Raw genomic sequence first — 457,679 nt, forward strand, 5'->3', positions numbered from 1 at the left:
TCACGACCCCGTAGTAGTAGGCGTACGTGTCGAGCACTTCCGCCGCTTCCCGCCCCACCGCGTCCCGCTGGATCAGCAGCTGCTCGAAGCCGACCGTGAGCACGTTGCCCAGCCGCAGCACGAGCATGAGCACGATGACGCCCCGGATGCCGGGCAGCGTGATGTGCCACATGCGCCGCCAGCGCCCGGCCCCGTCCGCCGCGGCCGCCTCGTAGAGCTGCTGGTCGATCGCGGCCAGCGCGGCCAGGAACACGATGATGCCCCAGCCCGCCTCCTTCCAGACGACCTGCGAGGTGATCAGGATCTTGAAGGTGTCCGGGTTGGTCATGATGTCCCAGGTGGCCAGGCCGTGGCCGCGCAGGAACTGGTTGAGCGCCCCGGCCCCGCCCAGCATCTGCTGGAAGATGGTCACCGCCAGCACCCACGAGAAGAAGTGCGGCAGGTAGACGACGGACTGCACGAACGTCCGGATCTTCGTGTTGAGGACCGAGTGCAGCAGCATCGCCAGGGCGATCGGGATCGGGAAATAGAACACGAGCTGGACGAGGCTGAGCACCAGCGTGTTCTCGAGCGAGTGCCAGAAGAGCGGGTCCGAGAAGAGCATGCGGAAGGTCTCGAGCCCGACCCACGGGCTGTGCAGGAAACCGGCGTAGATGCTGTAGTTCTGGAACGCCGTGGCCGTGCCGAACATGGGCACGTAGTTGAAGACGACCAGCAGCACCACGGCCGGGATCACCATCAGCAGCAGCGAGCGGTCCCGGCGGAATCTGTTCTTCCGTTGCGGCGGCGGCGACGCGTTCGCCTTCTCGGCCGGCGCCTCCTGCAACGCTGTCACTGGCCCGTGCCGTACTTGCTGCGGATGTCCTCGTAGAAGGCGCGCAACTGGTCACCGCCCTGGGCTTTCCAGGTCTTCAGGCCCTCCTGGAACGCCGAGACCGGCTTGCGCCCGTACCGGATGTCCTTGACCAGGTCGACCATGGGCTGGTTGATGCGGGCGTACTGCGCGGGCTCGGTGATGTTCATGCCGTAGAACGCCGGCTTGGCCGCGTACTTCACCATGTCGGCCTCCCACGCGGCGTAATCCTGGGCCACCTGGGTCTGCCCGGCGATGACGGTCGTCGGGGTGAGCGGGGTGACCAGGAACTGGTAGCTGGTGGCCACCTCCTTGCTGCCGCGCTCGGTGAGGACCGGGTTGCCGTCGACCATCGTGTAATCGGTGCCCGGCACCCCGAAGTTCACCGTCAGGTACTCGGCCGACCCGTACGGCGCGGCGAGGTAGTTGGCGATGGCCAGGCATTCCTTGATCTGGTCGCCGCTGAGCTTGGCGTTGAGGAAGCTGTACATGCCGGCGCTCGGGTTCATCCAGATCTCCGGCTTGCCGTCGGCCGACAGCAGTTTGAAGGCCTGCCGCTCGTACGTGGGGTTGGCCGCCTTGCCGCTCTTGGCGTCGTCGCCCTTCCATGCGCCCGGGCCGTCGCTGGTGATGGCGGTCTTCCCACTCCAGAAGCGCTGCTTGGCCTCCTGCTTCTTGTCGGTCAGCGCGTCCGGGTGCACATAGCCGGCCTTGGCCTGGGTCTGGAACCAGTTGAGGGCCTCGATGATGCCGGGCGTCTCGTACCGGTTGATGATCTTGCCGTCGGCGTCGATGACCCACCGGTTGGGGTCGACCGGGAACTTGTAGACCTGGCCCAGGCCGTCGAAGATGTCGTCGAACGCCCAGTGCCCGGCCTGCGCGTCGGTCAGCTGCTTGCCCAGCGCGGCCAGGTCGTCCGGGGTCTTGATCTCGTCAGGGTTGATGCCCTGCTTGGCCAGCAGGTCCTGGCGGTGGAAGAGCGTGCCGGCGATCGTCGCCCCGCTGTAGTAGACCGGCAGGCCGAACAACTTGCCGTTCCAGATGCAGCATTGCCAGGCGCTGGTGGGAATGGCGGCCAGGTTCGGGTACGCCTTGATGGCGTCCCCGGAGAGATAGGGGCCCAGGTCGGCGAACTTGTTGACCGCGTCGGCGAACCCGAGGTTGCCCATGTTCCAGCTCGGGATCTGGATCCAGTCGGGCAGCTTGTCCCCGGCGAACAGCGTGGGCAGGATCTTGTCGTAGTTGTTGCCATCGGCCGGTTGCAGCTTCAGGGTCGCGCCGAGCGCCTGGTTGACAGCCGCGTAGTACGCGTTGCCGCTCGCCGACGGGATGGCGCCCCAGAGCGGGGTGATGGTGGTGTAGGCGCCGCCCTTGCCCGGCACGCCGGTCGAGGTGGTGACGGGGTTGTCCGGGTACTTGAGGAACGTCGGGCTGCTGAAGAAGCCGTTCGCCCCGGTGGCGCTGGGTATGTCGGCCTTCACCAACTCGTTCGGCGTGTAGGCCGGCAGCAGCTTGGACAGCTGATCCTGCGTGGTCGTGCCGGGGCCGCTGGACGTCTTGGCGTCACCGCAGGCCGCGAGCAACCCGGACGCCGCGCCCAGACCGGTCAGTGCGAGCAGTTGTCTTCTATCGAGCTTCATCGTTGACTCTCCCATCTTTAGTTGGGACGGTAAACGAACTAAGTACGGCCCGGCAAGGGTTGACGGGGATCGGTGCCGTAGGCTGGGCGAGGCAATGGTCGTGGGGCGGGGGTCGTCGGTGCTCACCAGGGAGAACGGGCCACAACCGGCCGATTTCGCCGACGTCCGGGCGACCAATCTGGCCGTCGTGCTGCGCCACCTGCGCACCCACGCGCCGTGCTCGCGAGCCGACATCGCGGCCACCACCGGCCTCAACAAGGCCACCGTCTCGAGCCTGGTCACCGACCTGATCGACCGCCGCCTGGTGCGCGAGGTCGGCATGACCGAAAATCGCATCGGCCGCCCCGCGGTCATGCTCGTGCTCGACGGCTCCCCCTACGCGGCGGTCGGCCTCGAGATCAACACCGACTACCTGACCGCGGTCGCCCTCGACCTGGCCGGCGAGCGGCTGCTGTCGTGGCGGCGCGCCTTCACCGGCACGCCCGGTCAGCCCGGTCAGGCGATCGCGTCGCTGGCCGCGCTGGCCCGGCGGACGGTGTCCAAACTGGAGCGCGAGCGGCGCCGGGTCCTGGGGCTGACGGTGGCCGTGCCGGGCCTGGTCGACGCGGATGGGATCGTCGAGCTGGCCGCGGGCCTGGGCTGGCAACGGGTCGACGTGCGCAAGTCGCTGCTGGCCGCGCTGGGCGAGCCCGGCTATCCCCTGCTGGTCGAGAACGACGCCAACCTGGCGGTACTGGCCGAGCAACGGCTGGGCGACCAGAGCGGGACGGGCGATCTGGTCTACGTGACCGGCGGCGCCAGCATCGGCGCCGGCATCATCAGCGACTTCCGCCTGGTGCGCGGCGCCCGCGGCTTCGCCGGCGAGTTCGGCCACCTGCCGCTCGACCCGGCCGGCCCGGTGTGCGGGTGCGGGCGGCGGGGCTGCCTGGAGACGTACGCGGGCCTGGGCGCGGTGATCCGGCGTGCCCTGCCCGACGTGGGCATCGAGACGGCCCTGTCGCCCTCCGAGTTCGGCCCCCACGTCGACGAGATCCAGCGGCTGGCCAAGGCCGGCGACCCGCAGGTGCTCGAGGCGCTCTCCGAGACGGGCCGCCACCTGGGCCACGGCCTGGCCATCCTGGCCAACCTCGTCAACCCGGCCTGCGTGGCGCTGGGCGGCTACTTCACCGCCCTGGCGCCGTGGCTGATCCCCTCCGCCACCGAGGAGCTGGCGTCCCGCTCAGCCGCCGCCGACAGCGGCGGCACGCGCATCGTCGCCTCCGCCCTCGACTCGAGCGCCGCCGCGGCCGGCGGCGCCACCCGGGTCCTGGACGCCATCGACTCGGGCAGCCTCCCGACCCCGCATCGGTAGATCGCGCCGATGCCGCCTGGCGGCCTGAGGCGGTGGCTGACCGGCGGCGCGGGAGGCCGACTTCTCGCCGTAGCCGGGCGCGTATCGCTCGGAGGTTGACCGTTGCCGCCGCGTGGGCCGCCGGCCTCGCCGTAATCTGACGTCGTGTTCGCTCGTGAGATGGGTTCCGGCACCCCGGTCGTGCTGCTCCACGGTTTCGGTCTCGATCATCGGAGCCTGCTGCCGCTCGATCCGGTCTTCGAGCGGTCGGGCGGCTGGCAGCGGATCTATCTCGATCTGCCCGGCGCGACCGGGTCGCCGGCCGGGGCGATCCGCAGCTCACAGCAGGTGGCCGACGCGGTGGTCGATGAGATCCGGGCGCGCGTCGACGAGCAGCCGTTCGCCGTTCTGGGCGGCTCGTTCGGCGGGATGATCGCTCGCTATGTCGCCCATGAGCTTCGGCCGCAGGTGCTCGGGCTCGCCACCGTGGCCGGCGTCTTCGTCGCCCCGCGTGGCGAACGAGCCGTCCCGCCCCGGACCGTCCTGAGCCGGGAGCCCGGGATCGTGCCGCTCCTCGGCGCGGCGCTCGGCCAGTACCGGGAGGACGCCGTGGTGGAGTCGACCGACGACGCCCACGCGTTCCTTCGGCACATCCGGCCGGGCCTCGACGGCGCCGACCAAAGGGCCCTGGACCGCATCTCGGAGAGCTACTCGCTCGACCACGAGCCCGAGGACACGCACCCCGAGCCTTTCCTGCCGCCGACGCTGCACATCACCGGGCGGCAGGACGACGTCGTCGGCTACTCGGACGCCTGGAGCCGGATCGACCACTACCCCCGGGCGTCGTTCGCCGTGCTCGACGCGGCCGGTCACAACATCCTCTTCGAGCAGGGCGACCTCTGCTCGGCCCTGATCGCCGAGTGGCTGCGGCGAATCCGGCGGGACGCGACCGCGCATCGATAGCGATCTCTTGACTGCCTCCGGCGGCTCGGGTAGACAGATCGTCAAATCACCGAAACACGGACGACATGCTCGCCTGCCCGTGTCGAAGCGCTTCGATCCGGCCCGCTGCGGCTGCCCGAGCGGCAGACCGCGGCGGTGATCGTGGGTAGCCGGAGAAGCGCCGAGACGAGCCGCCTCCCGCCCCACGGATGTGACCCGATGACCGACACCCCCCTGTTCCGCCGGGCCGGCACGCCCCTCGCGGAGCGCGTCGAGGACCTGCTGGACCGCCTCACGCTGCCCGAGAAGATCGCCATGCTGCACCAGCACCAGCCGGCCATCGACCGGCTCGGCATCGCGAGCTTCACCACCGGCACGGAGGGGCTGCACGGGGTCGCCTGGCTGGGTGAGGCGACCGTCTTCCCGCAGCCGGTCGGGCTCGCCACCAGCTGGAACCTCGACCTCGTCCGCCGGGTCGGCGCGGCCACCGGCGACGAGGTGCGGGGCCTGCACAGCCAAGGCAAGTGCGGGCTCAACGTCTGGGCGCCCGTCGTGAACCCGCTGCGCGACCCGCGGTGGGGGCGCAACGAGGAGGGCTACGCCGAGGATCCCCTGCTGACCGGGCTCATGGGCGACGCGTACGCCCGGGGGCTGGCCGGCGACCACCCGCGGGTGCTGCGCACGGCGCCGACCCTGAAGCACTTCCTCGGCTACAACAACGAGACCGACCGCTGCCTCACCTCGAGCAACCTCAGCCCGCGGGTGCTGCGCGAATACGAGTTGCCCGCCTACCGCACGGCCATCGAGCGCGGGTCGGCGGTCGCCGTGATGGCCGCCTACAACCTCGTCAACGGGCGGCCGGCGCACGTGTCGCCGTACCTCGAGGACGAGCTGCGGACCTGGACCGGTGACGAGGTCTTCGTGGTGTCGGACGCCTATGCCCCCACCAATCTGGCCGACCCGATGCAGCAGGCCTGGTTCCCCGACCACGCCGAGAGTCACGCGGCCGCGCTGCGGGCGGGCATCGACAGTTTCACCGACGCGGACAAGCGCAGCGAGGTGACCGTCGAGCGGATCACCGAGGCGATGCGCCGGGAGCTGATCAAAGAGGAGGACATCGACCGGGCGGTGCGGCGCGCTCTCACCGTCCGGGTGCGGCTGGGCGAGTTCGACCCGGCGGGCCAGGACCCGTACGGGGAAATCGGCGCCGACGTGGTGAACTCGGCCGAACACCGCGAGCTGGCCCGGGAGGCCGCCCGGGAATCGATCACGCTGCTCAAGTCGGAGTGCTGCCTGCTGCCCCTCGACCCGGCCCGGCACCGCACGGTGGCGGTCATCGGCACGCACGCCGACCGCGTGTTCACCGACTGGTACAGCGGATCGCTCGCCTACGCCGTCACCGCCCGCGCCGGCCTGGCCGAGGTGTTCGGGGCCGAGCGGGTGCTGCGGGCCGAGGGTGTCGACCGGATCGCGGTACGGCTGGGCGGTCTCTACCTCGCCGCCGACGCCGACGGGATCCGGCTGACCGTCGAGCCGGCCGCCTTCGACGTCTTCGACTGGGGCAACGGGGTCGTGACCCTGCGCTCGACCGCCAACGGCAAGTTCCTGCGCGCCGCCGGCGGCCGGATCGCCGCCGACAGCGACGGCCCGTCCGAGTGGGAGGTGCACGAGATGTGGAAGCTCGAGCGCCGGCCCGACGGCTCGGCCGGTCTGCGCACCCATCCCGGCCGGGAGGCGATCACCGCGCAACTCGGCCTGGGTCCCCGTGCGGCCCGGTTCACTGTGGACACCCTGGTCGACGGGGCCGCCGACGCCGCCGACCTGGCCGCCACGGCCGACGCGGTGGTCGTCGTGATCGGCAACCATCCGCTGGTCAACGGCCGGGAGACCGAGGACCGGGCCGACCTCCAGCTGCCGCCGGCTCAGGAGCGTCTGCTGCGCGAGGTGCACGCGGCCAACCGGGAGACCGCGCTGGTGCTGGTGTCGAGCTACCCGTACGCGATCGGGTGGGCCGACGCGCACCTGCCGGCCGTCCTCTGGATGTCGCACGGCGGCCAGGAGCTCGGTCACGCGCTGGCCGACGTGCTCACCGGGCGGGCCGATCCGGGAGGGCGGCTGACCCAGACCTGGTATCGCAGCGCGTGCGAGCTGCCCGACATCCTCGACTACGACATCATCACCAACGACGCGACCTACCAGTACTACCGGGGGACGCCGCTCTACCCGTTCGGGCACGGCCTGTCGTACGCGTCCTTCGACTACTCGAACCTCGACCTCTCGCAACCCTCGGCGACGACCGGGGACGAGGTCACGATCACGGTCTGGGTGACCAACATCGGCCGGCGCGAGGGCACCGAGGTGGTGCAGCTCTACACCCATCAGCAGGTGTCCCGGGTGAAGCAGCCGTTGCGGCGCCTGCGGGCCTTCGACAAAGTGCGCCTCTCCCCCGGCGAGTCGCGTCTGGTCAGCTTCACGCTCCCGGTCGACGAGCTGAGCTTCTGGGACGTCACCTCCAACCGGTTCGTCGTCGAGTCGGCCCGCCACAAGATCCTGGTCGGGCGGTCGGCCAGCGACATCCGGCTCACCGGCACGCTGGCCGTGCGGGGCACCCGGATCGGGGCTCAGCGGGTGCTCGACCGCACGATCCGGGCCGGCGACCACGACGAATACAGCGGGATCACGCTGGTCGCCACGGCCGACCCGGTGCGCGGTGAGGCGGTGCGGGCCACCGAGGACGGCGCCTGGTGCTGCTTCAACGGCGCGGACATGTCCGGCGTCCGCGAAGTGGCCGTCGACGGCGACGGCCCGCCGCTGGTCCTGCGGCTCGACGACCCGTACGCCGGCGTCGAGTTCGCGACCGTGACCCCGGGCTCGTCGGCCGCCGCGGCCGAGACGGACGGCGTCCACGACCTCTATCTGGCGCTCGACGCGGGCAGCCGGGTCAGCGCCATCACGTTCCGATCGTGAGAATGGGTCCATGTCGGATCACCGGGTGACCATGGAGGAGATCGCGCGCGCCGCCGGAGTGTCGGTACCGACGGTGTCGCGGGTGCTGAACGGGAAGACCAACGTGTCGCCGCGCAAGCGCGAGCTGATCCAGGATCTGTTGCGGCAGCATTCCTATCGACCGCGAACGACCCGGAAGCGCCCGTCCGCCGGCCTGATCCACGTGGTCTTCTGCGAGATCGACTGCGCGTGGGAACTCGAGCACCTGCGCGGGATGGAGCCGGTGGCCCGCGACGCCGGCGTGGGGCTCGTGGTCACGGCGGCGGCCCGCATCGTTCCGGGTCCGACCGACGGCGTCGTCCTCGCCGCCACCAGTGGGAGCCGGCGGCTGACCGACGAGCTCGACCGGCTCGGGGTGCCGGTGGTGGCCCTCGACCCGGCGGCGCGGGAGCTCACCACGCCGACGGTGGGCGCGGCCAACTGGTCGGGCGCACGGGCCGCCACCACCCACCTGATCGAGCTCGGCCACCGGCGCATCGCGATGATCAACGGTTCGGCCGAGCTGATGGCCAGTTGTCTGCGCCGCGACGGATTCCGCTCGCTGGCCGGGGACTCGGCCCCGATCGCCGACGGCGAGTTCACGTACGCCTTCGGGCTGTCGGCCGGGTTGGAGCTGCTCGGCCGGGCCGATCGGCCGACCGGGGTCTTCGCCGCCAGTGACAATCTCGCGATGGGGGTCTACGAGGCGGCGCGCCGGCTCGGCCTGCGGATCCCGGACGATGTCAGCGTGGTCGGCTTCGACGACGTGCCCGCCGCCCGTTGGGCCTCTCCCCCGCTGACCACGGTGCGGCAGCCGCTGCGGGACATGGGCCGGCTCGCGGCGCACACGGTTCTGCGGCTGGCCCGGGGCGACGAGCTCGAGTCGGAAAGCATGGAACTGCGGACGCGCCTGATCGTCCGGGCCAGCACGACCGGGATCAGCTGACGCTCCCTCGGTGTCGCGACCGTGGTGGCCGAACGGTTGATTTTCCGCCGGCCTCCGCAGGTCGCGGGGGCGGCTGCCGACCAGAGACCCCGTGCCTGCTGTTGACTTCCACGACCTCGCCCCGACGATCCACCGCCAGCGGCTGGTGGTCGAGGGCTATCCGAGCTTCGTCATCACCGACGAGCACATCAAGGAGTACCTGAGCAAGCTGTCCGTGGTCACCGACATGATCACGCTGATCGAGCCGGTCACCCACCGCAGCGACCTCTACGGCTGGGCCGGCTGGATCCACTGGGAGACCTCCGGCGCCCACTTCTATTCGTGGGAGCGCCCGGTCCAGTTCTTCAGCGTCGACGTCTACACCTGCAAGGCCTTCGACCCGGACGCGGTGGTCGCCTTCACCGAGGAGTACTTCCGCACCACGACCATCGTCGCCAAGCCGTGCTGACCGCCGCCCGCTACGACCTGGCCCCCGACCAGGTCACCGCGGCGGTGACCGCGTTCCTGGCCGGGGCGGGCCGCCGCCCCGGCCGGTTCGTCGTCGCCGTCGTCGGCGCCGGGCATCCGCTGGCCGACGTGGCCCGCACGGTCGAGTGCGCCGTCTTCGACGAAGCCTTCGGCAACACCCCGGAGGTGATGGCCGCCGAATACGGCCCGTACGAGGCCCGCAGCCTCTTCCATCTGGTGATCGACCGCCGGACCGCGCGCCCGGCCGGCGCGGGCCGGGTCATCACCGGTCCGGCCGACCAGCTGAAGACGGTGGTCGACGCCCCGGCCCACATCGGCCGCACCACCGACGAGATCCTGGACGCGCACGGTCTGCGCGGCGAGACCGTCTGGGACAACGCCACGGTCGCCGTGCTCCCCGCCTATCGCGGCGCGCTGACCGTCAGTTCCCTGCTCTACCGTACGTTCGCCGTGGCCTGCCTCCGAGCCGGCGTGGACCACGTCGTGACCCTGCTCGACGCGCGCGCCGACCGCAACATGAACCTGATCGGCGTACGCCAGGAGCCGTTGGCCGGTTCGGCGCCGTTCCCCTATCTGGGCTCGGCCGACACCCGGGCCCTGCACAGCCGCGCCACCACCTACCTGCCGGACATCCGCCGTCAGGCCCTGGCCCTGCTGCGCCCCGGCTCCCACCACGCGGGCACCATCCGGGCCCGAGGCCTACGCGGGCTCCTGATCCGCGCGGCCGCCGCCCGGGTCGCCTACCGCATCGGCACCGGCCGCGGCCTCGACAACAACATCATCTGGACCTGACGCCGGACCTTTGCCGGCGCTGAAAAAGATCGTCTACTCTCCGGCCGTGGCACACGTACTCGCACGGCTGAACGGCTTCGGGGTATCGCTCGTCCCGAACTGGCCCTACTCGTTCGAACGGGAAGGAGACGGCTCGAGCGTCGTACGCGTCACCCGCTGGACCCCCTCGGGACCGGCGCGGGTGACGATCGATCCGGCCGATCGGGTTGCGGGCGACGATGTGGTCGACGTGTCGTCCTCACCGCTCAGTCCCTCGTCACCGCGGCGGCGACGACTCGCACAGCCGCGGAGGCAGTCGTGGCGACCTTCCAGGACCACGCGTGATCGCTCATCGGCTCCACTTCGGAAACACGCCTTTAGAGCCTGAAGAGGGTGAGCGCGGCCAGCGACGGCGCGTCGACGATCTGGCCCGACCGGATCATCGCGGTGATCTCGATGTCGCTGAACGAGCGATGGACCATGTCCTGCTCGGTCGCCTCACGGTCGGGCGCACCCTCTTCCAGGTCGGTCGCGAGATAGACGTCGAATCCCTGGGTCGAATACCCGTACGCCTCGAAGAGGTGCCCGAGGTGCCGCATGGACCCCGCGCGCAGCCCCGTCTCCTCGGCCAGCTCCTGCCGCGCGAGGGTAGCCTGATCACCGCCCACGCCCTGCCCCCAGCCGCCCTGCGGGAACTCCCAGGCCCGCCGCCCCACCGGGTACCGGAACTGCTCGACCATCCAGAACCCGTCCGGTGAGCGTGGCAGCACCAACGCGAAGTCCGGCTTCTCCACCACTCCATAGATGCCGGCACTCCCGTCCGGCCGCCTGACCTCATCCTCACGAACCGTCATCCACGGATTCTGGTACACCACGCGACTGCTCACTCGTTCCATCGAGCGATGATCTCAACCGCCCTCGGAGCGACTTCCCCGAGGGCGGCCGTCGTCGGTGCTGCTTCTGGTCGGAAGCGTCGGCGCCGAAGAACTTCTGGCGGGCCGGGCTCGGACCGCCGCCCGCTGAGCGAGCCGGCCGCCTGGCGGCAGCCGGCTGCTACAGCGTCCCAATGCGGACCAGCCGTGTGTCGTCGCTCAGATATCGCGGCGGCGGACCACCAGGGCGGCGGCCAGGAGAGCCGCTCCGGCGTACCCGACGAGGGCGAGAGCTGCGGCCCAGGGCGGCAGGAGCCCGGGTGCCGGGGCCGGAGTCATCAGTGCCGAGGCGGCACTGCTGGGCAGCCAGGGCATGACTCTCGCAGCCTGGTCCGGCAGGAAGACGCCGAGGATGGGCAGGACGTAGAAGACGCCGAGCACTGCGGCCAGGGCGGCCACGGCGCCGCGGAGCAACCAGCCCGCGGCGACGCTCAGGGCGGCCACGGCAGCCAGATGGAGCGCCGCGCCGGCGAGCGCCCGGGCCACGCCGGGAGCGGTCATCGGCAGATCGACGGCGATCGAGCGCAACACAACGTGGACGGCCGCGAAAGTGCCGAAAGTCAGCGCCAGGCCGGCGGCCAGGACGGCGGAACTCACCACGGCCGCGCGAGCGATCACGACGGTCGTCCGGCGCGGCACGGCAGTGAACGTCGGCATCAGGGCGTCGGTGGTGACCGCTCGAACGGCGAAGGCGGCCACCAGCAACTCGAGGACGGGGATGCCGGACAGCACACCGCCGGTCGGTTCGACCTCGTTGCCGGACATGGCGCCCACCACCACGCCGATCGCCGGGACAGCGCCGATGCCGACGGTCAGAAAGCCCGCGGCGGCCGCGAACCACCACGTGGAGCGCACGGTCCGCAGGCGACGCCGCTCGGCGGCCAGGACACGAGGCAAGGTCAGTCCGTGAGCAGTGACACCGAAGTGTTCGGGTAGCCGGTCTGGGCGGGTCGTCAGGGCGTTCATCGCGGGGCGCTTCCTTCCAGCGTGTGGTTGCGGGTCAGGTCGAGATAGGCGTCCTCGAGGGATTGATGACCGGCGGTGAGCTCGGCCACGGTGACGTCGGCGACCAGGCGCCCGCGCCCGATGACGACGAGGCGGTCGGCGGTCATCTCCATCTCGCCCATCAGGTGCGAGGAGAGGAACACCGTGCGGCCCTCGGCGGCCAACCGCTTGAGCAGGTGGCGCACCCAGCGGATGCCCTCGGGGTCGAGGCCGTTGACGGGCTCGTCGAGGATGACGACGCCCGGGTCGCCGAGCAGGGCGGCCGCGATGCCGAGCCGTTGGTACATGCCGAGTGAGAACCCGCCGGGGTAGCCGTGGGCCACCTCGGACAGACCGACCAGGCCGAGTACCTCGTCGACGCGCCGCGGCGGGATGCCGTGGGTCGTCGCCAGCACGGCGAGATGCTGATAGGCGCTGCGCCGCGGGTGAACGGCACGCGCGTCGAGCAGGACGCCGACCTCGTGCAGCGGCGCGGCCAGCCGGTCGTAGCGCCGGCCGTGGATCAGGATCTCACCGGCGTCCGGCCGGACCAGGCCGACGGCCATGCGCATCGTGGTGGACTTGCCGGCGCCGTTGGGGCCGAGGAAACCGGTGACGGCTCCCGGCCGTACCGAAAAGGAAAGATTCTCGACGGCGGTGTGCTTGCCGTAGTGCTTGGTCACGGTGCGGATGTCGAGCATGGCGCTTACTTCCTTCCGAGGAGCAGGACGGCGAGGCCGACGAGGGCGTACGCGAGCAGGTGCAGGAAGCCGGCGGTCATCGCCGCGCCGGGGTAGAGCGTGCGGAGCAGGCCGTCGCTGAAGCCGCTGCCCGGCCCGGCGGCGTTGCCCGCAGCGTGCAGGAAGCCGAGGATCAGCAAGCTGCCGGTCCGGTTCCAGACCCAGCCGGTCAAGATCCGGTACGGGATCATCAGTGTGGCCAGTAAGGCCAGCAGCAGTACCGCGACGGGCCACGGGTTTCCCACCGCCAGCGACACGTGTTGCAGGGCGAAAATCGGAGCGACGAGCAGCGCGGCGACCACCAGCGAATGCCGCTTCTGCAACCGCGCTTGGAAGAAGCCGGACCAGGCCCCTTCCTCGACCCAATTGTTGGGAACGAGGGTGAGCACGAAGGACAACGCGAAACCGGTTGTCAGCGCGGTGGCCCAGGAGCCGGTGGGTGTGCCGATGAGTAACCGGGCGAGCGCGACAGCGACGACCGGGACGACGGCCAGCGCCAGCACGTACCACCGCCAGGCGACCCGCCATTCCACGAAGCGGCGCAGGAACCGCACCGCGGCCTCGCGTCCGTCGGCGATCCAGGTTATCGCCAGAGCGGGCAGGAACAGCCCGATCACCGAAGTGGCCACGATGAACACCTGGCCCGGCACGGAGACGTCGACGACGAGCGGGAAGAACGCGATGGCCTGCCCCACGGTGAACAGCCAGGCCAGGAAGGCGGTGAGCGGATGGCGGACGATCCAGCGGCAGACGCCCGAGCGGACCGGACCGGCCGAGCTCACGAGGGTGGACTGCATGGTGGTGATCCCTTCAGAAACGGACGATGAGGGCGCGGCCGACGTGCTCGACGTCCTCGCACCGCAGGCCGTCATGCACGGCGGGTTCGTCGGCGGACAACGCGAGCGCGATCGCATCGGTGCGGCGCAGGGCCGCCACCAGCTCGCGGACCAGCTCGGGAAGCGGCGGCGTGAGCGCGACAGCGCGAGCGATGCCGTCGGCATCGGTGACGGTGACGGCGACCCCGATCGCCGGGGTGCCGGGGGGAGCGGCGATGTCGACGAGCTCCCACCCGATGGCGGTTCCGGCCGGCATTCGCCGCAGAACAGTGGTCATGTCCCGACGATGCGGGTCAGGGCTTGCGCGATCCTTGCACGCCGTTTGCGCCGAGCTTGACCAGACGGGGAGCACGGCAGACGTCGCCCAGCACGGCACTGCGGGCCGAGGCCTCGGCGATCAGCTTTCCGGCCCGGTCGGCGTGACCCGCCCGCGCGTGCGCCTCGGCGCACAGCAGCAGATAGAACGGGACGAACAGCGGCACTCCGGAGGCCGCAACGCGGGCATACGCTTCGTCGGCGCGGTCGGATGCGTCCGGGTCACCGCCCATCGCCTCGGCCCAAGCGACGAGCACCTGGGCGTGTATTCCGAAGGGTGAGTCCTGGTCGCGGGCACAGGCTGCGGCCCGTTCGAGGCAGCCCTCGGCGTCGCCGCGCATCGCCCGCAGCCAGGCCGCGTAGAGGTCCGCCTCCATCGTGAGGGTGTCGTCGTCCCCCGCTCGGTCGCGGGCCAGCCGATCAGCCCGGTCTGCGGCCGCCTCGTCGCCCTGGCAGTGCGCGACGATCGCCGCGTAGGCGGCCGCCGCGACGCGGATCGCCGGCACCCCCACGTCGTGGTCCTCGGCGGCGCGCAGGTGCTCGGCCGCCTCGTCGAGACGACCGCGAACCGTCTGGGCCCACCCGGCGACGAAGTGCGCGGCCGCGACGGCGGCCGGGGCCAGCGGGGTGGCGAGGGCCCGCTCGGCGATGGCCACGACCTCGCCGTAGCGTCCGCTCACGCCCCTGGTCACCAGGGCGTTCACCCAGCCGGCGGTGCTCTCGGCCGGGTCCGGCTGGTCGTCGCCTCCCGTCACCTCGGACCGTGTCCCGTCGCTCCAGACGCGAACGACGGCCAGGCGGCTGCGCACCGAGCGGGCCAGCCGCGCCCGCTCGGCCTGGCCGTCCGCTCGGCCGGCGAGTTCGAGGGCCTGCTCCAGCAGCCGTTCGGCCTCGCGGTAGGCGTTGCGGGTCAGCGCGTCGTCGGCCGCGGCGGCCAGGTACGGGACCGCGGCGGCGCCGGCGACCGGCTCGGCCAGGGCGAGATGGCGGGCGACGGCGACGACGTCCTCGGGGCTCAGGACTCCCCGGCTGCGCAGGGTGTCGGCCAGGCGGGCGTGCAGGCGTACGCGCCGGGCCTGGGAGACTCCGCGCTCGAGCGTCTGGCGCACGAGATCGTGCCGCAGCGCGAATCCCGGCCCGTCCTCGACCAGCAGCTCGGCCAGCAGCGCGCTCTCGCAGGCGTCGAGCACCGCGTCGGCGTCGAGGCCGGTCACCGCGGCCAGGGTGTCCACCTGCACCGGCCCACCGGCCAGCGCGACCACGGTGAGCAGCGCGACGGTCTGGCGAGGCAGCCGGTCCAGGCGCCGCCGCAGCACCTCCTCGACTCCCGACGGCAGCGCCTCCCGCACGGCCGCCGCATCGAGCCGCTGCTCGCTGACCAGAAGCCGGGTCAGCTCACCGACAAAGAGCGGATTCCCTTCCGTACGCCGATGCAGGGCCTCGGCCACGCCGGCCCCCGGCGGCCGGCCGGACACGCGCCGGACCACCTCGCCGACATCATCGACGCCGAGCCCCGGCAGCGGCAGCCGCACCACGGCGTCGCGCCGGAGCGTCGCCAGCACGGCACCCGAGCTGGGCTCTCCGCTGCGAACCGCGACGGCGAAGAGCACCCCGTGACCGACAAGCTGGTCGACCGCGAGGGCCAGCAGAGTGAGGCTGTCCGGATCGATCCACTGCAGATCGTCGAGCACGACCATCAGCGGCGCCCTGCGGTGGGCCGCCAGCATCAGGTCGACGATGCTGCGGAAGAGCCGGGTCTGCGAGCCACCGGTCTCCATGAGCTCGAGGGCCGGCCCAGCGATGTCGCCCGGCAGCCGGGCCGCGAGCTCCCGGACGATCGTCACCCACGGCCACAGCGCCGGCATCACCGCCGTACCCACTCCGGACCCGTGCACAACGTGACCACCGGCCGCCGCGACCCGCTCGGCCGCCGCGGTCAGAAGCGTGGTCTTGCCGGCACCGGCCGACGCCTCCAGCACGAGAAGCGCTCCGCGTCCGGCCCGTGCCGCCTGCCGGGTGCGATCGATGGCCGCGATGGCCGCCGCGCGACCGAGCAGGAGGAGGTCATCCGTCTCGGCTCCGGCCGGTCGGCTCAGCTCCACGGCCGGCGGCGGCGCGGGCGCCAGGGCCGGGTCGTGCCGCAGGATGCCGGCCTCCAGCGCCCGGGTCTCCTCAGCGGGGTCGAGCCCCAGCTCGTCGGCGAGCCCCCGGCGCAGACGGGCGAGGGCGGCCAGGGCCTCCGACTGGCGGCCGGTGCGATAAAGCCCGAGCGCCAGCGCCCGCCATCCCCGCTCCCGGAACGGGTTGGCCGCCACGAAGCGCCCACCCGCGGCCACCACGGTCTCGGCGTCCCCCGTGACCAGCGCGGCCTCCAGCAGCATCTCCTCGGCGCCGAGGCGCAGCTCGCCCAGCCGCGCCGCCTCTTCCCGGGCGAATGGCACCGCTTGCAGGTCGGCGAGCGGTTCGCCGTGCCACAAGCCAAGAGCTTCGGACAGCAACTCGCGGGCATCGGCCGATTTCCGGGCCCGGGCGATGAGTTCCTCGAACCGGGTGACGTCGACCGCCGCCGGATCGAGGTCGAGCGTCCACCCCGGCGGCTGTGTCAGCAGGCGCGGCGCCTCGGGGTCGGCCGCCAGCACCCGCCGCAGCCGGGACACGTAGGACTGCAACCCCAGTGTCGCCCGCGACGGCGGTTCCTCGGACCACAGCTCGTCGACGAACCGGTCGAGCGGCACCACCCGGCGTGCGTTGAGGGCCAGCAGGGCGAACACGGCTCGTTGCTTGAGCCCGCCGAGCCGGAACGACACCCCTCGGGACTCGGCCGACACCGGGCCGAGCAGCACCACCCGCATGCCCGCGAGTCTCGCACGCGCGACCGGCGCCGGAAAATCCACTGTTACGCCGATCGATGGGGTGGTAGACCACCGGGGTGGAATTTCCTGAGATGGTGCGTCTGATCGATGAGCGCACAACCGCCTTCCGAGCCGTGATCGCGTCCGCGCCCGATCTGGGCGTGCAGGTGCCGACCTGCCCCGACTGGACGCTGTTCGAGCTGGCCGAGCACATCGGCGCCGGGCGGCGGGCCTGGGCCGCCACCGTTCTTGCCGGGCCGGGGGCCACCGGGCGGGCCTCGGCACCGGCCGAGCCGGCCGCCCCTCGGGAGCGCGAGGCGCTGGTCGACTGGGTGGCGGCGTCGGTCGAGGAGATGCTGGGCGCCCTGCGGACGGTGGGGCCGGATCAGGGCTGCTGGACCTGGTGGGGTGACTCGCAGTCGCCGTCGACCGCCGGGGCGGTGGCCCGGCATCAGCTGCAGGAGATGGCTGTCCACACGTACGACGCCCAGCTCACGGTGGGTGCGCCGCAGCCGCTGCCGGACGAGGTGACGCTCGACGGTGTCGACGAGTTCCTGTCGACCTGCGTCGCGACCACCAGCGCCTGGCCGCACGAACCGGTCACGATCGACTTCCACACCACCGAGGGCCGGTCCTGGCGGCTGTGGCTCTCGGCCGACGGCGCGCGTAGCGCCGCCGGCGAGCACGCCGACGCGCCCGATGCCTCCGTCCGGGGCACGGCGAGTGACCTGGTGCTGTTCTTCTACGACCGCCTTCGGCCGGAGTCGATGAGGCTCGAGGGCGACCGCCGCCAGTTCGACCGGCTCATCGCCTGGGATCCCAGCGCCTGAGTGGCGGTGAGACGCCGATCGGGGCCGCCTTTCAGAGTTTGGCGATCGCGGAGGCCGGGTTCTCGATGGCATCGGCGACGCAACGCATGAAACCGGCCGCGGCGGCGCCGTCGGCCACGCGGTGGTCGAAGACGAAGCTCATCTGCGTGATCTTGCGGACACAGATCTGTCCGTCGACCACCCAGGGGCGGTCGAGGATGCGGCCGAAGCCCAGGATGGCGACCTGGGGGTGGTTGATGATGGCGGCGCTGCCGTCGACCCGGAAGCTGCCGTAGTTGTTGAGCGTGAACGTGCCGCTGCCGGCGACGGTGCCGGCCCGGGCGCTGTCGGTGACCCGGCGGATCTCCTCGTCCAGGCGGGTGGTGGTCAGGGCGCCGGCGTCGGTGACGGCCGGGACGACCAGGCCCCGGGCACCCTGGACGGCGATGCCCAGGTCGATCCGCTCCAGCTCGACGATCTCCTGGCGCTCGGTGTCCACACGCGAGTTGAAGACCGGGTACTCCCGCAACGCGGCCACGGTGAAGCGGGCGAGGTAGGCCAGCAGGCCGGGGCCGGGTCGCACCGACTCGCGCAGTTCCCACAGCCGGGTCGCGTCGACGTCGACCCAGACCGTGGCCTCGGGGATCTCCGCCCGGCTCCGGCTCAGGGCGGCCGACACCGCGCGACGGAACCCGGTGAGCGGAATCCGGCGCTCCCCCGAAACCCCGGCCGACGCCTCAGGAACGGCCGACGCCGCAGGAACGGCCGACGCCGCAGGAACGGCCGACGCCGCAGGAACGGCCGACGCCGCCGTCGAGGCCGACACCGCCGGCATGGCCGACGAAGACGGCACGGCAGAAGGCGCGGCGCTGATCGCCCGCATGACGTCGGCGCGGACGATCAGGCCGCCCGGCCCCGAGCCGTCGAGTCCCCGGAGGTCGACGCCACCGTCCCGGGCCAACCGGCGCACCAGCGGCGAGACCACGAGCGGAACGCGCCGGGTGGGAGCCGGCACCGGCGCGTGGGCCACGGCCACGCGCGGCCGGCGGCGACGGCCGGACGAGGCGGGTGCGCCCGAGGTCCCGTATCCGATGAGGACATTGCCGGAGCCGGCCCGCTCCTCCTCGCGGTAGGTGTCGGCCGGCGCGGGCGCCACGGCGGCCACGGTCAGCAACGGCTTGCCGACCTCCAGGACCGCGCCCTCCGGGGCGTGCCGGGTCGCCACCTTCCCGGCGTACGGGGAAGGAACCTCGACCAGCGACTTGGCCGTCTCGACCTCGACCACCGGCTGGTCGACGGCGACCTCGTCGCCGTCGGCGACCAGCCAGCGCACCACCTCGGCCTCGGTCAGGCCCTCACCCAGATCGGGAAGCTTGAAGACCTGGTCGCTCACGAGTCCTCCCACTGCAGGGTGTCGACGGCGTCGAGGACACGGTCCACTCCGGGCAGGTGCAGGTGCTCGTATTTCGGTGGCGGATAAGGGATGTCGAAGCCGGTGACCCGGCGGATCGGCGCGGCCAGCGAGTGGAAGCAGCGCTCGGTGACGCGCGCGACGATCTCGGAGGAGACGCTGGCGAACCCGGCGGCCTCGGCCACCACGACGGCCCGGCCGGTGGAGCGGACGGCCGCGCAGACGGTCTCGTCGTCGAACGGCACGATCGACCGCAGATCCACCACCTGCAGGCTGCGGCCCTCGCGGTCGGCGACCTCGGCCGCCTCGAGCGCGATGGGAACACCCGGGCCGTACGCGATCAGCGTGGCATCGGTGCCCTCGCGGCGCACCACGGCCCGGCCGATGGCCGGCGGGCGCGACCCGAGCTCGACTTCTTCCTTGCTCCAGTAGAGCTTCTTGGGTTCGAGGAAGACGACCGGGTCGGGCGAGGCGATGGCCTCGCGCAGCAGCGCGTACGCGTCGGTGGCGCTCGACGGCGTGACGACGTGCAGCCCCGGCGTGTGGGCGTAATAGGCCTCGGACGAGTCGCAGTGATGCTCGACGCCGCCGATCCCCCCCGCGTACGGGATCCGGATGACCATCGGCAGGGCGACCCGGCCACGGGTGCGGTTCCGCATCTTGGCCACGTGGCTGACGATCTGCTCGAACGCGGGGTAGGCGAACGCGTCGAACTGCATCTCGACGACCGGCCGCATCCCGTTCATGGCCATGCCGACCGCGACGCCGACGATGCCCGACTCGGCCAGCGGGGTGTCGAAGCAGCGGTCCTCGCCGAAGTCGGCGGTCAGGCCGTCGGTGATCCGGAAGACGCCGCCGAGCGGCCCGACATCCTCGCCGAAGACGACCACCGTCGGATCCTCGGTCATCGCGTCGCGCAGGGCCCGGTTGAGCGCCTGCGCCATCGAGAGCTTCTCGTGGACGGTCATCCCAGCGCCCCTTCGCGCTCGAGCTCGTCGGTGAGCTGGTCGGCCTGCTCCCGCAACTGCGGGGTGGGAGTCGCGTAGACGTGGGCGAACAGCAGGGCCGGATCGGGCTCGATGTCCCGGTTGAGGCCGTCACGCACGTGCTCGGCCACGCGTTCGGCCTGCTCGCGGAAGGCGGTCTCGTCGGTCTTCAGATAGGCCGACAGCCGGACGATCGGATCGCGCGCGACCCAGGCCTCGACGTCCTCGGCGTTGCGGTAGCGGGTGGCGTCGTCGGCGTTGGTGTGCGCCTGCATGCGATAGGTGTGCGCCTCGATGAGTTGCGGTCCTTCACCGGCCCGGGCCCGCTCGACCGCCTCGCCGAGCACCGACAACAGCGCGGCGGCGTCGTTCCCGTCGACCCGCTCGCCGGGGATGCCGTAGCCGACGCCCTTGTGGGCCAGCGACGGCGCCGCGGTCTGCCGGGCCAGGGGCACGCTGATCGCGTACTCGTTGTTCTGGATCAGGAAGACGACCGGGGCGCGGAGCACCGCGGCGAAGTTGAGCGCCTCGTGGAAATCGCCCTCGCTGGTGCCGCCGTCGCCGCAGAGCGCCATGACCACGGTCTTCTCACCCCGCAGGCGGGCGGCATGGGCCACGCCCACGGCATGCGGCAGCTGGGTGGCGAGCGGGGTGGCGTGCGGGGCGACCCGATGCTCGTACGGGTCCCAGCCGCAATGCCAGTCGCCCTTGAGCAGGGTGAGCGCCTCGACCGGATCGACCCCGCGCTCGACCGCGGCCACCGTGTCGCGATAGGTCGGGAAGAGCCAGTCCCCGTCGGCCAGCACCTGCGCGGCGACGACCTGGCAGGCCTCCTGCCCGTGCGACGACGGATAGACCGCGAGCCGGCCCTGGCGGACCAGCGCGTAGGCCTGGTCGTTGAGCCGGCGGGCGGTGATCAGCGAGGCCAGGGCCCGCTGCAGCGTGGCCTCGTCGGGCAGGGCGCGACCGGCATCGGCGACGGGGTTTCCGTACGGGTCGATGAGGGCCACAGGGGTGTCGGAGGGCAGAAGGTGGTCTGCGTCACCTGTCATGTCGCCATGGTTGTCGCGTTGCCATCTGGATTCCAGTACTGGTGCGGAACCGAGAAGATGTACTTTTTCAGGGGCGATTCGGGAGCCGATCGTCCAGTTGGCGCCACCTCGACGACGGGCGGGTGAGACAAGTGGCCGATGCGCTCGACGACATCGACCGGCAGATCCTGGCCGAGCTCACCCGCGACGGCCGCCTGTCGATGCGCACCCTGGCCGAGCGCTTGCACATCTCGCGGGCCAACGCCTACGCCCGGGTCGAGCGCCTGCGCACCACCGGGGTCATCCGCGGTTACCGGGCCGACGTCGACCCGGTCGCGGCGGGCCTGGGCACCACGGCGTACGTGACGGTGAACCTGAATCAGGCCGAGTGGCGGGACGTGGCCGAACGGCTGCGCTCCCTGCCCGGCGTCGTGCACATCGCCCTGGTCGGCGGCGAGTTCGACGTGATCATGCTGGTGCGGGCCGAGGACAACGCCGCCCTGGGCCGCCTCGTGCTCGACGAGATCCAGGGCATGCCCGGCGTGGTGAACACCCGGACGCTGCTGGTCTTCGAGGAAGCCGAACCGGTCCGGCCGGGCGAATAGACCATCTCGAGTTGCCTGCCGGCCGCGAAATTGGGTACAGATGCACCGATGAAGACGATCCTGCGTGCGGTGGTGGCCGGCGGGCTGCTCCTCGGTGCGGCCGCGTGTTCCACCGAGGCGCCGGCCGAGCCCGCGAAAAAGACGGTCCCACCCTCGTCGGCGGTCGACGTGCCGGCCCTGGTCGCCACCGAGGTGCGGGGCGGCAACGGGGAGAAGATGCAGGCGCCGCCCGGCTGGACGGTGAGCCTCTGGGCCCGCGTGCCCGGGGCGCGCCTGCTGGCCTGGGCGCCGGACGACAAGCTGCTGGTGTCGCGGCCGGAGTCCGGTGACGTGCTCGTGCTGAGCGAGGGCAAGCAGGAGACGCTGGTCGAGGGGCTCAACCAGCCGCACGGGCTCGCCTTCGACGGCAGCACGCTCTATGTGGCCGAGAGCGACCAGATCGACTCGTTCGCCTATGCCGGCGGCAAGGTGTCGGACAAGCGGACAGTCGTCGACGGGCTGCCGGACGACAAGAGCGCCGAGCTGGGCGGCAAATACGCGCACGCGCTCAAGAGCGTGGCCGTCGGCCCGGACAAGTCGCTCTACATCTCGATCGGCTCGACCGGCAACATCTCGGCCGAGGACCGTGACGCCGACCCCGAGCGCGCGACCGTCCTGCGGTTCGCCGACGGCAAGCTGGAGACCTTCGCCCGCGGCGTCCGCAACGGGACGGGACTGGCCGTGGCGCCCGACGGCGACGTGTGGACAGCGGTCAACAACCGGGACAACACCCCGATCCCGTACGAGGGTGACGACCAGGGCAAGGTCGAGACCTCGTACGTGAACGACCACCCGCTCGAGCCGCTGGCCCGCCTGGAGCAGGGCCGTGACCTGGGCTGGCCCTACTGCAACCCCGACCCGGACGTGCAGCCGGGCGACAAGGACTCGCCGCTCAGCTACACCGATCGGCCCTTCGTCCGCGACTGGGACACCAACCGCGACGGCTCGAAGCTGGACTGCGCGAAACTTCCGCCGGTCGAGCAGGGCATGGGCGCCCACTCGGCGCCGCTGGGCCTGAGCTTCGCGACGCAGGTGCCCGGTGCGTACGGGGCCGGCGCGCTGGTCGGCATCCACGGCTCGTGGAACCGCAAGCCGCCGCGGCCGCCCGAGGTGTCGTTCTTCGCCTGGCGGGGCAACAAGCTCGGCCCGCAGCAGACCCTGCTCAGCGGGTTCCAGCGCGAGGACGGCTCCCGCTGGGGCCGCCCGGTCATGGCGGTGCAGGGACCGGACCAGGCAATCTACGTGAGCGACGACTACGCGGGCGCGGTCTACCGGGTGGCCGCTTCCTGAGTCTGCCGCCGAATCCGGCGGTAACGTCCCGTACGTGCCTTTGATCAGCCCGGGCCGGCGGGTCGTCGCCGCCGGGCTGGCGGCAGCGCTCGCGGCCGGCTGGCCGTCCCGGGTCGGGCGGGAGCATTATTCGCCTCCGCCGCCGCCCACCGAGCTCTACGTCGAGCGCACCGGGCCGGCGGTCGACCAACTGACCGCGTACGAGAAAACGGGCCGCACGGCGGAAGCCGCGCTCCTCAAAAAGATCGCGTCGCAGCCGGTCGCGGTCTGGTTCGCCGGCGCCGACACCACCGGGGTCGGCCGGCTCGTCACGGCGGCCCAGCTGTTCATCCCGGTCCTCACGCTGTATTACATCCCGCACCGGGACTGCGCGAGTCACTCCGCCGGCGGCGCTCCGACCGCCACCGCGTACACGGCCTGGATCGCCGCCGTCGCCGCCGAACTGACCGGCCGCCGGGCCATCGTGATCCTCGAACCCGACGCGGTGGCCCAGGCCGTCCAGGGCTGCCTGAACCCGGCTCAGCGCACCGAGCGCTACCGCCTGCTCAGCCGGGCGATCGCCACGCTGACCGCGAATCCGGGGCTGACCGTCTATCTGGACGGCGGCAACCCGGCCTGGATCACCGACACCGCGACGATGAGCACGGCCCTGCGCAAGGCCGGTGTCACCCGGGCCGACGGCTTCGCCCTGAACGTGGCCAACTTCGAGACCACGTCGTCGAACATCCGGTACGGCACCAGGCTTTCCGAGCGCCTCGGCGGCGCCCACTTCGTCATCGACACCAGCCGCAACGGCAACGGCCCGGCCCGCCGCTCCTCCGGCGCCCGCCATTGGTGCAACCCCCCGGGCCGCGCCCTGGGCCACCCGCCCACCCTCGACACGGGCCACACTCTGGTCGACGCCTACCTCTGGATCAAACGCCCCGGCGAGTCCGACGGCGCCTGCGGCCAGGGCGCACCGGCGGCCGGCACGTGGTGGCCCCGCTACGCGCTGGAACTGGCCGCGGGCTGACCCGCCTTGCCACCGCGTCGCGGGCGCCGCGACCCTTCGCCTCTATGCCCCAGGGCATAACCCGATGTCCGACCGTTGCCAGATCCGCGACCCACTGCGTTGTTGCCAGAATTCCGTCATGGAAACGACGAGCGCCCCGACCCCGGAGACCGACGACAACGGGAGGCGCCGATGGCTTCGCCGGACTGTCCTCGGCGTCGCGTGCCTCCCGCTCGCCGTCATCGGCGTCCTGCACAAGATGGGCCGCTCCGACGACTTCGGGGTGCTCGGCGAGTGGTACGTGATGGTCCCGCTGACCGTCGCCGGGGTGTTCGCGTGGCTGCTGATGGAGAAGGCGGTTCATCGGCTCGCCAGGTGATCGCCGGGGTGCGAGCATCGTGGCGTGCTACCGCTGCGGATCATCAAGGGCGACGCGACCAGTCCCCAGGCCAAGGGGCCCAAGGTCATCGCCCACGTGTGCAACGACATCGGCGGGTGGGGCAAGGGCTTCGTGCTGGCGATCTCCCGCCGCTGGCCCGAACCGGAGCGCTCCTACCGGCAGTGGCACCGCGAGCGGGCCGGCAACGACTTCGGGCTCGGGGCGACCCAGCTGGTCCAGGTCCGCCCGGATGTCTGGGTGGCCAACATGGTCGCCCAGCGCGGCACCCGCACCGGCAGCAACGGTCCCCCGATCCGGTACGACGCTGTCGAGCGCTGCCTGGCCACGCTGGCCCGGCACGCGACGCATCTCTCCGCCTCGGTCCACCTGCCCCGCATCGGTTGCGGCCTGGCCGGCGGCCGCTGGGAGCGCATCGAACCGCTCATCGTCGCCGAGCTCTGCGCCCGTGATGTCAGCACGACGGTCTACGACTTCGACTGAGGCGCCGCCTTCGGCATGATCCGGCGTTCGCCGCTGTCGGCCATCGCGTGCAGCAGGCCGCCGGCCAGCGGGATCACCCGGGCCAGGCCGGGCCGGCCGTTGCGCCGGGCCAGCTCGGGACCGAGCCGGTTCAGCAGCCGGGTCAGAGCCGGCAACGGCCGGATGTAGAGCGTGATCTCGGTGATCAGCCCGTCCTGGCCGAGCCGGAGCCGCTGCGCCTCGAAGAGCCGGGTGCCCCCGACGGTCGCCTCGTAGAACAACGCCACCGTACGATCCTGGGCGACCTGATCGGTGTAGCTGATGCCATCGATGGCGGCCAGGGCGACCTCGAGCAGGTCGCGAACCTGGTCCCGCCCATGGAACGTGAACTGCTCGGTGATCGGCGAGACGAGCGTGACGCCCGGGCTGAGGGCGGCGACCGCCGCCGCGGCATCACCCCGCTCCCCCGCGTCCCGCCAGAGGGCAACGGCGTCGTACGTCTGGTCCATCGTGTCTCCCCGTGGTCTTGCCCCAGGCTAAGGCCTGTCCTGTCGATCACGTGGGAGTGAGGCGAGGTCCAGGTAGTGGCTGGCGGCGGCCGCAGAGCGGTCGCATACCGGGATTGTATGTGGACGTCGCCAGCCACCACCTGGGCCACGCCGCAGCCCCGCGTGATCGACAGGACAGGCCTTAGGCCGAGCACTGCGGCGCGGCCGTGCGGCCGCGCTGGACCGAGGTGGTCAGCTCCTTGCCACTCACGGTGATCGAGCAGGTCACCGGGCCGGTGCCGCCGCCCCGCTTGCGCTGGGCGATCAGGACGAGTGGCGGCTTGTCACCGGCGAAGCGGAAGGTGTGCCGCCACGGCAGCGACACCTCGCCCTTGCGGATGATGTCGCGGTCCTCGTCGGTGAACTCGACGCCGGCCTTGTCACCCGGGCTCGTCGAGGTGACGAGATAGACCACCTCGTAGAAGGCGGGACCTGTCGCGCTCGGCTCCGGCGTCCGGACGACGACTCCCGCATCCGGCTCAGCCGGGGCGCGGCTGGCCTGGTCAGGGGCGTTGCCGCCGCCGATCGCGTACAGCAGGGCGCCGCCGAGGCAGCTGAACAAGGTGATCGCGGGCACCGCCAGCCACCACCAGCGCCGCCGCCTGGGCGCTGCTTCGACGTACAGGTCGTCGGGCACCGGCTCGACCGGCGGACTGTACGGGGCCGGCGCCGGCGATGCGGTCCGGCGGTCCTCGTTGCCGTCGTCTTGATCGACGTTCGTCACAGCTCCCACAGTAGGAGCCGGGTCCAAGCCCACCCGGGCAGTAACAGAATGACGGTGCCGCGCGCTGATCATGCATGGCGACTCTGCACGTGCGAGGTGAGATCGATCTGGCGAACCACGAGACCTTCGAACAGGCGCTCCAGCGAGTGATGCATACCGGCACCAGCTTGACCATCGATCTCAGCGAGCTGACCTTCATCGACGGGGCCGGGCTGCGTGCCCTGGCCCGCACCGCCGACCACCTGCACAGCCAGGGCCGGCAGCTTCGTCTCGACCGCCCGTCCCCGCACCTGCACCGCCTCCTCACCCTGGTCGGCCTGGACACCTTCGCCGCCTGACCGGCCGGGCACCGGTGGTTGGATGAGCTGGTGAGCAACCCATGGGATGACGAGACTCGCGGACGGCGTCGAGGTCGCCGGCCCGGACGCGTCACTGACCACGTGGCTGTAGCCGCGCCGAGCCGACCCTCAGCGGGTGGCGGAAGCGGCCGAGTGGCGGGGTTGCCGGCGTGCTAGGGCCCGGAGTCTCGTACCGCACCGCGAATCTGCTCGCGGACGCCGGGAGATGGGCCGATCTGCTCGACCTGGCCGCCGATGACCGGGCAACGCCGGAGGCGGACCGGCGCGAGGTGGCCCACATCGTGGCTCTGGAGGCGCCGCCGCCCATCGCCGTCGCTGCCGCGGAGCTGTTCCCCGCCGACGACAATCGTCATCCGGGCCCGCTGTGGGAAGTGGTCGCTCATCGCCCGTGGCGGGAGCTGGACGGAAACTTCACCGATCCGCTCATCCGTCAGCTGGCCGCCCAGACCCGCGTACTGCGCGGTGAAGACCTTCGTGGCGTCGCCGTGTCCCCGATCCCACCACTGAATCTGCAGTCCTGGGAGGCCGCTCATTGGAACGCCGGGTGGGACATGCCGGAATACGGCCGGACGGGCAGTTCAGCCGGCAGCCTTTGGAGCTTTCCGGACGAGACACTTGCCGCTGAGCCGTTGCCGGCGATCGGAGCGGAGCGCGTCGACCATTCCGCGCTGCCGATCCTCGGTTCACTGTCCTCGGCCGCCGAGGTGTACGCCTTTCGCGGCACCGCCCGGGCCGCCGCAGCGACGCTCGCCGCGTCCCGGGATGGTTGCCTCGCCGCCGCCGTCCCGCTCGCTGTCGCCTACCCCCACCTGGTGCACCTGGCCGCCGGCATTGGCGCCTACGAGTGCCCTTCAGGCCAGGCGACCGGACGGATCGCGGTGTGGCGGGCACTGACCGCGATGGCCGGGCTCCCCGCGAACAGCGAACCGCGACTGATCACGGCGTTCGTCGAGAGGCTGCGCTGCGTCGGCTGGCGTCACCCGGCCGAACCTCTCTGGCATCTGCGCCTGGCGGTGGAGGACCCCGAGCAGGGTGTCTCGTGGGCTCTCACCGCCGATGATTCCGACTGATGCGCTCCGGCTACGGTGCGGGCTTCAGGGCGCTGATGGTGTAGCAGGACTCGTCGTCGATGGCGTGGGGCTCAGGGTCGATGGTGATCTTTGTGGGATGGCCGGTCGCCGGGTCGGTTTCGAGGTCGGCGGTGGCGGCGCCGGCGGATCGGGCGGCGTTCAGCTCGTCGATCAGCTGACTCAGCGTGGGGATGGCGTCACGCGGCAAATCGGCGACAGTGCGGCGAGTCGGTTCGTCGAGTCCCTCGGCTTTGGTGACCTTGCCGTCCTCGACCGTGATCCGGTAACGCCCGATGAGTGCTCGCTCACCACACGTCGACATCAGGTCGTAGGTGTAGCGGGGTGGTTCTTCCCACACCGCGGACTTTTCCGGGTTTCCGGCGCAGCCGGCAAGGGTTGCTGTAGCTGCGGCGATGGCGGTCCACCGGCGTACGTCCAGGATCATGCGAATTACGACGGCGGGCGGGCCTGGCGGGTTCCGGCGGGTTGATCGACGATCACGAGGGTAGGGCGATTGATGATCCAGTAACACGAAAGGTGGTACCACGTGCCGGCCCAGACTCACGACATCGAGGACCTCAGGGTCAACAGCCGGATGTACGACGCCGTCATCGAGGAGATCGACGGGCGCCGGATCCGCATCGGCCGGGATTGGCTGGTGGATTGGGCATCCTGCAACTACCTGGGCTTCGACCTGGACGACGAGGTCATCTCGTCGGTCGAGCCGCAGCTGCGCAAGTGGGGCACGCACCCCAGCTGGTCGCGCATGCTCGGCAGCCCCCGGCTCTATCCCCAGCTCGAGGAGCGCCTGACCGACCTGCTCGGCGCCGAGGACGTCCTCCTGCTGCCCACGATCTCGCAGATCCACCTCGGCGTGATCCCGGCGCTGATCGGCAAGGGCACGGTCATCATGGAGAGCCGCGCCCACCGCACTATCTACGACGGCTGCGTGTTCGCCCGCGGTCAGGGCGCGACGATGAAGCGATTCCGCAGCGGCGACCTCGAGGAACTCGAGCGCCTGCTGGGCGAGGCCACCGAGCGCCCGATCATGGTCTGCATGGACGGCGTCAACAGCATGACGGGTGACATCCCGGACCTGCCGAAGTATGCCCAGCTGTGCCGGGAGCACGACGCACTGCTCTATGTGGACGATGCGCACGGCATGGGAGTCATCGGTGAGCGCACCGAGGACGAGACCTCGCCCTACGGCATGCGGGGCAACGCGATCGTCAAGCACGCCGGCGAGACGTACGACAACATCATCCTGGTCGGGGGCTTCTCCAAGGCGTACTCGTCGCTGCTGGCCTTCCTGGCTCTGCCGACCGCGGTGAAGAACGAGCTGAAGGTGGCCGCCCCGACGTATCTCTACTCCGGACCGTCGCCGGTGGCCTCGCTGGCCACGGTCATGGCAGGCCTGGACGTCAACGACAAGCGCGGCGATGAACTGCGCGGGCATCTCTACCGGCTGACGGCGAAACTGCTGACCCACGTACGGGGATTGGGGGTGCACACGCTGAACGTGCACGACACCCCGGTGGTGGAGATCCCGATCTCGCCCGAGCACGACCTGATCGCCGTCTCGGAGCGGCTGTGGGCGGCCGGCCAGTACGTCACGCTCGCGCCCTACCCCGGTGTGCCGCGCGACGAGATCGGCTTCCGCGTTCAGCTCACCGCGGCCCACACCGAGGAGCAGGTCGACGCGCTCAACAACGTGCTGACCGAGCTGGCCCGCGACGGCGCGCTGCGTCCCGCCCTGCCCCGGCAGCGCCGCCCCATCGCGTAGGAGGTGACAGTCGCGCTGGAGGACCTACGCGACACGTACCCGTCGGGATGTTCGCCGTGCTGCGCGAGCAGGTCGCCCGGATCCACGCGTCGAGCGGCACCACCGGTCGTCCCGCGGTGGTCGGCCACGACTGCCACGGTCACGTTCGCCGTGGGCGCTTTGATCAGCGCCCGGCGTACAGGAACGGCCCGGGCACCCGTGACTACTCTGCGCGTGCAGATCAGCGGGTGCCGGGCCATCCTGTCGCCGGCTCACATGATCAGCGCGGTTGCCGGACGGCCCGGTCCTCGAGCCGGTGGGCGTGGGTATCCAGCAACCGACTGACCGCATGCTGAGCTGCTCCGAAGAACAGGGCCCAGGCGCAGATCTGACCAGGAGTGTCCAACGCTGTCAGACCCGGCACGAAGCCGCCGTGGACAAGGAGGAGGCCGACCACCGCCGTCAGCGCACCCAGCGGCAGCTTGAGCGCCGTCAGCAGAAGTGAGACGTGGATGAAGGGGGTTCCGGTCGACGGCGTCGCATGAAGGAAGCCGGCCGCGGTCAGAGCGGCACCAAGCATGCCCAACATGAGCACGAGGAACACGTCACCGGACGCGGGCCCGGCCGCCGCGGTCGGACAGATCCGAGCTTCCCCGGCCTTCCCGAAACACAGCGAGATGGCCTCGGGGAAGATCGCGCCCGCGATCGCGATGAAGGCGACCGCGGCCGTCAGCACCGGAAGAATGATGATCAGCTTGTTACGCAGGGTTCGCAGGCGCCGGTGTTCCCGATCCTTGACGGCGTGCGCAGCTCGCAGCCCCTCAGCGAGCACGAACCGGTCGTGGTCGCCGTCTTCGACCTTTTTGCGGGTCGGGTCGTCAACGGCGAGGTAGTGGGCCACCCGTGACAGGACGTGAGCAGCAGTCCCGGCGAGTTGGTCCGGTCGAGCCACCTCGACAAGGTCAGCCTCGGCGCGGTGAAGTCTGCTGTAGATCTCATCGAGACTGTTGCCGTTCCACCGGTCCGACACTGATCGACGTTGACCCAGAAGGGACCTCGCCGCTTCCAGGTTCCGGCGCACACACGACAGCGTATGGCGGGCATCTTCGGCATCGGTGTGCGAATCACATCGCTGTTCGAGCCGCTCCAAGACGGACCACGCGTACGAGTTGGACTGGTGACGCGGCCGGTGAGCGGGAGCCGGCAACGACATGCTCGCGGTGACGGTCGACATGATGGGCCTTCCTCTGCCTTACCGAGTTGAACGGGTCGCCTCCCTGTCGCCTCCGGCAATACCTCCTGTTCACGCCGAGAGCGATCCGGTTTCGCGGATGGTGTCAATCGATCGAGGACGTCGCCGGGAACACCCGTACCGACCAACCGATACAGAGAGACATGGACACCGGTGAGGAGGCCCGCCCCGACGACGAACTCCTCGAGGCGATCGCCCAGAGAGACCGAGGTGCTCTCCGGGAGCTCTACGAGCGACATGCGCCGTGGCTTCGCGCCCGGCTGAGTCGCCGATGCGGGGACGACGGCCTCGTCGAGGAGGTCATTCAAGACACCTTCGTCGCGGTGTGGCGCAAACCGGGCGGCTATCGCGGCGCCGGGCAGGTGCCCGCGTGGATCTGGGGAATAGGTTTCCGACGATTGATCGGCGCGCTCCGGCCGCGAAGACCCGTGCCGTGGCCGATTGTCGTCAACACGCCACTGACTCCCTCGGCCGAGGATCAGGTGTTGCTGCGTATCGAACATGGCGATCTGGGCGGGGCCGTCGATGGGCTGTCGCCGGAACTCAAAGCAGTCATCCAAGCCGTGGTCCTGGACGGGCTGAACAGCCGCGAGGCGGCCCGCCTGCTGCAGGTGCCGGCGGCCACTGTGCGTACCAGGTTGATGCGCGCCCGTAATCAGCTACGAGAGGCACTGCTATGAGCTGGCATCTGCAGTCGGACACCATCGGTGCGTACGCGACGGGCCGTCTCGGTGTCGCCTCGGCCGGATCCGTAGAGGCGCACCTGCTGGAATGCGGCATGTGTCGTGCCAAGCTGGCCGGACTGGCACAGAGTGAGGCTCCGGCGAGACGTCGGCACGACGACAGCCTGGCTGTCATCCTGGACCAGATCGACCGACCGCAACCGACCCTGCTCGAGCGGTTCCTCACTGCGCTCGGGGTGTCTCCTGGGCTGGCCAAGCTGACTGCGGGAGCGCCACGGCTCCGGCAGTCATGGCTTGTCGGCGGTCTCGCCGTGCTGGCCGTGGCGGTCCTCGTGGCGCAGGTCGGGCCGGGACCGGCCGGTGTGGTGATGTTCGTGGTGAGCGCGCCGGTCGCGCCGGCGCTCGGCATTGCCTTCTCCTACGGGTGGGGCGGCGACCCGGCCGGCGAAATAGCGGTGACGGCGCCACTTCCGGTGCTCCGGTTGCTGCTGCTGCGGACCGTCGTGGTACTCCTCTCCTGGTTGCCGGTGGCGGCTCTGCTCGCGGTGGCGTTGCCGGAACGCGGGCGGGTGGCGCTGCTCTGGTTCATCCCCGCCATCGCCCTCACCAGCCTCACAGTGGCGCTGGCCAGCTTCGTCGGCACCGCTCGCGCGGCGACCGCCGTGACCACCACCTGGTTGGTGCTGGCGGCGACCACCGTACGAGGAACCCGGTGGACCACAGCCTCGGCCTGGCTCGAGCATTCGTTCCTGTTCCGGCCGATCGGTCAGGCACTGCTCGCCGTGATCGCGCTCGGCGCTCTGGTCGTCGCGATAGCTCGCAGGACGTCGTTCGAGGTGCGGAGGTCGTCATGAACGCCACGGATACCGCCGTCGTCGCGCGACTGGCCGGTGTCGGGAAACGATTCGGCCGCAGGGCTGTCCTGCACGGAATCGATCTGACCGTGCGGACCGGCGTCACCGGCCTGCTCGGGCCGAACGGGGCCGGCAAGACCACCCTGTTGCGCATCCTCGCCACAGCGTTACGCCCGGACGCGGGCGAGCTGACCGTACTCGGCGACGATGTTCTTGACCCCGACGGCCGCTACCGGATCCGGCAGCGTATCGGCTACCTCCCGCAGCAGCCGGGCTTCCACGAGTGGGACACGGTGTACGACTTCGTCAACCACGTGGCACTTCTGCAGGAGATCAACGACAGCAGGCGCCGGCAGTCGGAGATCCTCCGCGTACTGGACATCATGAATATGGCCGACTGCATGCACCAACACCTGCGTTGGCTGTCCGGGGGTCAACGGCACCGCGTAGCTCTCGCCCAGGCTCTTCTCGGTGATCCGCAGCTTCTTCTGCTCGACGAACCGACCGTCGGACTGGACCCCTACGAGCGGCTCCGATTCCGCCAGGTCGTCTCGGAGGTCGCGAGAAAGAACGCCGTCGTGTTGTCGACGCATTCGACCGACGACGTGGCAGCGCTGTGCGACGAGGTGGTTGTGCTTCGCCTCGGACGAACAGCGTTCACGGGATGTCCCGCCGCGATGATCGCGGCGGCCGACGGGCATGTGTGGTTGAGCGATGCTCCCGGCCCGCGCGCGGCGACCTGGTGGCGCGCCGCAGATGGGCACTACCGGCACATCGGGGATCCGCCGCCCGGCGCCGACCTGGCCGCACCCACCTTGGAGGACGGGTATCTGCATCTGGTGAGCCGGTCATGATGCGCGGCCTTGCCTGGGCCGAGGCCAGACGGCTCACGTACCACCCGGCGGTGCTGGCGGGTTTCGTCGCGGCCGCGTTCCTGTCTCTGCCTCGGTGGTTCGGTGGCCAATCACCGCCGGAGCAATGGCTGACTCAAACGTACGAACAACTGACGCTGTTCTGGGCACCGCTGCACCTGGGAGCATTCGTTGCCGGAGCCATGGTGGCGCTTCGGGGTGGCGGGGAGCGGATAGACGAGATGTTCGCCGCCCGTCCGGTGGACGCAGTGCAGCGGACCCGGGCCCTGTTTCTGGCGGGCATCGTGCCGATGGGGTATACCGCCGCGCTGGTCGTCGTCAACGTCCTGCTGGTCGTCGCCGCCGGCGGGATGCCGCTGGGAAGCCCGGCCGTGATCGTGTATCCCACCGTTGTCGACGTGATCTATGCCGTCTCCTTGACGGGTGCCGCGTACGCCGGTGGCATCGTTGTGGCCCGCACTGTTCCCTCCCCGGTTTTCACCTTCTTGAGCGGGTTGGCGGCGACCTGGATCTTCTTCGGCTTGTATTGGATCAGCGGGTGGTTTCCGGCGTACTTCCTGACCCCCTACGTGAGCCCCTTGAGCGGCGTGGTGACCGATAACCCCACCGGCGCGCCGGTCGTCTACTTCGACGTCCACCTGGCGGAGTGGCTGGAGGTCGTCCGGGACACGGACGTGGTGTTCTGGCGGGCCGTCTACCTCTGTGGAGTCACGTTGCTTCTGACCGCTTACGGGCTGCGGCAGAGCGGCCGGCCCGCCCGCACCAGGGGCCTGTGGCTGATCGGGGCATTCCTGGCCCTCGGTGGATTCCTCCTGCAGATCCCGGCATACAGCGGCACGTGGTCGTTGCTCGGCTCGTGGTGGGACTTCTAGCCGGATCTGACGCGGAGACCCCACATCGCCCGTGGCAGTATTTGCGCGTGCAGATCGGGTTGCTCGGGCCGTTCGAGGTCCGCACGGACGACGGCGGGCTCGCCGACGTGCCGGGGGCCCGGCTGCGCGCGCTGCTGAGTGCCCTCGCGCTCGAGGCGGGCCGGGTGGTCACCAAGGACACGCTGGTCGACTGGATCTGGGGCAGCCGGCCGCCCGCCGACGCCACGAACTCGCTGCACCGCCTGGTCTCCCGGCTGCGCAAGGTGCTGCCGGAGGGGTCGGTCGAGGGGCACCCGGCCGGCTATCGGCTGGCGGTGGATCCCGCCTCGGTCGACGCCGTGCGGTTCGAGCGCCTGCTCACCGGCAAGGCGCCCCGGGAGGCTCTCGCCCTGTGGCGCGGCGGCGCCCTGCAGGATGTCGGTCTGACCGGCAGCGAAGCCTTCGACGCCGCCGTGACCCGGCTGGAGGAGCTGCGGCTGAGCGCTTTCGAGGACCGCTTCGCGGCGGGCGCCGGCGCCGGGCAGATCGCCGAGCTGACTGCGCTGGTCGCCGCCCATCCGCTGCGGGAGCGGCTCGTCGGGGCGCTGATGCGGGCACTCGCGGCGGCGGGGCGCGGCAACGAGGCGTTGCAGGTCTTCCGGCGTACGAGGGAATCGCTGGCCGACGAGCTGGGCGCCGACCCCTCGGCGGAGCTGTCCGCCTTGAACGTCGCACTGTTGCGGGGCGAGCACCGCGAGGTGCGGACCAACCTGCGCGCGGAGCTGACCAGCTATGTCGGCAAGGACGACGACGTGGCGGCAGTCCGCGGGCTCGTCGCCGCCCACCGGCTGACCACGCTGGTCGGGCCCGGCGGCACCGGAAAGACGCGGCTGGCCACCGAGACGGGCCGCGCGCTGGGCGGTGAGCTGCCGGACGGTGTGTGGCTGGTCGAGCTGGCTCCCATCGGCGCCGGGGGCGACGTGGCTCAGGCGACGATCACGGCCCTCGGGCTGCGCGACACGCTGCTCGGCGGGGCGCCGGAGGCCGAGCTCACCGAGCGGCTGGTGGCGGCGATCCGGGACCGCGAGGCGGTGCTCGTCCTGGACAACTGTGAGCACGTGATCGAGGCAGCGGCGGCGTTCGCGCACCGGCTGCTCGGCGAGTGCCGGCGGCTGCGGATCCTGGCCACCAGCCGCGAGCCGCTCGGCATCACCGGCGAGGCCCTGTGGCAGGTCGAGCCGCTGGCCACCGCCTCGGCCGTCGAGCTGCTGCGGCAGCGGGCGGCCGACGTCCGCAAGGATCTGGCCGACGACGCGGCCACCCGGGCCGTGCTGGCGCGCGTGTGCCAGGCCCTCGACGGGATGCCGCTGGCGATCGAGCTGGCCGCCGCCCGGTTGCGCACCATGACCCTCGACCAGCTCGCCCACCGGCTCGACGACCGGTTCCGCCTGCTGACCGGCGGCAGCCGGACGGCCCTGCCCCACCACCGGACCCTGCGAGCGGTCATCGACTGGAGCTGGGAGTTGCTGCCCGAGACGGAACGGACCGTCCTGCGGCGACTGTCGGTCTTCGCGGGCGGAGCTTCGCTGGAGGCAGCCGAGCGGGTCTGCGCCGAGCCGGCGGCCTTCGAGGTCCTCACCTCGCTGGCCGAGAAGTCGTTGCTGGTCACCGCGGGCGACGGCACGCCGCGCTACCGGATGCTGGGCACGATCCACGAGTACGCCGAGCATCGGCTGGCCGAGGCCGGCGAGACGGAGCTCGCGCGCCGGGCCCACCTCGACTGGGTGATCGAGCTGGCCGAGACCGCGGAACCCCATCTGCGCCGGGCCGAGCAGCTGGAGTGGCTGGCCCGGCTCGACGCCGAGCACGACAACATCGTCGCCGCGATGCGGGGTGCGCTGGCGGCCGGCGAGGCTCAGCAGGCCATGCGGCTCGCGGCCGGCGCGGGCTGGTATTGGTGGCTGGCCGGCCACAAAGCCGAGGGCATCGAGTTGATCACCGCGGCCGCCGCGACCCCCGGTGAGGTGACCGACGACGTCCGGGCCTCCGTGTACGCGCTGGCTGTGCACTTTCTCAGCGCCGGCCGCGGTGACGAGCGCGTCGCGGCGGACTGGATCAACCGGGCGTACGAGGCCGGTCTGCGCAACGGATCGCGCGGCCCGTGGACCGGGCTGGTGGTCGCCCTGAAACGCATGCTCGACGCGCCGGCCGAGCTCGAGTCGGCTTGGGAACCGCTGCTGGCCGACGACGATCCGTGGATCCGCGCCCTGGCCCGGCTGCACTCCGGCAAGGCCCGGATCATCCTCGGCCGGCCGGGACCGGAGGCCGAGCACCACCTCGAGAGCGGGCTGGCCGAGTTCCGCGAGCTGGGTGAGCGGTTCGGCATCTGGTTCGGCCTGACCGAGCTGGCCGAACGGGTCGCGGCCCGCGGTGACTTCGCCGCCGCGCGGGACCTTCTCGACGAGGCGATCACCGCCGTCATCGAGGTCGGCTCGGTCGAGGACACCATCCGCATGCGCGGACGTCAGGCCCAGTTCTCCTGGCTGCTGGGCGACGAGGCGGCCACCGCGACGGCGATGGCCGAGGCTCAGCGGTACGCGGAACGGGTCACCTGGCCCGACGCGCTGGCCGAGCTGGCCATCGTGAAAGCCGAGCTGGCCCGGTGGCGCGGCGACGCCGGGGAGGTGCGACGGCAACTCGGCATCGCCACGGCCGTGCTGGGTGACGGCGCCGAGGTGGTCGTCCACGACATGCTCGGCTACCTCGCCGACGACCTCGAGGAGGCTCGCGCGCACCGCGTGGCGGCCTTCCGGGTGGCTTCCGGTGCGGGCTACGCCCCGTTCACGGCGCAGATCCTGGTCGGGGTGGCCGATCTGGCCCTGCGTCAGGACGATCCGCGACAGGCGGCCCGGCTGCTCGCGGCGAGCGTGGGCGTCCGGGGCATCGAGGACCGGTCCGGCCCGGACGCGGCCCGGATCGAGCGGGCAGCGCGAAGCCGCCTCGGCGACGGGGGGTTCGCCGAGGCGGCTCGGGAGGGCCGGCTGACCGACTGGCGTCAGCTGGCCGAGGTCACGCTCGCTTCTTGAAGGTGGCCGTCGCCCACAGGTATCCGACCAGGGCGATGGCGACGCACCAGGCGATCGCGGCGATCGCGTCACCCATCTGCGGAGTGCCGTTCAGCAGCCCGCGCAAGGTTTCGATGATCGGCGTGAAGGGTTGGTACTCGGCGAACTCCCTGATGCCCGGGCCCATCTTGTCGGCCGGGACGATCGCGCTGCTGAAGAACGGCAGCATGATCAACGGGACGGTCGCGATGCCGGCCGTCTCGACGGTCTTGGCCGCGAGTCCTAGGGCGATCGTGAGCCAGGCGGTGGCGAAACTGGTCAGCAGCACCAGACCGAGCACCCCCAGCCAGTCGAGCCAGCCGCCGGCCGAGCGGAACCCGAGGGCGAAGGCGACCCCGACGATGGCCGCGACCGCGACGAGGTTGGTGGCGATGGTCGTGGTCACGTGCCCGGTCAGCACGGCCCCGCGGGACACGTCCATCACCTTGAAGCGGTTGATGATGCCCTTGGTCATGTCCGAGGCCACCGCGGTCGACGTGCCGGACAGCCCGTAGACGATGGCCAGCAACATGAGGCCGGGCGTGGCGTAGTCCACATAGTCGGCACCGACATCGAAGGCGTCACCGAACACGTAGACGAACATCAGCATCAGGACGACCGGGAACAGGACCGCGTTGAACACCGTGGTCGGGTTCCGGGTGACGTGCTTGAAGTTGCGGCGCAGCATGATCACGGAGTCGCTCATCGGGTTGCCTCTTCCACGTTCGTCCGTCCGGTCAGGGCCAGGAACACGTCGTCGAGGTCCGGCTTGTGCACGGAGAAGTCCTCGACCGGGATCGCGTTGTCGTGCACCAGGTTGAGCAGCGTCCGCAGCGACTCGGTGCCGCCGTCGCTGGGCACCCGCAGGGTCAGGCTCTCGTCGTCGCGTACGCCGCCGGTCAGCAGCTGGGCGGCCGCGTCGAGCTCGGCCGGGCCGGCGAACCGCAGGCGTACGTGGCTGCCGGGGATCTGGCGCTTGAGCTCGTCCGGCGTGCCCTGGGCGACCACCCGGCCCTGATCGAGCACGGCGACGTGGTCGGCCAGCTGGTCGGCCTCCTCGAGGTACTGGGTGGTCAGGAAGATGGTCACGCCGTCGGCCAGCAGCTCGCGGATGATGGTCCACATGGTGCGGCGGCTGCGCGGGTCGAGCCCGGTGGTCGGCTCGTCCAGGAAGATGATCCGCGGGTTGCCGACCAGCGTCATGGCCAGGTCGAGCTTCCGGCGCTGCCCGCCGGAATAGGTGGCGACCATCTTCGGCGCCGACTCGGTGAGCTCGAAGCGCTCGAGCAGCCCGGTGATGACCTGCTTGCCGTCCCGTACGCCGTGCAGGTCGACCATCAGCTGCAGATTCTCCTGGCCGGTGAGCAGCTCGTCGACCGCCGCGAACTGGCCGGTGACGCCGATCGCGGCGCGCACCGCCCGCGGCTCGGCGGCGACATCGTGGCCGTCGACCCGGACGGTCCCGCCGTCGGGAGCCATCAGCGTCGTCAGCACGTTGACCGCCGTCGTCTTGCCGGCACCGTTCGGGCCGAGCAGCGAGAAGACCGTGCCGGCCGGAACCGTCAGATCGATGCCGTCGAGGACGACCTTGTCCCCGAAGGCCTTCCGTAGTCCGGAAACCTCAATGGCTGGTGTTGTCATGCACCGAACAATGAGGGCCGCCCCTGTCACCGCCCTGACACGCCCCTGTCACGGCCGGCGTCCTGGGTGGTCCGCCAGGGCAGCAGGGGGATGCCGGTGAGCAGGACAGCGGCCAGGACGGTCAAGGCTGTCCGGGCGGACGTGACGGCGGCCAGGGCACCCGCGGCGGCGATGCACAGCGGCTGCACGACCTTGTTGGTGATCGACCAGGCCAGGACCACCCGGGACATGTGGGCGTCGTCGGTCGCGTTCATGCGGTAGGTGGCGAAGGTCGGGCTGAACATGCCGGCGAACAGCACCATCAGGAACTCGGCAGCGGTCAGCAGGACCAGGCCGATGGGAGCGGCCGGAGCGAGCGGGATCAGGCCGAGCCACAGGTTGCGGCCGACGCCCCCGAGCAGCAGCAGCCGGTGCGCACCGATCCGCCGGGCGATCGGCTTGGCCAGCAGCGAGCCGAGGATGCCGGCCACCGCGGCCACGCCGGTGATCAGGCCGTACTGCCAGGCCGGGAAGCCCAGGTCGCGCAGCACGAAGACCGTCAGCAACGGCATGAGGGCCATGATGCAGCCCCCGAAGATCATCGAGTTCCAGAACAGCAGGGCCAGCCCGCGGTGGCCGAGGAGGTGGCGCCAGCCCGCGGTGAGCTCCCGCAGCCAGTGGTGCTCGGCGGAACGCGGGGGCGGCGCTGGCTCGGGCTCGCGCAGGCCACGCAGGATCAGCGCCGACACCAGGAAGCTGATGGCGTCGAAGACCATCGTGGTGGTGGCGCCGAGCAGGGAGATCAGCACTCCCCCGACCGGCGGGCCGGCCGCGTTCGCGGTCCAGACCGTGGTCTCGAAGCGGCCGTTCGCCTCCGCTCGGTGGGCGGCCGGCACGAGCGTACGGAGCTGGGCCACCCCGGCCGAGTCGAACGCCAGCCGCGCGGCCATCTGGATCACCGCCACCACGCACAGGTGCCAGTAGGTCAGCATCCCGGCGACGGCGGCCGCGGGCACCGACCCCACCGCCACGAAGCGCACCAGATCGGCCGCCACCATCACCGGCAGCTTGCGGTGGTGCTCGATCCACGGCCCGAGCGGCAGCGCCACCGCCGCGCTGACCACCCCGGCCAGCACGGTCAGCAGCGACACCTGGAAGTCCGAGACCCCCAGCACCAGCACCGCGACGATGGGCAGAGCCGAATATCCCAGCGCACTGCCCAGTTCACCGGCCGCGAACGCCGCCCACCGCCGCCGGAGATCAGCTCGCCAGGCCTCCGTCACCCGGGCAGGCTACGGGACCGTGGCGAACGGCCCCAGCGAGTTGAGGTCGAGCCGCAGCGACTCGGCCATGGCCCAGGCGTTGGGCAGGGTGAAGATGTCGGCCCCACCCAGGCGGTCCCGCCGGCGCGGCACGACCTCGTCAGCGGTGGCGGCGGCCACGGCGTCCAGATAGGCGCGGACGACGGCCCACGCATTGGTGGTGTCGACCGGGGCCATCGTGCTCGGCAGGTCGACACTGGACAGCGCGGCCTCGGCCGTGGTGCGCAGGCCGGTCAGGTACTCCTGCTGGACGCGTACGTCCTCGGGGGTTCCCGGACGGGTCACGTGGCCGCCGACGAAGTGGTCGAAACCCGGGTCAGCTACCGGTGATCGACCAGTGCCACGGCTCGGACGGCAGGTTGACGAAGCCGTACGCCTTGGCGTGCAGCACCAGCCACTTGAAGGCCGGGCTGGTGCGGGTCAGGCTCTTGCCACCCGAGGTGATGTCGACGGCCAGGCCCAGCTCGTGCAGCGAGCGACCCGGGATCGCGGTCGGCACCCGGCAGGACGTCGACGGTGCGGTCCAGACGTCCGGGCAGCCGTTGATCTTACGCAGCTCGATCTGGCGCTCTCTGGTGCGGAAGCCGCCGCCCGAGATGGCGATGCCGTTGGCCTTGGCGTCGTCAACCAGGCGCCGGAAGGCGTACGAGACGGTGTAGTGCACCGTCGTGCCGTACACCGTGACCGTGTCGGTGACCGCGAACGAGGTCCGCGTCTGGTTGACCACGTCCTTGCTCACCGTCGCCGCCTTGTCGGCATAGGCGCCGGCCGTGGGCAGCGTGGCGATCCGGTTCTGGGTCACCGCCACCGCGGACACCACCCAGTCGCGGGCCGTGGTCGCGGTGGTGACCGCCGTGGCCGCCGTACGGGCGGTGGTCTGGGCCGTGGTCAGCGCCGAAACCGCCTGCTGGGACTGGGTCCGGCGCAGGGTCAGAGTCTTGGTGGCGGCGGTGACCGCGTTCTTGGCCTTGGTGATTGCGGCCTTGTTGACCGGGCGCTTCTTCGTGGCCTTGCTGTGGTTCTGCTGGGCGGTGGTCAGGGCGGTGTGGGCCGTGGCCAGCCGGGTACGGGCGGTGGCGGCGGCGGTTGTGGCGGTTGTCAGCCGGGTCTGGGCGGTGGCGCTGGCGGCGGTGGCCTTGGTGACCTCGGCGGTGCGGGTCACGACGGCGGTCTGCTGCACGACCAGGCTCTCGCGCAGGGTGGCCAGCGTCTTCTGGCGGGTGAGGCTGCGGTACATCAATGAGGTCCACTCGGCGCCCACCGCGGGCGGCGCGGCCTGGACCGGCACCGGGTTGGCGGTGGCGGCCAGGCCGACGGCCAGAGCCGCGACGAGGGGAGCGGTGAGGGCCCGGCGGGCTCGGGAGCGAATCCGCGGATCCGGTCGGAGTTCCTGTCGTGTCGTCACCCGGAAGAGACTCCGGGGCCCGGGGTGCCCCGCCCGGTGCGCGCCGGTTGCTAAAGAAGTGCGCGTGCGGCCTCGGCGGCGCGGCCGGCGACCTCGTCGACGGTGTCCGGGCCCTGGCTGAAGAAGCCCTGGGCGACCAGGGACGCGTAGCCGTGGGCGACGGCGAGGGTGGCTTCGAGCAGGCGGACATCGGCCCGGGTGAGCTCGAGCATCGTCGTCATCAGGGCCCGGGTCTGCTCGCGCCGGTCGTCGTCGGGCACGGCGTAGAGCTCGGCGGCGAAGATGACGTGGATGCCGGCACCGGTGCGGACGACATATCGCACGTACGCCCCGGCCGCCGCACCCAGGCCGTCAGCCGGGTCCGCGGCGACGGCCGCGGCGATCGCGGCCCGCAGGTCGTGGGCGGCGGTGGCCGAGACGGCGCTGAGCAGATGGTCGCGGTCGGGGAAGTGCCTATACGGCGCGGCCGAGCTCACGCCCAGGCGGCGGGCGACGGCGGCGACCGAGAAGCGCTCCGGCCCGCCCTCGGCGAGCACGTCGAAGCTGGTCCGGATCAGCGCGGCGCGAAGATCACCGTGGTGGTAGCCCATGTTCCCCCTCCCGGGTTGCGTCCATGTGAGTAGGCTCTTACATTAACGGAAGTGAGAGACCTCTTACATCGACAGGGGAAATTGTGACCATCCGGCTCGGGTATCAGATTCCGAACTTCAGCTATCCCGGCGTGCCGAACGAGAACCTGTTCGACACCGTCGTGGCGCAGGCGCGCGAGGCCGAGAGCTCCGGCTTCGACACCGTGCTGGTGATGGACCACTTCTATCAGCTGCCGGGCATCGGCGAGCCCGAGGCAGCGATGCTCGAGGCGTACACGACGCTGGGCGCGCTGGCCTCGGCCACGTCCACGGTTCAGCTGTCGACGCTGGTCACCGGCAACACGTACCGGAATCCGGCCCTTCTCGCCAAGACCGTGACCGCCCTCGACGTGGTGTCGAAGGGGCGCGCGATCCTCGGTATCGGGGCCGGCTGGTACGAGCGGGAGCACCACGACATGGGCTTCGAGTTCGGCACCTTCGGGCAGCGCTTCGAGCGGCTCGAGGAGGCGCTGACGATCATCACGCCGATGCTGCGCGGCGAGACGGGCACGCTCGACGGAACGTGGTATCAGGCCCGCGGCGCGATGAACAACCCCCGCGTCCGCGACGACCTGCCGATCATGCTGGGCGGCTCGGGCGAGCAGAAGACGTTCCGGCTGGCCGCCCGGTTCGCCGACCACATGAACATCATCTGCGACCTGGACGTCCTGGCCCACAAGGTGTCGGTGCTGCGGCAGCGGTGCGAGGAGATCGGCCGCGACCCGGCCACGCTGGCCACCAGCTTCCTGGTCATGGGCATGGTCGGCGAGAACGAGCAGGAGGCCAAGGAACTGGGCGCGACGATCCCCGACGACCGTCGCAACCGGGCCTTCCTCGGCACCCCCGAGCAGGTGGCCGAGCAGATCCAGGAACGCGTCATCGGCGCCGGCATCGACGGTGTCTGCATCAACCTGATCCGCAACGGCCACCGCCCCGGCGTGGTCTCCGCGGTCGGCGCGGCGCTCAAGCCCGTGGTGGCGTAACGCCTCGGGGGGATCCGTGTCCGACGTGATCGTGGTCGGTGGCGGGCCGACCGGGATGATGCTGGCCGGCGAGCTACGGCTGCACGGCGTCGGTGTGCTCGTGCTGGAGAAGGACAACGAGCCGCCGCCGTACGTGCGGTCGCTCGGCCTGCACGTGCGCAGCATCGAGATCATGGACCAGCGCGGGCTGCTGGGGCGGTTCCTCGAGAACGGCACGAAGCACCCGATCCGGGGGTTCTTCGCGGGCATCGACAAGCCCGCTCCCCCCGGGCTCGACACCGCCCACGGTTATGTCCTCGGCATCCCGCAGACCAGCACCGACCGGCTGCTGGCCGAGCACGCGACCGTGGTCGGCGCCGAGATCCGGCGCGGCCGCACCGTGACCGGCCTGGCGCAGGACGACGACGGCGTGACCGTCAACCTCGGGACCTCGGAGCCGGTGCGGGCGCGGTATGTCGTCGGATGCGACGGCGGGCGCAGCACGGTCCGCAAGCTGCTCGGCGTGGGATTCCCGGGCGAGCCGTCGACAAAGGACACCCTGCTGGGCGAGATGGAGGTCACGGCGTCCCCGGACGAGCTCCGCGAGGTGGTGACCGAGGTCCGCAAGACCGAGAAGCGCTTCGGGATCGGGCCTTCGGGACGGCCGGGAGTGTTCCGCGCGGTGGTTCCGGCGCGCGACGTGGCCGAGGACCGTTCGGCGCCGCCGAGTTTTGAGGAGTTCCGGCACCAGCTGCGCGAATACGCCGGCACTGATTTCGGCGTCCACTCCCCCCGCTGGCTGTCCCGGTTCGGCGACGCGACCCGCCAGGCCGAGCATTACCGGGTGGACCGGGTGTTCCTGGCCGGGGACGCCGCGCACGTCCACCCGCCGATCGGCGGGCAGGGGCTCAACCTGGGTATCCAGGACGCGTTCAACCTGGGCTGGAAGCTGGCGGCGGCGGTCGGCGGCTGGGCGCCGGGCGACCTGCTCGACAGCTACGAGTCCGAGCGGCATCCGGTCGCGGCCGACGTGCTGAACACCACCCGGGCCCAGATGGAGCTGACCACCAACGAGCCCGGACCGCAGGCGGTGCGGCGGTTGCTGACGCAACTCATGGACTTCGACGACGTCAATCGGTTCCTGATCGAGAAGATCACGGCGATCGGTCTCCGGTACGACCTGGGGGACGGCCCGGATCTGGTCGGGCGACGGCTGCGCGACCTTCCGCTGAGGCACGGGCGGCTCTACGAGCTGATGCGCGCCGGCCGCGGACTGCTGCTCGATCGGACCGGACAGCTCACCACGGACGGCTGGGCCGACCGGGTCGACCACGTCGCCGACACCGCTGACGGGCTGGACGCGCCGGCGGTCCTCCTGCGGCCGGACGGGCACGTCGCGTGGGCCGGCGACGATCAGCCGGCGCTCGAGGTCGCGCTGGCCCGATGGTTCGGCGCGAGGGTCACGACGGCCAGGGCTTGAAGGCGTTGTCCGGCACCACGGCGGCCAGCTCGGGGCAGTGCCGGTTGATGAGCGATCCCATGGTGGTGGCGGCGATCCAGTCGAGGCCGAACTGGGTGTAGATCTCGGGGCGGTAGTCGACGGTGAGGAAACGGTCGCTCTGCAGGCGCCGCGAGGCCATCAGGATGAAGACCCGGAAAGCTGTGTCGGAGAACGCGAACCCGTCGGGTGGCGTCTCGGCGAACAGGCCGACCATCGTGTCGACCTCGTCCACGCTGCGGTAGACGGTGCGCAATCGGCGTACGGTCTCGGGGTCTTGACTCAGGTCCTCCCACCGCTCGACGCGGGGCAGGTGGAGCGCGGCCCGGAAGTCGTTGTAGCGCGGAACTCCGCGGCGACGCGTGCGGACCAGGTCGACCACGGACAGGTCGATCAGCTCGCCCGCGCGCTCGAGGCGCAGCAGCGCGCGGGGGTAGTTGTGCAGCGCGATGGCGCCGGGGTGGGCGATGCCGAACGAGTGAAGCACCGTGCTCAGGCCCATCGCGCGCAGCTCGTCGTCGGCCTTGGGCCCCTGCAGGTCGGCGAAGCTGCGGGGGCCGAGGTCGGCCCCGGTCACGCTGCGGAACGTGTAGTCGTCGGGGATGAGCGGGTGCATGCGATAGACGGTGACGAAGTCCTCGGTGAGCGAGAACGGGGTGCCGTGGTGGTCGGGCGTCGTCCCCGGGATGCCGTGCAGGGCGTTGGCATCGGTGAGCCACAGACCCAGACGGCTCAGGGTGTCGTCGGGCGGCACGCCGTTCCAGTTGACGTTCATGGCCCGGTCGAGCACATTTGTGGCCAGCATCGCGGGGGTCCACTCGACGGTGTGGATCTTGGCAATGACGGCCGCGACGATCAGCCGGGCGGTCTGGTGAAGCCGCTCGTCGTCCCAGTCGGGATGGCGCTCCGCCAGCTCGTCGCACAGCACGTTGTGCTCGCGGGCGAAGAGCGTGTGCATGCTGCTGAGGCCCAGCCACCAGGCCTCGTTGAAGCCGGTGATCTCGGAGCCGCTGACGTCGACCGGCAGGTAGCCCTCGGGCGTCAGCCGCAGCTTGGCCCCGTCACGCAGCAACACGTCGGTGCCGTAGAGCTCGGAGCCGTCCCACCAGTGCGAGGCCACGTTGGCGAACGGGACGACATTGCCGGCGATGCGCATCTCGGGCTCGAGCGGGCCGCCGGGAGTGCTGGCCCAGCCGGGCGAGCCGGGTGGCAGTGGGACGCGGACGTCGTCGACGCCGAGCGGGTGACGGGCGTGCACCACCCAGTCGTGCACCTGGAACTGGATCCACGCGGCGGCCAGGATGTTGAGCGTCGTGGCCGGGCGGAACTGCTCGCGGTGCAGCAGCTCGCGGCTGACGACCACGGGGTTGGGCTCGTCGTGCAGCTCGGGGCGGTCGTCGGCGGGCACGTTACGACCGAAGCCGGCCCCGGCCGCACCCATGCCGGGCTCCGACAGATCGTTGAAACGGCCGTCCGGCGTACGGAATCGCTGGTCCTCGGCCCAGATCGGCGAAGGCACTTCCCGTACGCGGGGAGGGGCCTCGTGCGTGCCGGTGTCCAGCAGGTTGTCGCGACGGAGCACGTCGCGCAGCGCGGCCAGGTTGAGCAGGGCGAGCGCGTCGGGCAGGCGGTGCCACGGGCGGAAACGGTTCACCACACCGAAGACCGACCGCATGGCCGCGCCGGCGATCCGGTTACGCGCCGGCACCTCGGTGAGCCAGCGCTGCCGGTCACGGTGGGCGGCACTGGCGTCGTACGCGGCCTTGCGCACCCGGTTGAGGTTGCCCAGCGGGCGGAACTCGGCGGTGGTGTTCCACGGGTTGAAGCGCATCGCGTGCACGACCGGGTTGTCGCACGAGCCGGCCGGGATGGTGAGCACGGCGATCGGCTCGGGTGGTGCTGACGGCGTACGCCAGTCAACGGCCGCGTCCTCGATCGGTGTCTCATGTGGACTGCGAAAGCGCTGCACGCACAACTCGAACCGCACGTCGCCCGCGGCCAGGCGGGACTCCATCTCGGTGGTCAGGAAGTCGGGACCGTCCTGCTCTCCCCCGGCGGGCGCGTCCGGCGCCGGGCGCAGCAGATATTGCACGGCGACCGACTCCCCCCAGGTGATCGGCGTCCGGCTCCAGTAGGTCTCGGTGGCCACGCTGGTGATCCGGCGCCGGGCGGCCACGACGTTCCGCACGATTCGCAGCGTCTCGCCCGGGCCCAGCACGAGCGCCAGCCGGACCAGCCCGGTGTATCGGCCCGCCCCACCGCCGGCCGTCGCCACGGCGAACTCGGTGAACTGGCGGGCATCGCGGGCATGCGACACCGGGGCGTTGGTCATCAGCAGGTCGTGGTGCTCGTCGGCGGACACCGCGACGCGCAGGGCCACCCCGCGCAGGTCGGGCTCGCGGTCGTCGAGCAGCCGGCCCTCGGCGTTGCTGAAGCGGACCGCGGTGCGGTGGACGGCGCCCGGCTGCGCGAATCCCACCCGCAGGTCAGGCGGGAGCTCGTCCGAGAAGCGCAGCTGGGCGTCGTCGACCGCATAGGTGCCCTTGGCCTGGAAGCCGGCGACGATCGGCCGGCCCGGGGCCGGGCGGTTCCTGAGCTGGGTCAGCATGATCTGCCGAGCCAGCACGCCGAACAGGCGCCGCTCGGCCTCGGCCGAGCCGCCCAGGAAGGTCTCACGCCACTGAGGCTTGGCCACCGTGGTCATCGCGCCCTCCACTCAGGACTGAGCGGCCGCGACGCCGAGCGGATCCCGAGCGCGCGGGCCACCCGAAACCCTAGTGGCGCCGCGCACCCGGAGGACTGTCGGCTTACTTACCCGACAGCTTCTCGATGTCGACGACGTCCTTGGCGGCCGGCGCCACGATGTCGGCGAACTCCTCGCCGAACTCGGTGAAGTCGAGCCCGCCCTCGGCGGCGTCCTTGCCCTCGATGCGCAGCGGGTAGGGCTCACCGGTGGTGGCGATCCAGAGCGTGCCGCCGTCCTCGGAGTTGTCGATCAGGCCGATCGCGGGCTTGCCGTCGACGTCCTTGACCGAGCCCTTGGTGACCTTGCCGTCGGCCGAGAGCATCTTGTCGATGTCCGAGAAGCCGAACATGTCACCCATGTCCTTGTCGCCGGCCTTGATGATGACCCAGCGGTCGCCGACCAGCTCGGCCGCCGCCGCGCCCTGCTTCTTGCCACCGCTGGTCATCGCCCAGAAGGCCTCGTCGGGCTTGATGAACCGCTTCTGACCCACCTCGAGCAGCTCGACGCTCGGGCCGCCCATCGACAGCTTGCCCTTGATGTCGCCGTTGTCGGTCTTGAAGTCGAGGCCCATCTTGTCCCCGTCGGTGACGATGTCACCCTTCATGTGGAACGAGCCGGCCTTCTTGAGGGCCGCCTTCGCCTTGTCGAGGATCTGCTGGGCCTCGAGCGCCTCGACCCCGTTGGTGGTGGGCGCGGCCGGGGCGGCCGACGTGGTCGCCGGGGCGGCGGGCGCCGCCGCGCCCTTGTCGTCGTCCTGACCTGCGCAACCGGTGGCCAGCAGGGCGGTCGATGCGAACACGACCACCGCGCCGGTGAATTTGACCTTCATGATGATGTTTCCCCCGAAATTCGTCGCCCTGATCGGCACGTGCCGATTGGTGGCGGCGACGAAGGTACCAGCGGGGTTCAAGCGGGCTCGGGCACCCCACCGGGTTCGGGCGACGGTTCGACGTCGGGCTCGACGACCGGTTCGACCGGCGCCGGGGGCAACGGGTCCGGGCTGCCGGGCTCCAGCTCGCCCGGGTCGTCCGGGATCGGCGCCCCGGGGTCGAGCGGCGGGTACTTGTCCGGGTCGGACGGCAGGCTCTGCGCGGGCATCTGGTCTCCTTGTGCCGGTTTCCGCCCACCTACCCCCAAGATCTTCAGCCGAAACAATCCGGCTCAGGCGTACGGCGCGTGCACGATCTTGTCGACCGCGATCGTCACGATGAGGCGCACCTGGTCGCGCCCGCCGAACCACGGATACGGCCGGCCGAGGTACTTCTGCGCCAGCTCGTCGATGTGCTCGGCGCCGCGCTTGGGAGTCACGTCGACGACCCGCCCCTTGACCGAGTAGTAGTCGGACACCTGGCCCGGATTCGCGACCACCACGGAGACCCGCGGATCCCGCTCGATGTTGCGCACCTTACGGAAGCCCTCGACCGTGTTGATCACGATGTGCTCGCCGTCGGTGTCCACCCAGACCTCGGTGAGCTGCGGGGACCCGTCGGGGTCGGTGGTCGCGAGAAAGCATGGGCTCGGGCCGCGCAGCAGGTTCAGCAGGCCCTCGGGCAAGATCGTCACTTCCCCACCGTACGCCCGGAGTGGCGCCTGGGCGGGCACCCGCGCGAACGGCTAGGGTGGACACATGGTGACGGCTGCAGTGCTGACGGCGATCATGATGATCGTCGTTGTGCTCCTGCGCAGCCGCGTGTCGTTCGAGCCGCCCCCGGCCCCGGCTCCGGCCGAGCCGCCCGTCGCCGACCGCGCGCCTCACCTCTTCTCGCAGTTCACCGCGGGTGTCCGCGGTTCCCGCGCGCCGCCCGTCGCGTCCGCCTGACCGTCGTCCTCCGGCGGTCACAGCCTCCCCTGGACTGTCTCGCGGACGAACGGATCAGACATGAACGTGGTTGCCGAAATGCTGCTCACCGAGCCGGCCCCGATGGCCATCTGGGCCATGCTGATGCTCCTGACCTTCCCGGCGTTGCTGCTGCTGGGCAGCCCCGAGGCGATGCGCCGCCCCCGGCGCGCGGCGCAGGAGTTCGTCGCGGTCCTGCGCGGGCGGGGCGAGCTCGTCCGCCGCCGGGCCGCCGAGGCCGAGCAGGCGGCACGCTGGGCCGAGGAGGTCGGCGTCGCCGCCGACCGGGCCGAGACGGCGGCCCAGCGCTGGCAGGAGCTGAGCGAGCGGGCCGGCGACGAGCTCAACGACGCCTACCAGGCCTGGCTCGACGCCGACGCCCGCCTGCGCACGGCGACCTCCGCCGCCGCGTGGGGCACGCCCTGGTCGGTGCGGACCTGCGAGGAGTACGCGGCTCGCCAGCGCTACCTGCACAGTGAGGTCACCGCCGCCGCCGGCCGGGGCGAGCTGCCGGCCGAGGCGGTGGCCGAGGCCCTGGCCGAGACCAACGGCTGGGACGCCCGCCTGCACCCGGTCGACCAGCAGCTGGTCATCGCCCGCGCCTCCGCGGCCTGGCTGCGCCACCGCTACGAGCAGGCCATCACCGCCGAGCGCACAGCCCGGCGCGACGCCGAGGCCGCCCGCCGAGCCGGCCTCAGCCTCCGCGAGGAGGCCGTCACCGCCGCCGCCCAGGCCGCCTCCCTCGAACTGCTGATCCCCCGCCGCCGCAGCGTCTCCCCCGCCACCCGCCGCGCAGTGGCCGTCCCAGCCATGTGACACCGCCGCGATCTCGGCCGGCGACCGTCGATCAGTTGGCCTCGACCGGGCCGGTCGTGCCGCGGACGACCAAGCGGGGTGGGATGACGAGTTCGCGGTGGTCGACCGCTGCGCCCTCGACCCGGTCGATCGCCCGGGCCACCGCCGAATGCGTCATCGTGACGACGTCCTGGGCGACCGTGGTCAGGTCGACGTGGGCGAGGCGGGCCAGGGTGCTGTCGTCGTAGCCGATGACGCTCACCGCTTCCGGCACGCCGACGCCGGCGCGGGCGAACACGTCGAGGACGCCGGTGGCGCAGCGGTCATTGAAGACAGTGACGGCGGTCGGCCGGGTGTCGACCGGGTTGCGAGTCGCGGAGACGGTGGTCGGCCGGGCGTCGAGCAGGGTGCGGGCCGCGGCGGCGCCGTCGGACTCGGTGAGGCCGCCCGGGACGATCCGCACCTGGTCGCCGAGCCCGTGGCCGCGCATCGCCTGCCGGTAGCCGCGCCGCCGGTCGGCGGCACCGGGAGCCCGCCCGCCGTCGATGTGCGCGATCGACCGATGCCCCATCCCCACCAGGTAGTCGACCGCCAGGCTCAGTCCCTCGGCGTCGGCGCTGCGGATCACGTCGATGTCGGCCTGGCGTACCGCCCGGGCCAGCACCACGACCGGAAGCCGAGCGGCCAGCCGGGTGAGATCAGCGACGGTGGACTGCGGGCCGAGCAGGATCAGCGCCTCGCAACGGTCCTGCAGGAGCCCGGTGATCGCCTCGGACTCGTCACGCTCGGCCGTCACCGCACTCAGCGCGAGTTCGTACCCGGTTTCGCGCGCCGCGGTATAGAGCCCGGTGACCAGGTCAGCGTGGAACGGATGCTGAATGCCGAACACGACGCCGAGCAGCCGGCTGCGCCCACTACGCAACAGCCGCGCCCGGCTGTCAGGCTGATAGCCGAGCTCGCCGGCGGCTTCCAGCACCCGCCGCCGGGTCTCGGCACTGGCCCCCGCTTCGTCGCGCATGACAAGTGACACCAGGGACTTCGAGACTCCAGCCCGGTTCGCCACATCGGTGAGCGTGGCCCTGCGTTCGTCGCGCACCCGCTCAGCGTAATCGCATCATCTGGAACGTTCCAGCCCGCAGGTTGACCCGCGGCCCAACCGTCCAGCAAGCTGCATCGAGCTGGAACGTTCCAGACCGGCCCCAAACTCAACGCCAACCCGCCGTGAATCCTCGACCAGCACGCAACCGGCAATGCACCGCGGGCCGAGCTGCCCGAAGCCACCCGGCTCGCTGTCATCGCCGACGAGGTTCGACGCATCCAAGGATCGGACGGCTGCCTGTCGCCATGAAGGCATGCCGAGCGAGGAGAGCCGGCCGGGCGCTCCGCGCGGGACTGGGCGGCCCGCTGCCCGGGGGCGCTCGGCCTAGCCCGGATTCCTCATTGCGATCCGGATTCCCCAGTTGCGATGGGACCGCCGCGTACGACCCGCCGTAGCGACCCGATCTGGAACGTTCCAGGGCTGGCGCCGGATCTGACTGAAGAGAATTTCGATGGCTACTAGCTGGAACGTTCCAGGTGGAGGATGTGAGATGGTAGGAGTTGCTCTGATCGGAGCCGGGCGGATGGGCCTTTTCCACGGGGAGACGGTGAGTCGCCGGCTGAAGGGTGTGCGGCTGGTTGCGGTGGCCGACCCGATCAAGGGGGCAGCCGGGGCACTGGGCGCGGAGCGCTGGTATGCGGACCCGGCAAACGTATTCGCCGACTCCGACGTGGACGCCGTCGTGATCGCAGCTCCCGCGCGCTTGCATGCCGGGTTGGCCGTCGCCGCGGCCCAGGCCGGGAAGCACGTCTTCTGCGAGAAGCCGATGGCGACCAGTCTCGAGGACGCCGACCGGGTCATCGACGCCGCCCGAGCCGCCGGGGTGGTTCTGCAGACCGGCTTCAACCGGCGGTTCGCCACCGACTGGGTCGCGGCCCGCGCGATGATCGACGCCGGCCAGGTCGGCACCCCGCGGTTGCTGCGGTCAATCACCCGGGACCCGGGCGGCTTCGACCCCGCCCGGGTGGCTCCCGGCACGATCTTCCTCGAGACGCTGATCCACGACTTCGACACCCTGCGGTTCCTCAACCCCGGGGCGGAGGCCACCCAGGTCTTCGTGGCGGCCGACGCCCTGGTCGAGCCGGACTGGCGCGACCGCGGGCTGCTTGACACCGCCGTGGTCACCGTGCGCTTCGACAACGGGGCGATCGGCACGGCCGAGGCCTGCTTCGAGGCGAGCTACGGCTACGACGTGCGCGGCGAAGTGCTCGGCTCGGGCGGCATGGTCACCATGGGCGACGGGCGTCGCACCGGCATGACGTTCTCCGGGCCGGCCGGCCGGATGGTCGAGACCGTTCGCGGCGACCAGGAGCTTTTCGCCGACGCCTACACCGCCGAACTGGCCGCCTTCGTGGAGGCGATCCGTCGGAGCGGGCCGCCACTGGTCACCGGCGAGGACGCCCGGGCCGCCCTGGCGATCGCGCTGGCCGCCGTGGAGTCCGCCCGCACCGGCACCGCCGTCGAGGTGCGCAAGTGAGGCTTGCTGTGTGTGCCGAGATGGTCTTTCTCGAGCTGCCGATCGAGGAGCGGGTGCGGCGCATCGGCGAGCTCGGTTTCGAGGCCGAGATCTGGGGGTGGGCCGCCAAGGACCTGGACGCGCTGGCCGGGACCGGCGTCACGATCTCGTCGATGACCGGCTATCTCGGCGGCACTCTGGCCGATGAGGACGGCGCCGACGAGCTCGTGCGCACCGCTCGCCTGTCGCTCGAGGCGGCCGACCGGCTCGGCTGCGCCCGGCTCAACCTGCACGGCACCGGCCTGGACGACCGGGGCCTGCCGGTGGTGCCTTCTGCTCAGGTCACCCCGGCGATGTGGCTGACCGCGGCCCGTACGCTGACCCGGCTCGCCGAACTGGGCGAGCGCGCCGACCGGGTCTTCACTCTCGAGAACCTCAACACGGCGGTCGACCATCCGGGCGTGCCGTTCGCGCGGGCCGCCGACACCGTGACCCTGGTCGAGGCGGTGGACAGCCCGCACCTGCGCCTGAACCTCGACCTCTATCACGCCCAGATCGGCGAGGGGAACCTCGTGGAGCTGGTCGAGCGGGCCCTGCCGTGGGTCGGGGAGATCCAGGTCGCCGACGTTCCGGGGCGGCAGGAACCGGGGACCGGGGAGGTCCACTATCCGGCCGTGGCCCGGGCGCTACGACGACTTGGCTACGACGGCGTGGTCGCCCTGGAGGGCTGGGCGTCGGGTCCACCCGAGGATGCGCTGGCACGGTTCCGCGACGCCTTCACCGCCGCCTGACCCGACCCCCGGTCCCGGCCCGCCCGGGTCACAGCCTGCCCAGGTCACAGCCCGCCCGGGTCACGGCCCGCCGCCGTCACACTCGGGCTCGCTGTGGCGCTGAATAGCAGCAGTCCGTGCAGAACCGCGGCTCGGGCAGGGTGAAGGCCAGGCAGCAGGTGCGCCGGCGCACCGTGATCTGGCCGACCGGGTCGGCGGCCCACTCGACGAGCTGGTCGACACCGAGCGCGGCCAGCAGGGTCCCGACCGCGTCGGGCGACGCGCCCGGCACCACCCGGACCGCGTGCCTGGTGGCGTGGGCGATGCCCGCGGCCAGCGAGCCCAGCAGCAGCCGGCGGCTGAGCCGGACCGTGCGCTGGACCGCGTCGAGCAACGGGTCGACATGCTCGTCGAGCAGCACCCGGCGCAGCGTGGCCTCGTCGGCCGGTGGCCCCGACTCCAGCCCGGCCCGGCTCAGGCCCAGGCAGATCGGGGCCGGCCGGGCGTCGAACCGCACCAGGACGTCGGAGGCGGCGACCCGCGCCACCCGGTGGGCGGCCACCCAGGTGAAGGCGACCGGGACGGCCAGCCAGGACGAGTAGGCCTTCCAGCTCAGCGCGGCGGCGACGTGCGGCGGCCCGGGCCAGTGACGTTGCCCGGCGGCGGCCAGCAGGCCGATGCCGGCGCCGGTCAGGTCGGCCGCCCGGTGCCAGCCGTCGGGATCGGTCACCACCAGGTCGGGGGCCAGGCCGGACAGCCGCGTACTGGTCCCGAAGGCAGCTCTGATCGCGGCCAGCACCGGCCCGGAGTCGTCTTCCACTCCCTGACCTATACCCGCCCGGCCCCACCTGTCACAACGCGGGCGCTCCGGTGGTCGTAGCTGGTGGTTCAGCGGACGAGTTGAGGAGGACCTCGATGAGTGGGACACGATCCAGCGCTTGGCAGACCGCGGTGACGGTGTTGCAGGAGGCGCAGCCGCCCTTCATCCCGGAGGGTGCGCACGCCATGACCATCGTCGTCGAATATCCGCCCGGCGACCCCGGTGCCCCGCCGCACCGGCACCCCGGTCCGGCGTTCGGCGTCGTGCTCGAGGGTGAGATGTTGTTCGAGCTGGAAGGCGAGGCACCACGGGTGGTCAAGGCGGGCGAGGCGTTCTGGGAGCCGGGCGGCGACGTCATCCACTACTCCGACGGCAACGCCCGCGACGACGTGCGGGTGCGGTTCACGGTCACGATGCTCTGCGCGCCCGGCCAGCCGATGCTCGTGCTGGTGGACGACGACGAGCTGGCCGCCCGCCGGGACCGCCGCGCCGGGAGCGGCCGGTGACCCGGATGGCGGTGCGGCACGTCCAGACCGACGTCCTCGACGTGGCGTACCACGAGGACGGGCCGGTCGACGGGCCGCCCGTCCTGTTGCTGCACGGGTTTCCCTACGACATCCACAGCTACGTGGACGTGGCGCCCGCCCTGGCCGCGTCCGGCCACCGGGTGATCGTGCCCTACCTGCGCGGACACGGACCGACCCGCTTCCGGGCAAGGGACACGCCGCGTTCCGGTCAGCAGGCCGCGCTCGGCGCCGACGCCGTCGCGCTGATGGACGCGCTCGGTGTGGATCGGGCGGTCCTGGCCGGGTACGACTGGGGTGGCCGGGCGGCGTGCGTCGCGGCGGCCCTGCACCCCGAGCGCGTCTCCGGCATCGTCTCGGTCAACAGCTACCTGATCCAGGACCTGAGCTCGGCCGATCACCCGCTGCGTCCCGATCTGGAGGCCGGCTTCTGGTATTTCTTCTACTTCCTCACCGAGCGCGGCCGCGCGGGCCTGACCGCGGACGCCCGCGGCATCGCCGAGGTGATCTGGCGGCGCAACTCGCCGAAGTGGACGTTCGGCCCGGGCGAGCTCGATCGGGCCGCCGAGGCCTTCGCCAACCCCGACTACGTCGACGTCGTCCTGCATTCGTACCGGCATCGCCTGGGCCACGCGCCCGGCGCCCCCGCCTACGCCCGAGCCGAGGCCGCGCTGGCCGGCCGGCCGGCGATCACCGTGCCCGCGGTGACGCTGGACGGCACCGCCGACGGCAACTTCCCGCCCACCGACGGCGGACCGAGCGCGGCTCACTTCACCGGCCCGCGCGTTCATCACCGGGTGGCCGACGCCGGCCACAACTTGCCGCGCGAGGCCCCCGGCGCGTTCGCGGACGCCGTACGGGAAGTGGGGTCACTGAACGTCACGGGACTGTCATCTTTTCGCCGGGACTTCGCCAAGCCCTCGCCGGACGGTGGATGAAGGGCCTGGTGAAGGAGGATGGGACATGCCGGCGGAGGAGGCAGTGGGGTCGCGGGTGGCGCGCCGGCTCGGCAGCGACATCGTCCTGACGCCGAGCGCGTTCGTCGGCCTCGGCGGGCTGTGGCTGGTGATCACCCCGGTGGTCATCGACCACGGCGTCTACCCGTGGTGGAGTGACGTCGTGGCCGGGGCGCTGCTGATCGCGCTGAGCGTCGCCCAGGTGGTCCGGCCCGGGCGGTCACTGCTGCTGAGCGTCGCCGGGGCGCTGGTCGGCGGGTGGCTGATCGCGGCGCCCTTCGTCCTCGGCTACAGCGAGCAGCACGGGGTGGCCTGGAACGGCCTGCTGGTCGGCGTGCTGGTGGTGCTGTTGTCGGTGGTGAACGGGCTGACCGCCCGGCCTCGATGAGCGTCTCGCTTATGCGGGCGCGCCTCTGAGCCATTCACCGTCTCACCGAGCGCCGCTGTACTGAACGCATGACACTTCTCATCGGCGGAACCGGCAAGACCGGACGGCGGGTGGCCGACCGCCTCCGGCGGCAGGGCATCGACGTCCGGGTCGCCTCGCGGCACAGCGCGACGCGGTTCGACTGGAACGACGAATCGAGCTGGGAGCCCGCCCTGGACGGGCAGCGGGCCGCCTACCTCACCTTCTATCCCGACCTCGGGTTGCCCGGCGCGGCGGACCGGGTGGGGGCGTTGGCCGAGCTGGCCGCCCGGCGCGGCGTCGAGCAGCTGGTGCTCCTGTCGGGCCGCGGCGAGCCGCTCGCCCGGGAGGCGGAGCTGCGCGTGCAGAACGCGGGCACAGGGTGGACGATCGTCGCCTGCAGCTGGTTCGCGCAGAACTTCAGCGAGGACTTCCTGGCCGGGGCGGCGGCCGGGGGCGACATCCGGCTTCCGGCGGGGGACGTGGCCGAGCCGTTCGTCGACGCCGGGGACATCGCCGACGTGGTGGCCGCCGCGCTGACCGATCCCCGGCACCGGGGCCGGCGCTACGAGCTGACCGGTCCCCGGGCCCTGACGTTCACCGAGGTCGCGGCGGAGCTGAGCCGGGCCGCCGGGCGGACGATCCGCTACACGGCGGTCGATCACGAGGAGTACGAGGGCATCTTGCGCGACGCCGGGCTGCCGGTCGAGCTGGGCGACATGTTCCGGGGCATCCTCGACGGCCGCAACGCGGAACCGGCCGACGGGGTGCAAGAGGCGCTCGGCCGGGCGGCGCGTGGCTTCGCCGAGTACGCGACCGAGGCGGCGGCGACCGGGGTGTGGGGCGCGGCGCCGGTACGGTGAGCGGATGGACGCGCTGACCGGCCTGCTCGACGGGCCTCGGGCCCGCGGGGCGTTCCTGCTGCGCTCGGTCCTGGATCCGCCGTGGTCGTTGCGGATCCAGGACGGCTCGCCGCTGTCGCTGATCACGCTGGTCCGCGGCGAGGCCTGGATCCTGAAACGGGACGCCGCCCCGGTCCGCATCGAGCCCGGTGACGTGGCCGTCGTGACCGGCACCGAGCCGTATGAGGTGGCCGACTCCCCCGGCACCGCACCGCAGATCGTCATCCACCCCGGGCAGCGCTGCGAGTCGGTCGACGGCACCGAGATGACGATGACCGGCCAGGGCGTGCGCACGTGGGGCGCGGCCGCCGACGGCGCGACCGTGATGATCAGCGGCACCTATCAGATGCACAGCGAGGTCAGCCGGCGCCTGCTCGACGCCCTGCCCGGCCTGCTGATCCGCCCGGCCGAGGCCGGTGACCGGGCGTTGATCGAGCTTCTCGTACGCGAGATGACCGGCACCGAGCCGGCCCAGGATCTGGTGCTCGACCGCCTGCTCGACCTGGTGCTGGTGTCGGTGCTGCGGTCGTGGCTGGCCGCCCCGGCCGACGAGGCGCCGGGCTGGGCCAGGGCGCAGGCCGACTCCGTGGTCGGTCCCGCCCTGCACCTCATCCACGACGATCCCGCGTACGCCTGGACCGTCGCCTCCCTGGCCGCCCGCACCGGCGTCTCCCGGGCCTCGCTGGCGCGCCGCTTCACCGACGTCGTGGGTGAGTCGCCGATGGCCTATCTGACCGGCTGGCGGCTCACGCTGGCGGCCGACCTGCTCCGTCAGGGCGACGCCACGCTGGAGGCGGTGGCCCGCCGGGTCGGCTACGGCAGCGCGTTCGCCCTGAGCACGGCGTTCAAGCGCGAGCGGGGCGTGAGCCCGCAGGAATACCGCCGCCGGCCCGCGATGGCGCCGCAGGCCGCACCGCTGCCGCGCGTCGTGCGACTGGGCTGAGCCGTCAAGCAGCCGGGCCGTAAAGCGCCCGGTGCTCGTCGTTGAGGCGCGCGGCCTCGGCCGTCACCGAGCGCGGTATCGGGTCGGCCCGCCATCCCGCCAGCTCAGCGCGCATGCCGGTGACGAAACGCCGGCCGAGCGCGGTGAGCGGCGCGGTGGCCAGCAGGTCGTCTGACACCGTGAGAGCGGCCTCCCGCCAGCGGACGTATTCGACGCCGGCGTCGTGCCGGGCCACCGCGCCCGGCTCGGCGCCGACCCGGCGCCGCCAGAACGCGGCGACCCCGAGGTGGGCGTAGGCGCCGTGCAGCAGGCCGATGGCCGGTCGTGGGTCGTCCCGCCAGGGCGCGTAACCCAGGACGGCCGACGTCTCGATCAGCTCGAAGAGGTCGGTCAGGCCGGACAGCTTGAGGTGGTGGAGCTCGTGGGTCAGGCTGAGCGCAGTCAGCGTCGGCTCGCGCGGCACCGACATGCCGATGCATCCGAACGCGTGCCGGTAGGTGCCGCTGGCGTGGCCCTCGGGCGGCGACGGCAGGGGCAGCACGGTCCGGACGACCGCGGCGACGTCCGCGGCCGTGCCGGGGTGGTCGGCGGCGAGGATCCGCCAGCCGCCGGCCAGCCCGTCGCGCCACCGGGCGGCCTGAGCCGCGTCGAGCAGCGGCTCGGGGCCCGGCAGGGGCGAGGCCACCCCGTCCACCTGCACCGGCCAGCGGGCGTCCACTTGCAGCCGGGGCAGCGGCCGCCAGCCGGGACCGGTCGGCAGGCCCTCGCGGTCGCGCGCCACGGGCACGCCGTTCAGCCACATCCCCCCACCGCCGGCCTCGATCCGCAGGTCGAGCCCGTCGCCGGCCGGTGGTTGCCGCAGGTAGCCGAGCGACGGCAGGGCCAGGCCACCGGGGTCGACCGGCGCGGAGCGACCGGTGAAGGCGAACGCGGCCCGGCCCCGCAGCGCCGCCGCGGCCCCGATCTGAGCCAGCACCCCGGGCTCGGCGGGCAGGCCACCGTGCAGCCGGACGGTGGTGGACATGGCCCAGCCCAGCACGGACGGGTGAACCAGCACCTCGCGCACGGCCCCCGGAGCCTGATCGGCCACCGCGAGCAGCGCCTGATAGGAGTCCGCCACATCGGCTGCCCACGATGGACCCGGACGGGAGCCGAGCTCGGCGATCGCCCGCACCAGCAGGACGGCCTTGCTGTGCTGGGCCCTGCTCAGCTCGGTGAGCGCGGAACCGCCGCCACCACGGGCGATCGAGTCGAGAATGCCGACCGGAACGGTGAAGGCCGGCGGGTTGTGACCGGCCCCCTGCACAGTCGACATATTGACAGATCGTAGTAGTACTGACGGATGCGGCGCAGTGCGACTCTGCGGATCGGGGCAGATACAGTTAGCTGCCGTGATGATGGCCACGAGCACGACGGGGCGGGTGGATGCAGGAAGAAGAACGACTCGTCTCGGACCTTCTCGATGTGGAGCGTGGCAGCCTGCGGGTCAGTGCCGGGCTCCCGTCCCCGCTCGTGCTGAGGTCACTGCGGCGGCTGATCGACGAGGTGGGCTCCGGCCTGCCCGAGTACACGGGATTTCAGAACGCGGTCGTCCACCACCGCCGCGAGGCCGGGACGCCCGCCGATCACCGAGGATGCGCCGGCGAGACGAGATGACTCAACCACCTTCAGCCGCCCGGCCGGCCATCGTGTCGTTCGTGTCCCCCGCCCCGCACAGCGGGCGCACCAGCCTGGTGTCCAACCTGGCCTGGCTCATCGCCTCGGCCGGTCACGACGTGCTCGTGCTCGACTGGGACCCGCGCGGTTCGGCCGTCCACGAATATCTCCGCCCGTTCTTCGTCGAGGAGGGGGCGGTCACCGGATATCTCGGCGCCGACCTGGCCGGCGTGATCGGCGAGACCATGTTGGTGGGCCGGGCGACCGGCCGGGCGGCGCCCCGGCTGCGGCGTTACGCGAGCGGCGGGCCCGGCGCCGGTGCGCGCCTCGACGTCGTCCGGCACGACGCCACCGCCGACTCCCGGCCGTCGTCCGGGGCCGACGTGGCCGAGTTCCTCGAGTTGCGACCGTCCCTCTCGGACGCCGGCTACGACTTCATCCTGCTCGACGGGCCGCCGTCGGAGAGTGCGGTCACCGCGGCCCGCGACGGCTTGTTCGCCGACAGCGTGGTGGTCTGCTTCCAGCCCGAGCGGGAGTCGTTCGAGGCGGCCGCGTCGCTCGCGGTCGAGATCGCCCGCAACACCGCGGTCCGCAACCGGATCATCTCGGTGCCCGGCTTCTTCGACGACAGCGATCCGGCCCGCGCCCACGAGAACGACGAGGAGATGCGCAGCTACCTGCTGCGCGCCCTCAAGGCGGCCCGGACCAGGATCGGGGCCGACGCCCTGGTGCAGGTCCCGATCCCGCTCTATTCGCTGGAGCACGCGCTGGTCCCGCTGGCCTACGAGGTCTCCGACCGCAAGTCGCTCCTCGAGGCGTACGCCCGGCTGGCCGCCGCCGTGACCGGGGGCGTCGTCGACCGGCTGCCGGCCGTGCCACGCCTGGTCCGGCAGGTCTACGCGCACCGCATGGGAGCGCCCGGCCGCCATGACGCCGCCGAGGAGACGGTCGCGATCCGCTATCACCCGGCGGACCGCCCGTGGGCCGACTGGGCGCGGGCTCACCTGGGCGCGGTGGGGATCCGGGCGGCGCTCCAGCGCCTCGGCGAGCCGGCGGTGGGCGACCCCACGACGCGGCTGGTGGTGTGGTCCCGGCGCTCGGCCGGCGCCCTCGGCGACGACGGGCCCGACCAGCACGAGACCGTCCTGCTGGAGGCGGGCGACCAGCTCGGGCCGGCACCCGAGGGCCTGCGGGTGATCCGGGTCGCCGGTGGCCCGGCCCCCGACGCCCGGCGCCGGCTGGTCGCCGCGTTCGCCGGATCCGACGACACCGAGTCCCGCCCGGTCCCCGGCGGCCGATTCCCGGCCGGCCGGCCGGAACGCGCCGGTGTGCCGCCGCTGGACCCCGATCTCGTCGACCGTCCGGCCCTGCTCGAATCCCTGCGGGACGCCCTGCCCCCGGCCGCGGCGGCCCGGGTGCTGCTGCACGGCGACCCCGACGTGGGCCGCACCGAGCTGGCCAAGGCGTTCGCGCACCGCTTCGCCTACGGCTACGACATCGTCTGGTTCGTGCCCGCCCACAGCCGCCAGGCCGCCCGGGCCGGCCTGCGGCGGCTCGGCCGCGAGCTGGGGGTGGACGCCAACGGTGACGAGGCCGCGGCCGCGCTTCAGCTGCTGCGGGACGACAAGAAGCCGTACCTGTTGATCTACGACGGGGTGGACGACCTGGCCGGGATGGCCGACCTGCTGCCGCCGCCCGATTCCGGCCACGTCATCGTCACCCTGGCCGGCGACGCGCCCCGCGGCGCCGCCGGCACCGTGATCGACGTCGGCCCGCTGACCGAGGACGAGGCCGTCGAGACCCTCGCGGCCCAGCTCCCCGGCTTCGACTTCGCCGACCTGCGGCCGGTGGTCCGAGCGGTCGGCACCGCGCCCCTGACGCTGCGCCTGACCGCCGGCTATCTCGGTGTCGCGGCCGGCTCGCTCGGGGACGCGGTGCTGCCCTCGTCCGAGGAGGCGACCGAAACCGTCGAGGAGTTCGTGCGGACGATCGGCGCCGCGACGCCGGGCACGGACCGCCTGGCCGACGTCGGACGGCTCCTGTTCGACCTGCTCGACCGCACCGGCGAGGGCCGCCTGGTGGCCACGCTGGCCCGGATGTGCGCCTTCCTGTCGCCGGACGGCGTGTCGCTGGCCCTGCTGCGCGGCACGGCCGTGCTCGACCGGCTGATCGAGCTGGCCGGCGACGCGGCGGACAGCCTGGCCGAGGACACGGCCGAGATCGAGTACACGTTCGCCGCCGGGTCCCGGACGGCGCTGTTCACCGTCGACTGGGGCCGCTCCCCGCGCCTGATCATGCATCGCGGCCTGCAGCGGACGGTCCGGGCGCTGATGAGCGAGGACGAGGCCGAGCAGGTCCGCGCCCGGACGCTCGACGCCCTGGCCGCCTGCGTTCCCAGCGACGCCCTCTACGTCGTGCGGGAGGGCTGGGAGCTGCTCGGCGAGCTCGCCGGGCACGCCGCGCCCTCGGGGGCGCTGATCGAGACCTCGTCGGCGACGGTGCGCCGGTGGGTGGTCCTGCATTTCGCGTACGCGTCGACCGACCCCGACCCGGAGGCCTGGGCCGACGCGGCCCGGACGGCCGAGGACGTGCTGGCCCGGTGGCAACGCTCGGGCCCCGACCGGCTCAGCTCCCGTCTGGCCATCCACCACGCCGACCTGCTGCGCCAGCTCGGCCGCTACACCGACTCGCTCGGGGCCGACGCCGAGACCCTGGCCACGCTCCAGCGGCTGCTCGGCACGACGCACCTGCGCACTTCCTACAGCCGCCGCGGCCTGGCCGGCGACCTGCGCGGTCTGGGCCTGTTCGCCGAGGCCCGGGCCGAGGACGTGACCGTCTACCGCACGTTCAAGACCCGGCTCGGCCCCGACCACCAGCAGACCCTGGCCGCCCTGCACAACCTGGCGCTGTCCAACTACCTCGACGGGCGGCAGGAGGACGCCGCGGTCCGCGAGCAGGAGGTGTTCGAGCGCCGCCTGCGGCTGCTCGGCGAGGACCACTTCCTGACCTGGTGGTCGTGTGTCGACCTGGGCGTCTATCTGCGCGAGCTCGGCCGCCTGGACGACGCCCGGGGCCGGTTCCGGGCGGCCGCCGAGCACCTCGGCCGGATTCTCGGCGCCGAGGATCCGCTGACCCTGCGGGCCATCGTCGGCGAGGGGGTGACGCTGCGCCGGATGGCCGCCGGGTCCGGCGGCCGGCGCGCGGCCGGCCACTCCCGGACGGTGATCGGCAAGGCGGTCACCGTGCTCGAGCAGGTGCTGGGCCCGCAGGCGATCGAGACCCAAGCGGCCCGGATGAGTCTCGCGACCGACCTGGCCTATCAGGGTGGTGATCTCGCCGACGCGGTCGACGTGGCCGAGGAGGCCCTCGACGTCTACCGCCACCGGCTCGGGGCGTCCCACCCGTTCACCGCACTCTGCCGGATCAACCTCGCCGCGCTGCTGCGCCGGGCCGGGCGCCTCGACGAGGCCAAGTCGCAGGTGACCGGCGCGCTGGAGGCGCTCGACGAGCGTTTCCCGGCCGTCCACCCGTGGAAGATCGCCGGGCGGATCAACCTGGCCAACATCCTGCTCTGCCGCAACGAGGGCGACGAGGCCCACCGGGTGGTGGTCAACGCCTCGGCGGTGGCCGACGAGGTGCTCCCCCAGCACCATCCGTATCTCGGGCTACTGGCCGCGAGCTTGATGAACATCGATACTTGGCGGGCGTGCGCGGCGCGTGGTGAACCGCTCATCGGTCTGATCGACGTCGATGTGGAAGTGCCGAAGACATGACACCGGGACAGATCTCGCCGGGGGAACCCGAGGGCCGGGAGGAGCGGGACATGGTCGAGGACCTGCCGGACACCGGGCGCCGGGTGCTGGCCCGGCAGCGGGTCGAGACCGCCCGCCGCCTGGCCAACGGCGTCCACGTCACCGGGGCCGACGACGACGCGATCGAGCTGGTCTCCGCCGTCGTGGCGAGCACGCCGGAACTCCACTACGTCAGCCAGTTCACGTACGCGGCTCCCGACTACACCCTCAACACCCTGCCCGAGGCCGACCGGGTGCGGGAGGCGTCCATCGCCCGCCTCAGCCGCAGCCTGGCCGACAACATGGTGCGGCTCGACGACGAGCTGTCCGGCGCGCGCACCGGCCGGCTGATCCGGATCTTCCTGGTCGCCGATGGCGGGGCCGCCTACTGCACCGAGGTGTCGGCCGGCCGGCACCTGTCGGCGGTCTCCCTGCTCGAGCCCGGCCCGGACGGCAGTCCCCCGTTCGACACCGCCCGGCGGGTCGACGGCGTGACCGCCGGCCTCACCAACCAGCTGCGCCGGCACCTGGGCCAGCGTCCCCTCGACTACGGCGGCTGGCTGGCCCGGGCCGAGGCCGGCGACGCACCGGCCGCGGTCGACTGCTCGGCCGGCGGTGAGCCGGTCCCGCCCCGCGTCGAGGCACGCGACAGCCGGGTGGCCGAGGTCTGCCTGGCCCACGTCGACTGCCGCCGGCTGCACTACGTCGCGGTCTACCGGCAGGGCGAGGAGATCGCCTCGGTCGACGTCATGCACCACCCCGAGCTGGCCCGATTCCTGTACGGCGATCAGACCGTCGACGACCGGCGCCGGTTCTACGCCCACTTCGGCGTGCGGATCGGCCGCTACCTCAACGACCTCACCCTGTCGGCCGAGCCGGCGATCGGGCCGTCGGTGCGGCACGTCGCGCTCGACGTCGAGCGCGGAGCGGTCTTCTTCCACCGGCTCGACCCCTCGACGTACCTGGTCGGGGTGTCCCTCGACCAGGACGAGATCGCCTCCGCCGAGCAGCAGATCGCCGAACTGGCCCGGGATCTGGGGACGTGACGCCGGTGACCGGCTCCGGGCCGGGTCCCTGGCGGAGGCCGCTGCTGCGGATGGCGGCCTTCCTGGGAGTCGCCGGGGTCGGCTGGGCCACGGCGGCGTTGTTCGACCTGCACGTCACCGATTCGCCGGAGACGTATCTGCGCGCGGTCACCATCCTGCTGGCCATCGGCCTGTTCGCCTCGGTGCAGGACATCGACCGGACCGAAGCCCGCCGGCACTGGCGCACGGTACTGCTCGTCGTCACAGTCGGGGTGCTGCTCAAGGCGGCCCTGATCGCCGCGGTCATGTACGCGGCCTACCGGGAGCCGCAATACCTGATCCTCGGTGTCGCCGTCGCCCAGATCGACCCGCTGTCCTTCGCGGCCATGGGGCGGCGCTCCGACATGTCCGCCCGGGCGCGGACCATCCTCGGCGCCTGGGCCTCCTTCGACGACCCGATCACCGTGGTACTGACGGTGCTGTTCACGTCGTGGGCGGCGTCGGCCATCGCCGCGAACGGCACGTTGCCCGACCTGTCCGGCGGGTTCGGGCAGCTCGGCGAGACGCTGGTGCGCAACCTCGTCTTCGTGGCCGCGGCCGGAGCGCTGTGGTGGCTCACCACGATCGGCTCGAAGCACGAGGACCGGGACAGCACCGCCGGCCGGGTCCGCAACGGCGTCCAGATCGCCCTGGTGCTCGGGGCCGGCGCGGTCGCGGTGGCCGAGTTCCTGCTGCTCGGTCTGGCCGTCGGCGCGCTGTTCCTGCGGCCGCGGATGGGCTCACTGCTGCGCTGGGGTGCCGAGGGGGCCTTCCACCTGGGCACGTTCGCCCTGGGCCTGCTGCTGGTCGGCGGCATCGACCCGCTCGGGGGCGTTCTGCTCGGCGCGGCCGCCTTCGGCGCTCAATACGTGGTGGGCTCGCTGGCCTCGGTGCGCCGATCCCGCCGGGACCGGCTCGATCTGGCCCTCGGGCAGCAGAGCGGCATCACGGCGGTCATCCTCGCGCTCTTCCTCGACGAGCCCTTCCCGGGCACGGTGGGGATCGTCGCGCCCGCGATCCTCACGATCAACGTGCTGCACCTGGTCTTCAACGGCCTGCGGGCCCGGCGGCAGGGCGCCGAGGGGCCCGCGCGCGGCGATCAGGCGGCCCTGCGCGGCAACCCGGCACAGTCCCGGCAGGCGGGCAACGGCGCCGGCCAGGCCGCCTGACGCGTCACTGCTCGGACATGCTCGCCGGCAGCAGCATCTCGACCCGGCCGGAGAGCGCCTCCAGGGCGTCGCTGGTCTGCAGCACCCGGCGGGCGCGCAGATCCTCGCCCAGGGCGTCGGCCCGCTCGTCCTCACCGGCCGGGGAGAAATCGGCCAGCGGCTCGATGTGGCGGGTCGGCAGGTAGTCGAGCAACAGGGTGAACGTCTGGCCGATCTCCTTAAGGCGCTGCATGTCGTCCTCGGCCGGGGGGTCGGTCAGATCGCGATACCACTCGGTGACCGCCGAACGGTAGGACTCGGTCAGCTCCTGCAACAGCACCGAGACGCCGGCGGCGGTCTGCGCCTTCTCGTGCCGCAGCGTCATGCGCAGCAGCCGCCGGGCCGACACCGAGTCCTCGGTGTTACGGAAGGCCAGGTCGAAGACGTGGGTGACCCGCCGGGGCACGTCGAGCAGCCCGAGCACCTCGTTGAACGCCCCGGCCACCTCGGCCGGCAGCGCCGCGGGCGAACCCGGCAGCCCCGGCGTGGTCAGGCGCTCGCCGCGGGCGCTGCCCTCGATCACCTCGCCCAGCTGGCGGGCCAGCTCGGAGACCCGCTGCTCCGAGGTGGACGCGACGGTGTCCAGATGGGACGCCATCCGCAGGATGAGTCCCTGGGTGTTGGCCAGCTGCTGACCCATCCGATCGACCCGGGCCAGCAGCGTGACCACCGGATCGCGGTCGGCGAGGCGCTCGAAGCCGCGTTCCATCGCCTTGAGCTCGGCCTCCAGCTGCTCGATGAACCGGCGGCTGTCGTAGGCCAGCGGGTCGCGGCCGAGCGCGTCGCGCAGCCGGCCCTGGTATCGCTCGGGCACGAGCCCGACGACGACCAGCAGCACCTCGTGGTCGCCCTCGGCCTTGAGCCCGGCGATCCGCTCGAGCAGGTCGTCGAACTGCGAGTCGTCCAGGAGCGTCCGGGTCACCAGCAGCACGGCGGCGAAGACGCGCCCCTCGGAGATCTCGCCCAGCGGCACGTAATAGGCCACCTGGGTGGCCCCGACATAGCGGTCCCGGTAATACGTCAGGCCCCGCGAGGTGAGCACCCGCCGGACCTCCGCGTGCATGGAGTCCGTGCTGCGCACGTAGAGGTTCTCGCGGGCGACGGTGCGGACCATGGCGTCGTTGACCGGGACGCCCTCGTCGAACGACCGGCGGTAGAGGAAGTAACACAGGGCCACGATGTGCCGGGGCATGCCGTTGGCGACCTCGACGATGTAGCGGACCGTGTCCTCGGTGAACGGCTGCAGCCGTCGCTCGCCGAGCGCCCGCTCCTGACGTTGTTTGATGTATTCGACCACGTCGTCGGCGGTCAGCGCGGTCATGTGGACCTGGTTGCCGATCCGCTCGCGCACATCCTGCCGCAGCGTGTTGAGGAAGTCGGGCAGCCCGGCCAGCACGAGGAAGGCCCCGGCGTCGGCGAAGACGGTGAGCAGTTTCTTGAGCGCGCTCAGCAGTTCGTCGGTCGGCAGGCTGGCCGCGGACAACAGCTGGTCGACCTCGTCGATCACCACCACGAACCGGTTGCGGCCGTGCGCGATCAACAGGGCGAAGACCCCCATCGCCTCGAGCGCCGTGCCCTCGTGGGCGGTGATGCGCTGGACGATGCCCCGGTCGCGCAGCGCGGCGCCGGGCTCGTTGCCCTGGAACCACTCCCACACAGCGTCGCTGAACCCGTCACGCATGAGCAGCGTCAGCGCGGTGATGAAGGCCCGGTTGTCGGTGATCCCGGCCAGCCGCTCCTGCACCTGGGAAAGGAAAATGCTCTCGGCCCAGCGATTTTCGCGGACCAGCTCCTTGGGGTCGGATTCGGCGTCGAGCAACCTTTGCCGGACCGGCTCGTGCACCGGCGAGTTGGCGAGGGAATCGGCGACGACTTCGGCGTACATCTGCCGGACGCGGTCCTCGACAACGGCCGCTTTGTTCTCATAGAGATTGCGCGCGAAATCGCGGTAGAGATCGATGAAATTGGTCGGCGGGGAACTGAGATAGACCCCTTGGACGTTGCGGCCGCCCTCGGCCCGCGCCTCGCTGAGCAGATGGAACGCCAGGTGGCTCTTGCCGCTGCCGTAATCACCGACGATCGCCACGACCCGCCCGCGCCCGAACGACCCGGCCGGGGTGGCCGTATTGGCGAGGTAGTCCTTCAGCTCGGCCGTCGCCTGCCGGATGGCGTCGGTCGGGATGGTCACCGTGTCGGCGCCGATCTGCGCGACCTGGGCCACGGCCGACGAGGGGAACGGATTGATCTCACCGGCCGGGGTCGCCGCCACCTGTGGATCGGTCATTTCCTGCCCCCATGCGCAACTCTGAAGTAATAGTCGGTGATGTGGTCGTAGGTCACCTCGGGGACGGCGTCGTTCCGACGGCGCAGGTCGTCGTAGACCTCCCAGATTAGCTTCTGCAGGTCACCGATGGTGGTGTCACGGGCTTTGATGATTCTTTCGAGGGTTCCGTCGGCCGGCGCCGGCACATCGGCGTCATCCGGATGGAGCAGGCGGCGCTTGTGGTAGAACAAATCACCGTCGGCCCCTTTCAACAGGCCCAGCCCCAGGACCGACGACACCGCCCGCGACCTCTCGACGAGCACCCGGGCGTCGTCCGGATTTTCGAGATACGGGGTCTCGGTCAGCAACATGACTCTTTTGGGGACCAATCCCGCATACGTCGTAATCTCGGCGACCAGGTCGTCGCTCGACGGAAGGACGATCACCAGCACCACGTCGGGGGTCACCGCTTTGGACAGGCGCGGTATCAGGCTGCGGGGCGACTCGGCGGCGAGCAGCCGCTCGTCGATGACGATGCCCGCGCTGAACAGCTCGTCCTTGAGGTAGGTGCAGACCTCCTGCATGCGGGCGTCGATCGAGGTCACCGCGGTCAGCTCGACCCGGGTGCAGTCGAGCACCTTGACCTGCTGGCCCGGAGCGCCGAGGTGCTGGGTCAGCCAGCGGGCGCAGCGGTAGAGCAGGGCCGTCTTGCCGGTCTGCTCGCGACCGGCGGCGACCACGATCGCACCGTGATCCAGCCATCGCGGGTCGGCGAAGTCGCGCTGGAACTGCTCGAAGGCCGCCCGGGACTCGTCGATGTCGACGAACAACTCCATCAGTTCGGGCTTCTCCACCGGGTTGAGCGGCTGCTTGGCCATGCCGCTGCGCAGGGCCGGGATGTCCATCGGGTTGATCACGGCCGGCTCTCCCGCATCTCGGGATGCCGGCGGAACGGCCGTTGCAGCGCGAGCGACACCCTCTCCACCTCCTGCGCGAGGTTTTCGACAGTCGTCATGGCGTCGCCCTCGGCCGTGGCCCGGCCCTCGTCGCTGCCGCGGAACCGGCCCACCGCGAAGCTGTCCAGGAACGACTTGTCGTACAACTTCTCCGCCACTCTCCTGGGTGCGTCCCAGCCGGCCCGCAGAGCCTTCACCTGTTCGAGCTGCATGACCAGGTCGGCCCGGGCCCGCCACAGGCGATCGGTCGGCGGGACGGTGCCACCGCGGGGGTCGGTCAACGCCGCCACCAGCGACTCGGCCTCGTTGCGCAGCAACCGGGCGGACGCCCGCAACGACGCGGCGAGAGTCTGCCGGCCGTTGAAGACCGCCATCTGCAAGCCGATCAGCCAGGTCAACAACGATCCGGCCACCAGCGGGACGAGCAGGGTCAGCACGGTGGTCAGCATGCTCGGGCCGGGAGCCCGGCCGGATTTCTCGAGCTGGACCGTCGCGATCAGGGCCTGGCAGGCCTGATCGAAGTCGTCGCCCTCCTCGGAGCGCCACCTCTCGAGGGTCAGCGCGGTGCCGGCTGGGGCCGATCGGGGGTGGACGCCCCCCGCCGGGTCGGCCACCCGGTCGACGAGCCCGAGCATGACGGCGGTGTCGACGAGCCGGGAGCGCTGCTGGCCCAGGCAGAAGACCCGGTCACCGTCGTCGGCCCAGGCCGGGGCGGCCGCGGGCAGCATCACCACCGCGCCCAGCAGAACCCCGGTCACGACGGTGATCGCGCGACGGGGTGAAGTCATAGCCAGGCACTGTATCGGGCCCGTGCGCGAACACGGTGACGCCCTGTGGACAACCTCGCCGGACACCTGGTGTCGTACACCCGACTCTCCACTTCGCCCTTCCCGCTCGGCCGGACCCGCCGGAGTGACATCTGTGCAGGCTGAGACGGGTGATGCGGCTCACCGGGGTGGACCGCCGGATGTGGGTGTCAGACCCGATGGCAGACCCCGCCCCGGCCAGGCAGTGTCGGGGAGCAAGCAATTTTGTCTCTCTCGAGTCGGGTGATCACGCGTGTCGCTGTTCTGGCGGATCTTCTCGCTGAACGCGGCGGTCTTGACCGTCGCGGCCCTCGTGCTGCTCTTCGCCCCGGTCACCGTCTCGACCACCGCGCGGCTGGCCGAGGCGCTGATCATCCTGGCCGGCACGGTGGTCACGCTGGTCGCCAACGCGGTGCTGCTGCGGGTGGGACTGGCCCCGCTGGCCCGCCTGACCCGGGTGATGACCACGATCGACCTGCTGCGCCCGGGCACCCGCCTGGCCGCGCGCGGGCACGGCGAGATCGCCCAGCTGATCACCGCGTTCAACGCCATGCTCGAACGCCTCGAGGCGGAGCGCGCGTCCAGTGCCGGGCGCGCTCTCTCGGCGCAGGAGGCCGAACGGCACCGGATCGCCCAGGAGTTGCACGACGAGATCGGTCAGACGCTGACCGCGGTGCTGCTCGACCTCAAGCGGGTGGCCAAGGCGTCGCCCGACCCCGTGCGCGACCAGTTGCTGCAGGTGCAGGAGAGCACCCGCAACAGCCTCGACGAGATCCGCCGCATCGCCCGCCGGCTGCGTCCCGGCGTCCTCGACGAGCTCGGTCTGGCCAGTGCCCTGCGCGCGCTGGCGGGCGAGTTCACCACGGCCGGCATGGCGGTGCGCCGCCAGGTCGGCTCGGATCTGCCCGTCCTCGGAAAGGAGGTCGAACTGGTGGTCTACCGGGTCGCCCAGGAGAGCCTGACCAACGCCGCCCGCCACTCGGCCGCCCAGCACGTCGACCTGGTGCTCGCGCACGAGAACGACGGCGGGGTGCGGCTGTGCGTGCGCGACGACGGACGAGGGTTGCGCGGCGCGCCCGAGGGGGCGGGCATCCGCGGCATGCGGGAGCGGGCGCTGCTGATCGGGGCCGAGCTGTCCGTGGAGTCGGGAGCCACCGGCGGCACGGCGATCCAGCTGAAGGTGCACCCGTGATCCGCATCCTGCTGGCCGACGACCACGCCCTCGTACGCCGTGGGGTCCGGTTGATCCTGGACGGCGAGCCCGACCTCGAGGTGATCGGTGAGGCCGCCGACGGCGCCGAGGCGCTCGCGCTGGCCGCGGCCGACCCGCCCGATCTGGCCGTGCTCGACATCGCGATGCCGCGGATGACCGGCCTGCAGGCCGCCCGCGAGCTCAGCCGCAGCCGGCCCGGCCTGCGCATCCTCATCCTGACCATGTACGACAACGAGCAGTTCTTCTTCGAGGCGCTGCGGGTGGGCGCGGCCGGCTACGTGCTCAAGTCGGCCGCCGACCGCGACCTGGTCGAGGCCTGCCACGCCGCCATGCGCGACGAGCCGTTCCTCTACCCCGGCGCGGAGACGGCCCTGGTCCGCGAATACCTGGAGCGCGCCCGCACCGGCGCCGACATCCCCGGCCGGGCCGTCACCGAACGCAAGGAGGAGGTGCTGAAGCTGGTCGCCGAGGGCCACTCGACCCGGGAGATCGCCGAGCTCCTCCACATCAGCGTCAAGACGGTCGAGCGCCACCGCTCCAACATCCTCACCAAGCTGGGCCTCAAGGACCGGCAGGAGCTGACCCGGTACGCGATCCGGGCCGGGCTGATCGAGCCGTGATGCTGATCGTCCTGCTCCTGCACGCCGCGGCCGCCGTCCTGGCCCCGGTGGCCATCCGGTACGCCGGGAACCGTGCCCTCTACGGCCTCGCGCTGGTGCCGGCCGGCACCTTCGGGTGGACTGCCACGCAGAGGCCGCCGGTTGCCGAGACGTACCCCTGGGTGCCGCATCTGGGCATGGACCTGGCGTTGCGGATGGGCCCGTTGTCCTGGCTCATGCTGCTGATCGTCAGCGGCATCGGGGCGGTCGTGCTCGCCTACTGCGCCCGCTACTTCCCCGAGGGCGACCCGGGTCTGGGCCGCTTCGCCGCGATCTTCCTCGGCTTCGCCACCGCGATGACCGGTCTGGTGGTCACCGACGACCTGCTCGTGCTGTACGTGTTCTGGGAGCTCACCACCGTCTTCTCCTACCTGCTCATCGGGCACCGGGGTGAGCAGGCGGCCGGGCGCCGGGCGGCGATGCAGGCGCTGGTCGTGACCACCGCGGGCGGGCTGGCCATGCTGGTCGGCTTCGTGATGCTGGGCCACGGCGCCGGGACCTACCGCTGGTCCGGGATCGTCGAGGGACCGTTGCCGGCGGGCAGCACGATCGCCGCGGTGCTGATCCTGGCCGGGGCGCTGAGCAAGTCGGCCATCTTCCCGTTCAGCTTCTGGCTGCCGGCCGCGATGGCCGCGCCCACCCCGGCGTCGGCCTATCTGCACGCGGCGTCGATGGTCAAGGCCGGCGTCTTCCTGCTCGGCCTGCTCGGGCCGCTGCTGGCCCGGACCGAGCCGTGGCGGCCGGTGGCGCTGACCGCCGGGGTCATCACGGTGCTGCTCGGCGGCTGGAACGCCATGCGCCAGCACGATCTGAAACTGCTTCTGGCGTACGGAACGGTGAGCCAACTGGGTCTGCTGACGATCGCGCTGGGCGCGGGCAGCCGGGCCGCGGCGCTCGCCGGGACCGCTCTGCTGCTGGCGCACGCCCTTTTCAAGGCCGCCCTGTTCCTGGTCGTCGGCATCGTCGACCGGATCGCGGGCACTCGCGACCTGCGGGAGCTGAGCGGGCTGGGCCGGCGGACGCCGGTGCTCGCCGTCATCGCCGGGCTGGCCGTGGCCTCGATGGCCGGGGTGCCGCCGCTGGCCGGGTTCGTCGGCAAGGAGACGCTGTTCGCGGCCTTCGAGCACGGCGGCACGACCGATCGGCTCGTGCTGCTCGCGCTCGTGGCCGGGTCGGCGCTGACCGTCGCGTACGGGTTGCGGTTCCTCTGGGGAGCTTTCGCCCGCAAGCCTTCGGTGGCCCCCACCCCGGTGTCGCGGCCCGGCTTCGCTTTCGCGGCGCCGGCCGGCTTGCTGGCGCTGGCCGGGCTCGCCGTGGGTCTGGGAGCCTCGTGGCTGGATGGGGTCCTCACCCCGTACGCCTCGCTCTTCCCGGGCGAGACCGAGCACCTCGCGCTGTGGCACGGCCTCGGGTTGCCGCTGCTGCTGTCGGTCACCGTCCTCACCGTCGGATCCGGGCTCTTCGTCACGCAACTGCGCGGCCGGCCCTGGCCGTCACGCCGGCTGCCCGCGGCCGAGATGGTCTACAAGTGGCTGATGTCGGCTGTGGACCGCACGGCCGTCGAGGTCACCGGGGCCACCCAGCGCGGGTCGCTGCCGTTCTCGCTCGGCATCATCCTGGTCGTCCTGGTCCTGTTCGGTGCGGGCACGCTGGTGTTCGTGGCGCCGTGGCCCGGCGGGATCCGGTTGTGGGACACGCCTCTGCAGCTCGTGGCCGGCGCGGTCGTGGCGAGCGCGGCGCTGATCGCCGCCCGCTCGAGGCGCCGTCTCACGGCGATGATCCTGGTCGGGGTCTGCGGCTACGGCGTGGCTGTCATGTTCGTGCTGCACGGGGCACCCGATCTGGCGCTGACCCAGTTCCTGGTCGAGACGGTCACCATCGTCATGTTCGTGCTGGTGCTCCGGCGGCTTCCGGTGCGGTTCTCGGCCCGGCCGCTGCGGGCCAGCCGGGTGCTGCGCACGACGCTGGCGGTGGCGACCGGGCTGGTGGCCGCGGGCATGGCGTACGTGGCGGTGGGCGGCCGGATCGCCACGCCGATCTCGGTCGACTTCGCCGGGCCCGCGGTGTCCTACGGCGGTGGCCACAACATCGTGAACGTAGCGCTGGTCGACATCCGGGCCTGGGACACCATGGGTGAGATCTCGGTGCTGGTGGTGGCCGCGACCGGGGTGGCCTCGCTCATCTTCCGCCGATCGGGGGCGCTGCAACGCCGCCGGGCCGAGCAGGGCAACGGGCACGCGGCCGAGCAGGTGCCGGAGCCCGGCCCGTGGTTGCGGGCCGGCGACAATCCCGAGGCGCGCCGCCAGTCGATCATCCTGCAGGTGGTGGCCCGGCTGCTGTTCCACACGATCGTGCTGTTCTCGATCTACCTGATCTTCTCCGGGCACAACGATCCGGGCGGCGGCTTCGCCGGTGGTCTGGTGGCCGGGCTGGCCCTGACGACCCGCTATCTGGCCGGCGGGCGCCGGGAGCTGAACGCGGCCGCGCCGGTGGACGCCGGTCTCGTCCTCGGCGCGGGTTTGCTGACCGCGGTCGGCACCGGGGCGGCCGCGCTGGTGGCCGGCGGTGAGGTGCTGCAGAGCGCGTTGCTCGACTTCCACCTGCCGGTGCTGGGCCACATCCACTTCGCCACGTCCGTCTTCTTCGACATCGGTGTCTACCTGATCGTGGTCGCCCTGGTGCTCGAGATCCTGCGCAGCCTCGGCGCCGAACTGGACCGCCAGCACGAGGTGGCCGCGCGATCGGAACGGCGAGCCGTCGAGCGACCGAGGGAGCCGGCATTCGCCGCGCCAGGAGACCAAGCCCCAGGAGGCTCAGCGTGACTCCCAACCTGGTCTACGTCGTCGTGATCGGCGTGCTTTTCGCGGCCGGTGTGTCGATGGTGCTCGAACGGAGCCTGACCCGCGTACTGATGGGAATGATCCTGCTCGGGAACGGCGTGAATCTGCTGATCCTGCTGGGCGGCAAGGCCGGCACGCCGCCGATCGTGGGCGCCGGGCCCGAGCCGGAGATGGCCGACCCGCTGCCGCAGATCATGATCCTCACCGCGATCGTGATCACGCTGGGCATGACCGCGTTCCTGCTCGCCCTGGCCTACCGCAGCTGGGCCATGTCCGGCCATGACGAGGTGCAGGACGACGTCGAGGACCAGCGGATCATGCAGCTGGCCGAACGGGACGAGGGCTCCGGCACCGACGACCGCGACCACCACGAGGCGGTGCGATGAACTTTCTCGTCCCCCTGCCCGTCGTGATGCCGCTTTTCGGGGCCGCGCTGACGCTGATGATGGCGGGCCGGCCGCGCGCGCAGCGGACCGTCAGCCTCACCGTGCTCACCGCGACGCTGCTCGTCTCGTGCGCCCTGCTCTATTTCTCGACCACCGACGCGCCGCTGGTCGTCGCGGTCGGCGGCTGGTCGGCGCCGCTGGGCATCGTGCTGATCGCCGACCAGCTGGCCGCCCTCATGCTGGTGGTCTCGTCGGCCGTGACCCTGTGCGTGCTGGTCTATTCGATCGGGCAGGGCATGGCCGACGGGCACGAGGAGACGCCGCTCTCGGTCTACCACCCGACCTATCTGGTGCTGACGGCCGGCGTGACCAACGCGTACCTGGCCGGCGACCTGTTCAACCTGTACGTCGGGTTCGAGATCCTGCTGGTGGCCAGCTACGTGCTGCTCACCATCGGGGGCACCGAGAACAGGATCCGCGCCGGTTCGACGTACGTCGTGGTCTCTCTCCTGTCCTCCGTCATCTTCCTGACGGCGATCGGTCTGATCTACGGAGCCACCGGCACGCTCAACCTGGCGCAGCTCGTGGAGCGGCTGGACGCGCTGCCCGACGGGCTGCGGCTGATCCTGCAAGGCATGCTGCTGCTGGCTTTCGGCATCAAGGCGGCGGTGTTCCCGCTGTCGTCGTGGCTCCCGGACAGCTATCCGACCGCGCCCGCCCCGGTCACGGCGGTGTTCGCGGGGCTGCTGACAAAGGTCGGCGTGTACGCGATCATCCGCACCGAGACGCTGCTGTTCCCGGGCGGGCGGGCGGCCGCTGTCCTGCTCGTCCTGGGCCTGCTCACGATGGTGGTCGGGATCCTGGGCGCGGTGGCACAGTCGGACATCAAACGACTGCTGTCGTTCACGCTGGTCAGCCATATCGGCTATCTGCTCTTCGGGGTGGGGCTGACCACGCAACTCGGGCTGTCCAGCGCGATCTTCTACGTGGTCCACCACATCACCATCCAGACGACGCTGTTCCTGGCGGCCGGCCTGATCGAGAAACGTGGCGGGAGCACGGCTCTGGACAAGCTGGGCGGGCTGGCTCGGCTCAGCCCCGTGCTGGCCGTGCTGTTCCTGGTCCCCGCGCTGAATCTGGCCGGCATCCCGCCGTTCAGCGGCTTCATCGGCAAGCTGGGCCTGGTGCAGGCCGGGGTCGCCGACGGTGGCGTGCTGGCCTGGCTGCTGGTCGGCGGGGGCATCCTGACCAGCCTGCTGACGCTCTATGCGGTGGCCCGCGTCTGGAACCTGGCCTTCTGGCGAACCCCGCCGGCGTCGGTGCCGGCGGCCTCGCGCTCCCTGCTCCCGCCGCTCATGGTGGCGCCGACGATGGCGCTGGTCGTCTTCGGTGTGGCGCTGACGGTCGTGGCCGGCCCGCTGTTCGAGGTGGGCGATCAGGCCGCGTCGTCGCTGATGGAACGGGCCTATTACGTGCGGGCGGTCTTCGGCGGAGGGGCACCGTGACGGGCGGCCGCCGGCGGGATCGCTTCATCGCGGCCCTCGGGCTGACCGTGATCTGGGTGCTGCTGTGGGGTTCGTTCACGCCGCTGACCGTGGCCGGCGGTCTGGTGATCGCGGTCGTGGTGCTGATCGTGTTCCCGCTGCCGGCGGTCACCTATGCCGGGCGGATCCACCCGCTGGGCGTGCTGCGGTTCGCGGGGCGGTTCCTCACCGACATGGTGGTGGCCAGCGTCCAGGTCGCCGTGCTGGCGTTCCGGTTCGGGCACGTGCCGCGAAGTGCGATCGTCGCCGTCGCGCTGCGGGCGCCGTCCGACCTGGGGCTGACGCTGACCGCCGAGGCGCTGTCGCTGGTGCCGGGCAGCCTCATCGTCGACGCCGACCGCCGGCGGGGCGTGCTCTACGTCCACGTGCTCGGCATCTCGTCGGCCGACGAGGCCGACCGGTTCAAGCAGGGCGTGCTCGACCTGGAACGCCGGATCATCCGGGCGTTCGGCTCGCCCGCCGAGCGCCGCATCCTCGAGGAGGTTCCCGCATGACTGTCGTCGCCGTCGTCGTCACCACGCTGCTCGCCGCGGGGGCCGTGCTCGCCCTGATCCGGATCGTCCGCGGGCCGTCCATCCTGGACCGGATCGTCGCCACCGACGTGCTGCTGGCCGTGATCGTCATGGCCATCGCCGCCGAGGCCGCCTTCTCGCGCGACGCCACCGCCCTGCCGGTGCTGGCGGTCCTGTCGATCCTGGGCTTCACCGGCGCGGTCAGCGTGGCCCGCTTCGCCATCCGCCGCCAGGCCACCGCCGACCCGTCCAGCGGCCGCGACGCCGGCCGGCCGAGCCCGCAGTACCAGGCCGATTCGGTCGACCTGCCGGATCCGATCGGCTCGACATCGCTCGACCCGCATTCGCGGGGCCCGCTCGGCGCGACATCGCTCGACCCGGATTCGCTGGACCCGCTCGATGCGACATCGCTGGACCCGCTCGATGCGACATCGCTGGACCCGGATTCGCTGGGTCCGCAGTCGATCGGCCCGCCGGAACCGCCCGACCGTGGGGACTCGCTCAGCCCGCCGGAGTCGCCGGGCCGCGGCCGGCTCGACCGGTCAGCGGAGGAGGTGCGATGAGCGGCGTGCTTGATGTGCTGGCCTGGGTGTGCCTGGTGGTCGGGGCTCTGCTGAGCCTGTCGGCCGGGGTGGCCCTGATGCGGTTCCCCGACCTGCTGTCCCGGATGCACGCCGCCACCAAGCCGCAGGTGCTCGGGCTGCTGCTGGTGCTGATCGGCTGTGCGCTGCGCCTGCGTGAGGCCGTCGACATCACCACGCTGCTGCTGGTGGCCGTCTTCCAGATGGCCACCGCCCCGGTGGCGGCCCACATGATCGGCCGCGCCGGCTATCGGGCCGGTCAGGCCCGCACCGACCTGCTGGTGGTCGACGAACTGGCCGGCACCGACGACAAACGCTGACGGAGGTCACGATGGAGAGCTTTTCCGGGCTGCCACCACCCGAGAAACCCGGCGACAGCGCGCTCGCCCACCGCATCGCCGACGCCCTGGCCGCCGACGAGCGCTTCCGGCGGCAGCCCCTGGCCCTGCAGGTGCAGAACGGGGTGGTCATCCTGACCGGGACGGTCGAGAGCCCCGAGATCTACGACGAGGTCACCGGCCGGGTGCGGCAGACCCCCGGCGTACGGGATCTGTGCGACGCCCTCATCGTGCGCGACGGCGAGGCGTGGCTGCGCGAGGCGCGGCAGTTCGGCGAACTGGCCGCCCGCCTGGCCACGCAGCCGGAGACGCCCCGGCCCCGGCCCGTCGCGGTGACCGCGCGGCTCGTGATGCTCGCCGTGACCGCGATCGTCGTCGTCGTCGAGGTCGCCGGCTGGCTGGCCGCCGTGTTCGGCGTGGGCCTGCTGGCCTGGCTGGCCGACGTCCTGCTGCGCCGCCGCCGGCGCCGGCTCACCGACTAGGCCCGTTTCGCAGCGGGGATCGGCCTGCGCCCCGTTTCGCAGCGGGGATCGGCCTGCGCCCCGTTTCGCAGCGGGGATCGGCCTGCGCCGAGGGCCCACATCGGGTCCAGTCATGGGACGCGCCTCGGTAGGTTGGCCGTCATGACGGACGTGCGGCTGGAGCCGATGACCGGGGACCAGTACGAGCCGTGGCGGGCTGAGGCCGAGGCGCACTACGCACGGAGCGTCGCCGCGTCCGGCCGGTCGGCGCGGGACGCCGCCCGGGCCGCCGCCGCCAAATACGCCGAGCTGCTGCCCGACGAGTTCGCCACTCCCGGCCACCACTTCTGGTACGCCTACGACCGCGCCCGCCGAGTCGGCTTCCTGTGGGTCAAGGTCACCGACGACACCGCGTTCGTCTACAACGTCGCCGTCGAGCCTGACCTCCGGCGCCGGGGCTACGGCCGCGCGATCATGCTGGCCGCCGAGCGCTGGTGCCAGGACAACGCGCTGACCAGGATCGGTCTGCACGTCTTCGCGCACAACACCGGCGCCCGGGCCCTCTATGAACAGCTCGGCTTCATCGAGACCGGCCGGAACCTGGCCAAGGACCTCTGACCGGGGAGCGCAGGCCGAGCCACTGGCCGGCATCCCAGGCGTGGAAACGCTCCACCTCGGCGAAACCGAGCTTCGCCGCCAGGCGCATCGAGGCGACGTTGGCGGTCTGGGTGGCGAGCACGACCGGCTCGCCCGGCAGGGACGCGTCGAACCAGCCGAGGGCGGCCGCGCACGCCTCGGCGGCATAGCCCGATCCCCACGCCCGCGGCAGCAACAGGTAGCCGAGATCGACCTTGCCGAGGGCGGCCGGACGGTGCCGGGGTGGCCTCCGGAGCAGGATCTGCCCGATCATCGCCCCGTCGAGCTGACAACCACGAACCAGCACTGAGGAAATCAGGCGCCGCCGGGATGACCGGCGGCGCCTTCTCGACAGACCTACGAGACCCGGATGGTCACCCGGTCGTAGCGGGTCAGCGGGAACCGGCCGTGGTCGGTGCCCTGCAGGATCACCGAGATGGTCTGGCCGGCCCGGGCGTCGGCCGGAACGACCACCCGGCCGCCGGTGACCGCCACGGTGCCGGGATAGGTGCCTTCCTCGCGGTACTGCCACCAGCTCGTGGTGACCTTGTCGCGGTCCGGGTCGGTGACGCGGGCGCCCAGCGCGACGGTGGAGCCGGGGCGGGCCCGGACCGTGTCGCCACCGGCGATGCGCACCGACGGCGGGTGGTTGCCGGCCGACCGGCGCGGCGTCAGCGTCCACCGTATGCGGGCGGCGAAGTCGTTCTGGGCCGCCGCCGCCCAGCGCAGCGTGGTCAGGTTGGCCACCTCGGCGCCGGTCGCGTCCTTCTCGGTGGGCACCAGCTTCCACAGGTTGGGCGAGGCGGTGACCTGATAGGCCCGGCCACCCCAGCCGCCCGTGGCCGGGTCGGCCGGGTTCTGCAGGCCGGTGGGCAGCAGCTGGTTGAACACGACGTTGTCACCCTCGGAGAGGAAGTCGTACTTGGCCATCGGCTTGCACCAGCCGCCCGGTGCCTTCACCGGGTCGCCGAAGACGTCCAGCGGGTCGCCGGGTGTGGTCTGCCCGTCGAGCCACGAGCGGTAGAGCGAACCCCACGGCCCGATCTGGATGTTGCGGCGGATCCAGTCGCCGGTGAAGTAGACCCGGTCGGCGGGCAGACCGCGGACGTTGCCCTGGCCGTTGTTGTTGCAGTTGAAGCCCCAGGTCGCGTAACCCGCCGAGCGCTCCTCGACCCGGACCGCGGGCCACGACGAGGAGATGTAGTTCGCGTACGTCTCGTCCTGGAACCCGCTGGCCAGGATGACCGCCTTGGCCGAGACCTTCGCCTTGACCGACGCCCACTTCGAGGTCGCCGAGTAGCGCTCCTCAATGGACTTCAACGCGCGGGCGATGGTGCTCGTGCCACCCCAGGCCTGTAGATAGAGCGGACGCCGATCGTTGTCCAGCAACAGGTCGCGGATCAGGTCGGAGCCCGCCGTGTCGGACGCCATCTCGCCCTCGAACGCGATGTTGCCGAGCTTCACGATCGACCGGAGCTTGGCCGGGCTCGGATAGGCGGCATCGTGCTTGCGCAGGTTGGGGTAGACCTTCGCGTACGCCGGGATCAGCTCGTTCTCGATGGTCGTGTTCCCGGTCCAGCGCCACGACGTCTGCGGTGTCTTGTATTCGCGGCCGGGCAGGAAGAACTCCGTGCCCTGGCCGTCGCCCGCCCAGTGGAACTTGCTGCTGGTGTAGATGATGCCCTTGGTGTCCAGCTCGTTGGTGTAGAGCAGATAGCGGACCAGGGAGGCGATGTCGTCCGATTCCATGTCGGTGGTGATCACCGTGCGCGGCTTCTCGGTGTGCGAGCCCCCGGCCGAGGCCGGCGCGGCCGGAAGCAGGAGGGCGGCCGCACCGACGACCGCGAACAGGCGCCGCATCACAGCTCCCCGAAGAGCGCGGTCTGCACGATCCGCTGCGCGGCCATGGCATCCTGCCGCTCCTGGGCCTCGGCCAGCGCCGCGGTGTCGAGCCGGTCGAGCGCGCGGTGCAGCCGCTTCAGCGTGCCGATCGCGGTGTTGGCGGCATCGACGCTGTCCTCCCGGAAGGGGAACTGGTCGAGCTGCCACACGCCCTCCCAGTTGTTCTTGCGCAGGGTGTGGAAGAACTCGAAGATCTCGGTGAGGTGGACCGTGCCCACCACGAGGTCGTCGTCCCAGCCACGCAGGTTGTCGTTGACGTCCATGCCGTAGAGCCGGCCGTGGTCGATGATCAGCTGAGCCGCGTCCGAGGGCGACTCCCCGCCGTAGAGGCTGTGCCCGAAGTCGAGCAGGATGCCGACGTTGTCGAGGCCGATCTCCTGGATGCCGAGCAGGGAGCGGGCGGCCGAGTCCCAGGTCATCTTCACCCGCGGCTCCCGCGGCTTGTACTCGATGGCGAACTTGAGGTCGGGGTGCGCCCCGGCCAGCTCGCGCATGCCGTCGACGGCCAGCTTCCACAGGGTGCGGTGATCCACCTGCCACGGGTAGTCCCAGCCGTCCTGGCCGGGCCAGATCTTGACGTAGTCGGCCCCGAGCTCGCGCACGATGCCCGCCGCCTCGTGCATCAGGTCGAGAGCGACTTTCCGTACGGCGGGATCGGGGTTGGTGAACGAGCCGCGGCTGAACTTGCGCAGGTAGATCTCGGGCGTGATGCCGATCGCCGACAGACCCTGGGCGGCCAGCGCGTCCTTGACCTCGGCCAGGCCGACGCCCGGCGTGAACGGGTAGTTGAGGTCGACCACGCTCAGGTCGTCGACCTGCCCGGCCAGTTCGATCGCCTCGAGCGTGGTGCGCGCCGGGCCGTAGCCGTCGCTGGCGTAGCGGTCGACGTAGGTGGCGAAGTGCCAGAGTCCGGCGCCGAAGCGGGGGTACTCGGTCATGCTGCTCAGCTCCCAAGGTGAGGGGTGCGGGCCCGGGCGACCGCCGCGCGCCACGCGGAGCGCTGCGCGGCGGCGTCACCCGGCTGGGGACGGAACTCGTCGTAGGAGATGGACGGGGTGAAGCCCCCGGCGAGGAACGCGGCGCCGAGGGCGGAGAGGTTGGCGGTGCGGGCCCGCAGGACGGGCCGGCCGGTGAGGTCGGCCTGGATCTGCATGAGGACGTCGTTGCCGCTCGCGCCGCCGTCGGCCAGCAGCGCCTCGGCCGGGCCCATCGCGTCCACGACGTCGGCGACCTGGTGGGCTATCGACTCGACGGCGGCCCGGGCCAGCTGGGCGGGCTTGGTTCCCAGCGTCAGCCCGCTGATCAGACCGACCGCGGTGTCGTCCCACCAGGGCGCGGCCAGCCCGCCGAAGCCCGGCACGAGGTGGACGCCCTCGCTGGCGGCCCCGGCGGCCATCGCCCCGATCTGCTCGGGTGAGCGGTCGAGCAGATCGGCCAGCCAGGCGACCGTCGACCCGGACGACCGGATGTTGCCCTCGGCGGCCAGTTCGTCGTTCCAGGCGACCGTCATGCACACCGCGTCGTTCGACGGCTCGCCCAGGCGCATCACCGAGGAGCCGGTGCCGTAGGTGACCTTCACTCCGTGCGCGGCGCGCTCGCCATGGGCGTACAGCGCGGCGTGCGAGTCGCCGAGCACGGCGGTGATCGGCAGTCCGGCCAGCACTCCCCCGTGCGCGCCGATGCGCCCGAGCTCGCCGGCGGACGGTGTGACCGTGGGCAGCGCGGCCGACGGGATGCCGAACAGGTCGAGCAGTTCCGGGCTCCACGCGCCGGCCCGCACGTCGAGCAGCTGGGTGCGCGACGCGTTGCCGGCCTCGATCCGGTGGGAGCCGGTCAGCGCGTACACCAGCCACGAGTCGATCGTGCCCACGGCCGCGTCCGGTGTCTCGTCGAGCAGCCACCGGAGCTTGGCCGCGCTGAACATCGGGTCGAGGGGCAGACCACTGATCTCCCGTACGCGGGAGGCCTGCCCCTTCTCCCGCAGCGCGTCACAGATCGGCTGCGCCCGCTGGTCCTGCCAGCCCAGCACCGGCCCGGCCGGCTGCCCGGTGGTCCGGTCCCAGACGACAGCCGACTCGCGCTGCGTGCTCAGGCCGACCGCGACGACCCGCCCCGGGGCCACCCCGTCGAGGCACGAGGCCGCCGCGGTCAGCACGCTGCCGAGGATCTCGCCGGCGTCCTGCTCGACCCAGCCCGGCCGGGGATACCGGATCGGCACGGGCGCCGACCCGGTGCGCACCACCCCGCCCGCCGGGTCGACCAGCAGGCACTTGGTGGAGCTGGTGCCCTGGTCGATCGCGAGGACCAGGTCGTCAGACATCGGCGCGGGCCAGTCCGATCGCCGCCTGCCGGATGTCACCCGCCGTCAGCCCGAAGTGCTCGAGCAGGAACGCGGTGTTGCCGGTGGGCGCGAACTCGCGGTGCACGCCCAGCATCCGCATCGGCACCGGGGTGCGCTCGGTGACCACGACGGCGGCCACCGCGGCGCCGAGCCCGCCGGTGGTGGTGGCCTCCTCGGCGGTGACGATGGCGCGGGTGTCCCGCATCGCCTCGCGGATCGCGTCCTCGTCGAGCGGCGCGATCGTCGACATGTTCAGCACCCGCACGGACACTCCCTCGGCGGCGGCCTCCTCGGCCGCCTCGAGCGCGCGGGAGACCATGGTTCCGGTCGCCACCACCGTGACATCCGAGCCGTCCCGCAGGCGCGAAGCCGCGCCGAAGGTGAAGTCGCGGTCACCGGTCACCGCGGGGACCTTGAACCGCCCCACCCGCAGGAAGACCGGCCGGGCCGCGTTCGCCGCCCAGCGCACGGCCGAGCGGGTCTCGGCGGGGTCGGCCGGCACCACCACGTCGAGGCCGGCGATCGCGCGCAGCCACGACAGGTCCTCGATCGAGTGGTGGGTGGGGCCCAGTTCCCCGTACGCCATGCCCGGGCTCATCCCGCACAGGACCACCGGCGATCGGCTGTAGGCGACGTCGGCCTTGATCTGCTCCAGCGCGCGCCCGGTCAGGAACGGCGAGGCGCCACAGACGAACGGCACGTAGCCGCTGAGCGCCAGACCGGCCCCGACCCCGACCATGTCCTGCTCGGCGATGCCCACGTTGATGAGCCGGTCGGGGAACTCCTGCTGGAACTTCACGAGATTGCTGGAGCCGACGGAGTCGTTGCACACGGCCACGATCCGCTCGTCCTCGCGGGCCAGCGCGCTCAACTCGTCGGCGAAGGCCACCCGGCAGTCGAAGAGTTCCTGGACGGGCGCGCTCATCGGGCCAGCTCCGCTTCCGCCGCGACGATCTGCTCGGCCGAGGGCACCTTGTGGTGCCACTCCACGCGGTCTTCCATGAAGGAGACGCCTCTTCCCTTGGTCGTGTTGGCGATGACGCAGGTCGGGCGCTCGCCGCGGGGCGCGGTGAACGCTTCGTGCAGCGCGAGGTGGTCGTGCCCGTCGACCTCGAGGACGTCCCAGCCGAAGGCGCGGAACTTGTCGTCCAGCGGGTCCAGCGTGTTCGTCTCCTCGGTGCGCGCACCCTGCTGGAGCCGGTTGCGGTCGACGACCGCGGTCAGGTTGGACAAGCGCCGGTGGCCGGCCGTCATCGCGGCCTCCCAGTTGCTGCCCTCCTGCAGCTCCCCGTCGCCGAGAACCACGTAGACGTGGCGCGACGACGCGGACAGCCGGCCGGCCACCGCCATGCCGACCGAGATCGGCAGGCCGTGCCCGAGCGGGCCCGTGTTGGTCTCGACGCCCGGCACCTTGACCCGGTTGGGGTGGCCGTTGAGCGGCGACAGCGGTCCGGCGAACGTGTCGAGCTCGGCGGTCGCGAAGAAGCCGGTCGCGGCCAGGGTGGCGTAGAGGGCGCCGGCCGTGTGGCCCTTGCTGAGCACGAACCGGTCGCGGTCGGCCCAGTCCGGCTTCTCGGGGTCGATCCGCAGCACCGAGAAGAACAGCGTGGTCAGGATGTCGAGGACGGACATGTCGCCGCCCACGTGGCCCAGACCGGCCCGGCCGATCATGTGCAGGTCGGCGGTGCGGGACTGGTTGGCCCGCTCCCGCAGCATCTCGCGGCGGCGCTCGGGGCCGGCGTCGGCGAACTCCTGCCGGAACGAGCGCCAGGCGGCGGCGGTACGAGGGTCGGCGACCAGCATGGGTGTGCCTTTCTACGGGTGGTGAGGGGCGGGCCCGGGCACAGGCCCGCCCCGACGTGACGGTCAGGAACCGGCGACGGCGAAGTCCTTGACCGTGGCGGCGTTGTCGGCGTTCACGAGCACGCAGTCGATCGACTGCTTCTCGGGCTGGTCGGTCTTGCCACCGGCCTTGAGGTAGGCGTCGGCCTGGTCGACGGCCATCTGCGCGATCTTGCTGGCGGGCTGCAGGACGGTCGCCTTGATGGCCTTCTTCTGGATCGAGGAGACGACGTCCGGGCTGCCGTCGAAGCCGACGACGACGATGTCCTTCTTGTTGGAGGCCTGGACCGCCGCGTAGGCACCGAGCGCCATCGTGTCGTTGCCGGCGATGATGCCCTTGATGTTCGGGTGCGCCTGCAGGATCGTCTGGGTCTTCTGCAGCGCCTCGGCCTGGTCCCAGTTGGCGCTCTGCTGGGCCACCATCTTGAGGTCCGGGAACTGGTCGAGGATGCCGTGGTAGCCCTTCGAGCGGACGCCGGCGTTGGTGTCGGTCGGCTTGCCGAGCAGCTCGGCGTATTCGCCCTTGTTCTCCATCAGCTTGGCGAACTCCTGGCCGCCGAGCCCGGCCCCCTGGGCGTTGTTGGAGACGATCTGGGCGACCGCGACGCCGGTCTTGTTGATCTCACGGTCGATCAGGAACGTCGGGATGTCGGCGTCCTTGGCCCGCTGGATCGCGGTCACCGAGGCGTCGGCACCGGCGTTGTCCAGGATGATGGCGGCGGCCTTGCGCGAGATCGCCGTGTCGAACTGCTGGCTCTGCTTGGTCGGGTCGTCGTCGTGGCTGAGCACCAGCGTCTCGTAGCCGAGGCTCTTGGCCTGGGCCGCCGCGGCGTCCTGCTCGGCCTTGAAGAAGACGTTGTCGGGCGACGGCGTGATGATCACGACCAGCTTGGAGGCGGCCGGGGCGGACGCGCCGCCCGACGAGGAGCCGCCCTCGTCGTCGCCACCACCGCAGGCGGCCAGGGCCATGACGGTGGCGGCGCCGACGGCCAGGAAGGCCCGGCGGGAGGGGAGATATTTCATGATGTGTCCCTTCACTTGCTACGGAGCGGGGGTGGATCTACGCGGTGTGCCGGGTGAGGCTGGACTGCAGGCGCTGCTGGGCCTGCTCGGTGATGACGGCGAAGATGATGACGGCGCCCTTGACCACCGACTGCCAGAAGGTGGAGACGCCGACCAGCACCAGGCCGTCGCTGAGGAAGCCGATGACGAAGGCACCCATGACGGTGCCGATGATCGTGCCGCGACCGCCGGACAGCGCGGTGCCGCCGAGCACGGCCGCCGCGATCGCGTTCAACTCGTACGTCGTCGCGGTGTCCGGATAGGCGGCGCCCAGCTCCGAGGTGAGCAGGAGGCCGGCCAGCGCGGCGCAGGCGCCCGAGATCACGTACACCGCGATCTTGACCCGGTTGACCCGGATGCCGGACAGCACCGCGGCCCGCTCGTTGCCGCCCACGGCGAAGATGTGCTTGCCGAACGGGGTCCGGGTGGTGACGACGATCGCGACGGCCGCGACCACGACCATGATCCAGACGGCGACCGGGATGCCCAGCAGACTGTCGACCCCGATGAACGAGAAGCCGGTGTTGCCGCGGGCCTCGGTGCCGGCCAGATCCGGGTAGGTGCCGCCGTTGCTGTGCAGCTGGGCGGCGCCGCGGGCCACATAGAGCATGCCCAGCGTGGCGATGAACGGCGCCACCTTGAAGCGGGTGATCAGCAGGCCGTTGACCGCGCCGACCAGGGCGCCGACGACGATGCCGATCAGGATCACCACGGCCACCGAGAAGAAGACCGTGCCGCCCGGGACGTTGAGCCCTTTGAACAGCAGACCGCCGGCCACCATGCTGGACAGCCCGGCGATCGAGCCCACCGACAGGTCGATGCCGCCGGTCAGGATGACGAAGGTGACCCCGATGGCCAGGATGGCGTTGATGGCCACGTGCTTGGTCATCAGGATCAGGTTGCTCTGGGTCAGGTACTCCGACGAGATCGAGCTGAAGATGATCACCAGCACCACGAGGACGACCAGCGTGCGCCCGCGCAGGAGCAGCAGCGCCGCCCGCTTGAGCGCGGTGCGGGACTCCTCGGGCTGAGGCGCCGCGGCCGTGGGGGCCGGCGCGGCGACGTCGGTGTCGGTCATGCGGATGCCTCCAGGGCGCTCTCGGATGCGGAGGCGGTGACGAGCGCCTCCTCGGTGACGTTCTCGGCGGTGAACTCGGCGGTGATCCGGCCGCGGGCCATCACCAGCACCCGGTCGGCCATGGCCATCACCTCGGCCAGCTCGGACGAGATGAACAGCACCCCGAAGCCCCGCGCGGCCAGCTCGGCCATCAGCCCGGCGATCTGCGACTTGGCGCCGACGTCGACGCCGCGGGTGGGCTCGTCCAGCAGCAGCACGATCGGCTCGGTGAGCAGCGCCCGGGCCAGGACGACCTTCTGCTGGTTGCCGCCGCTGAGCGCGGTGACCAGGGCCCCCAGCCCGGGGATCTTGATGGCCAGCTCGCTGACCTTGTCCCTGGCCGTACGCTGCTCGGCCGGGCCGGCCAGCAGGCCACCCCGGGTCAGCTTGGCGATGGTGGCCAGCAGGATGTTGTCGCGCACGGTCATGGTCTGCACCAGGCCGTCGCGCTGCCGGTCCTCGGGCACCAGGGCCAGGCCCGCCGCCATCCGGGCCTGGACCGTGCTCTTGGGCTCCTTCTCGCCGCGTACGAAGACCTCCCCCGCGGTGGCCCGGCGCATGCCCATGAGCGTCTCCATCAGCTCGGTGCGACCGGCGCCCATCAGGCCGTAGATGCCGACCACCTCGCCCGCGCGCACGCTCAGCGAGACGTCGTCGACCGCGACCGTGCCGGGGACGGTCAGGCCGCGTACCTCGAGAAGCACGTCGCCGACCGGCGAGCTGTTGCGGACGTAGAGCGAGTCGGGGTCGCGGCCGACCATCTGCCGCACGATCCAGCCGGTGTCGGTCTTGCTCATCGACTCGTGCGCGACCAGGCGGCCGTCGCGGAAGACGGTGACCCAGTCGCCGATGCGGCGGAACTCGTCGAGCTTGTGCGAGATGTAGATGACCGTGACGTCGTCGCGGCGCAGGTCGCCCATCACCTCGAAGAGCACGTCGACCTCGTGGTTGGACAGCGCCGAGGTGGGCTCGTCCATGATCAGCACGCGGACGTCCTCCAGCAGCACCCGGCCGATCTCGACGAGCTGCTGCTGGCCGATCGGCAGGTCACCGACGAGCGTGTCGGGGTCGAGACGGTCCTGGCCGAGCCGCTCGAGCACCTCGCGGGCGCGGCGGCGCTGACCCGCGGCGTCGACGAACCGGCCGCCCTTGCGCAGCTCGCGGCCGGCGAAGAGGTTCTCGGCGATCGACAGGTTGGGGAAGAGGCTGAGCTCCTGGTGGATGATCCCGATCCCCAGGGCCTGCGCGGCCCGCGGGCTGCCGAGCTGCACCGTCTCACCCTCGAGCACGATCTCGCCGCTGGTCGGCTGCTCGGAGCCGGAGAGGATCTTCATGAGCGTCGACTTGCCGGCGCCGTTCTCGCCCACCAGCACGTTGACCTGGCCGCGGTAGGCCGTGAAGGTCACGTCCTTGAGGGCCCGCACGCCGCCGTAGTTCTTGCTGATGTGGCGCGCTTCGAGGATCTCGGCCATCACTTGACCGCCAGCTCGGTCGGCACCAGGAAGATCGTGCCGGGGGCCAGCGACGAGAAGGCGCCGTAGAAGTCGACCTTCTTGCCCTTCAGCGCCTCCTTGTCGCCCGCCTTGGCGATCACGTCGGTCCGGACCCGGTCGTTGATCTGGTTGGCGACCTCGGCGTAGTCGATCTGGTTGGTGAAATCGCCGAACGCGATGAACTTGACGGCGTCGCGGATCGCGGTGCCGGCGATCACCGGGCCGGTCGCGATGGTGACCTTGACCGGCTTGCCGCCCGCCACGGGCACCTCGACGGTGACCGGGCCGGTGGGCACCGAGGTGTCCACCTCGGTGACTGTGCCCGAGCCCTTGACCATGAAGGCGAACGGGCTGCCGGTGCCGGTCTGGTTGCCGTACTTCTTCCCGGCCGCGGCCGGGTCGTCGGCGATCGCGGCGGCCACCGTGGCGACGTCCACGGCGTTGTCGTGCACGGTGGGCACGATCTTCTGGGTCCAGTTGTCGTCGACGTACGTCTTGGGGTCGGTGGCCGACGCGGCCGCGGCGGACTCACCGTCCTTCTCGTACACGTAGACACCGGGCACCTTGGAACAGGCCGCCACCGCCGCCGCCAGCGTCGCCGCCGTCACCGCGGCCAGCAGTCGGCGTGTGATCACCGTCATGTTGAATATCCATTCATAGGCGATTGGGCATGCGTTTACTGTGAATGCTGGATGTCGTTCTTGTCAACGGGTCGTTCCGGTCGCGACGCGCGCGCCATCGTCGCGGCGAAGTAGAGCCGTTCGGCTTCGTCACTCTGACTGAACGAGCACGGCTTGAATGGATATTCTCCTAAGCTCCGCGAGACGTAAACCGGGAGGATGGAGTGGCAGAGCGCTACCCGGCGGCCCGCACGGCCGCCCTGGACGAGGTCGCGACCGACCAGATCCGGCTGCTGACCAAGGTCGCCCGGATGTATCACGAGCGCGGGATCCGCCAGCCGCAGATCGCGGCGCAGCTGCACATCTCCCAGCCGCGCGTCTCCCGGCTGCTCAAGCGCGCGGTCGAGCTCGGCATCGTACGGACGACGGTGATCGCTCCCCGCGGCGTCTACGCCGAGCTCGAGGAGCAGATCGAGCAGGCGTACGGCGTCACCGAGGTGATCGTGGCCGATACCGACGACCACGCCGACGAGAGCCACGTGATGCGGGCGCTCGGCGCAGCGGCCGCGGTCTACCTGGAGACGACGCTGATGGGCGGCGAGCGGATCGGCGTCTCGTCGTGGAGCTCGACGATCCTGGCCACGGTCGAGGCCATGCACCCACGCCCGACCCCGGTGGCCGACCAGGTCGTCCAGATGCTCGGCGGGGTCGGCAACGTGACCGCGCAGACCCAGGCCACCCGGATCACCGGCCGGCTCTCGGCGCTGACCGGGGCGCAGGCCGTCTATCTGCCGGCACCGGGGCTGCTGGCCTCGGGTGACATGCGGCAGATGTTCGTGACCGATCCCAACATCGAGCCGGTGCTGCGGGCCTGTGAGGACCTGACGATGGCGCTGGTCGGCGTGGGCAGCATCGAGCCCAGCCCGCTGCTGCGCGAGAGCGGCAACGCGTTCGCCGAGAGTGAGCTGCCCGCCCTGCGGTCGGCCGGCGCCGTGGGTGACGTCTGCATGCGCTTCTTCGACGCGGCGGGCGAGCACATCGAATCGGCCTTCGACGAGCGCGTCCTGGGCATCGGCGCCGAGACCCTTCGCAAGATCCCGCGACGGGTCGCTGTGGCCGGTGGCCTGCGCAAGAGCACGGCCATCAAGGCCGCCCTGCGCGGTGGCTGGGTCAACGTCCTGATCACCGATCTGCAGGTGGCGCGCAGCCTCGTCGACCTCTGACACCACTGCGGTGCCGTGATGGCATCAACTTGGCACCACGAACTCTTGCCGTGGTGCCATTGCTGTGCCACGATGGCGTCATGGACTTGACCACGTATGTGAACCACCTCGGGCGGGAATTCGCGACGCTCGCCGAAGCCGGCGGCGAGGACGCGCGTGCGCTGGTCGAGCGCCTGACCGGCTCGCTCGAGTCGGCGATCAGGATGACGCTGCTGGAAGCGCTGTCGGCCGCGGCCGACGAGATCACCCGCGATCTGGCCCCGGGCTCGGTCGAGCTGCGCCTGCGGGCCCGCGACCCCGAGTTCGTCGTCTCCCTGCCGCCGGCCGCGACCGAGGACGCGGCACCGGCCTCGACCACCGGGGCCGACCAGGATCTGCCGATCAGCGAGGACGGCCCGGCCTCCCGGATCAATGTGCGCATGCCCGAGCAGCTCAAAGCCGCGATCGAGGAGGCCGCGGCCAAGGAGGGGCGCTCGGTCAACGCCTGGCTGGTCCGCGCGGCCGCCGCCGGCGTCCAGCAGTCCGATCGTCAGCTCCGCCCCGAGGCCCGCGACAACGCCAAGCGCAGCGCCCAGCGCTTCACCGGCTGGGTGCGCTGACCTCTCCACCACCACGTCCCTGACCTGCGGGGACGCCTCACCGACCCATCACGAGGGGACCACCATGCCTGTTTTCGACACACCCACATCGATTTCCGTCACTATCGAGCTCGGCGTCGGCGACCTGCGGGTCACCGCCACCGACCGCACCGACACCGTCATCGAGGTCCGCCCGAGCGACCCGGCCGACGAGTCCGATATGGAGGCGGCGGCCCAGGTCCGGGTCGACTTCGCCCACGGCGAGCTCAAGGTCACCGGTCCCAAGCGGCTGTTCGACTTCTCCAGGAAGAGCCGGTCGGTCACCGTCATCCTCGAGCTGCCCAGCGGCTCCCAGGTCGACGCGCACTTCTGGATGGGCAAGATCCAGAGCTCCGGGCCGCTCGGTGAGTGCAAGCTCAAGACCACCGGCGACATCACCCTCGAGCGCACCGGTCCGCTGCGGGTGCACACCGGGTTCGGCGACATCGTGGCCGGGGCGATCGCCGGCGCCGCCGACATCTCCACCGCCTCGGGCAAGATCCGGGTCGGCGAGATCGACGGGACCGCGGTGGTCAAGAACTCCAACGGCGACACCGCGATCGACGCGGTCAGCGGTGACGTCCGGGTCCGCAACGCCAACGGCGTCATCGAGGTCGGCCGGGCCGGGGCCGGCGCCGACCTGAAGACCTCCAACGGCGCCATCCGGCTCGGCGAGGTGGTCAGCGGCTCGGCCGTCCTGCACACGGCCGCGGGCAACCTCGACATCGGCATCGCCGAGGGCACCGCCGCCTGGCTCGAGCTGACCTCCGGCTTCGGCCAGGTCAGCAACGAGCTGGACACCACCTCGGGGCCCGGCGGGGACCGGACCGTCGAGGTACGCGGTCGCACGTCCTACGGCGACATCACCGTCCACCGCTCGCTGGTCTGAGGAGACACTTCATGCAAACCCATGACCCCGCGATCACGGTTCGCGGACTCCGCAAGTCCTACAAAGACCTTCAGGTGCTCAAGGGCGTCGACTTCGAGGTGGCCCGGGGCAGCATCTTCGCGCTGCTCGGCTCGAACGGGGCCGGCAAGACCACGATCATGCGCATCCTCGCCACCCTGCTCAAGCCGGATGACGGCGCCGCGACCGTGGACGGGTTCGACGTCCGGTCCCAGCCGGCCCAGGTTCGCGAGTCGATCAGCCTGACCGGCCAGTTCGCCGCGGTGGACGAGATCCTGACCGGGCGGGAGAACCTGGTGATGGTGGCCGAGCTGCGGCAGGTGCGCAAGCCGGGCCAGGTGGCGGACGACCTGCTCGCCCGGTTCAGCCTGAGCGACGCCGGCGGTCGCCCGGTGGGCACGTACTCGGGAGGCATGCGCCGCCGGCTCGACATCGCGATGAGCCTGATCGGCGACCCGCCGGTCATCTTCCTCGACGAGCCGACCACGGGTCTCGACCCCGAGGCCCGCCTGGAGGTGTGGCGGATGGTCAAGGAGCTCGCCACCAGCGGCACGACCGTCCTGCTGACGACGCAGTACCTCGACGAGGCCGAGAAGCTGGCCGACCGGATCGCCATCCTGCACGAGGGCACGATCATCGTGTCCGGCACCCTGGCCGACCTGAGGCGCCTGCTCCCCCCGGCGAAGGTCGAGTACGTCGAGCGTCAGCCCAGCCTCGAAGAGATCTTCCTGGCCATCGTCGGCACCAAGGAGGGGCACCGATGAGCACCCATGCCATCAGCGACGCGCGTGTCATGCTCAAGCGCTCGTTGCGCCACGTCACCCGCAGCCTGGACACCATCATCACGGTGACGATCATGCCGATCGCCTTCATGCTGCTGTTCGTCTACGTGTTCGGCGGTGCCATCCAGACCGGCACCGACAACTACGTCAACTACCTGCTGCCGGGCATCCTGCTCATCGCGATCGGCAGCGGCGTGGCGTACACGTCCTATCGGCTCTTCAACGACCTGAAGAGCGGCATCTTCGAACGGTTCCACTCGATGCCGATCGCCCGCCCCTCGGTGTTGTGGGGGCACGTGCTGACCTCGGTCGTGTCCAACGCGATCTCGGTCGCCGTCATCGTCCTGGTCGCCCTGATCATGGGTTTCCGCTCGTCGGCCGGCGTGCTCGCCTGGCTGGCCGTGGCCGGGATGCTCGTCCTCTTCACGCTGGCCCTGACCTGGATCGCGGTGATCGCCGCGCTGTCGGCCAAGACCCAGGACGGGGCGGCCGCCTTCTCCTACCCGATCATCTTCCTGCCGTTCGTCAGCTCCGCCTTCGTCCCGACCGACTCGATGCCGGGACCGGTGCGGGCCTTCGCCGAGAACCAGCCGGTGACCTCGATCGTCAACACGATCCGGGCGTTGTTCGAGCAGCAGCCGGTCAGCAGCGACATCTGGACCGCGCTGGCCTGGTGCGTCGGCGTCCTGCTGGTCGCCTATGTGGTCGCCCTGGCGGCCTACCGCCGCAAGATCGCCTGAACATCCGGCACCAACCATGGCGAGGCCGTCAGCGGCCTCGCCATGTCGCCACGCAAGCCTCGTTGCCCTCGGCGTCGGCCAGGGTCCACCACTTCGGGGCGTGGGCGTCGGAGACCAGACGACCGCCGGCGGCCAGCGCGGCGGCGACCCGGGCCTCGGCCAGTTCATGCGGGACGGCCACGTCGAGATGGATACGGTTGCGCTGCGGGCGAGGCGCGTCCAGGTGCTGGATGGCAATACCCGGGCCGCGGCCCCGCGGGTCACCGGCGAAGTCGTCACCCACCCGCTGGTAACCCAGCAGCGCCTGCCAGAACGGCAGCACCTCGGCCCCGGCCAGGGCGTCGATGGTGATGAGGATGTGCTGGACGGCGGCGGGATCGGGCGGGAGGCCGAGCTTCCGGGCCGCGGCCGAGATCTGCCGGGCCAGGTCGACGTCGCGCGTCGTCATCGTGACGGTCACGCCGGCGTCCCGCAGGTCGACCCGGGGCGGACGCTCGGCGCCGAGCCCGTTGATCTCGTTGACCAGGGCGACACCGTCGGCGAACGAACGCGTACGGAAATGGGCCGAGACCACGTGGTAGAGGACGCGCCAATCGTCGACGCCGCCGGCGGCGTGGAACTCGGCCGGCGTGGTCATGCGCGGCGGGGCGTCAGGAGGCAGAACTCGGCGCCGTCGGGGTCGGCCAGCACCAGGGTGCCGTCGTCGCCGTCGCCTTCCGCATCGTCCACGAGGGTCGCGCCCAGCGCGACCAGGCGGTCGGCCTCGGCCTGCTGGTCGCCGTCGGCGGGTGGGGCGAGGTCGTAGTGCACCCGGTCGCGGCCGGTCCGGACCGCGAAGGGCGGGCCACCCCAGGAGATCTTGGAACCACCCCGCGGCGACTGGATGGCGGTCTCCTCGTCCTGGTCCCAGACCAGCGGCCAGCCCAGCGCCTCGCTCCAGAAGTAGCCCACCCGCTGGGAGCCGTCGCACGACAGCGCCCCGATGAAGCCGGTGCCGGCCAGGAAGTTGTTACCGGCCTCGATGACGCAGAACTCGTTGCCCTCGGGGTCGGCCAGCACGACATGCCGATCGTCGGGCGTCTGGCCGACATCGATGTGCTTCGCCCCGAGCGACAGGGCCTTGGCCACGGTCTCCTGCTGCTGCTCGGGACTCCGGCTGGTCAGATCGAAGTGCATCCGGTTGGGCCCGGTTTTGGGCTCTGGCAGGGGCCGGAACCGGATCCGGAAACCGGGATCGTCCGGCGGCACGAGCGTGGTGTCGTCGGCCATCTCGCGGCCCAGCACCTCGGACCAGAACCGGGCCAGCTCGGCCGGCCGGCTCGCGCCGAAACTGACGGCGAACAGCTGAACAGTCATCCCGCGGCGCTCCCTGCGGCAGTCCGAAGTGTCCCCGGAGCCTAGGCGCCGGGCGCACGGCCCGCACGCGAATACTGCCCGGGCCCTCTAACCTGAGCGGCATGACCGTTGACCTCTTCGCGGGCGTGCCGGTCCGCGACTACGCCGTCGCCGTGGCCTGGTACAAGCAGTTCCTCGGGGCCGAGCCGTCCTTCCTGCCGAACGACACCGAGGCGGTGTGGGAGCTGGCCGAGCACCGGTACCTCTTCATCGAGGTGCGCCCGGACCACGCCGGCCACGCGATGCACACCGTCTTCGTCAGCGACTTCGACACCCGCCTGGCCGGCATCGCCGAGCGGGGATTGGAGCCGGCCGTCCGCGAGACCTACGACAACGGCGTCCGCAAGGCCACCTTCCACGACCCCGACGGCAACGAGATCGGCCTCGGCGGCGCCCCGGTGGCTGCCCCCGAATGATCGCGCCGCCGCCCTGATCGTCCGCGCCGGTCAGTGCTTGGCGTGACCGTTGAGCGGGGTCTCGATGTAGGCGCGGTCGTGGTAAACGAGGTGGCCGGTGGCGTCGCCCAGCAGGACCTCGTGGACCTGGGCGATGACCACCGTCGAGGTGCCGACCGGGACGCGGTCGAGGGGGGTGGCCCGCAGCGAGGCGGTGGCGGTGGTCAGCACCGGCTCGCCGGTGGGCAGGACGTCCCAGGCCTGGCCGGGGGTGAAGCGGGGGCCGCCGGTGGCCGAGAAGGCCTCGGCCAGGGCCACCGAACCGGCGCCGAGCAGGTTGACCACGAAGCTGGGGGCCTCGAGGATCGCCCGGGCCGAGGGGGACGCCATCACCGAGAACGACAGCGCGGGCGGGTCGGCCGACACCGAGGCGACGCTGGAGGCGGTGAGGCCCACCGGGCCGGCGGCGGTGATGATGGCTACGCCGGTGGGGTAGCGGCGGAACGCGGTCTTGAACTCGTCGGGCAGCGGCACTCTCCGACGGTAGAACGTGAAGCTGACTTCAAGTCAAGCTGTGCAGCAGGGTGATCGTCAGCAGGGCAGGCGCGCACGCGAGCGTGGACAGGAAGATGGCGTCGCGGGCCAGGATCAGGGCGGTGCCGAAGCTCTGGGCGTACAGGAAGATGTTCTGGGCGGTCGGCAGGGCGGCGAGCACCGTCACCGCGTACGTCTGGGCCGGCGTCAGCCCGAAGGCCAGGGCCAGCCCGAAGGCGAGCGCGGGCATGACCGCGGTCTTGGCGACGACGGCGGCGATCGTGGGCAGGCGGTCGGGGCCGGCCTCGAGCACGCGGCGGCCGGAGAGCGACATGCCGAAGACCAGGAGCACCACCGGTACGGCGGCCTGGCCGATCGCGTCGACCGGTTCGGCCAGCACGCTGGGCAACTCGAGTCCGGTCACGGCGAAGAGCACCCCGAGGGCGACGGCCACGGTGAGTGGCACCCGCAGGGGCGCGGTGAGTGTCGTACGCCAGGAGGTGTGACCGGTCGTGACGAACTGCAGCAGTGTCAACGCGACCGGCGTGATGATCAGCAGCTGCAGCATGACGATCGGCACGACCAGCGCGGTGTCCCGCAGGACGTACGCGGCCACCGGCACCCCGATGTACGTCGCGTTGGTGTAGCCGGCCGCAAGCGCCCCGACGATGCGGGTGCCCGGGTCGCGCCCGCGGGTCGTCAGCGCGTGCAGCCCGAAGCACAGCACGGCCGCCGCGGCCGAGACCAGCAGCGGTGTCGTGAACAGCGCACCCGGGTCGGAGGCGGCGGCCCCGCTGAAGATCAGGCACGGCGTCAGGATCAGATAGGCGAGCCGCCCACCCACCGCCTGCGTCTCGGCCGGCAGCCGGCCCCACCGCCCGGCCACCCAGCCGACCAGCACGATCACCCCGATGACCGCGAATCCGGACAGCGCCGAGATCATCCGACGGGGTCAGCCCCGCGCGACGGCGAGCTCCCGCTCGATGGCCCCCGTCACCTGCGGATCGCCGGGTGTCACCTGCGGCGAGAAGCGGCCCACGAGCCCGCCCGTACGGGAGATCAGGAACTTCTCGAAATTCCACTGCACGGCCTGGTCACCGGCGAGGGCGTCGTAGAGCGGGTGCCGCTCCGGCCCGAGGACGGTGATCTTGGAGAACATCGGGAACTCGACCCCGAACGTGCTGCGGCAGAACTCGGCGATCTCCTCGTCGCTGCCCGGCTCCTGCCCGGCGAAGTCGTTGGCGGGGAAGCCGAGCACCGCGAAGCCCTGCTCCCGGTACTGCTCGTGCAGCTTCTCGAGACCGTCGTACTGCGGGGTGAGGCCGCACTTGGAGGCGACGTTCACCACGAGGAGCACCTGCCCCGCGTAGTCGCCGAGCGTGCTCGTCCCGCCCGAGATGGTCGTCAGCGGGATGTCCTGGATCGCCGTCATCGCTGTGCCGCTCCTTGATCAAAGGCGTGTTTTGGAAGTGGGGTCGAGCTGCGGTGAGGTCCAGGCGTCGTCTGGGTGTGCGCCGGAAAGGCCCGAATACCGGTGTTGTCTTCGGGCCTTTCCGGCGTGCGGCCAGGCGGCGGCTGGGCCACGCCGCAGCCCGGCTCCACTTCCAAAACACGCCTTGGACCGTTGTCACGGTACATCCGCGCAGGCCGGGGTATGGGGCGAGGGTGACCGACCTGGACGTGCCCCTGGCCCTCGACGACCCGGCCGCGCCGCACAGCGCCAGCGGCGAGACGGTGCCGACGCACGATCTGAGTGAGGTCGCCCCACCGGCCCGGCCCGGGCGGCGGTGGTTCCCCAAACGGGTGGTGGCCACCCCACCGGCCTACGACCATCCGCACGGCCTGCGCATCATGAAGCGGATCGAGGCGCTCGGCATCGAGGTCGAGCGGCTCACCTCGGCCCGGCTGACCGGCGTCCGGGGTGAGAACGACCGGCAGACGTACGCCCGGGCCAAGTCGACGCTGGCCATCGTGGTCAGCCCGCCCTCGCGCCGGAAACTGCAACCGATTGCACCCAGTGCGGACTGGCGCTTCGACCTGGCCGAGGGCTGCCCCGCCCACTGCCAGTACTGCTACCTGGCCGGATCCCTCTCCGGCCCGCCGGTCACCCGGGTCTACGCCGACCTCGACGACATCTTGGACAACCTTTCCGGGTACGTCGGCCAGGGCACCATCACGTCCCGGCGCGCCGCCCGGCGGGACGAGGGGACGACGTTCGAGGCGTCCTGCTACACCGATCCGCTCGCGCTGGACCACCTGACCGGCAGCTGGCAGCGGGCGGTCGAGCACTTCGGCGCCTGGGAGGCCCCGGTCCAGCTGCGGTGGACCACCAAGTTCGGCGACGTCGACTCCTTTGCCGGCCTGACCCATCAGGGGCGGACGCGGGTGCGGTTCAGCGTCAACTGCCTGCCGGTGACCACCCGGATGGAGGGTGGGACGAGCCCGCTGGCCGACCGGCCGGCGGCGCTGCGCAAGCTGGCACTGGCCGGCTACCCGGTGGGGCTGACGATTGCGCCGATCATGACGGTCGACGACTGGCGGGACCGGTACGGCGAGTTGCTCGACGCCGTCGCGGCGGCCGTCGACGGCGTACCGGATCTGGACCTGACGGCCGAGCTGATCACGCACCGGTTCACCCCGGGCAGCAAGGAAGTGCTGCTTGGCTGGTATCCGCGCACCCGGCTGGAGATGGACGAGGAGTCCCGCTCCCGCAAGCACGGCAAGTTCGGCGCGGTGAAGTACGTCTACCCGGCCGACGTGATGGCTGAGCTGCGCGGCTGGTTCGAGCAGGAGATCGCCGCGCAGCTGCCACAGTGCCGCATCCTCTATTGGACCTGAGCGAACTACTCGCGGCGCGGGGTGTCCGGGCCGCTGGGGCCGGGGACGTCCCCGGGCAGGCCGGAGTCGTCCGGGTGGTGCTCCGGGATCCGGCCCGGCTGCGGCTTGTCCCCTCGCTCGGGCAGGTCGGTCAGGTCGACCGGGCGCTCGAAATCGGGCTGATCGTTCGATGGGCGAGAACTCATGTCCGCCTCCTTCGTCAACCACCGGAATACCCGTCCGGCGCACAGCCATGCCGATGCAAACACTGCAAACGCTTGCTATAGGCATTTACGACTTTCTATCCTCGCAGTGGTAAGCGCTTTCCTGCATACGAATCGCCGAGTCGGCGTGGGTGGCTGGTCGGCGGCCCGGACGGCCGCGGACCCGAGGCAACGGTTCGTAGTGGCGGCGCCCTGTATGCGACAAGGAGCGAATCCATGAGACGACCAGCCAAACACGCCCTCGCGGCGCTGGTGACCGGAGCCGCCGGCGCGGCGATCGTTGCCGCCCTCCCCCTCCCCCAGGCCAGTGCGGCCGCGGTCGGCACCGCTACCGGCTATGCCAGCAGCAATGGCGGCACCACCGGAGGCAACGGCGGAGCGACCGTACGGGCCACCACCGGCACCCAGATCCACCAGGCGCTGTGCGGCCGGGCCAGCAGCAGCACGCCGATCACGATCGAGGTCTCGGGCACCATCAACCACGGCAACACGACCAAGGTCTCCGGCAGCAGCTGCAACACCGCGGCCGACAAGATCGAGCTCAAGGAGATCAGCAACGTCACGATCATCGGGGTCGGCGGCGGCGCGGTCTTCGACCAGCTCGGCATCCACATCCGCGACTCCAGCAACATCATCATCCAGAACGTGACAGTGCGGAACGTCAAGAAGTCGGGCTCCCCCACCTCCAACGGCGGTGACGCCATCGGCATGGAGAGCACGGTGCGCAACGTCTGGGTCGACCACGTGAACCTGGAGGCGTCGGGCGGCGAGTCGGAGGGTTACGACGGCCTGTTCGACATGAAGGACAACACCCAGTACGTCACGTTGTCCTACAGCATCCTGCGGAACTCGGGCCGGGGCGGGCTGATCGGTTCCAGCGAGAGCGACACGAGCAACGGCTTCGTCACCTTCCACCACAACCGATACGAGAACATCGATTCCCGTACGCCGTTGCTGCGCGGCGGCATCGCGCACATCTACAACAACTACTACTTCCAGCTGCACGAGTCGGGCATCAACTCGCGGGCCGGCGCGCGGGCCAAGGTCGAGAACAACTACTTCGAGGACTCGAAGGACGTGCTCGGCACCTTCTACACCGACGCGGCCGGGTACTGGCAGGTCGCGGGCAACGTGCTCGACAACGTGACCTGGTCGAGCCCCGGCACCGACACCAAGCCGGCCGGCCCGAACCTGACCTCGACCACCACCGTGAGCGTGCCCTACTCCTACCGGCTCGACGGCGGCTCCTGCGTGCCGGACGTCGTGCGCCAGACGGCCGGGGCCAACACCGGCATCCGCACGTCGACGGGCAGTTGCTCGACGACCGGCCCCGGCCCGACCACCCCGGCTCCGACCACCCCGGCGCCCACCACGCCCGGCCCGACCACGCCCGGCCCGACCACGCCCGGCCCGACCCAGCCCAGCGGCACCAACCTGAGCCTGTCCGGCGGCGCCGACGGTTCCAGCAAGGCGAGCGGCACGAGCTACGGCAACGTCAAGGACGGCAGCCTGAGCACGTACTGGTCACCCAGCGGCACCACCGGCTCCATCTCGATCAAGTGGAGCGCGGCCACCACGGTCTCCCGCCTCACCATCCGGGAGGTGTCGGCCGCGGTCGGCTCCTACCGCGTCCTCAACGGTGACACCGGCGCCGTGCTGAAGACTGGTAGCGGATCGGGCACCATCACGTTCGCCGCGACCTCGCTGAAGAAGATCACCTTCGAGATCACCGGTGCGAGCTCGGCCCCGCGGATCGCCGAGTTCGAGACGTACGCGTCGTAGATCTCCTTCCCACAGCGGCCGTCGCTGCCTTCGCCGCCTTCGTTGCCGACTTCTCGGTGACGAAGGCGGCGACCTGACTCAGCCGCCGGAAGCCTGCGAGGCGACCACTTTCTCCAGCGCCCTCGCCACGGCACGCGACTCGGCCGCCGTCATCACCGACGTGAAATGCCGCTCGATCGCGCCCAGATAGACGGGGGCGGCGGCTCGCAACCGCTGACGACCGGCCTCGGTGATCACCGCGTACGCGGAACGCCGATCGTCCGGGTTGCTCTCCCGGCTGACCAGGCGGGCCTCGACGAGCTGGTCCACCACCCGGCTGACCCGGGTCCGGCTGACCACCGCCTTCTCACCCAGCTCGCCCATGCTGAGCCGCCGGCCCGGCGCCGAGTTCAGCTCGAGCAGCACGTCGTACCAGGTGAACGGCAAGCCGCAGGCCGCCTGGAGCTCCTTGTCCATCCGCGGGACCAGGGCCGCGTGCACCCGCAGCAACGCCGCCCAAGCGGCCACATCGGTGTCACCCATCACGCCACCCTATCCACTTCTTGTGCGTGCGCACGCATCGGAGTAAGAATGTGCGTGCGCACGCACTATCGATCGAAAGGCAGCCACCATGAACAAGGTCCTGCACCTCTCCGCCTCACCCCGCGGCCCCCGCTCGGAGTCCCGGGCGATCGCGAGCACCTTCCTCGACACCCTCCGCGAGGTGTCGCCCCGGACACCCGTCGACGAGTACGACCTGTGGGACGGCACGCTCCCCGCCTTCGGCCCCGACGCGGCCGCCGCCAAGATGGCCGTCTTCGCCGGCGAGGAGCCCCGGGGCGCGGCCGCCGAGGCGTGGCAGGCCGCGATCGGCTCGTTCCGCCGCTTCGACGCCGCCGACCGGTACGTGTTCAGCGTGCCGATGTGGAACGCCGGAGTTCCGTACATCTTGAAGCAGTTCATCGACGTCATCAGCCAGCCCGGCCTGGTCTTCGGCTTCGACCCGGCCGCCGGCTACCGCGGGCTGCTGCGCGGCAAGCGCGCTGCCGTGATCTACACCAGCGCCGTCTACGGTCCCGAGCGCGGCCCCGCCTTCGGTGCCGACTTCCAGGCCCCCTACCTGGAGAACTGGCTGCGCTGGGCCGGCGTCGACGACATCCGGAGCATCCACTTCCGCCCCAACCTGGCCACCGCCGACGCCGACACCGGCCGCCGCCTGGCCCACGCCGAGGCCCGGGACGTGGCCAAGCTCTTCCTCCAGTAGTGGACGCCTGACCTCGACCAGCGGAGCGGCGGCTTCGACCAGCGGAGCCATCGCGGACGGCGAGGGCGAACGGCTCCGCCGGTGACGGTGCTGACAACGGCGCGGGGCGGGCCTAGGGTGAGAGCGATCCCGTGACCTCGTGCCATGCCGACCCGGGTATTCCCCTGGCGCGACCGATCTTGCCGGTCGGCAAGGCTGAAGCTCGGGATCGGCGGCGTGGGGGGAACATCGATGGGCGACGGCGGGCTGCTGGGGCGGCAGCACGAGAGCAGGACTCTGATCGGCGTGGTAACCACCGTCCGGGGCGGCAACAGTCAGGTTCTGGTCGTCCGGGGTGAGGCCGGCATCGGCAAGACGGCTCTGCTCGACGTGCTCGACGAGGCGGCCACCGGGTGCCGGGTGGCCCGGGCGGCCGGCGTCGAGTCCGAGATGGAGCTGCCCTTCGCCGCCCTGCACCAGCTCTGCGGCCCGCACCTGGACCGGCTGGGCGAGCTGCCCGAGCCGCAGCGCCAGGCCCTCGGCACGGCCTTCCGGCTGCTCTCGGGTGCCGCGCCCGACCCGTTCGTGGTCGGGCTGGCCACGCTGACCCTGCTCAGCCAGATCGCCGAGGAGCAGCCGCTGATCTGCGTGGTCGACGACGCCCAGTGGCTCGACCAGGCGTCCGCGCAGGCCCTCGAGTTCGTGGCCCGGCGGCTGGGGGCTGAGCCGGTCGCGCTGGTTCTCGCCGTACGGGATCCGACCGCCTTCGACGGCCTGCCCGCCATGACCGTGCGCGGCCTCGGCGAGGACGACGCCGCCGCCCTGCTCGACTCGGCGGCGCCGGGCGGGCTCGACCCCCGGGTGCGCGAGCGGATCCTGGCCGAGTGCCGCGGCAACCCGCTGGCCCTGCTCGAGCTGCCGCGGGGGTTGTCCCGGGCCGAGCTGGCCTTCGGTGGGGCGACCGACGCCGAGGCGACCCCGCTGGTGCACCGCCTGGAGCGCGAGTTCCTGCGGCAGCTGGCCTCGCTCCCGGTCCAGACCCGGCGTCTCCTGCTGCTCGCGGCGGCCGAGCCGGTCGGCGACGCCGCTCTGCTGTGGCTGGCCGCCGTCCGCCTCGGCATCAGCCCCGACGCGGCCGCCCCGGCCGAGCAGACCGGTCTCGTCTCGTTCCGCACCGAAGTCCAGTCCCGCACTGGAACTCAGTCCCGCAGTGAAAATCAGTCCCGCGCGGAAATGCAACCCCGCGCGGAAAGACGGCCCAGCACTGAAGCCCAGCCCACCGGCAAAACCCAGCCCCACACTGAAACCCAGCCCAACACTGAATCCCAGCCGAGCGGCAAAACCCAGCCCCACAGCACAGTGCAGCCCAGCAACGAAGTCCGGCCCCGCGACGAAGCGCAGCCCCCCGACAAACCAGAACTCCGCGACGAAGCCGAGTTCCGCTACCAGGTCCGGTTCCGGCATCCGCTCGTCCGCTCGGCCCTCTACCGGTCGGCCGGGCTCGCCGAACGGCGCGAGGCCCACCGGGCACTGGCCGAGACCACCGACCCGCGCACCGACGCCGACCGGCGGGCCTGGCACCGGGCGCGGGCCGCGGTCGGACCGGACGAGGACGTCGCCGCCGAGCTCGAGCGGTGCGCGGGCCGGGCCGCCGTCCACGGTGGGATCGCCGCCGCGGCCGCCTTCCTCGATCAGGCCGCCGCGCTCACCCCGGACCCGGTCCGGCGGGTGCGCCGCTCGCTCGACGCCGCCCAGGTCAAGGCGCACGCGGGTGCGTTCGACGACGCGCTCGCGGTGCTGGCTCTGGCCGAGGCGAGACCGCTGGGCCGGGCTGAGCAGGCCCGCGTCGAGGTGATGCGGGCCCGGATCTCGTTCACCGCCCACCGCGGGAACGAGGCCCTGCCACTGCTGCTGACCGCCGCGCGCCGCCTGGAGCCGCTCGACCCGTCGCTGTCCCGGGACGCCTATCTGGACGCGATGTCGGCGGCGCTGTTCGCCGGGCGTCTCGCCTCGGGCGCCGGGGCCCGGCAGGTCGCCGCGGCGGTGCGGGCCGCTCCCCCGGTGGTCTGGGCCCTGCCCCGCAAGAGCGATCTGCTGCTCGACGGGCTGGCCACGCTGTTCACCGACGGCTATCCGGCGGCCGCTCCCCTGCTTCACCGGGCCGTCCGCGCCTTCGTCACCGAGCCGGTGACGATGCAGGAGGCGATGAGCTCGGAGTGGCTCTCGCTGGTGACGGCCTGTGCCCTGTGGGACGACGCCGGTTGGGATCAGCTGACCCGGCGGCACCTGGCCACGGCCCGGTCGTCCGGCGCGCTCAGCGCCTTGCCGCTGGCCCTGGACACCCGCACGATCGTGGAGCTGTTCACCGGCGATCTGCGGGCGGCGGCCGCGCTGGTCGAGGAACGGCGGTCGGTGGCCGAGGCGACCCGGAGCGGCCTGGCCCCGTACGGGGAAATCGGTCTGCTGGCCGTGCGGGGCCAGGCCGATCGGGCGGAGCCGATGATCCGGGCCTGCCTCGACGACGTGACCGCGCGGGGTGAGGGTGTCGGCATCAACCTGACGCAGTGGGCGCGGGCCGTGCTGTGCAACGGTCTCGGCCGTTACCCGGAGGCGGTCGCGGCGGCCCGGGAAGCGGCGGCCGACCCGTACGAGCTGGGTCTGCCGCAGTGGTCGCTGGGTGAGCTCGTCGAGGCGGCGGTGCACAGCGGCGACACCGCCACGGCGACCGCCGCGTGCGAGCAGCTGTCGTCGATGGCGCGGGCCAGCGGCACCGATTGGGCGCTCGGCGTCGAGGCGAGCCGCCGGGCGCTGCTCGAGGACAGCGCCGACGAGCTGCACCGGGAGGCGATCGAGCGGCTCGACCGCACCGGGGTGGCGCTGGAGGCTGCCCGCGCCCGGCTGCTCTACGGCGAGTGGCTGCGCCGCCAGGGCCGCCGGGTCGACGCCCGGGTCCAGTTGCGCGCGGCCCACGAGTCGTTCGGCGCGATGGGCGCGGACGCGTTCGCCGGGCGCACGGCCCGGGAGTTGCAGGCCACCGGCGAGACCATCCGGCGGCGCACGGTCGAGGCGCCGGGCAAGCTCACCGCGCAGGAGGCGCACATCGCCCGCCTGGCGGCCGAGGGCCTGACCAATCCGGAGATCGGCGCGGCCCTCTACATCAGCCCGCGCACGGTCGAATGGCACTTGCGGCGCATCTATTCGAAACTCGGCGTCGGCAACCGCCGCCGTCTGCGCCAGACCCTGACGAATTAGCGCGACAGGGCCTCGCGCAGCTGTCGCCGCGAGCTGATGCCCAGCTTGGTGAAGACCTTGCGCATGTGCCATTCCACGGTGCGGGCGCTGAGGAAGAGCTTGGCGCCGATCTCCGGGTTGGACAGACCCTCGCGGGCCATCTGGGCGATCTGGGCCTGCTGGGTGGTGAGCTCCTCGCGGATGCGGGCCTGCCGGTGCGGGGCCGCCGCCCCGGACGCGAGCAGCTCGCGGCGCGCCCGCTCGGCGAATCCGGCCAGGCCCATCGTGGTGAACATCTCGTACGCCAGGGCCAGCTCAGGCCCGGCCTCGGCCCGCCGCCCGTCGCGGCCCAGCCATTCGCCGTGCAGCAGATGGGCGCGGGCCAGCGCGGGCCGGGCCCGGGTGCGGCCCAGCAGAGCGACGGCCCGCCGGAAATCGGCCGGGTCCCGGCTCAGTTGGGCCCGCGAGACGGCGGCCAGGCCGAGGGCCCAGTCGGTGCCGCCGGCCTCGGCCCGACGGGTCAGCTCGCGCAGCGCCTCCTCGGCCAGATCCTCGCGGCCGCACCGGACGGCGGCCTCGACGAGCTCGGGCAGCGCCTGGTTGCCGGCGGTGGTCTCGCCGGGCTCGTCCCAGGCCCGCCGGGCCGCCTCCAGGGCCTCGTCGTGGCGGCCGAGCCCGTTGCCCAGCACGGATCGGGCGTAGTCGGCCGGGGCGCCGCTGCCGTCGATCAGGTCGCGCGACCGCCCGTCGCGGCCCTGCCAACCGGCCAGGACCAGCGCGGCGTACGGGGTTTCCGGCACGCCGGTGGCCGCGCGCACCGATCGCGCCTCCTCGATCAATGATGCCGCCGCGGCCGGCTCGCCGAAGAGCACCAGCGTCGCGGCCCGGATGTTGAGGGCCGGTGGCAGCTCGCTCAACGCGCCGGTGGTGCGGGCCGCGCGCAGGTTGCGGTCGGAGAGCTCGTACATGTCCCGATCGGCCCACAAACCGAGCGCGAGCCAAGCACCCTGCCCCAGTTCCTGGGCCGACGGCTCGCCGTCGCGCAGGGCGGTGAGAGCCTCGCGGACCACTGGTGCCGCCGTCTCGTAGTCGTCGCCGGTGACCGCGCCGAAGGCCTTCAGCAGCAGATCGGCCACGCCCGGCTCGGCGTCGAGCCGGCGCGCGGCCGCGCGGGCCACCTCGGCCAGACCCGGACCGTGCCGGCGCCCGGCCGGTGACTGGGCGGCCACCAGGGCGTCCAGATAGGCCTGCCGGGACAGGCCCGGGTCGAGCCGCTCCAAGCTCCCGGCTGCCGCCAGCAGCAGCGGAACCGCGTTCCCGGCCCGGGCGGCGGACGCCAGCCGGGCACGCAGCAAGCCGGCCCGGGCCTGCGCCAAGGGATCGGCCGGCCCGGCGACAGCCAGCATCAGCAGCCGGCGGGCCTGATCGAAGGCGCCCGCGCGCAGGTTGGCGAAAGCGGCGTCGAGGCCGCGGCGGACCTGCTCGGCCGGGTCGGGGGTGAGCTCGGCCGACCGGCTCAGGAAGGCCGCCGCGGCGGCCGGCCCGCCCCGCGACCGGGCCCGGCCGGCCGACTGCTCGAGCTCGGCGGCGACCTGCTCGTCGGGTTCGGCCACGGCCCGGGACCGGTGCCAGGCGCGCCGGTCGGGGTCGGCGGCGGCGTCGGTGGCCTCGGCCAGCGCGTGGTGCACCCGGTGGCGGTCGCCGGCGTCGGCATACCGGTAGGCCGCCGAGCGGATCAGCGGGTGCGCGAAGACCACTCGCCGGTGCACCTCCAGCAGGCCCTCGTCGACCGCGTGGGCCAGCTCGGCCGGGTCGGCGCCGAGCCGGTGGGCGGCCCGGTCGAGCAGGCCCGGGTCGCCGAGCGGGTCGGCCGCGGCGGCCAGGACGAGCAGGCGGGTGCCGGCCGGCAGCCGGCTCAGGCGGCGGCCGTAGCTCTGCTCGATCCGGCCGGCCACCGATCGGCTCCCGGGCAGCCCGAAGCCACCCGCCAGGTCGGTGGCGGTCCAGGTGCGGGGCAGTTCGAGCAGCGCGAGCGGGTTGCCGTGGCTCTCGGCGACGATCTGGTCGAGGACGGCCACGTCCATGAAGCCGTGGACGGTGCGCCGCAACAGCGCCCGGGCGTCGGCGTCGTTCAGCCCGCGGACCCACACCGTGGGCAGCCCGGCCAGGATGTCGTCGCCGTTCTCGCGGGTGGCGTAGACACAGCCGACCGATTCGGCCGCGAGGCGGCGCGCGACGAACGACAGGGTGGAGGCCGAGGCGCTGTCGAGCCACTGGGCGTCGTCGACGAGGCAGAGCACCGGCTGGGCCGCGGCCGCCTCGGCGAGCAGGTTGAGCACGGCCAGGCCGACCAGGAGCCGGTCGGGTGGCGGGCCGGTGCTCAGTCCGAAGACGACCGAGAGCGCCTCGCACTGCGGGGTGGGGAGGCGACTCAGATGGACCAGCAGCGGCGCACAGAGCTGGTGCAGACCGCCGTACGGCATCTCCTGCTCGGACTCCACTCCGGAGACCGGCAGCACCTGGAACTTGCCGGCGCGCTCAGCGGTGTAGGCCAGCAGGGTGCTTTTGCCACAGCCCTGCTCGCCCCGGACGACCAGCACCCGGCCGTGGCCGCCGCTGACGTCGTCGAGAAGGCCGTCGAGGGCCGCGCACTCCGCTTGGCGACCGAGCCGCCCGGTGGGTCCCCGATCAGCGTCCGCAGCCATGTCTGCCTCCCGCGCCGACCGCGCTGCCAGATCCTAACTCCGGATCGGCCACCGCACGTGTGCCGCCGGTCACAGCTTGCCGGTCTGGTTACGATCATCGTGCTGATCGCCGAGGGGGGCTCGTCGTGGTTGCCGGGTTGATGAATCGTGAGATCGAGCGCGAGTCGCTGGACCGGGTCCTGGAAACCGTTCGATCCGCCCGCAGCCAGGCTCTGATCGTCCGCGGCGACCCGGGCGTCGGCAAGACCGCGCTGCTCGGCTATCTCACCGGTCGGGCCCGCGAGTTCCGGGTGCTGCCCGTCTCCGGTGTGCAGTCCCAGATGGAGCTGGCCTACGCCGCCCTGACCGTGCTCGTGGAGCCGATCCGGCACCGGCTCGACGACATGCCGGCGCCGCAACGCACCGCGCTGCGCACCGCCCTGGGTCTCAGCCCCGGCCCCGCCCCGGATCGGTTCCTGGTCGGCCTGGCCCTGCTCACGCTGCTCTCCGAGGCGGCCGGTGACCGCCCGCTGATCTGCGTGATCGACGACGAGCAGTGGCTCGACCAGGCCTCGGCCCAGGCGCTGGGTTTCGCCGCCCGCCGGCTCGCGGCCGACCCGGTCGGGCTGGTCTTCGGCGCCCGCGAGCCGAGCGCCCACCTGGCCGGGCTGCCGGTGCTCGAGGTCGGTGGGCTCGCGGCCGGTCACGCGCGCGAGCTGCTCGACGCGAATCTGGCCGGGCCGCTCGACGACCAGGTGCGCGATCTGATCGTCTCGGAGGCCCAGGGCAACCCGCTGGCCCTGCTGGAGCTGCCGCGCAGCATGACGACGGCCGACTTCGCCGGCGGGTTCGGGCTCCCGGCGGTGCCGTCGGTCTCCGTACGGCTGGAGGAGGGTTTCCTGCGGCGGATGGAGGCGTTGCCCGCCCCGGCCCGGCGTCTGCTGCAACTGGCCGCGGCCGACCCGTCGGGTGACCCGGTGCTCGTGCATCGCGCGGCCCGCCGGCTGGGCATCCCCTCCCAGGCCGCGTCGGCGGCGGCCGAGGCCCACCTGCTGGCGTTCAACGAGCGGGTGCACTTCCGGCACCCGATCGTGCGCTCGGTGGCCTACCGGTCGGCCTCCGAGCCGGCCCGCCGCGAGATGCACGCGGCGCTGGCCGAGTTCACCGACGCGGTGTCCGACCCGGACCGCCGGGCCTGGCACCGGGCGCAGGCGGTCTCCGGGCCGGACGAGTCGGTGGCGGCCGAGCTGGAACGGTCGGCCGAGCGGGCGCAGTCGCGCGGCGGGCTGGCCGCCGCGGCGGCTTTCCGCGAGCAGTCCGTGCGGCTGACGCCCGACCCGGCCCGGCACGCCGAGCGTGCTCTGGCCGCCGCCGCGGTCACGATGGCGTCGGGTGCCTTCGGCCGGGCCCGCGAGCTGCTCGACACGGCCACCGCGGGCCCGCTGGCGCCGTTCGCCGCGGCTCGGGCCGACCAGCTGCGGGCCCGCATCACCTTCGTCGCCGGTGTCGGCGAGGACGCGCTGGCCGTGCTGATCCGCTCGGCCGAGACGCTGACGCCGCTCGACCCCGGCCTGGCCCGGGTGAGCTATCTGGAGGCGATCCGGGCCGCCTCCTTCGCGGGGCGGATGACCGGGCCGAGGTCGATGACCGAGATCGCGTACGCCGCTCGCGCCCTGCCCCCGGCGGCTGAGCCGCGCCCGGTGGACCGGCTGCTCGACGCGCTCGCGACCATCTTCGTCGAGGGCCCGGCCGCCGCCGCGCCGGCCCTACGGGAGGTGGCCCGCGAGTTCGCCGTCAGCGACCTGACCCGCGAGGACGGGCTGGCCTTCGGCTGGCTGGCGTCGGCCGTCATCTGGGACGACGACGCGGCGTACGAGATCAACCGACGACAGGTGGCGGTCTCCCGGGCGACCGGTGCGCTCGACCAGCTGCCCCTCGACCTGGTGGCACTGGCGTTGTCCGAGGCCTGGCGGGGCGATTTCGCCTCGGCCGGCTCGCACATGGCCGAGACCGCGGCGATCTGCGAGATCACCGGCAGCCAGATGCCACCGTCCACGTCGGCCTTCCTGGCCGCCCTGCGTGGCGACCGGGCCGAGCTGGCGCCGCTCAACGAGGCGCTCCACGCGGTGGCCGGCTTCGGACAGCAGTCGCAGGCGACGTACGCCCACTGGGTCAGCGCCGTGCTCGAGAGCGGCCATGGGCGGCACGCCGACGCGTACGCCGAGGCCAAGCTCGCGGTCGACGACGGCCACGTGCTCGTCTCGACGTGGGCGCTGCCGCAGCTGATCGAGTCGGCGGTCAAGGTCGGTGCCGGGGACGTGGCCGGCCAGGCTCTGGAGCAACTGACCGCGACGACCCACGACGGAACGGATTTCGGGCGCGGTGAGGAGGCCCTGGGGCGGGCGCTGCTCGGCGAGGCCGCGCTCTACGGGGAAGCCATCGAGCTGTTCGGCCGGGCCGGCATCCGCACCGAGCAGGCCCGCTCCCGCTTGCTGCACGGCGAGTGGCTGCGCCGGGAGAACCGCCTCGACGAGGCCCGCTCGGAGCTGCGCACCGCCCGCGAGATGTTCGACGGCATGGGCATGACAGCGTTCGCCGACCGGGCCCGTCGCGAACTGATGGCCACCGGCGAGCGCGCGGCCCGCCGCCGCGCCGGTGCGGCCCCGGCCGCGCTGACCGACCGCGAGTCCCTGATCGCCTGGCTGGCCGCCGAGGGCCTGAGCAACCCCGAGATCGGCGCCCAGCTCTTCCTCAGCGCGCGCACGGTGGAATGGCACCTGGGCAAGGTCTTCGGCAAACTCGGCGTCACGTCCCGCACCGAACTGGCCGAAAAGCTCCCGGCCCGGTCCTGACCAGGCCGGGGTTACGCCGGGGCCCGGGTCAGCCCGCCGAAGACGGCCTCCACCGCCTCCTCCGCGGTTTCGGCGAGGAGCGGTTCCCGGATCCGCGCCCCGTCGGTCTGGATCCTCCAGGGACGCAGGCACACCGTCAGCTTCTCGTCCCGCACCGCGAGACCGATCTCGGTCAGGGTCCCCCAGTTGCACCCGACGGCGATGACCGCGTGCGCCGACCGGACCAGCAGGACGTTGCGCATCTGCCCGATCCCGGTCGGGACAACGACCGTGGCCCTCGGATTCTGCTCGAGCGAGTGCTGAGGATCCGGGTCCGGGGCGAGGCTGACCGCGATTCCCCCGAGGTCCACGGCCCCTTCGGTCGCCGCTCTCATGACTCCACCGAGCCCGCCGGTCATCAGGACCGCACCCCGCCGGGCGATTTCACGACCTATATAGGCGGCGTCCGCGAGATCACGACGGGAAGCCCCGGCGCCGGGTCCGATGACAGCGATCTGCGTCTTCACGGAAGGGAGCGTCCCCCGCCGGGGCGGTCGTTCAAACGCCGATGTCGGGGCCGGTCGATATGGTGCAGCGGTGGATGTGATCGTCCTGGACGAACTCGACCGCCAGCTCGCCCATGCTCTGCAAGTCGACGGGCGGGCCGCCTTCAGCCGCATCGCGGCGGTGCTGGGCACCTCGGACCGCACCATTGCCCGGCGCTACGGGCGCCTGCGTCAGTCGGGCGCCCTGCGCGTGGTCGGATTGGCGCACGCGGCCGCGCTCGGTCACGTCGACTGGTTGGTGCGCATGCGGTGCACGCCCGATGTGGCCGTGCCGGTCGGCACCGCACTGGCCCGGCGGGCCGACACGTCGTGGGTGACCATCCTGTCCGGCGGCACCGAGATCAGCTGCATCACCCGCACGAGGACGCAGGCCGCCGAGGGCGATCTCCTCCTGCAGAAGCTGCCCCGGACTCCCCGGGTCACCGCCGTGACCGCGCACTGCATCCTGCGCCTCACGGCCGGCACGAAGGGCTGGCCCGGTCGCACCGCGGCCCTGTCGTCCGATCAGGTCGACGCACTGAGCCCCGATGCCGCCGAGGAGCACCCGGTGCCGCGCGAACCGGTCGTCCCGACCGCGGCCGACAACAGCCTGCTGACCGCGCTCGCCGCCGACGGCCGGGCCGGCTACCCGGCACTGGCCGCGGCGACCGGATGGTCGGAGACCACCGTCCGGCGCCGCCTGGACGAGCTGCGCCGCAGCAACGTCATGTATTTCAACGTCGAGATCGAGCCCGCCCTGTTCGGCTACCGGGCCGAGGCGAGCCTCTGGCTCACGGTGGCCCCGGCTTCGCTGACCACGGTGGCCGAGGCGGTGGCCACGCATCCGCAGATCGGCTACGCCGCCGCCGTCACCGGTTCGGCGAACGTGACGGCGTCGGTGATCTGCCGGGACCTCGGCGATCTGTACGACTACCTCGCGGTCGACATCGGCGCGCTGCCCGGCGTGGTCCGCGCCGAGACCGCTCCGGTCGTCCGGCGGTTGAAGGCGGCCGGCACGGTCCTGGCGGAGTAGGGCCCGGCGCTGACGGAATCCGCCGGATCGTTGGCATCCGGCGTCGCTTTGCCGAACAAAGCCCGGCGCATCAGTACGTCGCTGCACGTCCGGGTGCAGCGTGGCGTCGGCACCCGGGTCGGCCGGCTCGGGTCTCGACCCCGAAGGACAACCATGTTCGAAGGTCTTCTGCTGCTGTTCGTTCCCTGGCTGGCATTCCGGGCGGCCGGCGCGCTCGGCGTCAAGCGGTTCGCCGGTTGGCGGTCCAGCGCGGCTCACGCCCTTGCCGTCATGCTGGTCTTCACCGGCACGGCCCACTTCGTCCCGGACAGCGTGACCGTCATGCCCAGCCACGACGACCTCACCGCCATGGTGCCGCCGTTCGTGCCGGTTCCCGATCTGACGGTGTACGCGACCGGCGTTCTGGAATTGCTCGGCGCGGCCGGGCTGGTTCTGGCGGCCACCCGGCGCCTGGCCGGGCGGTGCCTCGCCCTGCTGTTCGTCTGCCTCGTCCCGGCGAACATCTACGCCGCCGCCAACGACATCCCGCTCAACGGCGATCCCGCCACACCGTTGTGGTTCCGCATCCCCGAACAGCTCGTCTACATCGCGGTCGCGTTGTATGCCGCACACCGCACCGACGAACCCGGGCGAAGCAAGCCCTCCTCGCGGACGCGACCTCGCGGCACGGGCGCGGGGCGCCACGATCACGGCGAGCAACGCGCCGGCTGATGACCCGGTTCCCGCCCGAGCGAGGTGGGCTCGGCCGCGAGACGGACGGATGGCCCGGGCCGAAAGAAGCGAGACGGACGGATGGCCCGGGCCGAAAGACCCGGGCCATCGGCCATCAAGCCAGAGCGCGCTTCAGCGCGTCCAGCCGCATGGCCCAGATCCGCTGGGACAACGCGGCATCCGCGGCGAACGTCTCCGCGGCGTGATAGCTCCCCGGGTGCACGTGCAGCTCGGTGGGCACTCCCGCCGCCATCAGCCGCTGGGCGAACGCGATGTCCTCGTCCCGGAAGAGATCGACCGTACCGACGTCGATGAACGCCGGCGGCAGGCCCGACAGGTCCGAGGCCCGGGTCGGCGCCGCGTACTGATCGGCCGGTTTCCCGCCCAGATACCAGGCCCACGCCTCGACGTTCCCGGCCCGGTCCCAGATTCCGATGTCCACGATCTCCTCGCTCGAGGCGGTCGTGTTCGTGTCGTCGATCATCGGGTAGATCGGCATCATGTATTTCACGGCCGGCCCGCCCCGATCCCGGGCCAGCAACGCCGTGGCGATCGTCAGCCCGCCCCCGGCGCTGGCTCCGTAGATCGCCAGCCGGTCCGGGTCGAAGCCCAGCTCGGCCGCGTTCTTGGCCATCCACACCAGGCCCGCGTAGCAGTCCTCGACCGGCGCCGGGTGCGGGTGCTCCGGTGACAGCCGATATTCCACCGACACCACGATCGCCTGCGTCCGGTCGCAGATCAACGTGGCCGGCACATCCTCGCCCTCGACGCTGCCCATGATCATGCCGCCGCCGTGGATGAAGTAGACGCCCGGCAGCGTCCCGGTGGCGTTCACCGGCCGATAGACGCGGACCGTGAGGTCCGGTTCCCCTTCGGGGCCGGGGATCGTACGGTCCTCTTTGCTGACGTTCGGGTTCTCCGGCACCTCGATGCCGCTGAGCATCGCCTCCACCGTGGCGCGGCGCTGCACGATGTCGGGCACCGAGTTGAAGCCGCCGGGCATCGCTTCCAGCAGCTGGTCCAACGGTACGCGGACCTCGGGGTCGATCAGTTCACGACGGGACATGAAAAGCTCCTTCGAGATCAGGCGGCCAGTGAGAAACCCTCGTAGCCCTTCGCGGCCACGTCGTCGCACTTCTTGCGGTACTCCCCCACCCCGCCGCAGTACGGCATGAACACGCGCGTCTTGCCGGGCACGTTCGCGCCCATGTACCAGGAGTTGGCTCGCGGATAGAGGGTGTAGCTGGCCAGCAGGTTGACGTGGTCGACCCACTCGTCCTGCGCGGCCGGCGTCGCCTCGATCGTCCGCAGCCCCTCGCGGTCGAGGTGCCGGATGGCGTCGGCCACCCAGTCGACGTGCTGCTCGATCGAGACGATCATGTTGGACAGCACGGACGGGCTGCCGGGCCCGGTGATCATGAACAGGTTGGGGAAGCCGGCCGAGCCGATCCCGAGATAGGTCCGCGGCCCGGCGCTCCACGTCTCCTTGAGCGACAACCCCTCACGCCCGCGGATGTCGACGTTGGTCAGCGCTCCCGTCATCGCGTCGAAGCCGGTGGCGTAGACGATCACGTCGAACTCGTACTCCTGGTCGCTGGTCCGGATGCCCTTCGGGGTCACCTCGACCAGCGGGGTGCGCTTCAGGTTGACCAGGTGGACGTTGGGCCGGTTGAAGGTCTCGTAGTAGTTCGTGTCGAGGCACGGCCGCTTGGTGCCGACCGGATACTCCGGGCAGAGGTCGGCCGCCACCCGGGGGTCGTCGACGATGTCGCGGATCTTGCCGTGGATCCAGCTCTTCGCGGTGTCGTTGGCTTCCTGGCTGGTGGCGAAGTCGGTGAAGGTCGACAGCAGGTTGACCAGGCTGCCGCTCTCCCAGGCCGCCTCGAACGCCTTGTTTCGCTCGTCGTCGGACACTTCGAGCGCCGATCTGGTGGGCACCACCACCGGCACGCCGGCGCCCGATTCTTTCTGCGCCTTCCGGTACGCGCGGTAGTTCTCGCGCATCTCGGCGATCTCGTCGTCGCGCAGCGGGCGGTTGCGGGCCGGCAGCGAATACGACGGGGTGCGCTGGAAGACGGTGAGCTCGGTGGCTTCCTCGGCGATCACCGGGATCGACTGGACGCCCGAGGACCCCGTACCGATGATGCCGACCCGCTGACCGGTGAAGTCGACCTTCTCGTGGGGCCACCGCGAGGTCTGGTACGACCTGCCCTTGAACGTCTCGATGCCGGGGATCTCGGGCAGTTTGGGCGACGACAGGCAGCCGGTCGCCATGATCAGGAAGCGGGCCGTGACGGCGTCCTCGTGCTCGGTGCGGACCAGCCACGCCTTGTCGTCGTCACTCCACGTGGCGCTCGTGACCCGCGTACGGAAAACGATGTCCCGGCGCAGGTCGAAGCGGTCGGCCACGTGGTTGGCGTACTTGAGGATCTCGGGCTGGGTCGGGTAGCGCTCCTGCCACGGGTACTCCTGCTCGAGGTCCTCGGAGAAGGAGTACGAGTAGGCCAGGCTCTCCACGTCGACGCGGGCGCCCGGGTAGCGGTTCCAGTACCAGGTGCCGCCGACGCCGGTGCCGGCTTCGAAGACGACCGCGGTGAGGTTCTGTTGGCGCAGCTTGTGCAGCAGATAGAGACCGGAGAATCCGGCGCCGACGATGACCGCGTCGACGGTCGGCGGGATGGTGCGGGTCTGGGTGGCTGACTCCTGGGTGGGTACGGACATGGGGGCTCCTGGCGAATCGGGGGGTGCCGGCGGCGGGCGCCGGCCAGTGACGCGCGGGGGAGAGTGCTCGAGCTGTCTCCGTCACCATTGGTGACCAGGTCGTTACTTAGGCCACAACCTAGAATGCATTCTGCATTGAGTCAATGTTTCGGAGACGTTTCCTTCATGCGACGAAACATCAGACCTGTCGCCCACCTGGAGTGATCAGACCCGTCTCGTAGGCGGTCACCACGACCTGCGCCCGGCTCGACAGGGCGAGCTTCGCCATCAGCCGGGTGAGGTGGGTCTTCACGGTCGCTTCGCTCACGACGAGGGTCTGGGCGATGGCCGCATCGGTGCGGCCGGTGCCGACCAGCCGCAGGATTTCGGTCTCACGGGCGGTGAGCGGTGCGAGGGCCGGCCGGTTCATCCGGGTGGGCGGCACAAAAGCCTCCACGAGCCGCCGGGTCACGCCCGGCGCTGGGACACCGTCGAGGCACGGCATGCGGATGTGCATCAGGACGACCTCCGGGCGTAGCCGGGCGGCCAGCTCGACCGCCTGCTCCCCGTCGGACGCCTCGCCGACCACCTCGAAACCCGGGGCGGCCCTGATCAGCGCGGCCAGGCCGGCGCGGACGAGGAGCTGGTCTCGACGACGAGCACGCTGGTCATCGGACCTCGCGGTCTCCCTCCTCCCCTCCGACCCCTGCGGGAAGAGGCAGGGTCAGCCGGACCTGGAAACCGCCGCCCGGCCGGGGCGAGGATCCCGGGGCCTACGTCCAGCCCTGATCGCCTGTCCGGCGCCTCACGCCTTCACGTCGAGGCGGCCGGTCCAGCCGTCGAGCACCTGCTCGGGGTCGCTGCCGAGGACGTCGGCCAGCAGCATCGCGTACACGTCCCGGAAGTCGAGGGTGAACTTGAGGTCGCCGTCGTCGAGATCGGTCAGGCTGGGTGGCTCGCCGTGCAGACCGCCGCGGATGCCGTCGCCCAGCAGGAAGACATTGGAGGCCGTTCCGTGGTCGGTGCCGTCCGAGGCGTTGGCGTGAACCCGGCGGCCGAACTCCGAGTACACCGCCGTCACGACACCCTTTCCGGCCACCCGCCCGGCGAACGCCGTCAGAGCCTTGTCCACCTTGGACAACAAGGCCTTCTGCGCGTCCTTGCCGTCGGCGTGCAGGTCGAAACCGCCCAGCGACACCGAGTAGACCCGGGTGGCCACGCCGGCCTCGATGCAGCGGGCGACCAGGGCCAGCTGCTGGTCGAGCGGCGGGGCGGCCCCGCCGGTCGCGGTGGCCGGGGTGTCGTCGTCGTCCTCGCCGAGCGGGGCCGAGGAGATCAGATCCCGTACCCGGGCGAGGTCACCGAAACAGGCGGCGGCCCGGGCCGAAGCCGGCGACTCCCCGGCCGAGGGCGCGCCCAGTTGTTGCAACAGCGCCGGAGTCACGCCGGCCGGCAGCTTCAACTCGCCGCCCGGCACGGTCGCCCCGGCGCTGGTGGCTCCGGCCAGCAGCGGCGGCAGCACCGGTTCGAACGAGACGGCCAGCCGCGGGTCGCCGCCGGCCGTGTCGAGCCAGCGGCCCAGCCAGCCGGTCGTGCCGGGGCGATCCGGCTGGGCGGTCTGCCAGATGTCCATCGACTGGAAGTGGCTGCGGTTCGGCTTCGGATAGCCGACCCCGCGGACGATCGCCAGCCGCTTCTGGGAGAACAGCTGGTGCAGCCCGGGCAGTCCGGGGTTGAGGGCTTCGCCCTCGCCCAGATCTAGCAGTTCCTCGGGCTGATAGGCGAAGTCCGGCCGGGCGGTGGCATAGGCCGGGTCCGCGTACGGGATCACGGTGTTCAGCCCGTCATTGCCACCGTAGAGCGTGATCAGCACGAGCGTCTTCGCCGCCGGGTCGCGGTCGCCGGCCGTGGCCAGCAGCTCCCGCAGCCCGAGCGTGGTCGCCGCCGCGCCCGCGGTCACGCCACTGGCGATCAGGAAGCGCCGTCTGGTGATGGCATCCATGTCGAATCTCCTCAGTGGACCGCGTACTCGGGGCTGGCCAGGCCGAGCGCCAGCAACTTCTTCGGGTCCCGGATGCCGTCGAGGGCGGCCCGGGTGCGGTCGGTCCAGCCGTCGAGGGCGAGCAGATCGGCCAGGGCTTCCAGGCGATCGGCCCCGGCGAGCCCGTCGACGTCGGCTTTCGCGGCCAGCTTCTGACCGGCCCGCAGCCGGGTCAGGGTCGACGACGTGGTGAGCCAGGCCGCGCCCTCGGGCCACCCGCCGACCGACGGCGGCCGGAGCGGCATCTGGCCGAGCGCCCGCAGAACCGGCTCGGTCCCCTCGACCGTCAGACCCAATTGCCGTACGGCGCCCACGACCCACTCGATGGGCTGCTTCACCAGTCCACCGGTGGTCGCGGCGAACTCGGGCGCCAGGCAGATGCCGCGCAGCAGGGTCGTCGTGTCGCGCCCCGGGACGGCCGGAGCCGGGCCGGATCCGCCGTAGCGCGCCCACAGCCGCCCCACGATGAAGGGCAGATGGGCCTCGTGGCGGACCAGCAGATCGGCATACGCGTCGAGGTTGCCGACCTGGCGGCCGAGGACGGTGACCGGCTGATCGTCGTGCCGCTTGGGCACCAGGCGAGCCTGGCCGGTGGCCCGGTCGATCTGCCACCCGGTCAGGACGCGCGCGCCGGCCTTGACGTCGTCCTCGGTGTAAGCGCCCACGCCCAGCGTGAAGAGCTCCATGACCTCGCGGGCCAGGTTCTCGTTGGGCGCCTTGCGGGTGTTCTTCTGCCCGTCGAGCCAGAGGATGAGGGCCGGGTCGCGCAGCATGGCCCGGACGAGCGGTCCGGTGTCCCCGGACCCGTACCGCCGGAAGGTCTGCTGCTGAGTGAGCATCAGCTGGGCCGAGCGCACCTTCTGGGCGCTGGTCGCCCAGTGCCCGTGCCAGAAGAAGATGAGCTTCTCGGCCGCGCCGCCGTCGGCGGCCATCCGGCCGAGCCACCAGCGCACCAGTGTGGTGACCTGGTCGCGCTGCTTCTTGCGGGCGGCCTGGCGTTGCTCGCGGCTGTCACCGGGAGCCGGCGCGGCCCCCAGATCGGGCGGCGAGGGCGGGGCGACCGGTCGGAGCAGCCGCTCGAGCGTGGCTTCGTAGCCCGCCCGGACGGCCGCGTCGACCTCGGCCGCGGTCGGCCCGAAAGTGAGCCGGCGCAACAGATGTGTCACCAGGCGTCGGTCAGTCATGCCGCCGACACTAGGCAGGGTTGGTAAGGGTTGTGTAAGCGCGAGGTGCGCGCTGTGTTCAGGCGGCCTTCGCTCAGGCGGCCTTCGCTCAGGCGGCCTGGAAGGATCGGCGTGACAGGCCGATCGAGTAACCGTCGAGCTTCGTGACGATCGGGGCGATCGGGTCGGTGGCGGCGCCCAGCGTGACGAACAGCGGCGTGAAGTGCTCGACCGTCGGGTGCGAATACGGCATGCCCGGGGCAGCGCTGCGGAAGCGGGCCAGCTCGGCCACATCGCCGCGGTCCAGGGCCTCGGCGGCCCACGAGTCGAAGTCGGCCGACCAGCCGGGCACCTTGTTGGCCACGAACTGCTCGCGGGTCAGGAACGGCAGGCCGTGGGTCATGTGACCGGAGCCGATCACCAGCACGCCCTGCTCACGCAGCGGGCGCAGCCGCTCCCCCAGGGCGAGCAGCTTGTCCGGGTCGTCGGTGGGCAGGCTGAGCTGCAGCACCGGGACGTCGGCGGCCGGATACATGATCTTCAGCGGCACCCAGGCGCCGTGGTCGAGGCCGCGCCGGTTGTGCTCGTGGGCGCGCTCGCCGTCCGGCATCATCGCGGCGACCTGCTGGGCCAGCGGGCCGGCGTCGGGGGTGTCGTAGCGGAACGTGTAATACAGCGGGTCGAAGCCCCCGAAGTCGTACACCAGCTCGCTCGGCTGCGCGGCACTCAGCGAGAGCGGCGCCGACTCCCAGTGGGCGCTGACGACCAGGATCGCCTTGGGCTTGGGCAGCGCCCGGGCCCAGCGGCGCAGCGGGTTGAGCCACTCCGGGTTCTCGAACGGCATGGGGCCGCCGCCGTGGCTCACATAGAGGCTGGGCATCGCCCCGTCCTCGGGGGTCCACTCACGGTGCGGGTCGGCCGTTTCGGCGGCCGCGGCCGCACGCACGTGCGCGGCGAACGGGTGGGCGGCCGGGATGCGCGCATCGGCCAACGCGGTGGTGCTGGACATGTCTACTCCCGGCAAGCGAATTAGTTGAAGCCTCAAGCTCCACCCACCATACGCCGAAAGCTTGATTCGTCAAATACTTTGCCCAGGCTGTGACGGCTCCCATGAACAGGGGTCTACTGACGACGCCTCAACGCTGCCCTCGCGACGACCAGACCGGCCAGGGCCGGCACGGCAACGGCCACCGCCTGCTCCACCTTGGCGTTCAGGTCCGGCTCCAGATACGGCTCGTCGAGGACCAGGGTCCAGAGCAGAAATCCGCTCAGCCCCAGCAAAGCCGCCGCCAGCACCAACAACAACCCCGTACGACCGTGCCTCGCCTCAGTCATCCGCGGACCGTAACAGCCGCCGACGGGTCCAGGGATCAGGGCGTCTCGTCGCCCGCCCAGCCGTCCAGGCACCCGTCGGGGAGCAGGAACCAGCGGAGCTTCTCGAAGGCGGGTGGGAGCTTGGCGCCCGCGCCGTCGATCGGGACGGGGCGGCCGGCCAGGATCGCCCGGGCCTCGGTCAGCTGGGAGGCCAGCATGTCCTCGCCCATCCGGCGTGGCGCGGACGGCATGGTCACGGTGCCGTCGGCGTGCAATTTCAGGTCGGACACCTGGGGCAGCGCCATCCGGGCCCTGGTGTGGCGCCACTGGCCGGTGTGCGGGTCGAAACGGTAGTCGGGCAGCAGGCGGGCGCCGTGCTCGGCGATCAGCGACACCGCCTCGATGACGTAGCCGGCCAGCTCGTCCGACCAGAAGTACGGGAAGTTGAGGCGGGACCAGCCGGGCTTGATGCCCTCCCAGCCGTCCTGGATCTCGTGCTCGAACCGGTGCGAGAGCTCGGTCGAGATGCCGAGCAGGCGGTGACCGTAGGGACCCGCGCACGAGCAACCGCCCCGGGCCTGGATGCCGAAGAGGTCGTTCAGCAGCGTGACCACGTAGTTGTGGTGCAGGTAGCGGTCGCCCGAGCGGAGCTGGAAGGAGACGATCGGGAGGCGTGCGGAATCCAGGTCGCCCAGGATCTCGATCTTTCGGTCGGCCGCCCAGGCGTCGCGGGCGCGCTGCCACAGGCGGTGTTCCTGGGCGGCGATCAGCTCGGTGCCGACCGACTCCTTGACCCCGAAGACCAGGCCCGCCCGGATCGACTCGACGATGGCCGGGGTGCCGCCCTCCTCGCGGGCGATCGGATCGTCCAGGTATTGGTGACTGTCGGGGTCGACGAACGCCACCGTGCCGCCGCCGGGCACCGTCGGCACACGGTTGACCAGCAGGTGCCGGCCGACCACGAGGACGCCGGGGGTCTGCGGGCCGCCGGGGAACTTGTGCGGCGACAGGAAGATCGCGTCCTTGTCGTGCATGGTGATCGGCAGGTAGGGGCCGCCGGCCGCGAAGTCCCACACCGACAGGGCGCCGTGCTCGCGCAGCAGGGCCGAGATCGCCGCGACGTCGGTGAGCAGGCCGGTCACGTTCGAGGCGGCGCTGAAGCTGCCGATCCGCAAGGGCCTTTCCGCGTACGTCCGCAAGGCCTCCCGCAGGTCGTCGAGGTCGGGGAGACCGCGCCCGTCGCTGCCGATCTCGACCACGTCGGCGATCGACTCGCGCCAGGGCAGGACGTTGGAGTGGTGCTCGTAGGGGCCGACGAAGACCACCGGGCGCTCGGCCGCGGGGATGCGCGCGCTCCAGCCGTACCGGTCGTCGAGGTTCTCGGGGACGCGCAGGCCGAGCGTGGCGACCAGCTTGTTGACGGCCGTGGTCGAGCCCGACCCGCAGAACAGCACGACATCGTCGGGGCCGGCGCCGACCGAGCGGTGGATGAGCTCGCGGGCCTGCTCGCGCAGGGCCTGCGTGCGGGCTCCGGTCGCCGAGGCCTCGGTGTGGGTGTTGGCATAGCCGGTCAGGACCGTGTCGCGGATGTACGCCTCGACGAAGTCGAGCGCCTGCGCGGAGGCGGTCTGGTCGGCATAGGTGACCCGGCGCGGCCCGAACGGGCCCTCGATCACCGAGCCGGTGCCGATCGAGCCCTCGCGCAGACGCCGCAGGATCGGTGTGTCCATGGTCCCCGCCCTTCCCGCGCACGCGGCGGCGGATCTCGCGCACCGATGCGACGTTGCCCCAGGGTGCCGCCCGTTCGCCCGGTTGTCACGCGGTGAGTGGGAAATGCGACATGCCACTCATCACACTCAACCCACTCGGCACCCTGACAACCTGTCCGGCCGACCCGGCAACCGGTGGCCCCGGGCGAGCCTAGCCTGGCCTCATGCCGTACGTCGCCGCCCGCGACGGCCGCCAGCAGCGCGGCCCGACCAACCGGGCACCCAGCGTCCCCGACCGCCTCGACGATCTGCACGGCCACAGCGTCGGCCTGCTCGAACTGCCCAAACACATGGCCGCCGGCCACCGCAGCCGGCGCGTCCTCGACCTGGAGGATCCGGCCCAGCAGCGCCAGGCCTATCAGACGGTGCTGTGCCGGGCCGCCGCCTGCTGCGAGATCAACGACCTGCTCAACCCGGGGGTGCTGCGCCGCATCTGGCGTCATCTGCACCTGCCGGTCAAGGTGCGGCAGGAGTGGGAGTCGCGGCACCCCGCCCTGGCCGCGCGCTGAGCGACGGTCAGCCGGGCCGGAGAAGAGCGGCGTAGTCGCTGCTGCGCAGCGGCGCGCCGGTGAGCGTGCCGTCGGGCAGCGGCACCTGAAGCGGCTGCCCGCCCCGGGTGAACAGCACGGTGCCGACGTCGGCCCGGGCGGTCAGCGTGCAGACGATCTGCCCGTAGGCCAGAGATCCGTCGTTGCGCGCGTCGCCCTCGTCGACGTCCGGGACCTCGACCGTCACCTGGGCGCCGGTGTGCTTGCCGGCGGTGAGCGCGAACCCGGAGAGCGCCGTGCTGAGCCCGGCCGCCTGCTCGGCGGTGGTCGGGCCGGCCATCAGGCTGTCGAGCTGGCCCTGCATGGTCGGGTAGGTGGGCGTACGCCGGACGGTCTGCACCAGATGGCCGTCGCGCACCAGGCAGAGCACCTGCGCCACGTCGCCCACCGCCACCGCGGGCCCGGCGCCGGGGGTGGTCAGCGGGTGCCGCGGCAGGTCGACGCCGTGCGGCTCGTCCTGGGCGCGTACGCCGCAGCCGCCGAGCAGCACGACGGCCGAGACCATGATCACCGTGAGCCGCCGCATCCATCGAATGATGCCTCGCGCCCGGGCGGCATCCGGACTCCGTCATGGAACTGTCATATCGCCGGAGAAGTTCCGCAAACCTTGACCGGCACAGTGAAGGCATGACGGTCACCAGCCTGGTCACCGCCGTCGTTGTCGGCGGTCTCCTCGGTCTGGCCGGGCACCTGCTGACCAGGGCGGAGCGCCGGGTGCCGTTCTGGCTGCCGCCGACGGTCGGCGTCGGCGCGGCTGTGTTCGCCACGACCGTCGCGCGGATCGCCGCCGACCTGCCCTCGGGCCTCAGCCTCACCGAGCTGGGCCTGCAGGTGGTGTCCGGCGGGGCCGGGGTCGCCGCCGTGGTGATCACCGCCGACCGCCGCACGTCCGAGAAGGAGGGCTTCCGATGACCGACGTCCGCGATGCCACCGACACCGCCGTCGTCACCCCGCTGAGCGACCTGGACGAGGCCGCCGTGGAGCTGTTGCGGGAGTCGCTGGCCGAGGCCGTCCGCGATCATCGGCACGTCATCGTGGACCTGCACGCCGCCCCGACCATCGACTCGGCCGGCCTGAGCATGCTGGTCCGCGCCTACAACGACGCCAAGAGCCACGGCGGCACCCTGATGCTGGCCGCGCCGTCGAGGTACGTCGTGACGGTGCTGCACACGATGAAGCTGCATCAGGTCTTCCCGATGTATCCCGACGTCGAGGCGGCACTCACCGCATAGGCAGGTCGATTCGGAACCGCGCTCCCCCGCCCGGCCGGTCGGTCAGCGACACCCGGCCGCCGTGCGCCGCCGCGTGCCCGGCCACGATGGCCAGGCCGAGCCCGGTGCCGTCACCACCGCCGCGCGCGTTCGCGGCCGGCCCCCGCACGAAGCGGTCGAAGATCGTGGCGCGCGCCTCGTCCGGCACGCCCGGCCCGGCGTCGTCCACCTCCAGGAAGCCGGGCCCGAGGCGGACGGCCACCGGCCCGCCGCCGTAGCGGATGGCGTTGTCGAGCAGGTTGCCCAGCGCCTGCTCGACCCGGCGCCGGTCGATGTGCCAGTCGCCCGGGGTGCCCGGCTCGACCTGGAGCAGCTCGGTCGTCAGCCCCCGCGAGCCGAGCACCCGCCGGATCAGCAGCCCGATGTCGGCGTCCTCGAGGTGCACCGGCTGGTCGCCGCGGGCCAGTTCGAGCAGGTCGTCGACCAGCGCCTGGAACCGGGCCACCTCGTCGGCGATCAGCCCCACGGCCGCCGCCGACCGCTCGTCCAGGCCGTCGCGGCGCCGGTTGAGCACGCTGACCGCAGCGGCCAGGGTCTGCAACGGCGAGCGCAGCTCGTGGCTGACGTCGGCGGCGAACCGGCGATCGCGCTGCAGCCGCCGCGACAGCTCGTCCGCCATGTGGTTGAACGAGGAGGTCAGGCGGGCCAGGTCGGGCTCGGCGTCCGGGTCGAGCCGGGTGTCGAGATCACCGCCGGCGATGCCGCTGGCCGCCTCGGCCACCGCCGCCAGCGGACGCAGCGCGTGCCGGGTGACATACCAGCCGACCGCCGCTCCCCCGGCCGACACCATGATCGCCACGGCGGTCAGCACGAGCGCGAGCAGTTGCAGCGTGCGCTCCAGCTCATCCAGCGAGACGATCTCGTAGAACACCGCCGAGCCCTGCACGGGAACGGCGACCACCAGGGAAGCCTCGCGGTCACGGCGGATCCGCTGAGCTCCGGCCTCACCGCTCGCGGCCATCTCCTGCAGCGCTTTCGGCACGGAGTCGCTCGCGGGCGGGCCGGCGCTGCGGGAATACCAGGTGCCCTGGAACTGCAGCAGCACGTACCGGTCGGCGCCGATGTCGAGCGACTGCAGCAGATCTCCCACATCCGGTTCGGTGCCGGTCAGCCCGGCGTTGACCGCCGCCGCGTCGAAGTAGGTGGCCCGGACCGCCGCCCGTTCGCGCTCCCGGAACAACGTGTTGCTGATCAACTCGTACGAGACGAAGGTGACGCCCGCCGACAGGGCCAGCGCCCCCACAGCGAAGGCGGCACTGACCCGGGTCCGCAGCCCGGCCCGTCTCACGGCTGGAGCTTGTAGCCCAGACCGCGCACGGTCACCAGGTGCCGCGGCTTGCCGGCGCTGTCCTCGATCTTGTGGCGCAGCCGGCCGACGTGCACGTCGACCAGTCGCTCGTCGCCGATCTCGTACTCCCAGACCCGGCTGAGCAGCTGCTGACGGGAAAGCACCTGGCCCGGGTGCTCGGCCAGCTCGCAGAGCAACCGGAACTCCGTACGCGTGACCGCGACCGCCTCGCCGTGCAGACGCACCTCGCCCGCCTCGGGCCGGATCTCGAGGTCGCCGAAGGTGAGCACGGTCATGGCCGGGCCGGCCGAGGCGGCCCGGCCCCGCCGGCGCAACGCCCGCAGCCGGGCGGCCAGCTCCTTCACCGCGACCGGCTTGACCACGTAGTCGTCCGCCCCGGCCTCGAGCCCGGCCACGATGTCGTGGGTGTCGTCCCGGGCGCTGACCACGATGACCGGCACGTCGTCGGTGCGGCGCAGCTGCCGGATGCACTCGAAGCCGTCCATGCCCGGCAGCATCAGGTCGACCAGCACGGCGTCGGCCGGCTGCCGGCGCTGCATCTCCAGCCCCTCCTCGGCGGTGGCCACGGCGTGGGTCTGGTAACCCTCATCCTCCAGTGCCATGGCCAGCGACAGCCGGATCCGGTCGTCGTCCTCGATCAACAGCACGGCGCTCATAACCGCATGATGCCGCGCCGGGCACGCAACGACACGGCGGAGTGCCGAATCCCGGGTTTCGTCATCGAACCGTCATATGCCCGGAGATCTATCGCCATCGCCCGCGCGCAGCATGGAAAAACGGGAAACGACCCTCCCCACAGGCCCGCGCCCGAAGCCACCGGTTCGGTGGTCCGGCGCGGGCCATTCATGCCGGAGAGACCTGGACCGCCATCGAGGTCTCTCCGGCACCCCCTACACAGGACGGCCGAAAGCGCGACCGGCGGAGCCGTCGGTGTTTGGATGAGGGGCATGGAATTCATCGACGGGCTGACCGGGGTGGCCCGGATCGGGCTGGGGCTGGCCGCGCTGGGCCGCCCGGCGTACATCAACCTGGGGCGCGACGCCGACCTGCGCGCCCACCGCACGGTCGAGGCGATGCGCGACCGGGCCCACCAACTGCTCGACGAGGCCTACGCGGCCGGGGTCCGCTACTTCGACGTGGCCCGCTCCTACGGCCGCGCCGAGGAGTTCCTGGCCTCGTGGCTGCCCGGTCACGACGACGCGCTGATCGGCAGCAAATGGGGTTACACCTACACCGCCGGCTGGCAGCTCGAGGCCGAGGCGCACGAGGTCAAGGACCACGGCGTGGCCACGTTCGACCGCCAGCTCGCCGAGACCCGGGCGCTCCTGGGTGACCGGCTCGGTCTCTACCAGATGCCCAGCTGACGTCCAACCTGCGGGCCGCGTCGGTCGCCCTTTCCCCCGTACGCCTGGAGGAGCTCACCGCCCGGGCCGAGCCGGCCGCCGAATACTGGGCGACCCGGTCGGCGCTGCCCTGGGCCTGAGCGCGCCGGCCAGGGCGCTCAGCGGCGGCGCCGCCCGAGGACGGCACCGGCCACGACGGCCACAGCCGCGCCGGCCAGCGCCCCGCGGTGCATCGAGGACCACGACCACACGTCCCGCGACTTGGCCTTGGCGTCGAACATCCCGTGCGCGCCGTGGTCGGCCTCGTCGTCCTTCGGCTCGAAGACGTTGCTGCCGTAGCGGGGGCCGCCGTCGTCGGACAGCTGGCCGTCCACCACGTTGCGGGCGAGATACCAGTCCATGAACGAAGGGGCCAGCCGGCTGCCCAGGATCGTGTAGGCGGTGGAGAAGCCGACCCACATGTTGCGCCGCGGGTTCTCGGCCAGGAACCGGACAGCGCGGGCCGCGATCTCGGGCTGGAAGATGGGCTCCACCGGCTGCGGGTGGTCCTCGAAGTCGGTGGCGTTCCAGTCGAACTGCGCGGTGTTGACCCCCGGCAGCTGCACCTGGCTGACCCGGACGGCGCTGCCGGTGTGCTTGAGCTCGGTGATCACGCTGTCGGTGAAGCCCTTGATCGCGTGCTTGGCCCCGCAGTAGGCCGACTGCAGCGGGATGCCGCGGAACGCCAGCGCGCTGCCGACCTGCACGATCACCCCGCGGTCGCGGGGCCGCATGTATTCCAGCGCCACCCGGGTCCCGTGCACCTGCCCGAGGTACGTGACGTCGGTGATCTTCCGGAACTCGTCCTCCGGGATGTCCCAGAAATACCGCAGGTCACCGGCGAAGGCGTCGTTCACCCAGAGCTCGATCGGCCCCAGCTCCTCCTCGACCCGGGCCGCGGCCGCCCGCACCTGCCCCGCGTCGGACACGTCGGTCTCTATGCCCAGCGCCCGCGCCCCGAGCGACGCGGCGTCCTCGGTCGTCCCCTCCAGGCCGGCCTTGCCGCGGGCCAGCACCGCCACATCCCAGCCGTGCTCCGCCAGCTCCCGGACGACCGCCCGGCCCACCCCGGCGGTTCCACCGGTGACCACGGCGACTCGACGCTCTGTCACGGCGTCCCCCTTCACTCCCTGATGTGCCGGAGGTGCACGTACCCCCTGGTCCCGGTCGGTACTCGCACTCGCCCCGACCCGCGATCCGGATCCGACGTTTCCTCCCGTCACCGAGGGGTAGGCCCGGCGGACCTCACCACGCCGGCACGCCGAGGAGCCTCATGACCGCCCTGTCTCCCCGACCAGTCGTGACCCGGCCCGCGCCGGTCCGGCGGCAGGTCAAAGGATCCGCACTCGCTCGCCTCCTGCGCACCACCGACGCGAAGCAGATCGGGATCATGTATATGGTCACCGCCTTCGTGTTCTTCGTCGTCGGCGGCTTCATGGCGCTGCTCATCCGGGGCGAACTGGCCCGCCCCGGCCTTCAGTTCCTCTCCCCGGAGCAGTACAACCAGCTGTTCACCATGCACGGCACGATCATGCTGCTGTTCTTCGCGACGCCGATCGTGTTCGCCTTCGCCAACTACGTGGTGCCGATCCAGATCGGCGCGCCCGACGTGGCGTTCCCGCGCCTGAACTCGTTCGCCTTCTGGCTGTTCTTCTTCGGCGGCCTGATCGCGCTGTCGTCCTTCCTCACCCCGGGCGGCGCGGCCGACTTCGGCTGGACGGCGTACACCCCGCTGAGCGACTACGTGCACTCGCCCGGCCCGGGCGGCAACATGTGGATCATCGGACTCGCCCTCTCGGGCCTGGGCACGATCCTCGGCGGCGTCAACATGATCACCACGATCCTGACCCTGCGGGCGCCCGGCATGACCATGTTCCGGATGCCGATCTTCACCTGGAACATCCTGATCACCAGCCTGCTGGTCGTCCTGGTGTTCCCGTTCCTGGCCGCCGCGCTGTTCGCCCTGGCCGCCGACCGGGTGCTCGGCGCCCACGTCTTCGACACCGAGACCGGTGGGCCGATGCTGTGGCAGCACCTGTTCTGGTTCTTCGGCCACCCCGAGGTCTACGTGGTGGCGCTGCCCTTCTTCGGCATCATCACCGAGGTCATCCCGGTGTTCAGCCGCAAGCCGGTCTTCGGCTACAAGGGGCTGGTCGCCGCGACACTGCTCATCGCGGGCCTGTCCATGTCGGTGTGGGCGCACCACATGTTCGCGACCGGCCAGGTGCTGCTGCCGTTCTTCAGCTTCCTGAGCTATCTGATCGCCGTACCGACCGGCATGAAGTTCTTCGTGTGGATCGGCACGATGTGGCGCGGGCAGATCGTGCTGGACACGGCGATGCTGTTCGCCATCGGCTTCCTGGTCACCTTCCTGCTCGGCGGGCTCACCGGCGTCCTGCTGGCCTCGCCGCCGATCGACTTCCACGTGCACGACAGCTACTTCGTGGTCGCGCATTTCCACTACGTGCTGTTCGGCACGATCGTCTTCGCGGTCTTCGCGGGCATCTACTTCTGGTTCCCCAAGATGACCGGGCGGCTCCTCGACGAACGATCCGGCAAGATCCATTTCTGGCTGACGTTCCTCGGCTTCCACGCCACGTTCCTGGTGCAGCACTGGCTCGGCGCCGAGGGCATGCCCCGGCGCTATGCCGACTACCTGGCCACGGACGGGTTCACCACACTTCACACGATCTCGACCGTCGGCTCGTTCGTGCTCGGTGTCTCCATCCTTCCCTTCGTCTACAACGTCTGGAAGTCGTACCGGGTGGGTCAGGTGGTCACCGTCGACGACCCTTGGGGTTTCGGCAACTCGCTGGAGTGGGCCACCTCGTGCCCGCCACCGCTGCGCAACTTCGACAAGATGCCGCGCATCCGCTCGGAACGGCCGGCCTTCGACGCCAAGTACGGTGACGCGGTGTCCGACCTCGGCCGTGAACTGCGGGCCGGAGACGCACGGGTGATTCAGACGGTCGCCGACGAGGTGCGGCCCGACCACGGACCCGACGCCTCCGACGTCGCCACCCCCGGCGGCGCGACCGGGAGCGAGGCGGCGCGCGACTACCAGCCGGACCCCGCGTCCGGAGCGCGAGGCGTCCGCGTGCCCGAGCCCGAGGACATCCGCCGGCCGGGCGCGGCCGACCAGCCCGGCGGCGCCAGCCTGGACGCCGAGGCGACCCGCCGCGACTCCACCGACAAGGACCGCCGGGGCGATCAGAAATAGCTTCCCTATCCGAAGGTGAAGACGTACGCCCGGACGCCCGGCGCCGCGAACGTGATCTCGAGAAGCTTCTCGCCGATCTCGCCGGACTGACGGATCAGCTGATACATCCGGCCCTGGTCGAGCAGGCCGGTGCCGTCGGCGCCGACGTCCAGCCCCGCCGCGTCGCCCGGGGAGTCGCCGTCGAGGGTCACCCGGAACGGGATGGGCTCGCCGCCCTCGCGGTCGAGGACCAGGTTGGCGTCGCGGGCCTGGAAGCGGAACGCGAGGCTGCCGTCCGGCTCGGCCAGGTCGATGTGCTCGCTGCCGACCGTCCACCCGCCGTCCAGCGCCCAGTGGTTGAAGTGCAGATAGTTCGAATACGTGTAGGCATGCCGGCGGCCGGGCTCGGCCTCACCGGCCGACGCGAAGTGCTCGCCCCGGGCATAGCCGAGATAGGTCTCCGGCGTGCGCAGGTGGGTCCAGTCGGCCTCGACCTCGACACCGACCGGCTCGACCCGGCTCAGCGGGCGATGGACCCCGAGCAGCCGCTGGATCGAGCGCTCGGACTGCTCGTACTCCCCCTCGCCGAAATGGTGATCGCGGATCCGGCCGTCGCCGTCGGCCAGGTAGAGCGCCGGCCAGTAGTGGTTGTCGAAGGCCTTCCACACCGCGTAGTCGCTGTCGACGACGACCGGGTAGTCGATGCCACGCTCGGCGACCGCGCGCCGCACGAGCTCGGGGCTGTGCTCGAACCCGAATTCGGGGGTGTGCACGCCGATGACGATCAGCCCGTCCTGGCGGTACGCGTTCCACCAGGCGAGGCGGTAGGGCGCGGTGCGCAGCCAGTTGATGCAGGTGAGCGTCCAGAAGTCGTAGAGGACGACGTGACCGTGCAGGTCGTCCGGGCCGAGTGGGGACGAGTTGAGCCACTCGGCGTCCGCTAACGAGGGCGTTCTCATAGGGACACGGTGCCAGCAAGAGGGCCCCCGGCTCTATCGTCAATCGGGTGACGCTGCTCCCACGCCTGCACCGCGTCGCCGTCCTCGTGCTGGAAGGCGCCAAACCGCTCGACGTCGGCATCCCGGCCCAGGTCTTCACAACCAGAGCCAGCATGCCGTACGAGGTAAGGGTCTGCGGCGCCGCGCCGGGGCTCATCACCGGCGGCGACGGGCTGTCCTATCACGTGGCCGACGGGCTCGACGCCCTCGGCTGGGCCGACATCGTGTTCCTGCCGGGCTACCGCTTCCCGGATCGCGAGGACCCACCGGCCGCCGTGCTCCAGGCGCTGATCGCGGCGCATGAGCGAGGGGCCCGGCTCGCGGCGATCTCGACCGGTGCCTTCGCGCTGGCCGCGACCGGGCTGCTCGACGGCAAGCGGGCCACCACGCACTGGCACTACACCCGGCAACTCGCCCGCAAGCATCCGCAGGTCCGGGTCGACGAGAACGTGCTCTTCGTCGACGAGGGCAGCGTGCTCACCTCGGCCGGCGCCGCCTCGGGCATCGACCTGTGCCTGCACGTGCTGCGCGGCGACCTCGGCGTGGCCGCGTCCAACCACGCCGCCCGCCGGCTGGTAGCCGCTCCCTATCGGAGCGGCGGCCAGGCCCAGTACGTGCCGCACAGCGTTCCCGCGCCGCTCGGCGAGCGGTTCGCGGCGACCCGGGAGTGGGCCCTGCACCGGCTGGACAAGCCACTCTCGCTGGAGGTGCTGGCCCGGCACGCGGCGGTGTCGCCGCGGACCTTCTCCCGCCGGTTCGCCGACGACACCGGATACACGCCGATGCAGTGGGTCATGCGGGCCCGCATCGACCTGGCCCGGGAGCTGCTGGAGCTCTCGCAGCTGTCGGTGGAGCAAGTAGCCGTACGCGTGGGTCTGGGAACGGGTGCGAATTTGCGCCTGCATTTCCAGCGGATCCTGGGCACCACGCCCAGCCAGTACCGGCGGACCTTCGTGGCGTGATCCTTGCGAACGGTGGCGCCCGGGACTCAACTGCTGCGCCTGTGCGGATTCCCCATCGGCCGAGCGTCAAGAGTGTGCCGATTCCTCTGTCATCCGTGCCCTCCGCGCGCCGACGCTGGAACGGATACCAGATCACGGGAGGGGACACACATGACCACCAAACCCAGCAGGGTCGCCGATCGGCTCGTCGAAGCCTTGGCGAAGCAAGGCGTCGAACGGGTCTTCGGCGTACCGGGGGCGAAGATCGACGCCGTCTTCGACGCGCTGCTGGACAGCGGGATCGTCACCGTCGTCGGCCGGCACGAGCAGAACCTCGCGTTCCTCGCCGGAGCGTACGGGCGGCTCACCGGCAATCCGGGCGTCGTCGTGGTCACGTCCGGGCCGGGCACCACCAACCTGGCCACCGGCCTGCTCACCGCGAACACCGAGCAGGACCCCATCGTGGCGATCTGCGGTGCGGTGCCGCGGACCGACCGGTTGAAGCGGACGCACCAGTCGATGGACGCGGCCGCCATGCTGCGGACCGTCACCAAGTACACGGCCGAGGCGGTCGACCCGGACGACGTGATCGAGGCGGTCGCCAACGCGTTCCGGGCGGCGACCACCGAGCCGAAGGGCGCCGCGGCGGTGGTCGTGCCGAGCGACGTGCTCGCCGCGCTCTCCGACAAGCAGCTGCCCCGGCACACCTGGGCGCCGGAGGCGGGCCACGCGCCCGACTACGCGATCAAGCAGGCGGCTGAGACGATCCTGGCCGCCGAGAGGCCCGTGCTGCTGGTCGGCATGCGGGCCGCGGATGCGGATTCGGTCGCCGCCGTGCGCGAGCTCGCCCGCACCACCGGCCTTCCGATCGTGGAGACCTTCCAGGCCGCCGGGACCGTGCCGGCTGAGCTCGAGGACCAGTACGCCGGACGCGTCGGGCTGTTCCGCAACCAGCCGGGCGACGTCCTGGTCTCCCGAGCCGACGTGCTCGTCACGATCGGCTACGACGCCGTCGAGTACGACCCCCGGCTGTGGAATCTGGGCGGTGACCGCACGATCGTGCACATCGACTCCGTACCGGCCAATCTGGACAACGACTACTACCCGGACCTGGAACTGCTCGGGCAGGTCGCGGGCACGGTGGCCGCGCTGACCCCGCTGCTGGCCCGCGTGTCGCCCGGCCCAGCCCTGACCGCCGAGCTGGCCGAGGCCCGGCGGGGACTGGCCGCCATCGACGACGCGGCCCGCGACGCGCCGCACAGCGCCAACGGACTCAACCCGGCCCGGGCGGTGCTGCTGCTGCGTGACCTGCTGCCCGAGTCGGCCACGGTCGCCTGCGACATCGGCTCGAACTACATCTACATGGCCCGCCACTTCCGGGTGCACGAACCGCGCCACCTGCTGTTCAGCAACGGCCAGCAGACGCTCGGCGTCGCGCTGCCGTGGGCGATGGCGGCGAGCCTCGCCCGGCCCGGCACCCCCGTGGTGTCCGTCTCCGGCGACGGCGGCTTCCTCTTCTCGGCGCAGGAACTGGAGACCGCGAACCGGCTCGGCCTCGACTTCGTGCACATCATCCTGCGCGACAACACGTACGACATGGTCGGCTTCCAGGAGGTGCTCAAGTACGGCCGCAAATCCGGGGTCCAGCTCGGCGACTACGGCTCGCAGGACATCGCGACAGCGTTCGGCGCGCAGGGGTTCCGGCCCACCAACGAGGACGAGTTCGTCGACGCGGTCCGCAAAGGGCTCGCGGCCGGCGGCCGGACCATCATCGACGTGCCGGTCGACTACAGCCACAACACCGACCTGGGCGCGATCCTGCCCGCGGAGACCTTCGAATGACGAACTCGGACCTGCTCGGCGATGTGCGCGAGCACCGCACCCGCGGGATCTTCCAGAACTCGACCGTCGGCGCGCTGCTCGCCGGGCTCGACGACGGCGACCTGACCATCGGCGCCCTGCTGGAACACGGCGACTTCGGGCTCGGCACGTTCGACGCGCTCGACGGGGAGATGGTGATCCTGGACGGCGTCTGCTACCACCTGCACGCCGACGGCACCGCCTCGGTGGCCGGCGTCGACGAGACGACACCCTTCGCCGCGGTCACCGACTTCACCCCCGACCTCACCCTGACCCCGGCCGGCCGGCTCGACCGGGCCGGCCTGATCGACCTGGTCGAGAAGCACGTCCCGGGCGACAACTACTTCTACGCGATCCGGGTCGACGCGAGGCTGTCCGCGGTCACCACCCGCACGGTGAGCCGGCAGGAGAAGCCGTACCCCGGGCTCTTGGAAGCCTCCCGGGGCGAGGCGGTGCGGACCCTCACCGACCTGCGCGGCACGATCGTCGGCTTCCGGTCACCCGACTACGCCGGCACGGTGACGGTCCCCGGCTACCACCTGCACTTCATCGACGACAGCCGCACGCGCGGCGGCCACCTGCTCGACTTCCAGCTGAACGACGGCGGCCAGATCAGGATCAGCAGCGTCCGCGACTTCCGGCTGCGGCTGCCCGGCTCCGACGGCTTCGCCACCGGCGCCCTGAGCGGCAAACAGGCGGCGTCCCAGATCGCCTCGGCCGAGGGTGAGAACTGAACCAAGCCACGCGGCCTGGAGTCGCGCACCCGGCAGGGTCGCGGTCAGCCGGGGTCCAGACACGTCCGGATCGGTGAAGCGCCGCCGGTAATGAGTCGTGGACCACGAAAAAGGCCGGCAGATTGGTTTCCATGGGAGGCTCGAAACGGGCATCCGGCCTGATGGCGGGGGCATCGAGGAGAAGCCATGATGACGGAGGACACGTCTTTCGGGGCGCTCCTGCGCCGCCTGCGCACGGCGGCCGACCTGACCGTTGATCAACTCGCGACCGCCGCCGGGGTCAGCATCCGGGCGATCGGCGACATGGAGCGCGGGATCAGCCGCAGTCCGCGGGTCCGCACAGTGGAAGCCCTCGCCGACGGCCTGGCGGTCACCGGGGCCGACCGGGCGGCGCTGGTGGCCGCGGCCCGGGCCGGGTGCGTCGGCGGCGAGGCCGCGCCGGCGAGCGGGCTGCCGCTGCCTCGGCGGGTCGCCGACTTCACCGGTCGCGCCCGCGAACTGGGGCAGGCTGCGGGCTGGCTGGCCGGCGCGACCGGGGGTTGCCCGGCGCCCGTGGTGACGGTCCACGGGCCTGCGGGGGTCGGCAAGACCTCGTTCGCCGTCCAGGCGGCCCAGTCCTGGCCGGTCGAGGACCAGCTCTTCGTCGACCTGCGCGGGCTCGACGCGCGACCGCTGACCCCGGCCGCCGTGCTGGCCCGGCTGATCCGGGCGCTGGGCACGGATGTCCGCGTGGTGCCCAAGGACGTCGCCGAGGCCGCCGCGCTGTGGCACGACCTCGTCGGCCGGCGACGGTTGCTGATCGTGCTGGACAACGCCATCAGCGAGACTCAGGTGCAGCCGGTGCTCCCGCCGCACGGGCCGTCGGCGGTGCTGGTGACCAGCCGGCGCAGCCTGGGCGGATTGGGCGACATCCACCGGCTGCGGTTGGAGCCGTTGCCGGCGGACGATTCGGTGGCCCTGTTGCACGGGATCGTCGACCGCTCCGGCGCGTCGCCCGAGGCGCTGCGCCGCATCGCTGAGCTGTGCGTCAACATCCCGCTGGCCCTGCGCATCGCGGGCAACCGCCTGGCCAGCCGGCCGGGCTGGACACCCGACGATCTGATCGCCCGGCTCGCCGCGCAGGAGCGCCGCCTGGACAACCTCGCCGCCGGAGATCTGCAGGTCGAGGCGGCTTTCAGCCTCTCCTACCACCAGTTGTCCGAGGGGGCCCGCCGGCTGTTCCGGCGCCTGGCCCTGGTGCCGGGCCCGTCGACCCGGCCCGAGCTGGCGAGTGTGCTGGCCGCAATGCCGCTGGTGGACACCGAGGAAGCTCTGGACGACCTGGTCGACCTCGGTCTGCTGCAGGAACGCCCGGACGGCCGCCTGGAGTTCCACGACCTGTTGCGCCTCTACGCCGGCGCGGAACTCGAGCGGACGGAGAGCACCGCCGACCGGGCCGCGGCTGCCGAGCGCCGGAACACCTGGCTGCTGGACACGACGATTGTGGCCGGTCGCTTCTTCGAGCCGGAGCACAGCTCCGAGCCCGGGGTCACCACCGTGGTGTCCCTCACCTCGACGGCCGACAGCGGCGCCTGGCTGCGCGTGGAGGTCGAGAACTGGCTGGCTGCCCTGCGCGCGGCAGCCACCGGCGGCGACGACCAGCGGGTGGTCGACGTCGCCGAGGCACTGCACTGGTTCTCCGACAGCTGGTTCATGCCGCCGGTGTGGGAAGAGGTCTACACCTTGTCGGCCGACGCCGCCGAGCGTCTGGGTGACGATCGTCTGCACGCCGTTCACCAGGGATATCTCACCTGGGTGCACGCCTACCTGCTCGATCAGCCGGCGGCCGCGATGAGGCACGCGCGCCTGGCCCTGAAATCCGCGACGCGATCCGGTGACCGGCAACAGCAGGCCTGGGCCGACTACTACCTGAGCTGGGTCTTCCATCTGCTCGGGCGATCAGACGAGTCGATCGAGCACGCCACGGCCGCGGTCACCGGCTTCCGGGCCACCGGCGACCGCGAGGGCCTGCCCAACGCCCTGCTCCGATGGGCGGTGTCTACTCAAGGCGCGGGTCGGGGTGAGGAGACGATCCCGGTCCTGACCGAGGTCCTTCGGGTGACGACCGATCCGGCGACCGCGCCGCTGCCGCACATCGCGGACAACGCTGCCGCCACGGCCCGCGCCTACCTGGCGGACGTGGAGATCGATGCCGGACGCTGGCCGACCGCCCTGTTGCGCATGCAGGAGTCCCTGGCCGCGGTCGACCAAACCGTGTCGCACTGGCGGATCGGCTCCCTGACCCGGCTGGCGCTGATCCACGCCGAGCTGGGCGACCTGGACGCGGCGCGCGCCGACCTGGTCGCACTCCGGAAGGTCCAGGCCCAGGAAGGGCGGCCGCCCAAGCTCACCGGGCCGGCGAAGGCTCGAGTGGACCGGGTGCAGGAAATTCTGGCCGACGGTTGATCGCCCCGGGCATTTCAGCATCACCCGAAGCATGCCCACCCCCGTGAACGAGGGGTCACCTGCCGGCTCCCGAGGTAACCCATCTCGGCGGTCTCCGGTGGGTACCCTCTCGAAGGTGTCGATGGAGCAGACAGCCGTACGCGTGGGTCTGGGAACGGGTGCGAATCTGCGCCTGCATTTCCAGCGGATCCTGGGCACCACGCCCAGCCGGTAGCGGCGGACCTTCGTGGCGTGATCCTTGCGAACGGTGGCGCCCGCGCCACTGTTCCGGTCGTCCGGTGGCGGCCACGCTTGCAGCATGACTCGCATCGCCATCAACGGATTCGGCCGCATCGGACGCAACGTGCTGCGGGCGCTGCTCGAGCGGGACAGCAAGCTCGAGGTCGTCGCGGTCAACGATCTCACGGAACCGACGGCCCTGGCCCGCCTGCTCGCCTTCGACACCACCGCGGGCCGGCTCGGCCGTCCGGTCACCGTCGACGGCTCGACCCTGGTCGTGGACGGACGCCGCATCGCGGTCCTGTCCGTCCCGGACCCGGCCGAGCTGCCGTGGAAGGACCTCGACGTCGACATCGTCCTGGAGGCCACCGGTCGCCTCGCCGCCGCCGCCAAGGCCCGCGCCCACCTCGACGCGGGCGCCCGCAAGGTCCTCGTCGGAGCGCCCTCCGACGGCGCCGACGTCACCCTCGCGCCCGGGATCAACACGTCGGCCTACGACCCCGCGGCGCACACGATCATCTCGAACGCCTCCTGCACGACCAACGCCCTGGCCCCGCTCGCCTCGGTGCTGGACGAGCTGGCCGGCATCGAGCACGGCTTCATGACGACGATCCACGCCTACACCCAGGAGCAGAACCTGCAGGACGGCCCGCACCGCGACCCGCGCCGGGCCCGGGCCGCCGCGGTCAACATCGTGCCCACCACGACCGGCGCCGCCAAAGCCATCGGCCTGGTCCTGCCCCGCCTGGCCGGCAAGCTCTCCGGCGACTCGATCCGGGTGCCGGTCCCGGTCGGCTCGATCGTCGAGCTCAACACGACGGTCTCCCGCGAGGTCACCCGCGACGAGATCCTCACCGCCTACCGGGTGGCCGCCGAGGGGCCGCTGGCCGGCATCCTCGAATACTCCGAGGACGCCCTGGTCTCGGCCGACATCGTGGGCAATCCGGCGTCGGCCGTCTTCGACTCCGCCCTCACCCGGGTCGACGGCCGCCACGTCAAGGTGGTCGCCTGGTACGACAACGAGTGGGGCTTCTCCAACCGGGTGATCGACACGCTGGAACTGCTCGCCGGATAGGTTTTCACCGGCCGGCGGCAAAGGCCGCGTTCAGCCGCTCCGAAGGCGTCGGGCCCGCGTCCGGCTTCGGAGCGGCACCCAGATGGAGCACCCTCAACTCGTCCATGAGCTCCTCGACGAACTCCGGGCCCGCGTCCCGCATGAGCTGCTGCCGGGTCCGGAGCTCGTCGCTGCCCGGGCGCCAGTCGAGCCCCCAGTTGCCGAGGGCGTAGAGGACCGGAAGGGTCCGGATGCCGGGCTCGGTGAGGCTGTAGCGAGCCCGCTGCCCCCGCGCCGCGGGGTCGCGGGTGAGGATCCCGGCGTCGACCAGCCGCTTGAGACGGTCGGCCAGGATGTTGGAGGCGATGCCCTCGATCGACCCGGTGAGCAGCTCCCGGAAATAGCGGCGGTCACCGAAGATGACGTCCCGCAGCACGAGCATCGACCAGCGGTCGCCGAGCACCTCGACGGCGGTGTTGATCGGACACCCGGACCGTGGTTCCACGACTCCTCCTTGACAGGCACTTCGCCCTCAATATAGTGGTTGCAAAACGCAACCACCAGGGAAGAGGAGCCGTGCTGACGCAGGTCGCGGACGGGGTGCTGGTGCACGAGAGCGAGTTCATCAAGAGCAACGCCGTTGTCGTGCAGGGCCGCGACGGCGTGCTGCTCATCGATCCCGGCGTGCAGAGCCACGAGATGGCCTGCCTCGCCGACGACCTCGCCCGGTCGGGCCGGACCGTGGTGGCCGGCTTCTCGACCCATCCGCACTGGGATCACCTGCTGTGGCACGCCGACTTCGGCGACGCCCCTCGATACGGCACGGCCCGGTGCGCGGCGGCGGTGCGCGAGGAGCTCTCCGACCCGGAGGCCAAGGCCCACATCACCGAGCACCTGGAGCCGACCGGCATCGCCGAGCAGGTCCCGCTCGAGCTGTACGGCCTCATCACCGCCCTGCCCGCCGGGAGCACGGAGATCCCCTGGGACGGTCCGCGGGTCCGGATCCTCGAGCATCAGGCGCACGCGCCCGGCCATGCGACGCTGTTCATCGAGGAGCGGGGGGTCCTCGCCGCCGGCGACATGCTGTCCGACCACCTGATCCCGATGCTCGGGCTGAGTGAGACCGCCGACCCGATCGAGGACTACCTCGCGGCGTTGCGAATGCTGGAGGGCGTGGCGGGCGACGCCCGGATCGTCGTTCCCGGCCACGGGTCGGTCGGCGGGACCGGCCAGGCCTCCGCGCGGATCGAGCTGGATCGGGCGTATGTGCTCGCACTGCGCGAGGGCAAGGATCCCGAGGACCCGCGGATCGGCGCCTCGGCCCAGCCGAGCTGGGAGTGGGTGTCCGATGTGCACAGCGGGCAAGCCCGGGAGCTCGCCGAAAGGACTGTCGGATGAGCACCGGTGGGTTCTCGCCGGCCCGGCTGGCTCGGGTGCGCCGACTGCTCGACCGCCACGTCGGCACCGGCTTGGTGCCGGGCCTGGTGGTCGCTCTTGCCCGGCACGGTGAGGTGCACGTCGAGGCCGTGGGGAACCTCGCGTTCGACGGTGCCGGATCCACGACGCCGTTCGCCGGCGACACGATCGTCCGGATGGCCTCGATGACCAAGCCGATCGTCGCCGCCTGCGCGATGACGCTGGTCGAGGAGGGCACGCTGCGCCTCGACGACCCGGTCGACGACCTGCTTCCCGAGCTGGCCGGCATGCGGGTGCTCGCCGATCCGTACGGGCCCGTGGAGGACACCGTCCCGGCTGAGCAGCCGATCACGTTGCGGCACCTGCTGACCTTCACGTTCGGCACCGGGATGGCCATCGCCGAGCCGGGGACGGTGCCGATCGCCGATGCGCTGGACGCCGTCGGCGAACCGGAGCCGGACGAATGGATCCGCCGGCTGGGCACGCTCCCGCTCCTCCACCAGCCCGGCGAGCGCTGGGTGTACGAGACGGCCGCGGACGTCACGGGGGTGCTCATCGCCCGGGCCACCGGCAAGTCGTTCGAGACGGCCGTGCGGGAGCGGGTGTGTGAACCGCTGGGCCTCAAGGACACCGGCTTCAGGGTGAGCGCCGACCGCCTCGACCGGTTCGCCCCGGCGTACGCGAACGAGAACGCCCCCACCGGTGAGCCGGTCGTGCAGGACGGGCGCGACGGCTGCTGGAGCCGGCCGCCGGTGTTCATCGGCGGTGGCGGTGGACTCGTCTCGACTGCCGACGACTACCTCACGTTCGGCTCGGCGCTGCTCGCGGGTGGCGCCCATCGTGGTACGCGGATGCTCTCCCGGCCGGCGGTGACGCTGATGACCACCGATCACCTGACCCCGGCCCAGAAGGCGGTCTCCCGGCTCTCCGGGTTCGCTCCGGACTACTTCGACACCCTCGGCTGGGGGTTCGGGCTCTCCGTGCGCACCCGCCGTACCCAGCTCGGCCCCTCGGTCGGCAGCTACGGGTGGTCCGGCCTCTACGGCACCGCCTGGTACAACGATCCGGCCGAGGATCTGGCCGCGGTCGTGGTCATGCAGCGGGGCCACCTGGGCGACCAGACGCTGCCGATGTGGGCCGACCTCTGGACCGCGGTCTACCAGGCGATCGACGACTGACACGCGACTTGGTGCCCGCGTGCACCACGAACGGTCCACGGGGTCAGAGAGGATCGGTGAACGAGATCGGCTTGCCCGCCGCCTGGGCATAGGCGATCTCCCTACTGGTGGACTCGCCGACATACCCGCCGGGGTTGACGATCAGAACCCGGTCGGCCAGGTCGATCTTGCGCAGGTGGAGGGCGTCCAGCGCGGCCTTCTGCTCGTCGGTGATCACCGCGCCTACCTCGCCCGGCGCGACGACGATGACACCGGCGAGCGTCAGATCACGGTCCGCCGCCCGCATCTCGTCCACGAACCGCATGGAGCCGCAGATGCAGACGATCTCGGGTCGGTCGGGCATGGCACAGTCCTCCGGTCGAACGGGAAACCGTCATTGTGCACGGCGGCCTCACCGGCCCGGCCGTGTGCACCGTCGCGGGTGAGAGGCCAGTCAGGCCGGGAGGGTGACGACCAGCTTGGTGGCGGAGACCCCCCGGCGCTGCTGGTCCATGGCGCTCTGCACGTCGGACAGCGAGTGGCCGACGACGGACGCCCTCGGCACCGCGACCGCCGGGCTGCGGTAGTCGAAGACGCGCGCCGCGCCCAGGTCGGCCAGCCGGTCGGCGTTGCGGGGTGACGCGGTCGTGATGACGTCGTATCCGGCCGCCACCGCGAGCTGGATCGCGTTGCTGCCCGCGCTGGTCGAGCCACCCCAGACGAGGACGGTCTCACCGGTCGGCGGGGCGCCGGCGGCCGGGTGCCGCAGGCCGAGATGGCTGGACTGGAAGAGCGAGCAGGCCGCGGCCGAGACGCCGAGCGGCAGCACCGCGGCGTCGGCGTAGGACAGGCCGGCCGGGATCGGCGCCGCGAGAACCTCGGGGACGACCGCGTAGTGCTGGAAGGCACCCTGGGCGGGCTGTTGGCGTCGCGGCCAGCGTCAGCGCGCGGTCGCCGGGCCGGAACCGGGTGACCGCCGAGCCGGCCTCGACGACCTCGCCCGCCAGGTCGGTCCGGAGCACGGCGGGGTACTTCAGCCAGGCGTACGCGACCCGGCCGGCCACCTGGATGACCCAGTCGAGCGGGTTGACGGCGACGGCGTGGTTGCGGACGACGATCTGGTCGGCGCCGAGCTGCGCCAAGCTCTCGCCTGAGGCCGGCGGCGCGGGGATCGCGCCGCCGGCCGTGGGGCGTCAAGCCGGGCGGTAGCCGGCGGGCCGGGTGGAGAACGTGCCCCGGCCCCGGGTGCGGCTGCGCAAGTCGGTGGCGTACCCGAAAAGCTCGGCCAGCGGCACCACCGCGGTCACCGACTCGCCGGTGGAACCGGTGATCCGGCCGCGGCGGGATGCCAGATCGCCGAGCACGCCGCCCAGCGTCTCCGCGGGAGCGTGGACGGTCACGTCGGCCACCGGTTCCAGCAGGGCCAGCTCGCACGCGTCGAGGGCGGCCCGCAGACCGGACCGGCCGGCCGCGCGGAACGCCATCTCCGACGAGTCCTTCACGTGCGTGGCGCCGTCGGTGAGGGTGACCCGCAGACCGGTGACCGGATGACCGGCCAGCGGACCGTGGGCCAGCGCCTCGCGGCAGCCGGCTTCGACCGCGCGCACGTACTCGGCCGGGACACGCCCGCCGGTCACCGTGGACGCGAAGGCGAAGCCGGTGCCGTCGAGCGGTGTCACGTCGAGCACGACGTGGGCATACTGCCCCGCTCCACCGTCCTGCTTGACGTGCCGGTGGATCAGACCGGTCACGCCGCGCACGACGGTCTCACGGTAGGCCACCTGGGGGCGGCCGGTCATGACGGCCACACCGCCCTCGCGCAATCTGGTCACCGCCACCTCCATCTGCAGCTCTCCCTGACCGGACAACAGTGTCTGCCCCGATTCGCTGTCGGTGCGCACCGACAGCGACGGGTTCTCCTCGACGAGCGCGGCCAGCGCCCCGGGCAGCCGGTGGGCATCGGCCCGCGTACGCCCCTCCAGCGCGACCGAGACGAGCGGCTCAGCCACCACCGGCGCCTCCAGCCGCACCGGACGCTCGCGTGTGGACAGTGTGGTCCCCGGCCGGGCGGCCTTGAGCCCCATCAGCGCCACGATGTCGCCGGCCTCCGCCCGCTCGGCGTCGGTGTGCCGGTCGGCCTGCACCCGCAGGATCCGGCCGACCCGCTCGGCGCGCCCGGTCGCCGCGTCCCAGACGGTGTCGCCCTTGGTCAGGACCCCGTCGTAGACGCGGACGAACGTCAGCCGGCCCTGCCGGCCGGGCTGCACCTTGAACGCCAGCGCCACCAGCGGCGCGGCCGGATCGCCGGACGGGGCCGGCAGGTAGTCGACGACCGCGTCCAGCAACGGTTCCACGCCGATGGTCCGGTAGGCCGAACCGCACAGCACGACAACCGCCTTCCTTTCCCGGGAGAGATCCCGCATCGCCGCTCGCAGCGTCTCGTCGGACATCGCGCCCAGCTCCTCCAGCGCCGCCGGATGCAGCTCGGCGACGGCCTCCTCGAGACGACGACGGGCCGCCTCGTCACCGCCCGGGGTGACCGTCAGGACCCCGTCGGGCCAGGTGAGCGTTCGACGCCCGACCAGGTCGACGACGCCGCCCTCGACGGGTACCTGCGCCACCAGCGGGATCACGCCGAGCCGCTCCCGCATCGACCGCACGGCCGCGTCGAGGTCGGCGCCCGGCCGATCCAGCTTGTTGACGAAGACGATCCGCGGAACCCCGTGCCGGTCGGCCTGCCGCCAGACGGCCTCGCTCTGCGGCTCGACCCCGGCCACGCCGTCGAGCACGACGACCGCGCCGTCGAGCACCCGCAGCGAGCGCTCGACCTCGTCGGTGAAGTCGACGTGCCCGGGGGTGTCGATCAGGTTGAGCCGGTGGCCGTTCCAGTCGCAGCTGACCGCGGCCGCGAAGATGGTGATGCCGCGTTCGCGTTCCTGCGGGTCGAAGTCGGTGATGGTGTTGGCGTCATGGACTTCACCCAGTTTGTAGGTGGCACCGGTGAGGAACAGGATCCGTTCGGTCAGGGTGGTCTTGCCCGCGTCGACGTGGGCCAGGATGCCGAGGTTTCGCATGGCTGGTGGACTTTCGAGAGTTCCGGTGGTGGACAGCGCCCACCCGCCGCGTCCTCAGGACGCGGTCAGGAACGACCAGCCTCGGTGGCGCAGCCGAGGCTGGGCACACCAGACACGAGGAGAGGAGCGGTGCGAAAGCGCACGGCGTCCTCCCCTCGCGAAACGATCAACACCGGAGACGGTACGGATTTCCCGGCCGCCCTGTCGACCGGTTTTACGCCCGCACCGCGGCGGTGGCCGGGCCCCGCACCGCACGCCGGGTGGTCTGCACCAGAGCCGACGCGGTGAGCACCACGGCGATCGCCGCCACGATCCCGAAAGCCGCGGGTGAGGCGTCCGGCCAGATCCGGCCGGCACGGGCCGAGCCGAACGGCAGGACGGTGAACAGCGCGGCCACCAGGCCGCCGAGCACGCCGGTCACCGTGCTGAGCAAGCCTTCCAGGGCCACCATCGCGGTGACCTGACCGCGGGTGGCGCCGGCCAGACGCTGCTGGGCGAACTCGCGGCGCCGGTGCGCGGTCGCCGCGATCAGCGTGTTCACCAGCATGATGGCGACAAAAACGGCGATCATGCCGACCACCACGTAGTTGAGCGTCTGGATGTCCTGCGCGTAGGCGGGCTCGATCAGGCCCGCGGACGCCCGGTCCTCGATGCCCTGCATGTATACCGTGCCGGTCGCGATGCCGGTGAACAACAGCACCGGCATGACGGCCGACGCCGGCCGCGGCCCCTGCAGGGCGAGCTCGCCCGGGGCCGCGAAGAGCCGTACGAGAGGGCTCAGAACAGCCGTGACCAAGCGCAGCAGCTCGGGCGCGAGCAGTGCCAGCCCGATCGACGCCCAGATGCCGGCCTGCCCGGCCGTCTGCATGGCGTCGATGCCCTTGCCGTCCATCAGTGTCGCGGTCAGCACGGCACAGTTCGCGCCGGTCAGCAGGAACAGCACCGCCCCGATCCGCCGCAGCCGGGGCCGGGCCCGCCGGGGGCCGGGCGCCGCCGAACGCCGGGCCGTGGCGAACGCCGCGACCAGCGAGCCGACCAGCGTGACCCCGAAACCGGTCCCCAGCGCGATCGGGCCGAACGCGGGGTGGACCGAGGAGGCGACCTGCCCGGTGTTCTGCAACAGGCCGACCAGCACGCGTCCGAGCACCCACCCGACCGGCACGGCCACCGCCGACGCGAGCAGCGCGACGGCCGCGGCCTCCCCCACGATCATCCGGCGCAGCTGAGGGCCGGTCGCACCGACCGAGCGCAGCAGGGCGATCTGCTGCTCCCGTTGCCGGACAGCCAGGGTCAGCGTCGAGGTCACCGCGAACACGACGATGATCAGGCACCACCCTCCGCCGACACTGGCGGTGGTCGTCAGCGATTCGTTGCCGGCGGCGGCGTCGACGCCGCCGGCAGTGTCCAGAAGCGACGCGAACGCCATGATGAGCGCCGCGCCCAGAAAGGCGGAGAGAAACGTGGCGAGGAAGCCGCCGGGACGGTGGCGCAGGTTGCGCAGCGCGACGGCGATCATGCCGACACCCCCACGCGGTCGCCGAGGTGCGCCAGACGCTCGGCCACGGCGCCGGCCGTGGGCGCGCGCAGCGACCCGGCCAGCTTGCCGTCGGCCAGGAAGAGAACCGAGTCGGCGTACGCGGCGGCGACCGGGTCGTGGGTGACCATGACGACCGTGCGGCCGCGCTCGTGCACTACCGCCCGCAGTAGCGCCAGCACTTCACGGGCGCTGCGCAGGTCGAGTGCTCCGGTCGGTTCGTCGGCGAAGACGACGGCCGGCTCCGTGACCAGCGCCCGGGCCACGGCGACCCGCTGGCGCTGCCCGCCGGAGAGCCGCTCGGGCAGCTCACCCGACCGGTCCCCCAGGCCCAGCTGCTCGAGAGTCTCCCGTACGCGGCGGCGGTCGGCCCGGCGGCCGGCCAGCCGCAGCGGCAGCACGACGTTCTGCTCCACCGTCAGCGACGGAAGCAGGTTGTAGTCCTGAAAGACGAAGCCGACCCGGGTCCGCCGGAACTTCGTCATCGCCGTGTCCTTGGTGGCCGTGAGCTCGGCCCCGTCGATGAACACCCGGCCGGCGGTCGGGCGGTCGAGCCCGGCCGCGCACTGCAGCAGCGTGCTCTTGCCCGATCCGGACGGCCCCATCACGGCCGTGAAACTCCCCGCGGCGAAACCGGCGCTCACTCCATCGAGCGCGGTCACGCCACCGTCATAGGTCTGGTAGAGCTCGGCAACCCGCACCACATCAGTCATGAATACACCGTACGAACGCACTACCCTGGAAATCGGTAGTGCTAGCACCCCGATCCATGTAGTGCAGAGAGGTAAGGTGCACTAGTGCAGGTACCCGTGTTCCGCCGGATAGCGGCCGAGATCGCCGCCCGCATCGCCGCCGGCGAGCCACCGCCCGGCGAGCGCATCATGTCGACCCGCCAGATCATGGCCGAGTACGGCGTCGCCATGGCCACCGCCACCAAGGTGATCACCCACCTCCGCGAGGAGGGCCTGGTGCGTGCCCAACCGGGCGTCGGCACGGTCGTCGCCGGCGACACCCGGCCGACCGGCATCGGCCCCGACCGCGACCTGGTCGTCCGCACGGCCATCACGATCGCCGACGCCGAGGGCCTGCCGGGCCTCTCGATGCGCCGCCTGGCCGGAGAGCTCGGCATCCCCACGATGTCGGTCTATCGCCACGTGGCCGACAAGGAGGAGCTCGTGCTGCTGATGATGGACAAGGTCATGGCGGCCAATCCCCCGCCGCCCCGGCTCGACCCGGCCCGCGACGGCTGGCGGGCCTGCGTCGAGGCCCTGGCCCGCCTGCAGTGGTCGATGTATCGCCGCCACACCTGGCTGGCTCAGGCCGTCTCGTTCACCCGCCCGCTGCTGGCCCCGAACGCGATGGCCCACACCGAGTGGACGATGCGCGCCCTGGAGGGCCACGGCCTCGATCACAACACCCAGTTCCGCGCGGCCGTGACCGTCGCCAACTACGTCCGCGGGACGGCCGTCAACCTGGAGGACGAGGCCCAGGCCGAGCAGGAGACCGGCCTGACCGACACCGAGTGGATGGACACCCAGCAGCAGCGTTTCGCCGACGCGCTGGCCACCGGCAAGCTGCCGCTGATGGCCCGCTTCCTCGCCTCCGACGACCGCGAGCTGACCCTCGACCTGCTGCTCGACTACGGCCTCCAGCGCCTGCTCGACGGCCTGGAGACACAGCTCAGTCCGCGAGCCGGGCTCTGAAGGTCTCCGCCTGCGGGTGGTCGAGTTCGCTCAGGATGCTCAGGGCGTGCTGCCAGGCCGCGCGGGCCGCGGCGGTGTCGCCGCCGGCGAGAAGAACGTCGCCCAGGGTGCCGGTGCCGACCGCTTCCTGATATCGGTCGCCCAGCTCGGCGAAGATGGCCACGGCCTGCTGATAGCAGTCGGCGGCCTCGGCCGGTCGGCCCGAGTGGTGGATGTAGCCCAGAGTGTCCCAGGCGTGGGCCTGCCCGTAGCGGTCGCCGAGTTCCTCGAGCAGATCCAGGGACAGCCGGGTGGAGACCAGAGCCTCGGCGTGCTCGCCCAGCAGCGCCTGATACCAGCCGACCGAGCTGAGGGCCACGGCGTGCCCGACCTGGTGCCCGAGAGCCTCGAACAAAGCCACCGAGCGGCGGGCGTGCGGCAGCGCCTCACCGGGACGGTCGCGCCGGTCCTCCAGGGCGGCCAGACCGTTGTACGCGAACGCCTGCCCGATCCGGTCGCCGGCCCGGGCACTCACGTCGATGGCCCGCCGCAGCTCGGTCTCGGCCTCGTCGTAGCGGCTCAACCCGAGGTACGCGGTGGACAGATGCCGGTGGGCGCGGGCCAGCTCGACCGGGTCGGCGTCGCGGGCGGCGGCCACCGCCAGCCTGCCCACAGCTTCGAGATCGTGCCAGTATCCCTGCCAGTCGAGAAACGTCACCAGGCCGTAGTGCAGTTGCCGGACCGCGCCGGCGAAGCCGTTGTCGGCCGCCTGCCGCACCGTGGCCAGCAGGGATTGCCGCTCGGCGGCGAACCAGTCCAGGGCTTCCTGGTTCTTGACCGGCGGGTCGACGACGGCGCCGGACGCCGGAATACCGAGCTCGAGCGTGCCCTGGGCCGGATCGAGCAGCATGGTGGCGGCGCAGGCGGTGTGCACGTAGTGATCCAGCAACCGGGCCATCGCGCGGGGCCGCTCGTCGTCCAGCCGCTCGGCCGCATACACGCGCAGCAGGTCGTGCAGGGTGAACCGGCCCGGTGACCGCTCGACGAGCAGGCTGGCCCGGGTCAGCTCGGTCAGCGTGCGCCGCACCTCGGGCACTCCCCGGCCGGCGAGGCTGGCCGCGGCGGCCACCGAGAGGTCCGGGCCGGGGTGGACGCTCAGCAAGCGGAAGAGCCGGGCCGCGGGCTCGCTCAACGCGGCGTACGACCACGAGATCACCGTCGCGACGCGGGTCGACGGGTCGCCGGCGTCCAGCGCGTCCAACCGGCTCCGGGCGTCCGCGAGCTCGGCCGCCAGCGCCGCCAGCGGAAAGCCGCTGTGCCGGGCCCGGGCGGCCACGATGGCCAGGGCCAGGGGAAGCCCGGCGCACGCGGCGACGATCGCGGCCGCGGCGGCCGGCTCGGCGGTCACCCGATCCGGGCCGAGCCGGCCGGTGAGCAGGTCCCGGGCCTCGCCGGGCGACAGGGCGTCGAGGCTGATCGGGTGGGCATCGTGGGTCGCCAGCAGCGGCACGAGCTGGTCCCGGCTGGTCACCACGGCCAGCGCCGACGGGCCCACCGGCAGCAGGGTGCGGACGTGGCCGGCGTCGCGGGCGTTGTCCAGCACGATCAGGACGCGTTTGCCGTCGAGCAGGCTGCGGTAGAGGCCCACCTGCGCGTCCGGGGTGGGCGGAACCCGGTCGGGGGCGACGCCGAGGGCGTGCAGGAAAGCCCGGAGCGCCTGCCCGGCGTCCATGGTGAGGCCGGGGGCGGCGAAACCGCGAAGGTCCACGTACAGCTGGCCGTCGGGAAAGCGCGGGGCGGCCGAACGCGCCCAGTGCACCGCGAGCGAGGTCTTGCCGACACCGGCCGTCCCGGAGATCGCGCCGACCACCCCGGGGGGCAAAGCGTCGAGCGCGGCCAGGTCGCGGGCCCGGCCGGCGAAACCGGCCACCTCGGCCGGCAGCTGAGCGGGGACGACCGACGCAGCCGCCTGCTCCCGCAGAAGCCTCTGGTGCAAGGTCTGCAGCTCGGCGCTCGGGTCGGCACCGAGCTCGTCGGCCACCCGTTCCCGGATCCGGGTGTACCGCTCCAGCGCCTCGGCCGGGCGCCCGGCCGCGTGCAGGGCCCGGATCAGCTCCGCGTGCACCGGCTCGGCCAGCGGGTTCTCCCCGGCCAGCTCGGACAGCCGGGTGATCGCCACCGCCGGACGAGCGACCGCGGTCTCGGCCCGCGCCCAGGCCAGCATCAGCTCGAGGTGGTCCTGGCGCCAGCTGCGGCGCATCCGGTCGGCCCACGGCCCGGCTATGCCGGTCAGCGGTTCCCCGCGCCACAGGACGTCGGCCGCGCGGAGCTCGTCGGCCGGGCGATCGCCGCGGCGGCTGCGCTCGAGGAGCTCGCGCATCCGGTGCAGGTCGACCAGCGCGGGGTCGGCGTCGAGCAGGTAGCCACCCGAGCGACGGGACACCGTGACCTGGCCGCCCGCCTCCTCGAGCACCCGGCGCACCCGGGTGACGTGGGCGTGCAGCGATCGCCGGGCCGTCGGCGGTGGTGCCTCGCCCCACAACCGGTCGATCAGGACGTCGGCGTCGACCGCGCGCCCGGCGTCGACCGCCAGCACCGCCAAGACCGCGCGCGGCCGTGGCTGACCGACGTCCACCCGCTGGTCACCGACCCACACCTCGACCGGGCCCAACAACCGAATGTCGATCACACGTCTCCCCCGGACATCGATCCACAACAATCCCACAACGCCGCCCGGCCAATCTATCGGCACGGTCGAGCGGCGCCGCGGACCCCCGACGGGGGTGGGCTCACGGCGCCGCCCGGCATCCACCCGGACGTCCATGAAGGGGCTCACTGAGATGGCGACAACGAACAAGGGGGGTGGCACCGGCGGTCTGCGCCGGCGCCTGGTGCGCGCGATCGCGACCGTGACCGTGCTGACCGGCGCCATGGTGGTGGGCCTGGCCACCCCCGCGCTGGCCGCGGAGGAGTTCAACTACTTCAACACGGCCTACGGGGTGCGGGAGGCGGACTACAAGATCACCTTCTATGGCGCGCCGTCCGGCCAGCACCGCAAGCACCTCGTCATCGCCGACAAGAAGGCGGACGGCAAGGCCCCGCTGCTGCGGATCTGGCCCGCCCCGCTCGAGGACCCCTGCTACTACATCGACTACGCCGACAAGGGTGGCTCCGGCGACGGCGCCTACCACTACGACATCTACTACCCGGTGTCGATGATCGCCTACGTCCTCGCCGACCGCGAGGGCGCCTGGGGCGGTCAGTACGGCCTGAACGGTCAGTGGATCATCAACGCCCGCCGCGCCGCCGGCTGCTGACCGGCACCCCGTCCTGAGCCGGCCGCGACCGGCTCAGCGCTGTCGCAACTCGACGATCGCCGAGCCCAGGTTCCGCTCGACGCCGACCGGCCGCTGCAGGCCTTCCGCGAAGAGAGACTCGACGAACGGACGATGCTCGGGCCGGCCGGCCGTCGAGAAATAGGCCTTCAGACCCGCGGCCAGTTCCTCGTCGGCCGGCAGGGTGGCCGCGTCGACCAGCGTCTTGATGCCGGCCACGGCTACCCGGTCGAAGGCGGCGATGCGCCGGGCGAAGCGGTCGGTGAAGACCTCGAGCTCGGCATCGGGCACGACGCGGTTCACGTACCCGTAATCGGCCGCCAGTGCCGCGACCAGATCGTCACCACCCAGCAGGATCTCGAGGGCGCGGCCGCGGCCGACGAGCCGGCCCAGGCGAGCCATCGCGCCGCCGCCGGGAACCGCCCCCACGCCGACTTCGAACTGGCCGAAGACGGCCTGCTCGGAGGCGAAGCGGATGTCGGTGGCCAGGGCGAACTCGCTGCCGGCGCCCCGGGTGCGGCCGCGGACCTCCGAGATGGTGGCGACCGGCAGCCGGCTCAGGCGGATGAAGTTGTCCACGTACGGATGCAGGCCGGTCGGGCCGGGTGGCATCGCGGCCACCCGGGCGCCGTCGGAGAGGAAGTCCCAGTGGGCCATGAAATAGCCGGGGGTCTCGCTGCGGAAGACCACGACCGTCAGATCCGGGTCCTTCTCGATGGTGCCGATCAGGTCGGCCAGCTGCTCGACGGTGTCCGGGTCCATCAGGTTGACCGGGCCGTTGGCGAAGGTCACCCGCCAGTAGGCGGGCGAGACCGTGGTGAGGCGGAACTGCTCTGCGGCTGTCATGGGCCCAGCATCGGAGCCCGGCCGGCGTGATCGCACCCGTGCAAGACCCTGGTGAGCCGCTAAGGTCATCGACCGGGGAACGGGGGCACGGGTGGGAACAGCGGTGGAGATCCGCGGTCTGGTCAAGGCGTTCGGAGATTTCCGGGCGGTCGACGGGCTCGATCTGACGGTGCGCGGCGGCACGTGCCACGGCGTGGTGGGACCGAACGGCGCGGGGAAGTCGACGACGCTCGGCATGGCCGTCGGACTGATCACGCCCGACGCCGGCACGATCCGGTTGCTGGGCCACGACATCCGCCGGGCCCGGGCCCTGATCGGTGTCCTGCCCGACGGCCTCGACCTGCCCGAGCGGCTCACCGGGGCCGAGCTGCTGCGCTACACAGCCGGTCTGCGCGGGCTCGACCCGGCGACCGCGCGCACCCGCAGCGCCGAGCTCATCGACGTGCTCGGACTGGCCAAGGGGGCCGGCACCCCGCTGGCCGACTGTTCCACGGGCACCCGCAAGAAGATCGGGCTCGCTCAGGCGCTGGTGCACGCGCCGCGCCTGCTGGTGCTCGACGAGCCCTTCGAGGCGGTCGACCCGGTCTCGGCGCTGGCGATCCGCCGGGTGCTGCAGCGGTTCGTGGCCGGCGGTGGCACGACCGTCCTCTCCACCCACTCGATGCTGCTGGTGGAGCAGATGTGCGACGACGTCACGGTCGTCAACCGGGGTCGCGTGGTCGCGGCCGGGCCGGTGGCCGAGGTGGCCGCGGGCGGCACCCTGGAGGACCGTTTCGTCGAGCTGGTCGGCGCCGACGTCGCCGGTGAGGGCTCGCTCGACTGGCTGACCCGGCGATGACGGCGCCGGTCATCGTGCGGATGCGCGCGACCATGTTCCGCCGCTCGCTGCGCGACCCCGGGCCGGCGGTGGCCGGGCTGGCCGGGCTGCTGGCGGCCGGGTGGCTGATCGTGTACGCCGTACGCCCGTCCGCCCAGCCCGGCACGCTGTCGATCCTCACCGGCAGCTGGGTGCTCGGCTGGATCGTGCTGCCACTGCTGCTCGGCGGGGTCCGGGGCCGCGTCCGCCCGGGGCATCTGCGCCTCGAGCCGATCCCGGTCGTCCGAGCCGCGTACGGGTTGCTGCTCGCCTCGGCACTCGGGATCGGCCCGGCGGTGTCGCTGATCGCGCTTGCTGCCCTGCCCGCCCACGCCGCCCGCGACGGGATCGCCGCCGCGGTGGTCGCCGCCGTCGGCGCGCTGCTGCTGTGGCTGCTCGGTCTGGCCGGCTCGGCCGTCGCGCTGGAGGCGGTCGGTCGCTCGGGCGGCCCGGTCGGCGCCGCGCTGACCGGCGTCCTCACCGGCACGGTCATGGGCGTGCTGGGGTCGGTCTGGGCCGTCGCCCCGTGGGCCAGTCTGCTGCTGGTCGCCGGCCCACCGGCCGGCGTCCTGACGGTGCTGAGGTGGACGCCCGGATTCTGGCCGCTCGACGGCTCCCCGGTGCTGCTTCTACCGCTCGCCCTGCTCGTCGGTGCGGGCGTCCTGGCGTACGCGTCCCTGGTGCGCCACGTGCTGACCGGCTCGGCCCGGCCGCGGTCGGGCCGAGCCACCACCGCCTCCGGCCGTTTCGCCCGCGGCCCGGTCGACGGCGTCATCGGCCGCGAGCGCCACACCTGGCTCCGCCACCCGCTGCGCCTGCAATACCTGGCTTTCTCCATCGTCTACGGCGTCCTGCTGGCCGGGTTGCCGCTCCTGGCCGAGGTGCGGCTGCTGACCCCGTGGGCCGGCGTGCTGATCGTCCTGTGGGCCGCGTCGATGGCCGCCAGCCTGGTCGGTCTCGACGGCACCGCCCTGTGGCTGCCGCTGACCGCCCCGGGCGGCGAGCGGGCCGAGGTCCTGGGCCGGGCGCTCGCCTGGTTGCTTCTCGTCGCGCCGGCCGGAGCCGTGTTCACCGTGGCCGGCATCCTCGTCGCACCGTCCGCCGACCCGGTCGCCGCCCTCGCGGTGCTGCCGGCGGTGCTCGGCGCCGGCGCGGCCGTTCCGGTGTGGGTCGCGGTGCTTCGCGTACGCCCGGTGGACGACCCGAGGCGGCCCACCGCCGCCGACAACCCCACCGACATCGTCAGCGTCCTGCTGGTGCTGGTGGCGCTCGTGGTGACGGCCGCACCCGCGTTCAGTCTCGTCGTCTGGGGCCCTTCGTGGTCCCGCTGGCCCGCCCTAGCGGTCGGTGTCCTCTGTGGCCTGGCCGCGTGGCTGGGCGCCACCTGGGCCGCCACCGAACGGTTGACCCGCCGCGGCACCGAGGTCCTGGCCGCGGCCGGCCGGACGACCGCCACCCCCACCACCCGGATCCCGCTCACCTGGGACGCCGAATGGGTCCGCACCCACCGGGTCACCGTCTGGGCGCTGGCCCTGCTCACGATCGGCTGGATCCCGGTCGTCCCGCAGGGCCTGATGGTCCTGGTCTTCGACATCGAGGGCGGCTGGATCGTCGCCTCCCACTTCGCCGGCCCGGCCCGGACCGCCGCCGCCCTGAGCATGGTCGCCCTGGGCGGCCTGCTCCTGCTGACCGGCCTGCTCCTCTGGGACCGCCGCGAGCCGGCCACAGCCGAACTGGAGCCCCGGGATGCCTGATGTGCGTATCCGTCTCGACCACTCGGTCACGCCGGACGACACGGCCGCACTGTGGCCGGTCTACGACGCCGTCTTCGCGGATCATCCGAGCTTCGCCGCATGGCGGGAGCGGGTCTGGGACAGGCACACCGTTCGCGGGGGCTTCCGGCTCGCGCGGGCGTACCGGGAGTCCGAACTCGTCGGCTTCGCCTACGGCTACATCGGAGAACCCGGCCAGTGGTGGACCGACAACGCGCGGAGGGTCCTGGCGCCGGACGTCGCCGACGCGTGGCTCGGCGGCCATTTCGAGCTGGTGAGCCTGGGCGTCCTCGAGTCCGCGCGCCGGTCGGGTATCGGGCGGGAGCTGATCCGGGCCCTCCTGGCCGATCTCGAGCCCGGACGGGTCCTGCTCATGGCGACCGCCGACAGCACCGATCCGGCGCGGCGGCTCTACGCCTCGGCGGGGTGGCAGGTCCTCGGCCCGGGAATCGGCCCGGGGACGGTCATCCTGGGCATGCGGACGGGCCGGGCGCGCTAGAAGTCGCCGACGGCCCGGGCCGTCACCGGCGGGGCGCCGATGTCCGCGACCGGGATCGGGGTGGATCGCTCGGCGGTCACCCGGGCGGAGGCCAGGCGGTCGAGGCGGAACCAGCGGATGGCCTCGCGGGTCCGGCAGTGGCCGACGAGATACCACTGCCCTCCGGTGCGAGCGAGTACCACCGGATCGATGTGCCGAACGGTCCGCCTCTCCTGCCCGTCGCGGTAGTCCACCACGAGGACCCGCTGTTCGTGCAACGCCCGCTCGACGGCGCGGCGGGTCCGGACGTCACCCGGCGGCTCGGTGTGGTCGATCCAGACCCGGTCGTTCACCACGGTCGCACGTCTGCGGGCTTCCTCGTCCATGACGCTCAACGCCTTGACCAGCGCCGCGCGGGCATGGCCGTCGAAGGGCTGCCCCCGGTGGGCGGCCACGGCCGCGGCCAGTCCGGCCACCTCGGCGTCGGTGAAGTTGACCGGCGGCAGGGTGGCCGCCTTGTCGACGACATAGCCCCCACCCGGACCGGGACGCGCCCGGACCGGGAAGCCGCCGTGTTGCAGGCTCGCGATGTCCCGCTTGATCGTCCGCCCGCTGACCTCGAAGATCTCCGCCAGACGGCCGGCGGTGCGCCCGGTCCGGCCGGCACGCCGCAGTTCTTCCCTCAACGCGTAGAGCCGGCTCGTGCGATCCATCGGGAAATGGTGACATACCAGTGACAGCTCGCCGTGCCACGATCCGGTCATGGCTGCTCAACACGCAATCCTGTTCATCAGCGGAGCCGGTCTGCCGGCCTGGATCTGGGACGACGTCCGGCAGTGCCTGGGCGACGGACAGCCGCTGGCGGTCGCTGCTCGACCGGCCGGCCGATCCCCGGCCGGATTGCGCGACTTCGCCGACGCCGCCCTCGGCTCCGCGCCGACCGGCCGGTTCGCGATCGTCGCGCACTCGATCGGCGGGGTGATCGGCGCCGAGATCGCCGGGCTCGTGCCCGAGCGCGTCACCGCGTTCCTCGGCGTGTCCGCCGTTGTCCCCAGGCCCGGAGCGTCCTTTCTCTCGGCGATGCCGATCCCGAACCGGTGGGTGCTGAGCGCGGTGATGCGCGTCGCCGGCAACCGTCCGCCCGACAAGGCGATCCGGCGCGGTCTGGCCGACCGTCTCGACGAGCAGACCACCGAACGCCTCCTCGCCGACTTCACCACCGAGCCGACCGGCCTCTACCGGAGCCGGACCCCCGGGCAGTCCTGGGCCGGTCGGCGCGGATACCTTTTCACCGACCGGGATCGTGAAGTGCCCGTGGCCGTGCAACGACGGAGTGCCCGGCAACTCGGCGCCCAGTGGGTCGGCAACCTCGACACCGGCCACCTGCCCATGCTGGAGGATCCGCGGGCTCTGGCCGGCTCGATCACCGGCTTCCTGGCCACCGCGCCGACGACCCGCCGGGAAGCCGGACGGTGACCGTGCGGGCGCGCTCAAGCTCCGTCCGGCGTGCTCGCCGGTCGGTGCATGGTGGGAGGGCTCGGTCGGCGCCGGTGCAGGTTGAGCCGCGTCTGGAGGGCGACCAGGGCTATGACCCGACGCGCTCCGGTGACGGCTGGGCTTCGGTGGTGCGCCACCAGGGCCGGGACGCCAGCCCGGCCAGCACCGCGCCGGCCGCGTTGACCAGCACGTCGTCGATCGACGAGACCCGGTCCAGGCGCAACGCGTACTGGGCGAACTCGATCAGGGCCGAGCAGCCGGCGCCGAGCGCCAGGATCCGCGGTACGGAAGCCAGCGCCGCGAACCGGATCGGGGCGAAGAACCCCAATGCCGCCAGCACCACCAGATTGCCGCCGATCCCGAGCGGGCCCATCGTCACGAGGTCGCGCAGCGGCACCAGACTCACCCGGCCGGGGACGACGCCGGCTCCCGGTCCTGGCATCAAGGTCAGCCACACCATCGGCACCGTCCCATAGACCAGACCCACCTCGGCCACCGAGCGCCGCCAGGCCGAGAGGTCGCCCGCGGCCCGCCGGATCCGTGCCAGGGCCCACACGACCAGGCCGGCCACCGGCAATCCCACGAGCGTCATGAGCACGACGCCGTTCTCCGTGTCGTAGCACCCGTGCCACTTCCCCGCGAAGCACTGGGGTGCTGACATGACCAGCATCCGCCGCATCACCACCAAGGCCAGCAAAGCGCCGAGCACGGCCAGGGTGAGGAACACGATGCCGCCGGTGCGGCGCCGGCTGGTCGGGGGTGCGCTGTGGCTCATGCCGCCATCAAAGCCGGGGCGTCGTTGCGCCAGCATAAGCAAAAGTCCATATGACCGGATTATACGTTTGCGGCTTACGACCAGCGGACCGGCCGGCCGCGGAAAGCCCACGGCCGGGCGGAAGGCTCAGCTGACGGTGATCGTCCCGTTCGAGGCGCGGACACAGTGCACGGAACGCGAGGCGGTGACCGCGGCCCCGGCCAGGCACTGGCCCAGCACGCCGTGGCCGGCCGCGTTGGGATGCCAGGACTCCTGGCAGATCTGGAAGTACGTGACACACGAGTTGGCGATGCGCTGGATGGCGAGCTTGTCGTAGCCGGACAGGTCGGTCAGGAAGGTGCCGGTCGGGCCGTCCTGCAGGCGGATCGGCGTGGCCAGGGCGTTGCCGGGGCTGCCGGTCCGCTCGCACAGGCGGGCACCGTCGAAGGCCCGCTGCACGTTCAGGTAGACCAGGTCGTCGTTCGGGAACTCACTCCGGAGCGCGCCGTGCACGCCGGCGACCAGTGTGCCCAGGCCGGCCGAGAAGAGGTGACCGGCAGCCAGGCTGGCCCGGTGGATCGGGCAGCCGGCCCGGTACCGTTCAGCGCCCAGCGCGCGGAACTTGTCGCGGTCGTCGGCCCGGCCGTCCTCCTCCCACAGCGCGCTCTCGAGGTCGTTCGGCAGCGGATTCGTGTAGTCCTGGAAGACCACGCGGTGCACCCCGTCGGCGTCGATCTCGTCCAGGGTGCGCAGGATCTCCCGTACGGCCGCAGTGGTCTCCGCCTGGGCGGCGCTCAGCTGGGCCGGGGTGGCCAGGTCACCGGCCGCGCACGGGGCCTGCGGCACCGGCCCGCCGAGGTAGGCCCAGAACTCCCACCAGCCGGTCCAGGCGTCGGCCACGAACCGGTTGGCACACTTCACGGCGACGTCGCCAAATGTGAACTGGGTGTTGTTCGAGCCCAGCCCGATCAGCACCAGATCGATGTCATGGGTGCGTCCCACCGCGCGCAGCTGGTCGAGTTGCGAGGCGACCGTGCGGCCCTTCTCGCGGGCGTTCGACGCGTGCGCGATGTCCTGCGGCTGCCCACCCGAGCAGGCCAGGTTGAACCGGTCCTGGATGCCCGGCAGCGACGCCCGCAGCAGCGACGCGTTGCCCGAGCGGTGGCAGAAGAAGGCGTTGCTGTTCGCCGCCGACCAGCCCGGAAAGGCTTGCGCCTGCCCGTTCACGTCGACGACGGACTGGTAGGCGCCGGCTCCCTCACCGCTGATGAAGCTGTCGCCGAGCGCGACCGCGGCGGTGGGCCGGGCGGCTCGGGCGGGGACGGCGGTGGCGGTCAGAGCGACGAGGGCGAGGACAACGGGCACGGCGAATCGACGCCACAGTGACAAGGCGGCCTCCACGGACGAGGGGAACCCTGATCCGATCATCTACTTCGGAGGCCGTCAATGTTTCACAGTTGTTGCGTCGGACGTCGTCCACGGCACGAGTCCACCCTGCCCACCGTCGACCGAACCTGAACCGCGCGGCCGGACAGTGACCGGAAGATGACTTGACGCAGTGATGACGGTCGTTCACGCTCATCCTGGATTGCGGGCCAGGTCACCGACCCGAAAGGGGGCGCGATGACCCCGGGTAGCGCGCGCCTCCCCGGCGATCCCGGTGGCACCGGCGGACGCGTGATCGTGGCCTGCCAGGACTGTCGATGGTGGGAAGAGAGCCATTCCGTGCGTCGCCTGTGCCCCCGGGGCGGCAGTCAGCACCGCCGGCCGATTCCCGTCATCGCGCTGGTCAGATGCGAGCGAGGTTGTGCCGAGGCGTGGTACCGACAGATGCCTACTGTCTGGACTCACCAGACTCCGGACGGAACCCATCGCCTGGTCGTGGCGAGGTTCAGGCCGTTGTCATGATCGACAGCCTGCTGGATCGGGCCACCGCGGTCCTCGAGCGCCGGTTCCTCACCAACGCGTTTCTGCCCGTGCTCCTTCTACTGCCGGCCGCCGCCCTCCCAAGCCTGGTCGAAGGAGGCCGCCTCAACCAGGTCGTAGCGGCTTTCAGTGCTCTCCCTCTTGCGACGAAACTGCTGGTGGCCGGTGGATACTTCACTTTCGCCTGGTTCCTGGCCGTGATCGTGGCCAGCCAGTGGCGCAACATCATCCGGCTCTTCGAGGGATATCCGCTGGCGGGATGGCCCGCGGTCGACGCCATCGGCAAACACTGGCACCGGACTCAGAGCGCCGACCTGGACGCCGACAGCGCGGAATGGTTCTCCAACTACCTCGCCTATCCGGCGAGCGACGAGGTGCTGCCGACCCGTCTCGGCAACGTGATGCGCGCGGCCGAGCGCTATCCCCTGGACCGCTACGGCGCCGACTTGATCCTGGTCTGGCCACGCCTGCTCCAGGTCATCCCGCGGGAGTCGGCTCAAGATGTCGAGGAGGCGCGGGGTCGTCTGGAGTTCGTCCTGGTGCTCGCGCTCTGGTTCGCCGGCTTCGCGGCGCTGGCTCCGGTGTTCGCCTTCTCGGCGCGCGGATCGGCGCTCGTAGCGGTGAGTTGCCTGATGCTCGGCACGGGCGGCGCCTACGCCGCCTACCTGTCGGGCATCGCGGCCGCCGCGGAGTACGGCGAATACCTCCGAGCGCTCTTCGACACTCACCGATTCGCTCTCCTTCGCCAGCTGAACGCGCCGATTCCGACCACCCTGCGAGGCGAGCGTCAGCTCTGGCGCGAGCTCGGCGACTTTGTCGGAAGAGGTATCCCGCCAAGATGGGATTACGATCACGGCGTGGCTGGACCGCCGGATTCCGCGGCCGGATAGGGTCGCGCGGTGCCTCCGAATGAAGTGTCCGACGGCCCCTCCGGTGGCACCGCGCCCGGTGCCAATCCGTTCATCGGCGGCGAGCCCGTCGACGGGAGCGTCGGGGTCGCGACCGGTGAGTTCAGCGCTGTGCCGGACCCTGTCGCCGACCGGCCGGTGGAGCTACCTCCGCAGGGTCCGTCCGCGGCGCGACGACGTCCCCTGGGCGTGGCCGGCCCCCTTCCCCGGTACCTCTTCCTGGTGGTGCTGCTTCTCTGCGTCGCGACCATCTACTTCACCTTCGGCCAGCCCGACGACGTCCCGGTTCTGGTGGCCCGACGGGACATCCCCGCTTATCACGTCATAACCCCGGAAGATGTCGCCCTGGCCACCCGCGAAGCCGATGAAGCGAAGAAATACGCGGCTCTGCCGGTTGAAGGTCGCCTGAGTCTTGTCGCGATCGGCAAGGACCAGCCGCTCATGCAGACCGACGTGGCCCCGGATGTAGCGGGGATCCTCGGCGACGACCTCAGCATCCACGGGTTCGACGTGCCACCGGCCGCGGTGCTCGGTGGGGGCCTGCGCACCGGCGACAGCATCCGGCTCATTCTTCGTGAGGACCAGCGATTCGCCCGGCTGGACGCCGTCGTTCTCGCCGTCGCCGGGGCGCAGGACGGTCCGATCAGAACACTTGTCGTGGCCATCCGCGCCAAGGACGCGAGTGCCAACGAACGCGCGATCGCGGTGGGCAAAGCGTCTGTGCTGAAGGATCCCGCCGCGCCCAACGCTTCGGACTGAACTGTGCCGTCACCCGACCGACTGTTTGTCTCTTCCCGTTGAGCGGCGGCGGGCGAAGGCCAGGGCCGGCGGCGCCACGAGGGCGAGGAGGACGACCAGCCACAGGACCACGGTGAGGGGCGAGGACACGAGGGTCGACCAGTCGCCCTCGGAGAGGGCCAGGGCGCGGCGCAGCTGTTGCTCGGCCAAGGGGGCCAGGATCAGGCCGACGACCGCCGGGGCCACCGGGACGCCCGCCTCGCGCATGAGCAGACCGATCAACCCGAGGACCGTGAGGACGATCAGGTCGGCCACGGTGCCGCCCGCGGCGAACGCACCGAGGCAGGCGAAGACCAGGACACCGGCGTAGATCCCGTACGCGGGAATGGTCAGCAGCCGCACCCAGGCCCGCGCCAGCGGCAGGTTCAGCACCAGCAGCAGCACGTTGCCGATGTAGAGGCTGGCGATCAGCGCCCAGACCAGCTCCCCCGACTCGCTGAACAGCTGCGGACCGGGCTGCAGCCCGTACGACTGGAATGCGGTCAGGATGACCGCGGCCGTGGCCGAGGTGGGCAGGCCGATCGTCAGCAGCGGCACCAGCACGCCGGCCGCCGCGGCGTTGTTGGCCGCTTCGGGCCCGGCCACGCCCTCGATGGCGCCGTGACCGAACTCGTCGCGGTGCTTGGAGAGCCGTTTCTCCAGGCTGTAGCTGAGGAACGTGGGCACGTCGGCGCCGCCCGCGGGCAGACTGCCGATCGGGAAGCCGAGGGCGGTGCCGCGCAGCCAGGCCGGCCACGAGCGGCGGAAGTCCGCCCGTGACAGCATCGGCTGGCCCCGCAGCGGTTCGACCCGGCTGTCGCCGGTGCCCGCGATCAGGTGGGCGAAGGTCTCGCCCAGCGCGAACAGGGCCACCACCACGATCACCACGTCGATGCCGTCCAAAAGCGACGGCATCCCGAAGGCCAGGCGGGCCTGACCGGTCTGCGTGTCGATGCCGACCAGCCCGATCGTGGCCCCGATGACCAGACTGGCCCCGCCCTTGAGCAGGCTCGGGCCGAGCAGGGCGCTGACCGTCACGAAGGCGACCGCCATCAGCGCGACATACTCGGGTGGTCCGAAGTTGACGGCGATGTCGGCCACGACCGGGGCGGCCACGGAGAGCGCGATGGTGCCGATGGTGCCGGCGACGAAACTGCCCAGCGCGGCGGTGGCGAGTGCGGCCGCGCCCCGACCGGCGCGGGCCATCTTGTTGCCCTCCAGCGCGGTGGCCACCGAGGCGCTCTCGCCCGGGGTGTTCAGCAGGATCGAAGTGGTCGAACCGCCGTACATCCCGCCGTAGTAGATGCCCGCGAACATGATCAGCGCGGCCGCCGGCTCGAGGCGGAACGTGACCGGCAGCAGCAGGGCGACGGTCAGCGCGGGGCCGATGCCGGGCAGCACGCCGACCGCGGTGCCGATCGTGACGCCGATGAAGGCCCACAGCAGGTTGCCCGGGGTGAGCGCGTCGGCGAAGCCGGAGAGCAGGTCGCCCATGTCAGAACCCCCACGGCCCGGTCGGCAGCGACAACCCGATCAGCACGTCGAAGACGAGGAACACCACCACGGCCAGCGTCCAGCCGTAGGCCACCACGCGAGCCGGATGGGGCGCGCCGAGCAGCAGGGCGGCCCCGGCGAACAGGCCGGCCGAGCTCACCACGTACCCCATGACCGGCAGCAGCAGCGCGAACGCGATCAGGACGACCACCAGGGCCGTCAGGCGCCACAGGCGCCGTTTCCCCTCTTGCGGCGTACGGAGGAAACGGCGCGACTGAAAGGCCAGCGCACCACCCAGGACCCCCAGCAGCACGCCCATCAGCGTCGGTGCCGCGGCCGGCCCGAGCGCCTCGTCGGAGTCCCGCAGCCGGGCGGCGTCGATCAGTACGACGACCGCGCCGAGAATCATCAGGACGCCGAGCGCACCGGCCGCCCGAGCCTCCCGATGCGCCAGCTCCGGCGTCTCCGGAACCGGCCGCCCCTCCTCGATGTCCGTCATGACGCTCCGCTGACTCCGGTGCAGTCGCTCATGCTGAGCATCCGGGCATGCCCTCCTGGCCCTGCGATCGCTCCGCTGACTCCGGTGCAGTCGCTCATGCCAGCCCCATCTTCTTGAGCACGTCGGTGACGGTGCGGCGCTCGTCGGCGATGTACCGCTCGAACTGTGCCCCGGTCAGCGTGGCGTCGAGCCAGCCCCGCCGCTGCAGGGTCTCGCGCCAGGCCTCGGTCCGGGTCATGCCGACCAGCAGATCCTCGAGCTGCCGCTCGTCCTCGGCCGTGATACCCGGCGGCGCGACCACCCCGCGCCAGTTGGCCAGCTCCACGTCGACCCCCTGCTCCTTCAGCGTGGGCACGTCGGGCAGTGAGGGCAGCCGCTGCGGGCTGGAGACGGCGATCGCCCGGATCGTGCCCGCCTTGATCTGCCCCTCCAACTCGGACACGCCGGAGACGCCGGCCGTGGCCCGCCCGGAGAGCAGCGTGGACAGCGCCTCACCGCCACCGGAGTGGGCCACGTAGTTGACGCCGGCCGGGTCCGCGCCGATCGCGTCGGCCACCAGCCCGGCCAGGATCTGCTCGATGCCGCCGGCCGAACCACCGGCCCAGCTGACCTTGCCCAGGTCGTCCTTCATCGCGGCGACCAGGCCGGCCATGTCCTTCACCGGCGAGTCGGCCGGCACCACGATCACCTCGTAGTCGGTGAGCAGCCGGGCCAGCGGTGTCGTCCGGTCGAGGGCCACCGGCGAGTCGTTGCTCTCGATCGCGCCCACCATCACCAGGCCCATCACCATGAGCTGGGTCGGGTCGCCCTCGAACCGCACGAACTGGCTGAGCCCGATCGTCCCGCCCGCCCCGGCCACGTTGTAGACCTCGGTCCGCCCGGCCTCGGTGCGCAGCGCCGTCTGCATCTCGCGGGCGGTCTGATCCCACCCGCCGCCCGGCCCGGCCGGGGCCATCAGCCGCAGCTGCCGCCCGTTCAGGAAGCCGGCCTCGTCGTCCCGCCCCCACACCAGGGACGCGACGAGCAGCACCGTTGCCAGTCCCGCAGCCACAAAGGGGCCCGCGGCGGCGGGTCGCCAAGTGATCCGCATCGGTCCTCACCACGCTTTCGTGACGTTCCGCCCGACACTCCCCATAGATTCAGCTACCTGGATCTTTTAGTCAAACTTCGAGTGTGCCGACCGGGGCCGGTTCGCGTCCGGTGGATCGGGCGCGGGAGGATCGTGGGCGTGGGCGAGCACGGGGACTCCGCACCGCGGCTGCGGGTGACGCTGCTGGGTACCTTCCGGGTGGCCCGCGGCGAGGCCCCGGTGGCCGTGCCCGGCGCGCGGCTGCGAGCGCTGCTCGTCCGGCTCGCGCTCGGCGGTGGCCACGCCGTCGACCCGGGGATGCTGGTCGACGCGGTCTGGCCCGAGGACCGGCCGGCCGAGCCGGCCAACGCCCTCCAGTCCCTGGTGTCGCGCCTGCGCAAGATCCTGGGCTCGGCCGGCGCGGTCGTCCAGGTCGAGGGTGGCTATCGGCTCGACGTGGCCGGCGGCGACGTCGACGCGCTGCGCTTCGAGCGGCTGGCCGCCGACGGCCGCGACCAGCTGCGAGCGGGCGACCTGGCCGCCGCGGCGGCCCGGTTGACCGAGGCCACCGCGCTCTGGGCCGAGCCGGCCGTGGTCAGCGCGGTGGCCCCGGCCGCCGCCACCCGGCTCAAGCGGGCCGCGGTCGAGGCGGTGGCCGATCTGGCCGAGGCCGAGCTCGCGCTGGGCCGGGCCGGTGACGCCGCTGGTCGCCTGGCCACCCTGCTCGGCGAGCAGCCGATCGACGAGCGGGCGGCCGCCCTGCTGATGGACGCGCTGGCCGCTCAGGGCCGGCAGGCCGAGGCGCTGGGCGTCTACGAGACCGTGCGCGAGACCCTGGCCGAGCAGCTCGGGGCCGACCCGGGAGCGGCCCTGCGCGAACGCCATGTGCGCCTTCTGCGCTCCCCACGAGGCGACTTCGAACCGGCCGGCGGCTCGGCCCGCGACGCGGCCGAGCGCCCGGCGAGCAATCTGCCCGCACCGCTGACCAGCTTCGTCGGCCGCGGCGACGACCTGGCCCGGATCGACACGCTGCTGGCGGCCGGCCGCCTGGTCACGGTGGTCGGGCCGGGCGGGGCCGGCAAGACCCGGCTGGCCATCGAGGCCGGCCGGCGGCGGCGCCACGAATACCGGGACGGCACCTGGCTGGTCGACCTGGCCGCGGTCACCGAGCCGGCCAAGGTGGGTGCGGCGCTGTTGTCCGCGGCCGGGCTGCGCGGGTCGGCGCTGTTCGAGACCGCGAGCCGCCTGCCGGGGCCCGGCGAGGAGCTCGACGTGCTGGCCGAGCAGCTGGGCGGCCGGGCCAGCCTGCTCGTGGTCGACAACTGCGAGCACGTCGTCGACGCCATCGCCTACCTGCTGGCGGCGCTGCTCCCCCGGTGCCCCGCGCTGCAGGTGCTCGCCACCAGCCGCGAGCCGCTGGCCGTCGACGGGGAGGCGCTGGTGCCGCTCGGGCCGCTGACCCTGCCCGAGCCCGGCGACGGCGTCGAGCAGGTCCGGCGTACGGCATCGGTCCGGCTCTTCGTCGAGCGGGCCGCGGCCGTGCGCCCGGGCTTCGACGTCGACGGCACCACGCTGACCGACATCGTGCGGGTCGTCCGCGGGCTCGACGGCCTGCCGCTGGCCCTGGAGCTGGCCGCGGCCCGGCTGCGCACGCTGTCACTGACCGAGTTGACCGGCGGGTTGTCCGACCGGTTCCGGCTGCTCACCACCGGTCACCGCACCGCCAATCCGCGCCACCGCACGCTCCGCGCGGTCATCGCCTGGAGCTGGGAGCTGCTCGGCGAGCACGAACGCACGGTGGCCGAGCGCGTCGCCGTGCTGCCGGGCGGCGTGACCGCGGCGACCGCGGCGGCCGTGTGCGCCGGCACGACGGTGTCCCCGGCCGAGATCCCCGAGCTGCTCGGCGCCCTGGTCGACCGGTCGCTGCTGCAGCTCGCCGCCGAGCCGGGCCGTTACCGGATGCTGGAGACCCTGCGCGAGTACGGCATGGAGCGCCTGGCCGAGCGGGGCGAGCTGACCGCCGTACGCGATCGGGCCGCCCGTCATCTCGCCGCGCTCGTCGCCCGGCTGGAACCGCAGCTGCGTGACCGCCGCCAGCTGGACGCGCTGCACGAACTGAACGCCGAGTACGACAACGCCTTGGCCGCGCTGCGCCACCTCTGCGACCTCGGCGACGGCACCGCTGCGGTGGCGCTGGCGATGAACCTGGCCTGGTACTGGCAGATGTTCGGCCGGCACACCGACGCGACCTACTGGCTGGCCGAGGCGCTGGCCGTGCCCGCGACGGGCCACTCGCTGCACCGGGACTGCGCCGAGGCGGTACTCCTGCTCAACCGGGTCGGCGCCCGGTCGGCGATGACCCCCGAGGCGGTCGAGAAGAGTGAGTCGGAGCTGCGCGCGCTCGCCGACCGCCTGCTCTCCTACCCGGCGTTGCCCGGGCTGGCCGGCGCCCTCACCGCGCTGGCGTTGTTCTTCCTGCAGGAGGACGAGGCGTCGCTGGCCGTCACCGACCGCCTGGTCGAAGGCTCCGACGTCTGGCTGGCCGGCCTGGCCCACCTGTTCCGCGCGCAGTTCGCCGAGAACGAGGGCGACATGCCGCGGATGGCGATGAACGTGACGGCCGCGCTCGCCTGCTTCGCCCAGGTCGGCGACCGCTGGGGCCAGGCCACCGCGCTGCCGATGCAGGCGCTGCTGCGGCAGTACGACGGCGACCTCGAGGGCGCCCTGGCCGACCTCGACCGGGCTCGCTCGATGGCCCGCCAGTTCGGCTCGCTCAGCCTCAACGACGAGTTCTTCATCGACCTGCGCTGGGTCGACCTGCACATGCGCCAGGGCGACAACGAGCAGGCCGTCGCCATGCTGATCTCGCTGCGCGAGCGAGCGCTGCACGCCGCCGCACCCGAGATGGTCGTCCTGCTGAACGCCCTCGAAGGCGGCATGTGGGTGCGCCTGGGCGACCTGGCCCGCGCCGGCGATCTGATCACCCTGGCCGAGGCCGGCATGGCCGCCGACCCCCTGTTCGCCGGCGACCACGGCCGCGCGATCACCGGCGCGGTCCGGGCGTTCCTCGACCTGGAGCTGGGTGACCTGGCCGGCGCCCAGCGGGCGCTGGCCGGGGCCTACACGGCGGCCGTCGAAAGTCGCGACAAGCCGATTCTGGCCCTGGTCGCGGTGGCCGCGGCCGGCCTGGCCGAGCGGCAGCAGCGCCCCCACGAGGCGGCCCGCCTGCTCGGCGCGGCCGCCCGCCTGCGCGGCAGCCACGACCGCAGCGACCCGACCGTGCGCGAGCTGACCACCAAGGTCCAGGCCGCCCTGGGCGAGGACGACTTCACCCGGGCCTACGGAACGGGCTTCGAGCTCGACGGCCAAACCGCTTCCGCGCTGGTCGGCAGCTCCGGCGGCCCCGAGGGCCAGGCACTGTCGGGCCCGTGACCCCCGCCGGCGGCCATCGGCCGTCCGCTGGAACCGCCGGCAGCCGATTGGCCCCACCCGGTCGCCCGCGTCAAAGCTCGCGAACCGGAGCCATCTCGACGGTGCTCCTACTCGCCGGCCGGGACGGTGACGAACCCGTCGGTCCACCTGTCCTCATCGACCGTGTACTGGTCGAGGAAAAAGCAGTCCGGTTCATCCTGGAAGCCCGGCAGCAGCCTCGCTCGCTCGATCCGCTCCTTGGCCTTCCGCTCAGTCGAGTAAGCACCAAGAATCTTCACGTCGTCACCGTCTTCTTCGTCCCAGTCGAGTTCTCCGCTTTCGTCGCGGTGTCGCGTGGGCCTGCCGTCGACAAAGGGCGCATGCCGAATGTGCCAGAGCACGAAGATCTCCACGACGCGACCTTACGAGCGAACCGACGTCCTCGCGCCCATGCACGCCGCATCTCGGCGACGCACATTCGGCACGGCCGAGAACGGGCCAGTACGACACGTGAACCGGACCCGCCTGTTCAGGCGGGTCCGGAATCTCCCGGGGCAGTTGTCGCGTTCGGCTGCCGCTGGTCAGGCGCGGCGGGCGTAGGCGCGCAGGGCCAGGGGGACGAAGACGATCAGGAGGCCGGCCATCCAGGCCAGGGTGATCGTCAGGTTGTGGGCGACCGGACCGCCGAGCAGCAGGCCCCGGATGGTCGACACCAGCGGGGTGATCGGGTTGACGTGGACGAAGGCCTGCAGCCAGCCCGGCAGGGTGTTCGTCTGGACGAAGACGTTGCTGCCGAAGGAGAGCGGGAAGATCAGCAGGAACATCACGCCCTGGACGGCACCGGGCGTGCGGACCAGCATGCCGACCCAGACCGAGATCCAGCAGAAGCACAGGCCGAACCCGATGGACAGCGCGACCGCGGCCACGGTGGGTACGAATCCCGTCTCCACGCGGAAGCCCAGCAGCGTGCCGAAGCCCAGCATGAACACGCAGACCGTCAGGTAGCGGACGACGTCGGCCGCGACCGCGCCGACCAGCGGGGCCGAGCGGGCCACCGGCAGCGAGCGGAAACGGTCGAAGACGCCCTTCTCGATGTCGGCGTTCAGGTTCTGACCGAGCGCGATGCCGCCCAGGGCCAGTGACTGCGCGAGCAGGCCGGGCAGCAGGAACTGCAGGTACGCGCCGCGGTCGCCGCCGGCGATGGCCCCGCCGAACAGGAACGTGAAGAGCAGCAGGAAGATCACCGGTTGGATGGTGACGTCGATCAGGGCCTCGGGCGTACGCAGGGTCTTGATCAGACTTCGGCGGGCCAGCGCCATACTGTGGCGCATCAATGCCGCCAGTGCGCCGCCGCGTGGCCGGTCGATGTCGCCGGAGAAGCCGCGGGTGGGGACGTCGAGGGTGGTCATACGAGCTCGTTCTCCTTGGCAGCGGTGGGGGTCCCCTCAGTCAGGGCGTGGAACACCTCGTCGAGGCTGGGCAGGTGCAGCCCGAGGTCGACCAGCTCGATGCCGGCCTGGCGCAGCGCGGGCACAGCCCGGTCGAGCGCCATGTCGTCGGCCACCGGCACGCTGACCGCGCCGGGCCGAGCACCCGCGGCGGTGTCGGCCGACGCGTTGGTGCCGGGGGCGGCCACCGCGTCCAGCACGCGCATGGCGTCCGGCACCCGGGTGGGGTCGGCCGGGCGTACGCGAAGGGTCAGACCGCCGACCCGGCGCTTGAGACCGTCGGGCGAGTCGTGGGCGATCACCCGGCCCTGGTTGATCACGACGATCTCGTCGGCCAGCGCGTCCGCCTCCTCCAGGTACTGCGTGGTCAGCAGCACGCTGGCGCCCTGGGTGACCTGGGTGCGCACGACGCCCCACATGTCCTCGCGCTTGGCCGGGTCGAGACCGGTGGTCGGCTCGTCGAGGAAGATCACCTCGGGGTGGCCGACCAGGCTCGCGGCCAGGTCGAGTCGGCGCCGCATGCCGCCGGAGTAGGTCTTGGCCATCCGGCCGGCCGCCTCGGACAGGTCGAACCACTCGAGCAGCTCGGCCGCGCGCTTCTTGGCGTCCCTGGTCGTCAGATCGAGCAGCCGGCCGATCAGCACCAGGTTCTGGGTGCCGGTCAGGTCCTCGTCGACGCTGGCGTACTGGCCGGTCAGGCCGATCCGGCGGCGGACCCGGGCCGGCTGTTTGAGCACGTCGATGCCGGCCACCTCGGCGTAGCCCTCGTCGGGGCGCAGCAGGGTGGCGAGCACGCGGACGGCCGTGGTCTTGCCGGCGCCGTTGGGCCCGAGCACGCCGAGCACGGTGCCCCGGCGCATCGCGAGATCCACCCCGTCGAGCGCCTGGGTCTTGCCGAAGCGCTTGCGGAGTCCTTCCGCGCGCACCACGAGGTCACTCATGTGTCTTACCTCCCGTTTCGAGCGGCGCCGTGTGGCGCCGGCTCTCGACTGGAAGGTTCGCGTGCCGCGCTGACATCACGCGCACATATGGCTGACATCGCCGCACACGCGGCCGGCCCGAGCCTGTCAGCGGCGGCGGTGGGTCCCCCGGCGTGGCCGTACGGTCCACGCGATCAACGCTCCGACCAGCAGAACCAGCGGGATGGCGGCGATCCAGAGCAGTGGCGGTGTGGGCTCGCTCACCGACGCTTGCGGGGCGGCCGCCGCCCTCGGCTTGGCGGGCACGGGTGAGGGGGAAGGTTTGGGCCGCGGCTTGAGGTCGGCGCCCACCACCGACAGGATCCAGGGCGCGATCGCGTCGACGCGCGTGGAGGTGTCGGCACCGCTGTGCGGGCAGCGGGGGCCCCGGCTGACCACCGCGACCACGACCGCCGGCTTGCCGTCGGCGAAGTAGGGCCCGCCGGAGTCGTGCGGGCAGGCGCTGGTGGTCTTGCGCGGGGCGATGCCCTCCACGCTCAGCTCGGTTTTCGCCACCGAGGTGACCTCGAACTGGCCGGTCTGCAGGCGTGAGGCCGTCTGCTTGGCGGTGCCGCTGGTCAGCCCGAAGCCGACGAGCCGCAGCCGCTGGCCGTCGGTGGGTTTCTTGCGGTTGAGCTTGAGCGGGGTGATGCCGGTGATCGGCTTGTCGAGCCGGGCCAGCGCCACGTCGGCCGTGCCGTGCTGACGCACCTCGACGACGTTGGCGCTGAACCCGGCCTTGCCCTTGAGATCAGCCCGGCCCACGGTGGCGATCGTCTTGTCGGCGACCGTGCGCGAGACCCGCTGGTCGTTCTCGTCCTTGAAGCAGTGGCCGGCCGTCAGCACCCAGCGCGGCGAGATCAGGCCGCCCGAGCAGGAGCTGTTGCGCTTGCCGCCGTCGGCCGTCGGGATGCCGATGTCGGTGAGCTTGACCGCGAACTCGTACGTTCCGTCGGGCACACCCTCACCGTTCGCGATCGCGTGGGCCGGTGTGCTCACCGCCCCGGTGATCAGGATCGCGACCACCGCGACGAGGACCCTCGATAGCGTCTTCATCGGAGACGACAATAGAGGTCTGGCGCCAATTGCAGAGTGTGTCCCCGGGGATACGCACGATCCCCGGGGACGGCGGGCTCAGGACTGCAGCCACTCCAGCAGGTCGGCGTTGATCGTGTCGGCCTGGGTGGTCGGCATGCCGTGCGGGAAACCCTCGTACGACTTGAGCGTGCCGTTCTTGAGGAGCTTGGCCGACAGCGGGCCGGCGTCCGCGTAGGGCACGATCTGGTCGTCGGTGCCGTGCATGACCAGGACCGGCACGGTGATCTTCTTGAGGTCCTCGGTGAAGTCGGTCTGCGAGAACGCCACGATGCCGTCGTAGTGCGCCTTGGCGCCGCCCTGCATGCCCTGGCGCCACCAGTTCGCGATGATCGCCTCGGACGACTCGACGCCCGGCCGGTTGAAGCCGTAGAACGGGCCGGACGGCAGCGCGCGGTAGAACTCCGAGCGGTTGGCCGCGAGCTGTGCCTGCAGGTCGTCGAAGACGCTCTTGGGCAGGCCGCCCGGGTTGGCCTCGGTCTGCACCATGAGCGGCGGCACCGCGCTGATCAGCACACCGCGGGCGACCCGCTCCTCGCCGTGCCGGGCGATGTAGTGGGCGACCTCGCCGCCGCCGGTGGAATGGCCGACGTGGATCGCGTCGTGCAGGTCGAGATGGTCGACGACGGCCTTGAGGTCGTCGGCGTAGTGGTCCATGTCGTGGCCGTCACTGACCTGAGTGGACCGTCCGTGGCCGCGGCGGTCGGCCGCGATCACCCGGTATCCCTTGCTCAGGAAGAACAGCATCTGGGTGTCCCAGTCGTCGGCCGACAGCGGCCAGCCGTGGCTGAAGACGATGGGCTGCCCCGAGCCCCAGTCCTTGTAGAAGATCTCGACGCCGTCGGTGGTGGTTACGTAGCCCATGCCGATCTCCGCTTCAGTGTCTGCGAGGAGTGCTCCCGCAGGCCAAGCTATGCCCCGCCACCTGCCCGGCAACAGCTTTACGTGATGAACGACAACTTTGACGAGGCGGCCGTCACAACCGCGGCCGGTCCGCGGTCAGGGGTGCGCGGACCGAGCTGCCTGAGCTTCAGGTGGCCCGCCTGGCCGCCTAGGGGATGAGCAACTTGGGCGGACAGTGCATCGGCTCGCGCCTCGAGGAGACGCGAGCCGACGGTGGGGAAACGTGGCGGTCAGACCTTCCAGAAGACGTAGACCGCGCCGTACTTGACGGCCTGGGTGGCGCCGTCCGTGCAGGGGCCGGCCGGGGCGGTGCCGCCCGAGGTCAGCAGCCGGCTGATGTGGGTGGCGGTGCCGAGCACGCCGCTGCCCGACTTCTCGGTGACCTCGAGCAGCAGCTCCGGGATCGTGCCGGTGCGCGGGCTCTCGGCGACCTTCTTGGCCTTGACCAACGAGTTGTCGCGGGTCGACTGCCAGCTCGGCCCGCCGAAGTGGTGCACCCGGCCGCCGGTGCCGACCAGCTGGGCCTCGGGCACCGAGGCGGGGCCGAAGACGTTGGCGGCGCAGGTGTAGTTCTGGGTGCCGGAGACGACGACGTACGCGCCGATCGGCTTGGCGCCCTTCGGCGGCTTGATGGCCGCCGGGATGCCCGGGATCGAGACCGCGCGGGCACCGGGCCCGACCGCGGCCGGCGCGACGGCGGCCTGCTCGGCGGCTGAGGCGTTGAAGGTCACGGCGCCGACGGTGGCCACCACGGCGGCCATCCCCACCCCGGCGGCGGCGCGAACCCGGGAACGCTTCGTGTTGAGCATGAAGATGTCTCCTCTTTTGTGGGGCGTTGAGCGTCGCCCCGTCGACGGGAGACACGGCTCCGAGCCGCGCGCAGATGTATATCGGTGTCGATGTTGCCCGTTCGTCCTTCTTGGATGGTACGAACGGCCGACCCCCAACGTTTTCGCAGGCCAGGATGCATCCTGCCTTCAGGACTCCCGGGTGGACACCGGGTGAACGCGGCCTGTCCCGACACCCTTGGCCGAGCAGACGGTCTGCGGACCACTGACAAAAATCGAGGCCGTCTCGTCCGGCGGGTAGACCCGGTACCCGCGCACCTCAACCGGCTTGCACTGCCCCGCGTCGAAGTTGGCGGAGATCGGCCAGATCACCAACGAGTAGACCACCCCGCCCGGCTCGACCGTGACGGTCCTCTTGCCCGACTGCCCCGCTTCGCGGCTGAACGCCTCGTTGACCTGCGTCCCGTTGTCGCCGGCCACCCAGGAGACCCCCGGGTAGCCGAACAGGGTGCAGGCCCGGTCCGACTTGTTGCCGAAGACCAGATCGACCGACCGGCTGCCCGCCGCCGCGTCCCCCTCCCCGGTCCGGACACTCAGATCCGCCGTACGACATCGAGGCGTGGCCGGTCTGCTCGTCGGCGAGGCCGGGCCGGTCGTGGCCGTCGTCCCGGTCGACGGCGACGCCAACGGCGACGGCGACTCGGTGGCCGGGCTGGTGGCGGGCGCGCTGGGAACCGGCGCCGGACCGGCGGTGTTGCCGGACGACCCGCAGCCGGCCAGGAGCAACACCGGCACGGCCAGGAAAACGAGGCGCTTCATGACTCCGGTTTACCGCCGAGTATCGGCCGGCAACCGCACTCTCCGAGGTGATCCGCACGACGGAGCCCCGTTTCGGCCGGACGTGACGGCCGGCACCCGGTGAGGAGTGCCGGCCGGGCTCACCGTGCTACGACATGATCCAGCGGAACAACATGTTGTTCCGCTCGTCCCAGCACTTACCCAGGTACAGCTTGGTATAGGGGCTCGTGTGCTGACCGATGCACATGTCCTCGACGCGGCCACTATGGATCAGGCTGGTGGTCATGCTGTCGGGAGCCGTGATCGATGCCCGGGCCCATTTCTGCTTGGGGGGCGGCGTGGGCAGGCAGTATTCCGCGTACACCCGGTTGTTGTCGGCCGCCCTCTCCGGTGCGGACAAGCACCAGCGCCGACCGGTGGCGGGATCCCAGCGGTTGTTGACCACCCGGTACCAACCATCGCCGAGCGCCTCCCACACCCAGTGCTCATTACCGACGTTGTGGCACGGATCCGGCCACGCGTACACCATGATGTCGGCCGCGCCGTTGGACTTGAAATGCTGGTCGATGCAGTCGCCGGTCCGGCGGTTCTGCATGTGCTGCGCGCCGGCCGCGACCGCCGGCGACGCCACCACGAGACCACCCGCCAGTGTCAGGACCGCGATGGCCAGGATCGTTGTGATGCGGTTCATCGATACCTCCCCCGTATCTTGAGCCTTCGTCCTATCAGGGGAAGGGCTCCGCGGGGGTGGTTCTGTCCTCGATCGACCAGTACCCGGACATGACGACGGCCCGCGGCGCCAGGTGCCGCGGGCCGTCGGTCTGACCGGCGTGGGGTCAGGACTTGAAGGCGTCCTTGACGTTCTCCACGGCCTGCTTGAGCTTGGAGCTGCTCTGGTCGGCCTTGCCCTCGGCCTCGAGCTGCTCGTCGTCCGTGGCCCGGCCGACGCCCTCCTTGACCTTGCCCCCGAACTCCTCGGCCTTGTTGTCGACCTTGTCGTCGAATGCCATGACAGCCTCCAGTTCGTCGTGCCAACGACCTGCTGGTACCCACACTTGCCAAAGGGCAATCACTGCCCGTCGGCGGCCACCGGCTCCTCGGCGGTGACCGGGTGGCGCAGCCCCGGGTGGCCGGGCGGCAGCGTCCGGCGGATCACCCACCAGCTCACGGCCAGGCACGCGGCCACCAGGGGCCAGGTCAGGGCGACGCGGGCCACGCCGAGCGCGACCACCTGCCCGGCGGCATAGAGAGGCAGGAAGATCGCCACCCGTACGACGTACTGCAGCACCCAGACCCAGCTGGCCAACCCGTACGACCGCAGCAGAGCCGGGTCGCGCCGCCACCGGGTCCGCTGCCCGAGCACCCCACCGACCACCAGGCCCAGCAGCGGCAGGCGGATCACGATGCTCACCGCCCAGGCCAGCGCGCTGGCCGCGTTGCTCAGCAGCTGCAGCAGGAAGAAGTCCTCGGCCCGGCCGGTCCGCAGCGCGATCAGCGCCGCCACGCACACGCCGAGCAGGCCGATCAGCACCGCGCGGGGCTTCTCACCGCGACGCAGCCGCCAGATCGACACCGCGATCGCGAACCCGACGGCCACCGCGGCCCCGGCCCAGATGGACTGGCCGCCGGCCGCCCAGCCGACCACGAACCCGGCCGCCGGCACGGTCGCGTCGATCGCGGCCCGCCGCCCGTTCAGCAGCTGCGACAGCGACTCCGGCTGCGTCATCCCCCACCCCGCACTCTCCAAGAGTTAGGAAAGCCTAACCGCAGCCGGGGCGGGCTCTCACTCCAGGTGGAAGGTGGCGTCGCCGCGGCTGGTGGCGTCCGGGGTGGTCTCGAGCCGGAGCAGATGGTCGACATGCCGGAGGTATCGGCCCGGGAAGTTCACCGACTCGAAGGAGACGCCCGCCGCGTCGGCCAGCCCGGCCCGCCGCTGGAAGCTCGCGTCGCCGCGGAACAAGGCCGTGCCGTCGGCTCGGTCGACCCACGCCTCGTTGTTGCGGTGGCGCAGGTAGTAGCCCGGATAGTTGGTCGACTCGAGCGACACCGAGCCACCGCCGGCCAGGCCGGGCACGATGCGGAACTGCGAGTCGGCCAGCGCTGTCACGGCGGTGTCGAGCCGGGCCCGGAAGTCCCAGTGGCGCAGGTAGCGGTCGGGGAGGTTGTGCGACCGCAGTCGTACGGGATGGGCTCCGTCCGGGATCGGGATGCCGAAGTTCGGCGTTCCGTCCACGTTCCAATAGAACTTCTGGACCCGGGTCCGCCGGTTGGGGTCGTTGAGCGGGTCGCCGCTGATGTCCCGGTAGTTGCGGTCGTGATAGACGATCAGGTCGCTCTGCCCGTCCTCGGCGACCGTGAACGAGTTGTGGCCCGGCCCGTACTGCCCGGTGGCCGCGTTGCTGACGAAGACCGGGTTCGGGCTCTTGGTCCACGACGAGGCGCTGAGCAGGTTGGCGGTGGCCGGCGCGGTGAGCAGCCCGAGGCAGTAGTTGGCATCGGTGGCACTGGCCGAATAGGTCATGAACACCTTGCCGTTGCGCACGATCACGGCCGGACCCTCGTTGACCGCGTACCCCCGGGTCTCCCAGGCCAAGGTCGGGACAGCCAGCCGTACGGGGGTGCCGGTGATCGTCCAGGGGCTGGTCATCCGGGCCAGGTAGAGGTTGGAGTTGGTGGCGATGCCCGGCTCCTGCTGCGCCCAGGCGAGGTAGCGGACGCCGTTGTGCACGAACGTCGTCTCGTCCAGCGAGAAGGTGTCCCAGGCAGTGACGATCCGCCCGCGCTCGGTCCACGGGCCGCTCAGCGGATTGGCGGCCGAGCTTTCCAGTACGTACATCCGGATGCGGAACCGGTCGTCGGCGCGCCCGGCCGTGAAGTAGACGTACCACTTCCCGTCGATGAAGTGGATCTCCGGCGCCCAGATGTTGGCGCTCATCTCGCCGCTCGCGTGCTTGCGCCAGATCACCGTCTCGGCCGCCGAGGACAACCCCGGTACGGTCGTCGCCCGGCGCAGCACGATGCGGTCGTACTCGGGCACGGTCGCGGTCATGTAGTAGTAGCCGTCGGTGTGCTTCCAGACGTGGGTGTCGGCCCGCTGGCCGGCGATCGGATTGGTGTAGGACACCGGCGGCGCGGCCACCGCGGGCGACGGCACCAGGAGGACGGCCGCGACGGCGAGGAGGACCTTATATCGAAGGTTGCCCATACCTTCGATAGTGTTAACGATAACAACGCACGGGTCAAGCGCGGATCGGGCGCGGCTCAGTCCCCGTTCGGCAGCGTGGGCGGCCCGGGCCGGGCCAGTTCCTCGATCAGCCGGGGCAACTGGCCGCGCTCGAGCAGGCTCTCGTCCGCCCGGATCCGGCTCATCAGCTGGTCGAGCAGCGCGAACGTGACCTCGGTGCGGGCCAGGTCGTGGTTGGCCCGGACCCGGCCCGCGTAGTCGGAGAGCGCCCGCTCGAGCACCGTCTGAGCCGCCGCCTGTGGCATCCGCGACCGGAAATAGCGGCGCTGGGCGGTCAGCGGCGGGTTGTGCATCTCCTGGATGAAGTCGAAGCGGTCGGCCCGGGTGGCGGCGGGGTCGAGGTTGTCCCGCGTCTCGTTGGGCGCGGCGAAGATCAGCACCCACTGGTTGCGGCGCAACTGGTTGAGCCGGCTGAGCAGGCCGGTGGCCAGATTGCGCCCGCTGAGCGACCCGGCTCCGCGCGGCCGGCGCAGCGCGTCCTCGCACTGCGCGATGAGGATCACCACCCGCCGCAGGCGCATCAGGTCGTTGAGCACGTCGTCGAGCGCCACGTCGGGGAAGCCCCGGTTGTCACGGCGCAGGAAATCGGACGGGGTGAGCGTGAGCAGCGGCCAGTCCAGGGCCTTGGCGACCAGCTGGACCAGGCTGGTCTTGCGGGTGCCGGGCGGGCCGGGCAGCAGCAGCGAGGTGGCCGACGGCCGTTGCACCGGGTGGGTGACGATCGGCTCGACGAAGTGCCGCCGGATCGCCGCGGAGAGGGTTCCGTCGTCGGTCGGGTCGGAGATCCGCTCCAGGTGGGACGGGTCGGGAGCGGTGAGCACGCCCAGCGGGAGCGCGAGGTCGGGCCACGGGATGTCCCGGCGGTGCCCGGCGGCCACCTCGTAGCCGAGCAGCACCCGCTCCTGGCGCAGGCGGACCAGCGCGTCGTGATAGCGGATGAGGAACAGCAGCACCACCGCGGTGGCCCAGGACTCCAGCCGGCCCGGGGAGCGCGCCCGGTCGTTGCACCACCCGGCCCGGGCGCCGACCCGCATGAACGTGTTGTCGACGAGCTGCAGCGTCTTGCGCAGCACGCCGAGCAACGGGTCGACGTTGCCGTGCTCGCCCCGGTCGAGCCGGCTGATCAGCAACTCGGCCAGGGTGAGGGCGACCTCGAAGCTGGCCACGAACAGCTGTTGCGGGCCGCCGTAGGAGATCAGGCGAGAGGTCGGCCAGGAGCCGTCGGCGGTCTGCTCCTCGGCGATGACGACCAGGCTGCGGTCGGTCAGCGGCCGGTAGTCCGGCAGCTTGAAGCGGTGCAGCAACGCCACGCTGAACGCAAGCTCGGCCGGGTCGAACTGCGACGTTATCCCGGCCGAGTGCCGGCCGAGCTGCACCAGGATCGAGCGGCGGATGCGTACGCCGAGATCCGGCCACCACTGCTGCGGCTCGGCCCGGGCCAGACCGAGCGCGTCCCCGGCGCGCACCGCGTGCAGGGTGATGAAGTCGTGCGTCTGGTCGCCGGCGGTGATCCGCCCGCCCTCCCACGCCCGCAGGTTCTGCTCCGTCTCGCGCCACAGGCTCAGGACGGCCTCGCTGACGTCCCCGCCCACACCGGTCAGCGGCCGCGTGGTCTGCCGGAGCACGGAGGAGAGCAGCACCTGGGCGTCGGTGAACATGTTGTATCCGTTGCTCGCCGACTCACGGACCAGGGCCGGATCGCTCGGCAGCGCCGCGAGGTGCCGCTCGGTGAGGTCGCGCAGGACGGCCGACACCTCGTCGCGCAGCACTCCGGTGTCACTGACGGTGTGCGACGCCGGGCGGTCGTACTCCACGAGCAGGCGGTAGAGCTCGACCAGGGCGATGTGGGCCCGGCAGGTCGACGTCTTGCCGATCACCGGCGGGGTGCCGGCGCCACCGGTCGTCGCGACGGTGTCGCGGATGAACGCACCGGCGGCGGGCTCGTAGAAGGTGAGCAGGGCCCGACCGGCGGCCAGCACCCGGTCGCGACTCTCGGCGATCTCGCGGTCGAGGTCAGACAGCTGCGTCACGCGCCTCCCTCTGTGAGCGGTAGCACTCCCGCAGTTCCCAGACCATCCCGGTCGCGTCGACCTCGATCACCATGAACCCGTAGACCCGCTTGACGTCGGCACCCCCCTCGTCGAGGAAGGCTGTCCACTCCAGATGCGCGCCGTCCGGCCGGTACGCGATGGAGTCGACCCGGACCGAGACGGTGCGCTGGGACGAGACCTCGCTGCGCCAGTATTCCTGAATGCCGGTCAAACCATCAATAGGCGGCTGGAAAGGCTTGTCCCAATAGAGGGCGTTCCCGGTGAACACCGTTTCCAGCAGGTCCGGGTCTCGTTTACGCCAGGCGGTCAGATAGTTGCGGACCGCCTGCTCGCACCCGGCGTGCGGGCTCGGCTCGAAGGTGAGCCACCTGGTCGCCCAGGTGCGGTCCTCACCGTCGGCCGTGACGGCGCGGACGTCACCCTGGCCGAATCGCCGGACCAGCACACTTTCGCCGGCCAACTGCTCCAGTGCTGTCCACACTGTGTCGTCGGCCCGCTCGACGACCGTCACACTGCCGCGCGGGCCGGCCAGCGCGACCGCCCGGTTGAGGAAGTCCCAGGCGTGAGCGCGATTCTCGGTGAGGACGTGGGAGGCCAGCACCATGGCCGGTCCGGCCCAGCCGGCCGGCCGCTCGGTCGGCCAGTCACCGCCGACCGCGACCACCTCCACATCGAACCGCCGGTCCTTGCTCAGCGTCGCGGCGACCTCGCGCAGCAGGCTCACCGCGTGCTGAAGCTGCCGCTCCGACCGGTCGAGCAGGTGAACCCGCACCTCTTCGAGACCGGCGTCGGCCAGGTAGGCCAGGGCCGCGGCCGAGGCGGCACCGCTGCCGCAGCCCAGGTCGATCACGGTCGTGGCCGGCTCCGGACGGGCCTCGGTCAGCGCGCGGACGCATTTGTGAAAGTTGACCAGCAGGAACTCGGCCGCGAAGGGCGCGTGCACGTGGTCGTAGTCCGGCGGCGCGGCGTCGGATGCCCGGAGCAGGCGCCTCAGATGGGAGCGCTCATCGGGCAGTGCCTCGACGCTCTCGTTCACCCACGCGGCGGCCACCTCGGCGACCACATCCGTTGTGCGCATCGGCACACAGTAAACGCTGCGGGTTGCCACACAAGGACAATGAACCGTCAGCCGGTCGGTTGATAACCGACCGTTAAGGAGCTTGCCGCGAAAGGGCTCCGATTCACGTCCTCCCGCAGCTGCCCTTCCGCCTCCGCCAGCGCATCGGCGTCCCCGAGATCCCGGGCGACATCAGCGAGCTGCCGCCAGAGGTCGCGGAGCAGCCTGTCCCGCGGGCCGACCACGGCCGACCAGAGGCCGATGGCCTCGTCGAGGGCGGCCCGGGCCAGCTGCGGCTCGTGCAGGGCGGTCAGCACCGCGGCGTACGGTCGCAGCGTCTCGGCGATGTCGGGGTGGCCCGGCCGCAGGACGCGGCGCTGCACCTCCAGCGCCTCCTCGTAGCGACGGCGCGCGGCCGGCAGGTCGTCCATCTGGAACTCGACCCCGGCCAGCGTGACCAGACCCCGGGCGACCAGGGCGTCGTCGTCGTGCCGGCGCCGGTGCTCCGCGAGCATCGGCGCGAGCACCTGCCGGGCGACGCGCGGGTTCCCCTCCCGGTTGAGGCCGGCCAGACTGATCATCGTCGCGAGGTCGGAACCGACCCCGGGCCGGTTCTGCACGGTCAGCGCGGCCTCGGTGTCACCGGCCTGCAGGTGGGCCAGGATGAGCAGCCCGGCCGCGTCGGGCAGGCCCCGCAGCAGCGGTACGGCGGCCGCTCCCCCGCCCAGGCTGACCACGGCCTCGCCGAGCACCCGCTGAGCCTCGCGACGCCGGGCGGGAGACGCGCCGGGATGCTCGGCGACCAGCCGGGCGACTCGTCCGGCCTGCAGGTAGCTCCCGGCGCCGATCAGGCCCCGCGCCGCCGCCACCAGGCCGGTGTGCATCGTCTCGGCCGGCACGAGCAGCCGCTCGCCGTGGGCGGCCAGCGCGGCCAGGTGGGCCGCCAGGTCACCGGTGCCCTCACCGATGACGAACGGGAGGGGGTCCCGGGCGATGACGGCCACCGTCTGCTCGACGATGCCGCGGGACTCCTCGACGGCCAGCACCGCCCGCGCCGCCAGCTGCACGAGCGGGTGCAACTCGACGCTACCGGCGTTCAGCAGGGCCAGCGAATGCTCGTGCAGCAGCCCGAGCGTCTCTTCGGAGGCGCCGGCCAGCGCCCGCGGGAAGGGCTGCGGAGCGACGAACGCCGGGGCACCGACCTCGGCCGGGAGCAGGGTCACGCCGGTCAGGAGACCGGCGCGCCCGACGAACGCGAGGTCGTCGTCGGCCAGCCGCTTGCGGAACTCCCGGGCCGGCACCGCGACCAGGCGCAGATGGCGCACCGCGGCGGTGAGCGCCGACGGCAGCCGCCCGAGGGCCTCGGCCAGGGCCCGCAACTCCTCGTCGGGCTCGTCGCGGAGCTGGCTCCGCAGGAAGTCCACGGCCTGATCGCTGTCGAACGGCCCGATGTCGACGTGCCGGGCCGTCTGCGACCAGCTCTGCCGCCGGGTCGTGATCAGCACGTCGCCCCGGCCGGTCAGCGGCAGATAGGGGCGCAGCGTGCCCGGATCGGTGGCCCCGTCGATGATCAGCAGCCATCGGCCGGTGCCGGCCAGCCGTTCCCCGACCTGGGTGAGCGGGTCAGGGCCCGTACGCCCGGACCCGCCCAGCTCGTGCGCCAGCGCCAGCAGGGCCGCCTCGACGCGCCCGGCCTCACCACCGTCGATCCACCACACCACCTGGTATTCGTCGGCGTGGCTCTGGGCGTAGTGGCGGGCGGCCTCGCTCTTGCCCGCTCCCGGCATGCCGATCAGGGCGCACACGGTCGGCGAGTCGTCGGTGCGGTTCTCCAGCATGCACAGCGCCAGCCGCTCGCTGATCTCCGCCCGGTGCACCAGGCCCTTGGCCGGTTGCCGCACGTTGGTGACCCGCAGGCCCCGCCCCGGGTAGGGCAACGCCGAGTCCGCCGCGGAGCTGCCGCCCGACCCCAGGTCGGCGGGCCGGCGGTGGCGCGGGTCGAGCGCGCTGAGCAGCACGGCCCGGGCTTCGTGCTCCTGCAGGCTTTCGACGTCGAGGGCCTGCTCGTCGGCCAGCATCGCCGGCACGGCAACCGGGGCCACCCGGGCCACCAGCAGGCGGGCGCCGGTGACCCGCAGGGCGGCCCACTGCTGGGCGGCGACCGTCTCGGCGGCCAGCCGGGAGAGCACCACGACGAGGTAACCGGCCGGTGGTGGCGTCTCGGCCCCGCCCAGCTGCACCTGGTAGCCGGCGTCGGACAGTTGCCGGGCCAGCCACTCGGCCCAGGCGATGTCGTCCCGCAGGTGCCAGATGGTGAAGGTCGCAGCCGCCTCCGGCCGGCCCTCCGGGGGCACCTCGGTGGGGACCACGGCCCGGACGAAGGACAGGTATTCGCCGGCCGAGACCCGCGTGAACGAGTCGGACTCGCAGAGCCGGTAACGGAACAGGGCCGGCAGGTCCGGGTGCTTCGCCGCGAACCGCCGGGCGCGCTCGTCCTCGAGGATCCGGTCGGCGCTCGGCGTCGCCTCGTCCGTCACCGGTGGGGTGAGCGCGTACGAGTGCTCCAGCGCGGCCAGCAGCGCCGGGTCGTCCACGACGGCGTCGTAGACGTCGCGGTAGCCGGTCTGGAGCACCACGATCTTGGCCAGCAGGGGCGGCACCAGCGGGGAGTCGCTCAGCGCGCGGGCGGCCAGGCTCTTGAGCAGGGTGAAGGTCTGCACCATGCGCTTGATGCGCCGCGGGTTGAAGGGCGGGTTGCCGCGCAGGATCGGCAGGCACAGACGGACGTCCTCGTCGGACGAGATCCGCAGGATCAGGTTGTCGGCCGCGGCCGAGGTGACCGGCGGCAGCGAGAAGGGCAGCTGCACGATCTTCTCGAAATAGGTCTCGGAGATCCGCCGCAGCAGAACCTCCTGCGGGGCCAGATCCTTGTAGCGGACGGACACCGCGTTCTCGATGATGTCGCGGTCGACCGCGACCAGGAAGACACAGCCCTCGACGTCGAGGAAGAGCTTCATCGTCTCGACGATCTGCAGCGTCTGCTCGGGCAGGCACCGGTCCAGGTCGTCGATGACGACGACCAGCGGACGGTCGCGGCACACGATCCGGATGATGTCGCGGAAGTCCTCGCTGAACTCCTCCAGGAACGCGACCTTCTCGCGGTAGCTGCGCCGCTTCTGGAAGGCCGACAGATCGAACCCCAGCCGGACGTCGAAGATCTTGAACAGGGACTCCGGTTTGGCGGCCAGGGTGGCGCCGATCGCGACCACGGCGGCGGCCCAGGGCTGACCGAGCAGATCGGCGAGCCCGGGAAAGCTCTTCAGCGCGTTGGACATGGCCGGGTTGGCCTGTGGCACGAGAACGGTGGCCGCCATGAACAGGGCGAGCGCGATGAGCCCGATCCGGAAGAACAGCACGAAGAGCTTGCGCGAGAGATCGAGCACGCCCGAGCGGACGTTGAGTGAGCGCAGCCAGATCCGCAGCTTGACCCAGACCCGTCGCGGCAGCGGGCCGGTGACCCGCACCCGGTCCAGCACGGTCTGGATCAGCGCCTGCCAGAGGTCCTCCTCCCGCGCGTACTTCCAGGCGTTGAACCACACCGGCTCGATCCCCCGGGTGGTCAGCTCGGCGCTGACCTGCTTGAGGAAGCTGGTCTTGCCGCTGCCCCACTCGCCGTAGACGCCCACGGTCCACGGTGTCTGCTCAGGGCGCATGCCGGCGATGTAGTCGGCCAGGGGCACCGCGAAGCGGGCGAAACCGAGGTGATCCTCGACGCTGGCCGCGTCGTTGACCGCGAGGGACTCGGCGAGCACCGACGGGCCGGGAGCGGGCGGACGACGGGATCGACGCCGGATCATGTCCACACAGTAGTGCGCCCGGTCACGCCGTCCGGTCCCTCGACAGGGCGAGACGGCCGGTTGCCGGTTCACCCGGCCGGTCCTACGATCAGCGCTAAATCCATCGATGCCTGTCGAAGCCGCGATGCCACCGTCGAAGCGCTTCGACGATCATCCGAACAGAGGGGACACCATGCGCAGACGTGTTCTTGCGCTCTCGACGGCCGTCGCGCTCGGCGTGGGAGGAGCGGCGGTCCTCACCGCGCTTCCCGCGTCGGCGGCGGTCGGATGCCGTGTGGCCTACGCGGTCAGCAGCTCGTGGCCGGGCGGCTTCGGGGCCACCGTGACCGTCACCAACCTCGGAGACCCGCTCAGCTCGTGGACGCTGGTCTGGTCGTACTCCAACGGGCAGACCGTCACGCAGGCCTGGAACGCCACGGTGAGTCAGAGCGGGCCGACCGTCACCGCCCGCAACGCCGGCTACAACGGCGCGGTCGCCACCAACGGCACCGCCTCGTTCGGCTTCAACGGATCGGCGACCGGCACCAACAGCATCCCGACGGCGTTCACGCTCAACGGCACGGCCTGCACCGGATCGACCGGGCCGACCACCCCGGCCACCCCGCCTCCGTCCACCCCGTCCACCCCGGGCACCGGCGTCCCGTCCGACGCGGCCTGGGTCGACTCGGGACAGTGGGCCTCGTGGACCAACAGCGGCTACACGCTCTACAACAACATCTGGGGCTCGGGAGCCGGGTCGCAGACGATCTGGGCCCGCAGCGGCACGAACTGGGGCGTGGTGGCCAACCATCCGCGCACCAGCGGCGTGAAGTCCTACCCGAACACCGGCAAGACACTCAACCGCACGCTCAGCTCGCTGTCCTCGGTGTCCAGCTCGTTCAACGTCTCGGTGCCGGCCGACGGCGACTACGCGACCACCTATGACATCTGGGCCGACAACCACGCGTACGAGGTGATGATCTGGACCAACCAGCACGGCGCGGTCGGCCCGATCGCCGAGAGCTACGACGCCAACGGCGCGGTGCCCAACGTCCGGAACCTGTCGGTCGGCGGCCACACCTGGAACGTCTATCGCGGCAGCAACGGGGCCAACGCGGTCTTCTCGTTCATCCGGACCAACACCAGCTCGGGCACCATCGACCTGTTGGCCGTCATGAACTGGCTGCGCACCAACAACTGGTGGGGCAACGTGACGGTCGGTGAGCTGCAGTTCGGCTTCGAGATCACCGGCACCGCCGGCCAGTCGGCCTTCACCACGAACAGTTTCTCGCTGAACTACAGCTGACCCGTGTCGAGACGGCGGTGGCCGCTCCGACCTCAGGACGAGTCACCGCCGGATCGAACAAGGTCTGCGCTACCTGATCAACCGTTGGTGCGCAGGTCCCCCGGGCCGCTCGGCGATCTAGGCTCGGTGCATGCGCCTGGCCCACGTCACCGACCTGCACTTCGGGGCCGAGGAGCCGGCTGTCGTGGCCGGGCTGCGAGCCGACCTGGTCGCCCAGGACGTCGATCGGGTGCTGGTCAGCGGGGATCTGACCATGCGGGCGCGGGCCGAGCAGTTCCGGGCGGCGGTCGACCTGCTCGACGCGGTGGGCCGGCCGTGGACGTGTGTGCCGGGCAATCACGACCTGCCGCTCGATCGACCGGCCCGGGCGTTCGAGCCGCTCGGGGCGTACCGGAAGCTGGTCGACCCCGACCCGGAGCCGCTCGTGCGGGACGGCGGCCTGCTCCTGCTGGGGTTGAGCACCGCCCGCCCGTACCTGTGGAAGGGTGGACTGGTCGACGCGGCCCAGGTGGCCCGGATCGGCTCGGCCCTGGCCGGGCCGGCCGAGCTGAAGGTGCTGATGCTGCACCACCCGGTGTTCCGGTCGGCCCAGCGGCCGGACGAGGCCCTGGTGCACGGCGCCGACCAGGCCCTGCGGGCGGCGGCCGAGGTGGGCGTGGACGTCATCCTGTGCGGGCACGACCACGTCGCGGCGCAGGTCCGCTTGCGCGGGATGGTCGCGGTGATGAGCGGGACGGCCTGCTCCCATCGCGTACGCGCCGGTGAGAGCCAATCGTGGACGGTGCTCGACCTCGACGGGGACACCCTGCGATCCACCGTGCGGCACTGGCACGAGGGGGCCTTCCGGGCGCTCGGCGAGACCCGGTGGCGCCGGACGTCAGACGGCTGGCTGACCTGAGGCCACCCGCACCAGGGCGTTCAGGTCACGCCGGGTGAGCGCGGCCGGCCGCCGGCCGGGGCTGGACGAGCGCGGCACCCGCACCCGGAGCACGCCGGGCAGCGACCGGAACACCAGCGGCGGCGTCAGCATCAGCGCCTCCCCGTCCAGCCCGGCCGGCACCTCGGCGGTCGAGCGCACCTCGAACTTCTTGGCGACGAACTCCCCGACCGGCCGGGCACCCCGGGCGGCCACGATCCCCAACCGGCCGGTGTCGAGCCGGGGCCGCCCACCGGCCCGGCCGACCCGCGACAGGTCGTAGGGGTTGTTGGAGACCAGCACCAGCGACACGCCGCTGATCGGCGGGCCCTCCGGGCTGTCGAACGCCAGGTCGGGTGGCTGGGCGGCCGGTCCGAGCAGGTCGGGCAGCAGCCGGCCCCACGTACGGATCTTGGCCTTGCGGTAGCCCTTGGACCGCACCACCTCGGCGTAGACGCCGAGCGAGGCGTTGTTGACGAAGATGCGCCCGTTCACCGAGCCCAGGTCGACGAGCCGCTCGACGCCGTCGGTGAAGGCGTCCAGCGCGGCGGCCACGTCGGCCCGGTCCAGCCCGAGATCCAGGGCGAAATGGTTCCGCGTCCCGGCCGGCACACAGACGTACGCGATGCCGTGCCGCACAGCGGTGGCCGCGATCAGCGCCTGGGACCCGTCGCCACCGGCCATGCCGAGGACATCGGCGCCGTCGCTCACGGCCTTCTCGGCCAGCGCGGACAGATCATCACCGGGGCCGAGCGTCACCGTCGCGATGCCCCGGGCGGCGGCCGCGGCGTCGAGACCGGCCCGGGCGGCCGCGCCGTCACCCGACCACGGGTTGATCAGCAGGACGCCGTGCCGGGCCGCGGGCACCGGCTGAGCCCGGGCCCCGCCGAACACCGCCGCGCTGTGGGCGCCCAGCGCATAGCGGCTCGCCACGCCGAACACCACCAGCATGGCCGCCTGCGTCAGGAACAAGGACAGACCGATCATGATCATGGTAAGAGCGGCCAGTGCCGCGACCGCCCCGGCCAGCCAGCGCAGCAACCCGCGCCGGGTCAGCGCATACCAGGTCGCCGCGGTCACCACGGCGACCGCCAGCACGAACGACACGAACGTGCCGAAGTGCCGGACCGTCGTCTCCAGCGTGGCCGCGACGGCCAGCAGCGGCGCGATCAGCGCGACCACCGCGGCGGTGCGCCGGCCACCGCCGGGCGTCACCGCCGGACCGGTCACCGTCGTGGAGGAGGCAGGGTGATCGGCGGTGTGCTGCCCGGCTCGGGCGGCTTCTTGCCGCCCTTGCCGTCGCTGATCTCGATCACCACGACACCGTTCTTGACCGTACGGCCGCTCGGGCTGGTGCCGGCGGCCGTACCCGCCGGGCAGGCCGACTCGGTCTCACCGTTCGAGAGCACGGCGTCGAAGCCGGCGTTCTCGACGCGGTCCCGCGCCCGCACCAGCGAAAGGCACTCGACGTCCGGGATGCGCCGCTGATCGCCGTACACGATCTTGCGACTCTCGGGCCGCTTGAACTGCACCTCCGGCTTGCCGTCCATGTAGTCGGCCAGCGTGCGGTAGACAGCCGGGTTGACCGTGTCGTGGTCCATCCGGTCCTTGTGCGCCTGGTAATCGGGGTTGACCAGGTAGCCGGCCACCACGAGCGACGTCGTGCCGGCGATCAGCGAGGCCGTGCGGTCGCGGTCGGTGGTGCCGGTCTTGCCGAACACCGGGTGCCCGACCACCCCGCGGGTGGCCCGGGCGGTCGCCCCCTCACAACTGCCGAGCCGCGAGCGGTCACCGACCGGGCAGCGGGCCGCGTCGAGCGCCGCCCGGGCCACGTCGACCGAGGTGGCCCGCTCACAGTGCGGCTTGCCGATGTCGAGTTTCTGGTTGTCGCGGGTGGTGATCTGCTCGATCGGGGTCGGTTCGCAGTACATGCCGTCGGCGGCCAGGGTCGCGTACGCGTTGGCCATGTCGAGCGGGGTGGTCGCCGAGACACCGAGCGTGAACGCGCCCCACTGGTGCGAATAGCCGTCCGAGGCCAGCTTGGCGTCCGCCGGGTCGCGGAACTTGATGCCGAACCGCTTGGCGACGTTCACGACGTTGTCGGCACCGACCCGCTCCTCCAGCGGCACGAAATACGTGTTGATCGATCGGCCGAACCCGCTCCACATGTTGTAGACGCCCTCGCCGCCGCCACCCGAGTTCTGCGGGCACCAGAAGTGCGTGCCCGGGCAGGCCGAGTCACTGCTGCGCTCGACGACGTACTTGGTCTTGTAGAACTTCTCCGCCTTGATCGTGTAATGGAGCGGATAGCCCTTCTCCAGCGCCGCGATCAACGTGAAGATCTTCATCACCGAGCCGGCCTGATAGCCGGTGATGTCGCCACCACCGGTGAGCAGCGGGTTCACCGTGTTGGGGGCGGAGCCCTTGATGCCCTGACGCCGCTTCTTGGGATCGGACGACAACGGGTTCTTCGAGTTGTCGAGCGTGTACTTGCGGTTCGTGACCAGGAGCTTGACCTTGCCCGTGCGCGGCTCGACGGCCGACAGCAGCAGGGCGTTCTTGTTCTTCTCCTTGATCCGCGCCGAGACCCGGGCCTTGGCCTCCTTGGTCGCCTTCAGGTCGATCGTCGTGGTGATCCGGTAGCCACCGCTCTTGAGGCGCCGCTCCCGGTCGAACGCCGTGGCGCCGAACTCGGGTCGCTCCATCCACCAGCGGTAGAAGTAGTCACAGAAGAAACCCCAGCTGTTGTACGACACGGAGACACAGCCGTTGCCGACCCGGGCGACCTTGCGCGGGATGGCTTCCTTCTTGGCCGCGGCCGCCTGGGCCGGCGTGATGGCGCCCATCTCGACCATGCCCGGGATGACGTAGTTGTTGCGGCGCTTGCGGATCTCGTCGTACCCCTGTTTGGTGGTGGGGTCGTAGAACGAGGGCGCGCGCACGATGGCGGCGAGCAGCGCGGCCTGCCCGATGGTGAGGTCCTTGGGGCGCTTGTTGAAGTAGACCTTGCTGGCGGCGAAGATCCCGTAGGTCTGCTTGCCGAACGGCGCCATGTTGAGGTAGCGCTCCAGGATCTGGTCCTTGCCCACCTCCTGCTCGACCCGCATGGCGTACTTGATCTCGGTGACCTTGCGGACGTTCGTGTCCTCGGTCGCCTTGACCACCTCGGCCGGGCTGGTGGCGGAGTAGGCCAGCGACATCCGGACCCACTGCATGGTGATGGTGGAGGCGCCCTGCTTGGACTCCGACTTGCCACTGTTGTTGACCACGGCGCGGGCGACACCCTTGAGGTCGACCCCGTTGTGGTTGTAGAACTCCCGGTCCTCGGCGGCCACCATGGCGTCCCGGATGTGCTTCGACATGTCCTTGAGCCGCACGTCGCTGCGGAACTCGTCGTAGAACTGCGCGATCAGCGTCTTGTTGTCCGACGCGTAGACCCGCGTGATCTGCGGTGACGCGAAGTCCTTGAGCTCACTCGGCAGGCTGGCGAACGCCTGGTTGCCGACTTTGGCCGTCAGGCCGGACATGGCCGCGACCGGGAAGGCGGCAGCCGCCACCACCACGCCGGCAACCAACCCACAAGTAAGAAGCGCGAACACATTGAAGAAGACATTGTGATCACGTCTGCGGAACCACGAACTCACCGAACCACCACCAGCGCCTCGTCGGAAGCGAGTCCCGTCTATTTCACCCTGCCTTGTCAAGTGGCGGGCCCGGCGAATCGTCCTTAGCCGGGCAATTCGCCGATAATCTTCGACCAAAGAATCACAGCACGAAAGAGTGTGTACGCCTTGGTGGTGAAAATATCCGGTCTTTTGAACCGCGGGGGGATCTGGCGGGGGCTGGGTGCGTTGGACTTGCTTGCGCTGGACGGGCGGAGGCGGGGGGGTGGACACCAGGGCGGGGCCAGCCGCGACCGGCGGGGGGGGGCACCCCCCCCGGCGCGGGCGGGGGGGCGGGGGGGTTCACCCCGCCGGGCCTCAAAACGCCCCTACGGCCTTGCTTGCTCACCCCCGCCTCCGCCCTTGCGGGCGAGCTCGCCGGCGGCTGAAGACCTTGGTCACCGGCGGCTGGATGACTGGTCGAGGTGGCGGTCACCTGACGGGTGAGGGATCTGGCTGCCGCGCTGGGGACGAAACCAGGCGGTCAGCGAAAGCAGGCCGGGCTGGGTGGTGGGGCGCGGGAACTTAACAATGCCGGTCGCGTCCGCCTTCGGCATCCGTCGTGCGCCGGGCCGGGCTGGGTGGTCGCCTTGCGCTGGGGGACCGGCTTGGCCGAGGTGAAGCTGGGTGGATGTGTCCAGGCGCGAAGGAAATCATCGTCGTGCTCGCGCCTTCTGCCGGGCTCACGGACGCAGGCGATCGCGCGCGCCGGCCAGGTGTCGGGCACGCGTGGAGTGGCCGGTCTTTTCTTACAGCGCCCCCGTTGGTTTGGGGGCTCTCCGGGCGACGGCAAGCGCAGCTCATCGTGAGCAAGGGCAGTACGCAAGCCGCCCTTTGCTTGCGTACTGCCCTTGCTTGCGATTCGCTCCCGCTTGTCGCCGCCCGGAGAGCCCCCAAACCCCCCACCGCAACCATCGCCAGGAGCTCTCCAGCGATGGCTGGGGTCTGGGGCAACGCCCCAGGGTGTTGACCACGCAGCAATGATCAGTGGACCGCCCGGAAGTAATGGCGGGCGGTCCAGTCCGCCAGCTCCACCCCCAGGGTCCGGGCCGCCGTGTCCGCAGTCCGGAAGTGAATACCCAGCCAGACCCGCGCGTCCACCACGTCAGCCCGGAGGGCCGCGCCCGACCGATAATGACGGACCTCCCCCGGCACAGCCGTAGAAATCAGATCGAGGTCCAGCCGCGGCCCCACCACGTACTCCAAGGCCCGCGTCGAAGCCGCCACCACCGAGTTGTACCCACCCACGTAATCGGGGTAGTTCGGCGTAGCGATCAGCGGGGTCCAGGCAGGGTCCGGGCTGGTGGCGGGATTCCCGTCGGCCGCGGCCTCGTGGATCGCCGTGATCGGCCGCCAATACGCGCGGTCCAGTTTCGAGCGCCACGTCAGGATGGCCACGTCGGCCGTGGTCATGGCGGTGGCGGCGAACATCCGGGCGGAGTCCACGATGTCGAGGTTGCGGGTGGTCGCCTGGTCGCGCAGGGCGGCGTTGATCTGGACGACCGCGTTGCCGGCGAAGAAGCGGGCGGTCGCGGTCTGGGCCGCGGTGCGGACCGTCGAGGTCGCTGAGCCCATCGCCTTGGCTTCGGCGAAGTCGCGGGTGTAGCGGCGGGACGTCAGCGTGGGCGGCGCCGGCGGGGTGAACTGGGCGGCGCTGCGGGCCAGCAACGGCGTGACCCGGCCCAGCCACGGCACGGCCATCGGCAGGTTGGCCGGTGGGGTGGGACGCCAGACGCCGGGGGCCGGAGCCGGGGTGTACTGGACGGAGGCGTTGCGGCCGTCGTCGGCTCGCTGGGCGATCAGGTCGCGGGCCACGCGTTCGCCGTAGGCGATGCCGGTCCGCTTGGCGGCTCCGTCGGGGACCGTGGCCAGCGAGGTGGCCAGGGCGGTGTCGAGCGCCGACTGCGCGTACGGGGAGTAGGTCTCGAGGATCTTGTGGCCGGCCGCCGCCGCGGCAGCCGTGGCCGAGGCGCCACGGGGGGCCTGGCCGTGCCGGCGGTAGGGCTCGTAGCGCGGGTGCAGGCCGACCACCGCGTCGTAGATCGCGGCGTGCACGAAGCCCAGGTACAGGAAGCTCTCCGGCACGACTTTGGTGGCGTCGCCGGACAGGGTGGTCACCGCGACCGCGTTCCAGTCGGCGATGACCGAGGCGGTCTCGGCGCGGACGGACGCCGCCTGCGCCGTCCCGGCGTAGACCGGGACCAGTGCGACAGCGGTCGCCGCGACGCCGAGGCGACGCCGAACGGTGCTCATGATGGAGCTCCCTCCTGACGATGCGGCGCCCGGGCGAAGCCACAACCGAAAGGACAGCGACACGCCCGGTGCGCCGTTTCCGCAGGAGACCTTCCTCCCCGGCGCGGCGAAACGCTTCGGCCGGACGGGCGGAGGACGTGGCAGATCTACGACTCTTCGGAGACGGTGGTGATGTCGTCGAGGCCGGCGATGGTCAGGACCGGGGCCAGCAGGCGGTTGGAGCGCAGGCGCAGGCGGTCGACGTGGGGGAACAGGACGGCCAGGCCGGCGCTGTCGATGTATTCGACGCGGGTCAGGTCGACCACGAAGGGGGCGCCGTCCGACTCGCCGTCAGCCGACGTCAACGCGGTCGCGAAGGCGGCGGCGTTGCTCATGTCGATCTCGCCGGTCGCGGTGAGCACGACGGCGCCGTCCGGGCGGCGGCCCGTGCTGCAGGTCAGCGGTGTGCTCATCGGGAAATCCTCGCTTGCAGGCCGACGATGGTCCCGGCCGTGCCGGTGGTCACGGTCACTTCGCTCATCAGCGCCCGCATCAGGGCGAAGCCCCGGCCCCGGTGCGGGTTGGCGGCGGGCTGCGGCGTCTTCCAGAGCCCGGTGTCGGTGATGGTCAGGTGCAGCGTGTGGGCGGTGGCCGCGGCCCGCAGGCGGATCAGGCCGCCGGGCAGCTGGCGGTGACCGTGCTCGATCGCGTTGGCGCACGCCTCCCCCACCGCGACCAGCACGTTCTGCTGGGTCGTGGAGTCCACGCCGCAGCGGGCCAGCCACGTGCGCAACGTCGAGCGCAAGGGGGCCAGGCGGGTCGCCTCGGCCGGGAACTCGACCTCCAGCGGGCCGGGCTGACGGTAGAGGAGCAGGGCGACATCGTCGTCGTACCCGGTGGCCGGTTCCATGCTGTCCATGACGTCGGTCGCCAGCTCTTCGAGCGAGGCCCCGCGGCCCTGCTGGACGGCGGCCACGACCCGGTCGATGCCGACGGTCAGCGACTGGCGGCGGCGCTCGACGAGCCCGTCGGTGTAGAGCAGCAGGGTGGCCCGGACCGGCACTGTGTAGTGGGCTTCGGGGCGGTCGGCGGCCGCGCGCACCCCGAGCGGGCGGGACCGGCCCTGGTCGAGCAGATCGGTGGCGCCGTCGGGACGGGCGACCACGGCCGGCGGGTGCCCGGCGCTGGCGTAGGTCAGATCGCCCGTCGCCGGGTCGAGCACGCCGCAGAAGACGGTCGCGCACATGGCGCCGGGCAGCTGGGCGGCGAACCGGTCGAGCGCGGTCAGCGTCTGCGCCGGGTCGGTGTTCTGCAGCAGCAGAGCCCGGCACGCGCTGCGGAGCTGGCCCATGACGGTCGCCGCCTCCAGCCCGTGGCCGACGCAGTCGCCGACCACGATGCCGATGCGGCCGTCGGTCAGCGTGACCGTGTCATACCAGTCACCGCCGACCTTGAGCGGGCGGGTGGCGGGCGCGTAGCGCACGGCGAAACCGACCGGCAGCTGGGCCGGGCCGAGGATCGCGCGTTGCAGGGCCAGCGCCGTCTCGCGCTGCTCGTCGATCTGGTGGATGCGGTGCAGCCCCTGGCCGAGGTGGCCGGCGAGCAGCGCCAGCAGGGTCCGGTCCTGCTCGGTGAACGGCCGCTTCTCGCGCAGCTCGAGACTCAGGACCATCGTGCCGTCGGGGTGCTCGAGCGCGATGCCGGCCCTGCCGGGCTCGTCGGCGACCGGGGTGAGCAGCGGTTTGTCGCGCAGGTCGGTGAGCGCCTGGCGCCGCTCGGGGGTCAGGGCGTCCCAGCGGGCGTACTCGTCGGTGGTGACCAGGGTGGGTGGGCCGGAGCCGTTGAAGACGGCCGCGTGGACCCGCTTGGCCTGCCACAGCTCGCCCAGCTCGGGCAGCACGCCGCTCAGGGCCCCGGGCAGGCTCTCGGCCTGGGACAGGCGCACGCTCAGCGCGGCCAGGGCGCTCTCCCGCTGCACCGCGTAGTGCTCGTCGGTGACGTCGCGGAACGTGCCGACGATGACCCGCCGCCCGGTGTCGGGGTCGGCGACCTGGTTGAAGGCGGCGGCGACCCAGAGCCGGTGCCCGTCTCGATGCTGCACCGGGATCGTGTAGTTGCCGCGGGTCTGCCCCACCAGCAGCTCCAGGGCTTCGGCGACCTGCTCGTACGCCGCGGGGTCGGTGTCGTGGTCGGGCCACCAGGGATGCACCGGCGGGTACGGCAGTCCTTCCGGTCCGAAGCCGAGCACGTCGGTGAACGTCGAGTTCGTCTCGATGACGACGCCGTCCTCGTCGCAGACGAAGAACGCCTCCTGCAGCGAGTCGATCAGCGCCGTGCGCCAGCGCGAGTGGTGGTTGCGCAGCCGGGCCAGCTCGACGTTGGCGCGGACGCGGGCCAGCAGCTCGGCCGACGAGAACGGCTTGACCAGGTAGTCGTCGGCACCGGCTTCGAGGCCCTCGATGGACGCCTCCTGCCCGGCCCGCGCCGACAGCAGCAGGACGGGTGTCCCCGCCGTACGGGAATCGGCCCGCAGAGCCGCCACCAGCTCGAGGCCGCCGAGCCGGGGCATCATGACGTCGCTGACGATCAGGTCGGGGTTGCGCACCCGGGCCGCTTCGAGGGCGGCCTGTCCGTCGGGCACGGTCTGCACGATATGGCCGGCCGAGCGCAACAGCCGGCCGAGGTAATCCCGCATGTCGGCGTTGTCGTCGGCGACCAGGACGGTGGCCGGCGCCTTCGTCGTCGGCGGCAGGTCGGGCGTGGCCGGCGCGGCACCCGGCAGCCAGCGCAGGGCCTCCTGCACGTACGGCTCGGCGCCCGAGGTGACCGCGGCGGTGCTGCTCGGTGAGGTGACGGCGCCCGCCGGCAGATGGTCGATGCCCAGCGGCAAGCGGATCGTGAAGGTGGTGCCCTCGCCGAACGTGCTCTCGGCCGTGATGGTGCCGCCGTGGAGCTCCACCAGCTCCTTGACCAGCGCGAGGCCGATGCCGCTACCTTCGTTGGACCGGGACCGGGCGTTCTCGATGCGGTGGAACCGCTCGAACAGGCGCGGCATCTCGTCCGTGGGCACCCCGACCCCGGTGTCGGTCACCGTCACCGTGGCGACGCCGGCTTCTTCCCGTACGGCTATCCGGACGCCGCCGGTGAAGGTGAACTTGAGAGCGTTGCTGAGCAGGTTGAGGACGATCTTCTCCCACATGCCGCGGTCGAGGTGGACCGGCTCGCGCAGCGGCGGCGTGTCCACCTCGAACGTCAGCCCGGCCCGCTCGACCGCCGAGCGGAACACGCTGGCCAGTTCGGCGGTGGCGTTGGCCAGGTCGACCGGCTCGAACCGGGCCTGCATGCGCCCGGCCTCGAGGCGCGAGAAGTCGAGCAGCACGTTGACCAGCTTGCCCAGCCGCAAACCGTTGCGGTGGATCACCTCGAGCTCGGCCCGCACGCTGTCGTCGGCGAGGTCGGCCCGGGTCAGCAGCTCCTCGAGCGGCCCCATGATCAGCGTCAGCGGGGTGCGGAACTCGTGGCTGATGTTGGAGAAGAAGGCGGTCTTGGCCCGGTCGAGCTCGGCCAGCTCCTCGGCCCGGCGCTGCTGGGCCTGATAGCTGCGGGCGCTCGCGATGCCGGCGGCCACGTGCCCGGCGGTCAGCTCGACGAACCCGCGGTAACTCTCGTCGAGCGCGCGGTAGCGGTTGAGGCCGGCGACCATGAACCCGTACGGGATGTCGCCCTGTTGCAGCAGCGGCACGAGCAAGGCCTCGTCCGGCGGCTCGGGCCAGTCACCGGCCGGCCGGTCGCCGTCGAGCGGCACGACCACCGCATCGCCCCGGGCCACGACCTCGGTCGGCCACTTGTCGACATGCCCGAGGGGATGGCCGACCGGGACGCCGGTGGCCTGGGCCAGGCGTACGCCGCCCGGCTCGAACAGGTAGGTGAGCGTGAACGGCAGGTCGCGCAGGTTGCGGCCGAGCTGACTGCCGGCGAAGTCGAGCGTCTGGGCCTCGGTGCGCACCACGCTCGGGTCGGAGCCGAGGTCGCGCAGCGTGGCCATCCGCCGCTCGCCGATCACCCGGTCGGTCTCCTCGCTGACCACGCACAGCATGCCGACCAGCGCACCGTCGTCGTCGCGGAGCGGGCTGTAGGAGAAGGTGTGGTAGGTCTCCTCGGTGTAGCCGGAGCGCTCCAGGAAGAGCAGCAGTGCCTCGTCCCAGGTCGCGTGGCCGGTGGAGAGCACGGTCTCGATGCGCGGGCCGATGTCGTCCCAGATCTCGGCCCAGACCTCGTTGGCCGGCCGGCCCAGCGCCCACGGATATTTGCGGCCCAGCGTGTCGCGCCGGTAGGCGGCGTTGCAGAAGAACGTCAGCTGCGGGCCCCAGGCCATCCACATCGGGAAACGGGACGACAGCAGGATGCTGACCGCCGTCCGCAGGCTCTGCGGCCACTGCTGGGGTGGGCCGAGCGGGGTCTGCTCCCAGTCGACCCGCAGGAGGTCGCGACCGACGTCCCCGCCACCGGCGAACACCTCGGCACCGGCCGGTCGGTCCTGAGTCATCGCGCGAGCTTCTCCCGTTCCTCGCCCGTCGGCGCGGTGTCGCCTCGTAGGATACGCAGCCCGCGGCTGTCCACCGTCCTCCGGGCGGGTGCCCTATACCCAGACCGCCGGTTGCTATCCCCCGCACGGCCCGGATGACCATGGGCGACTCCCCCGTCACGGCGGTTGGGGGGTCACCCGGACGCCGGACGGTTCCCGCAATTCATACGTCTGACCGATGGGACAGCGCAGTTCCACCCTGAATTCTCAGAGGTACGGAATCCATTTCCCGCGCAACCGTCGACAATGGTCTATCCCCAGGTGGGGCCGGGCATCACTGCTCATGCGAACGGCTATCCGCCGCCATTTTCCGGCCGACCCCGGCCGGATTACCCCTTGGGAAGGAATACCCGTGGAACAACTCGGTCGCCACTATGTCCTGCACGAAGAAATCGGGCAGGGCGCATCGGCGACCGTGCGGCGGGCCACCAGTCGTCGCGGCGGACCCGAACTGGCGGCCAAGCTCCTGCGTCCGCACCTGGCCGACGACCCGCGGGTGCGCGCCGTGCTCCTGCGCGAGGAGGCCGCGCTGCGCGACCTCACCCACCCGGCGGTCGCCGCGGTGCGCGACGTCGTCGCCGAGCCCGGCGTGCTCGCCCTGGTCACCGACTTCGTGGACGGTCGCAACCTGCGCCGTTACCTGACCAACCGGGGTGGCACGCTGCCGGCCGCGGAGGCCGCCGCCATCGCCGCCCAGGTCGCCGGGGCGTTGGCCGTCGCGCACGCCCAGGGAGTGCTGCACCTCGACCTGACGCCCGAGAACGTGCTGGTCCTGCGGGACGGCCCTACGGCCACGGCTGTCCGGGTCACCGACTTCGGCCTGACCGCCCTGCTGCGTGAGGCGGGCGCGGGCGTCCCGGCCTCCGGTTACGAGGCGCCCGAGCTGGGCCGGGGTGGCCTGCCGACCGCGGCCGCCGACGTCTACGCGCTCGGCCTGCTGACGGCGGAGATCGTCTCCGGCGTACGCCCGGACGCCACCGACAGCTTGTCGGCCCTGCCGCCGGTGCTGCGCTCGCTGGTGAGCAAGCTGCTGGCCGCCGAGCCGTGGGAGCGACCGTCCGCGCGTAGTGCCGCGGCCCAGTTCCGCTCGATCGCCGGCCGCCTGTCGGGCGAGCCGCAGCCCGAGCTCACCGTCGACGTGGATCCCGGTCCGCCCGCCGCCGAGCAGGCCCGGTCGTCCGAGCAGGCCCGGTCGTCCGAGCAGGCCCGGTTGTCCGAGCAGGCCCGGTTGTCCGCGGCCGGCGCGGGGACCGGCATCCCGGCGCCGCCGTCCGCGACGGGCCTGCCGCCCGGCTCGTCCTCGGCGGATCTCGTCGTCGGCGAGTGGGTCGAGGACGACTCGACGGTCCGGGCCCGGGCCTGGCTGGGCGCCGAGCACGTCCACGTGACCACCGTCCACCAGCAGCCCTCGCCGCGACGCAAGCAGACCGGCCCGGCATACGCCGCCGGCCCCGGCCCCGCCCCGGCGCCGAACGGCCGGTGGTGGGGCCGCAAGCGCACGGTCATCGCCTCCTCGGCCGCCGCCCTGGCCGTGATCGCGGCGCTGGCCATCACCCTCGAGGCCAACGCCGGCGACGATCCCGTCGTGATGCCGCCCGCGCCCACGACGTCGGCCGCGACGACGGCACCGGCCACCTCACCGGCCACGGTCGCTCCCGTCCCCATCCCGACCGAGACCGTCGCTCGCAAGGACACCACCCGGGCCACCTACGCCGACCACCTGCCCGGCGACAACGGCACCCTCTATGTCGCCCTGCACGACGGAAAGGCGGTCGCCTACCTCTGCGACGGCAACCGCATCGAGGTCTGGTTCAGCGGCACCGCGGCCGACGGCGCCCTGACGATGACCAGCAAGAAGGGCGCCAAGCTGACCGGCTCCTACACCGCACAGGCGTTGAGCAGCCGGCTCACCCTGCAGGGCAAGACCTCCGCGTACGACGTCCCGGCCGTCCACAAGCCGTCGGGCCTCTACCGAGCGTCCGGCCGGGTGCGCAACGCCACGGTGAAGGGCGGCTGGATCATTCTGCCCGACGGCCGCCAGGTCGGCGTCCTCAATGTCGGCGACACCTCGCAGACCGCTCCCGAACTCAACCCGACCACCGGCACAGCCACCCTGGACGGCACCACGGTCACCTCGGAGGAGGTGGACGTCGAGACCGGCCAGGGCTTCCCTAGTTGAAGGGCGGCCGGCTGACGCCGAAGCGCTGGTGGATGCGGGCGGCGCCGTTCTCGGTGCGCATCACGACGAAGCCGATGGTGCCGAGGATCGCGGCCACGCCCATCAGGCCCCAGAACGTCTGATGGGTCCAGTCCAGGTAGGCGAAGATGCCGCAGAAGCCGACGGCCAGGGCACCCACGCCGGCCGTCATCTGCAGCCGGCGGGCCAGGTCGATGAACATCCGGTGGGCGTCGCGGGCCTCGCCGAAGTGGGACGGCGGCGTCCATTTCTTGGTGATCCAAAGCCCGACGGCGGTGCCCGCCCAGAACAGGGCCAGCCAGAGGTTCCAGGCGCGGGCGTCGCCGAGGAAGTAGGCCGGTGGGATCTCCAGACCGCCGATCGCGAAGGGCAGGAAGCAGTCCAGGAAGGACGGCGCCCAGCGGATCAGGACGCTGAGGGTCAGATACCAGTAGAAGACGCACACGAAGATCAACAACAGCGCGACGGCCTGCAGCCCGACCAGCACGCTGGGGTCGTCGAACGTCTTCTCGGCCAGCAGCGCCAGCGCGACGCCCTGGATGATGCTGACGATGGTGATGAAGCCGTTGGGCGACATCTCCAGCGAGCGCCGGATGAGGACGTCATGGGTCAGCGCCTCGATGCCCTCCCCGCGCACGACCGGCGGTGGGGCGGGATCGCCCGGGATCCCGTACGAATGGCGGGGTGATGACGGTGCGTAGCTCGAGCGAGAGGCTTGGCGACGCCGTCGCGTTCTGGTGAGTTCGGGAGATTCCGCTGCCACGACCCACATCCTGCCCAGCCGGTCAACACCCTTTCCCCCGTACGGGAATGACGGGTTGACAACTCCCCCGGCCATCAGTTTTCCCTGCTCAGCGCCGTTACGATGATCAGTGGGAATTGATCTCGGAATTGGCTGATCTGACCAGTCAGGCCGCCCGTTGAATCGGCGGAAAAAGCCCCGTAAAGCGACACGCGGAATGCTTTCCGTGGCACCACGGTCACGTCGCGTCTGCTCACCCACCGCAGTCCTCAGCAGGGCCTGAACACGAAGTTCCGGCCCTGCCGTCTATGACTCCGAGTGAAAAAGGACAATCAGGAGTCGGACGTCACCTGGCGGTGACCTCCGCCGTCTCGTCGTTCGCGGGCAGCGAGTCCATGAACGAGCTCACCGAGAACACGGCCCGGCCGGCTCCGGCCGGGCCGTACCCGGGCGGGCTGGACAGGCCGTTGGCGTCCATCACCGCGCGGTACGTCTCGAGCAGCCGCACGTGGTATTCCAACGGCGCGCCCTCCGGGTTCGACTTGCCCAGCGGGGTCGTCGGCTCCGGGCACCACGTGGTGAACCGCGGCGTGATGCCGCGCGACATGAAGTACTGCAGGCCCTCGGCGGTCGAGTCGATCGCCTCGTTCACGGTGGTGAAGCCGTGCGGCGCGGCCATCTCGACCCCGGCCACGAAGTTGGGGATCACGTTGCGCGGCCCGAAGACCTCGGCCGACTCGAGGATGCGGCGGTGCCACTCCGCGCGGCCCACGTAGCGCTCCTTGCCGGGGCAGTAGAGCTCGAACAGCTTCTTGTCCCACACCTCGTAGTTGGGGTGATAGATCTGGATGCCGTAGTCCTTGAAGCGCTGGACGTCGGCCCGGGGCAGCGCCTGGGCCACCACCTTGCCGATCCACCGCCCGGGGAAGTGCTCCTCGATCGCCTGCGCGTACTGGCCGTAGAAGTCGGCCTCGGTCTTGCCGCCGACCTGCGAGGTGATGCTGCCGCCGGTCAGCGTGTAGGCCTGCGACGTGCGCGCGGTGTCGTGCTTGTCGATGATCGCGAGCGCCTCGAGGATCTCATCGACCGGCTTGACTCCGGTGTAGGGCCGACCGGCCGCCTTGTGCTGGCGCCAGTTGTGGTTGATGTCGCAGTACTGGCACTCCTCCTTGGCGCCGAAATACTGGCAGACCCGGAAGGCGGTCAGGTAGATCAGGTAGCCCCACTGGATCGTCGGGGCCACCTCCATCACCCGCTTGCCGTTGGCCAGCGTGTGCCGGTAGTAGTCGGGCATCGGGGGCAGCCCGACGTCGGCGATCGGCTTGCCGTCGAGGTAGAGGTGCATGACGCCGTCGTCGTCGGTCTTCACCCGGTACGGCGAGCTCGGGTTGATGCGGACCGACACGACCGTACGGCGGAAGTCATAGGGGCCGCCGGTGAGCACGATCTCCTCCGGCGGGCGGCGCAGCGCGGCCGTGCCCAGCTCGGGGAGCGTGCGGTGGTCGAACGAGAAGATGAAGTACGACTTCGGCTTGACGTCGCCGTTCTCGTTGTCGGTCAACGCCGAGTCGTCGAACGCCAGCCCGCCGCGCAGCAGGTCCTCCTTGACGACGGCCTCCCGCGGAACATTCGGGAAACGTGCCATCAAGTCCTCGACGACATCGGTGCGTGACCGCATGGGCCCTCCTGATCAACAAACCAACCGCGACCTACCCCACCACACTGCCGCCCCGCCCCCGGCACCTGCAAATGGATGCGCGATCAATCACTTACCGTACGAGGATGGACGGCGAGGACGAACGCTACGTGCTCATCAAGGGACGCCGGTGGCGCGCCACCGACCCGGCCATCCCCGAGGACGTCGGGGCCGTGCTGCGCAAGGCCCTGATGGCCGCCCGCCGCGACGTCGGCACGCTCAAGCGCGCGGGCGAGGACACCGCTCCGGCCCGGGCCCGCGTCCAGCTGGCCAAGGTGGCTCTGGGCGAGCGCGGGACGCCGTGGTGGGAGCAGTCCCTCGACGAGCGGCGGAAGCGGTGGGAGGAGGGGGTGCGGGCACTGGCGCCAGAACGATGAGCGCCACCCCGGCCGCGATCACTCCGGTGGCCAGCAGCGTGCGCCCGGTCAGCGGCTCGCCGAGGATCCACCAGCCCAGCACGACCGCGACGACCGGGTTGACGAACGCATAGGTGCCGGCGATCCGCGGCGCGACGTGGTCGAGCAGCCAGGTGTACGCGGTGCAGGCGACCTGTCGGTGGAGGCGCTGGCCCGGGCGCGCGGCGTTCCGCGGCGCCGGCTGACCGACCTGGCCCTCCAGCGGGTTCGGGGCCTGCTGGATAATCGGCGGCGTGGCAAACATGGAAGCGACCAGGTCGCTGCGGTGGTACAGCGTGATCGCCGTGCTGGTCTTCGGCATAGTGCCCACAGTGATGCTGATCCTGCTGGTGACCGGCGGTCACACACCGGGCTCGGTCGGTCTGCTGCTGATCGGCGGCATCCCCCTGGTGATCGCGGCCGGCGTCTTCTCGCTGCGCGGCCTGCGGGACACCGAACCGGAGCAGGCGGCCCGCCACCTGAACCTGAGCCTGGCCCTGGTGGCCGGAGCCGACCTGCTCATGCTGGGCGGCAACGCCCTGATCCGGATGGGCGCCTGATCACACCCCCAGCCACTGGCGATAGGTGGTCTCGGCCAGCACGGCGTCGTCCCCGGCGAGCAGGGCAGTGCCCCGGACGTACGAGTAAAGGCCGGCCGAGGGATCCACCACGACCGGTCGTTCGTCGCCCCGAGCGGCCAGCGTCATCCGTCCCAACTGGTCGAGCGGGAAGACCTCGGGACCGGCGATCTCCAGGATGTCCTCGAGGACGCCGGTCGCGGCGACGCCGGCCACGATACGGACCACGTCGTCGGCGGCGATCGGCTGCAGCAACGTGGCCGGTAGCCGGACCGTGGTCTCGTCGGAGGTCCACGACACGACCCGGTCGATGAACCACCACCTCGGCGCCTTTCACCGCCTCGGGCAGCCCCTGCCCGGTGCGCAGGTCGACGCCGGTGGACAGCGAGTGCGGCGTCGCCTCGTGACCGCGCGACCTCAGCACGGCGACGACCCGCGAACCGATCAGCCCCGTCCCGCCCAGCACGGCGATCCTCACGACGTCCCCCCTCGCACGACCGCCACCGGGCCGGCCGCGTGGTAAAGCAGTGACTGGCTGACCGAGCCGAGCAGCAGACCCTGGAAGGCGCCCAGGCCGCGGGCACCGACCACGGTCAGCTGCGTCTCCCGGGACAGCTCGGCCAGCATCTGGCGCGGATGTCCGTGCAGCGCCAGCGGGGCCACCTCGACATCGGGATACTTGCCCCGCCACCCGCTCAGCTGCTCGCTGAGCGTGCGCTGCGCCTCCGCCTCGTACGTCTCGGCCGCGGTCGACGCCGAGCGCCATTGATGGGCGCCCGCCGGGCCATCCTCGTGCCAGGCGATCACCGGCCTCAGCGGCACCCCGCGGCGCGAGCTCTCGTCGAACGCGAACCCGACCGCCTGCTCGGACGACTCCGAGCCGTCGACCCCGACGACCACCGGCCCCACCGGCGGTTCGTCGCCCCGGATCACCAGCACCGGGCAGTCGGCGTGCGCGGCCGCGTGCACCGCCACCGAGCCGATGACGATGCCGCTGATGCTGCCCAGGCCGCGGTCGCCCAGCACCAGCAGGGCCGCGCCCCGCGAGGCCTCGATCAGCACCGGCGCCGCCGGGCCGTCGATCAGGGCCTTGGTGACCCGAACACCGGGCTGGGCGGCCTGGGCCGTCCGCACCGCCTCGTCCAGCAGGCCGGCCGCGAAGTTCTCCAATCCGCTGTCCGGCATGTCCGCGGCGACCGGCCCGGTGTCCACCCGCACCATCGGCCAGCGGAAGGCATGCACGATGTGCAGCGGCATGGCGCGGCGGGACGCCTCGGCCGCCGCCGCGCGCACCGCGTTCAAAGCTTGCTCGGAACCGTCGATACCCACGATCACGCGTGCTCGCATCGGTAACCCCTCTCGCTCCTCACCCCTCACTGACCGGCGTCGCCCGCCGAACGTGACGGTCACCGTGTCGCTGGTCTCGTGTCACGTAGAACGCGCACCCCGTGGGTAGGGCTGGAAAGACCACTCCAGCGCAAGCGGAAGGTGCCCGTCATGAACCTGGCATTCCTGCGACCCCTGTTCGACCGCCCCGGCTCGTGGGTGTCGGTCTATCTCGACACGACGCGGTCCGAGCAGAACGCCGAGCACGAGATCGACCTCCGGTTGCGCGCGATGCGGGAACAGCTGACCGCGCGTGGCGCCGACCCGGCCACCATCAACGCCGTCGAGGACACTGTGCACGAACGCCCCTACCTGCCGGGACGGCACGGCATCGCCGTCTTCGCCAACGGCACCGACGTCGCGCTGGTCGAGGCCCTCCCGGCCGCGCCGGTCGCCGGGAGCGCGTACGCCGAACCGCTCCCCCACGTCATGCCGCTGCTCGTCCAGCGGGGCGAGGAGATCTCGTACGTCCGGGTCCTCGCCGACCGCACCGGGGGTGACCTGGACGCGCTCAGCGTCGGCGGCGCCCCGCGCCACGAGACGGTGGCCGGCACCGAGACCTGGCCGATCCACAAGGCCCGGGCCGGCGGCTGGTCGGAAACGCGGTACGACCACTCGGTCGAGGAGACCTGGAAGCGCAACGCGGGCGACGTGGCGGCCGCCGCGGTCGATCTGGCCGAGACGATCGGCGCCGAGGTGATCGTGGTCGGCGGCGACATCCGCGCCGTCCAGGATCTGATCGCGAAACTGCCCAAGCGCTGGCACGACCGGGTGGTGCGCACCGAAGCCGGCTCCCGCGGCGCCGGCGCCGACGAGACCGCCCTGGACGACGTCACGCTCCGAGCCATCGCCGACACCGCCGCCCGGCACACCGGTGACGTCATCGACCGCTACCGGGCCCAGCTGGGCGAGGGCGGCGCGAGCGCCGGCCTGACCGACGTGGTGGCCCGTCTGCAGCGCGGCCAGGCCGACGCCGTCCTGCTCAACGACGACCAGTCCTCGACCGACAAGCTGTGGATCGACCCGGACGACCCGACGGTGGTCGCGGTCGACGAGCAGGCGCTGCGCGAGGCCGGGGTCCAGCAGCCGCTGCGGGTGCGGGCCGACGCCGCGCTGGTCCGGGCCATCGCGGGCACCGGCGCCCAGCTCTTCCTGGTCACGCCGGAGCAGGTGCGGCTGGAACACGGCATCGGGGCCGTGCTGCGCTACCCCGACCTTCCAGCTAACCGGTAGAGCAGTTGGGTGCTCGCCAGGACGACAGGATCGCCGCCGATCGCCATCGTCAATGGCATGAGAAATCGTTTGGTCGGCGGCCGCTACCGGCTCGGCTCACTGCTGGGCCGCGGCGGCATGGGCGCGGTGTGGCTGGCCGGCGACGAGCTGCTCGGCCGGCCGGTCGCGGTCAAGCAGGTGGAGCACCCGGCCCGGGCGGCGCGGGTCCGGGCGCTCGAGGAGGCCCGGGCCGCGGCGAGCGTGACCCACCCGGGCACGGTGCGCATCCTCGACCTGGTGCGCGACGGCGACGAGGCGTGGATCGTCATGGAGGCGCTGGGCGGACGGACCCTGGCCGACGTCCTGGCCAACGACGGCCCGCTGCCGGTCGAGGCGGTGCGCCGGATCGCCCTGCACCTGCTGGACGCGCTGGCCGCGGTGCACCGGGCGGGCATCGTGCACCGCGACGTCAAACCGGGAAACGTGCAGCTGTGCCCCGACGGCCGGGTGGTGCTCATCGACTTCGGCATCGCCTACACCGTCGGGGCCGCGGTCACCCCGGCCGAAGGCTTCGAGGGCAGCCCGGCGTACGTCTCGCCGGAGCAGCTGCACGGGGCGCCGCCCGAGCCCGCGAGCGACCTGTTCACGCTGGGCGCCACCCTGTACGCGGCGGTCGAGGGCCGCTCACCGTTCGACCGGGGCGACCTGTTCGCCACGATGCTGGCCGTGACGGAAGCCACGCCGGCCCCGTTCCACCGCGCCGGCCCGCTCCGCCCGGTCATCGAAGGCCTGCTCGCGGCCGACCCGGCCCGCCGGTGGAGCGTCGAGCAGGCACGCGAGGCCCTGATCACACCGGGTGTGAGTGCAGTCAACGTACCGATGTCGAAACCGCGCTCCCGGCGCATGATCAACGCATGACGACGTACGGGAACGAGCGCTGGACGGCCTCGGCGGCGGTGACGCCGCCGCCCGCGCCGCAACGCTCCCGCCGGTGGCTGCTCTGGCTGGGCATCGCCGTCGTGGTGGTCATCGTCGGCGTGGGCGTCCTGGTGGTGCGGCCGTCACCGGTGGTGCCGGCCGACACGTACGTCGTCGGGGTGGCCATCGGCGGACTCGACCGCAACGGCCTGCGCGGCGCGATCGACGGCCCGGTACGCCTGCGCGTGGAACAGCCGGTGGCGATCGTCGCCGGCACCGAGCGCTTCACCGTACGGCCGGCCGAACTCGGCATCCGGCTCGACGTCGCCGCCACCGAGCGCAGCGCGGGCACCACCAGGCTGCGCCTCCCCGGTGAGCGACGGGAACTGCCGCCGGCGCTGACCGTCGACGAGAGGCGAGCGCAGGAGGGCTTGAACGAGGCACTGAAGCCGGTCAACCAGCCGGCCCGCAACGCGTCGGTCCGGCTGGCGGCGCCACAGACGGTGCTCGACGGAAAGGGCGATCTGGCCTACACCGCATCGGACCGAGGCGTGACGCTCGACCCGGGCGAGCCCGGCCGGGGCGTGCAGACCCAGGACGCCGTACGGCTCCTGACCGAAGCAGTACGAAGTGGCAGCACGATGGTGAGCCTCCCGGCGAAGACCCTGCAACCGGCCGACGACACCCCGAAACTGGCGGGCGTGGACCAGCTGATCGGCACGTTCACGACCTACCACCCGTGCTGCGCGCCCAGAGTCACCAACATCCACCGGATAGCCGAACTCATCGACGGCACGGTGGTGCCGGCCGGAAAGACGTTCTCCCTGAACGACGCGGCCGGCGAACGCACCCGCGCCCAAGGTTTCGTGCCGGCCCCCGCCATCGTGGACGGCGAACTGGAGGACCAACTGGGCGGCGGCGTCTCCCAGTTCTCGACAACCCTGTTCAACGCGGCCTGGTTCGCCGGACTGGACATCGAGAAACACCAGCCCCACTCGCTCTACATCAGCCGCTACCCCCCAGGACGCGAGGCGACGCTGGACTGGCGCGCCATCGACCAGGTGATCCACAACGACACGTCAGCCCCGCTCGTCATCCGGACGCGCACCACGGATACGTCAGTGACAGTCGGAATCTACGGCCACACGGGCGACCGCGAGGTCTCCTCGGTGACCGGCCCCCGGCAGCCGCGCGACAACGGCGGGTTCCGCATCACGGTCAAGCGCACGATCAGCCAGGGCGGCGACGTCCAGGGGACGAACACGTTGAACTGGACTTATCAAGGCCTCGATTGATTCGCCGGATGCTTGGTGGGTTGGACTTGCTTGCGCTGGACGGGCGGAGGCGGGGGTGAGCAAGCAGGGCCTGAAAAGCAGCTACGGCCTTGCTTGCTCACCCCCGCCTCCGCCCTTGCGGGCGAGCTCGCCGCCGGCTGAAGACCTTGGTCACCGGCAGCTGAATGCCTGACCAGGGTGGCGGTCACCTGACGGGTAGGTGGTCTGGCTGCCGCGCTGGGGGTGAAACCAGGCGGTCAGCGAAAGCAGGCCGGCCTGGGTGGTGGGGCGCGGGAACTTAACAATGCCGGTCGCGTCCGCCTTCGGCCTACGTCGGAGGACGACAACAGCTGGGTCTTTCACCACAGCTCTCACCCTGGCTTGGGGGCTCTCCGGGCGACGGCAAGCGCAGCTCATCGTGAGCAAGGGCAGTACGCAAGCCGCCCTTTGCTTGCGTACTGCCCTTGATTGCGATTCGCTCCCGCCTGCCGTCGCCCGGAGAGCCCCCAAGCCGCCTACCGCAACCATCGCCAGGGAGCTCTCCAGCGATGGCCGGGGGTTCGGGGGCAGCGCCCCTGAGGTCTACCCCCGAAACAGCTGCGCCGGTCGGAAGCGCGGAGCCGGTCTTAAGTGATCGGCTTGCCCAGGGATCGGCTGCGGCCGCGGAACTCCGCCACGACCACATCATCGGCGACTCGGGTGACAGTCACGTCGTAGAGGCCGGAGCGCCCCCGACGGACCCGCTCGACGGCTTGGGCGCGCAAGACATCGCCCGCCCGGCCCGACTCCACGAATGTGATGTCGAAGCCGGCCGCGACAGTAACCACCCCGTACGTATTGCAGGCGACCGCGAACGCACTGTCCGCCAGCGAAGCCATGAGCCCGCCGTGGCACAACCCATACCCGTTGACCATGTCGTCGCGAACTCGCATGGTCAGGGTCGCGCGGCCGGGGGCTACGTCCTCCAACCGCACGCCGAGGGCCGCACTGGCCGCGTCCCGGCTCAGCATGAGCTCCGCGCTGCTGCGGGCCACTTTCTCAGCATCGTCCGACATCGCCCTCAACCTAACACCATGCTAACTTGAACGCGTTCAAGAATGATGGGGGCGACGGCATGGACAGGTTGAGTGCGACCGGGTGGGTCGGTCTGCATGTCGTTGTGGGGGTGTGTGTTCTGCTGTTCGTCCCGCTCGGGTTGGGGGCGCTGGGGCGAGGGCGGGCAATCGTCAGATGGTGGCCGGTTGTCGCGGTGCCGGCCGTGATTGCGCTGATGCTGCCGCGCGGATGGGGCGCCGGCGTGCTGTGCGTGCCCTATCTGGCCGGCTGCCTGGCGGTGCCGATCGCACTGCGGCGGGACAAGTTCGTGGCATTCGCGGCGGCCTGCCTTCCGGTGGCGGCGGCGGGGCTGGTGGCCGAGCGGGTTGGGGTCGCGCTGCTCGGATTCCCGGCCGGGGTGCTCGGGCTGACCGCGGCGCACTTCCACGTGGCCGGGTTCGGGGCTCTCCTGCTGCTGGCGTTGACCGACGCGCGCTACCGGCTGCCGGCCCCGGCCGGGGTGGCCGTGGTGGGGCTGGGCTTCCTCGTCGGCGACACCGTGGGCGACCTGGTCGAGCTGGTCGGCGCCGGCGTTCTGAGCGCGGGGCTGTGGCTGGCGCTGGGCACCCGGGCTGGGCGTGGGGCCCGGTGGCTGTTCGCGCTCAGCCTGGTGACGATGTCGCTGGCCCTGCTCTATGCGGCGGGACAGGTCACCGGCATCCCGCACCTGGGCCTGACCTGGATGGTGCTGACGCACGGCGTGCTGAACGCGGCGGCCGTCCTGACCGCTTTGGTGGTGGCCTGGGCCGGGCGCGAGCAACGGTGGTCGGCGCATCGGTGGTCGTATCGGATCGGCCGGGGGCGGGACCGGTTCGAGGCGGCGTCGGGGGCGCTGCTCGCCTGGGAGATGCACCGCCGGGCGGGCGCCTGGGTCGATCCGGGCACGCCACCGGCGATGCCCGGGCAGCACATGTCGTCGTCGCTGGGCGTGGGGCGCCTGCGGGTGGCCGAGCCTTGTGAGGTTCTGGAGGTCGTACGGGACGCTGACCGGACGTCGATGCACTACCTCGCGTTGCCGGGGCACACCTTCGCGGGTGACGAGCGGTTCAGCGTGCTGCTCGGGGCGGACGGCGTCGTGCGGTTCGAGGTTTCCGTACGCTCGAAGCCCGCCCTGCTGATCGCGCGGCTGGCCGGGCCCCTGGTGCCGGTGGCGCAGTTCCTGTTCATCGCCCGCTGTGCGGCCGTGCTGCAGCGGGCCCCTTCTCCGAGTTGGGCGTGACCGGCATCGTCCAACCCGGAGAGGGGCCGGCTCCTCAGGAGTGCTTGCCGAGCATGCCGTGCGGGTCGATCACGTATTTCTTCGCGGCGCCCTGGTCGAAGTCCTGGTATCCCTGGGGCGCCTGGTCGAGCGGGATCGCCGTGGCGTTGACGTTCTTGGCGATCTGCACCCGGTCGTGCAGGATCGCCATCATCAGGTTGCGGTTGTACTTCATGACCGGGCACTGGCCGGTCACGAACGAGTGCGACTTGGCCCAGCCGAGACCCAGCCGCAGCGACAGCGAGCCCACCTTGGCCGCGTCGTCCACGCCGCCCGGGTCACCGGTGACATAGAGGCCGGGGATGCCGATCGCGCCGCCGGCCCGGGTCACCGTCATCAGCGAGTTGAGCACCGTGGCCGGCTGTTCGACGTCGGCGTCGGCGCCGTGCCCGCGGGCCTCGAAGCCGACCGCGTCGACGGCCGAGTCGACCAGCGGCTCACCGATGGCCGAGGCGTCGGCGCCGAGGATCCGGGAGATCTGCTCGGCCGGGTCGCCCTGGGCCACGTTCACGGTCTCGCAGCCGAAGCTGCGGGCCTGCGCCAGCCGTTCCTCGTTGAGGTCGCCGACGATGACGACCGCCGCGCCCAGCAGCCAGGCCGAGGTGGCCGCGGCCAGACCGACCGGGCCCGCCCCGGCGATGTAGACGGTCGAGCCGCTGGTGACGCCCGCGGACACACAGCCGTGGTAGCCGGTCGGGAAGATGTCGGCCAGCATGGCCAGGTCGAGGGCCTTCTCGATGGCCTGGTCGCGGTCGGGGAACTTCAGCAGGTTCCAGTCGGCGTAGGGCACCAGCACGTATTCGGCCTGCCCGCCGACCCAGCCGCCCATGTCGACGTACCCGTAGGCCGAGCCGGGACGGTCGGGGTTGACGTTCAGGCAGACGCCGGTCTTGCCCTCCTTGCAGTTGCGGCAGCGGCCGCAGGAGATGTTGAAGGGCACCGAGCAGACGTCGCCGGTCTTGATGAACTCGACGCCCGGCCCGACGTCGACGACCTCACCGGTGATCTCGTGACCGAGCACGAGACCGTGCGGGGCGGTGGTGCGCCCGCGCACCATGTGCTGATCGCTGCCGCAGATGTTGGTGACGACGGTCTTGAGGATGGCACCGTGCGGCACCTTGCGGCCGACGTTCAGCTTGTTGACGCCGGGGCCGTCCTTCAACTCGTACGTCGGATAGTCGATGTCGTGGACCTCGACCTTGCCGGTGCCCTCGTAGACCACCGCGCGATTGGCTGGCATCGTTGCCTCCCATCGTCGGGCGACGGGATGTCACGCCGCCATGAACGCCATGTTTCACGGACGGCAGCGGAAAAAGAACCCGGAGTAGTCACGAAAGCTGTCGATTGCGACATCCGCCGCAGGCGATCTCAGGCCGGGACGTGGATCTTTCCCTCGACCGCGGTGAACAGGTCCCGGAGCTTGTCGCCGAAGGCAGCGGCGCCGATGATGATCACGAGGGCGATGAGCGACACGAGCAGGCCGTACTCGACGGCGGTGGCGCCCTCGTCGTTCCGGGTCAGACGAGCCTGGATATAGGCGGCGATGAAGTTCACGAGCTTCCCCCTGTCTCATGGCCGGACAACGCCCCGCCGGCTTCGTTGCCCTCTATCGGCCCGGCCGATATGTCGCTGAGTCGCCGACGGGTGGCCGCGGGGTGTAAGTAAGTTGCCGGCGAGGGCCAAGTCACATGCCGGATGCCCGAACCGAGTCGGCCCGCCACACTGGCGGGGTGTCTGACGTCAACGCCATCGCCCAGTCCGTGCTCGGCTTCGCCCTGCGCCCCGTCCAGCTCCAGACGGCCGAGGCCGCCGCCGCCGGGCGCGACACCCTGGCCGTGCTGCCCACCGGCAGCGGCAAGAGCGCGATCTATCAGGTCGCCGGGCTGGCCCGGGGCGGCCTGACGGTCGTCGTGTCGCCGCTGGTCGCCCTGCAGCGCGACCAGCTGCGCTCGCTCACCGGCCGGCAGGTCGCGGCCCGCATGGTCAATTCCGGCCTGCGCCACGCCGAACGAGCCGAGGCGCTGCAGGCGATCCGGGACGGGGTGGCCGACTTCGTGCTCCTCGGGCCGGAACAGCTGGCCAACGAGGAGACGCTGGGCGCGATCTCCGGCGGGCGGCGACCGGTGACCCTGATCGCCGTCGACGAGGCCCACCTGATCAGTCAGTGGGGTCACGACTTCCGCCCCGACTACCTGCGGCTGGCCGACGTGGCCGACGCGCTGGGCCGGCCGCCGCTGCTGGCCCTGACCGCGACCGCCGCGCCGCCGGTGCAGGCCGACATCACCCGGCGGCTGCGGATGACCGAGCCGGCGGTGATCGTGGCCGGCTTCGACCGCCCCAACCTGAGCCTGGCGGTGCGCCTGACCCGCCAGGACCTGCCCGAGGCACAGGCGATCGAGGACCGCACAGTCGAGGTGATGCTCGGTCAGGAGACGCCCGCCCTGGTGTACGCCCTGACGCACGCCCACTGTGAGCAACTGACCGAGCGGTTGCGGCTCGACGCGTACAAGGTCGAGGCCTATCACGCCGGGGTGCCCGCGGCCGAGCGCGGGCGCATCCAGGACGCGTTCTTCGCCGGCGAGCTCGACGTCGTCGTGGCGACCAGCGCGTTCGGCATGGGGATCGACAAGCCCGACATCCGTACGGTGGTGCATGCGGGCGTGCCGGGCAGCCTCGACGAGTACTACCAGGAGGTAGGGCGCGCGGGCCGGGACGGCCACCCGGGCGCGGCCGTGCTCGTGCACGACAGCCGGGCCATGCGCATCCCCCGCCTGCTGGCCGCGCGGGCCCGGGTGCCGGCCGGCACGGTGACGGCGGTGGTCGACCAGCTCGAGACCGCCCACGGGCAGGTCGCCCTGGCCGACGTGGCCAAGGCGGCCGGAGTCAGCCACACCGCCGCCCAGCGCGTGGCCGCGGAGCTCATCGAGCAGCACTTCCTGAGCCCCGCCGGCCACGACGAGGTGACGGTGACGACGCCGGTGCCGTCCTCCGCCCGCGATGCCGTGCTGGCCTCGGGCGACCGCCGGCAGACCATCCTGGCCAGCCAGATCGACACGGCCCGGCACTACGCCGAGACCACCCAGTGCCGCCGGGCCGAGCTGCTGGCCTATTTCGGCGAGCACTTCCCGGCCCCGTGCGGCAACTGCGACAACGACGCCGCCGCTCCCCCGCCGGGACCGACGTGGTCACCGGCGACGGGCGACGGCACCCGGGTGACCCACAAATACTGGGGTTCCGGCCTGTTGCTGGCGCGCGACGAGCACGAGCTGTCCGTGCTCTTCGACTCGGTCGGCTACCGCCACCTGACCCCGGCCGTGCTCACCAACGGCCTGCTGACCTTCGATTAGGCGGCGTCGGCCCGCAACAGGGCGGACGCCGCGCCGGGCAGGGACGGGCCGCGGGCCGGGATGGTGTCAGCGCGGGCCGGGTCGGCGCGCCACAGCGAACCGTCGGCGGCGCCCTGAGCCGTGGCCAGCATCGAGACGAACGCCGTACGGATCTGCAGCTCGACCTGATCGGCGGGCAGGTCGGACAGCTCGATCAGCAGCGAGGCGCTGCCCAGGATCCCGTACGCGTTGCGCGCGATCCCCTCGTAGTCGCCACCCGGATAGCGGGAGACGTTGGCCCCGGCCAGGGTCATGGCGTCGTAGTTCCGGACGGCCAGGCGCCGCGCCGCCGTGACCGCCGCGTCCGAGGCCAGCGGGCTGGTCGGCCACAGCAACGAAGCGGTCGTCTCCCGCCCGTCGGGCTGAAGGTAGCGCCCCTGCATGTGGTAGTCGATCACCACGCGCGGGTGGGTGGCCTGCCAGTGGCGCAGCACCGCGCGCGACTCCGGCACGGGGTTGTCCTCGATCGGCGTCAGCGGGTTGTGGAAGCGGTTGATGTCATAGCCGACACCCGGCTCGGTGTAGTCGCCGGACGCGCTCGGGTCGTGGTTGTACCGCTGGTTGCGCACCGCGCCGTCCGGGTTGGCCTGCACCACGACGTCGATCGTCAGCCGGCTGCGCAGCCACCGGTGCCACGCCGTGTCGGGCACGCCGAGCGCCCACAGGGCCCGTACCGCGGCGGGTGTGCCGAGTGGCTCATCGCCGTGCTGCTGAGTCACGTAGAGCAGCCGGGTCGGGCCGTGTCCGATCGTGGCGAGCCGCAACGCCCGCCCCTCGTTGCTACGCCCGATGATGCCCAGCCGCACGCGGCCGTCGCTGGCTTTGGCCACCCGGGCGAGGGCGGTCGCCACCTGGGCCGGGGTGGGCCGCGCCGGGATGAGCGACGCGGGTGCGGACTGCACGGTGGGTGGGACGGCCGCCGGGGGTGCGGCTTGGGCGGAACTCGGGACGGCGATCAGGCCGGCGGCGAGCAGAACGACGAGCTTGCCTCTCACAGGACAACTCCTTAGATCGAGCAAATTCGATGCATTCTCAATCTAAGGGCTGCCCCGGTTTCCCGCACCGCGGCCCGGCTCGGCGCGCGGTCACGTGCCGGCTTGCTCGTCCGTCGTGGGCTCGAGCCTGGGGTCTGCACTCCGCGGGCCGGCCGGAGCCGTGGCCGCGTTTCGGAGAGCCGCGGCGGTGAGCCGGGCGTCGTAACCTGGCCCGACTCCGGGAACGATCAGCGCGTCGCCCTCGATGTGCCGGGTTCGCAGGGGCAGGATCTCCTGGTAGGCGGGCGAGGCATACCAGGCGCGGGCGGCCGCCACGTCCGGGAACTCGAGGATGACGACCGTCCCCGGCCACTGGCCCTCCAGCACCTCGACCTCGGCTCCGTGCACGAGGAACGTGCCGCCGTAGGGGTCCATCGTGTCCTGGATCCGCTCGATGTAGGTGAAGACGTCGTCGTGGGCGGTGGGCGTCCGCAGGTGGGCCAGCGCGTAAGCAGTCATGCCCTCGATCCTGCGGGCCACCCGGACGCCAGTCGATTACCTCGCGGGTAAGCGCCCAGGGTGGGCGGTGATCAGTCAGCGGTCAGGCGGGCCGGGCGGTGGGGATCAGGGCACCGCGGCGGCCGACGGCCCAGACGGCCAGGGCGAACCCGCTGGCGGCCAGGCCGGCGATGCACACGGCGGTCCAGCCGCCGGCCGACCAGAGCACCGTCGCGGCCGCCGAGCCGGCCGCGCCGCCGATGAAGTTGCTGGTGACATAGACGGTGTTCAGGCGGCTGCGGGCGTCGGGCGAGAGGGCGAACAACCGGGTCTGGTTGAGGATGCCGATGGTCTGCGCGGCCGCGTCGAGCAGCACGACGGCGATGACGATGGCCACCACCGAGTGCCGGCCGGCCAGGGCCAGCCCGAAGGACGCCAGCAGCAGCACCCAGGCCACGCCGGTGGCGGGCAGCGACATGCCGCGGTCGTGGAGCCGGCCGGCGCGCTGGGCGGCCAGGGCACCGGCCAGCCCGGCGATGCCGAACAGGCCGATGGCCTGCACCGAGTAACCGTACGGCGGGCTGCTCAACAGGAATGTCAGGGCCGTCCAGAACATGGTGAAGGTGCCGAACGCCGTGGCCGCCAGGACGACCGTCCAGCGGGCGGTCCGCTCCCGGGCCAGCACCTGACCGACGGAGGCGATCAAGGTCCAGTACGGGATCCGCGCCCTCGGCGGCAGCGTGGGCACCCGGCGTGAGAGGACGAGCGCCGAGCCGACCGCGATCAGCGCCGCCAGCACATAGATGGCCCGCCACCCGGCCACCCCGGCGACGAACCCGGCCACCGTACGGGAGATCAGAATGCCGATCAGGATGCCCGAGATGACCGTGCCGACGACGTGACCCCGCTCGCTGTCGTCGGCCAGGTCGCCGGCCAGCGGGGCGAGGATCTGGCCGGACACCGCGGTCACCCCGAGCAGGACCAGCGCGCCGGTCAGCAGGCCCAGCGACGGCGCGACCGCGCACAGCACCGCGGCGCCGGCCGAGCACAGCAGGATGGTCCGCACGAGCTTGCGCCGGTCGACCACGTCACCCAGCGGCACCAGGAACAGGATGCCCGCGGCGTAACCGAGCTGGGTCGCGGTGATCAGCCAGCCGGCCGCGGCCGGGCTCGCGTGCAGGTCGTCGGCGATGAGGTCGAGCAGCGGTTGCGACCAGTAGAGGTTGGCCACGGCCGCGCCCGCGGCCACGGCGAACAGGAACGTGAGCCGACGTGTCATGCTCCAGGCTTATCGCATGATCGTCGCAACCGGCACGGCGGGTGGCGAAAAACGGCCGACGACGACACCGCGCCGCCGGCCGCACTGGGTGATCTTCACACCGGTCAGCCGTAGACCACAGCTACTCGCCCGGCTTCTTGAACTCCTGGTACTCCGCGCCCTCCATGTAGTCGGCGAGGGTGCGGTAGACGACCGGGTTGACGATGCCGTGGGGCATCCGGTCGGTGTGGTTGGCCCAGTCCGGGTTGACCATGTAGCCGGCCACGACCAGGCTGCGCGAGCCGACCACCAGTGACGCCGTCTTGTCGGCGTCGGTGGTGCCGGTCTTGCCGAAGACCGGGTGGTCGATCGTGCGGTGCGCGTTCGGCTCGGTCGCCCCGGCGCAGTTGCCGAGCTGGGCGCGGTCGCCGACCGGGCAGCGGGCCGCGTCGAGCGCCTTGCGGGCCACGTCGGGCGTCGTGACCTGCTTGCAGGACGGCTGGCCGGTCTTCAGCTTCGAGCCGTCGGCCGCGGTGATCTGCTTGATCGGCGTCGGGGAGCAGAATTTGCCGTCGCCGGCCAGGGTGGCGTACGCGTTGGCGATGTCCAGCGGCGTCGAGGTGGTCACGCCCAGGGTGAACGCGCCGAAGTTGTGCGCGGCCTCGGTCGTGTCGACCAGGTCACGCTCCTCCTGGGAGCGGAACTGCATACCGAACCGCTTGGCCACGTCGACGACCTTCTCGGCGCCGACCTGCTCCTGCAGCGGCACGAAATACGTGTTGACCGACTTGCCGAAGCCGGTCCACATGTTGAAGGTGCCCTTCTCGTTGGGCGAGGCGTTGCTCGGGCAGTACAACGTCGTTCCCGGGCAGGCCGCCGGCGAGTCGGCCGCGACCGGGTAGCTCGACCTGTAGGTCGAGCCGGAGGTGATCTGGTGGTCGAGCTCCAGACCGTTCTCGAGCGCGGCGACCATGGTGAACATCTTGAACACCGAGCCGGCCTGGTAGCCGTTGATGTCGCCGCCACCGGTGATGATCGGGTTCGTCGTGTTCGGGTACGTCGCCCGGGCCCCGGCCCTGCGGGCCTGCGGGTTCGAGCTCTTCGGGTTCGTGCCGTCGTCGAGCTTGAACTTGCGGTTGGCCGCCAGCGTCTTGACGTGGCCGGTGCCCGGCTCGACCCCGGCGATCAGGACGGCGTTCTTCTCGTTGTCGTCGATCTTGCGGGTGATCTCCTTGCGGGCGGCCTTCTGCGCCTTGAGGTCGAGCGACGTGACGATCGTGTAGCCGCCGGTCTTGAGCTGGCGCTCCCGCTCGTACGCGTTGGCCCCGAAATCCTTCTGCTCCATCCACCAGCGGAAGACGTAGTCGCAGAAGAAGCCCCAGTTGTTGACCGCCACCGAGGTGCAGCCGTTGCCGGGCCGGTTGGCCGTGCGGGCCAGCTTGGTCTTCTTGGCGTTCTCACCCTCAGCCTTGGTGATCTGCCCCAGGCCGACCATGTTGTCGATGACGTAGTTGCGCCGCTCGAGTGCCTGCGGGTAACCGGTCTTGGTGGTCGGGTCGAAGCCCGAGGGGGCCTTGACCATGCCGGCCAGCAGCGCGGCCTCGGCGATCGTCAGGTTCTTGGGCGACTTCTTGAAGTAGACCTGGCTGCCGGCGTAGATGCCGTACGCGCCGTTGCCGTAGGGCGCCAGGTTGAGGTAGCGCCGCAGGATCTCCTTCTTGTTCAGGTCCTTCTCGACCTGCAGCGCGTACTTCATCTCGGCGATCTTGCGTTCCGGGCTGTTCTTGGTCGCGTCGATCGCCTCCTGCGGCGTCTTCGCGCCGTAGGCCTGGGCCATCCGCACGTATTGCATGGTCAGCGTCGAGGCGCCCTGCTGCGAGCCGCCCTGGCTGTTGTTGACGAACGCGCGGGCGATGCCCTTCACGTCGACGCCGTTGTGCTCGTAGAACTTGTGGTCCTCGGCGGCGACGATCGCGTTCTGCATGTTCGGCGAGATCTGGCTGATCGGCACGTCACTGCGGAACTCGTCGTAGAGCACGGCGATCTGCGTCTTGCCGTCGCCGGCGAAGATGCGGGTCACCTGCGGGGCCGACTGCTCGACGATCGTGCTCGGCATGGCCGCGAACGTCTCCGCGCCGGCCTTGGCGACGAGGCCACCCAGCGCCACCGCCGGGAACGAGGCGGCCGAGACGACCACCGCCGTCAACAGGCCGCACATCAGCAACAGCCCGGCTTTGCTGACGATCGATCGCCCCTTCATCCGGTCACCCACAGTCACGGATCTCCAGACCACCTTTTCTTACCGAAGACTCTTTGGCCCTTACAGCGACTCGGCAGCGTACGCCACCGATGCACGAACCGCCCGAAGCGTACGTGATCTTGCAGCGCCCCGACCGGGGCCTGCCCTCCCACTCTGACCGGGCCATGTTGCCGATGTCTCAAGGATCACTGTCAGTTCCCTGCGAAACCCGCTCCACCGGCCCACGAGTCGCACATCACAGCCGATCGGGTCACAACACCGCTCGGCGGGCGGTCAGGGCTCATGAGACGCATCGGAGGTCGGCGTGACAGTCATGCAGTTCAGGATCCTGGGCCCGGTGCAGATCCGGTCGGGGCCGGCGGAGCTCGACATCGGTGCCCGCCAGCAACGGCTGGTGCTGGCGTTGCTGCTGGCCCGGGCCGGGTCGACGGTCAGCATGAACGAGCTGGTCGACACCATCTGGGCCGACGATCCCCCGCCCAGCGCGGTCAACGTCGTGCACCGCCGCATCGGGACGCTGCGCCGCCTGGTCGAGCCGGACCTGCCCCGCCGCGCCACCGGGCAGTATCTCGTCCGGCAGCCACCCGGCCTTTGTCGCTCTCGAGGCCGAGCGGTCGCACGCCGCTCGCGACGCCGCCGACACCGCGCTGCGGTCCGGGCTGGTGCGGACGGTCATCCCGGTGCTGCGGAACGCGGCGAGCCTGGACCCGCTGGACGAGGCTTTGCAGGCCCGGCTGCTGCTGGCCCTGGCCGCCGACGGGCGCCAGGCCGAGGCCTTCGACCTGTTCCGCACCGTCCGCCGGCGGCTCGGCGACGAGCTCGGCATCGATCCCGGCCCCGAGCTGCTCGACGCCCACGACCGCCTGCTCCACCAGCGCGTCCCGGCGGCGGGCCGGGCGATCCCGCGGTGGCGGTCCCGCCGGGCCGTCCGGTCCAGGCCGCGCAACCGGCGGTGACGTGCGGCAAACTGAGTCATGCGCCATTACTCCGTCCAGCTGGAAGCCTCGACCGTGGCTGTCTACGGGCACTACGGGCGCCCGCTGATCGTGTTCCCGACCGAGAAGGGCAACGCGTGGGAGTGGAACGACAACGGCATGGTCGGCACGATCGAGCCGCTGATCGAGGCCGGGCGGGTCAAGCTGTACTGCGTCGACTCGTTCGACGAGGGGACCTGGTCGGCTCACCACCTGCCCCTGGAGGAGCGGGCCCGGCGGCACGGCGCCTACGAGACGTGGATCCTCGAGAGCGTGGTGCCGCACGTCCGCGACGACAGCGGTGACGACGTGGAGATCGGCACGATCGGGTGCTCGCTGGGGGCGTACCACGCTCTGAACCTCGCCTTCCGGCGAGCGGACCTGTTCCCGCTGGCGATGTGCTTCTCAGGCAACTACGACCCGGGCACGTGGAACGGGTGGGGTGAGCGGGGCGACGCCGTCTACTTCAACAACCCGATGGAATACGTGGCCAACCTGCAGGGCGACCACCTGGAGTGGCTGCGCGAGCGCCTGTCGATCCTGCTGGTCTGCGGTCAGGGCCAGTGGGAGGACACCACCGGCGCGCTGCCGTCGACGCCGCGGATGGCCGACCTGCTGGCCGCCAAGGGCATCCGGCACGAACTCGACCTGTGGGGCCCGGACACCCCGCACGACTGGCCGTCGTGGCGCGCCCAGCTGGCTGAGCACCTCCCCCGCTTCTGCTGATGGCCGACCCCGATCGCCGCGTCCTGCGAGGCCTGTGGACACGGCATAGGTTGAGGACATGCAATACACACGTCTCGGTAGCTCAGGTCTCAAGGTCAGCCGGATCGCGCTGGGGTGCATGAGCTTCGGCGAGCCCGATCGCGGCACCAACCAGTGGTCGCTCGGCGACGACGCGGCCGAGCCGCTCTTCCGGCAGGCGGTCGAGCTGGGCATCACGTTCTGGGACACGGCCAACGGCTACAGCGCCGGCAGCTCGGAGGAGATCGTCGGGCGGGCCGTGCGCAAATACACCGACCGCGACTCGATCGTGCTGGCCAGCAAGGTGTTCTTCCCGATGCACGACGGCCCGGGCGGGTCGGGCCTGTCCCGCAAGGCGATCCTGGAGAACATCGACGCGTCGCTGGCCCGGCTCGGCACCGATTACCTCGACCTCTACCAGATCCACCGGTTCGACCCCGAGACGCCGGTCGAGGAGACGATGGAGGCGCTGCACGACGTGGTGCGGGCGGGCAAGGTCCGATACCTCGGCGCCTCGTCGATGTGGGCCTGGCAGTTCGCGAAACTCCAGCACGCGGCCGACCTCGGCGGCTGGACCCGCTTCGTGTCGATGCAGAACCAGTACAGCCTGCTCCAGCGCGAGGAGGAGCGCGAGATGTTCGGCCTGCTGGCCGATCAGGGCGTCGGGTCGATCCCGTGGAGCCCGCTGGCCAAGGGACGGCTGGCCCGCCCGTGGGACGAGCGGAGCACCCAGCGCGCCAAGTCCGATCCGCTGCACGCCCGTTACGAGGGCGACGAGAACCGGCCGATCGTGGACGCCGTCCGCCGGGTCGCCGAGGCCCGGGGCGTGCCGATGGCCCAGGTGGCGCTGGCCTGGGTGCTGCACAACCCGGTGGTCGACGCGCCGATCGTCGGCCCGACCAAGGCTCACCATCTGACCGACGCGGCGGCCGCACTGGAGCTCGAACTGACGGACGACGAGGTGGCGGAGCTGGAGGAGCACTACACGCCGCGCCTCCCGTCCGGTTTCTGACGGGCCTCCCCGTCGGCGTGACCCGGGCACGGCGATCGGTCAGGTGCCCGCATCCACGAGCCGAGCCGGACCTGGACGCCGCGTACGCAGACGTCCCGCCAACGACCCCACCCCGCCCGACCAGGGGGCGGGCCGACACTATCGCTTTTTCCGGTGGTGCCTCGGGTTGTCCACATTGCCGCGTTGTCCACAGGCGGGGCGGTGCGGCCGAGCGAAGGTGGGCGCGGATCCGCTATTCCTGCACGTAGCGAAGAACCTCGTCGACCAGGCGGGCGGTTGCTTCGTCACGCAGGGAGTAGAGGGTGCGCCGGCCTTGGCGGCGGCGCTGGACAAGGCGGGAGTCGAGGAGATGGCGCAGGTGGTGGGAGACGGCCGTCGGGTGCGCGGGGATGGCCGCGGCCAGCATGGAAGGTGTGGTCTCCCCCGCCCGCAGGATCACGAGGATCTGCAACCGGTGTTCATAGGCCATGCCGCGCAGCGCGTCCGCCGCCTTGGCCAGAGCGGCCGCACTGATCACCACACCGGGGCCGTCGGTGGAGGGCACGGGCTCATCACGGGTGGGACGGCTGATGGGCTCGGTGGTCATGTGGCGGCGGCGAGGGGTGGGCGGCGGCGCGCGGGAAGCTTGCGGGCTCCGACGGCCAGATACGAGACGGCCAGGATTGCGGTCGCGGCCAGGGAGATCGAAGCTCCGGCGGCCACGTTCCAGCGGCTCGAGATCCACAGGCCGGCCAGGCCGCTTCCGACGGCGAAGGCCACCGACAACGGCGTGATGATCAGCAAACGGTCGGACCAGAGCCTGGCCGCCGCCGCGGGGGCGACGATCAGCGACACGGCCAGGATCGTGCCTACCGCGGGGACCATCGTGACCACGACGACTTCGATGGTCAGCAGCAGCACAAGGTCCCACCGGGCGGCCGGCACCCCGGCCGCCTCGGCACCGGCCCGGTCGAAGCCGATCAGGTGCAGCGGGCGGGCGCTGACCAGCAGCACGATCGCGACGACGGCCAGGGCCACGGCGGTGGTGACGAGATCCTGCGGGCCGACCGTGAGGATCGAGCCCACGAGGAACGATGACAGGTCCCGGCTGAAACCGCTCTGCGTGGCGACCAGGGCGGCGCCGAGTGCGAAGCCCGCGGACAGCAGCACGCCGGTGGCGGCCGAGGCGTCCTGGCCGCGGCGGCGGGTCAGGGCCGCGACGCCCAGCGCCACGATGCCGCCCGCCACGACGCCGCCGAGCAGGATGTTGACGCCGATGATCGAGGCGGCCACGACGCCGGGAAATGTCGCGTGGGTCAGGGCCATCGTGAAGAAGGACAGCCGCCGCAGCACGACCTGCACCCCGACCAGGCCGGCCAGCGCGCCCGCCAGCACCACCTCGGCGGTCGCCCGGTGCAGGGCGTCGTCCCACCAGTTCACGAGCGGAGCTCCTGTCGATCAGAACGGCCGCGAGGCGACGGCGCCGGCAGCGGGGACGGGGGCGGGGACGGCTCGAGGACGGGTCTCGGCGTGGGGGTCAGCACCTCGTGAGCCACGTGCCTCTCCCAGGGGGTGGCCCGCCGGCGGCGGAGGTGACGCACCGGGATCAGCAGGAGGTAGGCAGCCACGAGCAACAGCACCACCGATGAGGCGGAGGTCAGTGCGACGCCGTAGTGCAGGGAGGCGGTCCAGCTGGCGAGCAGACCGGCGTAACCGGCGCCGGCCACCAGGACCGTTCCGGCGACCGCCATGACGGCGAGGCGATCGGTGATCATCCGGGCGGCGGCCGCCGGGATGATCAGGAGGGCGACGACCAGGATCGTGCCGACCGCGCGGACGGCGGCGACCACGACCAGGGCGACGATCAGGTTGAGCCACAGGTCGAGCCATCCGATGCGAAAGCCGGCCGCGGCGGCGCCGGCTGGGTCGAACGCCCGGAAGAGCAGTGCGCGGGCGCCGACGGCGAGCGCGATCAAGACCACGGCGGCGAGCGCCGCCGTCTCGGCTATCTGCCTGGGCGTCACGGTGAGAAGGCGGCCGAACAGGAATGTCGTCAGATCGGAGGTGTACGAGGAACGGCGCGACACGAGCACGACGCCGATCGAGAACATCGCGGTCAGCAGGACGGCGGTGGCCGCGTCGTCGGACACCCGGCCGCCGGCGGTCAGCAGGGTCAGCGCGACCGCGGTGACGATCGCGGCGACGAGGGCGCCGGCGAAGAGCTGGCCGGCCAGGAACCCGACCACGACGCCGGGGAAGACGGTGTGGGTGAGCGCGTCGGAGGTGAAAGACAGGCGGCGCACGAAGACGAAGACGCTGACCGGGCCGCAGATCAAAGCCAGCAACGCGATCTCAGCCAGCGCGCGGGCCATGAACGGCACCGCGAACGGCTCGGTGAACAGCGCGGTGAACGGCTCAGTGAACAGCGCGGCGAGCGACTCGGTGAACGGCGCGGCGAACGGCAACGCCGGCGGCACCGCGAGCGCCGTGGTCAGGGGCTCGATCATGGCTCCACCAGCATCGTGCTGCCGTCCGGGAGGTCGACGGCGTGGCCTCCGTACGCCTCGCGCAGCCGGGAAGCCGTCAGCGTCGCGCTCGGCGCGCCCACCGCCCACTGGCGGCCGTTGATCAGGCACACCAGGTCGGCCAGCTCGCGGGCGACGGTCAGATCGTGGGTGCTGAGCACTAGTGCCGTGCCGGCCGCGGCCAGTTCGCGCAGTACCCGGATGATGGCTTCCTGGCTGACCGCGTCGACGCCGTTGAAGGGCTCGTCGAGCAGCAGCAGCCGGGGTTCGGCGGCGATCGCCCGCGCCAGCAGCACCCGCTGGCGCTGGCCGCCCGACAGGGTGCCGAACCGGTGGGCGGCCCGATCAGCCAGGCCGACCAGCTCGAGCGCCTCGGCCACCGCGCGACGGTCGGCGGCGCGCGCGGGCCGCCACCACCCGATGCTGCGGTAGCGGCCCATCATCACCACCTGGCGCACACTGACCGGGAAGTCGGCGTCCAGCGTGTCGATCTGGGGCACGTAGCCGGCCCGGCCGCGCGCCGCCGCCGGGTGCCGGCCGAGGACCGTCGCCGAACCTGCGAGCACCGGGACGAGCCCCAGCACCGACTTGATCAGGGTGGATTTGCCGGCGCCGTTCGGGCCGACCAGGATCAGGCGCTGCCCCGGCTCCAGCTCGAGGTCGACGTGGGTGAGCACCGGCGTCCGGTCGTAACCGACGCTCACCCCGGCATAACGCAGCGCGGCCACCTCAGCCGGCCAGCGCCGACACGATGACCTCGGTGTTGTGCCGCTCGGCGCCCAGATAGGTGCCCTCCGGCGTACCCGGGGCGCCCAGGCTGTCGCCGAAGAGCGCGTCCTCGCCGCCGACGACCTTCACCCCGGCCTGCTGAGCGATCGCCTCGGCGCTCCTGGGGGGCAGCGAGCTCTCGGTGAAGATCGCCTTGGTGCCGGTCGCCTTGATCTTCGCGACGAGGCCGGTGAGCTGCCGGGCCGAGAGCTCGGCCGACGTGTCGAGGCTGGGGATCACCGAGCCGACGAACTCCAGCCGGTAACGGTCGACGTAATACCCGAACGCGTCATGATTCGTGACCAATTTGCGATCGGTCGCGGGCAGTTTCGCGAACGCGGCCTCGGTCGAGGCATCGAGCTCGTCCAATTCCGAGCCGTACGCGGTGAGGTTCTTGGCGAAGACGCCGGCGCGAGCCGGATCGGCCGCCGCGAGCCCCTTTTCGATGTTCGCCACCATGATTCTGGCGTTCTTCGGGTTGTGCCAGATGTGCGGATCGTGCTCGTGTTCCTCACCGTCCTCGGCCGCATGCGCATCCTCTTCGGAGGAATGACCCCCCTCGCGCAAGGAGACTCCGGCGCTGGAATCCACGACGGTCCCGGCGAATCCGGACGCCTCGATCGTGCGGTCGAGCCATTCCTCCAGCCCGACCCCGTTCTTGACGACGATTTTGGCCCGGCTGATCGCCTGGATGTCGGCCGGCGTCGGCTCGAAGTCGTGGGGATCGACATTGGGCTTGATGAGCTGCGTGACAGCCACGCCGGAACCGCCGACGTTACGGACGAAATCGGCCACCTCGGGGGTGGTGGCGACCACAGCGAGCGGCTGCCCGCCCGGCGCGGCTGCCGCCTGACCCGCTGTTTCGCCACCCGAGCCACAGCCGGCGAGAACCGTGGTGGCTGCGGCCAGGGCCGCGATCACAAAGGTGCGTTTCATGGAATTCTGCTCCCATCACTGATGAGGCAGAACGATAATCGTTTTCAATAAGTATCGTCCAATAGCGAGATGACGATAAGTGCACCTGATTTGTCAGTGTCGGCTTCCTGCCTGCCATCGCGGCGCCCGCTACCTACCGTGACGGCAACCGGATACCGGCCGTATCGGATCGACGGACGCAGCCCGCTCGAGGCACCCGTCGCGACACCGTGCCGGCTTTCTCGCATCTCGTTACGGGGAGAAGTGACCCATGCCGCGTCTCGGACACGGACGAATCATCACTCAGAACGACCTCGCCGCCGCCGAACAGGGTCTGGCCGAGGTTGCCACCGGCAGCGCCGCGGCGTTCGCGTTGTTCAGGCAGGTCGAGGGCCACAGCTTCGACTTCCTGTTCCCGGGCCTGCAGGACGACGAGGCGAACCTGCTGCCGCAGACCGCCAACACGCCGGCCCAGCTCAAGGATCTCGGCAACGCCATGGTCGACACGGACGTGGCCGGGGAGGACAGCAACATCCCGGCCGCGTACACGTATTTCGGGCAGTTCGTCGACCACGACATCACGCTCGAGATCCAGCAGGGCCAGGGCTCGGCGACGATGGCCCAGTTGCTCGACCCGACGATGACCCCGCTGACCGTGGCGGCCATCCGCAACGCGCTGCTCAACCAGCGCACGCCCACCCTCGACCTGGACAGCGTCTATGGTCTGCCGGCCCCGCACGACCCGGCCGACGGCAACAAGATGCTGGTCGGCAAGGTCACCTCGAGAGGTCTGCCCAACCGCCCGGTCAAGCGCCCGGACAGCAAGGCCGGCGACGACTTCCACGATCTGCCGCGCGAGGCCCCCAACCCGGGCAACATCGAGCACGACAAGGCGGCCGTCATCGGCGACCCCCGCAACGACGAGAACACCATCATCGGCCAGCTGCACGTCGCGTTCCTGCGGGCGCACAACGCGCTCGTCGACCAGGGGCTGTCCTTCGTCGAGGCCCGCCGGGTGCTGCGCCAGCACTACCAGTACGTCGTGGTGCACGACTTCCTCAAGCGGGTGGCCGACCCGGCCGTGGTCGATGACATCGTGGCCCACGGCAACCGGTGGTTCGACCCGCTGTCGGAGCCGTCGTTCATGCCGCTGGAGTTCTCGGTGGCCGGCTACCGCTTCGGCCACTCGATGGTGCGCGCCGCCTACAACTTCAACGAGAACTTCAATCTCAACGGCGGCATCCCGGCCACCCTGAAGCTGCTGTTCACCTTCACCGCGCTCAGCGACGGCCTCGGCGGCGACGACAACCCCACGCTGCCCGAGAACTGGATCATCGAGTGGGAGAACATCATCGGGGACGACGCGTCGGTCGGGCTCGCCCGCCGGCTCGACCCGAGTCTCGCCGCGTTCAAGAACAACAAGTTCGAGTCCCTGTTCGCCCTGCAGGATCTGACCGGGCAACCGGAACAGCCCGACCTGGCCGCCCGGCTGGCCGTGCGCAACCTGCTGCGCGGTTACCGGCTGCGCCTGCCGACCGGCCAGGCCATCGCCGAGCACATCGGCGCCCAGGTGCTGACCAAGGACGAGATGCTCGCCGCGGGCGGTGAGGACCAGCGTCTGGCGCTCGAGGCGGGCGGGTTCCAATTCCGTACGCCGCTCTGGTACTACGTCCTGGCCGAGGCCAAGGTGCTGGGCGGCGGCAACCACCTGGGCCCGGTCGGCAGCACGCTCATCGCCGAGGTCCTGATCGGCCTGGTGCGCCGCAGCGCCGACTCGATCCTGACCCAGCCGGGCTGGGCGCCGTCGCTGCCGTCGGCCCAGCCCGGCCGGTTCGAGCTGGCCGACATCCTGCGGCTGGCCAAAGTGCTGCCCGGCGCCGTCACCCCGGCGACGTATACGGTCCAGGCCGGCGACACCCTGTTCGGGATCGCCGAAGCCAAGCTGGGCAACGGCAACCGCTGGCCGCAGATCTACGCGCTCAACCAGGCCGTGATCCGCGATCCGGACCGCATCTTCGCGGGGCAGGTCTTCGTGCTGCCGCCGAAGGAGCCGGTCGGCGACATCCCGCGCCTGCACACCGTCAAGAGCGGCGACACCCTCACCAGCATCGCCCGGGCCACGCTGGGCGACGGTGACCGCTGGCCCGAGATCTTCACCCTGAACCAGGCCATCCTGACCAACCCCGACCGCATCATCCCCGGCCAGGTGCTGATCCTGCCGGCCAGCTGACCCTCCACCGTCGACGGACCAGGCCGGAACTCGGTCTGGTCCGCATCTTTTGCCCGGTCGTACAAAAGTTGTGGTTGAAACATCGAAAGCTCTGGACCTCCCGGCAGAAGTACCCCAGGATATTCACAACGTTGTATTGAGCTGGTAACCGGGGAGCGCGGATGAAGCGTGTGATAGTGGCCGGGGTACTTTTAGGAACGTTTGCGGCGGCACCGGCCTACGCGGCCGAACCGCCGCCGCAGGAGCCGGGAGTCACGCTCCGGACCTACGACATCGGGCAGTCGATGAACCGGGTCTGCGAGCTCAAGCCCGGTCAGACGCCCAATGTGGACAAGTTGATGCCCACCGTGGACTGGTCGACCACCGAGCAGTTCGGGCTGGGCGACAACTTCGTCACCCAGGCCATCGCCAACCTCACGGCACCGGCCGACGGGGCGTACACGTTCCGGCTGACCAGCGACGACGGCTCGAAGCTCTACGTCGGTGACACGCTGGTCGTGGACCACGACGGGCTGCACGACGTCGAACCACCCAAGGACGGCACGATCGACCTGACCGCGGGAGTGCATCCGCTGCGGGTCGAGCACTTCGACAAGGACGGCGGGCAGCGGCTGACCCTCTCCTGGCGGCCGCCCGGCACAAGCGAATTCGCGGTGGTGCCGACGAGCGCCCTGAGCACCGACGCGGGCGTGGTGCGGGTGACTGCGCCGGGCACCAAAGAATGCGTGGCCGGCACGGACACCCCGGGCGACGGGCTGCCGCTCACCGCGGTCAACCCCGGCTACCAGCTGACCGACCTGCGACCGCCGGGCTTCGAGCCGCAGATCACCGGGATCGCCTGGCGGCCCGACGGCAAAATGGTGATCAGCACGTGGGGCGGCTCCGACACGGTGGCCGGCGAGGTCTACCTGGTCGACGGGGTCACCAAGGCGACCGGGCCGGGCGGGGTCACGTACAAGAAGATCGCCGGCAATCTCAAGGAACCGATGGGCATCGCGGTGGTCGACGGCCTGGTCTACGTGTCCCAGAAACACGAACTGACCGAGCTGCGCGACACCGACCGCGACGACGTGCTCGACACCCGGCGCACGGTGGCGACCTGGCCGTTCGGCGGGAACTTCCACGAATTCGCGTTCGGGCTGCTCTACAAGGGCGGCAACTTCTACGTGAACCTGTCGGTGTCGATCAACCTGGGCGGCGCGACCACCGACCCGCAGCCGGTCGGCAACCGCGGCACGCACATCGTCGTCAACCGTAAAAGCGGGAAGGTGACGACGGTCGCGGGCGGCCTGCGCACCCCCAACGGGCTGGGCTGGGGCAACAACGGCGACCTCTACATCACCGACAACCAAGGTGGTTGGCTGCCGTCGTCCAAGCTGCTCAAGGTGGAAGAGGGCGCGTTCTACAACCACTACACCAACCCGGACGGCCCGTTCGACAGCCGGCCGGTGACCCGGCCGGTGCTGTGGCTGCCGCAGAACCAGATCGCCAACTCCCCCAGCACGCCGGTGATGCTCAAATCGGGGCCGTACAAAGGGCAGCTGGTCATCGGTGACGTGACCTACGGCGGACTGCAGCGGGCGGCGCTGGAAACAGTGCACGGGCAGGAACAAGGGGCGGTGTTCCGGCACACGCAAGGCCTTGAGGCAGGGGTCAACCGGGTGTCGCTCGGGCCGGACGGGTCGCTCTATCTGGGCGGGCTGGGAGCGGACGGCAACTGGGGACAAGAGGGCAAGCTGCGCTTCGGGCTGCAGAAGCTCACCCCGAACGGGAAGAACGTCTTCGACATGAAGACGATGAAGGCGACCGCGACCGGGTTCACAATCGAGTACACGAAGGCGTTGTCGGACGAGACGATCGCGAAACTGCCCACGGCGTACGCGGTGGAGCAGTGGCGGTACGTGCCGACCCCGCAGTACGGCGGGCCCGAGGTCGACCGCGAGACGCTGCCGGTGACGGCGGCCAAGGTGTCGGGCGACCGTAAGACGGTGACGCTGACGGTGGCGGGGCTGCGACGCGATCGGGTGGTGCATCTGCGGTCGCCGCGGCCGTTCGGCGCCAAGGACGGCGAGACACTGTGGAGCACCGAAGCCTGGTACACGATGAACGAGGTGCCGGGGGCGCGTACGCAAGAAGTGTTCTACGAGGCTGAGGAAGGCAACCGCGAAGGCGGGGCGGCACTGGCGACGGACCACCGGGGATACTCGGGAATCGGGTTCGTGGCGGGGCTCGGGTCGCTGAACGCGTCGACCACCTCGCACGTGACGGTGGACAAGGCGGGCGACTATCAGGTCGGGGTGCGCTACTCGAACGGGCCGAATCCGTTCAGCGGCACCAAGACGGTGAGTGTGTACGTCAATGGCAAAAAGGTGAAGCAAGTCTCGTTGCCGTCGACGGTCACGTGGGAAGAATGGGCGACGGTCACCGAGACGTTGAAGCTCAAGAAGGGCGTGAACGCGGTCCAATACCGGGTGGACGCGACGGACAGCGGGCACGTGAACCTCGACCTGATCAGCGTGCGCAAGCCGGCCAAGCGGATCACGCTGTTCGACGGGAACGGGCTGGACAACTGGCTGCACACCGATGGGCGGCGGGCGCAGTGGCCGGCGGTGGACGGTGGAGCGGTCGAAGTGTGTTGCGGGGATCTCCGGACCAAGGAAGCGTTCGGGGATTACAAGCTGCACGTGGAGTTCAAAGTGCCGCTGCTGCCGCCCGAGGTGACCGGTCAGAACCGGGGTAACAGTGGGGTGTATCAGCAGGAGCGGTACGAGATTCAGATCCTTGACTCGTACGGGGATACGACTCTGGACAACAACGAGGCGGGGTCGATCTACACGATCAAGGCGCCGGATGTGAACGCGGCTACGGCGCCGGAGACGTGGCAGAAGTACGACATCACCTTCCGGGCTGCTCGGTATGACGAGGCTGGGGTCAAGACCGCGAACGCTCGGGTTTCCCTGGTCTGGAACGGGCGGACCGTTCAGAACGATGTCGAGATTCCTCAAGGGACCGGGGGGAACATTCCTGAGGGGCCGGCCACCGGGGCTATTCGGTTGCAGGATCATGGGAACAAGGTCCAGTACCGGAACATCTGGATCGAGCCGGTTTAACTGATGTCCGGCCCCGGTGGTTCTGGCTGCCGGGGTCGGATTCGGGTTGCGGGTTGGGCTTTCTTGCGGTTGGACGGTTGGGGCCGAGGGTGGCCACGCTGGGCTGTGGAGCGTTTTATGCCCTGCGTGGCCACCCTCGGCCCCAACCTTGCATGGGGATCGGTGACGGCCAGGGGGAGGGTCACTCGCTGGTGGCTGCGGGGCTGAGCTGGGTGGTCCCCTGACGGGTGGGGGTCTGGCTGCCGCGCTGTGGACGAAGCTGAGGGGGCTGGTCTCGCAGGCCGGGCTTGGTGGTGGGGGGCGGGAACTTAACAATGCCGGTTGCTTCCGCCTTCGGCGTACGTCGTCGGCGCGCGTGGGCCTGCTGGGGCTGGAGCTGCATCGGGATGGTGGACGTGCGTTGTGCGGGCTCTAGTGGGGGATGCGGGCGGCGGCTGCGGCCACTGTTGTCAAGTCTTTCGGGGGGAAGCCGGCTCGGCTCAGTACTGCTAGGGACTTGTTTGTTGCGAGTGTGCACAGGGCTAGGTCTGCCGCCTCCTGGCTGGTGGCGCCGGCGGTCAGTAACGCCTGTGTGAGCATCGTCCTCAAGGTGTCGATCATGGTGTGGACCAGAGTTTGGGCCTTGGTGTCCAGGGCTGGGAGCTGGGTTGCCGACATGGTGAGCAGGCAGCCGTCGGGGACTGTGGGATCGGCGATGCGGTTCAGGGTCACCTGTAGGTAGGCGGCTATGACTGCGCTCGGGCTTGCGTGGGGGGCGCACAGGGCCTCGCTGTAAAGCGGGTGATAGGTCTGCGCGTACCGCTCGAGGCTTTTCTGGAAGAGGGCGCTCTTGTCGCCGAAGGTGCCGTAGAGGGAGCTTCGATTCAGGCCCGTGCCGTCGGTCAGGCGGTCGACCGAGGCCTCGGAGTAGCCCCAGCGCCAGAAGACGTGCATCGCGCGTCGTAGGGCCTCGTCGACGTCGAACTGTTTGCGGCCTGCCATGGGTTGCAGCTTACGCATCTTGCACCGATCGTTTCAACATGCGTATGGTCAGCGGCATGACATCTTGGATCGATCGTTCCATGACCGGTACGGACTCGGGCACGGCGCGTTTGGGGTCGCTGCGACTGCCTGCCGGGTTCGGCGACGTCTTCAGCAGCCGGCTCGTGGAGGTGGATGGGGTGCGGCTGCACGCGGTCACCGGTGGGGAGGGGCCGCCGCTGCTGTTGGTGGGTGGGTGGCCGCAGACCTGGTATGCGTGGCGGAAGGTCATGCCGGCGCTGGCCCGGCGGCACACGGTGGTCGCCGTTGACTCGCGGGGGGCCGGGCTGTCCGACAAGCCCGAGGACGGGTACGACGCGGGCACGCTGGCCGCGGATCTGGTCGGGCTGATGGCCGCGCTCGGGCACGAGCGGTTCGACGTGGTCGGGCACGACATCGGAATGTGGACGGGGTATGCGATGGCTGCCGATCATCGCGAGCGGGTGGGGCGGCTCGCGGTCGTCGACGCGATCATTCCGGGGCTCACGCCGACGCCGTCGGTCTTCAGTTCGGCCGCGGTCAACCAGCGGTTGTGGCACTTCGGCTTCAACCGGCTCGACGGCCTGAACGAGGAGCTGGTCCGGGGGCGGGAGCGGCTGTTCTTCGGTCATCAGTTCGCCCAGAAGGCTGCCGGGCCGGAGGCGATCCCGGCGTACGCCGTGGACGTCTATGTCGAGGCGATCGTCGCGGACCCGCGTGGGCTGCGGGCCAGCTTCGGGTACTACCGGGCGCTGGACGAGACGATCGCGCAGAACGAGCGGCGGTCGAAGAAGCTGCTGACGCTGCCGGTGCTCGCTGTTGGCGGCGCGCGATACACCGGTGCGCTGGCCGCCGAGACGATGCGGCTCGCGGCCGACGATGTCACCGGGGTGGTCGTCGACGACTGCGGCCATTACGTGGCCGAGGAGCAGCCGGAGCGATTCATCGAGATTCTGGAGGACTTCCTCGGCGGCGGCCGGCGAGAGTGAAATATGCCGCGGTGCCGGCCAAGGCCACCCCGACGGCGCCGAGCGCGATGAATGCTCCGGCCGGAAGTCCGTCGGCCGGGGTGGGTGGTGCGGTGGGCTCTGCGATGGGCGCGCTGGCGACTGGTGCCGGGCGGGACGGGTCGGCCACGGTGAACTCGTACGAGCCTTGGACTGTGTGGCCGTCGGTGGAGACCACTCGGTAGGCGACGGTGTAGTCGCCGTTGGTGGGTGGGGTGCTGAGGCGGATGGTGCCGGTGGGGCCGGACACCTGGGGGGCGGAGGCGGCCAGGCGCTGCCGGGCGGCGTCGCTCAGCACGATCGTGGTGAAGTCGGGGTTGAGTTGTTCGTTGAAGGTCAGGGTGACCTCGGTCGGCGCGGTGGTCAGCGTGGCGTCCCGCGTGGGGGCGGCTGCGACGAGTTGGGCGTGGGCCCACGCGGGGACGCCCGGCAGCAGCACCGCCAGGAAGGCGGCCGCCGCGAGCAGGAAACGGACTGGCCGGCGGTGGCTCATGTCAGGGCCTGCTCGCCGATCCAGCCGTCGGCCGCGCAGCCGGGCGGGACCGCGAAGACCGCCGAGCCGATCGGGGTGATCCACTCGTTGAGTAGGTCCTTGTCGGCCAGGCGCTGCTGGATCGGGACGAACTGGCGGGCGATGTCCTTCTGGTACGCGGCGAAGATGAGGCCGGCGTCGGGGTGGCCGGCCGCATTCGGTACGCCGTCGTAGTTGTACGGACGCCGCAGGAGTTTGAGCGTGGGGTCGGTGACGCGGGCCCGCGTGACGTGGGAGAAGTCCGGCATGGCGGGCAGGCCGGAGGCGTCCAGCTTGGTGAAGTCGGGCTCGTCGTGCTCCAGCGTGCCGCTCAGCGGGGCGCCCGACTCGAGGCGGCGGCCGACCGCGTTCTCCTTGTCGGCCACCGACAGGATGTCCCACTTCTCGATCTCGGCGCGCATCCGGCGCACGACCAGGGTGGTCGAGCCGTCGTCGTTCCACACCGCGGGGTCGATCTCGGCGCCGCGCGGGTTGGCGGTGCCGTCGAGCTGGCCCATGACGTTGCGCTGGGTGTGCTCGGGGGCCTGGACGCCGGGGCTGCGCCGGAAACCCTGCTGCACCCAGCGGATCGCGGCGAACGGGCGGGCGTCCTTGATGAGCATGCGCTGGGTGTGGGCGACGGTCAGCGGGTCGTCGGCGCAGATCTGCAGCAGCAGGTCGCCGCCCGACCAGCGCTGCTCGAGCCGGTCGATGCGGAACTTCGGCAGGTCGGCGACGGGCGGCTGGAGGCCGGCCGCGCGGTAGAGGCCGGGCCCGAAGCCGAACGTGACGGTCAGCCGGGCCGGGAGCGGAGCCAGCGTGGCATCGGTGTCACCCAGGGCGGGCACGCCCTGGGTCAGGCGGGCGGCGTCGTCGGTCAGCAGGCGCATCATCCGGGCCAGGCCGCGCCGGTCGGTGCCGGCGGGCAGGGTGAGGGCGACGAAGGCGGCGTGCGCGGGCGGGTCCTCGGCCACCCCGGCCTGACGGGGCCCGTGGAAGGGGACGATGGCGGTGCCCGTGGTCGATGCGGCCGCCGCTGCCGGTGCCGGGGCTTGTCCGTCGGCCGCGGCGACCAAGCCGGCGCCGGCCGCCGCACCGAGGCCGGCCGCCGCGGCCCCGGTGAGAAGGTGACGACGTGAGGTCACGGAGCGGTGCTTCCCATGGGTGCCATCGAGTGGCCCGGGTCGTAGCTCTCCCCCGCGCCGGCGTACGGCTTGGCGATCGCGGTGAACGGCACGGTGGCGCCGCCGGCCAGCTGAAGCGTGAACGACAGCTCGTCGCCGGGCTCGATGGCCTCGGCCGGCTTCATCAGCATCAGGTGGTCGCCGCCGGGGGTCAGCTCGTGGGTGCCCTGGGACTTGACGACGAAGCCGCCGTCCTTGGGCCGCATGACCATCTTGCCGTCCTTCATGGTCATCTCGTGCAGCTCGAGCGGTGAGGCCGGTGACTCGGCCCCGGTGATGGTGACGTCGGCGCCGGTGTCGTTGACCAGGGTGCCGAACGCGGCGGTCATCTCGCCGGCCGGTCCGGCCTTGACCCACGGGTCCTTGATGGTCAGTGTCGCGGCGACGGCGGTTGCGGAGGGCGCCGGGGCCGGGGTGGCCGCGTCACTGCTGGTGCCGCCACAGCCGGCCAGCCCGAGGGTGGCGACGGCCAGCGCGGTGGCCGCGCGCAAAACGTTGGTTCGCATGCTGCATTGGTCTGCGCGAGGCCACCGATAGTTCCCGCCTCGGCGTGAAATTTCAGGATTCGTCCGCGAGCGGCGCCGCGAGGGCGGAAGACGCAGGCGGCGAGGATGCCCCGGCGTCGCGAGTGGCGGACGAAGGGGCGACGGCATCCTGAGTGCCCGATGGAGAAACGGCGGATCGCGTGGCGGCGGCGTCCTGGGTGGCCGACGGAGCAACGGCCGATCGCGTGGCGGCGGCGTCCTGGGTGGCCGACGGAGCAACGGCCGATCGCGTGGCGGCGGCGTCCTGGGTGGCCGACGGAGCAACGGCGGACGAAGGGGCGGCGACGGTGGTGGTGGTGGTGGCTGAGACGGCGGCGGCGGCCAGGAAGGCGTTGTAGCGGGCCAGGTCGTCCTCTTCGCCGGTGGCTTCGGCTCGGGCGGCGGCCCGGTCCAGGCGGGCCTGCTCGCGCTCGTCGGTGCGGATCCACTGCCGTACGAGAAGGAGCAGGATCGCCGCCGCCGGGAGCTCACCGAAAGCCCACGCCAGCCCGGCCCCGAGATGTTGATCGGCCAGCAGGGAGGAGGCCCACGGCGGGTGCACCGCGGTGTACCAGTCGGCCGCGATGACCGTGGTCGACTGCAGCAGCACGAAGCCGAAGAAGGCGTGCGCCACCATCGCCAGGAAGTGCACGACGACCAGCATGGCCGGAGGAACCCGCCGGCGGCCGGGGTCCACGCCGATCAGGACCCAGAAGAGCAGATAACCGGCCAGCACGAAGTGGGTCAGCATGGCCAGATGCCCGAGGTGGTAGCGCATCAGCGTGCCGAGCAGCCCGCCCAGATAGAGGCCGTAGAGACTCGCCACATAGATGGCCAGCGCCACCAGCGGATGGCTCAGCACGCGCAGCACGCGGCTGTGCAACGCCAGCAGCAGCCACTCGCGGGCGCCACGCACCTGCGGGTCAGCCGGGCGGCGCAGGGTGCGCAGCGCCAGGGTGACCGGCGCGCCCCCGACAAGCAGGATCGGCACCACCATCGAAAGCACCATGTGCTGCACCATGTGGACGCTGAAGAGGACGTACGCATACCGCGCCACGCCCAGGCCGGTGATCGCGCCGAGCAGCAGCAGTCCGCCGACCCACGACACCGTGCGGCTCACCGGCCAGGGGTGGCCCGCGCGGCGCATCCGCCGGACACCGGCCAGATAGGCGAGGATCCCGACGGCCACCACGGTCAGGAAGAACATGTCGGGCAGCGGGTCGCCCAGCATCCGGAGGGCGGTGGGCGGACCCGGCTGGGCGAAACCGAGCAGTTCGACGAGCGGGTCCGGTTCCACCAGCTCCGAGGGGACCGGCGTGGGGCTGCGCGACAAGGCAACCGCCACCCCGACCGCCGCACCGAGCACCACCAGTTCCCCGGCGGCCAGGCGCAGGAAGGCCCACGGTGTGCCGGCCCGGAGCGCGGGCAGGGTCCGGGCGCGGTGCACCGCTCCGATCACCCCGACGGTCAGCAGCGCGAGCACTTTGAGGAGCACCAGGACCCCGTACGCGGATCGCAGGCCCTCGACGGAGCCGAGCCGGACCGCCGCGTTGACCAGGCCGCTGACCGCCGTCGCCACGAAACAGGCCAGGGCGAGCCGGCTGTAGCGGGCCGCGGTGTCGGCGAAGCGGCGATGCCGGCGTACCAGAAGGAGCCCGGCCAGACCGCCCACCCAGAGCGACGCCGCGAGCACGTGCAGGGTCAGGCTGCTGACCGCGACCTGGTGATTGCCGGCGCCCGCCGAGTGCCCGGTGAAGGCCGGGGGCAGCCCGGCGATCAGGGCCAGACCGGCCGTCACCAGGGCCGCCCCGCGGGAGAGCCCGGCCCGCGAGGCGACGGCCACCGCGAGAGCCAGGCCGGCCTGCAGCATCAGCGCCTGCCCCTGCGAGACCGACAGTCCGAAGCTCACCACCGACGCCCGGCTGAGCCGGTCCACCGGGACGCCGAGGATGTCCGACACGGTGAGGACCACCAGCGCCAGCGACGTGATCGTCCACACCAGGGCCAGCCAGGTCGAGCGGCGCAGCAGCACCCAGCCGTGGGCGGCCACGCTGCGGCCGTCACCGGGGAGCAGGAAGGCGGCCGTGGCGGTGAGGCCGGCGGTCAGCACGCCGAGGGTGGTCGCCGCCATCGTGAGCAGCGGCAGCATCCACTCGGTGACCGGTCCGGGCGAGGGGATGCCAGGCAGGACGGTGCCGTCCACCGCCCCGCCGAACAGCAACGCCGCCACCAGGGCCACGACGGCCGCCGCACCGGCCCCCATCGCCACTGCCGGCGATCTTCCAGCAACTCGCACTGATCAACAGTCGCTGCCCGGGCCGCCGAAGTTCCCGGCAATCCGGAAATCGAGAATTGTCGATGAAAATAGGGAAGCTTTGTTTACTGTTTCGCTTTAAGGATCATTTATGAAAGGGCGCGTTACGTTCCTGCGGTCGGTGATCGAACGAGATGAACGAGGTCGTCATGGTGCCAGCCGTGGTTGCGGGACAGCGTCCGCACGAGTCGGGAGCGGTGGACCTGCTCGCCGGGCAGAGGCTGGATTACGTACAGCTCGGGGACGCCCTCGTCCTGGGCTTCTCGGGCGGCAGCCGGGTGGTCATCGAGACCGTCGCCCGCCTGGACTCGCCCGGCGGCCGGGCCGTGGTCGAGCCGGGCGACCGCCCGTCGGACGCCCTGGCGATGCTGCTCGGCGACGTGGTGCGGACGGCTCTGGTGCGCGACGACGGCGAGCTGACGGTGTGCTTCGACGGCGGTGCCGAGCTGGCTGTCGGGCCCGACGCCGACGCCGAGTCGTGGGCCGTCGCGGGGCCGGACGGACGCCTGATCGTGTGCCTGCCCGGTGGCGAGGTGGCGGCCTGGACCGGCCCGCGGGCCCGGGTGGTCATCAGATGAGAACGCGGGCCGGCCCCCCAAGGGCCGGCCCGCGCGATCACAACCGGATCAGACGAGGTCGAAGCGGTCGAGTTCCATGACCTTGGTCCAGGCGGCCACGAAGTCGGCCACGAACTTGTCGCGGGCGTCGTCGCTCGCGTAGACCTCGGTGATGGCCCGCAGCTGCGAGTTCGAGCCGAGGATGAGGTCGGCCACGGTGGCCGTCCACTTCACCTGGTCGGTGGCGAGGTCCCGGATCTCGTACACGTGCTCCTCGTCCTTCGACGCCGCCCACCGGGTGCCCGGCGAGAGCAGGTTGGCGAAGAAGTCGTTGGTGAGCACGCCCGGCTTGTCGGTGAGCACGCCGTGCGCCGAGCCGCCGAAGTTGTTGCCGAGGACCCGCAGACCGCCGAGGAGCACGGTCATCTCGGGGGCGGTCAGGTTGAGCATGTAGGCCCGGTCGACCAGCAGCACCTCGGGCTGGGTCTTCTCGCCCGGCCGCAGGTAGTTGCGGAAGCCGTCGGCCCGCGGCTCGAGGACGCGGAACGACTCGACGTCGGTCTGCTCCTGGGTGGCGTCGGTGCGGCCCGGCCGGAACGGCACGGTCACCTCGACGCCGGCGTCCTTGGCCGCCTTCTCGACCGCGGCCGAGCCGGCCAGCACGATCAGGTCGGCCAGCGAGATCTTGGCCCCACCGGCCGCGTTGAACTCCTGCTGGATGCCCTTGAGCTGGTCGATCACCGGAATGACGGCCTGGTTGACCTCCCAGCTGCGCTGGGGCTCGAGGGCGATGCGGGCGCCGTTGGCGCCACCGCGCTTGTCGGTCGAGCGGAAGCTGGCGGCCGAGGCCCAGGCCGCCTGCACCAGCTGCGCCACGGTGAGGCCGGAGTCGAGCACCTTCGCCTTGAGGGCGGCCACGTCGGCGTCACCCACGAGCTCGTGGTCGACGGCCGGGACCGGGTCCTGCCACAGCTGCGGCTCGGGGACCTCGGGGCCGAGGAAGCGGCTGACCGGGCCCATGTCGCGGTGCAGCAGCTTGTACCAGGCCTTGGCGTAGGCCAGCGCGAACTCGTCCGGGTTCTCCAGGAAGCGGCGCGAGATGACCTCGTACGCCGGGTCGACGCGCAGCGCGAGGTCGGTCGTCAGCATCGTCGGCCGGTGCTTCTTGGCCGGGTCGAACGCGTCCGGGATGATCTCGTCGGTGGTCTTGGCGACGTACTGCTTGGCGCCGGCCGGGCTGGTGGTCAGCTCCCACTCGTAGCCGAACAGGATCTCGAAGAAGCGGTTGCTCCACTGCGTCGGCTTGTCGGTCCAGGTGACCTCGAGGCCGCTGGTGATCGTGTCCTTGCCCTTGCCGCTGCCATGCGTGCTCAGCCAGCCCAGGCCCTGGGCCTCGATCGGCGCACCCTCGGGCTCCGGACCGATGTGGTTGTCGGCCGGGGCCGCACCGTGGGTCTTGCCGAAGGTGTGGCCGCCGGCGATGAGGGCGACGGTCTCCTCGTCGTTCATGGCCATGCGGGCGAAGGTCTCGCGGATGAAGTGCGCCGCGGCGAGCGGGTCGGCACTGCCGCGGGGGCCCTCGGGGTTGACGTAGATGAGGCCCATCTCGGTCGCGCCGACACCCTCGGCCATCGCGTTGTCGGAGACGTAGCGCTCGTCACCGAGCCAGGTGTCCTCGGGACCCCAGAAGATCTCCTCGGGCTCCCAGGTGTCGACCCGGCCGAAGCCGAAGCCGAAGGTCTTGAAGCCCATCGACTCCATGGCCACGTTACCGGCCAGCACGAGCAGGTCGGCCCAGGAGATCTGCTGGCCGTACTTCTGCTTCACCGGCCACAGCAGGCGGCGGGCCTTGTCGAGGTTGGCGTTGTCGGGCCAGCTGTTGAGCGGGGCGAACCGCTGACCGCCGTCGCCGGCGCCACCCCGGCCGTCCTGGATGCGGTAGGTGCCCGCGGCGTGCCAGCTCATCCGGATCATCAGGCCGCCGTAGTGGCCGAAGTCGGCCGGCCACCAGTCCTGCGAGGTGGTGAGCACGTCGACGAGGTCACGCTTGAGCGCCGCGACGTCGAGCTTGGCGAACTCCTTGGCGTACTCGAAGGAGGGGCCGAGCGGGTTGGCCTTGGACGAGTGGGCGTGCAGCACCGACAGGTCGAGCTGGTTGGGCCACCAGTCGCGGTTGCTGTGCGGCCGGCCACCGGTCTTGGGCTTCGGCGAGTCGATCGCCGGGTTCTCACTCTCGCTGCCGTGCGCCGTCACGGAGTCGTGCGCGACCGGACAGCCGCCGGCCGCCTTGTCGTCGACGCCCTGCGCACTGGCGGAGACGTCGTTGTCCTGGGTGTCGCTCATCAGTTTCCTTCCAAACAAGCGGGGCACGTGCCCCAATAGACGACCTCGGCCTCGTCGATCACGAACCCGTGATCGTCGGAGGCGGTGAGACAGGGGGTGTGGCCGGCGGCGCACTCGACATCGGCGATCGTCCCGCACGAGCGGCACACGACGTGGTGATGGTTGTCGGCCACCCGGGACTCGTAGCGGGCGGTCGCGCCGGCGGGCTGGATGCGGCGCACCAGCCCGGCCTCGGTCAACGCTCGCAGAACATCGTAGATCGCCTGGTGGGAGACCTTGGGCTGATCGGCTCGCACGAGCGCGATGACGGTGTCGGTGTCGACGTGCGGGTGGTCGTGCAGGGCGGCCAGCACCGCCAGCCGCGGCCTGGTCACCCGCAACGAGGCCGCCCGGAGCTGCGCCTCGTGGTCCGCCATCACCCGGACGACTCTAGACCCCTAGATTGGAATGAATCAAGTTTAGAGACGGACGAGTTGATCGGGTGCAGAATGCGGTATGACTGATTTCGATCCGAAGGAGCTGCTCGCCGGGAGCCGGCTCGGCGTGCTGGCGACGATCAAGGCGAACGGCCTGCCGCAACTCTCCCCCGTCACCCCGTTCTACGACCGCGAGGCCGGCAAGATCTACGTGTCGGTCACCGACGGCCGGGCCAAGACCGCCAACGTACGCCGCGACCCGCGAGCCGCCCTCGAGGTCACCAGCTCCGACGGCCGCCGGTGGGCCACCGCCGAGGGCGCGGTCGAGCTGATCGGCCCGGGTGACGACCCGGACGGCCCCGAGGTCGACGCGCTGGTCGAGTACTACCGCCGGGCGGCCGGCGAGCACCCCGACTGGACCGAGTACCGCTCGGTGATGGTCGCCGACCGCCGCGTGCTGCTGGTCCTCGACGTCGGGCACGTCTACGGCCAGAGCATCGGCTGAGGGGCGCCTTTTCCGCGGTTTCCGGTCCCCGGCAACCGTGATCACCGAAGCTGGGGTGGATGTTGCTTGTCCACCGCGCCGAGCGGACCGACCGGCTGGCCGAGGGTCTCGCCGCCGTACTGCGGGAGCCGCCGGACGACCCCTTCGCGGCCGAGATCGTCAGCGTCCCGTCGAAAGGTGTCGAACGGTGGCTGGCGCAACGGCTCTCGCACCGGCTCGGGGTGGGCCGGGGTGAGGACGGGGTCTGCGCCAACGTGCTGTTCCCGTCGGTGACCGATCTGCTCGAGCTCATCGGCCTGCCCGGGCGGGGCGACGACCCCTGGCGGCCCGACCGGCTGGTCTGGCCGCTGCTCGAGGTCATCGACGAGTGCACGCCACAGCCGTGGTGCCAGGCCCTGGCGGCCTACCTGGGCACGGTCGACGGCGATGCCGTGCGCCGGGGGCGGCGATACGCGACGGCGCGGCACCTGGCCGAGCTGTTCGACTCCTACGGCCGGCATCGGCCGGACATGCTGCGGACCTGGTCGGCCGGTGCCGACACGGACGGCCTGGGTGGCCGGTTGCCGGACGACCTGGGCTGGCAGGCCGAGCTGTGGCGGTGGCTGGTCAAGCGGATGGCGGTGCCCAGCCCGGCCGAGCGGCTGGCCGAGGCCTGCGAGGCCGTGCGACAGGATCCGGGCCGGTCGCCGCTGCCGGGGCGGCTCTCCGTCTTCGGCCTGACCCGGCTGCCCGCGGCGCACTCGGCGCTGCTGGACGCGGTGGCGGTGGGCCGGGACGTGCATCTGTGGCTGCCGCACCCGTCGCCGGCTCTGTGGGAGCGGCTCATCCCGTACGGCAACGAGCGCACGGCCCGGCCCCGGGCCGAGGATCCGACCCGGCAGGTGCCCCGGCATCCGCTGCTGGCGTCGCTGGGCCGCGACGCGCGCGAACTGCAACTCACCCTCCCGGCGGCGGCGTCGGCCCATCATCCGGGTCCGGCCTTTCCTCCTACGGTGCTCGGGCATCTGCAACGGGCGATCGCGGCCGACCTCGACCTCGAACCGCCGTCGCCGGCTCCCGGTGACCGCAGCGTGCAGGTGCACGCGTGTCATGGCGCCGACCGGCAGGTCGAGGTGCTCCGCGAGACGATCCTGGCTCTGCTGCAGGCCGATCCGACGCTGGAGCCGCGCGACATCCTGGTGATGTGCCCGGACATCGAGTCGTTCGCGCCGCTGATCTCGGCCTCGTTCGGGCTGGGCGCGGACGCCGCCCATCCCGCGCACCGGCTGCGGGTCCGGCTGGCCGACCGGGCCCTGCGCCGGCTCAACCCGCTCCTCGGCTTCGTCGCCGACCTGCTCGACCTGGCCGGCGCCCGGGTGACCGCGGCGCAGGTGCTCGATCTCGCCGCGACGCCGCCGGTGCGCCGCCGGTTCCGGTTCGACGACGACGATCTGGACCGGCTGCGCGAACTCGTCGTCGAGGCCGGTGTCCGGTGGGGCTTCGATCCCGGGCACCGGTCGCGGTTCCTGGTGACCGCGCGGTCGAACACCTGGGTGGCCGGGCTCGACCGGATCCTGCTCGGCGCGGCCATGTCCGAGGAGGAGCCGTGCTGGCTGGGCACGGCGCTGCCACTGGACGATGTGGACTCCAGTGACGTGGACCTGGCCGGCCGGCTGGCCGAGCTCATCGACCGGCTGGGCGCGGCCCTCGGCCGCCTCACCGGTGAGCAGAGCCTGAGGGCGTGGCTCGACGCGATCGGCCGGGCGGTCGACGGGCTGACCGCGGTGACCGAGGCGGATGCCTGGCAGCGCACCCAACTGGACAGCATCCTGGCCGAGCTCACCGCGCCGGCCGAGCTCACCCTGGCCGACGTCCGGTCCTTGCTGGGCGGGCACCTGCGCGGCAGTCCGACCCGGGCCAGCTTCCGCACCGGCGACCTGACCATGTGCACCCTGGTGCCGATGCGGTCGGTGCCGCACCGGGTGATCTGCGTCCTCGGGCTGGACGACGGCGTGTTCCCGCGCGGTGCCGGGCTGGACGGCGACGACGTGCTGGGCCGGGTGCCGTGCGTCGGCGAGCGGGATCCGCGCGGCGAGGACCGGCAGCTCCTGCTGGACGCGGTGATGTCGGCGACCGACACCCTCGTGCTGCTGTATTCGGGCGCGGACGAGCGGACCAACGCGCCGCGGCCGCCCTCCGTGCCGCTGGACGAACTGCTGGACGCGCTCGGCCCGGCGCGCGATCAGGTCCTCACCCGGCACCCGTTGCAACCGTTCGACGCGCGCAACTTCACGGCCGGCGACCCGTTCAGCTTCGACCGGATCGCTCTGGCCGGGGCTCAGGCGGCCACCCGCGACCGGGCCGCCGAACCGCCCTTCCTGGCGGCGCCGCTCGCGCCGGACGGCGGCGACACCGTCGAGCTGGATGACCTGCAGTCCTTCTTCGGCCATCCGGTGCGCGCGTTCCTGCGCCGCCGGCTCGGGGTCGGCCTGTTCGCCGGTGACGACGAGCCGGCCGACGGGCTGCCGATCGAGCTCGACCATCTGGCGAAGTGGTCGGTCGGCGACCGGTTGCTCCGGTCGCTGCTGGGCGGGGCCGATCTGGCCCGGTGCGTGCAGGCGGAGTGGCGGCGGGGCACAGTGCCGCCCGGACCGCTGGGCACCCGGCTCCTCGAATCCATCGCGGCCGAGGCCCAGCCGCTCGCCGCCGCGGCCCAGCCCTGGGTGCGGGGAACGCCCGAGGCCGTCGACATCGTCGTCGAGCTGTCCGGCGGACGGGCGCTGACCGGCACGATCAGCGACGTGTACGACGACACCGTCGTCGCGGTCACCTACTCCAAAGTCGCGCCCAAGCAACGCTTGCGGGCGTGGCTGAACCTGCTCGCGCTGACCGCCGGCCGGCCCGGCGTGCCCTGGCGGTCGGTCGTGATCGGCCGGGGCCCGCGCGGCCGGGTGGCCCGTTCCACGTTCGGGCCGATCGACGGCGCCGCGGCCGGGACGCTGCTGGCCGATCTGGTCGCGCTGGCCGACGAGGGGCTGTGCGAGCCGCTGCCGCTGGCGCCCAGGACGTCGTATGCCTATGCCCGGTGCCGGATGGCCGGCGGTGACCGTGAGGCCGCGTACGGGAAGGCCCGCGGTGAGTGGAGCCGCTTCGAGAGCGGCGGGGACGCCGACGACGCCGAGCACCGCCTGGTGTGGGGGCCGGATCCGGTGCTGGAGAAGCTGATGGACGATCCGAGCCGGTTCGACGCGCTCGCCCTGCGGCTCTGGGAGCCGCTGTGCCAGGCCGAGACCTCGGAGCAGCTCTGATGCCGGTCGCCGCCTTCGACGTCCTCGGGCCACTGCCCGAGGGCACGACCGTGCTCGAAGCGAGCGCCGGAACGGGCAAGACGTTCACGATCGCCGCGCTGGCCGCCCGCTACGTGGCCGAGGGCCGGGCCGAGCTGCACGAGCTGCTGCTGGTGACCTTCGGCCGGGCCGCCACCGCTGAGCTGCGGCAGCGGGTGCGCGAACGGCTGGTCAGCGCGGAGCGCGGCCTGGCCGACCCGGACCGTGCCCGCACGTCGGGCGACCTGGTGCTGGCGCTGCTGGCCGACGCGCCGCCGGACGAGGTGGCGCGGCGCCGGCGCCGGTTGGCCACCGCCGTCGCCGACTTCGACGCGGCGACCATCGCCACCACCCACCAGTTCTGCCACCAGGTGCTGGCCGGGCTGGGCATCGCCGCCGACGCCGACCCGGAGGCGGTGTTCGTCGACGACCTGGAGGACCTGATCACCGAGGTGGTCGACGACCTCTACGTCCGCAAGTACGCCGCCGCGGGCGCGCCCGTCCCGCACTTCACCCACGCGGTGGCGCTCGACATCGCCCGGCAGGCGGTCAACGACGGCCAGGCCCGGCTGGAGCCGGCCGGTAGTGCGCCGGACGACGTGGCCGGCGTGCGGTTCCGCTTCGCCTCGGCGGCTCGGGACGAAGTGCGACGGCGTAAGCGGGAGCGCGGGCTCTACTGCTTCGACGACATGCTCACCGGGCTCCAGGCCGCGCTGACCGATCCGGTACGCGGTCCGGCCGCCCGCCGCCGGCTGCGTGAGCGCTACGCCGTGGTCCTGGTCGACGAGTTCCAGGACACCGACCCGGTGCAGTGGACCATCGTGCGGACGGCGTTCCACGGCCACACCACGCTGGTCCTGATCGGCGACCCGAAACAGGCCATCTACGCCTTCCGCGGCGCCGACGTGGTGAGCTACCTGTCCGCGTCCGGCGACGCCCCGGCCCACGCGACGCTGGCCACCAACTGGCGCAGCGACCGCGGGGTTCTCGCTGCCTTCGAGACGGTGTTCGGCCGGGCCGCGCTGGGCGACAACCGCATCACCGTACGGCCGGTGGGTGCGGCCCACACCGGTGCGCGGCTGTCCGGGCCGCCGTTCCGCCTGCGGGTGCTGGGCCGCACCGGTTTCGCGCTCAACAAGTTCGGGCTGGTCTCGGCGCCCGACGCCCGTACCGCCGTCACCGCCGACCTGGCCGGTCAGATCACCACCCTGCTCGCCGGCGGCGCCGTGGTGCCCGGGGACATCGCGGTCCTGGTCCGCACCCACCGGCAGGGTGCCCAGGTGCAGCAGGCGCTGTCCGCCCTCGGCGTGCCCGCGGTGCTGGCCGGCACGACCAGCGTCTTCGGCACGGCCGCCGCCCGCGACTGGCTGGCGCTGCTGGAGGGCCTGGAACAGCCGCACCGGACCACCCGGGTGGCCGGCGCCGCGCTGACCGGCATCGTCGGCTGGCCGGCCGAGCGCCTGGCCGCCGCCACCGAGACCGAGCTCGACGAGCTCAGCACGACCCTGCGGCACTGGGCCCGGCTGGTCGCCACGCGCGGGGTCGCGGCCCTGCTCGAAGCCGTCACCGCGACCGGGATGCCGGCCCGCCTGCTGGCCCGGCGCAACGGCGAGCGCCACCTGACCGACCTGCGGCACGTGGGGATGGCGCTGCACGCCGCCGCCGTCGAGGGCTCCCTCGGGCTCACCTCGGTCACCGAGTGGCTGCGCCGCCGCATCGACGACGCCCCGCACGACGTGAGCCTGGAACGCAGCCGGCGCCTCGAATCCGACGCCGACGCGGTGCAGATCGTCACCGTCCACAGCAGCAAGGGACTCGAATACCCGGTGGTCTTCCTGCCGTTCGGGTGGGACCGTTTCGTCGGCCGGCCGGATCTGTTGCAGCTGCACGACGACGCCGGCGTGCGGGTGCTGGACGTCGGCGGGCCGACCGGTCCGGGCTTCGCCGAGGCGAGCCGCCGGCACAACACCGAACAGGACGGCGAGGATCTGCGGCTGATGTACGTGGCCCTGACCCGCGCGGCCTGCCAGGTGATCGCGTGGTGGGCGCCGACGGCCAACACGCGATCGTCGGCACTGCACCGTTTCCTCTTCGGCCGCCCGGGTGAGGGCGAGAGCCCCGAGCACGAGTACGACGTACCGGACGACGCCGCCGCGCTCGATCGGCTCCGCCGGCTGGCTTCGGAGCATCTCTCGGTGGAGCCGGTCACAGCCGGACCGCAGCCTTCCTATGCGGCCGCGCAACCGCACCGGCCGGCGCTCGCCGCGGCCCGCTTCACCCGTCCCCTCGACCTGGGCTGGCGGCGCACCTCGTATTCCCGGCTCACCGCCGACCGGCACGACGAGCCGGGGGTCTCCAGCGAGACCGGCACCGAAAGCGACGAGCCGGCCGGCGCGGGCGACCAGCCCGGCGGCGCGGGCGACCAGCCGGGCGGCGCGGGCGTGCCGTCACCGATGGCCGGCCTGCCGGCCGGGGCCGCGTTCGGGACGCTGGTGCACACGGTGCTCGAGGGAAGCGACTTCACCGAGGCCGGCCTCGAAGCCCGGGCCCGGGAGCTGCACGCCCCGCCCGGCCTGGTGCCCGCGTTGATGCCCGCGCTGCGCACGCCGCTCGGGCCGGTGGCCGACCACCGGCCGCTGGCCGCCTTCGGACCGGCCGACCGGCTGGACGAGCTGGAGTTCGAGCTGCCGCTGCACGGCGGCGACCGACCCGGCGAAGGCGACGCCCACCGGCTGTCGGCGGTCGGCGACTGCCTGGCCCGGCACCTCGGCCCCGGTGATCCGCTCGCCCGCTACGCCGACGAGCTGCGGTCACCGTCATTGGGCGTACAGCCGTTGCGGGGTTATCTCACCGGCAGCATCGACGCGGTGCTGCGACTGCCCGGGCCGCGTTACGTGGTCGTCGACTACAAGACGAACTGGCTCGGGTCGCCGGACCGCCCGCTGACCTCGGACGACTACCGGCCCGAGGCCCTGACCCGGGCGATGATCGCCGCGCACTATCCGCTCCAGGCCCTGCTCTACGCGACGGCACTGCACCGCTACCTGCGCTGGCGCCAGCCCGGCTATCGGCCCGGGCAGCACCTGGGCGGCGTGCTCTATCTCTTCCTGCGCGGCATGACCGGGATCCCGGCCGCCGGCGTCTTCAGCTGGCAACCGCCGCCCGCGCTCATCGAGGACCTCTCCGACCTGCTCGACGGGGTGCGACCGTGACCGCTCAGGCCGAACGCGCCCTGCACGCCACCGGCATCCTGGCCGACTTCAACGAGGCCGGGGTGCTCACGCTGGCCGACGTCCACGTCGCCCGGCGGGTGGCCCTGCTCGGCGGCGAGCCGGACGAGACGGTCCAGCTGGCGATCGCCCTGACCGTGCGGGCTCTGCGGCTGGGCTCGGTCTGCGTGGAGCTGCGCTCGGCCCGCCACACGACCACGGCCGAGGAGGACGTCGACCTGAGCACGCTTCCGTGGCCCGACGCCGAAGCTTGGCCGGCCGCTTGTGCGCGGAGCCCGGTGGTGGCCGCGGCGGGCGAGACCGGACGCCCGCTGCGGCTGGTGCGCGGCCTGCTGTATCTCGACCGGTACTGGCGCGAGGAGGAACTCGTCCGCCGGCAGTTGCGGAACCGGGCGGCCGGGCCGCCGCCGGCGGTGGACCTCGAGCAGCTGCGGACCGATCTGGGGCGGCTCTTCGAGGCGGGCGGTGAGAAGCAACGGCTGGCCGCCGCGGTGGCCGCGCTGCGGCGGGTCTCCGTGCTGGCCGGCGGCCCCGGCACCGGAAAGACCACGACCATCGCCCGGCTGCTGGCCGTGCTGTGCGCGCAGCCCGGCGGCCCGCCGCGGATCGCGCTGGCCGCGCCCACCGGGAAGGCGGCCGCCCGGCTGGAGGAGGCGGTCCGCCAGTCGGGTGTGCCCCTGCCCGACCTGCGCGCGTCGACGCTGCACCGCCTGCTCGGCCGGCGCCCGGGCTCCCGGACCCGCTTCAAGCACCATCGCGCCCACCGCCTGCCGTTCGACGTGGTGGTGGTCGACGAGACGTCCATGGTGTCGCTGACCCTGATGGCCCGGCTGATCGAGGCCGTCCGGCCCGACGCCCGCCTGGTCCTGGTCGGCGATCCCGACCAGCTCGCCTCGGTCGAGGCCGGTGCGGTCCTGGGCGACATCGTCGCCGCCGGCGGCTCCCTGTCACCGCCGTTGCAGGCCGCGCTGAGCGCGGTCGGTGAGACGACTCCCGTGGTCAACGGCGTGGTCACGCTGGACCGGGTCTGGCGCTTCGGCGGCGACATCGCCCGGCTGGCCACGGCGGTCCGGGCCGGCGACGACGACGCCGTGGTGGCGCTGCTGCGCTCCGGAGGCCGGGAGCTGGAGTTCGTCGAGACCGGCTCCTTCGCCGGGCTGCGTCGCGAAGTGGCCGCCACGATGGGCCGGGTGACCGAGGCGGCCGCCCGGGGCGACGCGGCCGAGGCCCTGCGGGCGCTGGAGGCCCACCGCCTGCTCTGTGCCCACCGCCGGGGCCCGCACGGCGTCACCCGCTGGACGGCCGAGGTCGAGTCCTGGCTTCCCACCGACCGCCCCACCGACCTGGCTCCCGGCCGCCCCCTGCTGATCACCGCCAACGACTACGACGCCGGCCTCCACAACGGTGACTCCGGCGTCGTCATCCAGACCGCCGACGGCTTACGGGCCGCCTTCGCCCGGGGTGGCGACACCGTGCTGATCCCCCCGTCCCGGCTGTCCGAGGCCCAGCCCCTGTACGCGATGACGGTCCACCGCAGCCAGGGCAGCCAGTTCGACCGCGTCTCGCTGGTGCTGCCGCCGGCCACCTCGCCGCTGCTGACCCGCGAGCTCTTCTACACCGCGGTGACGCGAGCCAAGGAGGGCCTGCGCATCCTGGGCACCGAGGAGGCCGTCCGAGCGGCCGTCACCCGCCCGATCGCCCGGGCCAGCGGCCTGCGCGACACCCTCGGCACACCCTGAGGGCGTTCTACCCGCCCTCGCGCAGGGAGTGGATCATGCTCTGCAGGATCCGGAACGCGCCGTCCTGGTCGGGCCCGGTCAGGCCGGACAGCATGCGGACCTCGACCGACCGGACCGCCACGGTGGCCTTCTCGAGGCTGCGCCGGCCGCGAGGCGTGAGCCGGGTGGGCAGCACCTTCCCGACCGGCGCCGCCGCCGGCCGGGTCACGTAGCCGTCCCGTTCCAGGGCCTGCAGCAGCACGTTCATCGACTGCCGGGTCACGAACGCGCCCCGGGCCAGCTCGGAGTTCGACAGGCCGGGTCGTTGAGCCAGCAGCTCGAGGCAGGAGTAGTGCGTCACCGTCATCCCGAGCGGCCGCAGCACCTCCTCCATCGCCACGCGGAGGGCGCTCGACGCCTCCTTCAGCAGATAGCCCAGTGACGTCTTCAGGTCGACTCCGTCTTGACTCATGTCAGTATTCTGACATAGCCTGGCCGATGTCAGAAAACTGACACGACAGTCAGGAGTGCGACCATGCCCGCCACCGGACCCGACTTCATCTCGCTGCAAGCGCGCGACCTCGGCGCCTCGCAGGCGTTCTACGAGCGGTATCTCGGTCTCGTCCGCTCACCCGGCGGCCCGCCGCACGCCGTCGTCTTCGAGACGAAGCCGATCGCGTTCGCCCTGCGCGACATCGTGCCCGGCACGGACCTGGACTCGGTGGCCCAGCCCGGCATCGGTGCCGCGATCTGGCTCCACGCCACCGATGTCCAGGCCATCCACGACGCCCTGGCCGCCGACGGGCAGACCATCGTCTCGGCTCCGATCGACGGGCCGTTCGGGCGCACGTTCACCTTCGCCGACCCCGACGGCTACCGGATCACGCTCCACGACCGCGGCTGACCTGATCCGGGCAGGCCCGCCGGCCGGGCTCACCGCCCGACGGCGAGCCCGGCCGGCGTACGGAAGGTCAGTTCTTGATCCACTCCAGGATGTCGGCGTCGAGCCGCTCCTGGTAATCGCCCTGGATGCCATGCGGCGCACCCTCGTAGATCTTGAGCGTGCCGTCCTTGACGAGCTTGATGGACTTGAGGGCGGCGTCCTTGATGGGGACGATCTGGTCGTCGTCGCCCTGGCAGAGCAGGACCGGGACGTTCAGGGCCTTGAGGTCCTCGGAGAAATCGGTTTCCGAGAACGCCTTCACGCAGTCATAGGCGGCGGCCAGGTTGACCATCATGCCCTGACGCCAGAAATCGTCCTTGTTCCCCTGCGAGACGGCGCGGCCGTGATTGGCACCGTAGAAGCTTTCCGACAGGTCCTTCCAGAATTGCGAGTTGTCCTTGAGGACACTCTCGCGAATGCCGTCGAAGACCTCGATCGGCGTACCGTCCGGGTTGGACTCCGAGCGCACCATGATGGGCGGCACGGCGCCGGCCGTGACGACCTTGGCCACCCGGCCCTGCACCTGGCCGTACTGCGCGGCGTAGCGGACGACCTCACCGCCGCCGGTCGAGTGCCCGACCAGGATGATGTCGCGCAGGTCGAGCGCCTCCACCACGGCGTTCAGATCCCGGCAGTAGGTGTCCATGTCGTTGCCGGAATACGTCTTCTCCGAGCGGCCGTGACCCCGGCGGTCGTGCGCGATGGCCCGGTAACCGGCGTCGGCGAACTTCTTCAGCTCGACCTGCCACGCGTCGGAGCTGAGCGGCCAGCCGTGGCTGAACACCACCGGCTGCCCCGCACCCTGCTCGGTGTAGTAGATCTCGATTCCGTCGGGGGTGGTGACGAATGGCATCGCTTTCTTCTTTCGCTCGACAGCGAACTTCGGATGCCGCCACTCTGCCCGGAGAATCGCGCGGCGGAACCGGGATTTACCGCTCCTCACAATTGCCCGGTGACGCGTTTGACCAGGTGACTGGTGGTGCTGTCCCCCATTCCAGCCGGCCGCCGGGTGGGGACAACCCCCATGCGACAGACCTGAACGCGCTATCTATATGGCGCGCGACACAGTCGAGAGGTATTTGGCGATGCTGTGGGCCGCCTCACGTCCGGCCCGATTCGCGCCGACCGTGGACTGCGAGGGGCCGAAGCCGATCAGATGGACCCGCGGCTCGCCCACGACCTCGGTGCCGTGCAGGCGGATGCCACCGGCCTCGTTGCGCAGCCCGAGCGGGTCGAGGTGGGCCAGCGCCGCCTTGAAGCCGGTGGCCCAGACGATCGCGTCGACGGTGGTGACGGTGCCGTCGGACTCGCGTACGCCGTGCGGCTCGATCGCGGTGAACATCGGCCGGCGGTCGAGCACACCGCGGCGCTTCGCGTCCAGGGCGTACGAGGTCCAGGCGAGCCCGGTGTAGGAGACGACGCTGCCGGTCGGCCGGCCCGCCTCGACATCCGCCACCACCTTGGCGATGGTCTCGCGGCCGGCCACCTCGGGCTGGAAGCCGTCGGTGCGGAACCAGGGCTCGCGGCGGGTGTACCAGAAGGTCTTGGCGACCTGGGAGATCTCGGCCAGCAGCTGGACGCCCGAGATACCGCCGCCGACGACCGCGACGCGGAGCCCGGCCAACCGCTCGGCCGACACATAGTCGTACGTGTGCAGTTGGACGCCCTGGAAGGTCTCCTGGCCCGGATAGTGCGGGCGGACGGGGTTGGTCCAGGTGCCGGTGGCGTTGATCACGGCTCGGGCGCTCCAGCGGCCGTGGTCGGTCTCGACGACGAGCAGCGGATCGGCCCGGCGGACGGCGGTGACCCGCACCGGGCGCAGGATCGGCGGGGCGAACGTGCGCTCGAACTCCGCGAAATAGCGCGGCACCGCCGTGCGGCTGGGTTCGGCGTCGTCGAGCGGCGGCTTGGGCAGACCGGGCAGGTCGAAGATCCCGTTCACGGTCGCCATCCGCAGCGATTCCCAGCGGTGCTGCCAGGCGCCGCCCGGCGCCGGCTCGGCGTCCAGGACCACGAAGTCGAGGCCGCGCCGCTGCAGGTGGTACGCGGCGGAGAGCCCGGACTGACCGCCACCGATCACCACTACCGTCGCTGATCGGTCGGTCATGGTGTCGCGCTCCTTGCTGTGGAAAGCCCCGCGCGGGGCCAACATCTCTCCAGGGGCGGCGTATTCCCGGCGGTTCGTCGTCCGATCAGCCCGGGCCGGTCGGCCGAATGGCCCGAACTTTCTTCACATCCGGCACCAACGGCACAAAATCGGTCGTGGTAGATGAACGGTTGATTACAGGCAACTGATCTCGCCATGGCGCTTTGATAGCGTCACGCCGCCATTGTCCGGCAGGGCGGCCCCTCCGCCTGATCGGTGAGGGCACACGGGGAGCAGTGGGCCGGGCGATGCCGTTGTCTGACGGCGATTCTTCCGGCGTCGATCCGTGCGCCCCGATCGGTCGTTCGATCAAAGGTGTCAACCACATGCCCCTCTTGAGTGTTGTTCTCCCGGTCTACCGAGTGCAGGCGTACCTGCGGGAATGCCTCGACTCCATCCTCGAGCAGACGTTCACCGACGTCGAGGTGATCGCGGTCGACGACTGCTCGCCCGACCACAGTGGCGCGATCCTCGACGAGTACGCGGCTCGCGACAAGCGCGTCCGCGTGGTGCACCTGGCCGAGAACGCCGGCCTCGGCGAGGCTCGCAACGCCGGGATGAAGCACGTCACGGGCGAGTACGTGTGGTTCATCGACAGCGACGACTGGATCACGCCGGGCGCGCTCGGCGCGGTGGCCGAGCGGCTGCGCTCGGCCGACCCCGACGTGCTGGTGGTCGATTTCGCCAAGGTCTGGTGGAACAACAAGAGCCGGCGCAGCAAGCTGTCGGCGCTGGTCCGGTCGCAGGAACTGCCCCGCACGTTCACGCTGGCCGAGTATCCCGCCATGATCAAGGTCTTCCACGTCGCGTGGAACAAGATCTTCAAGCGCGAGTTCCTGGTCGGCAACGACATCACCTATCCGACCGGGCTCTACGAGGACGTGCCGGTCGGATACCCCGTGCTGATGCTGGCCGACCGGATCTCGGTGCTCGAGCGGGTCTGCATCTACTACCGCCAGCGCCGCCGCGGGGCCATCACCTCCACCCCGGGCCGCCGGCACTTCGAGGTCTTCGACCAGTACGACCTGCTGTTCGAGCGGCTCGACCGGATCGGCCCGCGCGCCGAGCCGTTCCGGGGGCTGGTCTTCGGACGGATGCTCTATCAGTGCCTGCTGGTGCTGGACAACGCCGAGCGGGTGGCTCGCTCGGACCGGCGCGAGTTCTTCCTCGCGCTGGCCAAGGCTTACCACCGGCATCTCCCGGCGGGTGGCTACGACGAGCCGCAGGGGCAGGAGGGCCGCAAGCACCGGCTGGTCGCCCGCGGGTCGTACGCGCTCTGGAAGGCCACCCGGCTCGGCTTCCGCCTGACCAACGCGGTCAAATTCCGCGCCAAGAAGGTGCAGCGCAAGATCCGGCTGCGCAGCCGTCTGCGGATGCGGTATTACCGGTGGCACGTGCGGCGGCCGATGGACCAGAAGCTCGCGGTCTACTCGGCGTACTGGGGCAAGGGTTACGCCTGCAACCCACGGGCGGTCTACGAGAAGATGACCGAGCTGTCCCCCGGCGTACGCGGAGTCTGGGAAGTCAAGCCCGGAGCCGAGGACGCTGTGCCGCCCGGTGTCGAGACCGTCACCATCGGCACCGCCGCGCACTTCCGCGCGCTCGCCCGGGCCAAATACCTGATCTCGAACGTCAACTATCCCGGCTGGGTGCGCAAGCGGCCCGGCGCGGTGCACCTGTCGACCAACCACGGCACGCCGGTCAAGGCGATGGGCGTGGACCAGCTGAAGTTCCCGGCCGGCCTGCAGGGCATGAACATGAGCTGGCTGCTCAAGCGGTGTGATCGGTGGACCTTCAACATCAGCCCGAACGCCTACACGAGCGAGATCTGGGAGCGGGCGTACCCGTGCGACTACGAGACGCTCGAGGTCGGCTACCCGCGTAACGACGTGCTGGTCAACGCGACCGAGCACGACGTCGCCGCGGCCCGCGAGCGCCTCGGCCTGCAGCCGGGTCAGGTCGCCGTGGCCTACCTGCCGACCTATCGCGACTACGAGTTCGGCAGCGACGCCCTGCTCAACGTCGAGCGGTTCGCCGACCGGATGCCCCCCGAGACGGTGCTGCTGGTCCGGGTGCACCACTTCGACCGCTCGCATGTGGCCGGTGGTCACCCTCGGGTCATGGACCTGGGCGACTACCCCAGCGTCGAGGACATCTACCTGGCCGCGGACGCGCTGATCACCGACTACTCCTCGGTCATGTTCGACTACGCGGTGCTGGACCGTCCGATCGCCATCTACGCCGCCGACTGGAACAAATACCGGGCCAACCGCGGGGCCTACCTCGACGTGTTCACCGAGGGCCCGGGCGTCACGGCGCGCACCGAGTCGGAGCTGGTCGACCTGTTCATCTCGGGCGAGGTCTTCTCGTCGACGGCGGCCGGCACGCGCAAGGTCTTCCGGGAGCGCTTTTGCTATCTGGACGACGGCCACGCCTCGGAGCGCGTCGTGCGCCGGGTGTTCCTCGACGAGGCCGCGCAGGCCCTGCCGGGCGCGGGCGCGGTGCCTGTGGTGCACACCGAGCAGTTGCAGGAGATGCGGGCCGTCCTCGACGACACCCAGCCCCAGGAACGCTCGACCACCGACGACGACACGGACATCTCCGAGGAGCCGAGCGCGGTCGTCGGCCGCTGACGCGACGGGAGTGGCCGGTGGGGCGGGCGAGTCGAGCTCCGTCCGGCAAAGGGCGGGATTCGCCGGCGCGGGCGGCCCGGCCTTGCTGAAATCAAGAGGTGCCGCCGAACGAGGACGCTCGGGCCGCGCTCGCGATCTGGCGAGACGGCCTGATCAACCTCGGCGGCGGCAACCGGCTGATCAATCTCGACCGGAGCCGGCCCGGCATCATCACCGTCTCCGAGCCGGCCGCGGCCGAAATCGTCGACGCCGTCCAGCGGGAGCGCACCGCCTGCTTCGTCCCGGCCGACGCCGAGGAGGCACCGGCCGGACGCTCTCTGCCGCTGCACGTCACCCTCGAGCACAAGACGATGGGCCCGGTCCTGCGGCGGCTGCTCAAGCGGGTGCGGCAGGAATACCTGGACCGCGGGGTGTCGATCCTCTACCTGGCCGTCGGCCTGCTGCACTGGACCGACGAGGACGGCGAGGGCTTCGTCAGCCCGCTGCTGCTCCTGCCGGTCGACCTGCTCTCCCAGGGCCCCCGGGCCGACCCGGTACTCGGGCCGCGCGACGACGAGCCGCTGGTCAACCCGGCGCTCGCGCTGAGGCTGCGCGAGCTCGGCGTCGAACTGCCGGCTCTGGACCCGGTGGCCGACGTCGACCTGGCCGAGCTGTGGGACCGCGTCGACCGGGTGACCGCGGGCCGACCGGGCTGGTGGCGGGACGAGACGGTTGTCCTGTCGACCTTCACGTTCCACAAGGAGGCCATGTTCCGCGACCTCCTGGAGAACGAGGAACGGGTCCTGGCCAACCCGCTCGTCGAGGCACTCACCACCAAGGACCACCGGCAGCAGACCGCGGCCTTCGCGTTCGACCCGATCCCCGGCGACCAGATCGACGAGCGGGCCGCGCCCGAGGACGTCCCGCTCGTGCTGGACGCCGACTCCTCACAGCGCGCCTGCGTCGCGGCCGCCGTCGCCGGGCGCAGCTTCGTCATGGACGGGCCGCCGGGCACCGGGAAGTCGCAGACCATCGCCAACATGATCGGAGCCCTGCTGCACGCGGGGAAGCGGGTCCTGTTCGTCTCCGAGAAGGCGGCGGCGCTGGAGGTCGTGCGCAACCGCCTGTCGGAGATCGGCCTGGCCGCCTACCTCCTCGAGCTCCACAGCGCCAAGGCGGGCCGCAAGGAGGTGGCCGGCACCCTGGCCGAGGCGCTGGACAGCCTCCCGGTCGCGCCGCGCGCCCTGGATCCGTTACGGCGCACCGCCGTGCGGGAACGCCGCCGGCAACTCAACCGATTCGCCGAGGCGATGAACCGGGTGCGCGACCCGCTGAGCTACAGCCTGCACGACGTGCTCGGCATCTGCGCCCAGGCCGCCGAGCTGCCCCATGTGCCGGTCCCGGTCGACCGGGTGACCGAGCTGACCCCGCAGGACCTGAACCGGATCGACGACGCCGCCGACCGGCTACGACGGTCCTGGCGGCCGGTGGCTCAGCAGCAGACCTGTCTCTGGCGAGGCGTCGTCGACCGGGACCCGCTGCTGGGCCGGGTCCAGGCGGCGACCGAGGCGCTGGCGGCCCTGGAAACGGTGGCCGGGGTGAACGCCGAGCTGGTGGGCGCCTTCGGTCTCGACCGGCCCGAGGATGCCGCCCGGCTGTTCGCGATCGTCGAGCACGCGCGGCGGCGACCCGGGGCCGCCCGCGACGGCTGGCTCACGATCGCCGGCTTCGAGCCCGTCCGGGAAGCCTTCGACGAGCTGCGCGCGCGCCTGTCGGCTGTGCGCTCGGCCGAGCGGGAGGCCCGGGACGAGTCCGGCGTCGAGTGGCGGGACCTGCCGGACATCGCCGGTCCGTCCGAACCGCTGCAGGTCGAGTTCCACCAGCTCACCGCCGGGCAGGACACCGCGCTGGCCGACCGGTTCGCGGCCGAGGTGGAGATGCTCGAACGGCACACCGCCACGGTGGACCGGGTCGCGGACACGCTGCGGCTCCCCCGCATCGTCACGTTCGCCGACGCCGCCCGGCTCGCCGCGGTCGCCGAGGTCGCGTATCGGCCGCACCGGCCGGAGCCGTTCTGGTTCGGCGACGGCGCGACCGCGACGGTCCGGGCCGCGGCCGACGAGCTGCACCGGCACGCCGTGGCCCTGGCCGAGGCGGAGCAGAGCGCCCGGCGCTACTTCACCGAGCAGGCTCCGGAGGCACCGGTCGACGAGCTGGCCGAGCGCTTCGCGACCGTGCACCACGGTCTGCGCCGCGTGCTCGGCGCCTACCGGCGGGACAAGCGGGCCGTCGGCGCGCTGACCCGGCCCGAGGTGAGCCCGGCGGAGGCTCTCGCTCATCTCGACGCGGCCGTCGCCTGGAAGCGGGCCCGGCACGAGTTCGGCCGGGCCGAGCACGACCTCGCGGGCTGGCTCGGTCGCTATTGGCGGGGCCGGGGCACCGATTTCGGCGCGGTGCGGGAAGCCCTGCGGACGACCGGGGAAGTGGTTTCGACGGTCCCGGCCGAGGCGCTGCCCACGGTGGTCGAGCACATCTGCCGGCCCGTTCCCGACGAGCACCTCATCGCGGCGGCTGTCGAGGCCCGGGACGCCTTCACCCGATGGCAGGCGGCGGCCCCGCGTGAGCTCGCGCTGGGCGGCGTACGGGAGGCGGTGGACTGGCTGCGGGACCACGAGCCACCGCTGCGCGCCGCCGCGACGTTCATCACCCGCTACGCCGAGGTCATCGGGCGCGACCTGGACTTCGCCACCGCGCAGCGCCTCGGCCGGCTGCGCCGGGCGGCGGCCGGGGCCGACGCCGCCCTGGTGGCCGGCGACCACCACTACGGCAGCGTGCTGGGGGCCGCCTATCGAGGGACCGCCACCGACGAGGCCGCGCTGGCCGACGCCCTGGACTGGACGGCCCGGGCTCGCCGCCTGGCCACCGGCGCCGATCAGCCGCTGTCCCCGGCCCAGGTGCGGGCGCTGTCCGACGGTCGATACACCGAAGCCCTGCCGGACCGGCTGGCGGCCTGGCGGACCGCCCGGACCCGGATCGTCGACGCGTTCGCGGCGCACCGGCACGCGGAGCTGCTCGCGGACCTCGACGACTACGACCACGCCCGGACCTGCTCGACGACCTGCGGACCGACAGCGCCGGTCAGGAGGAGTGGTTCGTCCACCTCGAGGCGCGGGAGGTGCTGGCCGAATACGGCCTCGACCCGGTCGTCGACTTCTGCGCCGAGCGCCGGATCGCCGCCGATCAGTTTCGCCCGCTGGTCGAGGCGACCGTCCTGCGGGCCTGGGCCGACGACGTCCTGCGCCGCGACGAGGCGCTGCAGCCCGTGCGGGCCGAGGACCGGGACCATCTGGTCGCCGAGTATCAGCGGCTCGATCACGAGCTGATCGCCGCCGCGGTCAGTGAGATCATCACCCGGGTCAACCAGCAGCGGCCGCCGGCGTCCGCGGTCGGCGAGCCGGGCCTGATCCGCCGGGAGGGCCTGCGCAAACGCGGGCACAAGCCGGTCCGCGAGCTGATCTCGCAGGCCCGCAACGCGGTGCTGGCGCTCAAGCCCTGCTTCATGATGTCGCCGCTCGCGGTCAGCCAGTACCTTCCGCCCGACCTCGAGTTCGACGTCGTCATCTTCGACGAGGCCTCGCAGGTCACGCCGGGCGACGCGATCAACTGCATCTATCGCGGGCGGGCCCTCATCACGGCCGGCGACGACCGGCAGCTGCCGCCGACCTCGTTCTTCGAGCGCGTCGTCGAGGAGGACGAGACCGAGGAGCCCGACACGGAGGTGCGCGACTACCAGTCGATCCTGGAGCTCTCCAAGGCCTGCGGCGCCTTCGAGAACCTCGGGCTGCGCTGGCACTACCGCAGCCGGCACGAGGCGCTGATCGCCTTCTCCAACCACGCCTTCTACGGCGGACGGCTGGTCACCTTTCCGAGCGCCAACGCGGAGAGCCCCGACCTCGGCATCGAGCTTCTCCCGGTCGACGGCATCTATCGGCGTGGGGCCGGTCGCGACAATCCCCTCGAGGCCGTCGCCGTGGCCGAGCGGGTCGTCCACCACTTCACCACCCGCCCGGGCCTGTCGCTGGGCGTCGTCGCGTTCTCGGTGGCGCAGGCCGACGCGATCGAGGAGGCGGTGGATCGCGCACTGGCCGAGCGCCCCGACCTCGAACGGTTCCGCGACGACGACCGGCTCAGCGGCTTCTTCGTCAAGAACCTGGAGGCGGTGCAGGGCGACGAGCGCGACGTCATCATCTTCTCGATCGGCTACGGCTTCGACGAGTTCGGCAAGATCACCGGGAACTTCGGCGCGCTGAACCGGCCCAAGGGCTGGCGGCGGCTCAACGTCGCCATCACCCGGGCCCGGCAACGGGTGGAGGTCGTCTCGTCCATCCGGGCCGGCGACATCCCCGAGACCGGCAACGAGAGCGTCCGGAACCTGGTCGCCTATCTCGACTACGCCGAGCGGGGCTTGCCGGCGCTCGCGCTCGAGTTCGCCGACCAGCACCGCGACACCGACAGCCCGTTCGAGGACGCGGTGCTGGAGACCATCAGGTCGTGGGGCTACCGGGCGACCCCGCAGGTGGGGGCGGCCGGCTATCGGATCGACATCGGCGTACGCCATCCCGGCTACCCGGGTGAGGTGTACGCGCTCGGTGTCGAATGCGACGGCGCGATGTACCACTCGTCGCCGTCGGCCCGCGACCGCGACCGGTTGCGCGAGCAGATCCTGACCGGCCTGGGCTGGACCCTGCACCGGATCTGGGGCACCGCCTGGTATCGCCACCGGGTGCGGGAGGAGGAGCGCCTGCGGGCGGCGATCGAGGCGGCCGTCGCCGGCCGGGTCGAGGGCCGGCTCACCCGCCCGGCCCCCGAGCGCCCGGCGGTGCGCCGGGAGGCGGTGCAGCAGTCGGCCACGCCGGCCTGGAACCGGCCCTATGAGAAGGCTCACCTCGATCCGTTGCCGGCCTGGGTCAGCGTCCTGGAGCACGACATGGCGCCGGCCCTGGAACGCCTGGTGACCGTCGAGGGCCCGGTCCACCTCGCCGTCGTGCATCAGCGCCTGCGGGACGCCTGGCACATCGGCCGGGTCGGCACCCAGATCAAGGCGGCGATCGCCTCGGCGATCCGCCGGGCCCCGGTGAGCTGGGACGGCACGTTCCTGGCGATCCCCGGCCGGCCGGTGACCGTGGCCCGGGGTCCGGGCGACGGTGTCTCCCGCTCGGTCGACCGGATCGCCGACGACGAGCTCGGCTTCGCCCTGGTCAGCCTGGTCACCGACGGCGGCACGGTCGCCGAGCCGGATCTCAAGACCGCCGCGGCGCGTGTCTTCGGCTGGGCCCGCCGCGGCCCCGACATCGACGCCCGCCTCACCGCCGTGCTGGCCGGGCTGGTCGACGCCGGGCAGCTGGCGCGGAGCGCGGACGGCCGGCTATCGGCCCGCGAGGTGGGCCACTAGCAGCGCCCCGGTGGCCTCCAGGTGGGCGCGCATGGCGGCCTCGGCGGCAGCACCGTCGCGGGCCAGGACGGCGGTGACAACCGGCTCGTGCTCGGCGTGGATCTCGGCCAGGGTGCGGCCGCTGGCCGTGGTGGGCGGGCCGAGCAGGGCGGTGGTCGAGCGCAACTGGGCCACGATGGCGGCGGCCCGGGTGTTGCCGGCCGCCCGCAGCAGCAGGTCGTGCAGGGCGCGGTCGGCCGGCCAGAACGACGCCTCGTCGGCCACGGCCATGGCATCGAGCGCGGCGCGGATGGCCGCGTGCTGCTCGGCCGAGCCGTGGAGTGCGGCCTTGCGGGCGGCGGCGGGCTCCAGGGCGAGACGGATCTCGACGATCTCCTCGATGTCGCAAGCCCGTGGGGGCAGGACGCGGAAGCCGCGGTTGCGCCGGATCTCGACCAGGCCGGCCTCGGCCAGGCGAAGCATGCCCTCGCGGACCGGGCTGCGGGAGACGCCGAGCAGGTCGGCCAGCTGATACACCGAATAGGTGGTCTCGGGCAGCAGCTCCCCGGCGGCGATGCCCTCGCGGACGGCGAGAGCGACGGCGTCGGCCAGGGAGGGCGCCTCCGGCGGGAGGGTCAGCGACGGCATGAGTAACATGTTACCCATGAGCGATGTGGTGGCGGCACTGGAGAAGGCCGGTCTCGAGGTGCGAGCCGACGCGGGCACGCGGGGGATGTATGCCTCGGACGCGTCGCTCTACCGCATCCCGCCGCTGGCTGTGGTGCGGCCGCGGCACGTCGACGAGGTGGCGGCGGCGCTGGCGGTCGCGCGGGAGACGGGCACGCCGTTCACGTCGCGCGGGGCGGGCACGTCGGTGGCCGGCAACGCGGTCGGGCGCGGCATCGTGCTCGACTTCTCCCGCCACCTCAACCGGGTGCTCGAGATCGACCCCTCGTCCCGGACGGCGGTGGTCGAGCCGGGCACGGTCCACGCCGTGCTGCAGAAGGCGGCCACCCCGCATGGCGTCCGGTTCGGGCCCGACCCGTCGACCCACCCGCGCTGCACGATCGGCGGCATGATCGGGAACAACGCCTGCGGGTCGCGTTCGCTGGCCTATGGGCGCACCTCCGACAACGTGGCCGGGCTGGAACTGCTGACCGCGGCCGGCGACAAGCTGGACACGACGGCGCCGCACGGGCCGGTGGTCGACGAGCTGCGGACCGTCGTCGGCCGCCATCTGGCCACCGCGCGCACCGAGTTCGACCGCTTCGGCCGGCAGGTCTCCGGCTATGCCGTCCAGCACCTGCTGCCCGAGCGGTTCGACCTCACCCAGGCGATGGTCGGCTCCGAGGGCACGCTCGCGGTGATCACCCGGGCGACCGTGAAACTCGTGGTCGACTCGCCGGTCCGGGTGGTCGTCGTGCTCGGGTTCCGCGACATCGTCGCCGCCGGTGAGGCCTCCCCGGCCGTCGTGGCGCACGGTCCGACCTCCTGTGAGGGGCTCGATTCCCGGCTGCTCGACGTGCTGCGGGCCCGGCGCGGCCCGGCCGCCGTCCCGCCGCTGCCGCGCGGCGGCGCCTGGCTCTTCGTCGAGCTGGCGGGCGACGACCTGGGCGAGGTGGAGGCGCGGGCGCGGACACTCGCGTCCGACGGCATCGCCGACGACGCCCTGGTGGTCAGCGATCCCCTGACCCAGGCCCGGTTGTGGCGGATCCGGGAGGACGGCGCGGGGCTGGCCGGCCGGGCCCCGTCGGATCGGCCGGCCTGGCCGGGCTGGGAGGACGCGGCCGTCCCGCCGGCCCGGCTGGGCGCCTACCTCGCGCAGTTCGACGAGCTCGTCGCGGCCTACGGGATGACCTCGGCGCCCTTCGGGCACTTCGGTGACGGCTGCATGCACGTCCGGCTGGACTTCCCCCTCGACCAGCCGGGCGGCACAAAGGTGATGCGGGACTTCCTGGTCGACGCGGCGAAGCTGGTGGGCGAGTTCGGCGGGTCGCTGTCGGGTGAGCACGGCGACGGCCGGGCCCGCTCGGAGCTGCTGCCCCACATGTACTCCCCCGACGCCCTCGCGCTCTTCGCCGGCATCAAGCGGGCCTTCGACCCGGGCAACCTGCTCAACCCGGGCGTGCTGGTCGACCCCGACCCGGTCGACGCCGACGTGCGCCCGGCCGGGCGGTTCCCGCTCAAGGAGCTCGCGCTGGCCTACCCGCACGACGGCGGCGACCTGGCGCAGGCCGTGCACCGCTGCACCGGCGTCGGCAAGTGCCGGGCCGACAACTCGGCACTGCACGGCGTCATGTGCCCGTCGTATCTGGCCACCCGCGAGGAGAAGGACTCGACCCGCGGCCGGGCCCGGGTGCTGCAGGAGGTGGTCCGGGGTGAGTTGTCGTGGTCGGACCCGTCCGTGCACGACTCGCTCGACCTGTGCCTGTCGTGCAAGGGCTGCGCGTCGGACTGCCCGACCGGCATCGACATGGCCACCTACAAATCCGAGGTGCTGCACCAGACCTATCGCGGGCGGTTGCGGCCACGGTCGCACTACACGCTGGGGAAGCTGCCGTTCTGGGCCCGCCTCGCCGGGTGGACGCCGCGGCTGGCCAACCTCGGCACCCGGCTGCCGGGCATCCGCAGCCTGGCCCTGTGGCTGGCCGGTGTCGACAAGCGACGGTCGGTCCCGGCTTTCGCGCGCCGCCCGTTCCGCCGCACGTTCCGGCCCCGTCCGAGCTCGGCGCGACCCGTGATCCTGTTCGCCGACTCGTTCTCCGACGCGTTCTCACCCGAGGTGGCCGAGGCCACCGTACGCGTGTTGCGCGCGGCCGGATACGAGCCGCGACTCCCGTCCGGCTCGGTCTGCTGCGGCCTCACCTGGATCACGACCGGTCAGCTCGACCCGGCCAAGAAGATCCTTTCCCGTACGGTGGCCACGCTGGCGCCCGACGCGCGCAACGGCATTCCGATCGTCGGCATCGAGCCCTCGTGCACCGCGGTGCTCCGCTCGGACGTGCACGAGCTGCTCCCCGGCTCCGACGACGCGGCCGTGGTCGCCTCGTCGGTGCGCACGCTGGCCGAACTGCTGGCCGAGACCCCCGGCTGGACCCCACCCGACCTGTCCGGCGTCTCGGTGATCGCCCAGCCGCACTGCCACCACCACGCCGTACTGGGCTGGAAGGCCGACGCCGACCTGCTCGCCTCGACCGGCGCCCAGGTCGAGCGGCTCGCGGGCTGCTGCGGCCTGGCCGGCAACTTCGGCGTCGAGATCGGCCACTACGACGTCTCGGTGGCGGTGGCCGGGCAGAACCTGTTGCCCGCGCTGGACTCGGCCCCCGACGCGGTGGTCCTGGCCGACGGCTTCTCCTGCCGGACCCAGGTGGCCGATCTGCGCGACCGCCCGGCTGTGCACCTGGCCCAGTTGCTGGACGGCATGCCCGGCCGCGCATCCGGGTAGACCTACCGCCATGGGCTTCCTCTTCTGGCTACGCCTGGCCGTGCTGCTCGCCGGCGCCGGCGTGGCGGTCCACGGCTGCTACGTGCTCGCGACCGGCCGCCTGTCGGGCCGGTCGCGGGCCGCGTTCCGGTCGACCCGGGACGCCGGGATGTATTCGCTGTGCAGCGGGCTGGGTCTGATCTTCCTGGCCCTCGGGCAATCGGTCCCCGACGACTGGGATCTCTCGATCGTGCTCATCCTGATCGCGTTGGCCCTGACCCTGACCTTCATGGGGCTGGCCTTCCTCCGATACCGGCCGCGGAAGCGGAGCCGCTGAGGCCTACCGCTTCCGCCGGTCGCTCACCCGAGCAGGGCCCGGGCGACGGCGCGGCCGGAGAGCCAGGCGGTCTCCACGCGCGGGCGTCCGAAAGCGTCGCCGCACAGCCAGATCCGGCCGTCGGCCGCGTACGGGGCGTCGACCGGCTCGGGCTGAGCGTAGGTCCAGCGGTGCACGTGCACCTCGGGCTGCGCGGAGAGGGCGAGCACCTCACCGACGGCATCGGCCAGGAGCGGCCCGGCGGTCGCCGGGTCGTCGAGGTGCCGGGCGGCCAGCTCGGGGGTGGAATGCGCGACCAGGACCGGGGCGCCGTCGCCGCGGCGGTCGCCGTCGTCGCAGACGGTGGCCAGCGCCGGGTGGCCGTTGACGAAGGCGCCGCGCAGGTCGCCCCACTCGCGGGCCGGGTAGGTCAGGACGGCGGCGATCACCGGCTTCCAGGTCTGCGCCGTGGCCGCCGCCTCGACGGCCGGCGGCGGAGCAAGACGCAGCGCCTGCGGACCGGGCATGGCGAGCACCACGGCGTCCGCGTCCGCCGGCAACTCGCCGAGCTCGGTCGAAAGTCGCACGTCGAGCCCGTCCGCGAGGTCGGTGGCGAGCGACCGCAACCCCCCGGGAGCCGCCCATCGCATCGGCCCGGTCGTCGTCTCGCCGCCGGGATAGACCCGCAAGGTGTCGGTCCACCGCCGAGCCATCCCCCGCGACTCCCAGTCCTGGGCCTGCGCCGCGAACCCCGGATCGTCGGCCACGAAATAGGCGGCCCCGATGTCCGCATAGCGACCGTCGTAGCGCTTGCTGGCCAGCCGGCCACCGACCACCCGGCCCCGCTCGAGCACCCGGACCCGGGCCCCGTCCTCGGTCAGAGCCCGCGCACACGACAGCCCGGCGATCCCGGCTCCCACCACGACAACGTCCATGACCGGAACCTACCCAGTTCCCCGTCCGGCATCCCGCTGCGACGCGGCGAGCAGGCGCAATCCGTCGTGGGCGGCGCTGCCGGGCGCGGCGGTCAGGGCGATGAGCTGCTGCTCGGGGTCGGCCGCGTCGGTCAGGGTCGACCAGTCGAGGTCGAGGTCGCCGGCGATCGGATGACGCAAGGCCTTGGTGCCCGCGGTCCGGACGGCCACCCGGTGGTCACCCCACCACCGGCGGAAATCTCGATCCCGTACCGACAGCTCACCCACCAGCGTGATCAGGCGCGGATCGTCCGGGTCGCGCGCCGCCTCCATCCGGAGCTGGGCCACGCAGGCCCGGGCCGCGTACTCCCAGTCGAGATACATGGCCCGCACCCCGGGGTCGCAGAACACCAGGCGGACGAAGTTGCGCTCGGTCGCGGGCAACCGGGCGAAATCGGTGAACAGCGCGGCACCGAGCGGGTTCCAGGCCAGGATGTCGGTGCACCGGCCCAGGACGAAGGCCGGAGTGCCGGTGAGATCGTCGAGCAGTCGCCGCAGCTGCGGTTGCACCCGCTGAACCCGGCGCGGACGCGGACGACCGGCATCCTTGCCGGACAGCTCGAAGAGATAGGCCCGCTCGTCCGGGTCCAGCCGCAGGACCCGGGCCAGGGCGTCGAGGACCGGCTCCCCGGCCCGGCGCCGGCCCTGTTCCAGGCGGGTGTAGTAATCCGGGCTGATCGACGCCAGCTGCGCGACCTCCTCCCGGCGCAGGCCCGGGACCCGGCGCCGGCCGTCGTCGGGAAGCCCGGCGGCGGCCGGGCTCAGCTCCCTGCGGCGGGCCTTGAGGAAGTCGCCCAGTTCGGTGCCCATACGATCAAGTGTCACACCGCGGGACCGCCGCTGAGGGGGCCAGTTCTGTCCCTGTTCGCACCGGGCCTCGCGTGTCACCGTCGGGGCATGAAGATCGACGTCACGTTCCCCAGCAGCAACCTCTCGCTCGCCGGCATCCTGTTCCTGCCCGACGCGGCCACCGCGGGCCGGCTCCCGGCGGTGGTCGTCGGCCATCCCGGCGGCGGGGTCAAGGAGCAGACGGCGAGCATCTATGCCGAGCGGCTGGCCCGTGAGGGGTTCGCGGCACTGGTCTTCGACGCCGCGTATCAGGGTGAGAGCGAGGGCGAACCGCGAGGTCTGGAGAATCCCGTGCAGCGGGCCGAGGACGTCAAGTCGGCGGTGAGCTTCCTGACCACCCGCGACGAGATCGACGCGGATCGGATCGGCGGGCTGGGCATCTGCGCCTCCGGTGGTTACCTGTCCTTCGCCGCCCAGACCGACCTGCGGATGAAGGCCGTCGCCACGGTCAGCGGGACGGATCTGGGCACGGTGATGCGGGACGGTCTCGGCCACACCCAGAGCCCGGCGGCCACCCGTGCGCTCCTCGAGCTGTCCAACGCCGCGCGCACGGCGGAGGCCCGTGGCGAGGGTGTCGCCCGGCAGGAGTGGATCACCGATGCCGTCGACGCGGAGACCTTCGAGTACTACCGCACGCCCCGCGGCCAGCATCCCCGTGCGGTCCAGCCGTGGCCGGTGCGCAGCCTCGACATGATCGTCCAGTACGACTCGTTCGCCCTGATCCACCTCATCGCGCCCCGCCCGCTGCTGATGATCATCGGCTCGGACGCGAACACGGCGTACATGAGCCGCGAGGCCATCGCCCGCGCGGTCGAGCCCAAGGAGCTGTTCGTGATCGACGGCGGCACCCACATCTCGCTCTACGACACCGACGAGCACGTCACCCAGGCCGTCACCCGGCTCGCCGCGTTCTACAGCCGGCATCTCGCCGCCTGAACCGGCCTGGGCACAATGGGCCCATGACGAGCTCGGGTTCGGTGCGCACCTTCGACGCGGACGAGGGCTGGGGCGTCATCGACGGTCCCGATGTGCCCGGCGGTTGCTGGGTGTCCTTCTCGGTCATCGCGATGGAGGGCTATCGGGCCCTGGAGCCGGGGCAACAGGTGTCCTTCCGGGCCGAGTCGGCCAGTCAGGACGGATACGCCTATCGGGCCACGAAGGTGTGGACTGAAGCGACCGAGCCACCCGACCAGCCGCAGACCTGGGGCAACTCCCAGGCCTACCACAGCACGCTGACGCTGACTTTCGACAGCCCCGATCAAGAGAACGGGTAGGGCTGGGCGTCGCGGCCGTAACCGCCGCCCGGGGTCACTCGTTGGTGGAGTTACCCCTCGCACTGATTCGGACGATTGTATGGAAGGTGTGGTCGCCGGTCTGCTGGCCGGCTGCTCCGGCGTCATCGCCGTGCTGATGGCCCGCACTGCCTGGGAAGGACAGGCGGCCGGGCCCCGCCGGCGCGCCCTCGCCCTGGCCGGCGGCGTCGCGCTCACCGCGCTGGCCGGAGCGGCGAGCGGCCTGGCCGATCTGCTGGCGCCCGGGGCGCAGGTCGACGGCGTCCCGCTGGCGGCCGAGATCCCGCTGGTCTGCGTCTTCCTGGTGACGGCGCTCTATCTCCCCGCGCTGCTGCGCCCGCCCCAGCGGCGGGAGGCGCTGGCCCGGCTGCGGGTCGGGCTGGACACGCTAGGTGTGTGGGCGAGCCTGGTGTACGCGGTGTGGATGCTGCTGTTCGCCGACGGCGGCGAGCGGCGTGGCGCCACGATCACCGCAATCATCTTCGGCGGCGGCGCGATCGCCGTCGCCGCGGTCACCGGCGTGCACGCGCTGCGCCACCGGGCCGCGCTGCAGTGGTGCGGGACGGCCGCGGCGCTCTCCCTGACCGGGCTGACGGCCCTCGTCATCGCCCGCGACTTCCCCGGTCAGGCCAACGCCGCCATCGCCGGTCTGGCCGCGGCGGCCGCGATCAACGTGGCCGCGGCCGGGCTGTGGCACGGCTCGGTGCGGATCTCGCCCGACACCCGGCCGGTGCCGCCGCCGGGCAGCGAGTCGGTCGCCAGCTTCCCGCTGCTCGGCCTGCTGATCCTCTCCTCGGCCCTGGCCACCGTCTACCACCTGATCGACGGCGGCCGCCTCGACGCCGTCTCGATCATGCTGGGGGCTCTCGCGATCACCGCCGTGGCAACCCGGGAATGGGTGTCGGCGACCGTGCTGCGCCGCCAGGCCCGGCACCTCATCGATCAGGGCAACCGGCTGCGCGGCCTGATGTTCGGCTCGGCCGAGGTGGCGATGATCCTGGACGCCAACCTGGCCGTGCGCTGGCAGTCGCCGGCCGCTGCCCGTCAGTTCGGGCTGTCCGATCAGGAGGTTCTCGGCCGCGCGGTGTCGGTGCTGGTCGACCCGGAGCAGGTCGAGACGGTGCACGCCTTCCTGACCGAGCGCCTCGAGCGTCCGCAGGCGAGCGCGCTGGCGGTGCGGCTGCGCGACGGCTTCGGCCGGTGGCGCGAGACCGAGTGGACCACGAACGGCGCCGACCCGGCCGAGCCCGGCCACACGCTGGTCGTGCACATCCGCGACGTCACCCGCACCCACGACCTCGAACAGACGCTCCGCCGGACGACCCACCTCGACCCGCAGACCGGCCTGACCAACGCGGCCGGCCTGCTGCGGGCGGCCGAGCTGGTCCCCGACGCGGCCGCGATGATCGTCGTCGAGCTGAGCGGGCTGACCGCGGTCGGCGATGTGCACGGGCGCGACCTGGCCGAGGTGGTGCTGGTCGAGGCCGCGCGCCGGTTGCGCTCCCGGGTCGCCGACGCCGACATCCCGGCCCGGCTGAGCGAGACCCGGTTCGCGGTGCTGACCCACTGCGGCGCCGTGCGGGCCCAGCTGCTCGCGGGTCAACTGGTCAACGCGCTGTCCGCGCCCTACACGACGGCGGAGACGGTCGCCCACCTGTCGGCCTGGGCCGGGCTGGCCGACCTGACCGGCGACGACACCACCGACGAGGTCGTGCGCCGGGCGTCGCTCGCGCTGCGATCCGTACGGTCCGGGCCGCCGGGCGCGGTGGAGTGGTACGAGGCGGAGATGGAGGCGCGGCTGCTGCGCCGATCGACGCTCGAGCAGGATCTGCCGGGGGCGGTGGCGCGCGGCCAGATCGACGTCAGCTATCAGCCGATCCTCGAGCTGCCGGGCCGCCGTCCGGCCGGGGTCGAGGCCGTGCCGGCCTGGCGGCATCCGGTGCTGGGTGTGGTGGCGGCGGACGAGCTGCTGTCGCTGGCCGAGGATCTGGGGCTGCTGGTCACGATCGGGCACGGCGTGCTGCACCACTCGTGCCGCCGGCTCGCTGGGTGGCGGCGGCGGCACCGCGACCTCTGGCTGGCCGTCGACATCCGGCCCCGGGAGCTGGTCGACCCGGCCTTCCCGGCCCATCTGCAGCGGGCCCTGGAGGAGCACGACCTGCCCCACTCGGCCCTGGTCCTCGAGATCGCCGAGCACCACCTTTCCGACGTACGCGATGAGGCGCACCAGCCGCCGGTCGAGGACGTCGCGGCCGCACTCGGCCGCCTGCGGGCGCAGGGCGTGCGGACAGCCGTCGACAACTTCGGCACCGGTCCGACCACCCTGAGCCGCCTGCGCATCCTCCCGATCGACCTGCTGAAGATCGACCGCGAGGTGTTCGACCCGGCCCTGTCGTTCCGCCGGCCCGGCGCGGTGATGGACGTGGCGGTGACGCTGGGCCGCCGCCTCGGCCTCGAGGTGATCGCCCAGGGCATCGAGGACGACGCCGACCTCGACGCCGCCCGGACCGCCGGCTGCCGGCTGGGCCAGGGCAGCCTGCTGGGCCGCCCGATGCCCGCCGAACGCCTGGAGGCCCTGCTGGACCAGCTCCACGACGCCGGGCGCCGACCTTAGCGCCGGACGAACTCGCGCAGGTTGACCAGCAGCACCGCGGCCGAGGCGACCAGCAGGGTGAAGGTGACGACGTAGCGGCCGTCGAACCACAGCACCACCAGCAGGACGATCGCGGCGACGGCCAGGATCAGGCGCAGCAGGACGGCCAGCAGTTTGCCGCGGAAGAGCCCCTCGACGCAGAGCAGGCCCAGCAGCCAGATGGCGGCGATGTCGAGGCCGGAGCGGCCCAGCGGTGAGACCGCCACGGCGATGGCCCAGAGCAGCAGCGGGGTGCTCAGCACGGCCCACCACGACATCAGCCGGCCACGCAGGCCGGTGGCCGCCTCCATCGGCAGGCGCCGGTGCATCAGGTGGGCGTGCGGGTGCTGGGCGACGGTCTCGGCCGTGACGGTGCGGGACTGCTCGTCGGCCAGCCGGGTCCGTTCCATCCGCAGAGCCAGCAGCCGGCGCTCCACCGGGTGCAGCGCCCGGACCTCGGGCGAGGCCACCGGCAGGCCGGCGGCGGCCCGGACGAGCTGGCGGCGCAGCGTCGCGATCTCGGCGTCGAGCGCCGTCAGCCGGTCGTCGTTCTCCCGGGTACGGAGCTCGACCAGCGCCCGCTCGGCGCCGGGGTTCGGGGCGACCTTGGCCAGACCGGCCCAGCCGACCGGGTCGGCCCACGACTGCCGGGCGGTGCCGTCGCGCCCGTATCGGGGACCGGCCGGGCCGCGCTCACCACCGAGCCGGTCCCGGGTGTCGCGCCCCCACAGGCCGCGGTAGTCGCGCACCCATGGGGTGTCGTCACCGATCACCACCGGGTGCCAGGCTTCCGGCTGCCCGGGGCCGACCGCCCGGCCGTCGCCGCGGGCGTAGTCGACGTACGGGATGCCGACCGCCTGCTGTCCCTCGGCCGCCCAGGGTGCGAACAGCCGGGCCGACCAGCGCAGGACGCTGACCAGCCCGCGGAGCCGCGGCGGGCGTACGGTGATCAGATAGTCGCCGGGCAGATAGGCGCCCGAGTGGGAGCCCGCCCCGACGTGCACGACCGGGTGCCGCCCGCCGACCAGCGTGAGATCCGGGTCGTCCCAGCGCCGCCGCAGGTCGTCACCGGTCTCGTCGTGCGCCGAGAAGACCACCCAGCGCGGCTCGGGCAACCCGTCGGGCCCGGTCTCGCCGGTGCCGTCCAGATAGACGGTGACGTGCTCCCAGTCGGCCTCGTGCTCGTTGACCCCGCCGAACGCCGACCGCCAGTTGTTGAAGCTGTAGAAATACCAGTACTGGCAGACGATCCACGGGTCGTCGCGCAGCACCCGGCCGTAATAGGTGAGCTTGTCCGGCTTCAGGTGGTCGCGCTGGAGCAGGAACGAGTGGGCCGCGCTGCCGCCGGGCACGCTGCCGCGGAAAAGCAGCGAGATCCGGTTGGCCGTGTCGATCAGCCGCGCGGTGATGCCGACCGACGCCAACCGGCTCGACCGGCGCAGGTGCGGGGGCCGCTCGCGCAACGGGATGTGCGACGCCCCGAGCCGCTGGTCGGCCCCGGCCACCAGCGACAGCGAGAGCGAGAGGCCCTGCTCGGCGCCGGCCGCCACGTCCAGCCCGTCGAGCGTCAGCATGCCCGGCGGCACCTGCTGCACGGGGCTCTCGCCGGGCTCGGCCCGCCAGAGCCCGGCCCGGCTCACATACCGCTCGGCCGAGACGGGAAAGAAGTATTCCCCCTGCGTGAACCGGGCCACCGGCTCGTAGGCGCGCAGCAGAAACAGCTCGTCCTCGTTCCCCACGTCGGCACGCTACCGCCCGCGGGGCCGGGACATCACCTTTCCCCAGCGTCGCGATAGCGTGGCCGACCATGACGACCACTCCGGGAGCCGGGCTCAGCCGGCTGAACGCGATCTACCGGCAGGGCGTGCTCGGACGCCGGCCGGCCGTGCCGGCGGATTTCGGGGAACTCGAGCGGCGGGCCCGGCGGGCCAGCAGTGCCACCGCTTGGGCGTACGTGGCCGGTGGCGCCGGGGAAGGCCGGACGATGCGCCGCAACCGGGCCGCCTTCGACCGCTGGGCGATCGTGCCCCGGATGGCGTCGGCCGCCGTCGACCGCGACCTCTCTGTCGAGCTGCTCGGCTCCCGGCACGCCACTCCGGTGCTGCTGGCCCCGATCGGGGCCGGGGCGCTGATGGGTGACGACAGCGACCTGCACATCGCCCGGGCCGCTGCCGCGACCGGCACGACATACGTCTTCTCCAACCAGGGCTGCACCCCGATGGAGGACTGCGCGGCGGCGATGGGTGACGCCTCCCGGTGGTTCCAGCTCTATTGGAGCAAGGACGACGGGCTCGTGGACAGCCTCATCGCGCGGGCCGAGGCGGCCGGGGCGGGTGCCCTGGTCGTCACGCTCGACACCACCGTGCTGGGCTGGCGGCCACAGGACCTCAATCTCGGTTCGCTGCCGTTCAGCCGGGGGCAGGGCATCGCGCAGTACACGTCGGATCCGCGTTTCCGGCAGATCGTCGCCGAGCGGATCGCCCGGCCGGCCCGGCGCGAGGCCACCCCGGTCACGCCGGGCGCGATCCGGACCCTGCTCGCCATGAGCCGCAACCATCCCGGCCGGTTCTGGGCCAACCTGCGCTCACCGGAGCCGCGAGCATCGGTCGAGACGTTCCTCGACATCTATTCCAATCCGGGGCTGAGCTGGGATCATCTGGCCACCCTGCGCGATCGGACGAAGCTTCCGGTGGTTCTGAAGGGAATCCTGCATCCGGACGACGCCCGGCGCGCGTTCGAACTCGGCGCGAGCGCGGTCGTGGTGTCCAACCACGGCGGTCGTCAGGTCGACAACGCCGTCGCGTCACTGGACGCCCTCGTCGCCATCCGCGAGGAGCTCGGCCCGGAGCCGACGCTGCTGCTCGACAGCGGCATCCGGTCGGGCGCGGACGTCTTCACCGCGCTGGCCCTCGGCGCCGACGCGGTCCTGCTGGGCCGGCCCTACATGTACGGCTTGGCGCTGGCCGGGCAGAGCGGCGTCGAGGACGTCGTCCGCAACGTCGTCGCCGAGCTCGACCTGACGATGGCCCTGACCGGCACCCGCGACATCCCGGCGATCGGCCGGGAGCTGGTGATCGCACAAACACGCCAGGTGGGCGGGAAGACGCTCCAACCGACGGGGAAAGAAGGCACAACAGCGGCGGAGCTCTTCTCTTGACGGTCCTGGGCAAGCTGCCCCAGCCCATGCGGAAGCGTTTCCTGGTAGCGGCCGCTGCGGCCCTGGGAGTGATCCTCCTGGCGGTCGCCGCAGTGACGGTGAACCGTCGCTCGGCAAGCGACATACCCGCGGCCGCGCCGCAGCTGACCGCCAGCGCCGACTATCCGATCATCTGGCCGCAGGCGCTGGTGGGTGGGAAGACCGCATCGGGACCGGCGACCGATGATCCGGGACCGGCTGCCGAGCAGTTCCTCAGCGAACTCGGCGTCCCCACGTCCGACCTGACCTTCTCGGTCGAGCGGGACAGCGGGGATGAAGCGCGGTTGGTCGAGGTGACGACCCGGAACGGGAGCGTGCTCGGCACGGTCAGCCTGCGCTGGGACGCCGGCGGCCAGACGTGGGGCGTGCAGGCCATGCAGTCACCGCGCACCACCGTGCGCAACCCCGAGCCGAACGGTGCGGTCAACCCGCCGCTGTCGGTCAACTTCCGGACCGATACCGGTGGCACGGCGCGGGTACGTCTGCTGGACGCCCGCAACTCCCAGGAGTTGACCAACTGGTCGGAGAGGATCGACGCGGACGAGGACTGGCAGGCGAACGCCAACTTCACGAGGGACGCGAACCCGTTCCCCGGATACCTGGTGCTGACCGTGCAGGACGGCGATGGACGGTTCACCAGTGTTGTCGTGATGCCGCTGACGGTGCGTATCCCCGGCACGTAATCAACCGATGGCTCGACCAGCCGGCCATTCGGGCCGGTTGCACACAGCTTGAGCCGCCCGCGTCAGAGGAGCCGGGTCACCGCCTCGACGAAGGCGTCCGGCTCCTCGATCTGCGCGAAGTGGCCACTGTTCTCGAGGATCGCCAGCTGCGCACCGGCGATGCCCTCGTGCAGCATCCCGGCCCAGACCGGCCCGCAGATGAAGTCGTGCCGGCCGGTCACGACGACCGTGGGGGCGGCGATCCGCGGCAGGTCCGGGCGGTAGTCGATGGTTGTGGAGCCGAAATCCGTGACCCAGGAACGAATGTCGCGTCGCAGGGGCTCGAATTCGGCGCGCCGGCCCCAGAAGTCGGCGAAATAGATGGGCAGCGCGGCCCGGAGCACGGCCGACTTCTCCTCGGCGGTCCGCACCGCCTCGAAACCGCTGAGCGCCGCCACCACCCCGGCCACCTCGGGGAGGCCGGCGTGCCGTTGCCCGTACGCCTCGGCAGCGGCCTGCTCGGCCGCCCAGAAAGTCGCGTCCGTGGTCGGCGAGGTGCTGTAGAGGGCCAGTCCCGCCGTACGGTCCGGGTATCGGATCGCGAAGCGCTGGGCCACGAAGCCGCCGTGCGAATGGCCCAGCACGTGCACCCGCGGCACGCCCAGCTGCTCGACGGTGGCGTGCAGGAAATCGACGTACGTGTCCACATAGGTCGCATCGGGCGGCAGCGGCCCGGAGTCCCCGGTCCCGATGGGCTCGAGATAGACCATCGTGAAATGCTCCTCGAGGCGCTCGGAGCGCAGGTAGGAGTACTCGACGCCGGGCCCGCCGGAGTGGGCGACCATCACCGGGCCCCGGCCGGCCACGTGGTAGGCCTGCCTGGTGCCCCGAAAGACGAAGTTCATGCCGTGTGCGCACCGATCCAGGAAAGCGTCGTGTCGGCCAGCTCGCGCCAGCCGTGGTCGAGCGGCGCGCTGTGGCCGCGGTCGGGGAAGGTGACGAGGTCGGTGCGGGCCCGTGAGCCGGCATAGAGGCGGTGCGCACCGCGGACCACGACCTCGGGGACGGTGTGGTCCCGGCCGTTGGCGATCATCAGCAGCGGGCCCCGGTCGGCGCGGGCGGTGTCGACCGTCGAGGCCGCGTCGCGGGTGAAGGCGGCCGTCGACACCTCGAAGAGCGGACGGCCCGGGCCCGGGATGGTCACCCGCCGATGGAGCTCGGCCGACTCGTCCGCGGTCAGCGTGTTGCCGAAGGAGTAGGCGAACTGTTTCTCGGTCAGGGCGACCGTCCGGTGCTTGTTGCCGGGCCGTGACAACACCGGGAACGCCGACCGCAGCAGGCTGAACGGCACCGCCCGGACGCCCTTGACCGGAGCCGGCGAGATCGCCACCCCGGCCGCGCCCAGCCCCCGGCTGAGCAGCTTCTGGACGATCAGGCCGCCGAAGGAGTGCCCGATGAGGATCGGCGGCCGATCCATGGCCGCCAGGACCTTGGCGTACGCGTCGGTGATGTCCTCGACGCCGACGCCGTTCAGGCCGGTCGGGTCGGCGCGGGTGGCCGCGACGGTTTCCCGGTCACCCGGCCAGCCCGGCGCGAACGTCTCGTGACCACGCCCGGCGAACAGCTCGCGCCAGGGCTGCCAGGAGTCGGAATGGATCCACAGACCGTGGAGGAAGACGACCGGGTTCATGGGTGACCTCGTTCTCGCGGAGGAGGCCGACCGTATTCGCCGCCACTTGACGACGACTTGATCAGCGGTCGAGGGGCGAGAACGCGGCTCGCGGGTCGAGGAGCCGGCCGGCGGCGTACTCGGCGGCGAAGGCGGGCGGCCCGAGCGCCTCCAGGGCGGCCGAGCGGACGGCGGCCAGGTCGGCGGCGTCGTCCGGATCCGGTACCTGGCCCAGTTCGGCGAAGGCGGCATCGGTGACGCCGACCAGGCGGGCCGCCCGGGCCGGGTCGTTCCCGGCCGAGGCGAGGGCGGCGGCGGCCAGGCACACGTACGGCACGAAGTCGTTCCAGCCGTGGCCGAACACCCGCTCGCGCCCCTGGGCGAACAGCCGGCGCGCCTCGTCGACCCGGCCCAGCTTCAGCTCGACGAACGCCAGGTTGTGATACTCCGCATTGACCTGCCGGGACTGCCCGAGCTCCTCGTTGAGCGCGATGCTCGCGCGATAGAGGTCGCGCGCCCGCTCCAGGTCGCCGGACATCCGCGCGACGGCGGCCAGCACGTGCCGCGGCCGCTCCTCCAGGCGCCGGTCGCCGGAGAGCTCGGCCACCTCCAGCGCCTTGCGCGCGCGGGCCTCGCCCTCGGCCAGGTCGCCGCCGCGGATCGCCACCCGGGCCAGGCTGTAACGGGCCTCGACCTCGCCCGCCGCGTCCCCCGCGGCCCGGGCCCGCGCTGTCTCGGCCTCGCTCAGGGACACCACGGTGTCGGTCTCGCCGCGCCGGAAGGCCGACCGCACCCGGTCACTGAAATTCATGATCCCTCCATCGTCTCGAGCGTCCGGTGGTTGGCAGGCACCGTAGCCAGGCCCAGTTGACGAGTACTTCATCGGTTCAGCCGGCGTCATTACGTCATCCGACGTAGTCAGAGCACCATCCCTGCTGACTACCGTCGATCCCGGGGGTGGTTGTCGTGGGGGAAGCGATATATCTGCAGGTCCTCGGCCCGTTGCGGCTGTGGCGGGGGGACACCGAGGTGGATCCGGGGCCACATCAGCAGCGCGCGGTGCTGGCGCTGCTGGCCGCCCGCGGCGGGCAGCCGGTCGGCATGAGCGAGCTGATCGACCTGATCTGGGGTCATCAGGCGCCGCCGAGCGCCGTCAACGTCATCCACAAGTACGTCGGGGCGCTGCGCCGCGTCTTCGAGCCCGGCCTGCCGCCCCGGGTGGCCGGGACCTACGTGGCCCGGCTGGGCAACGGTTACCGCTTCCGGGCCGGACCGGAGAACCTCGACCTCATCGCCTTCCGCGGGCTCGTGGCCGAGGCGCGGGCGCATGCCGCCCGCGACGAGGCGGGTCCGGCGCTCGACCGCTACACCGAGGCTCTGCGGCTCGGCCACGGGCCGGCCGGCGACGGGGTCACCGGCGCGACCCCGGCCCGGGCCGTCTTCGCCGGTCTGGACAACGAGCTCTCCGACGCCCTCGTCGCGGCCGCCGCGGTGGCGATCCGGCTGCGCCGGCCGGCGCTGCTGCTGACGCCGCTGCGGCAAGCCGCCGAGCGCGACCCGCTGAACGAGGACGTGCAGGCCGGCCTGGTGTCCGCCCTCGCCGCAGCCGGTCATCAGGCCGAGGCGGTGGCCACCTACCGCTCGGTCGCCGCCCGGCTGGCCGACGAGCTCGGCATCGACCCCGGGCCGGGCCTGCGGGAGGCCTACCGGCGGGTGCTGACCCAGACCGTGTTGCCGCCGGCCGAGTGGGCACCCGGGCCGATCCATCCGGCGCAGTTGCCGCCGGACCGGCCGCTGTTCGCCGGGCGCGAGGGTGAGCTGGCCGCGCTGCACCGGCTGGCCGACCGGCTGCGCGATCCGGGGCGGGCCGGTCCGCTGGTGGTGGCGGTCGACGGCGCGGCCGGCACGGGCAAGTCGACGCTCGCTGTGCGCTTTGCCCACCTGGTCGCCGCGGGGTTCTCCGACGGTCAGCTCTATCTCGATCTGCGGGGTGACCACCGGGCCGGCGTGGACGAGTCGCTCCGATCGATGCTGCTCGGCCTGGGTGTCCGCCCACCGGACATGCCCGACACGTTCGACGCGCGGGTGGGGGCGTACCGCAGCCTGACCGCCGGCCGGCGGATGCTGGTGCTGCTGGACAACGTGTGCGACGCCGCGCAGGTCCGCCCGTTGCTGCCCAGCTCCGCCCGCGGTCTCGTGCTGCTCACCAGCCGGCGGCCGCTGCTGCCCCTGGCCGCCCGGGACGGCGCGCACCTGGTGCGCCTCGACCGGCCCGGCCAGCACGCGCGGGAGCCCGTCGAGCGACGACGGCCCGCGCTGCCGGGCGAGCCCTGCGGCCGCCGGCCGGTGGCTCTGGCACTGCTCGCGGCCCGGCTCACCGCACGACCCGAAGTGGCAGGCATGACCGCCGCGGGATGAAGTGTCCGTCAACAATGGACACTTACGCTGCCCGGATGACTCCCACGGCGGAGCTCGACCGGCTGCACGCCCGGCTGGCCGGCCGGTTCACCCGGTCGGAGCCGCGGCGGCGCGTCCGGCACTATCTCGCCGGGCTGACCGAGGGTCCGCGGCGCAAGAACGGCTGGACGCTGGCCCGCCAGGGCGGCGACGCCTCCCCGGACGGCATGCAGCGGTTGCTGCGCTCGGCCGACTGGGACGTCGAGGCGGTCCGCGACGACGTCCGTGATTACGTGCTCGACCACCTGCGGGCCCCGGACGCGGTGCTGATCGTGGCCGGACTGGCCTTCCCGAAGAGGGGCACGCGGTCGGCCGGGGTCGCCCGCCAGCCGGTCGGCACCGCCGGGCACGTGGAGAACTGCCAGCTCGGCGTGTTCCTGGCCTACCGCTCCAGCCGCGGGGAGGCGCTCATCGACCGCCGGCTCCACCTGCCGCGCTCCTGGACCGACGACCGGGTCCGGTGCCGGGCCGCGGGCATTCCCGACGACATCGCGTACGCCCGGCCGGATCGGCTCGCCGAGCAGATGATCGAACGGGCGCTCGCGGACGGAGCCGGACCGGCCCGGGTGCACACGAATGAGCCCTTCGGTCTCGAGCGGTGCTTCCGGCAGGCCCGGGAACGGGCCGGTCTCGACAGCTATCAGGTCCGCGACTGGCGGGCGTGGCACGCCCACACCACCCTGTCGATGGCCGCACTGGCCGCGGTCGTGGTCTCCGACCTTTGATCGGGTCCGAGAAAATGCATTTCGCCTGGGAGATCGACCTAAGTGCCGTTGCAGTATTAAGGCATGACAGAGATCGTCGGCCGGGACGGGCCGATCAGCGTCCTCGAGGCGCTGCTCGGCGACGCGGCCGACGGGCGCGGTGCGGCTCTCGTGCTGCGCGGCGAGGCCGGCATCGGCAAGACGGTGCTGCTCGAGCACGCGATCCGGGCCGGGCGGGAGCGGGGCCTGCGCGTGCTGAGTGTCACCGGCGTGCAGGCCGAGGGCCAGATCCCGTACGCGGGTCTCGACCACCTGCTGCGCCCGGTGCGCCCGGCCCCGGCTGCCGACGCCGAGTCTCCGTATCGTCTCGCGGTCGAGGTTTTGCGGCTTCTGGGTGAGTCCGGCGAGCCGGTCCTGCTCGCGATCGAGGACGCGCACTGGCTGGACGCCGAGACCTGGCTGACCCTGACCTTCCTCAGCCGGCGGGTCGAGTCGGACCGGATCGCCGTCCTGATGGCCGTCCGCGAGGGCGAGGACATCGACCGGCGGCTGGCCGCGGCCGGACTGCCCGAGCTTCGCCTCGAACCACTTTCCGACGCGGAGGCCGGCGCCCTGCTCGACTCGGCGGCGCCCGGCCTGATCTCCCCGCTGCGGGCCCGGGTGCTCGAGGAGGCGGCCGGCAACCCGCTCGGCCTGGTCGAACTGGGCACCGCGGTGGCCCGGTCCGGCTCGTCCGCCCTGCTGCCGTCGTCGCTGCCGCTGAGCACCCGGGTCGAGCAGACCTTCGCCGGGCTGGTCGCCGAGTTGCCGCCGCCGGCCCGGACCCTGTTGCTGATCGCGGCGCTCAACGACGGCAGCCACCTGGACGAGATCCGGGCCGCGGCCGCGATCGTGACCGGGGCCGAGGTGCTCACCGAGGCGATCCAGCCCGCCGTGACGGCCCGGCTGGTGAGCGTCGACGAGCTGTACGACCTGCGGTTCCGGCACCCGCTGCTGCGGTCGGCCCTGCGCCAGCAGGCCCCGCCCGGGGATCGCCGCCGGGCCCACGCCGCACTGGCCGAGGTGCTGTCCGGCAGCCCCGAACGCCGGCTCTGGCACCGGGCCTCGGCCGTGCCCGGACCGGACGAGCAGATGGCCCGGGAACTGACCACCATCGCCATCGAGGCCATCGGGCACGAGGCCGCCGCCTCCGCGCTGGCCCTGCTGAGCCGGGCGGTGCAGCTCAGTGCGGATCCCGCCGAGCGGGCGCGGAGACAGATCTGGGCCGTGCACGCCGCGCACGAGCAGGGCGACTCGCACACCGCCCGCCGCATCCTCACCGAGATCGACGAGCGCCCGTTGCGGCCGGTCGACCGGGTGCGGGTGGTCTACATGCGGGAGCACTACTTCCCGAGCCCGGCGGTCGGGCCGGCCCGGCTGCTCGCCTACGCCGACATGATCGAGACCATGCGGCTCGGCGGTGACACCGAGATCGCCGTCCAGGCCATGTGCGACATCGCGCTGAGCGTCTATTACAGCAGCGCTCCGGCGCCCGTCCGCAGCCGGTTCGTCGAGGTCGCCTTCGCGCTCGGCCTGGACGACGACGATCCCCGCCTGACCGGGATCCTCGGGCAGATCGCGCCGATCGAGCACGGCGCGGTGGTGCTGGAGCAGCTGCAACGGTTCGTGCTCCGGACCGACCTTCCCCCGACCTGGCGCACCGACCTGACTCTGGCCGCCTGGGCCGTGGGCGCGTTCGAGATCGCCGCCACCCTCGGTCTGTCCAGCACCGCCGAGCTGCGCCGCCAGGGCCGGATCGGCACGTTGTCGGTGTCGCTCAACGCGGCGGCCGCGGCGCACGCCTCGCTCGGTGATGCCCGGGCCGCCCTGCCGCTGGCCGCCGAGTGCATCGCGCTCGCCACGGAGATCGGGCAGCCGACCTGGGCCCTGGGCGGTGGCCTGATCACGGCGCAGGCCGAGGCACTGCGCGGGGACGTGGCCTCGGCCCGCCGCCGGGCCGACCAGGCGGAGCAGGTGCTGTCCACCGCGCGACGGTTCCCCATGCTCTCGCTCGTGCAGCGCGCGCGGGGCCTCGCGTCGCTGGCCGAGGGGCATGCCGACGACGCGTTCCGCCAGCTGATGCGGGTCTTCGATCCGGCCGACGCCGCCTGCTTCCCGCACCAGCAGCTGCACCTGCTCGGCCACCTGGCCGAGGCCGCCGTGCTGGGCGGGTTCCTGGACGAGCTGCGCCCGATCGTCGCCGGGCTCGAGCCGGTCGCCGAGCGAAGCCAGTCACCGGCCCTGCGCGTGGGCCTCGGCTTCGCCCGGGCCGTGCTCAGCGGCGACTACGAGAAGGCTCTGGCCGACGACCTGACCGGCTGGCCGTTCGACCGGGCCCGCCTTCAGCTCACCTATGGCTCGGCGCTGCGCCGGGCTTTCCGGATCACCGAGAGCCGGCCCCTGTTGCGCGAGGCCGCGACCACTTTCGACTCGGTCGGCGCCACCCCGTGGGCCGACCGGGCCCGGGCCGAGCTGCGCGCCACCGGCGAGACCCGGCGCCGCCCGACGGACGCCCTGGACGCGCTGACCCCGCAGGAGCAGCAGATCGCCCGGCTGGCCGCGGAGGGTCTGAGCAACCGCGAGATCGGCGAGCGCCTGTTCCTCTCCCCGCGCACGGTCAGCACCCACCTTTACCGCATCTATCCGAAGGTCAACGTCCGGTCCCGGGCCGAGCTGGCCCGGATCATCCCGTGAGCCCGCCTTTCGCTTGATCGATACCACTGTTAGGTTGTTGCCAGTTATTGGCAATAGCAAAGGCAGGGCCGTGGTCGACATCCTCGGGATCGGTGCGCAACGCCGCCGCACCGCCCTCTGGCTGGTCGCGCTGACCGCCGGCCTGCTCGGCACGGGAGTGTTCGCGGTCGGCACGGGGGCGATCGCGATCCCTCCGGCCACCGTGGCCCGGATCATCGCCCACCAGCTGTCCGGCCTGGGCGAGGTGACCTGGGCACCGCCGCACGAGGCGATCGTCTGGTCGGTCCGGCTCCCCCGCGTCCTGCTCGGCATGCTGGTCGGCGCAGGCCTGGCCGTGTGTGGCGTCGCGCTGCAGGCGATGGTGCGCAACGTCCTCGCCGACCCCTACCTGCTGGGCATCAACTCCGGCGCCTCCAGCGGTGCCGCCGCAGCCATCCTGTTCGGAGTCGGGGCCGGCTTCGGGCAGTACGCCCTGTCGGCCAGCGCCTTCCTCGGTGCGCTGGCCGCGTCGCTGCTGGTCTTCCTGATCGCCCGCGGCGGCGGCCGGATCACCTCGATCCGCCTGCTGCTGGCCGGTGTCGCCGTCGGTTACGCGCTCTACGCCACCACCAGCTTCCTGATCTTCGCCTCGGGCTCGGCCGAGGGTGCCCGGTCTGTCATGTTCTGGCTGCTCGGCTCGCTGGGACTGGCCCGCTGGGACGCGTTGCTGGCCGTGGCCGCGGTCGTGGTCGGCGGCACCACGCTCTTCCTGACCGTCGCCGGTCGCCGGCTCGACGCCCTGGCCGTGGGTGACGAGACCGCGCACACACTGGGCATAGCGCCCGACCGGTTCCGCCTGCGCCTGCTCGTGGTGGTCTCGCTGGGCGTCGGGGTGCTGGTCTCGGCGGCCGGCAGCATCGGCTTCGTCGGCCTGGTCGTCCCGCACCTGGCCCGCCGCCTGGTCGGCGCGCCGCACGTCCGGGTCGTCCCGGTCGCCGCCCTGCTCGGGGCGATCCTGCTGGTCGCGGCGGACGTGATCGCCCGGGTGCTGCTCGCCCCGCAGGAGATCCCGATCGGCATCATCACCGCGCTGCTGGGCGCCCCGTTCCTGTTGCTCCTGATCCGCCGACTGCACGGAGGCACCGCGTGAAGAAGATCGCCGCCTTGTCCGCCGCCCTGCTCCTGACCGCCGGCTGCGGGGCCACCCGGGCCACCGGCGCCGGCGCCCCGATCACGGTGCGCAACTGCGGTGTCGACGTCACCTTCGACCAGGCACCGGAACGCGTCGTGCTGCTCAAGAGCGCCGCCGTCCCGTACCTGCGGGACCTCGGTGTGCTGGACCGGGTGACCGCGCGCGCCGGGCAGTATCCGCAGGAGTACTACGACGACGCCACGCTGGCCGCGCTCGAGACGATCCCGCTGCTGACCGACAAGACCGACACCAGTGGCCACCTGCGGATCTCGAAGGAGGTGGTGATCAGCCAGCAGCCCGATCTGGTGCTGGGCGAGGTCGACAACCTGTCCCGCGACACCCTCTCGGCGGTGGACATCCCGCTGCTGGAGGAGCCCGCGATGTGCCCGGGGAACGTCACGAGCGCGCGCTTCGACGACATCTTCGCGCAGCTCACGACGTACGGGAAAGTCTTTGACCGGCCCCGCGAAGCGACCGCCGCGGTCACCGCACTGAAGGATCGCCTGGCCGAGATCAAGTCTCCGCGGAGCGGGCGTACGGCGGCCGTGCTCTACCCGACGGTCGGCGGCGGAGTCACGTACGCCTACGGGTCGGCCGGCATGGCCCAGCCTCAGCTGGAGGCGGCCGGGTTCGAGAACGTCTTCGCCGGGAGCAAGGAGCGGGTCTTCGAGGTGACGCTCGAGGAACTGCTCGGGCGCAACCCCGACGTGCTGATCCTGCTGCACGGCGACGGGGATCCCCGGGCGGTCGAGAAGGCGGTGACCGGCCTGCCCGGCGCGGAGAAGCTCAACGCCGTCCGCTCCGGGAACGTGATGACCCAGCTGTTCAACTTCACCGAGCCGCCGTCGCCGCTGTCGGTCGACGGTCTCGAACGGATCGTCGCCCGGTTCCCGGCATGATCCAGGCCTCCGGGGTGTCCTGGCGCTACGGAGCCCACCCGGTGATCGACGGCGTCGGCGTGACCGCGCTGCCGGGCCGCGTGCTCGGGCTGATCGGGCCCAACGGCTCCGGCAAGACCACGCTGCTGCGACTGCTCCACGGCGCGCTGCGCAGCCCATCCGGTCAGGTCACTGTGGACGGCCGGCCGCTGCCTTCGTTGTCCCCGCGCGAGGCCGCGTTGCGGATGGCCGTGGTGGTACAGGAGAACGGCGGGGAGACCGCGTTGACGGTGGCCGAGATGGTGCTGCTCGGACGCGGGCCACACCTGTCGGCCTTTCAACGCCTCGGTTCGGCCGACCACGAGATCGCCGCCCACTGCCTGGCCCGCGTCGGCGCCGCCCACCTCGGGCCGCGCCCGTTCAGCGGGTTGTCGGGCGGTGAGCGGCAGCGGGTGCTGATCGCCCGGGCGCTGGCCCAGCAGGCGACCCATCTGCTGCTCGACGAGCCGACCAACCACCTGGACATCCGGTACCAGCACGAGGTTCTGGGCCTGGTCCGCGGGCTCGGCACCTGCTCGGTGGTGGTGCTGCACGACCTCAACCTGGCCGCCCGCTACTGCGACGACCTGGTGCTGCTCGGCGACGGCGGCGTGGTCGCGGCCGGGCCGGTCGGCGAGGTGCTTGACCCCCTGCTGCTCGAGCCGGTCTACGGCATCGGCATCAAGCGCCTGGAGGTCGACGGCTTCCTGCATCTGCTGTTCCACCCACGCCAGGAGGCCACGACCTGATCAGCGCCTCCTGGAGGCTGCGCGCGCCCGGCTACGCCGCCTACCAGCGGAGGCCGGATCGGCTGGCCGACGACACCGCGGTGTGGTGGCGAGTCGGGTCCGGCGTGCTCGACGTCGGGCACCGGAAGCGGTCAGGCGGCGCAGGTGAGCCGGTGCCCTCCGACGCGGCGCCTGTTCGGCCTCGCAGCGCCGGCGTCATGGCCGTAGCACCGGCCGAGCTCGGGTGCTGGCTGGGAGCGTGAACTCACCACGGTCACGCGCGACCATTGGGCACCGGCTGATCCAGATGTCGGACCGAAGGCGAAGCCTCTCGAACGCACGCCTTACCGGTGGCCGCTGCTGCTGACCACCCATGCCGAGCCCGCCCCATTTCGCCCGTCAGCCGCGTCGACGACCTCCCGGGTCGGTGCATCTAGACGTTTGTCGAGATAATGGCTCGAAGGCCACCCGAGAAGGGTGACCCCGGCACGGTAACGATCTTGAAGTGAGCGCAGCGATGCGCTCTGGGCGAGAATGAGCCCGCACGACGATGACCAACTGAGGAAGGACCTGTCTTGGCCGGTGGACTCGTAGCCCTGCTGGATGACGTGGCGGTACTGGCTCGCGCCGCCGCCGCGTCGGTCGACGACATCGGGGCGGCCGCGGCGAAGGCCGGTGCCAAGGCCGCCGGCGTTGTCATCGACGACGCCGCGGTCACGCCACAGTACGTACGCAATCTGGCGGCCGAACGGGAGATCCCGATCATCAAGCGCATCGCGCTGGGGTCGCTCCGCAACAAGTTCCTGATCATCCTGCCTGCCATCCTGCTGCTCAGCCAGTTCGTGCCCTGGCTGCTCACGCCGATCCTGATGCTCGGCGGCGCCTACCTCTGCTACGAGGGCGCCGAAAAGGTCTGGGCCAAGATCGCGCACCACGACGCCCATGGTGCGGGCGACGACAAGGCGCCGGATGAGAAGACCCTGGTCTCCGGGGCGGTGCGCACCGACCTGATCCTGTCGGCCGAGATCATGGTCATCACGCTGAACGAGGTGATCGACGAGCCGTTCTGGTCACGCCTGGCCATCCTGGCCGTGGTCGCCCTGATCATGACGGTCGTCGTGTACGGCGCGGTGGGCCTGATCGTGAAGATGGACGACGCCGGCCTCAAGTTGTCGCAGGTCTCCGGGGGCGCGGTCGCCGCCTTCGGCCGCGGCCTGGTCAAGGCGATGCCCAAGGTGCTGACGGTGCTGACCGTGATCGGCACCGCCGCCATGCTCTGGGTCGGCGGGCACATCCTGCTGGTCGGCACCGACGAGCTGGGCTGGCATTTCCTGTACGAGCAGGTGCACCACCTGGAGGAGGCGGCACACGACGCCACCGGCGCGCTCGGCGGACTGATCGGCTGGCTGGTCAACACGATCGCCAGCGCCATCCTGGGCCTGATCGTGGGTGCCCTGGTGGTCGTAGTGATCACCCAGACCCTGCACCGCCGCAAGCCCGGCGCCGACCACTCCCCCGCCGCCGACCACGCAGCCACCGCCGACCACGCGGCGGCCACCGATCACGCGCCCGCCGGCCCGGCCGGCAACAGGCCTGCCGCCGACACCGCCCCGGCGAACGGTGCCAAGCCGGCCAGCGCTCACCCGGCCAGCGCTCACCCGACCAGCGCTCAGCCGACCAGCGCTCAGCCGACCAGCGCTCAGCCGACCAGCGCTCAGCCCACGGGTGCTCAGCCGGCGGGTGCTCAGCCGGCGGGTGCTCAGCCGGCGGGTGCTCAGCCGGCGGGTGCTCAGCCGGCGGCAACCAACTCCGTCGGCGACGCCGAGCCGGCGACAGGCCCCGCAGCGGCGACCGACGCCGGGTCTACGGCACACTCGGCGCCCCTGAGCGGCACCGAACCGGCCGCTGCCGACCGGCCCGTGGCCGACGCCGAGCCGGGCTCCGAGCCGCGCTGACGAGCAAGGACCGCCGAGCCCTCGGGCCCGGCGGTCCGGTACGGTCACTGCTGCGGGCGGCCGCCCTCCTCGACGAGCTGGAAACCGTCGCCCAGGCAAGCGCCGCGGAACTCTTCGATCCAGCGGTGACCCGCCGCCGGGTCGTCCCCCCAGTGCGGGATCGTGTCGGCGATGACGCGTCCGCCACGCTCACGAACGACCCGGATCTCGGCTCCGTCGTCGTCGATGGAGGCCATCACCGTGACCGTGTCGGGACCCTGAGGCGTGTCTCGTCGATAGACCTCTGTCTTGATGGGCACGGACGCATCATGACACCGGGACAGCTCGCGCGGTGACCTGGTCGAGCCGCCCGCCCGAAGCGACACCCACGGTGATCAGCGCCTCACACCGACCCGCGATCTCGGCGACGAGTTCACCGTGTTCAGGATGTCCCGACACCCTTGCGCCCCGGTGCTGCAGCCTGAGGCCCCGGCCGCCATGGCGCTGAATGCCGTGCCGATTGCTGCCCGCCGGGCTGCGCGCGCCCGGTGACGGCGGGAAATACACCTTCGGTTGAGCCGTGGCGAAAGGGACGTTTGGCCGGGACCTTGTAGGGTATCGGGGCCCAGTTCCGGTCCCGAGATCCCTGAGGTAGCGATGTCTTTGGAATACCGCATCGAGCGTGACGGCGACCGCGTGACCGTGATCCCCGACGGCGACATCAGCCTCGAGACGGTCGACGTGCTGCGGAAAGTGCTGCGCGGCATCGTCGACAGTCAGAACGCCGCGTTCATCGACGTGGATATGCAGGCTGTGACGTTCCTCGACTCCAGCGGCCTCGGCGTGCTGGTCGCGGCGCAGCGCATGGCCGCGGGCAAGGGCGCCACCCTGATGCTGCGCCAACCCACCGCCATGGTGCGCATGGTGCTGCAGATCGCCAACCTCGACGGCCTGCTGGTCGCGGACGCCACCGCGTGAATGCTCGGGCGATCATCGGGTAATCCCTGGTGGCAGCACACCACGGACAGGGAGGCACCATGAGCGACCAGAACCTCGAGCGCGAACCCGTCGAGGAGACCGGGGAAGCGCCGGCCGACACCGAGGCGCCCAACGAGGACCAGCCCCTCCCCGAGCACGACGAGGCCGACTCGGCCAGCGGCACCGACGTCTAGTCAGCCGCGGCCGGGCCGGCGGTCATCCCCGGCCCGGTCGCGCGGGACGACGTCACGGTGCGGCAATCCCCTCACCAGTCGTGCATGGAGCCGTCGAGCCGGCGCGCGATGGGCAGATACCTCGGCTCGTACGGGAAACGGGCGGCCGCCTCGTCGTCGTACTCGATGCCGAGGCCGGGCTCGTCCGACGGGTACAGCATGCCGTTCTCCAGCCGGGGTGTGCCGCGGAAGACCTCGTACGTCTCGGGGGTGTGACCCATGTGCTCCTGGATCCCGAAGTTCGGCACCGAGATGTCGACGGCCACCGCGGCGGCGGTCGTCACCGGCGAGAGGTCGGTGGCGCCGTGCGAACCGGTGCGCACGTGGTAGAGCGCGGCCAGGTCGAAGATCCGGCGCAGGTGCGTGATGCCCCCGGCGTGCACGACAGTCGTCCGGACGTAATCGATCAGCTGCTCGGTGATGAGCCGCCGCACGTCCCAGATCGAGTTGAGCACCTCACCGGTGGCGATCGGGGTGGTGGTGTGCTGCCGGATCAGCCGGAACGCCTCCTGATTCTCGGCCGGGGTCGGATCCTCCATCCAGAACAGACGCAGTTCCTCGACGCTCCTGCCGAAGCGGGCGGCCTCGATCGGCGTGAGCCGGTGGTGCACGTCGTGCAGCAGGTGCATCCCGAAGCCGAACCTCTCGCGCACCTTGGCCAGGTAGCCCGGGGCGAAGTCGAGGTAAGCCTCGGTGCTCCACGCCTGCTCGTCGGGCAACGAGGTGGCGGCCGGCTCGTAGAAAGCGCCCTTGCGCACCCCGTAGCTGCCACTCAGCCCCGGCACCGCGGCCTGCGCCCGGATCGCCTGGAAACCCCGTTCCCGGTACGCCGCCACGTCGTCCAGCAACGACTCGACATCACGGCCGCTGGCGTGGCAATAGACGAGCACCCCGTCGCGCGAGCGCCCGCCGAGCAACTGGTAGACCGGCAGCCCGGCAACCTTGCCCTTGATGTCCCAGAGCGCGACGTCGACCGCGGCGATGGCCGTCATGGTGACCGGCCCGCGCCGCCAGTAGGCCCCTTTGTAGAGGTATTGCCAGGTGTCCTCGATGCGAGCCGGGTCGCGCCCGATCAGCAACGGCGCCAGGTGCTCCTCGAGGTAGGCGGCGACGGCGAGCTCACGCCCGTTGAGGGTCGCGTCGCCCAGCCCGGTGACACCGTCCGAGGTGCTGATCCGCAACGTCACAAAGTTCCGCCCCGGCGACGTCACCAGAACCTCGACGCGATCGATCGTCGCCATCGGATCACTCCACATCGGCGGTAGAACTGGTGTGCGTTCGCTGGTGTACAAGCTAGCCGCGTTGTCGTCCGGACCGGGGCTCAGACCCGCCGCAGACGCCGGGCCGCGGCCGCGGTGATCGTGGTGGCGAAGAGCAGTCCCGCGAGGATGAGGAAGTAGGCGAGCCACGCGGTGGCACCCCGAGCCAGGTAGGCGGACTGCTGCCCGAGGTCGACGACGGGCAGGATCAGGTCGGCGGCATAGGCGAACGCGATGAACTCGGGCGCCTTCGGCGCCTCAGCGGCGCGGGGTGGATAAGCCGAGAAGACGATCGTGCCCAACGCCAGCAGCGCGGCGAGCCAGACGACGGCCCGCGTCGGCCGGTAGCCGTATCCCACCGTGTAGTCCTGGATGAGCCCCCAGATCCGGCCCGGCCGCCTCAGCGTGCGGCGCCGGTGACGCTCGCCGGCCAACTGCACCTCCCGTGCGTCGTCGTCGCGGCCCGCGCCACGATAGGCCGCCGCGAGCTGCGAGTAGGTCTGCGGCCGAAACTCCCCGGAGTCCCGCCGCAGCCAGTCGAGCCGATCGCCGCCGTCGCTCAGAGCCTCGTAGGTCAGACCGTCCAACCGAAGCTCACGAGCCCAGGTCGACGGGCTGTCCCGCAACAGCCCCACGCGCGCGTGCCTGAGGTCGACCGCGCCCGGCGGCGCCACGGCCGGCAGCAGTACGAGCTCACGACTTTGCACATGTCGCAGGTCCACCGACATCTCCCCGGAGCCACGAAGGACGGCGTTCTCGAAGCACAGACGGCTGGTGATCTGGGCGTACGGCAAGGCTACGGATCCGTCGGCCACGAAGCCGTCGCAGAGATTCGCAATCGCCCCCACCCGCAGGTCGGCGGCGGACAGCGCGACTCCGTCCGGGTGCTCCAGGGTCGCTCCGGACCACCGCAGCGAGCCACTGATCTCGGCATTGGTCAGCCGGAATTCTCCCACGCATCGAAACCCTGACAGCGCGACGACGTCCGCACCGACCCGAAGCCGGGTGCCGTCGAAGGCCGGCCCCGCGTTCTCATCAGCCGGCGGAGTGAGCGTTGTCTCGTCGAGAAACAGCGCGTTGGCGATGGTTGAGCCGGCCAGCTGGAGATTTCCGGCGCAGCGGCAGTTGACCAGGCGCAGGCTGCCGGCAAAGGTCGCGTTCGAGGCGAGGATCCCTGGAAAAGAGCATCCGTGGAGGGTGACCACCTGCAGATGCGCGCCGTAGAGGTCGATGCGCTGGTCGAACCGGCAATCACGCAGGCTGATCACTGCCTGAACCTCGGCGTAGGCCAGCTGAATCTGTCCGGTGACGTGGGCCCCGGTGAGCCGCAGGGCCGGAAGTTGCCCGCCTTCCGCCGGAAAGCCGCCTAGCAGCAGGAAGCGCAGCACACCGGCTCGGACGACCCGGTCGGTCGCCCTGGTGAGATCCAGCCGCCTGCCGGTGCGGAACGCCTTGCGCACTGCCTGCTCGGTCTCGCTCAAGTCTTCGATGGACACCCGACGATGCTTTCACCCCGGTTCGCAGGTCGCCGACCGGGGCGGCACGCACACGCCGCTGAGCCGCCGTCGATGTGGAGGTCGACGACGGCCTTTCCAGGGGCAGATCAGTAGTTGACCTTCACGCCCGCGGCCTTGCAGGCGGCGGTGAGGTCCTTGCCGGACTTCTCCAACGCGGGGTCGTCGGCCGCGGTCACCGGGTCGGCCGCCTTGGCCGCCTTGGTGGCCAGGGCGGCGAAGTCCTTGATGGCCGTGCCGACCGGGCTGTCGCTGCCCGCGGCGGCCGTGCTCAGCTGGTCGGCCAGGCCGCCGAGCACCTTGCTCATCTCGGCGTTGGGCATCTCGCCCTTGGACTCCTGCAGGGCCTTGATGAGCTCGGCCTTCATGGCCTTGTCGGCCTTGTTGGCCGACTCGCAGAGGGCCTTGTCGCCCGGCGCCGCGGCACCGGCCGGCTCGGCCGCGGCGGTTGTCGCGGCGGGGGCCGTCGTCGTGGCGGACGCCGCGGTCGGGGCGTCGTCACCACCGCAGGCGGCCAGGGTCGTCATCAGGAAAGCGCCGATCAGGACGGCGGGAGCAAGTCTCATACGGGTCACGGGCGGAGACAGTAATCAAAGCAGTCAAGCAAGATCAAATTCGATGGTACGGGGTCACGCGAGCCCGCGACGAGCCGTACACTCTCGACCTCGTGAGACCTCCAGCCACCGCTTCCGCCCTTGTTCTCGCTGCCGCGTTCGCCCTCAGTGCCTGCCAGAACAGCGACGGGACCGAGTCACCGGCCGCCCCCGCCCCGTCCCAGCCCGCCCAGTCCCCCGCCGTGCCGGAGGCCGCCCGGATCGGGGCCGCGGGCAGCGCCTGCGAGCTTCCCGTGACCTTCGGCATCGCCGAGTCGTGGAAGCCCAAGGCGGTGGAGAAGATGGCGGACGACGACCCCTTCGCCGAACTGGCCCGCCGCGGCCCGCTGACGATGGCCTGCGAGGTCGACGCCAAACCGGCCGGCTCGATCGGCTTCCTCCGGGTCTACACCGGGTCGACGGGTGAGCCGCGCGCGACGCTGACCGCCTTCATCGGCAAGAGAGCGCTGAAGCCGGCCTTCACCGAGCTGCAGATCGGCGGCCGCCCCGGTCTCGAAGTCGTCTACCAGCAGAAGAACCAGCTCGACGACGAGATCGACCAGGAGCGCGCGTTCGTGGTCCAGACCGGACAGGAGCTGGTCGCCGTCTCCCTGGACAGCTTCGACAGCGGCGAGCACGAGGACATGCTCCCCGCCTACGAATTGGCCAAGAGCACGCTCACGGTCGTGAGCTGATCCTGGCTAATTCCACTTCGTCAGGTTGAGCATGTTGCCGTCGGGGTCGAGGACGTGCGCGACCCGCTGGCCCCACGGCATGTCGTTGGCCGGCCCCGGCACGGTGCCACCGGCCGACTCGACCGTGGGGAGCAGCGCGTCGACGTCCTCGACGTCGGCGCTGAGGATGATCCGCACCGGTGCGCCGATCTGGGTCTTCTCCTCCTGCACGAGTCCGAGCGTGGTCGCGCCGATCCGCAGCTCGACATAGAACTCGGGGCCGTCCTCGGGCACGCGCAGGGTCTGCGTCGCACCGAGCACCGTCTCGTAGAAGGCGCGCAGCCGGGGCAGGTCGGGCGTGCCGACGATGGGCTGGATCGAAGTCATGGGTCCTCCTGGCAGTCGGGTCTCACCGAGTGGACCGAGCGACCGCCGGAAACTCATCGGAGCCGGACGAACCGATGGTCAGAGACTGCCCCCGGTGGCGACCAGGATCTCGCGGACCCGTTGTTTGGCCAGCTCGCAGTATTCGACGGCGCCGCGGCGGGCGGCCTCGGGGTCACGCCCGGCCACGCCGTCGACCAGGTGGCGCTGGGCCTCGACGAACTTCTGCGACGTCTCGGGGGTCACGCCGAACGAGCGGGTCATCACGTTCTTGATCCCGAGGCGGCCGAACGTCGAGGTGAGCAACGGGTTCCGGGCCAGCGAGACCAGATACTCGTGCATGGCGTAGTTGGCGTCCAGGTAGCCGTGGAAGTCGACGAAGCGTTCGCCGACCAGCAGCGCGGCCATGGCGTCGAAGCGGCGGCGCAACTCGTCCACCTCGTCGTCGGTGACCCGGTCGAGCGACAGCGACAGGACTCCCAGCTCGACCGCGAGCCGGGCGTCGAACGTCTCGTCGGAGGTGCGCACGTCCAGCGGTGCGACCACATACCCGCGGCCGGCGTCGCGGCGCACCAGGCCGTCCGAGGAGAGCCGGGTCAGCGCGTAGAAGGCGGCCGCCTGATCGACACCGAGCCGATCAGCCAGGTCCTCCAGCGGCAGCGCCTGGTCGGCGGCGTAGGCGCGGCTCAGGACCAGTTCGCGGGCGCGGCCGTAGACCTCGTCGTCCTTGGCGAAGGCGAAACGGCCGAAGCCGCCGCGGAAGTAGGTCAGGGGCTGGCCGTTGCCGGCGGTCGCGGTGACCACGCGGCCCAGGAAGATGGTGTGGGTGCCCCCGGTGACCTGCTCGACCACCTCGCATTCGAGGTGGGCCAGCGCGTCGCTGAGCAGCGGCAGGCCGAGCGTCCCGTCGTGGACGGCCACGCCGCGGAACTTGTCGTCGGCCGCGGTGGCGAACTGGCGGGCCAGCTCGCCCTGGCCGTCGCCGAGCACGTTGACCGCGTACCGCCCGGAGGCCGCCACCGCGGCCGCCGTCGGGACCTTGTTGTTGATGCAGGCCAGCATCATCGGCGGGTCGGCCGACAACGAGGTGACCGAGCTGGCGGTCATGCCGTGCCGGTGGTCTCCCGTGTCGGTCGTGATGACGGTGACCCCGCTGGCGAGGTGACCGGCCACATGCCGGAAGTGTGCTGCGTCCATGCCGCCATCGAACAACGGGGCGGTGCGGGGCGGAGTGGCCGGGCCCGTCACTGTCGCGGCGGTTGGTGACGGCTCACGTCAGTGCTCCGGCGTACCGGAAGGGCTTGACTGCGAGGGTGATCAACGCAGCCGTGGTGGGCCTCGGATGGTGGGGCCAGAAGATCGTCGCCGACCTCGCCGGGAGCGAACACCTCGCCGTGGTGCTGGGCGTGGACCCGTCCGAGGCCGCCCGCGAGCGGGTGACCGGGGTCCGGGCCGTGCCGACGTTCGGTGAGGCGCTGGCCGACGACACTGTCGAGGCGGTCATCCTGTGCACCCCGCACGGCAAGCACGCCGGGCAGATCGTCGCGGCGGCCGAGGCCGGCAAGCACGTCTTCTGCGAGAAGCCGCTCACCACCGACGGCCAGGAGGCGCGCGCCGCGATAGCCGCCGTCGAGAAGGCGGGCGTCCAGCTCGGGATCGGGCACGAGCGGCGCTTCGAACCGGCCGTGCAACGGCTGCGAGCGATGTGCGGTGACGGCGAGCTCGGCACGCCGCTGGTCTTCGAGGGCAACTTCAGCCAGGACAAGTTCCTCGCGCTGCCCCCGGACAACTGGCGGCTCTCCGCGACCGCCGCGCCGGTGGGCCCGCTGTCGGCCACCGGCATCCACCTGGTGGACCTGGCGATCGCCGTGTTCGGGCGGCCGGTGGAGGTGTGGGCCCGGCTCGGCACGCTCGCGACGGGGTTCGCGAACGGTGACACGCTCACCGTCACGCTGGGCTTCGAGGGCGGCCGCACCGCCCTGATCACGGCCGTGCTGACCACGCCGTTCGCCGGGCGCGTGACCGTGCTCGGCTCGCGGGGCTGGATGGAGATCCGCGATCGCAACCATCCCGAAAACCCGCGCGGGTGGGACGTCACGACCGTGTTCCGGGGTGGCGAGCCGGCCACCGAGTTCAGTCCGCCGCATCCGTCGGTGCGGGCCAATCTCGAGGCCTTCGCCCAGGCCGCCGCGGGCGGCGCCGCCTACCCCGTCACGTACGACGAGATGCTGGCCAACGCCGACACCTTCGAAGCGATCACCCGCTCCGCCCGCAGCGGCCGGATCGAACGGCTGGGCTGAGGTCAGGACGCGACGTCGACCAGGACCTTGCCGACCGTGCCGTCCTCGACCGCCCGGTGCGCGCCCGCGGTGTCAGCCAGCGGGAAACGCAGCAGCGGCAGGCCGTGCTCCTCGCCGACCGGCATCGCGCCGTCCTCGACCGCGGCGGCCACGTCCTCGGCGGCGGCAGTGAGCGCCTCGGCGCCGACCGTGTAGAGCACCAGGAACTGGAAGCGCGAGTTGAGCATCATGTTCTGCCGGACGTCCAGCTCGACCGGCTTGCCACCGTCGTTGGCGTAGGTCGCGATCGTCCCGCGGGTGCGCAGCACGGCCAGGTCGAGCGCGAGGTTGGCTCCCAGCGCCACCTCGGCGATGATGTCGACGCCGTCCGGAGCGAGGTCACGGATCGCCTCGGCCGCCCCGGTCTCGCGATAGTTGACGACGTGATGGGCGCCGGCCGCGGTGGCCAGTCGCGCCTTCTCAGGTCCGCTGATCGTGCTGATCACGGTGGCACCGGCCCAGCGGGCGAGCTGGATGACCGCGTGGCCGACCGCCCCGGCCCCGCCCGCGGCGAGCACCACCCGGCCGTCGAGGGCGCCGGGGGCGAGGCGGCTCGGCCCGTCCTCGGCGACGGTAAGTGCGCGATGGGCGGTGAGCGCGGGGACACCGAGCGAGGCGCCGATGTCGAAGCTTGCCCCGTCGGGCAACGGGACGGCCTGGCCGGCATCGACGACGGTGAACTCGGCCGCGGTGCCGGTGGGTCGCCCGGCCGTGGCCATGTAGAGCCACACCCGCTGACCGACCCGGCCCGGGTCGACTCCCGCGCCGACCGCGTCGATCGTCCCCGACCCGTCGAGGTGCGGATTCACCTCGGGAAACTGCTTGGGGTTGGTGGCGCCGGCGCGGGTCTTCCAGTCCGTCGGGTTGACCCCGGACACAGCAATCCGGACGCGGACTTCACCGGGTCCGGGCTCGGGCACCTCCCGGTCGACCAGCTGCAGGACCTCGGGACCGCCGTTGTCGCGGTAGATGATGGCCTTCATGGCCCGATTCTTGCCTCATCCGAGGAAACCCGCCACGGCGTCGGCGAAAGCGTGCGGGTTCTCGTAGGCGGTGCCGTGCCCACCCGGCAGCCAGGTGACTGTGGCGTCGGGCAGCGTCGCGGCGAACCAGTCGACCGCCTCGCGGAACGGCGGCGCGTCGTATTTGCCGCAGGCCACCAGGGTCGGGGCCTTGATGGACGGGACCAGCGTGGTGGTGTCGGCGGCGGCCAGCGCCTCGCAGGTCTGCGCGTAGCGCTCGGCGTCCCCGGACAGCAGGAGGGCGCGCACCCTGGACACGGCTTCGGGCGGAGCCGCCTCGGTGAACCACAGCTTCTCGGTGGGCGCCAGAATCGGCGGAAGACCTTCCCGGCGTACGAGAGAAGCCCGCTGCCGCCACATGTCGCGCATCCCCTCGGGATAGACCGGGACGGTGTCGACGAGAACGAGCTTGCGCACCAGATCGGGGCGGCGCGCGGCCAGCACCTGGGCGACCAGGCCGCCGAGCGAGACACCGGCCAGATCGACCGGCTCGGTGAGGGCCAGCGCCTCGGCCATCTCCTCGACGGTCGCGCCGCTCAGATCGGGCGTGATGAGGTCGGGCTCGAGGAACGGCCGCACCGGATCCCAGAACCGGTGGTCGACGCCGAGCGGGTGCAGCAGCACCAGGGGGACTGTCATGTGCTCTCCCGGGCGGGCAGGCGGGGCGCGCCCTCCGGCGGCGGCGTCCGCGCGACGTTCATGGTCATGGCCAGGGTCGTGTAATAGCCGGCCGTGCCGACGACCTCGACGACGCGGGCCTCGCCCAGGAGGCCGACTGCTTTCGCGTACGTGTCGTCGCCCACCTGCCGCGTGCGGTGCAACTCGTCGAGCAGATCCCACACGACGACGATCCGCTCCGAGGCGACCGGCCGGGCGCCGCGGGCCACCGCATCGACGACCGGCGCGGGCAATCCGGCCTTCAACGCCAGGGGCTGATGGAACCCGTACTCGAAATCCTGGTCCCACCGGCGGGCCACGATGAGAATCACGAGCTCGACCAGGTCGTCGTCGAGGAGGCTGTCGAAGCGCAGGTACTCCCCCACCAGCTGGAGCCGGGTCATCAGCTCGGGGCTGCGCAGCAGCGGCACGAACGGTCCGAACAGTGCGCCGCGCGGACCGTTGGTGAGGCGTGCGGCGGCTTGCTTCTGACCGACCGTCATCTCGTCGGGCAGGGGCATCCGATCGGTGCTCACCCGAGGGCCGCGTTGACGTCCGGCATCACCTTCTGGGCCATCAGCTCCATCGAGCGGCGGGCCAGGCGCGGGTCGACCCAGTCGAGGCCGGCGTAGACCAGCTCGCCGAAGTCACCGACCTCCTCGCGCAGGGCCAGGATCTGCTCGGTCACCGACTCCGGCGTACCGGTGATGACCAGCTTGTCGAGGATGCCGTCGAGGGTGACCTCGTCGTCGGGCTGATCGCGCCGGGTCTTGAACAGCTCCAGCCGGCCCAGCTTGCGCATCTTCTTGAACATCTGGGAGTAGTAGAAGCGGTAGGGGCTGTCCTCGTTCGCGCGCCCGTAGGCCTCGGCCGTCGCGGGGTCGTCGGCGACGAAGACCGTGCGGGCCACCCGCCAGTCGGCGGGATCGGCGGTCTGGCCGGCCTCCTGCTTGCCCTGCACGTAGTTGGGCCAGTGCGTGGCGACCCACTGCGGCAGCAGGAAGTTGGCCGACAGCGGGTGGAAGTCGCGGCGGCCCATCGCGATGACGCCCTTGGAGAACGGGGCCACGACCGTGCCGACGATCTCGGGGCGTGGCTGCTGCAACGGCTTGGGCAGATAGCCGACGCCGAAGTCGGCGTCCATGGTGGACGCGGTGGTGACCGTGAACCGGTTGTCCGGCAGGTCGATCGCGTACGGGGCCTCGGATTCCCAGATCGCCGTGATGACGTCGATGGCCTCGGCGAACATCTTGTTGCGGTCCTCGCCCAGGATGCCCAGGGCCTCGGCGTCCGAGGTCAGCGCGCCCGGGCTGATGCCGAGGATGAACCGGCCGCCGGACAAGTGGTCGAACATCGCCGAGTTGGCCGCGACGAGCACGGGATGCTGCTGCGACAGATTGGTGGTGCCGGTGCCCAGTTTGATCTGCTGGGTGTCCGAGATCAGCGTGGCCAGGAACAGCAGGCTGTTGGTGATGTTCTCGTGCCGGTCGGTCAGGTGCTCACCGATGAACGCGTCGTGGAAGCCCAGCGAGTCGGCCAGGATGACGGCCTCGCGGTCCTCCCGGAGGGTCTCGGCCCAGGTGCGGCCGAGCGGGTGCAGCGGCATCGAGAAGTAACCCAGTCTCACGGCTTGGCCTCGCTTCCTGTCGGTCTCTCCCCGCAGCCTGGTCGGCATCGCCGGATCGCACACTGGCGTGACCTGTGAGTCCGGCCGTGGCCGATGACGTCCGGCGTCAGTGACCCCGCCCGCCGGGCTGGATAGCGTCCGGACATGACCGAGGTGAAGATCCCCACCGGCCTGCGCATCGGCGGCCGGGTCGTGGCCGGCCGCGGCCCCCAGCTGGACGTCGTCAACCCCACCACGGGCGGTGTGCTGGCGGTGGCCGACAGCGCGAGCCCGGCCGACGTGGAGGAGGCCGTCCGGGTCGCGCAGCAGACCTTCGACTCCGGCGTGTGGAGCCGGATGCCGATCCATGAGCGCTCGCGCGTCCTGCACCGGTTCGCCGACGGGATCGCCGATCGGATGGACGACCTCTACCGCCTCGAGACGGCCAACAACGGCCGGCCGCTGACCGAGACGAAGGCGCAGATCACCCGGTTGCCCGAGTGGTACCGCTACAACGCCTCCCTGCTGCTGGCCGACCGCGACGCGGTGGTGCCGATGCCCGGGCCGTACCACTCCTACACGAGCCGGCTGCCGCTCGGCGTGGTGACGATCCTGGCGTCGTTCAACCACCCGATGATGATCGCGTCCAAGTCGCTCGCGCCCGCCCTGGCCACCGGCAACTCGGTGGTGCTCAAGCCGTCCGAGCAGACGCCGCTGACCGCGATGCTGCTGGCCGACATCGCCCACGAGGCCGGCCTGCCCGACGGCGTCCTGAACGTCCTCAACGGGCTGGGACCGGTCGTCGGCGCCGCCCTGTGCGAGCACCCGCTGGTCAAGAAAGTGGTGTTCACCGGCGGCACCGAGCCCGGCCGGTCCATCGCGGTGGCGGCGGCCCAGCGCTTCGCCAAGACGACGCTCGAGCTGGGCGGCAAGTCGCCGGTGCTGTTCTTCGACGACACACCGGTGGAGGTGGCCGCGCGCGGGGCCGCCTTCGGCGGGTTCATCGGGGCCGGGCAGACCTGCATCGCCGGCAGCCGACTGATCGTCCAGCGCGGCATCCACGACGAGTTCGTGGAGACGCTGGCCAAGATCGCCGAGGGCATCCGGATCGGCGACCCGGCCGACCCGGCCACCCAGCTCGGCCCGGTCATCTCGGCCAAGGCCCGCGACCGCATCCTGGGCCGCGTCGCCGACGGCGTCGACGCCGGGGCGCGGGTCGTGACGGGCGGCGGGGCGGCGACCGTGCCCGGCTTCGAGAACGGCTTCTTCGTGCAGCCGACCGTGCTCGCGGGTGTCACCAACAACATGACCGTGGCCCGCGAGGAGATCTTCGGCCCGGTGGTCGTGGTGATCCCGTTCGACGACGAGGACGAGGGCGTGGCAATCGCCAACGACTCGCCCTTCGCGCTCGGATCGGCGATCTGGACCCGCGACATCGCCCGCGCCCACCGGGTGGCGTCACGGCTGGAGGCCGGGATGGTGTGGGTCAACGACCACCACCGCCTCGACCCGTCGTCGCCCTGGGGTGGCCTCAAGGAGAGCGGCATCGGCCGGGAGGGCGGCTGGGAGTCGTTCCACGACTTCACCCACGTGCGCGCGGTGACGGTCCGGACCGCCTCCGACGACGTGGACTGGTATGGCGGAATCGCGACCGGAAGGCTGAACTGATGCGTTTCGAGACGACCGACGGCGTGATCCTGGCCGAGCTCGACCGGCCGCCCCAGAACCTCTTCAGCATCGACCTGTGCGACCGGCTGACCGCCCTCCTGACCGACCCGCCGGCCGGTTCGCACGTCCTGCGGTTGCGCGCCACCGGCGACGTCTTCTGCCTGGGCCGCGACCGCGGTGGGTCAACCCCGTCCGACGTACGGGCGGAGGCCGAGGCCCTGGCCCGGCTGACCCGAGCCGCACGCCGCACCCGGCTGGTCACGGTGGCCGAGGTGCAAGGTGACGCGGCCGGTTTCGGGGTCGGCCTGGTGGCCGTCTTCGACGTCGCGGTGGCCGTGCGGTCGGCGACCTTCCGCTTCCCCGAGGTCGGCATCGGCCTGGCCCCGGCGCTGGTGCTGGCCTGGCTGCCCCGCGTCGTCGGCCGCCGCGAGGCGTTCTGGCTGACCGCCACCGGCGAGCCCCTGCCCGCCCCCCGAGCCGCCGAGCTGGGCCTGCTCAACGAGCTGGTCGACACCCGCGACGACCTGACCAAGCGCGTCGACGAGATGGTCACTCTGCTGCGGGCCCGCAGCCCCCGCGTCCACGCCGACATCAAGGACATGCTCCGAGCCTTCGCCGAACTGGGCGACGACAGCGCCCTCGACGCCAGCGTCGACCGCCTGGTGGTCGGCTCCCTCCGCCGCGCCGAGCCCTGACCGACCCCACCAGCTGCCGGCCGGGCGGCCCCCAGCCCGGCCGGCTTCCGTTCAGTCGGTCAGCCACGCTTTCCGCAGCACTTGCAGCAGTGCCTTCTGCCGCTCCTGCAGGACCTGCGGCGTCCAGCGGTTGTGGCCGAGCACCTGGCTCGTCAGGGCGAACGTGGAGACGCCGTTGCGGGCGGCGAAATACGCCGTCTTCTTCTGAGCGAACTCGTAGTTTCCGGCCTGCGAGTTCTTCGTCCGGTTGAGCAGCACCAGATTACTGATCCGGTGCGTCCAGAACTCTCGCTGCGCGTCGGTGAAATTGACCTTCCACAGGGAGGCCGGCGCCGGATTCTGCGGTAACACGTGCTCGATCGTGATCCTCGCGTGCTCATAGGTCGCGCCCGATCCCTCGGCCAGAAGCTCGTCGAGGCGGAGCAGCACGTAACGCCGGACCTTCTCCTGCCGGTAGAGGTCGCCGTTCAGCTTCTGATCGACCTCGGCCTTCTCGGCATCGGACAGCACCAGCGAGGGTGCCGCCAGGCCTTGCCCGTCCGCCAGGTCGCGCAGAAGGCCGGCGTAACGCTGGGCTCGAGGAGTCGCGTAGACCCGGCGGATGAGCATGCTCGCCGCCAGGCGCTCGAGGCCCCGGAAGAAATCGTTCAGCCAGGCCGGGTCGTCCTCGTGATGACACATCGCCCACAGAGCCGGCGGCAACCAGTCGCTGTTGTCGATCTGCGCGAGTCGACGGAACCAACTGTTGACCTTCTCCGCACCAGCGGGGGCGGAGTAGGTGTACTCGCGGATCTGGCTGAAAGCGTCCGCGTAGGGAGTGAGGACATTGTCGATGAACTCGGCTCCCTTGCCGGGCGGATACTCGTTGAGCACCTGCTCCGGAAACTCTTTCAACAATTCCTTCTCCGGACGTCTCTTGGCAAAAATCATCCGGATGTGCTGGAAGAGCTCGGCGAAGAGTTCCCGCCCCACCCGCTCCTCAGCGATCTCCCACTTGTCTGCGTAGAGCTCCGAACTCGCCGCCGGCAGATTCCCGATGATCGTCGACTTGAAGATGTCGGTCGGCGACAGATCGAGCCCCCGGGCGTTCATGACGCTGAAGATCCGATGGGCACTGGCAAGGTTCGGAGTGCTGACAACGACCAGATAGGTGCGATCGCTCAGCATGAGCATGAGCTTGTCGCGCCGTTCCGCCGACCACGCCGAGAACCGCTTGTGCAGCGCCACCGCGTTTTCCCGGATGGCCGCCTGGGCCTCGTTCTTCGCAGCGCTCGGCTTCAGGTCGAGCAGCTCGGTGACCCCACCAGTGCGCTGGATGTGCTGCAGAAAGAAAGGTTGGTCGCGCTTGCGCAACTCGAGCCGGGGTCGAGGCAGGAGATTGCGCACTTTGTTGCCCGGCTCCGAGATCATCTGGCCCAGGTCGGATCGAACCTCCGCGTCGTCGGCCAGGTCTCGCAGGACTGCCAGCAAGATCGTCAAGGTGGTGAGCCGCTGCTGGCCGTCGATGACTTCCGCCGCTCGATGCTGCGTCTCCTTGACCAACACCACGGAACCCAGGAAATAGGGTTCGTCGGCGTCACGGTCGAGAGCCTCCGCCAGGTCCTCCAACAACTGAGTCGCCTGCTCCTCGCGCCAGGCGTAGGGACGCTGATAGTCGGGAATGGTGAAGCTGTAGTCGCTGCAGAAGACCTTGTGGAGCGGCATCTCATGCGCTTCGAGCGGTTGCATGGAGGCATTCTCCACAGACGACCGGGCGCCTTCACTCCACCGGATGGTTCTCCGGCGCCGAGCGAAACGTCCACATGATCGAACCGTTGGTCGCACAGCCCGGGCCGTTCACGCCCGAGAGCGCGGCAGCCGCCCTGCCCACCGTCCTGGAAGCCCACTCGCGGCTCCCGCAGCAGATCACTGAGAAGGGTGGACGGATTGTTTCGACCATGCCGCCCGGATCGGCCGCATGATCCCCGTCGCCGACGGCTGGACCGAGATCCGCCCCGTCCTCGGCCCCTGATCGAGTTGCTCTGCGTAGTGAGTGAATAACCCTGAATTGATTGTCGTATGGCGATCTATCGATAGCGGCTCCTACCGTGAGGGGCATGCTGGGAGCCTTGTACCGACCTTTTGTCGTTGCTGCGACGATTTTGCTCGTCGTTGCGGCCGGACCTCCGCCGGCTCAGGCGGCCCTGCCCACGCTGGCGGTCGGGGCGACCACGTCGGCCGCGGACACCGTGGGTAGCGGCAACACCTGTGCCGGCTTCCTCGATGAGCGGGCCCACCTGGGCAATCTGGGGATTCGCCGGGTGTTCGCGTCGGCCGGGCAACTGCCGCCGGCGGATGCGCTGAGCTGCCACAGCACCTATGGCGCGACGCTGTGGTTCTCGTTCAAGACCTCCTGTACGGCGGTGGCTGTGGCAGCCGGCAGCTGTGACACCGAGATCGTCAACATCGCGGCCGCCATGCCCGCCAACAGCTACCTCACGTACAACCACGAGCCCGAGAACGACATGACCGGCGTGCAGTTCGTGGCCGCCTTCCAGCGCGTCTACACCCTGGCCAAGCTGACCAACCCGGCCGTGAACGTCGTCCCGATCTACATGTCGTACCAGTGGCGTTCCGGCTCGACCCGGGTCACCAACAACGGCACCGGTGGCGACAACGAGGTCCGGGACTGGATCGTGCCGGCCACATCGGTCGACGCCTACGGGTTCGATCTGTACTGGCAGGCCAGCACCCGTGGCAGTGAGCCGGACGACCCGATCAGCGTCGGCGCCGACCCGCGGATGATCCGGTGGTACAACGCCGTCTCCGGCCTCGGCAAGCCGCTCACCCTGCCCGAGTGGGGCATCGACGACGACCAGGGCACGCGGGCGTCCCGCGGGCCGGCCATCCGAGCCTCGCGGACCTGGCTGACCACCCATGGCTTCCGCATCATCAGCTACTGGCAGCTCGACAACTGGTACCTGGGCACGACGACGGTCCCCGCGGGCGGATACGCGGACCCCGACGGCGTCGCCGCCTACCAGGAGCTGGTCGCCGCGGCGATCCCGTGACGGTCGGGCCGCAGCCGGGTCAGCCCAGCGCGGCCAGGGCGCACGTCTCGTCGACGTCGGAGGTGTCACCGCTGACGCCGATGGCGCCGATCACGACGCCCTCGGGATCGCGGAGCAGGATGCCGCCGGCGGCGGGGGCCAGGCGGCCGGCGCTGACCGCGGCGAGGGATGTGAAGAAGGCGGGATAGCGGTCGGCCCGCTCCCCGATCTCGCGGGACGACAGGCCCATGCCCAGAGCCCCGTACGCCTTGGCCGTGGCGATGTCGACGCGGAGGATCCCGGCGCCGTCCTCCCGCTTGACGACCACCGGATGACCACCGGCATCCAGCACCACCACGGCCAGGGGCGCGGCCTCGATCGAGCGGGCGTGCCGGAGCACGCCGTCGGCCAGGGCGTCGGCCTGAGCCAGGGTCAGCGGGGTCATCGTTTCTCCTCCAGAACCTCGAGCAGCGCCGCCGCGTCGGCGTCGGCCCAGCCCGTGTCGGCGGCGCGCTCGTAGAGCGGCAGCGTCGCATCGAGCACCGGCGTGGAAATGCCGACCGACTGGGCCAGCTCCCGGACCAAGGTGACGTCCTTGATGAACATGGACACCTTAGCGGTGGCGGGTCGATAGGAACGTTCCACCATGAGCGGGCCGCGCTTGTCGAAGATGACCGAGCCGCCGGCGCCGTCGCGGACGGTCTCGTAGAGGACGGCCGGATCGAGCCCGGCGGCCACACCGAGCGCGAACGCCTCGGCGGTGGACGCGTTGTGAATCGACACCAGCAGATTGGCCACCAGCTTCATCCGGGTGCCGTCGCCGAACGGGCCCAGGTGGCGGACTGAGCGGGCGAACGCCTCGAGCGCCGGCCGGGCGGTCTCGAACGCCGCCTCGTCACCGCTGCCGAGCACCACGAGGTCGCGCACCTTGGCCTGGGCGCCGGTGCCGCTGATCGGGCAGTCGAGCAGTTCGACACCCGCGGCCGCCAGCAAGGACCGGCATTCCTGCTTCACCGCGAGCGACAGCGTGGACGTGTCGACCACGACGGGATCCCGCCCGGTGCCGAGGGCGGTGGCCAGCTCGGCGCAGACCTGCCGGGCGGCCTCGGCGGAGGGCAGAGAGGTGATCACGACGGTGGACTCGCGGGCGAGCGTCGCCAGATCGGCGGCCGGGCGGCCACCGCGGGCGGCCAGTGCCTTCACCGCCTCGGGGGAAACGTCGGTGCCGGTCACGTCGTAGCCGGCATCCAGCAGGTGGCCCGCGATCGCCGAGCCCATGATGCCGAGGCCGACCACCCCGACCGTCGTCACTGTCGTCATCCGGCCACCGTAGGGCGGGCGGGATCCCGTACGGGTGTCGTCCGCCGTCAGTGCCGGGGCGAAGGACTGCTGGCCGCGGAGAGTCCCTGCGGCGTACGGCGGTCATACAGTCGGCGGACCCGAGCGGAAGGAGGGTCGCCGTGCGTCTCGTCGACCTGTCACAGGACATCTACCAGGGCATGCAGGTCTACCCCGGGCATCTGAAGACGGTGGTGTTCGACCACGCGTCGCACGAGGAGACGGCGCTGCGCTTCGTGGGCGGCTTCTCGTTCCAGACCAAGGGATTCATGATGAACGACAACGGGCCGACCCACGTCGACTCGTTCTCGCATCTCGACCCCGACCCGTCGGCCCAGACCATCGACCAGATGTCGCTCGACCTCTTCTACGGCCCGGCCGTCTGCCTCGACGTGTCGCACGTCGAAGCGCACCAGGACATCACGGCCGAGCACCTCGACGCGGCGCAGGAGGCGCACGGGGTGACCGTCGAGCCCGGCGACATCCTGTTGCTGCACACCGGTACGCACGGCCGGTACGCGGGACAGGCCAAGTATCTGACCGACTTCCCGGGTCTGGGCGAGACCGGCAGCGAGTGGATCGTCGAGCACGGCGTGAAGACGTTCGGCGTGGACAGCCCGACCCCCGACAACCCGGTCAGCAAGTCGTACCCGTGCCACATGATGTGCCGGCGCCACCACATCACCCACTACGAGAACCTGACGAACCTGGACCAGCTGATCGGCAAGCGGTTCACCTTCGCCGGCTTTCCGCTCAAGGTGATCGGCGCCCACGGCGGCCCGACCCGCGCGGTGGCCATGCTCGACGAGACGGCATGAGCGCGGCCTCTTCCCACGGCCGGACGGCGGCTGATCGGGTCGCGGGCCGGACGGCCGTCGTGACCGGTGCGGGCAACGGGCTGGGGCGGGCGATCACGCTCGCCCTGGCCGGCCGGGGTGCCCATGTGGTGGCGGTGGGACGCACCGTCGAACGGCTGGAAACCGTGGTGACGGAGGCGAAGGAGCTCGCCGGCAGCGTCCGGGCCCTCGCGGCCGACGTCGCCGACGCGGCGAGCGTCGGGGCGCTGGCCGGGGAACTGGCCGGCGAGACGGTGTCGATCCTGGTCAACAACGCGGGAGTGCCCGGACCGGTGGCTTCGCTGGTCGACATCGAGCCAGATGAGTGGGACGACGTCTTCGCGGTCAACGTGCGAGGCACCTACCTGATGTGCCGGGCCTTCCTGCCCGGCATGGTGGAGCGCGGCGCGGGCGACGTCATCAACGTGGCCTCGGTGAGCGGCAAACGCCCGCTGATCCGGCGTACGCCGTACACGGCGAGCAAGATGGCCGTCATCGGGCTGACCCGGACCCTGGCCTACGAGGTCGGCCCGGCCGGGGTGTCGGTCAACTCGCTCTCCCCCGGGCCAGTCGACGGGCCACGGATGACCCGCAACTTCACGCTGGAGGCCGAGCGCACCGGTGTCTCCTACGAGCAGGCCGAGGAGGCGTTCGTGTCCCGGGCGGCTCTGCACCGGATGCTCACCGAGGACGAGGTGGCGGCCGCCGTCATCGCCATGCTGCACATGCCTGGCCTGTGCGCGGCCGACATCGACCTGTCAGCCGGGATGGTCGCCCCTTGACCCCGCCGGTGAGCGGTTCGCGGGCTCTGTGGGAGCCGCCGGGCGACATCCGGGAGACGTCCCGGATCGGGCACTATCTGTCCTGGCTGGGCAAGGACTTCGCCGGCTACGCGGATCTGTGGCAGTGGTCGGTCGACGACCTGCCCGGCTTCTGGCAGTCGATCTGGGACTACTTCGAGGTCATCGCGCACGACCGGCCGACCGCCGTGCTGGCCGACACGTCGATGCCCGGCGCGAAATGGTTCCCCGGCGCCACCCTCAACTACGCCGAGCACGTGCTGCGCATGCCCGGCCTGGCCGACGACGACCCGGTTGTCCTCGCCTACAGCCAGACCCGCGAACCGGTGACCCTGACCAAGGCGCAGCTACGGGAAAAAGTCCGGCTCGTCCGCGCCGGCCTGCGCGCGAAAGGCATCGGCCCCGGCGATCGGGTGGCCGCTTACGCCCCGAACATCCCCGAGACGTACGTCCTGATGCTCGCCACCGCCAGCCTCGGCGCCACCTTCTCCTCCTGCGCACCCGAGTTCGGCGTCCGCAGCGTCATCGACCGCTGGCAACAAATCGAACCGACCCTGCTCGTCGCGGTCGACGGCTACCGCTACGGCGACAAAGCCATCGACCGCCGCGACGAGGTCACCGCCATCACCGCCGCCCTGCCCTCCCTCCAGCACGTCGTCACCATCGGTTACCTGGAACCTTCCAGAGACACCTTCGCCGAACTCACCGGCGACGAACCCCTGACCTACACACCGGTGCCGTTCGACCACCCGCTCTACGTGCTCTACAGCTCCGGCACCACCGGCCTGCCCAAACCCATCGTCCACGGCCACGGCGGCATCCTGCTCGAACACCTCAAAATGCTCGCCCTGCACCACGACCTGGGCCCCGGCGACCGGTTCTTCTGGTTCACCACCACCGGCTGGATGATGTGGAACTTCCTGGCCAGCGGCCCCGCCGTCGGCGCCGGAATCGTCCTGTTCGACGGCAACCCGGCCCACCCCGGCCTGGAAACCCTGTGGAACCTCGTCGACCAGGCCGGCATCACCTACTTCGGCACCTCAGCCCCCTTCCTCATGGCCTGCCGCAAAGCCGGCCTCACCCCGCACAAGCCGCAGCTGAAGGGCGTCGGCTCGACCGGCTCACCCCTGCCTTCCGAGGGCTTCCACTGGGTCTACGAGACGATCGGCGACCGCCTGCAGCTGCAGTCCCTGTCGGGCGGCACCGACGTCTGCACCGGCTTCGTCGGCGGGGTACCGCTCCGGCCCATCCGCGAGGGTGAGATCGCCTGCCGGGCCCTGGGCGCCAAGGTTGAGGCCTACGACCCCGAGGGCCGCCCGGTCGTCGATCAACTCGGCGAGCTGGTCATCACCGCGCCCATGCCGAGCATGCCGGTCGGCTTCTGGAACGATCCAGACGGCAAGCGCTACCGCGAGGCCTACTTCGACGTCTTCCCGGGCGCGTGGCGGCACGGCGATTGGATCACCGTGCACGCCGACGGCTCGTGCGTGATCACCGGCCGCTCCGACGCCACGCTGAACCGTGGCGGCGTACGTCTGGGGACCTCCGAGTTCTACGCCGTGGTCGAGGCGCTGCCCGAGATCGCCGACTCGCTCGTCGTCCATCTGGAGCCCGACACGCTTCTGCTGTTCGTCGTGCCCGCCGGCGATCAAGAGCTCGACGACGCGCTGCGCAGCCGGATCCGCCGCGAGCTGCGCGAGGCCCTGTCGCCGCGCCATCTGCCGGACGAGATCCACGCCGTACGAGCGGTGCCGCGCACCCTGTCGGCCAAAAAACTCGAGGTGCCCGTCAAGCGAATCCTCACCGGCACCCCGGTCGAGGAGGCGGCCGCACTGGGCGCCCTGGCCAACCCCGAGTCCCTGCAGGCCTTCGCCACGCTCGACCGGCAACAAGCCAACGGCCACCGCAACCCACCGTGAGCCAACGGCCGCCGCATCCACCGTGAGCCAGCAGCGGCCGCGGAGCGGAGTGCGGGTTGACCGGAGGCCGGAATGGTGCTGATAATGCTAGCACTATGAGGTGGACGGTGGATCATTCGTCGCGGGAGCTGCTGCAGCATCAGATAGCCGGCTGCGTGCGCCAAGGGGTAGCGTCGGGCGAGCTGGCGGTGGGTGAGCAGTTGCCGCCGGCGGCCGAGCTGGCCGAGGCGCTGTCGGTCGATCGCAACACGGTGCTGGCCGCCTATCGGCAGTTGCGGGACGAGAGCCTGCTGGAGTTCCGCCGTGGTCGCGGGGCGCGGGTGGCCTCCACGGTCACCGAGCCCGCTCCGGTGACCGAGGCGGCGCAGAGCCTCGTGACCGTGGCGCGGCAGCACGGGCTCGGGCGCACCGACCTGATCCGCCTCATCGAGAAGCTGACGTGATCCGGGAAGGGCGGCACCCATGACAGCATCCGCGTACTCGATCTATACCGGGCGGGCCACCAACTGGCCGATGGTGGTGCTGACCACGGCGTTCGCGGTGCCACTGCTGGCCCTGTCCCAGGCCGGCCTGGTCATCCCGGTGCTGCTGGCGCTCGTCGTCGTGTCGGCCAACCTGCTGACGGCCACCAGCATCCGCACGGCGGCCGGCCCCAACGGGGTGACTGTCCGATGGGGAGTGGCGGGCTGGCCGCGATGCACCTACCGCCTCGAGCAGATCGAGCGGGTCGAGGTGGTCGACCTGCCGCTCTGGCGGGTGTCCTACGGATTCTGGTGGACCCCGGGCAGCACCAACTGCACGGTGCGCCCCGGGCCGGCGTTGCGCTTGACCCTGCGTACGGGAAGGACGGTGACCATCACCGTGCCGGACGCCGCCGCGGCCGTCACCGCCCTCACCGACGCCCGGTCAGCGTGAGCTCGTGCAGACGCAAGCCTTGTTGCCGTCCTGATCGGCGATGACCGTGAACGAAGGCGCCTGGCTGTCGTCGACGATGACGCCACCGGCGGCCACGGCGGCGGCGATGCGCTGATCGGCCACCTCGGGCGCCACCCAGACGTCGAGATGGAAGCGCTGCCGCGGGGTCTCGTGCTCGTCGGTGTCCTGGAACCACAGGATCGGCACCCGGCCGGTGACATCGCGGACGTCGTCGCCGGTCGTGCCGCGGCCGTGGGCCTCGGTACCGCCGGTCAGCAGGGCTGCCCACATCGGCGCGATCGCCTTGGCGTGCGCGGTGTCGAGGGCGAGCTCGATCGTCGTGATCGAGCCCGGATCGGCGGCCACGCCCTGGCCGGCGGCAATCTCGGTGATGCGCCGGGCGAGGTCGACATCCTGCTGGGTCACCCATTCGACGACGTGCTCGGCCCCCTCGTGGCGATAGATCGCGTCGTCACTGATCAGCTTGAGATCGACGTAGCCGTCCCCCATCGCCACCCGCGGGTGGTGCCCGAGCGTGTCACCGGCCTCGGCCACCTCCGCCAGGAACCGCACGCCCGCCGCGAAACCGTCGATGACATAGCGCGCGTGCAGCCCCTGACCCAGCTTGCGCCAGTCGGCCGGCGCGGCCTCGGTGATCTGCTCATCGGTCAACATGTCCATGACGGCCACCGTAGGACGGTTTCCGGACGATCGGCTTCCGGTACGTACCATGCTTTCCCATGAGCGAACCCGAGGCCGGCGAGGTGCACCGGGCCGTCGTGGCCCTCACCCCTTTCGTACGGCGGTGGGACCTCCCGCTCAACCCCGAGGACATGGAGGAGCTGGCGTACGCCCTGCTGTTCCATGCCCGATCGCCGCTCCCGCTCGACGAGATCCCGGCCGCCGTCGACCGGCAGATCGACCAGCACGAGGAGCGGGCCCGGCAACTCTTCGAGGCCATGGGCCGGGCTCACACCGCCGATCCGCCGACGTCGTAGCCCGGCCGGTCAGCGCGTCCCGCGGTGGATGGCGATCAGCTCCTCGCGGTACGAATGGTCGGCGCTCTCGCTCTCGTTGGTGACCCGCGCGCCGTTGGCCCACCACTGCGGCAGGCCACGACCCATCTCCTGGCCCGCCTTGGTGTGCACGCAAAGCGCGTAATCGGGCACCTCGACCACGAGGTCGCCGCGCTCGACCCGGGTGGCCACCAGGTCGGCGTGCTCGGAACTGCTGCGATCCTTCCGGGCCAGCGCGAGATAGCGGACGGCGTGCACGGCCATCATGGTGTCCCCGCCGGGAGTGGCGTCGAAGTTGCGCTCGAGGCACTCCACCAGCAGCGGGGCCATCGGCTCACCCAAGCCGATGTCCTCGACCGCGATCAGCTTGAGGCGGCGCCAGAGGTGCTCGGCCACCTCGGCCGAGGTCGACAGCATCTCGTACGCGGCGAGGACCGCGTTGTCCACGTGACAACGACGGATTTCCTTCTGCAGAACGGAGACGAGCTGATCGACCGGAATGCCGCGTGGCGACACCATGGCGGCGTAGGGATCCTCGTGAGTCATGGCTGTCCTGCCTTCCGTGTCGCGTTGATGGCGCGTCCGGGATCCGGAAGGGGCCTGACCAACGGCATCACAACACACCGCGCCCCGCGCCCGCAACCGTCAGAACGCGAAGCGGACGCCGGTCAGCTCCTCGGCCGCGGCCCACAACCGGCGGCCGACGGCCGGGTCGGCGGCCTCGCGGCTCAGCCGGGCCTCGGCCACCCGGCCCCGCATCTCCCACGGCCCGGACGGGCCGAAGAACTGACCGCCGCGCACGGTCGGATCGGTCGCGGCCCGCAGCTGCGGCAGCGCTCCCTGCTCGACCGGCTGGGTCATCAGCAGCCCCACCCGGGCGATCACCCGCCCCAGCCGTCCGCGGTGCTCCCAGGCTCGTGGGGTCAGGTTGGTGCGGCTGATGCCGGGGTGGGCCAGCGTGCTGACGATCGGTGACCCGGCGGCGCGCAGCCGGCGGTCCAGCTCGACCCCGAAGATCGTGGTGGCGAGCTTGGACCGGCCGTAGGCGGGTGCGGCCTTGAAGTCGCGCTCGAACATCAGGTCGTCGAAATCCAGGTGGGCGTTCCGGTGGGTGATCGAGCTCAGGCTGACCACCCGGGGCTCCTTGGCCTCGGCCAGCTTGCCCAGCAGCAGGCCGGTCAGCGCGAAATGGCCCAGCATGTTGGTGCCGATCTGCAGTTCGAAGCCGTCGGCGGTGGTCCGGCGCGGGCCGAGCAGGACCAGGCCGGCGTTGTTGACGAGCAGGTCGACGGCCGGCAGTTGCGCGGCGAAGGCCCGTACCGAAGCCAGCGAAGCCAGATCGAGCTCGCGCACCTCCACATCGCCGCCGATCCGGCGGGCGGCGGCCTGGCCGGCTTCGGTGTTGCGGACGGCCAGCACGACGTGCGCGCCGTGCCGGGCCAGCTGGGTCGCGGTGATCAGGCCGAGGCCCGAGTTGGCGCCGGTCACGACGGCGACCCGGCCGTTCTGGGCGGGGATCCGGTCGGCGGTCCAGGCGTTCATGTGCGGCTCCTGAGGTCGAGGTGAGGACGACGCTAGGAGCGATCCGGGCGGGTTCGGTCGTGCCCGCCTGCCTAGGTTCAACAGTCCTACCCAGGTGGTCCGGCCAGGCGGCACACTTGCGGCATGACCCATCCGTACGCTCGTGAGCTCGGCGATTTCCTGCGGGCGCGCCGCAGCCGCCTCCACCCGCGCGACGTCGGGCTCGAGCCGGGCGGCCGGCGCAAGGTCACCGGGCTGCGCCGTGAGGAGCTGGCCCTGCTGGCCGGGCTGAGCACCGATTACTACCAGCGGATGGAGCAGGGCCGCGAGGTCCGCCCGTCCGACGACGTGCTCGATGCGATCGCCGGCGCGCTCGTGCTCGACGAGGAGGAACGCCGGCACCTGTTCGCGCTGGCCCAGGCCGCCCGGCGCCCGGTGCCGGTGCGGCCGCCCGTCGCGGAGAGGGTGCCCGAGAGCACCCGGCGGCTGCTGCAGGTGATGGACACCCCCGCGGTGGTGCTCGGCCGGCACCTCGACCTGCTGGCGTGGAACCCGATGGCCCAGGCTCTGCTGGGCGATCCGGCGGGCCTGCCGGCCGAGCGGCTCAACATGCTCCTGCTGATGTTCGACGACACGATGACCGGCGACCGCAGCTGCCCCGACTGGGAGCAGCAGGCCCTCGACTACATCGGCATGATGCGCGCCGCCGTCGCCACCGACCCGGCTCACCCCCGGGCCACCGCGATCGTGGGTGAGCTGAGCATTCGCAGCGCCGAGTTCCGCCGGCTGTGGGCCCGGCACGACGTCCGCCGGTCGGTCAGCGGCAGCAAGACGTTCCGCAATCCCGAGGTGGGCGAGCTCGACCTCGACTGGGACACCTATCCCCTGCCCGGCGATCCCGGGCCCGTGATGCTGGTCTGGACGGCCGAGCCGGGCAGCGCCCACGCCGACCGGTTGCGGCTGCTGGCGTCCCTGCAGGCGACGAGGACCAGCACTTAAGATGCCCACAACGATCATGCTCGATGCGGTGGGAGATGTGGGATGTCGTACGGGGGTACGCCTGTCGATCAGGTGAGAAGGAGACCGACGATCCTGGAGGTCGGCGCGAGTCTGCTGGCGGTCGTCGGCGTGCTGAGCGTGGGCCGGGTGGCATACGGCGTGGTGGTGAACCTGGGCCAGGATCAGTGGAGCTCCGGCGCCCGCGCGGTGTTCCTGTTCCTCAACTCGATCGTGCTGATCTTCGCGCTGTTTCTCCTGGTGCTCGCCCACCAGGTGCGGCGGGGCCGGCAGTGGGCCTGGATCGTCAGCATGATCATGCTGCCGTTCACGACGCTGGTCGGCGGCCTGATGCTGCTCCTCACCGCGCTGAGCGGTGCCATCCCCTTCGCCGGCATCGCTGTCGTGGCGACGTCGCTGGCCGCCCTGCTGGTGCTGACCCTCCCCCGCGCGGTCCGCGACTTCTTCCTGCGCAACCCACCCCCGGCGCCGCCCCAGCACCAGCCGTGGGCCGCCGCTCAGGGCCAGCCGTGGGGGCCGGGCCGATAGCGACCGCGTACTCCAGCCGGGCGGGCCGGCAACGCCCCGACCTGCTACAACCGCGCACTCAGCCGGGGTGACGCCCGGCCGGAAAGGCGTCGTCCAGCTGCGACCGCGTACTCGAGCCGGGTCGACGCCGCGCCCGTAACGCCACAACCGGCTACGACCTCGCAGTCCGGCCGGATCGACGCCGGGCCGGCAAAGCCACAGCCGGCTACAACCGGCGTACTCGAGTTGGGTGGACGCCGGGTGCTGGAGCTGGAGTGCGAACACGGGTGCGGAGGGCGGCCGCTTAGAACTGAGCTGGCCGACAACAACAACCGAGGGCCGGACACTGCCCGGAACAGAACAGAGCCAGATCCCGACTCGGGCCGCGCCAAATGCGGAGCCGAGCCGAGCCAACCGAGACGAGACGAGCCGCGCCGGGCCGAGCCGAGCCGGGCCGAGCCGGGCCGAGCCGGGCCGAGCCGGGCCGGGCCGAGCCGGGCCGAGCCGGGCCGGGCCGAGCCGGGCCGGGCCGGGCCGAGCCGGATTCGGGGCAGAGCAAAGCCGGATTCGGCGGCGGGCGGCTGGATCGTGGGGCGGACCGAACTGGATCGCGCGGGAGCCGTTTGGTGGTGCGCTGGCTTGGTCAGGACAGATGGTCTTCGGTGGTCGTCGAGTGCTCGAGGGCCGGGGCGGCGGGGCGGGTTGCGTATTGGTCGACGGCGCGGGCTACGAGGGTCAGGACCACGGCGTTGAGGCAGTGCCACAGCCAGTGGTGCCGGTGGGGATTGCGGCGCAGAGGGGGGTGTCGAGGGTGCGCAGGGTGAGGGAGACGGTGAAGACGGTGGCGGCTATGGCCAGCAAGCGGTCGCGCAGGGCGATGGCGAAGGCGGCCAACGTGAGCAAGGCCGGTAAGTAGCCGCCCAGGGCACCGCGCAGGAGCAGGGTGACCAGCAGCGCGAAGGCGACGAAGGCTGGGACGGCCAGCCACGCGTGGGAGCGGCGCACCTGTAGGCCGTGGCGGGTCAGCAGGACGATCGCGGTCAGGACGGAGGCCAGGATCGAGAGGGTGTCGAGGGCGGCGGTCGCGGTTGTCGCGAATGTGTGGAAGGCCAGGCTGCACAAGCCCACGACGGCGAGTAGGACCGGCAGCAGGAGTGAGCGTGGGCGGCGGGCGATCAGCAATGCGGCGGCCACTAGGAACGCCGCGTTGCTGAGGGCGTTGAGGGGTTCACCGAGCAGGCCGGGGGCGAGCCGCTCGCAATATCCGTCCACGCGACGACCGTAGTGAGGCAACGTGAACAGCGCGGAACGGCGCCACGCCCGCCGAGTGGCGCCGTTGCCGGCTCGGCGGGCGTGGTGGTCGGTGTCCGGCGTCGAGCGCTGGAGAAGAGCGTCGAGCACGAGAGAAAGGCGTCGAGCACGAGAGGAGTGGATCGACCCCGAGAGAAGGGCGTCGAGCGCGAAACAAGAGCGTCGAGCGCGAAACAGAAGCGTCGAGCGCGAGGAAAGAGCGTCGAGCGGAAAAGCGTCAGGCGTCCAGCTTCAGCAGGCGGGCTGCTGTCTCGCCTCGGATGGAGTCGCGGACCTTTTCGTCGAGGCGGGCGGTGGCGATCTGGTCCAGGGGGTCGTAGTGGCCCATGTCGAACGGGTAGTCGGTGCCGATCACCACGTGGTCGGCGCCCATCTGCTGCACCAGGAACTCCAGGTGGGGGGCGTCGAAGACCAGGCAGTCCACGTAGATCTGCTTCAGGTACTCCGACGGCGGGCGGCTGATGTGGTGGCGGCCTTCGGGGCGCAGCTCGTACGCGTGGTCCATGCGCGACGAATAGAACGGCAGGTAACCGCCGCCGTGCACGGCCACCAGCTTGAGGCCGGGGAATTCCTCGAGCACGCCACCGTGAATGATCTTGGTCAGGGCGACCGTCGTGTCGAGCGGGTTGCCGATCACGTTGGTCAGGTAGTACTTGCGCAGGCGCTCGCCGCCGGTGAAACCGTTGGGGTGCAGCATCACGACGACGTCGAGCTCCTCCGCCTTGGCGAAGAACGGGCGGAACCGCCGGTCGTCGAGGTCGAGCCCCATGACGTTCGTGTTGATCTCGACGCCGCGGAAGTCGTATTCGCGCACACACCGTTCCAGTTCGGCGACCGCGGCCGACACGTCCTGCATCGGCACCGTCGCCAGGCCCACGAAGCGGTCCGGATGACCGGCCACGATCTTGGACAGGTTGTCGTTCTGCATCTGCGCCAGCGAAAGACCGAGCGCCGGGTCGGTCCAGTAGAAGTAGCCGGCCGGCGCCACCGAGATGGCCTGCACGTCGATGCCCATCCGGTCGAGGTCGGCGATCCGGCGCTCGGGATCGGTCGCCTGCGGCATGATCTCGCGGACGTGCTCGACCTGATACGCGTTGGTCTCGTCCCCGCCGTAGTAGGTGAACGGGTCCATCTCGGGCGACATCAGCCCGTTCACCAGCGGCAGCGTGTCGGGCAGGATGACGTGGCCGTGTATGTCGACGGTTCGCACAAGAAGCCTTTCTAGGAGACGGGGGCCCACGGCAGTGGGGCATCGGCGTACTTCGCGGCCCGGACGTCGCCGGAACGGGCGTGGCCTTCGAACAGCTCGACCCGCGCCGCCCGCCCGCACAACTCGCCCAGTTCGGCTGAGGCGGACGGTGAGGTGACCTCCTGATAGGTCACCGTGCGCAGGTACTTCCCGACCCACAGCCCACCGGTGTAGCGGGCCGCGCCCCGGGTCGGCAGCACGTGGTTCGTGCCGATCACCTTGTCCCCGTACGAGACACAGGTGCCCTCACCGAGGAAGAGCGCGCCGTAGTGCTTCATCCGGTCGAGGGCTTCCCGGGGCTCGCGCGTCAGGATCTGCACGTGCTCACTGGCGAAGGTGTCGGCCAGCGCGTACGCCTCGTCGAGCGTGGCCACCACGTGGACCTCACCGTGGTCGCGCCACGCGGGCCCGGCCATGTCGTTGGTCGGCATGCCGGGCAGGATCGCCTCGATGTGCTCGACGACCCGTTGGGCCAGCGCGGACGAGGTGGTGATGAGCACGGCCGGCGAGTCGGGCCCGTGCTCGGCCTGGCTGAGCAGGTCGACCGCGACCACGAACGGGTCGGCCTCGTCGTCGGCCACGATCAGGATCTCGGTCGGGCCGGCGAACAGGTCGATGCCGACCGTACCGAAGAGCTGTCGCTTCGCTTCGGCCACGTACGCGTTCCCCGGCCCCGCGATGAGGTCGACCCGCCCGATGGACGCGGTGCCCAGAGCCATCGCCGCCACCGCCTGCACCCCGCCGAGCAGGAGGATCTCGTCGGCGCCGGCCAGGTGCAGCGCGGCCACCGTGGCCGGCGGGATCTCCCCGCGCAGCGGCGGGGTGCAGGCGGTGACCCGCTCCACGCCCGCGACCTTGGCCGTCACCACCGTCATGTGCGCCGATGCCGTCAGCGGATAACGGCCACCCGGCACGTACGCGCCGGAGGCCACGATCGGCAGGTGCTTGTGCCCGAGGAAGACACCCGACTGGGTCTCGATCTCGACGTCCCGCATGCTGTCGCGCTGCGCCTGGGCGAACTGCCGCACGTTGGCCTGCACGGTCTTGATGTCGTCGATGACCGTCGACGGCACCGCGGCCACGATCTTGTCGATCTCGGCCGCCGACAGCTGGAACGACTCGGGCGACCAGTTGTCGAACTTCTGCGAGTAGCGGCGGACCGCGTCGTCGCCGTTCGCGCGGATGTCCTCGATGACGTCGCGGACGACCGCCTCGACCGAAGAAGTCATCAGGCGACCGCCGAAGCCGTACGGGACATGGCTTTCATGGTTTCGAGGCGCCCCAGCACCTCGGCCTGCAGCGTGGCCACGGTCGGGTCGGTCTGCCGGCGCGGCCGGGGCAGGTCGATGGTGATGTCCTCGTAGATCCGGCCGCCCGGTTGCAGGACGATGATGCGGTCGGACAGCTCGACCGCCTCGACCACGTCGTGGGTCACGAAGACGACGGTCTTCTTGGACTGGGCCCAGATGTCCTGCAACTGCGCCCGCAGGCCACGGGCGGTGATCGCGTCGAGGTGGCTGAACGGCTCGTCCATCAGCAGCAGGTCGGGCTCGACGGCGAACGCGCGGGCGATGCCGACCCGCTGCTGCATGCCGCCGGAGAGCTGACCGGGGAAGAAGTCGGCGTTCTTGGCCAGGCCGACCATGTCGAGGTACTTCTTGGCCCGGGACACCGTGGCCTCACTGCGGTCGTCCTGCACGTACATCATGTTCTTCATGACGCTGCGCCACGGCAGCAGGCGCGGGTCCTGGAAGACGTAGCCCATCCGGGCCGGGCCGCCGGCGTCGCTGGTCAGGCTGATGTCGCCCGAGGTGTGCTCCTCGACGCCCGAGATGATGTTGAGCAGGGTGCTCTTGCCGCAGCCGGACGGGCCGACGATCGAGACAAACGTGCCGCCGCGGACGTCGAAGGAGATGTCGTCGAGCACCCGGCTGGCCTTCGGGGTGCCGACATTGAAGGTCTTGGCGAGGTTCTTGATGGTCAGGACAGCCACAATGTCTCCTTAAGCGGAAGCGTCGCGCCAGCGGAAGGCTCGTCGGATCGCGCGGTCGAGCACGAAGCGGTCGAGCAGGACGATGAAACCGACGAAGAGCACGACCCAGGCGGCGAACCCGCCGAACCGGTTGGCGTCGTACCACCAGCGGGCCCGGTAGCCGACACCGCCGCCGCCGCCGAACCACTCGGCCAGCAGCACGCCGTTCCAGCCGATGATGATGGCGAACCGGATGCCGGCCGCGACATAGCCGGTGACCGCGGGCAGGACCAGATCCTTGATCCGGCGCGACAGCGGCACCTTGTACGTCGTCGACATGTCCCGCAGATCGCGCGACACCCCCCGGACGCCCTGGGCGACGTTGACGATGACGAACGGCACCGAGGTCAGGAACGTCGTGATGATCGGGCTGAGGTCGCCGAACCCGAACCACATCACGGTCAGGAACGACCAGATGATGGCCGGGATCGACAGGGCGACCAGCACCGGGCTCTCGAAGAAGGCCCGGCCGAGCTGGGACAGGCCCATGATGACGCCGATCGCGATGCCGACGACGGCGGCCAGGGCCACGCCGACGCCGAAGCGGTAGAGCGTCAGGCCGAAGTTGCCGAAGACCTCGCCGCGCGAGAACTCGTCGGCCAGCCGCTGCACCACCTCGACCGGCCCGGGGACCCGGGCGAACAGCGCCGACATCAGCACCCAGAAGACGAAGAACGACAGCAGTGCGGCGACGCGGGCGGCGCGGTCCGAGGTGAGCCGCTTCTGCCAGGCCGGTGTGGCCTTGTCCTTCTCGGTGGTCGAGCGGCGGGCTTTGACGGGAGCCATCGTGGTGCTCACAGCGCGGAGCTCCTCTCCTGCGGGCGCCACGCGAGCAGCCGGGCCTCGCTCTTGGCCAGGACCAGGCGCTCGATGATCAGCATGAACACGATGAACAAGAACATCCAGGCGAGCACGGCGGCGATGTCGTACAGCTGATATTCCGTACGGATCTGGAAGCCGACGCCGTTGCGGCCGCCGAACACCTCGGTGAGCGCCTCGACCTTCCACGCCACCGCGAAGCACATCCGGATCGCGGCGAAGATGAACGGCACGATGGTCGGCAGCAGCACCTCCCGGCGGATCTGCTGGGACGACCGCCCGAAGGCCTCGCTCATCGTGATCAGCGACTTGTCGACCCCGCGGATGCCCTCGGCCACGTTGAGCGCGATGTACGGCGCCGAGACCAGCGCCACGGCGAGGATCGGGCCCAGGTTGGACAGGCCGAAGACGATCAGCGACATGACCGCGTAGACGATCGCGGGGATCGTGCCGGCGATCGTGACGCCGTCGTGGAAGAACGCGCGCCAGTAGTTGTAGCGGCCCATCAGGTAGCCGATCGGGGCGCCGACCGCGGCCGCGACCGCGAAACCGGCGAACGTCTTGAGCACGCTGGCCGAGAAGTCGGTGACGAAGTTGCCGCTCTCGACGATCTCGACGCCGGCCTGGAAGACCTCCAGCGGCCGGGGCAGCAGGCGCGAGCCGAACCACCAGGAGCCGTACTCCCACAGGGCGAACATCGCGACCCAGCCCAGCAGCACCAGTCCGGTGAGCCGCCATCGCCGCCGCCGGGCGGTGCGCTTGGCGCCGGCCTCGGGGTCCGCGGGTGGTGCGGCCGGAGCCGCACCCACCAGCTGATCCGTCATCGTGTCTCCTTAGGACTTCGGGAGGATCGTGAAGTCGGGGTCGGGCACGTCCTCGTCGACGTAGCCGGCTTCCTTCATGAGGTTGAACAGCTTGGTCTCGCTGTCCACCCAGGCCTGGTCGAGGTAGGTCGACTCGACGAACCAGTCGTACTTGTTGGCCAGCCAGTCACGGATGAACGCCTTGTCCTTGTCCGACTCGGCGGCGAAGTCCTCCGGGTAGGCCTCGATGATCTTGTCGCGGTTCTTGGCCCACTCCTGGACGCCGCGGTCCCACATCTTGATCAGGAACGCCGCCTCCTCCGGGTTCTTCTCGACCCAGGCCTTGCGGGCGACGAAGACGTTGTTCTGCGGGTGGGTCAGCTCGGTCTTGTTGTCGGAGAACTGCTCGGCGTAGATCTGCGAGACCGACTTCGAGTCGTACAGGGGCTTGATCGCGCCGCTGGACAGCTGCGGGATGGAGAAGTCGGGCAGCAGCAGACCGGCGTCGGCGTCGCCTCGCTCGATCAGGCCGGCCGCGTTCTGCGGGTCGGTCACGACCAGCTCGTAGTCGCCGCCGCCGGCCCGCAGGTCGAGGTTGCACCACTTCTTGGCGAAGACGCCCCACATGATGGTGATCGAGACCGCGCTGTGCGTGACGATCTTCTTGCCCTTGAGCTCGCAGATGTCCTTGGCCGTGCTGTTCTTGCCGACGGCCAGGATGCTGCGGTCGGAGTTGAACTTGCCGAAGATCGTGGTCTTCTCGCCGGTCTGCTTCTCGAGCTCGGGCACCTCGTAGGAGGCCGCGGAGACGACGTCGGCGTGCCCACCGGCATAGACCCCGAACTCGTCCCAGGACGACGAGGTCAGGACCTGGATCTTGGCCGCCTCCTCCATCTCCTGCTTGATGCCCTGCGACTCCATCCACTTCCAGACGGGGTCGGGGGCCATGACCATGTTCACGACGCCGTTGGCGTCCTTGGCCTCGGCGTTGGCGCCCGACTGGGCGGCCGGACGGGCACCGCATCCGGCCGTGGCGACCAGGGCGAGAGCGGTGGCGGAGGCTATGACTCGGCGGCGGTTCGGACGGACGATGCGTGATGCATTCATGGGAGGTACCTCTCACGGGGGTGCGGCACTTCGTTGGGTGCGACCAGAGGCGAGGGGTTGCTGCGACTCATGTCGAGGATGTTTCGGGGTTGTGACGCCCGACACTGCCGTGGCAACCTGTGCAAGTCAAGCATTTCTGCAAAATCTATGCACGTGGATGTGCTTGTCAGCTGCGCTAACATGGCCGTCGTTGTGCATAATTTATGCATTCGAGAACGGGGTACACCATGGACGGTCACCGGACGGAACGCCGGCGTGGGGCGACGAGCTCGACGGTCGCTGAGGCGGCCGGGGTGGCGCAGTCGACGGTGTCGCGGGCCCTGCGGGGTGACCCCCGGGTCCGCGACGACACCCGGCGGCTCATCGAGGAGACGGCCGAGCGGCTCGGCTACCGCCCCTCGTGGGCCGGCCTGACGCCGGCGGCGGCGCTTCCGGCGCGTACGAGATCGATCGGGGTCGTGGCCTCGGACCTGACCAATCCGTTCTTCCCGTCGCTGCTCAACCCGGTGCATGACGAGCTGCAGCTGATGGGCTACCGGTTCGTGCTGTTCGCCGAGCGCACCGACCTGCCCACCGGACAGGAGGCGTTGCTCAGCCTGCTCAACTCGTCGATCGACGGGGTGCTGATCACCACGGCCACGCTCGACTCGCACCTGGGCGAGGCGCTGACCGCCCGGGAGCTGCCGATCGTGCTGCTCAACCGCTACGTCGACGGCATGGACGTCGACCGGGTGACGGCCGACAACCACCACGGCGGGCGGACGGCCGCGCGGCACCTGCTCGATCTGGGCCACCGCTCGATCGGTGTCATCCGCGGCCCGGCCAACACGTCGACCAGCCGCGACCGGCACGCCGGCGTCCTCGAGGGCCTGGCCGGCTCCGGGGTGGTGCTCGAGGTCCGCGAGGGGCCGTACACCCACCAGAGCGGATATCAGAACGCCCGGGAGCTGTTGCGGCTGCCCGCTCCCCCGACCGCGCTGCTCTGCGGCAACGACATCATCGCGTTCGGCGCCCTCGACGCGGCCAAGTCGCTCGGCCTGGACGTGCCGGCCGACATCTCGGTGCTGGGCTTCGACGACGTGCCGATGGCCTCCTGGGAGGTCTTCCAGCTGACCACGGTCCACCAGCCGCTGAGCGAGATGGCCCGCACCGCCGCCCGCCTGCTGGTGGAGCGCATCGAGCACGACGGCGACATCGGCGCCGGCCGGGAGCGGCTCTTCGCCACCAGCCTGGTGCAGCGATCGACCACCCAACATGTCGGCTCCTAGGTGTGACGGCTGTGTTACAAGCCACAGCCTCATGGCGCCACCCAGGCCGCCGCGATGTGTGGCCAACCATTTCTGGACCGACAGTGTGTGGCCCGGCACATGGGTCCGGATCCGGGGCGGCGGCACCGTAAGGCCATGACGACCATCGCTGTAGCCCCTCTGCCGCTCTGGGCGCGGGAAGCCGCCGACGCCGTCGACCTGCACGCCCTGGCCGATCGGGTGGTCGAGGCCGACCTCGCGGCCGCGTTCGACACGTTGCGCGACAACGACGAGTTCGTGACCCGGCTGCGGGCCAGCGTGGTCGAGAACCTCCGCGCGCTGCGCCAGGTGCTGACCGGGCGGACGCCGCTGGCTGAGGTGTGTCTCACCGAGCCGTTCGCGCTGGCGGCGCTGCAGGCCCGCCTCCGCCTGCCGCAGACGGCGCTGCAACGCTCGTACCGGGTGGGTTTCCTGACCATGTGGCAGGAGTGGAGCGACCAGCTCGTGGCGCGGGCCGGCCTAGACGACGTGCCCCGCCGCGAGAGCCTGGAGGCGTTGCAGGCGCTGACCGAGCTCGTGCTGGCCTACCAGCACCACGTGGGCTCGCAGGTCGCGGACACTTTCGCCCGGACCGACGACCAGCTCAGCCGCTCCCGCGAGCACGTCCGGGCCGGCCTGGTCCAGCATCTGCTGCGCGACGACTCGACGCCGCTGCCGCCGTCCGACCTGGTGCTGCTCGACTACCCGCTGGACGCCGCCCATCTCGCCGTGCTGCTGCCCGACCTGCCCGAGAGCGCGGCCCGGCAGGTCCTGGACACCCTGCGCGAGAAGTGCCACGTGCGGGACACCCTCGTGCACCCGATCGACCTGACCAGCACGGTCGTCTGGCTGGCCCAGCCGCGGCAGGCGGGCTGGACGGCGACCCGGATCGCCGCACTCACCGACTGTCTGCGCGGCCACGCTTTGGAGGCGTCGGTGAGCGAGCCGCACGTCGGTGTCCAGGGAGTCCGCGACGGCTGGCGGCAGGTCCGCGACGTGCAGCGCGTCCGCGAGGCCTGGGGCCCGGGCGTGCTGACCTATCCCGACGTGAGCCTGGAGATCCTGCTGATGGCCGATCCGGTGCGGGCCCGCGCGTTCGTCCGCACCGAGCTCGGCGAGCTGGGCGCCGACGACGAGAACGCGGCTCGCCTGCGCGAGACGGTCGAGGCCTCCCACCGGTACGGCAGTCACGTGACCACCGCGGCCCACCTTCACCTGCACGAGCACACCGTGCGCAACCGCCTGCAGAAGGCCGCCGAGCTGCTCGGCCGTCCCCTCACCGAACGCCGCACCGAGCTGCAGGTGGCGCTGCGCCTGTCCCGGCTGCTGATCTCCGTCGCCGAGTGAAGCTCGTCCTGGCCTGCCTGCTCGGCGGCTCGGCGGGCTGGGCCATGACCGCTCCCGGGGCCGGGGCGGCGACCATGGCCGCCGGCTACGGCGCCGGACTGCTCTGGGTCGGCCTGCTCACGTCGGCGTTCGCCGCCCCGTACGCCGTGCTGCAGTTCCCCAGCGGCGTCGTCGTCGACCGCTTCGGGGTGCGAACCACCGCCGTCGCCGGGTTGTCCCTGGTGGTCGCGGCGCACCTGATCGCGCTGGCCGCTCCCCTGCCCGGACTGGCGATGACGGCCCGGGTGCTGTCCGGCACGGGTTTCGCCGTGTGCTTCGTCTGCGGTGCCGAGCTGGCCCGGGCCAGTGGCCGCGGCCCGCGGGGCATGGGCATCTTCGGCGGGGTCTCGCTGGCCGCGTCCGGGGTGGCCGTGCTGGTGGTGCCGTTCGCGGCGCTGGCTCTGCACTGGCGGGCGCCGTGGGTGACCACCCTGGCCGTGACGGTTCCGGCGCTGATTCTCGCGCTCCGGGCCGAGAGTCCCGCTTCCCGGCGTACGTCGTCCCGCGGTGCCTCCGTGCTCGACGCGCAGCTGTTCCGGCTGGCCGCCGTGCACGCCGTGACGCTGGGCCTCGGCCTGGTGCTGTCGTCGTGGGCGACCACCCTGCTCGTGGCCGTGTGGTCGTTCAGCCCCGCCGTGGCCGCCGTCGTCGGGTCGGGGGTGCTCGGCCTGTCGGTGGTCAGCCGCCCGCTCGGTGGCCAGCTCGCCGAGCGGTGGCCCGGCCGCACCCGTACGGTCTGGTCGGTCGCGCTGGTGGCGTGCGCGGCAGCCACGGCGGCTCTGTCCTGGCGGAGCACACCGATCGTCGCCGTGCTGGCGGTGCTGACCCTGGGCATCTTCAGCGGCCTGCCCTTCGCCAGCGTGGTCGGCGCCGGCCAGGCCCGTCTCCCCGAGCGCCCGGCGGCGGCCGTCGGCCTGATGAACACGGCCGCCTTCGGCCTGGTGGTGGCCGCGACCCCGATCGTCGGCTGGGCCGCCGACCACGGCTACGCCTCGTGGACCCTGGTCGCCGTCGCCGCCCTGTGGCTGCTGCCGCTGGCCGCCCTCCCGCGCGTCAGCACCCGGCCGGCCCTCGTCCCCGGTTAGGCTGCGCCGGTGATCCGGGCCGTGATCGTTGACGTCGATGACACCCTGTGCCTGACCGAGGCCGCCTCCTTCGACCTGGAGAACGAGGTGCTCGCCCGGATGGGCCGGCCGCCGATGTCGCGGGCGGTGCACCGGTCGACGTGGGGCGAGGTCCTGCTGGACGCCATGCCGCGGCGGTCGCCGGGTCTCGACCTGGCCCGCTTCGCGGAGCTGTTCCCGTCGGTCCACCAGCAATACCTGGCCGACGGCCGCCTCGACGTGATCCCGCCGGAGAACCTGGAAGCGCTCGACGAGTTCGTCCGGGCCGGTCGCACCGTGCTGCTGCTGACCTCCCGGGCCGAGGTGGAGGTGGAGCACATGCTGGCCGCCGACCACGTGCTGGCCGGTCGGGTCAGCGGCGCCTACCACCAGGGCAACACCCGATTCCGCAAGCCGGACCCGCGCGCCTTCGACGAGCTGCTGGCCGACACCGGCCTCGCGCCGGAGGACTGCGTCTACGTGGGCGACTCACCGGGCGACGCGGTGGCGGCGGGGGGTGCGGGGCTGCGGTTCATCGCCTGCCTGCAGAGCGGGGTGCGCCGGCTCGACGACTTCGCCCCGCGCTACGTCGACGCCGCCATCGACACCTTCCCCGAGGTGGTCGCCGCGGTGAAGCAGCTCGACCACCCTGCCGGCTGAGCCGGCCCCCACCAGCCCGACCACCCTGCCGGTCGAACCGGCACCCAGCAGCCCGACCACCCTGCCCGCCGAACCAGCACCCCGCAGCCTCAAGCACTCCGCCCGCCGAACCAGCACCCCGCAGCCTCAAGCACTCCGCCCGCCGAACAGCACCCAGCACCCAGCAGCCTCACGTACTCCGCCCGCTGAGCCTGCGTCCGGCAGGACGACTACCTCGCACCGCTGAGCTGGCACACAGCAGCCCGACCACCCCGCCCGCCGAGCCTGCGCCCAGCAACGTGACCATTCTACGGGCTGAGCCGGCGTCCGCCGCCGGGCCGAAACGCCGCGGCCGCGCTCGTTCCCTCGGCATGTCGGCCGAACTGCTGCGCAGGGCGCTTGCCACCGCTACTTCCCCCGCGGCGGCGTCCGCAGGCTGTCGACCCGCACGGGTGATCGCTGCCCGAGACGACCTCGGACGGCGGCGGGCGACCTTAGCGTCCTTTCATGATCAACCCCGGAACGGCCCCGATCGAGGACGCCCGGCCGGAACTCGCCCAAGCCAACCTGGAGGCCTTTCTGGACGCGGCGCGCCGGCGCGCCGCGGAGCTGGACGAGGTTCCGATCCGGCAGCGCGTCGCCTACCTCGACGGGGAGCCGGTGCGTGACCCGTCGGCCGACCGGGACGGCCGGTTCGGCTGGGACCTGCGGATGTCCGACGGTCGTACGGTCCGGCTGCTCATGCCCGGGGTGGAGCTGGCCCGGCTGCGCGACGACATCACGGCCGAAGCACCGTGCCTGTATGTCAACGGCACGGCCTGGTGGTGGGACGGCGCGGTGGATTCGGTGGCCGGCGAGGGGCTGGTGCTACGCGGCGGTTCGTGACGGTGCAAGGCAGCGGCATCAGGTTGCCCGCACTGACTGGTGCTACGCGACCGTTCGTGACAGTCCGGCGCAGCGGCATCAGGTTGCCCGCACTGGCTGGTGCTACGCGACCGTTCGTGACAGTCCGGCGCAGCGGCATCAGGTCGCCCGCACTGACTGGTGCTACGCGACCGTTCGGCACAGCGGCATTCGGTTGCCAGCGAGGACTGGTGCTACTTGGTCGTTCGTCACGGTCCGGGGCAGCGGCAGCGGAGCAGCGGGTCGAGCTGGTGGGCGCGTTCGTGCCGCAGGAGGTGGGCCCGTTCGTCGAGAAGTCCCAGCTGCTCGCGGGTGAGGCGATGGGCGTACCAGATGAGGGCCGCGGCCTCGAGGACGTCCGGGTGGACCGGCCGGTCGAGGGTGATCAGGTCGATTGCCGGTCAACGCGCTCAGGTCGCCGCCCGGGATGTCGATGACGGCGGCGAACCCGGTCAGCAGCTCCGGCGTCAGGGCTTTCCGGCCGTGCCCGATCGCGCCGATCGTCGACGCCGAGAGCATGGGGCCGCGTCCGAGGCCGAACAGGAAACGGGCCGCATCGGACCAGCTGAGACCGCGGTTGTGCAGCAGCCGGAGAAGTAGAGCGCCGGGGCCGTCCGGATACTGCTGATGAGACGGTGCCGGCCGGGGCGGACCGAGCGGGCGGCGCTGCTCCGGCAAGGACTTCGCGAGCTCGTGCAGCTCTGGGACGGCGCCCGGCAGATGAGTCATGGACCAGGCCAGCACGCCGACAGAGCTTCCGGGGTGCGTCGGGACGAGGTCGCCGGGCACGGCCTGGCCGGCGATCACGAAGAGGTCACTGGCGTGCAGCCCCAGCACCGGGGCCAACTCGCGCAACATATCCGGGTCGGGCTCCGCACCGTCGAGCACCGCCTGGATACGGCTCTCTGCAACGGTTGTCCTTCGAGCAAGCGTGCCGGCATCAGCCCCACGTAGCTCGGCCAACCGTCCTAACTGCCCCTTCACGAACCCACACTAAGGCGTTCTTGGAGGTGGGATCGAACTCCGGTGAGGCCGCAGCCCGACTCCACTTCGAAGACACGACTCCGAAGTGACAGGGCCAAAAAGTGTCGTGGGGAGGCGCTAGCTTCACCGGCATGAAGCTGCTGCTGACCGATTCCGGTATCACGAACGCGAGCATCCACGACGCGCTGGTCGATCTGCTGGGCAAGCCGATCGCCGAGTCCACCGCCCTGTTCGTCCCGACCGCGCTCCACGCGCAGCCGCGCGGCGCATTTCAGGCTTTTCGCGTGATCAGCGGGCAGGAGGATCGGGCGCCCATGGTTCAGCTGGGCTGGCAGTCGGTGGGGGTTCTCGAGCTCACCGCGCTGCGCAGCATCGGCGAGGATCTGTGGGGGCCGCTGGTGCGCGAGGCCGATGTGCTTCTGGTCGAGGGGGGCGACCCCATGTTCCTGTGCCATTGGATGCGGGAGTCCGGCCTGGCCGGCCTCTTCCCCACGCTCCACGACACGGTTTATGTGGGCTTGAGCGCCGGGAGCATGGTGATGACGCCCCGGATCGGCGAGGATTTCGTCCGCTGGAGCCCGCCCGGGGGTGGCGACACGACGCTGGGCCTGGTCGATTTCTCGATCTTCCCGCACACCGATTACCCCGGCATGCCGGAGAACACGATGGCCGACGCCGAGAAATGGGCGGCCACCATGCCGACGCGCGCCTATGCGATCGACAACCAGACGGCCATCAAAGTGGTCGACGGAGAAGTCGAAGTGATCTCCGAGGGCAACTGGAAGCTCTTCAACGCCTAGACAGAAACGACCGGCGGGCCGACAACCGGCGGGCCGACAACCGGCGGGGCGACAACCGGCGGGGCGACAACCAGCCGGCCCCGACAACCGGCGGGGCGATAAAAGGCGGGCCGACGACCGGCAGGCCGACGACCGGCGGGAGCAGCTGAGGCGGTCAGGCGGCCAGGAAGGCTTGAACGCGGGCCGTCGGGGTGAGCAGTGTGATCGCGGAGCGGTCGGCGAACGTGAGGTGCAGGCGGCCGCCCTGTTCGGTGGAGGCGGTGAGGTCGGCTCGGGGGCATTCCCAGCGCAGCCGCAGGGGTGGGAGGGGGCCGGAGGTCAGGCGGAGGATGTCGCGCCAGGAGCCGGGGCGCTTGGAGAGGAGCAGCAGGCGGCGATCGGTCAGGGCCAGGACGCGGGGGTCGTTGACCGTGCGGATGTGCTCGTCGAGGGCGACCGCGTGGCTGCGGGGTGCGCCGTTGACGCCGCGGCGGGTCTCGGCGGCGGGGCGGCGGAACCGCCACGGTGAGATCTCGGCCCGGGTCACCGGGCCGTCCGGGCGCCCGTCGGCCCGGCTCACCCAGATGGCGGCGCGGAAGGTCTCGCCGGGCGGCAGCAGTTCGGCCACCCGGGTCTTCAGCTGCGCCTCGCGCTCGTCGCCGGCGTTCACGGTTGCACTCCCCTCAGGTCCGGACGTGTGCGCTGGTCAGTCGATCACGCGACCAGCTGTCCGCTGCCACCGGGTGGCCGATCACGCGTCCAGCCGTCCCAGACCACATGGCGGTCGACCACGCCACCGACCGTCCCGCACGCATGGGACGGTCGACCACGCCACCCACCGCCGCCCACGCACGGGACGGTCGACCACGCCACCCACCGCCGCCCACGCACGGGACGGTCGATCACACCATCCACCGTCCCCCACGCACGGGGAGGTCGACCACGCCACCCACGTACGGGACGGTCGACCACACCACCCACCGCGCCCCACGCACGGGACGTTCGACCACGCGACCGACCGCCCGGTATCGCCGGGTCGTGGCGTCACCCCTTGGGCGCGCATCGGCTGGCTGTCTGAGCCGTTCGTCTCTGTGACGAGAGGAGCGAACGGTGATCACCCCACAAGCGCACCACTTCGCCGAGCGGGTCGACCAGGGGCCTGGCCCGGACCGGCCGGCGCCGAGCGGCAGCACCGTCTGGTGGACCGTCAAGGCGGTCGCCGTCGTCGCCGCGGTGGTGCTCAGCTGCGTCGGCTTCGCGGGTGTCCTGGAGGCATCGAGCGCGCATTGTTACGAGGTCTCGAAACGGGTCTGTTTCTCCCGGGTGATCGATCACCTCACCGGTGAGACGGCGCCCAGGACAGCGGACTGAGCCCGGTGTGGCCGATCATGGGGCGGTGACGTTCTCTCTGGCCACACCGCCCCTGTTCGCCGCGCTCGCACCGGCCCGGAATGTGCTGATCGCCGGGGCGGGTGGCGGGTTCGACGTGTATGCGGGTCTGCCGCTGGCCTTCGCGCTGCGGGAGAGCGGCGTCCGGGTGCATCTGGCCAACCTGTCGTTCTCCGAGCTGGAACTGGTCGACCGCGAGGCATGGGTATCGGACCATGTCGTGGCCGTGCGGCCCAAGACGGCCAGCCCCGACTGGTATTTCCCGGAGGGTGCGCTCTCCCGCTGGCTGGCCGGGCACGCCCAGCCGTCGACCGTCTACGCCTTCCCGCCGCTCGGCGTCCAGACGTTGCGCGAGGCCTACCGATACCTGGTCGACCAGCTCGACATCGACGCCATCGTGCTGGTCGACGGTGGCACCGACATCCTGCTGCGCGGCGACGAGGACCAGCTCGGCAGCCCGGTCGAGGACCTGGCCAGCGTGGCCGCGGTGGCCGGCCTCGACGTGCCCGTGAAACTGGTGACGTGCCTCGGTTTCGGCATCGACGCCTACCACGGGGTCAACCACGTGCAGGTGCTGGAGAACATCGCCGCGCTGGACCGGGAAGGCGCTTACCTCGGGGCGCTTTCCATCCCCCGTACGAGCAAAGGAAGCGGCCCTGTATCGGGACGCCGTCGCCCACGCCGCGGCGGCCACGGCCGACCGCCCCAGCATCGTGAACGGCCAGATCGCCGCGGCCGTCAACGGTGAGTTCGGCGACGTGCAGTTCACCCGGCGCACCAGCGGCAGCACCCTGTTCGTCAACCCGCTGATGGCCGTCTATTTCACAGTCGGCCTGGACGCGCTGGCCGCCCGCTGCCTCTACCTGGACCGGATCGAGAACACCTACGGCCGGCGCCAGGTGATCACCCGCATCGAGGCGTTCCGCAACGAGCTGGCCACCACCCGCATCCCGCGGGCCTACCCGCATTAGGCCAGCGCGTCGGCGACGTCGTCGGCGCTCAGGGCCACCTGCAGCTCGGCCAGCACCCGCACCTGGGAGGTCGAGACGCCCAGGAGCTGTTCGGCCTTGCGCAGGCGCAGGTTGACCGTGTTGGGATGGACGAACAGGGCCGCGGCGGTGGCGGCGGTGTTGAGGTCGTGGGTGACGTAGGCGCGGAGCGTCTGTTCCAGGGCGGTGCCGCGGGCGGTGTCGTACGTGCGGATCGGGGCCAGCGTCTCGGCCGCGAACCGGCGCAGCTCGGAGACGTCCTGGAGTTGCAGCAGCAGGCCGTGCACGCCCAGCGACTCGAAGCCGGCCACCGCGTCGGCCGTGCCGCGCAGGCGGGCGATCGTGGCCGCGCCGCGACCCCGGCGGTAGGCGGCGGGGTAGTCGGTCAGCGCGTGACACGGCGGCGACACGGCCACGGCGGTCTCGGGGCCGGCGCCGATGCGGCGCAACTGGGTGAGCAGCCGCTCGGCCTCGGCCGGGGCACCGGCCGGCCACAGCAGCACCACGTCGTCGCCGATCGCGCCGGCCAGGGCCCGGGGCTGGGCGGCCGAGGCGAGCGAGCGCGCGACCGACAGGACGCGGGCCGGGGGGCCGCCGTTGACCACGATCACCGCGTGCGGCTTGGTCAGGTCGAGTCCGAGCCGGCCGGCCCGCTCGGCCGCGGTCACCAGGCCGGCCGCGCTGCCGGCCAGCAGGTCGGTCACCACCTCGCCGGAGAGCCGCCACTCCACCTCGTGCGCGGTGCGGGCCCGCAACACCTCCAGGGCGCAGACCGTCGCCGCGTGCTCCAGGGCCCGTACGTCGAGCGCGGGCAACGGTGACCCGGAGCTGGGCACGACGATGCGCGCGACCGTGTCGTTGCCCAGCACCACGGGGGTGGCGAGCCCCTGCTCGACGGGATCCGGTCCGGCCGCGGCGAGCTGCACCCCGGACGGCTCCTCGACCACCACCACCGACGTGCCGAGCAGCTCGGCCAGGGCCGCCGCGACCCCGGCCACCCCGCCGCCGCGCAGGGCGACCCGGGTGAACTGCTCATGCACCTCCTCGCCGCGGCGCAGTGCCGTGTTGGCCGTGGTCAGGTCGGCGATCGTGGCCGCCTCGCGCTCGCGCAGCCGGGCCGTCTGGATGGCCACCCCGGCCTGCTCGGCGAGCAGCGCCAGCAGCTCCTGCTCGCCCGGGCCGAACTCGTGCGGCATCCGGGTGTAGCAGTTGAGCGTGCCGACCGGGACACCGGCCGAGAAGACCGGCATGGAGATCATCGAGCGGTAGCCCTGCTGCCGGGCCACCCCGCCCCAGGGCAGGAACGTGGCGTCGGCGACCGTGTCGGGCACCTGCACCGGCGTACCGGTCAGGAAGGCCCGGCCGGACGGGGCGCGCGGCTCGTCGTCGGGCTCGAGCACCACCGGATGGTCGGCGTTGACCTGCTCGATGTAGCTGGGCGACAACCCGTACGCCCCGGTGATGACCAGCTTGCGGCGCGCCTCGTCGACCAGGAGCACGGCGCAGAAGTCGTAACCGAGCAGGCGCGACGCCGTCCCGGAGACCAGGTCGAGCAGCTCGGGCAGCGACACCGGGCGATTGAGCGCGGTGGCGATCGCGGCGATCGCCTCCAGCCAGGGACGCAGCTGCACGGCACCGGTCGTCTGCATGCCGGAGACTGTGCCATCACAACTGAGCCAGCGCCATACCTGTGTGGCCGCACATGTGCCCCGCTCGGCTGGAAAGCCAAAGTAGGCCTCATGAACCAAGACGTCGGTGTGCATATCGTCCGCGCCAATGATCTGTCCGACCAGACGCCCCAGACGTCCGGCCTGAAGCGGTTCGAAGCGGTCTCCGCGCGCCGCCTCGGGTCGAAGGACCTGTGGATGGGCCTGTCCGTGCTGCCCGCCGGCAGCAAGACCGGAGTGCACCACCACGGCGACTCCGAGACGGCCCTGTACGTGCTCAGCGGTGTCGGCCGCTGGTGGATCGGCGACAAGCTCGACACCGTGCAGGAGGCCCACCCGGGCGACTTCGTCTACATCAAGCCGGACGTCGTGCACTGGGAGGAGAACGCCAGCGACACCGAGCCGGTCCGCATGATCGTCGCCCGTACCACGCAGGACGCCATCGTCATCAACCTCGAGGACCACCCGTACGGTCCGCAGCTCACCGAGGGGCGGTACGACCATGACTGACCGGGGTCGCGCGATCGTCGTGGGTGGCTCGTTCGCCGGGCTCACCGCGGGGCTGCTGCTGCGTGAGCAGGGCTTCGAGGTCGACATCTTCGAACGTACGCCGGCTTATCTCGACGGCCGGGGCGGCGGCATCGTCCTGCAGCCGGACACCGTCCGGTGGATCGCCGAGCGCCCGCACAGCTTCGGCGTGGACGACGTCAGCATCGGCTCGACGGTGATGCGCTACCTCGGCGACGACAACAAGATCGCGTACGAGGAGCCGGCCGCCTGGCGGTTCAGCTCGTGGACCACGCTCTACCGGATCCTGCTCGACGACTTCGGCACCGCGCGCTACCACCTGGGCGAGTTCGCGGTCGGGCTCGACCAGGACGCCGACGGGGTGGAGCTGCGGTTCGCGAGCGGCCGGTCCGAGCGTGCCGAGCTGCTCGTGTTCGCCGACGGCATCTCGTCGGTCGGCCGCCGCCGGCTCCAGCCGCGGGTCCAGCCCCGGTACGCCGGATACATCGGCTGGCGCGGCTGCGTGCCCGAGCGCGACGTCACCGGCGAGACGGCCGATCTGATCAACGACGCCCTGGCGTACGCGTTGATGGACTCCTCACACATCTGCATGTACGCCATCCCGGGCGCCGACGGCAGCCTGGCCACCGGGAACCGGCAGTTCAACTACGTCTGGTACCGCAACGTGGCCGAGGGCCCCGCGCTGGACGAGATGACCACGGATCTGCGCGGCTACACCGCTCCCGTCTCGGTTCACCCCGGCCAGGTGCAGCGGCGCTTCGTCGACGAGATGCGGGCGGACGCGCTCGCCCAGCTGCCCCCGGCCGCGGCCGAGCTGGTGGCCCGCACCCCCGAGCCGTACATCCAGATCGTCCTCGACATCGCGGTGCGCAACATGGCGTTCGGCCGGGTGGCGCTGATCGGCGACGCCGCGTTCGCCGCCCGCCCGCACGCCGCCGCCGGCACCGCCAAAGCCGCCGCCGACGCCTGGTCCCTGGCCGCCGCGCTGGCCGAGGAACCGGACGTCACGCGGGCGCTGGCCGCCTGGGAGCCCGGCCGGCTGGCCCTCGGCAACGACCTGCTGAGCCGGGTGGCCGAGATGGGCGCCCGGTCGCAGTTCACGAACTCGTGGGACCCGGCCGATCCGGCCCTGCACTTCGGTCTTTACGGCCCCGATCGCTGAGGAAGGCCGCGACCTCGGTCATCACGGCGTCCGCGTCGAGCTCGTTGAACAGCTCATGGCGGGCCTGTGGGTAGGTCCGCTCGACGTAGTCGGGACCGCGCAGGTGCTCGATGCCGGCGCGGGAACCATCGATCGGGACCAAGGGATCGGCCTCCCCGTGGATCCACATCAGCGGCAGGTCACCCAGCGACGGACCCCGCTCGATGGCGTCGAGGCTGCGCTCGATCGCCTGCAGGGTCGGGCGTTTGAACGGCCCGTGCCACACCAGCGGGTCGGCCGCGTAGCGCTCCCCCACCGACGGGTCGCGCGAAAGCGTGGTGATGTCGAGCGGCACATCGGGGATCTCGTCCAGCGCCAGCAGTTGTGCCGCGCCCTCCCACCGGCCGACCAGCGGGCTCGACAGCACCAGCGCGGCCAGCAAATCCCCATAACGCTGCGCGTAACGAGCCGCGATCAGCCCACCCATCGAATGGCCGAGGAGCGTGACCGGCAACCCCGGATGCTCGCGCCGGGCCGTCCCGACCAGCGCGTGCAGATCGGTGACCACGTCCTCGAAGTCGGCCACGTGCACCCGCTCGCCCTCGCTGCGACCGTGACCGACGTGGTCCACGGCGTAGACGACCGCGCCGTCCGCCACGAGCCGGTCAGCGAGATGCTCGTACCGCCCGACGTGCTCGCCATACCCGTGCGCGATGACGACGACGCGGACCGGCTCGCCCGGCCCGGCCCAGGTCCGAGCGACCAGCCGCCCGCGCATTCCGTCGTAGTCCCATTCCCGCGAATCCGCCATGACGCCATCATCCAAGGGGACGCTCTCGCTGACCACAGTCAAAATCAGGATGTCGTAGCGGGGTGGTGGGTGCGGACCGTCGCTCACGCCGAGGGCCGCGGCGCGGCGAGCAGGGCGCTGGCGCGCCCAGAGCGCTCACCCCACCACGGCGACCTGCGTGCGTGGTCGCGCTCTAGGTGCGGGGGTGGCCCATCGTCGGGCGGTCGGGGCCGCCGAGGGCCGAGGACAGCAGATCCGCGAGTTTCCAGATGGCCTGGTCGTCGTTGTCCGACGCCTGGTAGGCCAGATCGTTGACCAGTAGGAACCACGCTCGGCCGGTCAGCGTGACGGGGACTTGGGTGGCCGGTGAGGTGGCGGCCTTGGCGGCGGTGTCGATCGGGACGTACGGAGCACTCACCGGGACGACGTTCAGGATCTTGAGCCACTCGGCCGCAGTCAGGACGGCCCGGTAGTCGCGGTCGTCGTCCAGGCCCAGGTCGTCCGGCGTCGACTCGGGGATGGTGAACTCGCACCACGGCGACCAGCCGGCCGCTCCGACGGCCGGTGGCGTGCCCCGCACGCGCCACCGGTAGGACTCGCCGTGCCTCAGCGGTTTGCCCCAGCGGAAGTCCATGGTGGCGGTCAGGGGATCGCCCGGGTCTCCGGGAAGCTGCTGGTCCTCGGCGGTGCGGCCGTAGACGCCAGTGATCTGAAAGGTGGAGCCGATGCGCCGCAGTCCGGGGACCGCCGTGAAGGACGCGGACAGGGTCGGGCGAACAGTGTCGAGCACGGGACGTCCAGGGCCTGCCACACAGTTCCGGCCGTCGGTGCTCAGCCCGGTCGGCAGGGCCGCGCCGGCATATCGCGGGTCAGCCGGGTCGGCCGACGGCTCGTCGTAGAGCCGGTCCAGTCCCGCCGTCTCGTAGCCGCAGGCCTGCTGCCCGATCGGATCCAGCTGATCGGCGATGGCGGCCTGACACTCGCCCAGCGACAACGGCCGGAGCCGCTCACTGATCAGGGCCCGGGACGCGGCAGGATACGGGCTCGGACGGGCCGTCACCCGCGAGCCGGAGCCCGAAGGACGTGTCACGATCACGGTGAAGATGGCCAGGACCACGACGATGCCGGCACCGGCAGCCATCCGCACGAGCGACCGCGACGGGTCCGACGACGACGCGGCGGCGGGCAGCCCGAACTCGCCGGCACTCCGCGCAGCCGGCGCCGCTGGCGGTGGACCCGGCCGCCCCCGCCGGCGCAGGACGAAGCCGCCGAGAACAGCTCCGGCCACAGCGGCCAGAACCACCACCCAGCCGGCCCGGCGCGACGGCTTCACACCAGGCCCATCGGCAGCGCGACGCCGAATCTGAGACCAGAAACGGACCGGTCCGCGCGCGAGGCGAGTCCCTTCGAAGTCGACGCCGCTCCTTGAGGTCATCGCCGAGCGCGGACACCATGAAGCCATGTTCCTGAGACGACGCTCGACGCCACCAGAGCTGCCGAACGCCACGACTTTCCGGCGCGACCAGGACGACCTCCTGAGGAAGCAGCTGGTGGCGCTCGAGGCGGTGTCGGCCCGGCATTCGGCCCACATCACCATCATGTGGCAGGCCCCAGTCTGGGTCTGGCCGCCGAGGCCTTTCTCCTGACCATCGCCCTGGCACCGGGCACGGCTCAGGCGTCGAGGATCATCGTCTCGGTGGTCGGCATCTCGGTGGCCGCCCTCATCAGCCAGTTCATGGCAAAGCACCGTCTCGCCTCAGTCCGCGACGGGTACGTGCTGGAGGACTTGATCCGAAGGCTGAATCTGACCGACGTCTTCAGGGCCGCAACCCAAGCGAAGACCACCTGGCTGAGCCGCCGCAGCAGCTACCTCTCCTGGCGGATGGGACTGGCCCTCTTCCTGCTCGTCAACACAGCCATCCTCATCCTTTCCATCGTCAAGCCCGCCGTTTTCGCCGGCCCACCCGCCACTCCCTGACCTGTTGGCGCCGCCGGTGAGCCCGTCCGGGCGACGGACAGCATTCACCGATGCCGCCAGGAACTCCGACCGGTGGCAGTCAACGAGCGCTGAACTCAACTCGCGGTGGCTCGGCCGTGAGCAACTGGGCAAGCTGCTCACGGCCGGCCGGCCGGCTATCGGCGGATCAGGGTGAAGCCGCCCGGGAGGACCAGCGCCCGCACGGATGAGCCCGTGGACGAGGTGTGGGAGCGCCGGACACCGGTGCCGTCGTACGACTCGACCGTGGCCGGGCCTGCGCCGGGGACGGGGAGCGTCACTGTTTCGGGTTTGCGGGCCGCGCTGCGGAGCAGGGCCGTGGTGTGGTTGTTGCCGGCTATGACGTAGCGCGACACCACCGGTTCGAGGATGACCGCGTCGACCACGGCCTCGCCGCCGGTGGCGGTGGCTACCAGGTCGGTCGCGCCGGGCGGCAGTTCGCCGTTCAGCGTGACCGGCAGCAACGCGCCCGGGGCCGGTGACGCGCCCTGCGCACCGATCCGGCCGTGCCGCACGCTGCCCAGCACCCGGCCGGCCGAGGTCCAGCGGGTGACGGCCGCGCTGCCCGGTTGCAGGTCGGCCACCGGCAGCACGAGCCGGGGCTGGGTGGCGGGCGGCAGGGTGAAACGGGCCGTGGAACCGGCGGGCAGGCGGGCGTAGCGGCCCTCGCTGAACTGGGACTCGCCGGTCCACGCCGACGGTGGGGTGACGACCGTGGCCCCGCCGGCCAGGGCGGCCGACTCGGCCTCCACTGTGGTCGAACCGACGCGCTCGACGATGGTGCTCTGACGGGCCTGGGCGGCCGCGTCGGGGTGGGCGTCCAGGGCCAGCATGCTGAGCAGGCCGTGGATGGTGGACTCGGCACCGGCGTTGCGGTTGACCGTGCCGTCGGCGGCGATGCCGTCCACCGTCCGGCCGGTGGTCCGATCGTAGGCCGGGACGCCCGCCGCGTTGGCACCGAAATACCAGGCGGCCACGATCCCGGCCAGCGTGCGGAATCCGGTGCGGCCACTCGATGCCGCCACGGCCAGCAGCGACTGGATGCGCGAGTCCACGCCGTACGCGATCTGGCTCTTGTCGATGCGGACGGGCAGCCGGCCGTTGTCGGGGCCGCCCGAGGTGAGCAGCCACGGCGTGAAGACCGCCGCGTCGGTCACCGCCGGGCGCACCAGGCGGTCGTCCCCCAGGACCTGGCCGGCCCGGGCCAGCGCGGCCGGCATCTGCGACGCCCAGGCGTGCCAGTCGGAGAGCGACAGACCCCACGGCAGCACGGCACCGAACGGCCACTCGCGGGCATTGCCGCCGGACAGCGCGGCGATGCCCTCGCTGAACTGCCGCAACGCGCGCCGGGCGGCGGGCGGGCCACCGGACGAGACGTACGCGGCCAGGCCCAGCACGGCCTCGGCGGTCGCGTCGGCGCCGTCGACGATCAGCCACGCGGGGGTCCGCCGGCCGTCGACGTTCTGCCAGGTGCCGTAGCGGACGAGGACCTGACGGTCGAGCGCCCCGACGGCCAGGTCGAGCCGCTGCTTCAGGAAGGCCGCGAACGCCCGGTCGGCGGACTTGAACGCCGCGTATCCCTCGCCCAGCGCCCACACGGCGCGGGCCAGCCAGTAGGACGGCCCGCTGTCGGACGGGTCGGGCAGCTCGACCGGCTCGGGGCTGGCGTTGAAGGTCCCGTCGGGCTGCATCCACAGGATGAAGTTGCCGGTGGCGAGGGTCTGGAAATACGTCAGGCCCCGCAGCAACTCGTACGCCGCGGTCCGGCTCCGGACCGATCCGGTCTGCTTCCAGTGTCTGATGTAGACGACCGCGGCCCGGGCGATGTCGTCCGAGTTGAAGGCGCCCTGCCCGTAGGTGTCGGTGGCCGCGTCGTACGGTCCGCCGCCGATCCGCCGGTAGGTGCCGTCGGCGTTCGGCTCGGCATAGGTCCAGAGCACGCCGATGCCGCTCGCCGGGCGATAGGTGGTGTGACCGGGCTGCGCCGGCGGGGTGACGCTGTCGCGCAGGAAGTCGAGGTGGGCGGTGTTGGTGAGCCGCGGGGCGGCGGCCTGACTAGGTGTGGAGGTCAGTATCGGCGCGGTCAGGGCTAGTCCGCTGCCCAGCAACACGGATCGGCGCTTCATGGCTGGCTCCTTCGACGACGACGGGAGAGACTCGATCGAGGCGAGCGACGCCGATTTTGCTGTCCGCCATGCCGTAGAAGACATAGTGGACGCCGTCGACCTGCTCGATGGCGGTGGGGAAAACGACGTTGGGCACCGTGCCCGACTGCTCGTCGGCGGTCTCCGGGACGAAGATCGGCTCGGCGGTGCGATCGAGCACGTGGCTGGGGTCGGCCGGGTCGAGCAGCATCGCCCCGGCGGCGTAGGTGACGCGCTGATTGGTCGGGTCGAAGCCGGGCGGGATGTAACCGGTGACCCCGTGGTGGATCAGCAGCCAGCCTTCGGGCACTCGCAGCGGCGGCGGGCCCGCCCCGATCTTCAGTTCCTCGTACGGGAACTCGGGCAGCGCCACGCAGCGGTGATTCCGCGGCCGCACCAGCGCGGTGAGATCCGCCTCGGCTTCCTCGGCCGGAACGTACGAGATCCAGATCCCGGCCCGTTCGTCGGAGATCCCGGCCGGCAGGTGCACGCCCTCGCCGGGCCGGAACCAGCCCAGGTCCCACATCGGCCGGTGGATCATCGCGTAGCTCGGCCGCCCGTCCGGATCGGGCACCACCTCCGGGAAGAAGACCGCGTCCTTGTTGGGGAACAGGTTGAGGTCGGTGTCGAGGTCGGGCTGATAGGTGAACTGCACCGGCCCGAGCCGCCGCCACGATCGCAGGTCCTCGGAGACGGCCAGGGCCAGCCGGGGCCCGAGCGGCCCGTACGCCACGTAGGTCATCAGATGCTTGCCGAGACTGGGCACCCACGTCGTCCGGGGGTCCTCGACGCCGGCGTTGTTGAGCCCGCGTTCCCAGCCTTCGTCCGGCGAGAGCACGATGCCCTGGCGTTCGACCCCCACGGGTACGCCGTCCACGAGCTCGACCTCGGCCAGCCCGACACGGGAGACGTTGCCCGTGGCCACCAGGCGCGGCAGCAGGAACAGGCGCCCGTCGGGCGTACGCCCGCTCGCGGGGTTGAGAACCCCCTCGGCCTCGAGAGGGTCACCGGTCTCGGGCGCCATGACGACGCCCAGCCGGGTGAGGGTGTACGGAACCATGTCAGCCTTTCACGCCGGAACCGATGTCGGTGGAGATGAACTGCCGCTGGAACGCGATGAACAGCGCGACCGCGGGAGCGGCCAGCACACATGCGCCGGCCAGGATCGCGCCGAACGGGTTGGCGGCCCGCGCGGACACGGTGCTGATGTAGTTGGCCAGCGAGACCGCGAGCGGTTGCATGTCCGCGTCCTTGGTGACCAGGAACGGCCACAGGAACTCGTTCCACGGTCCGATGAAGGTCAGCAGGATCGCGGTGAGCAGGGCCGGGCGTACGAGGGGAAGGGCGACCGACCAGAGGATGCGCACCTCGCCCGCGCCGTCGAGCCGGGCCGCCGCGAACAGGTCGTCCGGCAGTTGCAGGAAGAACTGGCGGAACACGAAGACCGCGGTGGTGTTGATGGCGAAGGGCAGGATCATGCCGAGGTAGTTGTCGGCCAGCCCGTAGCCGCGCACGATCAGCACGTACAGGGGAATGAGCAGCAGCTGGAACGGGATCACCTGCACCAGCAGCACGAGCGCGAAGAGCACGCCCCGCCCCCGCCATTGCAGCCGGGCCAGTGCGTAGCCGGCGATCGTGCCGAACACGACCGTCCCCAGCAGCACGCCGCCGGTGAAGATGCCCGAGTTGACCAGCGAGCCGAGCAGGTCGACACGCGAGTTGATGTCCTGGTAGTTGTCGAGCGTCAGCCCGCCGGTCGGGAACGCGCCCTTGATCGACGTGTCCGGTGACGACTGCAGCGAGCCGATCAGCATGTAGTAGAAGGGGAACAGGAAAATCAGTGCGCCCAGGAACAACAGGAAATAGCGCACGACATTGGGCCAGCGCCTCATGAGTCCCGCCCTTCGATGAACCGGCGGTTGATGTACGCGACGACGAGCGTGCCGAGCACCAGCAGCACGCCGAGCGCGGCCGCGAAGTCGGGCTCGCCCTGCTGGATACCGCGCTGATACATGATCAGCACCGGCGAGGCCGAGGCGCCGTTCGGGCCGCCGCCCCCGGTCAGCAGGTAGGGCTCGGTGAACAGGTTGGCCCCGGTGATCAGGGCCAGGATCACCACGAGCGCCGTGGACGACCGCACCGCCGGCACGGTCACCGACCAGAACTTGTTCCAGCCGTTGGCACCGTCGACCGAGGCCGACTCGTAGAGCTCGTTGGGCACGTTCTGCAGCGCGGCCAGGTAGAGCAGGATGAAGAAGCCGAGCTGCTTCCAGGTCACGAAGAACGCGATGACCGGCATCGCCCAGCCCTCGTTGACCAGCCACGACGGGTCGGGTGCGAGCGGGCCGAGCAGCGAGTTGACCAGGCCGCCCGAGTTGAACAGGAACAGCCACACGCCGACGACGGCGACGCTCGCCGTCACGTACGGGACGTAGAACGAGACCCGCAGGAACGTCCGGGCGTGGACCACCCGGTTGAGCGCGACCGCCAGCACCAGCGCCAGCCCGGTGGTCAGCGGCACGTTGATGACCAGGAAGACCAGGATGTTCTTGAACGCCTGCCCCACCGCGGGATCGGTGAGTGCCGCCTTGTAGTTGTCGAGCCCGACGAACGGGTGGTCGACGATGGCGCCGGGCGCGGCGAAGAAGTAGTCGTGGAAGCTCATCCACACCGAGAACCCGAACGGGTAGGCGAAGATGATCGCGAGGTAGACGGCGTAGGGCGCGGCCAGGATCATGCCCACCGGGTGGCGGCCGAGGAGGCCCGCCGCCCGGTTCTGCGTGGCGGCCGTCATCAGGAGCCGCTGGCCAGCTGGTCGACCTTCTCGGCGGCGCCGGCGAAGGAGTCGGCCACGGGCTTCTTACCGAAGATCACGGACTCGGAGTACGCGTCCCGGAACGCCTGCCAGATGGCGACGGAGTTCGGCACGTTGGGCACCTCGACCGTCCGGCCGGCGAACTCGGCGAACTGCTTGTAGTCGGCGTTCTTGGCGAAGTAGTCCGGGTACGCCGTCTGGAGGTCCTTGCGCAGCGGCATCTGGCCGGTCGCGTCGAGCAGCTTGCCGTCCTGCTCCTGGCTGGTCGCGAACTTCATGACCTCCCACGCCGTGGCGCGGTTCTGGCAGGCGCTGTACATGGCCACGTTCTTGGCGTCGCTGAACGTCTTGATCTCGGCGGCCGGCTTGCCGGTGGAGGTCGGCACCGGCACGGCGCCCCACTTCACCTTGTCGCCGTAGACCTTGACCGCCCACGGGCCGACGATGGCCATGGCCGACTTCTTGTCGGCGAACGCGTCGCCGTTGTACATCTCCTTGGGCGCCAGCCCCTCGCCGTACAGGGTCTTCCAGAAGTTCGCGACGGCCTGGCCCTGCGGGCTGTTGAACTGCGCCTTGTTGTCCTGCACCAGCTGCGTGCCCCCGGTCTCGGCGGCGAACAGCGGGTAGAAGTCGAACCAGGACTGGAAGAACTCGCTGCTCGGCGCGGGATAGATGGCGGCCTGGGCGGCACCCGAAGACTTGATCTTGCGGGCGGCGGTCAGGAACTCGTCGTACGTGGAGAGCGCGGGCTTCTCCGGGTCGAGGCCGGCCTTGGCAAAGATGTCTTTGTTGTAGAAGATCATCACCGGGTTGGACTTCCACGGCAGCTGGTAGAACTTGCCGTCCGGCGACTTGTACTGCTCCGCCGTGTCACCCGTGCGGTCGGCGATGTACTGCGCGCCGCCGTCGAACGAGTCGAGGGCGACCAGGCCGCCCTGCTTCTGGAACTGCGGGATGGCGGCCGGGGCGGTGTTCCAGATCAGGCAGGGCGCGTTGCCGGCCGTGATCGCGGCCCCGATGACCTCCTCCGAGCTCTTGCCGGCCGGGATCTCCTGGGCGGTGATCTTCTGGTCGGCGTGCTGGCCGTTCCACGACGCGACCATCGCCTTGCCCCAGGCCAGCTCCTCCTGGTTGTTGGAGAGCCAGATGGTGATCGGGCCGGTGGCCGCGTTGGCCTGGTCGGCGTCGCCGCCACCGCTGCCGTCGCAGCCGGCGGCGAGGGCCAGCGAGAGGGTGAGGAGGGCGGCCGGAAGGGCGCGTTTCATGGTCACTCCGTTCGTACTCAAAGGGGTGGGGGCGCGGTGGACGCCCGGATCACCAGCTGGGCGGCGGGAACGGGAACGTCGTCGACCGTCCCGCCGTCGATCAGGTCGAGCAGGGCTTCCGCGGCCTTGCGGCCCCACAGATAGGGGTCGGTGCGGACGCTGGTGAGAGCCGGGCTGACATATCCCGCGAGGTCGGTGTTGTCGAAGCCGGTGACCGACAGCTGAGCGGGCACGGCCACGCCGTGCTCGATCGCCACGGACAGGCCGGCGATGGCCATCAGGTCGTTGGAATAGACGATCGCGGTCGGCCGGTCGGGCCCGGCCAGAAGCGTGTGGGTCGCCGCCGCGCCGCCGGCCGCCGAGAAGTCGGCCTCCACCACCGGCCCGGCGGGCAGGCCGGCCGACGCGAGGGCCTCGTCGAAGGCCCGCCGCCGACGCGAACCGTGCAGGAAGTGGGACGGGCCGGCGACGTGGGCGACGTGGCGGTGACCGAGCCCGGCCAGGTGACTCACGGCGGCGGCGATGCCGGGCCGGTCGTCGACCAGGACGGCCGGGAACGCGCTGGGCACGTCGGGCCGGGCGATCGAGACGGCCGGCAGGCCGAGCTCGGTGAGCAGAGCGATCCGCGAGTCGGCGACGCGCAGGTCGAGCAGGAAGACCCCGTCGACCCGCCCGGCGTCGGCCAGCCGCCGGTAGCCGGCCTCCTCCTCGGACTCCGGCACGACCTGCAGCACCAGCGCCTGCCCACGGTCGGACAGCGTGCGCTCGACGCCGGCGATGAACGCGGGGAAGAACGGGTCGGCGCCGAGCAGCTCGGGCTCCCGGGCCAGGACGATGCCGACCGCGAAGGCGCGCGAGACCGACAGCGCGCGGGCCTTGGTGCTGGGCGTCCAGCCGAGGTCGCGAGCGGCCGCCAGGATCCGCTCGCGGGTGTCCTCGGAGACCCCCGGCCGTCCGTTCAGGGCGAACGAAACAGTGCCTTTGGAAACACCGGCGACTCGTGCGACGTCCCGGATCGTCGGCCTGTCGTCCCTGGTCATCGCACCTCCCCTGAGTTACTAAACCGGTTTGATCGAAAGATAGACCTGTTTCCGGAGTCGCACAATCGCCAGGCGGCGAATGGATGATCCGGTGGCCGGGCGGACGGCCGTCCGATCACCTCAGGGCGGTGAGGCCGATCCGGGCGGCCTCGGTGCCGACGCGGCGTGCGGAGGGGCGGTAGTCCGCGAGCACGCCGGCGAAGTAGAGGTCGTCGAGCATCGAGCCGGGTGCGGACTCGGCCTGGAACGCCTCGCGCACATAGGTCAGGAAGCGGCCGGCCAGGGCACTTCCGGCCCGCCAGGCCGAGGCGATCCCGGCCCGGTGCTCGGCCGGGAGCCGGTCGAAACCCCGGGCGTAGGCGGCGATCCGGGCTGAGTACACCGCCTCGAAGATCTCCGGCACGGTGAGGTTCAGGACGCCCGCCGGTGCCGCGACCATGCGCGGAGCCTCGCCGGTCCGCAGCTCGGCCGCCAGACGGTCGGCGAAGGAGCGGTCGTCCGGCTGCGCCAGCACCCGGGCCGCCGTGGCCATCAGTGTCGAACGCAGCTCCCCGGTGTCCCAGCCGGCGAAGATCTCACCCGCCTCCTCGGGCTTGCGCCCGAGGCCGGTCACGAGCAGCTCGTACGCCTCGACGGCGAGCCGGACGTCGGCCGCGGCCAGGTCGTCGTGCACCCGCTGGGCGGCGTGCCCGGCGGCGCCCGGTCCGGCGTACGCGACACAGGGCACATCCTGCTCGCGGGCCGCCGTGGCCCGCAGGATCGGTCGTACGCGGAATAAGCCTCCGGATTGCCGCCGACGACGTAGGCCGGGCCGCTCTCGAGGAGGGCCGGATCACGTGGCATGCCACAGCTGAGCACGTGCGCGCCCGCCTCGACGATCGCCGCGCCGGCGTCGTCGACCAGGAAGACCACACGCGGCCGGCTCTCCGGCGGGGCGACCTGGTAGCCGTGGCGGACCAGGTTCCGTGCCAGCCGGTGGGCCCGCTCCCCCGGCCCGGCGACTCCGACCACTGTCTCGGTCACTGCCCCACCCCTTTCGACCACACCCGACGACAGAGGTGCGGAGTGCTGATCAAGTGTGCACCCGGGCGCGGGCACTCGATCTCCACTGTTTCGGCACAACCACCTCCTAGCGTCCGTCCCGACGACGCATTTCTCCAGGAGGATCCGATGGCACGAACCAGATCTCGACTCATCGCCGTGGCCGCCGCCGCGGTCCTGACCGCGGGCACGCTGATCGGGCTCGGCCCGGCCGCGCAGGCCGGTGGCGGGCACCGGGCGAAACCGACCGTGGTGCTGGTGCACGGCGCGTTCGCCGACTCCAGCGGCTGGAACGGCGTGGCCGGCCGGCTGATCCGCGACGGCTATCCGGTCGTCTCGGCGGCGAACCCGCTGCGCGGTGTGGCATCGGACGCGGCACAGGTGAAGGCCCTCCTCGACAGCATCACCGGCCCGATCGTCCTGGTCGGTCACTCGTACGGCGGCATGGTGATCAGCCGGGCCGCGGCGGGCGACCCGGACGTCAAGGCGCTGGTGTACGTGGCCGCGTTCGCGCCGCTGGCCGGGGAGAGCGCCGGTGATTTGTCGGTCAGGTTCCCCGGCAGCACCCTGGCCGAGACGCTGCGCCCGGTGACGCTGCCCGACGGCGGCCAGGACCTCTATGTCGACCAGGCGCTGTTCCCGAACCAGTTCGCGGCCGACGTGCCGGTCAAGGACGCGGCCCTGATGGCGGTCGCCCAGCGCCCCGTCACGGCGGCCGCCCTCGGCGAGAAGGCGGCCGGCCCGCAGGCCTGGCAGACGATCCCGTCGTACTTCCTGATCGCCGGGGCCGACAAGAACATCCCGCCGGCTCTCCAGCGCTTCGAGGCCCAGCGGGCCAAGGCGGCCGCCGTCCGCAGCGTCCAGGGCGGTTCGCACGCCGTCTTCGTGTCCCAGCCGGGCATCACCGCGGCCTTGATCGAGAAGGCCGCCCGGTGAGCCACGGCCGAGGGTGGCGGGGCTCCCTCCCGTCACCCTCGGCCGTGCGTCTGCTCGCGCGGGCAGCCGCGGCAGGTTACGTTCGGACGATGGCGAAGATCAGCAGATTGGCCGGGCTCGTTGCGGACGTCGCGCTCGGATTGCCGAAACGAGCCGTCCCGTACGAGGTCCGCAAGGACGTCCCGGTGCCGATGCTCGACGACGTCACGCTGATGGCCGATCACTACCGCCCGGTGGGCCAGGACGGGCCGCTCCCGGTGGTGCTGATCCGGATCCCGTACGGGCGGGCCGGCGCCTACGGGCAGCTGTTCGCCGCCCCGCTGGCCCGGCGCGGCTTCCAGGTCTTCATGCAGGCCACCCGGGGCACGTTCGGCTCGGGCGGGCAGTTCCGGCCGTTCACCACCGAGCGCGACGACGGCCTGGCCACCGTCGACTGGCTGCGCAAGCAATCCTGGTGCGACGGCCGGATCGCCATGGCCGGCGGCAGCTACTTCGGGCACACCCAGTGGGCCGTCGCCCCTTATGCCGACCCGCCGCTGACCTGCGTCGCCCCGCACATCACCTCGGCCAACGTCACCAACCGGCTGTTCTACGAGCACGGCGTGCCGTCGATCCACACCGCGCTCAGCTGGTCGTCCACGATCGGCCGGCAGGAGCGTCCGGGCCTGCTCAGCTCGGTGCCCGACCCGCGGGTCCGGACCAAAGTGCGCCGCGCGCTGGGCCGGCTGCCGCTGCAGGCGGTCGACGTGTCGGTGGCCGACGCCGCGGTGCCGTTCTGGCGCGACTTCGTGGCGCACGCCGAGCCCGGCGACGACTTCTGGGCGCAGGCCGACCACGACGGCGCCGACCTGACCCGGATGCCGCCGGTCAGCATGGTCACCGGCTGGTGGGACCTGTTCCTGGCCGGCAATCTGACCGACTACACCGCCCTGCGCGCGGCCGGCGTGCCCGCCCGGCTGGTGGTCGGGCCGTGGCTGCACGGCGAGCCGGGTGAGCTGCGGACCATCGTGCAGACCGACACCGTCTGGCTCGACCACCACCTGCGCGGTGGCCCGGCGCCCGAGGGCCCGCCGGTGCGCGTCCACTTGCAACAGGCCGGCAAGTGGCTCGAGTTCACCGAATGGCCCCCCGCGGCCGTACGGGGAAAGGTCTTGACCCTGGGCAGCGGCGGACAGCTGGAGGCGGAGCCCGGTGGTGAGCCGAGCCGATTCACCTACGACCCGGCGCGGCCCACGCCGACGGTCGGCGGCCCGTTGCTGCAGCCGCCGGGGAAGCAGGCCGACAACCGGCTCGTCGAGGAACGCGACGACGTCCTGGTCTTCACGGGGCCGGTGCTGACCGAGGACCTCGACGTGGTCGGCCCGGTCGGCGCGACGATCCACCTGCGCACCAGCATCCCGTACGCCGATGTGTTCGTCCGCCTGTGCGACGTCGACGAGAAGGGTGTCTCGCGCAACGTCGTGGACGGCATCCGCCGGCTCGACCCGCGCACGCTCGGCGCGCCCGACATCGAGCCCGGCGACGACGGGGTGCTCGCGGTGAGCGTCGAGCTGTTCCCCACCGCCTACCGGTTCCGCGCCGGGCACCGGCTGCGGGTGCAGGTCAGCGGGGGCGCCTTCCCGCGCTACGCCCGCAACATGGGCACCGACGAGCCGTTCGCCGTGGCCACCGCCGGTCGCCCCTGCCGCTTCGAGATCTTCCACGACGGCTCGCGGGCCTCGACCATCACGCTGCCGGTGCTGGACGGCTGACGCCAGCCAGGTGCCGGGCCGCGCGCAGGCCGAAGACCACCGCCGGGCCGATCGTCGAGCCCGGCCCGGGATAGGTGCGGCCCATCACCGAGGCGGAGTTGTTGCCGGCCGCGTACAGCCCCTCGATCACCGTGCCGTCCTCCCGCAGCGCGCGGCCGTCGGCGTCGGTGACCACACCACCCTTGGTGCCGAGGTCGCCGATGACCACTTTGGTGGCCGAGGTCCACATACGACTCCGACTCGTTGGCGAACCGGTCACCGCGGGCGTCGACGATGATCGAGTAGGGCAGGGACCGCTCGCCGACGATGAACGCGGGCTGGTGACCGGGCGCGGCCGCGACCGACGCACCCCACCACGCGTCGTCCATCAGGTCGACGGCCGCGCCGGCCTGCTGAGCGATCTCGATCGGGCGCCCCCGGTTGCCCGGGTTGCCGGACGGCGCACCCTCGATGCCGTGGTGCTTGCGCCGCCAGTCGGTGTTGTGGTCGAACCCGCCTCCGGCCAGCATGACGCCCCTGGTAGCGCCGATGGTGACCGGCTTCCCGTCGCGGGTCACCCGCACCCCGGTGATCCGCCCATCGGTGACCAGCAACTCCTCCAGCGGCGCGTTCAGCCACAACGGCACCCGGCCGTCGAGCACCACCGCGCGCAGGAACGACGTGGCCAGCCCGGCGCCGATGCCGACCAGCTTCTGCCCGCGGACGAGCCCACCGGCGACCCGGAACACCAGCTGGGCACCGCGGACGAAGCCGGACGGGGTGGACCAGGCCCGGCCCAGCAGCCACACGTCGTCGGTCTTGACCGGCATGGCCGCGGGCACGTTGACGGTCTTCCACCAGTCGCCGATGACCTTCGCGTTCAGCGGTTTCACCTCGATGCCGCGGCCGATCTTCCCGCCCGGCAGTTCCGGGTAGTAGTCGGGGTAGTCGGTGGCCCGGGCGAAGACCATGCCGTGCCGCGTCAACCGTGGTCCGGCCGCGGCTTCGGAGAATCGGCGTTCGATCCTCGACGCGGCGCGGCGGTTGTTCACCGAGCGCGGCTATCACGTTCCGCTCAGCGCGATCGCCAAGTACGCCGGGGTCGGTCAGGGCGTGCTCTACCGCCACTTCCCCACCCGGCTCGATCTGGCGTTCGCGGTCTTCGAGGAAAACCTCGAGCAGCTCGAGACGATCGGCGCCGAGCCGGACGCGGGGGCCTTCGGCCGGTTGTGGGACCGGCTGGTGGCGCTGACGGTCGACTCGGCGGCGTTCGTCGAGATGGCGGTCGACGCCCGGCGCAGCCTGCCCGGCTACACCGGCGGCCGCCGCTTGCAGGCCCTGATCGAGGTGACGCTGCCGCGCGCTCAGCGGGCCGGTCTGATCGACGCCCGGATCACCGTGGACGACGTGCTCCTGGCCCACCGGATGATCTATGGCGTGGTCGTCACCGAGGTCGAGCCGGCCGGGGTGCGGGCCGCCGTCCAGCGGGCGTTACGCCTGCTGGACCCGGCGACCACGGCGGTGCGAGACTGACGCTCATGGGCTATGTCCTCGACACCGCGGAGATGCCCGCCGACGACCGGGTCGAGGCCGTGCACACGGCGATGATGTATGCGTCGGCCCCCTGCCACGTGCTGCACGAGGAACCGGACGGCGACGTGCACGCGCGGCTCGAGGTGTGGGACTTCGGCACCGCCAACATCTTCACCCACCGGTCGTCGGGCATCCGGCTGCTGCGCACCGACAAGCTGGCCCGGCAGGACGGCATGCCGGTGGTCGCGCTGGCCGTCCAGCAGCGGGGCGAGGGGCGCATCGAGCAGGGTGGGCAGCGGCGCGTCGTGCCGCCGGGCGAGCTGCTCATGGTCGACCTGTCCGCGCCCTACGACTACTCGTGGTCGGGCGACGGCGGTGCGGGGGCGCTGCAGATCCCGTACGACCAGCTGGGCCTCCCGCTCGACGTGGTGCGCCGGGCCGCGGCCGGGATGGTCACCAGCCCGCTCTACCGGCTGGTGGCCGCGCACATCACCCAGCTCGCCCGCGACCCGGCGGCGATCACCGACGACGACGCGGTGGCCACCGCGGCCTCGGCCAGCATCGACCTCGCCCGCGCCCTGCTGGTCTCGGCGGCCCGTTCCCGGCGGCACGTCCGGCAGGTGTTCGCCGAGACCCTGCTGACCCGGATCCGCGCCTTCACCCGGCTGCACCTGGCCGACCCCGAGCTCACGCCGGCGACGATCGCCGCGGCCCACGGCATCTCGCTGCGCCGGCTCTACCAGCTCTGCGCCGGCGCCGGCCTGAGCCTGGAGCAATGGATCATCGACGAGCGTCTGCACCGCGTCCGGCAGGAGCTCACCCGGCCCGACCGGCGGCACGTGCCGATCGCGACGATCGCGCTGCGCTGGGGTTTCCGGGATCCGACCCACTTCACCCGCCGGTTCAAGGCCCGCTACGACATGACGCCGTCGCAGTGGCGACGGCATGCAGAGTAGGCCGACAACGCTGCAGGCAGGGCCGTTCCGGGCGCCGCGAAGATCGTTAGGGTCGGGCTCATGCTCGTCCTCGACACCGGCTCGCTGCCGGTCGCCGAACGCGCCGAGGCGTTCCAGGCCACGGTCAGTGCCAACTGCTCGTCGAGCATGGCGTCCTTCGAGGATCCGGGATCGATCAGCGCCCGGATGGCGGTCTCCGACTTCGGCGTCGCGAGGGTGTTCACCATCGACGCCTCCGGGACGACGCTGCGCCGCACACCGCGGATGTCGCGGTCCGGGGCCGAGAGATCGATCGTGCTGGCGCTGCCGATGCGAACCGACAACCACATGTCGTGGGAACGCGAGGAGCGCTTGTTCGGCCCGCGCGACCTGATCCTGGTCGACCTCGCCGTTCCGTACGTCTACGGCTGGAAGGGCACCGGTGCCTCGTACGCCCTGCACGTGGACGTGGACCACCTGGGCCTGCCCCGCGACCTGATCCATGCCGCGGCCAAGAACCTGCGAGGCAGCCCGCTCTACGAACTGGTCCGCGATCACGTGGCCCGGGTGACCGCTCAGGCCGGTCCGCTCGCCGCCGGCGCCGGGGCGACCGAGCTGGGCGCCGCCTCGGCCGAGCTGATGCGGGCGCTGATCGTGTCGGCCGCGGCCGACGGCCGCCGGCTGCGCGAGACGATGCACGACTCGCTGGCGGCCCGCGTGCAGGCCTACGTCCGCGCCAACCTGCGTGACCCGGACCTGACCCCGGCCCGGATCGCCGCGGCCAACGCCATCTCGCTGCGCGCTCTCTACAAGCTGTACGAGTCGCTGGGCCAGAGCCTGGAGCAGTCCATCATCGAGCAGCGGCTGCGGGGCGCCCGCGCCGATCTGAGCTCCCCGCGCCGGCGCCACACCACGATCGCCGCCGTGGCCCGCTCCTGGGGCTTCGCCAACCCCAGCTTCTTCGCCAGCCGTTTCCGCGAAGCCTTCGGCGTCACACCCCGCCAGCTCGCCGACCGGCCGTAGCAGATGTGCACGCAAGCGTCAGACCTGTGCACGCTGAGAAAACATCGCTGACCGCCGCGGTGCGAAGTTCTTCTGGGAGCGCACCGGAGGAGACACGCCATGACGATGTACGGCCGCGATCATCAACTGTCGATGGTGGATGACCTGATCGCCGAGGCCCGGGCCGGCCGGGGCGGAGCACTGGTCGTGCGGGGCCACGCCGGTATCGGCAAGACGATGCTGCTGTCCGCGGCCCGGGAGAGCGCCGCTGCCGCCGGGCTGGTGGTGCTCCAGACGAACGGCGCCGAGGCCGAGGCCGCGCTGCCCTTCGCCGGGCTGCATCAACTACTGGCGCCACTGCTGGGCAACCTGACCGGGCTGACTGCCCGGCTGCAGCGCACGTTGCTGGGCGCCTTCGGCCAGGACGACACCCGGCCGGACCTCTTCACCGTCGGGCTGGCTGTGCTGGAGCTGCTGGGCGACCGCGCGGCCCGCACTCCCCTGCTCATCATCGCCGAGGACGCGCACTGGCTCGATCCGGAGACCCTCGACGTGCTCGTCTTCGTGGCCCGCCGGCTGACCGTCGAGCCCATCGCGGCCCTGATGGCGGTGCGCGCGCAGCACACCGACGTGCTGGCCCGGACCGGCCTGCCCGGGTTGCCCCTGGACGAGCTGGGGGACGACGATGCCCGGCGGATCCTGGACGACCAAGCACCCGGGCTGTCGCCGCGGGTGCGCGACCGGGTCCTCGAGGAGGCAGCCGGCAACCCGCTGGCCCTCGTCGAACTGCCGCACCTGGCGGCCGCCGGGGGCGCGGACGGACTGCTGCCCGTGAACGAGCGCCTGGAGTCGGCGTTCTCGGACCGGTTCGAGCAGATGCCGGCCGAGACCCGCGCCGTCCTGGCGGTCTTCGCGGCGGACACCGGCTGCGCCCTGCCCGCGTTGCCGGCCATCGCCGGGATCCTGACCCGCACCGAGGTCTCGGCCGAGGCGATCCAGCCGGCCATCGACGCCGGGCTCCTGCAGGTGCAGGCTCAGCGCCTGCGGTTCCGCCATCCCCTCGTCCGCTCGGCGGTGTACCGGTCGGTCAGCGACATCGACCGGCTGACCATCCACGCGGTGCTGGCCGACGCCCTCGCCCACGACCCGGACCGGCGGGCCTGGCATCGCAGCGCGGCCACGCTCGGGCCCGACGACGACGTCAGCGCGGAGCTGGAGGCCGCCGCCGGGCGGGCGGTGGAACGCGGGGCGCCCGGCGTCGCGGTCACCGGCCTCGACCGGGCGGCCGAGCTCGCCACCGCGGCCGACCGGCGTTCGTCGCTGCTGCTGCGGGCGGCCGGTCTGGCCTCGCAGCTGCATGACCGGCGGGTGGCCGCCGGGCTGATCGCGCGGATCCACCCGCGGCCGGGCGACGTGACCGACCGCGCCCGGTTGGAGGTGGTCCGCGATGTGGTCGAACCGGGCGACATCCGCGAGGTCGCGCGGGTCGACGAGCTGTGCGGGCACGCGCTCGACGCGTACGCGGCCGGTGACCTCGATCTGGCCGCGCTGCTCTGCTGGCGGGCCGCGTCCCGCTGCTGGTGGGCCTGTTTCCCGTCCGACGTGGGGGCCCGGGTGGTGACCGTGGCCGACAAGCTCGGGCTGGCCGGCGACGATCCCCGGATGCTGGCCATCGCGGCCTACGCCCAGCCGGACATGCTCGGGCCGGAGGTTCTGCGCCGGCTGCCGGCCCTGACTCCGGGCCGGGATGACATCGACGGGCTCAACTACGTCGGCGGGGCGGCGCTGATCCTGGGTGACTTCGTGACCGCGTCGTCAACGCTGGCCGGCGTGGCGGCCGGGTATCGCGCTCAGGGCCGGGCGGCGCTTCTCGCCCGTACCCTGTCGTCGGTGGGCTTCGTCCGGCTGTGGCTGGGCCGATGGCCGGCCGTGCGGGCCGACACCGAGGAGGCGGAGGCCCTCGCCGAGGAGACCGGCGAGCAGTTCTGGGTCGTGGCGGCCCGGGCCAGCCGGGCGTTGCACGAGGCCATGATGGGCAACAGCGACACGGCCACCCGGCTCGCCGACGCCGTGCTGGCCGGTCCTCTGGTGTCCGGTGTGCGGTTCGCCGCCGAGGCCGCCCAGCACGCGCGGGGCGTCGCCGCCAACGCGGAGGGCCGCTACGAGGAGGCACTCGACATCCTCCTCCGCGTCTTCGACCCGGCCGACGCGACCTATCACCTCGACATGTCGGGCTGGGCGCTGCCCGACCTGGCCGACGCCGCCGTCCGCTCGGGCCGGCGGCCGGACGTCGCGGACATCGTCGGCCGGGCCCGGGAGCGCGCGGCCCGGTTACCCTCGCCGATGCTGCACCGCTGCCTGGCGTACGCGAACGCGGTTCTCGCCCCGGACGAGGAAGCCGGCCCGGCCTTCGCGCACGCCTTCACGCTCGATCACACGGACTGGCCGGTCCACCGGGCGCGGCTGAACCTGGCGTACGGAACCTGGCTGCGCCGCCGCAAACGGATCCTCGAATCCCGGCCGCCCCTGCGCGCCGCCCGCGACGGCTTCGACGAACTCGGCGCCCACGCCTGGGGCCGGCTCGCCCGCGAGGAGCTGCGCGCGTCGGGTGAGGAGAGCAGCGGCCGGGCCGTGCGCTCGGGCGAGAAGCTGACGGCCCAGGAGCTGCAGACCGCCCTGCTGGCCGCGACGGGACTGACCAACCGGGAGATCGGCCAGCGCCTGTTCCTGTCGCACCGCACGGTCAGCTCGCACCTCTACCGCATCTACCCGAAACTCGGCATCAGCGGCCGCTCGCAGCTGCGCTCGGCGCTGGACGCCCGGCGGGAGACCGACACCTGACGCAGTCAACATACGGATTTCGGCGACGTCGTCGCACGGCAGGTTGGTCGGCAGACCACTCGTCACAAGGGGGAACCACCATGACACCCACCCGCCGAACTCTGCTGGCCGGCTCGGCCGCCGCCGTCACCCTGGCCGGCCTGCCCGCAGCCGCGGCCCAGGCCGGCCCGCCGCGACCGAAGAAGCCCACGATCGTCCTGGTGCACGGCGCCTTCGCCGACGCCTCGGGCTGGACCGATGTCGCCCGCATCCTGCACCGCGACGGCTATCCGGTGCTGGCCCCGGCCAACCCGCTGCGCAGCGTCGCCGGTGACTCGGATTACCTGCGCAGCATCCTGGCCACGCTGAGCGGCCCGGTCGTGCTCGTCGCCCACTCGTACGGCGGGGTGGTCATCACCAACGCGGCCACCGGCAACCCGAACGTCAAGGCGCTGGTCTACGTCGCGGCGTTCGCGCCCGATCAGGGCGAGACGGTGGAGGGGCTGCAGACAAAATATCCGGGCACCAAGCTCGGCGAGGCGGCACTCGACATCCGCCCCTACGGCACCAGTGCCGACGGCTACGTGAAGGCCGAAGTGTTCCGCGACATCTTCGCGGCCGACCTGCCCCGGGCGACCACCGACTTCATGGCGGCGTCGCAGCGCCCGGGCGACGTGCACACGCTGCGGGAGCCGTCCGGCGCCCCGGCTTGGAGGAGCATCCCGTCCGCCTATCTGGTGGCCCGCAACGACAACCTCATCCCGGCCGCGGCCCAGCGCTTCATGGCCCGCCGGGCCCGGTCGCGCAGCACCGAGGTCGGCGCCGCCCACGCCGCGATGATCTCGCAGCCCCGGATCACCGCCGAGGTCATCAAGGAGATCGCATGAGCACCATCGTTCTGGTCCACGGCCTCTGGGTCACGCCGCGCAGCTGGGAGCACTGGATCCCGTACTACGAAAGCCAGGGCCACACCGTGGTCGCACCCGCCTACCCAGGTTTCGAGGTCGAGGTGGAGGCGCTGCGCGCCGACCCGGCGCCGATCGCCGCCGTCACCGTGCCGGAGACCGTCGCCCACCTCGAAAAGGTCATCGCCGCGCTCCCGGAGCAGCCGATCATCATGGGTCACTCGTTCGGCGGCACGCTGACCCAGCTGCTGCTCGACCGCGGTCACGGCACGGCCGGCGTGGTCATCGACTCGGCTCCGCCCGAGGGGGTCCGGGTCAGCCCGCCCTCGCAGATCAAGTCGCTGTTCCCGATCCTCAACAACCCGGCCAAGCGCCACCAGGCGGCCGGGTTCACGCCCGAGCAGTGGCACTACGCGTTCACCAACACGTTGTCCGAGACGGATTCGCGGGCGGCCTACGACCGCTACGCCATCCCCGCCCCGGGCAGCTGGGTCTGGGCCTACGGCCTGCTGGCCAACTTCACGCCGGGCAAGCAGGAGACCTGGGTCGACTTCGGCAACGAGAACCGCGCGCCGCTGCTTTTCCTGGCCGGCGGGGCCGACCACATCATGCCGCCCTCGGTGAACAAGTCGAACGCCCACCACTACCAGGCCGCCGGCACCATCACCGAATACCACGAGTTCCCCGGCCGCTCGCACTGGACCTGCGCCGAACCGGGCTGGGAGCAGGTCGCCGACAAGGCCCTCGACTGGGCCCTCACCAACGCCCGCTAGGACGTCACTTCGTCGTCGGGCGGGGCCGGGATCGTGAACCACACCGAAGCGCCCTGCTCGACGTCGAGGTCCAGCCAGATGCGGCCGCCCTGATATTCGACGATCTTCTTGACGATGGCCAGGCCGATGCCCGTGCCCTCGTACGCGTCGCGCGGGTGCAGCCGCTGGAAGATGACGAAGACCTTCTCGGCGAACTCCCGCTCGATGCCGATGCCGTTGTCCCGGACGTTGATCTTCCACTCGTCGCCGTCGCGTTCCGCGGTCACCCGGATCACCGGGGGCACGTCCGGGCGGCGGAACTTCAGCGAGTTGCCGATCAGGTTGACGAACAGCGTCGTGATCAGCGGCTCCTCGCCCTCCACGGCCGGCAGCTCGTCCCAGCTGATCTCCGCCTCGTCGCCGGCCCGGAGCGCCAGCTGCGACTTCACCTCGGGCAGGACGTGGCTGAGCTCGACCCGCTTGAAGGCGGTGGTGATCCGCCCGATCCGGGAGAACGCCAGCAGGTCGTTGATCAGCCGCTGCATCCGCTCGGCGCCGTCCACCGCGAAACCGATGTACTGGTCGGCCCGTTCGTCGAGCTGACCGCCGTAGCGCCGCTTGAGCAACTGGCAGAAACTGGCCACCTTGCGCAGCGGCTCCTGCAGGTCGTGCGAGGCCACGTACGCGAACTGCTCCAGATCCCGGTTGGACCGGATCAGCTCCTCGGCCTTCTCCTCCAGCCGCTCGTTGGCCAGCTCGACCTCGGCCCGGGCCTCCCGGACGAGGGCCAGCTCCTGCGAGATCTGCCGGCGCATGCCGTCCACGTCGGTGGCCAAGCCGCGCAGCTCGGGTGAGCCGCCGCTGGTGATCGGCCGCTCGTAGTCACCGCCGGCCACCTGCCGCACCTGCGCCGCCAGCTCGGTGACGGGCCGGGCGACCAGCCGGTTGAGCAGCACGAGCATCAACGCGCCGACCAGGATGACGATGAACGCGGCGCCGATCTCCAGGGCGACCAGCGTGGACCCGGTGCTGCGGGCGGCGGCGACGGCCTCGTTGCGCAGGTCGAGGATGTCGGCCTGCAACTGGTCGACGGCGGCCCGCAGCGCGTCGAACTGGGCCGTCCCGATGGTCGCGGTGCCGCCGCCGGCGATGACCGGCTCGGCCACCGATCGCCGCCACTGCCCCGACCGGTCGCGCACGACCGCGATGGAGGCGGTGATCGCGGCGGTGCCGTCGGTGTGGTTGAGCGTCTCGATCTGGGTGATCAGCTCACGCTCGGCGGTGACCCCCTGCTCGTACGGCTCCAGGTTCTCCGGCGACCGGCTGAGCGCATACCCGCGTACGCCGGTCTCCTGATCCAGATAGGCCGAGTAGAGCTCCTGCCCGGCGATCCGCATGGGCCCGGTCTTCTCGAGGATCACATCGAGGTTGTCGTTGCTGTCCACCGCCGTCACCGCGGCCAGCGCCCCGATCCCGGCCAGCAGGATCCCGGCCACGGCGAACAACACCACCACCCGCCGGCGCAACGTCCAGGTGTTCAGGCGTGCGCCGTTCATCGGTTCTCCTCACAACAGGGGCACCGAAGTATGCAACACGGCCTCCCAGACCTATTTGCCAGTGGGCAACTTCCGGCGTGTCCGGATGAGCGCGATGACGGTGCCGGCGGTGCGGTCGAGATAGGTGCGCCCGTCGGGCATCCGCGCCTCCGGACTGATGTAGCTGCGCGGGCCGACGTGAGTTGCCGGGTCCAGCCGGTGCACGCTGATCTTTCCGTCGCGGCGGGCCTTGTTCCACCCACTCCGGCGGACCAGGGGCCACCGCGGCGGGAAGATGCGGGTGCTGAGGCGCTCGATCCAGTCCTGCGAGCTGGTGATCACGTCGAGGTGCTGGGCGTGGGTGAGGTCGTTGGCGCCGTTGTGGAAGCCGCCGATCGTGATCAGCAGGAGCGGGCAGCGCAGTCCGGCCCACAGGCCCTCCACCGCGCCTGTGGCCAGTTGCGCGCCGCCGCTGTAGCTGAGCAGCACCACCGGCACGCCGCTGTCCGGCTGATAGCCGGCGAGCCGCAGATGGGCGGTGATCTGCGAGCCGACTGCCCGGTTGTAGTGCGGGCGGTAACGGCGGTCGGCGGCGATGAAGATCTGCATCACGTTGTGCAGGAAGAGCACCAGCCCGGCCCGCCGGCGCAGCCAGGCCCACCCCCGCCGGTCGGCCAGCGGGTCGGACAGCGGCGAGTAGGGCAGCACCTGGCCCAGCACCCGCAGCTCGGGGGCGCCGTCGAGGATGGCCTGGACCAGGCGGCCGCCGTCCCGGGTGTCGCGGAAGCGCCGCTTGCCGATGCCGTCCAGATAGACCAGATAGGCGCCCGGCGGGCGGTCCGGTTCCGCTCCCCGGGCGTACGGCATCCCCGCCGGCAGTTCCGTGCCGGGCCGCCGCCAGCCGGCAGTGAAACTCAGCAGCTCGTGCCGGGCGAGCAGCCCCTCGGCCAGCAGCACGGCGCCCAGCCCGGCCAGCAGCAGCAGGAGGGCAGCCGCGATCATGACCGGCTCCGGTGGAGGCGGACGACCAGACGGCGGACTCCCTCGACCACGGCCGCCAGCCCGACGCCGGCCAGGGCCACGCAGCCGGCCGCGAACCACCAGCCGACGCCGGCCGACGCGGCCAGCGCACCCGTGAGCCCGGCGCCCACCCCGATCAGCAGCAGCCCGTGCAGCGCCGGCCCGAGCAGCGGGAACGCCAGGACGGAGGCCAGCAGCAGCGGGGCGGCCAGGCCGGCCGTCCAGACCAGCACGTCGCGGCCGGAGGTCGACGCGGGCCGCACCAGCCCGGCCAGGGCCCACGCCGAGACCGGCCACAGCGCGAACACCGCGCTGTCGATCACCGTGCCGGTCAGCAGCAACCCGGCCGTCCCGGTCCGGGAGGCGCCCGACCGGCCCGCCACCACCGGCAGGACCCGCCCGGCGGCCTCGGACAGCCCGGCCAGCAACAGCACGACGATCACCGCGGCAGTCATCGGTCAGTCCCGCCGCGACGCGCCGGCCATCGCCGGATCCAGGTACCGCTCGAGCTCGTCGGCCGCCCGGTGATAGCCGCCCGCGTCGAGCTGGGCGTCGCGCAGGACGCCGGCCGCCTCACGGAAACGCGGTTCGTCGAGCAGCCGCCGCGCGAGAGCACGGACCACGTCCTCCCGCACCTCGTCGGTGCGCAGCGAGAGGCCGGCACCCAGCCCGACGACGCGCGAGGCCACCAGCGGCTGGTCGGCGCCCTGCGGGACGACCAGCATGGGGACACCGGCGCGGAGGGCCTCGTTGGTGCCGTTCATGCCACCGTGCGTGATGAACAGGGCGGCCCGGGCCAGCACGTCGAGCTGCGGCACGGACTGGCGGGCGATCACATTGCCGGGCAGCGGGCCGAGCCGGGCCGGATCGGTGTTGCCGGTGGCGACGACCACGGTGCCGCCCAGCGGGGCGAGCGCGGCCGCGAAGGTGCCCAGCAGGCGGGGGTCGGCGTCGAACACGGTGCCCAGGGACGCGTACAGGATCGGGTCCTTCAGCTCGTCGATGGGGAACGACGGGTCGGCGGGCCGGGCGCCGATGCTCGGGCCGACGAAGCGGTAGGACCGGTCGAAGCCGTCCGCGCCGATCTGGAACGCCCGCGAGGTGTAGACGAGGTTGAGCGGCTGGCGCAGGTTGCCCAGATCGGTCAGGGGCAGCCCGTGGCCCCGCAGCTTCCACCGGGCGCGCAGATAGCCGATCGCCGCGCCGGGACGGGCCACGGCCTCGGCCAGCAGCTCGCGCGAGATCCGGGTCGGGCTGGGTGCCTGACGGTTGAAGGCGAAGGTGGTGAACGACGACGCGGCCCGCACGCCGAGCTCCCGCGCGACCACCGGGCCCCACGGGCAGGCCGAGTCGTGGACGACCAGATCCGGCCGGACGGCGCGCAGGTCGGCCAGCAGGGCCGGACGGAGTGCGGCGGCGGTCTCGGCGAGCCCGCGCAGCAGGGTGAGCGGGGTCGGCGGATCGGGCAGCGGCTGGTCGCCGCCGGGGTAGAGGTGCACGGTGGCGCCGGCCGCCTCCACCTCGGCGGCGAAGGCCGGCGACGTGTGGTAGGACACGGTGTGTCCCCGGCGGACCAGTTCGGCCACGACCGGCAGGGTCGGGTTGACCCGGCCGTGCATGGCGATGTTGAGGAACGCGATGGTGCTCATCGTTCGACCTCCGATAGTGTCTCGCCGGCCCGATAGAGGCCGGGCCCGTCGATGCGCAGCCGATCGAGAAACTGCCCGGCCGCGACCGCGGTGGTGCTGATCAGCCGCCGGGTCTGGCCGAGATCCCACGGCGACGGCCACGCCTCGATGCCGGTCGGCAGCACGACGGTCGGGATGTGCCGCGACACCTCCCGCAGGTCACGCTCGATCTGATGGCGGAACATGAGCACCCCGGCCCGGGCCGCGATGGCCGCCGCGCGCCGCCGCGGCACGGTCACCGGCAGCGGGCTGCTCTCCGGCCCGATCGACAGCGCCAGCACGCTGGCCGCCCCGGCCTGCCAGGCCGCCAGCACCGGGACATAGGCCACCACCCCGCCGTCGACCAGAGTCCGGCCGTCGCGGACGACCGGCGGCAGCACACCCGGGATGGCCGCGCTGGCCAGCAGGGCCGACTCGAGATCCCCTCGGTCGAGCAGCACCGGGTCGCCGGTGGCGAGGTCCATGGCGACCGCGGTGAACGGGATCGGCAACTGCTCGATCAGCGGCGGCAAGCCGGCCCCGGCGATCAGCCGGCGCAGGCCACGATCGGCGAAGACGCTGGCCCGCGAGGACAGATAGCCGAGCGGGAACACGTCACGGCGGCGCAGCCGGCTCCACACCCGGTCGAGCCAGGGCGCCGCGTCGTCGGGGTGGGCGGCCGCGATCGCCCCGGTGAGGGCGCCGACCGACGTGCCGACGATCAGGTCCGGGACGAATCCGCGCTGCTCCAGCGCGTAACCGGCGCCGACGTGGGCCGCGCCGAGCACACCGCCGCCGCCCACCGCCACGGCGACGGGCCGGGGAAGACCGATCGGGCTCATACCAACCGGACCGGACAGCGGCCCGGACTGTGACCGGGGTCAGGAGACGGGCGGGCGCAACTGTTTGCGCGAGGTGATGCCGAGCTTCGTGAAGACCTTGCGCAGGTGCCATTCGACGGTGTGCTGGCTGAGGAACAGCTGCGCGCCGATCTCGGCGTTGGTCAGCCCGCTGCCGGCGAGCCCGGCGATGTGGGCTTCCTGCACGGTCAGGCTGTCGGCGGCCGGGCCGGCCGGGCCGGCGACGACCTCGCCCGCCGCCGCCAGTTCGCGGCGGGCCCGGGCGGCGAACGCGCCTGCGCCGGCCGCGGTGAGCATGTCGTGGGCGGTGCGCAGGTGGCCGCGGGCGTCGCGGCGCCGGTTCTCGCGGCGCAGCCACTCGCCGTACAGCAGGTGGGCCCGGGCCAGGTCGAGGCGGAACCGGCATCGGCCCAGGTGCTCGATCGCCTGCCGGTAGCACGTCTCGGCCGCCGGCCCGGTCTGCAGCAGGGCGTCGCAGCGGGCCAGCACGCCGAGCGCCCACTGCGTGCCGGCCGCTCGCGCGTTCGGGGCCAGCCGGTCGTACGCGTCGGTGGCCAGATCGCGGCGGTCGCTGCGCAGCGCGGCCTCGATCTGCTCGGCCAGCGCCCAATAGATGACGGCCGACTCGATGGCGTGCTGGGTCGCGATCCGGGCGACCGGGAGGGCGTCCTGATAGCGGGCCAGACCGTTGAACAGCACCGCTTGGGCGTAGTGCAGGACCAGGACGGCGCTGTCCTCACCGCGGGCCACGGCGTCGGTCAGGCTCGCCTCGATCAGCGGGACGGCGACGGCCTCGTTCCCGTGCCAGGCGGCCTGCGTCACCGCTCCGTAGGGGGCCAGGGCGACACCGGTCGCCTGCCCGATGGCCTGGATCTCGGCCACCACCGCGGCCGCCGCCGCATGCTCGCCGGAGAACACGTGCATGCTGACGAGCGAGTTGAGGGTCAGCGGCAGCACACTCAGATCACCGCCGGCGCGGGCCAGCCGGACGTGCCGCGCGTTGAGGACGGCCCAGCTCTCGTCGTCCCACGTGTCCGCCGCGGTGATCACCGCCAGCCACAGCCAGGGCTGATCGGCCGCCCCGTTCGCATGGTCGGCCCGGAAGGCCCGCAGGGCCTCGCGGGTCAGCGGCACGGCGGCCTGATAGCCGGCGGTGAAAAGCACGGCCAGGGCGTTCAGCAGCAGGTCGCCGGGGCGGCGGTGGACCGGTTCGGGCGCCGCCAGCACGGCCCGGGCCACGTCGGCCGCCCCGACCCCGTCGGCCAGCCCGCCCGCGAGCAGGGCCGCCCCGAGGGCGTCGCGGTAGGTGTCGCGGGCCAGTCCGGGGTCCAGCGGCTCAAGGCGGTGGGCGGCTTCGAGCAGCAGGCGGGGCGCGGTCATGTCGTGCCCGGCGGCGAAGGCGATCTGCGCCCGCATCAGGTTGACTCTCGCCCGATGCCCCTCGTCGTCCCGATCCTCCGCCGTGAGCAGCAGTTTCGACGCGGTCTCGAAGGCGCCGCACCGCAGCTCGGCCTCGGCGGCCACCAGCGCCCGGGTCGCCCGGGTCGCCGGGTCCGGCGTCAGGTCGGTCGCCCGCCGCAGGAACTCGGCCGCGGCCGCGACGCCGCCGCGGTGCTGGGCGCGCTCGGCCGAGCGGATCAGCTCGGCCGCGATGTCCTCATCGGTGTCGTCGGCGGCGTGGGCCCGATGCCAGACCCGCCGATCGGGGTCGGTCGCCTGATCGGTCGCCCCGGCCAGGGCCCGGTGGACCTCGCGCCGGTCGGCCGGGGCCGCCGCCCGGTAGGCCGCCGTCCGCACCAGCGGGTGCCGGAATCGCACCCGCGATCCGATCTCGATCAGCCCGGCCGCCTCGGCCGGCGCGGCCGCGCTCATTCCGAGGTTCAGCCGCTTGATCGCGCGGCGCAGCAGTTTCGCGTCCCCGAGCGGTTCGGCCGCCGCCGTGAGCAGCAGTTTCTGGGTCGGTGGGGGCAGCGAGCGCATGCGCTGGGCGAAGCTGCGCTCGATCGTGCCGGCCAGCGGCTGGGCGTCCGGCCGCCCGAACCCGCCGGCCAGCTCGGCCGCGGTCAGCCCTTTCGGCAACTCCAGCAGGGCCAGCGGGTTACCGCGCGTCTCGGCCACGATCCGGTCGCGCACCTGCTCGTCCAACCGGCCGGGGACGACCGAGTCGAGCAGGGCCCGGGCGTCGTCGTTGCTCAGGCCGCTCACCGCCAGGTCGGGCAGGCCACGCCAGGCGCGCCCGGCCGCCGACTGCCGGATCGCGAACACCACGCCCACCCGCTCGGCCAGCAGACGCCGCGAGACGAAAGTGAGTGTCTGGATCGACGTCTCGTCGAGCCACTGCGCGTCGTCGATCAGGCACAGCAGCGGCTTGTCCTCCGAGACGGCGGCCAGCAGGCTCAGCACCGCCACCCCGATCAGGAAGCGGTCGGGCGGGGCACCGGTGCTGTGACCGAACACGACGGCGAGTGCCTCGCGCTGCGGGGCGGGCAGACGATCCAGTGTGTCGAGCATCGGGGCGCACAACTGGTGAAGGCCGGCGAACGGCAGCTCCACCTCGGACTCGACCCCGGCGGCGAGGGCGACCCGGAATCCGGCCGAGCGCGCGGCGACGTGCTGCAGCAGGGCCGATTTGCCGATGCCGGCCTCACCGCGGACCAGCAGGACTCGCCCGCGGCCGGAGCGCACGTCGCCGATCAAGTGATCGAGAACGGCGCGCTCCGGGCGCCGGCCGCGTAGCTCGGGCACCGCGGCGCCGCTGGTCATGGCTGAACCCCTCCCCCGATCCGAGGCTAGAGGCGTTCAGGACCAGGCGATAGGGCCGGTGCCGGCCGGGATCACACCGCCGGAGCGGCATTCCGGGCCAGACGTGACGAAGGGGTCATGCCTGTGACGAGAAGCTCCTCGAGCTCGTGCAGGTCACCGCTCTGCGCGGCGGCCCGGAAGGTTCGCACCAGGCGGCGATGCGTGGCCGCGTCCACCGGCTGGTCCGGTCCGCCGGCCAGGTTCCGGCGGGCCCGGCACACCAGTTGCCGCGCCTGGGCGACGCTCACCGGCAGCACTTCGGAGATCCGGTGATAGGGGTATCCGAACGCGTTGCGGAGCAGGAACGCCGCCCGTTCGGCCGGTGTCAGCCGCTCCAGCATCAGCCGGATCGCCGCGTCGACCGCCTCGTGCCGCTCGGCCGCGACCTCGGGGCCGACGCCCACGTCGGCCCGCTCCGGCAGCCAGGAACCGGCCGGCAGCTCGTGCCGGTGCCGGGCCGACAGGGCCACGTTGATGGCCAGCCTCCGCGCGGTCACGGCGAGGTACGCCGCCGCGTTGAGGACGGTGGTGCGGTCGGCGCGCTCCCATCGGAGCCACGCCTCCTGCACGATGTCCTCGGCCTCCCCGGCGTCCTTCAACAAGCTCAGCGCCATCGCGTACAGCCGCGGTCGCACTGCGACGAACTCCCGCACGTCCGTGGTCACGGTCCCGCCTCCGTTCCCCCCACGCATCCGGTGATGCGACTGCTCCCACCGTCGCGTGCGGGACCGGTGCGCCGAACCCCGGACAACCCGTGGTCCACTCGTGGTTCTCAGTCCCGGGCGGCCACGGGTAGTCAGTTCTCCCGAGCCAGAACGAGCAGCCCCACCATCGACAGCGCGGCCCCGCCGACCATGAGCAGAGCCATGGGTACGGCGGTGTGCTCCCCGCCGAGCCCGGCGATCGGGGCGATGGTGCCGGCGGCCACCCACTGCACGAAGCCGAGGATCGCCGAGCCGGTGCCGGGGTGCTCGGGCACCTCGGCCGACGCCAGCGCGCCGCCGTTGGGCCCGATCAGGCCCTGCGCGGTCATCAGCACCAGGAAGCACACGAGCGCCAGCAGCAGGGGCGTACCGAAGAAGAGCGCCCCCACGAGCATCGCCACCCCGGCCACCAGGGCCGCGACCTGCCCGGCGAGGATGACCCGGCGGGTCGGCACGCGGCCCGCGAGCCGGGCCGCGACCAGGGCGGCCACCGTCATGCCGGCCGCGTTCGCCGCGAAGTCGACCGAGTACGCGATCGGTGACATGCCGTTCATCGACTGCAGCACGAAGGCCGAGGTCGCCACGTATGCGAACAGCGCCCCCATGGCCGAGCCGCTGACCAGCAGGTAACCGACATAGCGGCGCCGCCCGAGCACCTGCCGCCCGGCGACCGCGAACGCCCGCAGCCCACCGCCGTGCCGCCGGTCCGCGGGCAGCGACTCGGGCACGGCGACCAGCACCGCCACCAGCATGGCCACGCCCAGCCCGGCGACCACCCAGAACGACACCCGCCAGCCCGACAGCTGCAGGATGACCGCTCCCAGCAGCGGCCCCACGATCGGCGCGACGCCACCGACGGCGGCGATCACGTTGAGCACCCGGACCAGCCGCGCCCCGGATGCGAGGTCGACGATCACGGCCCGCCCGATCACCATGGCCCAGCCGCCGCTGAAGCCCTGCACGAAACGGGCCGCCATCATCACCCCGATCGACGGCGTGAGCGCGCACACCACCGAGGCCACTGTCATCAGCACGATCGCGGCGATCAGCGGCCGGCGGCGGCCACGCTGGTCCGAGACCGGCCCGCCGATGAGCTGCCCGAGCGCCATCCCGACGAAGAACGTCGTCAGCGTCAGCTGTACCTGGGTCGCCGAGGCGGCCAGCTCGCCGGCCACCCGCGGGAACGCCGGCACATACATGTCGGTGGCCAGCGGCGCGATCGCGGTCAGGAAGACGACGGTGCCGACGAGGCCGACGGTCATCCGGGCCGGGTGGCGGACTGCGGGCGGGGGCACAATAACGATCGGGGTCACCCAGCCATCACATCGCGTCCGCGGCGCCGGCGGGAGTTCCTGTCCAGGGGTGTACCAGCAGTACGTCGCACCGGGGCGGGGCTCGTCGTACCGTCGAAGGCGTGGACAACCGAGCCGAGGTGCGCGACTTCCTCACCACCCGCCGCGCGAAGATCACGCCGGAGCGGGCCGGCCTGCCGACCGCCGGCCAGCGGCGGGTCCCGGGGCTGCGCCGCAGCGAGGTCGCCTCGCTGGCCGGGATGAGCGTCGAGTACTACGCCAAGCTGGAGCGCGGGGCGCTGGCCGGGGTCTCGGCGAGCGTGCTCGACGCGATCGCCCGGGCATTGCAGCTCGACGACGCCGAGCGGGCCCACCTGCTGCGGCTGGCCAGCGAGGCCAACGGCAGCAGCAACCTGGTGCGGCCGAGCCGCCGGCCGAAGCAGTGGGCCGTGCGGCCCAACCTGCAGTGGTCGCTGGACGCCATCCACACGCCGGCCATCCTGGTCAACAACCGGCAGGACCTGCTCGCCACCAACCACCTCGGGCGGGCCATGCACAGCGAGTTGTACGCCGATCCGACCGTCGTGCCGAATTTCGGGCGGTTCACGTTCCTCGACGCCGCGGCCCGCCGGTTCTATCCGGACTGGAATCTGTTCGCCGACATGTTCGTGGCCAACCTGCGCACGGCGGCCGGCAAGGACCCGCACGACAAGGGCATCCACGACCTGGTGGGTGAGCTGTCGACCCGCAGCGATGAATTCCGGCGACGCTGGGGTGCGCACAATGTCCGCACCCACGGCACCGGCATCAAGCAGTTCCACCACCACGTGGTGGGCGAGCTGATCCTGGCCTACGAGAGCATGGACCTGCGGGCCGAGACCGACCTCACGCTCACCATCTATGCGGCCGAGCCCGCCTCACCGACCGCCCAGGCGCTCGCCCTCCTGGCCTCGTGGGCCGCGACCACGGGGGACGAGCACCTGAGCGCGCCGGCTCGCTGATCAGCGCAGGGTGTCGATGTCGATGACGAAGCGGTAGCGCACGTCGGACCGGAGCACCCGCTCGTAGGCGTCGTTGACGTCGTCGGCCCCGATCACCTCGACCTCGGGAGCGATCCCGCGCTCGGCGCAGAAGTCGAGCATCTCCTGGGTCTCGCCGATGCTGCCGATGCCCGAGCCGGCGAACGAGCGCCGGTTGCCGAACAGGGCGAACACCGGCACCGGCAGCGGCTCGGGCGGGGCGCCGACGCTGACCAGCGTGCCGTCCAGCCGGAGCAGGCCCAGATAGGACGCCATGTCGATCGGCGCGCTGACCGTGTTGATGATCAGGTCGAACGTGTTCCGGAGCGCCTCGAACGTGGCCTCGTCCCGGGTGGCGTGGTAGTTCTCGGCGCCGAAGCCCAGGCCGTCGTCCTTCTTGCTGAGCGTCTGCGACAGCACGGTCACGTCGGCGCCCATCGCCACGGCGATCTTGACAGCCATGTGACCGAGGCCGCCCATGCCCACGACGGCCACCTTCGTGCCCGGCCCCGCCTTCCAGTGCGCCAGCGGCGAGTACGTCGTGATGCCCGCACACAGCAGCGGGGCCGCCGCCTCGTACGGGATCGACTCGGGCACCCGCAGCACGAAGTCCTGGTCGACCACGACGTGGGTCGAGTAGCCGCCCTGGGTGACCGTGCCGTCCCGGTCGACGGCCGCGTAGGTGCCGGTGTTGCCGTTCTCGCAGTACTGCTCCTGCCCGGCCCGGCAGTTCGGGCACTCGCGGCACGAGTTGACCATGCAGCCGACACCGACGCGGTCGCCGACGGCGTGCTTGGAGACCTCGCCGCCGACCTCGGTGACCACACCCACGATCTCGTGGCCGACGGTCAGCGGGTAGGACACGTCGCCCCACTCGCCGCGCACAGTGTGGATGTCGGAGTGGCAGATCCCCGCGTAGCGGATCTCGATCAGGACGTCGCGCGCCCCCAGGTCCCGTCGCTCGATCGTGGTGCGCACGAGCGGGTCGGTGGCCGAGGTCGCGGCGATGGCGTTGACGGTGAGAATGATGTCCTCCGGTGAAGTGACAGTGGTGACGGATTCAGCCAACCCAACGGTGGCGGTCAGGGCAGAGGTTCGGCGAAAACGCGGAACTCGCCCCGGGCGGTGTGCATCTGCCAGAGGCGGTCGGCGAGGACACCGGGGTCGTGGGTCGGGTGGCCCGGTGTGATGGCGCCGGGGACGATGAGCTGCCCGACGTGGATGCCGTCGGCGGCCAGCGTGTCGTGCAGCATCGTGGCGTAGGCGCCCTCGCCGGCGAACGCGATCGACGTTCCGGCGACCTTCGGGTTGGGGCGGGCGCCGCTGCCGCCGTTGACGAACAGGACCGAACCGCGGCCCAGCTCGCGCATCCCCGGGAGCACCGACTGCACGGCGGTCACCGGCCCGAGGATCGAGAACTCCACGGCAGCCCGCAGGTCGTCGGTGGTGGTCTCGAGCACCGGCCGAAGGAACGCCTTCTGCGGCAGCGGGCTGTATTGCAGCACCTCGATCGGGCCGAGGTCGGCGGCCGCCCGGCCGAGCGCGTCGGCCAGCGCCTTGGTGTCGCGCACGTCGGCCGGGTAGCCGCGCGCGGTGAGCCCCTCGTCGGTGAGCTCCCCGGCGAGGTGGTCGAGTTTCTCCGGCGTACGCGCGACCAGCGCGACGCCGAGTCCCTCCGCACCGAACCGGCGGGCCACGGCGGCCCCGAGCCCCGGCCCGGCTCCGATGATGGCGATAGTGGTCATGGATACAGCACACCCGTCCCGGTCAGCGCGAGGAAGTCATCGCGGGAAGGTGTACCCGCAGTACACCCCGGGACACCTGCCGCCCCGGTCCGCCGTGGCAGGATCGGGCGCGTGGACCTGCCCCTGATGATCGACGCCGTCGTGTTCGACTGTGACGGACTGCTCGTCGACACCGAGACCAGCTGGACCCGGGCCGAGACGGCGATCTTCGCCGAGCACGGGCACGGGTTCGGCCTCGACCAGAAGCAGATCGTCATCGGCAAGACGCTGGCGGCGGCCGGGACGGCGATGGCCGACTATTTCGGGCGGCCTGGCGAAGGGCCCGCGCTCGCCCAGCGGCTGCACGACCTCGTGGCGGTCGAGCTGGCCGCCGGAGCGGACGCGCTTCCCGGCGCCCGCGAGCTGGTCTCCGGGTTGCGCGGCCGGGTGCCGATCGCGGTGGCCAGCAACAGTCCGCGGGCTTTCGTCGACGCCGCGCTGATCTCGGCCGGTCTCGACGACCTCTTCACGGACGTCTTCTCGGCCGACGACGTCGAGCATCCGAAGCCGGCGCCCGACCTCTATCTGGTGGCCTGCGCCAAGCTGAACGCCACGCCCAGCCGGACGGTGGCTTTCGAGGACTCCCGCACCGGAGTCGCCTCGGCGCGGGCGGCGGGACTGTTCGTCGTCGGCGTCCCGTCGCTGCCCGGCGTGGAGCTCGACGTCGACGCCGTCTTCACCACCCTCGCCGATCCCGTGCTGACCGCTCAGGTGCGGCAGAGGGCGGCCCGCTCGCAGAATGGGCCGCCGTCCAACTCCGCCGGCACCTGAGGCCGGCCCGGGCCAGGACGCTGATCGTTGATCAGTTGCGCCGGCGGGCCATCCACTGCCAGATCGACAGGCCGTTCTGGCGGGGGTCGTTGCGGGCCACGTAGATCCAGGACCAGTGGCCGGGGAACTGGTGGCCGTCCCAGACGACGTTGTCGTAGAGGGTGAGCAGGGAGCCGTCGATCAGGTCGTGGGCGTGCAGGGTGTTGGGCTCGGGCGGCACGGTGTCGTCGTCGCGCGAGGTCACCAGCCAGGTCGGGGTGTCGATGGCCCGCAGCTCGGCGTCGGTGATCTGGCGGCCTCCACCGGGCTGCAGGGACTCCACGACGCCGCAGATCGGGACGGACGAGGCGAACAGGTCGGGGTACTCGACGGTCATCTTGAGGCTCATGTAGCCGCCGTTGCTGCAGCCGACCACGGAGATCCGGTCGTGGTCGATCGGGTGCCGGCGGGACACCTCGGCGATGATCCGGCGGATCTGCGGGGCGAAGCGGTCGCCGTCCTCCAGCCAGAACGACTGGCTCTGCGGGGCCACGACGTAGGCGCCGCCGAAGATCCGCTGGGCCTCGGGGGTGGCGAAGCCCAGCGCACCCCGGTTGGCCCGCAGTGTGGTCTCGTTGTCGTAGTAGTCGTCGGGCAGCGACGCGCCCTCTCCCCCACCGTGCAGCCAGACGACGAGCGGCCGCTTCCCGCGGCGCGACGGCGAGTACAGCCGGTATTTCATCCCCGACCCGGAGACGTGGTAGCTGAACGCGTCGACCTCGGGGTTCGACAGCCGCCCCTGCTGGAACCGGGTGAAGGTGACCGCGCGCCCGCGCACCACGATCGGCCGCGTCTGGGTGATCGTGTAGACCAGGTTCAGCCGCACGTTGCGGCCCCTGCTCGCGATGTAGCCGAGCGTCCCGCCGCCGGTCACTCCTTCGGCGTAGGCGAGCTCGAGCACGATGTTGCCGTCGCGGCCGACCCGGGCCGCGGTCACCGTCCGGTCCAGGTCGTACTCGCTGTAGATCTGGTCGCCGGGCGCGATCGGGATCGGGCTGGTGGCCTTGGCGTGCACGGTGAACGTGCCGGTGGTCAGGCTGGCCGGGTCGACGCGGCCGAGCCGGCCGGTGTCCAGGGTGACCGCGACGACCTGTTCACCGCCGTCGAGCGTCTCGGCGTCGAGGGTGAAGCGCACCTTGCTGGTGGTATGGCCCCCGGCCAGGGCGACCGCACCCGGCAGAGCCAGCCCGGCGGCGGCCCCCGCGCCGGCGGCCAGGACGGAGCGACGGCTGATCGGCGTGGCCATGAGGCCTCCCTGTTTCGAACCCGTTACCGAATGACACAGTGATGCCGGTCTATCACAGACCGATCACCGAGCGGAAGGGTGCGATGACGGCGAGACGCCTCGATCAGGCCGGGCTGCCCCCGTCGATCCAGCGACGGAGCAGCGCCGTGTCCGCCTCGGACCACGGCCCGTCGCACGGCATGGACCCGCGGGACACGGCCGCGTGGATGCTCTCCGCGTGGGCCCGGACGTCGTCGGCCGACCACAGGTCGAACATCCGGATCATGGAGTCGCGGTCCTTCTCGCGGAAGAGCGGGCGAATATCGGCGTCGAAGCTGGGTGTGGCGTCCGGCATGTCAGGGCCTCCTGCTGGATGGGCGTACGCGTACCAGGACCGGACGCCGGGACGAGTTGTGACCGGAGCTCACGACGGCCGGACGATCGGGAACAGGATGGTGTCCCGGATGCTCAGCCCGGTCAGGTTCATGACCAGGCGATCGATGCCCAGGCCCATGCCGCCGGTCGGGGGCATGCCGTATTCCAGGGCCATCAGGAAATCCTCGTCCACCTGCATCGCCTCGGGGTCGCCCGCCGCGGCCAGCAGCGACTGGGCCACCAGGCGCTCGCGCTGGTCGATGGGGTCGATCAGCTCGGAGTAGGCGGTGCCCTGCTCGGCGGCGAAGATGACCAGATCCCACTTCTCGGCCAGCCGCGGATCGTCGCGGTGCTGCCGGGTGAGCGGGGCGTTCTCCTTGGGGAAGTCGGTGTAGAAGACCGGCGTCGTGGTCGTGCTCTCGCACAGCTCGCTGTAGATCTCCTCGAGCACAAAACCCCAGCCGGCCTCGTCGGGCAACTCCAGGCCGATCTTGCCGGCGTACTGCAGCAGCGTGCTCAGCGGGGTGTCGGCCGTGACCTCTTCGCCCAGCTTCTCGGAGACCGCCACGGTGATCGGCTTGACCGGCCAGTCGCCCGACAGGTCGTACTCCTCGGTGCCCCGCCGGGCGATCGGCGCGCCGTACACGGCGGTGGCGGCCTCCTGGACGATCTCCTGGGTCAGCACCCGCATGGTGTTGTAGTCGCCGTAGGTCTCGTAGACCTCGAGCGAGGTGAACTCGGGGTTGTGCTTGAAGTCGGCGCCCTCGTTGCGGAACTGGCGGCCCACCTCGAAGACCTTTTCCAGGCCGCCGACGAGCAGCCGCTTGAGGTGCAGCTCGGTCGCGATCCGCAGGTACATGTCGAGGTCGTAGGCGTTGATGTGGGTCTCGAAGGGCCGGGCGTTGGCCCCGCCGTGCACCTGCTGGAGGACCGGCGTCTCGACCTCGATGAAACCGCGCCGGTGCAGGGACTCGCGGACGCTGCGGACCACAGTGGACCGCTGGTGGGCGATGTCGCGGGCGTCCGGCCGCACGATCAGGTCGACGTAGCGGAAGCGGATGCGCGACTCGGCGTCGGTCAGCCCGCTGTGCTTGTCGGGCAACGGCCGCAGCGACTTGCTGGTGATCCGCAGCAACGACGCGGCGACGGTCAGCTCGCCCTTGCGGGTCGTCATCACCTCGCCGGTCACGCCGACGTGGTCACCGAGGTCGACGTCGTCGTGCCACAACGCGGACGTCTCGGCCGGCACCTCGTCGGCGGCCACCATGATCTGCAGGTCACCGCTGCCGTCGCGCAGGGTGGCGAAACCGAGCCGGCCCAGGTCGCGCTTGAGGAGCACCCGGCCGACCACCGACACCGTCTTTCCGGTACGGGTACCGGGCGCGAGCTCCCCGGCCGAGGCGCGCACCTCGGCCAGTGTGTGGGTGCGCGGATGACCCACCGGGTACGGGTCGATGCCGCGCTCGCGCATCCGGCGCACCTTGTCCCGGCGTACGCGGACCTGCTCGGGCAACCGCATCGACGACAGCGCCGCGGCGAGCGCGTCCGGTGGCGCCGGGATCAGCGCGCGCACCTGGGCCGCGTAGTCGTCGCCGGCCCGGTCGAGCCCGTCCCCACCACCGCGGCCGAAGGCCAGGAAGCCTTCCGCGCTGCCGGCCGCCGTCCCCACCCGGGGCAGGTCGGAGGCGTACTCGAAACAGAGGAACCGGGGCTCCCAGTCCGGCAGATATTTCGCGTTGGAGCGGTAGAGCGACTCGAGCTGCCAGTTGCGGCCGGCCAGCACCAGCGATTGCCGCCACAGCCGGGCGATCGGGCCGGCCCCGATCTGTGCTCCCCGCTCGAACGCCTCGCGGAACATGGCGAAGTTGAGTGAGACCATCCCGGCCCGCCCGGCCAGCGCCGCGACCATCAGCTCGACCAGACCGTTGTCGGCACTCCGATCGCGGCGCATCAGGTCGAGGGAGAGCCCGGTCGGCCCCCACGGCACAAAGCTGAGGAACCCCCGCAGCCGCCCCTCGCCGTCGCGCGCCTGCACCATCACGCAGTCGTCGTCGAGCGGGTCACCCAGCCGCCCCAGCGCCATCGAGAAGCCCCGCTCGTCGCCGCCGTCACCGCGCCACCGGGCCGCGTCCGCGCTCATCGTGGCGAAGTCCTCGGGGGTCAGCTCGCCGTGCCGGCCGACCTTCGTCGTGTAGCCGCGCCGCTGCAACCGCGCGACCGACTGCCGCACGGCCTTCATACCCGGCTTGCTCAGCGAGAACGTCCGGAGATCGACGATGGCCTCGTCCCCGATCTCGTACGCGATGAGTCCGGCCTCGGCATAGGCGGTCGCTCCCTGACGACCGGCTCCCATCACCGCCAGCGACCACCCGCCGGACCGCGCCATCACTCGCCAGGCATCGATCGCGGCCGGCCACCGCGCCGGATCACCGACCGGATTCCCGCTGGCCAGAGCCACCGAGCCGACCACCCGGTAGGAGACGCCGGCGGTCGCCGTGGCCGGATCCCCGGTGTCCCAGACGACCGCCTTGTCGCGCCGGGTCGCGAAATACCCCAACGAGTCCTGGTCGCCGAACTCGCGCAGCAGCGTGCGCACCCGCGCCTCGTCGGCGACGTCGAGCATGTGGCTGGTCCGCGGCGGCCGGAACAGCAGATGCGCCGAGACCAGCACGACCGCCGCGCCGAGCAGGCCGGTCACCGCGTGCGCCCACCACGGCGAGGTGATAACCGGCCCGGCCGAGGGGCGGCCGAGGTCGCCCAGCATCGAGTCGAAGACGTGCAACGCGGCCGCGGGCAGGCCGGGTGAGGTGCCGAACGCCCGGACCAGCGCCGTACCGACCGTCAGCACCACCACTCCCCCGGCCAGGAAGCAGGCGACGGCGGCAGCCACACTGCCGGCGACCTGGCGCGACGAGAACTGGTGGCGGGCCCGGATCGCCACCACGGTCACGCCGGCCATCAGCACCAGACCGACGACCTGGGCCGCCTCGACCCCGGTGAACAGCGAGACCACCCGCCCGGCCTCGGGCAGCAGCAGCCACCAGACGAGCAGCAGCCACCACGCCGCGCGCAGCCGCCGGCGCAGGGCGACGCCCATGGCGAGCAGCAGTGCCGCGTACGTGAAACCGGGAACCACCGGGATCGTGAGCGCCGACACGACGTCCATCGGCATCGCGAAGTAGTGCCGCCAGGCCGGGATGACGGTGACCAGGATGCCCAGGCCGGCGAAGGTGAACATGGCCAGCGCGAACCGGTCGGGCCAGCGGTCGTCGTGCAGCCGTTCGACCGGCGCGGTCATGCGGGCACTCCTTGCGGTTCGGCGGCGGGCTGGATCTCGCCGTGCCGGGACAGGCTCACGGCGCCACCGACGGCGATGACGAATCCGGCGGCGGCCGCCCAGCCCCAGCCGGGACGCGGGCGGTCACCCAGCAGAAGAAGGCCGACGGCGGCCGGGGCGACGGTCTCGAGGACGACGAGCGGGGCGGTCGCCAGGGTCACCGAGCCCCGTTGCATGGCGATCGAGTAGGTCAGCAGGGCGACGGCACCGCCGATCAGCAGACCGTAGGTGGCGGGATCGGTGAGCACGCCGCGCACCGTCAAGGGGGCCGGCAGCACCCGGGTGGCCACCGCGACGAGGCCGTAACCGAGCCCGGCGACCGCACCCAGCGCCGCCGCACCCCCGAACCGGGCGACCGGGAAGGCGAGCGCGCCGAGCAGCACGGCCGACGCGAGCACCCCCCAGCCGAACGCGGCGGCCGGCTCGACCGGCTTGTCCTCGGCGGCGGACAGGCCGACCAGCACGAGACCGGCGATGACGACGCCGATGCCGACCACGTCACCGCGCCGCAGTCTCATCCGGAGCACGACCGCGCCCAGCACCGCGGTGACGGCCAGAAAACTCGCCACGACGGCCTGCACGACGAACAGCGGAAGCGTGCGCAGGGCGGCCAGCGAGAGCAGGAAGGCCAGCCCGTCGACGGCCAGGCCGAGCAGATAGAGCCACGACCGGGCGAGCCGCGCCGGCAGCCGCAGATCGAGCCCGGTGGCCGCGGGAGCCCGGCGGACGGCCAGCGCCTGCAGGACGGACGCGATGCCATAGCAGAGGGCCGACCCGAGCGCACCGACGAGCCCGACCCCCATGGGCCTGACCCTAGACGCGGTCCTGGCCGAAGGACAGGGTGTCGAAACTCCCACTCCGGCGGCCGGCGGCGGGCGAATGTCCTACTTGAGCGATCGGACGGCCTCGGTCATCAGCAGGGCCGCGAGCGGCACCTCGACGAGGACGGCCGAGGCCAGCGCCGGCCACAGCCCCGCCCGGTCGGTGGTCAGCAGGTCGAGACCGGCGTCGCAGACCAGCAGCACACCGAGCGCGAACGCGACCAGCGCCGCCTCCCGCCGCCGCCGGAGGACGAGGACCGCGGTGGTGACGAACATCGCCAGCAGCACCAGGTCGAAGCCCACCCACACCAGTCGCCAGTGACGCACGACATGGGTGTCGGGCAGGGTCGCGGCCAGGTAGCCGATCCACGGCACCAGCAGCACCGCGCAGGCCACCAGAACGGCCGCCCGCCATCGCCGCCGGCCCCCGGGAACCGCAAGCCGGCGGATCAGGTCCCGGCGCTGCCCCTCGGACATCGCGGCGATGTCGTCGTCGCTGATCACTCTGACGATCCTGTCACCGTCCCGGGCCGCAGACCCCCTTGTTGCGCCAGCAGCCCGGCCTGGGTGCGGTTGTCGCAGTTCAGCTTGACGAGCAGCCGGGAGACGTAGCCCTTCACGGTCGCCTCGGAGAGGTTGAGCCGCCGGGCGATGCGCAGGTTCGAGTCACCGGTGGCCAGGCCGGCCAGCACCTCGGTCTCGCGCTCGGTCAGGCGGCCCAGGAGTTCCCGTACGCGGTGCCGGTCGCCCGCCGCGCCGAGCAGACGCTGGGTGGCCACCGGAGAAAGCACCGTCCCGCCGCCGGCCGCGGCCCGCACCAGGTCGGCCAGGTCCTGCGGCTCGGTCGATTTGACCAGGAAGCCCGCCGCCCCGGCCCGCAGTGCCCGCAGCACGTACTCGTCGTGGTCGAACGTCGTCAGCACGACCATCCGCGGCGGCTCGGGGAAGCCGGCGATCCGCTCGATCGCCGTCAGACCGTCCACGTCCGGCATGCGCACGTCGATGAGCACGAGATCGGGGCGCAGCCGCACGACGGCCTCGACCGCCTCGGCACCGTCGTACGCCTCCCCGACCACCTCGATGTCGCCGGCCGCGGTCAGGATGGTCCGCAGGTGGGCACAGACCATCCGCTCGTCGTCCACGAGCAGCACGCGGATCATGGGCGCCCCGTCGGCACGTACGCGGGAAGCCTCGCGCTCACCCGGAACCCGCCCCCGGCGGTCGCGCCGGAATCGAGCGAGCCGCCGACCATCTCCACGCGGTAGCGCAGGCCGGTCAGCCCGCTGCCGCCGGACGGCAGCTCGCGCGGCCCGTGGCCGGCACCGTCGTTCACCACTTCCACGCTGATCCCCTCCTCGGCGTAGATGACCGTCACCGCGGTCGCGGCCCCCGGCGCGTGCTTGTGGACATTTGTCAGTGCCTCCTGCACTACCCGCACAATCGTGCGCCGTACCGCCGGGGAGGGCCGGCTCTCGTCGCCCGTGGTCGTCAGCCGCACCGGCAGCCCGACCGCCCGGGACTCCTCGACCAGCCCCGCGACGTCCCCCTCGAGGTCGCCGGCTGCGCCCTCGTGCCGCACCGGATCACCGCCGTCGCGCAGCACCCCGACCAGATCGCGCAGCTCGGTCAGCGCCTGCACGCCGGCCACCCGCAGCTCCTCAGCCGCCCGGCGGGTGGGGTCGTCGGGCGCGGTCATCCGCAGCGAGCCCGCCTGCAGCACCATCAGGTTGAGCCGGTGGGTGACCACGTCGTGCATCTCGCCGGCCAGCCGCACCCGCTCGTCGGCCCGAGCCTGCTCGACGGCCCGCAGCGTCGCCTCGGCGGCCAGCGTCACCCGGGCCCGGGCATAGAGGCCGAGCAGGGCCGAGCACAGGATGACGACCGGCCCGGACAAGGGGTCGGCGATCTCCCAGGCGCGCGCCCCGACCAGGAAAGTGACGACCAGCAGGCCGACCACCACCCAGGGACGCCACCGGGCGCGAGCCCCGGTGAAGGCGATCACGGCGTACGGGGCCAGGACCGTCGCCCACACCGGCACGAACACGTTCAGGACGACCAGGACACCGGCCGTCAGATAGGGCCACCGCCGGCGTACGAGAAGGGCCGCCGCCCCGGCGATCTGCGCGGTGACCGGGAACCAGCCCGGATCCCGGAGCTCCAGCACGGCGCCCACGACCGCGGCCGTCACCGCGAGCACGATGTCGATCGCGCTGTCGAGGACCCGGTGCCGGCGCATGCCCTGGAGCATACGAAAGTAGGTCCGGGAGGCGACTCGCGGCGCTATCGGCGAGGCCGGCGCCTGCGGAACGCTCGATCCATGGCACGCCGCATCCACGAACTCGACGCTCTCCGCGGGCTCGCCCTGGCCGGCATCGTCGAGTTCAACATCGTCCAGATGACCGGCTTTCCCCGGCCCGAGGGTCCGGCGGGCGACCACCCCGGGGCGTACGTCTGGGAGGCGCTGTTCATCCAGCGACCCTTCCCGATCTTCTCGTTCCTGTTCGGGATCAGCTTCGCGCTCTTCCTGCGGACGGCCGGCAACCGCACCGACCGGCCGCGTCTGGTCCTCCTGCGCCGCCTGCTGTGGCTGGGTGTCTTCGCCGCCCTGCACACGCTGCTGCAGCCGGGTGAGGTGCTCAAGTTCTACGCCTTGTTCGGCATCGTCGTGCTGCTGCCCGCGTCCTACCTCTCCCGGCGCTGGGTGCTGGGGCTGGGCATCGTGCTGACCGTGGCCGCCGGGCTCACGTTCAACGGGCTCTTCATCATCCCCGGCCTGTTCCTGCTGGGCCTGGCCACCGCGCGATACGGCATCCCGGACACCCTCGACCGGCGCACCCGTCAGTTGTGGATCGCGTTCGCCGGCGCCGTGCCGGCGGCCGCCGTGCTGCTCTGGCTGCAATGGCGCGCGGGCGTCGGGCACATCGCCAACTACCGGATCCTCCCGGCCGGCACCGTCTGCGCGTTCCTTGTCACCGTGGCGTTCCTGCTCATCATGCGTACGCCGGTGCGCCGCCCGATCGACACGGTGCTCGGCCCGATGGGGCGGATGGCCCTCACCAACTACGTCCTGGCGTCGGTGCTGATCCTCATCGCCGACCGCATCCTGGACCTCGGCGGCGCCACCGGCTTCGCTCCCATCGTCTGGACGGGGCTGACGATCGGGATGGTCCAGGCCGCCCTCAGCGTCGTCTGGCTGCGCCGGTTCCGCTACGGTCCGCTCGAGTGGCTGTGGCGGTGCCTGACCTGGTGGCAGCTGGTCCCGATCCGCGCCGAGGCCTCCGAGCGGGCCGGCGCCCGGTGAGGCAGGCACCGGCCTGGTAGGCGTCCGGTCAGGCCCGTCCCGATGAACGCGGACCGGCCACCGTGCCCGCCCGGGTCAGAATGTTTCCGTAAAGACCCAACCGATCGTCGTCCATCTCGCGTCGGATACGCAGTGACGGTGACAGGGAGCGGGGCGGCGGATGCCGAAGAGAACCGACGGTGAGTACCTGGCCTTCGTGCGGGGCCGGGTGACCGGCCTGCGACGGGCGGCCTATCTGCTCTGCGGTGACTCGCACGGCGCGGACGACATAGTGCAGGAGACGCTGACCAAGCTGTACACGCGCTGGCCGCGGATCAGCTACGTCGAGAACCTCGACGCCTACGTCAACACGATGCTCGTCCGGGTCTTCCTCGACGAGCGGCGGCGCGGCTGGTGGAAGGTCGCTCTGCTCGACTGGCTGCCCGAGCGGGCCACGCCGGGGCCACCGGCCGCCGGCGTCGAGGACCGGTCGGTGGTGCACACGGCCCTGATGGGCCTGCCGCCGCGCCAGCGGGCGGTCGTCGTGCTGCGCTTCCTGTGCGATCTGCCGGTCCGGGACGTGGCCCACCAGCTCGGCTGTTCCGAGGGCACGGTGAAGAGCCAGACCGCCCACGCGCTCGACCGGCTCCGCCGGGCTTTCGACGAGCTGCCCGGCACCGTCACCGTCCAGGACCGGCGATGACGGAGGAGAAGAGAGACATGACCGAGGACGACCGCGCGGTGCGGATTCTGCGCACGATGCCCGACGAGCCGCCGCTGCCGTCGACGGTGGACCTGCCCCGCACGATGGCTGAGGGCCGGCGGCGGCGCCGCGTGCGCCGCTGGTCCGGCGGTGTGGCCCTGGCCGCGGTGACCGCGGTGGCGGCGGGCGGCGGCACGGTGGCCGTGGCGGCGCTGCGTGACGGCCCGGCCCCGGTACCCACCCCGACGGTCACGGCGACGTCGTCCCCGGCCACCGTCGCGGCCGCCCCGCCGCCCGTCCCGAAGGACTGCCGGGTGACGCTGCTGCCCAGCGGCGGGATCAAGAAGGCACTGGTCACCGCGGGTGACCCGAGCGGGCGTTACCTGGCCGGGCGGGTCTACCCACCGACCGGCGTGCACACGGTGTTCTGGAAGGACGGCGTGCTCCAGCCGGTGCCGCCGATGCCGGGCGCCGACGCGGGATTCCGCGACATCAACTCGTCCGGCGTCGCGGTCGGCTCCAGCTACGAGGGCGACGTCCAGTACGCGTACGTGTTGACGGACGGCGCCGTGACCCGCCTGCGCGGCGGCCCGGCTGCGGCCGGTGCCATCAACGACAAGGGTGTCATCGCCGGCACGCTGGGCGAGCCCGGGTTGGACGGGGTGCCGGTCAGGTGGAAGTCGGCCCGGGCGACACCCACGAAGCTCAAGCTTCCGGCCGGCTACACCACCGGCAATGCCGACGTCATCGGCGAGGACGGCACCATTGTCGGCTCCGTCCATCGCAAGAACTCGGAGGGCACGGCCTATCTGTGGCTGCCCGACGGCAGCGGGCGGCTGCTGCCCCGGCCCGGCCCGGCCGATTTCTTCTGGGCCGACTCGATCAGCAACGGCTGGTTGTTCGGCCGGGCGGTGGACGACGCCGACGACGGCTCCACCCGCGACTTCACGTCGTATCGGTACTCCATCGCCACCGGGAAGTTTGTGAGGCTGGCAACCGAGCTGTCCCCGACCGCGCTCGGCGCCGAGAACGGCTGGGTGGCCGGCACCAGCACCGGTCCGGTCGTCATCGCCGGCCGCACGGTGGTGAAGCTGCCGGCGTACAAAGGCATGAAGGACTACATGGTGACCGCCTTCAGCGCCGACGGTAAGACGGCCGCCGGCTACACCCACGACTCGAGCGAGACCGAGGCGGCCGCCAACCGTCCGCTGCGATGGACCTGCCGCTAGATCACCGGCGGCCCTTCAGCCACGGGCGCAGGACCGCCGGCTGCTCGTCGGTGAAGACCGGGTACGCGTCACCCGTCCAGCATGACGCGACTGGCGATGAAAAGGTTTTCAGACCCGATTCCGCTTCCACTGCAGAGATCAGGGTCGATGCCTTGACATCGGTCTGCAACGGATTTCAGACTGACCGGCGTGGCAGTGACCATCCGTGAGGTCGCCCGCGTGGCCGGTGTCTCGGCGGCCACGGTCACCCGCGCGCTGTCCACACCGGAGGTCGTCCGGCCGGCCACCCGGCAACGGGTCCGGGAGGTCGCGGCCAGTCTCGGCTACCACCCCAACCGGGCCGCGCGCGGGCTGATCACCGGGCGCACCGGCAACTTCGGGCTGCTCGTGCCCGACCTGGCCAACCCGTTCTTCCCGAGCATCGTCAAGGGGGTACAGGGGCGCGCGCACGAGGCCGACCACGCGGTGTTCCTGGCCGACACCGACGAGGACCCGGCGGCCGAGGCCGGCCTCGTGCGCAAGCTGGCCAAGCAGGTCGACGGCATCGTGCTGTGCTCGCCCCGGATGGCCGAGCCCGAGCTGCGCGCGCTGGCCGGCGAGGTCCCGACGGTGCTCGTCTATCGCCGGGTGCCCGGTGTCCCGTCCGTGACGGCCGAGTTCCTCGACGGCATGCGCCAGGCGGTCAGTCACCTGACCGCGCTCGGGCATCGGCGCATCGCCTACGTGGCCGGGCCGCGCACGTCGTGGGCCAACCGCGAGCGGGTCCGCTCGCTCCGGGCGGTCACCCGCCGGAGCGAGGTCGAGCTGACCGAGATGGGCAACGTGATCCCGCAGTTCCCGGGCGGCGTGTCCGTGGCCGACCGCGTGCTGGCGGCCGGCGTGACCGCCGTGATCGCCTACAACGACCTGGTCGCGCTGGGCCTGCTGCACCGGTTCGCGGCCCGCGGGGTCGCGGTGCCCGACGACATCAGCGTGCTCGGTTTCGACGACATCCCCCTGGCCGAGATGGTCCATCCCGCGCTCACCACCGTCGCCCTGCCCAAGGAGGAGGCCGGCCAGGCCGGCGTGGACCTTCTCCTGCACCTGCTGGACCGCCGGACGGCCGTCCGGCGTGAACTGCCCACCCAACTGATGGTGCGGGGCTCCACCGGTCCCGCCCGCTGACGAAGGGCACCGACATGGCTCGTACGAGAATCGCGCTCGCCGCCGCCGTCACCCTGCTGGTCCCGGCTGTGGAGCACCGGAGAGTCCGAACAGCGGCGGCGGCACCACCGACGGCCCGGTGCCGGACAAGCCCGACCGCGCCGTCACGCTGAACATCCTCGATGTGGCCGGAAACCTCCAGCTGACCCAAGGCATGATCGACGACTACGCGTCCCGCACCAAGGATCAGATCGAGAAGGTCACCTACTCCAAGGCGACCGCGCCCGAACTGGTCGGCAAGGTCAAGGCGCAGCAGGCGGCCGGCCGGGTCGACATCGACCTCGTGCTGACCGGCGTCGACGGTCTGGCCGCGGGCATCGATCAGGGGTTGTGGACGGCGGTGCTGCCCACGCAGGCGTCGCGGCTGCCGGGCATGAGCGACTACCTGCCCGGCGCGGCGGCCATGCAGAAGCTCGCGGGTGACTTCGGCGTGACGGTCACCTATTACCCGTCCGGACCGCTGATCGAGTATCTGCCGGGCACGGTGCCGGATCCGCCGAAGACGGCGGAACAGCTGCTGGCGTACGCGAAAGCCAACCCCGGGGCGGTGCAGTACGCCCGCCCGTCCAACTCCGGACCCGGCCGCACCTTCCTGATGGGCTTGCCCTACCTGCTCGGCGACAGCGATCCCAAGGACCCGGTCAACGGCTGGTCCAAGACCTGGGCCTACCTGGCCGAGCTCAACAAATACGTGACCCTGTACCCGTCGAGCACGTCCGAGACGATGAAGAACCTGGCCAACGGCTCGGCAAAAATCATCGCCACCACGACCGGCTGGGACATCAACCCGCGCGTGCTCGGCACGGTGCCCAAAGAGGCGCGGGTCGGCACCCTCGACGGCTTCCACTGGGTGACCGACGCCCACTACGCGGTCATCCCCCGCGGCGTCCCGGTGGCCAAGCAGGCGGCGATCCTCAACCTGCTGAAGGACATGCTCACCCCGCAGCAACAGGCCAAGGCGTACGACCAGGGCTACTTCTACCCCGGCCCGGCGGTCAAGGACGTGACGCTGAGCATGGCCCCCGCCGGGAGTCAGCAGGCGCTGGCCGAGTACGGCCGGCCCGAGTACGACCAGCTGATCGCGAGCAACCCGGTCGAGGTGCCGCTCGACGCCAAGTCGCTGGTGGCCGCGTTCGACCGATGGGACCGGGAGATCGGCGGCGCGAAGGTGAAGAAGTGAGCGGCTTCGACGAGCTGCGCCTGGACGGCGTCCGGCGCCGGTTCGGCGGCCAGGACGCCCTGGCCGGGCTGAGCCTGACGATCCGGCGCGGCGAATTCATCGCGCTGCTCGGGCCGTCGGGCTGCGGGAAGTCGACCGCGCTGAACTGCCTGGCCGGACTGCTGCCGCTGTCCGAGGGCAGCATCTGGCAGGACGGGACGCGGCTCGACACGCTGCCGCCGGAGCGGCGCGGCTTCGGCATGGTGTTCCAGAACTACGCGCTCTTCCCGCATCTGCCGGTGCGCAGGAACATCTCCTTCGGCCTGCAGATGCGGCGGTTGCCCCGCGACGAGGTCCGCCGCCGCACCGATGAGGCGCTCCGGCTCGTACGGCTGGAGGAGCATGCCGGGAAGCTGCCGGGCCAGCTCTCCGGCGGCCAGCAGCAGCGGGTGGCCATCGCCCGCGCGGTGGTGCTGGAACCGTCGCTGGTGCTGATGGACGAGCCGCTGTCCAACCTGGACGCCAAGCTGCGGCTGGAGATGCGCACCGAGATCCGGCGCCTGCATCAGACCCTCGGCCTGACCACGGTTTACGTGACCCACGACCAGGAGGAGGCGTTGTCGCTCGCGGACCGCCTGGTGGTGCTGCGGGACGGGCGGGTGGAGCAGATCGGTACGCCGCAGGAGCTGCACGAGCGGCCGGCCAACCGGCACGTCGCCGACTTCATGGGCTACCGGAATCTGCTGCCCATGAAGGTGAAGGCGGTGCACGGCTCGACCGTGACCGTCGACGGGTCCGGCCTGACGCTGGAAGGCGTGGCGGTCGGGGCGCTGTCCCCGGGCGACGACGTGCTGGCCGGGATCCGCCCGGAGGACTTGCACGCCGGCGAGCACGGCGTGCCGGTCACGGTCGAGGTCGTCGAATATCAGGGGCGCGAACTGGCTGTCGAAGCGCGTACCTCGGCCGGCGTGGCGGTGCACCTGCGGGCGATCACGCGTCCGGCACCGGGTGACCAGATCGCGGTGACCGCCGAACCCGCCCGCGTCCTGGTGTTTCCGTCGTGACCCGGGTGGCGCTGAGGCACCGGTTGGCCGAACGCGGCATCGACCGGCAACTGTGGTTGCTCGTCCCCGGACTGGCGTGCGTGCTGGCCCTGTTCGTCTACCCCTTCGCGTACGGGATCGGTCTGTCCTTCCAACCGGCGCAGGGCGGCGTGTTCGGGGCCTATCGCGAGTTCTTCACCGACGCCTATCAGCGCGACACCATCGCGACGACGCTCGGGCTGTCGCTGCCGGCGGCGATCCTCAACGTGGCGGCGTCGGTGCCCATCGCCTATCGCATGCGTGGGCGGTTCCGCGGCAAGCGGCTGCTGACCACGATCCTGGTCGTGCCGATCACGCTGGGGACCGTGCTGACGGCCGAAGGGTTGCTCAACTATCTGGGGCCGGCCGGGTGGTTCAACCGGTTCCTGATGGCGGTGGGCCTCCTGGACGAGCCGGTGCGCCTCACCAACAACTACTGGGGTGTCTTCTTCTCGCTGGTGATCACCGGTTTCCCGTTCGCGTTCCTGCTGATCCTGTCCTACCTCTCGGGCATCGACCCGACCCTGGAGAGGGCGGCGGCGACGCTGGGCGCGGGCTGGTGGCAGCGATTCCGGCGGATCACCCTGCCGCTGCTGGCGCCGGGGCTGGCGACCACGTTCTGCCTGACGTTCGTGCTGGCGTTCAGCGTGTTCCCGTCGGCGGTGCTGGTGGGCGACCCGGCCGGGACCACCCGGGTCATCTCGATCGCGGCCTACCACGCGGCATACGAGGCCTACGACTATCCGCTGGGCAGCGCCATCGCCGTGGTCATGGGGGTGGTCGAGCTGTTCGTGGTGGCGGTGGTGCTCGGCCTGCGGTCGCTGCTCTACACCGGCTCGACAGGGGGTAAAGGCTGATGACACTGGTCTCGGAGAAGACGGCGGCACGTCCCATCGTCGCCTCGCCGGCCGCGTGGCTCGTCTGGGGTGCGGTGGCGTTCTTCCTGATCAACCTGGCCGGTGTGATCGGCTCGGTGGTGGTCAACTCGGTGGGCCGGCGCTGGTTCGACACGTGGCTGCCCGAGGGCTGGACGACCCAGTGGTACGCCTCCGCGTGGACCGAGTTCGGCCTGCTCGACGTGCTCCTGGTGACGCTCGAGGTGGCCGTGCTGGTGGTCGGCATCTCGGTGCTGGTGGGCGTGCCGGCGTCGTACGTGCTGGCGCGCCGCTCCTTCCCCGGCCGCCGGCTGGTCTACCTGTTGTTCCTGCTGCCGATCCTGATGCCCCCGATCACGTACGGGATCCCGCTGGCCACGGTCCTCTACAAGTACGGCTTCGCGGGCCACCTGGCCGGCGTGGTGCTGGCCAACCTGGTGCCGTCGATCCCGTTCGTGATCCTGACGATGACGCCCTTCATCGAGCAGATCGACCCGACCATGGAGAAGGCGGCCCGGATGTGCGGGGCCCGCACCGGGCAGATCTTCGGCCGCATCCTGGCGCCGTTGCTGGTGCCGGGCATCCTGGCCGCCTCGATCCTGGTGCTGGTGCGGACGGTGGGGATGTTCGAGCTGACGTTCCTGACCGCCGGGCCGGACTCGCAGACGCTGGTGGTGGCGCTCTACTACTCGATGTCGGCGGCGGGGATCCGGGCTCAGCAGTCGGTCGACGCGATGGCCGTGCTCTACACGGCGTCCATGCTGGTGCTGCTGGTTGTCGCGCTGCGGTTCGTCAACCCGACTCAGCTGGTCGCCCGGGTCAAGGAGGAGCCGGATTGACCGAGGATCGACCACAGGAACAGCGCGGGCGCGGCCAGGAGGATTCCGGTGAGCACGGCCGGGCCGATGAGGTCGCCCACCGGGACCGGCGGGGCCTCGGCGACGGCGACGGCGCAGTCCCGGTACGCGGTGACAACTCCCTGGGTGAGCACCGGGTCCGGGAGCTGCCAGTGCAGATCGGCCAGCTCCTTGATGGCCGCCGTCTCGCGGTAGAGCATCGGCAGCGTGCTGAGCGCGAGCATCCAGTTGCCCGTCCGGGTGGCGAGAGGCCGGCTCGCGGCCAGCGCGGTCAGCGTGATGGCCGCCAGGAAGGCCACTGCCCCGGGCGCGGCCGCCGTGACCCGGCCGGGCTCCTCGGCGGCCGCGGTGATCGGGCGGAACCAGATCAGGGCCGCCAGACAGCCGACCGGCACCAAGACCAAGGCGATCTGGCCCTGGTGGGTCCGCGAGCGGCGTACGGCTTGGACGGCCGCCACGAGGGCGGCGCAGCGCAGGAGAGCCGCCCCCTGCTGAGCGTGCAGCTGACCGCGCCAGAAGTCGTAGTGGGCGGTGGAGGGGCAGCCGTCCGCGGCCGCCCAGGCGCCGGCGGGATAGGGCGTGAGCCGGCCCACCAGGTCGACCACGGCTCCGGCGGTCAGAAGCAGGGCGAAGGCCGTCAACGCCCGGCGTACGGCGGATGGCGCGGCCCGGCCGTCCCACGCGACCCAGCCGGCCAAGGCCGCCGTGGCCAGCGTTCCGGCGGCGTAGCGCAGATCAGGCTGGTCGAGCACGGTAGCCACGACCGCGACACCCACGAAAGCAGCCACCATCAGCGGGAACGGTCGCACTCTGGCATCTTCTGTCATGGCGAGGCCCGGCGCCGGTGAATGCCGATGCCGGTGCGCCGGGATCGGGTTCTCGAGCCCCGGCCGTGCTCGGCTGCAACGAGCCAGATTCCTTGTCGCGTGCTGTCGGATCCGCGGTGATCCGTTCGTAGATCGGTGAAGAGCTCGGCCGAGGGGCCGGGCCGGAGGAACGATGGGTTACCCATGAGGTCATTGCGCTTCGGAGTTGTTGCTCCGATCATCACCGACGTGCCGGCGTGGCTCGACCAGCTGCGTGGTCTGGCCGACAGCGGCTACTCGACGATCCTGATGCCGGACGTGCCGCAGTGGCAGCCGGCTCCGGGCCCGGCGCTGGCGGTTGCGGCCACCATCACCGATCTCCGAGTGGGCACCTGGGTGTATGCGTCGCCCGTACGGCCGGCTTGGATCACCGCGTGGGAAGCGCACTCGCTGACCGTGCTCACGGACGGCCGCTTCGAGATGGGCATCGGCACCGGGCGGCCCGGGATCGCCGGTCAGCTCCGCGAGCTCGGCCTGCCCGCGGTGCCCGCGAACGACCGATCGGGCCAGGTGCGCGAGATTCTCACGGCCTTGCGGGAGCTCGACGGCCCGGACCGGCACACTCCGGTGGCGATGGCCGTCGGTGGTCCCCAGGCGCAAGCGCTGGCGGCCGAGCTCGCCGACACGGTGACCTTCGTGATGCCGCACACCGAGACACGCGCCGAGACGACGCGACGGGTCCGCGCGTTCGACAACCGGCGCGATCTGGAGCTCGCTGCGCACGTCCCGGTGATCGGCGACGCGGTCGCCCCCTTCATGGCCGGTCCGGACACCGACACCGCCGCCATCCGGGCCGCCGACTCGCTGGCCTTCCTCCCGAGTGACCCCGCCGCGGCCATCGACGAGATCCACCGGCGACGCGAGGAGATCGGTTTCACGTACTTCGTGTTCGGCGCGGACGTCGCCGCTCCCCTGGCCCCGGTCGTCGCCGAACTGGCCGGACGGTAATGAAGCAGGAAAGCCCCGGCTGGAGTGTCAGCCGGCTTGTTTCCAGGTCACAGTGATCGCGCCTCTTGTTGTGGTGGGCGTGGAGGCCACGCCAGGACGTGACTCGTCTTCGCACTCCTCATTTGGTAGCGAGTGACGGCCCAGGGTGTCTTCTCGCTGGAGAGGTTGTAGCCGGCGGTGGAAGGCTGGGTCACCGCGCATCCGTCCACGTAGTGCAAGGTGGCAGCGGCCTGACCGAAGGTGAAGACCGGGAACTTCGGCAGTGGGCCGTTCGGGCCGTCGGTGGGCTATTTCACCGTGGGTCGTTCCAGGATGCATTCGCCGGACATGGGAGCGGTCTTCGCCGCCTCCCGTCGTTGGTAATACCATTTTCCGATCGCCGGTGTATTGCGACCATGGGCCCAGGTTCTGCAGGTCGTAGAGTACGTCCTTGCCGGCCCCCGCCCAATGCGCGGCGTTGGCCGAGGTCACCACCAATTTTTCGGCTGCTGCGGCTGGGGACGTGGACCCGGCGAAGGCGCCGGCCACCGTGAGGGACAGCGTGGCGACAGCCGCCGTAATTCGCTTCACAATGAGCCTTTTCCATCCTCAGTAGACCGGGTACTCGATGTGATGCAGAACCAGGATGGCCTTCACCATCGAGGTCGTCCGGCAAGGACTACAGCGCAGCTTGACCAGGATTTTCCAGGTCTTGAGGATGGCGACTGCGCGTTCACCGCGAGCGCGGACACGGGCGTGGGACCTATTCACGGCCTTCAGTCGGCGTGACAGCTTGGGCCGGTAGCGGTGTCGTTTGAACGGGGTGCGGATGGTGCCGCCGGCGCCCTGGTACGCCTTGTCGGCGAAGGTCATCACGTTCGCGCTTGTCAGTGCGTCGATGATGTCGTGGGTTCGGGCGGCGGTCAGGTCGTGCGTCGAGCCGGGCAGAGCTTGCGACGCCCACACGAGGCGGCCGGCCGGGTCTGCGATGACCTGGACGTTCATGCCGTGCCGGCGGTGTTTGAGCCGGAGTAGTACGGCTTCTGATCGGCGACGCGGTCGATCGGTATCAGAGTGCCATCGAGGATGGCGTACGCCAGCCGGCGGATCCTGCTCATCGCCGTTTGTAGGTCGTCGGCGGTCGCGGCGAGCAGGGCGATCGCCTCGCGGATGTAGCGCCAGGCGGTGGCCACGCCCACGTCGAATCCGGCGGCTAGGCGGGTGAGGGTGTCGCCGTTACGCAAGTGGGCCAGGGCGAGCAGCGCTTGCCGGCCGGGGTCGAGGCGCCGCCATCGGGATCGTCGCTGGTGGCGATGGGTCCGAATCAGATCGGCGAGGTGGTTCAGCGATCGGGTGGACAGCGGGATCGTGGCAGGATAAGACAGCAACGAGGCTCCCGGTAGGGGCTGTTTCTTGGTCGATTGCTTGTCTTACCGGAAGCCTCACCCTACCGGTCTACTGGCCTCCCCGATGCTGCTGACCTGCATTTGTCGGGTTGAAGATGGCTCACTGACCGAGAAGGCCGTGCGCGGCAAGTAGATGGTCGGTGCGCGGCTTTACCATCGGAGGATCCCTGACCGGAAGGAGACCCGACGATGCTGAGCCGCGTCAATCGAGAGACCGTCGACCTGTCGTCCTATCCCGACCTGGTGGTGGTCTATCTGGGTATGCGCGTCAACCGGCTCTACGGCCTGCGCACCCTGATGGCCCGCGGCCCGCGGATCGACCGGTCGGACAAGCCGGAAGGGCTGCTCGCACACGAGCCGCTCCTATGGTCGTTGTTTCCCATGCACCTCGGTATCTGCCAGTACTGGCGGGACCTGCCCACGCTGCTGGCCTGGACCCGCTCCGAGCCGCACCGCCTGTGGTGGCGCGACTTCCTGCGCGACAGCGGCGGCACCGGCTTCTGGCACGAGACCTACCTGCGACGCGGCGGCATGGAGGCGGTCTACGACGACATCCCGCAGCGCCGCGGCTTCGCATCCTTCGCCCCGGTGCAGCCGGCCCGTGGCGCGATGTTCGGCTCGGCCGCGCGAGTCGGCCGCCCGGAGGACGACACCGTCCCGGCCGTCACCGAGGACGACCTCTATACCCCCGGGACCGGGCACTAGGTTCGGTCTCTCTAGATCAAGACCCCCTTCAAACGGCGACGCTTGCGGCCGGACCCGTCACGCCAGCAGAAGGCCCGTCAGCCGCGCCCACGCGAAGATCCGCGCCCGCGGCGAATGCGCGATCACCATCCTCAAGACCTGGAGAATCCTGACCTAGCTGCGCTGCTGCCCACGCCGGACAACCACGATCGTGCAGGCCATCCTCGTTCTGCACCACGTTGAAGCCAACCGCTACGCAGGATGAAAAACGCTCAATGCACCTTTCTCCAGGCCTGCCCGACACATTAGGGCGGATCGGCGATGCATTACAGGTGGTGTAGCCCTTCTGCGCCGGCCACCGCCCGGTCGGACGACCCGATACGTGAATCGAACGGCGGCCCAGCTTCCCGCCCGGTCGCAGGCGGCCTTGCCGGCCGTCTGGGAGCCGGTGGTCAGTTGCCGGTCAGGCGGAGGACCTCGACGGCGCCGGTCAGGTGGAGAGGGCCGGCCGCGTGCGGGACGAGCAGGGTGTCGCCGCGGCGGATCGGGTGGTTGTCGGTCTCGCCGGTCAGCGCGCCCTCGCCCGACACCGCGACCAGGACGCTGAAGCCCCGGGCGACCCGGTCGCCGCCGTACAGGCGCTCGGCCCGGAAGAACTCGTCGGCCGGCTGGGGCAGCAGGCGGTCGGCCGCGCCGCGCAAGCCGGCCAGACGGGAAGGCGACCACGCGCTGCGGTCGACGCACTGCAGGGCCAGGTCGTAGCCGAGGTTGAGGTGACCGCCGCTCAGGCCGAAGCCCTCGTATTCGAGCAGCACCGAGAAGTCGGTCGGCTCCTGGATCTCGACCAGCAGGATGCCGTCGCCGATCGCGTGCGGCACTCCGGCCGGGCACAGGATCGCGTCGCCGGCCGACACCGGGATCTTGTTGGTCGCGGCGAGCATGTCGTCGGCCTTCTGGGCGGCCACCCAGCCGGCCAGCTCCGCCGGATCGACGTCCCGGGCGAAACCCAGATGCACGTACGCGTCGGGGCGGGCCGACACGATCACCCAGGCCTCCGTCTTTCCGTACGGGGAGGCCAGGTGCGCGTTCGCGAAGGTGCGGTCGGGGTGGACGTGCAGCGGCAGGCGCTGCCCGGCATCGAGCAGCTTGACCAGCACGCCGGTGTCGGCACGGTCGGGCCCGAGCCAGTATCGGCCATCCGCGGCGATCGCCTCGGCCAGCAGGCGACCGTCGGGCAGGACCGACAGGCCGGACGGGGCCAGGTCGAACCGGCTGGTCACCGAGCCCACCCAGTCCTCGGGCCGGTCGGGCTCGGCCGGCCCGTTGCGGAAATCGGCGATCCGGCCGGCGCCGCGATAGAACGTCTCGGGTTGGTTGGCGGGCAGTGCTACGACGGTCATCGATCGTCCCTAACAGCTAGTGCGTGGAGGGATCCGCCCACGAAGTGTCCCCCAGTCCGACCGTCGTGGGGCCGGTGGCGTCGATAAGGGCCTGTTACCGACCGGTTGCATAGTCGCCGTCCGGCCGCCTCCGGCGGTTAGCCTCCCGGCATGACCCGGCGTGGCGATCTGCCGCCGGCCGGTCCGCGCCCCGCACGCGACCCGGCCGGTGCGGTGCTGCGGGCCGTCCTCGACCACGGCCCGATCGCCCGCAGCACGGTCGCCCGGGCGACGCACCTGTCCGCCGCCTCGGTCAGCGGTGCGGTGACCTCGCTGCTCGACCGCGGGCTCGTCCGCGAGGCGCCCGAGGCGGCCGGACCACCGGGGATCGGCCGGCCGCACGTGCCGCTGGACATCGAGCCGGACCGGGTCGCCGTCGTCGGCGTGCACATCGCGGTTCCGCACACCACGGTCGCCCTCCTCGACCTGCGCGGCCGGATCATCAGCCGGCGCCGCGACCCGCACGACGCCCGCGACCCGGCCGCCGTGCTCACCGCGCTCGGCGCGCGCATCGCCGGGCTGCCGCGCACGCGACGACGGATACTCGGGCTGGGCGTGGCCACCGGCGGCTGGGTCGACACCACCACCGGCACGGTGGTTGAGCATCCCGAGCTCGGCTGGCGTGACGTCCCGATCGGCGCCGCCCTCGCCGAGGCCACCGGGCTGCCCGTGCGGGCCGACACCAACTCGCGGGCGCTGCTGCGGGCCGAGCAGCTCTTCGGCGCCGCCGCCGGGCGGGCCCGGCAGAGCGCCGTGCATCTGTTCGTGGGCAATGTCGTCGACGTCGCCTTCGCGGCGGGCGGCACGATCCACTGCGGCCCACGGTCGGCGGCCGGGGTCGTCGCGCATCTGCCGGTCGAGGGGCACGCCGAGGTCTGTTCCTGCGGCCGTACGGGATGTCTGCAGCCTGCCGTCTCGGAGCGCACACTCGTGCGGCGCGCGCTCGCCGCCGGATTCATCGACCGGCCGGGGCTCGACGCCCTGCTCGACGTGGCGGCCCACGGGCACCCCGGGGCGCTGGCCCTGTTCGTTGAACGGGCGCGCCTGGTCGGCCGGGCCGCCGCCCTGCTGCTCGACCTCTTCGACCCCGAGGTGCTCGTCGTCTCCGAAGCCGGCGCCAACCGGCTGCCGGGTTGCCTGGCCGCGCTGCGGGCCGAGACCGCCCGGTGGTCGTCCGGGAGCGCCGACGGGGCGGCAGTGGTCCGCGCCAGCAGCTTCGGCCGCGATGTCCTGGCCGTGGCCGGCGGCGCCGTCGCGCTCGATCAGGTCTTCGCCGCGCCGCTGGGCGTTACTTAATTCAGCGCGACGCAAGGTTGCCTTCTAATCCTAGCGGCATAGTATGAATTAACGCCGACGGCAAGGATGCCTGACGCGGCCCCCACCAGCGCCCAGGCCCGCACCCCGCGGGCCTGACGCTGCCTGCCCGCAGCAGAATTCGCGGAGGAAACATCGATGAGAAGACCCTCCCTGGCCATCGCCGCCTCGGCCGCCGCCCTGCTCGCCCTGACCGCCTGCGGTGGCGACGCCGGGGCCCGGCTGGAGCTGACGGCGGCCCTGCCGGACCAGGTCGCCGACGGCACCGAGCTCCGCATCGGCGACCCCGCCATCCAGGCCATCGTGCGCGCCTCCGGGCTCGATCGTGAGTTGAGCCGGGCCGGCGTACGGGTCGAGTGGGCCAACATCAGCGGCGGCCCGCAGAGCATCCAGGCGTTCCGCGCCGACAAGCTCGACTGCAGCGCGGTGGCCGACATCCCGTCGTTGTTCGCCGCCTGGACGGGCACCTCGACGAAGATCGTCTTCCAGTCGGTCACCGTCGACCCGATCAACCACCCGATCTACCAGCTCGGCCTCGCGCCCGGGGTGACCGTGGGCTCCCTGGCCGACCTGCGCGGCAAGAAGATCGCCTACAGCGCCGGGCAAGCTCAGGGCGCGCTCGTGCTGCGGGTGCTGCAGAAGGCCGGCCTCACCCGCGACGACGTGACCCTGGTCGAGTTGACCAGCACCGGCGACTCGTACGTGACCGCCCTGGGCAGCAAAGCCGTGGACGTGGCGCCGATCGGCGCGGCCAACGTCAAGATCTACAAGGCGAAGTATCCCGGCGGCGGGGCGATCCTGACCGGCATCCGCGACGACGCGTCGACGCTCTACTGCCTCACGACATCGCTCCAGGACGCGGAGAAGGCCGCCGCGCTCAAGGTCTACGTCGGTGTCCGCACCAAGGCGCTGCTCTGGCAGAACGCCAACCCCGACGGGTACGCCCAGGCCTACCTGCAGGAGACACAGGGGCTCAACGCGGCCGATGCCAAGGATGTGGTCGCGGCCGAGGGCCGCAAAGGCATCCCGGCCACCTGGGACAACGCCCTCACCCGGCTCCAGCGGACCGCCGATCTGCTCGCCGAGCAGCAGAAGCGCGACAAGCTCGACGTGAGCACGCTGGTCGACCGCCGCTTCGAACTCATCGAGGCCACGGCGGCCGGCTCCGATGTGGTCACCGGTGATGCCGCATGACCATCACCGAGACCCGTCCGCGGGCGGTCGCGCCCGACATCCGGGTCGTGCGCCGACGGCTCGGCCCGGGGCGCCGGATCCCGTACGCGTTCTGGGCCGGCCCGGTCCTGCTGCTGGCCGTCTGGTCCGCGGGCTCGGCCACCGGCCTGATCAGCCCGGCCATCCTGACCGCTCCGTGGGACGTCGTGGTCGCCTTCGGCGAGCAGTGGACCGACCACGACCTGCTCGGCAACATCCTGTCCTCGCTGCAGCGGGCGGCGCTGGGCCTGAGTTTCGGGGTCGCCGCCGGGGGTGTGCTGGCGGTCGTCTCCGGGCTCTCCCGGCTCGGCGAGTCCATCATCGACGGCCCGATCCAGATCAAGCGGTCGGTGCCCACCCTGGCGCTCATCCCGCTGTTCATCGCCTGGTTCGGCATCGGCCAGGAGATGAAGATCGTGACCATCGCGCTGATCAGCATGGTCCCCATCTATGTGCACACCCACAACGGGCTGCGCGGCATCGACGGCCGGTACGCCGAACTGGCCGAGACCATCGGCATCGGGCGCCGCGAGTTCGTCCGGCACATCGTGCTCCCCGGGGCCCTGCCCGGCTTCCTGCTCGGCATGCGGTTCGCGGTCACCTCGTCGCTGCTCGGGCTCGTGGTGGTCGAGCAGTACAACGCGACCGCCGGCATCGGTCACATGATCACGCTGGCCGAGCAGTACGGCCAGACCGACGTCATCGTGGTCGGCCTGGTCATCTACGGCGTCTTCGGCTACTGCGCGGACTCCGCCGTGCGCCTGATCGGAAGGAAGGTGCTGGCATGGCGACGGACCCTCGAGGACTGATCACCGAACCGGCGGTCCGCGTCCGCGACCTGCGGCGCAGCTTCAGCGAGAGCGGGGGCGTGCTCAACGGACTCGACCTGGACATCGCCGCCGGCGAGTTCGTGGCTCTGATCGGGCGCTCCGGCACCGGCAAGAGCACCCTGTTGCGGGCGCTGGCCGGGCTGGACCGCGACGTGGCCGGCTCCGGCCGGATCGCCGTACCGGCCAAGGTGTCGGTGGTCTTTCAGGACTCGCGGCTGCTGCCGTGGCGGCGGATCCTCGACAACGTCGTCCTCGGTCTGCGCGATCCCGGGGCGGCGGCCCGCGGGCAGCAGGCGTTGTCCGAGGTCGGCCTCCAGGGGCGGGAACGGTCGTGGCCCTTCCAGCTCTCCGGCGGCGAGCAGCAGCGGGCCGCGCTGGCCCGGTCGCTCGTCCGGGAACCGCAGCTGCTGCTGGCCGATGAGCCGTTCGGCGCGCTGGACGCGCTGACCCGCATCCGCATGCATGCGTTGCTGCGCAAGCTGTGCGAGGCCCACCGACCGGCCGTCCTGCTGGTCACGCACGACGTGGACGAGGCGATCGTGCTGGCCGACCGGGTGATCGTGCTCGACGCCGGGGTGGTGCGGGCCGACGTCCAGGTGGCCGGCCGGTCACCGGAGGAGCTGCGCACCTTCCTGCTCGAGGAACTGGGAGTCACCCGATGAGCCGTCAACTGCACTTCAACCTCTTCCTGCACGACACCGGACACCACGAGGCGTCGTGGCGGCTGCCCGGCTCGGATCCGTCGGCCAATCTGTCGCTGGCGGCCCACCAGCACCTGGCCCGGGTCGCCGAGGAGGCCACGTTCGACTCGGTGTTCCTGGCCGACAGCCCGGTCCTCTGGAACGATCCAGGCCGCCGCCCGGCCGGGAAGCTGGAGCCGACGCTCTTGCTGGCCGCGCTCTCGGTCAGCACCAGCCGGATCGGGCTGATCGCGACGGCGTCCACGTCGTACAACGAGCCCTACAACCTGGCCCGCCGCTTCGCCTCGCTCGACCACCTGTCCGGCGGGCGAGCCGGCTGGAACATCGTGACCACCGCCGGGGACGCGGCCGCCCGCAACTTCGGCCTGGACGACCAACCCCTGCACCGTACGCGGTACGAGCGCGCCGACGAGTTCCTCGACGTGTCCACGAAGCTGTGGGACAGCTGGGCCGACGACGCGATCGTGGCCGACAAGGAGGCGGGCGTGCACGCCCGATCCGAGCGGGTGCGCGGCATCGACCATCGCGGCGAGCATTTCCGGGTGGGCGGAGCGCTCAACGTGCCCCGCTCACCGCAGGCGTACCCGTTGCTCGTCCAGGCCGGTTCGTCGTCCGACGGCCGGGAGTTCGCGGCGAAGTGGGCCGAGGCCGTGTTCACCGCGCAGCCGACGCTGGCCGAGAGTCAGGCCTTCTATGCCGACATCAAGCGCCGGGCCGCCGCGGCCGGCCGGAATCCCGACCACCTCGTCGTGCTGCCCGGGATCGTGCCGGTCATCGCGGACACCCCCGCCGCGGCCCGCGAGCTCGAAGCCGAGCTGGATCGCCTGATCGCCCCGGAATACGCGGTGGCGACCCTGGCCCACACCCTGCGCGTCCCGGCCGATCGGCTGCGCCTGGACGAGCCGCTGCCCGTCGACCTGCCGGGCGAGGACGAGATCGAGGGCGCGAAGAGCCGCCGCACGCTCATCGTCGACTGGGGGCGCCGCGAGAACCTGACCGTGCGGCAGCTGATCGGCAAGCTCGGCGGCGGTCGCGGGCACCGCACCTTCACCGGCACGCCCGTGCAGGTCGCCGACACCATCCAGCACTACTTCGAGAACGGCGCGGCCGACGGGTTCAACATCATGCCCGCCGTGCTGCCCGCCGGCATCGAGGCGTTCACCCGTGAGGTCGTGCCCATCCTGCGGGAGCGGGGTCTTTTCCGTACGGAATACACGGGCACCACCCTGCGCGAGCACTACGGGCTTCCCCGCCCGGCCAACCGATTCGCGCTGGAAGGGGCACTCGGATGAGTTCCACCTATCTCTGGTACATCCCGAACACGGTCGAGCCGGGCCACCGCGGCGACGACGCGGTGGCCGGTTACGGCACGCTCGAGCACAGCGTCGACCTGGCCCGCACGGCCGAGCAGCACGGCTGGCAGGGCGCGCTGATCGGCACCGGCTGGGGGCGGCCGGACACGTTCACCGTGGCCACCGCGATCGCCGCCCGCACCACCACGTTCCGGCCGCTGGCGGCGATCCGGCCGGGTTACTGGCAACCGGCCCACTTCGCGTCGTCGGCGGCCACGCTCGACCACCTCAGCGGCGGCCGCCTGCTGGTCAACATCGTCAGCGGGCAGGACAACCTGGCCGCGTACGGCGACGCGGAAGGCGATCAGCCGCAGCGGTACGCCCGGACCAAGGAGTTCATGCGGATCGTCCGCCGTCTGTGGACCGAGGAGGATGTCACCGTCCGAGGTTCGCATTTCGAGGTACGCGGATCGACGTTGCCACTGCGGCCGGCCACACCGCCACGCCTCTATTTCGGCGGCGCGTCCGCGGCGGCGGAACGCGTCTCGGCCACCGAGGCCGACGTGCAGCTGTTCTGGGGTGAGCCGCTCGACGGCATCGCCGCGCGGGTCGACCGCCTCCGCCGGCTGAGCTCCGACCTCGATCGTGATCTGGCACCGCTGGAGTTCGGGCTGCGGATCACCACGCTGATCCGGGACACCCGCGAACAGGCATGGCATGACGCCGAGGCGCGGGTGGCCGCGATGGCACGGCGATCGCCCGCACCGCAGGAACAGCTGCGCGGGCCCGCGGTCGGCCAGCAGCGGCTGCTCGATCTGGCCGGCCGCGGCGACGTGCTCGACACCTGTCTCTACACGGCGCCGGGCCGGTACGGCGGCGGTGGCGCCGGGACGACCTGGCTGGCCGGGTCGGCCGGCGACGTGGCGGCCGCGCTGGACGCGTACGCGGCCCTGGGGATCAGCCACTTCGTGCTCTCCGACACGCCCTACCGGACCGAGACGGCCCGGGTCGGCGACGCGTTGCTGGCGACGAAGGCCCCGGGCCCCGGTGTGCTCAGTTCACGAAGTCCTGGGTGACCCAGACCCGGCCGTCGCTGCCCCGGGTGACGGCCAGGCCGATGCGCTTGAAGTTCGCGTTGAGCAGGTTGCGGCGGTGTCCGTCGTTGGGCGGCACCTCGGCCAGCATCAGGTCGGTCAGCCCGTTGGCGGCGGCCACGATCGACGCGGCGTTGTTCGACGCGTTGCCCTGCCCGATGTTCTCGCCGGCCGAGTTCCACGAGACGCCGGCCGCGGTGAACCGGTCGCCCAGGCCCGCCTCGCCCGGGCACTGGTGGGACAGGCCGCAACCGCCGACCATCAGCGCGTTGTGGGCGGCCGAAGCCTTCGAGAGGCCGGCGTTCAGGACGTACGGCGTGAGGCCGCTCGCCGTGCGGGCGGCGTTGATGTGCGCGAGCACCTGCTCGATGACGGTGTCGGCGGGCGGCGTGGTCGCCGGGGCACTCGTCGGTGGCAGCGTCGTCGGCGCGCCGGTGGTGGGGGCGACGGTCGTCGGCGCGACCGTCGTGGGCACGGCCGTGGCCGGCCCGGTGGTCGCGGGCGCGGTGGTCGTGGGCACGGCGGTCGTCGGGACAGCCGTCGTCGGGGCGGGCGCCGGTGTCGTGGCGGTGGGGGTGTTCGACGGGCGCGGACGGGGCCGGTGCGGGCGCCGGTCACGGGCGGCCTCGGTCACCCGGGTCGCCGCGCCGAGCCGCGGGGCGGCGTCGGCCCGGGCGGCGGCCTGCTGGCGGTGCCCGGAGGTCTGGGCCGAGGCGATGCCGGCCGCTCCGGCGCCCAGCACGCCCAGCACGCAGGTGGCCAGCACGAGGGTTCGGGTCCGGGTGGGCCGGCGGTGACGCGTACGCACAGTGATCCTCAATCGGTCGGGGGATGTCCGACCGACTGTGCGCGCGGCGTCCGGCAAACGCACGGACATTGAAGAAAACTTAAAGATCGATGCCCGTGCTTACATCGCACTTTGCGGCTTTCGCACGGTTACGCTGCTGGGGTGCACCTGATCGTCGAGGTGGGAAGTCGGCTGGATCCGGACGTCAGCTGGCCTGAAGGCGCCGCCCTCACCATGTTCGCCGGAGAGCCGGTTCAGCTCATGCTGTTCCTGAGTCATCCGCATGAGCTGGAGGTCCAGGCCGTGACCGCGTCCCCGACCCAGTTCGCGTGGGTCGACAGCGAGCACGCCGGCATCCTGGCCTACCGTCTGGGCCCCGTCCTGTCCTGGTCGCAGGCCCCTTACAACCCACACCTGTACGGTCCCGAGGACGGCCTGCCCGGCGTCGACCCCGACGGCACGGTGCAGATCGTCCTGGTCGACCGGGACACCAACATCGTCCGGGCGCTGCACCGCGTCCACTGGCCTCAGGACTTCACCGCGGCCGTCCGCCAGTCGGTGATCCGGATGCGCGAGACGCCGTTCAGCCGGCCCGCCTACGAGCACGCCCTGGCCGCGCTGCACCGCCGCTGCCCGACGCCGGAGGACCTGGTCGTCGACCGGGCGGACGCGCTCTGCACCGCCACCCCGGCCGACGAGGCCGACGCCTGATCCCCCCTCCGGCTGCTGATCCCCAGCCGGCTGCCTGATCGGCAACCGGCGCCTGACCCGCGGCCGGTGCCTGATAGGGCAACCGGCGGCTGATCCACGGCCGAGAGCTGAGCCACGGCCGAGGGCTATTCCGGCGTCCAGATCCACGTGGTGCCGATCAGCGCCAGCGACGCCCCCTCCCGGACGGCCCCGCCGAAGACCACCATCCGAGCACCCGCGGCCAGGACCGTCGACCCGTGAGTTCGGCTTCCCGGCATCGCGGGCACTTGCTGCCACCGCCCCGTCGCGGCGTCCAGCACCACGTCGCTGAGCCCGGGATAGAGGGCGGCATCCCCGGCACGGGCCCCACCACCCGCGATCTTGTCACCCGGCAGATCCGGCAACGGTGACCACGCTCCCGTGGCGGGATCGAACTGCCCACCGTACGGATAGGTCCGCCCCCAGCCGCCGACCTGCCCACCGTCCTCGCCGCCGAGCAAGGGGTTGACCAGCGTGCCGCCGACCGGCAGCCAGGGGCCGGTGGACAACATCGGCAGGTCGGGAAGCCGACGCCACGCCCGGGTCCCCAGGTCGAGAGCCGCCGCCCGGGTCAGGGACGGCTTCCCCGAATTCGGGTTCGGCACCCGCTCGTGGTCGAACAGCAAGAGCTCGCGGCCACTCCACGCCAGGTGCCGATCGAAGGCATCTCCCAGCGGATCCTCGGGTAGCGCGGTCCAGGCGCCGGTCCGCGGCTCGAACAGGTAATGCGGGGCCGACCCGGCCTCGTCGCTTCCCCGATAGACGACAGGCCGGTCGCCCGCGGCGGCGAGCTGATAGCCGCCGGCGCCGCTGAACGGAGCCGGCAACCGGGCCCAGCTGTCCCGATCGATGTGGTAGACGAGAAGCTCCCGCCGGGGGGTGCTCAGGAGCAGGTAGGCGCTCGATCCGATGACGACGCCCTGCACTCCGGCGAGCGGCACCGGCGAGTCCGCGAGCCGGCGCCAGCGGCCGGTCGCGGGATCGAGCGCGGCCCCGTCGGACAAGGCTGTCGGTCCACGGGCACAGCTGGCGTTGGGTGGGCACGGCGGAGCGTCGCTGCCACCGAAGAACAACACCTCACGGCCCGTCCACAGCCCGAGCGCCTGCTCCCGCGGTTCGAGCGGCCCGTCAGCCACCCGCTGCCAGCCCGGAGCAGCGGCCGGCCTCCCCTCGGCAGCCGGCCTCTCCGCCGCGGCTTTCTCGACGGGCGCGGTGCACGCTGCCGTCCCGAGAACACCGCACAGAGCGGCCGCCACCAGAGTTCTTCCACCCGGTCTCACGCCTTTCTGACCTCCCATAGGCGGTTCCGGTTCCCGCCGCCGGCTCGGCGCCCACGGAGAGCGGCGCCGCACCGCGACAACCACCCCGGCGCCCACCGACACCAACCCCGCACCGCGAGAACCAACCCGGCGCCCACCGACACCAACCCCGCACCGCGAAGACCGGCCCGGCGCCGGCTCAGGCGCAGCCCAGGAATGCGACGGTGGTGTCGGGCAACGCCCGTTTCCAGGTCCTCTCCCCCACGCTGATCCGCACCGAGTACGCCGACGGCGGGCGCTTCACCGACGCCGGCACCTTCAACGTCGTGGGGCGGGACGCCTTCCGGCCGGTGCGGTTCTCCCAGCGTACGGAAAAGGGCTGGCTCACCATCGACACCGGCGCGGCGACGCTGCGTTACAAGGTCGGTTCCGGCGCCTTCACCGCCGACAACCTCGACCTCCGGCTGCGGGCCGGCCGCCAGGTCGTCCAGGCCGAGCCGTGGGCCGGGCACTATCCGCCGGACTGCGCCGCGGGCACGCTGTGCGAGGCCGAAGATCTCGACCTGCGCGGGCCCGGGCTCGCCACCGACCACACCGGATTCACCGGGCGCGGGTTCGCCGCCGGGTTCGCCGGCACCGGTGACGCGGTCGTGTTCACCGGTGTCGCCCAGGGCGGCGAGGGCCTCGCGGTCCGCTACGCCAACAGCACCGGCGGCGACGGGCAGAACGTCACTCGTACGCTGACGGTCGCGGTCGACGGCCGGAACCACACGCTTTCGCTGGCACCGACGGCCACCTGGGACACCTGGGCCGTCGCCTCGGTGCCGCTGACCCTGACGGCCGGGCGGCACGAGATCAGCATCGTGCGCACCGCCACCGACTCGGGCAACGTCAACATCGACAGCCTCGCGCTCGTTCCGGCCGGGGCCGCCTATCCCGCCCCCACCCCGCCGGCACCGCAGCCGTGCGATTTCGGGACGGTCTGCGAGGCCGACGAGGGCACGTTGACCGGCGGCGCCCGCAGCGCATCCGACCACAATGGATACTCCGGGAACGGATTCCTGGCCTCGCTGGAGCGCACCGGCGCGGGCGCCGCGTACACCGTCACGGGGGTGCCCGCGCGCGGCTCGTACCGGGTGCAGGTGCGCTACGCCAACGGGAAGCCCGGCGCGAATCCGGTGCGGGAGCGCACGATCACGCTGAACGGCACCGCTGTGACGCTGCCGCCGACGAGCGGATGGGACTACTGGCGTACGGTCTCGGCACCGATCACCCTGCAAGCCGGGACCAACACGGTGTCCTTGGGCTGCCCCACCGACGACAGCTGCAACGTCAACATCGACACGGTCGCGGTCACCAGCGTGGGCGCCGCCCTGCTGGCGCCGCACGCCCCGCTCGGCGGTTACCGGCGCGGCCTCGACGGTGTGAACGGCGCCGCGCTGACCGAGCCGGGTCTGCTCTATCAGGACGGCTGGTCGCTGCTCGACGACTCCGCCTCCGCGCTGTGGAACCCGAGGACGAAGAAGGTCTCCCCCCGCACGAGCCAGGGTCAGGACGGATACGTCTTCGCCTACGGCCAGGACTACGCCCGCGGTCTGCGGGAGCTGTCGACGCTGACCGGGCCGACAAAACTGCTGCCGAAGTGGGCGTACGGCGTCTGGTATTCCGAGTACTACGACCGGACGGCCGCCGAGTTCCAGCAGATCGCCGAGCGTTTCCGCACCGAGGGTGTGCCGCTCGACGTGCTGATCGTGGACACCGACTTCAAGGCGCCCGACAAGTGGAACGGCTGGCAGGTCGATGAGTCCCGCTTCCCCGATCTGCCCGCCTATCTCGCCTGGGCCCGCTCGCGGGGACTGCACACCAGCCTCAACATCCACCCGAGCATCATGGGCTCCGACCCGGGATTCGCGCGGGCGCAGGCCACGGCCAAGGGCAAACTGCAGCGTACGGGGTGCAACGGCGGCCCCGACTGCTACGTCTTCGATTTCGGCGATCCCGACCAGCTCAAAGCCTATTTCGAGCTGCACGACGGCCTGGCCGACCCGGACTTCTGGTGGCTCGACTGGTGCTGCGACGCCTCGCGCTCGTCCCTGGAGGGCGTGACCGGGGACGCCTGGATCAACCAGCAGTACGCCGACCGCGACGGCTTCGCGTTCTCCCGGGCGTACGGGTCGCTGCAGGCCGGCGGCTACAGCAGCCCGACCGCGGTGCCGACCGGCCCGTGGGCCGACAAGCGCACGACGCTGCACTTCACCGGGGACACGGTCTCGACCTGGGAGACGCTGCAGGCGCAGGTCGGCTACACGCCCGGTGAGTCGGCCGCGACCGGCCTGGCCGCGGTCAGCCACGACATCGGTGGGCACACCGGTGGCCTGTCGACCGAGCCGGGAGCCGAGCCGCAGAGCACCAAGCTGCCCGACGACCTGTACGCCCGGTGGGTGCAACTGGGAACGTTCCAGCCGATCGACCGGCTGCACTCCAACCACAGCGACCGCCTGCCGTGGCAGTACGGCCCGGCGGCCGGCGCCTCGGCCAAGAAGTTCCTCAACCTGCGCGAGAGGCTGTTGCCCTACACCTACGGCGCGGCGGCCGAGGCCACGCGGACCGGCCTGCCGATCACGCGCCCGCTCTATCTCGCCTACCCGGGTGAGCAGGAGGCGTACGCCACCGCCGGCTCGCAGTACCTCTACGGACCCGACCTGCTCGTCGCCCCGGTCACCGCACCCGGCCCGAATGCCACGACGTCGGTCTGGTTCCCGCCGGGCAGCTCGTGGACCGACTTCTTCACCGGCCGCGTCTACCGGGGTGGAACGATCCAGCAGATCACGACCACGCTGGACACGATGCCGGTCTTCGTCCGCTCGGGCGGCGTCGTGGTCACCCACACGGGTGACATCGCCAACGAGAAGCAGGCGCTGACCAAGGCCACCGCCACCATCAACGCCGGTGCGAACGGGTCGGCGACGCTCGAGGACGGGACGACGGTCTCCTATCGCGACGGGAACCACACCGTCAAGATCGCCGATGCGGCCCGCCGCCAGTGGACGCTCAGGATCACCGACGCCGGGAAACCGCGAGCTGTCCGGGTGGACGGGCGACCGGTCTCGTCCTGGTCCTATGCGGCCGCAACGCGCACGCTCACCATCACCGCGCCGGAACGTCCGGCCCGGATCCCTCTGACAATTACGTTTTAGCCTGTCTCAGCCGTGGCGGCGGTGCCGGTGCCGGCGATAGCCGGAGGTCACCGACAGCGCCGCCATGGAGACGAGGGCGCTTCCGACCAGCAGCGTTCCCAGCAGGATGTCGAGCAGCATGGTGGACCTCCTCAACCTCTTCCACGGTGCGCCCGGGGTGCGGTGACGTCAACCCGATCGGCGTGATTCGCGCCCCCCGCGGTTGGCCCGGCCCAAGATCGTGGGCTAGTCTGCGCGGCGAGGGGAGTACCTCACAAAGAGCGTTGCGGTCATCACGGGCATCCCGGCATGCCTCCGTGCGTTCGCCCGTCCTGCGGCGGGTGAGGGAGACCTCGGACGATGGCGCACATCTCCGAGGAGGTCCCCGATGGCGCACAGTCCTATCCTGGCCGCACCGCTCGAGACGCTCGCATCCCCCCTGTTGTGGGCGATCAGCATCGCGGTCCTGATCGGGCTCCTGGTGGCCGATTTTGTGGTCACCCGCAAGCCCCACGACGTCTCGATGCGCGAGGCCGCCGGCTGGTCGGTCTTCTACCTGACGCTGCCGGCCGTGTTCGGCCTGGTGCTCTGGTGGGCCTACGGCAGCCGGCCGGCGATCGAGTTCTACACTGGGTTCGTCGTCGAGAAATCGCTGTCGGTCGACAATCTGTTCGTCTTCATGCTCCTGCTGGGCGCGTTCGCCGTGCCCTCGGCCCTGGCTCAGCGCGTTCTCCTGTACGGCATCGCGGGCGCTCTCGTCCTGCGGGGCATCTTCATCGCGCTCGGCGCCGCCGTCCTCCAGGCCGGCACCTGGGCGTTCCTGCTCTTCGGGGCCATCCTGCTGCTGACCGCGGTGAAGGTGCTGCGCGACGCCCGCAGCGACGACGCCCACTCGGTCGACATCGATCAGATGCGCAGCGTCAAGGTGCTCCGCCGGTTCTTCCCGGTCACGAAGGAGTACCACGGCAGCAAGATGGTCATCCGCCAGGCCGGCCGCCGCGCGCTGACCCCGCTCGCGGTCGTGGTGTTCGCCGTGTTCATGACCGACATCGTGTTCGCGGTCGACTCGGTCCCGGCCGTGTACGGCGTGACCGAGGATCCCTACCTGGTGTTCGCGACCAATGCGTTCGCCCTGATGGGTCTGCGGGCGTTGTACTTCGTGCTCCGCAACGTGCTCGACAAGCTGCGCCACCTCGATTACGGCCTGGCCATCATCCTGGCCTTCATCGGCGTGAAACTGGTGCTGCACTGGGCCCACGGCGTCTGGCCGTCGCTGCCCGAGGTGCCGACGCTGGCCTCCCTGGGCGTCATCGCGGTCACCCTGATCACGGTGACGATCACCAGCATGGTGGCCAACCGTCGCGACGCGGCCACGGCCGGCGCCGGCGCGGTCGCCGAGCCCGGGACCGCCGGCCCGGTACCCGTGGGGCAGTCCCGGGACGACGTGTCCTAGTGGCGGCGCGGCGTCACTCTCCCGAGGGTGCGGTCAGGGTGACGCCGAGGCGCACGGGCGTACCGAAATTGGGGGTTCCGTCGGCGTTCCAGGTGAACTTCTGGGCGCGGGTGGAGCGGTTCATGTCGCAGCCGCCGCCGGCCGAGTCGTTGGCGTGGTAGACGATCCAGTCCTCGGTGCCGTCCGGGCTCTTGAAGAAGCCGTTGTGGCCCGGGGCGAAGACACTGTTGGCGTCGCTGCGCTGGAAGACCGGGTTGGCGCTCTTGGTCCAGTGGGCCGGGTTCATCGGGTCGGTGCCGGTCAGCGTGAGCAGTCCCAGCTTGTAGTCGGGACCCCAGCAGGCCGAGGCCGAATAGACCACCATCACCTTGCCGTTGCGGTACAACGGCTCGGGCCCCTCGTTGACCGCCCCGGTCTGCCGCTCCCATGACAGTGTCGGCGAGCTCAGCCGCACCCTCGACCCGCTCAGGGTGTACGGGTTGGCCAGGCGCTGGATGAAGTTGCTCTGGCCCGCGCCGTCACCGCCGTACGTGCCCATCAGATAGAGGTTGCTGCCGACCTTCAGAACACTGGCGTCGAGCTGCCAGTCGCCGCCCAGGTCGGCCTTGAAGGTGTATGGGCCCATCGGGTCGGTGCCCGAGCTCTCCAGGACGTGCAGCCGCTGCGTCGGGTTGTAGTCCGAGACGTTCTGCCCGGCCACGTAATACAGGTACCAGCGACCGTTGAGCAGATGGAATTCGGGCGCCCACATGTTGCAGCAGCCGTTGGCCCGGCCGCCCAGGTTGAAGATCACCTGATCGGCGGCCGAGGCCAATCCGGCCAGAGTGGACGAGCGCCGCATCGTGACGGTCGAGTTCCACGTCGTGGTGGCCAGATAGTAGAAGCCGTTGTAGTACTGCAGCCACGGGTCCGGGCCGTTGCGTTTGATCGGGTTGGTGAACGTGCGGGCGGCCGAGCCGAGCGCGATCAGCTGCCATTGCTGGTTGGCCCCGTCGAGATCCTGGAACTGGGAGACCTTGGCCCCGTCGGCGGTCGAGAACTCCCAGACGTCCAGGGCCTTGCCGCTGTTGCGGTTGATCAGCCGGACGTCGCCGCCGGCCGAGTCGGCCAGCCGGAACTGCTGCCGGGCGTCGTTGCGGTCGGCGTTCTGCACGAGCTGGACGCCGTCGGCCGTGGTGGGCAGATCGAGCACCTTGCCGCTGTGCACCGACTGCACCCGATACCAGCCGCCACCGGAATCGAGGAACTTCCACTGCTGCCAGGCGCCGTCGTTACGGGCGTACTGGTTGATCGCCGCACCGTCGGTGGTGGCCAGGTTGTAGACGTCGAGCGCCTTCCCGCTGTTGCGGTTGACCATCACGTACGGGACGTTGGGGTTGACCGTGGCGGCCTGCGCCTCGGTGGCCACGGCGGCCGTGCCGACGGCGGCCAGCAGCAGGACGAGAGCTCTGCGGAGCGTACGCATGAGCAGCCTCTCTTAGTAGACGAACGGCCAGCCGGCCGCGTCGTAGCCGATGAGGTTGATGCCGAGCCGGGACGCGCCGTTGTCGGCGTAGTAGTGGTAGACGAGGACGTCGGCGTCGGTGTCGGCCAGCACGGCCTGGTGCCCCGGCCCGTGGATGCTGCCGTGCCCGGCCAGCACCTGGGTGCCGCCGCCGGAGTTCATCGCGATGCCGGCGCGGTCGGTGAACGGCCCGTCGGGGCTGGTCGAACGGCCGACCATGATGCGGTAGGTGCTGGCCGCGCCCTGGCAGCACCGGTCGAACGACACCCACTGGTAGTAGTAGCCGCCGTGCTTGAACAGGAACGGCGCCTCGATCGCCCCGCCGTTACGGCCGGCGATGGCGCGGATCGTGGAGTCGGAGCGCTTGCCGGTCGACGGGTTCAGCGCCACCTGCTTGATGCCCGACCAGAACGACCCGAAGCTCAACCACCACCGACCGGCGTCGTCGACGAGCAGGTTGGGGTCGATCGCGTTGAAGTTGTCGGCGGTACGCGACTCGATGACCAGGCCCTGATTCGTCCAGCTGCCGGAGGCACCGGTTGGGCTGGTGGCCAGGAAGATCGCCGAGTGGTTGGACCCGAACGTCGAGGCCGAGTAATACAGGTAGTACTGGCCGTTGCGGTACGAGATGTCCGGCGCCCACAGGTTGCGGCTGCCGCCGGTGTAGGCCGTCGTCCACGGCGCGCCGTTCGGGAAGGCGCTGCCCGCCGCCCGGAACGCGGTGCGGTCGGCCGAGGTTGTCAGCGGGATGTTCGTACCGGTCTGGGCCAGCAGATAGGTGCCCGACGGCGTCTTCACCATTGCCGGGTCGTGCGTGCCGGTCGCGCCGGAGACGGCGCCCGGGCCGGGGTACGAGGGTGGTGGCACGGTCGGAGTGGCCGCCGCGACGGGTGCGGTCGCTCCGGTCGTCGCCGCCTGGGCCTGCATCGTGATGGCGCCGATCGCCACGACGACGGTCGCCACCGCGCCGGCGAGCAAGGCGCGTCGAGTGCTGGACATGATGCTCCTTCGAGATCGGTCGGCTCCCCCACGCCTCGCCACCATTGTTGTTCGTCGATGTTAACGTTAACCATGCAGATGTCAAATACCGCGGACACCGCTACCGTGGTCGGAATGTCAGCATCGATCACGCGCGAGGACTGGGGCTCGGCCTCGGGACCCGTCGACCGCTACCTGCTCGACAACGGCGCCGGCTTGCGTGCCGCGGTCCTCACCCACGGGGGCGTCCTGCAGAGCCTGGAGGTTCCGGACCGGACGGGCGCCACGGCCAACGTCGTCCTCGGCTTCGACCGGCTGCAGGGCTACCTGGACAACCCGGGGCCGTATTTCGGCGCGCTCATCGGCCGCTACGGCAACCGGATCGCCCAGGGCCGCTTCGAGCTCGACGGCACCACCTACCAGCTGCCGATCAACAACGGACCCAGCAGCCTGCACGGCGGCGCGAGCGGCTTCGACCAGCGGCTGTGGTCGGCCACGACGGTCGACGAGGCGCTCGAGCTGCGGCTGGTCAGCCCCGACGGCGACCAGGGCTATCCCGGCGCCCTGAGCGTCACCGTCCGATACTCGGTGACCGTGGACAACGCGCTGCGGATCGACTACGAGGCCACCACCGACGCGCCGACCGTGGTCAACCTGACCAACCACAGCTACTTCAACCTGGCCGGCGAGGGCAGCGGCGACATCTACGACCACCGGCTGCGGATCAACGCCACCCACTTCACCCCGGTCGACGCCGACCTGATCCCCACCGGCGACTTCCATCCGGTGGCCCGCACCCCGATGGACTTCCGCGAGCCGGTGGCCGTCGGCGAGCGCATCCGCACCGGCGACGCCCAACTGGCCCACGCCGGCGGCTACGACCACAACTGGATGCTCGACGGCCCGAGCGGCGAACTCTCCCCGGCCGCACACGTGACCGAGCCGACCAGCGGACGGACGCTGACCGTCTCCACCACCCAGCCCGGGCTGCAGTTCTACTCCGGCAACTTCCTCGACGGCACGATCACCGGAACCAGCGGCCGCCTCTACCGCCAGGGCGACGGGCTGGCGCTGGAGACCCAGCACTACCCGGACTCCCCCAACCAACCCGCCTTCCCGTCAACCGTCCTGCGCCCCGGCGAGACCCACCGCTCGACCACGGTCTTCCAGTTCGGCGTCTCAGCCACCTGACCGCGACTGGCCGGACCGCTCCGGGCCCGGCGCCACGGGCAGGGCGACAGCGGGGCCGGCCACGGCGTCCGAGTCTTGGCGCTTCGGGTGGCTGACAGCGGCCGGCCCGGGGAATGCGACGATCTCGGGGACTTCCCGGGTAGGGCCGCATGGACAAGGACAGGCAGATGAGCCGCTACATCATCGTCGGTGCGGGCGCGATCGGTGCCACGGTCGGAGCCCAGCTGCACCAGGCCGGCATCGACGTCGTCCTGGTGGCGCGGGGCGCCCACCTCGAGGCACTGCGCGAGCACGGTCTGCGCTACCTGCGTCCCGACGGTGAGCACCGGCTGCGCATCCCGGTGTCGTCCGGTCCCGACGAGACGCCGGTCCGTGACGGGGACGTGCTCGTGCTGGCCACCAAGTCGCAGGACACGGCCGCGGCCCTGCAGAAGTGGGCCGGCGCCACCGACGTCCCGCTCCTGACCCTGCAGAACGGCCTGGAGAACGAACGTCTGGCGCTACGCCTGTTCCCCACCGTGATCGGCGGTGTCATCTGGGCCCCGGTCAGCCATCTCACCCCGGGCGAGGTCGTCTCCCCCGGCCATCCGGCCCCGGCGGTGGTGTGGCTGGGCCGCTACCCGGCCGGGAGCGGCGAGCCGGCCGAGGGCATCGCGGACGACCTGCGCCGGGCCGGAGTGGTCGCCCGGGTGGTGCCCGACATCCAGCGGTGGAAGGCCGGCAAGCTGCTGGGCAATCTCGTCAACGGCCTGGACGCGCTCTATCCGCCCGGCGACCGGCGGAAAGCGGCGGCGGCTGTGCTGCGGCAGGAGGCCGAGGCCGTCTTCGCCGCGGCGGGGATCGACCCGGCCGACCTGGGAGCCGACCTCGGCGGTTTCGTCCAGCGGCCGGTGCCGGGCCACCCCCGGCCCGGGCACTCGACCTGGCAGAGCCTGGCCCGCGGCGCCACCCCCGAAACCGACTACCTGAACGGTGAGATCGTCCTGCTGGGCCGGCTGCACGGCGTCCCCGCACCGCTCAACCAGGCCGTGCAGGAACGCGTCCGACGGGCGGCCTCCGAGGGCACAGCGCCGGGCTCACTCGACGACGCCGATCTGGCCGCCCTGCTCCCGCCCCACAACCACCACGACAACGGCCCCACCCTCACGTCCCCGGCCGGCGACCAGAGCCATACCAGCCCAACCCACACGCCCCCGGTCGGCGACCACAGCGACACCAGCCCGACCATCACGCCCTCGGCCAGTGACCACCGCGACGCCGGCCCCACCCCCGCACTCCCGACCAGCGATCCCCGCGACGCCAGACCAACCGACGCGTTCTCCGCCGGCGACCGCCGTGACGACATTCTGATCGACGTGGCCGAGTTGCAGGCGCGGCTGACCGGATCGGACGCGCCGGTGGTGCTGGACGTGCGATGGGTCCTGGGCGACCCGCACGGGGCCGAGCACTACCGCGCGGGCCACATCCCCGGTGCCGTCTATGTCGATCTCGAGACCGAGCTGGCCGGTCCGGCCCGCCCCGGCACCGGCACCGGCCGGCACCCCCTCCCCGACCTGGCCAAGTTCCAGGACGACGTACGCCGATGGGGCGTGACCCGGCGCGGCGGCGTGGTCGTCTACGACAACACCGGTGGGCTCGCCGCCGCCCGCGCGTGGTGGCTGCTGCGCTGGGCCGGTATCCCCGACGTCCGCATCCTCGACGGCGGGCTGGCCGCCTGGCTGGCCGCGGGCCACCCCCAGGCCACCGGCGACGCCCCTTCCCGCCCGGCCGGCGACGTCGTACTCCGGCCCGGACAGCTGCCCACCCTGAACGCGGACCAGGCGGCCGACCTGCCCCGTACGGGAACGCTGGTCGACGCCCGGGCCGGCGAGCGCTACCGCGGTGAGGTCGAGCCGGTCGACCCGCGGGCCGGGCACATCCCCGGCGCGGTCAGCCTGCCCACCGCGGCCAACCTGGACGGTGGCCGGTTCCTCGCCACCGCCGCGTTGCGGGAGCGCTTCGCCGGACTGCGCGGCCCGGTCGGTGTCTATTGTGGATCAGGCGTGACCGCCGCGCACGAGATCGCCGCCCTGGCGATCGCCGGCATCGACGCCGCCCTCTATCCCGGTTCGTGGTCGGAGTGGTCGTCGGACCCGGGCCGCCCGGCCGGAACCGGCACCGGCACGGGTTCCGGCACATCATGACCGCCGGACCGGTGGGCCGGACCGATCACGGCACCGCGGCTCCAGCAGCGTGATCCGAGGGCGCCGAGCCCGGTCACACAGAGGTCGCCGGCGGGCGGACCCGATCACGGCACCCGCGGCTTGAGCAGCGTAATCCGGGAGGCGCCGAGCTCGGTCACATAGAGGTTGCCGGTGGCCACATCCTGGGTCACGTCGAGCGGCTGACTGAACCCGGTGAACCCGGTGATGCCGGTCGTCCGGTTGGACAGCGCGCCCGACGCGGCGACGTCGAAAGTCTCGATGTCCTGCCCGGCCGAGTACCGGACCACCAGCAGCTTGCCGTCGAGGGCGCCGCCGCGATACTCGATCGAGCCGTTGGCCGAGGCGTGCAGCCCGGCGTCGTAGGTGCCCGCCAGGTCGAAGGCGGGATCGGGGGCGGTGCCGCTCGGATAGGCCCCGACCTGGAACGGATCGGTGCCCGCGGTCGGGTTGCCGCCGGCCAGCACCCACTCGCAGCGCGCCGGGTTGGGATGACCGTAGTAGCGGCCCGCCCGCACGTCGAAGACGTAGTCGGTCTCGGCCGTCGGCACGTTCGTCAGGGCAGGCACGGCCGGTCCGGTGTAGCCGCGGCGGGCACACGAGGCCGGCAGGGTGGCCGGAGTCGCGGGCGTGTTGCCGCCCGCCGCCGAGCCGTTGGTCGGCGCGTAGAGGTGGCCGTTGCGGTGCCACACCAGGTCGTACGCGTTCCGAACGCCGGTGGCATACAAGGTCAAGGGCACACTTCCGGCGTACGGGCTATAGGTGCCACCGTCCTCGGTCTTCACATCGAGCGGCAACGCCGCCGGCAGCCGCCCCGGGTCGAGGCGCAGGACGGCCGCGCTGAGCACCCGCTCCGGCCGGTTGCCCCACGTCGAGTCCGGGGCACCCATCGCGTTGTTGGCGCCCTGCGACAGATACAGCGCCCCATCCGGCCCGAACGCCAGCGAGTTCGTCTCGTGGTCCTTCACCGACCGCGGCAGGTTCACCACCACCGGGGTGTACGTGCCGAGGTCGGCCCCGCTGAGCCGGCCGATCCGTCCCGACCAGTCGGGCACGTTCAGCGGCCCGGTGTACTGGTAGTTGTCGGTCACCCAGAGGATCGGCGCGGCCGCGGTCGACGCCGGGTCGAAGGCCATCCCGATGACCGTGCGGGCCGGTGCGCCCGGCAGGCCGAGGGCGGCGGCGTTGTCCCGTACGGCATTGATGACCACCGGGGTGCCGAGCGTGCCGCCGGCGTTGATCGGGAAGCGGAAGACGCGGCCGTCGAGGGTGCCCGCGTAGAGCCGGCCGTCCGGGCCCTTCACGACCGTGGTGAACGGAGCGCCGGTGGCCACGCCGACAGTCTTGTCGAACGCCGCCGAGCCACCGGTGGGATTGCCACTGGCGGTGGTGAAGACCATCGAGTACGGGGCGAAGGGCCTGCCGGTCACGTCGGTCACGCCGCTGGTGACGGTGAAGCGGTAGGTCGTCAGCGGGGCCAGGGGCGCGGTCGGTGAGAGGTTGATGACGTCGCCGCCACCGCTGGTAATAGTGGTCGCGGCGACCGGGGCGCCGTCGCTGAGCCGGGTCAGCGTGACCGTCGAACTGGTCAGCGAGGCCGCCCGCACGCCGCCGTTGGGCAGCACCAGGTCCTCGACGACGCTGGTGGTCAGCGGCACGCCGGTCGCCAGGTTGGCGGGCGTACTGGTGCGCACGGCCGGCGTGCTCTCGGCCCCGGCCACGGCGGCGATGTCGGCGTACGCGAACTTGGCGTTGACCCCACCGGCCGGGCTGATGGTCAGGCGCCCGTCGGTGACCCGCACGGTCCTGGTGGCGGTGGAGAACTTGGTCGTGGCGGTGGGGGTGAAGGCGGCGATCGCGTTCTGGTCCTCGACGGACACCCAGTTCGTACTGTTGACCGCGGTCCCGGCATCGCCGACGGCCACGGTGACTGTGTAGAGCCCGGCCGGAACGGCCGCCTCCCAGGCGCCCGGGGTGGCCACGCCGGCGGATCCGGCCGGGAGCTGCGCGTGCAGGAAGGTGGCGAGGCGCGGGTCGGTCTGGCCGGCGGCCGGATTGCGGTTGCGGCCGTTGCCGGTCAGGTCGATCGGCGTACGCTCGCCGAGGTCGACCCAGCCGAAGCCGCGGGCCGCGGTGAAGGCGCCTCCCGAGTCGCGGACGTATCCGGCGGCCGGCGTGGTGGCCGCGTCGGAGAAGTCCACCTTCAGCGGCACGAAATCGGCGGTGACCCGGCTGAGGTCGACATAGTTGAGCTTGGTGTTGGTGCCGCCCACCGCATCGACGGTGAGCCGGCCGTCGGTGACCGCCACCGTCACCGTCGCCGGGCGGAACTCGGCCGCGGCGGTGGAGACGAATTCGCCGACGGCCACGACGCCCTCGACCCGCACGGTGTGCCGGCTGTCGTACGTGGGCTGGTCGCCGGCCGAGACGGTCACCTGATAGGTGCCGTCGGCCACGGCATACTCCCAGGCGCCCTCGGTGAGCACGCCGTTGGTGCCGCCGACATCGCCGTACTGCATGTGCATGACGGTGTTGAGCCGCGCGTCGACACCGGCCCGGGCCCGGTCCCGGGTGTTGCGGGTCAGGTCGAGCGGCTCGGTGGTGCCGCGCCGTACCCAGCCGGACCCGCGCCCGGCGTCGAAGGCGGTCCCGGTGTCGGCGGTGTAGCCGGCCGGAACGGCGGACGTGGCCGGCTGGAAGTTGATCCGGGCGACCGGGGTGACGGCAGCGGTGGCGGGGGTGGCCGGGGCGACAGATCCGGCGAGCACGAGAGCGGCGGCAACGATCCAGGGGCGACGGCGCATGAACGACAACGTCGCACGTCGATCGCCGCCCGGATCAGTCGGAAATCCGCAGGCGAGGCGATTTCCAGGCCTGCGGTAACAGCGACAGCTCCCGTGATCTCCGGCCATTACGGTGAGGGGCATGAAAATCGTGGTGCTGGACGATTATCAGCGAGTGGCCCGGGATTACGGCGATTTCGGTGCCCTGCCGGAGGCCGACGTCGACGTGCGGCACGAGCATCTCGACCCCACCGAGCTGATCGCCGCGCTGAGCGACGCCGAGGTGGTGGTGGCCATGCGCGAGCGCACCCCGTTCCCGGCCGAGGTGTTCGAACGGCTTCCCCGCCTGCGCCTGCTGGTCACCACCGGCATGAACAACGCGGCCATCGACCTCGAGGCCGCCGCGGCGCACGGCGTCACGGTCAGCGGAACGGCCATGTACGGCGCCACGAAGAGCTCGAACACGGCCGAGCTCACCTGGGCGCTGATCCTGGCCTGCCGGCGGCACGTGGTGACCGAGGACAGGGCACTGCGCGACGGCCGCTGGCAGACCACGATCGGCACCGACCTCGCCGGCAGCACCCTGGGCGTGCTCGGGCTGGGCCGGATGGGCACCCAGGTCGCGCGCATCGGCCAGGCCTTCGACATGCGGGTGACCGCCTGGAGCGAGAATCTCACCGAGCAACGGGCGGCCGAGGCCGGGGCGACCCTGGTGTCCCGCGAGGAGCTGTTCGCCGGCAGCGACGTCCTGACCATCCATCTCAAGCTCAGCGAGCGGACGACGGGCCTGGTCGGCCCGGCCGAGCTGGCCGCCATGAAACCGTCGGCGGTGCTGATCAACACGTCCCGCGGCCCGATCGTGGACGAGTCCGCGCTGGTCGCCGCCCTGATCGCGGGCCGGATCGCCGGGGCCGGCCTCGACGTCTACGGCGTCGAGCCGCTGCCGCTGGGCAACCCGCTGCGCGGCGCCCCCCGCACCGTGCTGCTGCCGCACCTCGGCTATGTCACCGAGCGCAGCCTGCGCGGCATGTACGAGCAGGTCGTCGAGGACATCGCTGCCTGGCAGGCCGGCGCGCCAGTACGCGTCCTGGCGGCGCCGGCCTGAGGCCGGCTCAGCGCTCGGTCTCGAGCTCCGGTGTCGTGCCGTTCACGGCCTTGGCCGCGCCCAGCTTGCTGAGCAGCGCGGTCAGGTCGATGCCGGTCAGGTCGGTGCCCAGCTGCAGGCCCTGAGCGACGTTGCCGGCCACCGACTTGGTCAGCGACGAGGCGCCGTCGGTCGAGATGACGGTCATCTTGTCGATCGCACTCATCGGCGCCGCCGCGGCCTCGACGACCTGCGGCAGCACCCGGACGAGCAGGTCGAGCACGGCCGCCTCGCCGTAGGCGGCGAACGCCTCGGCCTTGCGGGCCATCGCCTCGGCCTCGGCGCCACCGCGGGCCAGGATGGCCGCCGCCTCGGCGGCCCCCTCGCGCTCGATCGCGTCGGCGATCGCCGTGCGGCGGCGCTGCTCGGCCTCGCCCTCCTTGGCGCCCTCGATCGCGTTGGCCTCGGCCAGCGCGGCCCGCCGGGCGCGCTCACCCTCACCGGTCAGCCGGGACTGCTCGGCCTGCGCCTGCGCGGCGGCGATGGTGGCCTGCCGCTGAGCGTCGGCGCCGAGCACGGCGGCGGCGCGGGAGGCCTCGGCCTCCTGCTCGACCTTGTAGCGCTGGGCGTCGGCCGGCTTGCGCACCTCGGTGTCGAGCTGGCGCTGCTTGAGCTCGGCGTTCTGCTCGGCCACCTTCTGCTGCTCGGCCAGGATGGCCTGGTCGCGCTCGGCCTGGGCCAGCGGGCCGGCCGCGGCCGAGCGGGCCTTGGCCGCGTCGATCTCGGCCTGGATGCCGGCCTGCTTGAGCGACAGGTTGCGCTGCGCCTCGGCGATGGCTTCCTCAGCCAGCAGGCGCTCCTGCTCGGCCTGCTGCCGGGCCCGGGCCTCGGCGATGGCCGCGTCCTTGAGCACGCGGGCCGCCTCGGGCCGGCCGAGGTCCTGGAGATAGGAGCCCTCGGCCACGATGTCCTGCAGCTGGAACGCGTCGAGCACCAGACCCTGGTTGGTCATCGAGTGCTCGGCCTCCTCGGCCACCGCGCTGGCGAACGCGGCCCGGTCACGGATGATCTCCTCGATCGTGAGCCGGCCGACGATCGAGCGCAGCGCACCGGCCAGCACCTCGCGGGTGAAATCCTCGATCTCGGCCTGCTGGTGCAGGAAGCGCTGGGCGGCGGCCCGGATCGCGCCCTCGTTGCCGCCGACCTTGACGATCGCCACGCCGTGCAGCTCGGCCCGGATGCCCTGCTTGGAGACCGCGCCGCGGATGCTGACGTCGATCCGGCGGCTGGACAGGTCGAGCGACTGGAGTTTCTGGACGACCGGCAGGACGAACACCGAGGCGCCCATGACGACTTTCTGCCCGGACATGTCAGTGCTGCTGGTGCCGTCGGCCGACTGGGTCGTGCGGCCCTTGCGACCGGTGATGATGAAGGCCTCGTTGGGCCCGGCCACCTTGATCCGGGAGAGCACGAACAGGACGATAAGGATGACAAGGAGTACGGCACCGCCGACGGCGATGAGCAGAGGTGACATCTACGCTCCAGGGTGGAGGGTCTCATCGACCCGAAAGGTTTCCTCGACCACGACACTCGTGTCGGACGGCGCCTCGATCACGAAGACGTGGGCGCCGGCCGGGATGGGGTGCTCGGCGCGGGCGTACAGCTTGACCGGCTGCCCGCCGAGCAGGACGCGGACCTCGCCGTAACCGGTGCCCGCGGGCACCGGCGTGACGATGACACCGACGGAGCCGACCAGATCCTGCCGGCGTGGGGTGGCGTCGGTGGGCATGGTGCGGGCGGCCCGCGACAGGCGCAGGGCCAGCCAGGCGGTGGGCACCGCGGCGACCAAGCCGATGACGGCGGCCGCGGCGATCGCCCCCGGGGTCTCGGCGCCCAGCAGCTCGGCCGCGATCGCCCCGGCGAACCCGAAGGCGCCGAGGAATCCGGCCACCACCTCGAGCGAGACCGGACCGTCGCCGAAGTGCAGGACGCTCAGCAGCTCACCGCCGAGCAGAGCGAGCGCGAGAACCACCACACCGGCGGCGCCGAGCACCAGGAAAACCACCGTCGCCGTCGCCATCGGCCCGCCCTTCCCCGCCCGAACGCCGAGGTCAGGGTAGTTCATCAACGCCAATCGCCCGGGGCCGGTCACCGCCGCCGCGGGTGATGTCGTCCCCGCGCGGCGGGGGCCTCAGACGGGCTCGGCGTAGACGACGACGTTGTGGCTGTAGACGCCGTCGTGGAAGGAGCCGCCGCACGTCACCAGGGCCAGGCGCGGGGCGGTGCCCGGGGCGAACAGGTCGGCCGGCAGGCGCTGCTTGGAGTAGCTGCGCCGGGCGACCGCGCGGTAGGCGAAGACGCGCTCGCCCGCGCGGACCTCGATGGTGGCGCCCAGGGGCAGGTTCTCGAGCCGGAACAGGGCGCCGGGGCCGTCCTCGGCGGTGTCCACGTGACCGGCGATCACCACTGTCCCCCGGGCCGAACCGGGCGTCGCCGACCCGATCCACCAGCCGAGCCGGGCCGGATCGTCCGGCACGGTGAGGGAGCGGTCGGCCCGGACGCCGACGGCGTCGACCGGAGCCGCGACGCGGAGCTTGCCGATCGTCACCCGGGCCGGCACGGCCCAGGCCGGCGCGCTGGGCACCGGAGCCGGGCCACGGCTCGGACGCAAAGCCGGGGACGAGGCCGGCGCGACGGCCGCGGCGGATCCCGGCGCGACGGCCGCCGCGGGCACCGAGCCGGCGTCCTCGGCGGGCCGCCCCGAGTGGATGGCCAGGACCACGCCGGCGACCGACGCCGACAGACCGGCGGCCAGAGCCGCCCAGCCTGCCGTGCGCCGGCCGCCGGCCGGTGCGAAGGTCACGCCTGGACCGTGCGGCGCCGCCGGAGCAGCACCACCGCGGCCACCGTCAGGAGGACGCCGAACGACAGCAGCGCCACCACCGGCGTGGTGAAGGTGCGGTCCGCGGCCTGACCGCCGGTCCCGCTACCGATGCTGGTGGGCACGCCGAGATCGCGGGCGGCGTTGTCCAGCAGCTCGTGGTGCGACGCGATGACCGGCGCGGCGGCCCGGGCGTTCTTCTTGGCCGCGGCGTCGCTGCCCCGGGCGATCTCTCTCTGGCCGTTGGCCATGGCCGCCATGTGGGCGTCCATCTGGGTCGACACGAACAAGGCGTCGAAGTCGTCGCCGGACGCCTGCTGGTAGCGAGCGGCCAGCGCCTGCTGCTTCTCGTTCGGGGCGTCGGGCAGGTCCACATCGAGCTGCGAGGCCGTCTGCTTCACGGCGGCGTCGAGCTTGGTGTGGTCGGCGACGAACCGGGCGCCCAGGTCCTTGACGTCCTCGCTCGCGCCCTTCTGCTGCGCGAGCCGGCCGCCGGCGATCTCGGCCAGGTTGGACTGGTGGGCCGCCCGCAGATAGGCGGCGTCCTGGTCGGAGGGTGCGGCCTGAGCTGCCGTCGCGGGGAGGAGGAGCAATCCGGTGACACTCAGGACCGCAGCGACTCGTTTGATCAACATGGAACAGTTCCTCTCGTCGGGAGCGAGAGGCGGGTACCCGGTGTTCGCCCGGCCATGCGGGCATTCGACGCGGAAATCGACGCAACTTTTCTTGAGCAGAGATCCGGAAAAACGAACGGCCCCGTCGACGAAGCGACGAGGCCGAACGATCAGGCCGGCCTGCCAGGGACACTTGTTCCCTGACCCCCGTGGCCGGCGTCGCTCGTCGTTGAGCAGGCTCTGCGTCGAGTTTCCGGGCTCCGACCACGGCGTGGACGAAGTCTGGACGAATTTGGACGGCGATCGAGCCAGGCCCTAACCTCGGGCGTTCGAGCCGTCCGGCGTGATCTTGGGAGTGAGCGATGCCGTCGCAGGAACCGGTGCCACCCTCGGGCGCGTTCGGCACGCTGCCCGACCCGGCCGGGGCGGGCTCGCTCGGCGAACTGGTCGAACGGCTGCGGCTGCTCAAGGTGTGGGCGGGCGATCCCTCGTACGAGATGATCAAGGACCGGGTGAATGCGACCTGGACCGCGGCGGGCCGGCCGCCGACCGAGCTGGCCCGGCGGTCGACCGTGGCCAACCTCTTCACCCCCGGCCGACGCCGCTTCAACACCGACCTGGTGATCGCGGTGGTCGAGGCGTTGCACCCCGACGTCGGCTACGTGACCCAGTGGCGGCAGGCCCTGCGGGTGATCGGCGGCGAGACCGAGGCGGTGGCCCAGGTGCGGGTCCAGGACGTCCTGCCGGAGGACCTGGACGGGTTCACCGGGCGAACCGGCGAGCTCGACCGGCTGCGGGCGGCCGTCCGGGACGGCGGCGCGGTGGTGATCACCGCGATCGAGGGGATGGCCGGGGTCGGCAAGACCCGGCTCGCCGTGCACGCCGGGCACGAGCTCGTGCGGGCGAAGGCGGTCGAGCGGGTGCTGTTCGTCAACCTGCGCGGGTTCCACCCCGACGACACCCAGCCGCCGGCCGATCCGGGAGCGGTCCTGGACGGGTTCCTGCGGCTGCTCGGCCTGCCCGGTCAGCGGATCCCGCACGACCTCGCGGCCCGCGCGGCGGCCTACCAGGAGCTGCTCGCGGGCACCCGGACGCTGATCGTGCTGGACAACGCGGCCACCACCGATCAGGTACGCCCCCTGCTGCCGGCCGCCGCGGGCTGCGTCACCCTGGTCACCAGCCGCCGCCGCCTGGCCGGCCTGGACCCGGCGACGCGGCTCACCGTCGGCACCTTCACCGCCGACGAGGCGCTGACCTTCCTGGCCGGTGCGCTGCCCGGCGTCCCCACCGGTCCGGATCCTCAGGCGGCGGCCCGGATCGCCTCGCGCGGCGGCCACCTGCCCCTGGCGCTGAGCCTGATCGCCGGTCACGTCCTGGGCACGCCGGGCTGGACGCTCACCGACCACGCCGACCGGCTCGACGAGCGCCATCGCGCCCGGCGGCTGGACACCGGCGTCGAGCTCGCGCTCGACGTGTCGTACCAGGGTCTCCCCCACGACCAGCGGCGGCTCCTGCGCCTGGCCGCCCTGCACTCCGGTCAGGACCTCGACCTGTACGCCGCGGCGGCGCTGGCCGGAGCCGAGCTGCCCACCGCCCGCGCCCTGGTCGGCCACCTGCTCCGCGATCACCTGCTGCAGCCGGCCGGCCCCGGGCGATACACCTTCCACGACCTCGTCCGGGCCTACGCCACCACCCGCGCCCAGGATCAGGATCCGCCACCCGTACGCCACGCGGCCCTGACCCGCCTGTTCGACCACTACCTGGCGACCGCCGCGGCGGCCATGAACACCCTGCACCCGGCCGAGGCCGCCCGCCGCCCGGCTGTCGCCCCCGCGGGCACGCCGGCGCCGGACCTCACCGAGCCCGGGACCGCGTCGGCCTGGCTGGAGACCGAACGGCCGACCCTGATCGCCGTGGCCGCGCACACCGCCGGACACGGCTGGCCCGGCCACACCACCCTGCTGGCGCGCACTCTTTATCGCTTCCTTCAAGGCGGCGAGAGCAGCGACGCCCTGGCGGTGCACGGCCACGCCCTCGAGGCCGGCCGGGACAGCGGGGACGTCACCGCGCAGGCGCACGCCCTGACCGGCATCGCGATCGCCCACCTGCGCCAGGGCCGCACCGAGCAGGGAGCCGGTTGCCTGCGGGAGTCCGTCGCCCTGTTCCGGCAGATCGACGATCCGGTCGGGCAGGCCGCCGCCCTCTACAACCTGGGCATGGTCGGGGACCGGTCGGGCGACTTCGACGCGGCGGTCGGCCACTGGACGCGGGCGCTGGCCCTCTACCGGCAGGCCGGCGAGCCCAACGGCGAGGCCCTGACCCTGAACGGCCTCGGCATGACCATGCAGCGGGCCGGCCGCATCCCGGAGTCCCTCGGCTATTGCGAGCAGGCCCTGACTCTGGCCCGGCAGAGCGGTAACCCGCACAGCGCGGCCTTCGTGCTCAACACCTTCGGCAACGTCGAACTGCTGTCGGGGTTGCCCGACCCGGCCGCCGGGCACCTGAGTGAGGCGCTGGCGCTCTTCCGCCAGGTGCACAGCCGGTCCGGCGAAGCGACCGTGCTCGACAGCCTGGGCCTGCTGTACACCCGGATCGGCGAGTTCGAGCGGGCGGTCGACCACCACCGGCAGGCGCTGACCATCGTCCGCGAGATCGGCGACCGCGACGGCGAGACCCACGTGCGCAACGGGCTGGCCGCGGCGGTTCTGGCAGCCGGGCGGGCGGCCGACGCCGTCACCCACTTCGAGGACGCGCTCGCCGTCGCCACCAGCGTCGGCGCGCGCAGCCAGCAGGCCGAGGCACACGCCGGTCTGGGCCGGGCCCACCAGGAACTCGGCGACGCCCCGTCGGCCCGCTCGCACTTCGAGCAGGCCGTCGACCTGTACGCCGCGTTCGCTCCGGAGGAGGCCGAGCGCCTGCGCGCCAAGGCCGCCTCATTGACCTGACCGTTGTTTCGGGAGCGCTCCCATGTAACGATGCAGATCGATGCAAAGGAGTCCCGGCATGAAGCTGCGCGCGCTGTTGGCCGTCTTCGTCCTCGGCCTGGTCGGGCTGGCCGCCCCGCCGAGCGCGGCTGCCGCGCCCGCCTACAGCTACGGCGAGGCGCTCCAGAAGTCGCTGTTCTTCTACGAGGCCCAGGTGGCGGGCAAGAAGCCGGCCTGGAACCGGGTCTCCTGGCGGGGCGACTCGGCGATGCGGGACGGCTCGGACGTCGGTCTCGACCTGACCGGCGGCTGGTTCGACGCGGGCGACCACGTCAAGTTCGGGCTGCCGATGGCCTTCACGACCACCATGCTGGCCTGGGGCGCGGTCGAGAACCGGGCCGCCTACGCGGATTCCGGTCAGCTGACCCACCTGCTCAACAACCTGCGGGTGCCCAACGACTACTTCATCAAGGCTCACCCGTCGGCGAACGTGCTCTACGGCCAGGTGGGCAAGGGCGACGACGACCACAAGTGGTGGGGGCCGGCCGAGGTGCTGCCGATGGCCCGTCCGGCGTACAAGATCGACGCCAGCTGCGGCGGCACCGAGCTGGCGGCGGAGACGGCGGCCGCGATGGCCGCCAGCTCCCTGGTCTTCCGGCCGACCGATGCGGCGTACGCGGACACGCTGCTCACCCACGCCAAGCAGCTCTACGCGTTCGCCGACACCGTGCGCAAGAGCTACCACGAGTGCATCACCGACGCGACCTCGTTCTACCGGTCCTGGAGCGGGTATGCCGACGAGCTGGTGTGGGGCGCGATCTGGCTCCACCGGGCCACCGGCGACGCCTCGTATCTGGCGAAGGCCGAGGCCGGGTACGACGCGCAGGGCAACGAGAACCAGACGAGCACCAAGATGTACAAGTGGACGATCTCCTGGGACAACAAGCAGTACGGCAACTACGTGCTGCTGGCCCGGCTGACCGGCAAGCAGAAATACGCCGACGACGCCAACCGGTGGCTCGACTGGTTCACCGTCGGCGTCAACGGCGAGAAGGTACGCACGTCACCCGGCGGCATGGCGGTCGTCGACACGTGGGGTGCCCTGCGGTACGCGGCCAACACGGCGTTCGTGGCGCTGGTCCACAGCGATTCACTGACTGACGCCGCCCGCAAGCAGCGGTATCACGACTTCGCGGTCAAACAGATCGACTACGCGCTGGGCGCCAACCCGCGCAACTCCAGCTATGTCATCGGGTTCGGCACCAACGCCCCCAAGAACCCGCATCACCGGACGGCTCACGGGTCGTGGTGGGACAGCCAGCAGGTGCCCGAGCAGACCCGGCACGTCCTCTCCGGAGCGCTGGTCGGCGGGCCGTCGGCGCCGGACGACAAGTACACCGACAGCCGCGGCGACTACGTGATGAACGAGGTGGCGACCGACTACAACGCCGGCTTCACGTCGGCGCTGGCCCGGCTGTACGGCGAATACGGCGGAGCGCCCGCGGCCGGCTTCCCGGTCGCCGAGCGGCCGGACCTCCCCGAGCTGTCGGTCGAGACCACGATCACGCAGAACGAGACGCGGTCGACCGGGGTGAAAGCCGTCGTCTACAACAAGTCGGCGTTCCCGGCCCGCGCGCTGACGGCCGGCAAGTTCCGCTACTACTTCACCCGCGACGGCGATGCCGCGCTCACCGTGTCGTCGCCCTACACCCAGGGCTGCCCGGGACCGACGGCGGCCAAGCAGTATTCCGGCAACGTCTGGTACGTCGAGGTCGACTGCACGGGCTACACCATCGCGCCGGCCGGCCAGTCGGCCCACCGGATGGAGGTCCAGCTGAAGATCGGGGTGGTCGAGGGCGGCACCTGGGATCCCACCAACGACCCGTCGTATCAGGCGGCGGCCGGCCCCAACCAGGGCGTCACGCTGTATGACGGCGCGACCCGGGTGTGGGGCGCCGAACCGGGCACGGTGACCCCGGCACCGACGACGCCGCCGCCGTCCGACTCCCCCTCACCCTCGCCGACCCCGACGCCCACCCCGACCGCGACCCCGCCGTCGGGATGCCGGGTGGCCTACTCCACCAACGATTGGAGCACCGGCTTCACGGCCACAGTCACGCTCACCAACGGCCCGGCCGCGCTCGCCGCGTGGAGCCTCGCCTTCCCGTACGCGGCGGGGCAGCGGGTCACCCAGGCCTGGTCGGCCACGGTGACGCAGTCGGGGACCCAGGTGACCGCGACCGGCCCGAGCTGGAACGGCAGCCTGGCCGCGGGCGCGACGGTCAGCTTCGGCTTCAACGGCACCCACACCGGCAGCAACCCCCGCCCGGCGTCGTTCCTCCTCAACGGCACCGCCTGCACGGTCTGAGGCCGCTTCGGTCAATTTTCGGACGTGCTTGGTTGTCTGGTCCCACCGGACAACCAAGCACAGTCGGGAGTTGAGCATGCGAACCAGAACCATCATCGGTCTCGCGGTTGCGGGTGGCGCCGCCGCGGTCGCCGTCGGCGTGGGCGGGACCGCACTCGCCGCGGGACCGGAGCGGGCCGAGCCGGCCGTCCAGGTGACAGTCGACAATGGACAAACCACCACACCGGGCGGCGGCACCGACAGCGGCACCGGGTCTGCGACACAGTGGGACTGCCCGGAGAAGGACGGCGCGGGCCCGGGCGCGTCACCCGGCTCGGAAGCGCCCGGGTCGGACGCCCCGGCCGCCACGACACTCTGACGAAGTAGGACAGCGGGGCCCGGGCGACAACGCCCGGGCCCCGCGCCGGGGGATATCCCCCAGCCGAAGACGGCCGTCAGCCGGGTCCTGCCCGGGCCGCCGGCTGCCTAGCGTGAACTTCCGTAGTCATCGACGACGGAAGGAGCCCGGGTGATCGAGGTCCGGAATCTCACCAGGCGATACGGACGCACGATCGCGGTCGACGCGCTCAGCTTCGACGTGCGGCCGGGCAGTGTCACCGGCTTCCTCGGCCCCAACGGGTCGGGCAAGTCCACCACGATGCGGCTGATCCTCGGACTGGACCGGCCCGATGCCGGCCAGGCCCGGGTCGGCGGGCACCGCTACCGCGAGCTGCGCTGGCCGCTGCGCGAGGTCGGCGCCCTGCTGGACGCCAAGGCTCACCCGGGCCGGACCGCCCGCAACCACCTGGCCGCCCTGGCCGCGGCCGGCGCGATCCCGCCGGCCCGGGTCGACGAGGTGCTCGACCTGGTCGGCCTGACCGCCGCGGCCGGGCGACGGGCCGGGAAGTTCTCCCTCGGCATGAGCCAGCGCCTGGGGATGGCCGCGGCGCTGCTGGGCGATCCGGCGGTGCTGCTGCTCGACGAGCCGGTCAACGGGCTCGACCCCGAGGGCGTCCGGTGGATCCGCAACCTGCTCAAGTCGCTGGCCGCGCAGGGTCGCACCGTGTTCGTCTCCAGCCACCTGATCAGCGAGATGGCGCTGACCGCCGAGCGCCTGGTCGTGATCGGCCGGGGGCGCCTGCTCGCGGACACCACCGTGGCCGAACTCTCGGCCGGGTCGGCGTCGCTGGAGGACGCGTTCTTCCGGCTCACCAGCGAGGCTGTCGAATATCAGGGGAACGAGGCGACGTCATGACCGCGCAGACTCGGGTGCCGGCCGGCCGGTACGGATTGGCCCAGGCGGCCCGGATGGAATGGATCAAGCTGCGCAGCCTCCGCTCGACCTGGTGGACCCTGCTCGCGACGGCGGCCGGCACGGTGGCGATCGGGGTCGCCGTGGGCCTGAACACCCGCGACGGCTCGGGCGACGTGACCAACAACGCGCTGGCCGGGGTGGTCCCCGGCCTGCTGCTGACCGGGGTGCTGGGCGTCCTGACCATGACCGGCGAATACAGCTCGGGAACCATCCGGGCCACGCTGGCCGCCGTTCCGCGGCGCCCGCTCGTGCTGGCCGCGAAGGCGGTGGTGTTCGGGGCCGTGACGCTGATCGCCGGGGAGGTGGCGGCGTTCGTCGCGTTCTTCGCCGTGCAAGCCACGCTGCGTCCCGGCGTCGCCGCCCCGGCGCTGGATCAGCCCGGGGTGCTGCGGGCGGTCGCGGTGACCGGGGCCGGCTCCTGCCTGATCGGGCTGATCGGCCTGGGACTGGGCGCGATCATCCGGCACAGCGCGGCCGCGATCGGCGTGCTGGTGGGCGGCGTCTACGTGGTGGCCCAGTTCGTCGGCATCATGGCGCACGCCGTGGCGACGTACATGCCGATTTTGATTGTGGCGAACTCGCTGAGCACGACCAGGCCGGTGACCTGCGGTACCGACGCGGCGTCCTGCCCGGACTTCCTGTCCGCGTGGACCGGGCTGGGCGTGCTGGCCCTGTACGCCGCGGTCGCCCTGGCCGTCGGCGGATGGTTGCTGGCCCGGCGGGATGCGTGAGAATGGCGGCATGGCCCCTCCGCTGACCACTTCCCCGTGGGCGGTCGTGTCCCCCTTCACCCGGCGCCGGGGTCGCGAGTTGGCCCATTGCCTGGCCGGTCTGCCGTTAGCGGTGCTCAGCCCACTGGTGCTCCTGGTCCTCGCGACCGACCTGGTCTGGCTGGCCGGCGGGTCCGGGCGGCGCAACCCGTCCCCGGCCGACATCGCCATCGGCACCGCCGGCGTGGGTCTGCTGCTGGTGGTGCTGGTGTCGACCGGGGCGGCCCGCAAGGTCGGCTCGTGGCAGCGCGGGCTGGCGAGCCGGCTGCTCGGGGTCCGGGTCGCGGCGCCGCTGCCCATGCGGCGCCGCCTTGATCCGCGCGACCCGGCCGGCTGGCGGGTCGTGGCCTACCTGCTGGCCAAGCTGCCGATCGGGCTGTTCGGGCTGTACGCGGCGTACTTCTGGGCCGGCGGGCTGGTCAACCTGAGTTACCCGCTGCTGTGGGGAGCCTTCCGCAACCACCCGCCGGGAGTCCGGCTGAGCCCGATGCCGGTCTACACGCCGTTCGGGTTGTTCGGCGAGGGCACGTTCCGGGTCGCGACCCTGCCCGGCACGTTCGCCGCCGTCGCCGCGGGAGCGGCCATGCTGCTGGCCGCGCCGTGGGTGACCCGGGCGGTCACGTCGGCCGACGCCTGGCTGATCCGGAGCCTGCTCGGACCCGGGCGGCTGGCCCAGCGGGTCCACGACCTGGAGCTGAGCCGGGCGCTGGCCGTGGACGACTCGGCCGCGCTGCTGCGGCGGCTGGAGCGCGACCTGCACGACGGCGCGCAGATCCGGCTGGCCACGGTGGCCATGCACCTCGGCCTGGCCCGGACCAAACTGGGCGACAGCGGCGAGGTGGCCGACGCCACGGCCGCCCGCGAGCTGGTCGACCTCGCGCTGCGGGGCGCCAAGGACGCGCTCGGCGACCTGCGCGGACTGGTCCGGGGCATCCACCCGCCGGTCCTCGACAACGGGCTGGCCGACGCCCTCGCCTCGCTGGCCGCCGACAGTGCCATCCCGGTCGAGCTGGCGGCCGACCTCCCGGTCCGGCCCACCCCGGCGATCGAGACCATCGCGTATTTCTGCGCGGCCGAGCTGCTGGCCAACGCGGCCAAGCACAGCTTCGCCGATCGGATCGTCGTCCGGGCGGCCGAGCACCGGGACGTGCTGCTGGTCAGCGTGACCGACGACGGCACCGGCGGGGCCGATCCAGCCCGGGGCACCGGCCTGGCGGGGCTCACGCAGCGGGTCGCCGTGGTCGACGGCGCGCTCCGGATCGACAGCCCGCCCGGCGGTCCCACCGCGGTCACCGTCGAACTTCCGCTGCGCGCATGAAGGCGCGGGTGGTGATCGCCGAGGACGCGGCCCTGTTCCGGGCCGGCCTCACCCGGCTGATCGAGGACCACGGCCACCAGGTGTGCGCGGCCGTGGGTGACGGTGCCGAGCTGATGGCCGCGGTGGCCGAGCATCAGCCCGACGTGGTGGTGACCGACATCCGGATGCCGCCGACCCACACCGACGAGGGTTTGCGGGCCGCGCTCGAGATCCGCCGCCGGCATCCCGGCACGGGGGTGCTGGTGCTGTCGCAGTACATCGAGACCAAATACACGGCCCGGCTGCTGGAAGGCAACGCGTCCGGCGCCGGCTACCTGCTCAAGGAGCGGGTGGCCGACGTGGCCGAGTTCGCCGGCGCGCTGGAGCGGGTCGCCGCGGGCGGCACGGCACTCGACCCCGAGGTGGTCGGTCAACTGCTGCGGGCCGGCCGCCGGGCCGGCGGGCTGACCGCGCTCACCACCCGCGAGCGCGACGTGCTCACGCTGATGGCCGAGGGCCGGTCGAACGCCGGCATCGCCGACGCCCTCGTGGTCACCGGCGGAACCGTCGAGAAACACGTGGCCGGCATCTTCGACAAGCTGGGCCTGCCCCCGGACGACGCCGACAACCGCCGGGTCCTGGCCGTGCTGCGGTACCTGAGCGGTTAGGCCTGCTTGACGTGGGTCTTGACGACCTCGGCCAGCTCGGGAGTCCACTCCATCGGCTGGTGCACGGCCTTGGTGTGCAGCTCGACGTGCTGCAGCAGCTCGTCCTCGCGCGGTGTGGTGAACTCGGCGGGGCAGTCGTTGTTGAAGTCGGCGCATCGGATGGTCACTGTCATGACCAACCTGGTACCCGATGGACGACGGCTAAACGTTGAGCCGCTCCTCACGGAACGCCCAGCTGGGCATGGAGGACCCGGGCCCGTTCATGATCACCCAGACCGCTGTTGCGCCCGCGCCTGCTGGTCGCGGGCCCCGATCTCGAGGGCGAGGGACAGCGCGGCCCGGTGGTGGTCCACGGCCTCGGACGCGCGACCCGCCGCCCGGCCCGCCTCCCCCAGTCCGTTCCGGGCCCACGTCTCGCCGTCGCGGTCGCCGGCCCGCCGGAACAGGGCGAGCGCCTACTCGTGAAGCTCGCTGGCCGAGCCGGGTGTGGGCGGCGCCCGGTCCGTGGAGCGCCCACGCCTCCCCCGACTCGTTGCCGAGCCCCTGGAAGAGCGCCAGCGCCCGCTCGTGATGCCGAGTGCGGCGACCCGGGCCGTCAGGTCGTACGGGATCTGCCGCGCCGCGACCCCGAGCAGTTGCAGGAATCTGTCGAGCACCGCGGAGGGGTCGGCCGGCGGTTGCGCCGCATCCGGGCCGGTCGGCGGGCAGCGCGTCCTGGGCCCGCACCGGGGCCGCGGCCCGCGCCTCGCCGGTGACCACTCGCAACGCCTGTCGCCCACTGGGCGACGTAGCCGCGGTCGGGTCGCAGGGCGCGCACCACCGCGATGAACAGCTCGTTGTTGACCCACCGCCGGCCCGGCTTGAAGCAGTCGACGACCGTGCCTCGCTTGGCCGGCTCGCCGGTCCGGTCCGCGTTCACCCGTTCGGTGATCGTCTCGTACGAGGGGTTGCCGGCCCAGCCTTTCAGGGGCGCGCAGCAGCTCGTCGAGGTCGTCGAGACTCCGGGCCGGGCCCGGATCCGGCGGCGCGGCGTGATCGTGGCGCGGTGACGAGGTCATCTGCCATCCCCGGGACTGCCCGGCGGCGGCAACACCACTGACGCGACGACGACCACGACTGCCTAGACGGGGGACGGCTCCAGAGCGCCCAAGAAGGCCATCACCTCGGCCTGGAACGCGTCGGGGGCGAGGCTGTGGACGCGGTGACCGACCGGGATGGTGGCCAGCCGGGCGTCGGGGAGCGTGGCCGTCACGTCGGCCAGGCGGCGGGGCGGGATCCAGCTGGCCGGGCCGCCGGAGAGGACCAGCACCGGCTGCCGCACCCCGGCCAGCCGCGCCCACCACTGCGGGTCGGGTCGCACGAGCTGCGTGACGATGGCGCCCATGACACCGAGCGGGTGATCGGGGCGGGTCGTCAGGACGGTGGCGGCCATGGCCGCGAGCCGGAGCAGGCCGCCGTGCAGGCGGCGCGGCGGGGCCGCGAGGTCCTCCAGGACCAGGCGGGAGATCAGGTGCGGCGAGTGCAGGGTCGCGGCCAGGGCGGCGTACGCACCGACCGAGTGCCCGATCAGGACGGCGTCGCGCAGCGCCAGCGTCTCGAGCAGCCCCAGCACGTCGTCGCGCAGGCTCTCGAGCCGGTAGTCGCCCGTCCGCCCGCTGCCGGCGTGCCCGCGCAGGTCGATGGCGACGACCCGATGCCCGGCCGCGGCCAGCCGCGGCGCGAACCGGTCCCAGGTGTCCGCACTGCTGCCGGTGCCGTGCAACAGCACCGCGGGCTGACCGGCCGGGTCACCGCACTCCCGGTAGCCGAGCCGGACACCGTTGACCACGACAGTGCCCACCGTCGACCACGCGAATGCCATCCCTGGTGTTTACCAGAACTCCGCTTGAAGAAGACTCGGATGCCATGTGACCGTCATCCCCCTGCCGATCTCGGAGCGGCAGCGCGGCCCGGACCTCATAGCCTCCGTCGCTCGCCGGGCCCGCGGTCAGATCGCCGCCCAGAGCACCGACCCGCTCGCGCATCCCGCGCAGGCCGTGGCCGCCGCCGGGCCGGGCGGCGGCGGAGCGCCCGGCGGCCGCGTTGTGCACGCGGATCCGCAGGCTGTCGCCGACGATGGTCACGGCGACCCGCACACTCGCGCCGGCCGCGTGCCGGGTCGCGTTGGACAGGCCTTCCTGGACGATGCGGTAGGCGGCCTGGCTCACGAGCGGCGGCACATGGGCCGCCGCGACGGGCTCCAGGACGACGTCGAGCCCGGACTCTCTCGCCGCCCCGACCATGCCGGCGATGTCGGCCAGGCCCGGTGCCGGCGCGGCGACCACGTCGACCGCGTCGCTGCGCAGGACCCCGAGCAGCCGGCGCATGTCCTGCAGGGCCGCCCGTGAGGCACCGGCGATCTCGCCGAACTCGCACTGCCACGTGTCGCGGTCGTCGCTCAGCCGGTAGGGCGCCGTCTCCGCCCGCACCGCGATCATCGACATGTGGTGCGCCACCACGTCGTGCATCTCGCGGGCGATGCGGGCGCGCTCCTCCAGGACGGCACTGCGCTCCTGCTCGGCCTCGGTCAGCTTCCGCTCGGCGACCAGGCCGCGCTGCGCCTCGACCCGCCGCCGCACCTGGTCGCCGACCACCGCCAGCACGACGATCGCGCCCACCACCACGGGCGTCCGCGACGGTGCCAGATGCCCGGCTGTCGTCGCGGTGGTGAGCAGCACGACCCAGAACACCGTCGCCACCCGGTGGACCACGGCGACCAGCAGCACCAGGGCGGGCAGGATCACCACCTGCAGCGGATGCCACGGCCACGACAGCCCGTCCGGCGCGACTCCCGCCGGCAGGTTCACCAGGGTGCCGACCATTGCGATCCGCCAGGCCATCAAGGGCCGGCGGGGCAGCAGCAGGAACGGCATCGCCACCGCCGCGGCCAGCGCCGGACGGACCGCCGGCTCCAGCTCACCGACGGCGTCGTACGCCAGCATCGCCGCTCCCACGCCGGCCGCGATCGACAGTGCGGTGAGCAGCCGGCGCCCGGCGGGTCCGCGATCCCGGCCGGCCACCACCGTCCACAGTCCCTGAAGCAAGGTGGTCACCATGCCGCCTATGTTTCGCCGGTGACCGCGCCGGATCGATCCCGCAGACCCGAGCACCGAGGGTGGAGGTAACCCCACCATCGGCCGAGGCCCGTCTCGGCGGTCAGGCGCCACCCGGGCCAGGCGGCCGGCCCGCGTTACCGGCCTCGTCGGCGGCCAGGATGCTTTCGGCCCGGGCCACCCGCTCGTCCACCGCAGCGAGCTGTCCGGCCGGCCAGGTCCCCTCCACCTGGATCCGGCGGACGAGGATCAGGTCGGCGCGGGCCGCGGCGAGGTCACCGATCTCGGCGTGCACGAGGGCCAGCCGTGACAGCGTGATCAGCCGGCGGATCGGCGGCATCCCGGTCCGGTCGAGCACGGCGAGCGCCTCCAGGAGCTCCAGCCGGGCGGCCGGCCAGCGACCGGCGCTGATCTCGACATCGGCCAGCAGGTCGCGGGCCGTCAGCTCGGCACTGAGCGCGATGTGCCGCAGCGGAGCGGTCCCGGGATCGGTCACCGCCTCGATGACCTCGCGCAGGATGGGGATGGTGTCCTCGTCCCGGCCCGCGCTCTGGGTGGCCCGGGCCCACTGGAGCAGACCGTTGGGCAGCCCCTCGCGATCGCCGGCGGCCCGGAACTCGGCGACCGCCGTCCGGGCATACCCGATCGACTCGTCCCACTCCCGCAGCTGGTAGAGCACCCAGCTCATGTAATAGCCGGCCCACGCCTGCTGCCGCTGATCGCCGGACCGGACGGCGGCCTCCAGCGCGCGGCGGGCGTGGGCGAGTGCGGTCTCCGGCTGCTGGAGCAGCAAGGTGTGCACCCAGGTGAGATATCCCTGATGGATGGCCTGGAGCCGGTCGTCGCCGAGGCGCTCGGCGGAGCCGGCCGAGAGGGTGAACACCTCCTCCCAGACCGTCCCGCTGTCCCAGGTGTCGGAGAACCAGTGCAACGATTCGGCGACGTCGATCACCCGCTGGTCGTCGCCGGCCGCGGCCGCCGCGCGCAGGGCCGGCAGCCAGTTCTCGGCCTCCCGGCGGAGCCAGGCGCCGGCCTGCGCGGCGTCGGTCAGCGCCACCACCGTGGTGACACCCGGCTCGGAGCTGTGCTCCGGCTCGAAGAAGCGGCCGGCCACGATGGCCGTGTCCAGCAGCCAGCTGTCGCGGCGGCGGGCCGTCGCGGCCCGCTCAGCCGCGGTTTCCGTACGCTCGAGCTCCGCACCGGCATAGAGCCGCAGCAGGTCATGGAACTCCAGGCGCCCGTCCGCCCGCTGCTGCAGCAGTCCCAGGTCGACCAGGTCGCCGAGCGCCTCCTCGGTCGGCCGCAGCGGCTCGCCGGCCAGCACGCTCGCCAGTTCGGCCCCGGTCGAGGGGCCCGGCACCAGGGCGAGCCGCCGGAACACCCGCTGGGCCGGTGCCGAAAGCTGCTGGTAGGAGAGGCTGAAAGCCGCCTCGACCTGCAGATCGCCCGCGGCCAGATTGTCCAGGCGCCGCTCCTGCCCGGCCAGCCGGGCGATCAGGTCGTCCGGTGACCAGGCGGGCCGGCTGGCCAGGCGGTTGCCGGCGATCCGCAGGGCCAGCGGGATGTGCACGCACAGCTCGGCGATGTGGCGCAGGGCGTCCGGGGAGGCGCCGGCCCGGTCGACGATGCCGCGCAGCAGCGCCACCGAGTCGTCCGCGGGCAGCGGCTTGAGGTGCAGCCGGCGGACGTGGCCCAGGCCGCCCAACCGGCGCCGGCTGGTCACCAGCACCGCGGTGGGCCCATGCGGTGGGAGCACCGGCAGCACCTGATCATGGCTGATCGCGTTGTCGAGCACGATCAGCCCGCGCCGCCCGGCGAGCAGGCCATGCCACAGGGCGACCGCCTGGTCCAGGTCGCGGGGCACCACGCGGACGTCCGGACCCAGCGCCCGGATCAGCCGGGCCAGCACGGCGGCCGGGGCCATCGGGCGCGCGTCGAGGCCGCGGAGGTCCACGAAGAGCCGGTCCTCGACCGGCCACCGCTGGGCCACCCGGACCGCGAACGAGGTCTTGCCGACCCCGGCCGGCCCGCTGACCACCACGACGGGCGCCGGTGGACCGGCCGCCAGCCACTCGGCCACCCGGGTGAGCTCCTCGCCGCGGCCGGTGAAGTCGACGACCTGCCGGGGCAGCGGCAACCCGCCCGCCGGGGCCACCTCGCCGCCGTCGCGGGCCGCGGCCAGCAGGGCCGCCCGGTCGTCGTCGGTGGCGGCCAGACCGTCGGCCAGCGCCTCCACCGTCCGCACCCGGGGACCCCGGCTGATTCCTCGTTCCAGGTCGCTGATGGCCCGGACGCTGACCCCGGTCGCCGCGGCGAGTTGAGCACGGGTCAGGTCGGCCACCGTGCGCAAACCGCGCAGGAGCACACCGAAGGGGGTGACCTCCGTCATCGTCGTCCCTCCTCCGCCCCGCCACCAGGGCCGATGTGTCGTCCGAGCCTCTCACGGAACCCAAACTGCCTGCGTACTTCGTGGTCCAGCCCTCACCCCGGTGGTCGAATGGCGTTCGGAAGCGCACCTCCGGGGTGCGCGTTCGCACCGAAGCAGCGAGGGAGGTCCGGATGACGCCGGTGGAGCGGGACCCCACAACGCTGATCGGCCGCGACCGCGAGCTGGCCGACCTCGCGGCTTTCCTCGACGCGGCGGCCGTCCGGCCGATGGTCATGGTCCTGCTCGGTCCGCCCGGCATCGGCAAGACCGCCCTGCTCGGCGCGGCCGCGGTGCTGGGCCGGGAGCGCGGCTTCCAGGTCCGGTCCGACCTGCTCGGCACTCCCGCCGACCGGCCGCGCACGCTGACCGCCCTGGTGCCGGCTCTCGAGCGAGCGTCCGCCGACGCGCCGGTGCTCTTTCTGCTCGACGAGGCCGACCGCGCCGACCGCGAGCCGCTGGAGCTGCTCGTCGAGGCGCTGCGGCACTGCACGGACGAACGGGTCGCGCTTCTGCTGGCCGCGCGAGCCGGCGAGTCGCTGCCCTGGATCGGCCCGCCGGCGATCCGATACCGGGTGCGGCCGCTGGCCGACGACGCCGCGGCCCGGCTGCTCGACACCCGGACGGACGGTCACGGCGACCGGATCCGCCGGCACTTCCTCTACCGGCAGGCGGGCAATCCGCTCGCGCTGCTGCGGCACGGGAATCCGCACACCGCGCTACCGGACGAGTTCCGGCGCCTGTTCGACGACCTGCCGGCCGAGACCCGGCGGCTGCTGTTGCACGCGGCCCTGGCCGACGAGGCCGAACCGGCCGGCACGGTCACCCGGGCCGGCGGCGGCTCGCCCGACCTGGCCGGCTGGGCGCCGGCCGAGCGGGCCGGCCTGGTCACCGTCACCGACGGGCGGATCTACTTCTCCCATCCGCTGACCGGCGCCTGCCGGGCCGCGCTGGCCGGCCCGGCGGAGCTGCGGCAGACGTACGCGAATCTCGCGGCCCACAGCGACGACCCGTCCTGCCGGGCGAGGTATCAGGCGGCGGCGATCGGCCGGCCCGACGAGACGGTGGCCCAGGCGCTCGAGGATGCGGCCGACCTGGCCGAGGGGCGCGCCGATTACCTGGCCGCGGCCCGCGGTCTGCAGGAGGCGGCCAGGCACAGCCCGGCCGCGACCGACGCGGCAAGACGCTACGCCCGGGCGGTGTTCGCCGCCTACCGCACCGGCGAACCGGCGTGGGCCCTCACGCTTTATCGAGGGATGCCCGCGCAGGTCTACGATCCCGATGTCCTGGGCGTGGCCGCGGCGGGCGCCGGGCTGGCCCTCGTCCAGCTGGCCCGGCCGGTGGAGGCCTTCGAGCTGAGCGAGGCGGCCGCCCGGCGGTGGCCCCGCGACGGCCAGATCACCCTGACCGTGGTGGCCGTCGCGGCCACCGCCGCGCTGATGTCCGGCCGGGCCGACCACCGCGCCCGTCTGCCCGAGCTGCTCGACCTCACCCGGGCGGACTCGCCCGGCGGTCTCGGCTCGGGCCTGGTGCCGCGGTCGGTGGCCCCGCACGCGCGGGCCTCGGTGCTGGCGGTGGCCGAGCCGGCGGCACCGGTCGCCGACGCGGGCGAGCCCGGCCCGGCCATGACCGGTCTGGCCGAGGTGGCCCGGATGCTCTTCACCGGCACGACGGCCTGGCTCCAGGACGACTCGGCCCGCACGACGGCCGAACTGGCCGCCGTCTGGCAGGCCCAGCGTCACTCCGGCGCCCCCGGCTCGCTGGTGGCCCGGCTGCCCCTGCTGATCCTGGCCATGTTGGACAGCGGACGCTGGACCGAGGCGGCGAGGCTGATCGACGAGGCGGAGCACCTGGCCGCGGTCGGCGGGATCCCGTTGCTGCGGATCGTCCTGCCCGCCCTGCGCGCGACCCTGCACGCCTGGACCAGTGAGGACCCGGCCGGCCCGGCACTGCCGGACGCTCCGGAGGGCAACACCTTCGCCGCCGGCCTGCGGCATCGGGCGCTCGGCCTGAGCCGGCTGGCCGCGGGCGACCACGACACCGCGTACGCGCATTTCCGGGCCCTGTTCGACGAGGCCGGCGAGCCGGTCCACTTCTTCCTCGGCCCGCGCTCGCTGCCTCAGCTCGCGCTGACGGCCACGTTGTCCGGGCGTACGGCGGAGGCGCGCGAGATCGTGGCGGGCTGCCGCCGGGCGGATCGGGCACCCACCGCACGGATGGTGGTGCTGCTCAACCACGCAGCTGCCCTGCTCGAGGACACCGACGACGCCGAAACGCACTTCGAGCGGGCGACCGCCGACCCGGACCGGGCTCAGCAGTGGCCGCTCGAGTTCGCCGAAGCCCGGTTCAGCTACGCCCTCTGGCTGCGCCGGCAGCACCGGCTGCGCGAGTCCCGGCCGCACCTGCAGGCCGCCCTGGAGACCTACTTGCGGCTGGGAGCCCGGGCGCACGCCGACTATGCCCGCCGGTTCCTGCCCGGCAGCACGGACAGCACGGACCGGCGGGCAGCGGCCGCGGCCTTCGCCGGACTCACCGCGCAGAAGCGGCAGATCGTCCGGCTCGCCGCCGCCGGCTTGACGAACCGGGAGATCGGGCGGCGGTTGAACCTGTCGCCCCGGACCGTCGGGTCGCATCTCTATCACGTGTTCCCGGTGCTCGGCGTGCAGAACCGGCACCGGCTCCGGGAACTGCTGGCCGACCTGGCCGAGCCGGCCGGAACGGGAGACTGACCATGCCGGACAGCACGCTGCTCACCCCGGCCACCGGCCTGATCGGCCGTCCGGACGAGCTCGCCCGGATCACCGGGCTGCTGGCCCCGGCCCATCCCGGTGACCGGACCCTGGTGCTCACCGGCGATCGCGGGGCCGGCAAGTCCCGGTTGCTGGCCACCGCGGCCCAGCACGCGCGCGACAGCGGTCGCTACCGCGTCGTGCTGGTGCCGGCGGTGGGCGACGAACCGGCGCTGATCCGGCATCTCCTGCTGGCTTTCCGGCGCGAGCTCGACGACCGGACCATCCTGTCCGGACTCGACGCGACCCCGGACGTGGCCGGACTGGCAGCCCTGCGGCCGGTCGCGCGGGCGGCGGTGGCCGCCGCCAACCGCCGGATGCCGGTCCTGCTTGTCGCCGACGACATCCAGCATCTCGGCGCGGACGCCGCCACCCTGCTGGCCGAGCTGCGCGATGACGTCTCGGCCCGCGTGCTCGCCGGGCACGGGCCGATCCCGGCCGCACTCGCCGGACTACCACGCCTGGAGGTGGCACCGCTCTCCCCGGCGTACGCGGTCCGGCTGCTGGACGCGCAGGAACCCGCACCGGCGCCGCGGGCGCGGGCCGAGATCCTGCGCCGCGCGGCCGGCAATCCGGCCGCCATCGTCGAGCTGAGCGCGGGCGAGGGACGGCTCCAGTCGGGCTTCGCGGCCACCATCCGCGGTCTGCCCGAGCCGGTCCGGCGACTGCTGCTGCACCTGGCGGCCGCGACGCCGCCGGCCGGGGCCCGGATGGTCCTGGCCGCCGCCGGCCTGGACGACCCCGATCTGTGGCGTCCGGCCGAGCGGGCCGGGCTCGTCCGCCTGACCGGTGACACCGCCGCGTTCACCCATCCGCTCGCCGCCGAGGCGGCCTACCGGCCGGAGCCGGTGTCAGCCCGGCAGGCGGCCCACCAACGGCTGGCCGCGCACCGGACCGGCGCTCCCGAGTGGCAGGCGCTGCACCGGGCCGCCGCGACCTCGGGCCGCGACGAGACCGTCGCGGCGGCGCTGGAGTCGGCGGCCGGGATCTTCCGGGCCCGGCAGGACCTTTTCGAGGCGGCGCGAGCCATGGAACGGGCGGCGGATCGGTCACCGCGGGCGGAGACGGCGGCCCGGCGGTTCGCCCGGGCGGCGGCCGACGCGCGCAACCTGAGCGAGCCGGACTGGACGGGTGAGCTGTATGCGGCGGTGCGCCGGCTGACCCACGACCCCGACCTCATCGCGACGGCCGCGCACGCCGCGGCCACCGCACTGTCCCGATCGGGGCGCCAGCACGAGGCCTTCGCCGTGCTCACCGCGGCCCGCCGAGCCGGTTCGCCGGCCGATCCGGCCACGATGCTGAGCATGACCGGGCTGGCCGCGGCGCTGGCCGCCATCTCGGGCCGGGAGGAGCACCGGCTCGAGCTGGCCGGCATGCTGGCGGAATCGGAACTCGGGCTCGACCCGGCCACCGCTGTCTTCGTGCGCCTCATCATGGACCCGGCGTCGCATCCCGGACGGGCATTCTGCGAGACCGCCGCCCCGCAGCCGGGCACGGTGCTGTCCCCCGCCGACCGCGTCCGGCTCGGCATCCTCGGCACGATCGCCGGCTACGAGGACCGGTCCCGGCTCGCCGCCGACGTGCTGCGGGCCGTGGCCGGTTCCTCCCTGTCCGGCGTCGAGACCGTCCCGGTGCTCATCGGCGCGCTGATCGACACCGGCGAGTGGGCTCGGGCCGAGCAGCGGGCCGACGCCGCCGTCGGGGTCGGGCTGCCTGTCTTCACGGCCAATGTGGCGGCGCTGCGGGCTCAGCTCCACGCGCTGCGCGGCGACGCCGATCGTGCCCTCCGGCTGGCCCGGCAGGCGTGGTCGATGCTCGACATCCAGCAGCACCGGTCGGTGCACGTCCGTCTGCTCCGGGCGACCGGACTGGCCGCCATGTCCCGGGGCGACTACGACGACGCGTACCGGCAGTTCCGCTCGATGTTCGACCGGGACGGGCGTCCGCTGCACACCTTCCTCGCCGGGCGCTGCGTCGGCGAGCTGGCCGCCGCGGCCGTCCGCAGTGGCCACCGCGACGACATCGGCCCGATCGTCGAGCGGGTCCGGGCCGACGCGGGCGACGAGCCGAGCGCCCGGATGCGGCTGCTGCTGCACCTGACCGATGCCCTGCTGGCCGACGGCGATCGGGCCGAGCACCACTTCCGGCTGGCGACCGTCGACGCGGCCGGCGAGGAATGGCCCTACGAGCGGGCGGTCGCCCGGTTGCACTACGGGGAATGGCTGCGCCGGGCCCGCCGCCCCCGCGACGCCCGGGGCGTGCTCGGCGCGGCGGCCCGGACCTTCGCCGAGCTCGGGGCAGGACCGGCGGCTGAGCTGGCCGCCCGCGAGCTGCGAGCCGGCGGGCAGCAGTCCGGACCGGCCGGCCGCGGGGTGCTCGGGGCGCTGACCCCGCAGGAGGAACAGGTCGCCCGGCTGGCCGCTCAGGGCCTGCGCAACCGGGAGATCGCCGAGCAGCTGTTCATCTCGGTCCGCACGGTCGGCGCCCACCTGACCAGCGTCTATCCGAAACTGGGGATCGGCGGGCGGCACCAGCTAAGCGAGAGCCTCCCGCAGGAAGTCGGCGCCCTGACGGATGGCCGCCTGTGAGGCCGGCACCGAGCGCAGCGCGGTCAGCGACACGAAGTCGTGCACCACGCCCAGATAGCGGACCGCGAACGCCGCCACCCCCGCCGCCCGCAACCGGCTCGCATAGACCTCGGCCTCGTCGCGCACCGGATCAGCCTCGGCCGAAATGATCAGAGCGGGCGGCAGCCCGGTCAGGTCGTCGATCGACGCGCTCATCGGGGACAGCACCGGGTCGGCCCGGTTCCCGGCACCCGCGCTGTACTGCTCCCAATACCACCGCACGGCGTCGTGGGTGAGCAGGTAGCCGGAGCCGAACTCGCGGTGTGACGGCTGCTCGCACCGGGCGTCGAGCAGCGGGTAGTAGAGCAGCTGGGCGCTGATCCGGGGGCCACCACGCCGTTTGGCCAGCAGCGTCAGGGAGGCGGCCAGGGTCGCGCCCGCACAGTCCCCGGCCACGGCCAGGCGGCCGGCGTCCAGGCCGAGCCCGGCCGAGTTCTCGGTGATCCAGACGGTCAGGGCGTAGATCTCCTCGACGGCGATCGGGAAGCGGGCCTCCGGCGTACGGGTGTATTCCGGAACCACCAGCGCCAGTCCACTGGCGACGACCAGGTCGGCGATCAGCCGCCGGTGGGTGTGGGCGTCGCCCATCATCCAGCGCCCGCCGTGCGCATAGATCGCGACGGCCGGCGGGTTCTCGGCCGGGGCCGGGGTGAACAGCCAGAACCCGACCAGCCCCGACGGGCCGACCGGGGCGACCCGGAACTCGGCCCGGACGGCCGGATCCTCGCCGGCCGGGCCTTGCGACTCCAGCAGCGCCTGCCGGCCGTCCCGCGGGCCGAGCTCGTGCAGGAAGGGCGGACCGGACGAGGCCTCGACGAGGCGCTCGACGATCGGATCGAGGACGACCGGACGACCCGTCACGGGCGGATGCCGGGGCTGGTGTCGCGCCGGCCGCGGCGTACGGGATGAGGCCTGACCACGGCGGGGCCTCAAGCAGCCCGGTGATGCAACGAGATCGCCAGCTCCACCCGCGAGTTGATGCCGAGCTTCTCGAAGATGTGGCGCAGATGCGTGCCGACCGTGTGCGGTGACAGGTGGAGCTCGCGCGCGGCGTCGCGGTTGGTGGCCCCGGAGGCGATGAGGTGGGCCACCTTGCGCTCGCCCGGGGTGAGGCCGGCCCAGCCGGGAACCCACGGGCCGGCGTCGACGGCCGTCTCGTGCTGAACGGCGGTACGGAGCGACTCGGGCACCGACGCGCGGCCGGCCCGGCGCAGCAACTCGCACGGGAAGCGCAGGTGCTCGCCCTCGTTGACCATGAGGCCGGCCCGCAGGAGCTCGGCGATCGGCCCGACGAGGGCCGACGGGCGGCACCGCACCACATCGGCCAGCTGGGTCGCGGTGAACCGGCAGGGCAGCAGCGCGGCCATCAGCAGTGCCCGCCGGGTGTCGGGACCGAGCCGGGCCAGCCGCTGCTCGACGAAGTCGACCAGGCGCCGCGGTGGTTCGGAGCCGACGACACCGTCCGCCCGCAGGCGGCCCTCCTCGCGCAGACCGCGCAGCAGTTCGGTCAGGATCAACGGGTTGCCGCCGGCCTGCCCGGCCAGAGCCAGCAGCTGGGCCCCGGGCGGGAGGCCGGTCCAGTCGGTGACCACCGCGGTGACGTCGCCCGGGGTCAGCGGGGCGAGCCGCAACCGCGCGTCGGCCCGCACGGGCGGCCGGGCGCCGCCGGTCGCCAGCACCCAGAGGATGCCGCAGTCGCGCAGCCCCGCGGTGAGTGTGCGGAGGGTGCGCAAGGTGTCCGGGTCGGCCCACTGCAGGTCGTCGAGCACGATTGCCAGCGGGCCCGGGACGGCCGCCTGCGCCAGGGCCGCCCGCAGGTCGTACGCGACCCAGTAGCGCAGGTCGGCCCGGGCGGCGGTGGTGCGCAACGCGACCGGGTCGGCCACCGGCCACGCGCCGTCGAGAACGGCCGACAGCAACGGCGCGAACGGCACCGCCTGCTGACCGTCCACCGCGGCGGCGGCCAGAGCCCGTACCCCGGCCTGCTCCGCCCGGCGCAGGGTTTCCCGCAACAGGCGGCTCTTGCCCGTGCCCGGTCCACCCTCGACCAGCACCACGCTTCCGCGTCCACTCCGGGCCGCGGCCAGACCGGCCCGCACCGCGGTCAGTTCCGCGTCGCGCCCGCGCAGAGCCGGCCGCGGCCGCACTGTGCGAACCAGTCCGACGACACTCATCCGCCCATCCCCGATCGTTCGGCGCTCCTGCTGGCTACGAGCCTTCCAGCGGTTCACGGGCCGGACATCGGTAAGGTGACTGACGGTCCGCCGCAGCCATCGGGGATGGGCATGACTCCGGATGCCGGCGTCGGGCCGGGTCTCGATCGCGCGCTTCGCACAGCGCGCCGGTCCCCGGCGTTCGTCCTTCGTCCGAAAGGTGTCACGCCGACATCCGGAGCTGGGGAAAGAATCGCCTATCTCGGACATTTCGCACAGCGTCAAACGTCTTGATCTTGGACGCCGAAGGTCCGGCGCCCTCGATACCGCGGTATGGAAAGGGCGGCGGAACGGACCGAATCCCGTCATGGCCCGGCGCGCCTCCACCCGTTTTGCTAGTTAAGGCTTCAACATTTTCAGCGCGCACCGCCCGGGAGCCGGCGGAACACCTCGCCGCAGACGTCGACGCACCGGGCCAGCACGATGTCGGCCGCGAGCAGCTCGGTCGTGGTGAACACGAACACCTCGCGCTCGACCCGCTCGACCGACTCGATCCACGGCTCGGCCGCCAGTTGCTGCTCGAAGGTGTCACTGCCGGGCGAGGACAGGCCGAAGATGCCGAGGACACCGTCCTCGAAACCCAGCGACCAGTCCTGGCCGTCCCGGGTGGCGACCGACAGATAGCCGGGCAGATCGGCGAGGACGGGATCGTGCGGCAGACGCCCGACAGCCTCGGTCACCGCGGGCCGGCCGGCCAGGGCCTCGCCGGGGAAGCTGTCCAGACCGCCGCCACTCCGCCTCGGCTCGACGCCCTCGACGCCGTACGCGGGCCCGGACTTTCGCAACCAGCTCATGACGATCACTATCTCCCTCGAGGGGGCCCGGCGTCGCCACCGGGCCCCGGACGATGACGGATCAGGGCCAGAACGCGCCGGTCGACGCGTGGATCTGGAACGGGATCCGGTTGCGGCGCAGGCAGTCCAGCAGATCCTGCGGGATCCCCTGCGAACCGTTCGCGTGCGGCAGGAAGTGCCACAGCACGTTGTCGACCTCACCGTTGTCGAGCAGGCTGCGGTCCTGGTCACACTGCTTCAGGTAGCTCTCGGGGTGACCCGGCTCGCCGGTCTTCACCTCGTGCAGGTTCTTGGGCGGACCGGTCTCCAGGAAGTCCGGCTCCCGCGCCGAACCCGGTCGCGGACGGCCGGGCATCGGGATCCGGGCGTCGGCGTTCCGCAGACCCGGACGGCCGGCCATGACGACGTCGGCGAAGTAGTCCTCACCGGCCTGCCAGCCCCGGATCCACGGCGTCGCTGCCGCGCCCGGCACGGCATCGGCCAGCGCGCCAGCCAGCCGCTTCAGGCTGTTGCTGGACTTGCGGGCCATCCGCAGGATCACCGCGTCCGACATGCCGGCCGCGGTCAGCTTGCCGTAGTCGCCGAGCATGACCGCGCGGATGGTCAGCGTCTTGACGCTGTCGGCGATCTTGTCGTACTTGGCGACGAAGGTGATGACCTTGTCCAGGCGGTGCACGTACTTCAGGACGAACTTGGCCGCCTTGCCGGGGATCGCCACCGCGTCACCGACATACGGGACCAGGCCCATGATGCTCAGCCCGGCACCGACCCAGTCCGACTTGATCAGCGCGGCGATCGTGTCGCGCAGATCGGCCAGGCCACCCAGCACCCAGCCGACGACCGGGATCAGGCTCAGCCCGCCCGAGCAGAGATAGCCGGCCAGCCAGGCCATCGAGTCGCGGGGCTGGAAGTCGCCGGCGATCAGACCGAGGACGAAGTCGGTCACATACGTCCACTTGCCGACCCGCTCGTCCGGGCGCACCGGGTCGAGACCCTGGTCCTCGGTGTGGGCGACCTCGTAGCCGTCGGCGATCCCGTCGCCGTCGGTGTCGGCCCTGACCGGGTTGGTCAGGTGCTCGCTGATCTCGGCGCCGTCGGTCAGGCCGTCGCCGTCGGTGTCCGCGTTCGCCGGGTCGGTCTCGCTGTCGTCGCGCTCGGTGCTGTCCGGCAGCCCGTCGCCGTCGGTGTCGACCGCGGTCGGCGTGGTCGTCACGGGCGGGGTGGGCTCGCTGACCGGCGGCGGCGGGTTGTCCGCGACCAGCGGGTCGCGGCCCTGCGCCACCTCGGCGCCGTCGGCCAGACCGTCGCCGTCGGTGTCGGCGTCGGTCAGCTTGGTACCGAGTTCCTGCTCGCGCAGGTTGGTCAGTCCGTCGCCGTCGGCGTCCTCGGCGCCGTCGCCGACCCCGTCGCCGTCGGAGTCCGGGTTGTTGGGCCGGGTGTCGGTGGCCAGCTGCTCGATCTCGGTCCGGTCGGTGAGACCGTCGCCGTCGGAGTCGGCCAGCAGCGGGCTCGCGCCGAAGCGCAGCTCCACCACGTCGACCACACCGTCGGCGTCGTGGTCGCCCTCATAGGTGATGCCGAACCGGCCGAGAACCGCGAAGCCGTTCCGGCGCGCCTCGGCGTTGTACTCGGTGGCGTCCTCCGGGTCGGCCTCCCGCAGCTGCTCGTCGGCCGACTTGAGAGCACCCTTGGCCTTCTTCAGATCGTCCTGCGCCTTGGCCAGCCCGGTCGGCGCGGGCGGGGCGGGCGAGATGATCCGCCACGGGTTGACGACCGCCTCGGCGTCCTGGATCGAGGCGTCGGCCAGCAGGCGTACGCCGGTGAGCGTGCCCACCAGGGCGTCGAGATAGGGCTTCTCGTCGTCGGCCTCGTCCTCGAGCTCGTCCAGAAGCGGCTCGAGGTGCCGGATCGCCTGCTGGGCGTCGTTGTCGGTCTTGAACCGCGCGCCGTCGAAGTAGCGGGTGCCGAGGTCGTCGAGGACCGGTTGCAGCGTCTCGCGGACGTCCTCGGCGTCGAGGTAGGGCCGGACGCGCTCGGCGGCCTGGCGCAGGTAGGTGGGTGCGTCCCGGGTGTACTTGGCGGCCGGGATCTTGCGGACCTCGGCCTCCCAGTCGAGGTCGTTCGCGTACGCGGGCGAAGCGACCAGAAAGCTGGAGACCATCAGGGCCGCGGTGCTGAACACCGCCGATCTTCGAACAAGACTCACAGAACCCTCCCCGTATCGACGATCACCTATCGGCAACCGCGGGAAGGTTATCGACGCCCGCAAATGCAATCAACGTTCTGTCGTACATGTTGGTATCCGGTGTACACAGTGGTCACTCCCGTGCTAACGGGGTGGTCCAGCTGCGACGGGGCCGGATCCGGGTTGTCACCGGGATTGCAGCGAGTCGAAGAAGGCCGACTTCTGCCGCTCGTACTCCATCGGGTCGTCGACGTGGCGGAGCTTGAGCTCGTTGTAGGCGGCGACCAGCGCCGGGTCCGCGGCCAGGCGCTGCCAGGTGTGGGTGAAGCGCCGGTCGTGCTCCGAACCGGCCGGGGTGACCGCGATCCCGGTCGGCAGGGAGCTGCCGCCGACGAGGAGGAGCTCGTGCGGGTCGGTCAGCAGGGCCGCCAGCCGATCCCGCTCGCGCCGGCGGACGGCGCGGGCGAGATCGAGGACGTCGGCTCCCGGCCGCAGCTCAGGAATCGCTGAGCTCGCTGTGCTTGTCGAAGCCGATGTAGAGCCGGGCCGCCGCGTTGGAGCCGAGGGCGTTCAGCGTCTCGAGCTCGCGCAGGCGGAGCAGGGCCGGGTGCTCGGCGTAGGCCTCGGCCGCCCCGGCCAGCCGGCGCAGGGCGTCGACCTCGGCGTCGGCCCGGATGCGCTTGGCCTCCGCGTCGGCCTCGGCCGCCACCCGCTTCGCGCTCGCCTGGGAATCGGCCTCGAGAGTCTCGCGCTCGACCCGCGTGCGCGCCTCGACCATCTGGGCCTCGGCCATGCGCTGGGCGGTGAGGACCCGATTCATGATCTCCTGCAGGTTGCCCGGGAAGACCAGGTCCTTGACGTCGGCCCGGATGATCTGCACGCCGTACCCGGCCGAGACACCCTCGACGTCGCGCAGGATGTCCTCGCTGAGCTGGTTGCGGTTGGTCAGGATGGCCTCGAGCGTCATCGACGCCAGCGAGCGCCGCGCGGCCAGCTGGACGTCGCTGTAGATGCGGTCGGTGTAGTCGGCGACCTGCTCGACGGCGGCCCGCGGGTCGACCACGCGGAAGTGCGTGACGATGTTGACCCGCACCGCGACCTTGTCGGCGGTCAGGATCTCCTGGCCCTTGATGTTCAGCTCGCGCTCGCGCACGTCGATCGGCACGATCACGACGGCCGGCACCCGCGCCGCGAACAAACGCCGCCGGGGCAGCTCGTAACGGCCCGGCTCGAGCACCTCGTCGAAACGGCCGTCGCTGTAGCGCAAACCGCGGAATCCACTCTGGACAATCACCTCGTGCGTGCTGGACATGGTTCACCTCTTGCCACTGAGTTCGGGTGGCCCCGGAGCGGATCCGATGTGAAGGATCGGACGCCAGGAGGGCAGCGGATCAGCGTGGTTTGATCGCCAGGGCATCCACTGCGTAAGCGCGTACTTCTGAAGCCGCCGGGGCCTTGATCAGGGTGACAGAGCCCGGGCGGCGGCCACAACGCATTAACTACGGCAGCAGGGGCAGGGCCAGCCGGAAGCAGGCGCCCGCACCCACGGCTGTCTCCAGCTCGACGTCGCCGCCGTGGGCGCGGGCCAGCGAGCGCGCGATCGAGAGGCCCAGGCCGGCGTTCGCGCCGCCGGCCCGGGTGCGGGACCGATCCGTACGGTAGAAGCGGTCGAAAATCCGGCCGGCCTGCTCGGCGGTCAGGCCCGGGCCGCTGTCCGCCACCTCGAGCACCGCCCGCCCGTCCACCGTGCCGACGCCGATCCGCACGCCGGTGCCGGACGGGGTGTGGGCGACCGCGTTGCCGACGAGGTTGGCGACCACCTGCCGCAGCCGGGCCTCGTCGGCGTCGACCGGGGCCGGGCCGGGCGGGCCGGCACCACCGGGCCCGGTCAGCTCGACCGGCCGCGACGGGTCCAGGGCGTGCAGGTCGTGCCGGGCGTCGGTGGCGAGCGTGCGCAGGTCCATCGGGGCGCGCTCGAGCTGCCCCTCGGGAGCGTCGTCGAGCTGGGCCAGCAGCAACAGATCCTCGGTGAGGGCGGTCAGCCGGGTCGCCTCGCGCTCGATGCGCCGCATCGCCTCGTCGACGTCGGACGGCGCCGCCAGCGCGCCCATCCGATGCAGGTCGGTCGAGCCCTTGATGACGAACAGCGGCGTCCGCAGCTCGTGGCTCACGTCCGAGACGAACGTCCGCATCCGCGCCTCCGAGGCGGCCTGGTCGGCGAACGCGCGCTCCAGCTGGCTCAGCATGGTGTTGAGGGAGGCGGCGAGGTGACCGATCTCGGTGCCGGGCGCGGCCAGATCGGGTACCCGCCGGCTCAGGTCGCCGGCGGCGATCGCGGCCGCCGTGTGCTCGATGCGGCGCAACGGCCGCAGTCCGCGGCCGAGGGCGAACCAGCCCAGTCCGGTCAGCAGGACGACCAGGACGCCGAGGCTGACGAAGCTGGTCGTCCGGAGCTGGGCGACGGTGGCGTCGGCCGTGGTCATCGGCGCCGCCGCGATGACCGTCCCGTTCCAGCCGGCGGTCCGTTCGGCCACGGCCCGCCAGCGAACCGAGCCGTCCGCGGCCGGCAGGAAGGCGCCTGTCCGGTCGGTGGGAGTCGTGCCGAGGGCGGCCGCCGTCGGCAGACTCGCGCGGTCGAGCCGGGAGGAGACCACGCCCTCGGCGACCGTGCCGTCGGGGTGCAGGTAGACCACGTACGGGGTCCCGATCAGGTCGAGGGCGGGGTCGAGCAGGCCGGGGCCCGCGACGGGGGTGGGACGCGGACCGTTCACCGGCAGGCGCGAGATCAGCGACGTGAGCGAGGTCAGCTGGGTGTCGAGCCGGTCGACCTGGTAGTGCTCCAGCCGATCGGAGACGACCGTGCCGACCAGGCCCAGCCCGGCCAGCAACAGGGTCGCGGTGATGAGCAGAAGGCGTACGCGAAGGCTCATCTCCGGGGCTCGCGCATCACGTAGCCGACACCGTGGACGGTCTGGATCAGCTTGGGCTCCTCGGTGTCGAGCTTGCGCCGCAGATAGGAGATGTAGGTGTCCACGATGCTGGCGTCACCGCCGAAGTCGTAGTGCCACACCCGTTCGAGGATCTGCGCCTTGGTCACCACCCGGCCGGCGTTCTCCATCAGGTGGCGCAGCAGGCGGAACTCGGTGGGCGAGACACGGACGGGCCGGCCGTCCCGGGTCAGCTGGTGTCCCTCGGGGTCGAGAGTCAGCGGCCCCACGGTCAGCAGGCCGGAGGGGGAACCGTTGGTGCGGCGCAGGATCGCGTTGATCCGGGCGATCAGCTCCTCCAGGTCGAACGGCTTGGTCACGTAGTCGTCGGCGCCCAGCGACAGCCCGGTCACCTTGTCGGCCTGCCGGTCGCGCGCGGTCAGGAACAGCACGGGCACCGGGCGGCGCTCCTCCCGCAACCGCCGCACCACGTCGAAACCGTCCCGGTCGGGCAGCATGACGTCGAGGAGCACCAGATCGGGTGGGTCCGCGGTGGCCGAGGCGATCGCCTCGGCGGCGGTGGCGGCCGAGGTTACCCGGAATCCGGCGAACCGCAGGGTCGCGGCGAGCAGTTCCCGTACGGTGGCCTCGTCATCCACCACGAGCAGGCGTTCCGCCCGGGCGGTCATCGCTTCCATGGCCGCCAGCCTACGAACCCGTCGACCAGCAGACTGCCCGCGAAGCCGGAAACCGCCCCGGCCCCGAGCCCACCGGCCGAGGCGAGCCACGGATCGGCGGCCACCCGCAGGTCGAGCAGCGGCAGCGACAGGATGAAAGCCTGGGCGCTCAAGCCGACCGAGGCCCGGGCCAGCACGGCCAGGACGACCAGCAGCAGACCGGCCGCCGCGGCGAGCCAGATCGCCTGCACGGCAGCCCGTCGCAGGGGCCCGCCGCGCCGATGCCGGCCGGTCCCGGCGGCGACAGCGATGCCCAAGCCGACCACGACGGCCCCCGAGAGCAGCACGAACGGGACACCGGACGGCAGCGACCGCCCGCCGTCGAGGACGCAGGAGAGCATCCCGTCCGCGTGCACCGCCCACGGTCCGGCCAACCCGAGCAGCACGACCGGAAACGCCATCACGGCAGCACCGGCGGCCACCGGGCCACCAACCACCCACGCCGCGACCAGCCCCGTCACCACGGCCCCGGCCACCGGCCATCGAAGCGCGCGCGCCCCGGCCGTCACCGTGGGAAACCGCGCGGCCACCAGGCACAACCCGACGACAGCCACGGCTCCGACCACCGCACCGATCACCGCCGGCCCCACCGCCACCGCGAATCCAGCCTCAAGCGCCCGTCCGGCACCGCCCGGCAGACCGCCACCCGGCAGACCGCCCCCGGGCAGACCACCGCCGGAGGGGCAGCCGGCGCTCTCGACCACTGACGTGGCGCCACCGGCCGGCAGGTTCAGGCTTCCGCGGCCCGCCCCCGCGACCGCCCCCATGACCGCCGCGAAGACGGCCGTCGCCGACAAGCCTCGCGTGAGCAGACCGTCCCGCCCTCGCCGCAGCAACAGCACCCCCAGCACCACCGCGCCCACCGCAGTCACCCCCAGCGGCATCACGTCGACAAGGCCGTGCAGGCTCACCGGCATTCCGCCCGCCGGTACGGCACCGAGCCGCACCGGCGCGCCCACCGCCATCGCCGCGACGGCCGCGGTGAGCCGACTCATCGACCCCGCCCGCCCGGCATCGAGCAGGAGCAGCCCGCCGGCCGCGGTGCCGGCCATGGCCAGCACCGCGAGCCCGGCCACCACGGCCCCTTCGAGCCCGTCCCGCGCACCGGCACCCCGGCCGCGAGCGGCTTCCGGTCCGGCGGGCCGGGACGCAGCCCACGATTGCCGCACTGCCCGGATCGATGCCATCGCCGGTCAGACGTCGCGACGGCGGAAGACCACGAACGCGGCCGCCAGCACCCCGGCGATGGCCAGGCACATGCCGCCCAGGTTGAGCCACGGGTGCGGGAAATCGGGATCGGCGACCGTGCCGAGCGCCGCCGACCCGCCGATCGTCGGCCAGTAGGTGAAAACCCCGTGCATCCAGGACGGGAAGATTCCGGCCACCGCCGGCACCAGGAAGACGATCCCGACCAGCGTCGCCAGCGCCCCCGCGGTGGCTCGCATGAGCACCCCGAGCCCGACCGCCAGCAGCGCGATCGCCGCCAGATAGAGCCCGCCCGCGACCACCGCCGACAGCACTCCCGGGTCATCCAGCCCGGCGACCGGCACGCCCTGCCGGTCCATCAGCGGTTGCCCGATGAGGAACGACGCGAACATCAGAACCTCCCCCGCGATCACCGCGACGACCGTGGCCAGCACCACCTTGGCCGCCAGGACCCGCGTCCGCCGCGGCATGGCGGTCAGCGTCGTCCCCATCAGACCGGTCGCGTATTCCGAGGTGACCACCAGGATGCCCAGCACCCCGACGATCAGTTGGGCGACGATGTACGCGGTCAGGCTGCGCCCGGTCGGGTCCCAGGCCTGCCGTTCCGCGTCGGTCGCCTCGGCCCAGGACTGACCGGCCGCGTTCGAGGCCAGAATGGTGATGCCGAGGGCGACGACGAACAGGCAGCCCAGCGTGTACCAGGTCGAGCGCAGGCTGCGCAGCTTGATCCACTCGGCGCGCAGGGTGTGGCCGAAGCCGGGCCGCGCGGCGACCACGTCGGTGCTCATGCCGCCACCCCCTGATACTCGATGCTGTCGCGGGTCAGTTCCATGAACGCGTCCTCCAGCGAGACCCGCTGCGGGGTGAGCTCGCCCAGCGCCACCCCGTGATAGGCGGCCAGCTTGCCGATGTCGGCCGCGCTCATCCCGGACACCACGAGCGACGATTCGAGCCCGTCGCGCACGATCGCCCCGGCCGCGACGAGCCGCTGCGCGAAGTCCCCGGGGTCGGTCACCCGGACCAGGACGGTTCCCTCTCCCCCCGTACGCGTCAGCTCGCTCACCGCCGTGTCGGCGATCAACCGCCCGCGCCCGATGACGATCAGGTGATCCGCGGTCTGCGCCATCTCACTCATCAGGTGGCTGGAGACCAGCACCGCCCGGCCCTCCGCGGCCAGCGACCGCATCAGGTCGCGCACCCACCGGATGCCCTCCGGGTCGAGCCCGTTCACCGGCTCGTCGAAGATCAGCACCCGGGGATCGCCCAGCAGGGTCGCCGCGATCCCCAGCCGCTGCCGCATGCCCAGCGAGAAGCCACCCGCCCGCTTGCGCGCCACGCCCTCGAGACCGGTCCGGGCCAGCACCTCGCCGACCCGCCGCCGGGGCAGCCCGTTGCTCACGGCCAGCGCCAGCAGGTGGTCGTAGGCCGTCCGGCTGCCGTGCACCGCCCCCGCGTCGAGCAGCGCACCGACCTCCAGGAGCGGCACCGCCAGCTCGGCATACCGCCGCCCACCGATCGTCACCGACCCGCGGTCCGGCGCGGCCAGCCCGATGATCATCCGCATGGTCGTCGACTTGCCGGCCCCGTTGGGCCCCAGGAAACCGGTCACCTGCCCGGCCTCCACGGTGAACGACAGATCGTCGACCACGGTCTCGGGACCGTACCGCTTGGTCAGCCCCCGTACGTCAATCATGCTCATGCCGCCGATGCTGCTCGGCCCGGCTGACCGCTGCCGCAGAGCTTCTGGGAGAACTCTGTGAACTCGCCCGCTCAGCCCGCCGCCGCGGCCGCGTCACCCAGAGAACTCCGGGAAGTCGCCCGGTCAGCCCGCCGCGTCACGCGGAGAACTCCGGGACGTCGCGGACGGTCAGGGCGATGATCAGGGCGGAGATCCACTCGGGGTCGCGGAGGCGGTCGCCGTAGAGCTCGCGCAAGCGGGTCATCCGGTAGCGGACGGTCTGCGGGTGGATGAACAGCTCGGCCGCCACGTCGTCGCGCCGGCCCTGGTGGCGCAGCCAGCTCCGCAGGGTCTCGGTCAGCTTGGCCGCCGACTCCTCGGGGGCGGCGGCCAGCGGTTCCAGCACGCGCGCCCGCAGGTCGGCCAGGGCTTGCGGATCGGCGGTGAGCACCAGGGTGGCCAGGTGGTCCTCGGTGTCGACCACCGTCGAGGGGGGCACCCCGGGTGTTCGCAGGGTGCGCACGGCCCTCTCGTACGAGTCCTTGACCCGCAGCCACGGCCGGGCCGGACCGACCATCGCGCTCTGGCCGCGCAGCAGGCCCATCAACGCCGCCCGTCCGCTGCTGTCGGCGTCGGGGACCAGCAGCACCGACAGGTCCTGCGCCCCCGGACCGGCCTCACTGAGCTGCAGCGTGCGCCGATCGAGCAGGTCCACCACCGTCCGGGCGGCGTGCTCGGGCACCAGGACGGCGGTCAGAGTGCGCGGGGGTGACCAGTCGGCGCGCCGCGCGGCCAGCACGACTGTGTGCTCGGGCTCGCCGGCCAGCAGCGCCTGGGCGAGCTGCTCCAGGTGGCGCAGCCGGGCCCGGCCCGAGGAGGCCAGCTCGTCGGCGTGCCCGGCCACGCTGGCCGCGGAGAGCTCGTCGATGTAGGCGAAGACCAGCTCGGCGAAGTGGGCCACGGTGGCGGCCGGCTGCCCGGTGCTGAGGCTGATCGCGGCCAGCTCGTGCCACGAGACCCGGGCCCCGACCCGATAGGCCGCGAGCAGCGCGTCGAGGCTGCGGCCGTTGCGCGCCTCACCCCGGCCCAGCGCGTACGCCGCCTCGAGGGCCGGAGCGAGCGGCGAGCGCGGATCGGGGCTGTAGGCTCGCGACACCAGCTCGAGGAACGTGCCCAGGGCGGCCCGCACGGCCCGCTCGATCTTCACGCCCAGCACCCCGGCGAAGGCGTCGGCATAGGCCGGCACCTCGGCCGTGATCGCATCGATGGTCTGCAGGGCGACGTGCGGCAGCCGGTCCCGCAGTGGCGCGACCACATCGGGTGACAAGCGAAAAGTTCGGACATCCGGCAGGGGCTCGGCCACGACGATTCCTCCCGTTTAGCCTCCGTGGCTTGTCCCCCGCGAACAAAAGCCCCGGTTAAATTCACTTCGTGTGGTCAGGAATCTACCCCGACAACGAGTGACGCTTGTTACGTGGCTGTTATCCGCACCGTCCGAACCGGCGCCTGGCGCGTCGTCGAGCTGATCACGACGCCGGTGGTCCCCGCGGACTACCTCGACGTGATCGCTCCGCTGCGCAACGCCCGGGTGCTCCGCGCCAAGATCGACGCGGTGCGCCCCGAGACCGAGACCAGCGTGACGCTGGTGCTGCGGCCCGGTCGCGGCTGGGTGCGGCACGAGCCCGGGCAGTACGTCCGCGTCGGTGTCGACGTCGACGGCGTACGGCAGTGGCGCTCTTATTCGATCACCAGCGCCCCGGAGCGCCGCGACGGCCGGTTCACCATCACGGTCAACGCGGTCCCCGACGGCCTGGTGAGCACGCACCTCGTCCGCCGGGCCAAGCGCGGCATGATCGTGCACCTCGACGTGCCCACCGGCGAGTTCCTGCTCGACCGGCCGCGCCCGGCCAAGGCGCTGTTCGTCACCGCGGGCAGCGGCATCACGCCGGTCATGGGCATGCTCCGCAGTGCGCTGCACGAGCTGTCCGACGTCGTCGTCGTGCACTCGGCGGGCACCCGGGAGGCCGTCGTCTTCGGCTCCGAGCTGCGCGCCCTGGCCGCCGAGGGCCGCATCCGGCTGATCGAGCGGCACACCCGGACCGACGGCCGGCTCAAACCGGCCGACCTCGACGAGCTGGTGCCCGACCTGTTCGAGCGCCGGACCTGGGCCTGCGGGCCCAACGAGATGCTCGACGACCTCGAGACGCACTGGGCCGACGCCGAGGCCGGCCACCTGCTGCGGACCGAGCGCTTCCGCCCGACGCTGATCAGCAGCGCGGGCGGCGGCACGGTCACGTTCAGCCAGTCCGGCACGGTCGTCGAGACCGACGGCTCCGAGCCACTGCTCGACTCCGGCGAGGCGGCCGGCGTGCTCATGCCGTCCGGCTGCCGGATGGGCATTTGCTTCAGCTGCGTGCTGCCGCTGCGCGAGGGCGCCGTGCGCGACCTGCGCGACGGGCAGCTCACCGTCGCCGAGCCGGGCGACAACATCCCGATCCAGACCTGCATCTCCGCCGCCGCCGGCCCCTGCAAGATCGACCTTTAAGAGGACTGTGCATGACCACGATCCAGCGCAAGAAGGCCAACCCGGTCGCCCACCTGACTCCAGAGGACATCGAGCAGATCGGCATCGAGCTCGACGCCATCCGCGACGAGGTCATGGGCAGCCGTGGTGAGAACGACGCCGCGTACATCCGGCGGGTGATCGCGTGGCAGCGCGGGCTCGAGCTCGGCAGCCGCGGGGTGCTGCTCTTCTCGCTCTTCCCGCCGGCCTGGCTGGTCGGCACGGCCGGCCTGACGGTGGCCAAGATCCTGGAGAACATGGAGATCGGCCACAACATCATGCACGGCCAGTGGGACTGGATGCGCGACCCCAAGATCCACTCGACGAAGTGGGAGTGGGACCACGCCTCCCCGGCCGAGCAGTGGAAGCACTCGCACAACGAGCTGCACCACACGTACACCAACGTGGTCGGCCGCGACAACGACCTCGGCTACGGCATCATGCGCGTCGACGAGGACCAGAAGTGGCACCCCATGCATCTGGGCCAGCCCCTCTGGAACTTCGTCAACGCCTGCCTGTTCGAGTACGGCATCGCCGCGTACGACCTGGAACTGGGCAAGAATCTGGCCACCAAGGAACGCCGTCGCGACCCGAAGTTCCGGGCCGGGCTGCGCAAGGTGCGCAACAAGATCGGCAAGCAGGTGCTCAAGGACTACGTGGTGCACCCGGCCCTGTCCGGCCCGTCGTTCCTGCACACGATCGCGGCCAACGCCACGGCCAACGTGATCCGGAACCTGTGGAGCCACTCGGTCATCATGTGCGGCCACTTCCCCAACGGTGTCGAGACGTTCGAGAAGACGTCCATCGAGGGTGAGACGCGTGGCGAGTGGTACCTGCGCCAGATGCTCGGCTCGGCCAACATCAGCGGCAGCCGGGCCATGCACCTGATGACCGGCAACCTGTCCCACCAGATCGAGCATCACCTGTTCCCCGACATGCCGAGCAACCGCTACAAGGAGATCGCCCCCAGGATCCAGGACCTCTTCCAGCGGTACGGGCTCTCGTACACCAGTGGTCCGCTGCCCAAGCAGGTCGCGTCGGCCTGGTACAAGGTGATCCGCCTGTCGCTGCCCAACCGGGGCGAGGCCGCCGTCCGCCGCCCGGTCGAGAAGAAGGCTCCCGCCGTCTCGACCCGCTGGCGCCGCGTCCAGCCCGCGACGCCGGCCGCCGAGCTCGCCGGCACTCCCTGACCGATCAGGCGCCGGCCCACCGCGGGTCGGCGACCCGGGGCGATCCCACCCCGGCCGTACGCAGGGCGGACCAGGCCCGGCTCACCTCGGCCGGCACGTCCACGTGGGCGATGAACCCGCGCCCCGACGGCCCGTACCCATCCGGGCCGTCGGTCAGGCGCGGGATCTCCCCCATCAACAGCGACAGATAGCGCTGCGGGGTCCACATGCCGAGCGGCGCCTCCGGACAGCGAAGGCCGGCGTCCACGTGCGTCCGGTGCGCGGCGAAGTTCACGATCCGCGTATCCGGGGCGTGCAGCCGGAACCCGGCGTCCATCCGCCGCTGCATCGAGGCGTCCTGGATGATCAGGATCCGCCGGTGCGGAACGCCGGCGGCGGCCAGCATGGCGAGAGCGTTGCGGACGTTGGTGCCACAGTTGGTCGACTCGTGCTCCAGCAGGTCGGCTCCCACGTCGTACCGCTCCCGCAGGTAGCGCTCGAAGAGCGCGGCCTCGCTGCGCCCCTCGACATCGACCCAGCCCATCCGCTGCCGCAGCGCCTCGCGCAGCACATCGGTGGAGTGTCCCTGACCGCCGACGATCATCGTCCGCGCGGCGATGCCGTCCGCGATGACCCGGGCGAGGACGTCACCACCGGCGAGGATGCTGCCGCCGAAGAGGATGGCGACGTCCACCTCCCTGGTGAGCGCGTCCGGATCCCGCATCGCGCAGAAATCGACGAGCGTGTTCACGTTTCCCGCGGCGCCGGCCTCGATCACCGCTCGAGCCTAGAGCGACCCCTGACTTTCGTCAGGGGTGATGGTGGCGGATCGGCAGATTCGCCCGGGAGCGCTGCTCCCTAGCGTTTCCGGCATGCGAAAAACGTTCCTCGCCGCCGCCGCGGCCGGGCTGGCCCTGACCCCGGGCCCGGCCGGGGCCGCACCCACCGGCCAAGTGTCCGCGGCCACGGTCGACGCGTATCTCGCCCAGGCCCTGAACTCGACCGGTCTGCCGGGGATGTCGGCCGTGGTGACCCACGACGGAACCGTGGTGCACGCAGCCGGCCTCGGGCGGGACGCGGCCGGTGCGCCGATCACCGCGGACACCCCGATGCGGGTCGCGTCGCTCAGCAAGTCGTTCACCGCCATGGCGGTCATGACGCTGGTCGACGACGGCGAACTCGGGCTGGACGAGCCGGTCGCCCGGCGACTGCCCGGGTTCGCGATGTCCGACACGCGGGCCGGCCGGATCACCGTGCGGCAGCTGCTGAACCAGACGTCGGGTCTGTCCGACCGGACCGTCGACATCGGCGCGGCGGAGTCGGCGCCGACCCTGGCCGGCTACGTGGCCTCGCTCCGCGGCGGGCGGCTCGCCGCCGAACCGGGTACGCGATATGCCTATTGCAACGTGAACTACGAGCTGGCGGCCCGGCTGGTCGAGGTGATCGGCGGCCGGAGTTTCGGCGACTACCTGCGGGAGCGCGTCTTCGGCCCGCTCGGCATGAGTCGCAGCGCCGTCGGCGACCAGGAGGTCAGGCCGTCCCCGGGCTTCAACTCGCTCTTCGGGGTCTGGGTGCCGCGGCCGGAACTGGCCGGGTCCCCCGGCGGCGGCGCCGGCGGGGTGGTCACCACCGCGGCCGACATGGGCCGCTGGCTGATCAGCCAGTCCGGGCACGGCACCCGGCTGGTCACCCCGCGGAGCCTGGCTGTCATGCACAGTCCGTCGGCGGTGAGCGATTACGGCATGGGGTGGTCACCGGTGACGGTGAACGGCGCCGACCTGCTGGTCCACTCGGGCAACCTGTTCACGTACACCGCGGTGGAGGCCATCGACCCGGCGACCGGATACGGTTTCGCGGTCATGACCAACAGTGCCGGCCTCTACGACGACACGTACGACATCATGACCGGGCTGCTGGCGCTCACCCGGGGCCAGACCCCGGAGGCGCCGGGCGGCAGCCGGCAGCTGGCCGAAACGGTGCTGGGCGTGATCGTGGCGGCCGCGGTGGTGCTGGGGGTGCTCGGCGTGCTGCGCGCGCGTCGCTGGGCGAGCCGGAGCGCCGGGCGGCCGGCGTGGCGGATCACCTTCAGCCTGACTCCGCTGCTGGTGCCGGTCGTGGTGCTCGCGCTCCACCCCGTGCTGGTGTCCTTCCTCTCGAGCGGACGGACGGTCACCTGGGAACAGCTGACCTACTTCGCCGCACCCCTCACGATCACCCTCGCGGTGGCAGCGGCAGCCGGCGTGGCTACGGCCGCGGTCCGGCTGGTCAGGCTTCGATCGGCCGGGCCGGGCCGGTGATCAGACGGGTTGCCCTGGCCGCGATCGCGGGGGCCGGCCTGGCCAACGGGCTGTATCTCGATCGTCTGCCGCCGTGGCGACAGGTCCTGTTCGTCGGGCTGGCCGTTGCCGCCTACCTGCACGGACGCCACCTGCATCAGCGTCGTGACGGGCTGCTGCTGGTTGTCGCGGCCGCCCCGGCCGGTGCCTTTCTGAGACCCGAGTTCTGGAACGGCGCCGGAGCGCTGGTGGTTGTGGCGCTGGTCGTGGTGCTGCCCTGGCTGGCCGGATGCTTCCGGGGGCAGCAGGCCGAGCTGGTGCTGGCCGGCCGGGAGCGCGTTGTCCGGCTGGAACGGGAGCGGGAGATGACGGCCGAACGGGCACGGTTGCAGGAACGCGCCCGCATCGCCACCGACATGCACGACTCGCTCGGTCACGAGCTGGCCCTGATCGCCCTGCGCGCGGGGGCGCTGGAGCTGTCGGCCGATCTGAGCGAGCGGAACCGTGAGACGGCGGCTCAGTTGCGGGAGTCCGCGGTCACCGCGACGGACCGGCTCCGGCACACCGTCGGGTTGCTCCGCGAGGCCTCCCCCGGGTTCGAGCCGCCGGACGAGAGTGTGGCGGCACTCGTCAGCCGGGCCCGCGAGGCCGGCCTGACTGTCGAGCTCGACGCCGCTGCCACTACCACCGGCGCCTGGCCGACGCTGGTGAACCGGGCCGCGCACCGAGTAGTGCAGGAGGCCTTGACCAACGCTGCCCGGCACGCACCGGGAGCACAGGTGCTCGTGCGGATGGACCATAGCGATGGGGCCGTGGTGGTCACGGTGATCGACTCCGGGTCGGCCTCCGCCGACCGGCCGGCCGGTGACGGCAGCGGCCTGGCCGGCCTGCGCGAGCGGGTACGACTTCTGGGCGGCACCCTGTCGGCCGGGCCGCACAACGACGGGTTCACCGTGGTCGCCCGGCTGCCGTGCCGGTCGGGTGACCAGGAGACCGAGGCACCCGGGTGATACGCGTCGTGCTGGCCGACGACGAGGCGATGATCCGGGCCGGCATCCGGTCGATCCTGGCCACCGATCCGGGAATCGAGGTCGTCGCCGAGGCCGCCGACGGGCGGGCGGCCGTGGACCTGGTTCGCGCCCACCGACCCGGCATCGCCCTGCTCGACATCCGCATGCCCCGGATGGACGGCCTGTCCGCCGCGGCCGAGCTCCGCGTCGCCATGCCCGGCGTGGCGGTGATCATGCTGACCACGTTCGACGAGGACGAGTACGTGGCTCGGGCCCTGGCCGGCGGAGCGGCCGGATTTCTGCTCAAGGCATCGGACCCCCGCGAGTTGCTCATCGGGGTTCGCGCCGTCGCCGACGGCGGCGCCTACCTGTCACCGCGGATCGCGCGGAAGGTCATCACCCGGTTGACCGGCGGCCGTCTCGCCCGGGCCGACGCCGCCCGCGCGAAGGTGCAGCGGCTGACCCCGCGCGAGCGTGATGTGCTCGCCCTGGTCGGCCGGGGCTTGTCCAACCAGGACATCGGACTCGGACTCTCGCTCTCCGAGGGCACCGTGAAGGCGCATGTGAGCGCCATCCTGCTGCGCCTGGGGCTGAGCAACCGCGTCCAGGCGGCGATCGTCGCCTACGAGGCCGACCTGATCGGTGGAGACCTCGGTGAGGGGTGAGCGAGGGGCGGCCGTGTGTTTCAATGGCGGACCGCTTCATCGATGACGGTGAGCGGCGTGCGGAATCCACGGGGAGATGATCATGAGGCGTCGACAAGTGTTACTGGGTGCCGCCGGAGTCGCGGTGGGCGCGGCGGCCCTGCCGCCGGCGGCCCGGGCCGCGGAGCGGTCGGTGGCGCCGAACCTGGTGGCCGATCTGGCGGCGGCCGAGCGCGACTTCGTCCGCTGGCTGTCGGTGTCCGACCCGCGGACGCCGGTCCGGGCGGCGGCCGAGGCGGCGGTGACCGGTGCGGCCACGGCTTTCCTGGCCTCCGGTTACGCGACCGCGGTGACTCAGGCGGCGCAGGTCCGAGCGAGCAACCTCGCCTTCGCCAACCGGATGGCGACCGGCCATCCGGCACAGTCCTTCCCGTGGGTCGACGCGGAGGCCCGGCGGGCGGCCGCGGGCACCGACGACGAGCTGGCGGCGTTCGCCGGCACCGGATATTCGGCGGCCCTGGCCAAGGACGACGCCCGGATCCCGTACGACGACGGCGCGGCCCTGGTGACCGAGGCCGACCACGACGCCGTCTACGGCGTCCGCTTCCTCGATCAGGGCCGGACGGCGAGCGAGCGGGCCGCCGCGGTGCGCACCGATGCCGACGCGGCGGAATTCCTGCGCTACGGCTGGATCAGCGCGGCCCGGATCGACGTCGACGAGTTCCGCGCGCAGTACGTCGCCGACGAGTGGTTGCGGTGGCAGCACGCGAGGAGCGAGACCGTCCGCGCCGTCACCGTCGACCGCGCGGCCCGGGAAGGCACCGCGGACGCCTACAGCGCGTTGCGGGCCTGGGACAGTGTGCGCACGCTGTTCGCCCGGCAGCCGGCGGCCTGGACCGAACGCGAACGGTACGCCCGGGACCGGTCCGAGCAGTGGCTGCGGATCTCGTACCAGACCGCCGACGCGACCAGCCCGCTGTGGGCCGGGCTCACCGTCGAGGCCCCGGCCGTCCGGTCCCGATGGCTGGCCGAGCGCACCGGTGCCGCCCGGCAGTCGGTCTGGTGGAGCGAGCTGAACCAGTACGCCCGGGTCGCGTATCAGGAGTGGCTCGACTACACGTGACCCGGGAGCGGGCGCGAGGTGACCGCAGGCGCTGGTTGATCCTCGTCGTCGGGACGATGGCGATGGTGGCCGGCAGCACGTTCCAGTTCGGGCCGGCGTACCTGATCCCGGCGTTCCGCGACGAGGGCCTGACGCTGGAACAGGCCGGCCTGCTCGTCGCCTGTCCGACCGCCGGCGTGATGCTGACGCTCATCGCCTGGGGCGCCGCGGCCGACCGGTGGGGCGAGCGCCTCGTGCTGACCACCGGGCTGGGGCTGGCCGGGCTTCTCGTGCTGGCCGCCCGGTGGGCACACGGCATGGTGAGCCTGGCCGTCTGCCTGGCGCTGGCCGGTGCGGCCGCCGCCTCGGTGCTGGCGAGCGGCCGGCTGATCCTGGGCTGGTTCGCGCGGCACGAGCGCGCCCTGGCCATGGGGATCAGGCAGAGCGCGGGCCCGCTGGGTCTGGCCCTGGGCGCGGCGACACTGCCCGCGCTGGCCGGCCGGGGCCTCGACCTGCCGCTGGTCTTCCTGGCGACGTTGTTCCTGGCCGCGGCGACGATGGCATTCGTGTTCGTCCGCGATCCGGCCCGGCAGCAGTCCACCGGACGCCCGACGGCCGAGGGGTCACTCCAGCCCTCGCGGCAGCCATCCACCGGACGCCCGACGGCCGAGGGGTTGCCCCAGCCCTCGCGGCAGTCGGCCACCGGACGCCCGACGGCCGCGAACGAGGGGTCGCCCTATCGCTCCCCCGGCCTGTGGCGCATTCATGGTGCCAGCGCGCTCCTGGTGATCCCGCAGTTCACGATCACGACGTTCGCGCTCGTCTTCCTCACCGACGTCCGCGGCTGGACGCCCCTGGCCGCCGGACACCTGCTGGCCGGGGCGCAGGTGTTCGGCGCACTCAGCCGCCTCGGGGCCGGTTTCTGGTCGGACCGCACCGGCAGCCGGTTGCGACCCATACGGATCATCGCGGTCACCACCGGGGCGGGCCTGCTGGCCCTGGCCGCCGCCGCGGCCGCCGGGTCGAGCCTGGCCGTGCCCGTCCTGCTCGTCCTGGGCGTGGTGGCGGTGAGCAGCAACGGTTTGTCGTTCACCGCGGTCGCCGAATACGCCGGGACGGCCTGGGCCGGCCGCGCCCTCGGCATCCAGACCACCGGCCAGAACGTGCTCACCGCGGCCGTACCCCCGGCCGTGGCCCTGGCGATCGGTGCCGCCGGCTTCGCGCCGAGCTTCGCCGTGATCGCCGCCTTCCCCCTGGTCGCGGCGCTCATCGTGCCGGTCGCCGGCGAGCGCAGCGCCGACGCAGACCGCTGATCACTACCGCTCGCCCCGCCGATGCCGGGGCGACCATCTCGTACGCCAGATGGTGATCGTCCCGATCGCGCAGCCGGAGGCTCCGGTATCCGGCTCACTCGTAGAACCGTGGTGCGCCGTCGATATCAGTTGTCGGGTGGCGCGGGCGTTCGTACGGTGACTGCGTGACGGGGGATCTGTTCGACGCGACATCGATGTACGACGAGGACTATCTGCATTTCTTCGCCGAAGCCGAAGCCGAAGCCGGAATCGGCTCCGGAGCCGGCGCCGCCGGCGGCGCTCCCACGCACGGGCCGGTGGTGGGCACGGCCTACACCGGCCCGACCGCCGCGGCCGACCTGGTGTGGCGGCTGCTCGATCTGAAGCCCGGGATGAGGGTGCTCGATCTGGCCTGCGGGCACGGGGCGCTGGCCAATGCCCTGGCCGCGCGCGGGTGCGAGGTGACCGGCCTCGACTCGTCGGCGGTCTTCCTCGACCGGGCCCGGGCCGACGCGACCGCGGCCGGTGTCGAGGCCGACTACGTGCTGGGCGACATGCGCGAGCTGCCGGCCTGGACGGGCCGGTTCGATCGGGTGGTCAACTGGACGACGGCGTTCGGTTACTTCGACGACGACGTCAACCGCAGTGTGCTGGACGAGATCGTGCGGGTGCTGCGGCCCGGCGGGCGGTTGGCCATGGACCTCGACAACCAGACCAGGTTCCTGACGTCGTACACGCCGTCGCGGGTCACCGCGGCCCGCGGCAACGGCGACATGCTGGTCGACCGGCACCATCTCGACCCGCTGACCGGCCGCTTCGAGGTGGAGCGGACGGTGATCCGGGACGGCCATGTCCGGCGGCTGACCTTCCTCAAGCGGCTCTTCGGCTTTCCCGAGCTGCGCGACTGGTGCTCCGCTGCGGGCTTCGCCGTCCTCACCGCGTACGGCGAGGACGGCGAGCCGCTGCAGGCGCGGCACCACCGCATGGTGGTCGTCGCCGAGCGGTGATCACCGAGGCGCGCCCCCGGTCAACTCGTAATCGAAGTGGACGCGGTGGGTGCCGTCCTCGTCGACCGCGAGGGCGCCCGCTCCGTGGATGCCGGAGAGCTCGCCGGTGCCGCTGCCCGGGACGATCGTCAGGAATTCGGCCTGCCGTCCGCCGCCGGTCGTGGTGGCGGAGTGGACGAAGTTGAAGGCGCCCGTGCGGCCGGCGACGCTGCCCTCGAAGGACTCCATCGCGACGTACGTCCCGGTGTTGCTCCCGGGGTCGAAGGCGGCCGTGAAGACCGTTTCGGACCGGCCGTCGACCTCGCCGCTGAAGCTCTTGCGCATGGTGGCGAGGCCGACCGGCAAGCCCGTGGTGACGCCGGCAGCGAGCAGCGGGGCGGGAGTGAAGTCGGCTACGGCGAAGGTTCCGGTTGCTCGCATGCCCCGCAGCTTATGAACAGAGACTGACACGGCCTGTCAGGTTCTCCCCGGATAGCGGTCGGCCGCCCTCACCGCCCTCACCGCGTACGGCGAAGGCGGTGAGCCGCCGTCCCCGGCTCAGGCCGCCGGGATCGGCAGCACGTGGAGCTGGGCCGGGTTCTCGTAGAAGTAGCCGTCGTTGCTGATCGCGTAGAGCCGCCGGCCGTTCGGCGCCCAGGCCAGCCCGCCGCGCACCAGCAGGTGGTCCTGCCCGCCCAGCTCGAACTGGGCCACCTCGGCGCCGTCGACACCGAAGACGAACACGTCGGCGTCGTACGAGGAGGAGACGCCACCGGCGAGGCGCGTGCCGTCGCGGGTCAGCTCGACCGCGTC

Annotated in this window: 408 protein-coding genes and 7 pseudogenes (2 of these 415 running past the window's edge); 200 read left to right on the forward strand and 215 right to left on the reverse strand. The window is 71.8% G+C overall.

What is annotated here, in order from left to right:
- Positions 1–835, reverse strand: the 5' portion of a protein-coding gene (locus tag NAG42_RS15650; protein ID WP_250031009.1) for an ABC transporter permease. The gene continues 122 nt to the left of window position 1, outside the view; the window shows 835 of its 957 coding nt (coding positions 1–835); the start codon lies at positions 833–835; its stop codon lies beyond the left edge, outside the window.
- Positions 832–2,493, reverse strand: a complete 1,662-nt coding sequence (locus NAG42_RS15655) for a type 2 periplasmic-binding domain-containing protein (RefSeq protein WP_250031010.1) — start codon at positions 2,491–2,493, stop codon at positions 832–834. Before NAG42_RS15655 ends, NAG42_RS15650 begins: the two co-directional genes overlap by 4 nt.
- Before the next feature lie 94 nt (positions 2,494–2,587).
- Here NAG42_RS15655 and NAG42_RS15660 point away from each other — a divergent pair, with 94 nt between their 5' ends.
- The 6 genes from NAG42_RS15660 to NAG42_RS15685 all read left to right on the forward strand — a co-directional run bounded on the left by NAG42_RS15660 (position 2,588) and on the right by NAG42_RS15685 (position 9,956).
- Positions 2,588–3,844, forward strand: a complete 1,257-nt coding sequence (locus NAG42_RS15660; RefSeq protein WP_250031011.1) for an ROK family transcriptional regulator — start codon at positions 2,588–2,590, stop codon at positions 3,842–3,844.
- A 144-nt stretch (positions 3,845–3,988) separates the two neighbouring features.
- Positions 3,989–4,786: an alpha/beta fold hydrolase gene (locus tag NAG42_RS15665; RefSeq protein WP_250031012.1), complete on the forward strand. Its 798-nt coding sequence runs from the start codon at positions 3,989–3,991 to the stop codon at positions 4,784–4,786.
- A gap of 198 nt (positions 4,787–4,984) precedes the next feature.
- Complete coding sequence (locus NAG42_RS15670) at positions 4,985–7,732, forward strand: glycoside hydrolase family 3 protein (RefSeq protein WP_250031013.1); 2,748 nt, start codon at positions 4,985–4,987, stop codon at positions 7,730–7,732.
- 10 nt (positions 7,733–7,742) lie between these two features.
- Positions 7,743–8,696 (forward strand): LacI family DNA-binding transcriptional regulator, encoded by a 954-nt coding sequence (locus NAG42_RS15675; protein ID WP_250031014.1) that lies wholly within the window; start codon positions 7,743–7,745, stop codon positions 8,694–8,696.
- 91 nt (positions 8,697–8,787) lie between these two features.
- On the forward strand, positions 8,788–9,144 hold the full coding sequence (locus NAG42_RS15680; protein ID WP_250031015.1) for an S-adenosylmethionine decarboxylase: 357 nt from the start codon (positions 8,788–8,790) through the stop codon (positions 9,142–9,144).
- On the forward strand, positions 9,138–9,956 hold the full coding sequence (locus NAG42_RS15685; RefSeq protein ID WP_250031016.1) for a hypothetical protein: 819 nt from the start codon (positions 9,138–9,140) through the stop codon (positions 9,954–9,956). The genes NAG42_RS15680 and NAG42_RS15685 overlap by 7 nt, the downstream gene beginning before the upstream one ends.
- Positions 9,957–10,312: 356 nt before the next feature.
- Here the strand turns inward: NAG42_RS15685 and NAG42_RS15690 are convergent, their stop codons facing one another.
- The 6 genes from NAG42_RS15690 to NAG42_RS15715 form a co-directional block, all read right to left on the reverse strand.
- Entirely contained in the window at positions 10,313–10,831 is a 519-nt protein-coding gene (locus tag NAG42_RS15690; protein WP_498370593.1) for an NUDIX domain-containing protein, read from the reverse strand.
- A gap of 195 nt (positions 10,832–11,026) precedes the next feature.
- Positions 11,027–11,764: a hypothetical protein gene (locus tag NAG42_RS15695; RefSeq protein WP_250031018.1), complete on the reverse strand. Its 738-nt coding sequence runs from the start codon at positions 11,762–11,764 to the stop codon at positions 11,027–11,029.
- 65 nt (positions 11,765–11,829) lie between these two features.
- Positions 11,830–12,552, reverse strand: coding sequence for an ABC transporter ATP-binding protein (locus tag NAG42_RS15700; RefSeq protein WP_250031019.1), 723 nt, complete (start codon positions 12,550–12,552; stop codon positions 11,830–11,832).
- Positions 12,553–12,557: 5 nt separating this feature from the next.
- A complete protein-coding gene (locus NAG42_RS15705) occupies positions 12,558–13,388 on the reverse strand; it encodes a CPBP family intramembrane glutamic endopeptidase (RefSeq protein ID WP_250031020.1) in 831 nt (276 codons plus the stop codon).
- 13 nt (positions 13,389–13,401) lie between these two features.
- Entirely contained in the window at positions 13,402–13,704 is a 303-nt protein-coding gene (locus tag NAG42_RS15710; protein WP_250031021.1) for a hypothetical protein, read from the reverse strand.
- A 16-nt stretch (positions 13,705–13,720) separates the two neighbouring features.
- On the reverse strand, positions 13,721–16,594 hold the full coding sequence (locus tag NAG42_RS15715) for an ATP-binding protein (RefSeq protein ID WP_250031022.1): 2,874 nt from the start codon (positions 16,592–16,594) through the stop codon (positions 13,721–13,723).
- A 92-nt stretch (positions 16,595–16,686) separates the two neighbouring features.
- Here NAG42_RS15715 and NAG42_RS15720 point away from each other — a divergent pair, with 92 nt between their 5' ends.
- A complete protein-coding gene (locus NAG42_RS15720; RefSeq protein WP_250031023.1) occupies positions 16,687–17,424 on the forward strand; it encodes a maleylpyruvate isomerase family mycothiol-dependent enzyme in 738 nt (245 codons plus the stop codon).
- 31 nt (positions 17,425–17,455) lie between these two features.
- Here NAG42_RS15720 and NAG42_RS15725 read toward each other — a convergent pair whose 3' ends face one another.
- Genes NAG42_RS15725 through NAG42_RS15735 form a run of 3 tightly spaced genes read right to left on the reverse strand, consistent with a single transcriptional unit; the run spans position 17,456 to position 20,852 of the window.
- On the reverse strand, positions 17,456–18,796 hold the full coding sequence (locus NAG42_RS15725) for a dihydrolipoamide acetyltransferase family protein (RefSeq protein WP_250031024.1): 1,341 nt from the start codon (positions 18,794–18,796) through the stop codon (positions 17,456–17,458).
- Entirely contained in the window at positions 18,793–19,782 is a 990-nt protein-coding gene (locus NAG42_RS15730) for an alpha-ketoacid dehydrogenase subunit beta (protein WP_250031025.1), read from the reverse strand. The genes NAG42_RS15725 and NAG42_RS15730 overlap by 4 nt, the downstream gene beginning before the upstream one ends.
- Complete coding sequence (locus tag NAG42_RS15735) at positions 19,779–20,852, reverse strand: thiamine pyrophosphate-dependent dehydrogenase E1 component subunit alpha (RefSeq protein WP_250031026.1); 1,074 nt, start codon at positions 20,850–20,852, stop codon at positions 19,779–19,781. The genes NAG42_RS15730 and NAG42_RS15735 overlap by 4 nt, the downstream gene beginning before the upstream one ends.
- 131 nt (positions 20,853–20,983) lie before the next feature.
- On the opposite strand from NAG42_RS15735, the gene NAG42_RS15740 reads away from it, so the two are divergent.
- The 5 genes from NAG42_RS15740 to NAG42_RS15760 all read left to right on the forward strand — a co-directional run bounded on the left by NAG42_RS15740 (position 20,984) and on the right by NAG42_RS15760 (position 24,636).
- A complete protein-coding gene (locus NAG42_RS15740; protein ID WP_250031027.1) occupies positions 20,984–21,436 on the forward strand; it encodes an Lrp/AsnC family transcriptional regulator in 453 nt (150 codons plus the stop codon).
- A gap of 48 nt (positions 21,437–21,484) precedes the next feature.
- Positions 21,485–22,765 carry a PQQ-dependent sugar dehydrogenase gene (locus NAG42_RS15745; protein ID WP_250031028.1) on the forward strand — a complete coding sequence of 427 codons (1,281 nt, stop codon included), beginning with the start codon at positions 21,485–21,487 and terminating at the stop codon, positions 22,763–22,765.
- 34 nt (positions 22,766–22,799) lie between these two features.
- Positions 22,800–23,777, forward strand: coding sequence for a glycoside hydrolase family 6 protein (locus NAG42_RS15750; protein WP_250031029.1), 978 nt, complete (start codon positions 22,800–22,802; stop codon positions 23,775–23,777).
- A gap of 118 nt (positions 23,778–23,895) precedes the next feature.
- A complete protein-coding gene (locus NAG42_RS15755) occupies positions 23,896–24,135 on the forward strand; it encodes a hypothetical protein (RefSeq protein ID WP_250031030.1) in 240 nt (79 codons plus the stop codon).
- Positions 24,136–24,159: 24 nt separating this feature from the next.
- Complete coding sequence (locus NAG42_RS15760) at positions 24,160–24,636, forward strand: macro domain-containing protein (RefSeq protein ID WP_250031031.1); 477 nt, start codon at positions 24,160–24,162, stop codon at positions 24,634–24,636.
- On the opposite strand, the gene NAG42_RS15765 is transcribed toward NAG42_RS15760, so the two are convergent.
- Positions 24,621–25,124, reverse strand: coding sequence for a nuclear transport factor 2 family protein (locus NAG42_RS15765; RefSeq protein WP_250031032.1), 504 nt, complete (start codon positions 25,122–25,124; stop codon positions 24,621–24,623). The genes NAG42_RS15760 and NAG42_RS15765 overlap by 16 nt on opposite strands.
- 181 nt (positions 25,125–25,305) lie before the next feature.
- Positions 25,306–25,887 carry a hypothetical protein gene (locus NAG42_RS15770; RefSeq protein WP_250031033.1) on the reverse strand — a complete coding sequence of 194 codons (582 nt, stop codon included), beginning with the start codon at positions 25,885–25,887 and terminating at the stop codon, positions 25,306–25,308.
- Positions 25,888–25,961: 74 nt separating this feature from the next.
- On the opposite strand from NAG42_RS15770, the gene NAG42_RS15775 reads away from it, so the two are divergent.
- Entirely contained in the window at positions 25,962–26,225 is a 264-nt protein-coding gene (locus tag NAG42_RS15775; protein ID WP_250031034.1) for an STAS domain-containing protein, read from the forward strand.
- Positions 26,226–26,395: 170 nt separating this feature from the next.
- A complete protein-coding gene (locus tag NAG42_RS15780; protein WP_250031035.1) occupies positions 26,396–27,316 on the forward strand; it encodes a DUF6183 family protein in 921 nt (306 codons plus the stop codon).
- A 10-nt stretch (positions 27,317–27,326) separates the two neighbouring features.
- Here NAG42_RS15780 and NAG42_RS15785 read toward each other — a convergent pair whose 3' ends face one another.
- Positions 27,327–27,761, reverse strand: coding sequence for a DUF6174 domain-containing protein (locus tag NAG42_RS15785; RefSeq protein ID WP_250031036.1), 435 nt, complete (start codon positions 27,759–27,761; stop codon positions 27,327–27,329).
- A gap of 102 nt (positions 27,762–27,863) precedes the next feature.
- Here NAG42_RS15785 and NAG42_RS15790 point away from each other — a divergent pair, with 102 nt between their 5' ends.
- Positions 27,864–29,099: an aminotransferase class I/II-fold pyridoxal phosphate-dependent enzyme gene (locus NAG42_RS15790; protein WP_250031037.1), complete on the forward strand. Its 1,236-nt coding sequence runs from the start codon at positions 27,864–27,866 to the stop codon at positions 29,097–29,099.
- Between the two features lie 259 nt (positions 29,100–29,358).
- Here NAG42_RS15790 and NAG42_RS15795 read toward each other — a convergent pair whose 3' ends face one another.
- Complete coding sequence (locus NAG42_RS15795; RefSeq protein WP_250031038.1) at positions 29,359–30,312, reverse strand: hypothetical protein; 954 nt, start codon at positions 30,310–30,312, stop codon at positions 29,359–29,361.
- Between the two features lie 161 nt (positions 30,313–30,473).
- Here NAG42_RS15795 and NAG42_RS15800 point away from each other — a divergent pair, with 161 nt between their 5' ends.
- Genes NAG42_RS15800 through NAG42_RS15820 form a run of 5 tightly spaced genes read left to right on the forward strand, consistent with a single transcriptional unit; the run spans position 30,474 to position 36,676 of the window.
- Positions 30,474–31,010: an RNA polymerase sigma factor gene (locus NAG42_RS15800; protein ID WP_250031039.1), complete on the forward strand. Its 537-nt coding sequence runs from the start codon at positions 30,474–30,476 to the stop codon at positions 31,008–31,010.
- Positions 31,007–31,867 carry a cupin domain-containing protein gene (locus NAG42_RS15805; RefSeq protein ID WP_250031040.1) on the forward strand — a complete coding sequence of 287 codons (861 nt, stop codon included), beginning with the start codon at positions 31,007–31,009 and terminating at the stop codon, positions 31,865–31,867. Before NAG42_RS15800 ends, NAG42_RS15805 begins: the two co-directional genes overlap by 4 nt.
- On the forward strand, positions 31,864–32,721 hold the full coding sequence (locus NAG42_RS15810) for an ATP-binding cassette domain-containing protein (RefSeq protein ID WP_250031041.1): 858 nt from the start codon (positions 31,864–31,866) through the stop codon (positions 32,719–32,721). The genes NAG42_RS15805 and NAG42_RS15810 overlap by 4 nt, the downstream gene beginning before the upstream one ends.
- On the forward strand, positions 32,718–33,611 hold the full coding sequence (locus NAG42_RS15815) for a hypothetical protein (protein ID WP_250031042.1): 894 nt from the start codon (positions 32,718–32,720) through the stop codon (positions 33,609–33,611). Before NAG42_RS15810 ends, NAG42_RS15815 begins: the two co-directional genes overlap by 4 nt.
- A gap of 47 nt (positions 33,612–33,658) precedes the next feature.
- Complete coding sequence (locus tag NAG42_RS15820) at positions 33,659–36,676, forward strand: ATP-binding protein (RefSeq protein WP_250031043.1); 3,018 nt, start codon at positions 33,659–33,661, stop codon at positions 36,674–36,676.
- On the opposite strand, the gene NAG42_RS15825 is transcribed toward NAG42_RS15820, so the two are convergent.
- The 6 genes from NAG42_RS15825 to NAG42_RS15850 are packed head-to-tail and all read right to left on the reverse strand — an operon-like array spanning position 36,660 to position 41,631.
- A complete protein-coding gene (locus tag NAG42_RS15825; RefSeq protein WP_250031044.1) occupies positions 36,660–37,400 on the reverse strand; it encodes an ABC transporter permease in 741 nt (246 codons plus the stop codon). The genes NAG42_RS15820 and NAG42_RS15825 overlap by 17 nt on opposite strands.
- Positions 37,397–38,335: an ATP-binding cassette domain-containing protein gene (locus tag NAG42_RS15830; protein ID WP_250031045.1), complete on the reverse strand. Its 939-nt coding sequence runs from the start codon at positions 38,333–38,335 to the stop codon at positions 37,397–37,399. The genes NAG42_RS15825 and NAG42_RS15830 overlap by 4 nt, the downstream gene beginning before the upstream one ends.
- Before the next feature lie 26 nt (positions 38,336–38,361).
- Complete coding sequence (locus NAG42_RS15835; protein ID WP_250031046.1) at positions 38,362–39,597, reverse strand: MFS transporter; 1,236 nt, start codon at positions 39,595–39,597, stop codon at positions 38,362–38,364.
- Between the two features lie 9 nt (positions 39,598–39,606).
- On the reverse strand, positions 39,607–39,921 hold the full coding sequence (locus NAG42_RS15840; RefSeq protein ID WP_250031047.1) for a hypothetical protein: 315 nt from the start codon (positions 39,919–39,921) through the stop codon (positions 39,607–39,609).
- A gap of 31 nt (positions 39,922–39,952) precedes the next feature.
- Complete coding sequence (locus NAG42_RS15845; protein WP_250031048.1) at positions 39,953–41,041, reverse strand: M15 family metallopeptidase; 1,089 nt, start codon at positions 41,039–41,041, stop codon at positions 39,953–39,955.
- A 50-nt stretch (positions 41,042–41,091) separates the two neighbouring features.
- Entirely contained in the window at positions 41,092–41,631 is a 540-nt protein-coding gene (locus tag NAG42_RS15850) for a TetR/AcrR family transcriptional regulator (RefSeq protein WP_250031049.1), read from the reverse strand.
- A gap of 83 nt (positions 41,632–41,714) precedes the next feature.
- On the opposite strand from NAG42_RS15850, the gene NAG42_RS15855 reads away from it, so the two are divergent.
- Both NAG42_RS15855 and rox read left to right on the forward strand, forming a co-directional pair.
- Positions 41,715–42,653, forward strand: coding sequence for an LLM class F420-dependent oxidoreductase (locus tag NAG42_RS15855; protein ID WP_250031050.1), 939 nt, complete (start codon positions 41,715–41,717; stop codon positions 42,651–42,653).
- 16 nt (positions 42,654–42,669) lie between these two features.
- The gene (gene rox, locus NAG42_RS15860; RefSeq protein ID WP_250031051.1) at positions 42,670–44,112 is read left to right on the forward strand and encodes a rifampin monooxygenase; all 1,443 of its coding nucleotides are present in this window, start codon (positions 42,670–42,672) and stop codon (positions 44,110–44,112) included.
- On the opposite strand, the gene NAG42_RS15865 is transcribed toward rox, so the two are convergent.
- The 4 genes from NAG42_RS15865 to NAG42_RS15880 form a co-directional block, all read right to left on the reverse strand.
- Positions 44,093–46,834, reverse strand: a complete 2,742-nt coding sequence (locus NAG42_RS15865; RefSeq protein WP_250031052.1) for a peroxidase family protein — start codon at positions 46,832–46,834, stop codon at positions 44,093–44,095. The two genes, rox and NAG42_RS15865, sit on opposite strands and share 20 nt — an antisense overlap.
- Positions 46,835–46,937: 103 nt before the next feature.
- Positions 46,938–47,705: a hypothetical protein gene (locus NAG42_RS15870; RefSeq protein WP_250031053.1), complete on the reverse strand. Its 768-nt coding sequence runs from the start codon at positions 47,703–47,705 to the stop codon at positions 46,938–46,940.
- A 77-nt stretch (positions 47,706–47,782) separates the two neighbouring features.
- Positions 47,783–47,974 carry a hypothetical protein gene (locus tag NAG42_RS15875; protein WP_250031054.1) on the reverse strand — a complete coding sequence of 64 codons (192 nt, stop codon included), beginning with the start codon at positions 47,972–47,974 and terminating at the stop codon, positions 47,783–47,785.
- A 63-nt stretch (positions 47,975–48,037) separates the two neighbouring features.
- Positions 48,038–48,439: a TIGR03618 family F420-dependent PPOX class oxidoreductase gene (locus tag NAG42_RS15880; RefSeq protein WP_250031055.1), complete on the reverse strand. Its 402-nt coding sequence runs from the start codon at positions 48,437–48,439 to the stop codon at positions 48,038–48,040.
- Positions 48,440–48,503: 64 nt separating this feature from the next.
- Between NAG42_RS15880 and NAG42_RS15885 the strand changes: the two genes are divergently transcribed.
- Both NAG42_RS15885 and NAG42_RS15890 read left to right on the forward strand, forming a co-directional pair.
- The gene (locus NAG42_RS15885) at positions 48,504–48,695 is read left to right on the forward strand and encodes a hypothetical protein (protein WP_250031056.1); all 192 of its coding nucleotides are present in this window, start codon (positions 48,504–48,506) and stop codon (positions 48,693–48,695) included.
- Between the two features lie 60 nt (positions 48,696–48,755).
- Positions 48,756–49,529, forward strand: coding sequence for a hypothetical protein (locus NAG42_RS15890; RefSeq protein ID WP_250031057.1), 774 nt, complete (start codon positions 48,756–48,758; stop codon positions 49,527–49,529).
- A gap of 31 nt (positions 49,530–49,560) precedes the next feature.
- Here the strand turns inward: NAG42_RS15890 and NAG42_RS15895 are convergent, their stop codons facing one another.
- Positions 49,561–50,604 (reverse strand): LacI family DNA-binding transcriptional regulator, encoded by a 1,044-nt coding sequence (locus NAG42_RS15895; protein WP_250031058.1) that lies wholly within the window; start codon positions 50,602–50,604, stop codon positions 49,561–49,563.
- Between the two features lie 493 nt (positions 50,605–51,097).
- On the opposite strand from NAG42_RS15895, the gene NAG42_RS15900 reads away from it, so the two are divergent.
- Positions 51,098–52,084, forward strand: a complete 987-nt coding sequence (locus tag NAG42_RS15900; RefSeq protein WP_284045409.1) for a Gfo/Idh/MocA family oxidoreductase — start codon at positions 51,098–51,100, stop codon at positions 52,082–52,084.
- Positions 52,081–52,854 (forward strand): TIM barrel protein, encoded by a 774-nt coding sequence (locus tag NAG42_RS15905; protein ID WP_250031060.1) that lies wholly within the window; start codon positions 52,081–52,083, stop codon positions 52,852–52,854. The genes NAG42_RS15900 and NAG42_RS15905 overlap by 4 nt, the downstream gene beginning before the upstream one ends.
- A 76-nt stretch (positions 52,855–52,930) precedes the next feature.
- Here the strand turns inward: NAG42_RS15905 and NAG42_RS15910 are convergent, their stop codons facing one another.
- Positions 52,931–53,653 (reverse strand): hypothetical protein, encoded by a 723-nt coding sequence (locus tag NAG42_RS15910; RefSeq protein ID WP_250031061.1) that lies wholly within the window; start codon positions 53,651–53,653, stop codon positions 52,931–52,933.
- A gap of 95 nt (positions 53,654–53,748) precedes the next feature.
- Between NAG42_RS15910 and NAG42_RS15915 the strand changes: the two genes are divergently transcribed.
- From NAG42_RS15915 to NAG42_RS15935, 5 genes are all read left to right on the forward strand, one after another.
- A complete protein-coding gene (locus NAG42_RS15915) occupies positions 53,749–54,159 on the forward strand; it encodes a cupin domain-containing protein (RefSeq protein WP_250031062.1) in 411 nt (136 codons plus the stop codon).
- Positions 54,160–54,164: 5 nt separating this feature from the next.
- Positions 54,165–55,115, forward strand: a complete 951-nt coding sequence (locus NAG42_RS15920) for an alpha/beta fold hydrolase (RefSeq protein WP_250031445.1) — start codon at positions 54,165–54,167, stop codon at positions 55,113–55,115.
- A 25-nt stretch (positions 55,116–55,140) separates the two neighbouring features.
- Entirely contained in the window at positions 55,141–55,521 is a 381-nt protein-coding gene (locus tag NAG42_RS15925) for an SPW repeat domain-containing protein (protein ID WP_250031063.1), read from the forward strand.
- A 68-nt stretch (positions 55,522–55,589) separates the two neighbouring features.
- Positions 55,590–56,402, forward strand: coding sequence for an NmrA family NAD(P)-binding protein (locus NAG42_RS15930; protein ID WP_250031064.1), 813 nt, complete (start codon positions 55,590–55,592; stop codon positions 56,400–56,402).
- Positions 56,403–56,406: 4 nt separating this feature from the next.
- Complete coding sequence (locus tag NAG42_RS15935) at positions 56,407–57,384, forward strand: AraC family transcriptional regulator (RefSeq protein ID WP_250031065.1); 978 nt, start codon at positions 56,407–56,409, stop codon at positions 57,382–57,384.
- Between the two features lie 4 nt (positions 57,385–57,388).
- Here NAG42_RS15935 and NAG42_RS15940 read toward each other — a convergent pair whose 3' ends face one another.
- A complete protein-coding gene (locus NAG42_RS15940; RefSeq protein WP_250031066.1) occupies positions 57,389–58,699 on the reverse strand; it encodes an HEXXH motif domain-containing protein in 1,311 nt (436 codons plus the stop codon).
- 110 nt (positions 58,700–58,809) lie between these two features.
- Between NAG42_RS15940 and NAG42_RS15945 the strand changes: the two genes are divergently transcribed.
- From NAG42_RS15945 to NAG42_RS15960, 4 genes are read left to right on the forward strand one after another with little or no spacing between them, the layout of a single operon-like run.
- Positions 58,810–59,040: a hypothetical protein gene (locus NAG42_RS15945; RefSeq protein WP_250031067.1), complete on the forward strand. Its 231-nt coding sequence runs from the start codon at positions 58,810–58,812 to the stop codon at positions 59,038–59,040.
- Entirely contained in the window at positions 59,037–62,813 is a 3,777-nt protein-coding gene (gene fxsT, locus NAG42_RS15950; RefSeq protein WP_250031068.1) for an FxSxx-COOH system tetratricopeptide repeat protein, read from the forward strand. Before NAG42_RS15945 ends, fxsT begins: the two co-directional genes overlap by 4 nt.
- On the forward strand, positions 62,810–63,877 hold the full coding sequence (locus NAG42_RS15955) for a hypothetical protein (protein WP_250031069.1): 1,068 nt from the start codon (positions 62,810–62,812) through the stop codon (positions 63,875–63,877). Before fxsT ends, NAG42_RS15955 begins: the two co-directional genes overlap by 4 nt.
- Positions 63,874–65,064 carry a cation:proton antiporter gene (locus tag NAG42_RS15960; protein WP_250031070.1) on the forward strand — a complete coding sequence of 397 codons (1,191 nt, stop codon included), beginning with the start codon at positions 63,874–63,876 and terminating at the stop codon, positions 65,062–65,064. The genes NAG42_RS15955 and NAG42_RS15960 overlap by 4 nt, the downstream gene beginning before the upstream one ends.
- Positions 65,065–65,068: 4 nt before the next feature.
- Here NAG42_RS15960 and NAG42_RS15965 read toward each other — a convergent pair whose 3' ends face one another.
- The 3 genes from NAG42_RS15965 to NAG42_RS15975 are packed head-to-tail and all read right to left on the reverse strand — an operon-like array spanning position 65,069 to position 69,110.
- Positions 65,069–67,387, reverse strand: coding sequence for a BREX system ATP-binding domain-containing protein (locus tag NAG42_RS15965; protein WP_250031071.1), 2,319 nt, complete (start codon positions 67,385–67,387; stop codon positions 65,069–65,071).
- The gene (locus NAG42_RS15970) at positions 67,384–68,283 is read right to left on the reverse strand and encodes a hypothetical protein (RefSeq protein ID WP_250031072.1); all 900 of its coding nucleotides are present in this window, start codon (positions 68,281–68,283) and stop codon (positions 67,384–67,386) included. Before NAG42_RS15970 ends, NAG42_RS15965 begins: the two co-directional genes overlap by 4 nt.
- Positions 68,280–69,110 (reverse strand): hypothetical protein, encoded by an 831-nt coding sequence (locus NAG42_RS15975; RefSeq protein WP_250031073.1) that lies wholly within the window; start codon positions 69,108–69,110, stop codon positions 68,280–68,282. The genes NAG42_RS15970 and NAG42_RS15975 overlap by 4 nt, the downstream gene beginning before the upstream one ends.
- Before the next feature lie 271 nt (positions 69,111–69,381).
- Here NAG42_RS15975 and NAG42_RS15980 point away from each other — a divergent pair, with 271 nt between their 5' ends.
- The 10 genes from NAG42_RS15980 to NAG42_RS16025 all read left to right on the forward strand — a co-directional run bounded on the left by NAG42_RS15980 (position 69,382) and on the right by NAG42_RS16025 (position 78,280).
- Positions 69,382–70,320 carry a histidine kinase gene (locus NAG42_RS15980; RefSeq protein WP_250031074.1) on the forward strand — a complete coding sequence of 313 codons (939 nt, stop codon included), beginning with the start codon at positions 69,382–69,384 and terminating at the stop codon, positions 70,318–70,320.
- Entirely contained in the window at positions 70,317–70,961 is a 645-nt protein-coding gene (locus NAG42_RS15985) for a response regulator (protein ID WP_250031075.1), read from the forward strand. Before NAG42_RS15980 ends, NAG42_RS15985 begins: the two co-directional genes overlap by 4 nt.
- Positions 70,961–73,822: a Na+/H+ antiporter subunit A gene (locus tag NAG42_RS15990; RefSeq protein WP_250031076.1), complete on the forward strand. Its 2,862-nt coding sequence runs from the start codon at positions 70,961–70,963 to the stop codon at positions 73,820–73,822. The genes NAG42_RS15985 and NAG42_RS15990 overlap by 1 nt, the downstream gene beginning before the upstream one ends.
- A gap of 56 nt (positions 73,823–73,878) precedes the next feature.
- Positions 73,879–74,226, forward strand: coding sequence for a Na(+)/H(+) antiporter subunit C (locus NAG42_RS15995; protein WP_250031446.1), 348 nt, complete (start codon positions 73,879–73,881; stop codon positions 74,224–74,226).
- Positions 74,223–75,731 (forward strand): Na+/H+ antiporter subunit D, encoded by a 1,509-nt coding sequence (locus tag NAG42_RS16000; protein ID WP_250031077.1) that lies wholly within the window; start codon positions 74,223–74,225, stop codon positions 75,729–75,731. Before NAG42_RS15995 ends, NAG42_RS16000 begins: the two co-directional genes overlap by 4 nt.
- The gene (locus NAG42_RS16005; protein ID WP_250031078.1) at positions 75,728–76,264 is read left to right on the forward strand and encodes a Na+/H+ antiporter subunit E; all 537 of its coding nucleotides are present in this window, start codon (positions 75,728–75,730) and stop codon (positions 76,262–76,264) included. The genes NAG42_RS16000 and NAG42_RS16005 overlap by 4 nt, the downstream gene beginning before the upstream one ends.
- A complete protein-coding gene (locus tag NAG42_RS44895; protein WP_308201155.1) occupies positions 76,261–76,845 on the forward strand; it encodes an MrpF/PhaF family protein in 585 nt (194 codons plus the stop codon). Before NAG42_RS16005 ends, NAG42_RS44895 begins: the two co-directional genes overlap by 4 nt.
- The gene (mnhG, locus tag NAG42_RS16015) at positions 76,842–77,183 is read left to right on the forward strand and encodes a monovalent cation/H(+) antiporter subunit G (protein ID WP_250031079.1); all 342 of its coding nucleotides are present in this window, start codon (positions 76,842–76,844) and stop codon (positions 77,181–77,183) included. The genes NAG42_RS44895 and mnhG overlap by 4 nt, the downstream gene beginning before the upstream one ends.
- An 11-nt stretch (positions 77,184–77,194) precedes the next feature.
- On the forward strand, positions 77,195–77,683 hold the full coding sequence (locus NAG42_RS16020; protein ID WP_250031080.1) for a BON domain-containing protein: 489 nt from the start codon (positions 77,195–77,197) through the stop codon (positions 77,681–77,683).
- Positions 77,684–77,824: 141 nt separating this feature from the next.
- Positions 77,825–78,280, forward strand: a complete 456-nt coding sequence (locus NAG42_RS16025; protein WP_250031081.1) for a GNAT family N-acetyltransferase — start codon at positions 77,825–77,827, stop codon at positions 78,278–78,280.
- Here NAG42_RS16025 and NAG42_RS16030 read toward each other — a convergent pair.
- From NAG42_RS16030 to NAG42_RS16075, 10 genes are all read right to left on the reverse strand, one after another.
- The gene (locus NAG42_RS16030; protein ID WP_250031082.1) at positions 78,243–78,605 is read right to left on the reverse strand and encodes a GNAT family N-acetyltransferase; all 363 of its coding nucleotides are present in this window, start codon (positions 78,603–78,605) and stop codon (positions 78,243–78,245) included. The two genes, NAG42_RS16025 and NAG42_RS16030, sit on opposite strands and share 38 nt — an antisense overlap.
- A gap of 50 nt (positions 78,606–78,655) precedes the next feature.
- Positions 78,656–80,158, reverse strand: coding sequence for a DUF1593 domain-containing protein (locus NAG42_RS16035; protein WP_250031083.1), 1,503 nt, complete (start codon positions 80,156–80,158; stop codon positions 78,656–78,658).
- Positions 80,158–81,138: a TIM barrel protein gene (locus NAG42_RS16040; RefSeq protein ID WP_250031084.1), complete on the reverse strand. Its 981-nt coding sequence runs from the start codon at positions 81,136–81,138 to the stop codon at positions 80,158–80,160. The genes NAG42_RS16035 and NAG42_RS16040 overlap by 1 nt, the downstream gene beginning before the upstream one ends.
- A 5-nt stretch (positions 81,139–81,143) precedes the next feature.
- A complete protein-coding gene (locus NAG42_RS16045) occupies positions 81,144–82,520 on the reverse strand; it encodes an FGGY family carbohydrate kinase (RefSeq protein WP_250031085.1) in 1,377 nt (458 codons plus the stop codon).
- A complete protein-coding gene (locus NAG42_RS16050; protein ID WP_250031086.1) occupies positions 82,513–83,466 on the reverse strand; it encodes a transketolase family protein in 954 nt (317 codons plus the stop codon). The genes NAG42_RS16045 and NAG42_RS16050 overlap by 8 nt, the downstream gene beginning before the upstream one ends.
- Positions 83,463–84,344, reverse strand: coding sequence for a transketolase (locus tag NAG42_RS16055; protein WP_250031087.1), 882 nt, complete (start codon positions 84,342–84,344; stop codon positions 83,463–83,465). The genes NAG42_RS16050 and NAG42_RS16055 overlap by 4 nt, the downstream gene beginning before the upstream one ends.
- Before the next feature lie 63 nt (positions 84,345–84,407).
- Positions 84,408–85,406, reverse strand: a complete 999-nt coding sequence (locus NAG42_RS16060) for a D-ribose ABC transporter substrate-binding protein (RefSeq protein ID WP_250031088.1) — start codon at positions 85,404–85,406, stop codon at positions 84,408–84,410.
- A 37-nt stretch (positions 85,407–85,443) separates the two neighbouring features.
- Positions 85,444–86,523 carry an ABC transporter permease gene (locus NAG42_RS16065; protein WP_250031089.1) on the reverse strand — a complete coding sequence of 360 codons (1,080 nt, stop codon included), beginning with the start codon at positions 86,521–86,523 and terminating at the stop codon, positions 85,444–85,446.
- On the reverse strand, positions 86,520–88,034 hold the full coding sequence (locus NAG42_RS16070; protein ID WP_250031090.1) for a sugar ABC transporter ATP-binding protein: 1,515 nt from the start codon (positions 88,032–88,034) through the stop codon (positions 86,520–86,522). Before NAG42_RS16070 ends, NAG42_RS16065 begins: the two co-directional genes overlap by 4 nt.
- Positions 88,034–88,696 carry a DUF2291 domain-containing protein gene (locus tag NAG42_RS16075; protein WP_250031091.1) on the reverse strand — a complete coding sequence of 221 codons (663 nt, stop codon included), beginning with the start codon at positions 88,694–88,696 and terminating at the stop codon, positions 88,034–88,036. Before NAG42_RS16075 ends, NAG42_RS16070 begins: the two co-directional genes overlap by 1 nt.
- A gap of 203 nt (positions 88,697–88,899) precedes the next feature.
- Here NAG42_RS16075 and NAG42_RS16080 point away from each other — a divergent pair, with 203 nt between their 5' ends.
- The 5 genes from NAG42_RS16080 (at position 88,900) to NAG42_RS16100 (ending at position 92,944) form a co-directional block, all read left to right on the forward strand.
- Positions 88,900–89,898 (forward strand): sugar-binding transcriptional regulator, encoded by a 999-nt coding sequence (locus NAG42_RS16080; protein ID WP_250031092.1) that lies wholly within the window; start codon positions 88,900–88,902, stop codon positions 89,896–89,898.
- An 80-nt stretch (positions 89,899–89,978) separates the two neighbouring features.
- A complete protein-coding gene (locus NAG42_RS16085; RefSeq protein WP_250031093.1) occupies positions 89,979–90,497 on the forward strand; it encodes a ribbon-helix-helix protein, CopG family in 519 nt (172 codons plus the stop codon).
- A gap of 64 nt (positions 90,498–90,561) precedes the next feature.
- A complete protein-coding gene (locus tag NAG42_RS16090) occupies positions 90,562–91,404 on the forward strand; it encodes a DUF4097 family beta strand repeat-containing protein (RefSeq protein WP_250031094.1) in 843 nt (280 codons plus the stop codon).
- A gap of 11 nt (positions 91,405–91,415) precedes the next feature.
- Positions 91,416–92,186, forward strand: coding sequence for an ABC transporter ATP-binding protein (locus tag NAG42_RS16095; RefSeq protein ID WP_250031095.1), 771 nt, complete (start codon positions 91,416–91,418; stop codon positions 92,184–92,186).
- A complete protein-coding gene (locus NAG42_RS16100; protein ID WP_250031096.1) occupies positions 92,183–92,944 on the forward strand; it encodes an ABC transporter permease in 762 nt (253 codons plus the stop codon). The genes NAG42_RS16095 and NAG42_RS16100 overlap by 4 nt, the downstream gene beginning before the upstream one ends.
- Positions 92,945–92,972: 28 nt before the next feature.
- On the opposite strand, the gene NAG42_RS16105 is transcribed toward NAG42_RS16100, so the two are convergent.
- Both NAG42_RS16105 and NAG42_RS16110 read right to left on the reverse strand, forming a co-directional pair.
- Positions 92,973–93,581 carry a 4a-hydroxytetrahydrobiopterin dehydratase gene (locus NAG42_RS16105; RefSeq protein ID WP_250031097.1) on the reverse strand — a complete coding sequence of 203 codons (609 nt, stop codon included), beginning with the start codon at positions 93,579–93,581 and terminating at the stop codon, positions 92,973–92,975.
- Positions 93,578–94,300 carry a VOC family protein gene (locus NAG42_RS16110; RefSeq protein ID WP_250031098.1) on the reverse strand — a complete coding sequence of 241 codons (723 nt, stop codon included), beginning with the start codon at positions 94,298–94,300 and terminating at the stop codon, positions 93,578–93,580. Before NAG42_RS16110 ends, NAG42_RS16105 begins: the two co-directional genes overlap by 4 nt.
- Before the next feature lie 101 nt (positions 94,301–94,401).
- On the opposite strand from NAG42_RS16110, the gene NAG42_RS16115 reads away from it, so the two are divergent.
- Positions 94,402–94,755, forward strand: a complete 354-nt coding sequence (locus NAG42_RS16115; RefSeq protein ID WP_250031099.1) for a VOC family protein — start codon at positions 94,402–94,404, stop codon at positions 94,753–94,755.
- A 30-nt stretch (positions 94,756–94,785) separates the two neighbouring features.
- On the opposite strand, the gene NAG42_RS16120 is transcribed toward NAG42_RS16115, so the two are convergent.
- The 3 genes from NAG42_RS16120 to NAG42_RS16130 are packed head-to-tail and all read right to left on the reverse strand — an operon-like array spanning position 94,786 to position 96,700.
- Positions 94,786–95,268: a flavin reductase family protein gene (locus NAG42_RS16120; RefSeq protein WP_250031100.1), complete on the reverse strand. Its 483-nt coding sequence runs from the start codon at positions 95,266–95,268 to the stop codon at positions 94,786–94,788.
- A gap of 28 nt (positions 95,269–95,296) precedes the next feature.
- A complete protein-coding gene (locus NAG42_RS16125) occupies positions 95,297–96,211 on the reverse strand; it encodes an AEC family transporter (RefSeq protein ID WP_250031101.1) in 915 nt (304 codons plus the stop codon).
- Between the two features lie 9 nt (positions 96,212–96,220).
- Entirely contained in the window at positions 96,221–96,700 is a 480-nt protein-coding gene (locus NAG42_RS16130; protein WP_250031102.1) for a glutathione peroxidase, read from the reverse strand.
- 233 nt (positions 96,701–96,933) lie between these two features.
- Between NAG42_RS16130 and NAG42_RS16135 the strand changes: the two genes are divergently transcribed.
- Positions 96,934–98,106 (forward strand): spore photoproduct lyase family protein, encoded by a 1,173-nt coding sequence (locus tag NAG42_RS16135; protein ID WP_250031103.1) that lies wholly within the window; start codon positions 96,934–96,936, stop codon positions 98,104–98,106.
- Positions 98,107–98,111: 5 nt separating this feature from the next.
- Here NAG42_RS16135 and NAG42_RS16140 read toward each other — a convergent pair whose 3' ends face one another.
- Complete coding sequence (locus tag NAG42_RS16140) at positions 98,112–98,291, reverse strand: hypothetical protein (RefSeq protein WP_250031104.1); 180 nt, start codon at positions 98,289–98,291, stop codon at positions 98,112–98,114.
- 234 nt (positions 98,292–98,525) lie between these two features.
- On the opposite strand from NAG42_RS16140, the gene NAG42_RS16145 reads away from it, so the two are divergent.
- Complete coding sequence (locus NAG42_RS16145; RefSeq protein WP_250031105.1) at positions 98,526–100,091, forward strand: pectate lyase family protein; 1,566 nt, start codon at positions 98,526–98,528, stop codon at positions 100,089–100,091.
- Between the two features lie 78 nt (positions 100,092–100,169).
- On the opposite strand, the gene NAG42_RS16150 is transcribed toward NAG42_RS16145, so the two are convergent.
- Positions 100,170–100,613, reverse strand: a complete 444-nt coding sequence (locus NAG42_RS16150) for a MarR family winged helix-turn-helix transcriptional regulator (protein ID WP_250031106.1) — start codon at positions 100,611–100,613, stop codon at positions 100,170–100,172.
- An 88-nt stretch (positions 100,614–100,701) separates the two neighbouring features.
- On the opposite strand from NAG42_RS16150, the gene NAG42_RS16155 reads away from it, so the two are divergent.
- Both NAG42_RS16155 and NAG42_RS16160 read left to right on the forward strand, forming a co-directional pair.
- Positions 100,702–101,334 carry an FMN-dependent NADH-azoreductase gene (locus NAG42_RS16155; protein ID WP_250031107.1) on the forward strand — a complete coding sequence of 211 codons (633 nt, stop codon included), beginning with the start codon at positions 100,702–100,704 and terminating at the stop codon, positions 101,332–101,334.
- 216 nt (positions 101,335–101,550) lie between these two features.
- Positions 101,551–104,565: an AAA family ATPase gene (locus NAG42_RS16160; RefSeq protein WP_250031108.1), complete on the forward strand. Its 3,015-nt coding sequence runs from the start codon at positions 101,551–101,553 to the stop codon at positions 104,563–104,565.
- Here NAG42_RS16160 and NAG42_RS16165 read toward each other — a convergent pair.
- A complete protein-coding gene (locus NAG42_RS16165) occupies positions 104,562–107,249 on the reverse strand; it encodes an AAA family ATPase (RefSeq protein ID WP_250031109.1) in 2,688 nt (895 codons plus the stop codon). The two genes, NAG42_RS16160 and NAG42_RS16165, sit on opposite strands and share 4 nt — an antisense overlap.
- Positions 107,250–107,389: 140 nt before the next feature.
- Here NAG42_RS16165 and NAG42_RS16170 point away from each other — a divergent pair, with 140 nt between their 5' ends.
- Positions 107,390–110,080, forward strand: coding sequence for an AAA family ATPase (locus NAG42_RS16170; RefSeq protein WP_250031110.1), 2,691 nt, complete (start codon positions 107,390–107,392; stop codon positions 110,078–110,080).
- 11 nt (positions 110,081–110,091) lie between these two features.
- Here NAG42_RS16170 and NAG42_RS16175 read toward each other — a convergent pair whose 3' ends face one another.
- The gene (locus NAG42_RS16175; RefSeq protein WP_308201156.1) at positions 110,092–110,772 is read right to left on the reverse strand and encodes an SLOG cluster 4 domain-containing protein; all 681 of its coding nucleotides are present in this window, start codon (positions 110,770–110,772) and stop codon (positions 110,092–110,094) included.
- Here NAG42_RS16175 and NAG42_RS16180 point away from each other — a divergent pair.
- Positions 110,657–111,637 carry an Lrp/AsnC family transcriptional regulator gene (locus tag NAG42_RS16180; RefSeq protein WP_250031112.1) on the forward strand — a complete coding sequence of 327 codons (981 nt, stop codon included), beginning with the start codon at positions 110,657–110,659 and terminating at the stop codon, positions 111,635–111,637. The two genes, NAG42_RS16175 and NAG42_RS16180, sit on opposite strands and share 116 nt — an antisense overlap.
- Positions 111,638–111,790: 153 nt before the next feature.
- Positions 111,791–112,348: a DoxX family protein gene (locus tag NAG42_RS16185; protein ID WP_250031113.1), complete on the forward strand. Its 558-nt coding sequence runs from the start codon at positions 111,791–111,793 to the stop codon at positions 112,346–112,348.
- A 115-nt stretch (positions 112,349–112,463) separates the two neighbouring features.
- Here NAG42_RS16185 and NAG42_RS16190 read toward each other — a convergent pair whose 3' ends face one another.
- The 9 genes and pseudogenes from NAG42_RS16190 to NAG42_RS16225 all read right to left on the reverse strand — a co-directional run bounded on the left by NAG42_RS16190 (position 112,464) and on the right by NAG42_RS16225 (position 121,296).
- Positions 112,464–113,414 (reverse strand): alpha/beta hydrolase, encoded by a 951-nt coding sequence (locus NAG42_RS16190; RefSeq protein ID WP_250031114.1) that lies wholly within the window; start codon positions 113,412–113,414, stop codon positions 112,464–112,466.
- Between the two features lie 17 nt (positions 113,415–113,431).
- Complete coding sequence (locus NAG42_RS16195; protein ID WP_250031115.1) at positions 113,432–115,069, reverse strand: flavin-containing monooxygenase; 1,638 nt, start codon at positions 115,067–115,069, stop codon at positions 113,432–113,434.
- 178 nt (positions 115,070–115,247) lie between these two features.
- The gene (locus tag NAG42_RS16200; RefSeq protein ID WP_438872412.1) at positions 115,248–115,565 is read right to left on the reverse strand and encodes a response regulator transcription factor; all 318 of its coding nucleotides are present in this window, start codon (positions 115,563–115,565) and stop codon (positions 115,248–115,250) included.
- Positions 115,545–115,685, reverse strand: a pseudogene (locus NAG42_RS45500) (response regulator); the annotation flags it as partial. The gene NAG42_RS16200 and the pseudogene NAG42_RS45500, both read right to left, overlap by 21 nt.
- Positions 115,686–115,853: 168 nt before the next feature.
- A complete protein-coding gene (locus tag NAG42_RS16205; RefSeq protein WP_250031117.1) occupies positions 115,854–117,050 on the reverse strand; it encodes a DUF1501 domain-containing protein in 1,197 nt (398 codons plus the stop codon).
- Positions 117,051–117,061: 11 nt separating this feature from the next.
- On the reverse strand, positions 117,062–118,273 hold the full coding sequence (locus tag NAG42_RS16210; RefSeq protein ID WP_250031118.1) for a DUF1800 domain-containing protein: 1,212 nt from the start codon (positions 118,271–118,273) through the stop codon (positions 117,062–117,064).
- Positions 118,274–118,361: 88 nt separating this feature from the next.
- Complete coding sequence (locus NAG42_RS16215) at positions 118,362–119,261, reverse strand: dioxygenase family protein (protein WP_250031119.1); 900 nt, start codon at positions 119,259–119,261, stop codon at positions 118,362–118,364.
- Positions 119,262–119,374: 113 nt separating this feature from the next.
- Complete coding sequence (locus tag NAG42_RS16220) at positions 119,375–119,587, reverse strand: hypothetical protein (RefSeq protein WP_250031120.1); 213 nt, start codon at positions 119,585–119,587, stop codon at positions 119,375–119,377.
- 35 nt (positions 119,588–119,622) lie between these two features.
- The gene (locus NAG42_RS16225) at positions 119,623–121,296 is read right to left on the reverse strand and encodes an aminotransferase class V-fold PLP-dependent enzyme (protein WP_250031121.1); all 1,674 of its coding nucleotides are present in this window, start codon (positions 121,294–121,296) and stop codon (positions 119,623–119,625) included.
- Positions 121,297–121,499: 203 nt separating this feature from the next.
- Here NAG42_RS16225 and NAG42_RS16230 point away from each other — a divergent pair, with 203 nt between their 5' ends.
- Entirely contained in the window at positions 121,500–121,844 is a 345-nt protein-coding gene (locus tag NAG42_RS16230) for a hypothetical protein (protein WP_250031122.1), read from the forward strand.
- 7 nt (positions 121,845–121,851) lie between these two features.
- Here NAG42_RS16230 and NAG42_RS16235 read toward each other — a convergent pair whose 3' ends face one another.
- Positions 121,852–122,409 carry a GerMN domain-containing protein gene (locus NAG42_RS16235; protein ID WP_250031123.1) on the reverse strand — a complete coding sequence of 186 codons (558 nt, stop codon included), beginning with the start codon at positions 122,407–122,409 and terminating at the stop codon, positions 121,852–121,854.
- A gap of 101 nt (positions 122,410–122,510) precedes the next feature.
- Between NAG42_RS16235 and NAG42_RS16240 the strand changes: the two genes are divergently transcribed.
- Both NAG42_RS16240 and NAG42_RS16245 read left to right on the forward strand, forming a co-directional pair.
- Complete coding sequence (locus NAG42_RS16240) at positions 122,511–122,795, forward strand: hypothetical protein (protein ID WP_250031124.1); 285 nt, start codon at positions 122,511–122,513, stop codon at positions 122,793–122,795.
- Positions 122,792–123,115: an STAS domain-containing protein gene (locus NAG42_RS16245; RefSeq protein WP_250031125.1), complete on the forward strand. Its 324-nt coding sequence runs from the start codon at positions 122,792–122,794 to the stop codon at positions 123,113–123,115. The genes NAG42_RS16240 and NAG42_RS16245 overlap by 4 nt, the downstream gene beginning before the upstream one ends.
- On the opposite strand, the gene NAG42_RS16250 is transcribed toward NAG42_RS16245, so the two are convergent.
- The gene (locus NAG42_RS16250) at positions 123,105–124,442 is read right to left on the reverse strand and encodes a sensor histidine kinase (RefSeq protein WP_250031126.1); all 1,338 of its coding nucleotides are present in this window, start codon (positions 124,440–124,442) and stop codon (positions 123,105–123,107) included. The two genes, NAG42_RS16245 and NAG42_RS16250, sit on opposite strands and share 11 nt — an antisense overlap.
- Positions 124,439–125,119: a response regulator transcription factor gene (locus NAG42_RS16255; RefSeq protein WP_250031127.1), complete on the reverse strand. Its 681-nt coding sequence runs from the start codon at positions 125,117–125,119 to the stop codon at positions 124,439–124,441. Before NAG42_RS16255 ends, NAG42_RS16250 begins: the two co-directional genes overlap by 4 nt.
- A gap of 291 nt (positions 125,120–125,410) precedes the next feature.
- On the opposite strand from NAG42_RS16255, the gene NAG42_RS16260 reads away from it, so the two are divergent.
- Positions 125,411–125,827, forward strand: coding sequence for an aldo/keto reductase (locus NAG42_RS16260; RefSeq protein WP_250031128.1), 417 nt, complete (start codon positions 125,411–125,413; stop codon positions 125,825–125,827).
- A 137-nt stretch (positions 125,828–125,964) separates the two neighbouring features.
- Here the strand turns inward: NAG42_RS16260 and NAG42_RS16265 are convergent, their stop codons facing one another.
- Entirely contained in the window at positions 125,965–126,957 is a 993-nt protein-coding gene (locus NAG42_RS16265) for an SDR family oxidoreductase (RefSeq protein ID WP_250031129.1), read from the reverse strand.
- A 161-nt stretch (positions 126,958–127,118) separates the two neighbouring features.
- Between NAG42_RS16265 and ctaD the strand changes: the two genes are divergently transcribed.
- Positions 127,119–129,065, forward strand: coding sequence for an aa3-type cytochrome oxidase subunit I (ctaD, locus tag NAG42_RS16270; protein ID WP_250031130.1), 1,947 nt, complete (start codon positions 127,119–127,121; stop codon positions 129,063–129,065).
- A gap of 5 nt (positions 129,066–129,070) precedes the next feature.
- Here ctaD and NAG42_RS16275 read toward each other — a convergent pair whose 3' ends face one another.
- The gene (locus NAG42_RS16275; RefSeq protein ID WP_250031131.1) at positions 129,071–130,003 is read right to left on the reverse strand and encodes a thioredoxin family protein; all 933 of its coding nucleotides are present in this window, start codon (positions 130,001–130,003) and stop codon (positions 129,071–129,073) included.
- A 47-nt stretch (positions 130,004–130,050) separates the two neighbouring features.
- Here NAG42_RS16275 and NAG42_RS16280 point away from each other — a divergent pair, with 47 nt between their 5' ends.
- The 5 genes from NAG42_RS16280 (at position 130,051) to gap (ending at position 137,316) form a co-directional block, all read left to right on the forward strand.
- A complete protein-coding gene (locus tag NAG42_RS16280; RefSeq protein ID WP_250031132.1) occupies positions 130,051–131,004 on the forward strand; it encodes a GlxA family transcriptional regulator in 954 nt (317 codons plus the stop codon).
- A gap of 150 nt (positions 131,005–131,154) precedes the next feature.
- Positions 131,155–132,825, forward strand: a complete 1,671-nt coding sequence (gene alsS / locus NAG42_RS16285) for an acetolactate synthase AlsS (protein ID WP_250031133.1) — start codon at positions 131,155–131,157, stop codon at positions 132,823–132,825.
- The gene (gene budA / locus NAG42_RS16290; protein ID WP_250031134.1) at positions 132,822–133,577 is read left to right on the forward strand and encodes an acetolactate decarboxylase; all 756 of its coding nucleotides are present in this window, start codon (positions 132,822–132,824) and stop codon (positions 133,575–133,577) included. Before alsS ends, budA begins: the two co-directional genes overlap by 4 nt.
- Positions 133,578–133,763: 186 nt before the next feature.
- Positions 133,764–136,022, forward strand: coding sequence for a helix-turn-helix domain-containing protein (locus tag NAG42_RS16295; RefSeq protein WP_250031135.1), 2,259 nt, complete (start codon positions 133,764–133,766; stop codon positions 136,020–136,022).
- A gap of 298 nt (positions 136,023–136,320) precedes the next feature.
- Positions 136,321–137,316 (forward strand): type I glyceraldehyde-3-phosphate dehydrogenase, encoded by a 996-nt coding sequence (gene gap, locus NAG42_RS16300; RefSeq protein WP_250031136.1) that lies wholly within the window; start codon positions 136,321–136,323, stop codon positions 137,314–137,316.
- A gap of 4 nt (positions 137,317–137,320) precedes the next feature.
- Here the strand turns inward: gap and NAG42_RS16305 are convergent, their stop codons facing one another.
- On the reverse strand, positions 137,321–137,800 hold the full coding sequence (locus NAG42_RS16305; RefSeq protein WP_250031137.1) for a winged helix-turn-helix transcriptional regulator: 480 nt from the start codon (positions 137,798–137,800) through the stop codon (positions 137,321–137,323).
- Between the two features lie 71 nt (positions 137,801–137,871).
- Here NAG42_RS16305 and NAG42_RS16310 point away from each other — a divergent pair, with 71 nt between their 5' ends.
- Together NAG42_RS16310 and NAG42_RS16315 are read left to right on the forward strand one after the other, a co-directional pair.
- Complete coding sequence (locus NAG42_RS16310) at positions 137,872–138,693, forward strand: MBL fold metallo-hydrolase (RefSeq protein WP_250031138.1); 822 nt, start codon at positions 137,872–137,874, stop codon at positions 138,691–138,693.
- Positions 138,690–139,889, forward strand: a complete 1,200-nt coding sequence (locus NAG42_RS16315; protein WP_250031139.1) for a serine hydrolase domain-containing protein — start codon at positions 138,690–138,692, stop codon at positions 139,887–139,889. Before NAG42_RS16310 ends, NAG42_RS16315 begins: the two co-directional genes overlap by 4 nt.
- Positions 139,890–139,932: 43 nt before the next feature.
- On the opposite strand, the gene NAG42_RS16320 is transcribed toward NAG42_RS16315, so the two are convergent.
- The 6 genes from NAG42_RS16320 to NAG42_RS16340 all read right to left on the reverse strand — a co-directional run bounded on the left by NAG42_RS16320 (position 139,933) and on the right by NAG42_RS16340 (position 145,189).
- Positions 139,933–140,232: a hypothetical protein gene (locus NAG42_RS16320; RefSeq protein ID WP_250031140.1), complete on the reverse strand. Its 300-nt coding sequence runs from the start codon at positions 140,230–140,232 to the stop codon at positions 139,933–139,935.
- A 90-nt stretch (positions 140,233–140,322) separates the two neighbouring features.
- Positions 140,323–140,697 (reverse strand): MDR/zinc-dependent alcohol dehydrogenase-like family protein, encoded by a 375-nt coding sequence (locus NAG42_RS16325; RefSeq protein WP_250031141.1) that lies wholly within the window; start codon positions 140,695–140,697, stop codon positions 140,323–140,325.
- The gene (locus tag NAG42_RS45315) at positions 140,600–141,010 is read right to left on the reverse strand and encodes an alcohol dehydrogenase catalytic domain-containing protein (protein WP_369077099.1); all 411 of its coding nucleotides are present in this window, start codon (positions 141,008–141,010) and stop codon (positions 140,600–140,602) included. The genes NAG42_RS16325 and NAG42_RS45315 overlap by 98 nt, the downstream gene beginning before the upstream one ends.
- 51 nt (positions 141,011–141,061) lie before the next feature.
- On the reverse strand, positions 141,062–142,942 hold the full coding sequence (locus tag NAG42_RS16330; RefSeq protein ID WP_250031142.1) for an elongation factor G: 1,881 nt from the start codon (positions 142,940–142,942) through the stop codon (positions 141,062–141,064).
- Between the two features lie 214 nt (positions 142,943–143,156).
- Positions 143,157–144,458, reverse strand: coding sequence for an FtsX-like permease family protein (locus NAG42_RS16335; protein WP_250031143.1), 1,302 nt, complete (start codon positions 144,456–144,458; stop codon positions 143,157–143,159).
- Entirely contained in the window at positions 144,455–145,189 is a 735-nt protein-coding gene (locus tag NAG42_RS16340; protein ID WP_250031144.1) for an ABC transporter ATP-binding protein, read from the reverse strand. The genes NAG42_RS16335 and NAG42_RS16340 overlap by 4 nt, the downstream gene beginning before the upstream one ends.
- Positions 145,190–145,273: 84 nt before the next feature.
- On the opposite strand from NAG42_RS16340, the gene NAG42_RS44900 reads away from it, so the two are divergent.
- Positions 145,274–146,179, forward strand: a complete 906-nt coding sequence (locus NAG42_RS44900; protein WP_250031145.1) for a TetR/AcrR family transcriptional regulator — start codon at positions 145,274–145,276, stop codon at positions 146,177–146,179.
- Here the strand turns inward: NAG42_RS44900 and NAG42_RS16350 are convergent.
- A complete protein-coding gene (locus NAG42_RS16350) occupies positions 146,157–148,847 on the reverse strand; it encodes an AfsR/SARP family transcriptional regulator (RefSeq protein WP_308201157.1) in 2,691 nt (896 codons plus the stop codon). The genes NAG42_RS44900 and NAG42_RS16350 overlap by 23 nt on opposite strands.
- Before the next feature lie 151 nt (positions 148,848–148,998).
- Between NAG42_RS16350 and NAG42_RS16360 the strand changes: the two genes are divergently transcribed.
- Entirely contained in the window at positions 148,999–149,475 is a 477-nt protein-coding gene (locus NAG42_RS16360) for a hypothetical protein (protein ID WP_250031146.1), read from the forward strand.
- Positions 149,476–149,508: 33 nt separating this feature from the next.
- Here NAG42_RS16360 and NAG42_RS16365 read toward each other — a convergent pair whose 3' ends face one another.
- Positions 149,509–150,339, reverse strand: coding sequence for an enoyl-CoA hydratase/isomerase family protein (locus NAG42_RS16365; RefSeq protein WP_250031147.1), 831 nt, complete (start codon positions 150,337–150,339; stop codon positions 149,509–149,511).
- Between the two features lie 91 nt (positions 150,340–150,430).
- Here NAG42_RS16365 and NAG42_RS16370 point away from each other — a divergent pair, with 91 nt between their 5' ends.
- The 3 genes from NAG42_RS16370 to NAG42_RS16380 are packed head-to-tail and all read left to right on the forward strand — an operon-like array spanning position 150,431 to position 153,466.
- Complete coding sequence (locus NAG42_RS16370) at positions 150,431–151,177, forward strand: ABC transporter ATP-binding protein (RefSeq protein ID WP_250031148.1); 747 nt, start codon at positions 150,431–150,433, stop codon at positions 151,175–151,177.
- Positions 151,174–152,949 carry a hypothetical protein gene (locus NAG42_RS16375; RefSeq protein WP_250031149.1) on the forward strand — a complete coding sequence of 592 codons (1,776 nt, stop codon included), beginning with the start codon at positions 151,174–151,176 and terminating at the stop codon, positions 152,947–152,949. The genes NAG42_RS16370 and NAG42_RS16375 overlap by 4 nt, the downstream gene beginning before the upstream one ends.
- Positions 152,942–153,466, forward strand: coding sequence for a GNAT family N-acetyltransferase (locus NAG42_RS16380; protein WP_250031150.1), 525 nt, complete (start codon positions 152,942–152,944; stop codon positions 153,464–153,466). The genes NAG42_RS16375 and NAG42_RS16380 overlap by 8 nt, the downstream gene beginning before the upstream one ends.
- Here the strand turns inward: NAG42_RS16380 and NAG42_RS16385 are convergent.
- A complete protein-coding gene (locus NAG42_RS16385) occupies positions 153,463–154,158 on the reverse strand; it encodes a helix-turn-helix transcriptional regulator (protein WP_250031151.1) in 696 nt (231 codons plus the stop codon). The genes NAG42_RS16380 and NAG42_RS16385 overlap by 4 nt on opposite strands.
- Positions 154,159–154,207: 49 nt before the next feature.
- On the opposite strand from NAG42_RS16385, the gene NAG42_RS16390 reads away from it, so the two are divergent.
- Positions 154,208–154,921, forward strand: a complete 714-nt coding sequence (locus NAG42_RS16390; RefSeq protein ID WP_250031152.1) for an alpha/beta fold hydrolase — start codon at positions 154,208–154,210, stop codon at positions 154,919–154,921.
- A gap of 109 nt (positions 154,922–155,030) precedes the next feature.
- Here the strand turns inward: NAG42_RS16390 and NAG42_RS16395 are convergent, their stop codons facing one another.
- Complete coding sequence (locus tag NAG42_RS16395; protein ID WP_250031153.1) at positions 155,031–155,717, reverse strand: VanZ family protein; 687 nt, start codon at positions 155,715–155,717, stop codon at positions 155,031–155,033.
- Between the two features lie 126 nt (positions 155,718–155,843).
- Positions 155,844–157,085: an SGNH/GDSL hydrolase family protein gene (locus NAG42_RS16400; protein ID WP_250031154.1), complete on the reverse strand. Its 1,242-nt coding sequence runs from the start codon at positions 157,083–157,085 to the stop codon at positions 155,844–155,846.
- 515 nt (positions 157,086–157,600) lie between these two features.
- Between NAG42_RS16400 and NAG42_RS16405 the strand changes: the two genes are divergently transcribed.
- Complete coding sequence (locus NAG42_RS16405; RefSeq protein WP_250031155.1) at positions 157,601–158,512, forward strand: hypothetical protein; 912 nt, start codon at positions 157,601–157,603, stop codon at positions 158,510–158,512.
- Between the two features lie 240 nt (positions 158,513–158,752).
- On the forward strand, positions 158,753–159,289 hold the full coding sequence (locus NAG42_RS16410) for an SAF domain-containing protein (protein WP_250031156.1): 537 nt from the start codon (positions 158,753–158,755) through the stop codon (positions 159,287–159,289).
- A gap of 9 nt (positions 159,290–159,298) precedes the next feature.
- Here the strand turns inward: NAG42_RS16410 and NAG42_RS16415 are convergent, their stop codons facing one another.
- The 3 genes from NAG42_RS16415 to NAG42_RS16425 form a co-directional block, all read right to left on the reverse strand.
- A complete protein-coding gene (locus NAG42_RS16415) occupies positions 159,299–160,801 on the reverse strand; it encodes a tripartite tricarboxylate transporter permease (protein WP_250031157.1) in 1,503 nt (500 codons plus the stop codon).
- A 1-nt stretch (position 160,802) separates the two neighbouring features.
- Complete coding sequence (locus NAG42_RS16420; RefSeq protein WP_250031158.1) at positions 160,803–161,300, reverse strand: tripartite tricarboxylate transporter TctB family protein; 498 nt, start codon at positions 161,298–161,300, stop codon at positions 160,803–160,805.
- Between the two features lie 94 nt (positions 161,301–161,394).
- Positions 161,395–162,390, reverse strand: coding sequence for a Bug family tripartite tricarboxylate transporter substrate binding protein (locus NAG42_RS16425; protein WP_250031159.1), 996 nt, complete (start codon positions 162,388–162,390; stop codon positions 161,395–161,397).
- A 138-nt stretch (positions 162,391–162,528) separates the two neighbouring features.
- Between NAG42_RS16425 and NAG42_RS16430 the strand changes: the two genes are divergently transcribed.
- Positions 162,529–165,801 carry an AfsR/SARP family transcriptional regulator gene (locus tag NAG42_RS16430; RefSeq protein WP_250031160.1) on the forward strand — a complete coding sequence of 1,091 codons (3,273 nt, stop codon included), beginning with the start codon at positions 162,529–162,531 and terminating at the stop codon, positions 165,799–165,801.
- 107 nt (positions 165,802–165,908) lie between these two features.
- Here the strand turns inward: NAG42_RS16430 and NAG42_RS16435 are convergent, their stop codons facing one another.
- From NAG42_RS16435 to NAG42_RS16500, 14 genes are all read right to left on the reverse strand, one after another.
- Complete coding sequence (locus NAG42_RS16435) at positions 165,909–166,193, reverse strand: DUF7336 domain-containing protein (protein WP_250031161.1); 285 nt, start codon at positions 166,191–166,193, stop codon at positions 165,909–165,911.
- A 168-nt stretch (positions 166,194–166,361) separates the two neighbouring features.
- Positions 166,362–167,189: an ABC transporter permease gene (locus tag NAG42_RS16440; RefSeq protein ID WP_250031162.1), complete on the reverse strand. Its 828-nt coding sequence runs from the start codon at positions 167,187–167,189 to the stop codon at positions 166,362–166,364.
- On the reverse strand, positions 167,186–168,169 hold the full coding sequence (locus NAG42_RS16445; RefSeq protein ID WP_250031163.1) for an ATP-binding cassette domain-containing protein: 984 nt from the start codon (positions 168,167–168,169) through the stop codon (positions 167,186–167,188). Before NAG42_RS16445 ends, NAG42_RS16440 begins: the two co-directional genes overlap by 4 nt.
- A 126-nt stretch (positions 168,170–168,295) precedes the next feature.
- Positions 168,296–169,243, reverse strand: a complete 948-nt coding sequence (locus NAG42_RS16450) for a S1 family peptidase (RefSeq protein WP_250031164.1) — start codon at positions 169,241–169,243, stop codon at positions 168,296–168,298.
- A 78-nt stretch (positions 169,244–169,321) separates the two neighbouring features.
- Complete coding sequence (locus NAG42_RS16455) at positions 169,322–170,146, reverse strand: alpha/beta fold hydrolase (RefSeq protein WP_250031165.1); 825 nt, start codon at positions 170,144–170,146, stop codon at positions 169,322–169,324.
- A 269-nt stretch (positions 170,147–170,415) separates the two neighbouring features.
- Positions 170,416–170,994 carry a DUF3455 domain-containing protein gene (locus NAG42_RS16460; protein ID WP_250031166.1) on the reverse strand — a complete coding sequence of 193 codons (579 nt, stop codon included), beginning with the start codon at positions 170,992–170,994 and terminating at the stop codon, positions 170,416–170,418.
- 168 nt (positions 170,995–171,162) lie between these two features.
- Positions 171,163–171,792 (reverse strand): DUF4232 domain-containing protein, encoded by a 630-nt coding sequence (locus tag NAG42_RS16465; protein ID WP_250031167.1) that lies wholly within the window; start codon positions 171,790–171,792, stop codon positions 171,163–171,165.
- Between the two features lie 127 nt (positions 171,793–171,919).
- Positions 171,920–172,462: an RICIN domain-containing protein gene (locus NAG42_RS16470; protein ID WP_250031168.1), complete on the reverse strand. Its 543-nt coding sequence runs from the start codon at positions 172,460–172,462 to the stop codon at positions 171,920–171,922.
- 145 nt (positions 172,463–172,607) lie between these two features.
- Complete coding sequence (locus tag NAG42_RS16475) at positions 172,608–172,781, reverse strand: CsbD family protein (RefSeq protein WP_203821349.1); 174 nt, start codon at positions 172,779–172,781, stop codon at positions 172,608–172,610.
- A gap of 59 nt (positions 172,782–172,840) precedes the next feature.
- Entirely contained in the window at positions 172,841–173,497 is a 657-nt protein-coding gene (locus NAG42_RS16480; protein WP_250031169.1) for a DUF3159 domain-containing protein, read from the reverse strand.
- Between the two features lie 57 nt (positions 173,498–173,554).
- Positions 173,555–174,976, reverse strand: a complete 1,422-nt coding sequence (locus NAG42_RS16485) for a family 43 glycosylhydrolase (RefSeq protein WP_250031170.1) — start codon at positions 174,974–174,976, stop codon at positions 173,555–173,557.
- Positions 174,977–175,032: 56 nt separating this feature from the next.
- Positions 175,033–177,045 (reverse strand): AAA family ATPase, encoded by a 2,013-nt coding sequence (locus NAG42_RS16490; protein WP_250031171.1) that lies wholly within the window; start codon positions 177,043–177,045, stop codon positions 175,033–175,035.
- On the reverse strand, positions 177,029–178,144 hold the full coding sequence (locus NAG42_RS16495) for a nuclear transport factor 2 family protein (RefSeq protein ID WP_250031172.1): 1,116 nt from the start codon (positions 178,142–178,144) through the stop codon (positions 177,029–177,031). The genes NAG42_RS16490 and NAG42_RS16495 overlap by 17 nt, the downstream gene beginning before the upstream one ends.
- 47 nt (positions 178,145–178,191) lie before the next feature.
- Positions 178,192–181,980, reverse strand: a complete 3,789-nt coding sequence (locus NAG42_RS16500; protein ID WP_250031173.1) for a P-loop NTPase fold protein — start codon at positions 181,978–181,980, stop codon at positions 178,192–178,194.
- 172 nt (positions 181,981–182,152) lie between these two features.
- Between NAG42_RS16500 and NAG42_RS44110 the strand changes: the two genes are divergently transcribed.
- Both NAG42_RS44110 and NAG42_RS16515 read left to right on the forward strand, forming a co-directional pair.
- Positions 182,153–183,265 (forward strand): glycoside hydrolase family 12 protein, encoded by a 1,113-nt coding sequence (locus tag NAG42_RS44110; protein WP_284045411.1) that lies wholly within the window; start codon positions 182,153–182,155, stop codon positions 183,263–183,265.
- Positions 183,266–183,395: 130 nt separating this feature from the next.
- A complete protein-coding gene (locus tag NAG42_RS16515) occupies positions 183,396–184,163 on the forward strand; it encodes a metallophosphoesterase family protein (protein WP_250031174.1) in 768 nt (255 codons plus the stop codon).
- Here the strand turns inward: NAG42_RS16515 and NAG42_RS16520 are convergent.
- The 5 genes from NAG42_RS16520 to NAG42_RS16540 form a co-directional block, all read right to left on the reverse strand.
- Positions 184,143–185,411, reverse strand: a complete 1,269-nt coding sequence (locus NAG42_RS16520; protein WP_250031175.1) for a diacylglycerol/lipid kinase family protein — start codon at positions 185,409–185,411, stop codon at positions 184,143–184,145. The two genes, NAG42_RS16515 and NAG42_RS16520, sit on opposite strands and share 21 nt — an antisense overlap.
- Positions 185,408–187,825, reverse strand: coding sequence for a penicillin-binding protein (locus NAG42_RS16525; RefSeq protein ID WP_250031176.1), 2,418 nt, complete (start codon positions 187,823–187,825; stop codon positions 185,408–185,410). Before NAG42_RS16525 ends, NAG42_RS16520 begins: the two co-directional genes overlap by 4 nt.
- Before the next feature lie 1,002 nt (positions 187,826–188,827).
- A complete protein-coding gene (locus NAG42_RS16530; RefSeq protein WP_250031177.1) occupies positions 188,828–190,096 on the reverse strand; it encodes a vanadium-dependent haloperoxidase in 1,269 nt (422 codons plus the stop codon).
- Between the two features lie 146 nt (positions 190,097–190,242).
- Positions 190,243–190,548 carry an STAS domain-containing protein gene (locus tag NAG42_RS16535; protein WP_250031178.1) on the reverse strand — a complete coding sequence of 102 codons (306 nt, stop codon included), beginning with the start codon at positions 190,546–190,548 and terminating at the stop codon, positions 190,243–190,245.
- Complete coding sequence (locus NAG42_RS16540; protein ID WP_250031179.1) at positions 190,545–194,621, reverse strand: SpoIIE family protein phosphatase; 4,077 nt, start codon at positions 194,619–194,621, stop codon at positions 190,545–190,547. Before NAG42_RS16540 ends, NAG42_RS16535 begins: the two co-directional genes overlap by 4 nt.
- Positions 194,622–195,012: 391 nt before the next feature.
- Between NAG42_RS16540 and NAG42_RS16545 the strand changes: the two genes are divergently transcribed.
- Positions 195,013–196,839 (forward strand): serine/threonine-protein kinase, encoded by a 1,827-nt coding sequence (locus tag NAG42_RS16545; RefSeq protein WP_250031180.1) that lies wholly within the window; start codon positions 195,013–195,015, stop codon positions 196,837–196,839.
- Here NAG42_RS16545 and NAG42_RS16550 read toward each other — a convergent pair.
- Positions 196,832–197,494 (reverse strand): hypothetical protein, encoded by a 663-nt coding sequence (locus tag NAG42_RS16550; protein ID WP_250031181.1) that lies wholly within the window; start codon positions 197,492–197,494, stop codon positions 196,832–196,834. The genes NAG42_RS16545 and NAG42_RS16550 overlap by 8 nt on opposite strands.
- 451 nt (positions 197,495–197,945) lie before the next feature.
- Positions 197,946–199,277 carry a radical SAM protein gene (locus NAG42_RS16555; RefSeq protein ID WP_250031182.1) on the reverse strand — a complete coding sequence of 444 codons (1,332 nt, stop codon included), beginning with the start codon at positions 199,275–199,277 and terminating at the stop codon, positions 197,946–197,948.
- 104 nt (positions 199,278–199,381) lie between these two features.
- On the opposite strand from NAG42_RS16555, the gene NAG42_RS16560 reads away from it, so the two are divergent.
- Complete coding sequence (locus tag NAG42_RS16560) at positions 199,382–199,672, forward strand: hypothetical protein (protein ID WP_250031183.1); 291 nt, start codon at positions 199,382–199,384, stop codon at positions 199,670–199,672.
- A gap of 52 nt (positions 199,673–199,724) precedes the next feature.
- Here NAG42_RS16560 and NAG42_RS45320 read toward each other — a convergent pair.
- Positions 199,725–200,012, reverse strand: a pseudogene (locus NAG42_RS45320) (hypothetical protein); the annotation flags it as partial.
- On the opposite strand from NAG42_RS45320, the gene NAG42_RS16565 reads away from it, so the two are divergent.
- Positions 199,954–200,250 (forward strand): hypothetical protein, encoded by a 297-nt coding sequence (locus tag NAG42_RS16565; RefSeq protein WP_250031449.1) that lies wholly within the window; start codon positions 199,954–199,956, stop codon positions 200,248–200,250. The pseudogene NAG42_RS45320 and the gene NAG42_RS16565 sit on opposite strands and share 59 nt — an antisense overlap.
- Here the strand turns inward: NAG42_RS16565 and NAG42_RS16570 are convergent, their stop codons facing one another.
- Positions 200,251–200,568, reverse strand: coding sequence for an SDR family oxidoreductase (locus NAG42_RS16570; protein ID WP_250031184.1), 318 nt, complete (start codon positions 200,566–200,568; stop codon positions 200,251–200,253). It lies immediately after the preceding gene.
- Between the two features lie 174 nt (positions 200,569–200,742).
- Positions 200,743–201,615 carry a universal stress protein gene (locus NAG42_RS16575; RefSeq protein WP_250031185.1) on the reverse strand — a complete coding sequence of 291 codons (873 nt, stop codon included), beginning with the start codon at positions 201,613–201,615 and terminating at the stop codon, positions 200,743–200,745.
- A 150-nt stretch (positions 201,616–201,765) separates the two neighbouring features.
- Between NAG42_RS16575 and NAG42_RS16580 the strand changes: the two genes are divergently transcribed.
- From NAG42_RS16580 to NAG42_RS16590, 3 genes are read left to right on the forward strand one after another with little or no spacing between them, the layout of a single operon-like run.
- On the forward strand, positions 201,766–202,887 hold the full coding sequence (locus NAG42_RS16580) for a baeRF2 domain-containing protein (RefSeq protein ID WP_250031186.1): 1,122 nt from the start codon (positions 201,766–201,768) through the stop codon (positions 202,885–202,887).
- 57 nt (positions 202,888–202,944) lie between these two features.
- Positions 202,945–203,784 (forward strand): serine/threonine-protein kinase, encoded by an 840-nt coding sequence (locus NAG42_RS16585; RefSeq protein WP_250031187.1) that lies wholly within the window; start codon positions 202,945–202,947, stop codon positions 203,782–203,784.
- Positions 203,781–205,079, forward strand: coding sequence for a VanW family protein (locus NAG42_RS16590; protein ID WP_250031188.1), 1,299 nt, complete (start codon positions 203,781–203,783; stop codon positions 205,077–205,079). Before NAG42_RS16585 ends, NAG42_RS16590 begins: the two co-directional genes overlap by 4 nt.
- 605 nt (positions 205,080–205,684) lie before the next feature.
- Here the strand turns inward: NAG42_RS16590 and paaI are convergent.
- Positions 205,685–206,113: a hydroxyphenylacetyl-CoA thioesterase PaaI gene (gene paaI / locus NAG42_RS16595; RefSeq protein ID WP_250031189.1), complete on the reverse strand. Its 429-nt coding sequence runs from the start codon at positions 206,111–206,113 to the stop codon at positions 205,685–205,687.
- Positions 206,114–206,172: 59 nt separating this feature from the next.
- On the opposite strand from paaI, the gene NAG42_RS16600 reads away from it, so the two are divergent.
- Entirely contained in the window at positions 206,173–207,372 is a 1,200-nt protein-coding gene (locus NAG42_RS16600) for a YndJ family transporter (RefSeq protein ID WP_250031190.1), read from the forward strand.
- Between the two features lie 34 nt (positions 207,373–207,406).
- Here the strand turns inward: NAG42_RS16600 and fdhA are convergent, their stop codons facing one another.
- Together fdhA and NAG42_RS16610 are read right to left on the reverse strand one after the other, a co-directional pair.
- Positions 207,407–208,651, reverse strand: a complete 1,245-nt coding sequence (gene fdhA / locus NAG42_RS16605; protein ID WP_250031191.1) for a formaldehyde dehydrogenase, glutathione-independent — start codon at positions 208,649–208,651, stop codon at positions 207,407–207,409.
- A gap of 128 nt (positions 208,652–208,779) precedes the next feature.
- Entirely contained in the window at positions 208,780–208,965 is a 186-nt protein-coding gene (locus NAG42_RS16610) for a Flp family type IVb pilin (RefSeq protein ID WP_250031192.1), read from the reverse strand.
- A gap of 176 nt (positions 208,966–209,141) precedes the next feature.
- Between NAG42_RS16610 and NAG42_RS16615 the strand changes: the two genes are divergently transcribed.
- Positions 209,142–210,758: a RecQ family ATP-dependent DNA helicase gene (locus tag NAG42_RS16615; RefSeq protein ID WP_250031193.1), complete on the forward strand. Its 1,617-nt coding sequence runs from the start codon at positions 209,142–209,144 to the stop codon at positions 210,756–210,758.
- Here the strand turns inward: NAG42_RS16615 and NAG42_RS16620 are convergent.
- From NAG42_RS16620 to NAG42_RS16635, 4 genes are all read right to left on the reverse strand, one after another.
- Positions 210,755–211,792 carry a M14 family zinc carboxypeptidase gene (locus NAG42_RS16620; RefSeq protein WP_250031194.1) on the reverse strand — a complete coding sequence of 346 codons (1,038 nt, stop codon included), beginning with the start codon at positions 211,790–211,792 and terminating at the stop codon, positions 210,755–210,757. The two genes, NAG42_RS16615 and NAG42_RS16620, sit on opposite strands and share 4 nt — an antisense overlap.
- A gap of 90 nt (positions 211,793–211,882) precedes the next feature.
- Positions 211,883–212,290, reverse strand: a complete 408-nt coding sequence (locus tag NAG42_RS16625; RefSeq protein ID WP_250031195.1) for a DUF1330 domain-containing protein — start codon at positions 212,288–212,290, stop codon at positions 211,883–211,885.
- A gap of 82 nt (positions 212,291–212,372) precedes the next feature.
- Positions 212,373–213,548 carry an MFS transporter gene (locus tag NAG42_RS16630; protein WP_250031196.1) on the reverse strand — a complete coding sequence of 392 codons (1,176 nt, stop codon included), beginning with the start codon at positions 213,546–213,548 and terminating at the stop codon, positions 212,373–212,375.
- Positions 213,549–213,669: 121 nt separating this feature from the next.
- Positions 213,670–215,787, reverse strand: coding sequence for a transglycosylase domain-containing protein (locus NAG42_RS16635; RefSeq protein WP_250031197.1), 2,118 nt, complete (start codon positions 215,785–215,787; stop codon positions 213,670–213,672).
- A gap of 436 nt (positions 215,788–216,223) precedes the next feature.
- Here NAG42_RS16635 and NAG42_RS16640 point away from each other — a divergent pair.
- From NAG42_RS16640 to NAG42_RS16655, 4 genes and pseudogenes are all read left to right on the forward strand, one after another.
- Positions 216,224–216,268: pseudogene (locus NAG42_RS16640) on the forward strand (hypothetical protein); the annotation flags it as partial.
- An 85-nt stretch (positions 216,269–216,353) separates the two neighbouring features.
- Positions 216,354–216,743 carry an AfsR/SARP family transcriptional regulator gene (locus NAG42_RS16645; RefSeq protein ID WP_250031450.1) on the forward strand — a complete coding sequence of 130 codons (390 nt, stop codon included), beginning with the start codon at positions 216,354–216,356 and terminating at the stop codon, positions 216,741–216,743.
- Between the two features lie 18 nt (positions 216,744–216,761).
- On the forward strand, positions 216,762–217,487 hold the full coding sequence (locus NAG42_RS16650; RefSeq protein ID WP_250031198.1) for an esterase family protein: 726 nt from the start codon (positions 216,762–216,764) through the stop codon (positions 217,485–217,487).
- Between the two features lie 58 nt (positions 217,488–217,545).
- The gene (locus tag NAG42_RS16655) at positions 217,546–218,517 is read left to right on the forward strand and encodes an aldo/keto reductase (RefSeq protein WP_250031199.1); all 972 of its coding nucleotides are present in this window, start codon (positions 217,546–217,548) and stop codon (positions 218,515–218,517) included.
- A gap of 232 nt (positions 218,518–218,749) precedes the next feature.
- Here the strand turns inward: NAG42_RS16655 and NAG42_RS16660 are convergent, their stop codons facing one another.
- The 5 genes from NAG42_RS16660 to NAG42_RS16680 are packed head-to-tail and all read right to left on the reverse strand — an operon-like array spanning position 218,750 to position 222,725.
- On the reverse strand, positions 218,750–219,061 hold the full coding sequence (locus NAG42_RS16660; RefSeq protein ID WP_250031200.1) for an ArsR/SmtB family transcription factor: 312 nt from the start codon (positions 219,059–219,061) through the stop codon (positions 218,750–218,752).
- Positions 219,062–219,099: 38 nt separating this feature from the next.
- On the reverse strand, positions 219,100–219,936 hold the full coding sequence (locus tag NAG42_RS16665) for a metal ABC transporter permease (protein ID WP_250031201.1): 837 nt from the start codon (positions 219,934–219,936) through the stop codon (positions 219,100–219,102).
- Positions 219,933–221,003 (reverse strand): metal ABC transporter permease, encoded by a 1,071-nt coding sequence (locus NAG42_RS16670; RefSeq protein ID WP_250031202.1) that lies wholly within the window; start codon positions 221,001–221,003, stop codon positions 219,933–219,935. The genes NAG42_RS16665 and NAG42_RS16670 overlap by 4 nt, the downstream gene beginning before the upstream one ends.
- Entirely contained in the window at positions 221,000–221,725 is a 726-nt protein-coding gene (locus NAG42_RS16675) for a metal ABC transporter ATP-binding protein (RefSeq protein ID WP_250031203.1), read from the reverse strand. Before NAG42_RS16675 ends, NAG42_RS16670 begins: the two co-directional genes overlap by 4 nt.
- A 25-nt stretch (positions 221,726–221,750) precedes the next feature.
- Positions 221,751–222,725, reverse strand: a complete 975-nt coding sequence (locus tag NAG42_RS16680; RefSeq protein WP_250031204.1) for a metal ABC transporter substrate-binding protein — start codon at positions 222,723–222,725, stop codon at positions 221,751–221,753.
- 250 nt (positions 222,726–222,975) lie between these two features.
- Here NAG42_RS16680 and NAG42_RS16685 point away from each other — a divergent pair, with 250 nt between their 5' ends.
- Together NAG42_RS16685 and NAG42_RS16690 are read left to right on the forward strand one after the other, a co-directional pair.
- Complete coding sequence (locus tag NAG42_RS16685) at positions 222,976–224,934, forward strand: LysM peptidoglycan-binding domain-containing protein (protein WP_250031205.1); 1,959 nt, start codon at positions 222,976–222,978, stop codon at positions 224,932–224,934.
- Positions 224,935–225,095: 161 nt separating this feature from the next.
- Positions 225,096–228,044 carry a 3-keto-alpha-glucoside-1,2-lyase-like domain-containing protein gene (locus NAG42_RS16690; RefSeq protein ID WP_250031206.1) on the forward strand — a complete coding sequence of 983 codons (2,949 nt, stop codon included), beginning with the start codon at positions 225,096–225,098 and terminating at the stop codon, positions 228,042–228,044.
- A gap of 411 nt (positions 228,045–228,455) precedes the next feature.
- Here NAG42_RS16690 and NAG42_RS16695 read toward each other — a convergent pair whose 3' ends face one another.
- Positions 228,456–229,025, reverse strand: a complete 570-nt coding sequence (locus tag NAG42_RS16695; RefSeq protein WP_250031207.1) for a TetR/AcrR family transcriptional regulator — start codon at positions 229,023–229,025, stop codon at positions 228,456–228,458.
- Positions 229,026–229,081: 56 nt separating this feature from the next.
- Between NAG42_RS16695 and NAG42_RS16700 the strand changes: the two genes are divergently transcribed.
- The gene (locus NAG42_RS16700) at positions 229,082–230,032 is read left to right on the forward strand and encodes an alpha/beta fold hydrolase (protein ID WP_250031208.1); all 951 of its coding nucleotides are present in this window, start codon (positions 229,082–229,084) and stop codon (positions 230,030–230,032) included.
- On the opposite strand, the gene NAG42_RS16705 is transcribed toward NAG42_RS16700, so the two are convergent.
- Genes NAG42_RS16705 through NAG42_RS16720 form a run of 4 tightly spaced genes read right to left on the reverse strand, consistent with a single transcriptional unit; the run spans position 229,986 to position 234,532 of the window.
- The gene (locus NAG42_RS16705; RefSeq protein WP_250031209.1) at positions 229,986–230,543 is read right to left on the reverse strand and encodes a copper resistance CopC family protein; all 558 of its coding nucleotides are present in this window, start codon (positions 230,541–230,543) and stop codon (positions 229,986–229,988) included. The genes NAG42_RS16700 and NAG42_RS16705 overlap by 47 nt on opposite strands.
- Positions 230,540–231,706 (reverse strand): Dyp-type peroxidase, encoded by a 1,167-nt coding sequence (locus tag NAG42_RS16710; RefSeq protein WP_250031210.1) that lies wholly within the window; start codon positions 231,704–231,706, stop codon positions 230,540–230,542. The genes NAG42_RS16705 and NAG42_RS16710 overlap by 4 nt, the downstream gene beginning before the upstream one ends.
- A complete protein-coding gene (locus NAG42_RS16715; RefSeq protein ID WP_250031211.1) occupies positions 231,703–232,251 on the reverse strand; it encodes a copper chaperone PCu(A)C in 549 nt (182 codons plus the stop codon). The genes NAG42_RS16710 and NAG42_RS16715 overlap by 4 nt, the downstream gene beginning before the upstream one ends.
- A 52-nt stretch (positions 232,252–232,303) precedes the next feature.
- A complete protein-coding gene (locus NAG42_RS16720) occupies positions 232,304–234,532 on the reverse strand; it encodes a bifunctional copper resistance protein CopD/cytochrome c oxidase assembly protein (RefSeq protein WP_250031451.1) in 2,229 nt (742 codons plus the stop codon).
- A 212-nt stretch (positions 234,533–234,744) separates the two neighbouring features.
- Here NAG42_RS16720 and NAG42_RS16725 point away from each other — a divergent pair, with 212 nt between their 5' ends.
- Positions 234,745–235,161 carry a DUF6188 family protein gene (locus tag NAG42_RS16725; protein ID WP_250031212.1) on the forward strand — a complete coding sequence of 139 codons (417 nt, stop codon included), beginning with the start codon at positions 234,745–234,747 and terminating at the stop codon, positions 235,159–235,161.
- A 48-nt stretch (positions 235,162–235,209) separates the two neighbouring features.
- Here NAG42_RS16725 and katG read toward each other — a convergent pair whose 3' ends face one another.
- Together katG and NAG42_RS16735 are read right to left on the reverse strand one after the other, a co-directional pair.
- Positions 235,210–237,483, reverse strand: a complete 2,274-nt coding sequence (gene katG, locus NAG42_RS16730) for a catalase/peroxidase HPI (RefSeq protein WP_250031213.1) — start codon at positions 237,481–237,483, stop codon at positions 235,210–235,212.
- Positions 237,483–237,899, reverse strand: a complete 417-nt coding sequence (locus NAG42_RS16735; RefSeq protein ID WP_250031452.1) for a Fur family transcriptional regulator — start codon at positions 237,897–237,899, stop codon at positions 237,483–237,485. Before NAG42_RS16735 ends, katG begins: the two co-directional genes overlap by 1 nt.
- 79 nt (positions 237,900–237,978) lie before the next feature.
- Here NAG42_RS16735 and NAG42_RS16740 point away from each other — a divergent pair, with 79 nt between their 5' ends.
- Genes NAG42_RS16740 through recD form a run of 4 tightly spaced genes read left to right on the forward strand, consistent with a single transcriptional unit; the run spans position 237,979 to position 246,678 of the window.
- Positions 237,979–238,404: a PPOX class F420-dependent oxidoreductase gene (locus tag NAG42_RS16740; protein ID WP_250031214.1), complete on the forward strand. Its 426-nt coding sequence runs from the start codon at positions 237,979–237,981 to the stop codon at positions 238,402–238,404.
- Between the two features lie 59 nt (positions 238,405–238,463).
- Positions 238,464–241,691, forward strand: coding sequence for an exodeoxyribonuclease V subunit gamma (gene recC / locus NAG42_RS16745; protein WP_250031215.1), 3,228 nt, complete (start codon positions 238,464–238,466; stop codon positions 241,689–241,691).
- Positions 241,691–244,921, forward strand: coding sequence for a UvrD-helicase domain-containing protein (locus NAG42_RS16750; protein ID WP_250031216.1), 3,231 nt, complete (start codon positions 241,691–241,693; stop codon positions 244,919–244,921). Before recC ends, NAG42_RS16750 begins: the two co-directional genes overlap by 1 nt.
- On the forward strand, positions 244,918–246,678 hold the full coding sequence (gene recD / locus NAG42_RS16755; protein ID WP_250031217.1) for an exodeoxyribonuclease V subunit alpha: 1,761 nt from the start codon (positions 244,918–244,920) through the stop codon (positions 246,676–246,678). Before NAG42_RS16750 ends, recD begins: the two co-directional genes overlap by 4 nt.
- 7 nt (positions 246,679–246,685) lie before the next feature.
- On the opposite strand, the gene NAG42_RS16760 is transcribed toward recD, so the two are convergent.
- Entirely contained in the window at positions 246,686–247,129 is a 444-nt protein-coding gene (locus NAG42_RS16760; protein WP_250031218.1) for a MarR family winged helix-turn-helix transcriptional regulator, read from the reverse strand.
- Positions 247,130–247,192: 63 nt separating this feature from the next.
- Here NAG42_RS16760 and NAG42_RS16765 point away from each other — a divergent pair, with 63 nt between their 5' ends.
- Positions 247,193–247,561 (forward strand): VOC family protein, encoded by a 369-nt coding sequence (locus NAG42_RS16765; RefSeq protein WP_250031219.1) that lies wholly within the window; start codon positions 247,193–247,195, stop codon positions 247,559–247,561.
- 67 nt (positions 247,562–247,628) lie between these two features.
- Here the strand turns inward: NAG42_RS16765 and NAG42_RS16770 are convergent, their stop codons facing one another.
- Both NAG42_RS16770 and NAG42_RS16775 read right to left on the reverse strand, forming a co-directional pair.
- Positions 247,629–248,453, reverse strand: a complete 825-nt coding sequence (locus NAG42_RS16770) for an alpha/beta fold hydrolase (protein ID WP_250031220.1) — start codon at positions 248,451–248,453, stop codon at positions 247,629–247,631.
- Between the two features lie 195 nt (positions 248,454–248,648).
- Positions 248,649–249,707 (reverse strand): FAD-dependent oxidoreductase, encoded by a 1,059-nt coding sequence (locus tag NAG42_RS16775; protein WP_250031221.1) that lies wholly within the window; start codon positions 249,705–249,707, stop codon positions 248,649–248,651.
- Positions 249,708–250,072: 365 nt separating this feature from the next.
- Between NAG42_RS16775 and NAG42_RS16780 the strand changes: the two genes are divergently transcribed.
- The 3 genes from NAG42_RS16780 to NAG42_RS16790 all read left to right on the forward strand — a co-directional run bounded on the left by NAG42_RS16780 (position 250,073) and on the right by NAG42_RS16790 (position 257,810).
- Complete coding sequence (locus NAG42_RS16780; RefSeq protein ID WP_250031222.1) at positions 250,073–252,379, forward strand: bifunctional glycosyltransferase/CDP-glycerol:glycerophosphate glycerophosphotransferase; 2,307 nt, start codon at positions 250,073–250,075, stop codon at positions 252,377–252,379.
- A 98-nt stretch (positions 252,380–252,477) separates the two neighbouring features.
- Positions 252,478–255,741 carry a DUF4011 domain-containing protein gene (locus tag NAG42_RS44905; protein WP_250031223.1) on the forward strand — a complete coding sequence of 1,088 codons (3,264 nt, stop codon included), beginning with the start codon at positions 252,478–252,480 and terminating at the stop codon, positions 255,739–255,741.
- 179 nt (positions 255,742–255,920) lie between these two features.
- Entirely contained in the window at positions 255,921–257,810 is a 1,890-nt protein-coding gene (locus NAG42_RS16790; RefSeq protein WP_250031453.1) for a DUF3320 domain-containing protein, read from the forward strand.
- Here NAG42_RS16790 and NAG42_RS16795 read toward each other — a convergent pair.
- Positions 257,784–258,437, reverse strand: a complete 654-nt coding sequence (locus NAG42_RS16795) for a GntR family transcriptional regulator (RefSeq protein ID WP_250031224.1) — start codon at positions 258,435–258,437, stop codon at positions 257,784–257,786. The genes NAG42_RS16790 and NAG42_RS16795 overlap by 27 nt on opposite strands.
- Before the next feature lie 16 nt (positions 258,438–258,453).
- Between NAG42_RS16795 and NAG42_RS16800 the strand changes: the two genes are divergently transcribed.
- Together NAG42_RS16800 and NAG42_RS16805 are read left to right on the forward strand one after the other, a co-directional pair.
- Complete coding sequence (locus tag NAG42_RS16800; protein WP_250031225.1) at positions 258,454–261,234, forward strand: FAD-binding and (Fe-S)-binding domain-containing protein; 2,781 nt, start codon at positions 258,454–258,456, stop codon at positions 261,232–261,234.
- 10 nt (positions 261,235–261,244) lie between these two features.
- Positions 261,245–261,550 carry a hypothetical protein gene (locus tag NAG42_RS16805; protein ID WP_250031226.1) on the forward strand — a complete coding sequence of 102 codons (306 nt, stop codon included), beginning with the start codon at positions 261,245–261,247 and terminating at the stop codon, positions 261,548–261,550.
- A gap of 23 nt (positions 261,551–261,573) precedes the next feature.
- Here NAG42_RS16805 and NAG42_RS16810 read toward each other — a convergent pair whose 3' ends face one another.
- Positions 261,574–262,464 carry an NAD(P)/FAD-dependent oxidoreductase gene (locus NAG42_RS16810; RefSeq protein ID WP_250031227.1) on the reverse strand — a complete coding sequence of 297 codons (891 nt, stop codon included), beginning with the start codon at positions 262,462–262,464 and terminating at the stop codon, positions 261,574–261,576.
- 9 nt (positions 262,465–262,473) lie between these two features.
- Complete coding sequence (locus NAG42_RS16815) at positions 262,474–263,313, reverse strand: helix-turn-helix domain-containing protein (protein WP_250031228.1); 840 nt, start codon at positions 263,311–263,313, stop codon at positions 262,474–262,476.
- An 87-nt stretch (positions 263,314–263,400) separates the two neighbouring features.
- Here NAG42_RS16815 and NAG42_RS16820 point away from each other — a divergent pair, with 87 nt between their 5' ends.
- The 3 genes from NAG42_RS16820 (at position 263,401) to NAG42_RS16830 (ending at position 267,258) form a co-directional block, all read left to right on the forward strand.
- Complete coding sequence (locus tag NAG42_RS16820) at positions 263,401–264,288, forward strand: alpha/beta hydrolase (RefSeq protein ID WP_250031229.1); 888 nt, start codon at positions 263,401–263,403, stop codon at positions 264,286–264,288.
- A gap of 23 nt (positions 264,289–264,311) precedes the next feature.
- Positions 264,312–264,626 carry a cold-shock protein gene (locus tag NAG42_RS44120; RefSeq protein ID WP_284045417.1) on the forward strand — a complete coding sequence of 105 codons (315 nt, stop codon included), beginning with the start codon at positions 264,312–264,314 and terminating at the stop codon, positions 264,624–264,626.
- Positions 264,627–264,705: 79 nt separating this feature from the next.
- Positions 264,706–267,258 carry an EAL domain-containing protein gene (locus NAG42_RS16830; RefSeq protein WP_250031230.1) on the forward strand — a complete coding sequence of 851 codons (2,553 nt, stop codon included), beginning with the start codon at positions 264,706–264,708 and terminating at the stop codon, positions 267,256–267,258.
- Here NAG42_RS16830 and NAG42_RS16835 read toward each other — a convergent pair.
- Positions 267,255–269,015 carry a hypothetical protein gene (locus NAG42_RS16835; protein WP_250031231.1) on the reverse strand — a complete coding sequence of 587 codons (1,761 nt, stop codon included), beginning with the start codon at positions 269,013–269,015 and terminating at the stop codon, positions 267,255–267,257. The genes NAG42_RS16830 and NAG42_RS16835 overlap by 4 nt on opposite strands.
- Before the next feature lie 68 nt (positions 269,016–269,083).
- Between NAG42_RS16835 and NAG42_RS16840 the strand changes: the two genes are divergently transcribed.
- Positions 269,084–270,433, forward strand: a complete 1,350-nt coding sequence (locus NAG42_RS16840) for an alpha-hydroxy-acid oxidizing protein (protein WP_250031232.1) — start codon at positions 269,084–269,086, stop codon at positions 270,431–270,433.
- A gap of 26 nt (positions 270,434–270,459) precedes the next feature.
- The gene (locus tag NAG42_RS16845; RefSeq protein WP_250031233.1) at positions 270,460–271,155 is read left to right on the forward strand and encodes a hypothetical protein; all 696 of its coding nucleotides are present in this window, start codon (positions 270,460–270,462) and stop codon (positions 271,153–271,155) included.
- A 62-nt stretch (positions 271,156–271,217) separates the two neighbouring features.
- On the opposite strand, the gene NAG42_RS16850 is transcribed toward NAG42_RS16845, so the two are convergent.
- From NAG42_RS16850 to NAG42_RS16860, 3 genes are all read right to left on the reverse strand, one after another.
- Positions 271,218–272,039, reverse strand: coding sequence for an alpha/beta fold hydrolase (locus NAG42_RS16850; protein WP_250031234.1), 822 nt, complete (start codon positions 272,037–272,039; stop codon positions 271,218–271,220).
- Positions 272,036–272,824, reverse strand: coding sequence for an alpha/beta hydrolase (locus NAG42_RS16855; protein ID WP_250031235.1), 789 nt, complete (start codon positions 272,822–272,824; stop codon positions 272,036–272,038). The genes NAG42_RS16850 and NAG42_RS16855 overlap by 4 nt, the downstream gene beginning before the upstream one ends.
- A 61-nt stretch (positions 272,825–272,885) precedes the next feature.
- Complete coding sequence (locus tag NAG42_RS16860; protein WP_250031236.1) at positions 272,886–273,614, reverse strand: tetratricopeptide repeat protein; 729 nt, start codon at positions 273,612–273,614, stop codon at positions 272,886–272,888.
- 155 nt (positions 273,615–273,769) lie between these two features.
- On the opposite strand from NAG42_RS16860, the gene NAG42_RS16865 reads away from it, so the two are divergent.
- The 7 genes from NAG42_RS16865 to NAG42_RS16895 all read left to right on the forward strand — a co-directional run bounded on the left by NAG42_RS16865 (position 273,770) and on the right by NAG42_RS16895 (position 283,468).
- On the forward strand, positions 273,770–275,221 hold the full coding sequence (locus NAG42_RS16865) for an AfsR/SARP family transcriptional regulator (protein ID WP_250031237.1): 1,452 nt from the start codon (positions 273,770–273,772) through the stop codon (positions 275,219–275,221).
- Between the two features lie 35 nt (positions 275,222–275,256).
- Positions 275,257–275,985 carry an IS701 family transposase gene (locus tag NAG42_RS16870; protein WP_250031238.1) on the forward strand — a complete coding sequence of 243 codons (729 nt, stop codon included), beginning with the start codon at positions 275,257–275,259 and terminating at the stop codon, positions 275,983–275,985.
- 63 nt (positions 275,986–276,048) lie between these two features.
- Positions 276,049–278,697 carry a helix-turn-helix transcriptional regulator gene (locus NAG42_RS16875; protein ID WP_250031239.1) on the forward strand — a complete coding sequence of 883 codons (2,649 nt, stop codon included), beginning with the start codon at positions 276,049–276,051 and terminating at the stop codon, positions 278,695–278,697.
- Between the two features lie 70 nt (positions 278,698–278,767).
- Positions 278,768–279,826: a FecCD family ABC transporter permease gene (locus tag NAG42_RS16880; protein WP_250031240.1), complete on the forward strand. Its 1,059-nt coding sequence runs from the start codon at positions 278,768–278,770 to the stop codon at positions 279,824–279,826.
- The gene (locus NAG42_RS16885) at positions 279,823–280,767 is read left to right on the forward strand and encodes an ABC transporter substrate-binding protein (RefSeq protein ID WP_250031241.1); all 945 of its coding nucleotides are present in this window, start codon (positions 279,823–279,825) and stop codon (positions 280,765–280,767) included. The genes NAG42_RS16880 and NAG42_RS16885 overlap by 4 nt, the downstream gene beginning before the upstream one ends.
- Entirely contained in the window at positions 280,764–281,534 is a 771-nt protein-coding gene (locus NAG42_RS16890) for an ABC transporter ATP-binding protein (protein ID WP_250031242.1), read from the forward strand. Before NAG42_RS16885 ends, NAG42_RS16890 begins: the two co-directional genes overlap by 4 nt.
- Before the next feature lie 554 nt (positions 281,535–282,088).
- A complete protein-coding gene (locus tag NAG42_RS16895; RefSeq protein ID WP_250031243.1) occupies positions 282,089–283,468 on the forward strand; it encodes a DUF808 domain-containing protein in 1,380 nt (459 codons plus the stop codon).
- A 44-nt stretch (positions 283,469–283,512) separates the two neighbouring features.
- Here NAG42_RS16895 and NAG42_RS16900 read toward each other — a convergent pair whose 3' ends face one another.
- The gene (locus NAG42_RS16900) at positions 283,513–283,767 is read right to left on the reverse strand and encodes a hypothetical protein (protein WP_250031244.1); all 255 of its coding nucleotides are present in this window, start codon (positions 283,765–283,767) and stop codon (positions 283,513–283,515) included.
- 337 nt (positions 283,768–284,104) lie between these two features.
- Between NAG42_RS16900 and NAG42_RS16905 the strand changes: the two genes are divergently transcribed.
- Positions 284,105–284,425, forward strand: a complete 321-nt coding sequence (locus tag NAG42_RS16905) for an STAS domain-containing protein (protein ID WP_250031245.1) — start codon at positions 284,105–284,107, stop codon at positions 284,423–284,425.
- Between the two features lie 59 nt (positions 284,426–284,484).
- Positions 284,485–284,619 carry a hypothetical protein gene (locus NAG42_RS44125; RefSeq protein WP_284045419.1) on the forward strand — a complete coding sequence of 45 codons (135 nt, stop codon included), beginning with the start codon at positions 284,485–284,487 and terminating at the stop codon, positions 284,617–284,619.
- 71 nt (positions 284,620–284,690) lie between these two features.
- On the opposite strand, the gene manD is transcribed toward NAG42_RS44125, so the two are convergent.
- The 3 genes from manD to NAG42_RS16920 form a co-directional block, all read right to left on the reverse strand.
- Complete coding sequence (gene manD / locus NAG42_RS16910; RefSeq protein ID WP_250031246.1) at positions 284,691–285,899, reverse strand: D-mannonate dehydratase ManD; 1,209 nt, start codon at positions 285,897–285,899, stop codon at positions 284,691–284,693.
- Between the two features lie 80 nt (positions 285,900–285,979).
- Complete coding sequence (locus NAG42_RS16915; RefSeq protein ID WP_250031247.1) at positions 285,980–287,413, reverse strand: pentapeptide repeat-containing protein; 1,434 nt, start codon at positions 287,411–287,413, stop codon at positions 285,980–285,982.
- A gap of 107 nt (positions 287,414–287,520) precedes the next feature.
- Positions 287,521–288,006, reverse strand: coding sequence for a hypothetical protein (locus NAG42_RS16920; protein WP_250031248.1), 486 nt, complete (start codon positions 288,004–288,006; stop codon positions 287,521–287,523).
- A gap of 92 nt (positions 288,007–288,098) precedes the next feature.
- Here NAG42_RS16920 and NAG42_RS16925 point away from each other — a divergent pair, with 92 nt between their 5' ends.
- A complete protein-coding gene (locus NAG42_RS16925) occupies positions 288,099–288,719 on the forward strand; it encodes a lipoprotein (protein WP_250031249.1) in 621 nt (206 codons plus the stop codon).
- Positions 288,720–288,725: 6 nt separating this feature from the next.
- Here NAG42_RS16925 and NAG42_RS16930 read toward each other — a convergent pair whose 3' ends face one another.
- Positions 288,726–289,085 (reverse strand): VOC family protein, encoded by a 360-nt coding sequence (locus NAG42_RS16930; protein WP_250031250.1) that lies wholly within the window; start codon positions 289,083–289,085, stop codon positions 288,726–288,728.
- Between the two features lie 78 nt (positions 289,086–289,163).
- Entirely contained in the window at positions 289,164–290,279 is a 1,116-nt protein-coding gene (locus NAG42_RS16935) for a flavin reductase (protein WP_250031251.1), read from the reverse strand.
- Between the two features lie 116 nt (positions 290,280–290,395).
- Between NAG42_RS16935 and NAG42_RS16940 the strand changes: the two genes are divergently transcribed.
- Positions 290,396–291,382, forward strand: a complete 987-nt coding sequence (locus NAG42_RS16940; protein ID WP_250031252.1) for a Gfo/Idh/MocA family protein — start codon at positions 290,396–290,398, stop codon at positions 291,380–291,382.
- A 2-nt stretch (positions 291,383–291,384) separates the two neighbouring features.
- Here NAG42_RS16940 and NAG42_RS16945 read toward each other — a convergent pair whose 3' ends face one another.
- Genes NAG42_RS16945 through NAG42_RS16960 form a run of 4 tightly spaced genes read right to left on the reverse strand, consistent with a single transcriptional unit; the run spans position 291,385 to position 294,727 of the window.
- Entirely contained in the window at positions 291,385–292,404 is a 1,020-nt protein-coding gene (locus NAG42_RS16945) for an NADPH:quinone reductase (RefSeq protein WP_250031253.1), read from the reverse strand.
- A gap of 15 nt (positions 292,405–292,419) precedes the next feature.
- Entirely contained in the window at positions 292,420–293,082 is a 663-nt protein-coding gene (locus tag NAG42_RS16950) for an alpha/beta fold hydrolase (RefSeq protein WP_250031254.1), read from the reverse strand.
- Positions 293,079–293,636, reverse strand: coding sequence for a carboxymuconolactone decarboxylase family protein (locus NAG42_RS16955; RefSeq protein ID WP_250031255.1), 558 nt, complete (start codon positions 293,634–293,636; stop codon positions 293,079–293,081). Before NAG42_RS16955 ends, NAG42_RS16950 begins: the two co-directional genes overlap by 4 nt.
- Positions 293,633–294,727 (reverse strand): LLM class flavin-dependent oxidoreductase, encoded by a 1,095-nt coding sequence (locus NAG42_RS16960; RefSeq protein ID WP_250031256.1) that lies wholly within the window; start codon positions 294,725–294,727, stop codon positions 293,633–293,635. The genes NAG42_RS16955 and NAG42_RS16960 overlap by 4 nt, the downstream gene beginning before the upstream one ends.
- Positions 294,728–294,871: 144 nt before the next feature.
- Here NAG42_RS16960 and NAG42_RS16965 point away from each other — a divergent pair, with 144 nt between their 5' ends.
- Entirely contained in the window at positions 294,872–296,374 is a 1,503-nt protein-coding gene (locus NAG42_RS16965) for an aldehyde dehydrogenase (protein WP_250031257.1), read from the forward strand.
- A complete protein-coding gene (locus NAG42_RS16970; RefSeq protein WP_250031258.1) occupies positions 296,374–297,069 on the forward strand; it encodes an enoyl-CoA hydratase/isomerase family protein in 696 nt (231 codons plus the stop codon). Before NAG42_RS16965 ends, NAG42_RS16970 begins: the two co-directional genes overlap by 1 nt.
- 51 nt (positions 297,070–297,120) lie before the next feature.
- Here NAG42_RS16970 and NAG42_RS16975 read toward each other — a convergent pair whose 3' ends face one another.
- Positions 297,121–298,797 carry a DUF262 domain-containing protein gene (locus NAG42_RS16975; protein WP_250031259.1) on the reverse strand — a complete coding sequence of 559 codons (1,677 nt, stop codon included), beginning with the start codon at positions 298,795–298,797 and terminating at the stop codon, positions 297,121–297,123.
- Positions 298,798–299,165: 368 nt separating this feature from the next.
- Between NAG42_RS16975 and NAG42_RS16980 the strand changes: the two genes are divergently transcribed.
- A complete protein-coding gene (locus tag NAG42_RS16980; RefSeq protein ID WP_250031260.1) occupies positions 299,166–300,119 on the forward strand; it encodes a glycoside hydrolase family 26 protein in 954 nt (317 codons plus the stop codon).
- Positions 300,120–300,138: 19 nt separating this feature from the next.
- On the opposite strand, the gene NAG42_RS16985 is transcribed toward NAG42_RS16980, so the two are convergent.
- Together NAG42_RS16985 and NAG42_RS16990 are read right to left on the reverse strand one after the other, a co-directional pair.
- Positions 300,139–300,543, reverse strand: coding sequence for a GlcG/HbpS family heme-binding protein (locus NAG42_RS16985; RefSeq protein ID WP_250031261.1), 405 nt, complete (start codon positions 300,541–300,543; stop codon positions 300,139–300,141).
- A complete protein-coding gene (locus NAG42_RS16990; RefSeq protein ID WP_284045495.1) occupies positions 300,540–301,469 on the reverse strand; it encodes an NAD(P)-dependent oxidoreductase in 930 nt (309 codons plus the stop codon). Before NAG42_RS16990 ends, NAG42_RS16985 begins: the two co-directional genes overlap by 4 nt.
- 89 nt (positions 301,470–301,558) lie before the next feature.
- Between NAG42_RS16990 and NAG42_RS16995 the strand changes: the two genes are divergently transcribed.
- The 5 genes from NAG42_RS16995 (at position 301,559) to NAG42_RS17015 (ending at position 305,906) form a co-directional block, all read left to right on the forward strand.
- Complete coding sequence (locus NAG42_RS16995; RefSeq protein ID WP_250031263.1) at positions 301,559–302,254, forward strand: cyclase family protein; 696 nt, start codon at positions 301,559–301,561, stop codon at positions 302,252–302,254.
- Positions 302,251–303,054 (forward strand): SDR family NAD(P)-dependent oxidoreductase, encoded by an 804-nt coding sequence (locus NAG42_RS17000; protein WP_250031264.1) that lies wholly within the window; start codon positions 302,251–302,253, stop codon positions 303,052–303,054. Before NAG42_RS16995 ends, NAG42_RS17000 begins: the two co-directional genes overlap by 4 nt.
- Positions 303,051–304,991 (forward strand): acetoacetate--CoA ligase, encoded by a 1,941-nt coding sequence (locus NAG42_RS17005; RefSeq protein WP_250031265.1) that lies wholly within the window; start codon positions 303,051–303,053, stop codon positions 304,989–304,991. The genes NAG42_RS17000 and NAG42_RS17005 overlap by 4 nt, the downstream gene beginning before the upstream one ends.
- A gap of 95 nt (positions 304,992–305,086) precedes the next feature.
- Positions 305,087–305,434 carry a GntR family transcriptional regulator gene (locus NAG42_RS17010; RefSeq protein WP_250031266.1) on the forward strand — a complete coding sequence of 116 codons (348 nt, stop codon included), beginning with the start codon at positions 305,087–305,089 and terminating at the stop codon, positions 305,432–305,434.
- A gap of 19 nt (positions 305,435–305,453) precedes the next feature.
- Entirely contained in the window at positions 305,454–305,906 is a 453-nt protein-coding gene (locus NAG42_RS17015; RefSeq protein ID WP_250031267.1) for a hypothetical protein, read from the forward strand.
- Here NAG42_RS17015 and NAG42_RS17020 read toward each other — a convergent pair.
- On the reverse strand, positions 305,898–306,587 hold the full coding sequence (locus NAG42_RS17020; protein WP_250031268.1) for a 4a-hydroxytetrahydrobiopterin dehydratase: 690 nt from the start codon (positions 306,585–306,587) through the stop codon (positions 305,898–305,900). The genes NAG42_RS17015 and NAG42_RS17020 overlap by 9 nt on opposite strands.
- Before the next feature lie 59 nt (positions 306,588–306,646).
- Between NAG42_RS17020 and NAG42_RS17025 the strand changes: the two genes are divergently transcribed.
- Entirely contained in the window at positions 306,647–306,904 is a 258-nt protein-coding gene (locus NAG42_RS17025; RefSeq protein WP_250031269.1) for a hypothetical protein, read from the forward strand.
- Positions 306,905–306,913: 9 nt separating this feature from the next.
- Here NAG42_RS17025 and NAG42_RS17030 read toward each other — a convergent pair whose 3' ends face one another.
- Together NAG42_RS17030 and NAG42_RS17035 are read right to left on the reverse strand one after the other, a co-directional pair.
- Positions 306,914–307,468, reverse strand: coding sequence for an AAA family ATPase (locus NAG42_RS17030; protein WP_250031270.1), 555 nt, complete (start codon positions 307,466–307,468; stop codon positions 306,914–306,916).
- A gap of 99 nt (positions 307,469–307,567) precedes the next feature.
- Positions 307,568–308,464 carry an oxidoreductase gene (locus tag NAG42_RS17035; protein ID WP_250031271.1) on the reverse strand — a complete coding sequence of 299 codons (897 nt, stop codon included), beginning with the start codon at positions 308,462–308,464 and terminating at the stop codon, positions 307,568–307,570.
- Between the two features lie 123 nt (positions 308,465–308,587).
- Here NAG42_RS17035 and NAG42_RS17040 point away from each other — a divergent pair, with 123 nt between their 5' ends.
- Positions 308,588–309,442: a helix-turn-helix transcriptional regulator gene (locus tag NAG42_RS17040; RefSeq protein WP_250031272.1), complete on the forward strand. Its 855-nt coding sequence runs from the start codon at positions 308,588–308,590 to the stop codon at positions 309,440–309,442.
- A gap of 72 nt (positions 309,443–309,514) precedes the next feature.
- A complete protein-coding gene (locus tag NAG42_RS17045; RefSeq protein ID WP_250031273.1) occupies positions 309,515–309,988 on the forward strand; it encodes a hypothetical protein in 474 nt (157 codons plus the stop codon).
- A gap of 714 nt (positions 309,989–310,702) precedes the next feature.
- Here NAG42_RS17045 and NAG42_RS17050 read toward each other — a convergent pair.
- The 7 genes from NAG42_RS17050 to NAG42_RS17080 form a co-directional block, all read right to left on the reverse strand.
- Positions 310,703–311,239: a hypothetical protein gene (locus NAG42_RS17050; protein ID WP_250031274.1), complete on the reverse strand. Its 537-nt coding sequence runs from the start codon at positions 311,237–311,239 to the stop codon at positions 310,703–310,705.
- 256 nt (positions 311,240–311,495) lie between these two features.
- Positions 311,496–312,488, reverse strand: coding sequence for an amidohydrolase family protein (locus NAG42_RS17055; protein ID WP_250031275.1), 993 nt, complete (start codon positions 312,486–312,488; stop codon positions 311,496–311,498).
- A gap of 11 nt (positions 312,489–312,499) precedes the next feature.
- Positions 312,500–313,756, reverse strand: a complete 1,257-nt coding sequence (gene hisD / locus NAG42_RS17060; RefSeq protein ID WP_250031276.1) for a histidinol dehydrogenase — start codon at positions 313,754–313,756, stop codon at positions 312,500–312,502.
- A complete protein-coding gene (locus NAG42_RS17065) occupies positions 313,756–314,520 on the reverse strand; it encodes an ABC transporter ATP-binding protein (protein WP_250031277.1) in 765 nt (254 codons plus the stop codon). Before NAG42_RS17065 ends, hisD begins: the two co-directional genes overlap by 1 nt.
- 9 nt (positions 314,521–314,529) lie before the next feature.
- Positions 314,530–315,357: an ABC transporter permease gene (locus tag NAG42_RS17070; RefSeq protein WP_250031278.1), complete on the reverse strand. Its 828-nt coding sequence runs from the start codon at positions 315,355–315,357 to the stop codon at positions 314,530–314,532.
- Complete coding sequence (locus NAG42_RS17075) at positions 315,354–316,202, reverse strand: ABC transporter permease (RefSeq protein WP_250031279.1); 849 nt, start codon at positions 316,200–316,202, stop codon at positions 315,354–315,356. The genes NAG42_RS17070 and NAG42_RS17075 overlap by 4 nt, the downstream gene beginning before the upstream one ends.
- Before the next feature lie 9 nt (positions 316,203–316,211).
- Positions 316,212–317,288 (reverse strand): ABC transporter substrate-binding protein, encoded by a 1,077-nt coding sequence (locus NAG42_RS17080; RefSeq protein WP_250031280.1) that lies wholly within the window; start codon positions 317,286–317,288, stop codon positions 316,212–316,214.
- A gap of 227 nt (positions 317,289–317,515) precedes the next feature.
- Here NAG42_RS17080 and NAG42_RS17085 point away from each other — a divergent pair, with 227 nt between their 5' ends.
- From NAG42_RS17085 to NAG42_RS17110, 6 genes are all read left to right on the forward strand, one after another.
- A complete protein-coding gene (locus NAG42_RS17085) occupies positions 317,516–318,556 on the forward strand; it encodes a LacI family DNA-binding transcriptional regulator (RefSeq protein ID WP_250031281.1) in 1,041 nt (346 codons plus the stop codon).
- Positions 318,557–318,691: 135 nt separating this feature from the next.
- A complete protein-coding gene (locus NAG42_RS17090) occupies positions 318,692–319,921 on the forward strand; it encodes a PucR family transcriptional regulator (RefSeq protein WP_250031282.1) in 1,230 nt (409 codons plus the stop codon).
- Complete coding sequence (locus NAG42_RS17095; RefSeq protein ID WP_250031283.1) at positions 319,918–321,045, forward strand: MFS transporter; 1,128 nt, start codon at positions 319,918–319,920, stop codon at positions 321,043–321,045. Before NAG42_RS17090 ends, NAG42_RS17095 begins: the two co-directional genes overlap by 4 nt.
- A 9-nt stretch (positions 321,046–321,054) precedes the next feature.
- Entirely contained in the window at positions 321,055–321,723 is a 669-nt protein-coding gene (locus NAG42_RS17100; RefSeq protein WP_250031284.1) for an HAD family hydrolase, read from the forward strand.
- Positions 321,724–322,209: 486 nt separating this feature from the next.
- The gene (locus NAG42_RS17105) at positions 322,210–322,587 is read left to right on the forward strand and encodes a hypothetical protein (protein ID WP_250031285.1); all 378 of its coding nucleotides are present in this window, start codon (positions 322,210–322,212) and stop codon (positions 322,585–322,587) included.
- Between the two features lie 1,133 nt (positions 322,588–323,720).
- Positions 323,721–324,389 carry a Type 1 glutamine amidotransferase-like domain-containing protein gene (locus NAG42_RS17110; RefSeq protein WP_250031286.1) on the forward strand — a complete coding sequence of 223 codons (669 nt, stop codon included), beginning with the start codon at positions 323,721–323,723 and terminating at the stop codon, positions 324,387–324,389.
- Between the two features lie 154 nt (positions 324,390–324,543).
- Here NAG42_RS17110 and NAG42_RS17115 read toward each other — a convergent pair whose 3' ends face one another.
- A complete protein-coding gene (locus NAG42_RS17115) occupies positions 324,544–325,038 on the reverse strand; it encodes a hypothetical protein (RefSeq protein ID WP_250031287.1) in 495 nt (164 codons plus the stop codon).
- Between the two features lie 440 nt (positions 325,039–325,478).
- On the opposite strand from NAG42_RS17115, the gene NAG42_RS17120 reads away from it, so the two are divergent.
- Genes NAG42_RS17120 through NAG42_RS17130 form a run of 3 tightly spaced genes read left to right on the forward strand, consistent with a single transcriptional unit; the run spans position 325,479 to position 326,728 of the window.
- Complete coding sequence (locus NAG42_RS17120; protein WP_250031288.1) at positions 325,479–325,739, forward strand: hypothetical protein; 261 nt, start codon at positions 325,479–325,481, stop codon at positions 325,737–325,739.
- Between the two features lie 25 nt (positions 325,740–325,764).
- A complete protein-coding gene (locus NAG42_RS17125; protein WP_250031289.1) occupies positions 325,765–326,505 on the forward strand; it encodes a DUF1152 domain-containing protein in 741 nt (246 codons plus the stop codon).
- Complete coding sequence (locus NAG42_RS17130) at positions 326,471–326,728, forward strand: hypothetical protein (RefSeq protein ID WP_250031290.1); 258 nt, start codon at positions 326,471–326,473, stop codon at positions 326,726–326,728. Before NAG42_RS17125 ends, NAG42_RS17130 begins: the two co-directional genes overlap by 35 nt.
- Here NAG42_RS17130 and NAG42_RS17135 read toward each other — a convergent pair.
- Positions 326,725–328,395, reverse strand: coding sequence for a helix-turn-helix domain-containing protein (locus NAG42_RS17135; protein WP_250031291.1), 1,671 nt, complete (start codon positions 328,393–328,395; stop codon positions 326,725–326,727). The genes NAG42_RS17130 and NAG42_RS17135 overlap by 4 nt on opposite strands.
- Before the next feature lie 90 nt (positions 328,396–328,485).
- On the opposite strand from NAG42_RS17135, the gene NAG42_RS17140 reads away from it, so the two are divergent.
- Together NAG42_RS17140 and NAG42_RS17145 are read left to right on the forward strand one after the other, a co-directional pair.
- The gene (locus NAG42_RS17140; protein WP_250031292.1) at positions 328,486–328,923 is read left to right on the forward strand and encodes a cupin domain-containing protein; all 438 of its coding nucleotides are present in this window, start codon (positions 328,486–328,488) and stop codon (positions 328,921–328,923) included.
- Positions 328,916–330,103: an FAD binding domain-containing protein gene (locus tag NAG42_RS17145; protein WP_250031293.1), complete on the forward strand. Its 1,188-nt coding sequence runs from the start codon at positions 328,916–328,918 to the stop codon at positions 330,101–330,103. The genes NAG42_RS17140 and NAG42_RS17145 overlap by 8 nt, the downstream gene beginning before the upstream one ends.
- On the opposite strand, the gene NAG42_RS17150 is transcribed toward NAG42_RS17145, so the two are convergent.
- Both NAG42_RS17150 and NAG42_RS17155 read right to left on the reverse strand, forming a co-directional pair.
- Complete coding sequence (locus tag NAG42_RS17150; RefSeq protein WP_250031294.1) at positions 330,039–330,893, reverse strand: alpha/beta hydrolase; 855 nt, start codon at positions 330,891–330,893, stop codon at positions 330,039–330,041. The genes NAG42_RS17145 and NAG42_RS17150 overlap by 65 nt on opposite strands.
- A 172-nt stretch (positions 330,894–331,065) precedes the next feature.
- Positions 331,066–332,205 carry a hypothetical protein gene (locus NAG42_RS17155; RefSeq protein ID WP_250031295.1) on the reverse strand — a complete coding sequence of 380 codons (1,140 nt, stop codon included), beginning with the start codon at positions 332,203–332,205 and terminating at the stop codon, positions 331,066–331,068.
- A gap of 127 nt (positions 332,206–332,332) precedes the next feature.
- Here NAG42_RS17155 and NAG42_RS17160 point away from each other — a divergent pair, with 127 nt between their 5' ends.
- Complete coding sequence (locus tag NAG42_RS17160; RefSeq protein WP_250031296.1) at positions 332,333–332,518, forward strand: hypothetical protein; 186 nt, start codon at positions 332,333–332,335, stop codon at positions 332,516–332,518.
- 50 nt (positions 332,519–332,568) lie between these two features.
- Complete coding sequence (locus tag NAG42_RS17165; RefSeq protein WP_250031297.1) at positions 332,569–332,850, forward strand: hypothetical protein; 282 nt, start codon at positions 332,569–332,571, stop codon at positions 332,848–332,850.
- A 155-nt stretch (positions 332,851–333,005) separates the two neighbouring features.
- Here the strand turns inward: NAG42_RS17165 and NAG42_RS17170 are convergent, their stop codons facing one another.
- From NAG42_RS17170 to NAG42_RS17200, 7 genes are all read right to left on the reverse strand, one after another.
- The gene (locus NAG42_RS17170; RefSeq protein ID WP_250031298.1) at positions 333,006–334,994 is read right to left on the reverse strand and encodes a hypothetical protein; all 1,989 of its coding nucleotides are present in this window, start codon (positions 334,992–334,994) and stop codon (positions 333,006–333,008) included.
- Positions 334,924–336,072, reverse strand: a complete 1,149-nt coding sequence (locus NAG42_RS17175; protein WP_250031299.1) for a glycoside hydrolase family 130 protein — start codon at positions 336,070–336,072, stop codon at positions 334,924–334,926. Before NAG42_RS17175 ends, NAG42_RS17170 begins: the two co-directional genes overlap by 71 nt.
- Position 336,073: 1 nt before the next feature.
- Complete coding sequence (locus tag NAG42_RS17180; protein ID WP_250031300.1) at positions 336,074–336,904, reverse strand: carbohydrate ABC transporter permease; 831 nt, start codon at positions 336,902–336,904, stop codon at positions 336,074–336,076.
- The gene (locus NAG42_RS17185; protein WP_250031301.1) at positions 336,901–337,806 is read right to left on the reverse strand and encodes a carbohydrate ABC transporter permease; all 906 of its coding nucleotides are present in this window, start codon (positions 337,804–337,806) and stop codon (positions 336,901–336,903) included. The genes NAG42_RS17180 and NAG42_RS17185 overlap by 4 nt, the downstream gene beginning before the upstream one ends.
- On the reverse strand, positions 337,806–339,092 hold the full coding sequence (locus tag NAG42_RS17190) for an ABC transporter substrate-binding protein (RefSeq protein ID WP_250031302.1): 1,287 nt from the start codon (positions 339,090–339,092) through the stop codon (positions 337,806–337,808). The genes NAG42_RS17185 and NAG42_RS17190 overlap by 1 nt, the downstream gene beginning before the upstream one ends.
- A 17-nt stretch (positions 339,093–339,109) precedes the next feature.
- Complete coding sequence (locus tag NAG42_RS17195) at positions 339,110–340,132, reverse strand: LacI family DNA-binding transcriptional regulator (protein ID WP_250031303.1); 1,023 nt, start codon at positions 340,130–340,132, stop codon at positions 339,110–339,112.
- A 115-nt stretch (positions 340,133–340,247) separates the two neighbouring features.
- The gene (locus NAG42_RS17200) at positions 340,248–340,859 is read right to left on the reverse strand and encodes an NADP(+)-dependent, decarboxylating phosphogluconate dehydrogenase (RefSeq protein ID WP_250031304.1); all 612 of its coding nucleotides are present in this window, start codon (positions 340,857–340,859) and stop codon (positions 340,248–340,250) included.
- A gap of 443 nt (positions 340,860–341,302) precedes the next feature.
- Between NAG42_RS17200 and NAG42_RS17205 the strand changes: the two genes are divergently transcribed.
- Positions 341,303–342,109: an alpha/beta fold hydrolase gene (locus NAG42_RS17205; RefSeq protein WP_250031305.1), complete on the forward strand. Its 807-nt coding sequence runs from the start codon at positions 341,303–341,305 to the stop codon at positions 342,107–342,109.
- Between the two features lie 89 nt (positions 342,110–342,198).
- Positions 342,199–343,860, forward strand: a complete 1,662-nt coding sequence (locus NAG42_RS17210) for a CocE/NonD family hydrolase (RefSeq protein ID WP_250031306.1) — start codon at positions 342,199–342,201, stop codon at positions 343,858–343,860.
- On the opposite strand, the gene NAG42_RS45325 is transcribed toward NAG42_RS17210, so the two are convergent.
- Together NAG42_RS45325 and NAG42_RS17215 are read right to left on the reverse strand one after the other, a co-directional pair.
- Positions 343,835–344,089, reverse strand: a complete 255-nt coding sequence (locus tag NAG42_RS45325; protein WP_369077100.1) for an FAD-binding protein — start codon at positions 344,087–344,089, stop codon at positions 343,835–343,837. The two genes, NAG42_RS17210 and NAG42_RS45325, sit on opposite strands and share 26 nt — an antisense overlap.
- A 34-nt stretch (positions 344,090–344,123) precedes the next feature.
- A pseudogene (locus NAG42_RS17215) lies at positions 344,124–344,810 on the reverse strand (FAD-binding protein); the annotation flags it as partial.
- On the opposite strand from NAG42_RS17215, the gene NAG42_RS17220 reads away from it, so the two are divergent.
- The 6 genes from NAG42_RS17220 to NAG42_RS17245 all read left to right on the forward strand — a co-directional run bounded on the left by NAG42_RS17220 (position 344,791) and on the right by NAG42_RS17245 (position 351,807).
- Positions 344,791–345,372: a TetR/AcrR family transcriptional regulator gene (locus NAG42_RS17220; protein WP_250031307.1), complete on the forward strand. Its 582-nt coding sequence runs from the start codon at positions 344,791–344,793 to the stop codon at positions 345,370–345,372. The pseudogene NAG42_RS17215 and the gene NAG42_RS17220 overlap by 20 nt on opposite strands.
- 5 nt (positions 345,373–345,377) lie before the next feature.
- Positions 345,378–346,328, forward strand: a complete 951-nt coding sequence (locus NAG42_RS17225) for an AraC-like ligand-binding domain-containing protein (RefSeq protein ID WP_250031308.1) — start codon at positions 345,378–345,380, stop codon at positions 346,326–346,328.
- A 60-nt stretch (positions 346,329–346,388) separates the two neighbouring features.
- On the forward strand, positions 346,389–347,330 hold the full coding sequence (locus tag NAG42_RS17230) for a helix-turn-helix domain-containing protein (RefSeq protein WP_250031309.1): 942 nt from the start codon (positions 346,389–346,391) through the stop codon (positions 347,328–347,330).
- Between the two features lie 99 nt (positions 347,331–347,429).
- Entirely contained in the window at positions 347,430–350,150 is a 2,721-nt protein-coding gene (locus NAG42_RS17235; protein WP_250031310.1) for an ATP-binding protein, read from the forward strand.
- Positions 350,151–350,230: 80 nt separating this feature from the next.
- Complete coding sequence (locus NAG42_RS17240; RefSeq protein WP_250031311.1) at positions 350,231–351,016, forward strand: alpha/beta fold hydrolase; 786 nt, start codon at positions 350,231–350,233, stop codon at positions 351,014–351,016.
- Positions 351,013–351,807, forward strand: coding sequence for an alpha/beta hydrolase (locus tag NAG42_RS17245; RefSeq protein ID WP_250031312.1), 795 nt, complete (start codon positions 351,013–351,015; stop codon positions 351,805–351,807). The genes NAG42_RS17240 and NAG42_RS17245 overlap by 4 nt, the downstream gene beginning before the upstream one ends.
- On the opposite strand, the gene NAG42_RS17250 is transcribed toward NAG42_RS17245, so the two are convergent.
- The 8 genes from NAG42_RS17250 to NAG42_RS17285 form a co-directional block, all read right to left on the reverse strand.
- Positions 351,804–353,342, reverse strand: a complete 1,539-nt coding sequence (locus NAG42_RS17250; protein ID WP_250031313.1) for a sensor histidine kinase — start codon at positions 353,340–353,342, stop codon at positions 351,804–351,806. The two genes, NAG42_RS17245 and NAG42_RS17250, sit on opposite strands and share 4 nt — an antisense overlap.
- Positions 353,343–353,393: 51 nt before the next feature.
- On the reverse strand, positions 353,394–354,323 hold the full coding sequence (locus NAG42_RS17255; protein WP_250031314.1) for a hypothetical protein: 930 nt from the start codon (positions 354,321–354,323) through the stop codon (positions 353,394–353,396).
- Positions 354,320–354,796 (reverse strand): hypothetical protein, encoded by a 477-nt coding sequence (locus NAG42_RS17260; protein WP_250031315.1) that lies wholly within the window; start codon positions 354,794–354,796, stop codon positions 354,320–354,322. The genes NAG42_RS17255 and NAG42_RS17260 overlap by 4 nt, the downstream gene beginning before the upstream one ends.
- Positions 354,797–354,799: 3 nt before the next feature.
- The gene (locus NAG42_RS17265) at positions 354,800–355,990 is read right to left on the reverse strand and encodes a macrolide family glycosyltransferase (RefSeq protein WP_250031316.1); all 1,191 of its coding nucleotides are present in this window, start codon (positions 355,988–355,990) and stop codon (positions 354,800–354,802) included.
- Positions 355,987–356,850 carry a patatin-like phospholipase family protein gene (locus NAG42_RS17270; protein WP_250031317.1) on the reverse strand — a complete coding sequence of 288 codons (864 nt, stop codon included), beginning with the start codon at positions 356,848–356,850 and terminating at the stop codon, positions 355,987–355,989. Before NAG42_RS17270 ends, NAG42_RS17265 begins: the two co-directional genes overlap by 4 nt.
- Positions 356,851–356,889: 39 nt before the next feature.
- Positions 356,890–359,631 (reverse strand): ATP-binding protein, encoded by a 2,742-nt coding sequence (locus NAG42_RS17275; protein WP_250031318.1) that lies wholly within the window; start codon positions 359,629–359,631, stop codon positions 356,890–356,892.
- A 71-nt stretch (positions 359,632–359,702) separates the two neighbouring features.
- Entirely contained in the window at positions 359,703–360,335 is a 633-nt protein-coding gene (locus NAG42_RS17280; protein WP_250031319.1) for a sigma-70 family RNA polymerase sigma factor, read from the reverse strand.
- A gap of 131 nt (positions 360,336–360,466) precedes the next feature.
- Positions 360,467–361,687, reverse strand: a complete 1,221-nt coding sequence (locus tag NAG42_RS17285; protein WP_250031320.1) for a multidrug effflux MFS transporter — start codon at positions 361,685–361,687, stop codon at positions 360,467–360,469.
- A 101-nt stretch (positions 361,688–361,788) separates the two neighbouring features.
- Between NAG42_RS17285 and NAG42_RS17290 the strand changes: the two genes are divergently transcribed.
- Complete coding sequence (locus tag NAG42_RS17290) at positions 361,789–362,667, forward strand: helix-turn-helix transcriptional regulator (protein WP_250031321.1); 879 nt, start codon at positions 361,789–361,791, stop codon at positions 362,665–362,667.
- On the opposite strand, the gene NAG42_RS17295 is transcribed toward NAG42_RS17290, so the two are convergent.
- On the reverse strand, positions 362,668–363,711 hold the full coding sequence (locus NAG42_RS17295; RefSeq protein WP_250031454.1) for an NAD(P)-dependent alcohol dehydrogenase: 1,044 nt from the start codon (positions 363,709–363,711) through the stop codon (positions 362,668–362,670).
- A 56-nt stretch (positions 363,712–363,767) separates the two neighbouring features.
- Entirely contained in the window at positions 363,768–364,430 is a 663-nt protein-coding gene (locus tag NAG42_RS17300; protein WP_250031322.1) for an SDR family NAD(P)-dependent oxidoreductase, read from the reverse strand.
- A gap of 111 nt (positions 364,431–364,541) precedes the next feature.
- Between NAG42_RS17300 and NAG42_RS17305 the strand changes: the two genes are divergently transcribed.
- Positions 364,542–365,240 carry an HAD family hydrolase gene (locus NAG42_RS17305; protein WP_250031323.1) on the forward strand — a complete coding sequence of 233 codons (699 nt, stop codon included), beginning with the start codon at positions 364,542–364,544 and terminating at the stop codon, positions 365,238–365,240.
- A gap of 31 nt (positions 365,241–365,271) precedes the next feature.
- On the opposite strand, the gene NAG42_RS17310 is transcribed toward NAG42_RS17305, so the two are convergent.
- The 7 genes from NAG42_RS17310 to NAG42_RS17340 all read right to left on the reverse strand — a co-directional run bounded on the left by NAG42_RS17310 (position 365,272) and on the right by NAG42_RS17340 (position 373,273).
- On the reverse strand, positions 365,272–366,525 hold the full coding sequence (locus tag NAG42_RS17310; protein ID WP_250031324.1) for a prolyl oligopeptidase family serine peptidase: 1,254 nt from the start codon (positions 366,523–366,525) through the stop codon (positions 365,272–365,274).
- Between the two features lie 103 nt (positions 366,526–366,628).
- Positions 366,629–366,859, reverse strand: coding sequence for a hypothetical protein (locus tag NAG42_RS17315; protein ID WP_250031325.1), 231 nt, complete (start codon positions 366,857–366,859; stop codon positions 366,629–366,631).
- A 69-nt stretch (positions 366,860–366,928) separates the two neighbouring features.
- Positions 366,929–370,177 carry a bifunctional lysylphosphatidylglycerol synthetase/lysine--tRNA ligase LysX gene (gene lysX / locus NAG42_RS17320; protein ID WP_250031326.1) on the reverse strand — a complete coding sequence of 1,083 codons (3,249 nt, stop codon included), beginning with the start codon at positions 370,175–370,177 and terminating at the stop codon, positions 366,929–366,931.
- Entirely contained in the window at positions 370,174–371,019 is an 846-nt protein-coding gene (locus tag NAG42_RS17325; protein WP_250031327.1) for a DMT family transporter, read from the reverse strand. The genes lysX and NAG42_RS17325 overlap by 4 nt, the downstream gene beginning before the upstream one ends.
- 81 nt (positions 371,020–371,100) lie before the next feature.
- Positions 371,101–371,541 carry a hypothetical protein gene (locus tag NAG42_RS17330; RefSeq protein WP_250031328.1) on the reverse strand — a complete coding sequence of 147 codons (441 nt, stop codon included), beginning with the start codon at positions 371,539–371,541 and terminating at the stop codon, positions 371,101–371,103.
- A complete protein-coding gene (locus NAG42_RS17335) occupies positions 371,538–372,197 on the reverse strand; it encodes a response regulator (RefSeq protein WP_250031329.1) in 660 nt (219 codons plus the stop codon). Before NAG42_RS17335 ends, NAG42_RS17330 begins: the two co-directional genes overlap by 4 nt.
- The gene (locus tag NAG42_RS17340; RefSeq protein ID WP_250031330.1) at positions 372,194–373,273 is read right to left on the reverse strand and encodes a sensor histidine kinase; all 1,080 of its coding nucleotides are present in this window, start codon (positions 373,271–373,273) and stop codon (positions 372,194–372,196) included. Before NAG42_RS17340 ends, NAG42_RS17335 begins: the two co-directional genes overlap by 4 nt.
- Before the next feature lie 81 nt (positions 373,274–373,354).
- On the opposite strand from NAG42_RS17340, the gene NAG42_RS17345 reads away from it, so the two are divergent.
- The 8 genes from NAG42_RS17345 to NAG42_RS17380 all read left to right on the forward strand — a co-directional run bounded on the left by NAG42_RS17345 (position 373,355) and on the right by NAG42_RS17380 (position 381,407).
- The gene (locus tag NAG42_RS17345; protein WP_250031331.1) at positions 373,355–374,338 is read left to right on the forward strand and encodes a DUF418 domain-containing protein; all 984 of its coding nucleotides are present in this window, start codon (positions 373,355–373,357) and stop codon (positions 374,336–374,338) included.
- Between the two features lie 160 nt (positions 374,339–374,498).
- Complete coding sequence (locus NAG42_RS17350; protein WP_250031332.1) at positions 374,499–375,020, forward strand: SigE family RNA polymerase sigma factor; 522 nt, start codon at positions 374,499–374,501, stop codon at positions 375,018–375,020.
- Between the two features lie 17 nt (positions 375,021–375,037).
- The gene (locus tag NAG42_RS17355) at positions 375,038–376,249 is read left to right on the forward strand and encodes a hypothetical protein (RefSeq protein WP_250031333.1); all 1,212 of its coding nucleotides are present in this window, start codon (positions 375,038–375,040) and stop codon (positions 376,247–376,249) included.
- Between the two features lie 189 nt (positions 376,250–376,438).
- Entirely contained in the window at positions 376,439–377,413 is a 975-nt protein-coding gene (locus tag NAG42_RS17360) for a LacI family DNA-binding transcriptional regulator (RefSeq protein ID WP_250031334.1), read from the forward strand.
- 118 nt (positions 377,414–377,531) lie between these two features.
- The gene (locus NAG42_RS17365; protein ID WP_250031335.1) at positions 377,532–378,632 is read left to right on the forward strand and encodes an extracellular solute-binding protein; all 1,101 of its coding nucleotides are present in this window, start codon (positions 377,532–377,534) and stop codon (positions 378,630–378,632) included.
- Complete coding sequence (locus NAG42_RS17370; protein WP_250031336.1) at positions 378,629–379,675, forward strand: ABC transporter ATP-binding protein; 1,047 nt, start codon at positions 378,629–378,631, stop codon at positions 379,673–379,675. Before NAG42_RS17365 ends, NAG42_RS17370 begins: the two co-directional genes overlap by 4 nt.
- Positions 379,672–380,550 carry an ABC transporter permease gene (locus NAG42_RS17375; protein WP_250031337.1) on the forward strand — a complete coding sequence of 293 codons (879 nt, stop codon included), beginning with the start codon at positions 379,672–379,674 and terminating at the stop codon, positions 380,548–380,550. The genes NAG42_RS17370 and NAG42_RS17375 overlap by 4 nt, the downstream gene beginning before the upstream one ends.
- Entirely contained in the window at positions 380,550–381,407 is an 858-nt protein-coding gene (locus tag NAG42_RS17380) for an ABC transporter permease (RefSeq protein ID WP_250031338.1), read from the forward strand. The genes NAG42_RS17375 and NAG42_RS17380 overlap by 1 nt, the downstream gene beginning before the upstream one ends.
- Here NAG42_RS17380 and NAG42_RS17385 read toward each other — a convergent pair.
- The gene (locus NAG42_RS17385) at positions 381,371–382,234 is read right to left on the reverse strand and encodes a hypothetical protein (RefSeq protein WP_250031339.1); all 864 of its coding nucleotides are present in this window, start codon (positions 382,232–382,234) and stop codon (positions 381,371–381,373) included. The genes NAG42_RS17380 and NAG42_RS17385 overlap by 37 nt on opposite strands.
- Before the next feature lie 201 nt (positions 382,235–382,435).
- Here NAG42_RS17385 and NAG42_RS17390 point away from each other — a divergent pair, with 201 nt between their 5' ends.
- Entirely contained in the window at positions 382,436–383,239 is an 804-nt protein-coding gene (locus tag NAG42_RS17390) for an LLM class flavin-dependent oxidoreductase (RefSeq protein WP_250031340.1), read from the forward strand.
- A gap of 588 nt (positions 383,240–383,827) precedes the next feature.
- On the opposite strand, the pseudogene NAG42_RS17395 reads toward NAG42_RS17390, so the two are convergent.
- Positions 383,828–384,606 (reverse strand): annotated as a pseudogene (locus NAG42_RS17395) (transposase family protein).
- A 207-nt stretch (positions 384,607–384,813) separates the two neighbouring features.
- Here NAG42_RS17395 and NAG42_RS17400 point away from each other — a divergent pair.
- Together NAG42_RS17400 and NAG42_RS17405 are read left to right on the forward strand one after the other, a co-directional pair.
- Entirely contained in the window at positions 384,814–385,329 is a 516-nt protein-coding gene (locus tag NAG42_RS17400) for a monooxygenase family protein (RefSeq protein WP_250031341.1), read from the forward strand.
- A 15-nt stretch (positions 385,330–385,344) separates the two neighbouring features.
- Positions 385,345–385,573, forward strand: a pseudogene (locus NAG42_RS17405) (transposase family protein); the annotation flags it as partial.
- Between the two features lie 187 nt (positions 385,574–385,760).
- On the opposite strand, the gene NAG42_RS17410 reads toward NAG42_RS17405, so the two are convergent.
- Positions 385,761–386,708 carry a class I mannose-6-phosphate isomerase gene (locus NAG42_RS17410; protein ID WP_250031342.1) on the reverse strand — a complete coding sequence of 316 codons (948 nt, stop codon included), beginning with the start codon at positions 386,706–386,708 and terminating at the stop codon, positions 385,761–385,763.
- Between the two features lie 150 nt (positions 386,709–386,858).
- Here NAG42_RS17410 and NAG42_RS17415 point away from each other — a divergent pair, with 150 nt between their 5' ends.
- From NAG42_RS17415 to NAG42_RS17440, 6 genes are all read left to right on the forward strand, one after another.
- Positions 386,859–388,043, forward strand: coding sequence for an ROK family transcriptional regulator (locus NAG42_RS17415; protein ID WP_250031343.1), 1,185 nt, complete (start codon positions 386,859–386,861; stop codon positions 388,041–388,043).
- A gap of 156 nt (positions 388,044–388,199) precedes the next feature.
- Positions 388,200–389,255 carry an ABC transporter substrate-binding protein gene (locus NAG42_RS17420; RefSeq protein WP_250031344.1) on the forward strand — a complete coding sequence of 352 codons (1,056 nt, stop codon included), beginning with the start codon at positions 388,200–388,202 and terminating at the stop codon, positions 389,253–389,255.
- On the forward strand, positions 389,252–390,082 hold the full coding sequence (locus NAG42_RS17425; protein ID WP_250031345.1) for an ABC transporter permease: 831 nt from the start codon (positions 389,252–389,254) through the stop codon (positions 390,080–390,082). The genes NAG42_RS17420 and NAG42_RS17425 overlap by 4 nt, the downstream gene beginning before the upstream one ends.
- Positions 390,058–390,765 (forward strand): ABC transporter ATP-binding protein, encoded by a 708-nt coding sequence (locus NAG42_RS17430; RefSeq protein ID WP_250031346.1) that lies wholly within the window; start codon positions 390,058–390,060, stop codon positions 390,763–390,765. Before NAG42_RS17425 ends, NAG42_RS17430 begins: the two co-directional genes overlap by 25 nt.
- Entirely contained in the window at positions 390,762–392,096 is a 1,335-nt protein-coding gene (locus NAG42_RS17435; RefSeq protein WP_250031347.1) for an LLM class flavin-dependent oxidoreductase, read from the forward strand. Before NAG42_RS17430 ends, NAG42_RS17435 begins: the two co-directional genes overlap by 4 nt.
- Entirely contained in the window at positions 392,093–393,172 is a 1,080-nt protein-coding gene (locus NAG42_RS17440) for an LLM class flavin-dependent oxidoreductase (RefSeq protein WP_250031348.1), read from the forward strand. The genes NAG42_RS17435 and NAG42_RS17440 overlap by 4 nt, the downstream gene beginning before the upstream one ends.
- On the opposite strand, the gene NAG42_RS17445 is transcribed toward NAG42_RS17440, so the two are convergent.
- On the reverse strand, positions 393,150–393,998 hold the full coding sequence (locus NAG42_RS17445) for a CAP domain-containing protein (protein ID WP_250031349.1): 849 nt from the start codon (positions 393,996–393,998) through the stop codon (positions 393,150–393,152). The genes NAG42_RS17440 and NAG42_RS17445 overlap by 23 nt on opposite strands.
- Before the next feature lie 141 nt (positions 393,999–394,139).
- On the opposite strand from NAG42_RS17445, the gene NAG42_RS17450 reads away from it, so the two are divergent.
- Complete coding sequence (locus tag NAG42_RS17450) at positions 394,140–394,688, forward strand: hypothetical protein (RefSeq protein WP_250031350.1); 549 nt, start codon at positions 394,140–394,142, stop codon at positions 394,686–394,688.
- 125 nt (positions 394,689–394,813) lie between these two features.
- Here NAG42_RS17450 and NAG42_RS17455 read toward each other — a convergent pair whose 3' ends face one another.
- Complete coding sequence (locus NAG42_RS17455) at positions 394,814–395,842, reverse strand: Kelch repeat-containing protein (protein ID WP_250031351.1); 1,029 nt, start codon at positions 395,840–395,842, stop codon at positions 394,814–394,816.
- A 347-nt stretch (positions 395,843–396,189) separates the two neighbouring features.
- Between NAG42_RS17455 and NAG42_RS17460 the strand changes: the two genes are divergently transcribed.
- The gene (locus NAG42_RS17460; protein WP_250031352.1) at positions 396,190–399,162 is read left to right on the forward strand and encodes a TIM-barrel domain-containing protein; all 2,973 of its coding nucleotides are present in this window, start codon (positions 396,190–396,192) and stop codon (positions 399,160–399,162) included.
- 367 nt (positions 399,163–399,529) lie between these two features.
- On the forward strand, positions 399,530–400,594 hold the full coding sequence (locus tag NAG42_RS17465) for a TerC/Alx family metal homeostasis membrane protein (RefSeq protein WP_250031353.1): 1,065 nt from the start codon (positions 399,530–399,532) through the stop codon (positions 400,592–400,594).
- Between the two features lie 13 nt (positions 400,595–400,607).
- Here the strand turns inward: NAG42_RS17465 and NAG42_RS17470 are convergent, their stop codons facing one another.
- On the reverse strand, positions 400,608–402,059 hold the full coding sequence (locus NAG42_RS17470; protein WP_250031354.1) for a family 43 glycosylhydrolase: 1,452 nt from the start codon (positions 402,057–402,059) through the stop codon (positions 400,608–400,610).
- Between the two features lie 12 nt (positions 402,060–402,071).
- Positions 402,072–403,097, reverse strand: coding sequence for an arabinan endo-1,5-alpha-L-arabinosidase (locus tag NAG42_RS17475; protein ID WP_250031355.1), 1,026 nt, complete (start codon positions 403,095–403,097; stop codon positions 402,072–402,074).
- Positions 403,098–403,211: 114 nt separating this feature from the next.
- Between NAG42_RS17475 and NAG42_RS17480 the strand changes: the two genes are divergently transcribed.
- The 3 genes and pseudogenes from NAG42_RS17480 to NAG42_RS17490 all read left to right on the forward strand — a co-directional run bounded on the left by NAG42_RS17480 (position 403,212) and on the right by NAG42_RS17490 (position 406,450).
- A complete protein-coding gene (locus NAG42_RS17480; protein ID WP_250031356.1) occupies positions 403,212–404,267 on the forward strand; it encodes an aldose epimerase family protein in 1,056 nt (351 codons plus the stop codon).
- Between the two features lie 167 nt (positions 404,268–404,434).
- Positions 404,435–405,310 (forward strand): annotated as a pseudogene (locus NAG42_RS17485) (ketopantoate reductase family protein); the annotation flags it as partial.
- A 300-nt stretch (positions 405,311–405,610) separates the two neighbouring features.
- On the forward strand, positions 405,611–406,450 hold the full coding sequence (locus NAG42_RS17490; protein ID WP_250031455.1) for a sulfurtransferase: 840 nt from the start codon (positions 405,611–405,613) through the stop codon (positions 406,448–406,450).
- Between the two features lie 104 nt (positions 406,451–406,554).
- Here NAG42_RS17490 and NAG42_RS17495 read toward each other — a convergent pair whose 3' ends face one another.
- Positions 406,555–409,272: an Ig-like domain-containing protein gene (locus NAG42_RS17495; RefSeq protein WP_250031357.1), complete on the reverse strand. Its 2,718-nt coding sequence runs from the start codon at positions 409,270–409,272 to the stop codon at positions 406,555–406,557.
- A 121-nt stretch (positions 409,273–409,393) separates the two neighbouring features.
- On the opposite strand from NAG42_RS17495, the gene NAG42_RS17500 reads away from it, so the two are divergent.
- On the forward strand, positions 409,394–410,356 hold the full coding sequence (locus NAG42_RS17500; RefSeq protein WP_250031358.1) for a D-2-hydroxyacid dehydrogenase family protein: 963 nt from the start codon (positions 409,394–409,396) through the stop codon (positions 410,354–410,356).
- 7 nt (positions 410,357–410,363) lie between these two features.
- Here the strand turns inward: NAG42_RS17500 and NAG42_RS17505 are convergent, their stop codons facing one another.
- The 4 genes from NAG42_RS17505 to NAG42_RS17520 all read right to left on the reverse strand — a co-directional run bounded on the left by NAG42_RS17505 (position 410,364) and on the right by NAG42_RS17520 (position 413,851).
- Positions 410,364–411,869 (reverse strand): flotillin family protein, encoded by a 1,506-nt coding sequence (locus tag NAG42_RS17505; RefSeq protein WP_250031359.1) that lies wholly within the window; start codon positions 411,867–411,869, stop codon positions 410,364–410,366.
- On the reverse strand, positions 411,870–412,415 hold the full coding sequence (locus NAG42_RS17510; protein WP_250031360.1) for an NfeD family protein: 546 nt from the start codon (positions 412,413–412,415) through the stop codon (positions 411,870–411,872). It lies immediately after the preceding gene.
- A 111-nt stretch (positions 412,416–412,526) separates the two neighbouring features.
- Entirely contained in the window at positions 412,527–413,198 is a 672-nt protein-coding gene (locus tag NAG42_RS17515; protein ID WP_250031361.1) for a class F sortase, read from the reverse strand.
- The gene (locus NAG42_RS17520) at positions 413,195–413,851 is read right to left on the reverse strand and encodes a DUF4142 domain-containing protein (RefSeq protein ID WP_250031362.1); all 657 of its coding nucleotides are present in this window, start codon (positions 413,849–413,851) and stop codon (positions 413,195–413,197) included. Before NAG42_RS17520 ends, NAG42_RS17515 begins: the two co-directional genes overlap by 4 nt.
- 341 nt (positions 413,852–414,192) lie before the next feature.
- Between NAG42_RS17520 and NAG42_RS17525 the strand changes: the two genes are divergently transcribed.
- From NAG42_RS17525 to NAG42_RS17555, 7 genes are all read left to right on the forward strand, one after another.
- Positions 414,193–416,775: a tetratricopeptide repeat protein gene (locus tag NAG42_RS17525; protein WP_250031363.1), complete on the forward strand. Its 2,583-nt coding sequence runs from the start codon at positions 414,193–414,195 to the stop codon at positions 416,773–416,775.
- Between the two features lie 58 nt (positions 416,776–416,833).
- Positions 416,834–419,122 carry a glycoside hydrolase family 9 protein gene (locus NAG42_RS17530; RefSeq protein ID WP_250031364.1) on the forward strand — a complete coding sequence of 763 codons (2,289 nt, stop codon included), beginning with the start codon at positions 416,834–416,836 and terminating at the stop codon, positions 419,120–419,122.
- 76 nt (positions 419,123–419,198) lie between these two features.
- On the forward strand, positions 419,199–419,480 hold the full coding sequence (locus tag NAG42_RS17535) for a hypothetical protein (protein ID WP_250031365.1): 282 nt from the start codon (positions 419,199–419,201) through the stop codon (positions 419,478–419,480).
- Positions 419,481–419,630: 150 nt separating this feature from the next.
- Complete coding sequence (locus NAG42_RS17540; protein WP_250031366.1) at positions 419,631–420,356, forward strand: ABC transporter ATP-binding protein; 726 nt, start codon at positions 419,631–419,633, stop codon at positions 420,354–420,356.
- Positions 420,353–421,147, forward strand: a complete 795-nt coding sequence (locus tag NAG42_RS17545) for an ABC transporter permease subunit (RefSeq protein WP_250031367.1) — start codon at positions 420,353–420,355, stop codon at positions 421,145–421,147. The genes NAG42_RS17540 and NAG42_RS17545 overlap by 4 nt, the downstream gene beginning before the upstream one ends.
- Positions 421,148–421,157: 10 nt before the next feature.
- Entirely contained in the window at positions 421,158–422,504 is a 1,347-nt protein-coding gene (locus NAG42_RS17550) for a sensor histidine kinase (protein ID WP_250031368.1), read from the forward strand.
- Positions 422,501–423,151, forward strand: coding sequence for a response regulator transcription factor (locus tag NAG42_RS17555; protein ID WP_250031369.1), 651 nt, complete (start codon positions 422,501–422,503; stop codon positions 423,149–423,151). The genes NAG42_RS17550 and NAG42_RS17555 overlap by 4 nt, the downstream gene beginning before the upstream one ends.
- Here the strand turns inward: NAG42_RS17555 and NAG42_RS17560 are convergent.
- Positions 423,148–423,324 (reverse strand): DUF1059 domain-containing protein, encoded by a 177-nt coding sequence (locus tag NAG42_RS17560; RefSeq protein ID WP_250031370.1) that lies wholly within the window; start codon positions 423,322–423,324, stop codon positions 423,148–423,150. The genes NAG42_RS17555 and NAG42_RS17560 overlap by 4 nt on opposite strands.
- 705 nt (positions 423,325–424,029) lie before the next feature.
- On the opposite strand from NAG42_RS17560, the gene NAG42_RS17565 reads away from it, so the two are divergent.
- Positions 424,030–424,200: a hypothetical protein gene (locus tag NAG42_RS17565; protein ID WP_250031371.1), complete on the forward strand. Its 171-nt coding sequence runs from the start codon at positions 424,030–424,032 to the stop codon at positions 424,198–424,200.
- A 71-nt stretch (positions 424,201–424,271) separates the two neighbouring features.
- Here the strand turns inward: NAG42_RS17565 and NAG42_RS17570 are convergent, their stop codons facing one another.
- The 3 genes from NAG42_RS17570 to NAG42_RS17580 form a co-directional block, all read right to left on the reverse strand.
- Positions 424,272–425,012, reverse strand: a complete 741-nt coding sequence (locus tag NAG42_RS17570) for an alpha/beta fold hydrolase (RefSeq protein WP_250031372.1) — start codon at positions 425,010–425,012, stop codon at positions 424,272–424,274.
- Positions 424,939–426,246, reverse strand: coding sequence for a sensor histidine kinase (locus NAG42_RS17575; protein WP_250031373.1), 1,308 nt, complete (start codon positions 426,244–426,246; stop codon positions 424,939–424,941). Before NAG42_RS17575 ends, NAG42_RS17570 begins: the two co-directional genes overlap by 74 nt.
- Positions 426,247–426,346: 100 nt before the next feature.
- Complete coding sequence (locus tag NAG42_RS17580) at positions 426,347–428,632, reverse strand: helix-turn-helix domain-containing protein (RefSeq protein ID WP_250031374.1); 2,286 nt, start codon at positions 428,630–428,632, stop codon at positions 426,347–426,349.
- Positions 428,633–428,802: 170 nt separating this feature from the next.
- Between NAG42_RS17580 and NAG42_RS17585 the strand changes: the two genes are divergently transcribed.
- Together NAG42_RS17585 and NAG42_RS17590 are read left to right on the forward strand one after the other, a co-directional pair.
- On the forward strand, positions 428,803–431,397 hold the full coding sequence (locus NAG42_RS17585) for a helix-turn-helix transcriptional regulator (RefSeq protein WP_250031375.1): 2,595 nt from the start codon (positions 428,803–428,805) through the stop codon (positions 431,395–431,397).
- 2 nt (positions 431,398–431,399) lie between these two features.
- Entirely contained in the window at positions 431,400–434,045 is a 2,646-nt protein-coding gene (locus NAG42_RS17590) for a helix-turn-helix transcriptional regulator (RefSeq protein WP_250031376.1), read from the forward strand.
- On the opposite strand, the gene NAG42_RS17595 is transcribed toward NAG42_RS17590, so the two are convergent.
- The 4 genes from NAG42_RS17595 to NAG42_RS17610 all read right to left on the reverse strand — a co-directional run bounded on the left by NAG42_RS17595 (position 433,992) and on the right by NAG42_RS17610 (position 439,273).
- Positions 433,992–434,945: an alpha/beta hydrolase gene (locus NAG42_RS17595; protein WP_250031377.1), complete on the reverse strand. Its 954-nt coding sequence runs from the start codon at positions 434,943–434,945 to the stop codon at positions 433,992–433,994. The two genes, NAG42_RS17590 and NAG42_RS17595, sit on opposite strands and share 54 nt — an antisense overlap.
- A gap of 68 nt (positions 434,946–435,013) precedes the next feature.
- Positions 435,014–436,258 carry a helix-turn-helix transcriptional regulator gene (locus NAG42_RS17600; protein WP_250031378.1) on the reverse strand — a complete coding sequence of 415 codons (1,245 nt, stop codon included), beginning with the start codon at positions 436,256–436,258 and terminating at the stop codon, positions 435,014–435,016.
- 395 nt (positions 436,259–436,653) lie between these two features.
- Positions 436,654–437,091, reverse strand: coding sequence for a hypothetical protein (locus tag NAG42_RS17605; RefSeq protein ID WP_250031379.1), 438 nt, complete (start codon positions 437,089–437,091; stop codon positions 436,654–436,656).
- A 61-nt stretch (positions 437,092–437,152) separates the two neighbouring features.
- Complete coding sequence (locus tag NAG42_RS17610; RefSeq protein ID WP_250031380.1) at positions 437,153–439,273, reverse strand: hypothetical protein; 2,121 nt, start codon at positions 439,271–439,273, stop codon at positions 437,153–437,155.
- 255 nt (positions 439,274–439,528) lie between these two features.
- On the opposite strand from NAG42_RS17610, the gene NAG42_RS17615 reads away from it, so the two are divergent.
- Positions 439,529–439,786: a hypothetical protein gene (locus NAG42_RS17615; RefSeq protein WP_250031381.1), complete on the forward strand. Its 258-nt coding sequence runs from the start codon at positions 439,529–439,531 to the stop codon at positions 439,784–439,786.
- On the opposite strand, the gene NAG42_RS17620 is transcribed toward NAG42_RS17615, so the two are convergent.
- The 7 genes from NAG42_RS17620 to NAG42_RS17650 all read right to left on the reverse strand — a co-directional run bounded on the left by NAG42_RS17620 (position 439,773) and on the right by NAG42_RS17650 (position 447,187).
- A complete protein-coding gene (locus tag NAG42_RS17620; RefSeq protein WP_250031382.1) occupies positions 439,773–440,588 on the reverse strand; it encodes a slipin family protein in 816 nt (271 codons plus the stop codon). The two genes, NAG42_RS17615 and NAG42_RS17620, sit on opposite strands and share 14 nt — an antisense overlap.
- A gap of 187 nt (positions 440,589–440,775) precedes the next feature.
- Positions 440,776–442,206 carry a sensor histidine kinase gene (locus NAG42_RS17625; RefSeq protein WP_250031383.1) on the reverse strand — a complete coding sequence of 477 codons (1,431 nt, stop codon included), beginning with the start codon at positions 442,204–442,206 and terminating at the stop codon, positions 440,776–440,778.
- A complete protein-coding gene (locus tag NAG42_RS17630) occupies positions 442,203–442,892 on the reverse strand; it encodes a response regulator transcription factor (RefSeq protein ID WP_250031456.1) in 690 nt (229 codons plus the stop codon). The genes NAG42_RS17625 and NAG42_RS17630 overlap by 4 nt, the downstream gene beginning before the upstream one ends.
- Positions 442,889–444,016, reverse strand: a complete 1,128-nt coding sequence (locus NAG42_RS17635) for a hypothetical protein (protein ID WP_250031384.1) — start codon at positions 444,014–444,016, stop codon at positions 442,889–442,891. Before NAG42_RS17635 ends, NAG42_RS17630 begins: the two co-directional genes overlap by 4 nt.
- Positions 444,017–444,133: 117 nt before the next feature.
- Positions 444,134–444,934, reverse strand: a complete 801-nt coding sequence (locus tag NAG42_RS17640) for an ABC transporter permease (RefSeq protein WP_250031385.1) — start codon at positions 444,932–444,934, stop codon at positions 444,134–444,136.
- Positions 444,931–445,839 (reverse strand): ABC transporter ATP-binding protein, encoded by a 909-nt coding sequence (locus NAG42_RS17645; RefSeq protein WP_250031457.1) that lies wholly within the window; start codon positions 445,837–445,839, stop codon positions 444,931–444,933. The genes NAG42_RS17640 and NAG42_RS17645 overlap by 4 nt, the downstream gene beginning before the upstream one ends.
- Positions 445,840–445,981: 142 nt before the next feature.
- Positions 445,982–447,187 (reverse strand): PucR family transcriptional regulator, encoded by a 1,206-nt coding sequence (locus NAG42_RS17650; RefSeq protein WP_250031386.1) that lies wholly within the window; start codon positions 447,185–447,187, stop codon positions 445,982–445,984.
- A gap of 111 nt (positions 447,188–447,298) precedes the next feature.
- Between NAG42_RS17650 and NAG42_RS17655 the strand changes: the two genes are divergently transcribed.
- Positions 447,299–448,369, forward strand: a complete 1,071-nt coding sequence (locus NAG42_RS17655; protein WP_250031387.1) for a ferredoxin reductase — start codon at positions 447,299–447,301, stop codon at positions 448,367–448,369.
- Between the two features lie 11 nt (positions 448,370–448,380).
- On the forward strand, positions 448,381–449,577 hold the full coding sequence (locus tag NAG42_RS17660; protein ID WP_250031388.1) for a fatty acid desaturase family protein: 1,197 nt from the start codon (positions 448,381–448,383) through the stop codon (positions 449,575–449,577).
- A gap of 4 nt (positions 449,578–449,581) precedes the next feature.
- Here the strand turns inward: NAG42_RS17660 and NAG42_RS17665 are convergent, their stop codons facing one another.
- Positions 449,582–450,334, reverse strand: a complete 753-nt coding sequence (locus NAG42_RS17665; protein WP_250031389.1) for a YdcF family protein — start codon at positions 450,332–450,334, stop codon at positions 449,582–449,584.
- A 94-nt stretch (positions 450,335–450,428) separates the two neighbouring features.
- On the opposite strand from NAG42_RS17665, the gene NAG42_RS17670 reads away from it, so the two are divergent.
- The 6 genes from NAG42_RS17670 (at position 450,429) to NAG42_RS17695 (ending at position 456,887) form a co-directional block, all read left to right on the forward strand.
- Positions 450,429–451,853 carry a serine hydrolase domain-containing protein gene (locus NAG42_RS17670; protein ID WP_250031390.1) on the forward strand — a complete coding sequence of 475 codons (1,425 nt, stop codon included), beginning with the start codon at positions 450,429–450,431 and terminating at the stop codon, positions 451,851–451,853.
- On the forward strand, positions 451,850–452,842 hold the full coding sequence (locus tag NAG42_RS44910) for a sensor histidine kinase (RefSeq protein WP_250031391.1): 993 nt from the start codon (positions 451,850–451,852) through the stop codon (positions 452,840–452,842). Before NAG42_RS17670 ends, NAG42_RS44910 begins: the two co-directional genes overlap by 4 nt.
- On the forward strand, positions 452,839–453,507 hold the full coding sequence (locus NAG42_RS17680) for a response regulator (RefSeq protein WP_250031392.1): 669 nt from the start codon (positions 452,839–452,841) through the stop codon (positions 453,505–453,507). The genes NAG42_RS44910 and NAG42_RS17680 overlap by 4 nt, the downstream gene beginning before the upstream one ends.
- 82 nt (positions 453,508–453,589) lie before the next feature.
- Positions 453,590–454,609 carry a hypothetical protein gene (locus tag NAG42_RS17685; RefSeq protein WP_250031393.1) on the forward strand — a complete coding sequence of 340 codons (1,020 nt, stop codon included), beginning with the start codon at positions 453,590–453,592 and terminating at the stop codon, positions 454,607–454,609.
- Between the two features lie 35 nt (positions 454,610–454,644).
- Positions 454,645–455,901 carry an MFS transporter gene (locus tag NAG42_RS17690; RefSeq protein ID WP_250031394.1) on the forward strand — a complete coding sequence of 419 codons (1,257 nt, stop codon included), beginning with the start codon at positions 454,645–454,647 and terminating at the stop codon, positions 455,899–455,901.
- Positions 455,902–456,065: 164 nt separating this feature from the next.
- Positions 456,066–456,887: a class I SAM-dependent methyltransferase gene (locus NAG42_RS17695; RefSeq protein WP_250031395.1), complete on the forward strand. Its 822-nt coding sequence runs from the start codon at positions 456,066–456,068 to the stop codon at positions 456,885–456,887.
- On the opposite strand, the gene NAG42_RS17700 is transcribed toward NAG42_RS17695, so the two are convergent.
- Both NAG42_RS17700 and NAG42_RS17705 read right to left on the reverse strand, forming a co-directional pair.
- Positions 456,888–457,307, reverse strand: coding sequence for a DUF3224 domain-containing protein (locus NAG42_RS17700; RefSeq protein WP_250031396.1), 420 nt, complete (start codon positions 457,305–457,307; stop codon positions 456,888–456,890). It abuts the gene before it with no gap.
- 117 nt (positions 457,308–457,424) lie between these two features.
- On the reverse strand, positions 457,425–457,679 hold the 3' portion of the coding sequence (locus NAG42_RS17705; protein ID WP_250031397.1) for a YncE family protein. 798 nt of this gene lie beyond the right edge of the window; only the last 255 of its 1,053 coding nucleotides appear in the window; its start codon lies beyond the right edge, outside the window — the gene reads right to left on this strand; it ends in the stop codon at positions 457,425–457,427.

It is taken from the genome of Paractinoplanes maris (genome assembly GCF_023544465.1).
Classification (GTDB): domain Bacteria; phylum Actinomycetota; class Actinomycetes; order Mycobacteriales; family Micromonosporaceae; genus Actinoplanes; species Actinoplanes maris.

Excerpts from the sequence above, each read along its gene's own strand:
- NAG42_RS15655 (WP_250031010.1), bottom strand. The coding sequence starts at position 2,493 with ATGAAGCTCGATAGAAGACAACTGCTCGCACTGACCGGTCTGGGCGCG.
- NAG42_RS15660 (WP_250031011.1), top strand. The coding sequence starts at position 2,588 with ATGGTCGTGGGGCGGGGGTCGTCGGTGCTCACCAGGGAGAACGGGCCA.
- NAG42_RS15670 (WP_250031013.1), top strand. The coding sequence starts at position 4,985 with ATGACCGACACCCCCCTGTTCCGCCGGGCCGGCACGCCCCTCGCGGAG.
- NAG42_RS15675 (WP_250031014.1), top strand. The coding sequence starts at position 7,743 with ATGTCGGATCACCGGGTGACCATGGAGGAGATCGCGCGCGCCGCCGGA.
- NAG42_RS15690 (WP_498370593.1), bottom strand. The coding sequence starts at position 10,831 with ATGGAACGAGTGAGCAGTCGCGTGGTGTACCAGAATCCGTGGATGACG.
- NAG42_RS15700 (WP_250031019.1), bottom strand. The coding sequence starts at position 12,552 with ATGCTCGACATCCGCACCGTGACCAAGCACTACGGCAAGCACACCGCC.
- NAG42_RS15705 (WP_250031020.1), bottom strand. The coding sequence starts at position 13,388 with ATGCAGTCCACCCTCGTGAGCTCGGCCGGTCCGGTCCGCTCGGGCGTC.
- NAG42_RS15710 (WP_250031021.1), bottom strand. The coding sequence starts at position 13,704 with ATGACCACTGTTCTGCGGCGAATGCCGGCCGGAACCGCCATCGGGTGG.
- NAG42_RS15715 (WP_250031022.1), bottom strand. The coding sequence starts at position 16,594 with ATGCGGGTGGTGCTGCTCGGCCCGGTGTCGGCCGAGTCCCGAGGGGTG.
- NAG42_RS15720 (WP_250031023.1), top strand. The coding sequence starts at position 16,687 with ATGGTGCGTCTGATCGATGAGCGCACAACCGCCTTCCGAGCCGTGATC.
- NAG42_RS15730 (WP_250031025.1), bottom strand. The coding sequence starts at position 19,782 with ATGACCGTCCACGAGAAGCTCTCGATGGCGCAGGCGCTCAACCGGGCC.
- NAG42_RS15735 (WP_250031026.1), bottom strand. The coding sequence starts at position 20,852 with ATGACAGGTGACGCAGACCACCTTCTGCCCTCCGACACCCCTGTGGCC.
- NAG42_RS15745 (WP_250031028.1), top strand. The coding sequence starts at position 21,485 with ATGAAGACGATCCTGCGTGCGGTGGTGGCCGGCGGGCTGCTCCTCGGT.
- NAG42_RS15755 (WP_250031030.1), top strand. The coding sequence starts at position 23,896 with ATGGAAACGACGAGCGCCCCGACCCCGGAGACCGACGACAACGGGAGG.
- NAG42_RS15765 (WP_250031032.1), bottom strand. The coding sequence starts at position 25,124 with ATGGACCAGACGTACGACGCCGTTGCCCTCTGGCGGGACGCGGGGGAG.
- NAG42_RS15775 (WP_250031034.1), top strand. The coding sequence starts at position 25,962 with ATGGCGACTCTGCACGTGCGAGGTGAGATCGATCTGGCGAACCACGAG.
- NAG42_RS15785 (WP_250031036.1), bottom strand. The coding sequence starts at position 27,761 with ATGATCCTGGACGTACGCCGGTGGACCGCCATCGCCGCAGCTACAGCA.
- NAG42_RS15795 (WP_250031038.1), bottom strand. The coding sequence starts at position 30,312 with ATGTCGACCGTCACCGCGAGCATGTCGTTGCCGGCTCCCGCTCACCGG.
- NAG42_RS15800 (WP_250031039.1), top strand. The coding sequence starts at position 30,474 with ATGGACACCGGTGAGGAGGCCCGCCCCGACGACGAACTCCTCGAGGCG.
- NAG42_RS15805 (WP_250031040.1), top strand. The coding sequence starts at position 31,007 with ATGAGCTGGCATCTGCAGTCGGACACCATCGGTGCGTACGCGACGGGC.
- NAG42_RS15810 (WP_250031041.1), top strand. The coding sequence starts at position 31,864 with ATGAACGCCACGGATACCGCCGTCGTCGCGCGACTGGCCGGTGTCGGG.
- NAG42_RS15815 (WP_250031042.1), top strand. The coding sequence starts at position 32,718 with ATGATGCGCGGCCTTGCCTGGGCCGAGGCCAGACGGCTCACGTACCAC.
- NAG42_RS15825 (WP_250031044.1), bottom strand. The coding sequence starts at position 37,400 with ATGAGCGACTCCGTGATCATGCTGCGCCGCAACTTCAAGCACGTCACC.
- NAG42_RS15830 (WP_250031045.1), bottom strand. The coding sequence starts at position 38,335 with ATGACAACACCAGCCATTGAGGTTTCCGGACTACGGAAGGCCTTCGGG.
- NAG42_RS15850 (WP_250031049.1), bottom strand. The coding sequence starts at position 41,631 with ATGGGCTACCACCACGGTGATCTTCGCGCCGCGCTGATCCGGACCAGC.
- NAG42_RS15865 (WP_250031052.1), bottom strand. The coding sequence starts at position 46,834 with ATGACCACGGTGGCCAAGCCTCAGTGGCGTGAGACCTTCCTGGGCGGC.
- NAG42_RS15870 (WP_250031053.1), bottom strand. The coding sequence starts at position 47,705 with ATGAAGGTCAAATTCACCGGCGCGGTGGTCGTGTTCGCATCGACCGCC.
- NAG42_RS15875 (WP_250031054.1), bottom strand. The coding sequence starts at position 47,974 with ATGCCCGCGCAGAGCCTGCCGTCCGACCCGGACAAGTACCCGCCGCTC.
- NAG42_RS15885 (WP_250031056.1), top strand. The coding sequence starts at position 48,504 with ATGGTGACGGCTGCAGTGCTGACGGCGATCATGATGATCGTCGTTGTG.
- NAG42_RS15890 (WP_250031057.1), top strand. The coding sequence starts at position 48,756 with ATGAACGTGGTTGCCGAAATGCTGCTCACCGAGCCGGCCCCGATGGCC.
- NAG42_RS15900 (WP_284045409.1), top strand. The coding sequence starts at position 51,098 with ATGGTAGGAGTTGCTCTGATCGGAGCCGGGCGGATGGGCCTTTTCCAC.
- NAG42_RS15915 (WP_250031062.1), top strand. The coding sequence starts at position 53,749 with ATGAGTGGGACACGATCCAGCGCTTGGCAGACCGCGGTGACGGTGTTG.
- NAG42_RS15920 (WP_250031445.1), top strand. The coding sequence starts at position 54,165 with ATGGCGGTGCGGCACGTCCAGACCGACGTCCTCGACGTGGCGTACCAC.
- NAG42_RS15925 (WP_250031063.1), top strand. The coding sequence starts at position 55,141 with ATGCCGGCGGAGGAGGCAGTGGGGTCGCGGGTGGCGCGCCGGCTCGGC.
- NAG42_RS15930 (WP_250031064.1), top strand. The coding sequence starts at position 55,590 with ATGACACTTCTCATCGGCGGAACCGGCAAGACCGGACGGCGGGTGGCC.
- NAG42_RS15935 (WP_250031065.1), top strand. The coding sequence starts at position 56,407 with ATGGACGCGCTGACCGGCCTGCTCGACGGGCCTCGGGCCCGCGGGGCG.
- NAG42_RS15940 (WP_250031066.1), bottom strand. The coding sequence starts at position 58,699 with ATGTCGACTGTGCAGGGGGCCGGTCACAACCCGCCGGCCTTCACCGTT.
- NAG42_RS15945 (WP_250031067.1), top strand. The coding sequence starts at position 58,810 with ATGCAGGAAGAAGAACGACTCGTCTCGGACCTTCTCGATGTGGAGCGT.
- fxsT (WP_250031068.1), top strand. The coding sequence starts at position 59,037 with ATGACTCAACCACCTTCAGCCGCCCGGCCGGCCATCGTGTCGTTCGTG.
- NAG42_RS15955 (WP_250031069.1), top strand. The coding sequence starts at position 62,810 with ATGACACCGGGACAGATCTCGCCGGGGGAACCCGAGGGCCGGGAGGAG.
- NAG42_RS15965 (WP_250031071.1), bottom strand. The coding sequence starts at position 67,387 with ATGACCGATCCACAGGTGGCGGCGACCCCGGCCGGTGAGATCAATCCG.
- NAG42_RS15975 (WP_250031073.1), bottom strand. The coding sequence starts at position 69,110 with ATGACTTCACCCCGTCGCGCGATCACCGTCGTGACCGGGGTTCTGCTG.
- NAG42_RS15990 (WP_250031076.1), top strand. The coding sequence starts at position 70,961 with ATGCTGATCGTCCTGCTCCTGCACGCCGCGGCCGCCGTCCTGGCCCCG.
- NAG42_RS15995 (WP_250031446.1), top strand. The coding sequence starts at position 73,879 with ATGGTGCTCGAACGGAGCCTGACCCGCGTACTGATGGGAATGATCCTG.
- NAG42_RS16000 (WP_250031077.1), top strand. The coding sequence starts at position 74,223 with ATGAACTTTCTCGTCCCCCTGCCCGTCGTGATGCCGCTTTTCGGGGCC.
- NAG42_RS44895 (WP_308201155.1), top strand. The coding sequence starts at position 76,261 with ATGACTGTCGTCGCCGTCGTCGTCACCACGCTGCTCGCCGCGGGGGCC.
- mnhG (WP_250031079.1), top strand. The coding sequence starts at position 76,842 with ATGAGCGGCGTGCTTGATGTGCTGGCCTGGGTGTGCCTGGTGGTCGGG.
- NAG42_RS16020 (WP_250031080.1), top strand. The coding sequence starts at position 77,195 with ATGGAGAGCTTTTCCGGGCTGCCACCACCCGAGAAACCCGGCGACAGC.
- NAG42_RS16025 (WP_250031081.1), top strand. The coding sequence starts at position 77,825 with ATGACGGACGTGCGGCTGGAGCCGATGACCGGGGACCAGTACGAGCCG.
- NAG42_RS16035 (WP_250031083.1), bottom strand. The coding sequence starts at position 80,158 with ATGCGGCGCCTGTTCGCGGTCGTCGGTGCGGCCGCCCTCCTGCTTCCG.
- NAG42_RS16040 (WP_250031084.1), bottom strand. The coding sequence starts at position 81,138 with ATGACCGAGTACCCCCGCTTCGGCGCCGGACTCTGGCACTTCGCCACC.
- NAG42_RS16045 (WP_250031085.1), bottom strand. The coding sequence starts at position 82,520 with ATGTCTGACGACCTGGTCCTCGCGATCGACCAGGGCACCAGCTCCACC.
- NAG42_RS16050 (WP_250031086.1), bottom strand. The coding sequence starts at position 83,466 with ATGAGCGCGCCCGTCCAGGAACTCTTCGACTGCCGGGTGGCCTTCGCC.
- NAG42_RS16055 (WP_250031087.1), bottom strand. The coding sequence starts at position 84,344 with ATGCTGGTCGCCGACCCTCGTACCGCCGCCGCCTGGCGCTCGTTCCGG.
- NAG42_RS16060 (WP_250031088.1), bottom strand. The coding sequence starts at position 85,406 with ATGAAATATCTCCCCTCCCGCCGGGCCTTCCTGGCCGTCGGCGCCGCC.
- NAG42_RS16065 (WP_250031089.1), bottom strand. The coding sequence starts at position 86,523 with ATGACCGACACCGACGTCGCCGCGCCGGCCCCCACGGCCGCGGCGCCT.
- NAG42_RS16070 (WP_250031090.1), bottom strand. The coding sequence starts at position 88,034 with ATGGCCGAGATCCTCGAAGCGCGCCACATCAGCAAGAACTACGGCGGC.
- NAG42_RS16075 (WP_250031091.1), bottom strand. The coding sequence starts at position 88,696 with ATGACGGTGATCACACGCCGACTGCTGGCCGCGGTGACGGCGGCGACG.
- NAG42_RS16085 (WP_250031093.1), top strand. The coding sequence starts at position 89,979 with ATGGACTTGACCACGTATGTGAACCACCTCGGGCGGGAATTCGCGACG.
- NAG42_RS16090 (WP_250031094.1), top strand. The coding sequence starts at position 90,562 with ATGCCTGTTTTCGACACACCCACATCGATTTCCGTCACTATCGAGCTC.
- NAG42_RS16095 (WP_250031095.1), top strand. The coding sequence starts at position 91,416 with ATGCAAACCCATGACCCCGCGATCACGGTTCGCGGACTCCGCAAGTCC.
- NAG42_RS16100 (WP_250031096.1), top strand. The coding sequence starts at position 92,183 with ATGAGCACCCATGCCATCAGCGACGCGCGTGTCATGCTCAAGCGCTCG.
- NAG42_RS16105 (WP_250031097.1), bottom strand. The coding sequence starts at position 93,581 with ATGACCACGCCGGCCGAGTTCCACGCCGCCGGCGGCGTCGACGATTGG.
- NAG42_RS16110 (WP_250031098.1), bottom strand. The coding sequence starts at position 94,300 with ATGACTGTTCAGCTGTTCGCCGTCAGTTTCGGCGCGAGCCGGCCGGCC.
- NAG42_RS16115 (WP_250031099.1), top strand. The coding sequence starts at position 94,402 with ATGACCGTTGACCTCTTCGCGGGCGTGCCGGTCCGCGACTACGCCGTC.
- NAG42_RS16125 (WP_250031101.1), bottom strand. The coding sequence starts at position 96,211 with ATGATCTCGGCGCTGTCCGGATTCGCGGTCATCGGGGTGATCGTGCTG.
- NAG42_RS16130 (WP_250031102.1), bottom strand. The coding sequence starts at position 96,700 with ATGACGGCGATCCAGGACATCCCGCTGACGACCATCTCGGGCGGGACG.
- NAG42_RS16140 (WP_250031104.1), bottom strand. The coding sequence starts at position 98,291 with ATGAGTTCTCGCCCATCGAACGATCAGCCCGATTTCGAGCGCCCGGTC.
- NAG42_RS16145 (WP_250031105.1), top strand. The coding sequence starts at position 98,526 with ATGAGACGACCAGCCAAACACGCCCTCGCGGCGCTGGTGACCGGAGCC.
- NAG42_RS16150 (WP_250031106.1), bottom strand. The coding sequence starts at position 100,613 with ATGGGTGACACCGATGTGGCCGCTTGGGCGGCGTTGCTGCGGGTGCAC.
- NAG42_RS16155 (WP_250031107.1), top strand. The coding sequence starts at position 100,702 with ATGAACAAGGTCCTGCACCTCTCCGCCTCACCCCGCGGCCCCCGCTCG.
- NAG42_RS16165 (WP_250031109.1), bottom strand. The coding sequence starts at position 107,249 with ATGGCTGCGGACGCTGATCGGGGACCCACCGGGCGGCTCGGTCGCCAA.
- NAG42_RS16170 (WP_250031110.1), top strand. The coding sequence starts at position 107,390 with ATGAATCGTGAGATCGAGCGCGAGTCGCTGGACCGGGTCCTGGAAACC.
- NAG42_RS16175 (WP_308201156.1), bottom strand. The coding sequence starts at position 110,772 with ATGGTGCGGTCCGAGGTGCCCAGCACCGCCGCGATGCGGCTGAAGGCG.
- NAG42_RS16185 (WP_250031113.1), top strand. The coding sequence starts at position 111,791 with ATGTTCGAAGGTCTTCTGCTGCTGTTCGTTCCCTGGCTGGCATTCCGG.
- NAG42_RS16190 (WP_250031114.1), bottom strand. The coding sequence starts at position 113,414 with ATGTCCCGTCGTGAACTGATCGACCCCGAGGTCCGCGTACCGTTGGAC.
- NAG42_RS16195 (WP_250031115.1), bottom strand. The coding sequence starts at position 115,069 with ATGTCCGTACCCACCCAGGAGTCAGCCACCCAGACCCGCACCATCCCG.
- NAG42_RS16200 (WP_438872412.1), bottom strand. The coding sequence starts at position 115,565 with ATGCACATCCGCATGCCGTGCCTCGACGGTGTCCCAGCGCCGGGCGTG.
- NAG42_RS16205 (WP_250031117.1), bottom strand. The coding sequence starts at position 117,050 with ATGGATGCCATCACCAGACGGCGCTTCCTGATCGCCAGTGGCGTGACC.
- NAG42_RS16210 (WP_250031118.1), bottom strand. The coding sequence starts at position 118,273 with ATGACTGACCGACGCCTGGTGACACATCTGTTGCGCCGGCTCACTTTC.
- NAG42_RS16215 (WP_250031119.1), bottom strand. The coding sequence starts at position 119,261 with ATGTCCAGCACCACCGCGTTGGCCGATGCGCGCATCCCGGCCGCCCAC.
- NAG42_RS16220 (WP_250031120.1), bottom strand. The coding sequence starts at position 119,587 with ATGACTGAGGCGAGGCACGGTCGTACGGGGTTGTTGTTGGTGCTGGCG.
- NAG42_RS16225 (WP_250031121.1), bottom strand. The coding sequence starts at position 121,296 with ATGGACACACCGATCCTGCGGCGTCTGCGCGAGGGCTCGATCGGCACC.
- NAG42_RS16230 (WP_250031122.1), top strand. The coding sequence starts at position 121,500 with ATGCCGTACGTCGCCGCCCGCGACGGCCGCCAGCAGCGCGGCCCGACC.
- NAG42_RS16235 (WP_250031123.1), bottom strand. The coding sequence starts at position 122,409 with ATGCGGCGGCTCACGGTGATCATGGTCTCGGCCGTCGTGCTGCTCGGC.
- NAG42_RS16240 (WP_250031124.1), top strand. The coding sequence starts at position 122,511 with ATGACGGTCACCAGCCTGGTCACCGCCGTCGTTGTCGGCGGTCTCCTC.
- NAG42_RS16245 (WP_250031125.1), top strand. The coding sequence starts at position 122,792 with ATGACCGACGTCCGCGATGCCACCGACACCGCCGTCGTCACCCCGCTG.
- NAG42_RS16255 (WP_250031127.1), bottom strand. The coding sequence starts at position 125,119 with ATGAGCGCCGTGCTGTTGATCGAGGACGACGACCGGATCCGGCTGTCG.
- NAG42_RS16260 (WP_250031128.1), top strand. The coding sequence starts at position 125,411 with ATGGAATTCATCGACGGGCTGACCGGGGTGGCCCGGATCGGGCTGGGG.
- ctaD (WP_250031130.1), top strand. The coding sequence starts at position 127,119 with ATGACCGCCCTGTCTCCCCGACCAGTCGTGACCCGGCCCGCGCCGGTC.
- NAG42_RS16275 (WP_250031131.1), bottom strand. The coding sequence starts at position 130,003 with ATGAGAACGCCCTCGTTAGCGGACGCCGAGTGGCTCAACTCGTCCCCA.
- alsS (WP_250031133.1), top strand. The coding sequence starts at position 131,155 with ATGACCACCAAACCCAGCAGGGTCGCCGATCGGCTCGTCGAAGCCTTG.
- budA (WP_250031134.1), top strand. The coding sequence starts at position 132,822 with ATGACGAACTCGGACCTGCTCGGCGATGTGCGCGAGCACCGCACCCGC.
- NAG42_RS16295 (WP_250031135.1), top strand. The coding sequence starts at position 133,764 with ATGATGACGGAGGACACGTCTTTCGGGGCGCTCCTGCGCCGCCTGCGC.
- gap (WP_250031136.1), top strand. The coding sequence starts at position 136,321 with ATGACTCGCATCGCCATCAACGGATTCGGCCGCATCGGACGCAACGTG.
- NAG42_RS16315 (WP_250031139.1), top strand. The coding sequence starts at position 138,690 with ATGAGCACCGGTGGGTTCTCGCCGGCCCGGCTGGCTCGGGTGCGCCGA.
- NAG42_RS16320 (WP_250031140.1), bottom strand. The coding sequence starts at position 140,232 with ATGCCCGACCGACCCGAGATCGTCTGCATCTGCGGCTCCATGCGGTTC.
- NAG42_RS16330 (WP_250031142.1), bottom strand. The coding sequence starts at position 142,942 with ATGCGAAACCTCGGCATCCTGGCCCACGTCGACGCGGGCAAGACCACC.
- NAG42_RS16335 (WP_250031143.1), bottom strand. The coding sequence starts at position 144,458 with ATGATCGCCGTCGCGCTGCGCAACCTGCGCCACCGTCCCGGCGGCTTC.
- NAG42_RS16340 (WP_250031144.1), bottom strand. The coding sequence starts at position 145,189 with ATGACTGATGTGGTGCGGGTTGCCGAGCTCTACCAGACCTATGACGGT.
- NAG42_RS16360 (WP_250031146.1), top strand. The coding sequence starts at position 148,999 with ATGGCGACAACGAACAAGGGGGGTGGCACCGGCGGTCTGCGCCGGCGC.
- NAG42_RS16365 (WP_250031147.1), bottom strand. The coding sequence starts at position 150,339 with ATGACAGCCGCAGAGCAGTTCCGCCTCACCACGGTCTCGCCCGCCTAC.
- NAG42_RS16375 (WP_250031149.1), top strand. The coding sequence starts at position 151,174 with ATGACGGCGCCGGTCATCGTGCGGATGCGCGCGACCATGTTCCGCCGC.
- NAG42_RS16380 (WP_250031150.1), top strand. The coding sequence starts at position 152,942 with ATGCCTGATGTGCGTATCCGTCTCGACCACTCGGTCACGCCGGACGAC.
- NAG42_RS16385 (WP_250031151.1), bottom strand. The coding sequence starts at position 154,158 with ATGGATCGCACGAGCCGGCTCTACGCGTTGAGGGAAGAACTGCGGCGT.
- NAG42_RS16390 (WP_250031152.1), top strand. The coding sequence starts at position 154,208 with ATGGCTGCTCAACACGCAATCCTGTTCATCAGCGGAGCCGGTCTGCCG.
- NAG42_RS16395 (WP_250031153.1), bottom strand. The coding sequence starts at position 155,717 with ATGAGCCACAGCGCACCCCCGACCAGCCGGCGCCGCACCGGCGGCATC.
- NAG42_RS16405 (WP_250031155.1), top strand. The coding sequence starts at position 157,601 with ATGATCGACAGCCTGCTGGATCGGGCCACCGCGGTCCTCGAGCGCCGG.
- NAG42_RS16415 (WP_250031157.1), bottom strand. The coding sequence starts at position 160,801 with ATGGGCGACCTGCTCTCCGGCTTCGCCGACGCGCTCACCCCGGGCAAC.
- NAG42_RS16420 (WP_250031158.1), bottom strand. The coding sequence starts at position 161,300 with ATGACGGACATCGAGGAGGGGCGGCCGGTTCCGGAGACGCCGGAGCTG.
- NAG42_RS16425 (WP_250031159.1), bottom strand. The coding sequence starts at position 162,390 with ATGCGGATCACTTGGCGACCCGCCGCCGCGGGCCCCTTTGTGGCTGCG.
- NAG42_RS16440 (WP_250031162.1), bottom strand. The coding sequence starts at position 167,189 with ATGACCACCCTCGACGTCCCCACCCGCGGCTTCTCCGGCGACATCGAC.
- NAG42_RS16445 (WP_250031163.1), bottom strand. The coding sequence starts at position 168,169 with ATGAGTGACCTCGTGGTGCGCGCGGAAGGACTCCGCAAGCGCTTCGGC.
- NAG42_RS16450 (WP_250031164.1), bottom strand. The coding sequence starts at position 169,243 with ATGAAGACGCTATCGAGGGTCCTCGTCGCGGTGGTCGCGATCCTGATC.
- NAG42_RS16455 (WP_250031165.1), bottom strand. The coding sequence starts at position 170,146 with ATGGGCTACGTAACCACCACCGACGGCGTCGAGATCTTCTACAAGGAC.
- NAG42_RS16460 (WP_250031166.1), bottom strand. The coding sequence starts at position 170,994 with ATGCTCAACACGAAGCGTTCCCGGGTTCGCGCCGCCGCCGGGGTGGGG.
- NAG42_RS16465 (WP_250031167.1), bottom strand. The coding sequence starts at position 171,792 with ATGAAGCGCCTCGTTTTCCTGGCCGTGCCGGTGTTGCTCCTGGCCGGC.
- NAG42_RS16470 (WP_250031168.1), bottom strand. The coding sequence starts at position 172,462 with ATGAACCGCATCACAACGATCCTGGCCATCGCGGTCCTGACACTGGCG.
- NAG42_RS16475 (WP_203821349.1), bottom strand. The coding sequence starts at position 172,781 with ATGGCATTCGACGACAAGGTCGACAACAAGGCCGAGGAGTTCGGGGGC.
- NAG42_RS16480 (WP_250031169.1), bottom strand. The coding sequence starts at position 173,497 with ATGACGCAGCCGGAGTCGCTGTCGCAGCTGCTGAACGGGCGGCGGGCC.
- NAG42_RS16485 (WP_250031170.1), bottom strand. The coding sequence starts at position 174,976 with ATGGGCAACCTTCGATATAAGGTCCTCCTCGCCGTCGCGGCCGTCCTC.
- NAG42_RS16495 (WP_250031172.1), bottom strand. The coding sequence starts at position 178,144 with ATGCGCACAACGGATGTGGTCGCCGAGGTGGCCGCCGCGTGGGTGAAC.
- NAG42_RS16500 (WP_250031173.1), bottom strand. The coding sequence starts at position 181,980 with ATGATCCGGCGTCGATCCCGTCGTCCGCCCGCTCCCGGCCCGTCGGTG.
- NAG42_RS44110 (WP_284045411.1), top strand. The coding sequence starts at position 182,153 with ATGCGCAGACGTGTTCTTGCGCTCTCGACGGCCGTCGCGCTCGGCGTG.
- NAG42_RS16515 (WP_250031174.1), top strand. The coding sequence starts at position 183,396 with ATGCGCCTGGCCCACGTCACCGACCTGCACTTCGGGGCCGAGGAGCCG.
- NAG42_RS16530 (WP_250031177.1), bottom strand. The coding sequence starts at position 190,096 with ATGAGCACCGTTCGGCGTCGCCTCGGCGTCGCGGCGACCGCTGTCGCA.
- NAG42_RS16535 (WP_250031178.1), bottom strand. The coding sequence starts at position 190,548 with ATGAGCACACCGCTGACCTGCAGCACGGGCCGCCGCCCGGACGGCGCC.
- NAG42_RS16540 (WP_250031179.1), bottom strand. The coding sequence starts at position 194,621 with ATGACTCAGGACCGACCGGCCGGTGCCGAGGTGTTCGCCGGTGGCGGG.
- NAG42_RS16555 (WP_250031182.1), bottom strand. The coding sequence starts at position 199,277 with ATGCGGTCACGCACCGATGTCGTCGAGGACTTGATGGCACGTTTCCCG.
- NAG42_RS16560 (WP_250031183.1), top strand. The coding sequence starts at position 199,382 with ATGGACGGCGAGGACGAACGCTACGTGCTCATCAAGGGACGCCGGTGG.
- NAG42_RS16565 (WP_250031449.1), top strand. The coding sequence starts at position 199,954 with ATGGAAGCGACCAGGTCGCTGCGGTGGTACAGCGTGATCGCCGTGCTG.
- NAG42_RS16575 (WP_250031185.1), bottom strand. The coding sequence starts at position 201,615 with ATGCGAGCACGCGTGATCGTGGGTATCGACGGTTCCGAGCAAGCTTTG.
- NAG42_RS16580 (WP_250031186.1), top strand. The coding sequence starts at position 201,766 with ATGAACCTGGCATTCCTGCGACCCCTGTTCGACCGCCCCGGCTCGTGG.
- NAG42_RS16585 (WP_250031187.1), top strand. The coding sequence starts at position 202,945 with ATGAGAAATCGTTTGGTCGGCGGCCGCTACCGGCTCGGCTCACTGCTG.
- NAG42_RS16590 (WP_250031188.1), top strand. The coding sequence starts at position 203,781 with ATGACGACGTACGGGAACGAGCGCTGGACGGCCTCGGCGGCGGTGACG.
- paaI (WP_250031189.1), bottom strand. The coding sequence starts at position 206,113 with ATGTCGGACGATGCTGAGAAAGTGGCCCGCAGCAGCGCGGAGCTCATG.
- NAG42_RS16600 (WP_250031190.1), top strand. The coding sequence starts at position 206,173 with ATGGACAGGTTGAGTGCGACCGGGTGGGTCGGTCTGCATGTCGTTGTG.
- fdhA (WP_250031191.1), bottom strand. The coding sequence starts at position 208,651 with ATGCCAGCCAATCGCGCGGTGGTCTACGAGGGCACCGGCAAGGTCGAG.
- NAG42_RS16625 (WP_250031195.1), bottom strand. The coding sequence starts at position 212,290 with ATGACTGCTTACGCGCTGGCCCACCTGCGGACGCCCACCGCCCACGAC.
- NAG42_RS16630 (WP_250031196.1), bottom strand. The coding sequence starts at position 213,548 with ATGACACGTCGGCTCACGTTCCTGTTCGCCGTGGCCGCGGGCGCGGCC.
- NAG42_RS16635 (WP_250031197.1), bottom strand. The coding sequence starts at position 215,787 with ATGAAGGGGCGATCGATCGTCAGCAAAGCCGGGCTGTTGCTGATGTGC.
- NAG42_RS16650 (WP_250031198.1), top strand. The coding sequence starts at position 216,762 with ATGCGCCATTACTCCGTCCAGCTGGAAGCCTCGACCGTGGCTGTCTAC.
- NAG42_RS16655 (WP_250031199.1), top strand. The coding sequence starts at position 217,546 with ATGCAATACACACGTCTCGGTAGCTCAGGTCTCAAGGTCAGCCGGATC.
- NAG42_RS16670 (WP_250031202.1), bottom strand. The coding sequence starts at position 221,003 with ATGATCGAGCCCCTGACCACGGCGCTCGCGGTGCCGCCGGCGTTGCCG.
- NAG42_RS16680 (WP_250031204.1), bottom strand. The coding sequence starts at position 222,725 with ATGAAACGCACCTTTGTGATCGCGGCCCTGGCCGCAGCCACCACGGTT.
- NAG42_RS16685 (WP_250031205.1), top strand. The coding sequence starts at position 222,976 with ATGCCGCGTCTCGGACACGGACGAATCATCACTCAGAACGACCTCGCC.
- NAG42_RS16690 (WP_250031206.1), top strand. The coding sequence starts at position 225,096 with ATGAAGCGTGTGATAGTGGCCGGGGTACTTTTAGGAACGTTTGCGGCG.
- NAG42_RS16695 (WP_250031207.1), bottom strand. The coding sequence starts at position 229,025 with ATGGCAGGCCGCAAACAGTTCGACGTCGACGAGGCCCTACGACGCGCG.
- NAG42_RS16700 (WP_250031208.1), top strand. The coding sequence starts at position 229,082 with ATGACATCTTGGATCGATCGTTCCATGACCGGTACGGACTCGGGCACG.
- NAG42_RS16705 (WP_250031209.1), bottom strand. The coding sequence starts at position 230,543 with ATGAGCCACCGCCGGCCAGTCCGTTTCCTGCTCGCGGCGGCCGCCTTC.
- NAG42_RS16715 (WP_250031211.1), bottom strand. The coding sequence starts at position 232,251 with ATGCGAACCAACGTTTTGCGCGCGGCCACCGCGCTGGCCGTCGCCACC.
- NAG42_RS16720 (WP_250031451.1), bottom strand. The coding sequence starts at position 234,532 with ATGGGGGCCGGTGCGGCGGCCGTCGTGGCCCTGGTGGCGGCGTTGCTG.
- katG (WP_250031213.1), bottom strand. The coding sequence starts at position 237,483 with ATGAGCGACACCCAGGACAACGACGTCTCCGCCAGTGCGCAGGGCGTC.
- NAG42_RS16735 (WP_250031452.1), bottom strand. The coding sequence starts at position 237,899 with ATGGCGGACCACGAGGCGCAGCTCCGGGCGGCCTCGTTGCGGGTGACC.
- NAG42_RS16740 (WP_250031214.1), top strand. The coding sequence starts at position 237,979 with ATGACTGATTTCGATCCGAAGGAGCTGCTCGCCGGGAGCCGGCTCGGC.
- recC (WP_250031215.1), top strand. The coding sequence starts at position 238,464 with ATGTTGCTTGTCCACCGCGCCGAGCGGACCGACCGGCTGGCCGAGGGT.
- NAG42_RS16750 (WP_250031216.1), top strand. The coding sequence starts at position 241,691 with ATGCCGGTCGCCGCCTTCGACGTCCTCGGGCCACTGCCCGAGGGCACG.
- NAG42_RS16760 (WP_250031218.1), bottom strand. The coding sequence starts at position 247,129 with ATGAGTCAAGACGGAGTCGACCTGAAGACGTCACTGGGCTATCTGCTG.
- NAG42_RS16765 (WP_250031219.1), top strand. The coding sequence starts at position 247,193 with ATGCCCGCCACCGGACCCGACTTCATCTCGCTGCAAGCGCGCGACCTC.
- NAG42_RS16770 (WP_250031220.1), bottom strand. The coding sequence starts at position 248,453 with ATGCCATTCGTCACCACCCCCGACGGAATCGAGATCTACTACACCGAG.
- NAG42_RS16775 (WP_250031221.1), bottom strand. The coding sequence starts at position 249,707 with ATGACCGACCGATCAGCGACGGTAGTGGTGATCGGTGGCGGTCAGTCC.
- NAG42_RS16780 (WP_250031222.1), top strand. The coding sequence starts at position 250,073 with ATGCCCCTCTTGAGTGTTGTTCTCCCGGTCTACCGAGTGCAGGCGTAC.
- NAG42_RS16790 (WP_250031453.1), top strand. The coding sequence starts at position 255,921 with ATGTCGCCGCTCGCGGTCAGCCAGTACCTTCCGCCCGACCTCGAGTTC.
- NAG42_RS16795 (WP_250031224.1), bottom strand. The coding sequence starts at position 258,437 with ATGCCGTCGCTGACCCTCCCGCCGGAGGCGCCCTCCCTGGCCGACGCC.
- NAG42_RS16800 (WP_250031225.1), top strand. The coding sequence starts at position 258,454 with ATGAGCGATGTGGTGGCGGCACTGGAGAAGGCCGGTCTCGAGGTGCGA.
- NAG42_RS16805 (WP_250031226.1), top strand. The coding sequence starts at position 261,245 with ATGGGCTTCCTCTTCTGGCTACGCCTGGCCGTGCTGCTCGCCGGCGCC.
- NAG42_RS16810 (WP_250031227.1), bottom strand. The coding sequence starts at position 262,464 with ATGGACGTTGTCGTGGTGGGAGCCGGGATCGCCGGGCTGTCGTGTGCG.
- NAG42_RS16815 (WP_250031228.1), bottom strand. The coding sequence starts at position 263,313 with ATGGGCACCGAACTGGGCGACTTCCTCAAGGCCCGCCGCAGGGAGCTG.
- NAG42_RS16820 (WP_250031229.1), top strand. The coding sequence starts at position 263,401 with ATGAAGATCGACGTCACGTTCCCCAGCAGCAACCTCTCGCTCGCCGGC.
- NAG42_RS44120 (WP_284045417.1), top strand. The coding sequence starts at position 264,312 with ATGACGAGCTCGGGTTCGGTGCGCACCTTCGACGCGGACGAGGGCTGG.
- NAG42_RS16830 (WP_250031230.1), top strand. The coding sequence starts at position 264,706 with ATGGAAGGTGTGGTCGCCGGTCTGCTGGCCGGCTGCTCCGGCGTCATC.
- NAG42_RS16840 (WP_250031232.1), top strand. The coding sequence starts at position 269,084 with ATGACGACCACTCCGGGAGCCGGGCTCAGCCGGCTGAACGCGATCTAC.
- NAG42_RS16845 (WP_250031233.1), top strand. The coding sequence starts at position 270,460 with ATGCGGAAGCGTTTCCTGGTAGCGGCCGCTGCGGCCCTGGGAGTGATC.
- NAG42_RS16850 (WP_250031234.1), bottom strand. The coding sequence starts at position 272,039 with ATGAACTTCGTCTTTCGGGGCACCAGGCAGGCCTACCACGTGGCCGGC.
- NAG42_RS16855 (WP_250031235.1), bottom strand. The coding sequence starts at position 272,824 with ATGAACCCGGTCGTCTTCCTCCACGGTCTGTGGATCCATTCCGACTCC.
- NAG42_RS16860 (WP_250031236.1), bottom strand. The coding sequence starts at position 273,614 with ATGAATTTCAGTGACCGGGTGCGGTCGGCCTTCCGGCGCGGCGAGACC.
- NAG42_RS16870 (WP_250031238.1), top strand. The coding sequence starts at position 275,257 with ATGACTCCCACGGCGGAGCTCGACCGGCTGCACGCCCGGCTGGCCGGC.
- NAG42_RS16875 (WP_250031239.1), top strand. The coding sequence starts at position 276,049 with ATGACAGAGATCGTCGGCCGGGACGGGCCGATCAGCGTCCTCGAGGCG.
- NAG42_RS16890 (WP_250031242.1), top strand. The coding sequence starts at position 280,764 with ATGATCCAGGCCTCCGGGGTGTCCTGGCGCTACGGAGCCCACCCGGTG.
- NAG42_RS16905 (WP_250031245.1), top strand. The coding sequence starts at position 284,105 with ATGTCTTTGGAATACCGCATCGAGCGTGACGGCGACCGCGTGACCGTG.
- NAG42_RS44125 (WP_284045419.1), top strand. The coding sequence starts at position 284,485 with ATGAGCGACCAGAACCTCGAGCGCGAACCCGTCGAGGAGACCGGGGAA.
- manD (WP_250031246.1), bottom strand. The coding sequence starts at position 285,899 with ATGGCGACGATCGATCGCGTCGAGGTTCTGGTGACGTCGCCGGGGCGG.
- NAG42_RS16930 (WP_250031250.1), bottom strand. The coding sequence starts at position 289,085 with ATGACTTCGATCCAGCCCATCGTCGGCACGCCCGACCTGCCCCGGCTG.
- NAG42_RS16935 (WP_250031251.1), bottom strand. The coding sequence starts at position 290,279 with ATGGACGCAGCACACTTCCGGCATGTGGCCGGTCACCTCGCCAGCGGG.
- NAG42_RS16945 (WP_250031253.1), bottom strand. The coding sequence starts at position 292,404 with ATGAAGGCCATCATCTACCGCGACAACGGCGGTCCCGAGGTCCTGCAG.
- NAG42_RS16950 (WP_250031254.1), bottom strand. The coding sequence starts at position 293,082 with ATGACAGTCCCCCTGGTGCTGCTGCACCCGCTCGGCGTCGACCACCGG.
- NAG42_RS16965 (WP_250031257.1), top strand. The coding sequence starts at position 294,872 with ATGACCGAGGTGAAGATCCCCACCGGCCTGCGCATCGGCGGCCGGGTC.
- NAG42_RS16970 (WP_250031258.1), top strand. The coding sequence starts at position 296,374 with ATGCGTTTCGAGACGACCGACGGCGTGATCCTGGCCGAGCTCGACCGG.
- NAG42_RS16975 (WP_250031259.1), bottom strand. The coding sequence starts at position 298,797 with ATGCAACCGCTCGAAGCGCATGAGATGCCGCTCCACAAGGTCTTCTGC.
- NAG42_RS16980 (WP_250031260.1), top strand. The coding sequence starts at position 299,166 with ATGCTGGGAGCCTTGTACCGACCTTTTGTCGTTGCTGCGACGATTTTG.
- NAG42_RS16985 (WP_250031261.1), bottom strand. The coding sequence starts at position 300,543 with ATGACCCCGCTGACCCTGGCTCAGGCCGACGCCCTGGCCGACGGCGTG.
- NAG42_RS17000 (WP_250031264.1), top strand. The coding sequence starts at position 302,251 with ATGAGCGCGGCCTCTTCCCACGGCCGGACGGCGGCTGATCGGGTCGCG.
- NAG42_RS17010 (WP_250031266.1), top strand. The coding sequence starts at position 305,087 with ATGAGGTGGACGGTGGATCATTCGTCGCGGGAGCTGCTGCAGCATCAG.
- NAG42_RS17015 (WP_250031267.1), top strand. The coding sequence starts at position 305,454 with ATGACAGCATCCGCGTACTCGATCTATACCGGGCGGGCCACCAACTGG.
- NAG42_RS17020 (WP_250031268.1), bottom strand. The coding sequence starts at position 306,587 with ATGGACATGTTGACCGATGAGCAGATCACCGAGGCCGCGCCGGCCGAC.
- NAG42_RS17025 (WP_250031269.1), top strand. The coding sequence starts at position 306,647 with ATGAGCGAACCCGAGGCCGGCGAGGTGCACCGGGCCGTCGTGGCCCTC.
- NAG42_RS17030 (WP_250031270.1), bottom strand. The coding sequence starts at position 307,468 with ATGACTCACGAGGATCCCTACGCCGCCATGGTGTCGCCACGCGGCATT.
- NAG42_RS17035 (WP_250031271.1), bottom strand. The coding sequence starts at position 308,464 with ATGAACGCCTGGACCGCCGACCGGATCCCCGCCCAGAACGGCCGGGTC.
- NAG42_RS17040 (WP_250031272.1), top strand. The coding sequence starts at position 308,588 with ATGACCCATCCGTACGCTCGTGAGCTCGGCGATTTCCTGCGGGCGCGC.
- hisD (WP_250031276.1), bottom strand. The coding sequence starts at position 313,756 with ATGACTTCTTCGGTCGAGGCGGTCGTCCGCGACGTCATCGAGGACATC.
- NAG42_RS17075 (WP_250031279.1), bottom strand. The coding sequence starts at position 316,202 with ATGACGGATCAGCTGGTGGGTGCGGCTCCGGCCGCACCACCCGCGGAC.
- NAG42_RS17080 (WP_250031280.1), bottom strand. The coding sequence starts at position 317,288 with ATGAATGCATCACGCATCGTCCGTCCGAACCGCCGCCGAGTCATAGCC.
- NAG42_RS17085 (WP_250031281.1), top strand. The coding sequence starts at position 317,516 with ATGGACGGTCACCGGACGGAACGCCGGCGTGGGGCGACGAGCTCGACG.
- NAG42_RS17090 (WP_250031282.1), top strand. The coding sequence starts at position 318,692 with ATGACGACCATCGCTGTAGCCCCTCTGCCGCTCTGGGCGCGGGAAGCC.
- NAG42_RS17105 (WP_250031285.1), top strand. The coding sequence starts at position 322,210 with ATGATCAACCCCGGAACGGCCCCGATCGAGGACGCCCGGCCGGAACTC.
- NAG42_RS17110 (WP_250031286.1), top strand. The coding sequence starts at position 323,721 with ATGAAGCTGCTGCTGACCGATTCCGGTATCACGAACGCGAGCATCCAC.
- NAG42_RS17135 (WP_250031291.1), bottom strand. The coding sequence starts at position 328,395 with ATGCAGACGACCGGTGCCGTGCAGCTGCGTCCCTGGCTGGAGGCGATC.
- NAG42_RS17140 (WP_250031292.1), top strand. The coding sequence starts at position 328,486 with ATGAACCAAGACGTCGGTGTGCATATCGTCCGCGCCAATGATCTGTCC.
- NAG42_RS17145 (WP_250031293.1), top strand. The coding sequence starts at position 328,916 with ATGACTGACCGGGGTCGCGCGATCGTCGTGGGTGGCTCGTTCGCCGGG.
- NAG42_RS17150 (WP_250031294.1), bottom strand. The coding sequence starts at position 330,893 with ATGGCGGATTCGCGGGAATGGGACTACGACGGAATGCGCGGGCGGCTG.
- NAG42_RS17160 (WP_250031296.1), top strand. The coding sequence starts at position 332,333 with ATGTTCCTGAGACGACGCTCGACGCCACCAGAGCTGCCGAACGCCACG.
- NAG42_RS17170 (WP_250031298.1), bottom strand. The coding sequence starts at position 334,994 with ATGAAGCGCCGATCCGTGTTGCTGGGCAGCGGACTAGCCCTGACCGCG.
- NAG42_RS17175 (WP_250031299.1), bottom strand. The coding sequence starts at position 336,072 with ATGGTTCCGTACACCCTCACCCGGCTGGGCGTCGTCATGGCGCCCGAG.
- NAG42_RS17180 (WP_250031300.1), bottom strand. The coding sequence starts at position 336,904 with ATGAGGCGCTGGCCCAATGTCGTGCGCTATTTCCTGTTGTTCCTGGGC.
- NAG42_RS17185 (WP_250031301.1), bottom strand. The coding sequence starts at position 337,806 with ATGACGGCCGCCACGCAGAACCGGGCGGCGGGCCTCCTCGGCCGCCAC.
- NAG42_RS17190 (WP_250031302.1), bottom strand. The coding sequence starts at position 339,092 with ATGAAACGCGCCCTTCCGGCCGCCCTCCTCACCCTCTCGCTGGCCCTC.
- NAG42_RS17195 (WP_250031303.1), bottom strand. The coding sequence starts at position 340,132 with ATGACCAGGGACGACAGGCCGACGATCCGGGACGTCGCACGAGTCGCC.
- NAG42_RS17205 (WP_250031305.1), top strand. The coding sequence starts at position 341,303 with ATGGCACGAACCAGATCTCGACTCATCGCCGTGGCCGCCGCCGCGGTC.
- NAG42_RS17210 (WP_250031306.1), top strand. The coding sequence starts at position 342,199 with ATGGCGAAGATCAGCAGATTGGCCGGGCTCGTTGCGGACGTCGCGCTC.
- NAG42_RS45325 (WP_369077100.1), bottom strand. The coding sequence starts at position 344,089 with ATGTGGACCTCGGCCACCAAAGTGGTCATCGGCGACCTCGGCACCAAG.
- NAG42_RS17225 (WP_250031308.1), top strand. The coding sequence starts at position 345,378 with ATGGGCTATGTCCTCGACACCGCGGAGATGCCCGCCGACGACCGGGTC.
- NAG42_RS17230 (WP_250031309.1), top strand. The coding sequence starts at position 346,389 with ATGCTCGTCCTCGACACCGGCTCGCTGCCGGTCGCCGAACGCGCCGAG.
- NAG42_RS17235 (WP_250031310.1), top strand. The coding sequence starts at position 347,430 with ATGACGATGTACGGCCGCGATCATCAACTGTCGATGGTGGATGACCTG.
- NAG42_RS17240 (WP_250031311.1), top strand. The coding sequence starts at position 350,231 with ATGACACCCACCCGCCGAACTCTGCTGGCCGGCTCGGCCGCCGCCGTC.
- NAG42_RS17245 (WP_250031312.1), top strand. The coding sequence starts at position 351,013 with ATGAGCACCATCGTTCTGGTCCACGGCCTCTGGGTCACGCCGCGCAGC.
- NAG42_RS17250 (WP_250031313.1), bottom strand. The coding sequence starts at position 353,342 with ATGAACGGCGCACGCCTGAACACCTGGACGTTGCGCCGGCGGGTGGTG.
- NAG42_RS17255 (WP_250031314.1), bottom strand. The coding sequence starts at position 354,323 with ATGATCGCGGCTGCCCTCCTGCTGCTGCTGGCCGGGCTGGGCGCCGTG.
- NAG42_RS17260 (WP_250031315.1), bottom strand. The coding sequence starts at position 354,796 with ATGACTGCCGCGGTGATCGTCGTGCTGTTGCTGGCCGGGCTGTCCGAG.
- NAG42_RS17265 (WP_250031316.1), bottom strand. The coding sequence starts at position 355,990 with ATGAGCACCATCGCGTTCCTCAACATCGCCATGCACGGCCGGGTCAAC.
- NAG42_RS17270 (WP_250031317.1), bottom strand. The coding sequence starts at position 356,850 with ATGAGCCCGATCGGTCTTCCCCGGCCCGTCGCCGTGGCGGTGGGCGGC.
- NAG42_RS17275 (WP_250031318.1), bottom strand. The coding sequence starts at position 359,631 with ATGACCAGCGGCGCCGCGGTGCCCGAGCTACGCGGCCGGCGCCCGGAG.
- NAG42_RS17300 (WP_250031322.1), bottom strand. The coding sequence starts at position 364,430 with ATGACCACTATCGCCATCATCGGAGCCGGGCCGGGGCTCGGGGCCGCC.
- NAG42_RS17310 (WP_250031324.1), bottom strand. The coding sequence starts at position 366,525 with ATGGCCACGCCGATCAGCCGTCGCTCCGTCCTGGCCGCCGGCGCGGGG.
- NAG42_RS17315 (WP_250031325.1), bottom strand. The coding sequence starts at position 366,859 with ATGCCGGACGCCACACCCAGCTTCGACGCCGATATTCGCCCGCTCTTC.
- lysX (WP_250031326.1), bottom strand. The coding sequence starts at position 370,177 with ATGACCGCGCCGGTCGAACGGCTGCACGACGACCGCTGGCCCGACCGG.
- NAG42_RS17325 (WP_250031327.1), bottom strand. The coding sequence starts at position 371,019 with ATGGGGGTCGGGCTCGTCGGTGCGCTCGGGTCGGCCCTCTGCTATGGC.
- NAG42_RS17335 (WP_250031329.1), bottom strand. The coding sequence starts at position 372,197 with ATGATCCGCGTGCTGCTCGTGGACGACGAGCGGATGGTCTGTGCCCAC.
- NAG42_RS17340 (WP_250031330.1), bottom strand. The coding sequence starts at position 373,273 with ATGCGCCGGCACCGGGTCCTCGACAGCGCGATCGACATCGTGCTCGCG.
- NAG42_RS17345 (WP_250031331.1), top strand. The coding sequence starts at position 373,355 with ATGGCACGCCGCATCCACGAACTCGACGCTCTCCGCGGGCTCGCCCTG.
- NAG42_RS17350 (WP_250031332.1), top strand. The coding sequence starts at position 374,499 with ATGCCGAAGAGAACCGACGGTGAGTACCTGGCCTTCGTGCGGGGCCGG.
- NAG42_RS17355 (WP_250031333.1), top strand. The coding sequence starts at position 375,038 with ATGACCGAGGACGACCGCGCGGTGCGGATTCTGCGCACGATGCCCGAC.
- NAG42_RS17380 (WP_250031338.1), top strand. The coding sequence starts at position 380,550 with ATGACACTGGTCTCGGAGAAGACGGCGGCACGTCCCATCGTCGCCTCG.
- NAG42_RS17390 (WP_250031340.1), top strand. The coding sequence starts at position 382,436 with ATGAGGTCATTGCGCTTCGGAGTTGTTGCTCCGATCATCACCGACGTG.
- NAG42_RS17400 (WP_250031341.1), top strand. The coding sequence starts at position 384,814 with ATGCTGAGCCGCGTCAATCGAGAGACCGTCGACCTGTCGTCCTATCCC.
- NAG42_RS17410 (WP_250031342.1), bottom strand. The coding sequence starts at position 386,708 with ATGACCGTCGTAGCACTGCCCGCCAACCAACCCGAGACGTTCTATCGC.
- NAG42_RS17415 (WP_250031343.1), top strand. The coding sequence starts at position 386,859 with ATGACCCGGCGTGGCGATCTGCCGCCGGCCGGTCCGCGCCCCGCACGC.
- NAG42_RS17420 (WP_250031344.1), top strand. The coding sequence starts at position 388,200 with ATGAGAAGACCCTCCCTGGCCATCGCCGCCTCGGCCGCCGCCCTGCTC.
- NAG42_RS17425 (WP_250031345.1), top strand. The coding sequence starts at position 389,252 with ATGACCATCACCGAGACCCGTCCGCGGGCGGTCGCGCCCGACATCCGG.
- NAG42_RS17430 (WP_250031346.1), top strand. The coding sequence starts at position 390,058 with ATGGCGACGGACCCTCGAGGACTGATCACCGAACCGGCGGTCCGCGTC.
- NAG42_RS17435 (WP_250031347.1), top strand. The coding sequence starts at position 390,762 with ATGAGCCGTCAACTGCACTTCAACCTCTTCCTGCACGACACCGGACAC.
- NAG42_RS17440 (WP_250031348.1), top strand. The coding sequence starts at position 392,093 with ATGAGTTCCACCTATCTCTGGTACATCCCGAACACGGTCGAGCCGGGC.
- NAG42_RS17465 (WP_250031353.1), top strand. The coding sequence starts at position 399,530 with ATGGCGCACAGTCCTATCCTGGCCGCACCGCTCGAGACGCTCGCATCC.
- NAG42_RS17470 (WP_250031354.1), bottom strand. The coding sequence starts at position 402,059 with ATGCGTACGCTCCGCAGAGCTCTCGTCCTGCTGCTGGCCGCCGTCGGC.
- NAG42_RS17475 (WP_250031355.1), bottom strand. The coding sequence starts at position 403,097 with ATGTCCAGCACTCGACGCGCCTTGCTCGCCGGCGCGGTGGCGACCGTC.
- NAG42_RS17480 (WP_250031356.1), top strand. The coding sequence starts at position 403,212 with ATGTCAGCATCGATCACGCGCGAGGACTGGGGCTCGGCCTCGGGACCC.
- NAG42_RS17495 (WP_250031357.1), bottom strand. The coding sequence starts at position 409,272 with ATGCGCCGTCGCCCCTGGATCGTTGCCGCCGCTCTCGTGCTCGCCGGA.
- NAG42_RS17500 (WP_250031358.1), top strand. The coding sequence starts at position 409,394 with ATGAAAATCGTGGTGCTGGACGATTATCAGCGAGTGGCCCGGGATTAC.
- NAG42_RS17505 (WP_250031359.1), bottom strand. The coding sequence starts at position 411,869 with ATGTCACCTCTGCTCATCGCCGTCGGCGGTGCCGTACTCCTTGTCATC.
- NAG42_RS17510 (WP_250031360.1), bottom strand. The coding sequence starts at position 412,415 with ATGGCGACGGCGACGGTGGTTTTCCTGGTGCTCGGCGCCGCCGGTGTG.
- NAG42_RS17520 (WP_250031362.1), bottom strand. The coding sequence starts at position 413,851 with ATGTTGATCAAACGAGTCGCTGCGGTCCTGAGTGTCACCGGATTGCTC.
- NAG42_RS17525 (WP_250031363.1), top strand. The coding sequence starts at position 414,193 with ATGCCGTCGCAGGAACCGGTGCCACCCTCGGGCGCGTTCGGCACGCTG.
- NAG42_RS17530 (WP_250031364.1), top strand. The coding sequence starts at position 416,834 with ATGAAGCTGCGCGCGCTGTTGGCCGTCTTCGTCCTCGGCCTGGTCGGG.
- NAG42_RS17535 (WP_250031365.1), top strand. The coding sequence starts at position 419,199 with ATGCGAACCAGAACCATCATCGGTCTCGCGGTTGCGGGTGGCGCCGCC.
- NAG42_RS17545 (WP_250031367.1), top strand. The coding sequence starts at position 420,353 with ATGACCGCGCAGACTCGGGTGCCGGCCGGCCGGTACGGATTGGCCCAG.
- NAG42_RS17550 (WP_250031368.1), top strand. The coding sequence starts at position 421,158 with ATGGCCCCTCCGCTGACCACTTCCCCGTGGGCGGTCGTGTCCCCCTTC.
- NAG42_RS17555 (WP_250031369.1), top strand. The coding sequence starts at position 422,501 with ATGAAGGCGCGGGTGGTGATCGCCGAGGACGCGGCCCTGTTCCGGGCC.
- NAG42_RS17560 (WP_250031370.1), bottom strand. The coding sequence starts at position 423,324 with ATGACAGTGACCATCCGATGCGCCGACTTCAACAACGACTGCCCCGCC.
- NAG42_RS17570 (WP_250031372.1), bottom strand. The coding sequence starts at position 425,012 with ATGGCATTCGCGTGGTCGACGGTGGGCACTGTCGTGGTCAACGGTGTC.
- NAG42_RS17575 (WP_250031373.1), bottom strand. The coding sequence starts at position 426,246 with ATGGTGACCACCTTGCTTCAGGGACTGTGGACGGTGGTGGCCGGCCGG.
- NAG42_RS17580 (WP_250031374.1), bottom strand. The coding sequence starts at position 428,632 with ATGACGGAGGTCACCCCCTTCGGTGTGCTCCTGCGCGGTTTGCGCACG.
- NAG42_RS17585 (WP_250031375.1), top strand. The coding sequence starts at position 428,803 with ATGACGCCGGTGGAGCGGGACCCCACAACGCTGATCGGCCGCGACCGC.
- NAG42_RS17590 (WP_250031376.1), top strand. The coding sequence starts at position 431,400 with ATGCCGGACAGCACGCTGCTCACCCCGGCCACCGGCCTGATCGGCCGT.
- NAG42_RS17600 (WP_250031378.1), bottom strand. The coding sequence starts at position 436,258 with ATGAGTGTCGTCGGACTGGTTCGCACAGTGCGGCCGCGGCCGGCTCTG.
- NAG42_RS17605 (WP_250031379.1), bottom strand. The coding sequence starts at position 437,091 with ATGAGCTGGTTGCGAAAGTCCGGGCCCGCGTACGGCGTCGAGGGCGTC.
- NAG42_RS17620 (WP_250031382.1), bottom strand. The coding sequence starts at position 440,588 with ATGTCCAGCACGCACGAGGTGATTGTCCAGAGTGGATTCCGCGGTTTG.
- NAG42_RS17625 (WP_250031383.1), bottom strand. The coding sequence starts at position 442,206 with ATGAGCCTTCGCGTACGCCTTCTGCTCATCACCGCGACCCTGTTGCTG.
- NAG42_RS17630 (WP_250031456.1), bottom strand. The coding sequence starts at position 442,892 with ATGACCGCCCGGGCGGAACGCCTGCTCGTGGTGGATGACGAGGCCACC.
- NAG42_RS17640 (WP_250031385.1), bottom strand. The coding sequence starts at position 444,934 with ATGAGCACCGACGTGGTCGCCGCGCGGCCCGGCTTCGGCCACACCCTG.
- NAG42_RS17645 (WP_250031457.1), bottom strand. The coding sequence starts at position 445,839 with ATGATTGACGTACGGGGGCTGACCAAGCGGTACGGTCCCGAGACCGTG.
- NAG42_RS17660 (WP_250031388.1), top strand. The coding sequence starts at position 448,381 with ATGACCACGATCCAGCGCAAGAAGGCCAACCCGGTCGCCCACCTGACT.
- NAG42_RS17670 (WP_250031390.1), top strand. The coding sequence starts at position 450,429 with ATGCGAAAAACGTTCCTCGCCGCCGCCGCGGCCGGGCTGGCCCTGACC.
- NAG42_RS17685 (WP_250031393.1), top strand. The coding sequence starts at position 453,590 with ATGAGGCGTCGACAAGTGTTACTGGGTGCCGCCGGAGTCGCGGTGGGC.
- NAG42_RS17700 (WP_250031396.1), bottom strand. The coding sequence starts at position 457,307 with ATGCGAGCAACCGGAACCTTCGCCGTAGCCGACTTCACTCCCGCCCCG.